This window comes from Paenibacillus sp. KN14-4R, from assembly GCF_052180255.1.
Taxonomy (GTDB): Bacteria; Bacillota; Bacilli; order Paenibacillales; family NBRC-103111; genus Paenibacillus_AM.
In genome coordinates, this window is the sequence record NZ_CP197466.1 from 2,143,307 (window position 1) to 2,604,679 (window position 461,373).

A 461,373-nucleotide genomic window follows, 5' to 3' on the forward strand; every position below is an offset into this window, starting at 1 on the left:
GATCAATGTATGGGAAGTCATTGATGCGGCGAAGACGAAGCCTTATGGGTTCATGGCTTTCTATCCAGGCCCAGGTCTTGGTGGACACTGTATTCCGATTGACCCGTTCTATCTGAGTTGGAAGGCCAGGGAATATAACTTCCATACGAGACTGATTGAGACGGCAGGGGAGATCAATCGGAGTATGCCAGAGTTTGTTGTATCCAGGATTGGAGATATTCTCAATGAACAGGGAAAATCGATCCGAGGGTCACGCATTTCGTTATTAGGTGTCGCTTATAAGAAAGATATTGATGATTGGCGCGAGTCGCCAGTGCTCACGATACTCGCAGAGTTAGAGCAGCGTGGTGCAGATGTTGCGTATACGGACCCTCACATTCCAAGTTGTCCGTATGAAGGCAAATACTACGAGTCAGTTGCAATGACACCAGAGTGGTTGAAGCAATCCGATCTTGTGGTCATTACGACGGATCATTCCGGTTTTGATTACGAAATGATCCAACTGCATGCATCTTGTATTTTTGATACACGTAACGCACTTAAAGGTTCCTTACCACAGATTGGCCAGAGTTATTATCGATTGTAGAGGAGTTAATCCAAGATGGTTAGCCGTGCCTTGTACATCAGCAAACAAGCCATATTGGGAATATGTTCATTTGAGGCTGTATTCGTCATGTTTTTATTCTCAGGAGCCTATAAATCTGACCCGCGCTTTGCTTGGATTCCAATTGATTTGACGATGCTGTGCATGATGCTTGGGTTGTTATGGGGGAGCTTTATTCTTATACAAAGGAAATTCAAAGTTCCTCGCTCCTCTTACATCATCCTTGCTTTCTATTTTCTGTTTGCAGGTTATGCGCTTATCAGTTTACTTTGGTCCCCAAGTATGATCTATGGGCAAGATAAAATTGTGAAATTGTTGACGATAAATGCATGGTCCGTCCTGGCTAGCGCGTGGATTATTGCACCGTCTGCTAGGCGCGTAAAGCGATTCTATTATGTCATTGCGGCTTTTGCGATATGGATTGCTTTAGAAGGCATGAAAGTGTATTTCCAATCTGGCGGTGAAGGGTTCATTAACGTAATGGGTGGGAATTACTTGGCAGCGGGTCGCATTATTAGTCATGGTGCGATTGTAGCCGTTGGTTTCTTGTTATTTCGTCAATCTTCTTGGATAATGCGGCTCCTTTATATCGCGATATTGGGTTTGTGTACATTTCAACTTCTTGTCGGTGGGGGCAGAGGGCCGTTCTTAGCTACGCTGCTTGGGTTCATTGTACCTTGCTTTGTAGCAGTTCGAATTGCAATTCGAGGGTTGTTTATTCGAAAGTTTGTGTTCTATGGAGGCATTGCAATCGCTGTGAGTACAATCTTTGTGGTGATGTGGATGCAATCTGAAACACTGCCGCAGACGATCCTGAGGTTGTTGATGCTTTTTTCTAGTAATGGTGAAATGGAAGGTTCGGCCTATGCACGTGTATCGTTTGCACAATTAACGATGGATTACTGGATGCAAAGACCTTTGTTTGGTAGTGGCATTGGTTCGTGGTCCATTCTTTTTATGAATGAAGATATTCGATCTTATCCGCATAATATTATTTTTGAAATCTTAGTAGAGCTTGGTGCTGTTGGATTAATCATGTTTCTCATATTTGTAGGAGCAGCCATTCAATGCTTACTTCGCTGGCAAAAAGAAAAACGTGATGATATCCATTTCATTCTAATCATGTTCGTGATGAGTATGCTGCTCAATGTCTTGGTTAGCGGGGATATGCCGGATAATCGTGAATGGTTCGCACTCATAGGACTATTCCCAATCTTTAGTAAGGTTCAACAAGTCAGGCAACCTCTGCGTGTAAGACACGCTGTTAATCATAACCCGATGAAGGAAGTGACGGTTACGCAATGACAAGGCAAATCATGCTAGTTCTTGCTCCACATACCGATGATGCAGAACTTGGCTGTGGCGGGCTGATTGCTCGTAAATTAGAAGAAAATGTGGATGTGTATGTGGCCGCATTTTCAACAGCAGAAGAATCTCTCCCTGATGGCATGCCCAAAGATACCCTTCAAAAGGAATTCTATGCTGCCATGTCAACGTTAGGCGTTCCATTAGACCGATTGATTGTCTTTCATTTTCCAGTAAGGAAGCTGTCCTATTATCGTCAAGAAGTGCTGGAGCAGCTCATTATCTTACGTCGAGATATTAAGCCTACTATCGTACTTATTCCTGCTTCTCAAGATTTACATCAAGATCATCAGGTACTTCATGAGGAAGGTATACGAGCATTTAAACAAGTCTCTGTGTATGGTTACGAATTACCATGGAATCATCTTTCATTTACATCCCATGCGTTTGCACCTCTTGAATCGAGACATTTGGATAAAAAATGGGATGCGCTACAAAGTTATCAATCCCAACTTGCACTTAACCGAAGTTATTTTACAAAAGAATTTATTTATGGATTAGCCAAAGTCAGAGGTACACAGGTTGGTTCAGAGTGGGCAGAAGCCTTCCAAGTACTGCGGGTGAAGGTATGAAGATATGGATTATGAATCACTATGCGATCTGTCCGGGCTCTCCTGGCGGAACAAGACATTACGATCTAAGTAAAGTACTTGTGGAAAATGGGCATGAGGTGACGATCTTTGCGTCCTCTTTTGAACATCAAGCTCGGGTAGAGAGGCAGCAATACCAGAAGGGTCAAGATGCGATAGAAGAGTATCGAGATGGTATCCGATTCGTATGGTTTCGTACCACACCTTATGGTCGTAATGACTGGCGTAGAGTGCTAAATATCATGCAGTATTCGATACGTGCATTTCGTAGAGCCAAGAGAGATGAAGAAGTACCTGACGTTGTAATCGGCTCTCTGATGCATCCATTAGCTGCGTGGATTGGTTACAGGATTGCCAAGAAGAAGAAGGCACTATTTTATTTTGAAGAACGTGATTTATGGCCTCAGACATTAATTGATCTTGGAAAAGTATCAAAACGTCACCCCATTGTTCTTCTATTAGGTAAGTTGGAATTGTTCTTGTATCGTAAATCACAACGCATTATTGTGTTATTCCAACATGCCCAAGATTATGTGCGAAGCAGGCGTGTGGATGCAAGAAAAGTGCTATACATGCCAAACGGAGTAGATATGGAGCGGTTCGATTCGTGTAAATATAATGTCTTACCAGATGAAGTCGAACATACCTTAAGCAGCTTGAAAAATAAATGGATTGCGATATACACAGGTGCACATGGTCTTGCTAATGGGGTTGATCGACTGATCGAAGTCGCCAAAGAAGTAGGTCAAATCAACACTTCGATTCATTTTCTCTTTGTTGGGGATGGACCTGAGAAACAAAAACTTCTGAATCGCAAGGAGCAAGATCAACTTGATAATGTAACATTCCTTCCTCCAGTTCCTAAATCATGCATTCCGTCCTTGTTGATGAGAGCTCAAGTTGGACTCTTATGGACGGGAGATGTTGAAGTGTACAAGTGGGGTATTAGTATGAATAAGCAATACGATTATATGGCAGCAGAATTACCTTTAATGTTATTTAACGAAGGAAAATGGGATGACTTGATTGCTCCAGAGACAGGGATTTCCAATCGATCTATGGGGGATATGGTGCAAGAGCTCATTTATCAATATTCACATGAAACGGAGCGAAAAAAGCTAGGTCAGCAAGCGCGAAAGTATGGAGAGAGACATCATCAATGGTCACAGCTTGCCAATCAGCTCGAAACCGCACTTGAAGAAGATCAACAATTAATGAAGAGGCAGGAAGTTGCTTTTTCGAAAGGAGATAATGTTCATGAATCCATATCCGGATAATGCATCTCTTCAGTTGGGTCAGTATGTCGTGATCGGTGAGGGGGTACAATTGGGTGAGCATGTAACGATCGGACATCATGTCATTATTTATGAAGGAACAAAGATAGGAAGTAACGTACATATTCAGGATCATGCTGTAATTGGCAAGCAACCAAGCCGAGCGAAGAATTCCATACTAAAGCCAGCAGCCACACAACCACCGACTATGATCGGGAGTGGGACGACGATCGGCACTTCATCCATTGTGTATGCAGGTGCCGTTCTAGGTGATAATGTCTTTGCTGCGGATTTATGTACCATACGTGAACGTGTAACGGTTGGAGAAGGAACAATTATCGGCAGAGGAGCTGCAATCGAGAATGATTGTACGGTGGGTTCTTTCTGTAAGTTGGAGACGAATTGCTACATAACGGCCTATTCCACGATAGGTAATCGAGTATTTATCGCACCAGGAGTGGTTACTAGTAATGATAATTTTATCGGCCGGACGAAAGAGCGTCTTAGTAAGATGAAGGGTGTGACCATTAAAGATGGTGGTCGCATAGGTGTCGGCGCAATCACATTACCTGGAATCGTCATTGAAGCAGAAGGTGTTGCTGCTGCAGGTAGTGTTGTGACGAAGTCTGTGCGAGCAGGTGAGATCGTAGCGGGTATACCTGCTAAGCGTTTGAGAGAAGTTCCTAGTGAGCAGCTGCTCGTGAATCAACAATGACAAAGCGTTTATTTGACATTATTAGTTCAAGTTCAGCTCTAGTCGTATTTTCACCTATTATGCTTGTGGTCGCGATTCTTGTTCGATTTAAGTTAGGCAGCCCGATCATTTTTAAGCAGCCTCGTCCTGGTCGACACGGTCGAATCTTTCATATTTACAAATTTCGAACGATGAATGATGAACGAGATCATAACGGAGACTTGCTGCCAGATATCTATAGATTAACCCGCTTCGGGCAGATGTTACGCAAAATGAGTCTAGATGAATTACCGCAGCTGTGGAATGTTTGGCTTGGACAAATGAGTATTGTCGGACCAAGACCCTTACTTGTGCAGTATTTGCCCTATTACACGAAACAGGAATATAAGCGCTTTAATGTACGTCCTGGAATAACAGGTCTTGCTCAAATATCTGGAAGAAATTTGCTTTCTTGGGATGAACGCCTTGCTCTCGATGTGCAGTATGTGGAGCAAGTATCATTGCGTCTGGATCTTATCATTATTTTACGGACAGTGAAGAAGGTCATTAAGCAAGAAGACATTGCAGTAGCGGGTACATTTCATATTGGAGCACTGGATGAAGAACGTGTCGTACACCGCAACACCTTACATGGCTAAGGATGAAAAATGGAGGAAGCGATGATTACCGTACACTTTTCAAATCACTTTGTTCCAGAGCGATCGTATGTCATTCATTATTTAATGGAGTATATGCTGGGCATACCTTATCAAATCCATATCGAGCCCCATGCTTCGAATCAAGTAGTCTGTTTTCGGCTGGAAAATGGTCGTCAACTACTCATTAAAGATTCGTTCTTCTCTCAATTTGTCGATGGCTTGTCCTATCTGAAATGTGATCCTTTTCAAATTCGTCCTTTTTATGCGACAAGTGCATTTGCACCAGAACTCGATATCCCAATTATCTTTGGAGATAACGAATGGACAGAAGACGGCAATGATCTAACCATAGGTATGGACCTTATTTCCTCCATATTCTTCATGCTAAGTCGATGGGAAGAGGTCGCTCGAAGGGAACGGGACGAACATAACCGTTTTCCACATGAAGCCAGCCTTGCTTATCGAAATGGTTTTTTACATCGACCTGTTGTGAATGAATATGTCGAGCTCTTATGGAATTTGTTTTCTTATTTAGGGATTGGTAGGGCAAGAAAAGAACGGAAGTATGAACTCGTGATCACGCATGATATTGATGACATTTATTACTGGGGGCGTAAGGGTGGCTTATTTCGTGCGATAGGTGGCGATTTATTAATTCGTAAAAGTATATCGCTAGCGCTTAAAAAAATACCTGAGTATTGGAATGTACGACAAGGGAAGGAAAAAGACCCCTTTGATACTTTCGATTGGTTAATGGATTTATCCGAAAGCATGAATACGCGTTCCCGTTTTTATTTTATGAGCGGTGGCGTGACCAAGTATGACCGACGATATGATGTATTCGAAAAAAAATGCTTGGACATCTTTACTCGTATCCGTGAGCGTGATCATATTATCGGTTTTCACCCGAGTTATGATGCTAGTCATGATCTCAAGCTATTTCGTTCCGAAAAAGAACGTCTGGAAAAAGCGTGTGGGATCGAAGTTACAGAAGGGCGACAGCACTATTTGCGATTTGACCCTGAGCGTACTTGGGAGATATGGGATAAAGCTGGTATGAAGGTGGATAGCACACTTTCTTATGCAGAACATGAGGGCTTCCGTTGTGGAACATGTGATTCTTATCCAGTTTTTCATGTTCTTGAACGCCGGAAGATGGAAATAGAAGAATTACCATTACTAGCCATGGAAGCGACAATGATCGTCTATCAAAAGTTGGACCCTGCGCAAGTTTTCAATCGAGTTCAAGCTTTAATGGACACGGTCAGACGCTATAATGGGAAATTTGTATTGCTATGGCATAATGCAAATCTGGAAGGACACTACTGGCAGCCATTTAAGAATATTTATCAAAAAATTGTTCAGTACGGGGGTAGTTCAAATGCGTACCTACACGATATTAGGCAGTGAAGATCGAAAGATATGGGATGTGATGGTTCAACGAATAGGTCAAAGTGACGTGTATTTCACATCCGACTATTTGTGTATAAGTGAAGCGAATGGTGAAGGTAAAGCACAATTGTTCGTGTATCAAGAAAATGATGAAGTCATTATTTATCCCTATCTACTCCGTGATCTTCATGATCTTCCACATATGAAAGATTACTTATCAACACCCTGTTACGACATTACAACACCTTATGGCTACGGAGGCCCGTTGTGCTCAGCAACAGATGAACAAGTGATCCATCGCATGTTTCGTTCCTTTGAAAATGTGTTTCACGCGTATTGTTTGGAGAATTTCATCCTGACTGAGTTTGTTCGCTTTCATCCACTTTTGCATAATGCATCGTATTATCAGGCTGTAGAGCCGACTTATATTCGTAACACAATAGCCATTGATCTAAAACAAGAGGAGGGACGTTTTTCTGAGCATCACCGACGTGCAATTCGTAAAGCCACAAAATTCGAGTTGGAATTTGCTGAACGCCCTACAAGTGATTTATCGCAGTTTTTGCCCTTGTACACGAAGACAATGGATAAGAGAGACGCATTATCCTACTATTATTTCTCCAATGAATATTTTGAAAAACTTGCCCGTGACTTAGGGGATCGAATGAAGCTGCTAGAAATCAAACATCAAGAGACTGTGATCAGTTCCGCACTGTTCTTCATAGAGGGGGATATTGCCCAATACCATCTCCAAGGATCATCTCGTGAGCATGAGACATTCTTCCCAAGTCATTACTTAATCTATCGAACAATGGAATACATGAGGCAGAGTGGATGCAAGTGGCTCCATCTTGGCGGAGGATATGCAGGAAATGAGGATGGTCTTTATCGATTTAAAAAAGGGTTTGATACAAAAGGCGAATTGCCTTTCTATATTGGCAAAAGAATTCACAACCAGGAGCAATATCAAAGCCTACTGCAACAAATAAACCCACAGGAATTAGCTTACTTTCCAATTTACCGTCATCCAACATTGTTCAAGAAACAAGAGCAGCTGACGACTTAAACGATGAGAGGAGCATGAATATGAGTAGAATTTATTTGTCACCGCCTCACATGGGGCTATATGAAATGGAATATGTAACCAAGGCATTTGTACAAAATTGGATCGCTCCGGCTGGCCCACACATTACAGCATTTGAACAACAATTCGCTTCCTATGTGGAATCAGCGGGTGCTGTAGCCCTTAGCTCAGCAACAGCTGGTATTCATCTAGCCCTACGATTAATAGGTGTGGGCCCTGGTGATCTGGTACTTTGTTCAACACTGACCTTCGTTGCCACTGCCAATCCGATTGTATATTTAGGTGCTGAACCCGTGTTTATCGATTCTGAGCCTAATTCTTGGAACATGTCTGCGCAGGCACTAGAAGAGGCTTGTCATAAGCTCGTTCGTGAGGGCAGGAAGCCAAAAGCCATCATTATCGTTCATTTATATGGTCAAAATGCAGATATGAGTGAGTTAAGCCGTATCTGTGATCATTATGGGATACCGATCATTGAAGATGCAGCTGAATCATTAGGTGCAACTTATAAGGGAAAAGCTAGCGGTACGATGGGAACGCTGGGTGTGTACTCTTTTAATGGGAATAAAATTATTACGACTTCAGGTGGCGGTATGCTTGTATCCGATAATCTTGAGCTGTTAGAAAAAGCACGTTTTTGGTCGACTCAGGCGAAAGATCCAGCACCGCATTATGAACATAGCGAAATAGGATACAACTATCGCATGAGTAATGTTTTGGCAGGAATCGGAAGAGGGCAGATGCACGTACTGGAAGATCGAATTGCAGCAAGAAGAGATGTGTTTGCTCGATATAAGGCAGCACTAGGAAATATAGAAGGGTTGAGCTTTATGCCAGAGATGGCTTATGGACGAAGCACGAGATGGTTAACGGCATTAACTATTAATCCCAATGACTGTCCAGTTACTAGCCAAGAACTTGTCCAAGTACTTGCTCAAAACAATATAGAGGCACGACCAGTCTGGAAGCCTCTACATTTACAACCCTTATATAGGACCAAATCTTATTTCTCACATGAAGGCAGCCACGTTGCTGAGCAGTTGTTTGAACATGGAATTTGCCTACCATCTGGATCTAACTTAAGCGAAGTTCAGCAGCAATACGTCATTGACTCCATTCTTCATTGCTTACAAGAGGCTGGTCTTAAAGTATAACGGGATGAAGCGATAACTAGTTCCCTGTGGAAATCCTCCTTTCAACCCATCTATTGGGAGAGGTCAAGTACTGCCATCCCTCTAATATATATTTCTTATTATTCGTTCCGAGTTCAATTGGATTGTCATTGAGAACGAGATGTCCTTTACTCCAAGTACCCGATGTAGGTGCATTTAAAGCAAGATTGACACCTGGAATGATCTCTTCGTATCCTGTCCATGTGTTCGAAGTCTCATCTGGTGAGAAGATAGAGAACGAACGTATCCGAAGAGGTGCGCTTCCTCCGGCAAACAGAAGTCGTACGAATTGAACTGCAGGTTGAACGGAGAAGTAGAAATCATCTTCACTATCGGAACCTGTTATATATCCACCAACCGACCCACCACCAAGAACACTTGTATTAAAATACGGCGAACTGTACGAAGTGCCCTGCACAGTTGGAATTTGATTAACCTTTTCACCTAATATATTCCCATTGGCATCGTAGCAGATTACGATCACACGGCCGCCGTAGCCCACTTCAACATCTTTCTTAATTACAAAACGTTGGGTTAATTTCGTTTGAACAAAGATACCAATTGCTTGATTCGAAAGCTCAACATAATTTGACGTCAAATTCGCTTTTCCCGCTTTGACAACCGTATTTGCACTTGATGTAGCAAAATGCACATCCGGGATGTTCACTTGCAGAGTCGTATCATAGTAGCATGCTTTTTTGAGTAATTGTCCCGAATTAAAAATCAAATTGCGAGGCCTGTCACTGAACACACTTTTACGAGCGCTAGTAAAGCTAACAGGAAATTGACTTTGATCTTGAATGTTTTCGATACTTAACAGGCCGTAACCGATATCAAAAACATTAAGGGTGGAGACTCCAAATATTTTTGCAAAAATAGTGGAATTGTCTTCATTCCGACAAGATACAAACTCATTTTCTTGTCCATGATAAATAAGCACTGGCACAGCCTCTTGCGAGATAAATGATTGTCCGAGCTCAAAGCAGGGCTTTATAAAAAAGTTATTGTTGTTACTCGGATAAGAGTTATCTGGGGAAATAATCCGTACACCATACCTTGGTGAGTTCACATTAACACCCGACCAGCCGCCGAAACGACCATTGTAGAAAATATTCTCATTGACCCAACCTGATCGAACAGCGGATAAATCAAGACCGATCTTATTGTTCATCATATGACCTAGTTCAAGTGAATTATAGACAAAACCTTGTCCATCTGCCGTGCATTGCGCACCGATCGTAAAACCGTTTGCTTGGACAATATGAATGGCGCATGTATCCATGTTAATCAGTTTAATGCCTATACTATTCTCACTTTGCCAGGATGAGACTTGAGCTCTGACAACTTGAAGCCGGTATTGCTGAAGTAGGGTGCTGGTCGAAGCGTTACCAATTTGTAAGCACACTTGATCTGCAGTACCCAAATAAGTCAGGGGTGCATCCATTGTCAGTGTAACGTTTGGAGGAACGTTAATTGTTCTTGTAACTGCACATCCAAGGCCTGGTGGGAAGTAAACAAACATATTGCTGTTTGCTGCAGCTTGAATGGCTTTTTCGACAGCTGTAGAATCATCTGTGATTCCATTATAAGCTGCTCCAAAGTCTTGTGGACACACATAAACTTGAGTAGGCATTACTATCACATCCTTCTATTATATGAACTTCTTATTCACAGTTTATTCTGTTAACTTTTCGTATGCGAAGGCTAGCATATCTTATTTTCAAAGTGAGGCTAGAGCCATGTATCCAAAAAAGCCTCCAAGGCTGTATAAGCGAAAAAAGTGGATTGCGCTGCTCGTCATTAGCACCCTGTTTGTCATTGGGCTTTGCTGGTATTTGGTAGATAAGTATATTTGGCCCAAAGAAGAGCTGATGAAAACACGGAGTACCTATTATACGGCCGAAAAAGTAAAAAATGCTAGAAGCAATGTCACGCTGTACCCTTGGGCCAAAGCACAACGTGATCGTGCTATACAATTGGCTGACACTTATGTTGATCTTGGATTAGATCGATTATGGGAATCCATTACGACACAGAAATTACCACGGAGCGTTGGGGTGAATGACCCGCAAGTTAAACAAAAATCGTATGAAATAGATCTCATCTCTAACCCCTGGAAACTACGGGATAAAGAAAGTGGTTATCTTTTTCCTACCAATGATTTTGAAGCGTATTACAGAAGCGGGTTAAATGAACGGTATGAATTTGAGCCGAAACTTGCTGATCGCAAACTGCTCGTTAATACACTTTATCCGGAGTTAGGGCCAACTTTTGGCGTAGATGATGGATATGGATGGAAAGATAAGCAAGGGAATACATTTACGTACATTGCGTACTACAATGCGATGGGGTTGTGGGAACAACTGATTATTCCAGCACTCAAAAGTTTACGAGATGCCTATGTCTTAACGGGGGATATGAAATACGCTGCTGCGGGGATTGTCCTATTAAATCGAATTGCGGATGTGTATCCGGATATGGATGTGTCTGTCTATCCATTAGAAGATGGATTTGACAACGCACATGGAGGAAGAGGAACAGGGAAAGTATTCGGCTCGATCGAGGAAATATCGCTCGTTCAAGTGTTACTTACGAGCTATGATGCCTTTTTCCCAGCCTTGCAATCAGATCGTTCTCCTGCGATAACTTTTTTACAAGGAAAGCAGTCTCAATTACACAAATCTAGTACCTCATTAACTGCCTTAGACGTGCGTCTACATATTGAAAAAAACATTGTGAAAAGCATATATCCTGCTGTTAAAAAGTCACAAATCATTGGGAATTTCGGCATGTTCGAAAGCACCTTAGCACTCGCTGCGATAGTTCAAGATACAATGCCGGAGACAAAGGAGTGGATCGATTTCATTTTTCAACCGGGTGGTGAAATACATAACAATGGTAAATGGGAAGTTACGGGAGGCGGACTTACTTCCGTCTTACTTGAGGATGTAGATCGAGATGGATATGGCGATGAATCTTCTCCAGAATACAACGTGACATGGTTAGAAAATCTTCAAAACTTGGCGAATATTCTTGATGGATACGATCGATATGCAGTACGTGATTTATATCAAAATCCGAAATTTCGCAAGATGAACAACACGTTCATTGATTTAATCATACAGAACCAATTCACTCCTCAGATTGGTGATTCGGGGACAACAGGCACTGCCAAAATTTTTCTATGGCCTGAAACAATTCTGCAAGCTTACGTCAAGTACAAAGATACGAGGTTAGCTCAGATTTTGTACGCGATGAACGGAAAGTCAGCAAAAGGCATCCATCAGGATATTTTTCAGAAGAATCCAGAGAAGATCGGTAAGGAAATTGAGAATAAGGCGAAACTTGCAGGGACCTTAAATCTGAAAAGTACATTGTTAGCAGGGTATGGTTTCGCTGCACTTCGATTGGATCGTTCTGTGACTTCTTCCAACACCTCGCTATGGATGTATTTCGGACGCAATGCAACCGCACATTCGCATTTAGATACACTCAACATTGGGATTCATGCCTATGGAATCGATCTATCACCTGACTTTGGCTATGTTACGCAAACAGGTGTCAATGATTTACGTGATTTTTGGGAATCCAATACGATTAGTCATAACACTGTCGTGGTAGATGGGAAGGGGCAAGCTCGGAATTCATGGGTGGGTACTCCTCAGCATTACAATGCGACGAAGAAAGTGAAACTGATCGACGTTACAGCTCCTCGCGTGTATCCAAATACGCAGATGTATCGCCGTACGAGTGCACTGATATCGACGGATGAGGATATGCCGTATGTGGTTGATTTCTTCCGGGTTGATGGGGGGGCAGAACATGTGTTCAGTTTCCATGGCATGGATGGGGAAGTCCTTACAGATCAGCTTCAATTAACGAAACAACAAAAAGGTACATATGCGGGACCCACAATCCCAGTAGGTGACACTACATATAATCGAAAGTCATCTAGTGGATATAACTATTTATATGGTGTTGAGAGAGATTCTAAGCCTCCTCGGCATTTTGCAGTGGAATGGGTGTCATCGCAAGGTGAGAATGCGCCGCGTCTACGATTAACGATGCTAGGCCCTCTCCAAGAAGCCGCTCTCGCAAAGGGCGATCCCCCGCAGAACAAACCTGGTAATCCGAAGCAGCTTTCTTTTTTGTTAGCGAAGAGAGTAGGGGACAATCTGAAGAGTAACTTTAGCTCTATCTTAGAGCCTTATACGCAAAATCCTGCAATTCAATCGATAGAAGAAGCTGCTGTTACGCGTGAGGGAAAGAAAGTGTCGGAGTTTGAAGCTCGAGCCATTAAAGTGACGAAACAAAATGGCAAGATTGATTATATTGTAAGTGCCATTCGTGAAGATCAATCCTATGAAATTGATCAACTTCTTTTGTTTAAAGGCAGCTTTGGAGTTGTTACTCTGGATCATGATGCGATTAGCTATTCATACGTGCATGACGGTAGTTATTTTGGGAGTATTAAGGGAGCAGCTAATTTTTTGAAGAGGCCAGCAGCTTATGAGGGAACTGTAGTCTCTTTTAGTCAAGAACTAACTGATCAGAATGAAGTTACACTTCAATTGAGTAACATGCCTGCTAATCTAACCGATTTAATTGGAACGACATTAGTTATTGATAATGATTATAGCAAGCAGACGGAGTATTCTCATGCCCGTAATGCGGTGTACATGATTCAAGGAATTAAAAGAGTGAAAGGTCATGAGATTACGATGGATCTTGGTGATGTGACACTTATTCGGGGGCTAACAGATCGAAGCAAATTAAACTCATCCTATGAATATAACATTCAAGCTCATGATCCATTTCGTATCCCAATTACTTGGCAATCCAAATAATGAATTCTGAATTGTTATTCCTTAGGAAGGGGCAACATTGTGAACATGATATGGAACATTGTCCGACAAGCGGGGCAAAGCTGGAAGAATGGGTCTTTTATCAAGCATGTGATTATACTTGCCAGTGGAACGGCTTTCGCTCAGGGTCTGGGCATTCTTGTCTCTCCCATATTAACGAGGCTTTACAACCCAGAGCAATTTGGTAAATTAGCCGTTTACATCTCGATCTTATCTTTATTAACAACATTTTCAACTTTTGGATATGAAAGGGCGATTTCTTTAGAGGAAGACGAAGCACGTTCGGAGAATATCGTGTATCTATGCTTTTCGATATGTGTGGCGTTTTGCCTGCTAATTGTTGGCTTGCTCATTGGTTTTCATTCCTTCATCCAAGATACATGGAATATGGGGATTGTTGTCTGGCTGCTGCCATTGGGTTTATTGGGAATTGGTTTTTATAATACCTTAAATTTTTGGGCTCTCCGGCAAAAGGCGTTTCATTCGATCTCTCGCACAAAATGGACACAAGGAATTGGTGGTATCGTCATCCAGCTTCTAGCACCTTTTATTGGTTTGGGAAAGCTGGGGCTCGTATATGCCGACGTATTCGGCCGTATGGCAGGGAGCGGCACCTTGTTTACTTTGTTTATGCGTCAGAAGAAGCGGGTACATCCAGAACAGCATACCCGATTGGATTGGAGACAGATGCTCCAGCTCGCATCTAAGTATCGCAAGTTTCCAATGCTCATTACCGGATCATCATTGTTAAATATCGCCGCCCTTCAGCTTATGCCACTTTTTATGTCGATGTACTATGGTTTAGAGACAGTAGGCATGATTTCCCTTGTTAATAAAGTGCTAGGTGGGCCCATGCTCTTAATTAGCATGTCGGTGTCACAGGTGTTTTACGCAGAAGCTGCACAACTGGTTCGAGATCATCCACGAGCTTTGAATAACCTATGGAAACAAACCGCATTGAAACTTTGTAAATTCGGTCTGCCGCCTATGCTGCTCGCTGTTCTAGTAGGACCCTACTTATTTGAAGTTGTGTTTGGGTCTGATTGGAGTCGAGCCGGGGACTATGTTCAATTCTATGCGGTGCTCTATGCAGCTAATTTCTTGTTCTCTCCACTTTCGGTTATTTTAGAAGTCTTGCAATTGCAGCATTGGCATTTTCTGTGGAATTTATTTCGACTAATCTCGACTTTATTAGGATTTTATTTCACCTTATTATCTGGCCTCAATTCACATGGGGCAATACTCGTCTATATTTTGATTATGTCGTTCTTTTACTGCCTAATTTACTATTTATGTAAACATGCTCTCCGTAGACAAGCTATTCAATTAAAGGCACAAGAGGATTCTCAACCGTTAAATGGATAGGAGCGAAGCAAGATGAATATTGAAAATGGGAAAGAAAGCTATAGACATTGGTGTTCTGAAAATGAAATTCCGCTTTTTTCAACGGACTGGTGGCTAGATGCGGTCGCTGGTGAGAACAATTGGGACGTTTCTCTTGCCCTGCAGAATGGGAAAATCGTGGGAACAATGCCGTATTATTTAAAAAAGAAATACGGTTTTAAGCTCCTAACTACGCCTCAATTAACACAGACTATGGGTGTATGGATAAATAAATCACCTGATTTAGGTGAACTGAAAAGACGCAGCTTTGAGGAAGAAGTGATGAACGAGTTAATTGATGGGCTGCCCGAATTTGATTATTTTGTACAGGGTATGCATTATTCCTTGAAGAACTGGCTTCCATTTTATTGGCGTGGTTTTCAATCGACGACATGCTATACATATGTTATCCCTAATTTGAATGATATGGATCGTATCTGGCATCAGATCTCATCAGATAAACGAAGAAACATTCGAAAAGCGAGTTCAATCCTTGAAGTTAGACGCGGTTTATCTTCGCAAGATTTTTATCATCATCATCAATCTACTTTGCTGCATAGGGGAAGTAAAATATCGTACTCCTTTGAACTATTGGATCGGATTATTCAAGCAACCAAAGCGCGTAATAGCGGAGATGTCTTTTATGCGGTTGATGCGAAAGGAAACATTCATGCCGCTTCGCTAATTGTATGGAATTCGTTAAGTTCCTATTATTTAATATGTTCCATCAATCCTGAATTTCGAGATACAGGTGCTTTAAGTTTGATTATCTATGAAGCGATGAAATGTTTAGCGGATAAAACAAGAAATTTTGACTTTGAAGGTAGTATGATTAAATCCGTGGAGTACTCCAATCGTCAGTTTGGAGCTATTCAAACCCCTTATTTTTGCATCACCAAAACGAACTCCGCTTTAATCCGTTTCCAACAATTATTGGTTCAACGATCATAAATATTGTTTTTCGCTCTAAATCATGTCATGATAAGCACTTAGATAGTATGGAATTCAATCTATTGGGGGCATCAGACATTGGTAGAGCGTTATCCGTTTAAACATAATCCGTCGGAGTCGTTTATCAAGCAAGTAAGCGACTTTGTTGCGGATGTTTTTTATGACATTTTACCTGAAGCAGGTTTTGAGATTCGGGATGAACAAATCTATATGGCTTTTCAATTGGAACGTGCTTATGCAGATAAAGAGACCATATTTGCTGAAGCAGGTGTAGGAACAGGTAAGACTCTTGTATATCTGCTATATGCAATTTGTTATGCGCGTTATACAGGAAAGCCTGCTATTATTGCTTGTGCGGACGAATCACTTATTGAACAGCTTGTGAAACCTGAAGGAGACATTGCCAAGTTAGCTCAGCATCTGAACATGACGATCGATGCCCGATTGGGTAAATCGCCAGATCAGTATGTATGCTTGAACAAGCTAGATGAAGCTAGATTTAGTGATGATGAAGACGAAGAAGATATCTATCGAGGAATTTATAGTGAATTACCAGCGTTCGTAAGCTCTTATGAGGCATTACAAACGTTTTATCCATATGGCGATCGGAAAAATTACCCGAATTTGAATGATGAACTATGGCGTAAGATCGGTTGGGACGCTTTTCAAGATTGCTTGATTTGCGAGAAAAGACATCGTTGTGGGCAGACATTGTCACGCGAGCATTACCGTCGATCAGCTGATCTCATTATTTGTTCCCATGATTTTTATATGGAACATGTGTGGACGTATGAAGGGCGTAGACGTGAAGGGCAGCTTCCTTTACTGCCTGACCATAGTTCAGTTGTTTTTGATGAAGGACATTTACTGGAGACTGCCGCGCAGAAGGCACTCACCTATAAACTGAAACACTCTATATTTGAAGAAATTGTTGTACGCTTATTGCAGGGTGAAGTTCGTGAAGAACTTGCAGTAGCCATTGATGAAGCGATTGCCCAAAGCGAGCATTTGTTCGGCATCCTTCGCGACAAGAGCAAGACAGTTGAAGGATCCGATCGTAAAGAGATTACGTACACGCCTGAATTGCTACGTGAAGTGAAACAACTGCGCAGTTTAATTGCTAACATTGAAGAAGAGATTGCGTTAGAAGCAGGTGTGTTTACGCTCGATCCTTACCAATTGCGAATTGTGGAAGAACATCTGGAGATGATCGGACTTGCACTACGATTATATGATCAACCCGATCAATTGATTTCATGGGTAGTCGAAGACAACGATGGCCTTACACTTATTGTCATGCCGAGAATGGTGAAGGAAGTATTGGAGGAGCGGGTATTTGCTCAGAAAATGCCAATCGTATTCTCATCGGCAACTTTGTCGATTGATGGTGCGTTTAATTATGTGGCAGATAACTTAGGTATTTCCCAGTATGTTTCATTCTCTGTCGAATCGCCTTATGCTTACGAAGAGCAAATGAAGTTATATGCACCTAAGTTCCAGACAGACGATCATTTTACAGAAAAAATGAACAGCGCGGTCAAGTTGTTGAAACGGACGGAAGGAAGAGCGCTACTATTGTTCCCTTCAAAAGAAGAAATGAACGCTTTCAAAGCCCAGATATCACATTATGATGCATGCAGCTCTATGCGCTTCTGGTTTGAAGGCGATCAAGAAATTAGCCATCTGATCTCGGCTTTTCAGAACGATGAAGAAAGCATTCTATGTGCGGTTACGCTATGGGAAGGGTTAGATATTCCGGGTCCGTCGCTATCGAATGTAATCATTTGGTCTTTACCGTTTCCTCCGAATGACCCTGTATTTATGGCCAAACGGAAAGCGGCAGATCAGCCTTTTGAAGAAGTGGATATGCCTTACATGCTCCTGCGTCTTCGTCAAGGGATGGGTAGACTTATCCGTACCCGTGAAGATCAAGGGATTGTAACGATTCTAGGACAAGAACTGCATACAGATGACTTTGTCCGTTCTAAAGTGCTTGAAATATTACCCAGTGGTTTTAAGTGGGAAGAATCACTTTAAGTCCTATTATCATGTGTTAAACTAGCAATGTGACCTTACTATCAACAGAAACGAGTCGATTAAATGACAATAAAAATAATTACAGACGGCTGTGTGGATCTACCCATTGAACTCCAACAAGCTTATGACATAACAGTTGTGCCTTTATTTGTTCATTTTGGAACGGAACAAATGTCATCGAATGAGATGACAACGAGTTATTTTTTCAGTCGTATGAAAGAAGAAAAGGAATTACCAAAGACGTCCAGCCCATCCCCTTATGAATTTTATAAACGTTACCAAGAGGCTGGTGAAGACACGGATGTGATCGTCTTGTGTACCTCCTCTAAACTCAGCAGCACGTATTGTCATGCAATAATGGCGAAGGAAATGCTGCAGGAGGAAGGCTACAAAGGTAACATTGAAATCTTCGATTCGAAGTCTGCTTCTGTAGGTCTCGCAGGCCTTGCTGTACGCGCTGCTAAGATGATAGAAGAAGGCGTTTCTTTTCAAGAAATTCTCACTGAGCTTAAGAAGTTAATCACCGATAATAAAATATACTTCAGCCTTGATACGTTAGAGAATGTGATAAAAGGCGGCCGATTAGACCGTGTCAGAGGTGCGATTGCTTCTGTACTTCACATTAAACTAGTGATGCGTGCAGACGAAGAGGGCAGCGTAGAAGTCGTTGAAAAAGTGCGTGGTACGAAAAATGCGATGAAACGTTTGATCGAGATAATGGGTGAGAAGAAGCATGATCTTGAGAAGAACATTCTTGGAATTGCTCACGGTAATTGCGAAGAGCGAGCACGTGCCTTTCTTGATCAGATCTTGGACTTATATCCATTTAAAAATGTCATTGTATCCAACATGGGGCCAGTCATTGGCACATATGGCGGCGAAGGTGCAATTGTAGTTTCCTATTAATTTCCTATTCACAACGAACTCCTCCTATCAAAAGAGGGGTTTTTTGTTATATAATGACATTTAGGATAATAATAGATGATTTAGGTGGGGGAATGGAAATGAAGGCAGCTTTTTTAGTCATCGATATGCAGATTGATTTTGTGCAAAATGATCGTCTAAAGCCATATACAGACAAAGCAAGTCAATATATCAACGAAGTTGCAAGATACTTTAGGGATTATGGTCACCCCGTCATATTCGTTCAAGATATAGAAGTTGAAGGTGGTGTCGGTACAAGTAATTTTGAAATTATTCCACAGATTGAAGTGAAAGAAACAGATATCCGTATTCATAAAGAGTTCCCGAATTCATTCTGGAAAACGAACCTGGAGCAGCAATTACGCGCACATAACGTGGATTTTGTCCTTATCGCTGGTTTTGCTGCTGAATATTGTGCCTTATTTACGTATAATGGGTCAGTTGAGCGTGGCTTTAAGACAGCGTTTCTACAGCACGGTGTTGTAGGGGAATATAGTGACAGCATTAAGGCTATCTACAGAGATCGTCATATTGTTTCGTATCCAATTGTAGAGATGTTGATTAAACAAAAGTAAAATGCCGTATAAGTGTATGAAATTTCCATTGTCAGAAAATACTTAATGACCGCTAATCTTAATTAGCGGTCATAAAAAAAGACGGATTCAAGAACGAACAAAAACCAGCTATGCGCATTTTGCGCAATAGTGCAAATCTAATACTAAACTTCCTGTAGCATTTGCTTCAGGCGTTGCTCCTGTAAGACTTTCGATAGTAATGGTTTTCAAATCTTCAACGAAGATCGTTTCCGAACGACCAGCTGTAACGACTACGGTTGATACCGTGAGACCCGTAGAATAGTTAACGTTAAAGACGGAAGAAGTACTTGTATTAACAACGGTAAATGAACCATTTATTACTAACCCCGTTGGATTGGTAAAGTAAGTAAGAGCAGCAACACTCGGAGTTAGTTGAAAAATGGGATTACATTGTTGAATGTTGACAATTTGCTTGGACACATTATTACAAAAATTAAAGACGGCAGAACTTGATGAATGTTCACACATAGTATACACTTCCTCTATTAATTTTTCTTGTATAGTATGAGAAGCTTGTATATTTTTAACTGGTTAATTTCCTATTTTCAATGAAAATGGATATTTAATGTGGTGCATTCGGCTCGATTCCTCATACAAGGTAATAGGGGGGGAGTTGGCTTTATGGAAAAGAACTGCAAACGAAAGAAAAACATAGGATGTAGAAAACGGATTAGAAAATGTTCCCAAAAGCTTATTTGTATACACAGATGTGTTCCTATTAACCAAAAATGTGATGACTTAACGAATCAAACTTATTTTTATGTCTCGATAAATTCAAATATAAAAAATCCTTCGGGAACCATCACAATAATAAACAATAGCAAGTCCTGTACAATGCAAATTACCGTAACCAATTCTATCAATAATCATGAAGTTATTGAAGTTGCTCCGAGTTCATCGATTACTGCGATTGTCGCAAATATAGAATCCGTAAAAATCTTATGTAAGGGTCCGTCTAATGATTTATATTGTACGGGTTCTTTGGAGTTGGATATCCATTACACTTTAATGTTGTAATTTCTACCAAAAATACATCCTCGAGATACGAAGAGTTGTCTAAGTTCTGGAAAGCGGAGCGCTCCGCCCTTGAAATTGTATTCCTACCATAAAATCAAATTCAGAAGAATACAATTTCAACAGCTGATGGAAGGACTTAGACAACTCGCCACAACTCCCACAACTCACTTGAACTGCTTTTGGCCTATTTCTACCCCAACCGCTTGTCTTTCCCGATGCTTTTCAGTAGTATGACTATATGAAACCAATCATTCGGTTAGAAAAGAGGATAAACAAACATGCAGATTAATATTCAACAAGCAGATATGAGCTTCAGCAAAGAAGATGGTTACGTCGGGCATGTGCAGTTCGTTGTAGAGGGTCACATGGCGCCATACGAAATGACATTACAGAAAAGCAAGAAGGGCAAAGAATGGAATTATGCGTTAAATTATGCGAATGAATCCGGTCCTGAAGATGATATTATGGATGTAGAAGAGGAAATTGAAGAAAACGATGAACTTTTCGACATGCTCGTGAATGCCGCAAAAGACAAGCTAGAACAAGCTGATACATAAGCCATCTCGCTTACATATACGAACCTTTCTTCTCTAATCGCAGAGGAGGAGGGTTCGTTTTAATTAGCCACACTTCAAGACTGCATGTTAATAAATTCACTGAAAAAAAAACAATATATCGATATATTCGTTACTAATATGACTACATCTTGTATGTAGACAGAAAAGAGGATATTGAGATATGGTAATTACCAAAAGAGACGGGACGCAGGTTCCCTTTGATTCAGAGCGGATCGTAACGGCGATAAAAAAAGCGATGCAAGAAACACTGAGTATTAATAAAGAGCTTTGTGAAGCGATCGCGGCGAAAATTGAACATCATGTACAAACAAGTTCAGAAATCGTGTCTGTCGAGCAGATTCAAGATCGCGTTGAAAATGAACTTATGGCAAGCCCACGTAAGGACGTCGCCAAAACCTATATGTTATATCGGCAAAAACGTACAGAGGAGCGAGAGAAGCGCTCACAGTTGTTCAATATCGGAAAAGATATTGTAGACACAAGAGATATGGACTTGTTACGAGAAAATGCAAACCTGAATGGGGAGAGTTTTTCTGGAAAAATGTCCAAGTTCGGCTCCGAGTTCTCGAAATGGCAAGCCAGATTTGAACTGCCTAAGAAAGTGATTGAAGCATCTGATCAGAACAAAGTATACATTCATGATCTAGATCAATATGTATTAGGAACGACAAATTGTATCTTCATTCCTTTTGGTCGGCTACTACGTGAAGGATTTCACACAAGTAATGGAACGATTCGTCCGCCGCAGTCGATCATGACTGCTGCTGCACTCGTCGCAATCATATTTCAAAATCAACAAAATGCGCAATACGGTGGGGTAAGCGGCAATATGATTGATCACGATCTAGCACCATTTGTCGGAAAATCGTTCGTGAAGCATTTTAAGAAAGCTCAACAATATATCGAAGCAGAAAAACCAGGTCTCACAGTAGATCAAGCTAACATTCATATGGAGAATGAGTGGCTAATGTTGCATTATCCTAAGGCATATGAGTTTGCCAATGCGGAAACGATCAACGAAACATACCAAGCAGCAGAAAGTATGATTCATAACTTGAATACGATGAGCAGCCGAGCAGGCGGTCAAATTCCGTTCAGCTCAGTCAATTATGGAACTTGTACATCACCAGAAGGAAGACTTGTTATTGCCGCGCTCCTGGACTCCACCATTCGTGGGTTAGGTAATGGCGAAACGCCTATTTTTCCACAGCAAATTTTTAAATGCAAAAAGGGGGTTAACACTTCGCCAGAAGACCCGAATTATGATCTATTCTTAAAAGCGATCGAATGCTCCTCCAAGCGGTTATATCCGAACTTCGCGAACGTCGATGCGCCTTTCAATCTGCAATACTACAAAGAAGGTGAGCCCGATACAGAGTTCGCCACAATGGGCTGTCGGACGCGCAATATCGGTGATCGGTTCGGATGGAATCATCTGTCAGGAAAAGGGAATTTATCATTTAACACCATTAACCTTGTGCGCCTTGGCTTAGAGAATGGCATATACAGGAATAAACACTCTTTACCTGATGAGGCTGGATTGCAAGCAGCATTAATCGAATCCATGGAAGCAGCGTTAGTGGGTCTGCTGCACCGTTTTGAGCTTCAAGCGATGCAAAAAGCAAAAGCATCCGATTTCATGATGCGTGAAGGCGTATGGAAAGATGGGCAGACACTTCGTCCTCACGATGCTGTTCGCGAGCTAATCAAGCATGGATCAATCTCAATTGGGTTCATTGGACTTGCGGAGTGCATGAAGGCAATGTACGGTAAGCACCATGGTGAAGATGCAGCCGTATATGAAAAAGCAGTGGATTTAATTCGCATCATGCGAAAGCATTGCGATAAATGGGCGGAAGAACATAATCTGAACGTGACACTTTTCGCTACTCCAGCCGAAGGACTTGCAGGTAAATTCGTAAAATCGGATCGAAAGCAGTTTGGAAAAATTGCAGGGGTTACGGATCGCGAATACTATACGAACTCCTTCCATATCCCTGTATATTACGAGATATCTGCTGCTAAGAAAATCGAACTGGAAGCACCGTTTCATGATCTCTGTAATGCCGGTGCGATTTCTTATGTCGAACTTGACGGTAATGCACGGAATAATACAGAAGCATTTCGTAAAATTGTTCAATACGCCTTGAAGATGAATATCAGCTACTTTTCCGTTAATCATCCTATTGATCGCTGCCCGGCATGTGGCTATGAAGGTGTCATAGGGGACACTTGTCCGAACTGCGCGGTAACCGAGACTGATCAGCCATTTAGTAGATTACGCCGTGTTACTGGATACCTGACAGGTTCCTACACCGAGCGTTTTAACACTGCGAAGCAGGCGGAAGTGCGTGATCGGGTTAAACATCTATGAATTTATGCGGATACTACAAAGAAAGCATTAACGAAGGTGTTGGCGTGCGCTCCGTGCTGTTTATAAGCGGGTGTCGGCACTACTGTAAGGGCTGTTTTAATCCGGAGTCATGGGACTTTGGACTGGGAGAACCATTTGATAGGAAAAGGAAACTCGAAATCATTAATGAGGTTAAAAATAATCCGTTAGTGGATGGAATTACCTTATGTGGGGGCGATCCATTCTTCTCCGCATCTGAACTTACGGTGTTTGTAGATCATTTTCGAAAAATATGTCCATTGAAGTCTGTCTGGGCATACAGCGGATTTACATTTGAAGAAATTAAGGCTGACGACACCATGCACGAACTGCTTAAACGGTGTGATGTGCTTATTGATGGTCGTTTTGAGCAGGAGAATAAAGATCTGACACTTGCTTTCCGTGGGAGCCGGAATCAGCGCGTTATTGATGTGCCTAAGAGCCTGGCCTCAGGTGAAATCCACCTTATTAGTTGCTAAGAGTCATTGACATTTTCTCCCGTAATGCTTACACTAGATCCATTCATAACACAGTAGAATTCGGAGGTACATTGACCCTTGATTAATTAATCCTTTTTCACATGAACCGTAATTTCATTTGAGATTATGCATTCTAGAAGGGGATTAGTGTGTCAAAAAGTCGATGTGCCTTTTTTGTGTGATCACAAGGGTTACGTTTGATTTTGTTTGCGCACATTTTATCCTCTCTAGCAACTAGGGAGGTTTTTTTATGCTATTTTTAAAAACAAGTAAGTTAACAAAAATGGTTGGGGATCGTGTTCTTTTCGAAACAGAACCGCTTCATATTTATAAACAGGATCGCATTGGGATTGTAGGGATGAATGGAGCAGGGAAGACGACTTTGCTACAAGTCATGTCCGGTCAGCAAGAGCCTGATCAAGGGGCTGTAACACATTTAGGAATACCCGTAGTGATTCAGCAGCTTGAAGTCAGCTCTCAGGAAGAACTTGATGCCAAGCAGGCTCGAAAGTTCAAGACAGCAGTTCAATACGAGCGCACAATGAGTGGTGGTGAGCAGATGCGATTGAAGATGGCGCAAGCATTCGCTGATCCCTCAGATATCCTATTTGCAGATGAACCTACAAGTAACTTAGATGTTGATGGTATTCGTTTACTTGAAGATGAACTTAACCGTTACGTGGGGGCAATCGTTCTCATCTCGCATGACCGCACGTTGTTAGATCGGATATGCACAAGCATATGGGAAGTAGAGAATGGTAAAGTTACGATCTACGAGGGTAATTACACGGCCTATCTGATGCAAAAAGAAGCCGTGAAAGCTAAGCATCAAGCAGATTATGATGCTTATACGGCAGAGAAACTGCGTCTAACGACGGCTATCCACATGAAAACGGAACAGTCGTCAAGGATGACGAAAGCACCAAGTCGAATGAGTACCTCTGAATCCAGATTGTATAAAGGTAAGAAAGGTTCGAAGCAGGCGAACGTACACAAAGCAACCAAGCAATTGGAAACCCGATTAGAGCAATTAACGGCAGTCGAACAGCCGCGAGAGCTGGCAACTGTGAAAATCGATATTCCTGAATCAAGCAAGCTGTATAGCAAAATGGTCATTCGTGCCGATCAGCTAACGATTCGTGTTGGTTCTCGAACTTTACTCCAAGATGCGAAATTTGAAATTTGCAATGGGCAAAAGACTGTACTGATCGGACCTAACGGCTCTGGGAAAACAACGCTGCTAGAGATGATTCACAGTCGAAGGGATGAAATCTTCGTTGCAAGCGGTGTAAAGTTTGGATACTTTAGTCAAAGCTTAGATATTCTCGATCCAGAACGAAGCATTTTTGATAATGTCAATAAACAGGCAGCACAATCCGAGCATATGGTGCGAACCGTGCTCTCAAGGCTTCTTTTTACAAGGGATGATGTATATAAGAAAGTAAAAGTATTAAGCGGTGGCGAACGAGTGAGGGTCGCATTTGCGAAGGTGTTTCTCAGTGAGATGAATGTTCTGCTCATGGATGAGCCAACGAATTACTTGGATGTGAAGTCGCTTGATGCATTTGAACAATTGCTGCGGGTTTACGAAGGAACCTTGATATTTGTATCGCATGACCGACACTTTGTGAATCAAATTGCGACAAATACACTCAAGATCGAGGATCAGAAGCTGATTGCTTATGGAGGTAATCCAGCGCAACTGGAGCAGCATATGGGAGATCGTACTCATAAAGCCCCTCAATCCGATGAAATTGAAATACGAAAGTTACAATTAGAAACAAGGTTAACGGAGGTTATAAGCAGGTTGAGCATTCCCTCGGTTAAAAGCAACAACAATGCTGAGCTCGATGCAGAATACTTGCGTTTGGTTATGGAACTGAAGCAATTACGTTTTCAAACCAGCTAGAACGGAAAATGTGAATGGATGTTCGCGATTAAAGGGCATCCGTTCCATTCATTTTGTGGTATGATGAAGAAATGGTCGTACAGTGACTTCATAATCAATCATAAAGGAGCTTGACTGATGTCTACTCATGAACAAAACTTAGAAAAATATGCAGAGCTAGTCGTAAAAATTGGTGTTAACGTTCAACCCGGACAGGTCCTACACGTAGAATCTCCGCTAGAAGTAGCAGATTTTACGCGCCAAATTGTGAAAAAAGCATACCAAGCAGGTGCCAAGTATGTCGAAGTTCATTGGAGTGACGATGAAATTACACGTGCACGTTATGAATATGCGTCTGATGATTCTTTTGACTACTACCCAGAGTGGAATGCAACCTCCATGGAGCAGCTTGCTGAATGCGGTGGGGCCTTACTTAATATTAAAGTTCCGAATCCGGAGCTGTTTAAAGGTATAGATTCTTCCAAAGTCGTACGTGCAGGGAATGCAGCAGCAAAAGCAAGAAAGAAATTTTCTCATTATACACGCAATAATGAAATTAGCTGGTGTTTAGTCAAAGCTCCCACGAAAGCTTGGGCAGATATTGTATTCGCTGACTTGCCAGAAGAAAAGCGGATCGATACGATGTGGGAAACAATTTTCAAAATGCAGCGTGTAGACAAAGAAAACCCGGTACAGGCATGGCAAGATCATATTGAACAGTTAAAAACAGTGAGTGACAAGCTTAACGATAAGTGCTATAAGCGTCTTCACTATCGTGCACCAGGAACGGATCTTTCCGTTGAAATGCCTGAAGGTCATATCTGGAAAAGTGCTGGCGACAAAAACACGAGAGGTGTGTACTTCGTAGCCAATATGCCAACGGAAGAAGTATATTCCATGCCGCACCGTCTTGGTGTAAATGGAACTGTGAGAAGCACAATGCCGCTTAACATGAATGGTCGTATCGTAGACAAGTTCTCTTTGACGTTTAAAGAGGGTAGAGTTGTGGAATATACGGCTGAAGTCGGTCAAGAGCACTTGGATTCTCTTTTTGCAACAGATGAAGGGGCGAAGTACTTGGGTGAAATCGCACTTGTACCTCATGATTCTCCGATCTCGAACTTGAACCGTATTTTCTATAACACAGGTATTGATGAGAATGCATCCTGCCACTTTGCAGTTGGTAGTGCATATCCAGTGAACATCGAGAACGGTCAGAAAATGACGCAAGAGGAACTTCTTGTACACGGCGCGAACGTAAGCTTAACACACGTTGACTTTATGGTCGGCTGCGCAGAGCTAGATATCGATGGTGAGTTTGAAGATGGAACAAGAGAGCCTGTGTTTATCAAGGGAAACTGGGCGTAAGAGGTAAGGAAGATAGAGAGCCGAAAGGCTCTTTATTTTTATTGTGAAAAGGGGATCCGAGTACTTGCTTCTTGTAAAGTTTAGTTGTAAAAAATATCCAAATATGATAGATTCAAAGGGTAATTGCAATAGGAAACAGAGTATTTCGGGAAGTGGGGAAAAAATGAGAATTGAGAAAATCAAAACGAGAAGTGTTCTGTTTAGAAATACCGTCCCTGCAGGGTGGGATATCTGTGTTCAACTCATTATCGGGGATACATACAATTACATCATTGATACAGGTCTAGGTTCTTTAAACATGGCTCCTGTCTTAGATTACATCCATCCTGACAACAAGCCCATTATTGTGATCAATACGCACTCGCATTGGGATCACATTTGGGGGAATCATACCCTACGAAATTCCACAATCGTCTCTCACAAGCTTTGTAGAGAAATGATCGATTCACACTGGGATGATATGCTGCTCAATAGTGGAAAACATCTAGAAGGGGAGACGGAGAAGTGTCTTCCTACACTGACATTTGAGGGTGAATTATATTTCCCAGAAGATCGAATACGTCTGATTTATACACCTGGTCATACGATTGATTCGATAAGCGTCATGGATGAAATCGATCAAGTGATCCATGTTGGCGATAATATTGGGGATTCGATGGATGAACTTGTACCAAGTCTTTATTGTGATAAAGAGACGTATAGGCATACACTCTTGAAGTATAAAGAGCTGGATTGTGATACTTTTGTATCGGGTCATAATCAAGTCTTGGGTAAAGAAGTTATGGACCAGATTTTGGAATTGCTTTGAAAAACACCCCTGTGCACTTAGCTTGAGCGAACCACTACTAGCTGGTTGTCTCCGTTGGCACGAAGGGGTGTTTTTTTAAGGAAATAAACGTTTTATTATAATGTTAAGCCCTCAAGTACTGCTTAGGTGGGACACCTTGGTCGGATGTAGCTTGAATCGCATGTAATGCCCAGTAAGGGTCACGCAGCATGCCGCGCCCGATGGCAATTAAATCAATTTCACTATCTTCTAGAGTTGCTTCCGCTAACTTCGGTTCATCTAACAAACCAACAGCGATAACTGGTACGTCAATGGCTTGTTTAATCTGGCGCGCCATCTCCACCTGATACCCTGGATAATTTCCAGGTTTGCGCACACCAGCTGGACCTTCTCCACCACTTGATACATGGAATAGATCAACACCTGCTGCTTTATATTTCCGACACACTTCAATAATGTGGTCAATTTCGTATCCGCCATCCATGTATTCCATTGCTGACACACGCATGATCAGCGGCATATCTGCTGGCATCTCTTCTTTCATTGCCTCAATGACTTCCACACCGAATGCCGCATAGTCCTGACCGTACTTATCCTCACGTTGATTGCATAGTGGCGAGTGGAACTGATGAATCAAGTACCCGTGAGCACCGTGAATCTCAATCGTATCTACACCTGCCGCAACTGCCCGACGAGCCGCGTCTCTGAACTTGCTAACAAGTTCTTCTACTTCTTCTGTCGAGAGTGCCTTTGGCGTCTTCCAATCAGGCGTCACAGGAATCGCGGAAGGCGCAACAGGGACTTCAGCATCTTCTGCTTTACGTCCAGCGTGTGCGATCTGAATACCGATTTTGCTGCCATATTTATGTACTTCTGAAATGATCCGCTCAAAAGCTGGGATATGCTCGTCTGACCACAAACCAAGGTCTCGATTCGAGATTCGGCCATCTGGCTCGACATCCGTCATTTCCATAATGATAAGCCCTGTTCCCCCAACTGCTCTCGAAACATAATGAACAAAGTGCCAATCGTTGGGAATCCCATCCTGCGCTTCTACTGAATATTGACACATCGGCGCCATGACGATGCGATTCTTTAACTCAAGACCTTTTAATGTATATGGAGAATGTAAGTGAGCCATTCATAATCACTCCTCTTAAAAAATTGAATTGCACAATCATTTTCCATTATATACCTTTTAACAGGGGTGTTTCAATGTATGAGGAGTCATGGAAGGTATCTTCAAAACATAAAATAAAATGTAGTGATGTCATGTCTAGAGGAGGGTGTGATGGAGAAATTGATCTCTGCGAAACAGGCTATATCCAAGCTCAAGGATAGCAATTCTATCATGGTTGGTGGTTTCGGGCTTGTGGGGTGTCCTCTTACTTTAGTTCGTGCACTTGCAAGTTCGTCACTTCAAAATCTTACAATTATTAGTAATAATTTAGGAGAACCAGGTAAAGGGCTTGGTATGCTTGTTCGAAATAAGCAAGTAACTAAGGCGATAGGTTCCTTTTTCACATCAAATCCAGATGTTGTTAAGGCTTACCAAAGTAAAGAACTAGAGATCGAGTTACTTCCACAAGGAACATTATCAGAAGCGATTCGAGCAGGTGGTGCAGGGCTTGGTGGATTCTACACGCCAACTGGTGTTGGTACTTTGATAGGTGAGGGAAAGGAAACGAAGATTATTCGAGATAAAACCTATTTATTTCAGCCCTCTATTCGGGCTGACGTAGCGCTCATTAAAGCACATAAAGCAGACAAACTTGGCAATCTTGTCTATCGCAAATCCGCACGTAATTTCAATCCGAATATGGCGACTGCTGCCAACCTGGTTCTTGTAGAGGTTGAAGAGATTGTAGAGGTTGGCGTATTGTCACCTGAGGAAATTGTAACCCCGCATTTATTCGTGGATTATATAACGTTGACGGGAGATACAACTGATGGAGGATAAAGTGCGAATCGCAACGAGAGTTGCCCAAGAACTGAAGAGTGGCGATATCGTGAATCTAGGAATCGGTATACCGACGTTGGTTGTGGATTATTTGCCTGACGATGTAACGGTATACATCCATTCAGAGAACGGCATTCTAGGTGTCGGTCCGACCCCGACTGCAGAAGAAGTTGATCCAGACCTTGTAAATGCTGGGAAGCTACCAGTAACCGTGTTAGAAGGTGCAGCCTATTTTGACAGCGCTTCATCCTTTGCCATGATCCGAGGAGGACATGTTGATCTTTCGATTTTAGGAGCATTGCAGGTGAATGAACAGGGGCAAATTGCGAATTGGGCCGTTCCAGGCAGCTTGGTACTTGGCGTGGGCGGAGCAATGGATTTATTAGAAGGAACCAAACGCATTATAGTAGCAACGACACATTGTACGAAAGAAGGTAAGCCTAAGCTTGTAAAAAACGCTACATACCCACTCACATCGCTCCGTAGAGCGGACCTCATCGTGACAGAATTGGCAGTATTCGGAGTAAGTGAAGAAGGATTAACACTCCTTGAACTTGCACCAACAGTAAGCTTGGAGGAAGTTCAACAAAAGACAGAAGCAGCTTTCCTGATTCGAGGTGACATATGGTGACGCAAAATGGTGAAAAAGACCATGTATTTCACCGGGATTTTTCACGTGAATATCCGTTAATCGAACATGGAGAAGGCGTATATCTTGTAGATGCGAGTGGTAAACGATACTTAGATGCATCGTCAGGAGCGATTGCTGCCAATATCGGACATGGTGTTGCAGAAATTGGAGATGCCATGGCTGCACAAGCGAAGAAAGCAGGATTCGTGCATACGCTGCGTTTCGAGACGGAAGTGCAGCATGACTTAGCAAAAGAAATAAGTGATCTTGCGCCATCTACTTTAAATTATGTTTATTTTACTTCTACTGGATCGGAAGCCAATGAAAGTGCGATAAAATTTGCCATTCAATATCATCGAGATCGGGGAAATCCAAGTAAACATGTCACAATTGGTCGCTGGCAATCTTACCATGGTAACACGATGGGTTCGCTGTCAGCTGGCGGGGATCTATTAAGACGCATGCCCTATATGGAAAATCTAATGCGAACAGAGCATGTCTATTCACCTTATTGTCATCGCTGCCCATATCAACAATCTCTAGATCATTGCCTTGCTCACAAACAGCTTTACTGCATAGATGAATTGGAACGATTGATTCTAGAGATCGGACCGGAGGTTGTCTCTTCTTTTATATGTGAACCGATCATTGGCAGTCAGCAAGGGGCAGTAGTCCCGCCAGCTACTTATTTAAGTCAGGTGCGAGCTCTTTGCGACAAGTACGATATTGTTCTTATTGTGGATGAAGTAATGACGGGTTTCGGACGAACAGGGAGTCATTTTGCAGTAGAAGGGTTTCAAGTTGAACCCGACATCTTAACTTTTGGAAAAGGGGTCTCAGGCGGTTATGCGCCACTTGCAGGAATGATCGTCTCGGATCGCTTGGTAGAAAGCTTAAAGGAACATGGTAAAGGGAAGTTCATTCATGGATCGACTTTTAGCGGACATCCGGTCACTCTAGCTGCCGGAAAAGCGGCAATTGGTTATTATAAGAAGCATCATCTTCTGGATAACAGCAAAAAACAAGGTGCCTATTTACTTCATAAGTTATATGAGCTGCAAGCGAAACATCGAACGATTGGAAACATTCGGGGACGTGGATTGCTAATTGGCTTTGAGGTAATGAAGGATCGCCATACAGATTCCTTTTACCAGTCAACTGTACGTGCATCTGAACGATTAAACCAAATGGCGATGAAGATAGGCGTTATCTTTTATCCAGGATCAGGCACGCTTGATGGTGTCAATGGTGATCATCTATTGATTGGTCCACCACTTACAATCAGTGAGACGGAAGTGGATGAATTGGTTCATCGATTAGATCTAGCGTTGATATTGTTTGAAAAAGAAATGAGTACTTAAACAAAGTGCGAGGGATAAAGGAAGGATGGTTAACCAGATATGACCAAACATGTGGAAAAGAAAAGTGAGCTAAGGGAACTTGCATTGAAGCATCTTTCCCCCGTCATGACACGAATTACGGACTTAGTGGTGGCTAAAGCTCAAGGAGCAAAGTTCTGGACCGAGGATGGGACGGAATATATTGATTTTGTTTCTGGGGTGGCGGTGAATGCTGTTGGGCATGCGCATCCTGAAGTGGTTAAGGCGATTCATGAGCAGTCTAGTCAGTTGATTCACTTGGGTCTGAATTACGGCTACTATGAAAGTGCAGTTAAGCTTGCTCAGAAGCTTGCGGAGATCACACCAGGTGAACTCGATACCGTGTTCTTTAGCAACTCAGGTGCGGAAGCGATTGATGGGGCGATCAAGCTAGCTCGTGCAGCTACTAAGCGACCGAATATTATTGCCTTTGAAGGTTCATTCCACGGTAGGACACTTGGTGCGACTTCGTTAACGGCATCTAGTTCGAAATATCGGAAGTATTACGAGCCTCTTGTGGGAGGGGTTTACCACGTACCTTATCCGTATCAGAGCCAGTTACATTTTCAAAGTGAGGAAGAAACCGTTCAATACTGCTTAAATCGGTTGACGAAACTGTTTGAGCTTGTAGTCGATCCTACCCAAGTTGCGGCCATTATCATCGAGCCTGTGATGGGTGAAGGTGGGTACGTACCGGCTCCGTTGTCTTTTTTACAGAAGCTGCGTCAGATTGCAGATGACAATGGCATACTGCTTATCTTTGATGAAGTGCAGACTGGCTTTGGCCGTACTGGTAAAATGTTCGCTTCCGAACACGCTGGTATTACGCCAGATGTCTTTGTGCTTGCTAAAGCATTATCTTCAGGTATGCCCCTTGGGGCAATCGTTGCAAGTAGAGAATTGCATGAAAAATGGCAAACAGGGACGCACGGATCAACTTTTGGCGGAAATCCAGTATCGTGTGCGGCAGCACTCGCTAGTATACATGTCATGGAGAGTGAAGGATTGATAGAACGCTCAGAGCGACTAGGCAAGGCAATTGTGAATCGCCTGAATCATGAGTTAGCGGATTATCCGTCTGTTGCAGAGATCAGAGGCATTGGGATGATGATCGGCATCGAATTCCAAGATGAACGGGGTCAACCAGGGACAACGATCGTATCAAAAATTCGGGAGGAAGCACTTCAACATCATTTACTTGTAACAAGCTGTGGCGTATATGGTCAGACCATCCGCTTAATGCTGCCGCTTAATATCGATGAGACTGTGCTTGATAAGGGTTTGACGATATTAACTAATTGCATAATTAATGTCATTAAATAAAGGTTATTGATTGGTATAACACGCGATTAATCATTGTTACGAGAAGGAGATGAGCCCGATGATAGACCATCATCTGGTTGGCAACTATATCAACGGGGAGTGGACTTCACCTGCCAATCGAGAGATATTTAATAGCATTAATCCTTCAACATCCGAGGCCCTTGCATCCATTGTGATGTCTTCTTCAGACGATGTGGAGGATGCTGTTCGATTTGCTAAATCTGCCTACCATACTTGGCGGCACGTGCCTGCTCCTAAGCGAGCGGATTATCTTTGGTTGCTTGCTGATCGCCTGCAGGAACGTAAAGAGGAACTTGCGAAGCTAATGACTACCGAAATGGGTAAAGTGTTAGCAGAAGCATATGGTGAAGTCGATGTGGTGATTGGGTTTTGTAAATACATGGCGGGCGAGGGTCGAAGACTCTATGGACAGACGGTACCGGCAAGCTCAGCAGATCGAATGATTATGACGATTCGTGAGCCTGTTGGTGTGGTAGCATGCATCACCCCTTGGAATTTCCCCATTTCATTAGCTGCTTATAAAATATGTACAGCTCTGGTAGCAGGCAATACGATCGTATGGAAGCCTGCTTCAGATGTGGCACTAAGTGCAAAACTTTTTACAGAAATAATTGAGTCGTGTGGTTTACCAACAGGTGTATTCAATGTCGTGTTTGGTTCGGGAAGTACAGTCGGAACAATGCTTGCAGAGCACCCTGATACAGCTGTGATTGCATTCACAGGATCAACAGAGGTGGGTCGAAAGCTGGCACAACTAGCAGGTCTCCATTTAAAAAAAATATCGCTAGAGCTCGGCGGTAAAAATGCCGTCATCGTTCTCGCAGATGCTGATCTAGATCTCGCTGCTGCTGGAATTGTTCGCTCCGCTTTTGCAACATCGGGACAGCGGTGCACGGCAGCGAGTCGAGTCATCGTGGAAGCATCCGTGCAAGAAGAACTTGAACAGAGAATTGTAACATTGACCAAAAAGTTAGTGGTCGGCAATGGGCTCTCCCTTAACACGGATGTAGGCTCGTTAGCGAATCCAGCTCAACTTAAAACGGTCGAACATTATGTCGATATGGCGCAGCAAGAAGGCGGTCGAATACTTTGCGGTGGGTATCGCTTGGATAAGGATCTTTGGGAGCAACAAGGTTTATTCTACGCACCAACCGTCATTACAGACGTGAAAAATTCTCATCGTATTGCCAAAGAAGAAGTATTTGGCCCAGTTCTCGCAATCTTAAGGGCTGAGAATTATGAGGAGGCCATAGCTTTGAATAATGACACCATTTATGGATTATCGAGTTCAATCTATACGAATAGCTTGCATTATGCGAATCGTGCAGCTCGTGATCTGGAGTCGGGACTTGTATACATTAACAACGGCACATCAAATGCAGAGATCGGTCTTGCTTTTGGAGGCATGAAGCAATCTGGTAATGGGCATCGAGAAGTTGCTTATCAAGCATTTGATGTGATGACGGAATGGAAGACAGTTTATACGAATTATTGAGCAGATATGCTGCTAAGAGAGGGAACCTAGATGGATAAAAGTCTCGTGAAACGTCGAATTGGAATTGCGTTCTTTTATCATGAATCACATACCTTCAGCCCAGTAAGGACAGGAATTCAAGCCTTTTATGAAGAAGGCTATCATCAAGGGGATGCCATCTTTGAAGCTTATCGTGGAACGAAGACCGAAGTTGGAGGATTCATTGAGGTACTTGAAGAAGCGAATCAAGTTCTGGTACCTCTTGTCTGTGCGGCTGCCATTCCATCGGGAATGGTAACGAATGAGGCTTACGAAGAAATTAAAACCAAGCTGCTGACATCCTTGCGGGATGCCGGGGAACTGGATGGATTGTTGATTGCTATGCATGGCTCGATGGTGACACCCAAGGTTAGCGATCCTGAGGGGGAACTACTAGATGAAATCTACCACCTCAAAGGCTCCAGTTTTCCGGTCGCTGTCACGTTAGATATGCATGCTAACGTTAGTTATCGCATGCTGTCTAAGACAGCAATGTTCTTTGGTTTCAAGACATACCCACACGTAGACATGTATGAGCAAGGAGTGCATGCTGCCCGAGCTTTACTGGACTTCTTAACGACGCAACAGCCCTTCTATGCAGCATTTCGCAAGCTGCCGATGATGCCTCCAAGTGTGAATATGCGGACAGATATTGGACCGATGGCAGATATGGTGCATGCCGCTATAGAAGCTGAAAGGGACCCTGATATTCGCTCTGCATCCATTTTAGGCGGGTTTCCTTATTGTGATATTCCGGAGGCAGGCGCTAGTGTAATCGTTGTATCGACAAACCGAATCAAAGCAGAATCCGTTGCAAGTCAATTAGCAGCAAAATTATGGGGGGAGAGAGAACGATTTATTTTGGCTTTACCTGGTATCTCTCAGGCTGTAGATGATGCATTACAACAAGATACTTTCCCACCTAAACCCATCGCATTAGCTGACATCGCAGATAACCCCCTAAGTGGGGGAACTGGCGATGTAACAGCGCTGCTCGAAGAACTACTAAACAGGGATACTCAAGACGTCCTCTTCGGCGCGCTTAACGACCCTGATTCTCTCCAAGCTTGCATGCAAGCTGGGGAAGGGGCTACAATTGCGCTGAGCCTTGGTGGCAAGCTATCTCCTGAATTTGGTAAACCACTTGAAGTCACAGCTAACATTATTCGACTAACAGACGGCAAGTTCCGCAACACCGGCCCTATGAATACTGGACTGCAGATTGATACAAAATGCGCTGCACATATTCGCATTCAGCACTTGGATCTACTCCTTACAGGACGGGCTCTTTCCGCAAACGATCTGGAGTTTTTCCGCCATATCGGATTAGAGCCATCTAACTATAAAATCCTTGCATTAAAGGTAAAAAATCATTTTCGCGCAGCGTTTGATCCAATTGTCAGTCAGGTTATTTATGTGGATGGGCCAGGGCTTGCATCCAATCAATTCAAACATTTTACGTATAAGAACATCCCTCGCCCAATCTGGCCGTTGGATGATATTTAGGGGGAAGACACGATGACAACGACATATTATTACGAAACACCCGATCATTTATCACCGGAATTACTTCAGACGATGATTCAATTGGAAAAAGACGTTTTCGGTTCAGATGGAGCTGTTGATGAATGGGGGCTTGTCCCAATTGCCCGCCACGGACGACTCATTCTCATGCGAGCTGCTGGCGATGACGTGCCCATAGCGGTCTGTGAGTTAATGCGTGATTACAGCAAACCAGACAAGGCTTACATTTACGGCTACTATGTCCGTCCTGATTATCAAGGAAAAGGAATAGGCAAGCTGTTGTTTGATTATGTTTTTGATCAGCTTTTTCGTGATAACTGCACCGAAGTTTGTCTCACCGTGAAGCCAAGCAATGTATCAGCTGTGAAGCTGTACGAGCGTGTTGGCTTCACGATTGCTGAACTAAGACCACATGAGTATGGGGAAGGTAGGGAGCGTTATTTTATGATCAAAACGTTAAAGTAGGTGATTGCTTATGGATCTCACATCTCAGAATTGGGCTTCTCAATTTGAATGGATATTAAGCATGATCAACGTCGGAGTTCATATCGTAGACATACAAGGTTCGACCGTCTATTATAACGAGACGATGGCGAACATCGACGGATTAAGCTTAGAACAAGTACTTGGACAGAACATTCTGGAGCTTTATCCTTCGCTGACGAATGAGACAAGCACGCTGCATCTCGTCTTGCAAAAAGGTGCTCCAATCACCGACCAACTCCAGACCTATGAGAACCTTCAAGGCAAACACATTACTTCTATTAACAGTACATACCCGCTTTTTGAAGACAAGCAGATGATCGGAGCTGTTGAGATTGCCAGAGATATATCCAATGTCATGAGTATGTATGATCAAATTCTTGATTTGAACAAGCAGTTAGTAGCATCGAAACAGAAGAACAAGTCATCGGTTGGTTCAGCAGATTACCATTTTGGCGATATGATTGGTCAGGATAAAGCTTTCCTCAAAGCGATCTCTCTTGCGAAAAAGGTAGCACGCTCACCGTCACCTGTTCTCATTTGCGGTACAACAGGTACGGGGAAGGAACTTGTCGCACAGAGCATTCACAATGCCAGCATCCGCAGTAATCATCCTTTTATTGCCCAGAATTGCGCAGCTGTCCCCAAAGAGTTGATGGAAGCTTTATTATTTGGAACAAACCGTGGGGCTTTTACAGGCTCGGTCGATCGGCAGGGTATATTTGAGCAGGCCAATGGAGGAACATTATTTTTCGATGAGTTAAACAATCTGGATCTGGGTTTACAAGCAAAATTGCTTCGAGTCTTGCAAGATGGGAAAATCAGGCGAATTGGTGGGACAACCGAGCAGCGTGTGAACGTACGGATCATCGCAGCAATGAATATTAGTCCACAAGAAGCTGTAGAGAAGGGGATATTACGATCGGACTTATTTTTCAGGCTTAATGTCGTTCAGATTGAATTGCCGCAACTTGCTCAAAGACGGGGCGATATTCCGCTGTTAGTCGAGCATTTCATCACATCCTGCAACGAACGGTTTGGCACTCATGTCCGTGGATTAACCGATGAAGCGCTAGACCGCCTTTACAATTTCGATTGGCCGGGTAATATTCGTCAATTGGGGCATGCTATTGAGTCCGCTTTTAACATGATCGATATCGGTTGTAACCGAATTGAAGAGCAGCACTTGCCATCATTTTTATTTGAAAAGACAACACATGTACCTACCCAGCCCATGCGCTTAATTCCAGACAGCAAGGTTCAAAACCAAACTGGCTTACAAGACATGTTAGAACAAGTGGAGCGTGATACGATTCGGAGCATGTTTGAATCACACAACGGTAATGTGAGTAAGACTGCGGAGGCTCTCGGGGTTAAAAGGCAAGCACTGCAATACAAATTAGCGAAGTATGGCATAAGCCGCATTTAAATCAATTGAGAGGAGATGACGCAACAATGAGAAAAAAGATGGCTGGATTTACGGTCGTTTTTTCGTTATGTCTGAGCTTATTGGCGCCTGCGGAACAAAGTCTAGCCGCAGATCGGAGCGTGAGGGTTACACTGCCGGATTTTACGGTGAAACTGAACGGTCATACGGTGGAAAATCAGTACCGTCAATACCCACTGCTGGTTTATAAGGATATCACCTATTTTCCGATGACATGGTACGATTCCAGACTGCTCGGTTTGGAAGCGAATTGGTCGCCGGACGACGGCTTGAACATTAAGCAAAGCCGTGTGACCTCCTCGTATGTGCCGAATAAGTCAGAGCGGCGCAACACATCATCCTACACAGCGGAGGTTCCCGCATCGACCGTCACAATCAACGGCAAGACGATCGACAATACGAAAGAACAATATCCGTTGCTAAGCTTTCGCGATGTCACCTATTTCCCGCTGACATGGCGCTTCGCACATGACGAATTCGGATGGGATTACAAGTGGAGCAATACCGGCGGTCTTAGCATCACGTCAAATAACCCGCAGCTGCAAACACCCGTCCTTCCTGCATATGCCAGTGAGAATGACGTAGCTCTTTTCAAGGGGTACTATTATTTCGTCGAGACAAAGGACAAGATGAACCATGTATATCGAGCTCCCGTGCAGCAGCCGTCCGACAAGGAAGAGATATATTCTTATAACGCCGAAACCTACGAAGGACTGCAAAAGAAATTAACCTTTCAAATCCGTGACAACACGCTGTGGTTTACCTATCACCACGGGGGAAATATTATGGGCGGCGACTCTTACGTGAAAATCAGCGACAACGGTAAAGCAGAGCTGTTGCATGATGGATACCTCGATTTCCGCGATACGCCATACGGAACTTTAATGATCTATCTTGGCGCATCAGCGTTTGCAGGCGGTAACATGTATTTGTCGCCACCGGGTGAGGAAGGAACGAATCGCAAGCTTGTAGGCGAAAATCTAATGTACGATGTTACGTACGACGGTCACTGGTCAATGCCCTCCAGCAATTCATCCGCCACCGTCATAGGTGACGAGGTGTTCGTGCGGGCTTCATACGACGATTCTGACTTCAATAAAATTTACAAAATCAACCTAAAAACGAATAAGACCGACAAGATTGTCGACTCAAGCGTCAGCTGGTTCAAGATTATCGATAACAAGCTATATTATGTAAAAGACAATGACAAGGATTTATACTCGTCTGCGCTGAACGGGACGGGTGAGGTGAAACTGTCTGACCATGCCGTGTCTTGGTTTGACAGCATCAACGGTAACGTATTTTACACAACCAAGAAGGAAGCGAACCGATTCGAGCTGTACCAGGCCGATCTGAATGGGATAGACCCTCTCGTATGGAAAACGCCAGTCGCCGGCGTTCAAGTGCTGAACGACCGGCTTGTCTGTCGGTTTGGCGAAAACGATGACTACGGCGTCGTACTGCTGGACGGTTCAAGCCGTCTACAGCTGAGCGTGGCGGATCCGATCACGCGCGTACTCACGTCCGATGAGGGTATTTTACTCCAAACCTCAAGGGATTCCTCGGTCGAACTCATTCGTTAAACGAAAATTGATTTCTCTGTTAAAGGGCTGCCGAATGGCAGCCCTTGCTTTGGCTGCTTTGCTAGATTCGTTTACGTACACTTATGACGCTAACGGTAATCGGACAAATTGTAGTCACGAAATACTTCGTTTTCTGATTCTGGAATCGAATTGTAAATCCCTCCTTATACATGCGCTCACCACTCTTACCCAGCTTGTTTATCAGCTGATCTTTGACTTCGGTCTGTTCAAAAAAATCACGAGTTTTATGCACTAATAATGAGAACTGCACAAAGAACCAACCATTTGAGATACCATTTTGTTTTCATACTAAATCGACCTATTTTATTTCAAATGCGCAGAAGGAAATACAATAAAATATGGATATCTTGAAAAATAAGAATTTTTATAAAACAAAAGAATATTATTGTCCTAGATTCACTTTTGTAAATTCAGTAATGGGGGATGAAACATGAAGAAGGGGACCTTGTTCGCGTTTGTTGCACTACTGGCACTGATGCTTGTGGGATGTAATTCGAAAGCGCTTAACAGCGATGGTAAAAAATATATCATTGCGACCGATGCTTCTTATGCTCCGATGGAAAATATGGATAAGGATAAGATCGTAGGTTTTGATGTTGATTTTCTGGCCGAAGTGATGAAGGAAGCTGGTATTAACTATGAGTTGAAAAATGTGGGTTGGGATACACTGCTCGAAAGTGTCAAGCAGGGCAATGAGTATCAAGGCGCAATCTCAAGTGTGTCCATAACAGATGAACGCAAGCAAACTTATGATTACACAGCACCTTATTTTGAATCGATTAACATGATTATGGTGAAAGAAAACAGTACTGTAAAAAACGCGAATGATCTCAAAGACAAGAAAGTTGCTGTACAAATTTCCACAACTGCGGATACGATCATGTCTGGCATAATGGGTATGGATAATGCGAATTTAAAGAAATTTGACAGTAATGCCGTTGCGCTAATGGAGCTTGAAAAAGGTGGGGTAGATGCCGTTGTCGCCGATATTGCCATCGTTCGCGAGTACCTAAAGAACAATCCCAATAAAAAGTTCAAGAGCATTCAAGATCTAGGAAGCTTTACGCCGGAATATTATGCGATTTTGCTGCCCAAAGGCAGTGAATTAAAAGCAAAACTCGATCCAGCTATCAAGAAAGTCGTTCAAAGTAAAGTTTATGTTGAAATTTACAAAAAATGGTTCGGTGAAGAGCCGAAAGTAGATAACCTTTTAAAATAAAGGAATAAATGCAGGGGAAAGCATTCGTAAAGAGATCGCTAACGAATGCTTTTCTTATTCTCGCAGTAAATGGGAGGGGATGCAAGTTATGGACTTTCGTTTTGAAATTATCGTGGATTATATTCCTTTACTGTTAAAAGGCACCCTATTCACAATAGGTATCTCTCTGGTTGCTATACTTCTTGGGTCGATACTTGGACTCGGAATAACATTCGGTCAACTCTCACGCATCTGGATATTGCGCTTACCGATGCATGCTTATATTCATTTTTTTCGTGGAACACCGTTATATGTGCAAATATTAATCGTTCATTTTGGACTCGTACCCTTTTTCATAGGCAGTACAAATCCGATTGTGGCAGCAATTACAGCGCTTACACTGAACTGTGCAGCGTATACGGCTGAGATATATCGGGCTGGTATTCAATCCATCGACAAGGGACAGGTGGAAGCTGCTCATTCACTTGGATTGAGCCATTTTCAAACGATGCGATTTATCATACTTCCACAAGCGATTAGAAGGATGATTCCTGCATTCTGCAATGAGTTTATTGTACTGATCAAGGATTCTTCGTTAGTTGCGGTCATTGCTGCACCAGAGATTATGTACTGGAGTAATGCAATGCGTGGTCAATATTATCGGGTGTGGGAGCCCTACTTAACTGCTGCATTCATCTATCTGATCTTAACCTATTCCTTGAATAAAGTGCTTGTATATATTGAAAGGAAGGTGTAAGGAAAATGCCCCCAATTATACAAGTCCGTGGTTTGACGAAATCATTCCAATCCAGCCCTGTCTTAAATCAGATCAATCTAGAAGTTGCCCAATGCGAGGTTGTTGTAATCATCGGTCCTTCTGGCTCTGGAAAATCGACCATTTTACGATGCTTGAATATGCTTGAAAAGCCAGATCAAGGCGAAATCTATTTTGAAGGAGCTAGCATCATGCATTCCGCCAAAAGTCTAATTAAACTTCGTACGGAAGTCGGGATGGTATTCCAACAATTTAATTTGTTCCAACATATGAAGGTAATAGATAACATCAAGCTTGCTGTTATTCAAGTTCGCAAGTGGTCAAGAGATAAAGCCCATTTGAAAGCTATGGAACTGCTAGAGAAAGTTGGACTAACGGACAAAGCAGATGCATATCCAGCAGCTTTATCTGGTGGCCAAGCTCAGCGTGTGGCAATTGCAAGAGCGCTGGCGATGGAACCAAAGGTGATGCTATTTGATGAGCCTACATCTGCGCTTGATCCAGAGATGATCGGTGAGGTGCTTGGCGTGATGAAACAGCTCGCGAAAGAAGGGATGACGATGATTGTTGTTACACATGAAATGGGCTTCGCCAAAGAGGTAGCGGATCGTGTTCTATTCATCGAGCAAGGCAGCATTGTGGAGGAAGGGACACCTAACGAATTGTTTGATCATCCCAAGCATGCAAGAACGCAGTTATTTTTATCAAAAATATTGTAACGGAACACGTTTACGATGCAAAAATAACTTCAGTGCAAATTTTTTTGCATGCAAAAAAGATAAGACGAGCCAGCAAGTAGCATAATGCAGAGCAGTTAGATTGATTAAATCCAAATACTTAATGTCATTAATTATAAAATAAAGTACGTTGATATCCATATTTTCAGGTGTATTAACTATATTTTTCATCTTTTTAGCAATATTTCATCACATTGGCATCCTTCTTGCTAATAAGTCTGTATAAGCAGAAATTTTTTGATGTTAGGGGAGATGGAAATGCCTGACAATGGACTTCATCACGTACAACAAGCTGGCGGACGCCGCCATTATACGGATATTGAGCTGTGGAAAGATGTGCCGGAAGAGAAATGGAATGATTGGCTATGGCAGTTGACGAATACGATTCAAACGCTCGATGATCTCAAAAAAGTCGTGAATCTCACACCTGATGAAGAAGCTGGCGTGCGGATATCAACGATGACAATCCCGCTTAATATTACACCTTACTATGCCTCACTCATGAACCCTGATGATCCACGCTGCCCGATTCGCAAACAATCCGTCCCGTTATCCGCTGAAATTATGAAGACGCAGTACGATCTCGAAGACCCGCTTCAAGAGGATGATGATTCACCTACACCGGGATTAACGCACCGGTATCCAGATCGCGTGTTATTTCTTGTCACCAATCAATGTTCCATGTATTGCCGCTACTGCACACGGCGTCGATTCTCCGGTCAAGTAGGTATGGGTGTACCGAAGAAACAACTCAATGATGCAATTGCCTATATCCGTAATACACCTGAAATACGTGATGTACTTCTATCTGGCGGAGATGGATTGCTCATTAATGACACGGTATTAGAATATATTTTGAAAAATCTTCGTGAAATTCCTCATGTTGAGATCATCCGAATTGGAACAAGAGCACCTGTCGTTTTTCCGCAGCGGATTACTGAGAATCTCTGTAACATTTTGAAAAAATATCATCCGATTTGGCTCAATACCCACTTTAATCATCCACTTGAAATTACAGAAGAAGCGAAAAAAGCATGTGATATGCTGTCCTATGCTGGGGTTCCATTAGGGAATCAGAGCGTGATTCTGGCAGGGATAAATGACAGTACAGCCATTATGAAGAAGCTCATGCATGAGTTGGTTAAGATTCGTGTCCGGCCTTATTATATCTATCAATGTGATTTGTCAGAGGGAATTGGTCATTTTCGGGCACCTGTATCCAAAGGACTAGAAATCATTGAAAATTTACGTGGTCATACTTCGGGTTATGCTGTTCCAACTTTTGTTGTTGATGCACCTGGAGGTGGAGGGAAAATCGCGCTAACGCCGAATTACCTGATATCTCAAAGTCCAGACAAAGTTGTATTGCGGAACTTTGAAGGCGTTATTACCTCCTACCCTGAACCGAAACACTATGTGCCGGGAATGGCGGATGATTATTTTAACGAAGTCTATGAGGTGCAACAACAGGCAGAATCAATCGGGATTGCTGCGTTGATGAAAGACGAACAATTTACACTTGTGCCCGAAGGCTTGCGACGTATTAATAAGCGAAAGAACTATGAACACACGGAAACCCATAGTTCTCTCAAAGATTTCCGTGAAAAAAGAGATGCCATGAAGATTAAACTGATCCAGGCGAAAGAGAAGAAGGAAGCTTCTGGTGGAATTGAAGGAGAGTAACAAGGTTTCGTTCCATAGATTCGATAGACCGCCATTTGGCGGTTTTTTTATGGATTACTTCTCGTAATATAAGCATCTTTCATGGTCATGAATGCTATCAACCTTATCAAATGGTAGATTTTGTTAGAAGAAAGCGTTATATTTTTAATAGAACGACAAACAAATACAATCGGAGAGGATGTACATGAAATGAAATTGCAGAAGAAGTTATGGGGTGTACTTCTAGCAGTCACCCTCACCTCACAGACCATCAACTTATCACCTGTTGTGCAGGCAGCTGTAGTGCTGAATTCGAATGAAATCTTAACTTCAGGTGCTTTACTCAAAAGTTATACGTGGACCTCTAAACGTGGGAACACGGACGTATCGACGCGTGCGCGAGTGGTAGAAGTGGATCTGACCAACCCTAATGTGAAATTGGATATGATGACTGGAATCGGAGGTCAATACACGTTCAAGCAGTCAGTACTTAACATGGTTAAGGAAAATGAAGCTGTAGCTGGTATTAATGGTGATTTCTTCAATACACAAGCAGAGGGTGTACCGATCGGACCTCAAATCTCGAATGGCCAACTCATGGCGACTACTCCAGATCTTGTTTCTGGCTTATACTCATTTGCCATTTCGAAGGATAATCAGCCGATCGTTGATTTATTTGCATTTAAAGGATCAATCACGGCAAAAGATCACTCTAGTTACCCAATCGGCGGAGTGAACAAGACTTACTATTGGTTCGACGATGGAACGCATAGCCATACAGATGGCATGTTCTTATACACGCATACATGGGCATTGGATTATCGTTCCAATGATGGTGTTTCTGTACCTACTGAAGTCAAAGTACAAAATGGAATTATTAAGCAAATCGAAGTTGATGGTGTAATTAAGGAGGTCGCTCCAGCGGATGGATATATTTTACGAGCAGCAGGTAAATCTGCCGAATATGTAAAAGCTCATCTCAAGGTGGGAGACCCGCTTCAAGTTCAATATGAACTGATTGCACAAGATCCGACCAAGCACTACGACACGAAAAATTTTAAAATGATGGTCGGTGGTCATTCTATCCTAGTTGATGAAGGAAAGGTAACCCCATTCTCACGTACGGAAGCAGAACTTGAAGGATTTCGCTCACGTACAGCGATTGGTTACTCTAAAGATGGGAAGACGGCCTATTTAATTACTTCAGATCGTGCTTCGCAGAGCGATGGAATGAGTTTAACTGAACTTCAAGACTTCATGGTAAATATTGGTGTTTGGAAAGGGATGAATCTGGATGGGGGCGCTTCTACGCAGCTCGTAACGAGACCACTTGGTGAAACGACACCAGTCATTACGAATGTAACGGAATATGGCGGACAACGTGAAGTTGTGAACAGTGTTGGCGTTTTCTCTATGGCTCCCAAAGGAAAACTTAACGGACTCGTCTTACATGGTCCGAAGCAAATCTTCCTTGGCGAGCAAGCTGCATTTTCTGTAAAAGGTTATGATGAGTTCTATAATCCAGTAGCACTTGATGCGAATTCGAACCCCCAACTTAGTGTTACACCTGATATCGGCAAGATCGATGGGATGAAATTTATCCCTAACAAAATCGGTACAGCATCCATCACAGCATCAGTTGGTTTAGGCTCTGTTAAACAAGATGTTAAAGTTGCAGGTCGTGATGACATTGCTTCACTTAACCTTTCAACTACAAATCCTATGCTCAAAGAAGGAGCCACTTACGAATTGAAAGTGACGGCTACAGATCTTCAAGGTCGTAGCAGTATCCTATCACCGGATGCCGTGGAGTGGGAAGTGCTAGGCCATAAATCAGCTAAAGTTGAGAATGGAAAATTGATAGTTAACGACATTAATAATGTAAAAGACATTCGAGTAATTGCCAGGTACGATGGGTTCTCCACGATGCTGACATTGGCTAAATTCCAAGAGTCGCCATGGTATGATCTGGATCAATATGGACTTCTAACCACAAGTGATGTGTATCCAGCCGAAGTGAAAGGGACAATTCGCGTTGTAAAAGATGAGAAGGCGAATAAGAGTCTGCAATTAGATTATGATTTTACAAATGGAACAGGGAATAAAGCGGTATATGCCGAATTTAATGGCAAGGATGGCGCTAAGATTGATGGGACTCCGCAGTTTATGAAAATGAAAGTTTTCGGAGACAACTCAAGAAACTGGGTACGTTCGGAAATCATTGATGGTGATGGCAAGTTGAATCGAATTGATTTTACTAGAAATATGAACTGGACTGGTTGGAAGGAACTTACGGTTAATCTTCAAGATTATAAATTGAAATATCCAATCACCGTCAAAAATATATATGTAACAAGCCCAGCTGAAGGGCAGGATGAACGCGCGCTAAAAGGTACTATTCAATTCGATGATATCTCCTTTATATCCAAAGCAGCAAGCGACACCCAAGCGAAAAAGCAAGTAAAGATGACAATCGGTAAGAACAGCATCACAGTTAATGACAAAGCCGTTAAGCTGGATCAAGCACCCCTGCAATCGAATGATCGCACGATGGTCCCTGTACGCGTTATTACAGAAGCTTTAGGTGGTCAGGTCAAATGGAACGCTAAGGAATCACAAGTAACGATTGAACAAGGTGATAAGCTGCTGGATATGTGGATTAATAGAAAAGACATGATTTTCACAGGAAAGCGAGTAATCTCAGATGCCGCACCACAGCTTATGAAAGGACTTACCATGGTACCATTACGTCAAATTGCTGAAGAGCTCAATTGGCGCGTCACTTGGGATGAGAAGACAAAGACAATTACACTCGAGTAATGCAAATTAAGGGGGATCGGTATGAATATTTCATTTAAGAAGATGAGTGAATTTTCAGTTGAAGCATGCGTGCAATTATGGATCGAAGGTTTTGAAGACTATTTATTACCTATGGCATTGACTGTGGATTCCTTCATCGCAAGAACGGCTAACAACGAGTTATCGATGGAGCATTCAATTGTCATACTTGTTGATGACATTCCTGCCGGTTTTGTGATGAATGGATTTCGTGAGTTAGGTGGAAGGAAGATTGGTTGGAACGGCGGTACAGGTATCTTGAAGCGATATCGTGCACAAGGCATAGGAAGAGCATTAATGCAGCGCAACTTAGAATTGTATCGTGAGCATAAAGTGGAACTTGCAACTTTGGAAGCCTTGAGTCCGAATGAAAAGGCAATTAAGCTTTATAAATATGTTGGATATGAAGTAATTGAAGAAGTTACCTTATTGCAAAATAATGAAGTTATAACATCTACTGCTATAGAGTCATCGGGAGATCACAACTATACTGTTACAAAAGGAATGGGACGTGAAGTTGCAAAAGTCGATTTCCATCTTACTTTACCAACTTGGTCGAATCAGTGGCAGAGCGTAAAAGACGGCGAATCGATTATTGTTCGTGATGGTGAAGAAGTAGTTGGATATGCGCTGTTTAAGCATGTTTATGACAAGGATGGTAATTTAGCGGCAATTCCTCTTTTTCAATGTGAGGCACGACCTCAGCATGTCAACGAACTAGAGATTTATAAACTGCTCCTTCGTGAAGTTTATGGTCCATTGGGCCATGCTTGCCGTCGTAGTACATTTAATCTGCGTAAATCGAATCCTATTCCAATTCAAATATTGAATGAGCTGGGGTTCACGACTTATATTGAGCAAGTGTTTATGACCCGCCCAATGGAAAACTAAGCATTTCATCGTGAATCTGATATAATACTTCAGTTAAATGACAACAAGGAGTGATACAACGATGTTAATCAATATGAAGAATCGAGTCGATGAAGAAGGTATTCAGGAATTGCTGGAGTTTGCACTTGGTCAAGGCGCAGATAAACTTAAAGCCACAGTTGAGGTGTATCGCACGAGTAGGGTTCTTGAACTTTATGGATGTGTGTCAGAAGACCATCTCGTCGGTATTATTGGTTGCGCAGAAAGACCCGATAATCAGCTTGAAATTACGCATCTTGCCGTACATCCCGACAGTAGAGGTGCTGGTTTTGGGCGAGGAATTATACTAGAGCTAATTGAAATTAAGCAGCCTGCTAGTCTCATTGCAGAGACGGATGAAGAAGCAGTTGATTTTTACCGAAGTATTGGCTTTACAATCGTCAGCTTAGGGGAGAAATATCCTGGAGTTGAACGGTTTGAATGCAAGTATGAGGTAGACCAAGAGTCAGATGAAGATTAAGAGGGGTGCCGTACGTGCCAAAACCGTTAACATCCTTAGTGTTCACTCAATTTATTAGTTCTTTTGCAGACAATGTCAATTTCTTTATTATTATCGGCATCATTACAAGACAGGGAGTTATTAATCCAGAGGGCTATGTATTGAATATCCAAATGGGTTTTCTGCTTGCTTATGTTGTGCTCGCTCCCCTTGTGGGTGCTTATGCGGACCGGAATTCCAAATCCAACGTCCTACTTATGGGCAACTTGTTAAAAAGTATCGGGATTGGTATGCTGCTGCTTGGTATTCATCCCATCCTGTGCTATGCCGTGCTTGGAATTGGAGCCGTTGTTTACTCACCTGCTAAATATGGGATTTTAACTGAATTGACGAATTCGGAAAAAGGTTTGCTCCGTGCAAATGCACTTGTTGAAGGGACAACGATTCTCGCAATTTTGCTCGGCACGGTTGCAGGGGGGATTCTGGCAGATATCTCCGATACAGTTGGGGTTGTCACTTGTCTAGTTACGTATGTCATTTCGCTACTGTTTACACTACTCATTCCTCGTATCCCAGGGAACAAGCAACTTCGTTATGGTCGATCTTCGCGTGAATTTTTCACCGATTTTAAAAATCTCGTTCGTAATCGAAAAGCCCGTTTCTCTCTAATTGGGACAGGTGCATTTTGGTTAACCGCATCCGTATTGCGAATTGCACTTATTGCTTGGATTCCGGTTAATTTAGGCATTGAGGATACAACAACACAGTCGATGATGATTGGTGCAACAGCCGTCGGTGTGGTCGTAAGTTCGTTCATCACTTCTCGTATTATTCCGATAGGTAAGCTATATCAATCGTACATATTCGGCTATCTGATGGTCGGATTTGTGATCATCTGTGCATTCATGACAAGTGTGTGGATTTCAGCTGCGCTCTTGTTCCTAATTGGTGTAGCAGGGGGGATTTTCTTAATTCCTCTGAATACGATGTTACAAGAAGTCGGGAAGGATTTGATCGGTTCAGGGAAGACAATTGCGATTCAGAATTTTGTTGAAAATTCCTTGACGGTCTCAGGACTTTTGATCTTTAAAGGTTTAGTCTCTACACAGTTGTCCATTCAGATGTCGGTCGTATTTATCGGAATCATCTTACTAAGTTTTATTATATTTCTAAGCTTCCAGGTTAACAGGATCAAGAAACAAGGTGTTACCGCTACTATTGACACCGAAACTATTCGATTGTAATATCTTGGATGTAGGTAGCAGAAGAAAGCGGTGTCATCCATGCAATTTACGATTCAATTAGATCCGAGTTTGGGTAATCTAGCGATGCTGCTTGCAATGAACCAAGATGAAGAGCATTCTCTTGCATTACTTAATCAAATCTCAGATCTCGGATTCCAAGGTTTACAAGGAAAAGTAGGAGCTATGAATGGGGAAAAGATCGTTGCGTCCATCGAAACAGCTGCTAAGCGTCATAAGATCATAGATAGTGGTCTGTATCGAGAATGTCACGCATTGTATCATGCCATATTAGATGCGCTGCAAGGTGTTACCCGGGGTCAAATTGTATTCGGTGAAGTCCATCGCACAGTCGGTCTGAAATTCTCGATCCTTCGAGGACCAGGCCCAGCCAGAGAAAAGGGCGAATGGATCGCAGTTGCATTATACGGGAATATCGGTGCACCAGCTAAAGGTTTCGAACACGAAGTAAGTGGTTTAGGTATTTTTCATATTTAATGCCCATAGGTAATTAGGTTTCTCAGGGGGCTAAACAGGATTTTCTGTTTAGGCTCCTTTTTGTTTATTTTCAAAGACTCATTATTCTAATATCTGGGAAAAAGAGGTGCGTAAATGGTGATGATCAACTCAGATTTACACGTCGAGATTAACAACGAGGGACTAAATTTAGATGAATTTCGCGCAATAGTTGTAGGGCGCAAACTAGTTGTAATTAGTGAAGAATCCAAGCAAAGAGTGGAGCAATCCCATCGTTACTTACAAGAAGTGTTAGATAGCAAACAAGTTGTGTATGGCGTGAATACCGGATTTGGGCAATTGAGTACAGTTATTCTGCCAGAAGAGCAAAGTGGAAACTTACAGACCAATCTAATACGTAGTCATGCTTGTGCAGTTGGAGAACCGTATTCAGAGGATATTGTACGCGCCATTATGCTTCTACGCTTAGTTTCACTGACCCGTGGCTTCTCGGGTGTAAGACCGATAGTTACCGATACCTTGGCACAGCTGCTCAATCATGGTATTCATCCGGTCATACCACAGCAAGGATCACTCGGAGCAAGTGGAGATCTGGCGCCTTTATCTCACTTAGCACTTGTATTGCTAGGGGAAGGTGAAGCCTATTACCAAGGGGAGCGTATTCCAGGAAGTGAGGCACTGAAGCGTGCTAATATCCAACCCATTAAGTTGAGTGCGAAGGAAGGATTAGCTCTAATCAATGGCACACAAGCGATGACAGCAGTTGGGTTGTTAGCTTATCAGAAGGCAAGGTTTGTTGAAGAAGCTGCGAATGTGGCGGTGTCAATGACGATGCAGGCGCTTGATGGGATCTTAGATCCATTTTCCGAAGAGATTCAGAAGGTTCGTCCTTATCCAGAACAAGCTGAGACTGCGAGGCAAATTCGTCATTTGCTGCGAGGTAGTGGATACATTCATGGTCCGAATCAGGGAAAAGTACAGGATGCCTACTCCATACGTTGTGTACCACAAGTTCACGGTGCATCGATGCGGGCGCTCAATCATGTGGAAGACACACTAAAGATTGAAATGAATGCAGTGACAGACAACCCGATCTTGTTCGCTGAAGAGCGTCATGTGTACTCAGGAGGTAATTTTCACGGTCAGCCCGTTGCGCTTGCGATGGATTATATGAAGATTGCAGTTGCGGAATATGCGAATATTTCGGAGCGTCGTACAGAGCGTCTAGTGAATCCGCAGCTGAGTGGTGGATTGCCACCGTTTCTAACACCAGAAGCTGGAGTGTCGTCTGGTCTTATGATTTTACAATACGTGGCAGCTTCCTTGGTCTCGGAAAATAAAGTGCTTGCGCACCCCGCAAGTGTAGATTCGATTCCATCATCGGGCAACCAAGAAGATCATGTAAGCATGGGGACAACGGCCGCACGTCAAGTGAATCAAATCGTAGATCACGCGGCTCATGTTCTGGCTATTGAATTGATCTGCGCTGCCCAGGCTTTGGAGTGGAAGAACAACTCCAAACTATCTCCAATCACACATAAGGTGAAAGCTTGGATTCGTGAATTTGTACCTGCTTACAAAGCAGATCGTGTGTATTCCCAAGAAATTCAGCAGCTAAGTCAAGAAATTAGCAGTGGACGATTCCATGAAAAGCTAGCAAGCATTTTATCAGCTTCTTAAAAAGGATGGTACGTATGAACAACCAACGTATTGAATTGTTGAACCCACCCGAAATGACGCGCCAATCGAATTGGAAGGATCGTTTTGAAACGAAGGTCGCGCAGTGGTTAACGCCATGGAACGGTGTGGATCATGTTGATTTTGGCTTTATAGGGGTTCCATTGTCTAAGACCTCAATTAGCCCCTCTGCAGCAGCTATGACACCGAATACCTTACGTGAGTTATTTGCGAATGTGACGACTTACAGCATCGATCATGATGTAGATCTGCAAGAATTGTGTGCGCATGACTTAGGTGACATACAGATGCATGTAACTGATCTGCTTCGTTGTCACGCGAATATCGAACAGGGATTAACGAATATATACGAAAAGATGCCGCATCTATTTCCGATCCTTGCAGGTGGCGATCATTCGATCACGTGCCCTTCTGTGAAGGCTTTTAAGAAGCGTTATAAAGGTCCAGTTGGCATCGTACAAATTGATTCTCATATGGATGTTCGTAATTTGGATGATGGAGGACCGACGAATGGTACTCCAATCCGGGGATTACTTGAATCTGGTACGGTAGAAGGTAAGCATATTGCTCAGATAGGTATTCATAGCTTTGCAAATTCGAAGCCTTATCGTGACTATGCAGTTGCACAAGGGATTACTCAGTTCACTGCACGCCAAGTGGCTCATGAAGGCGTTGAGACCCTTGTACAGCAAGCACTTGAAATTGCAGGAAATGGAACAGAAGCGATCTATGTAACAGTTGATATGGATGTACTTGATCAAGCTTTCGCACCTGGCGTACCAGCGATGGTGCCGGGGGCGATGACATCATGGCAGTTAATTGAGGCCGTATTCCTGCTTGGCCAGCATCCGAAGGTTAAGGGGTTTGATATCGTATGTGTCGATCCGCTGCAAGACCCACGCCGAGCGACTGTCCGAATGGCACTACATGTAATCTTAAGCTTCCTCGTTGGATATATGAAACGTGAGAAACGTGTGTAACACGACCATTTTAAAGGAGAGATGAACAATGGAAAACGTGATTAAACGTACGATAGAGGCGCCACGCGGAACGCAGCTTCATACAAAAGGGTGGCAGCAGGAAGCCGTGCTGCGCATGCTAATGAATAATCTGGATCCCAACGTAGCAGAACGTCCAGAAGATTTAGTCGTATATGGGGGGATAGGGAAGGCAGCACGGAACTGGGAATGCTTTGACAAGATTGTAGAGTGTATCCAATTACTTGAAGCTGATGAAACTCTATTGATTCAGTCCGGTAAGCCTGTCGGTATGTTCAAGACGCATTCGATGGCACCACGCGTTCTACTGTCAAATTCTGTGCTTGTTCCGGCTTATGCGAATTGGGAAACTTTCCATGAACTCGATAAAAAAGGTCTCATGATGTACGGTCAGATGACAGCTGGCAGCTGGATCTACATCGGTAGTCAGGGTATTGTACAAGGGACATATGAAACTTTTGCAGAAGCTGCACGTCAGCATTCTGGTGGCACGATGCAGGGAACGCTTACTTTAACAGCAGGACTAGGTGGTATGGGTGGTGCACAGACACTTGCGGTGACGATGAATGGTGGCGTTGTCATTGGGATTGAGATTGATCCCGTACGAATTCAGCGTAGAATCGATACGCGTTACTGCGATGTTATGGTCCGTGATCTAGATGATGCATTGCGTTTGGCACAAGAGGCGAAAGCGGCGGGGAAAGCACTTTCCATTGGACTAGTCGGCAATGCGGCGGAGTTATTACCTGAATTTGTGAAACGCGGTGTGGTACCTGAATTTGTAACCGATCAAACGTCTGCCCACGATCCGCTGAATGGCTATATTCCTACTGGCTATACACTCGATGAGGCAAGCAAGCTGCGTATGAATGATCCGAAGCAATATGTGAAGTTGTCCAAGCAATCAATGGCGATTCACGTTCAAGCTATGCTTGACTTACAAAAAATGGGCTCCGTTGTGTTCGATTACGGTAACAATATTCGTCAAGTTGCGTTCGATGAAGGCGTTGAGAATGCATTTGACTTCCCAGGTTTTGTTCCTGCCTATATCCGTCCGCTATTCTGTGAGGGTAAAGGACCCTTTCGATGGGTTGCGTTGTCTGGAGATCCTGAGGATATTTATAAGACAGATGAACTTGTTAAGAGTATGTTTCCTGAGAACCAGCAGTTGCAGCGCTGGATTGAACTTGCGCAAGAGAAGATTGCATTCCAAGGACTACCTGCACGTATTTGTTGGTTAGGCTATGGTGAACGGGCAAAGCTTGGTCTAGCTATTAATGAAATGGTTCGTAATGGAGAATTATCTGCTCCGATTGTTATTGGACGGGATCATCTCGATTGTGGATCTGTTGCCTCACCGAACCGTGAAACCGAAGCTATGCTCGATGGCAGTGATGTAGTTGGTGACTGGGCAATCTTGAATGCACTATTGAATACTTCATCAGGTGCTAGTTGGGTTTCTGTTCACCATGGCGGTGGCGTAGGGATGGGTTATTCCTTACATGCGGGCATGGTTATTGTTGCAGATGGCTCCCAAGAAGCAGAAGAAAAATTAACTCGTGTGTTAAATACAGATCCTGGAATGGGTATCATCCGCCACGCAGATGCTGGTTATGAACTTGCGATTCAGACGGCGAAGGAACGTGGAGTACGCGTGCCGATGTTAGGGATTTAATTAGGGGTGAGATCTTATGAACGATAACCATATTGATTTACTTGTCTATAACATCGGGACACTTCTGACCTTACAAGGAACAAATCAAGCTCGCAAGGGGCAAGAAATGTCAGAGCTCGGGGCGATTTCGGGCGGTGCAATTGCAATTCAGGATGAGCGCATCTTTGCAATCGGTCAAGAGGCAGATGTTCGTGCCCAGATCCAAGGGATGAAGATCGTACAATCATTGGACGCAAGAGAGCAGCTAGTCACGCCTGGACTTGTTGATCCCCATACGCATCTTGTGCATGGAGGATCACGCGAACATGAACTTTCACTCAAGTTAAAGGGTGCAACCTATATGGAAATTCTGGCTCAAGGTGGAGGGATTCTCAGTACAGTTCGAGCAACAAGAGCAGCATCAGAACAAGATTTGTACGATAAAGCCAGACGAAGCCTCGATGTCATGCTGCAGTATGGGGTTACTACGGCAGAAGCCAAGAGTGGCTATGGGTTGACATTGGAGGACGAGCTTAAGCAGCTTCGTGTCACTCAAAAACTTCATCATGAGCATCCCGTTGATCTAGTATCTACCTTTATGGGGGCACATATGGTGCCAGAGGAATACAAGGGACGATCCGAAGCGTATATACAGCTCATCATTAACGAAATGCTTCCGGCCGTCAAGAAATTGGGTCTGGCAGAGTTTTGTGATGTTTTCTGTGAACATGGGGTGTTCGCAGTGGATGAATCGGAACGTATCCTAACAGCTGCAAAAGCTCTTGGATTTGGTCTTAAAATTCATGCAGATGAAATTGAACCTATGGGTGGAGCAGCACTTGCGGGGAAACTAGGTTGTATATCCGCTGAACATTTGCTTGCCGCTTCCGATGAAGGCTTAAAGGCGATGCAGCAAGCAGGTGTCATCGCTGTGTGCTTGCCTGCGACTTCATTTAACTTGCGATTGAAAAAACATGCAAGAGCACGAACAATGATTGATATGGAACTCCCCGTGGCACTATCAACTGATTACAATCCAGGAAGTTCACCAACGGAATCGATTCAACTTGTGATGACTCTTGCGTGTTTGAACCTTGGCATGACACCTGAGGAAGTGCTTACAGCTGTTACGATTAATGCAGCTCATGCGATTGGAAAGGCCGATGAGATCGGCAGCTTAGAAGTAGGTAAGCTAGCGGATATTGTTATTTATAATGCCAATAACTTAGCTTATTTGCCCTATCACTTTGGCATTAACCACGTAAATACTGTTATTAAACGTGGAAAAATTGTCGTTTCAGATGGTATCAAGGTCTGATGAACAATAAACAAGTACACGAGTCGAGGAAATCTTTCTTGGATTCGGATGCTTGTTTATTGAGGTTTACTTGTCTCATCAGAAGCAAGATTTACAACATAAGTGAAACTCACATTGAATTACATCCCTCTAAACGCTTATAATGAAACGTGAATAATTATATATAGAAAAGGTGTCATTCATGAGCATATTAAATGTAGAAAAATTAAGTCACGGCTTTGGAGATCGTGCGATCTTCAATGACGTGTCCTTTCGCTTGCTAAAAGGCGAGCACATTGGACTCATCGGTGCGAACGGTGAAGGTAAGTCCACTTTTATGAATATCATTACAGGTAAGCTGCAACCGGATGAAGGTAAAGTTGAATGGTCCAAGCGTATGCGCGTTGGATACCTGGATCAACATGCCGTATTAAACAAAGGTATGACGATTCGTGACGTACTTAAGGGTGCTTTCCAGTACCTTTTTGATATGGAACAAGAAATGAACGACATGTATGGCAGAATGGGCGAAGTTACGCCTGAGGAACTTGAGCAGTTGCTTGAAGATGTCGGAACAATTCAAGACACACTTACGAATCAAGACTTTTACATGATTGATGCAAAGATTGAGGAAACAGCACGTGGACTTGGTCTTACAGATATCGGTCTAGATAAAGATGTGAACGATCTGAGCGGCGGGCAACGTACGAAAGTATTGCTTGCGAAATTGTTACTTGAGAAGCCAGACATTCTGCTCCTTGATGAGCCGACGAACTATCTGGATGAAGTGCATATTGAGTGGTTGAAGCGCTACTTACAAACCTACGAAAATGCATTTATTCTGATCTCGCATGATATTCCTTTCTTAAACAGTGTTATTAACTTGATCTATCACATGGAAAATCAAGAACTTAATCGTTATGTGGGGGATTACGATCACTTCCAGAACGTTTATGAGATGCGAAAACAGCAGCTTGAGTCTGCTTATAAGCGTCAACAACAAGAGATTGCTGATTTGAAAGATTTCGTTGCTCGCAACAAAGCGAGTGTGGCTACGCGTAACATGGCGATGTCCAGACAGAAGAAGCTGGATAAGATGGATGTTATTGAGCTTGCAAAAGAAAAACCGAAACCACAGTTCAACTTCAAAGACGCGAGAACGTCTGGTAAATTGATTTTTGAAGCAACAGATCTTGTAATTGGTTATGACGATCCGCTATCTAGACCTCTTGACCTTCGCATGGAGCGTGGACAAAAGATCGCGTTAGTCGGTGCGAATGGTATTGGTAAAACAACACTTTTACGCAGTATCTTAGGGGAAATCCAAGCATTGTCAGGTACAGTTCGCCGAGGTGAGAACCTGGAAATTGGTTATTTTGAACAAGAAATGAAAGATGCGAACTACAACACATGTATCGAAGAAATATGGAAGGAGTTCCCATCCTTCACGCAATTCGAAGTTCGTGCTGCACTTGCGAAATGTGGACTGACAACGAAACATATCGAGAGTAAAATTACCGTTCTAAGTGGTGGGGAAAAGGCGAAAGTTCGCCTTTGCAAACTGATCAACAACGAGACAAACTTACTCGTACTCGATGAGCCGACGAACCACTTGGATGTGGATGCTAAAGATGAGCTAAAGCGTGCGCTAAAAGCTTATAAAGGCAGCATTCTTTTGATCTCTCACGAACCTGAATTCTACCGCGATGTCGTAACAGACACTTGGAATTGTGAGTCCTGGACGACAAAAGTATTCTAAGTAATAGGGAGCCTGTCTAACTCTTATAGTTAGATGGGCTTTTCTTATTTAAAATCTGACTATTTAGACTGATTAAAGCAATGTATAATAGAAGTAATTATATTTGGAGGTGTTTCAATTATGTCTGCAAAGAAAACCGTAATGAAATTTGAAATTCAAAAAGTATTTTTACTCGGTAGACGTTAAGTCTGCAATGAAACGGTTGGTTATAAGTATATCGGGAATTGCATGATGATACGAATCTGCCGTAATTAGAGAGGCGGACCCGATTTATGAAGAAATTACAAGCACCACAGATTTATATGTTCATGGAATTTATCGTATCGCTCGCAAATGCCACGATGTTTACGACTTATATGGTGTATCAGATGATAACAATGGGATTAAACCCACTTCAACTGCTGCTGGTCGGGATGGTATTAGAACTTACAGTTCTAGTGTTTGAAAGTATTACAGGTGTTATTGCAGATATGTATAGCCGTCGATTGTCAGTTATTATTGGGATGTTCGTGCTTGGTTGTGGCTTTATTATGGGAGGCAGCGCCATATGGTTAGGTGAGGCGAATTTGCTGCTATCCGCATTTGGTTGGTTGCTCGTGTCTCAAGTGTTTTTTGGTATTGGCGCTACATTTACGAGTGGAGCAGATACTGCATGGATCGTGGATGAGGTTGGAGAAGAGAATGTCGGTTCTATTTTTCTAAAATCAAAACGCGTTGGACTTATAGGTACATTGCTTGGAATTGGGCTAAGTGTGGGATTATCTACTTTAGGAACGAATTTACCCTATGTAATCGGTGGTATGATGTATTTCGCTCTGGGTATTTTTCTTCTGATCTACATGAAAGAGACGAAATTCGTCAGAGCCGAACGTGATGAACAGTCAGGGTCCCATTGGAGAAGTATGAAAGAAACTTGGGTGTCTGGTGCGAAGGAGATTCGTCGTCATCCAATCCTGTTGATGATCTTAATTGTTACTCTGTTCAGCGGTGCGGCTTCAGAAGGGTATGATCGGTTATGGCAGGCCCATCTGATAGCTGGTGTTGGTTTTCCAGAAGATATCCCTATAAGTACAGCAGTGTGGTTCGGGGTTTTGGCGGTGATATCGACACTGCTCAGTCTGGTCGTGATTGCAGTAGCTGAGAAGAAGATTGATATGAACAGCAAGAGAGTCGCTTTACGAGGTATGATCATATTGACTGTACTTCGAATCAGTGCGATTGTATTACTTGCATTCGCAACGAACTTCGCTTGGGCTTTAGCTGCGGTGCTGCTATTCGAGGTTATAAGAACGTTGAATGGGCCATTTTACGATACATGGCTCAATCAGAACATTCAAAGTAAATCTCGTGCAACGATTCTGTCCATGATGAGCCAGACAGATGCACTCGGCCAAACTGCAGGAGGACCATTTGTGGGCTGGGTCGGTAAAAGGTATTCTTTGCGTGCTTCTTTAGTAACTGCAGCTGTGCTACTTATACCTTTATTGACGGTGTTCGGTCGAGCGAGCAAGCGACAGAATGAATAGAACCTTAATTCCATGAAAAATGCTAACACCCGTTGTCTGTATGGTTGGACGACGGGTGTTTGTTTATGTATTCACATTATAAATCTTGCGTTGTATTGTTTAACTCCTCAGCCGAACTCGCAACCTTAACTGTTGCAGCGCTAACCTCATTAATGATTCTAACTAAAGAATCGATCTCGAGCTCAACTTTATTGATCTCATCGATACCTTTTTCCAGTGACTCTGTAATCTGGCTAAAGACTTCTTTTGAGTGACCGGCTTCCTGTTGACCTAAAGACACAAGAGACTGAACCTCTTCAATGGATTGAACCACTTGCTGAGTGAAAAGATTGGACTGCTCAATTAGCTGGTTAATTTGATACAACGCGCTATTTGAATCTTCTGATAGTTTTTTCACCTCATTGGCGACCACACCAAATCCAGCTCCATGTGCACCTGCTCTAGCCGCTTCGATGGCTGCATTGAGTGAGAGGAGTTTTGTTTGTCCTGCAATTTCTTCAACGATTTTAATAACTTTACGGATTTGTTGAGAGGAATCTTTGAGTTGGATAATGGTTTTCTCCATCAGCTTGGAACTATTATGTATTGCGTAGATACGCATTTCCAATTCATTTATTTTACCTTGCCCAGAAAGAGCAAAATTCTGGGATTCTTTAGATTTATTCGCACTTTGTAAAAAGGATTGGTTCACATAGTTACTTGTCTCGATTAGTTCTAATGTGGAGGTACTTGTTTGCTCAGCTAGAGCAGCAAGCTCTTGACTGATGATGCCTATTTTACTTTTTAACAGCTCCTTGATCTGATCATAATGAGATTCTTTTTCCTGCAAATTCTTTTTCTCATAGGCTTCAAGAACGAGCTGTTGTTCAAAGTTAAGTAATTTTGTTAACGATTTGCTGATAACCATGCTTTCCTGCTGATCACTGATGTAACGAATAATAATACTCAAGAACGTGTTCTGCAAGTTTTGGAATGCGCCCATATACCATTTTGGTTCAAGCCCGATTCGTTGGTGCACATTCGCAATTCGCTGTCTTTTCTCAATAAATTCTGTATCGATCTTTCCTTCGAAAAGTTCGATTAAGTGTAAGCGTAGAGTACCTCTTAAACGCTCTACAGTACTATTAGATGTGATGGTGTGTTTGAGTTCTGGTATTTCAAGAATGGTTGTATAAAAAGAGTTAACGACTTCATCAACATGTTCGACGACAAGGGGTTGGATTGCCTTAAGTATCTTTAAATCTTCTACAGTAAAATCGATCATTTTCATTTGAATATGTATATTCGTATTTTCAAATGACTCAATAAACACTTCTTGCGTTCTGGCTTTTTCTAACCAGCTCAAACTCCCTTGAATCTTGATTCCTACATGTGTAGGCGATTTGAATAAACCAGTTAATAATTTTCCCAACCATGTCACCTCTTAATAGTTCTGAATATTACGTACATTCCGATTATATTCGACAAAATTCTTTTTTAATATTGTTTTTTTAACTTATAAACCGTGGAAATATGTCTTTTGTGTGACATTTTTTTACATTTGTGTCGGTTTTATTTGTGTAAGATAGTGTGATGTAATAATGGGAGGGCATAATCGTTGCCTGACGAGCTGCGTTTAAAAGATGAAGAGCGGAGGTTTTTACCTTAATGAGCAGAGTAATGGTCATATGATTGAGTTTTCTTTTTATAATAGGGTGCAGTTATACAAAGACGACATTGGATGAGGTTCCTAAGAGATTTATTATAAAGGGTCGAGGAGAGCATGAATTACAAATTCAGTTGGATTGGGATGGCAAAGTGATTGATAGAGTTATACTTAAAGCCGTTAAATAAGTGTAAAAAGAATTACGTCCTCTAGATTTACAATTGGTCCTTGTGGATAGTCTTGAAAGTCTTGAAAAGGTGGCATAAAGAGAACGATACTTGTTGATCCCTTCTAAAGAGAAGTATTTGCGGAATCTAGGGCATAGAAGTAACCAGAAAGTTATCGTGTTAATGGAAAAGAATAATAGTTATAAGGGAAGAGGTTATTCACATTTAAACCCGTTCCTTTTTTGTTTGTGGGATAAAAGTATAGTTATACATGAATTTTTTTCTAGAAAGGAACGGCTGGCGTAGATAGTGGTTAAGACCCTATTTTTATACAATGAAAAAACCTATGCCGTAAGCTGTTCCGTTTTGAGAGATTTTTGAGAGTGACATCTAATAGAATTGTCAATGAGCAAAAATCTCCCTAAGGAAGAGTGATGAACCTGAACAGATATTTAGCAAAAGTTTTTCCTGCCATGCTTATCCTATCAACAGCGATAAGTTCCACCTTTACATTGGCTGCAGAAACCAGCCCAAACCAAGTTTTTTCCGATTTGAGTCATATTTCCAAGAAGAAGCAAGATGCGATTGCAAAAGCGGTTCGTCAAGGTCTGATTACAGGCAACTTAGACGGGAAGTTCCGTCCAGACGATGAGCTGACCCGCCAAGAAGTTGCCGTACTATTGACCAACGCACTTCACTTGAAACCCATTGCAAACTCTAACTCGACTTTCCATGATGTATTTTCAGGTGATTGGGGAAGCCCCTATATTGAAGCAGTCCGGCAAGCTGGTTTGATGAACGGCGATGGCAATCGTTTTTTTCATCCCAACAATGTGGTGTCGCGTGAAGAGCTGGCTACCGTATTTGTACGTGCAATTAATGGCGTCGATGACCATGGCGGCAAGCGAGCGTCCCTGCTTGATTCAACAAGTGTAAGTTCTTGGGCTGGGGAAGCCGTAGATACTGCGGTACGCCTTGGCTTATTGAACCTGGCAGATAACAAGTTCGATCCCAAAGGAAAGGTAATGCGCCAAGATATTGCGGATTTCCTGCTTAACATTTTCCAAGTCCAGGAACGTTCTGCTGTGATCACCAAGGTGGATGGCGATATGGTGGTCATCGATGGCACGCCGTACCTCATCGAGGGCAAGCTTAAGCAATTGATTAGCGAAAACAATGGAAAAGCGCTGCAAGGAGCTATTTTGAAGTTCAAATCTGTCAATCGAAATGTAGGTCATCTCTTAGAACTAGAGATTGTACAGAGCGGAGTAACGCTCGATACAGGCAGCTTTGATGGCGCGTTAAGGATTTCCGGCGACAAAGTGACGATTAAAGGCGACACGATCAGTCAGGTCGAATTAGCCAAAGGCGCTTCAAGTGTCGTACTAAATGCCACCGTCAATCAAATCGTAGTGAACACAGATCAGCCCATTTATTTGACAGGAACAGCTGCGGTAGGCGAGCTGAAGGTTAACAACTCAAACGCTAGGATCAATCTCGGACAAACGATTAACGTATCCAGCTTTCAATTACCCGAAAATGTTAAAAAATCACAAGTTATCGAGACTATAGGCCTAGTGAAACAACCTATCCAAAATGATCGTGGAGGATCGAACGAATCATCTTCCCAACCAACACCAACACCGAAACCGAAACCGATCAATCACAATCCAAAAGTCAAAATACAGCCATCCAATCTCACAATGACCTTAGGTGATACAGCGAAGAAGATCGACTTTGCCAATAACTTTGAAGACGAAGAGGGCGATACAATACTCTACTCCGCTAAGGTGAGCAATCCTGCTGTTGCTTCCGTGGTAGTTGCCGGCAGCATCGTTACAGTCACTCCTCTTCAAGCAGGAACTGCCATAATCACCATCACAGCAGACGATGGGCACGGCGGAACGGTGCAAACACAGTTTAACGTGACCATTGAAGAGCAGGCTGCGGTTAACCACCCTCCGAAGGTAGTCAAGACCATCGCGCCGTTGGTAGCAAATGTAGCAGATGGGGCGAAGACTATCAGCCTTGCAGGCGTCTTCTCTGATGCAGACAATGATACCTTGAGCTACTCAGCCGTCTCGTCATTGCCGGGTGTAGCAACGGCTCTCGTCAACGGCAATGATCTCAAAATCACACCAGTCAGTGCAGGTACGACCAAGATCACCGTCACAGCAGACGATGGATATGGCGGAACCGTGCAAACACAGTTCAACGTGACCTTTGAAGTAGGGGTTCCAAAAGGGCTGTTCATTTCAGAATTGGTTTGGGGTCAGAGTGATTCTTTCTTGCAAGCGATCGAACTATATAACCCGACCAGTCAAAATATCGACGCCTCCAAGATTCGCATTGAACGTGCTAATGGGGGTAACCCAATCACACTGGAGAACGGGACGATCTCCAGCGGTGGTATCTTCACTATTGTAGAATCTTTCTATTTCGGAACCGATATCGGTGTTGATTACAACTTAATGATGAATTTTTATGCTGAAGACACTCAACCTGTCACACTCTCGCTCTACTACGACAATAAGCTGATAGATATCGCAGTCTTTTACCCGCATAAATCGGTGGGTCGTGTCTCTGGCACCGTGATCGGATCCACTACTTCGTATGATGCTGCGCAATGGAAAGTCGAGGGGGTTGATTACATCGACGACCTTGGTAAATTCACTCCGTAGGACTGCAAGATAACACATGAGGCTAGAAATCGATAGTAAGCAAAAAATGGTGGCGCAAGGTTCATTCTTGCACCACCATTTTTTTTGTTTTTTGATGTTCAGTGAAAATAAACTTTTAGACTGATTGGGCCCATCAAGCTCCCTCGGGCAGCAGTTCAAAAAGAAAAGGTTTTCTTCAAAAATGAAATTAAGTTACACTAATGATAATTCATAAAAAATCAAGGAGAAATGTTCAGATGCCGAACTACTCAAAAGAAGAATTACTAACTGGTGGAAACGTCTCTAACGTTTTTCGTTCAGGGAATACTGTTAGACGCGAATTAAAGCCTGATAGCACAAAAATTCATACACTGCTAAAACACTTGGAAAACAAAGGCTTCAATTATGCCCCAAAATTTTTAGGAATCGACGAACAAGAAAGAGAAATATTGTCGTTTATTGATGGAGAAGCTGGTAATTATCCTCTAAAAGAATATATGTGGTCGAATGAAGTTTTAATAGAAATAGCGAAAATGCAACGTCTTTATCATGATTCTGTGAGAGATTTTCCTATTGATTCCAGCTGGGAGTGGTTAGATAACACTCCACAAAAAGCAGAAGTATTATGTCATAACGACTTTGCTATTTATAATATAATTTTCAACAATAAGAAGCCTGTAGGGATTGTTGATTTTGACGTTGCTGGACCAGGTCCAATCCTATGGGATTTAGCTTATACGCTTTATACTTGTGTGCCTTTAAGCAGATTTTATATTTCTGAAAAAGGCGAGAGAATCTATTATGATTCTTTATTACACGCAGAATCTAGAAAAGAGAGAGTGAAATTGTTTTTTGAATCATACGGTGAGAAAATACCAAAAGATTATATAGAAATGGTATTGTTACGAATAGAAGGGCTATGCAACACCATAACCAGAAAAGCGAGTGAAGGTCATCATGCTTTTCAAAAGATGATAGATGAAGGTCATCTTGAACATTATCAGAAAGATATTAAATTTATTCGTGAACATGCGAATGAATGGACATAAAATAGTGCATACGAGATCAATAACATAGTAGCAGTCTAGGACTTTATTTTCTCGAATGGTTACTTCAATATGGGATTGAAAACAGGAAAAGAGGGAACGAATGCCTACTATACTGGTTGCTGACGACGATGCGAACATTCGCGAACTCGTCTGTTTATTTTTACGCAATGACGGATTTGCTACAGTAGAAGCTTCTGACGGTAAGGAAGCACTGACCGTCTATGCCTCGACGCAAGTCGATCTTGTCGTACTTGATATTATGATGCCGATTATGGATGGTTGGACGTTATGTAAAGAGCTCCGAAAAGCCAATCCTGATCTTCCGTTACTTATGCTGACTGCGAGAGGCGAAACATGGGAGAAAGTGAAAGGTTTCGAACTTGGGACGGATGATTATTTGACGAAACCATTCGATCCGTTGGAGTTGACGGTTCGTGTTAGAGCCTTACTGAAAAGAAACCGGATTGGTTCCACACAGATGATCCACATTGGTAATATCATTCTTGATCGGCAGACATATAAAGTAATGAGAGGGACGGAGTCGCTTATGTTGCCGCTCAAGGAGTTCGAATTGCTGTATAAGCTCGCTGGAACACCAGGACAAGTCTATACACGCGAGCAGTTGATCGATCAAATCTGGGGGATCGATTACGCTGGAGATGATCGGACGATAGACGTACATATCAAACGCTTGCGCGAACGGTTCGCGTCTACACCAGATTTTCGTATCGAAACGGTACGTGGGCTTGGCTACCGGCTTGAGGTGTACGAATGATCAGATCCTTATATACCCGCGTCGTTCTGACATTTCTGGTCTCCGTAATCGGAGGCACGATCCTTTCCTTTTTTGTGGCAACTTGGGTATTTAAAGATAAATTGAACGAGAACTTGCAAATCCCCCTACTTTACTTCGGCCAGGACATCGCACGGATTTACGAGACATTTCCATTACATGAAGCGGAAACATTCGTACACGGAATGAACCAGCTCAAATCCTATCATATTCGAATTTACGATGAAACGGGTCAGTTCCAGTCTTACGGAACCCTTAACGGGGAAAATCCTGCCTCTGTGACGATGGAACAAATAAAAAAAGTACTAGATGGAGGAGTTGTTCAAGTCAATCCGATTGGTGTTTCTACTATTCTCTTAGGATTGCCGGTGACAACTGAAATGGGAACGAAAGCGATGTTTGTAGAACCGATCGCCCCTCCGTCCACCTCTTTTATCATAAAGTGGATTTTGAACTTTTCAACCTATTCGTTGATAGCAGGAAGCCTAGTGATTCTGGTTGCTGCGATGTTCCTAATCAGACCGATCAAAAAGCTGACAAAAGCAACTAGGCAGATAGCAGTTGGAGATTTCAACGTCAAGTTGAATATTAAGCAAAAGGGTGAGCTAGGTGCTTTGGCCCGGAGCTTCGAGGACATGACGCACGATCTGCAAGAACTTGAGCAGATGCGTAGGGAATTCGTATCCAATGTGTCACACGAAGTTCAGTCACCACTAACCTCAATATCCGGTTATGCTATAGCGCTCAAGCAAGTAGATATCTCAGATAACGAACGAAGCCGTTATCTTGATATTATCATCGCTGAAGCGAAGCGGATGTCCAAGATGAGCGATAGCCTGCTCAAGTTGAGTTTGCTTGAATCGCAGTCACAGCAATTGCGGTTGGTCACGTTCAGCCTTGATGAACAGATTAGACGAGTCATCGTCGCGATCCAACCACAATGGTCGACTCGTAACATCCGTTTCGAGCTCAATTTGAAGGACGTACAACTAATGGCTGATCATGATCTATTAAACCAGGTATGGACGAACATACTCGGCAATAGCATCAAATTTTCCAAGGATGGCGGCGTGATTAGCGTAAGCATCAAACAAGATATCAAAAACGTGACAGTTCGAATATCCGACATGGGCATTGGTATTTCCCTCGAGGACCAGAAGCGTATATTCGAGCGGTTTTTTAAGGCCGATCGTTCCCACAATCGTAAGTATGGCGGTAGCGGTATGGGACTTGCCATCGTTAAACAGATCGTATCACTCCATCAAGGGGATATCCGGGTGGAAAGTGAACCAGGCCGAGGAACGACCGTCATTGTCACCATGCCAATCACAACGCCAACAGATTAGTTAGATTCATATGGTATCAATCGGATTTTCTAAACGCTGTCTATGTATCCTCCATGCTTCGGCATCATGTGCAAGCTTCCTTACATGTGACGTCGTGGCTTTTTTTGCTTGTTCATACTCCGTTCATATTGTCGTCATATGGAGTACATCTTCGTCGTATAAGCTTTCCTTAGTGGCCCGTTAAGGTAGCCCAATACATAGATGAGGACAGGAGAAGATGAGATTGAAACTAAAAGAAGAGGTAATGAAAAAGAGGATGGGCACGAGAATGAAAAAAACGCTTATCATAATACTTAAATCAATAGGAGTTATAGCTATAGCCATAGCACTTTTTCTAGCCATTGTTTTTATCGTTAATATGATCTGCAACAAATCGGAGCAGGGGAAAATAGAACCCTATGGTCAGTCTGTAAACGTCGATGGGAAAAATATGAATGTTTTGATTCAGGGACAAGGCGAAGAAACCGTCGTGCTCCTGCCTGGTTTTGGAACAGCAACACCAGGGCTTGATTTTAAGCTTCTTATCGATGAATTATCTCCATTTTACAAAGTTGTCGCGATTGAGCCTTTCGGTTATGGATTAAGTGATGAAACTGAAAAAGAGCGAACCACGGAGAATATCGTAAGTGAAGTTCATGAAGCTCTACAGCAGCTTAATATTAACCGATACACGCTCATGGGCCACTCCATTACAGGCATTTACGGAATTGATTATGTGAACAAATATCCAAACGAGGTGAGTGCATTCGTCGGAATCGATAGTAGTGTTCCAACACAACCGGGTATGGATGTTAAATTCCCATTAAAGACGTTTTCATTTCTCCAAAAATCAGGTCTCTTAAGATTGACCATGAAAATAAGTGCTGACCCCTATGCTGGTCTGGCATTTGATGAAAAAACCGTAGAGCAAATGAAAATGATTTCGAATAAAAACATGTATAATGACACAACCTTGAATGAGATGGACCATATTTCTTCTAATTTTAAAGGGGCTCAAGGTTTAACCTTCCCTAAAGATCTTCCACTTCTTCTCTTTGTACAAGCGAATAATGAAGATGTAGCAGGATGGATACCTCTGCATGAAGGGCAGATCAAAGACTCGGTACATGGAAAAGTAGTAACCATGGATGGATCACATTATTTACACCACACCAAATTCAAAGAAATCTCTGAAAACTTTAGGGGATTTATGAAAGAAACAAGCCGTAGCTCACATTCCTAACAAATCTAAATGATTGTGAAGAAGGGATTATGATGATCTCAATATTAGTAATATTGTTACTTCAATCCCTGCGTTCAATCAATTTTTATTAAAAGGTGCGAAACTAGCAAAGGGATCATAACACCTTGATTGGCTTCATGCCTTTCAAGGTTTCTTTTAATAATTCCTCCATTCTAGGGAAATCTAGATTTGAAAATTAATTGTGAGGGGGCAAAATATGAGTACCGAATCACTACGCTTATTCATCGCAATTCCTATCGATGAAAGATGGAGAGAACAATTGACCGAACAATCCATTGCGCTGCAATCAACTCTCACTTTTCAAAAATGGACACACCCTGAAGATTATCATATTACGTTGAAATTTTTAGGTGATACCTCAGTGAGTCAATTGAAACAAATTGAGGAAATACTTGTTAACGTATCTGAAAATACCTGTCCGTTTGAATTAACTGGAAAAGAATGGGGGATTTTCGGTAATCCTGCTGCACCAAGTGTTTTGTGGGCTGGTGTGGGAGGGGATCTGATTTCATTAACAAGCTTATACAAAAAAATAGATGATGGTTTAGAGGGGCTTTTCGTCAAAGAAACACGCAATTTTAGCCCTCATTTAACAATAGCTCGCCGTTATAAAGGTAAAGTCCCATTTACAATTCCTGACACCCCAGATTCGATCATAAATTGGTCGGTTAACGAAATTAAGCTTTATCAAAGTCATCTGCAAAAAAAGCCAATGTACGAAGCTATAGCCACTTATATATTAGGTAAAAAAGGTTGAGTGAAATTGTTATTAGACTTCAGGGGAACATTTAAGTTCAACGGACATGAGTCATTCATTTGGTTCTTTATTATATACTACCTCACAAAATCCGTATTTTGTACATATGTATATAAATCGATTTAATGCCTAGTAACTACTGAATTTTCATTTACACGCCTTCATGCCCGTCTCTGCCACGAATCTTACAATGCATCTGTTCTATTAAATATATCCTTACCGCTTCCTTAACAGCCTCTGGATCATCATCCCAAGAAACCTTTCTGGCCTTGTAGTAACTTTTGTACTTTAACCAATAAAAGAATGGTTCTAAGGTGTTTAAATATGCGATTACGGAACTCTCACTGATCCTGTTGAACTGATCGTGATAAAACTCTGTAAGAGGAATGAACGCCTCTTTCTTATCGTCAAAAACAATGAGACGATATTTGCTGTTCACTCCTTCAGGACAATATGTATGAAAAAACGAAGCCATTTACTCCACTACCCCCACCTTCATTTACACAAAAAAAGGACATTTCCGTTCCAACGAAACGGATGTCCACATATGATGTGTAACACTATATGAAAATACAGTAGAATCATAGACTCGTCAACAAAACTTAGAAATTAATATTATATAGTATTTTGTACATATGTCCTTAAATCTGCTTGATCCCTTATTGTTGCTGTTCCCATCTATCTTGTCTAGCGACATAAATGTTCCTACATTAATGACATAATTTTACCTACATTACTACTACATATTATACATCAAAAAAAATAACACATAAATCCGCGCTACATTCTCTTTTGTAACTACAGTTTATGCAGAAGAGACTCATCTAGCGCCCAAAACAGAGCAAGCACAAGTACTCTCTGTTCAAGAAGGCTTGACTAGCTTAAATGTTTCACAGGAAGAAGCAGAACAAGCGGCGAAGATTGCTATCTCTAATTCGGTTTATAATGAAGCATGGAAAGAGGCTATTTACACACTCCAAGAAAAGCTTTACGATGAAAACGATCAACTAGACGCCTATTTGTTCCATTTGATTTTGAATAAATCTGTAAAAGGTTATATTATTATTGCTGGCACTAAAGACCTCCCACCTGTTCTTGAATACGGGGAATATACAAATCAGGAATTTTTCCAAAAGAAACCTGATGAAAAACTGTATTATTTAGGAGCGTTTCAGATCATCAGTGCAAAAAATGGTAGCGACCTTAAACAGAAAATACTATCAAAACATCAAGAGAATAGTATGATTAATAAAGACGGGATCAGTCCCATCAACAAAAATGAAATTAACGAAAATATTGTCTTTAAGAGATTAACCTCCAGTAATGAAAACATCAGTAAATGGAGTGAATACCTCAAAACAAAAAATACTACTTCTTCATTTGCCACTGCAACAACTAATAAGGTATTGAATGTTACAAGATTATGGCAACGGATGAAAGGTATAACCTTTTACGATTCTGCATGTGCAGCAACAACGGGTGCTATGATCTCAAACTACCTTTCTAATTACTCGGTCCGAGATAGCAGTTATTATGGTGGTGATGCAGCATTTATTAATCACTTGTATACTGAATACAATTCAAGCGGATTCGGAACTTCTATGAGTGGTTACCGTACAGGCATGGTGCTCCATTTAAATCACGAGTTCCCTGGACCAATTTTTACGTGGACAGTCAGTTCATTCAGGGGGTCCGATTCTGATGCATGGACGAAATACGTTGGTCGAATTGATAATAATAGGCCTGAGGCAATTAGATTTGACTTAAATTCAAGTACAACTTTTGCTAGTTATCATTTTGTTGCAGGCATCGGATATGATACATCTAACAAGACAGTTGGCGTTAAGGATCCGGATGCAGGACAATATAACACAGGTACCCAATGGTTTTCTTGGGATGCAAATAAAGATTACATTGAATTAACCCTATCTAAGTATAACGGTTATTAAGTTATTAAAAGCTCCTTCCCCTCCCACCAATTAAAATGTTTTAAGGAGACAAATGAATAAACCAAAAAAGTATCTAATATTGATATTGCTCGCATTTTTGACAGGTTGCATTCCCGAAAGTTATAAAACCGCTCATACTATTCATAAATATAAAGGCGAGAATAACCACTGGAACATCATGTTGTCAGTAATAGCACACAATCCAAAGAGCTTAACAATTCCACACTTATTGGAAATACAATCGAAGGATACGATGGATGATAGTGCCACTTTCGAAATACCACTTTACAATATTGAAGGAAATGTAAGGAAAGAACAAACTCTATCTTTCGACTATCAAATCGATTCCGACAGTTCAATCGAACCAATCGTAATCATCATCCATTCTAAATATGGAACTGAAGAGATTCCTTTGAAATACTGGACTGCCATGGTTAGATCCACCGGATATGGAAATAGATTAAATGATAACTAATATGGATACAGTGCATTGATGCATGCGCTGTATTTTTGTTTATGTAATCCCGTATAAAGATAAAGGATGTTTTTCAAAGAGATTTTATAGGCCTTATTTTGATAATCTAATCCTTGGAAATCACTCCAGGTCAAGTAGCACCATTAATACTTCATCTTGTCTGCTTGATCTTCACTATGTGTTTTAGAACGTATTGGAAATTAGCATATAGTACGAGTTAAACTTGAATAAACTTGGGTGTTTTTCCATATAAACTAACAACCGAGACAATGTTGGTAATATTATGTCAAATAACGATAATGTAGGAACATTTATGCGCTTTCGTATGACATAAATGTTCCTACATAAAAAAGAAAAGCCTGATTTGTCAAGCTTTCTATCGCAAAGTTATGTTGGCACTTTTGTGTCATTGGACAATGTGTCACAATATATATGCTGTTTTCCCTTTTAAAAACTAAGTATTCATATTGTAGAAAAACCGTCCCTCTTTTAAAGGGACGGTTCGTTAGGTTTGAACTTAAATCTGGAAGTTGTATGGCCATTTGGGATATTGTTAAATTATCGCTTAACTCTCAGCTGTCTCATGCTATTCAGGATGACCAGGATGGGAACTCCCGTGTCACTGAGAACAGCAATCCAATAAAGTAAGTCCGGGAAAATCAGAATCAGTAATTATTCCTCCAAGGCTCTGGTTATCGACAACAGCTCCTCTTCCGTTCCGTGGAAGGCTCGGACATGAGTCACGCTAGGCTTGCCTTCGATAACAAAAAACCGGATCCTATCGCATCGTGTTGAGAAAGGTCTGGGTTTGTTTAAATTAGGTATATTAACGGATTGTTGGTTAAAAGAATCCCTCCATCTATCTTGCGACCAGCGTTACCTTCGAGATCAGAAAAAACCTTCACCCTATAAATCCCCTCATTAGGGAATGTTAACAATTCAGAAATCCGATCTTGTTGAATCTTGGCTTGGATGGACGTAACCTGTTTAAAGAAGCCTTTATCCCACTGTTCTATGGTTAACAAAAGACTACTTCCAACAGCTGGTGATACCGAACCTTCTATTTTGTAGTTGGGCGCTGTCGTTCTCGAATATCCACCGGTAGGTGATTTTAATACTAATCGACTGTATCTGCTCTCAGGGGTTGGAACTTGCACCTCCAAGGGGAACACTTCAAAGGGAGACATTTTCAACGTTTTCTGATCATAGCTGTGTTCAGAATCATAAGAGGGGTATAGCAGATCTAATTTTTCCTTTAAATTCTTAATGAAAGTTACAGATTCTGCCCTTGTTAGGGAATCTTGCCCTTGGTAACCCTCAACCGTAGGTGCAGTCTTCCCTTTTGATAGACCACTATCTAACAAAAACCGGATTGAATCATCAAAATTATAATTTCTACCATTTGCATTTGTTATAAGCTTCGCAACATAATTCCGCGTCTCGACGATATCATAGTTGGCACCCGTAAGATAGTTGGCCGAAGGAGGGTTGATAATGCTTCCTCCCCATCCCATATCAAACGCAAACTTGATATAAGGAGCCCCCCAATAGTCTCCATCGACCGTTGGAAGCTGATTTTTATTTACATAAGCTCGAACTAGCATTGCAACAAATTCGGTCTGAGTCACTGCTGCTTCTGGTTTAAAAGTACCGTCTGGATAACCCGCAACGATTCCTTGATCAAGAGCCCATTCGATATTAGCATAACCCCAGTAATCCTTCGATACATCTTTAAATTTCATGCTTTCACCATGTACGGTTGAAACAAACATGGGAATCACCATAGCCAAGGCCAATGCTGTGGATAGAATAGCCTTTTTTGAGAATCTCATCGACATTTCAATCCTTCCGTATTAGTAATTATTCAAAACTTATAGACGCAATCTTAACAAAAATGATTCTCAAAAAAGGAATTATTTATTATGAGTGCTTTGCATCATTTAGCTTCTGGTTATAAGCGGGCATAAGTACACTTGATGAACAACAGAAAAATCTTTCTCGCTCTGCGTAAATCTGCCCGTTAGTTAAACAATTTAATTGCCTTTATTCAATATGAAAGTTACCAATTACGGTTTTACCATCAACATCATATAGTGGGATATCACGACCACCTGGGGATTTACTGTTCTGTATGGCTATAGCTTCCGCGGGTGTCTTTGGCTGCTCACCTTCTATATCTTTCCTCAGCAAATATCCCACAGTGCCGTTCACACCTACTGCACTAATTAAATCAGGTCTCGTTTCATAGGAAGTAGCATCTGCGGCAGAACCGTATGTCTGTCCGTTTTCATTTTTAGGATAGATATGAACTTTTATTGGGCTTTGATTCATCGTGGTTTTAACATCTCTGCTCTGGAACACTATCGCACTTCCCACTGCGCAAATAAAAACAGCACCAATGAGTATTCTGATCCCTATCGGATTCGCACGCATATTAATCACTCCCCCAAAATTACTCAATTTAGACTGTATAGCCATACATCCTGAACTTTTCATATTATATACGATTCCAAATATTGGAAAATTGCGCAAATCTGCCCGTTAGCTCAATAATGATTATTTTTCTATTTTAACAACTATCCGCGTCAATGTAGGTAACTTTGTGTCAAATAACGATTATGTAGGAACTTTTGTGTCATTGGACAATTGATGCTTATAATTCACAACTTAATAAGAAATCATTTTTTTGTTGAATTACCGGGCTTTTCTACGTGTTTTGTGACTTCTAATATAGCCTTTTCATATCCCGTTGCATTTCCAGGAAAGGAATCCATGATGTAGCGAATCTCACCTTTCTTTAGTGGTGTATCAGAAGTCCATGAATATTCACCGATCATTTTTTTATTACTATCATAAAACTTTATGTTAAATTGAAGATCATAAATGTTATTTTCATCTGTTGAATCAACAGAAACGGCAGCCTTGATTAACGTATGTCCCCCATCGACTGCAAGATTAATGATTCCAGCGTGAATAGTAGGAAAATGATCGTCTTTAAGGAATACCGTATTGGGTGGATAGTATCCAATATTTATTCTCTTTTTTGAGTCATCATAATTAACATAAGCACCCAAGTTTTCGGCTATAAAACGAACAGGTACGTAAGCATGACCTTTATAGTTAAATGTTTCATATTCGCTGTTAAGTTGTCGTAATTCTGCATTAAAACCATAATCAACAGGAAACAAGTACGCTTCAATTTTATCAGAAGCATAAGCACCGACAGAGCCAAGTAAAAGACCTCCGCATACAAAACCCAAAATAAATTTTTTCATAAAACTTCATCTCCTTAGTAATTTTATATCAGGTGTGACAAGCTAGGTATGACAGAGCATTCATGAATGACTATTGGCATAATTTCGAGTAAAGATGTTTGAGAGTTAACGGCTATTTCGAATGAGCAAAATTTTACACGATTTTTGCCGAAGTTTATTTTGTAGAGATCACTCTATTGGATCTCCTCTTCATTTATCAATCTGTCTCATATAACAACGCTTTTAAGCGTAAATAGTTGCGATCATTAAAGTTTATTTAATGATTCATATTCCCCTAATCAGATGCAAACTGAAAAAATGAATGTCAGATCGATCATATTATGTTTGATATTAGGTAGATTTCCCCTAGAGTTATATATCATCATTATGGTCAACCACATTGAATTTCGGAAACTTATATGGAATTCGTGTTCATGATGAATCCGTTTTTGATAAAAGTCTTCGCCTTATCACCCTCGCCTGCTCCTATACAATGGGACACCTTGATCCCCGTACCGATCGTAATCATCGTGGACAAAGCGGTTGCTAAATTAATAAAGAAGCTCGCCGTCCCAATGGCTGCAACAGGACCACTTCCTAGCTGACCCACCCATATCATATCGACAAGCCCATACGTCGTGGAGATAAAGTTCGTTGCTATGATCGGAAGGGTTAGCTTCATCAAAGTCGGCATAATCTGCCCTTGGGTTAAATCCGTTGTGCCTTTCATATTACGTACTCCTTCATGCTCTAAGTAAAAACCGACCATAAGGGTCGGTTCGATAGTGAGTCCTTTTCCTAGTTCTCGTACAACTTTTGAAGTGATTCTCTCTGGGGAGCTTTTAAATTTATTACGTTCCGGATACTTTTCGCTTTTGCCTCGGCTTCATCGATTGTCGATGATTGACCTAATTCAATTAATGTACCAACCGCGACAGTTCCTGTTCTACCTTTACCTCCGCCACAGTGAAAGGCTACCTTCTTACCGTTTTTGTAGGCAGTTATCACTTCATCGATTGCTTTTTTAAATAACAATTCTTGGCTTTCCTTTGCATTGTCCCCAAGTGGTATCTGAACCCATTCTGCAGATGCTCCAGGGTATGCACACTCAGTCACTTCCCCACGAAGATCTACAATGACTTGAATTCCTTCATTCTTGACCATAGCTTCGACATCGGCAGCGCTCCCCATGTAAATCTTGTCTTCATGGAGCGCATGGTAATCCTTATGTTCTGTCATTTAGATCTTCTCCCTTTTGAATCATCTTTATCTCCCTATTTACCTTCTTGAACAAACTGCGCAATACGCTCTTTAATGGAATCGCGAACCGTACGGAACTGAGCAATAATTTCCTCTTCAGTACCTGTGGTTTTTGCTGGATCGTCGAACCCCCAGTGCCATCTTTGCGCTTTATTGTTACGAGCAACAGGACAGTTATCATTGGCATGACCGCATAGGGTGATAATGAAATCTGCTTCAGACAATACATCAGGATCGATGACATCTGATGTGTGATTAGAAATATCAATACCTACCTCTTTCATGGTTTGAACGGCACGAGGGTTCAGGCCGTGTGCTTCAAGACCTGCGCTTTTCACTTCATATTTATGACCTCCAATGGCTTGTAAAAAGCCGTCTGCGATCTGACTCCGGCAAGAATTTCCTGTGCACAAAAAGTATACGAGCGGTTTCTTCCCCATGGAAAAATTCTCCTCAATATTATAGTTTTATGTGATTCTTAGTTAAGCATCCTAATGACTTTTTTTCTTTTGTTTGCTGTTTAAAGTCAATTTAATAAGCATGGCGATTACAGCTATTGCAATCGTTATCGCAACAATAACAAACCAAATGTTTACATCGGTTGAGTGAGTAAAGTAAAGCCATAAATACAATCCAGTAAGCGTAATGAACAGCGTTGGGATGGTAAGAATAATACCGCTTTTGAAATAATACCCCCATGTAATTTTGATGCCTTTACGTGAAAGGACATGAAGCCAAAGTAATGTTGCGAGTGAACCGATAGGCGTAATTTTCGGACCTAAATCACTTCCAATTACATTGGCATATATAAGAGCTTCCCGAATGATACCGTCCGTCTGTGTGCCTTTAATGGCAAGAGCATCTATCATAACAGTTGGCATGTTATTCATAATAGAAGAAATGATTGCAGCAATATAGCCCATTCCCATTGTCGCTGCCCATAGCCCTTGATCTGCTACCCTTTGAATAATTGTGCCTAGCAAATCTGTTAATCCAGCATTACGTAGTCCATAGATGACAACATACATCCCGATGGAGAACACCACTACAGCCCACGGTGCGTCTTTGATCAGTTTTGAGGTTTGGATCGCCGGGCTTCTTCTTGCAGCAATAATAAATAGTATTGCGACAATACCTGCAACGACGGAGACTGGGACACCGATAAACTCACTCGATAAGTAAGCTACCAATAAGATGCCTAGAATCACCCATGAGAGACGGAATAGTCTTACATCTTTGATGGCTTCACGAGGCGCTTTGAGTTCTGACACATCATAATCATTTGGGATACTCTTACGGAAATACAAATACAATACGATAATGCTAGCAGCCAGAGAAAAGAAATTTGGGATAATCATCCGACTTGCATACTGTAAAAATGTAATTCCGAAATAATCGGCTGATACGATGTTCACGAGATTGCTTACAACCAATGGCAGTGATGTCGTATCTGCTATGAACCCACTTGCCATGATAAATGGTAGTATCATCTTGTCATCGAATTTTAACGCTCGAACCATCGCTAGGACGATAGGTGTTAATATCAAGGCTGCGCCATCATTTGCAAATAACGAAGCTACAGCCGCACCGAGCAAAATGACGTACACGAACATAAGTTTTCCATTACCCTTCGCAAGACGCGCCATATGAAGCGCGGACCATTCGAAGAAGCCGATCTCGTCTAATATCAGTGAGATAAATATGATGGCAACAAAGGCAAGCGTTGCGTTCCACACAATACCCGTTACTGTCCATACATCCGTGAATGATACGACACCAAAAATCAAGGCAAGAATGGCTCCACCGGCCGCGGACCAACCAATATTAAGTCCTTTAGGTTGCCATATGACAAAGGTGAGTGTAACTAAGAATAGTAGTATAGCTAAAAAGGTCATGATTCCTCCAGAACTTCACAGCAGCCTTTTACTGTATTTATTTGTTCACTCATGTCTGGCAAGTTCTCGTAAATGCCATTGAGGTATGGTTTGTCTGTAGGGATAAGCGAATAATATACCCATTGACCTCTTTTGTTTTCATGTACGATGCCAGCAGTTTTTAATTTGCGTAGATGCTGACTGGCGTTTGGTTGCGACATTCCTGTAATTTCCGTAATATCACAAACGCAAAGCTCCCGTTCTTTTAACAGAGCAACAATCGACAGTCTCGTTTTATCTGCCAACAATTTAAGATCTTCTGAAATTTGTTGAATGCGATCATCCATATGTGACCACCTCCTCAGAATTAATTATTGTGCTTCTTAGTCGTCTTTTTACTCCTAATCAACACCTCACATTTTCGAGTATATAATTGATTAATTATATAATCAAGTGATTATTTAATATTTGCAAAAAATAGTATTTAAAATCTAATGCGATGTAAAAGCTTACGAACGATAAATTCTGAGACAAGCTAGGTATGTCAGAGCATTCATGAATGACTATTGGCATAATTTCGAGTAAAGATGTTTGAGAGTTAACGGCTATTTCGAATGAGCAAAATTTTACACGATTTTTGCCGAAGTTTATTTTGTAGAGATCACTCTATTGGATCTTCCTCTTCATTTATCAATCTGTCTCATATAACAACGCTTTTAAGCGCAAATAGTTCCCCTAATCAGATGCAAACTGAAGAAAGGAATGTTAGATCGATCATAGCTATGGTTACTACTGCCTTCACCATTCGGGACATGAACCCTAGAGATAGCGCCCATGCTGGGCGCACACAAAAAAGGAACCGGTTTAAATGTGAATAAACCGTTCCATTTTTTTACTAATATTCTTTTCAATAAACACGATAACGTTCCAGTAACTTCTATACCCCAGATTCCGTAAATACTTCTCTATAGAACCTATAGTTTTGTCGACCTTTTGTAAATAAAGTTGAAAAATAATCAAACTGAATAGGTAACACAATTATTTGCTCAAATGTTTCCTGCATCACAGCGCTTGTAATCAGACCAATATCAAACCATCACCATCTACTCTGATTCGTTTTGCATGTATATCAACCTTAACTACTACACCTATAACCTTTAGGTCTTCGAATGAATCGTATAGGCTTAACTCAACCGGGTGTCGATATTGTAGCGATTGGTTAATAGCATAGTTGATCTCTTGTAGTCCCTGCTCGTCAAACTCTGATTTGGTCTTGCGTTGCTTATCTCTCGCGTAATCCAGCATCATTGACTTGTGCTGCGGGATAATCATTCTGCTGGATTCCCACAGTCCATTGTGTTGCCCATATCCGCACCCCTTTAATTCTGATGCGACTATTATATCACGAACAATTGTTCTATATAAATAAAAAAAGCACCCGTAGGCGCTCATAGTACTTGAAGTTGTTACTATTATGTTTTATCAATTCAATCAGCCTTTGTTTTATTCACCATAAGGAACCGGGGTGTTAGTGGAATTTAAAAACCACCACATATCGTACAGCTAATAATTACCAAAAGAATAAAAAGAACTAAGATTGAACTTGTGGATGTTCCAAATCCAAATCTTCCTAAGCCTCCAATTTCACCCATATAAAACCCCTCCTTCCATCATTCGAGATATTATATGTCCTATAAACTGTTCTGATTGGATGAATGTACGAGGTTATTCGTTTATTTGATTTATAGGGAAAAAACGAACACCTGTTATGATGAAAGGTTTTACCTCTTAACACACTTAATCTTCGAACAATATTTTGCTAATCCATCCCAATGGCCCCATATACAACCCTGACATAAAGCAGGTTGCTTTTTCTTTACTGGTTCATGTGGGGTTAATAATTTACTCATGACTTAACCTCTTTCTTGTGATAATCAAATAACTATTAAAGATTACCCAGTAAGCAAGTACGTTTTACGCTGAAATATAAAAAAGCCACTCGAATGAGTGACCTTTTCTAATTATGTACTTATAAGAAGTTTCATTGAATCAAATAATCCTGTCATTCTAAAATCATGCATTCTTCTTTTCTTCTTCAAGTTCTTTCTCTTCTTCATTCAATTCTTCACTACGCTCAGCCATCTGAATTGTTTTCTAAATGATAACGCATCATTTCCCCCTCCCCGCCATCATATAATGCTAAAAATGACATATTTCGGAGGTGCTGACGGAATGGGCAATGTGCTGAACACAGTAGATGAGGAAATCGGGCGGCTGACGGCATTCTTGATTCAGCAGCAGCAGCAAGACGGGTCCTGGAATTTTTGTTTTGAGAACGGGATCGTTATTGATGCATATGTCATCATTCTCTTTCGGATATTGAACGTACAGAATGAAGCTTTGATCCGGCAGCTGCATGATCGAATCCTAGAACGGCAGCAGCAGGGTGGCTTCTGGACATTATATCCCGATGAAGAGGGAGGGAACTTATCCGCATCGGTCGAGGCTTATTACGCTCTGCTCTACTCCGGGTACAGCGAGATAACGGACGAGCCGATTCAGCGGGCCAAACGTTATATACTGTCCAAAGGCGGTCTTGGAAAAGTTAACAGCATTTTGACGAAAGCCATCCTCGCCGCTACAAGGCAATGCAAATGGCCCTTATCGATCTCGTCGATCCCGCTGGAGGTACTACTGTTCCCTAACTATTTCCCCATCAACTTTTTTGACTTTTCCGGCTACTCAAGGGTTCATGTCACCCCTATGCTCATCATGGCCGATCTGCGCTTTTCGATCACAACAGCTCATGCCCCTGATCTGTCCGATCTCAAGGACCCGCGTTTTGACGCAGATGAACCAATCTCCCGGGGATATCAGGAGATGCAGGAGGACATTCAAGCAGGTCTAAACAGACTCCTTGGCACCGCCCAATACATCCATGAAGCCGCCAAGACCAAGGCGAAAAAGTTCATGCTCCAGCGGATTGAATCCGACGGTACCCTTTACAGCTACGCCAGTAGTACAATTCTCATGATTTTCGCCTTACTGGCTCTGGAATACGATCAAAATCACCCGCTCATCACGCGCGCCATACAAGGACTCACAGCGATGCAGTGCCGTTCTGATGATAAAATAACGATTCAGAACTCCCCCTCTACCGTGTGGGATACGGCTCTAATCGCCTACGCATTGCAGAGTGCTGGGACTGCCGGTGATCATACGTCGATTCGAAGTGCTGCTTCGTATCTGCTGTCCAGACAGCAGTATAAAACCGCCGATTGGAGCATCCATAATCCGGATACGGTACCCGGTGGATGGGGGTTTTCCGAGTCGAATACGATCAATCCGGACGTGGATGACACAACGGCAGCTTTACGGGCCATCCAAAGTTTGTCGAGTACCGCTCCGACGTATCTGGAATCGTGGAATCGTGGACTGAATTGGGTTCTGTCCATGCAAAATAAAGACGGCGGCTGGCCGGCATTCGAAAAAAATACCAACAAAAAAATGCTCACTTGGCTCTCCATCGACGGTGCCAAATCCGCCGCCATCGATCCCTCGGAGGCGGATCTTACCGGTCGCACCTTGGAGTATCTCGGAAACTTTGCCGGGCTTGATGCGCGGCATGAATTCATCAAACGAGGAACGAAATGGCTGATTCATCATCAGGAGAAGGATGGTTCATGGTACGGCAGATGGGGCGTTTGTTATATCTATGGTACGTGGGCTGCATTAACAGGTTTACAGGCTGTCGGTCTTTCGGTAAACCATGAATCGCTGCAAAAAGGGACCAGGTGGCTCTTAAGCATACAGAACCCGGACGGCGGGTGGGGGGAATCCTGTCAAAGTGACCGGATTATGCGTTATGTGGCCTTAGGGGAAAGCACACCTTCCCAAACTGCCTGGGCGCTTGACGCACTTATCGCTGTTCAGCCGCAGCCAACACCAGCGGTAGATCAAGGAATCCTTAGACTTATCACATCTTTGCACGAAAACGATTGGAAGTCCTCTTATCCGACTGGAGCTGGCCTCCCAGGCAACTTTTATTCTTACTATCACAGCTACCGGCTTACACTTAGTCACTATAGAAAGAAATACGGGGGGGCGTAATAGAATACCGATTGCGTGAGTCATCTGTAACAGTGTTATACGAGAAGCAATATTACAGAACGTAGAGCCGACCTATTGTATTTCGTCATTGACCAGTCCGCATGACGGGAATCCTCGTCGATCAAATTTTGGTGGAATCTCGCTTCCTCGTAGTAAGGTAATTACAAATAACTACCCGTTAGCGGAATAAAGGGCTGCCACTTGGCAGCCCTTTTGGTACTGAACTATCATTTCGAGGGAGTTCAACTATAAACTCTTTACTCGCTGCTTTTCTGCGGCTTCAAGAAGGCGTAGAAGATTTCCTTGTCCACCAACCGTACGTTATCTTGGTCCTGTATGGTGTAAACCATACGTCCTGCATCACCAGGGAGCTTAAATACGACCTCAGTAGCGTGGAAGGATTTCATGGTCTCCATGAGGTTCCACACCATACTATAGATCTTGTAGAGCACCTCCTTTTCTTGGCTTGTGTATTCTTCGTGATCGATTTTCAGTTCCAGCGAGTAATAGGTCAACTGGTCGTCGAAGCGTGGAATCAAGCTCCATATGCCCACTTCTTTCCGCTCCGGTAAAGTGTAGAGCTTGTCGAATTGATAATCGAAATTCCTATAAAGCAGGTTTTTGATCTGTTTGAGGGTCTGTTCCTTCAGCACCTTCTCACTCAGTAAATCCGTACTAAAGCCGAAGGGTTTGTATTGATCCTTTTTCACGCCTTCCAAGGTAAACACGTGGTCCATGAAAAAATAAGGGCTTTTATCTTTCGGCAGCCGCTCGTCCTGGTAAATCATGTGTAGCTCATGGATCTTATGCTGCTGACCATCCTCAAAGAAAGCTTTCGCCTTACGAATCGTCTCGTCCATATTAGTTAACGTGACCGGCACGTATTGGCTCGGCTTCTCTCGAAGCGCGTCATCAAAGCTATACAGGTTGCCCGCTTTCACCGCTCCCCAGTACAAGGAGATTAGGTCCTGTGGCCCGATGCCAAAATGCTTCTCCACCAGTTCCGGATAGTGATAGAAATAACGAGTAGTCCGATATTCCTCTCCTAAATTTCCCCAGAATGGTAGCCCACCCTCAGAGTATGCACCATTCTTCCGCTCGGCAATAAAGGTCGTGGTGGGCTCGTTCTTCGGAGCAACGATAAGCGTCTGGTAGCCGTCCTTGTTGCGTTCTAGTCTGTCCGTCACGAGAAATTCGACCCCATGCCGATCCTCCATTTCGCCCAGGATTTTACGTTCGTACACATACCCGCTCTTCGAGAAGAAGTATAAATAAATAATGACGACTATCAAAACCATGATGCCAAAAAAAACCGAAAACCGAACCCTAGTATTCCGTTTCTTGTTGTAGGCATTCACTTTCCTATCAATCCTCTCACTCTTGTATTTATATAGAAAAAAATACCTATTTAAGCATATCGTAGTAAGCAACAATTTGTAAATATTTTCATCCAACATTACGTAATCCTGCTCAATAGCTTAATAAAACAAGGAGCAGCTGCCGCGGCAATCTACTCCTTGTTTCGTTTAACTAACGTGTCCCGTATGTGGTTATTTAAAATATGCTATCAGGTACGTAGTAAATTTTCTGCGTATTTTGTTTATTCACTGGGTCTGTAACTATATTAAAATAAACGTTTCCGTTTTTTGTCTGGACTCCCTCGATTTCATGGGTTCCCACATTTGTAATATTCACAAGGGTTTTGTATACTCCTGTGTTTGAGATCAATGCAATCTGCGGAGTATCACCTTCCGCGCCGCCTGACGTAAATATTTTCGTATCATCGAGCATGTCAACACCCTGGAAAGATCCATTCGGCCTGATTATATCATCGCCCGACTGCGTAAAGGTAGTAACGCAGGCGCTTTCCGCCGCCGCGCTGTCCAATCGAACCTGTTCATTGCTGTCAAGAAGCTTGTTTAATGCTACCGTGTCATAAATGGACCAAGTTACGGTACCTTCTACAGTTTGTACACGGAAAACAGTATGGGTACTGTTCCCGCCGCCATCAACACGGTAAGTCGTACCTAAACTTGTACCGGTCGCATTGGCATAATTCATATAAGTGAATCGATGGAGATCCGTATAATTATATGTCTTGCCAGCCGAGTATTGGAGTCTTGCTACCTGGAGTGACCAGTAATACGATGTTGAAGGATCCGCTTTTGAACTAAAATAAAAATAATTATCACCATTATATGTATACATGTCTAAGGTTTGGCAATGTCCGGTATTGGTGATGGTCATCTCATCAACATAGTTAGCGTCACTTCCATCTATGAGCAATCTTGAAAGATAGCATGTTCCCCCAGATCGCTGAGTCACATAAACATACGTTGAAGCAATGTAAGCTTTTTGAACAGCTAGGTTGTGTTTAAGTCCTTTAAGATTGTATGCGAGTGTTGCCGAGGCGTTTACAGTATTCTCAGGAGTTGCTGCAGATACTGGCAAAACATGCATTGTCGAAATAAGAAATACGAGAACAAAAGATGTCAGTAATTTTAATTGCCTTTTAATAAGGTTTAACGCTTGAAAATTAAACATACGGATACCTCCATTAAATAATGATAAAATAATTGGACAATATTATTGGAATGCCCCTGAAAACTGTACCAAGCGTACCGCTAAAATACGTCTTTGTCTCATCCTGTTCTCATTTCTGACTGGGCTTCATGTGATAGCTTAAGATTACTTACTACTTGTTGGGGTCCCCTCCTTTCTGCATGAACAAAGCTGATGAAAATAAAAAAACCGGACATTAGCATTCACACCGCAAGGAGAGAATGTAACATCCGGGTTTTCTCATAGACTCTACCCGTTACATGATATGAATTATAGCTTACACGTTTTATTTTCTGCCAATCCCATGGAGGTGTCAAAATAAAATTTTGTAAAACACCTCACTATCTTCACTTTGTCGAGCTGGCAAATCCCATTTGTTTTTTCATAGCTAATCTTTACTAATCGTACTTTTCCTTCAGAATCTAAAATAACTGCTGTAGTCTTAAACGTGACATGTATTCTATATTATGGAAATGTAGTTTATATCAAATTATTAGGAGGAACTAAATCAATGAATTTTAAATCTTTAGCTGCTACTTCCTTTTTAGGAGTATCACTGCTGTTTGGCGGTGTGAGTGCGTAGGTTGCACCAGTCAAGGCAAACACTGTAAGTGCTGAATTTGCTGATTATTACGACAGTACACTATACTTACGCGTTAGTGATTCATGGTCTTTTAACGGTAAAGTCTACTTAAAAAAGATTTAAATCATGCAATTGATGCCGATACATCTTATCCTTATATTATTCACGCTGTCGATCCAGGAGAAGCTATTATTGTATTCTCAGAATAAGGGCAAGGGGTACCATTTAGTATCGTATTATCGTAAGCATCCTGTTTGTTAACCTAACGATCTCTGCTAACTAACGGGTTATCATCATCGGTAGTTTTGCGTTTTATTGTCTAGGCCAACACCTTATCAAGCTCGCCGCACCATTTACTCCAGCCATATTTAGCACCTGCGAGTGCTTGCTCATTCGAGATTCCGGATTGTTCGAGATGAAGGTTAACCTTACCTTCTCCTAAATCCTGCAGCGTCCAGGTAACCGTGTGCTTCTCTCCACTCTCCCAGGTATAGGACAACCGGTTTGGTTCATCCACGATAAGCACTTCACCTTCAATAATTCCATTCCAGTATTCACTAGGCTGCGTGCGGAACTGAAAACGATGTCCCACGACGGGCTTAAAATCATTTTCCATCGGCTGACCGGTCTGAATGTTGGCCACCCACTTGGCAAGCTTACTTGAATCGGTTAATGCAGACCATAATTTCTCGATCGATGTCGCGTATTGAAACTCCAAGGATAATGTTAAACTCATATTTCTTCCTCCTCTAAAAATTGTTTTAATCGTATCATGTTTGTACTCCAGAACTTGCTGTAAAAAGCCACCCAATCTTGAATTTCTCGAAGCGGAGCGGCATTCAGCCTAAATAGTGTTTCTCTGCCGACTTTTCGGTCAAGCACCAGACCAGCTTCTTTAAGGATTGTCAAATGCTTGGATACCGCTGTACGACCCATTTCAAACTGTGCCGTTAATACATGAAGCGGTATCTCCTCTTTCTCTGCTAACAGATGAATCAGTCGGCGTCTAGTTGGATCTGCAATCGCATCAAACACATCTCGCAACTGGTTGTTCTCGCTCACAACACCCTCTCCTAAATATTATTTTTGTAGCCGTTAATTTTTACCACCTCCTTAGAGTTTACGGCTTTTCGGACGTAACGCCCACGAAGCGATATTTAGTGCAGCATATGAAAGCGGGAGGATTACATTAAACCCGTAATCACCATAATCGTTATCCAACACATGTGATAAAGCCGCACCAGTCATTAGAAAAAAGATACCAGCGTGAGCCCATTCTTTAAGCCGAGGAAAACTTGGCACGACAAGCGCAATAGCTCCAAGCACTTTCCAAATACCGAGAATGGTCAAAACATATAAAGGGTAACCAAGATTCTTCACTAACTCGACGTTTCCCCCATTGTGCATCAGTTGCCCGATCCCACTTAACGTAATAGTTGAAGCGATTAGTAATGTGACTGTCCAATATGCAATCATCTTTCCTTTTGGTTGGGCTACTACTTTTGCGATTGTTTCTGTACTGATAATCTTACTCATTTTGTTTCCTCCTCATAATTGTTTTAAATGAAACTGATTCAAAATTTTTTCTGAACTTTCTGTTATTTTGTGATATCCGATTTCTAATTGGACACCATTTAGTGTTGTTTTGATTATAGGACACCATTTGGTGTCGTGTCAACAACATTTTTAAACTGTAAATGAAAACTACCAATCAACTATGTGGGTTAAGTATTTAGTATTGAGCTTTACCCATTGCGGAATTCCTTCAACATCGGACAGCTTGCGAATAAACCCAATAACCCTACCATGGTGGACATTATACTTCGGTACGCAGCCATATTTTGTTATGCAAAAAAAGCTGCCGGATCCACCGACAGCCCAACTATTAATTTCACTAACTTCTGCTTATTCAGTTGTTTTCAATTACCTCCGTTTGCATGGAGATTGCTTCAATTATGGTAATCCAGTCATTATAATGCAGCTCATGCCCCGTTCCTTCCAAGGTGACCAGTGCGGCTCCAGGGATGGTGCCAGCAAGTACGACTCCATAAACATAGGGGATAATCGGACCTGCTTGAGATGTTTAATAATTTCTTTTGATAAGTTAACGCATCACTTCAGATAATGTCCTGTGATCGAATGCTCTGCATGGATGATCTGCGATGGTATGCCCTCGAACACCACCCGACCGCCTTTGCTGCCTCCGTCCGGTCCCATATCGATAATCCAATCCGCTTGGCTGATCACATCGAGGTTGTGCTCAATGACAATCACCGTATTGCCGGCATCCACGAGTCGGTTCATAATCCCCAGAAGGTGACCGATATCTGACATGTGTAGACCCGTCGTCGGCTCGTCCATCACATAGATGCTCCCTTTCTTGTGGAGCTCACTTGCAAGCTTAATGCGTTGGCATTCCCCGCCCGAGAGCGTGCTGAGCGGCTGTCCAAGTGTAATGTAGTTCAGCCCTACATCGCTCATCGCCTGAAGCTTTCGCACAACCTCTTTTAGTTGGAAAAATTCCAACGCCTGCTCCACAGTCATCTCCAGCACTTCTGCAATTGACTTACCGTTAAGCTTGTATTCCAGCACCTCTTCCTTAAATCGTCTGCCTCCGCATACATCGCATGGAAGCTTCACGCTGTCAAGGAATGCAAGATCTGTATATACAACACCGAGCCCTTGGCAGTTCTCACAAGCTCCCTTAGAGTTAAAGCTGAACAAGCTCTGGCTCACCTTATTCGCGGAAGCAAACGCCTTACGCACGTCATCCATAATACCCGTGTAGGTAGCGGGATTTGAACGTGTTGACACGCCTACTGCTGATTGGTCAATGACAATCGCATCCGGATGCTGGCTAAGGAATACCTCATTAATCAGGGTACTCTTTCCCGAGCCAGCAACACCTGTAACGACTGACAGCACGCCGGTTGGAATATCTACACTTACATTTTGAAGGTTATGCAAAGTGGCATTTTTGATAGACAGCTTGCCTGACGGCTGCCTGCAATCGTTCTTCAATTGCAGCGGCCGCTTCATATAGTTGCCTGTGAGTGTGCCCGCGTCCATCAGGCCTTGGAAGCTTCCTTCATACATGATAGTACCGCCGCGGCTGCCGGCGTGAGGCCCGACGTCAACGATATGATCCGCCACCTTGATTACATCGGGATCATGCTCGACGACAATCACGGTATTGCCCTTGTCGCGCAGCTTCTGCAGCAACTCATTTAACCGGTGTACATCACGGGGGTGCAAACCAATGCTGGGCTCATCGAAGATGTAAGTGACATCCACAAGACTGCCGCTCAAGTGCTTCACCATCTTGACACGTTGCGATTCGCCGCCAGACAAAGTATCCGTCTCACGGTCTAGTGTCAAGTAGTCAAGACCAATATCTACAAGATTCTGCAACCGCTCTGTCAGTGACTTGGTGATCGACGTGGCGATAGGATCGTCAATCTCACGAATCACGCGGATGAGCTGCCCAACCTCCATTGAGGATAGATCCGCAATATTGAATCCATTGATCTTGCAACTCAGCGCGGCTTGACTGAGTCTCGCACCGCGGCAGCTGGAGCAAGGACCCTCGGAGATGTAAGGAGCAACAACCTTTTGTGTACGCTCGGACTTCGTCTTCACATCTTGCTTCACGTACTTGTTCGTGAACTTCTCAATGGCGCCTTCCACTGTAATATTCGTGGCCTTCCCAGCAAAATCCATCTTTACTTTCCTCGCCTTGCCGTACAGCAATTGCTCCAGATCCTCATCCGAATAATCGCATAGCTTCTTGTCGAGATCGTAGGACCCAGACTGTACAAGCATATTCCATTCCCAGTCATTCACCGAATAGCCCGGCAGCATAATGGCTCCTTCATTAAGAGACTTGGACATATCTACGGCCATACTCATATTAACACCAAGCTTGCGACCGATCCCGTTGCATTCCGGACACATGCCTTGCGGATCGTTAAACGAAAACATGCTCGCATGCCCAACGTGGGGCTGACCCACACGGGAGAAGAGAAGACGGAGAATGGGTGAGATATCTGTAATCGTGCCCATCGTGGAATGGGAACCGCCACCAAGCCGCTTCTGGTCCACGATAACAGCCATACTGAGGTTTTCAATGGCGTCCGTATCCGGCTGCGGCACTTTGGGTAGGAAGTTGCGCACGAACATGCTGAAGTTCTCATTCAGCAAACGCGTGGATTCCGCAGCAATTGTATCGAAGACAATCGAGGACTTGCCGGAACCGGATACCCCGGTGAATATCGTGATTTTCCGCTTGGGAATGCGCAAGGATACGTTCTTGAGGTTGTTTTCCCTCGCACCTGAGATTACGATATACTCCTGATTAGATTCGCTCATGCTTAACATCCTTCCCATCATGATAATTTCGACTTAGATATACATAGTTCCATTTAGCAAGCATTTGCACCTGCTATTGTTCTAGCCAGTTGATACAATGCCTTCTTGACAGATTACTCGAATCAACACATAAACCAGCTACAAATAACATGCAGCCGGTTTCTTGTTAATTCGGGTCAATCAGGATTCAACTAGTGTATGTGATGAAGTTATTGTTCGAATCCCTTTTCAAACTCGCTTAACCATTTACTCCAGCCATACTTAGCTCCTGCGAGCGCTTGATCATTTGAGATTCCGGTTTGTTCAAGATGAAGGTTAACCTTTCCGTCCCCTAAATCCTGCAGCGTCCAGGTGACCGTGTGCTTCTCACCACTTTCCCATGTATACGATAATCGATTTGGCGGGTCTACGATAAGCACTTCACCTTCAATAATTCCATTCCAGTATTCACTAGGCTGCGTGCGAAACTGAAAACGGTGTCCTACGACAGGCTTAAAATCATTTTCCATCGGCTGACCGGTCTGGATGTTGGAAACCCACTTAGCTAGCTTACTTGAATCGGTTAATGCAGACCAAACCTTCTCGATGGATGACTTGTATTGGTATTCCAAAGATAATGTTAAACTCATTCTTCTTCCTCCTCTAATAGTTGTTTTAATCGCAACATATTCGCACTCCAGAACTTGCTGTAGAAAGCCACCCAATCTTGAATTTCTTGTAGTGGCTCGGCGTTTAGCCTAAATCGCGTTTCTCTGCCGACTTTTCGATCAAATACCAGTCCGGCTTCTTTAAGTATTGTTAAATGCTTAGATACCGCTGTACGACCCATTTCAAACTGTGTCGTTAACTCATGAAGCGGTATTTCCTCTTTCTCAGCTAACAGACGAATCAGTCGGCGCCTAGTTGGATCTGCTATCGCATCAAATACATCCCGCAACTGATTGTTATCGCTCACAATACCCTCTCCTAAGTATTTAGTTGGTTCCTTAATTAGACACCATTTGGTGACAATTCGATTATATGACACCATTCAGTGTCGTGTCAACAACGTTAATAAATAGCTATATATTCCTTAAAAAGACCGAAAAATCGATCAGGCCAATGCATTCATGGATTTCCCTCCAGTTAATTGGCCATTAGGCACCAGGTCCCTAATGAAAAATACCCCATTATCATACGAATATTTAAAAAACTTTATTTTACACTTGAAACTTCCGTAACGTAACGTTTTATGATATGGATACCGGTAAAAACCTCGCGCGAAAAAAAGGGGATGATCATGAAACGGGAGTGGAAAGTTGGAGAACTTGCGAAATTAGCGGGATTTAACTGTTGACCACTCAAGAATTCACCAATATATTGAGCGCCATGAGGACTAGCCATCATAAATATTTTGCCGAGCGGGAAGCGAGCTGGGAATCCCATCTCGACCGACTTGGCGACTATCTTGGCGAGCATCCAGATGGCGTTTCCCAAGGGAGGATAAAATAACCATGAATGAACGATCTGTAAAGTACTCTACCTTTGTTATCGAGAGAAATTATAATGCATCTCCCGAGCGGGTATTCTCCGTCTGGTCGGACCCGTCGGCCAAAGCCCGGTGGTTCCCTAAAGCTGACGAGTTCGACTTTCGGGTTGGTGGTCGAGAATTCAACCGCGGCGGCCCGCCGAACGGTCCGATTTACACTTTCGACGCTTTCTACCAAGAGATCGTTCAGGACAGTCGCATCGTTTATACTTACACCCTGGACCAAGGAGAGACACGGATGTCAGTCTCCGTGACGACTGTAGAAATAGAGCGATCGGACAACGGCACTAAGCTCACCTACACTGAACAAGGAGCTTACTTCGATGGTCACGATATGCCAGAACAACGTGAGCAAGGCACAACATTTATGTTAGATAAGCTGGACTTGGAGCTGCAGAACGAATGAAGGGGTCACCTCACGAAACGGAAAAATCGTACGTTAAGAGTCACTGATTAGACTTAATTCCCAAATCATAGGAGGCAAATACAATGAAAAATGTAATTTCGAAAGACGGAACCACCATTGCGTTTGATAAATCCGGTAATGGACCGGCGGTCATCCTGGTATGCGCTGCATTTCAAACTCGTTCGATGATGTCGCAGCTTGCTTTGCTTCTGTCACCCCACTTTACCGTGTTCAACTACGATCGTCGGGGCAGAGGGGATAGCGGCGACACGGCGCCTTACGAGGTTGAGCGTGAAGTTGAGGATATCGAAGCTCTCATCAACGAGGCTGGCGGATCGGCATTCGTATTCGGCATGTCTTCCGGTGGAGTCCTTTCCCTCGAAGCAGCGCGCAAGCTTGCTATCGCGAAGCTGGCATTGTACGAGCCACCGTTCGTCGTTGACAATACGCGTCCTCCGCTGCCTAAGGGTTACTTAAAGCAGCTCAAAGAGCTGACAACGTCGGGCCGCAGAGGCGACGCAGTCGAGTATTTCTTGACGAATGCAGCAGGCGTTCCTGCCGATTTCGTTGCTCCGATGCGAAGCGGGCCATTCTGGCTAGCGATGGAAGATGTAGCGCACACGTTGGTCTATGATGGCACCATCATGGGTGACACCATGTCGGGCAACCCATTGCCAGCCAAGCGGTGGTCTTCCATCTCGATCCCTACGCTCGTGGTGGGTGGAGGGACAAGTCCTGAGTACCAGCAAAATGCGGTGAAAGCACTCGTGGACAGACTCTCCAATGCAAAGCTCCACATCCTGGAAGGTCAGGATCATAACGTGGCTCCGGATCTCCTCGCTCCCGTTTTGACTGATTTTTTCTCCAAATAAATTAAAGGAGATTATAACAATGAGAAAAATTAAACTTGTGGAAACCAAAATGTTTAGTTCTGGAGTCGTAGAGCTTGCCTACGGAGTGAGCCGAGGTGAGAGCAATGAAGAATGCCTTGCATGAAAATGAGATGAAGGCTGGCATGCGTGAATGGATCGGGCTCGCTGTACTGGCCTTGCCCGCCCTTCTTATCTCTATCGATCTCTCGGTAATGATTCTCGCACTGCCACACATTGGCGCCGCCCTCGGTGCTGATAGCGCACAGCAGTTGTGGATCATCGACATCTACGGATTCATGCTCGCCGGGTTTTTGATCACCATGGGGACGCTGGGAGATCGGATCGGCCGACGCAAACTGCTGTTGATCGGCGGGAGCGCATTCATGCTAGCCTCGATATTGGCTGCATTCTCCCAAAGCGCTGAGATGCTCATTGCAGCCCGCGCAATACTCGGTATAGCCGGAGCGACTGTATCGCCTTCTACGCTAGCCTTGATTAGCAACATGTTCCGTGACCATAAGCAGCGCTCCTTTGCAATTGGCATATGGTTTACGTGCTCTATGGGTGGCATGGCGCTCGGGCCTGTGGTTGGAGGTATCATGCTAGATAGTTTCTGGTGGGGCTCGGTGTTCCTTTTGGGTGTGCCGGTCATGTTGCTTCTGCTAATAACCGGACCCATGTTGCTGCCCGAATACCGGCACCCCGAATCCGGCCGGCTAGATATGACCAGTGTTGCGTTATCGCTGGGCGCCATCCTGCCGATCATATTCGGCCTCAAGGAAATCGCCAAGTATGGACTGCAGATGGTGCCTGCGCTGTTAATACTAGCGGGTGTCGTCCTAGGTACGGTGTTTGTGTTGCGGCAGCGCAGGCTTACGAGTCCTCTACTCGATTTACGCCTGTTCGCGAGTCCTGGATTCAGCGCTGCACTGGGGGGCTTGTTCGGCATTACACTGACAGGAGCGACCATGCTCTTTATCGCGCAGCACCTCCAATTCGTGCAAGGAATGTCGCCGCTTCAGGCAGGGTTATATATGCTCCCTGGGGTAATTGCCTCGATGGTCGGTATGTTTTTCTCACCGCTTATCGCACGCCGGATCCGACCGGCACGTCTAATCGGTATGGGTCTATTGGTATCGACCGCTGGCTGCATTCTGCTGACCCAGGTGGGGGTTGAATCAGGTCTCACGTTTCTGGTGCTCGGGTACATCTGCTACAGTATAGGTTCAGCCCCATTCCCGAGCCTGTCCAGCGATCTTATCATCGGTTCAGCCCCGCCGGAGAAGGCAGGATCGGCGGCCTCCATGCTGCAAACCAGCGGCGAATTCGCCTTCGCGTTGGGTATCGCAGTCTTGGGCAGCATCGGCACGGTTGTTTATCGCAACCAGGTGGCGAACTCTATTCCCGCCGACTTGCCGGCATCCGCGATACTAGCTTCCCGTGACAGCTTGGCCGGTGCCACGTCTATAGCGGAAGGCCTCTCCGAACAAGTCGGCAAGACACTGCTCACGGGGGCACGCGAAGCCTTTACGAGCGGGCTGCACGCCGTTGCGGCAGCCAGCGGCGCCATCATGCTTGTTATCGTCGTCCTTGTCGTTATGCGGCTTCGGCACGTACGACCAATCGGAGAGACTCAGTCAAACCAAGCCGGTAGTATTCCAGAAGTTGAACCCGGCGCTGCTAAAGAATCAAGTTAGTTGCAATACATAGTCATGCTTAAGTAAGAAAACAACCAGTACGAAGTTTTAGCGTATATTTTCCGCGTTTATCTGAACGAGCATGTGAAAACCCCTTGAAAAATAAAGGCCTACACATTTACATGTATTCCATGTATTCTTGGTAGGAGCATCACAATGCCGACCAAAACTGTAGCAATACAGATTTGATCGGCATTTTCTGTTTTTCAACTCCCTCGTGCACAAAAAACACAACCAATTGGGTGTGTTTTGATTGCGTTATAAAAGTACAGGCTGTTTGGACGGAGCGAAGTGGAGGAGCACAGTTTCGATATTTTGTTGGCGGTACCCTTTACCCTTTTGGTTTAACCAATAAGGCCGCCAAAAAGGAGAAAATAATGGCTGCCGAAATACCTGCGCTAGTCACCTTAAATATACCGGTAATGATGCCGATCCATCCGTCTTCTTTTAATTCCTCCAAAGCACCATGAACCAATGCATTCCCAAAACTGGTGATCGGAACGGAAGCGCCGGCACCAGCAAACTGAATCAGTGGGTCATACAGACCAACTCCATCGGCCACCGCTCCCAGCACGACTAATAGCGTCATGGTATGCGCGGGAGTCAGTTTAAACACATCGAAACAAAGCTGTCCGAAGACGCAAATTGCCCCCCCTACAAGAAAGGCCCATAAAAAAATCATGTTAGATTCCCTCCCGCTTCAATCGCTACAGCATGCGCGATACAGGGAATACTTTCCCCTTGTTGAAATGAAATCGGAGATAAGAGCGCTCCTGTTGCAACAACAAGCATGCGTTTGATTTCTCCCTTTCGCATCCGATTTAGTAAATGGCCATAGGTGACGACGGCAGAGCAGCCGCAACCACTTGCCCCAGCCTGTACCATCTGGGTTTCATAGTCGTAAATCATCATCCCGCAATCGGCATACTTCGTTTGTCGAATGGGAATGTCGTGTTTTTTAAACAATTTGCAGGCAATCTCATAGCCTACCTTGGCCAGATCGCCTGTCACGATTAGGTCATAATAACCGGGCTCGATTCGTAAATCCCGGAAATGAGCTTGAATGGTGTCAACTGCGGCGGGTGCCATAGCAGCCCCCATATTAAACGGATCCTTGATCCCCATATCGACTACCCGTCCAATGGTCGCTGACGTAACGACAGGTCCCTCCCCTTCCCTTGACACGATCACTGCACCAGCACCTGTAACAGTATATTGGGCGGTTGGCGGCTTTTGTGAACCGTATTCCGTCGGATAACGGAACTGCTTCTCTACGCTTGCATTATGACTGCAGGTCCCTGCAAGTATAAATTTTGCTGCTCCGCTGTTGACGAGTGCTGACGAAAGAGCCAGGCTTTCCATCGAAGTTGAACAGGCACCAAACACGCCTAGATAGGGAATCGACAGCGTACGAGCGGCAAAGCTGCTGCTGATGATTTGATTCATTAAGTCGCCGCCGATATAAAATTGGACTTGCTCCTTGGTTAACCCTGCGTTTTCAATAGCCAGTTTTGCAGCTTCTTCAAGTAAAGCATTTTCTGCTTTTTCCCAGCTTTTTTCTTCCAGCATGGAGTCACCATGTATGATATCAAAATCGTTGGCAAGAGGACCCCTGCCTTCAAATGGGCCAACCACGGTAGCGGATGAACGGATAACCGGTTTATTTTCAAATATCCAACTTTGATGCCCTTTTAGCATGTTAGTGTCCTCCTCCAGTACCCTTAAACACGAACGTAAGGATACCTATAATAAATGCGGCTACAGTTCCAAAGACAATAACCGGACCTGCAAGTTTAAACATTTTTCCACCAACGCCTAAAACGACTCCTTCACTGCGGTGTTCAATAGCGGCGGATGCCATCGAATTCGCAAATCCAGTAACGGGTACAGCCGAACCTGCACCTGCCCATTGTGCGATTTTGTCATATACGCCGAAGCTCGTTAAAATAACAGAAATGAGAATTAACACGGCCACAGTGGGATTAGATGCTTTTTTCTCATCAAATCCGGCCCAATGAACAAACATTTCCTGAATCGCTTGTCCAATCACACAAACCGTTCCTCCGGCAAGAAACGCACGCAAGCAGTTTTTGAATACCGGCCGTTTCGGCTCGAGCTGCTTAGCAAGTTCTTGATATTCCTGTTGAACCGGCGTTGCTTTTTTCATCTTGTTATTGGCCATATGTAATCCTCCTGATCCATCTTTTTTAACGCATGAGCAACGGTTTGATTTCCTTAATGACCCGCTCCAGCTCTTTCGCGCATTCTTCATACATTTTCTTTGCATTTGGGGCATTCGTGGATAGAGCGAACATTTCGAGATCCGCTTCACATTTTTTTAAAGTTGCCATCAGAGTAGCTTTCTTCTGAGGTTGAGGGACTTTGATCTGGTCATCAAATAGGTCAACATATAGCTGACCATAGGCGTCTACTTGGCCAAGAAACACATTTTCAATTGCGACACCTATAATTTCGAGTTCTGTATCCAGCCATTGCCGGTTAAGTCCCATCGTAGCCAAGGGTTCATCCATAACCTTGCCATCCATCACAACCACCTGTGGTTCCTGCTCGGGCCCTACTTTGATACCTAAGTGCTTGGGTGTAAGGGGTTGATTTTCTTTCGTAAGCAGGACGTCTATGTCTCCACTCGGTTCCATAACTGCAAATTCAACGTTAGCCGCTTGGAATACATTTTTTTTTCGCAGCTGTTCCATTAGATCGTCAGTGGTAAGTCGTTCCTTCTTGAGGTTATCCTCCAGGATTTTCCCATCTTTAATTAACACCCTTGCTTTACTATCGATGATATCTCTTGCTTTCTTACTCTTAAGCTGTAAAAAATCGATCCCTATGGAAACGACTACCCAAACAGACAATGAAACGAAGCCTAAATACCAACTTGCAGCCATATCTAACGAAATATAGACGGCTAAGAATCCAATCACGATCCCGGTTATGTATTCAAAAAAGGAAAGCTGAGAAACTTGTCTCTTTCTCAATAGCTTGGTTATTACAAAAAGTATGGCAATCACTAATAATGTCCGCAATGCAACAAGTAACCAATCTGACATCATCGCAGCCTCCTTTATTTTTAAGAGTAAATTAAATTTACCACTTGATGGAAATTCATACATAAGCAAGATCGCCAGTTTTCCGCCTATTTATTCATTTATACATAAAAAAGTTTCTTTATTTTTCCAAATCATTTCCCTTTTGGCCTTGTATTTCTTTCATTGGTGCATGATGTTTTTAAAAAAGGATACATTATATTTGTTACATGGATAAAAGGAGGTGAATCGAAATGACAGTAGGTTCCCAAGTCAAAACATGTCTCGCTTCATTAAAAGGCGCGCAGGCTAGCTTAGAACAATTCGCTTTGGGCACTCAAAACCAAGAGGCAAAAACTCTTTTTACAAACGCGGCCCAGCAAACACAACAAGTTGTGGATCAAGTTGAAAGCCGAGTACAGCAGCTAGAAAATGAAGAACCGCAATATAGTGGTTTCTAAGAATGCGAAAAAGCCATGCCCATAGAGCATGGCTGTTCTTTCATTTATATAGATAAGCCCCTGCACAATTTACATACGCTACGGCAAGCGTTCCTTCTTCGATCGACTCTAAAATCCCCTTCCCTATACCCTATAATTGGTTTAAATATTCCATTTAGCGAGCGCGACCAAATAAACATCCTGAAATACCATCGAGATTAAGCCAGATTGATGCAGATATACTCTGGTATTTTCTATAAGCAGCAACAGTTGTGAAATATATCACTAACATATAGCTAATGGTAGATTAAAATGAATTGAACATAAAGAAGCTAACTCGTTTGTTCTTTATGTTTTCATCTAGATAACAACATAGAATATCGGAGGGGTTAAACATGAAAAAGAAAGTTTCAGCAACTTTTATTCTCGTTCTCACTTTCATGCTCGTGATCGTGGGATGCGGTAGCGGGAACCAGAATAAGAGTCAGGACAACAATGCAAAAAAAGAAGAGACTAAAGAAACGGCAGCCGTTTCGGGAGCGTCTCAAACCAGCTATACACCGTTCGATCAACTTAAAGATAAATATGATGTCATCATTGTCGGTGCAGGCGGTGCCGGTATGACTGCTGCACTTGAAGCAAAAGAAAAAGGTATGAACCCGGTTGTTTTTGAAAAAATGCCGGTTGCCGGCGGGAATACATTAAAATCATCTTCGGGAATGAATGCTTCTGAAACCAAGTTTCAAAAAGAGCAAGGCATTCAAGACAGCAATGATTTATTTTATGAAGAGAGTTTAAAAGGCGGTCATGGTACAAACGACAAAAACATGCTTCGTTTCTTCGTTGACAATTCGGCAAGTGCAATCAATTGGCTGGATTCCAAAGGGATTCGATTGAACAATATCACGATTACTGGCGGCATGAACGAAAAGCGCACACACCGTCCTGAAGATGGTTCAGCGGTAGGACAATATCTTGTCAGCGGTTTGGTGAAAAATGTACATGAACAAGGAATTCCGCTTTTTGTAAATGCCAATGTGAAGGAAATAACAGAAAAAGACGGCAAAGTAAACGGCGTCAAAGTCATCTTCAACGGGAAAGACGAGAAAAATATTGCGTCGAATGCCGTCATTTTGACAACTGGCGGTTTCGGTGCCAATATGGACATGATTGCTAAATTTAGACCTGATTTGAAAGGGTATGTAACAACTAATCAAGAAGGCAGCACCGGTGACGGCATTAAGATGATTGAACAACTCGGTGGGACAACGGTGGATATGGACCAAATCCAAGTTCACCCAACAGTGCAGCAAGAGAAATCCTATCTCATTGGAGAAGCTGTTCGCGGAGAAGGAGCGATTCTCGTGTCCAGTGACGGCAAACGTTTCACCAACGAACTGAATACTCGTGACAATGTCACAGCAGCAATCAATAAACTTCCTGAAAAATCGGCTTATCTTGTATTCGATTCTGGCGTAAAATCCCGCGCTAAAGCGATCCAGCAATATGAAAAAATGGGCTTTGTCATTAAAGGGGATTCGATCGAGGCTTTAGCTAAAGAAATGGGCGTTCCGGCAGATCAACTTAAAACCACGCTTGATACATGGAACAGCGCAGTGAAGAATAAAAAGGATACCGAATTCGGTAGAACAACAGCAATGGACAACGATTTGTCCGGCGCCCCATACTATGCAATTAAAATCGGTCCTGGGATTCACTACACGATGGGTGGCGTGAAAATCAATACGAATACAGAAGTTTTAAATAAAGACGGCAAACCGATAGTGGGACTGTTCGCAGCAGGTGAAGTTACAGGCGGATTGCACGGTCAAAACCGGATCGGCGGTAACTCCGTTGCAGAGATCGTTATTTTCGGTTACCAAGCCGGTATTAAATCGGCTGAATTCGTAAAAGCACAATAAGGTATAAGCTTCCTCTTTCACTCCGCAAACAACAACGCTTGGGCTCAACATAGTCCAAGCGTTGTTGTTTTATTTGACTGGATCGATGAATGTGTTGATTGATTCATTTTCTAGAAAAGTCTTTTATTGCACTTATTAATGCACCTGGGAGTAAGGCAATGGCAAGAAATACTGTATATACGTTAAATTGTAATGTTTTATACGGGGCGAACTCTTCCGTAAAGAATTTCGAATTAGAAAGGCGGCCTAATATTGTCCCTTGTTCAAAGTAAAACGGTGACCCTGAAGAATTATCAATGACTAAAAAGATTAATTGCAAAACTAGAAATGCCACAAGGGTAGCAACCCAACCCCGTATTCGAATAGGACGACCTTTTTGCATTCTAAAAGTCCTTTCTAGTAAATAATTTTATAGTTAAGTAATAGGAAGCAACGAATAACAGTAAGATACTGATTGGAATAAGAAATAAGGTTTGGTCACTAATAAAGCCTTTCTCGCTCATCATATTCATAAAAATAGTTGTAGGCTGCGCCAGAACAATCAGGACTATCAAGAATACAATATTGATAATACCGGCTCCTTTTTCACTAAGTGTGTAGAAAAGCGGCATATAAATTGAAATTAGAACAAGTATCATTCCTACTGAAACTAGTATGTCCATGACTGAATAATCTGGCTTGTTAAGGTGTGGGATTACTAGTTTAATGAGCCAGTGAATCCCGTACGAAGCAAGGACTCCATAAAGTGTATAAATGATGGCTGATATGTATTTGGCTTGAACAATATGTTTGCGGCTAATAGGCAATGTGACCAGAAAATTATGATTATGGTTTTTGATATCTATCATTGTACCGAGACTAAGTGAGGCGAAAGCTGTATAGATACCTACAAAGTAAAAAGACAATTCACTTTTTGGTATAAAAGCGACACTAAATACAGCGAGATAAAGAATAGTTATCCATAGTGAGCTTTTTAAAGCGATGAAGTCTTTACGCAGCAAGTTAAGCATGGATGCGTCCTCCCTTGGCGGTGAAATACATGATGTCTTCTAAGGTTGGTTTGTCCAAAATAGCATAATTACCAAACAATCGTTCGGCCTCCTGCCTATTATCTACTAAGCCCTCAAAACCAACAGCAGTTTCGCGAATCCCGACAAATTTATTTCTAATATCTGAGTCGAGCAGTTCGGAGTCACCTTTTACGATTGCATATCTCTCGAGTACTTCATCTTTCGCTTCATTAAATACGAGCTTCCCACGATTGATGAAAGTAATGTAGTCAGCAATGCGATCCAAATCTGTTGTGATATGGGTCGAGAAAATAATTGAATTTCTCTCGTCCTGCATCATATCCGCTAGCAGATCGAGCAGTTCCCTTCTAAACACAGGATCAAGTCCAGAGGTTGGCTCATCCATGATTAGGAGCTCAGCCTCATGCGATAAAGCAACTGCAAGGGAAAATTTGACTTTCATCCCCTTGGATAAATCTCCAATCTTCTTTTTCGGAGACAACTCGAATTGTTCAAGATAGCTGTTAAATTTCTTTTCGTTCCACTTCTTATAGAAAGTTGCAATCATCTTCTTCGTGTCACGAATCGAAAGATGCTCATAATAGAAGCAATCATCCGACACAATACCGATGCGCTGCTTAATGTCAATTTCTTGTTTAGGCATATCGTAGCCTAGTATTTTTACGCTCCCGGAGTCGGGACGGATCATGCCGAGCATCATCTTGATCAATGTGCTTTTACCAACGCCATTTGGACCAATGAGTCCGGTAATGTAGCCTTGTTTCACATCCAAAGATACATTATCTACTGTAAATTGAGGGTATGTTTTCGTTAGATTACGTATTTCCATTGCATTCATGGGGTCTGTTCCTCCTCGAACAATAAAGTCAGATGATCGATTAAATCTTGTTGACTCATGCTTAATTCCATACTTTCTCGAATGATTTCTATCATTTTCGCTTCTAGTCGCTTCATGCGCTGCTCCCGAATGAAATCTTTATTTGCTCCTGATACGAAACACCCCTTACCTACGACAGAGTCGATTAGCTTCTCTTTCTCCAACTCTTCATAGACACGCTTGGTTGTAATTACACTAACTTGCAAATCCTTGGCAAGCTGCCTAATGGAAGGGAGGCTGTCGCCAGCGCGCAATTCACCGCTCAGGATGCTCTGTCTTATCTGGTTCATAATCTGAATGTAAATCGGATCGCTCGATGCGTTGGATATTATTATTTTCATGTCCATCACCTCGTTTCCGTTAATATAGTAACTACCGTATATATATAATATATACACTATTCACTTGTGAGTCAATATTTCGCCAAAAATTCGCCGATCCGTACTTTGGTGATGTTGCCGAACAAGAAACAAAAAAATCCTTCAGTATTTACCGAAGGATTGGATGATCTTATAAAACTGGTGTTCCTCTTATTGCATCACTTCTTGTAATTCTCCTCCTTTACTCGAATTTATTCTCGATCTACTTTCTTGTGGCGGAAAAGTGAAATTCCTCCGAAACCACTAATGATAGCGATGTAATAGCCCAAATCATACCACCAGCCAGAGTTATATGTTTCATACAATCTGATATTATTTTTGAATATACCAATTATTAATGAAATAGGAGCAAGCCATCCATGCCATATACCCCAGAAAAATCCCGCATGATTTTGAGCGTTGTTTGTTCCATCTCCAGGTACACAACCCGTTAAAAGGCACATGAGAAGAAATAAAATCACCATAATTAAGAAATACCTTATTTTCATATACGTCACCCTTCACATTAGTATTTAATTTCAACAAAACGATACATTGCCATTATGAACTTCAATGGTTCCAGATGGCTTTATATTGCGCTGATTTCTTATCACGTTTTGGTATTCACGATAGACGATGGCTTGCTCTTCTCCGAGTAAACTCACTCAAAATGATCTTTAAATGTACTTTTCCAAAAAGGCCCTACTTCTTTATTAAGATATCTCACTATAATATCTCTTACTGGATATGGTTGTAGATTGTGTTGTTCCATTTTATTTATCCGAATCCAATAAAATTCCAAATGATTCTCTTTAGACTCTGGGTTCAAATCATGATTGATCTTCGGTAGCGCAACTCTAAATAAGTGATTTATTTCTTGATGATATGTATTGGGAACTTCAAAATCAGCCTCAACACATCCAATATATTCCTGTACAATACAATCTTGTCCAAGCTCTTCTTTGATTTCCCTAGATAAAGTTGTTCTCATTCCTTCCCTAAATTCTACATGGCCTCCTGGAAGAAAAGTATTGTCCATTCCTTTACAGTGGGCAACTAATATGTTTCCTTCCGAGATAATAACTCCCCTTGCAAGTACATGATATTTTTGATTTTGGTTTTCCATATATTTCACCCCTAATTTTTCCATCACTTTTCCCGATGCAGGGTTCTTCCCTAGATGGCGGGCATATATACGGTTTAAATTCATTTCTTCAAATGTATAGTGTACTATTCCATGGGCGTGGGATATATAATGTCATTTCAGCAACCTATTTATCACCTGCTAATTCTTGAACTACTCTTGCATCATCTAAATTGAAAGGCCGTAATATTAATCTTTTAATTGTATTAACGGCAATATTTTCATAATAATCGCCCCATAAAATTTATTTTTTTATTGAAATCAAGTCAATACTTTCATATATCACTCACATATCTAATTAATAATCAACTTATTGATTCTATTATTCTTCTCCTGCAAGTATGTCATATAACGTTCTTGCATTCACGAACCCAAGAGGCTTAAAGCAGCGTAGCTGCCGGCTGCGCATACGCAGTTAGCCTCGCAGGGTTGTCTGTCTGAACCCACTTCTCCGATTTACTTCGGGCAGATCAAGGGGGCTTGTCCACCGCAGTGTAGATACTGTGTTATGTTATGCCCCTGCCATCTCTGAATTAACCCTCCAAGATATAGGTCATTAGTTCCTCATCATATAACTTCTCTTCATAATTAAAAGACTCTAGTTCAATTCCATATACTTTGAATCCAAGAGAACTATAAAGCCTTCTCGCACTCTCATTTACTGTTATTACTCCAAGATTCACTTTCCTTAGTCCTTTTACTTGCCTAGCTCTTGATAATAACTCTTCAATTAGCCTTTTTCCCACATTCTGTCCTCTGTATTGTGGTTTTACATAAGTCCCCCATAAATTGCTCTTATGATTTAGTTTCTTGGAGTTTTCTCGGGAGAATCCCACCATTCCAATTATTTCATCATCAACTGTAAAAGCCCCTAAAATAAAATTCTCTGAGTTAACAGTGATTCTAGCTGAAACTGACTCTAGTTATCTATTAATAGATTCATTATAATCAGCTGAAAATGCTTCCGGATGATCTTGCAATGCTTGCAACCTCAACTTCCAAAACTTCTCCACATCCTCTGGTACGACATTTCTTATGGTAATCATCATTCTACCTCCCTAAAATATGGTTTTGAGTAGGTGTTTCACATAACTTAATAGTATCTACGAAACCGAGATGCTTAAAGAACCGTAGCGACGCTGCGTAGATATGTTGTTATAGGATGTCAGTGCCTTCATTGTTATACTTACAATCTTTCAAGCAATCTGTTTTATGAATTCTATAATGGTTATATTTATCATCATCTATTTCAACCTCTCCTACAAACTTAAAATCACTTTTCTGAATTACTCTGTTTGATGGTCCGTTCACAAGTAATGCAATTGCATTTAATTCTTCTATCTCTGTGTTTTCAAATAAATACTTAATTACACCCTGAACAGCTTGAGACGTATATCCTTTACTCCTATGGTCTTTTGAGATGCCATACATGATTTCTCTATTTGGTACTGGGAGTTCGTCCTTTATTCCCGAACCACACCAGCCAATGAATTCTCCGTTTTCTTTAAGCACAATTCCCAATCTCAGTCTAAGGTCCTCGACTCTAAGTCCTTCTTCGACACGTCTAAGAAATTGATTGTTTTCAGGTATTTCATAATTCTTCATCCAGTTAAGCCGTACTTCTTTTTCAACATTCCAACCGGGTAAATATTCATAAATCTCCGGTTGCCATGTGAGTTCTTGTAATTTATCTAAATCTCCTAATTGATATTCCCGAAGGATAATATCCTTACATTCTATAAATAAACTATAATTGTATTCAGTGTGCATATAGATCCTCCTTTGATTTGTATTACAATGATTTGCGCTGATTTCCTATAACGTCTCTTGTATTCACGAACCCGAGAACCTTTAGGTGCTTTAACACCGACCGGTGCGCGTTAGTTTCGCAGGGTTGTCCGCCTGACCTCACTCCCCGATAAACCTCGGGCAGCCCAGGCGGCGTAAGCTCCGCAGCGAGAATATGGTATTATAGGATGTCAACGCCTTCCTTGATATATCTTCACATAGAATTTTTAATATCTATCAAATCATGGATCTAAAATAATTGGAATAAGGATACAGATTAATACAGTTCCAATCATAAAGGAAAATGAAAATATTATATATTCAAATTTCTTTCTCAAAAATAATAGAACAAAAACAACTGTAGCCAATGGTATTCCAAATAAAAACGTAACCAGAAGCTTAATCGATACGTTTAAAACTGCAAGATTATTGATAAATATAGGGATTCCTATCATTACCCATAATACAGAAAGAAGAAGACCAAGAAGCATATGAGGAACTTTAATATATTTACTCATAAACTTATTACCCTCCAGACTATTCAAGCCGTTATTTTCATAAGTCTCATTAAAATATATGAATTAAATCGCTTTTCTTCCCATAAACAAACTTTGTTTAAGATCATGATTGGTCTTGCGTTGATTTCCTATAACGTAATAGTATCTACGAAACCAAGAGGCTTAAAGGAGCGTAGAGACGCAGCGTGAATATTATGTTAGATGGAATAATGGCCATCCATGAGTCACATGCGAGTACTTGTTGAGGTTCTTAGCCAATTTATTATTTGATCATCTTCATTTAAACATAAAGCTGTCTTCCGTGTATTTATTGAGTTAATCACTTCTGTAAATGTATATAAAGGATTCTGTGCTTCGATAAATACAACGCTACCCGGACTAATTGATTCAATATATTTATAGTAATAGGTTCTATATTCATTGGCTTGTTTAACCCATTCATATTCAGATCTGTCTCTAGTCAAATCATTATCTCTTCTTTGAGTTAGCTCTACATCATCAGCTTTCAATATTATGTATAAATCCAAAAAGCTCAGTTCCTTATTAATCATTTTCTTCCGATAATAATCATCTAATTCTTCAAGACTTAAACAATCTATGTATGAAAATGCCCAGTTAAACCAAAGTGACTTAAAAGGATCAGTATCATAAACCACCAAAGAATGTGACTCATTCACTTCTTCGGACAATTTATATCTTGCTAATTCTCTATTCAAGTAATATATCGCCTGTTCTCTAGGACTGTACCCTTGAATCGGTTTCACTATTGTTTCTTGGATAATAAAAGCATCATATTCATGCTGCAATCTTGTACATAAAGTTGTCTTTCCTACAGCGCTTGGGCCTTCAATACATATCTTCATAGATATCACCCGCTTGAAAATTTTTCCATTTATTTCATACAACGTCTCTTGTATTCACGAATCCGAGTGGCTTAAGGCAGCTTGCTGCCGGGTGGCTTCGTTGAATTACTTACATCTTTGTACTCAGAAATCCTTCTAAGAATTATCCCAATAACTTCATCTGTTTCTAAATGATCTGTTATGATATGTTCTTGAAATTTGTTATCTCTAAAAGTAGCTACACCTCTTTTTGTATGCTGTTGATACCAGTCATCAAATATGTCGCCTCGTCTTTCAATTCGTTGTTTAATTGTGTCTTCAGATGCTATAAGACAAAAATGTAATAATTCCCGGTCAATACTTCTTAAACCATTTAAAATGTAGTCGAAATAATCAGCTTTATAAATTGTCATTGGAACAATTATATGTTTCTTATACTTATGTTTTAATTCTTTGGCCGTCTTTACAGTTAGTTTTCTCCATAATTCAATATCCTGAAAATCATCCGTTCGTTCTTCTTCATTTAATATGTCTTCTGTAAGGATGTTTCTTAACATGTATCCAATTTCCTCAGGATCAAAAATCATACTATTGGGAATTACGAGTTTAAGCCTTTGTGCTGCCGATGTCTTGCCGGAGCCAAACGCACCATTAATCATAATTATCAAGTGATCACTCCTTGGTATTGATTACTACTAGCCCTTGACTGATTTCACATAACGTTTCGCATTCCTGACGCCCAAGCGGTTTAAGGCAACAAAGTTGCCGGGTCGTCAGACTTAGCCAGTGCAGGGTTGTCTGCCTGATACGACTTCTTCGAAATCCCTCGGGGCTTGTCCCCCGCAGCGTGTATATGGTGTTGGTATATTAAGCTCATCCCAGTTCATCGGGGATGAGCTTTTCTTTTATACTTAAAAGATTAGCACTGGGTTAAGAACGAATGTGGTGTTGGGACTTAGATCTCGTCACATAAAGTGTTTCAGCCCTAGCAATGTTCATACCCCGATTTAGCTGGTTGGGCCCCGAGCCCGTATCACCGTGCCAACCTGTGGAGAGCATTTGTTTTGGGTCCTAGTGTCATCCAAGGAGGTCATATGAATCAACCTGTTCTAAGTATCGATATTGCGAAGGGGAAGAGCGTTGCCGCTGCCTTCACTTCCTATGGTGTACAAGTGAAGAAGCCCTTCTCTTTCTCCCATTCACCTGATGATGTATCGTTATTGCTTTCAGTTGTTGTTCAGATTGAAGAATCTACAACGCTACGACCAACTGTCGTTATGGAGGCTACTGGTAATTATTCGAAGCCTATTGCTTCTTTCTTTTTCTCGCACGGGTATCCCGTTTTCATGTTAAACCCCTTAACGACTCATGAGCTCAAAAAGCGCTCTACTCGTAAGGTGAAGACCGATCCTATTGATGCAATTCCAATTGCTAATGCGTTCTATTTAGGGGAAGGTACGCCTCTCATGCCAATAGATGAAAAAGTCACTGAACTACGGTTTCTCTGTCGCCAACATGCCCAGTGGAAAGTTCTCCTTGGTGAAGTTCAGCTGCAATTCCGTTCCATTCTGGATTTGGCTTTTCCGGGCTATGACAAGGCTTCTCAGAACATTTTCTACCCTTCATCCATTGAGCTTCTCACTAAATTCCCTTCCCCCTCAGCTTTACTGACTGCGGACAAAGAGGACGTATTAACCATTCTTATGCTGAATCGAAGAGGTCGTACTTGGAATGAAGATAAATACGCACAGCTTCTGGGAATTGCACGGAGTAGCCTTCCTGATCCGTGTGGATCTCAGGCGCATATATTTGCAATGCAGAATTTCATAGGATTATTTAAGGCTTATCAAGAAGGAATTACAGCACTCGAAAAACAAATGGAAAGCTTAGCCCAAGCATTTTCTGCCTACCACCTATTACGCTCGATTCCTGGAGTGGGACCGATTACTGCGGCAATGATTCACGCTGAAATTGGGGACATAAAAAGGTTCCCTTCCGTGAAACAGTTGACCGCTTTTGCAGGGCTGGATTCATCTGTTTACGAGTCAGGAACCTTTAAGGCGAACCAGAATCGCATTTCAAAACGAGGCTCTGCTTACCTCCGTACAGCGCTCTACCAAGCAACAGTTGGAGGTATCTCAAAGCAAATCTACGGCCCTCGAAATCCAATTCTATGGCAATATTACCAGCAAAAACGACTTGAAGGCAAACCTGGTAAAGTTGCCATTGTGGCGACTTCAAACAAGCTTTTACGCATGATTTACGGAATTTTGAGTAACAGAGCGCCCTTTCAGAGCAAATAATAGATATTAATAGTAATATTTTACCATCAAATTGCTTCTTGGAGTAGGCTTCTTTGAGTCTGCATTCTTTGGAGTTATGAAATCTTAAATCTATTGAATCTTGACTTTGATTAGCTGGTTTATAAGACGGATTTAACCTTCCCTGAAAAACTTCCATGTCTTCTTCGAATAAACTAACCAGACCTTATACTCAGTTATCTCATCCTTAAAATTGTAAACCTTATCCATATCGGTATAATGTCCAACTGCTGTGATTGGTATCTTTATATCTGTTTTATTTTTTGTGATCTTTGATAAATCTATTAATAAGCCTTCCAATGCAGATTCCAAAAGTACTCTCGCAATATCATTTGGCATTTCAACAAACGATCTTTTCGTCAATTTATGTAATTTTAAAGTTATTGTTCTTGATAATATCACTTTATAGTCTTCAAGCAATGACACATAAAGTTTATTAAACCATCCATCATCATGTGCATAATAAGCAAATCTTATCATTGGTATTTCGCGCAAAGGCTTGGCGAGATGACTAAAGAATAATAATTCTGCGATTTGAAATTTAGTCAACTTATCTAGGTCTTCTTCATTATTAAAATCAACCCAACAAAAATCTCCATAACCGTAAACATTATCTTCAATTAACTCACATATTTCTTTAGATGTTACATAATCAAATCTGGTGTGCGGATTCCATTGAGCATTATCAAAATTGTGTTTAAGTAAAATTAGGTTTTCTGGTCTATTATGAACACACGACATAAATTCATAGAATTCGATCCCATATGAATAAAAACATTTACTATTTAAGTCACTACAACTTACATAGATCAAGTCTCTTAAATTTTGGTTTTTCATCATTGAATTTGCCCTCAATAATATTGATTTGTTAAATCTGTCGTATAACGTCTCTTGTATTCACGAACCCGAGAGCCTTAAGGCGCTTTAGCTTCGGCCGATGCGCGGTTAGGTTCGCAGGGTTGTCCGTCTGCCATAACTTCCTGAAGATCCTCGGGCGGACCAAGGAGCCGTCAGGCTCCGCAGTGTGAATATAGTGTTATACGTAGTGCCACTCATCCTCGAGATACATAAATAATTTTCTTGTCATTCTCTTGTGTAAACTTCCAGTCCTCCACTCATTCCAAACGGAATTTCTTTGTCTGCTACATTAACAAATCCATTTAATTCAATAGATGGATGTTCAAAATCCATTAGATCCGAATGTCCAAATACTTCATTGATTGGAGCTAAAATACTGTATCTAACCTTCTCACCTGATTTAAGTTTAATAGGTTTATCTTTATCAGCCTTTCCTTCAATTTTAAATGGATTACCCTTAAATCCATTTGGCTGCTTTATTGGATAAGATAAATAAAAGTTGATATATTCAATTGTTATGTTTCCCTTGTTTTCAATTTCAATAGTATATGAATTGAATTCTTTATTTAACTGAGAATCAACTAATTTTATTTTTATGTCCTTATCATCAAAATGTTCATTTTCAGAGGAACACCCCAGTAAACTAACCATCATTGAAATCAATAAGAGGAATTTGAAATTTCTTTTCATAGGCCCTCCAATCGTTTTTGTTATTTTACTTCCTGAAAAGCGTACAAGTGGCATCACGTATAACGTTCTCCGTATTCACGACGTCCCACCGACTTAAGGCTGCGCCAGCAGCCGGCCGCGATACGGTTAGTCGGTGCGGATGTGTCCGCCTGATCTCGCTCCTCTGCCAATCTCTTCGGGTGGACCGAGGAGCCGCAAGGCTACGAAGCGTGAATATAATGTTAGGTGTAGTTAATGCCATCTCGAAATGCCAAAATGTTCTTGTTAGACTTTAAAATATTGATATATTATCTCATGTCCTTCCTCTCTCTCTTCCTTTTCATAATATTCTATATCAAATGATTTATATACGTTCTTCCAAAATTGAATTGCAGGGGTATTCGTTTTTATTTGACTAATAGCATACCTGCCAGGAAGTTGTTTAAAAAATACTTTACATGCCTCTCTTCCTAAACCCTGTCTACGATACTTTTTCATTATAAAAAATGAATTCAAAACATAATCAGCAAATTCCTGATTAGAGAATGGACCACTTTGAAGTAAAATGAATCCTATGATTTTATCGTCTATGCGGATGAAGAACGGAGTCAGTCCTTCCTTCTCAAATAACCAATCTAATACATCGAATTCAAATAGGCCATTACTTTGATTAATCTCTAAGTCACTATTAAATTCGGATAAATCATGAAGAAATAAAGTCATTAATTGTCTAAAAATATGTTTATCATTCTGTTCAGCTTTAGTAATTATCATCACGAGCCTCTTCTCCTATTATTGTTTTATGTTCTGCATTAATTACACCTAACGTTACCGCGTTCACGACGTCCCACCGACTTAAGGCGACGAAGTCGCTGGGCGCGATGCGCTTAGTCGGTGCGGATGTGTCCGGCTGAATCTGCTTCCCTGCTACAGAAAATGCCTCATCGAATCCTCTTCTAACTCCGGCCGGACCGAGGGGGCTTGTCCCCCGATGCGTGAACATATTGTTAGGCGATGCCACCTTGAGATACTTTCATAATTCTTTATAGATTACTTCATCAATTTTACTTGCTATCATACCAGCACCCTTATTAATATTACCGATAATATGTGCATGTAAATTGCTTTTTGGATATACTGATGATTGCATAATTACTCCTGGGTCACTACCCATTACATAGTATTTAAAAATGGTGTTATCAAGCATTAATATCCAAACACCGTATCCATAATACGTCTGATCGTTGTCCTTTACATGTGGAGTCAACAAAATATTAGTGTATTCTTGAGACAACAATTGATGATTAAACAATGCATCCCAAAACCTACCTAAATCATGAACTGTCGTAAATGCTCCCCCATCAGGTCCACCTTTGATTGGAACTGAATAAATATTACTCTTCCAAGTTTTATCATCATTATCTATATACCCGATAGCTGTTCGTTCAGGTAGTTGATCCATTCTATAATAACCTGAATTTATCATCCCACAGCGCTGAAATATATTCTTTTCAACGTATTCTGTAAATTCCATCCCAGTTCTATGCTCTACAACTAAACCTAGTAGAATAAAACCTGCATTATTGTATGAGAATCTTTCTCCTGGAGAAAATTTCATTTGGCCATTCTGAAACATAGGCAGGAAATCTTTGGGTGATTGAATAGAATACATGGGTAAGTCATTCCAGAGTTCTTCAAAATCATTCATGAACTCCTCATCAAAATAATCTGGTATTCCTGAACTATGGGTTAATAAATGATGTATTGTAATTTCGGGATCGAAATTAGGAAAAGAGAAATCTAAACAATCTTTTAAATATGAATCAAAAGACAATACCCCATCTTGAACAAGCTGACATATAGCAATAGAAGTGAAAATTTTACAGCCAGATGCCATTCCAAATCTTGTATAAGAACTATTTTGTATTCGTTCGGAACGATTTGCATATCCATATCCTTGCTCAAAGGCCTTTCCTTGTTTTTGGACTAAAATCGCTCCTGAAAATGGTAGTATTTCATTATGTTTCTTTATTATATTTTCAATTGATTGAAAGAGATTCATATTATTGCACTTCCTTTCTTTTCTTCTGGTAGTTTCGCCTAACGTTGTTGTATTCACGAACCCGAGAGGCTTAAAGGAGCGTTAGCGACTGGGTCGAAGACTTAGCCTCGCAGGAGTTGTCTGCAAGAAACTACTTCTTCGAAATTCCTCTGGCAGACCAAGGGGCGTAGCCCCGCAGCGTGAATATGGTGTTAGGGGATGTAGCATGCCTTCTTTGAATTACCTACAAAAGCACTTAATCTTATTAGAAATTCATTTCGCAATCATGATTCTCCCACACATCAAACAAATTCCCATCAAGATCCTCAAGAGTAAAAAACTTACCATATTGTCCTTCATCAAATAATTCCCCTACGTGAACATTCTCTTGTACTAGATATGTATGCAAACTAATGATATCATCTGTATAAAAAGTCGTTACCCAACGTTTCTTACCATTAACTTCGAAAACTGCTCTTGATTCGCTGGCTGATTGAACTAAAACTAATATTGGTCTATTATCTTTGAACAATCCTAAATTATCAGTCCTCTTATTTCTGATGTTAAATCCAAAATGTCTAACATACCATTCAGATGCCTTCTCCAAATCACTTACAGGTATTACGTTATAAGCTATTCCTAAAATTCTTCCTTTACTCATTTTGAATTCCTCCAATTTGGTTTTGGTTTATATAAGATGCTTTATTCTGTTTTTCATAGTTTTGCATGCTATTTCCCATAACGTCTTATTCACGAACTTCGTAAATAATTCCATATGTAGAGTATTCTCGAAATTATTGAGCTATCCTGCCCGTTCGTATTATGAGATCAACCAGAACTTACTGGTTGATCCTTTTGCATTTGCTTTGAGGATAAAGGTAGCTGGGTCGAACGTACCTGCCCGTGGGACTTGATAACCCGAGCGCTATAACGTTCCCCCCCTACTTGTCATGACCATGATTGAGGCTGGTTGGGACACTTGATCCCGTATAACAAGCGATGCTATGGAGTGAAAAGAAGAACCTCAGGGGCAACCGGTAAATTTATACGTTAGGAGAAGTCGACCGATTTGATCGCAGGCATTGACCCAAGTGTCTTCGCTTCAGGCAAGTTCATGGCAACCCGCAATCGGATCACCAAACGTGGCTCAAGGCAGTTACGATCCGCAAAAGAGCCAAAGGAAAGCCGCACAAGGTGGTACTAATGGCCTGTGCAAATAAGCCGGTTCATTGGCTTGTACCATACGAATTCCAATTACAACTCGTTATTTCTCCCAAAGCTCGACCAGTCGACCTTCAGGATCTTCAATCCAAATAAACTTTCCAAATTCACTAATCTCTTTTTTCTTTGCAAGAGGTACACCAATATGTTCAAGATGCTTAATAGTCTCGTTTAGATTATGTACTTGGAAATTTAACATCACTTGTTGTTCTGTTGGAAAATAACTGTCATTCTCGGTAAAGAAAGAGAAGATAGTCTCATTTCCTAATTGGGGTTTAATCACAGTCCCATTCCAATCTTCTATTTCAATCTTCAACACTTCACTGTACCATTTTTTTACAACTTCAAGATTCTTAGTTCTCCAAAATATTCCTCCGAAACCTTTTATCACTGTATCTAACTCCTGTCTGTCATCAAATTTTTAGCTATCCGATTACATTAGATATTCGAGATTTAAATTTAAGTTCCTTTTTCAACCATATGCCAATAATAATGAAAAACCGTTCCTCTATTCGGGAAACGGTTCGTTATTTTTGTAACTGCGACACAGTCCAATACTCGATTTCTCCAAATTGTAATTCGACGTTCGTATATTTGTTTAGCTAGAATGTTTTTTTTCATACTCGCTTTTTATACACTCTCATTGCAAAGACATAAGCAAGAATCATAATTCCAATACACCACGCGAGCGCGATCCATATATCGTTGCCGACTGGCTGACCTGACAGTAATGCGCGGATAGTTTCCACGATTGAAGTCACCGGCTGGTTTTCTGCAAAGACGCGAACGACGGTTGGCATGGATTCGGTTGGTACAAATGCGGAGCTGATAAATGGTAGGAAGATAAGCGGGTAGGAAAAGGCGCTAGCACCATCGACTGTTTTTGCGGACAGTCCGGCAATTGCTGCGACCCAAGTTAAGGCTAGAGTAAACAGTACGAGTATGCCAGCTACGGCAAGCCATGGCAGCAATCCCGCGGACGAACGAAAACCCATAACGAGCGCTACAAGAATAATGATGACCACTGATAAGACGTTGGATACTAGCGAGGTTAGCACATGCCCCCAAAGCAAGGCAGAACGTGAAATTGGCATAGTTTGAAAACGCTCGAATATTCCCCTCTGCACATCGGTGAACAAACGGAAAGCCGTGTAGGATATTCCGCTAGCAATAGCCATAAGGAGTATTCCGGGTAACAGGTAATTCACATAGTTGTCCGTACCGGTTTGAATTGCACCGCCTAATACATAGACGAACAGCAACATCATTGCGATCGGCATGATGGTGACCGTGATGATGGTGTCCATACTACGGGAAATATGGCGCATGGAACGCCCAAGCATAACGCTAATATCAATGAAGAAATGTTTTTTTGCCGTCTCCATTTACTTTCCCTCCTGTTTGCCGATGATTGCGAGGAAGATCTCCTCTAATGTCGGCTGTTTTTCTACATACTCCACTTTTGCGGACGGGAACATCTTCTTTAACTCCGGGAGCGTGCCGCTCACGATAATCCTGCCTTCGTGCAAAATAGCAATCCGGTCTGCAAGCTGCTCAGCCTCCTCCAAATACTGTGTGGTGAGAAGTACCGTCGTCCCCCCGTCGGCAAGCTCCTTAACAATCTTCCAAACTTCAATCCGTGCCTCAGGGTCAAGACCGGTTGTCGGCTCATCTAGAAAAATGATTTGCGGTTTCCCCACAAGGCTTAAGGCGATGTCGAGCCTGCGGCGCATTCCTCCCGAATAAGTAGACACTTTGCGGTCTGCGGCGTCTGTCAAGCCGAAGCGTTTGAGCACGTCCTCCGCAACCTGATGTGGGTTTTTGAGGTATCTCAGCTTGGCAATCATGATCAGATTTTCCCGTCCAGTCAAAATTTCATCCACGGCAGCAAATTGCCCGGTCAGACTGATCGATTGCCGTACGTCATCCGGTTTTGATGAAACATCGAATCCATTTATGGTTGCGGTTCCACCATCTGGTTTGAGCAGCGTGGTGAGGATTTTGACAACCGTTGTCTTGCCTGCCCCATTGGAGCCAAGGAGAGCGAATATACTCCCCTTCTCCACCTCAAAATCTACACCCTTCAGCACTTGATGCTGCTTATAGGATTTTTGTAGTCCTTTTACTTGAATAGATTTGGTTTGCACAGTTTGCATCGAATTCCCTCCCTTAATTAGTTAATTCTCTTAAATAACCGTAACTTTCGACAAATCGGCTCCCATGCCTTTGAGACTAGCAAAGGTCAGTTTATCCATCATTGCACCGTCAAAGCTGATCGTTTTGATCATACGATAGTACTTATTAGTCAAAGTAAACCCCGGCTGGAAAGAAACATTTTTTAATGTAGCACCTTTAAAAGAAACTCCGGTTAATGCCGTTTTTTCAAACTTAACACCGATAAACGTAAGGCCTTCCAATCTTTGACCGCTTAGATCGGTATACTTGAAGTCCACCCCATCAAATACACAATTTTTAAAAATCGCTTTTCGCAGATCGGTCATTGTTAGCGTCACGTCAGTCATTCTTACTCCAGTGAATTTGGCTCCGTCAAGACCTGATTTGCTGAAGTTGGTTCGTACAAGAATTGTCTTATTGAAACTTGCATTGGAGAGGTCAAGTATGGATAGGCTGCAATCTGTCAGATTCGCGCCGTCAAAATTGGCTTCGCGTACGTCGCTACCCTTAAACGAACTGCCTGTCAAATCTGCGCCAGAAAAGTCGGAACCGCGCAGCCCACTACTATTAAACTTTCCTTTGTGAGCAGTTACGCCTGCAAAGTCGCTCTTCGTTAGGTTGCTTGCGCTAAAGTTTGTCACCACTTGCCGCTCTAGCGAGCGGGAGAGGTTGGCAACTTCAAGAATGGTTTGTTCAATATCGCCGATACTATCAATGGTCATCTTATACGCAGTTTCTTCGTCTTTCCCCTCAGCTCTGAGATCATTAAATCGTTCCTGTAAATCAAAGAGCAGGTCTGCCTTTAATTCGGTGACGCTCTTGACCCCGTCGTATGGCGTAAAAACGCCGTTCAAATAGTCCGTCAATTTCTTATTCATCTCATCAAATCTCCTTATAACAAATTATCTAACACACCTTTTGCATACTCCCAATTGCTTTTATTGCGGGCGTAAGTTTCCTTGCCCCTTTCGGTAATCCTAAAATACTTTCGCCGTCCGCCCTGAGATTCATCACCCCAATACCACTCGATATCGCCGCCTGCTTCAAGCCGCCGGAAGCTGGAGTACATCGTGGCTTCCTTTAATTCATACTCATCGCCCGAACGCTCGGCAATCAGCTTAACAATCTCGTAACCGTAACGATCAGCTTCGGACAAGAGTCGTAATATCATCGTATCCGTATGTCCGCGGAGCAGGTCGGATGTGATCTTGTTCTCGCTCATTCAATCACCTCCATAACAGCATAATAAGATATATTACTATGACTGTCAAGGTACTATTTCAACTAAAATACTTTGTCCTTAACAATTCATGCATCCATAATAAAAAAAACCGCGCAGGGCGCGGTTTTCTTGGGAGTATACACCCCAAACTTTATATCTGAAAAATGCCATCATTTATTTCTATACTTCGTTAGCTTCATGGACCGCCTTCTGACGCGTTCTAGCTCCCGTTCTTACTTAACCTGTTGCCCCCCGATCATCGTCCATTGTACTTCATACTTCTCATTGAGGAGGACAAAATCCGCATCACAGCCGATTTCAATTTTCCCTTTGCTCGACAAACCTAGAATACGAGCAGGCGATGTCGAAGCCATCTGAACAGCATCTGTGAAGGATATTCCATTCTCTACTGTTAGTCTCAACGCTTCATTCATCGTCACCGTGCTCGAAGCCAAAGTACCGTCCGCTAGCCTTGCAATCCCCTCGGATACAGTGACATGGTGGCCGCCAAACAGGTATTCGCCATCGCCCAGCCCCATCGCTTGAAGCGCGTCTGTAATGAGCACCATTCCTTCCGGTCCTTTGATTCGATGCATCAGTCGGAGGATAGCAGGATGAAGATGGACTTGGTCGACAATTGCTTGCAGACTTACATGCTGTTCCTCGAATGCGGCAACTATCAGACCGGGGTCTCGATGATGAATCGGTCTCATTCCGTTAAAGCAATGTGTCACATGACTCGCGCCTGCTCCAAATGCTTCCTTCGCTTCCTCATACGTGGCGTCGGAGTGCGCAACAGCAATGACAACCCCCTGATCCTTTAAGTAGGAAATCAGTTCTAATCCACCCGATAATTCTGGAGCAATCGTCACCATTTTAATGAGCGAACCCGCTTCTTGGAAAATAAGCTTCATTTCATCGAGATCAGGGTGGCGAAGATACTTCTCATTCTGCATCCCTTTTCGCTTCGGATTCAAATAGGGCCCTTCCAAGTGAATGCCGGCAATCTTCGCGCCTTGCTCACGGCCGATCACTGATATCACGCTACGAATCATGTTTAGCAGATCATCCATCGTTGAACTTACGGATGTCGCTAAGAACGAGGTGCATCCGGTTGCAGCACACATGCGGGATACTTCTTGAATACTAGCCTCCGTGCCATCCATCATATCGTAGCCATTGGCTCCGTGGATATGAACATCTATCATTCCAGGGATGAGCCACATCCCATTGCCATCTATCCGTTCGTACTGCTCGTCAAATTGCAGGGCTTCTTGCGTCTCAATTCGCTCGATCTTCCCATCTGTGACCCAGACTGTAGCGGAAGGTAGTATTTGATGCGGAAGCAGTAAGTTCACATGTTGAATAATTTTGTTGTTCATCTCTATTCAACTCCGTCCTGAGGATTATTTGTCGTACATTCAAACAGTGTGATATTTTTCCGGTCTAATACCTCTCTCATTTCGCTCGAGATGGACTGATCTGTCACGATGATATCCACGTAATCAATATCTAACTTAAATCTTGATTTTGCCGCGAATTTCGAATGATCCACAACTAGGATTACTTGATCCGACTGCTTGGCCATTTCTTTCTTCACTCGAACATCTTCTTCATAGGGATAATAGAGTCCGTCCGGCTGAACAGACGTTGCCCCAATATACGCCTTATCTGCTCGAATTTCACTAATCTTATCGATAATGGAAGGACCATATAATAAACGGTTCTGTGTATGCAGATAGCCACCAAGTACATAAATGCTCAAATCATCTCGTTTGGAGAGAATGGCTACATTATCAATCGAATGTGTAACAGCGGTGATCTGTTTCGCCTGAATATGTTCCGCGACAAATTGAACCGTTGTCGATACGTCCAAGAATATCGTCTCATGATCGTGAATCAGCTTAGCTCCAAGCTTACCAATATGATTCTTACTGGTGGATTCCTCAATGAGACGATCCTGATAGGAAGAGAGCACCTTCTGAAGTTCTGGAAGAGCTACCCCACCATGCGTGCGAACAACAACTCCTTCTTGAACCAATTTGACAATATCTCTTCGCGCCGTATCTCTGGATACTTGAAAGATCGAGCATATCTCTCCAACGCTCATTGATTGATGTTGTTTTAAGTAATCAAGAATTTTCAATAATCTTGTTTCTTGAAACACCTTAATGCACTCCTCAGTTAAGCATTTTAATTTATTACTTAAGTATATACAAGTAATATACGAAATTCAATAAGTATTAATAAGTAAAAAAGGATCCACCACAATGTAGTAGATCCATTTCGCTTATTTTCTATAAAATGTACTGCTGATTTACTCCTGCAGTGAAGACGAATCTATAACTGCCGCCAAGTTGCATATTTTCAATACTGGCCCATGTAGTGATTTATATTTTAATTTTTTTACAAGTGATATTATGCATGTTTCAATTCAAATTCTTGTCTTGTCATCCCATAGCAAATACCATCATAATAGGTTCCTTTGGTGAAAATGATATTTCTTAGTTGACCCTCTTGCATGAAGCCTATCTTTTCATGCAAGCGCATGGATGAATTATTGAAAGAATAAACAGTTGTATTTACTTTTTGATAAGCAAGCTCCAAAAAGAAAAAGCGAAGAACCATAAGGATCATTTCTTTCGCATATCCTTTGCCTCTGTATGGTTCAAATACAGCCAAATTATAATCGAAGGTACCATTTTTCCGATCACAATCAAATGTTTCAATCATACCAACAATATTATTATCTCTATCAACTGCAATAAAACGGAATTCATCTTCTTCCAATTGTTCTTCTACCCATTCTCTTATTTTATCAGCTGAACGAGGAAAATGAAGCGAGTCCATATTTCGTAGAATTTCAACATCTAATGATTCAAATATAACGATATCTTCAGGTTGAATTGCTCGTAGTGTAAGATTTTGTCCTGTCCAATAAGTAACTGCCACTTTAACTTTTCCTCCGTTATTTGTATTTTGGTAGTTGATAATAATTGGTTTTAATAACCAATTATTATAGTACATACGTAATTAGTTTATAATAGTTACATATCCTTTTTGTGCTTCCATATTTATTTCCAATTAAGCTTCTGGGATAACTGTAAAATGCTCAATGAGTTCCTCTAACTCCCAATTTTTCTTCATCTATTATTCCTCCTTATCGTCGGGTAGACGGGGTCGTCCCCGGAATCGAGAAGGGTAAATTATTCTCATTAGTATATTTTTAAGTCTATTTTTCTTCTTCAGGATTTCAAATGGTCGCATCATCTCGTAATCTTCATGTTCGAGCATGTGACAATGCCATACAAAGAGTCCGGCGAAAGGATCGAAACTCCCGATAAAAGAGGTAACGTAACCAGCGGGAGCACGAATCGTATCTTTAAATCCTCTTTCGTTAGGTTCAGGAGGGGTCGCCGGACCTGTAAATTTAAGTTTCCCTGTAGCTTGAAAATGAGCAACATCAAAAGGCTGGCGCTCTAGAATTTGCATGTCAACGACATGTAGATGAATGGGATGGTCATCATTTGAAAGATTGATTAGCCGCCATATTTCAACAGTTCCCAAGTCCATTTTCTCGGATATGGGATCACTCCACATTTTTCCGTCAAGTAAATTGAGCGATCTTCCATATTTATCCTCCACCCTGACGAGCGTGAGATCTCTTGTCCTTGTTGCCATCTCTCTAGATAGAAAATTAATTTTTGTCAAACGATCTGGTATGGAACTCGTATCTTTTCCATTTAACGGAGTGGTTACTCTAAACTGCATCACATCGGTTGTTTCTGGAGAGGCACCCTTGAAGACATTTTTAAGAATGACCGTCTTACCATAGGATCGAGAAAAATCGACGATTACATCCGCTCGCTCAGTTGTTAGAAGGAGGATCTGATTCATTTTTACTGGTTTCTCCAGTAATCCTCGATCAATTCCAATTTGATAAAATGGCTGTCCACAGTCCAATTTGAGTGTAATCGCTCGACTATTACAGTAATTTAATATGCGAAATCGGTATTTTCTCGGTTCTACTTCAAGATAAGGGGATACTTTGCCATTTACCAAAATGTAATCTGCGTCAAATGGTGTGACAATCGAGGGATAAGGGAGACGAGGATTTTTTTTATCCGGTGTAGCGGGGTAAAAGAGCGATCCATCCGGGTTAAACGAGCGATCCTGAATCATAAGAGGGATTTCATATGTTCCAGCCGGTAGATTCAGGGATTGTTCATGCTGATCACGAATGATATAAAAGCCTCCAAGTCCCGCATAATTGTTTAATCTCGTAATACCCATTGTGTGGTCATGATAAAATAACGTAGTGGCTTCAAGGTTTGGGTACTTAGATACTTTTCTTTTAAACATAGGTCCTGTTTGTTCAAAATTTCTCGTAAACCAAGCTTCAGGGTAACCATCACTATGTTCAAGCTGTTTTCCTCCGTGTAGATGAACCACAGTTCTAACCTGTGGAAGTGTTTTTTCTGCACCATGAACGGTTGTATCGATGGGAAGAAAATGCTTTTGAGGCAGATCATTCATCCATTTGACAGATGTCGTTTCATCCTTCATTACGTCGAAAGTCGGTCCCGGGTACATTCCGTTGTAGCCCCACAAGCGGGTAGGCCCTAAATCACGATGTAGTTTTTGGGTTATTTCTCTCATGGTCACTTCATAATATGAGCCTTTCTTGTCTCGCTTGATCGGGGAAATGGTTTTGGGAATCGGAAGTTTATCGACGAATTTTTGAAGTTTTACTTTTGGGGGCATATGAGTGGAGACCTCCTCACGGTTAATACCTAAAAGAAGCATATGAACGAAAGATGTCCCATTATGTTTATAAATGAAGTATTAATTTGGCAATCGTGAAGTATATGATAAGTCCCGTTCCATCCACCAATGTAGTAATAAATGGACCAGAAATGACGGCGGGATCTGCTTTCAGTTTATGTAAAATTAATGGTAGAGTCGCTGCGACAAAGGATGCCCAGATAACAATAGTCAAAGAGGTGATTCCTACAACAAGTCCAATCTTCGACTCAACCCCAAGAAACCGAGCTCGTGCAAAAGCAATTAATGAAATCGAAACACCTGTCATAAGACCTGTGGTTACTTCCTTCCTTATTACTTTAAAAATGTCACGGAATTGCACTTCTCCGACTGCCAGCGCCCGTACAAGAGTAGACACGGTTTGTGTCCCTGTGTTTCCTCCTGTTCCGATCAGCAGCGGAATAAAGAAAGCCAGTGCGATAACCTCGCTTAACGTTTCCTCATAGTGTCTTAGAACTGTGCCTGTATAGGCTTCCGCCACAAATAAAATGAGTAACCAGATGATTCGCTTTCTATAAAGCTGAAAAACAGAAGACTTGAAATAAGTAGCCGTTAATGGCTGGCTGCCGCCTAGCTTTTGAATATCCTCTGTTGCTTCTTCATGAATGACATCGATCAAATCATCGACTGTGATTACGCCAATTAAGCGATTTTGTACATCAATGACGGGAAGAGCGACCAAATCGTAATTTGATAGGAGTTCGGCGGCTTTTTCTTGTTCCATGGATGCAGGTACATAAATGACATCTTCCGTTACAATTTTTGATATTTCCGTACGAGGTTCCGTTAGTATAAGTTCCTTCAACGAGACTACACCCAGAAGCTCCCCTTTATTACCAGTCACATAAACATAGGAAGTGATCTCTGCCTTATGTCCGATCTTACGGAAATGCTGCAGCGTTTGCTCGATTGTCCATGAGCTGCGAGCAGCAATATAATCGATCGTTGCTAAGCTCCCCGCGGTATGCTCGGGAAAGGTCATTAAAGTCTTAACCTTTTCTCGATAATCCTCCGGGAGATGATTTAAGAGCTTTTCTGCTTGATATCGATGTATAGCCAGCATCATATCAACTACTACGTCACTTGACATCTCATATAGCACCTGAGAAGTCAAGGTCTCTTCTAAATGATTTAGAATTCGGTACTGCAATGCGGGCTCTAAATACTCCAATATCTCAGCAGATATTATTGGAGGCAATAACTCCATTAATTTGTATTGTTCCGTTTTATCAAGTTTTTCAACGCAGTTCGCCAAATCAAAAGGTCTAAATAATTCAACATAAGCGATCAGGGAATTTTTATCGGATTCCATGATTTTATTTTTCAATTCTTCAAGCCGAATCATGCTGGTTACTCCTTCGGTTAAGATGATGCAAACGGAATAAGAAGTGCAGCAACGTCGTAAATCACCGTATGTATTTCCCTGTCCAAAGACGCTCGCAAACAAAAAGATTATAATAATTGTTCACATCTTTGGATTGACGTATGCGCCTTCCCGATAAATCAATAAAATAAAAAGGAGCTGCTAGTAGCAAGCTCCTACATTATTTCTCCTACAATCCAAAGGGCGCAGGGTTTCCCCAGCACCCTACTTTTCATCATTAGTAAACAATTGATAGTGCTAGCACCTGTTTACTCTGTTTGGTTTTTATCGCTGTCTTTACCCTCATCATTCTCGCCGACCTTGTTGCCTAATGATGCGCCTGCGATGCCACCTAAAACGGTACCGACAGGACCCAAAACGGAACCCGCGACAGCACCCACGGCACCACCACCCACTGTTCCCATAACTTCTCCAGCACCATTCATGTTCGTATCGCGGTCAGATCCACCGTTTTGATTGCGGTCGTTGTTTTTATCCATCCATCTCACTCCTTCATTTCGTGATAGAAAATGCACTGCTTTGCCAGCGCAGTCCCAAAAATATCTTGCCCTAACCTATCTGAAAGGATTCATAATCTGATTACAAACGCTCAGATACACATCTATACTTCCGCTAGTGCCCGTTTATCTGGCCCAATTTGATTAGGCAAGCATCCCCTTTTCTCTGTCGCACATACGTTGTTATTGCAAACTGAGATTTGGGAGGAGATTATTAATGGCCTATATGAATCCTTATCATCAACATGACGGGGGGCATCAAACCCACCAAATGCACCCGTACCACCATGGAACCCAACCTATGCAGCATTCTATGCAACATTCTATGCAGCATTCTATGCAACACTCTATGCAACACCCTATGTACCACCATGGGTATCACGCTGGGTATCATCACGGGTATATGCAAGGATACTATCATGCACATGGCCACCAACAGGGACATATGCCTCGGCAATCGGCGAACGACAAAACATACTAAACAAACTAAACAAACAGAAAGGGCCCTAATTTACTTGTTTACGATATTTCCCCATTCGAAGGCTTTATCCTTGGAAACTCCCAAAGATAAGAGCCTTTTTACTTTGGGGTTCCCGATACACCATGCGGCATGGCTGTTTTCTCACCCGACAGCACTTCGGTTAATATAAATGACAGGCAATCCAGTGGTCACTTTGAATTTCTTTCCATTCTGGTTCCATGATGCTGCACTGTTCCATCACTTTAGGGCAGCGCGTCCTAAATCTGCACCCACTCGGCAAATTGGATGGGCTCGGTAAATCCCCCCTCAGCACGATTCGCTCCCTTTGAACAGTCGGATTGGGAATAGGAATGGCCGAAAGAAGAGCCTGCGTGTACGGATGCAGCGGTTTTTTATAGAGTTCCGTGCTCCCCGCAATCTCCACCATTTTGCCTAAATACATTACGCCAATCCGATTAGAAATATGCTTGACCATTGATAAATCATGGGCAATAAACAGAAACGTTAACCCCCGTGTTTGCTGTAAATCTTCAAGCAAATTGACGATTTGCGCTTGAATCGATACATCCAGGGCCGAAATCGGTTCATCAGCGATAATAAACTGCGGATCAACCGCAAGCGCTCGAGCGATCCCGATGCGTTGGCGCTGCCCACCGCTGAATTCATGAGGATACCGGTCGGCATGCTCAGGTCGAAGTCCGACAAGCTGTAGAAGATCGCGAACCCGCTTCGCTCTATCTTTGCCGCTTAAGTCCTGGACTTTCATTCCTTCGGCGATAATAGAAAGGACATTCATGCGGGGATTCAGACTGGCATGAGGGTCCTGAAATATCATCTGTACATCACTGTTAAACTGTTTGCTTTCTTTTCGTGAAAGATGATGGACATTTTTTCCATCAAATCGCACCTCGCCCTCCGAGCTCTCATACAACCGAATTATTGTCCGCCCTAAGGTTGATTTGCCGCAGCCGCTCTCTCCAACAAGGCCGAACGTTTCCCCTTTCCGAATTGCAAAAGATACTCCATCGACGGCTTTTAGAATTGTTCCTGCTTTTTGAGTAAAATGTTTCTTCAAATTATTAACTTCAACAAGGATTTCAGACATTAGGCTTGCCTCCCGACCGCTGTAAGTTCCATGAATTTAGGGGCACGCGCATCATGCAGCCAGCACGTTGCCTGATGGTCGTTGCCGAAATCGCTGACAACCGGCGCCTGCACCGCACAGATTTCCATCGCATAATCACAGCGCTCCGCAAACGGGCAGCCCTTCGGCGGATTGAACAGGTCAGGAGGGGTTCCATCGATTGGAACCAACCGCTTCTTGTGTTCGCCATCCAGATGCGGCATTGACTTCATCAGTCCCCATGTATAAGGATGTTTAGGCTTCGTAAACAGATCATGCGTAGTCCCAGATTCCACCACGGTGCCAGCATACATGACTACTGCCCTGTGAGCGGTTTCCGCAACAACCCCCAAATCATGGGTAATTAAAATAATTGAAAGCTTTGTTTCTTCCTGTAATTCCTTCATCAAATCAAGGATTTGTGCTTGCACCGTCACATCCAAAGCCGTTGTTGGCTCATCGGCGATAACCAGTTTCGGATTGCATGCTAGCGCAATCGCAATCACGACACGCTGCCGCATGCCGCCGCTAAACTCGTGCGGATACTGATCGACCCGTTTTTTGGGATCCGATATTCCCACTTTATTGAGCAGTTCTATTGCTTTCATGCGGGCTTCCTTTTTGGATAATCCCTGGTAATAAACCAGCCCTTCCGCAAGCTGCCGGCCTATTTTCATCGTCGGATTTAGCGCTGTCATCGGATCCTGGAAGATCATTCCCATTTCAGAGCCCCGCATCTTCAGCAATTCCTTTTTAGAGAGCCTTGTGATGTCTTGGCCATTAAATCGGATCTTACCGTCAGCGAATCTACCCGGAGGGCTTGGAATCAAACCCATAATTGAAAGAGCGGTCACACTTTTCCCACAGCCGCTTTCACCCACTATCGCAACCGTTTCACCGTGATCGACATGGAACGAAACACCACGCACCGCTTTCACTTCTCCACCATGCGTTTTGAAATTAACCTTCAAGTTTGTTACTTCTAATAAATGTTCCATCACTCTTCCCCCCTAATCGCTAAGACCTGGATCCAACGCATCTTGCAAACCGTCTCCAAACACGTTGAAAGCAAACATAGTCAGCGAAATCATAAGTCCTGGAAAAAAGAGGCGCCACCAATCTCCGGTTGGGATGACACCTAAAGCGTCGTTCGTCATCGTTCCCCAACTAGCAATAGGCGCTTGAACCCCCAGACCCAAAAAGCTTAAAAATGCCTCCGAAAAAATTGCTGCAGGAACCGTAAAGGTCAGCGTCACAATAATAATCCCACTCGTATTTGGAATTAAATGTCTCCAAATAATTCGCGCGGATGAAACCCCTAATACTTGCGACGCGAGAATGTATTCTTGTGAGCGAAGTTGCATAATTTGACCGCGAACGAGCCGGGCCATGCCTACCCATCCAGTAACGGTTAAGGCCGTGATGATCGTCCAAATTCCAGGCTTCATAATCACCATCAGCAAAATAACTACCAATAAATAGGGCAACCCACTCAGGACTTCAATCACGCGCATGATTACATTATCGATCCGTTCACCTTGTTTACCGCGTCCTGCCGTAAAACCGGCGATCCCGCCGAGGGTTACACCGATGACTAAATCAATGAGCGCGGCTACAACTCCGATCGTCAAAGAAATACGGGCACCGAACCAAGTTCTTGCAAATACGTCTCGGCCCAAATCGTCTGTGCCAAACCAATGGTCCTTTGAGATGGTCTGGTTAGCCTCGAGCAAACTTTGATCGGAATAGCTGTATCGCGCAATATACGGACCGATGATTGCCATGATGAGAATCATCACAATGAACGTAAATCCAATCATGGCCAGTTTGTTCTTAAACAATTTGCGTAAGGTTAATTGCCCATATGTGAGGCTCGGACGAGTGGAAGCATTCTCGAATATCTGCTTGTTAAGTGGGCGAAACGGTGTATCCAATTTCGATTCTGCTATCATTTTTTTTATTCCTCCTTGACGGTCAATTTGATGCGCGGATCGATCAAGGTATACGCGATATCAATCATCAGCACAGCCAAAATTAGAATCGTGCTATAAAAAATGCTCGTTCCAAGAATGACCGGGTAATCGCGGTTAAAGATACCCTCAACGAAATACTTGCCTACTCCCGGAATGGCAAAAACTTTTTCCACCACAAACGTTCCCGTAATCAATGCCGCCATCAGTGGACCGAGAAAGGTAATCACCGGCAATATGGCATTCCGAATGCCATGCCTAATTACGATTAAATGCATGGGAATACCTTTTGCTTCCGCCGTACGAATGTAATTCTGTCTCATAACATTAATCATACTTGTACGCATGTACCGCGTTACAATAGCCAACGGACCAAACGAAAGCGCAAGAGAAGGAAGTACAGTGTGCTTCCACGTTCCCCAAGTAGCTACCGGAAAAATTGGCATTTTGATGGCAAGGTAATTGATGAGAAGAGGGGCCATAAGAAAGCTCGGAATTGAAATGCCGGCAATCGCCAGAATTATCATCACGTAATCTGGTATACGATTGCGATTAAGTGCCGCAATAATCCCAAAGAAAATTCCAAAAACAAGAGATATACATATTGCTTGGATGCCTAACAAAGCCGACGCACGGAATCCGTCAGCAATCATACTGTTTACGCTGCGCATGTCGCTTTTTATCGATTGACCCAAATCAAGCATGACTAAATTTTTTAAATAATGGAAATATTGCACTGGATAGGAATCATTCAAATGATATTTGGCACGCAAGTTCTCCAAAACCTGTTTGGGCAATTTGCCGGACTCCGCCGAAAACGGATCGCCAGGTATGAGATGCATGAGGACAAACGTCAATGTAACGATGATCCACAGTGTGACAATCATCATCAAAATACGTTTTAACAGGTATCTCGACACCGGTTTACCTCCTTTTTTATCACATCGATATGAATCTAGATAAGAAAGAAAAGGGTACTGGCATACCCTTTTCTTATCCTTATTTAAACTTTTTTTATTTATTGGTAATTTCCACTTGTTTATAATCAATGAGTGAGGCTGGGTGCCGTATAATACCCTTGACGTTTGGACGTTCCATATATGCTTTCGTGCTGTAGAAGAGCGGCAGCAACGGCATATCCTCGAAGAACGTTTTTTCGGCGTCATGCATGATGGAGAAACGCTTCTTCTCGTCCGGTTCGATGCTCGCTTTTTGAATCAATTCATCGAACACTTTGTTGCTGTAGTTAATTCGATTTCCCGGATGACCTGTTTGGAATGTTTCAATAAAGTTCAGCGGATCGGCATAGTCGGCATAGTATGTACTTAAAGATACTTGATGCTTGCTTGCCCGTTGCTCGTCCAAGAAAACTTTCCATTCCTTGCTTTCCAGTTTGACGTCCACGCCCAAGTTTTTCTTGAACATTTCTTGCAGCACCTGTGCAACAGATTTATTCATATCGTTCGTATCGTAAGTCAATGTAACTTCAGGTAATGTTGTATACCCGCTTTCTTCCATTCCTTTTTTCAGTAGATCTTTTGCTGTTTCTAGATCGTTATCTTTAAAATACTCGCCACCGGCAGCGCGGAAGTCTTTGCCGTCTGGCTCAGGGAACCCGATAGGAACAAGGGCCATAGCTGGCGTCTGCTTACCTTGAACCACCTTATCGATAATCAATTTGCGATTAACTGCTAGTGAGAATGCTTTGCGGATGTTTTTGTTGTTAAACGGCGGTATTGCGGTATTCAATCGATAGAAGCTAGTAGCCGCTTCAGGTGCAAGCTTGGCTTCACCGGATTCGATCAATTTTTGCTTGACGTCTTTAGGAATGGATTCAATGTTATCCAGCTCACCAGATTTAAACATCTGATACTGTGTATTCTCATCGTTCACCATCACCCAATTGATGCCTGGAAGCTTTACGTTATTTTTGTCCCAGTAGTTGTCGTTCTTGATGGCCTTGACCGATTGATTGTGCGTCCATTCCGTCAGCTTAAACGGTCCGTTAGAGACGATGGTTGCCGCTTCCGCAGACCAATTCGGATTGCTTTCCACTGTCTTTTTGTTAACTGGTGCGAACACCGGAGTCGTAATCATACTTAAAAAATATCCTGAAGGCGCTCTCAATACAACTTCGAGTGTTTTATCGTCAAGCGCCTTTACTTTCACATTATCTACAGTCCCTTTTCCTTTGTTGAAGTCTTCTGCACCCTCGATGACAAAAGCGAGAAATGAAGCAGGGAAGCCGTTCTTCGGATCAACCATGCGTTTCCAAGAGACTTCAAAATCATATGCGGTTACAGGGTCACCATTGGACCATTTACTATCGCGAAGATGAAAGGTGTACTTTTTCCCGTTATCCGTGATATCCCACTTCGTTGCCATCCCAGGTATAATCATGTGTTTTTCGTCTAGTCGAACCAGACCTTCTAACGTGTTGTATAACACTTCGAATGCGACCAGATCGTACGCTTTCGGCGGATCAAGCGACACTGGCTCTGCCTTTAAATTGGAGCGTAAAGCAGCGATTGCTGTTGTCGGTTCATTTGCAGGTGACTTGGATTCTTTGTTTACCGCTGGTTGGGTACAGCCTGTTAAAACGATGGTGCTAAGTATTGTCACTGCGCAAAACTTTTTAAGTACTTTTTTCATTTGCTTTCCTCCAAACATAATTATTTTATCTTCATTTCTACTTTACCGGTCGACAAGCACCCAAACGATTTCGCAATCCACGTCCCCGGCGTTGTATGCCCAATGCGCTTCACCTGCCGGAATTAATGTCGCAGTTCCTTCAGAAATTAGATACTCTTCGCCCCCGCTCCTAGTTTGAATGGCTCCTTTGATCACGATGGAATATTCGTCTTGGTCATGCGCTCCTTCTCCATGTAATGGAACCCTAACTTTCGGTGGTATAACGATAGTACCGAATTTCACTTTCCCTCCGGCAATAGATTCCTCTGTAAACAATGTTTTCAGGAAGACTTGTGGTCTATCATCCGGCTTTACAGTATTGGCATTCACTATGATCATTCCTTCATTCCTCCTAAACGTAGGTAAATCGATACGCTTAATTGACAGAATATTTAGATTTATTGATTATATTATTATACGAACAGAATAATGTCTATACTTTTTTATATATACTGTAATTTATTAATAAAGACTAACATTTAGCCCATTAAAAACACATCCTTAAGAATTTGCAAAAAAATACCCTGCCTCCATCCACAATGGAAGAGACAGGGTATTTTCGTATTCAACCACAACTATCAGGCTTACATTTGTCAGACTTGGCGTTAATAAATTTAGTCTATTACAGCGGGAATAATATACTCCTTAATCAGTGTCCACCTATCAGCAGGATTAAGTACGAATGCTGATGCAATGGCTATGACTAGGTCTTTTTCTGGGATGCAGCAAATGACGTTACCGCCATCACCTAGTGCTGAGTAAGTAGAAACTCCGTCCTCTTCGCGTAACCACCATAGATAACCGTAATTGTTGGGGTTCATCGCTGTTGATTCTTCAATCCATGCACCGGAAATAATATGATTATTGTCCCAAATACCACGATTCAGATATAGAAAACCAAAACGTGCCATATCACGTGGAGTTAGCGTAAGTCCCCATCCACCTGTCGAGTTATGGTTTGGATCTTTAACCCATCCTTTCACATTTGCCCCGAATAAATCGTCAAACCCGAACGATTTCATTTCATAGTCCGGTATTTCTTTCATGCCGATGGGTTTAAATAAGTATTCGTTGGCAAACTCACGGGCACTTTTGCCAGTGGTACGAGTAATGATGGTTGAAAGTAGGTGCGCTCCTGCGGTGGAATACTTAAAAGCTCCAATACTCCCATTTTGACCCAGCATTTCCAGCGTATACTTTATCCAGTCAGGCTGCATACACATCTTGTCCAACGGTTCGTGCCAGTCCTCAAATGGATATGGAGCGGTCATCGTGAGCAGATGGCGGATGGAGATTTCTCGTTTCTGCCCATCAGCAGCATCGTGAACATATTCGGGGAAAAAATCCAGCACCTTCTGGCCTACATTTTTAATAAATCCTGCATCTATGGCAATCCCAATGAGGGCGGATATGACACTTTTCGTTACGGATGCCACATGGTTCTTATCATCCGGGCCATAGCCATTATAATAGCTTTCATAAGCCACATATCCATTTCTCACAACAACAATACCGTTTATATTGCTGTACTCGGTTTTTATCAAAGGCTCAAGCTCCGAAAGCTTTTGAGAATCCATTCTCAAGTCTGCCGTATCTGCGGTTTGCCACTGTGTAGTTGGCCAATAGTTTCTTTGCATGATAGATACCTCTTTCTGCTACTATTTTTTCTTCACAGGAAAATACACCTCGGTAACAATATCCTCAGCCGTGGTGGCTTGATTGGGGTTGGTTACGTATACTTCATATGGTGAATTTACCAATTCATAGCCTTCATTCTCTATCCATTCCCTCAGCTTGGCATACACTGATGTCAATTCTGAATACGAACCCTTTAAAACAGATTTCGCACAAAGTTCTCCCGACAAATCTCTCGTTCCTTTTACAGTCTCCTCTATTGGGATAGCAAACTCTGTATCATTGCCGGCAGGATTGTATTCCGGGCTGTGATAAATCGTCATTGGCATACCAAGCAAGGTAAGTTTTTCAGTAGCAATCTTTTCATATAACCTACTAAAATACTTTTCATATCCTAGAGCATAATCATCACTACTCATCATCTGACGCATATAAAGGATACTCATTGGCAGGGTTTCAACAAGTTGTACTTCTATATGGTCAAGGTATGACATAATGGGTATGCCCTTCTCTAAATTCAAAATATCAGTACTCATTTGTTTAAGGGTATATTCAAAAGCATTTAGCTTTTCCTGTATTTCCCTTCTCTTGCGATTAAGGGCAGAACAAAGATTCTCTTCTGATAGATCTTTTTCCAATTCCAAAATGACTTTGATTTCTTCCAAAGAAAAATGATAGGATTTCAAACGGTTGATAAAGATCATCTTTTTTAGCTGCCTGATAGAATAGTATCTGTAACCGTTCTCATGATTAATCTCATCCGGATGAATTAATCCAATGTCATCATAATATCGAAGCGTTTTTGTAGATACTCCGCATATCTTCGAGAATTCTCCAATCGATAGCAAGAGGTCACCTCCATTCATGCTTTTTATATAAATAATTTGTTCATTTCTACTTATACACCTTACCCTAAGGGCAAAGTCAACTGCGAACACATTGGTATATCCCAGAACATGTCAATACTTTATCTATATTTCTATAACCTTTTACTGTGATCTTGGCCAACGCGTTGTTCGGCCTTACTTTACTTCCCCCCAATAAAATTGCATAATGATCAATAATTAAGTATGTATCTTTATAACATATACTGACCTAAGGGAGAGTGTAACTTATGAGTGAAACCTGTGTTCCGACTGGCGTGAACCTAAAAGACACTGGCTTTGGATATACGTTATCCTTAATCGGCGGTAAATACAAAATGATCATTATATATTGGCTGTCTGAAAATAAGGTTATGCGGCATAATGAGCTGAAGCGAAGTATCGGTACCATTTCCTTTAAAACGCTAAGCATCATGTTAAAAGAGCTGGAGGTAGATGGCCTGATCATACGCAAGGAATTTCCCCAAATACCTCCAAAAGTTGAATATTCATTATCTGAACGTGGTCTATCTCTCCTTCCATTGTTAAATATGATGTGCGATTGGGGAGAGAAAAACAGTTTGTTAGCTCTGGAGGCTGCACAGCGGTAGGCGTAGCTATTTTGTTTAAATCAAAAGAAGTATCTCCTAAACAAGGAAATACTTCTTTTTTATAGCTTTATTAAAGTACCTATTACAGGTTGTCAATAAAATTCAAATAATCTTGTGCGCTTCTTTCCAATTCACTTGCAGATGGCTCATAATTTTCTGCACCATAAAACGCAAAGAACGAACGATAATCTGCCTTACAGTATAGGAAGGAAGTTTCAAAAGGAGATAATAAATGTTCAAGAGTATAGTGATATCTTCCCTCTTCCCTATAATCTTCTTTTTTAATTCCGGCAGATACAGCTAAAGCAGCTTTGCGGTTCTTTAATTTATCGCCTCCATTGGAACCATAAGCCCAACCATAAGCAAAAACATCGTCGAGCCACTTTTTAAGGAGTGGTGGACAATTAAACCAATAAACAGGGAACTGTAAAACAAGATTACTATGCGATTCAATTAATTGCTGTTCTTTTCCCGCATCAATGTTTCCGTCAGGATAAACCTTATGCAATTCGTGTACCGTATACTTTTCCGGATATTTTTTGAGTTCTTCTACCCACCGCTTATTTATGACAGATGTTTCGATGCTTGGGTGCGTTACAATAACAAGAGTTTTCAAAGATTTCTCCTCCTTAAGCATGATTTACTTTTTGAGTATAAAGTGCACGCTCCAAATATGTAAGTACGCACTTTTAGATCAGGTACTTACATAAAGGTAAGCGTCAAACAGCCCCAACCATGTGGTTATGATGAGAGCTGTCGTTTCTAGTTCATTGAAAAAAGGCGTCTGACTATTCCTGTCAGACGCCTCAAAAGGATATTGGTTCAGTTTAATTTACTTCTTTTCCATTACAGCAAAATAATTGTCTTCATCATCTGCAAAGTTGAATACTCTTCCGGCAGGCATATTTACAATTTCTCCGACTTTAACATTTTTATTCGATAAGTCGCCATGTAATTGATCGAGATCTTCTGCAAAAAACATGAGAGAAGGTGTACCCAGATTTAATCCAGGTGACATTTTAGCAATTAATTCCTTATTATGAAGAATGATGCTTGTTTCTGCACCCTTTGTAGGAGCAATTTCAATCCATCTCATTGGACCATTATTTTCTTCAGATATGACATGAAATCCTAGTTTTTCTGTCCAAAAATTCACTGCCTCATCTTGGTTATTCACATATAACATAATTTGACCGACTTTGTTAATCATTCATATTTTCACTCCCTTGTATGAGTCATGACCTTATCTGACATGCTGCTCAGCTCTTCATCAGTATGGTCATCTTCCTAATGTTTTAAATATACACTTCAAGGAATATTCCTGTCAATGAATATCCTTTTTTTGAGCCGATTGACTAGCATCCATTCTGAAATGACGACGTTAACGACCAAAGCAACCCAAATGTTGATTTCTAAAACATGATTCAATACATCCTCGACACCACCCAATGACTCCCCTCTATTACAAACCAAATAAATCAAGATGCATAATGGAGTCACAAGTCGTGCAGTAGCTGCAACAAGCGTTACGGTATAATTGCGTATCATCCATATACCATGAGCATCGAACCTCTTATGCCGAGCCGTCCAATACCCTTTCCATCCAGTATACAACCAGAGCAACACTAACGTTATAAATGCCATCTGTCGGATATAACTTGTTGTATACATTCCAACAATGATACCGGTAACGCTGCCTATTGCGACGAACGTCAGATAGAACCTTCCAACCAGGCGGTGGACTTGTGGCCGGTTGATTCGCAGTGTGGGAAGAAATTGCAGCCAGCCTATTACTAGGGCAAAGAAGGACGAAAAGATGTGAACGAGTAATAGTGGGAAATGAAGTTGAAACGAAGGACTAATCGATACGCGACTGAGTCCGGGGTCCAGCAGAAAATATGGCGCCACGGCAAAGATGGCAGCACCTAATGTAAGTAATACGATTAGACGCCATCCGATCCGTATTTTGTACGATTTTGTCATAAGAGCACTTCCTTTTGCTTTTCGGACCTTTCCAATTCATATATTTATTTATCCACTTTCAGTTGACCACTTTCATCCTGCACTTCCTCCTGTAAGATTTTCTACAATCAATTTCGCAATCGCTTTTTGTCCGACGATCGTAGGATGTAGTCCGTCTATCTCTAAGAATGCTGTCGCCGTTTGTTTCCCAAATCCCGCTTGAACATCAACCACCAGGTCAGGTAGTTTACGGATCATATCACCAATTGCGAGGATGTCTGCATTTCGCCAGGTTAACTGTGATTGTTGAAAATAAGTAAATGCAGCAACTCGTTCTTCGTCGATAGTCGGCGGAGTTAGCCAGACCCACTGTGACTTTGTTCGGGTAGCCGCAATACTACGAATTGCCGCAAGATTTTGGGCCGTCTCTTCCAAACTGACTTGTGTTTTGGTCGGATCCACACCGACGCGCATCGCATCGTTGCTTCCGATCATACAAAATATCCAATTCAGCTGCTTGGCAACTATGCTGCTGAACCGTCCAAGGACTTGAGTAGTCGTTTGGCCGGAAATACCTTCATTGATCAAAAGTATTTCATCCTGCGGTCGTTGAAGATCCAACAAATGGCGAAGAATCTCAAACCAAGAGAGTAGATCGTCTGTCGTACTCTCCCCTACTCCGATAACAGTTTCACCTGCCTTAAACGGCAAATGGTCGACTCGATCGGCAAACTCAGGATCAGCCAATAATTGCTTTGCAGTCTCTCTAGCTTGTTGAGACAAAAGGCCTTTGATGGTCAAATAGGTATCCACATTCAAACCATATACGGCCGCCAAAGTGTTATCATCGAGATGACGTGCAAAAGGTAGCAGCTTTTCGGGGTGCTGCATTTGTACTAGTTTTATCCATTGGCGATTCAAAATAGGTTCCATCGTGTTTGATCTCCTTTATATATATTTATAGAGCTAGCGCATCGACATGCCACCGTTAATCTCCAATGTCTCCCCGATTACGAATTCGGAAAGATCGGATGCCAAGAAAAGCACACCGTTTGCTACATCTTCCGGCAGACCTTCCCGCTGAAGCGGAATACTAGCGATTATCGATTTACGAATTTCCTCAGTTTTGAATCGATCGTTTGAGGTATTGGCAATTACCCCGGGACAAATGGCATTGACACGAATTCCGCTCCTTGCATATTCCTTTGCCATGCTTTTAGTAAAAGCAAGCATCGCATTTTTAGCCGCTGCATAAATCGCAATTCCCGCCCCACCTCCACTGTGGGCGGCAAGTGAAGCAATATTTATGACTTGACCACTTCTGTGTTCCAACATGGAGGGAAGGACAGCTTTGCTTAAGAACACGCAGGATTTGAAATTAATATCCATCATTTGATCGTAATAGTCCTCCGTTAACTCCATTAATGAAGAGCGATAGCTCATTTGTCCAGCATTATTAACCAGTATGTTAATGGATACACCGAATGCTGATTGTACCTCCTTCACTAACAAGTTGATCTGATTCAGATCGGAGAGATCGGCTTGGAAGGCTTCTGCCTGCCCTCCCGCTTCACGAATGGCGCGGACCGTCTCTTCTGCACCTTCCTTTTTCCGTAAGTAATGGACGGCGACAATTGCTCCCACCGATGCAAGCCGAATAGCAATCGCACTTCCGATTCCCCCGCTCCCTCCGGTCACAAGCGCCAGTTTCCCCTTAAGATGTATGTTCATGACAATCCTCCCAGTCTAAAAGTTATCTATGGAATTGTTCTAACCGTTGTGACAGCGCCCCAAAACAGCAGCATAGCAATTACCGGGTGAAAAGAGGCGAGTACAGTAACCGACGAAAATACTTGAATCGTCAAAAACTGAAATACCATCAATAAAAATAAACCAAGACTGATCCAGCGATCATTTCCTTTGATACCGCCTACAAAAGTCAGTAGAAACATGACCAATGGCACTAAAGCAAAAATCTTGGCAAATGTCCGATGTAAAGCCCAATTTGCTGGATCGGAAAAAGTCGCTATACCGGCAATAAAGACTTGCACCACAATACAGATTAAAAAAATCCATGCCAATCCTTTATAAATCAGACGTCCTACTTGCATACCTGTCCTCCCCCCCGTCTTACTTTGATTCATCCACAGTTCCTATAATAACGGTTGAATCTCACAAAAAACTGCTCGAAATAGTCACAAAACAGTCAATGAACCCTAACATTCTGGTCATTCGGAGTACGACAGGAAGTTAATATGTTACAATTATTCTAATAATTGTTACTCGTTTTAGGGGGAAACATTGTGAACAGAAAACGTACGATAATGATCGTGGATGATGATAAAGAAATCGTGGAAATGATGCGGGATTTTCTTGAAGACGAGCAATTTGAAGTGTTCGAAGCGTACAGCGCTACACAAGCCTTAGAAGTGTTGGATTGTAATCAGAAACGAATCGACTGTCTGCTGCTGGATGTTATGATGCCTGGCCAGAGCGGTCTGGAGCTTTGTCGACAGCTTCGCAAATCGCTGGATACGCCAATCCTCTTCCTTAGTGCACGAGGTGAAGATGTCGATAAAATTAGGGGGCTCAGCTTGGGCGGAGATGATTATATTGTCAAATCAGCTACGCCAGAGGAAGTAATCGCACGAGTTAAAGCCGTGTTACGGCGCTACAACAGAAATGAAAAAGATCCTAGTCTTGAACTTGACTTCGGCAGGCTCGTCCTAAACATAACAGCATATGAGGTAAAAGTAGATGGCCGACCGGTATCCATGACCCCAAAGGAATTCGAGATACTATGCTTGTTCACGGAATACCCGCGTCAAGTATTCACTTACGAGCAACTTCTCCAGCGATTCTGGGAAGGGGTAGGAGATAAACATTCCGTCACTGTCCAAATGGGTAGAATACGTGAAAAAATAGAAGAAAATCCGAGAAAACCGATGTATATTACAAATGTTTGGGGCATCGGCTACCGATTCGAAGGGGTTCGAAGATGAAAACTCTCCGCATTCGCCAATGGATGATTATCGGTATGCTAATCGTTCTGTTTGTCCCACGGTTGTTCTACGAAATTCCGAATATAATCGATCACTACATACTAGATAACTCCAGTCTTACACGGCAGCAGATCACACTAGATGCGGTCATCGAGGAAGTCAGTGACACGCCAGTTCTCAACTGGCATGACCCCGTTTGGCAAGAATCTCTTGGGAAAAGTGCCGAGTCTTCACAATTGGGAATCATCCTGCTTCATTCAACAGGTCGCGAAATCTATCGCTTTGTCCCATCTGGTGTAAATACAACCGCCGCATATCAACAGATTCGTATCGTCGAACAAGGAAACCTTCTAGGGAGTGCCCTATTCTTCGTTCCAGAGCAAAAAAATGCGTTTGCAACCTTGCTCGCTTTTTTTGCTGGCTTAAGCGCTATTCTGTTTATCGGATGGCAAATGGGTCGTGTAGTTGTGAAGCCTTTAGAAGCTATGAGCACTGCTGCAAGACGGATTGCTAGCGGCGATCTTGATTTTCACCTTCCGCAGTCGACCGTTATGGAGGTTGCTGATGTGCGGTCTGCCTTCCAAGCTATGGGTATAAGTTTAAGAGAATCGTTGATTCGACAGTCCGAGATGGAGGAAGAGCGACGTTTCTTTATTAGCTCAATTGCTCATGACTTAAGGACGCCGTTATTTGTTCTACGAGGATATTTAACACGGCTGGGGCGAGGAATGGCTGACAAGCCGGAGAAAGCTTCAAAATACGTAGAAATTTGCAGTAAAAAGGCTGACCAACTGGAACGGTTGGTGTCCGATCTTTTTTCCTACAGTCAGATGGTGTTTGTGGAACAAATTCTACGTTCGAATCCCGTAGATATTGGGGAGTTGTTCTCCGATATTGTAACGGATTACTTGTCAGTCGCCAAAGAAAAAGAGAAAGTGTTGTTATACGAAGCACCTGCTGAACGCCGAATTCTTCAAGGTGACGCTCATTTACTAAGACGCGCGGTTGGCAATCTGCTCGATAATGCGCTCCATCATACGCCAGCAGGTGGTTCCATTACAGTTCAACTACATATGGAGCAATCGCGAATCGTTTTCATGATTGAAGATACCGGACCGGGAATTCCAGAGCACATATTGCCAAGCATTTTTAAAGCGTTTTACCGAGGGGACGATTCAAGAAATCCTGAGAATGGGGGTACCGGGCTTGGACTAACAATCGCTCGGCGGATATTGAGAGCACACAATGGCGATCTCATTGCTAACAATGTTAGTAGAATCGGCGGTGCTTTGTTTACAGGATGGATGGTTATTGGAAGTAGTGAAAAATAATTATATGTGGCACAAAAAATATTACAAAATGGCTTTTTGCAATATGTTGCTGTGAATATCCCTATAACATTTACTCGAAGGTGTTGGTGTAGCTAATATAACGGAAACAAATTTCTGGTCAGGTATGACATTGATCTCCTGCCCCCCGAACCCACGGCATCCATACCCATCAGAAAATAACCACCAAAGAAACCCATAAGCGTCAGTTCCTAATGAAGAACCCAATGAAGCATTAGAAAAAGAAGCGGTTACAGCTTGTTTGACATATTCGGAAGATACAATTTGATTTCCGTTAAACCTGCCATGATCAAGAAACAACATACCTATTTTCGCTAAGTCTCTAGCTGATAAATCGGACTCTTCCTCACCTTTCATCACAGTATAGGAAAAACCACATGGACTTTGCGGCCATCTCCCGCCGGTAATACCGAGCGGCTCATATAAATAGTCCTTTGCGATGTCATAAGCAGTTCCCCCAGCCGCTCTCCCAATTACGGCAGACAGCAGCATGACGTCCCATTCCTTATACTGAAAATGCATCCCTGGAACGTGTTGTATATCAATATCGGCTATATGCCCGATCCAATCATTCGTTCTCATCATCTGAGCCATCATCGGACTATGATAATGGATCCCGCCATTCCAATAAATGCCTGATGACATAGTCAGTAAATGACGAATCGTGATAAGCTTGTGATAGGGATGCATATTACGCGAGAATTCAGGTAAGTATTTTCCGATAGGTTCATCCAAGCTTGTGATCATCCCTCTATTAAGGCAAATTCCTGTCACAATGGAGAGAATACTTTTCCAGATTGATTTGATATTATTTTTGCTGCTCTCAGTATACTTATTGTAATATCTTTCAAATACAATCCTTCCATTCTTCACAACTAAAACACTATTTACTAGACGATACCTTTGTTGCCTGATATAATCATCGACTTGATTATAAATATGACTATCTGTGCCTTCTTTTTCTGGTGTAGAAATCAACCATTCAAAGCTCATATTGCACCTGCTTTAGATATTTCCCTATAATAGAATTTTTGTTTACCGTTAACTCTTTCGGTGTACCTTGCGCGATCACAAATCCGCCATCACTGCCACCGCCTGGTCCCATCTCGATTATGAAATCACAGTTAACCAAAACAGACGGATCATGTTCCGTAACAATAATCGTATTCCCTGCGTCTACAAGCTGCTGCATTAACTTGATTAAACGCTCCGTGTCAGAAAAGGAAAGACCTGTTGTCGGTTCATCTAGAATAAAAACATTGTCACTGCCTTTTTGTTTACAAAGTTCTTTTGCCAGCTTGATTCGTTGAGCTTCGCCGCCTGAAATTGTTGGTGTTTTCTGTCCAAGCTTGATATAGCCCAATCCGACACTCTCGAAAGTGGCCAGGATGTTTGATATGGTTTTGTCGTAAGCTTCAGACTCTGTTCGTCCGAAAAATGTGGCTGCTTCTGTTACACTCATGTCCATGATGTCCTTGATATTCTTCCCATCGAGCGTAACGCTTAATGCTTCTTCGATGTACCCAGTCCCGCCGCACATCTCACATTCCACTTCGATCCAATTCCCGTAACCGACATAAAAGTTCTTAAAGCCTTCTCCCTTGCATACTCTACATCCACCTTCGGAATTTACAGTGAACAACCCAACTGCATATCCGTTCTCAATCGCCTTGGGTGTGTTGGCAAACATCACGCGTATTCGATCCGTCATTCCCGTGTAAGTGGCTGGACAAGAAGTTTTACTCCTGCCGATCGGCTTCTGATCCACTACGATACATTTTTTTATAAATTCCGTGCCCGTAACCGACGAGTTGTCATCCATTGATGAGATATCATCGTCATCCACTTCATGAATGAGTTTACTTTTTAATAATCCCTTCAATTTAGGGACCAGCGTATCTTGAACCAAACTGGACTTGCTGCTGCCAGAAACCCCTGCAATGCCAACCATCAACCCAAGAGGTATGGATACAGTAACATCTCTCAAGTTGTGCAGATTTGCATGGTGGATTTGCAGCATTTTTCGCTCATCTATCCGTTTATAATCATGTTTAACACTCACAAATTTGCTCCCTGCTAGATAAGGTGCGGTTCTTGAGCTGCTGCAAGAGATGAATTCATGCAGACTGCCTTGAAAGATACGCTCGCCTCCATAAATACCCGCATCGGGACCAAGTTCAATGATATAATCAGCAGCACGCATAAAATTATCGTCATGCTCCACAACGACAACGGTGTTTCCGCGATTGACAAGGTTTCGTACGATGTTTATCAATGTTTCTTTTTCCACCTCATGAAGCCCAATCGTCGGTTCATCAAAAATTAAGATGATGGAATCCATATCAGCTATCATAAATGAGGCAAGAAAAAGTCGCTGAATTTCTCCACCTGAAAGCGTTGGGACTTGACGGGATAAGGAGAGATGATGCAATCCGACATCAACCATACATTGAAGCTTCGAAATGATTGCATAAATGAAGTTCTTGCCAGGTAATTTGTCTCGTTCTTTGTTGAAGAACAACAATAGCTCGTCTATGTACATATTCTCTAGCTCAGTAATTGTTTTACCCGAAATCGTTGTATGAATTGCTTGTTTGCCAAGACCCATCCCGTTACATTTGGGGCAAGTGATGGCATTTGTTCTTATTCCCCACAAATTAATTTCTTTATCCTCTTTATTGCGCCGACTATTCTTGCTGGACATATGCTTTTGCATATCATGAAAAAATACAACAGCCCCAACAAATCCACTTTTGCGGCAGCCATACTTGAATAACAATAATTGCTCATCCGATAACGTTCTGATTATGTCATTCACATCTATATGATGCAGTTCGCAAAATTTTTTAAAATTAGATTTATGAAATCTATGCTTCATTAAAAATCCGTCAAATATGTCTTTGATCGGCATGTCCAACTGAATAATGGCATCCTCGTTAAACTCATGATAACGGCCGCTCCCTAAGCATTTGACGCACATGCCCTTAGTGGAATTTCTCTGAAAGAACTCCATAGAAAGCGGCAAACCATCGTCGTACTTCGGATCGCGCTTACCAAATGCAGCAAATAAAATAGCCAGTAAATTCCCGACCTTTGACCGAGTTCCAACTGTACTTCTCGGATTCGATTGACGGATGATGCGCTGCTCAACCGCCACTGTGGGTGCCAGACCGGTTATGGAGTCAAACTTAGAGTTGGTATCTACCCTATATTGTTCCCCTGAAAAAAGGAGATACCGTCGTTTTCCCTCTTCATACAAAGTATCGAAGGCTAAGCTTGATTTCCCACTTCCTGACACACCCGTAATCACAGTCAATTTATTCCGCGGTATCCGTATATCAATGTTTTTCAAGTTATGAATCCGGGCACCTTTTATTTCAATAAAATCACTCATACTTCCCTCCATCTGACAAGACTAGAAAATAAAAGTTCCTCAATAGTTAATTATTGGTTTTATCAATATTTTATCGCACATATGTTCTAGAGTAAATATATGATAAAAAAAGCAGCAAGCCCTGAAGGAATCAGAATGCTTACTGCTTTGTTTTGTGTTCAAACCCTATTTCGCCTGAATATATCCTTCCGCTTTCAGTAACTCAGCGATCAGAACCGCGCCACCTGCTGCTCCGCGTAATGTATTGTGGGATAGTCCTACGAACTTGTAATCATAGATGGAATCCTCACGCAACCTACCCACGGAAACGCCCATACCGCGCTCGATCTCACGATCCAGCTTCGTTTGTGGTCGATTGTCTTCTTCAAAATACGTAATGAACTGCTTCGGTGCACTTGGTAGACCAAGTTCCTGCGGACGTCCTTTGAAGTTCAACCAGCGAGCAAGAATTTCGTCCTTGGCAGGTTTGTTCTCGAACGATGCAAATACAGTTGCCAAGTGCCCATCTGTTACTGGAACGCGAATACATTGTGTGGTAATTATTGGAGAGCTTGCTTTAACAATTTCCCCATTATGAATGCTTCCCCAGATGCGAAGTGGCTCTTGCTCACTTTTCTCTTCTTCACCGCCAATATAAGGAATAACATTATCCAACATGTCTGGCCAATCAGTAAAGTTCTTGCCCGCTCCAGAGATAGCTTGATACGTCGATGCAACCACTTGGGTTGGTTTGAAGTCAAGCAGGGCATGTAGGGCCGGTACATAGCTTTGGATAGAGCAGTTCGGTTTAACTGCAATAAAACCAGTTGAAGTGCCCAGACGTTTTCTTTGCGCAGCGATCACATCAATATGCTGTGGGTTAATTTCTGGGATTACCATCGGAATGTCAGGTGTCCAGCGATGAGCTGAATTGTTAGAGATGACTGGAGTGCCTGTTTTCGCATAAGCCTCTTCTAGTGCTTGAATCTCAGCCTTTGTCATATCAACTGCACAGAAGATAAAGTCGACTTGACCTGCAACCTCTTCCACATTAGCTGCATCTAGAACAACGATATTTTTCACAGCGTCAGGAATTGGAGTAGCTAGCTTCCATCTGCCTTGTACGGATTCTTCATATGTCTTCCCTGCTGATCTGCCACTTGCTGCAATTGTCGTGACCTCAAACCAAGGGTGCTCATTCAAAAGCTCAACAAATCGCTGTCCAACCATTCCCGTTCCGCCAACAATACCTGCTTTTAATTTTTGTGTCATAAGATTCTCAGATCCTTTCCGATTCGAAGTTCATATTTGATCTACCGTATGTTGCATGCGTGCTGTGTGCTCTTTTTAAAAAAACAAAAAAATCCCACCCCCAAGACTAAAAAGTCTCAGGGACGAGATATGTATGCTCGTGGTACCACCCTAGATTCGCTACTATGTCACCATAATAGCCTCTTCAAGTACGACATTACGATGTAATGCTTATACTCTAGCTCTGTAACAGGAGCTCCTGGCACATCATCTCCTAATCAGGTTCCGACGTGCTGCTCTGAGTCTTTGTTCAATAACGGATTCTTTGCCCCTTTCCAGCTGCCGGAGCTCTCTGTATAAGAATGGAGTTATCTACTCTTCTCTTCATCGCATTTGAATGTTGGAATAATGTTATCAGATAATCGCTGCGAGGTAAATATGTTTTTTATAAGCTTCTTATTGCATTGAAAAAGGTACTATAATTACATGTCGTTAGGAGCATGTAATAATAGTACCTTTTAATAATATTTATTAAAATACTAGAGATAAAAGTAGTATACCGCCTAGAGAAACAAATGATGCAATAAGGCATGCCGCAGTGAAGCTCTTAAACATATCCGGTAACGATAATCCCAGATATTCTTTTACAAACCAGAAACTCGAATCGTTGACATGGCACCAGCCAATCGCTCCTGAACCAATGGCGAGAACGATAATTTCCGGACTCACACCAGGAAAAGCAGCCAGCATAGGTGCCACCATGCCTGCAGTACTAATCATGGCCACCGTAGCGGAACCGATTGCAAGGTGCATGAGCCAAGCTATTAGCCAAGCGAGAATAATTGGGTTCATATTTAGTGACATCAAAACCTTAGACAATTCATCACCTAACCCACTGTCAACTAATATCTGATTAAAAGCTCCACCGCCGCCAATAACCAGCAAGATGCCAGCAATCGGTCCAAAGCATTGTTCTGTAAGCGATAACAAGTTTTTCATTTTTAAACCACGAGAAAGGCCTAATGTATAATAAGCTACAAATACCGAGATGAGAAGCGCTATAATTGGATTTCCTAAGAAATTAACAATAGGCAATAACGCAGAATCTTTTGCGAGAAACAATGCACTAACCGTTTTTCCTACCATAATGATTAGGGGCAATAGGATAGTAAATAAGGTAATGCCGAAGCTTGGAAGATCCTCAACTGGTGTTTCAGCGCTCACTTCTGATTCTGGTACTACTCCAGTCTTGCACTTCTTACTGATAAACTTGGCCCAAATTGGACCAGCTAAAATGGCAGTAGGAGTTCCTATAAGAAGAGCATACAGAATGACCTTACCAACATCAGCTCCCAAAGTTGTAGTAATTGCAAACGCTGCCGGATGTGGAGGCACCATCGAGTGAACGACCATCAACGATACTGCCAAAGGAATTCCTACACGGAGTAACGACATCTTAGCTTGTTTGGCAACGATGAAAACCAAGGGAAACAGTAAAACAAATCCTACTTCAAAAAATACGGGGATGCCGCAAATTAACCCGACAACTGTCATTGCCCAGGGAGCCCTTTTTTCTCCCATTGTTTCTAGTAATGTTCGTGCAAGGCGCTCGGCGCCGCCAGATATTTCCAACATTTTCCCTAAAATTGTACCAAAACCGATAACGGCGGCCAGAAAACCTAACGTTCCGGCCATTCCGTTTTCAATGGAAGTAGCAATCTTAGGAAGAGGCATACCTGTAGCAATTCCCACAAATATACACACTATTATTAAGGATAGAAAAGGATGTATCTTAACTTTAAGAATGAGAAAGATGAGAATTGCTATAGATGCAGCCAATACTAGCATCATCATTGTTGCAGTGTCCATTGTCTTAACCTCTCCCTATAATATAAAGTAAATTAGCTCATTGCACCTTTACGGTAGAAATCATCCATAACATCTTTAGGAACCATGCCGCCACCAGTAGCCCAAAGAATATGAGTTGCATTTTGCATCTTCTGTTCCAGGTGATTATTGTTCAAATAATCTTGTCCCATGGAAGAAGCGTGCAGTTGAACGGGTCCGATAAATCCTGCAACTGCCGATGGTTCTAAGAATATTTCTTCTGAATCGGCTAACTTTCTAAGGATTCGATAGAGACAGTCGTCTTGAACAGTGAAGACACCACTAATATCTTTCTCTAGTGCTTTGCCTACAAAGCCTGATGGTCTTCCTACGGCAAGCCCATCTGCTGCAGTAATATTATCAACGCCAAATTCCTGAGCTGATACTTCGCTATGCTCACGTGTCATTAAACCTAGCAACATTGCCGGTGAATGGGTTGGCTCTGCAAAGAAGCAATGAACGTTGTCTCCAAATACTGTCCGCAATCCGAAAGTAATTCCGCCAGGAGCGCCGCCTACACCGCAAGGTAGATAAACGAAAAGCGGATGATCCTGATCGACTGGAATCTTCATTTCATTGAGTTGCTTTTGGAGCCTTTTAGCTGCTACGGCATAACCAAGGAATAACGTTGCAGAATTTTCATCATCAACGAAGTGGCTATTGGCATCTTTCTGAGACTCTTGTCTTCCTGCTTCTACTGCTTTCCCATAGTCGCTATTGTGTTCAACGACGATTGCGCCTTTTTGTCGTAATAAATCTTTTTTCCATTCTTTCGCGTCAGTAGACATATGCACAACAACTTTGAAGCCTAATTGGGCACTCATAATCCCAATACTAAGACCTAGATTACCGGTTGATCCGACCACAATCGAATAATTCGAGAATAGCGTCCGGAATTTTTCATCTGCCAGAATGGAGTAGTCATCGGTTATTGACAGCATGCCATGTTTAAAGGCGATATCTTCGGCCACTTTTAATATTTCGTAAATTCCTCCGCGCGCCTTTACAGATCCAGAGATGGGTAGGTGACTGTCACATTTAAGATATAAATTTCCCATTATTTCCTGATTGAACATTTCGGATAACTTCTGCTGCATCTTAGGGATGTTAACTAATTCAGATTCGATGATTCCGTTTTTTTCCTGAGTCTCCGGGAATACTGTTGCTAAATAAGGGGCGAAGCGAATCAATCGTTGTTCTGCATCTTCGATATCAGCGATCCCTAATTCCTTGTTAATAATTCGGTTGTTGCAGCTCTCAAGCTGCGGGTTTACCCAGAAAACTTCCTCAGTATCAATGATGTTCTGCAGTTCCGGTAATTCATTTTTCCATTCTTCGATCGTTTTTCCAGCAATTTTGTTAGTCATGTTGTTTACCTCCGTACTAAAATGTGATTTTAAATTTATTTTTCTGCAATGAATTCTATTTCCACTTTAGCTCCCTTAGGAAGACCTGCAACCTGAATGCAGGAACGCGCGGGTTTGATGGTCTTGAAATAAGAGCCGTAGATTTCATTCAGACAAGTAAAGTTGGCAAGATCGGTCACAAAAATAGTCGTTTTTACAATGTCCTCGAAAACGTATCCTGCTTCGTTCAAAATTGCGGAGATGTTCTCCATCACTTGTTTTGCCTGTAATGCAAAGTCATCATTCATTTCACCTGTCTGAGGATTAATTCCAAGTTGCCCAGATGCATACAACCGTGAAGCGCTTACAATCGCCTGCGAATAAGGTCCAATAGCAGCGGGAGCAGTATCAGTCATAATTGTCTTTTTCATAAAATTTTTATCTCCTTGTTTTAAAGTAACATTTTCTTTGATATCAAATTGCAGTATAGTAATATATGTGCACCTCCATTTTGAAATTCAATTGGAAGTCCAAAAGTTAAATCGTATTTAATAAATTAAGTACAGTTGAATATTAGCATTTTACGTTTAATAATTCAAGCTTAATTTTTATCGATTTTTTTTGGTTTTTTTTGGTATGGTAATCAATAACAATTTAATGTAAAAAAAACCGTTTCTGTATTTACTAGTGTGAAATACACTTGCAAATACAAAAACGGTTTTTACAAATCAGCCCATATAATTATAATTTGCTTTCTAAAATGTCGGAGGAGTTATAGCAAAAATAACGGTTGCTTCATTTTCCGATTTATTTTCCCACTTATGTTCTACCCCAGGTGGTATTTTCACACTGTCTCCATCAAATAAAGTCTCCACATCGTCCCCAATAAATAATACTACCTCACCCGTCAATACATATGCGACTTCTTCACCAATGTGTCTCATAGGTTTTTCAGCAGACTGGGATCCCGGCGGTAATTTCATTAAAACCATCTCAATCGAGCCGCTTAAATCAGGAGACAATAATGAATATTCCCAATTGTTCGATGTAAATATGACTTTTTTTCTGGAATTTGCTCTTGTAATTAAATTTTTAGTTGGCACAAATTCAGTAAACAAACTAAATAAAGGAACTTCCAGCGCATCGGCAATCACGCGCAGCGTATTCAGTGACGGACTGGAAAGTCCCCTCTCAATTTGGCTTATCATGGATGAAGTTACATTCGTTATTTCTGATAACTGTTTAATCGTGTAATTCTTGTTTTTGCGATAATTTGCTATTGTTTTACCTAATTCTAGATTATCCATAATTCATTATACCTCTGAAAAATTCCTCTAAATTATTTAATGTGCCGCTCCTGAACTTAATAGCTTATAAATATAAAGATATCATAAATCTTAGATATTTTAAAGATTGATTAGATTTTTTGTTTAAGAGGCAACTACATCATATAGTTCATGAGTTGACATTCTATTTCTAAAAATTACTTTGACTACTTTCGGTTGTTCAGCAGCACTTATAACAGGAATGTTGGATTTAATGATCCCTGCTTTCTAGTTTTTTTCGCGAATTGATTTCCCTAAATGTAATGAAAAATACAACCCACTCTCATGGAATTATTTTCAAGTCCATTGTAATATGGAATTGAAAACAAAAAGAGTGCCTACTAATATAAACAGGGAGGTAAGATCAATAGAAGCACGTAATTCAACGTATAGCTTTCAAAATGTTAATATTGGAGAAGAAGCAGAGTTACTACGCTTAAAAGAACAAGCGTTAATGGGTTGGGAAAAAGAACAACGTACACTGAAATGGTTTGGACTAGAAGATGGTATGAAGGTATTAGAAGTGGGAAGTGGTCCGGGATTCGTTACCGAAAAACTAATTGATAACTTGCCGCATAGTGAAATTACAGCATTGGACATCGATGATACTTTACTTAAAATGGCTAAGCAAATGTTAAGTCATGTGCCCGAATCAAGGCTTAAATTTTCTCAAGCTTCAGTTTACGATACTAATTTACCTGATAATTATTATGACTTTGCTATTGCACGTTTAATATTTCTTCATCTACATAACCCATTGCAAGCAGCAATAGAAATTAGGCGTGTACTAAAACCGGGTGGAAAACTCGTTATTATTGATATTGATGATGGAATATTTGGGGCAATACAACCTGAATTAGACGTTTTACCTTCCATATTAAAAAAATTGTCACAGCTCCAAGCTTCAAGAGGTGGCAACCGGAATATTGGAAGAAGCCTACCACGAATTTTAACCCATTCAGGCTTTACAGACGTGGATATGGATGCGATTGTTCAACATAGTGATTTACATGGTATCGAAGGATTCAAACGACAACTAGATATAAACCGATTTACTGGATTCCATAAGAATGGGGTTATTACACAATACGAGTATGATGAAATAAATAAATCCTATGAAAATTTTGTTAAATCGCCAGATGCTCATGCAATGATGATATTTTTTATGGCGTGTGGTACAAAGCCTTCATAAACATACCCGAGTATAGGAAGGAACAAAAAACTTCCGATCTGAACAAGTGGTTCACCAGCCGAAAGGCGTTAGTTTATTTGAAGAAACAAAGCAATTTGGGGAGGAAGTCTGCATGGACAAAAATTCTGTTAATAGAACAAACATTATTGGTGCTGGCGAGGTTGGTGTCGCCATTTCGGTCGACATGGATAAGAATGTTATTCATAAAACAAACAGCTTATTTTGGGATACAAAAGGAAATGAGGTTTTAGGGGCAACCTCACTACCTTTATATGGAGCATTTGTTTCAGAAGAAAAATGCCAACTCTTTGGCGATGTCTCAGGGAAAAAGATGCTAGAGATAGGCTGTGGAAGCGGTCAATCTTTGCAATATATGGGGGAACGAAAAGCATCTGAACTATGGGGTATGGATATATCAGAGAACCAAATCGACAAGACAAGCAAACATTTAACAGCGTGCGGTCTTTCAGCAGAATTAATCTGTTCTCCCATGGAAGAAAAATGTGGCATACCAGAGGATTATTTTGACTTTGTTTATTCGATTTACGCCATAGGCTGGACCACTGACCTTGAGGGTACTTTTTGCAGAATCGCTTCTTACCTTAAAAAAGACGGCGTATTTATTTTCAGTTGGTCTCACCCTATACACAAATGTGTTGTTGCAGAAAATAATATGCTTGCTTTTAAAAAGAGTTATTTCGATGAATCTTGGTATTCGGTATCTCTTGATGAAGGTGAGCTAACATTATCGGATCGTAAACTATCAACTTATGTGAATGCGTTGGCAAAAGCGGGATTTGTAATTGAGCAAATGATTGAGCAATCTGATGACGAAATTATACAATCAAGGAACAGCGATTTTGCAAAAAAAGCAAAGATGCTTCCTGTAACTTTTGTAATCAAAGCAAGAAAACTATAAGAGAACAGTATAAACATTCGACAGCCAGCCATTAAAATAAAATCGAAAACGAAAACGAAATCACAATCATTGAGCCTCAAGACATTGAAGCTCTTTTTTGTTGTGCAATAGGATTACATTGTCTGTTTGGATAGTTTTCTGAAATAGTCGAAAACCGTCTCACGGAATTCCAGAGCAGCCCTCGAAATGTACCGACTTCTATGCCATACGAATGCAATTTCCCGTACCAATTCTTGATTTTCTACTTGGAGATATTTGATACGTTCTCGTGAATTCCTTGCAGTGCCTGGTATAAAGGCTATGCCGATCTCTGCCTCTACAAGCGTGCTCAACCTTGCAGGCTCGTCCCCTTCATACACATATTTGGGTACGAATCCTACCGATTTGCATACAGAATCCACTATATCGCGTGTACCGTAGCCTCTCTTTACTCCGACAAACCATTCATCCCTTAATTCTGTCAAGGATACGCTACTTCGATCACCCAGCCAATGCCCCTCCGGAACAGCTACAAGGATTGGGTCAATGAATACGATTCGACATTCAATGTCATCTCCTTCTATTGGAGGTGATGACAAGCAAAAATCGACTTCACCTCTATGAAGAAGCGTAACCATTTCCTGCGTGGTTAGCATTTGCACATGAAATTGGATATTGGGCTGCTTTTTACGAAACTCTCGAAGAATATTAGGTAACGTGCTAGCGGTGGTCACTGCCAATTCGAGAGTGCCAAGTTCCGGGCTAGATAAATCGCTAAGTTCCTGCTTTCCCTGTTCCAATTCAAACATCGCCCTTTCCGCACGGAGAAGAAATCTGCTACCAAACGCATTCAATCGCAGCTTCCTCCCTATTCGATCGAATAGAGGGACCCCTAAATCCTCCTCCAAGCGTTGAATCGTCTTGCTTAGAGACGATTGAGTAACGTGCAGACTTCGTGCGGCTTCGGTCACATGTTCCAAACGAGCTACCGTGAGAAAATATTGCAGTTGAAGAAGTTCCATTTCAAACCCCCACTCATTCCTTCAAATCAATTACATTATAACTTGTAATGCGTTGGAATGAATGATCGATTTCAAATAAAATGACATTACTACGATTTGGTACGCTTGGGGGAACTAAAATGAGTGGTCGCAGCAGGTGGTTAATGATTTCCGTTGGACTTGGAATACTATTGAACCCTTTAAATTCTTCGATGGTTTCCGTTGCTATTCCAAGGCTGCAAAATGTGTTCCAACTTGACTTTACAGCTGTTTCTTGGATTATTTTTTCGTTCTACATTGCGAGTGCTGTCGCTCAACCTGTCATGGGAAAGGCCAGCGATTTATTCGGTCGCAGGAGGATATTTCTTATCGGACTTGTAGTATGCTTCGTTGCATCTTTATTAGCTCCATTATCTCCAAACTTTGAATGGCTCATCGTGTTTCGCATTGTGCAATCAATCGGAACAAGCATGATCGTTGCGGTTGGAATGGCTATTGTGCGAATTCATATTACGGAGAAACAAGCGACTGCGCTGTCTGTTTTGTCCATATTCCTATCCGGAGCGGCGGCAATTGGACCCTTTATTGGCGGGGTCATCATTCACTGGTGGGGCTGGCCTGCCATCTTTTTCGTCAATATTCCATTCGTAATTGCGAGCTTTCTATTTTCTTGGCGGAATATTCCTAAGGACAAACCGTCAACATCCGTTGCGCTGGGCATGTCCTTTCGTAAATGGTCTGATTTGATTGATGTGCCAGGGATCCTGCTATTCACAGCGGGTCTGGTTGCACTACTCGTTGGATTACTATCAGCAAAATCATCTGGGCAAATCTCATTAAGTAATGTTATTTTCGGGCTGGTCGGCCTCGTTGTTCTGGGCGCTTTTGTACGACATGAGTTCAAAGCGAAGTCACCGTTTGTTCCTTTACGCACATTCGCCAAATATCCTGCGATGACTTGGGTCAATGTCGAATTCATGCTTGTTAACATCCTTTTTTACTCACTCTTTTTCGGGCTTCCATCCTACTTGCAAATAGTACGTCATGTCAGCGAGTTCCATACTGGGGTTCTTATGCTAAGTCTAGGCTTGTGCTCGCTCGTTACTTCTCCAATAGCAGGCCGATGGATAGATAAATCAGGATCTCAACCGGCATTGCTACTATCTGGAATACTGATGACACTTGGGTCAGTATGGATAGTGACTTTAAACCAAACTTCATCGGTTATCAGTGTGTGTTTGGCATTAGCTGCATTCGGTATTAGCAACGGGTTGAACAATGTCGGTTTGCAAGCGGCCTTGTTCAAAAGTTCTCCAAAAGAAATTATAGGTGTAGCATCCGGAATATTTAATACATCAAGATACCTGGGAACCATTCTCTCTTCATTGTTGATAAGCATCGTAATGGGTGATAACTTCAGCTTTGAAGGATTTCAAGTGCTTGGAATAATCCTCACGGTACTTGCATTGTCCTTGGTATTCATGAGTCGGCGGCACCGGGAGTCAGGGCAATTGCCGAACAACTAGTAGAATTGCGTTTTTTGCGTCATTTGTGATACGGTTCACCGCGCTGTCTGTAACGGCAAGTTTTAAGGCCATCCCTAGAGGAATGGCCTTTTCCTCTTTTCCCTTCTTGCAAAAGGAATATTTGTCCACCATATAGAATTATAATAATAAAAGGAGAAAATCCGTAATGAAAGCGGTGCTTTTAGCATGTTTGGGATCTTTGGCGTGTCTGGTCTTTCGTTCTTACTTGTAGCATTCCTTACTCCACTACTCATTAGAGGGCTGCGCGTTCTAAAGCTAACGCAGCCAATTCGATCTGAGTTACCCCCTGACCATCAAGCCAAACGGGGAACACCACTGATGGCTGGCCTGATCTTGCTTATCGGTGTGGTAACGTCATTACAGTTTCATCCCGCCCCATTGATGATCTTTTTATGTGTTACGTTTCTCTTATTCAGTTCGGTCGGCTTTATGGATGATTTCAAAAAGGCAGCATGGCAAGATCCATCCGGTATCTCCGGAAGGACGAAACTTGTGTTTCAATTCGCTTTTACTGGTGTGCTGCTTTTCACATTGTTCCGTTCGTTCTCGCTGACGAGTGACATTACGTTGTTCCACGGGGTTCAGCTACACCTGCCCGTTTACGTGTACATCGTAATAATGCTCCTGTTTGTAGTTGGTTCAGCGAACGCTATCAATTTTACGGATGGTCTAGACGGGCTATTGATCAATGTTGCGATCCCAACTTATTTTTTCTTCTTTCTGATCTCAGACAAACCTGAAGTACAAACATTTTCGCTCGTAATGATTGGCTGTCTGTTCGGCTTATTTCTCTACAATATTTATCCCGCTAGAGCGTTTATGGGGGATACTGGATCGCTCGCAATTGGAGGTTCGCTTTCCTTTTTAGCGGTTATTGAAAAGGTTGAAATATTAATCCCACTACTGTTTTCAGTCTATCTTGCTGAACAATTTTCAGTCATTTTGCAAGTCTGGTACTATAAACGTACAAAACTGCGCTTATTCAAGATGGCCCCGATTCATTATCATTTCAGCCTAAAATATGGCTGGAGCGAGAATAAGATCGTCATGGTGTTTGGTTTCATTTCATGGGCATCTGTTCTTATTTGTTGGCTTATTTGGAAATTTGTCCTATAGGCCCGTCACCTCTCTTGCAAGGACTTCCGCAAAACCGAAAAGCCTTTAACTAAAAGCATATATTATTATTTTTCATTACATAAAGACCCCTTGCGAGAGGGGTCTTTTACTTTTCTACAGGAGGGATTTTGGATGCGAATCATCAAGACCTACCAAGATGTCGAATTCTTGCGCCGTGCCGGAGTGCTCCCCGCACCGTTGTTCAAACACGTCGACGGCTACTTTCGCCAACTAGAAGTTGCACTGAGAGTTGACGAGGAAACAACGTTTTGCCTCAACCGACACGGCTGCATCGTCATTCTTGAAGCGGGAGACAACGTCCGGGACCTCGGGATCTTCGGGCTGAGCCTCGAAAACGGAGGATTGCTTGGAAGCTACCCCGAGTATGTCGAAATGCTCGACCTAGACGAAGGTCTCCAAGCGTACAAAGTCGCTGTGCAGTACGACAACGACTACCTAAAGACGTTCTTCACGCAGGCCGGAGCGCACGACGAGGAGGTGGAACAATGGCTGAAAGACCAGGCGGAAAGAAGCTGACAGCCAACGATTTGGTTCTCCACAAGCTGAAAGAGACGTTCGAGCGAAACGAAAACGTCACAGTCGACTGCAACGGGACGAACATTTGGGTCATGCTCGTAGCGGCGAAACCCTTCTCTGACCTGCTTGTAGAGAATCTCTCGTACCCACTGACTGACCAAAAGCCGACACACCGCGTCCGCGTCGTCCTGCGAACCACTGACGCCCAAGCAGGAACCAACCCTTACGTTGACGGCTCCGACTTCTTCCTCGCAGTCGACAAGCAGCAACAGACGGCGGACTTTGTTTGGGAAGACGAAAGTTTCGGGGATGCGCCTCTCTTTCACGGTGGAGACGTAGCCAGCGCCGTCCGCTGGGTGAAAGAACTGGGCGAGCCTTTCCACTGTCAGTACAGTGACCCCTTTCTCCCAACAGAGACGGGAGAAAGCACAGACCAAGAATAGCGAAAAAAGCGAAAGTACCGCTTTGCCGCTTTGGGCGCAATTGACGCTTTTGTTGCCGCCCCCATCTGCCTGGTGCAATCCCAGGCTCTTTTTTTCTACGAAAACTCCCCAATTACAAACAGATATTATTATTTAGCATATAGAATTGATGCCTAATCGATAGGCAATCTTGCCGGATCATAGGGATCGCAAAAAAATATTCAAATCATTGAAATTCGGCGAATTCAGCCATTTTAGCGGATGTAGAGCCTTCTAGTGAAAATAGCTCCCACTTTGTTTTTCTCGTCAGACCTTTCCGCGAGCGACCCCTCCCGGATAGCCCTTAGCGACATTTTTCGCCTCCATTTTTCTACCCAACCATCCAAGTGCTAGCCAAAGAAAAACCCTGTAGAATCAATACCTATAAGCAGTTGTACAGCGGACAGGCGCCGTCCGCAAGTGACTATAATAACCTGAATGCCTCTACAGCCCGGTCGACCAGGCAACTTCGGGAAAATACTAAGGAGGCCATTCGATGGATACCAATCAAACTGTACTTCGCAAAAAGATGACTGCAACACCAGCAATGCAACCTGCAAAGATAGGCCCGCACTTCAACGGGCTTCTTCAGACCTCTCCAGTCGAAACACAGAAGACCCTAATACAGACCATAGTGAAGCAGATAGCCGTTCAGCAAGGCCAGAAGCTTCGAGGCATTGAACTGGAATTCGACGAGACGCTACGACAGTGTCTGGTCGTCGCAGCCCCGTCCACCGACAAGGTGGACGGGGCTTTGTCCAGATACAAGTACCCCTCCCCCTTCACGATCGTGATCTAGAGCACCTTCCCTTTCTGCAAAGCGAAAGTACCGTCAGAAGCGAATTCTCTGCCAGCATCGACATTTCTGACACTTTTCTTTCCCGGCCTTAGAGGCCTTCTCCGATTCCACGATGCCCGCTTCCTTCCGTGGGATGTGACGAGGATGTTCCATTCAAAAAACGAATGCCCTATGTAGCTTTCTAGCGTTTCCTTACCCCGAACCTACACACATATATATAAATCCATGCCCCGCAAGGAATTCCGCAAAAAAACTTGCCCTTATTTATGGTACGGTTCACCACACATGATCTTAAAATTTCCTCCCTCTTTCATGTCTATACGCACTCAATTCACAGCTTCTCAAATATAAATACTTACATGAATAAAATATCGCCGTCCAACTCCGAATAGTTAGGAGACCATTTCCACCAGCAGCTTACCCAACCTGTCTAAGTTCTGTTCACTACCTTCAACACAATATGCCTTGGATTTTTCGAACTCTTCTTAGCTTAATTCATTAACTCGAAGAAGTATTTTGATTCATGAGTTTGATAAAGATTGAACCATGAATCTAATTTTTCTGGTGCAAATACATCAAGCACCTTCAATACATGCATTGCAAATTCCAACGGAGCTATTCCTGATGCAGTAACTAAATTCCCATCAGTTACTGCTGGTTCCATTTCATAATATTTTTCACCCATATAATGAGGACAAATCATTTTCATATATTCTAGATTGTTGCTTGTATGCCTTCTTGAGTCTAGCAATCCCATCTTTGCAAGTCCAACTGTTGCACCACAAATCGCCGCAACAACAGTACCTTCTTTTAAAGATTTAGAAACTTTTTTCAATATAGGTTCGTGAATTGCTTCTAGCCAAGTATTTCCGCCTGGAAGAATTAAAACATCAGTACTTTCCAAAATACACGCATCAATAGAAATACTAGGTAATATTTTCAATCCTCCCATTGTAGTAACAGGATTCTTATCAACGCCTACTGCAATCACCTCTAAAGGCGCTAGTTCTTTTTTAAAATACCTTCCCGAGTTTAGTTCAGCAATTAAATAACCTACCTCCCAGTCTGACATCGTATCAAATACATAAAGATACACTTTTTTTGTATGCATCATACACACTCCTTTTGTAATTAGTTTATCGATATACCCTATTATAAAAAAACTTTACTGACATCTTCCGTCAGTAAAGTGATCAATCTTGATAATAATTAATTAACTCATATCGATCGAAACCGGGCAAGCATTCACCTTTATCATTTTCTTCTCCCATATTGTTTGGCAAAAGAAACAATTCGTCGATATAATCCCTTATCCTTTAAGTCCTTCAGCGGATAAATTTGAGGTCTCGTATTCACTTCCAAAATCCAGGGCTTACCTGCAGAATCCAGCGCAATGTCCAGACCAAGTTCTCTGAATCCCTTCATATGTCGATCAAAACAATGCCCTACAGAGACACCCATCTGCTTCAGCTTCGCTTTCTTTCGTTGAATGGTGGCTGCATTATATCCTGCATCAGACAAGGTTGAACGAAAGTAGCTAATTGTTCCTCCTTGATTGTAGTTCGTAGCTACCTTTCCTGGCCGTCCTATTTTCGCAAATACAGCTGTGCTTACCCACTTGCCTTCATTCGTTTTTTGAACCATAACACGAATATCGAAGGGCTGTCCATTTGTCTTGGCTAATGCGATTCCCTTCTGCAACAAGTACGGCCTACGAGCGGAATACTGCTTCAAATTACTGAACAAATGATCAATTGTAGGGTAAACAGCTTTGGTGGAATTGCTTTGCGTCTGATACCCTCGTGCCCGTTTTTCTATCCGGATAATGTTGACCCCACCTGAACCGGTCGTTGGCTTAAAATAGACGACGGAATGAGAGGCCAGCATCGTTGTCAGATTGTGTTTATTGAACAACATCGTTTGAGGAATATGTTTTTGAAAATCTTTCCGTGTTAACAGCCATTTTGTTTTTTCCCATTTACTGCTAATTGAAATGCTTCTGTATTTCATAGAAATCTTCACATCTCCTTTCTTTGCATAATAAAATATCTTATGATGCGATAAAAATTCAAAAGACGGCTCTCACCATAAATCAGCATCTGCTGATCAAACCCACAAAAGTCCGATCGATGCAGTCGTTCGTAACGGACTTATCGGTCACGTTTTCTATGATCTTCATACGCACAGAAGGCCGTCGAAATAATCGGCGGCCTGTCTACAGTGATTCAATTCATTTTGCCTCAAATAAAGTAAAAAGCCCTTTTTTATTATTTGTAATAAGAATCGATCAGCGGAACGAAATAGCCACCGCCGTCTTTGACTTGCATAGAGATCGTGACCGTTTTTACGTTGCCGATATCGACGACGATTTCTTTTAACCCGTCTTGCGGCGAGATGGTGCCGACTTTTTTCAAGAGGGTGTATGAATCCAGATCTCTGATCTCGAAATCCGTAAGATCTTTATCGAGCGCTGCAATTTTTAAGTGCAGCGTTTGATATTTTTTGTCCGACGTAATAATGAGCGTTGGCAACAGCCCGTACCGGCAAATAGGTCGTGTCGTTATATGTAATGGGTAAAATAGCTGAGTTGGAATTCCTCTCTTAAAAAACGGGTCAACTCGATCGTTTCCCTAAACATTTGATGGCCACTTCCGTCAGTAAAGTGATCAATTTTGATAATAATTAATTAACTCATATAGAACTTCAATAAGTTTTTGCTTCAGACTTACTGGTTCAATTACTTGAATAGATTTGCCATAGGGTAAAAGTAAATACGGTACATACGTATGAATTGCTTCCTCTTCTAGTAGAAAAATCACCTTGTTTGAAGTCCGTTCTTTGACATGATGTCCTAAAAACCAATGCTGGCATAAGTTATCTAGTGTACTTGTCTTACCACCTACAACTAAAGGCATAAGTCCTTGCTTGTCTTCTACTTCTGGAAGTAGGCTTTTCATGAAAAATTCACTAGCCGAAAAAGACGTTGGACGATTGAAGGTAATTTCTGTTTGAATAATACTGATAATTCGACCCACTCTAAAACTGCGGATTTCATTCCTTAAATGACAAAATGCAATGACATACCAGTTATTATTCCAATAAATAATTCCATATGGATCAACAATCCTACGCTTGGGTTGCTCTTCACGACCCGTATGGTATGCCATTTCTACAGATGATTCGTTTACGATACCTTGCTCCAATTTCTTCAATATTGGCTCCATAGATAGTTTTCCAATTGGACTTATGACCTCAAGCCCTTCTAAATGCTGCTTGATCATTCTTTCCTGCTCTTGATTTGAATACATTTTTAGCTTTGATGTTGCTCTGTTTAATGCCTCCCCTGAAAAATATCCAGCTTCTTTTGCAAAAACAGCAGCATGAAGTAATGCAGTTTGCTCATCAACATCAAAAAGAAGAGGACTTTCAATAAAATGATTCAACAGGGTATACCCCCCATTATGACCTGTGTCAGATATAACCGGCACACCACTGGCAGAAAGTGCATCCATATAACGGTAGACAGTCCTTATGTTAATCTCTAGCTTTTCAGATATTTGCTTTGCAGTAATTTTCCTGCCTGAATTCAACATCCATAGAATCGCCATCATATTGTCAATTTTAGGCATCAGATTTCACCTCATTATTCCACTTTATACGAACGTACACTTGTAGACGATCACTCATCGCACGCGGCTAGAACTGAGCATCAATGTAGTTCGGTTAAAATTTTTACAAATCTAAACGAATTCATCAAACCAATTTATTAGCTGCTCCATAAATTAAACAGTGGTCATAAACAGCCGTTCAGCTACTTTCAAGTTCTCCTCTTTGTTTCAAACGCACCAGTGAAGACTTCGGCTTGGTCCACGGGTTACATTTTTTCACTAAGAAATTACGAAAGGAGTTGTCGAAAATGGGATGTGGTGAAGAAAGATTTGAGAATCGTTTTACAAACACAGGTTCTATCTTAGTGCTTTTTATTCTTTTAGTAATTATTAGCTGTTCGATATGTAGATTCTAATTTCCACCCGCACGTGAGCTCCTTTGTTACAGGGCTGAAATAAAAAATATGTAAGAGGCGATCCATTCTCGGTATTGTACCGGGAAGTGGTCGCCTAATTTTTTCTAGACGGCTGTATTCCTTATTACATAAAGCGCCTTTCCCATTTCTTATGTTTTCAACCAATTTTTCCAGAAAATAAGCATCCGTTTGTTCTCGTACTTCATTGGAGTGTTGGTTATCTTTTTCAGAGCCTCATCTTTTATTCCATGAATCTTTCAATGGTACGATACGGTTAAATACAAGCCGATCACCGGTAGTAAACTTTTTATCTACGCAAAAATAGCCATGACGGAAGAATTGAAATTTTTGTTCGGGAATCGCATGTTCAACCAAGGATTCTATCATGACATCCTTTATGATACTACGTGACATCGGATTAATTGTATCTGTCCAATCCCCGCTGTCCTCCTTCGGAATGTTCAGATCAAGTAACAGTTTTTCATACAAATGGACATCAGCCTTTAAAGCGTGCTCCGCAGAGACCCAATGGATCGTTCCCTTTACCTTACGCCCAGTAAATCCCGTTCCGCTCTTCGTAAGCGGGTCGTAGGTGCAGCGAAGTTCTATAATTTCACCTGAAGCTTGGTCCTTGACCACTTCCTCGCACCTAATGAAATACGCACCCTTCAGCCTTACTTCATCATTCAGACTAAGCCGATGGAAGCCCTTAGAGGGTTCCTCCATAAAATCGTCATGCTCGATATATATGGTTTTTGAAAATGGAACCTCTCTTTTCCCCAGTGCCTCGTTTTCGCTGTTGTTTTCAATCATTAACATCTCCACTTCTTCCTCTGGATAATTGGTAATGACGACCTTTAATGGTTTTAAAACAGCCATGACACTAACCGTTTTTTCTTTTAGATCCTGTCTGAGGCAATGATCCAAAAGCGAAATGTCTACCGTACTTTGAGATCGGATGCTGCCAATCTCCTCAATAAAACTCCGTATGCTCGATGGAGTGAAACCCCTTCTTCTAAGGCCACGGAGTGTTGGAAGTCTCGGATCATCCCAACCGTCTACATAACCCCCTTCAACCAGCTGTCTCAAAAATCGCTTGCTTGTCACAACACCCGTTAAGTTCAGCCGACCGAATTCCCTTTGCCGCGGAGGTTCTTGGATATCCAGCTCCTTTAACACCCATTCGTACAAAGGGCGGTGGTCTTTGAATTCGTTAGAGCATAAGGAATAGGTGATACCCTCAATCGCGTCTTGAATAGGATGGGCAAAATCGTACATCGGATAGATGCACCAGTCACTTCCCGTCCTGTAATGCTCAGCGTAGATAATTCGATAAATAACAGGATCACGTAGATTTATATTGGGTGAGCCCATATCAATCTTTGCTCGGACAACCTTGGAGGAAGCCGGGAAGTCACCATTCTTCATTTTTGCAAAGAGCGCTAGATTCTCCTCGACTGATCGGTTTCTATAAGGGCTTTTCCTGCCCGGTTCCGTCAAAGTCCCTCGATACTCCGTTACTTCGTTCGGCGTCAAATCACAAACGTAAGCCTTACCATGCTTGATCAGTGTGACTGCGGCGTTATATATTTCGTTCGAGTAGTCCGAGCCATAGTAGATATGATTTTCTGGATCGTATCCCAGCCATTTGATATCCTCCATAATCGCATTCACATACTTGATATCTTCCTTAAGGGGATTTGTGTCGTCAAAGCGTAAATGAAACGTTCCGTTAAACTTTTGGGCTATTGTATAATTCGTGTGTATCGCGTAGGCGCTTCCGATGTGAAGATAGCCATTGGGTTCGGGAGGAAATCGGGTGCACATTTCCCTGCCAAATGGACTTTCCTCAAGCTCCTCGCTAATCAATTTAAATATGAAATGCTCGGTATGATTCTCCTTAAGATTACTCATGGTCGACTCCTCCTAATGAATTTAATAAGTGATAATCCGATACAAAAAAAACCTCACCTCCAAGACTTTATGTCTTGGGGACGAAGTTTTCGCGGTGCCACCCCAGATTCATTAATATGTCGCCATATTAACCTCTTCAAGTACGGCATTGCGTGCAATGCTTATACTCTAGCTCTATAACGGGAGCTCCCGTCACATCATCCCCATTGAAGGTTCCGATATGCTGCTCAGAGGCTTGGTTCGAGGAAAATTTCTTTGCTCCTTTTCAGCTACCGGAGCTCTCTGTGCAAGATATTTTCCCTCTACTCTTCTCATCAATGCGTTTAATTCCATATTGCTAATTATAATAACAAATCATTCCCTTTATTGTAAACGAATATGCTTGTTGACGGTGTCAGGGTAAAGCGGTAACCTGGTTTCGAATACCGTTTCATTTCCACTACTGCGAGCAGTTATATGTCCCCCATGAAGTTCTATAATGCTTTTGGTTATGGCTAGTCCTAGTCCGGTTCCACCATTTTGAGATGATCTTGATCGATCTGCACGATAAAACCGATCAAATAAATAAGGTAAATCCCGCTCCAAAATGGTCTCACCATAGTTAATAACTTTCACTACTACCTCATCTTGATCTTTGCTAATGTGAATATCTAAATAGACGCCCCCGCTACCATGACGGATTGCATTTGAAATAATATTTTCATAAGCTCGCATCAATTGGTGTCCATCCGCTTGTACGAATAGACTTTCTTCTTTTGCCATCAACCGGTATGACATACCTTCTTTTTCCAATTGAGGGTTAAATTCCTCAGCTAGTTGCTTAAGAAAACCGATAATGTTCACTTTTTTCATTTGAAGCTGGAGAACTTCCCCCCGAAGGGATGTATATTCAAAAAGATGGTCAATCAGGTTTTTTAAGTTTTTCGATTTTTCATATGCAATTTTCGTGTAATAGCGAAGTTCTACTTCATCTTTATATCGATCTGTCTCAATTAATTCTAAATATCCAAGAATCGAGGTAAGTGGTGTACGCAAATCGTGAGACACCCCTGTAATCAATTCATTCTTAGTCTTTTCTGCATTTCGCTCTTCTTCAATAGATTTACGCAGCTTCTTCGTCATTTGGTTAAAATTTTCAGCTACTGTTCCTAATTCATCCGAAGATTTAGCTGTTATTTCATACAAAAGATTACCCTTCGAAATTTCCTGAAGTCCTCTCGTAATTTCTTCCAAATATCGAAAAACTTTTCGGCTGAACACAAAAAAATAAACTAAAAAGAGTAAACAACCGGTAATGATCAGAATCGGGGTTGAACCCATATTGTTGACAACCCAACGAATGGGTGTTCTGAACGGTGTTATATACACCAAATAGAGAAACAAACGATAACAGATATACATGGAAAGAACGGTAGATGCAATACTTAGTAAGAATACAAGAATAAACTTCCAACGTATCGTATAAATAAAATTTAATTTCATTTTCATGTCAATTCCCCGATCAATTATTCGATCATATAGCCGATTCCCCATACGGTTTTAATGTACTGTGGTGCGCTTGGATCTTTTTCAAGTTTTTCCCGAATTTTGCGGATGTGAACCATTACGGTGTTATTCGACTCATAGAAAGGCTCGTCCCAAACGGATTCGTAAATTTGTTCCATGCTCAGTACGTTCCCACGCTTTGAGGCTAATGTATATAAAATCGAAAATTCACGTGGCGTCAATTTGATTAGGTTGTTGTCGACAAACACTTTGTGTGTTGGCACATTAATAACAAGGTCATCGATCACAATTTCGTTATCGCTTCTGACTTCGTTCGCATTGAAATGTCTGTATCGACGCAGCTGAGATTTAACTCTTGCTAATATTTCCAGTGGACTAAATGGCTTAACGACATAATCATCCGCGCCAATACTCAAACCTGTTATTTTATCAATTTCTTGACCCTTAGCGGAAAGCATAATGATCGGCATTTGTTTTGCTTCCCGTATTTTTATACACGCTTGAATGCCATCCATACGAGGCATCATGACATCTAGTATGATCAAATCGACATGATTAGAATGTAAAAGTTCCAGTGCCTCTATGCCATCATTTGCGATTAATAAATCGTATCCTTCATTTTTAAGATAGATTTCGAGGAGATTCGTTATTTCCTTCTCATCATCAACCAAGAGAATGGTACTTCTATACATATATACCCTCCTTGTTCTTACACTTTCGTGCCTGCTGTAAGGTACTTGCTTATCTGATCATGATAATCAATAAGAGCTTTTGTTACAATAGCTGTAAAAGATAAAAACAGTATGGCCATCAACTCCATGAAGGAGTCAATGACTATACTGCTCTTCGCTTCCGCATTAAAGTTTAGTACCCGTTAGTCCCTCAACCGTCTCCTTAAGCATCATGAAGACATCACCATCCGTCAATTTCTTCGGATCTTCAATGAGTGCAATGGTGGGTTTGGTAAGGAGTCCTTTATTTAATAAATCTGTCTGGGCTGTCTCGAGAGTTGTTTCCATCCCCACGCATAATGCGATGGAATAACTTGCTTGCTGCAAAGTTAAAGCTTCTGTCGCAGGTTCTTTCACATTTTTAAGAGATTCAGGTGCAACTCCTTCAAAATGCTGTTTATACTTTCTCTGAATGGTGAGCAATTCATTTACTATCCGCTGAGGGTTCGAGGGCTTGTCTAGTTTAAATGCTTCGTTATTATAAGATCCCACCGCAATCCCCAGGTAAACGGCAGCTTTCAAGCCTTCATATTGCTTAAGTTTCATAAAGCTTTGCGTTTTAGGGGTATACGGTTTTAGATCCATACCTTGATCATTAAGGCGTTGTTGAAGCTCAGCGATCACAGTTTTGGATTCAGCCATTGTTCGGAAGCTAACTCCTTGTTCAATAGCCAGCTTGGCTGCTGCACCTGCAGCTTGTCCTTCTGCCATTCCATTCGGAATAACACGAGCGCTGCCATGAGCGAGTGTATCATAACTTGCGGATCTTCCCACGACTAGGATTCCGTCTAAGTTGTTTGGAACAATACTGCGGAAGGGCACTGCATATTTCGATGGGTGTACGACAACTGCTCCGTTATCCGTTGGTGACGTTCTTTGAATATCTGCCGGATAAGAACCAAAAGCGATACGATCCCATTGATCACGGTTTTCTAGTAAATCGATGACACTCAATCGGTACAAACCATTCATGTGACGAGTCTCACGAACATATAGTTCAGGCGCTACCCCGACTAATTCAGCATTCTTGAACTCGTCGAATTTTTTCAAAAATTTCACTACATTTGGAATTTCTTTTTTGGCAATATCCAATCCTTCTTTAACTGAATCTGGGTTCAAGCCATCAATTCCGAAGATTTGCAACGCATTAATCAGTATAGTTCCGTCTAACTGACGCCCAATATTCAAGCCACGCATTTTTGTACGCTCTTTATTCAAAGGTTCATAATCTTGCATTTCCTTCCCATAGCCCCATGCGGACATTTTACTGACACCCGCATTACTATCATTGCCACTTTTTAACCGTTTGGAAATCAGACTCCATGCTTTCTCATCGATGTTGTTTAAACGAAACACGGCGGTAACCGCCATGCGCGATTTTTCATCACCTAAATCTTCGCGTCCTATTGTAAATGAACCTCCCGCTTCAGCCGCTATATCTGCATCCTGTGTAGCATCAATAACTGTTTTCGCTAGCACTTTATGATTCGTACCGTCCGCTTTTGTAAAACTTAGTCCCTCTACCAGAGTACTGTTCTTTTCTTTCTTGATGATTGGCTCCACGTTCTTGGCCATCATATAAAGATCAATATTTTTCTCATTTTGAATTAAATCATAGAATGCATTCGCAGCAGTCGTTACATCGAAAGAATCACCTTCTATTTTTTTATACCATTCTGCAAAAATACCTTTGTTAAAATAGTCAGGCTGCTTACCAAGCTGCGAAGAACTTTTATCCCAATTCATATCAATACTGTTCAACCAACCAACTGTCATCAGTCCTCCTAAAACCGGCCGATTCCGACTATCAATTAGCAGTGTCTGAAGTCCATTACGTGCCGCGGAGATTGCTGCGGTTATTCCCTCTGGGTCGGTACCAACTACAATCAAGTCATAGTGATCTTTAAGCCGTTCAACAGAATGTACGGTATTCAGCTCAGGTTTCACAAGCCCTTTCACAGCTACAATTTCAGTACTTTTATCCCTCGTGAAGTAAGTAAATGTGGCGGTTCCAACTCCTAGCAGTACCATGAGCAGTACGGCTATTAAAAACACTTTGTTTCGTAACAAATTAATCACCTCATAGATGTATTGTCTTCCTAGTAGAAAAGTCCAATGCCTTTTTCCTACTGTACGAATAGAATAACCTACAGATGTTAATGCTTTTTTGAGGTGCGATTATGTATTGCTTAAATGATTCTTAAAAAAAATTAAGAACTTTTTGTCTTTTTCAATAGTGTGCGGCGACTAAAAGCACGGCAGTCTAGATTCTTAAAAGTTCTAGACTGCCATATCCGTCTATACCCCGTTAGTTTTCTTCTATCTTTAATATTTTAATCTAAGATTAATGTTATAAATAATACAATCTGTTATGATGGTTTTCGTTCTTTATCCATGTAATAAATTAAAGGAGACATCAAATCATGCTTGATCAAATTGACTATAACGGGTTTGAGTTAATTAATAATCTCTCTCAGACAATCTCTTTTCTGAACCCATTCATGAAATTCCTAGCAGGTAGTGCTGAATATTTATTTTATGCTGCAGTCATTATCTATTGGTTTACACGTACCGACAAAAATCGGAGAATGATATTTATCGCTCTCCTATCTGCAGCTATTGGATTAGGCATCAGTGTGTTATTGGGAGACTTTTTCTACCGTGACCGCCCATTTGTGGCCCACAATGTATTCCAACTTATTCCTCATGCGATTAATGCTTCTTTTCCAAGTGACCATGCTACCGCATCATTTGCTATTGCAATGTCGATTTGGTTATATCGTAGAAAAGAGGGCTGGGCATGGCTCGCTCTGGCTACAGCAATATCCTTTTCACGAGTTTGGGTAGGTGTACATTATCCTCTTGATGTTATCTCAGGAATGGTAAATGGAGTTTTATGTGCACTCCTTATTAATTATATTTTTTCTAAATGGTTGCCGGCGAAAAAACTCTTCGAACTTATTTTTAAAATTTATGACAAGATCGAACAATCGATATGGAAAAAGAAAAGCTAACATCATGTTAACAGGTACTTGCAGCTTCTTCACGGAAGCTGCTTTTTTTAATTGTATTTTTAACTACTACCCATGTAAGCCTCCTTCCAATCTAGCACTGGGACGATAGAAACCGACCGGAATTTGGATTAAGCTAGTTAGTCCACGCTCAGGCATTTTATAGATCTCGTCACTCAATCTAGCGTCATATCCGAGAAGCGGATGTCCTCCCATTCCGATCGCGGATGCCGCAAGGACCAACCGTTGCACGAGCATGCCTGCTTCCATCTGTTGAATTCGATATCCTCTATAACCTAGTTCATGAGTAAGATGATCCTTATCCCCTGCCACATGAAAGCAAAGCGGGACCTGTTCTAGGTTGACATTATCTGTAGACAAACCAAGCTGCAACCAGAACCGATGATCACCGGGTCGGATTCTTGCCAGTGAATGATTGAAACTATCGTACCGATAAGCACCATCGGGGATATCTTCGACGTTATGCAAACAGACATATAGAGATACGCGTGGTGCAGATCTTTCATGTGATCCGTCCAGATCATTGGTGTACAAAAAGGATGCCATCGCCTCTTGCAGCAATTCAGCCAAATGTTTTTGACTTACCTTGCCCATAACAAAATCACGATCCGGCGAATGTCGTTTACGACTGATCCAAGCCAAGTCATACGACAACCGCTGCACAGCTGGGAGATTTATTGTTTGGTATTCGCAATCAACAATATTCTTACCCCCGATTTGACTTGGAGAAGACTGCAGTGATTCGATCATGGATGCTTCATTCATTCGGATGAGCATTGGATACTCTCTGACCCGCTTAGACCGAACGTAGTGGTCAAGATGGATGGATGTAATTTCCTTAGACAATTCGGTGGCGGTGATCGTTTCTTCTACTTCTTCCTTATCGAAAAACCAGCTGGTTGTCGGTTCCAGCGACAGCGGGATGACCGCGTATACACTCTCTTCTTGTTCAGAAAGACCGAGCAGTTGGTTGATCGCACGATCCATAAACTGGAATATCACGCCGGTGGTGATACCGAACCGTTTAGCCACTTCTTGCAGCTGCCCGCTCATTACACCGGCATCCAGCCCTTGCAGACGATAGGAAAAATCATTGTATTTAAAAAAGTTTTTCCAAAACATCGTCGAAACGAATACAGCACCAAAGCAATCTGACAACTCACATTGATGACCAAGAGCCCGTGTCATATAGGAATCGAAATAACCTTCGCGAAGCAGCACCAGTCGGTGGTGGGCCGCATCATAATGATAAATACCCATAGGCAAATCTTCTATTTTCAGATACAAATAGCATTCACTTGGATACAACGCTCCTCCTGATGGAGCAAAACGCCGGTACATTTGAAGTACGCCTCTTGATGATTCATTCTGAAGGGAAGGAAAGACTACTTGAGACAATTGCGCGACCCCAAATACATACCAGAGAAAATGACCGATAAGTCGAAGATCCACTTTCTCAGGCGATTTCATATCATCAAGTGTTAGAGGAATTTCATGAGATAACGGCACCATCGGCAAGCCGCGATAGAGTTTATATGCAAGAGGTCCATCCTCCCAGTCCACCACCAAGTCAGGCGGTTTGGTTTTGTCAACGTCAAAGTGAAGATTATGCAAAAATAACTCGAGACTCATCATTCTCCTCCTCGCCTTATGGAAACGGATGCGGATCTGGGTTGAGCTGTTCAACCGTTAGTGGCTGGTTCGTATACCCCAGTTCCATCGGTACCCTGAGCACTCTTTCTAGCCCTGTCACGCGGGTAAAATGATGTCCGAATGTCATCGGAAGCATCCCCGGAATCAATATTTTTACACAATAGAGTCCATTTCGACTAAGTTCAGGAGCCGTCACATCCACCACGATCACATCCAGATTTATTCGGGTGAACGCTTGTAAAATATCCTTCAGATCATTCGTTAAATCAGAATGTCCCGCCTTCCGCTTGAACTGCTCCTCAAATGTCCGCAGCGGACGGCTTTCATCAAGTAAAAATTGCAAACGTTCTTCTGCTTGCGGCAACCCGTATAGCAAGGAGTGGTCTTCCATTTGGTGCAGTTGGGACGAATCGTGGAACATTCGGACTACATTTTCCCGATTCTCCTCCAGTTTCTTGTCAAGACTCAGCACCATACCAGATAATTCATGCATGGCACCTTTCACCGCACGGATCGGATCTGGATGCGCGCCGGCGGCACAAATAAGATTCACTCCCGATTGTCTTCTATTTTTCGCGATCCCCCATACACTTGGTATCCCATGTTCCATCGTTGCATTAAAGAAATATACGTCGAATCCCGCCACTGCCCGCATACGATCGATCATCAGCTGCAACTCTTGATCATGCGCGGATGAAAGATCAAGGCGCGGAAGCGGGAGCTTCGCATACCAGGTCATCAGAAATGAATCACGCTCCACCACTTCCAATAATCCGTAAAAAATCGCTTCCTCCAAACTTCCACCAAGCGCACACCCATTTGAAGATTCAAATACGAAGCGTGATTCAGAACCCATACCATAATAACCGAGCTGCTCAGGAACGAGAATCGGGCGTTCTTGGCCAAACGAATAACCCCAGACCCAATTGAACGGGTAGTCAGCGTCAAACGGCTTGAATGGATATCCTGGATTGGCATATTGTTCCTTCGTGTGTAACCCTAACAGAACGGGATCCAGGGCTTGATCTTTCAAATCGCGATAACTGCTGCGAACGACTGTCCGTTTACCTCGAGGAATCATACTGCTGTACCGCTCCATCCCCTCCAAAATGGCGGTCAACTCGCTCATAGCAAACGAGTGCGTCCGCCCCGCCGTGCCAACGTCTTCTTTGAACAGTGGCAAATTTACACTCGCGTCTGCAAACGGCGAAACGAGATCCGTCATTTTCCCATTCAAAATGCCTGTACGGTAATCCAGATAGTCGTGGATCAGATCTTCCTTCAAGCCATCCAATGATCGAGTACGGTAATTGTCTATGTTCTCTTTCGGTCTAGATTGCAGTAGAATTCTAGCTTTTTCCGAGGAATCGTCAGGCAAATGACTGCAAACCGGACATAACGAATCCGGTAGAAAGAAGTGGCGTGTGGTCTCCAACCTGTTTAAATTGATCAAAAATAAATGTCCGATCGTCTTCGCTAATCGGCCTTGTAGTACGATTCTTGTCTCTTCCGAAAGCAAATGAGCCATTTGCATAAGACCCGTACGGGACGCCCAGGCATCACTCGAAATTCCACCTTGTGTCGCCAGTTGTAGCTGCAGTTTCTGCATCTCCTGTCGATCGCTCATCGTCATCAAACGGCGTCTGTCGGCACACTGGGAACACCCCGGCGTTCCCGGTTGAACCAATGGGCCGATAACACCTTCACCAAAAGAAACAAAGCCTCGAAGCCAGGGGATGCCGGTTGGCTGAAGTATTTTCTCTGCTGTTTGATGGATATCAGGATGCCAGGCATCATGCAGTACCAAAATCAAGTCCGTTGCTTCCGGTACTCCACTCTCAAAATCGGTCTGGCGAATAACTTCATATTGGCTGCATAGTTCATCGTTTACACAGTCAGCCAGTACCCCTTCTCCAATAATCACGACGACTGCGCTCACCGGTTTTCCTCCTTTTGCAGTAGTACCCCGAACACACCTGCCAGTTCATCTTTAAGAAATGGTTCCACTGCTAGATCGAATACCAATGGCTGTACGTGGTTTTGTTTTAATACCTGCCAAGCAGACTGAATGGCTTCAGATGCATGACTCATAACGTCATAAGCTGGGATGCCTAATCTTATCGGCGCTTTTTCTTCCATGTTAATAGACGTTACCTTCAATACTTTTGCCTTGCTAATAGCCGACTGGTTTTGTGCCTGAAACAACGCCTGTTGCAATGCATCCCGCATCGATTGGGTAACATTCAGGCCAATACCACCAAACCAGCGATCGCCCATGCCGATCCATACGACTGGGAATCCGAATACTGCTTCCCCCAACCCGATCTTCGGCTCACCTTCCCTAGTAGTTAATGCCTTTAAATAAAATTGACATCGCTCATCTTCTATTGTAGACAACAGTACCGGAACAACAGAGGGGAGTTGAGTATGCAGTCGCTTGAGCAGTTCATCGTTCAAACTCTGATGCAATCCTCTGCAGACGCCTTCTGCTACCGTTTCTCCAGCCCCTACACCGACAAATTCCTTTTGATCTACCGCCTTACCCCCTGTTCCTTGTTCGGTAAGAAGCTTTTGAACGATTGGATCGGTTATACGCGACACATACGTTTCTATCCCTACAAGCCCTGCTTCCCGTCGTGCCACCTCATGCGTCATATCCACACATACTAGCTCTGACAGCACTTTGGCCGGTCCCTCAGAGAGCGGGTCAACAACCTGAATACGACACTGAGCAAGAGGGATCTGTATCAGATCCCCTTCATCCCAAATATGGAAGATCCCTGTTTGCTGCGACGTTAGACCACTAAAAAAAGTAAGCAATCCATCCTCCCTTTTGCTTGAGCTTTGTAAGAATTTCAGCTCTATATTTGGCATCTTCGTAACTTCAGCACGTTCAGTAACAAGCGGATGCGGAACAAACGGGTGCCATTTACCCTCCAATGTCTCCAGATCAAACAGGAATATCTGATGTTTCTGTTCCGATTCCGTCACTCCGGTAATCTTCTTGAAACTCTCGAACACGATCACATTCGCCAACATCGCTTCTGCGGTTGAAGATGAAACCTCTGTGTGGGAATGGTTGTAAACCACAGATTGATGAACACGACGCCATGCCGACTCCCAACATCCTTCAAAATCAGGATGCACAATCGGACCCGCCATGCCAACCTGCTGAAAACAGACGGCTGGCAGAAACATTTTCTGCTTTTCCCTGCACGCCTGATGAAGGAGTCGTAGTGTTTCTAGCTCGTTTTCCTGCGACACATACAATATATAATCAAAAGGTTTCACTACCTCTGACAAAGAAAATGCGTCCACATTTGGCAGAAAAACTTCCTCTAACGTCACTTCTGAATCCGTTTTGCGAGCATGTTCTTCGAGCTCCGACAACCGTTGTCTGTTTGTATGTTCTGCATCCGTAATCAGCATGTTGATCTTAGGCAGTCCCGATTCTAGCAACGCGGAAATGAGCGAAACAAAAAACGGTCCCGAACCTACCGCCAACACTTTTGTTTGCCTGTAACACTGAAATCGATATGCGCCCGAATTGCAGAAATGATCCAAAAATTCAATTTGAGAAGCATATTTCGTCAGAATCGATTCCTGTAACTGATGCGCAGTATCTTGGCTCACATCCCGTACGAAACCATTGCGGTATAACGTTTCGGCGATGTCGAATATCTGGTTACGATATGGCGTCGGTAACCCGTCAGTCAATTCCATAAGGGAATGTTCCCCATCGAACAAGGGCAGCAGTTTTTCAATCCATTGGTCAATTCCTTCCCCTTCCATGCGGAACGAGCTTGTATTGTTTCGGAAGTACACGTCTCCTTTAGGATCGGTGTTATAAAAAGTATCCCGTTTTACTTTTAAGCGCATAGTTACGTTCATATTTGACATTCGATTCCTCCTCCGTTCTAAGATCGCAAGTCTTTATTAGGTAATTTTATGTACGGCTATTTGTCCTTCATGTCTGGCAGGCAAAAGAAAATCCCCAACAACCAATAAGGCGCTGGGGATTTCCTTTCATAGCATAAAAACCTCACATATTCATCACCCTTAACGACAATGATGGCAGGTTTGGCAGTTATGGCAATTCATACAGTTATGGCAGTTTTGACAGTTATGGCAATTATGGCAGTTAAAGCAATTATGACAGTGGAAGCAGTTGAAGAAGCAATTGACACAAAAGAAGCAAAGCCTAGCATCTTGTGGGTTCTGAGCTGTCAGAGAAGCTAACTCCCCTGCTTGAAATGAGCTAACATTTAAGTTTTGTAGATCTTTCTTGAAATCGTCCATTTTGACAACCTCCGAATTAGTAATGATAATGCACTATCCTTGGTAATAACGCCTACTCCATGACAGAGTATGATCCGGGATAGGCACTGGTTACTAATTTCTACACTAATTTTTTTGTTATCGCTTGGGGTGATTATAAAAAAAGGACATTCAAACCGATTTTGGTCTGAATGTCCATTTTATTAAGATTCAAAAATACTTTGTCCGATATATTCGCCTTCACGCAGTCCCCTTGGGCATGCAAACAGTGCACTGGCTACATGAGACGTATACGCATTGAGTTTATCTTGATTTTGCATCAACCGCAGCATAGGTATAAGCTGCTGGTCCGGATTCTTTTGAAAGCTGAGGAACAATAGACCCGCATCCACATGACCTGTACGTGGATCGACACCTTCTGTGTAAGAATATGCTCTGCGGTGAATTTGCTGTTTGGACTCCTTCGCTAATCGAACGTGTGCATCCGCTGGCATTTTGGATATATCAGGTGTATCGAACTCATTCTTTGCCCCATACGGAGCACCTGACTCCTTGGATCGTCCGAATGTGTCCTCCTGATCGGAATACGCTGATCGGTCCCATACCTCTAGCAGCATTCGAATCTTGCGATAGGCCAGATATGTGCCGCCTTTTAACCAACTCGGTTCACCTTCATCTGCCCATACGACATCATCGTAGCCCTGTGTATGCTGATGAAGCTTATTGGCCGTTCCGTCTTTGAAACCAAACAAATTCCGTGGTGTCTGATTTCCAACCCCACTGGTGAAGCCTTCCTGCATCCATTTCAACGTAGCTACACCTGTCGATAACCGAATGAAATTACGAACTGCGTGAAAAGCAACTTGCTGATCATCCGCACACACTTGCACGCAGACATCCCCACCAGATATCGATAAATCAAGTTTCTCACGCGGCATACGTGGAATATCCTTCAAGTAACGAGGCGCCTTAGCGGCAATACCGAACCGATCTTTGCCTCCATCATTGAAAAATGAAGGTCCAAATCCGAATGTAACCGTCAACTTAGAAGCAGGAAGATCCATCGTTTCACCAGTATCACTCGGAGGTACTAACGGATTACCCCCCGACTTCATATTCCCACCTGCGGTACTCAAATCGCAGAACTTCGTCCAATCACGGAATAGTCGAATCACGTCTGCTCGCTCCGACGCGATTATGCGAAAGCTTGCTATATACATATAAGTCTGTTGTGGGGTAATAATGCCTGCTTGGTGTTTGCCATACATCGCAATCCGATCACCTTTAGTTTGATTGGATTCTTTGACTTCTTCAGAGGGGCTTGCCATCCCCATGAATACACCCATTCCAGCTGCACCCATCGCGATTCCGGTACCCGTAACTGCGGTTAATTTTAAGAAATCCCTGCGGGATAGTTCTGTTTTTTTAGACTTTGATTCCATTATTCTCACTCTCCTGCCGATCTAGAGGATGCTTGCCGTCTGATTCATCAGGTTAGACAGTTGGCTGAGCTGATCGCTGATCTGACGAATTTGTTCCGTAGTCAATTGGTCATATGTGATGTATTGTCCATTTTTTTGATATTGAAGGAGTATCTGTTCCATAGCCAAGAACTGTTTATCCAGTTGCGTGCCAAGATCCGGATTCTTCTCATTCAGCGCAGGAATAATGGCCAGATAGACTGTCTTCGAGCCATTCACATTCGCTGCGAGATCGACTAGATCCGTACGCGAGTACAACTCTTCTTCACCAGTAATCTTGGATGTTGCCGCTTCGTTAAGCAGTTCCATCGCACCAGCAACCATCGCTTTTGGCTCCAACTGCAAGGATTTCACTTGCTTTTGCAATTCTTCGGTATCTTTAACGAGCTGATCTGCATACTTGCCTTGACCCTCAAGCGACTTATCTACCCAGAGAGCTTTCTCAATACGATGGTACCCCGTCCAATCTTTTACGTTCTCTACATCAGCTTCACGTGCATCAATCTTCGGATCAAGTTCACCGAAACTCTCAGCGATCGGCTCAATTGTTTCAAAGTAAACACGTGCCTTCGTGTATTCCAGCTTTGCCTGTTCGATATTGCCTGATTTAACAGCTGCAGCGAATACCTTTGTCTGGGCAACGAACAGATCCGCCTGCTCATCAACGAAGGCTTTATAATTCGCTACTGCTTTTGTTAACAACTCAGATGTATTCCCCGTCGTTTCCTTCGCATTCTTCAGCTTCAACAGTGCCTCCTGCAAACGACTAGCCGTAACCTTCAGGACATCGAAATCTACCTTATCATAAGCGGAAGCGGAAAAGATCGGCATTTCATATTTCTCTACATCCGTATATTCTAACGGGAATACTTGTCGCACAGTATTCTCATACGAGAGCCAGATGTCATTAATCGACTTCCCGAGAAGCTTCACCTGCGCCGCATCTTGATTCTTAATCGCTTCCTCCAACTTCTTAGCTTCTGCTTGCATTTTGTCGGTACCTTGTTGGATCACATTCTTATTATCCAATGGTGCCTGACCCGGTGTCTCAGTTACCTTCTGATCGGCAACTGGTTTATTAGCTGCACTCCCACAGCCGCTTAGAAGCAATATACTTGCAAGTGAAACTGACATGATCGTTGTTAATCCTTTTACCATTGTAATTCCCCCATTAATTGGCATCTGACGCCGAATTGATTGTCTTGATCGGATTGCGTTTCCTTAACTTCTGCTTGAATAATACGATGAGCGCAGCCAATACGAAGATTAACTGCGGTAGCGTGCTGTACCATGATGGGTATAGACTAACTGACACATACTCAGGTAAGTAATCCTGTACGCGCGCAGGCAGTACCCCTGCCATCTGTAAACTATGAATACCCGAACCCATAAACTTAAAACATAAATAGAACACGATGAGACTAGACACTAAGAACACCGGACGAATCGGAAGACGTGTACCGACTTTAATCATCAGTACCGCACACAATCCAAGAATACCGAATCCGACAACGATGCCAATCGTAAGCTCACCACCAGGCATTTTGCCTACCATCCCTATTAGGAAAATAACGGTCTCCATGCCCTCTCGTACGATTGCAAAAAAAGCAAGAAGTGCAAGAGAGATCATTTTCCCACTCGATAAGGCTTGAGTGCTCTTCGCTTCGATGAATCGGTTCCAGCGTTTCACGTCTGCGTTCCTATGCAACCAGTAACTGACATACAACAATAAGCAGCTTGCTAGTACACCTGTCCATCCATTAATCAGTGAATTATTCCTTCCAAATGTACCCGATGTTAATAGAAAGGCTACAATAAATCCGATCACGATGCATGCAATTATCCCGATTGCACTTCCCCCAATTATCCATCGCTGTGCCGGTTTCGAGCTTGCTTTCTTCGCATACATCAAGAGTGTGCCTACAACGAGCAATCCCTCCAACCCTTCGCGTAGTGGAATTAATGCCGCATCCCACCAAGAATATTGCGCATCAGCTAAGGGGGTAAGCGAAGTAATCATCCGTTCAATGATGGGTGCGACCTGTGATCTCTGATCAGGATTAGTCAAGTAAGCGTCAATTAAGACCAAGTCACGCTCGGCGTTGTTATACACAGTCTGTGACTTGGATACGATATCACCTTCGACAGTTAACCACTGCTGCTGCAATTGTTTCACTTCTGCTTGTGCTTGACTCCACTTCTGCTGTTCGATCAGGTTGTCCACTTGTCGAAGATTCATAATATACGTGCTCAAGGTCATTTTCGTCTTTCCATCGTTACCTATATAAGCACCGTCCCGATAATTAATAAGCGAGAATTGAAGCGTTCCTGCAAGTGCTATAACCTCTTCATTCTTCTTATTCAAAAGCGCCAGTGAAATCCCGGCAATCTGCCGATCTATTTCTAGTGCCATATCGAGCGTGGTCATCTTAACCCCGTTCTTATTCGTGTTCCACCACTTCTTAAGTAAGCCAAAATCTTGAACGCCCTGCTCCATATTGCCTTCTTCCATATGTTTCTTTAATGCTTCAGTCTGAGCAATTGCGTTATTGATCTCATCACCGGGAGAATATGTACTCGCATATGAAATTGTGCTAGACGCAAAAAAAGAGCTTACCATCAAAAAAAACACACACATCGCCATGAGGAGTGTGCTTGTGTTCCTCCAGACTGTGCGTCTATTCATTGATCCATCCCCATCCTCTTTATAATTGAAAATGATTCTCATTATTATCAAACTTAGTATAGTTTCTTTTTTTCAGGCTGTCAATCCATGTGTGTTACTCGATTCACTCAATGATGAAACCATTTTGCGAATAAAAATAAGCTCACACCCGCTTAGCTTTACTAGAAGCTAAACGAACATAAGCTGCAAGTTCAAGATGTCACCTGTGTATCTATACGGATAATCCATTAAGGAGAGTCTGTATATTTAACGACCGGCCATTTCTGTTTGCGCAGCGCTTCTAACAATTCTGGTCCGACGTTTAGATTATCTCGTACGAGTTCTCTTGGAGTAAGTGCCATCCATTGGTTTAACGACACATCTTGGAAACGGTCGCTCTTGAACATCTCTAGAAACCACAACGTTTGGTTACCGGTATTCTGAATATAGTGACCATAGGCAAAAGGCACATAACCCACATCACCTGCCCTATAATCAAATGTGCGAGCCGCACCACTCCCTCCAAATACCGTCATCCGCCCCTGTCCTGCCAGATAATACTGCCACTCGTCGTTGTTTGGATGCCAATGAAGTTCTCTCATTGCACCTGGTTCAATCTCAACTAGCGCAGCAGCAATCGTTTTGGAAATAGGAAAGTTAGTGGAATCCACGATTCTTACGCTGCCACCAGGTGTACGGATTGGTGTTTGTGCTAGCAGCTGATGCTTGAAACTTAGCGGAATGGTCCCATAAGGAGATTGGATTTCCTGACTTTCAAGCGAACCGGGCACAATATCTTGATAAATGTAAACCTGCTTCGAAGGTATGCAGCTAAAAGCACTCTCAGGTACACCAAAATTAGCAGACAGCACTTCTTTGGGAGTATGCGCGAACCAATCTGAAATGGATAACGTACTCAGGTCGGAAAAATGTCCATCATCGAAAACGAGTAAAAATTCGCAGCCATCCTCCAACCCTTGAATGGAATGTGGAATTCCTGCAGGAAAATACCAGAGATCACCCTGACCGACGTCAGCAATGAAGTTTCTCCCCTGCTGGTCTACGGACGTAATTCGTGCTCGCCCATATAGCATATAAGCCCATTCTGCTTGCTGATGCCAGTGGAGTTCCCGTACCCCACCTGGTGTCAAACGCATATTAACACCCGCAAGTGTTGTTGCAATTGGCAGTTCCCTTACGGTGATTTCACGGGACCATCCTCCGTGATTTAATTGCATATGGGTGTCCGAAAACGAAAATCTCATGTTTGGGATCAAACCAGCATCCGTTACTGGAGGAACAAACATGTTGACGTTTTCTATATCACGCATAATGTCTCGTGGGCCTAAATCCGTTGCTCCGGCACCATCGCTTCTTATGGGCTGCGGAACATTTGTGTGGGCAGATTGAGTCCTGTGTTTATTTTCCATGCGACATGCACCTCTCCATTTAATTGTCACTCGTAGAATTCTATATGAACATTTAAGTAATTTATGACATACGATCCTTTCGTATAACTTACATGGATATCCGCCCATTAGACGATGAACGAATAAGCATAACCCATAACTACAATAAAAAGGAGCTGCTTTATAGCAAGCTCCCTTACTCTGTCTCTACCGGAAGTTTTCTATGTACTCATTCAAAAAAGCATCTAGCGTGCGTGGCTCTCTACCGAGCAAGCGTTTTACAGTGTCCGTTGGCCTTTCCGGCACAACCGAAGCCATAGCTTGGATCTCCACAACGTGGTTCGCTATCCAAGATGGCATCTGCCCATGTTCGATTAGATTGCGGTAAAGCGCTTGGGGTTCCATGTTGATGTAGCGTATCGACCGATTCAGCAAGGCAGATAGTTTACTTGCGATCTGGGGATAATTGAAAATCTCCGAACCCGTAAGCGTATATATATGCCCGGATACCTCGCGATTGGTCAGAACCTCAGCAGCAACATCTGCGATATCGCGACAGTCAATGAAATTACAAGGTGATTCACCCATGGATCCGAAGAAAACATCTTGCGTTGTGATCGTTGGTGCATGATGTTGTAAGTTTTGCATAAACGCATAGGGACGCAACACCGTGTGGGTGACACCCGATTCAGATAGGGTTTTCTCAATTTCGCGATGCCAGCCTGCCACTGCTACAGGAGAACTCTCCTCAAAGGCCGGACTGGATATTTTTACGATGTGCTCAATCCCAGCTTCGACAGCAATCTGAATAATCGAAGTCTCCCATTCAATTTGTCTTGGACTGTTGGACATTGCAAGAAAGAGTTGGCTAGCTCCTGTAAAAGCACGACGCAGCGATTCAGGGTCGGAAGCATTAGCCGATGCGACCTCGATAATCGACCGGTCTAAATCGCTTATCTGATTACGCAACTTCTCAGGCTCTCTGCTCAGCGCCCGTACAGGTTCGCCAAGATCAACCAAACGTTTCAAAAGTGCACTTCCAATTGTACCTGTTGCTCCAATAATAACGATCATGTTCTATCTTCTCCTTTTGGATGAAAAATGTGTTGTGACGGCAAGACGCCACCGCCATGTTACGATCGTGCTTGCGATCAAACCTGATAAGGGGAAATCGATCCAGACACGATCGACCCAAGCCCAGTGATTATTCGGATTCATCATGTTCAATAAACCAGATGCCGCCCATGCAGCGAATAGGCCAAACATGACCCCCGCCAACGTGAATATCCCAACCACAACGAGGTGTGGTGCGCCGATGATCCACCTTTGATCGCACCCTCGGCTCCGCAACCAAATGCCTAGAATCAAAGCTACCAAAGCCGATACCCCGCCGATTGTAGTTAATGCCCCAATTTGAAGTCCCTTGTCGGCAGTGATTAATCCCCCGATACCTGCCATAATGGCAGGAGCAGCATAAGCCATTACAACTTCACGCCACAGAACAAAAGTCTTTGCTTTGGAATCAGTAGTTTTGGAAAATTTCATTTTGCTCATTTCGTTACTCCTTTCTTTGCTTAAATCGTTCAGCAGTTGCTTGTAATAAAATTTAATTAGGAAGCTAACTATATGGGAGTAAAAATGGGCTAGCTTCACTAGCCCGTTCTACTCGTTACTGCTATTTTTCTTTGGTTCACCTTGTTCGTCCGTAAGTGCTGAAATACCTTGTGTAACCCGGCCAAGCAGATCGAGAAATATACTGCGCTCCTCGATATTGAGTAAGCCCACCATGGCTTCCAGTCGAGCGAAATGCTCAGGAGCCATTTCACGGAGCTTCTTCGCTCCTTCCTCCGTCAAGATGACCGATTTCTGACGGCCATCATCTGAGTTAAATCTCCTAGATACTAGGCCATCTCGTTCAAGAGTGTCGATAAGACCAGTCACTGTAGCACGTGTAACGCCTAGATGCTCCGCTAATTGCGAAGGCAGCTCTTCTCCTTCATTATCTTCAAGATCTGCCAGTAACCGATATCGCCCTGTTGACAGCCCAAATCTGGAAAAATGAATCTCTGCGGCATGACCCAGCTTAGCTCCCGCTGCCATCAGCCTAGAAGCGACGAGTATAGCCTGTGCGTCTATATCTAGGTTATAGCGATCAATCTGTCGTTTGGATTGTAAAAGAGAAGGAATAGCATCCATGTCACTTATTGCTTTATTATTGTTGTTCATGAATATAGTATGGCTCCTTATTACTTTTGTGTCAACACAATTTTTACCAAAGCTTTATTCAAGGTGCCATCAGTAAGAAATATAAAAGCACTAAAATCCCTAGTACAATGCGGTAGTAGCCAAAAGCTTTAAAGTCATGCTTCTTAATATAGCCCATCAGGAATTTGATTGCCAGAATCGATACAACAAAAGAAACGATCATTCCTGTTAGTAGGATTGCTAGTTCTTCCCCCGTAAAGTTAAAACCAAATTTAAGAAGTTTTAGTAAGCTGGCTCCAAACATAACAGGAATGGCTAAGAAAAAGGTAGACTCTGCTGCTACGACTCGGGATGTCCCGATCAGGATCGCTCCGATTATCGTAGCACCTGAACGTGATGTACCTGGTATAAGAGCTAAAACTTGAAATATACCAATCAAGAATGCCATTTTATATGTCAGTTGAGTAAAATGATTTACAACAGGTTGTCTATTTTTATTTCGACTTTCCACAATAATGAACAAAACACCATATATGATGAGAGTGATCGCAACCGTCACATAATTATAAAATACTTTTTCAATATCATCGTCAAATAGTAAACCAATGACACCCGCTGGAACGCAGGCAACGAATACCTTGAACCATAGCGTAAAAGTTTCATTCTTCTCGATCCTCGTCTTTCGAGGCGAAATTGGATTAAGTTTATGAAAATATAAAATGACAACGGCCATAATAGCACCAAGCTGTACCACAACCAGGAACATTTCCTTAAAGGCAGTAGACACATTCATCTGGATAAACTCATCCACTAACATCATATGCCCTGTGCTGCTAATCGGCAGCCATTCCGTAATCCCTTCCTCCCCTATCTAATGTACATCTGTTTTTTTGAAATAGATTAAGCTTGCCATGAACCCAATAACTGAAACAGCAATTACGATGAGATAGGAATAAGCAAGCGGATAATCAGGTATGGTACCTCCCGTTGCAATATTATACACCGCTGTCCAAGGGAACAATGCGCTGATATCTTTATTGGATATGGCCGCATTCACCATCGTGATGGTAGCTGCGGCAATGATTGGAGGGACAATGTTTTTAAGCCAAAGTGTAAGAAATACAAAAGGTGTAAGCGCCAAAAACATAAAGGTTCCACCGAGGAGGAATTGTATCAGATAATCTGCCACCAATGCTGAACCTCCACCTTCTATCGGACCTACAAGGCAGAGGAATAATGTCAGCACCCATGATAAAAGGGTCAATAAGATAATCCAACCAAACAGCATTATGAATTTGCCGAGCATAAATTTGACTTTAGATACGGGAATCGTCAGCATACTTTTTAATGTTTTTTCTGTATATTCCCTGCAAAATAGATAAGCAACAATGACCCCGTAAACGACAATCCCAAATACAAGTAAAGTGTATAGGTTCGTTTCTGAGAACATATTATCATAAGTAATGATTTTACCTGGATCATCAAGTTTTGCTTTTATACTGCCAACAAAGCACATGAGCGGTGCTACTATCGAGCCTAGGATACTAATCAAGAACATTTTTGATCGTTTCAACTTCAATATTTCGCAATATAATAAATTAACCAATACTTCCACCCCCGATCAATTTGGAGAAATAGTCTTCTAATTTCTCTTCATTAACGGCGATTTTGGATACGGAGATATCATGAGTAACAAACAGTTTATTGATAATATCTTGCTTGCCAAAATGAGAATAGACTCGAATATGTCCATGTTCATGAACGCTGTATGAATAGATTTCAAGCTGCTTTTCCAGCAGTAGGACTGCCTTATTTTCATCAGACACTTGAAATTCAGTATACATACGATTTTTCCTTCTCAGTTCATCCATATCTGTTTCTTCAATTAACTTTCCCTCATGCATGACACCTATCGTGTCTGCCATTTGTTCAATTTCGCTTAAAATATGACTGGATATCATAATGGTAATCTGTTGTTCTTTGCATAAATTCACAAGGAAGTTCCGCATTTCATGGATGCCAATCGGATCAAGACCATTTGTCGGTTCATCTAAAATAAGAAGCTCAGGCTTATGCATAATGGCTGCTGCAATACCAAGACGCTGCTTCATTCCCAGTGAATAGTTGCCAACTAATTTTCGCGGCTCCTGATCCAAACCGACAATCGCAAGAGCATGCTCAATTTCATCTTTGCGATGTAAGCCTCGAAGCTTGGCATATATGGTTAGATTTTCACGACCAGTTAGATTTTCATAGAAACCAGGTGTTTCAATCATACTACCGATTCGATTGTAGATCTTTTGGGCATGATCGCGAACATCTTCGCCAAATATTTTGATTTCTCCTGAGGTCATCTGGGCTAATCCCATAATCATTCGTATGGTTGTGGTCTTCCCTGCGCCATTGCGACCAAGTAAGCCATATATTTTGCCCTGCTTCACATTCATGCTCAGATTGTCAACCGATACTTGATCATCGTACTTTTTTGTTAGAGCAATCGTTTCAATGGCATAAGGACTCATATAAGTTCTCCTCCTTCTTGTCTCTGATTTCATTATGGATGACAGAACTTACATGGCTCTGAATTAGATCTTACTTTTCTCTTACTTCATCTTCATAGGGTAAGGAAACGATAAATGTCGTCATCTCGTAAGGAAGGCTTAAAGCCTTAATCGTTCCATTGTGGGCATGGACCAATTCTTTTACAATCGATAAGCCTAGACCGCTTCCTTGTAGTGATCGTGAATCATCACATTTATACAAACGATCAAAGATATAAGGGAGTTTCTCCTTGGGTATTCCTTTTCCATTATCAGTCACTTTCAAAACAATATGATGATCACGTTGTACAAGGCTTAATTTTAAAAAATCTCCCCCACTATGTGTGAGCGCATTTTGAATTAAATTATTTATCATTCGTTTATAAGCATCTTTATCTAAAAGTAAGCGCCATTCGTGCTCGGAAATATCAATATCAACCTTCATTTTCTTCATTTCTAATAAGGGCATCCAACCAATAATAAGTTCTCGTGTCAATTCATTAATATCCAGTTGCTCAAAAGTGAATATGCGTTCCTTGGAATCAAGCTTAAACCATTCAAATAAGGTATCCACAAAATTCTTCAAATCATAAGCTTTATGTTTAGCAATCTCAATGTACTCGTCCCGTTCTTCCCCATGTACAAGCTTCTGATGCAGCGCATCTAAATAACCTAACAGTGAGGTAAGCGGTGTTCTCACATCATGTGAAAGACTAGTAAGTAATTGTTTATTAGACTGCGCAGAGCGTTCAAACTCTAAGATTTGATGCTGATATTGCTCAACGATATGATTGATTTTATAACTGATTTCAGTTGAAACTCCCTTACCATGCGCGAAAATTTTCCGATGATGGTTACCATTTTCGATATCCTCTAGAACAGACAGCACTTCCCTATTATTTATACGTACGCGGTTAATATGTAGTAAGAGTCCAATAATAATCATAAAAAGCAGAGCGGTTAAGTACGGCCAAAAAGGAGCATTCATCTTCAAACCTCCCTGTTAAATTTATAGCCCACACCCCACACGGTTTGTATGTAAATCGGACTCTCGGAAATAGGCTCGATCTTTTTTCGAAGTCTACGAATATGCACCATAATATTGTTGTCATCAAAGGCGTATTCTTCCTGCCACACATTGCAGTAAATCTGCTTCTTCGTAAATACTTGCCCTTTGTTTTTCGCTAAGAAGTAGAGTAGGTCAAATTCTTTGACAGTTAATTCAACTCGTTTACTCTCAATGAGGACTTCTCTGGTCTTGGGATCTATGGATAAAGCGCCAACTTCTAAGCTATCCTCCACTTGCGCTTCGAAGCTATTCAGTGTCGTATAGCGTCGGATTAAGGATTGAACTCTGGCAACAAACTCGTTCATACTAAATGGTTTTGTCAAGTAATCATCCGCTCCCAAGCGAAGCCCTGATACTTTATCGATTTCACTATCTTTAGCTGTCAGCATGAGTACGGGAACGGCGCTGCTCTTTCTTAATTCGGCTAATACTTCAAACCCATTCATTTCAGGAAGCATAACGTCTAAGACTAGCAAATGATAAGATTTACTTTGAGCAGTATTTAATCCTTCCTTGCCATTATGTCGTATATCAACCTTCAGATTTTCAACTTCAAGGTATTTACGAACGAGACGGCATAGCTCAATATCGTCATCGATAATTAAGATGTGGTTTGACATGTTGTACCCTCGATTCTACATTGTAATGTACGACCCAAACAAAAAAAGCAGCCCTTGAAGCTGCTTCTTCATTTTTTATAAGCTTACTTATAATGCTGCTTTAATCGTTCCTTTTGCAAACTCGTAAAAAGCATTAGCATCCTCCCAAGTTGGGAATCCCGCCTGCGCCTGGATATCGCTGCCCCCGCCTTTTCCATTGTAACTACTCAGGTTCGCTTTGAAAAAGGCTCCGCATGAAAACTCAGATTTGTCCCGCTGTGATAAAACAACCTTATTCTCTCCAGCTGTAGCCAGCAGCACAAGTGTATCACTTAATGCGATTATTTTTCCGGCTAAGTTCTGAAGATCCTTGAGTGATTTATCTTTAAAGGTATGGGCAATTAGAGTTCCTTCCTGTTCTTGAATCAAATCTCGTGCAGCATATTCGTCATTCTTGTCCTTATAAATGGCAAGTTCGGTTTGGAGCTGTTTCTGCTCCTTTTCCCATTTCTCAATACGATCTAGGATTCCTTCCTTACCCGTATTCAATTTAACAGACAAGGCTCCTAATATCCGCCCGCTTTCCTTAAATTCATCTAAGGCACGGTACCCGCATTTAAAATAAATCCGAGTGTTTCCCTTTTGTTTCTCTGCTTTAAGAAGCTTGATTATCCCAATCTCACCTGTTGAAGAGACATGTGTGCCTCCGCAAGCGTTATACTCAATCCCCTTGATTTCTACTATGCGGATATTTTCAGTCACCGTAGTCTGTTTAACAAGATCAAGTTGATTCGCCTCTTCTTCGGTAACGACATAACTGAGAATAGGATGGTTCAAATAGATGTGTCGATTGACCTCGTGCTCAATCGATTCGAGTTGATTGATGCCCAGTTCAGGCGTTTCCACATCAATTGTGCAATAATCGAGTCCTAAATGGAAACTTAAAGTCTTGTATTCGTACATGTCAAGGCAAACTGCTGAGAGCAAATGCTGTCCGCTATGCTGCTGCATATGGTCAAATCTTCGTTTCCAATCAATCTCACAGGTTACGACACTGCCTTCCGGAAGACGCTCCAGCTTGTGTAAGACTTTATTCCCTTCACTTCCTACATCAACGACAGGAATCCCTTGAATGGTTCCTTCATCACAAGGTTGTCCGCCACCAAGCGGATAGAAAGCAGTCTCTTTCATGACAACATAATAGCCATCTTCATTTTCTATTTTTTCTAAAATAGTAGTTTCCCACTTCGTCATGTAAGCTGAGTCGTAATAAAGTTTTTTATTCATAACTATTCTCCTTTTTCCACAACATCTTGACACAAATATACCCTCAATCTATCGAAAAGTACAGAATGGCCCGTGTCGCGTAAAACACAAGTTTAGTAACCGTCCAATCACTCTTCTTTTATCTAGCATACATTGAAAATATCAAAATAAAGGAGATGATTCTTTGACACGTAATGTAAGTTTTGTACGTATTCTCGATAAAGATGCTGTTCAGCCACGAAACAGATTCAATTTAGCAAATTCAGTTACGATCAGACGTTCACCAGGAAGGACTACCCTAGCAACAATTCGATTAAGAATACCCGTTTTGAACGCTCAACCTAATCGGGTTGAATTAGTCGCAACTGTTGGTGTCCGGGGGGTTACCGGCATCGCTCAAATCCTGTTTAGAATCTTCCGTGACGGAGTAGAGATTTTCAATACACAGCAAGGTATTGAATCAGCTGGTTCTGAACAAAACTATGCTGTCACATTCCAGGCAATCGATAGAAATGTAAGGTTTGGTAATCATGTTTACACAGTAACCGCAGAAAATCGAACTGCAAATACTAGAGCTGATATTGTTGGTCCCGTTTCGTTCAGTGGACTAGCCGTTAGAACAAGAACCTAATTTGGAATTTTCATGGTAAAAGCACCTCTCGCTGACATTGTCAATGAGAGGTGCTTTTATCATGAAAAGAATGGATCGATTCACCGCAAGGCTCTACCTCGCGATTAAGAATGACGATTTATGGATATTGAACCGTGTAAAGAAATAAAAGAAGCTGAGAAAATAATTATAGTTGTATATTATGTTGATACAATGATTGTGGTATGGTAATTTAAATGGTAATGATAGTAAAATGAGGAGTTTTTTGTGAGCAAACAATTGTTAACAAAGGGCAAATTTATTAAGGGGAACTCGCATAGCTAGCCCTCTAAACTGCGAAATCCGCTACTATTGAGAGGGGTATTATTTTGAGCCAATCATCAGCAAAAATATTCATACGTAATTTCGAAAATGGAGACATGCCTTTGCTTGGCGAGTTGTACCAATCAGTAACAGCAAAAGAAAATGCAACATTTTGGTGGGTCGGGGACGAAGATAATTGGAGAAACGTTTATTGCGCATTTGAAGATGGGAAAATGGTCGCTAAGGGGCAAGTCGGCATCATTAACGTTGTACCTCTCGGTCGTTCAAAAGAGAACAATCACTCCATATACGTCAATCTTAAAACCATTCCCGAAAGAGAAAATGACATTACTTTGCTCGACAACGTCTATCAATATCTTTTCATAAGAGCAAAACAATTAAAGGAAACTTTACCTGAAGAATATGGAACAATACTTTGTGTTGGTAACGATTCGACAGAAACAGCCATCAATCAGTTTTTTATCCAAAAAGGATACTTTCATCTGAATAGTTTATATCGCATGAATCGAGACTTGAATGAACCGATTCCTGAATTAAAGCTACAAGAGGAATTTCAATTTTCTTACTGGAAGATGGAGTCATCTTGCGAGGAAAGAGATTACCTAGATGTAGAAGCTGAAATTTGGCCTGACACTCCACTAGGACTTAATAGGTTGTCTGAATATAAGAATAACAAACTATGGACATCCATGGTCATACGTCAATCAGACGCTATTGTTGGCGGACTGATGGCATGGCAAGAAGCAGACCATGGTGTCATAGAGGATGTTTTTGTCCGCGAACCATGGAGAAAACGCGGTATTGCCAAGTATTTGCTTACACAAGCATTAAGATATCTCAAATCCCATCAGCTACAAAACGCTAAGCTCATGGTATTAACTACAAATAAATCAGCTTTATCTCTATACGAATCCGTTGGATTCTATACAGATAAAGAAGAGATACGGTACTTTACAAAACTGAATTAGGCCACAAAAAAGAGGGGTTCTCCGCCCCTCTTTACTATTTCCGCCAATACACATCCGATATTAATTGTCCTTTCGCACTAACGGTGAGCAACACACAGCACTCCACATGCACCGTATGCGAGTCAAAAAGCGAGTTTTGTAGAGACTGTTACAGTCGGCTAAAGCCTTGATTTTACTTGGTTTTTGTTATATCTTGCTAATCTGAAGCTACTTTATACATATTTTGACTGATGATTTTAGAAAGCAATAAAAGAGTAGATCTTTTCGCTCAAAATGACTATGAAGCAAGTTGGTTTGAAGGGGAATTTGTTACATAGGTCAGTCATACATTACTATATAAATTCAACAGGGGCTAAATCATATTTATCTTTTCGAACCAACAGCGCGACGCGCTCTACATGCGATGAGTGCCGAGTGTAACAATGAATCTAAATAGCGTGTCCCCCGTATCTACTTTTCAATCTAACATCTTGTTTAATGAAACATAACTACATCTTTTACGTATATCCCTTTAGTGTCATATTTTAACAAAGAAAACGATAGAGAAATCTATAGACTATCGTAGAGGTCACGTGTATGTCGGTTTTGAAAAAACGAAAGTGGATTGTATGGTTGTCAGCTTTAGTCCTTATCGTTGTAGTTTCAATTACAATATTCTTACAAATAATCATTCATTCTATTGTACCAGCACTTGCTGAAGGAAGCATTGAGCAGCAGTATGCTCAGCAAGGAAGCTATCATGTACAGGTAGAAGAAGTTAAGAGTACGATCGGAGAGGCTTTATTTAGAATATATTACCCAGCATTTCAAGGAGACGAATCCTATCCTATTATTTCTTGGGGGAATGGAACAGATGCCACGCCAGATCGTTATGATGAGCTCTTAACTCATCTTGCTAGCTGGGGATTCATTGTAATAGATTCCTATAGCAAGACAACAGGAACAGGCAAAGAAATTGTGGAGGCTATTGATTATTTGAGAAATGAAAACCAACTAGCAAACAGCTTGTTTTATCAAAAAATACAAATGGAACATATTGGTGTAGCTGGTCATTCTCAAGGGTCTACTGGGGTCATTAATGCTCATACCAACTATATAAGTGGATCGTTGATTAAGACGGTTGTATCCATCGCTCTCCCGGATTTGAAGCATTGTGATCCAGAAGATGTGTACGATACAGCGCGTATTACCGTTCCTTTCCTCATTATGGGCGGTACACGAGATTTTCTAATCTCACCGGTATCAACGAATCAATTAGCCTTGCATACTACTAACTCAAGCACGCCTGTTATGATGGGGATGGCAAAAGGTGCAGCTCATACAGCGATAGAAGGTAATGGTGGCAATCATAGGGGTTACTTGACGGCTTGGATGAGATATCGGCTGCTTGATGATCAGGAAGCCATGAAGGCATTTCATGGGCATTCTTCAGAGATGGTGCATAATACAAATTGGGTGGACGTTATACAAGCAAATATGGATGATAATAAATTCGTGCATCAATAACAAAAAAACGGCATGTTTGCCGTTTTTACTGTTAGCATAATCATGTTCTGCAGCCTTTTCGTAGTCAGCTATCTATTCATCTTCCTCCACAACAAATTGAACCGAGGTAACTAAGTCCAAGCAATAATTATTACGCCTGAGCTTCAGCAGTTAAGTAATAAATACTACTCCCTAGTGAGCAACTCACAGCACTCCTCATGTGTAGGTTGCGGGAATTTAATCCGTTTTATTTTTTCATTAATTCACGAATTCCCTTAAGAATATGTCCATTCATAATTTTTAGGAGTCCCTCAATCCTATTCGCTGATAACGCACCTTGTGACAACATACCCAGCTGACGCAGGGGCATATCCACTGCCATTTCCTGTATCATCTTCAAAATGCCACCTGAATCACCCTTGTCCCCTGCGATCATTTTTATCATTGACTTTTCTATTTGCTTATTCAGCATACGTCCAAGCCAGTGAACTCTGATATCTCCTAGCGTAGAATTGGGCGTAAAGGGTCTTAGTATACGCGCGTCTGGTACTTTCCTTCCTAAAACTTCCTCAAATTGTTCCTTTGGAACATCAAAAGTTCCTGATTGTAAAAGATTATAATAGCCTGGTGCTGTTGTACGATAATCAGGTATCGCTCCCTCTTGACTGCTATCAATAGTAACCGTATCATTCAATCGTATATCTCTTGACGATGCACCAATTTCAATCTTATAATCGCCGCTTTCCACAAACCAGTCTTTCACATTAATATTATAGTAAGCAAATGCACGCCTTTCCAGTGTAAATGTAACCGTTTTACTTTCATTCATCTGCAATTCCACTTTTGCAAAATCTCTAAGTTCACGCATAGGTTTATATATAGTACTTTCGGGTGCTGAAACATACAACTGAACAATTTCCTTTCCAGCCTGCTTTCCGGTATTGGTAACATCCACCTCTACTTGAAGTGTATCTCTGTCTCCAATCTTCTTTGCACTAAGTTTTAGTTCCGAATAGGCAAATGTTGTATAGGAAAGTCCGTGTCCAAACGGATACATCACCTGTTTTTGCGCTTTATCATAGTAACGATATCCCACATAGATACTTTCCCGGTATTCAATATTGTCATCTGTGCCAAAATGAGCAATACTAGGGGTTTCAGTAAGTGTTAACGGATAGGTTTCTGCTAGTTTGCCACATGGAGAATAATCCCCAAAAAGCAAATCATACGCGGCGTAACCACTGTTTTGTCCCGAAAGATTCATCAATAGTATGGAATCAACTTTGTCACGCCATGGAATATTTACAACTCCCCCTGCACTTATGACAGCCACTATCTTTTTTCCGGTAGCAACCAGTTCATCTATCAATCTAGTGTGTGCTTCTGGCATATTTAAATGAGTACGGTCAAATCCCTCGCTTTCATAGCTATCCGGTAATCCAACAAAAGCAAATATCACATCCGCTTCTTTGGCTGCTTCAATTGCTTCGGTAATCAAAGCTTCATTTGGTTCATCACTTGCGGTCGAATAACCTGGTGCAAATGAATAGCTTATATGTTCCGCATCGAAGGCATCTGTTACGGAAGTGATCCGTATTGGAGATATTTTTGAGCTTCCAGCCCCTTGATAACGAGGAACTTTGGCAAATTCGCCGATTAAAGCAATCTTCTTATTTTTATCTGCAGGCAGTACATTTCCTAACTTCAACAACACTGCACTTTCACGTGCAACACGTCGTGCCAACTCATTATGTGCTTCTGCATCATAAGGGGTTGCCTGTGTTTTCTCTGCCTGTAATGCGATAGCCGTCATTCGAACAGCGCATAGATCAACAAGTTTTTCGTCCAATACGCCTGCTCGAACTGCATCGACAATCATTCGATCCGAAGCTCCATCAAAGGCTGGCATCTCCAAATCAAGTCCCGCACGGATACCTTCAACCCTGTCATTAATTGCTCCCCAGTCCGTTACGATGGCTCCTTCAAATCCCCATTCACCGCGAGGAACGTCTGTCATAAGGCGTTTGTGGCTGGAAGCATAAATATCGTTAATCTTGTTATACGAACACATCAAAGTCCAAGGTTGCGCTTTCTTTACCGCTATTTCAAAGCCTGTAAGATATATTTCTCTCAATGCCCGCTCATCAATGACCGAATTTGAGATAAGTCGCGCTTTTTCCTGATTGTTCGCAAGATAATGCTTCAGGCTGGTACCTATGTTTTTACTCTGTATCCCACCAATGATCGCCGCAGCCATTTCTCCAGTCAGAAGCGGATCTTCTGAGAAGTATTCAAAGTTACGACCACAAAGCGGGCTGCGCTTTATATTGGCTCCCGGTCCCAGGATCACCGCTACCTTCTCTTGTACACATTCCTCTCCAAGTGCAATACCCATTTCATATAATAAATCGCGGTCAAAGCTGCAGGCTGTTGCTACAGCCGTAGGGAAACTAGTAGCTAATACCGAATTATTAATCCCCAAGTGATCGGAATCCCCTGCCTGTTTACGTAAACCGTGGGGACCATCCGTTACCATCATTGATTTTATTCCAAGACGTTCTATTTCTTTTGTATCCCAGAAATCCTTTCCCGAACAAAGGCTAGCTTTTTCTTCAAGAGACATCTTCTCTACAAGTTCCATTGCTCTTGGTAAAACACTTTTTAACGTATGATTGACTTTTTCCATGCTAACCCCTTCCTTTCAACCTCTAATTATAAAACTACAAAATTTCTTTCATGTATGAAGCAATTTCTTTCATACAGTCTTCAGCCTGTGGTATTACCCCGATTTGATCCGCAAACCCATGCCCCAATCCGCGATATACAATTGTCTTTATTTTTCCGCCAGCTTTCGCAAATGTTCTTGCATAAGCAAAATCCTCAAATACTAGGAAATCATGTTCACCAAAAATCAATAAAACAGGAGGTAAATCATGCATATCATCCAATAATGGAGATGCATATATATGTTCCGAATCTATGTTCCCTTGCAAATAGACTTCCTCCAGCAGATTGATGTCGCCATTGGCTTCCAACAAACTGTTCATCATAGGCAATGTAGCATCTAAAACCTTCTTATGCTTTGCGCTGCGCTTATATTTGCTTAAATCAACGCCTTGATAGAATTCTGTTTTTTTTCCCGAAATGTTGACCGCAGGATAAATGAGTACCTGAAGCTTTACCATTCCAGTTTTTTCTTCCCTGTCACGCAAGGTAACTGCTGCTGCCAGATTCCCACCGGCACTGTCTCCAGATACCGCCATTTTATTTTTATCGGCACCAAATTTTTCCGCGTTATCATATGCCCACTTTGTCGCAAAGAAACAATCATCAAAAGGCTGTGGATAGTGATTTTCTGGGCATAGTCGGTAATCAACATTAAAGGCTACACAATCGATGTTTTGTACCAGTACTTTACACATCTGTTCTACAATATCAGCAGAACCTCCAAAAAATCCACCACCGTGATAGTAAACAAACATGGGTAAATTTGTACCGGCGTTCGTTCTTTTATACACTCGAACCGGTACTTGATAACTATCTGCGCTGCTTACATTGAAGTATTCCGTGGTAACACCCTCTTGAACTAACTGAATCCCTTTATACTTATTAAACATCTTTCGCATAGGCTTAATTCTTTTCAAAACAGTTTGATTCTTTTTGGGTTTTGGCAAAAACTTTATCAGCATAGCAACTATCCTCATTGATTTATAAAGCCGTGGATCCATATCTCCAGATTCTCCGCCTTCTGGAATAGGCTTAACCAATATATTAATGCCCTCTACTACTTCCTCTTTTTCATTTTGTTTAATTGCTTCTAAAAGCGCCTCATTATATTTTCTTTTCATAGCCTAATCCTCCTTTTCTGCTATGCTATCTATTTTGGGTGAACATTATTACAGTGATATATTTTTGAATAATTACATTTTATATGATAAGATAATACTCGTATTTCAAATTTGTTTTATAAATTATATAAAAAGCGCAAACCTTAGAAAGCGGTATCATATACATGAATCTAAATGAATTGGAATATTTAAGTAAAGCACTGGCCAAATTCACAAGTGCTTCTGTCAGACTTTACCTAAAAGAAAAACAAGTCTATTACTACTCCATATATCCCATGAACCCGGATCCTTTTCTGCTTTATGAGAAAGATATGCTGCAGTCTGAGCATACTGCCGGTATCCTTACTACCGACTTGTTTCAATTTTATAGTTATGTTTCTTTAGATGATGATTATCGAATTGTGATAGGTCCAACTTCCATTTTAACGAAAGACAAAAATAAATTGGATAATCTTTTGTTCTTATTGGATGTAAAAGAAAAATATCATGAAGAATATATTGGTAAACTGAAGTGCGCCCCCTCTATTTCTGCGGAACGTATGGGATGGCTAATTTCCTTTATTGCTTCCACTATCAATAACAGTCCTCTTTTTGTAGAGGACGTATTTGTTGAAACAAAAACAGAGAATCATCAAGAAGATATTATGAATAACAGTATGAAGAATACACTTATTTTTTCGGATGAAGAAGAATCCGATACTTTTGTTATCGATAACTATCAAAATGAAAAAATGCTATTGTTCTATATAAAAAATGGTCAGCCCGAAGCTTTAAAAGAATTATTCAGTGCCTTTCCAAAATTAAAGGCCGGAACAATGGCCAATGACACCTTGCGCCAACTTAAGAACATGGGGATTTGTAGTGCTGCCATGGCTTCCCGGGCCGCAATCGAAGGAGGATTAAATGTCCAGACTGCATTCCATTTATCCGATTTGTATATTCAAAAGTTGGAAATGGTTCATAATCCTGCCTCCATATACCCATTAATCATGCAAATATTATTAGATTTTGCCGAACGTACAAAACAGGTAAAATATAATTACGACAGCTCTTCTAAATTATTTTTACAATGTGCAAATTATGTTTCCACAAACTTGTTTAACAATATCAAGATTGAAGAAATCGCTGCTGAATTCGGAATATCACGCTCCCGTTTGAGTAATCTGTTTCATAAACAAACCGGTATCACCTTAACGCAATATATTTTGCAAGAAAAAGTTTTAGAAGCCCAGCGCTTACTGCAGTTTACTGACAAAAGTATTGCTGAAATTGCATTTCATCTGGCTTTTTCCTCGCAAAGTCATTTTCAAACCGTTTTTAAAAAATATACCGGTATAACGCCAAACAGATTTCGGGACGCCAAATCAGATTGATAATTTGCTTAGAATCTGACGTTTCAAGAACCGACAAAATAGTGGAAAACTAGACGCTACTTTGTTATGAAAAAGACGCTGGTTCCGTCCTTTAACCAACATATTTTCTTATCGAGCTTCTGTGTAAGAGTTCGTTATAGATGTATCCCCGTTCGTGGGGATACCCCTCTTATCTCGGGACGTTCTTCATAAATTTCATCGAGCGTCTTCGCCGTACGGCTTCCAGCAATACTGATCCCTCCAACTGGATAGTCCGATATCATCTTCCTAACCAACTCTTCTGCATGCTCCGAATTCTTGGCGAACACAATCCCTTCAAATTTATTAGCTACTTTTCTGCTTCGTAATTTCCGGTAGTAAAAGTGCACATAATATATCATAATTTCCTCCATATAATAGTTTGCGATAAACTTCTCACAAAAAAACCACATATTGCTGATCTGGAGGTTACCGTGAACTAACTCACTAAAAAACTAACATTTTCAAATTTTGCCATTCAATTGTTGAGATTAAACAAAAAAAGACCCCCGCAGAGAGCCAAAAGTCAGCGAGAGCCGCGAATATTAAGCTTGCTTATATACCGAACTACCGGATACGGAACCTTGTGTCAGTACTTTGCCATACTGCGCCGCATCCCGCGATTTTACCGCCATAGCCCCTACTGCCCCATCGAGCCAATGAACTGACTGATACGGAGTTTGAAGGTCACCTCAACCCATTCAGGTTTTTTTACACCCATACGCCAATTCGTGTAACAAACAAAACCCAAACGCAAACTACGCCTTAGCTTCGACTTGATAGGTAAATGTGGCTCCAATAAGCTATTTCCTAATAAGCAACACACAGCACTCCACATGACTTGAGTGTCGGTCACTGTAATTTAAGCCGTAAGAAGGGCGGTGACGGTAAACTTATAATGAATGTTTACCGTTCCGTCCGCCTGTACTTCAAACTTATCAATAAACCTATGCACCATCTCAGGAGTCAGTTCTTCCAACTTCATGAACTGCTTGAGTTGATTCTTCAATCGAACAATACTTTCCCCTGTACTTTTATTACCTTGTAGAGACTGTAAGCCTATTAATTGCTCTTGTAAGCTAGACAGTTCAGCATTGCTACTTTCCGTTGCTTCCTTATAATCTAATTCCGTAATCGTACCACTAGCCAACAGTCTAATTAACCCTGTCTTTTCTTCCTTCAACTTTTCAATACGTCTTTGCAATGTGTGCATTTGCTTCTCTGCTTGCTTTCTAGCTTGTAAAGTCTTTACTTCTAGCCGCCCCAAGACTTCCTTCTCATTGAGAGTTTCAGTCATGTTACGAATATCGGCTAAGATAACGCCTATGAGTTCTTTTTCCTTAACACTATGCTGACTGCAAACGTGCTTACCATGCTTGTAGTAGTTGCCGCATACATAACCATTACGATAATGAACGTACCATAGAGCCTTTCCACAATCAGCACAGAAGAGATAGTTAGTAAACATGTGCTTTTTAGCCTTGGGCTTTGCTTGTTGTCGCTTTCGCCCCTCCATGTACTGTTGAACAGCTTCAAAGTCTTCTCTTGTAATTATAGCTTGGTGGGCGTTTTCAGTAACGATTTGCTTTTCCCTTGGTGTTTAATATTCATTACTTAGCTAAAAAGCAAATGAGTGAAATTTTTAATCGTGCTATAATTAGAGTAATGTGAATACAGGGAGGTAATTCTAATGAAATTATATCTAACTAAATGTGTTGCTGAAGCCAAAAGTAAGGTGATTAATAACTGATAGAGGTGTATAATGGTCAAAATTAGAAATCAGACCTGTTAAAAATGGTGGAAATGACAATAGAACGTTTCACTTGGGAGACGATATGAGTGTAAGGTTACCAAGTGCTGAAGATTATGTTCCACAAGTGGAGAAAGAACAAAAGTGGTTACCAAAATTATCAAAAGAACTTTCTTTACCAATATCAACACCTTTAGCAAAAGGGAATCCTAGTAAGGAATACCCGTTCCCATGGACTGTCAACAAGTGGGTAGAGGGAGAGACATTAAATCTAAAAAATATTAATGATCTTAGCCAACTTGCAAAAGACTTGGGGACATTTTTAAATGAATTACAATCTATTGATGCTAGTGGTGGTCCTTTAGCAGGGAAACATAATTTTTATAGAGGTGGAAATGTTGCAGTATACGATCAAGAGACCAGAGATGCAATCGAACAGAATAAAGATATACTAAACGTTTCATTATTGAATGAAATCTGGGAACTTGCTTTAGATTCGAAATGGGCTGCAAATCCAGTTTGGGTTCATGGTGATATTGCACCAGGTAATATTCTAGTTAAAGATGGAAAGCTTTCTGCTATTATTGATTTCGGAATTTTAGGAATTGGGGACCCTTCTTGTGATGCTGCTATGGCATGGACATTTTTTGATGATACAAGTAGAAAGGTATTCAAGAATACATTGAATATGGATGAGGGCACTTGGAATCGTGCAAGAGGATGGGCTTTATGGAAGGCTTTAATCACTTACAATTGGAATAGAAACACTAACAAAGTAATAGCAGAAGAATCATATAATATTATTAAAATAATCGAACAGGACTATGAATTAGAGAAAAATCTTAAATAAACTTAATTAAAAGTAGTGGAACCGTTTATCTTGCCCTGACGGTACCCCTATTTAAAGTAGTTTTGTTAAGCTAACGCAGAACGATAGTTCATCGGGTAAAAGAAAAAGAGGGGCTAATTACCCCTCTTTACTATTTCCGCCAATACATCTCAACTATTAGTCTTTCCTGACCAACAGTGAGCAGCACTCCACATGCACCGTATACGGAAACAATGTACCAACAAACCTACATCGTTTTGTGTTCACAACGTGTTTACGGCTACATCTCAGGTTGAACACTCTTCATTAATGACTTGATTTGCTCTGTATTCGTAAATTCCCCTGGGATGAATTGTTTCACTACTCCTTGAGCAGTTACAAGTACAGTAGCAGGGAGACCTTTCACCTGAAACGCTGCTGCAGAATCACCACTTGGATCGGTCATTATAGGAAAAGGAAGCTGATGCGTCCGGGAAAATTCCATAATCGTTCCCTTCGACTCCCCAACGTTGACTGCCAAGACTTCGATTCCATCCATACCTGACTCGTAAGCTTCTTTAAGCAGGGACATTTCGCTTACGCACGATCCGCACCATGACCCCCAAAAATTGAGGAGAACCCCTTTGCCTTTATAATCTGATAGGTTTACCGCTCTACCATTCATATCTGTTACACGGATATCTGGAGCTAATTGACCTACGTGAATGGATGTGTCTGAATGTCTGACGCTAGTCGTAATGAGTGTGTAAGTCAAAGCGATTAGGATGATCCCGCATATACCCCAGTTTCTCCACCGCTGACTTTTTGTCCGACTCAAAGGGTTTTCTCCATTTCTGACTTTGCATCAGCATGTAGACCGAACAGACGATTAAAAGCACCTTGCAAGCCTTGGCTGCCATACTTTTGATAAAAAGTATTCACATCGCCTTCTTCCATAATTCGGCCTTCCTTTAAAAAGACGACCTGATCGGCAACTGCCTCTGCAATTTGAAGTTGATGAGTTGAGAAAATGACAGCATGTCCCTCTTGCTTAGCGGAACGGACCAGAGATATGAAAGATTCGAGCCAATATGGATCTAAGCCGTTTGTTGGTTCATCCATAATAAGTAATGGAGGTTTTGTTAGCAGGGCTTGAGCAAACAATAAACGCTGACGCATTCCTTTGGAGAAGGAAGAGACAGATTTGGATTTCACTTCATATAGTCCAACGATACGAAGTGTCTCCCTGACTCTATCCTTGGAAACTTTGCGTAACGACGCCCAGAACGTTAAAGTCTCTTCAGCTGATAACCCTTGACCAAACAAATAGTCATCTGGCATATAACCGATTTGTTCGGCGTAACTTCGGCGATTCTGCTTCCAGCTGACCCCATTGACTTCAATGAAACCGCTTGTTGGCTGTAGAATGCCGGCAATCATACGAAGAATGGTGCTTTTTCCAGCGCCGTTGCCACCGCATAGTGCAAGCACTTGTCCTTGACATATCTTTAGATCAACCGAATGGATGATCTGCTGTTTTTCAATACGTTTCGTGACTTCCTTCAGCTGCAAGATTGGGATTGGCTTATCCACGGGAACGCCCCCTCTCCCAGACCCAATAGGCAAGCCCAATAGCAGCTCCTATCCATATGAAACAGACCGCCAAAAAGCTCCAAATTCCCAAAGGCCCATTCATCCAACGGATCCATTCATAGTATTCCGGTCCCAGTGCCGCACCTCCACCGAGCTTCACAACAACGAATAGTCGAACCAGCTCTGCTGGATTGATCATCGTCAGTGCTGCTAACAACGGCTTAATCCACATATAAGGTAACAAGCCAAGCACGGCAATCAGGAGTGTTGGCCATCCAATAATGGTGAAAAACCAGATTGCAACACCGACTGTCAAAGCCTGCCATCGATTTCGTGCCCATGTGCCAATACAAATAGCAACGGCAAGAAACAAGACAATAAGTCCACCTGAGAACACGATAAACAAACCGAAGGTTTGGAAATCAAGCCCTTTTCCCGATAAAGCTCCTACAATGCTGGTAACTCCATAACCAAAGGCAATAATAGTCAATAGCACGGTTGCTAATCCAGCATATTTTCCTAATATAAAAGATAAGGTACGAATCGGATAAGTCGAAAGCAGCTGCCAGCTTCCCTCTTCCTTCTCTGCTGTTAAGGAGAAAGAACCGATTAACAAAGTCATTAATGGCAGCAAATATAAGATGAAATTCAACATTGTAGCTGTTGCGCTTGAAAAGCCTGTAATAAAGTTCTGCGAATTAATCAGCAGTAAGGACATGCTGAAGACGGTGAACAAAATCATGAAGGAGTATGACCACGGGTTACGAAACCCTAGTCTAACTTCTCTTAGCGCAATATGGAGCAGGTTCATTGTCCATGAGTTCCTTTATTGTCAGTTCCTTTATTGTCATTTCCCATCTTCATTTTGTCACCAGATTCGGTGTGTGCATTATTGTCGTGATGCCCGTTCATATCCATCATTTTTCCTTTAGCACGTTCCCAAGTATGATTTTTCAGCTCAGCTGCAGTCATCAACTTTCCTTTCTTTTGCTCGTCCATGAATTTTTGTGCAGATTGCTTATCTTTAAATGAATAGATTCCATATGCCATCGGAGTTTTAAATGAAGCATCATACACGTATTGCGCCTTTTGATAATCAATCCAATCTTTCGTGTTGTAATCTCTAACGAATTGAGCTTCTACCTTATCTATTCCATTTTTACCAATCCATTCATTCATACAACCAATATCATCAAACTTGTAGTTTTTTCCCTCTTTTGATGTCAGCTGTACAGCGAAACCCTCGTCTTTGACCTGCATATTACAAATTGCGCATTTATCAGTAGCTTCATTAACCGGTACAGCTGTATATTTTTCCTTCCCACAGCCAGTTAATAATAGGAATGTCACCATCATCGAAATTACAATAAATAAGTATTTTTTCATTTTCTTTTTACCCCCATAAAAGTCATTATTATTATTGAAAATACGAGAAGCATAAGCCCTAACAGCCAAACGCTCGTATCATCCTTGCTCTTTGTTCCCACAATTGTTTCTAAATGTTCTGGATTCAATAACGGAGCGGTATCTGTCGTCCATTCCGCTTTTCCCGCTGTATACATACTTTCCAGGAACTGCATGCCCGGCGATTGAAAGAACAACTGAAAGGCTGGTGTGGCTGATGTTAATCGCTGGAAAAATGGATTCATAGCATAGGCCATGTCGCTTATTCCATCGCCATTCAAATCAATGCCGTGGAAATTATCCCAATAATTTTGCTCAAATTGATTATTCGTGCTCTCATTCGCTTCCGCTGGGATTACGTTCCCTACAAAACGATTATTCATAAACTGATTCTGGTTGGATTCGAGAAACTGAATGCCTACGAAATTTTGATTGACTTCATTCTGTTCGAATTTATTCTTATGAGATTGCTCAATATATAGGCCGACCCGATTTCCCTCCACTTTATTGTTGATAATGCGTGAGGTCTGAACGTCGAACAGCAGTAAGCCTTGTGAATTGACATTTTCGCTTTGCTTAGAAAAAGTATTGCCTGTTACCTCGGCATCTTGGACACCCATGATCATGGCACCCGTAACATTGAATTCGCCGTAATTGCCTCGAACGACCGTTTCATTCGTATACATACAATGAATACCATAACGGGAATGATCAATCTTGTTATTCTCAATGTGATTACGGTTACTATTTTCCAAATATATGCCATCATTCATCTGAGAAATTTGGTTGTTATGTATGCGGTTCTCATGCGAATTGTAAAGATCGATCCCATTTCTTTTTTCCGAAAGCATTTCTTGCTGCTGAACTGCATTACTTTGCCCCGACCGGATACTTGTATTGGATATTTCGTGCTTCCCACTATCCCGAAGGACGATACCAAAAGAGCGAGTATGGATCGTTAACGAATCTAAAACGGCTTGATTCCCAGTTACTAACACAGCAGGAGATTCTTCTTCCGAAGGCTGAATAATGGTAATATTCCGTAGACTCACATTGTCCGATGCGATTTGAATGACCGGAACGTTATCTTCATGACCAGTAATTTCAACGGATCCTTTTCCTTGAATGGAAATGGCTTTATTCACAATGAGTGGGCCTTGGTAACTTCCTTCTTGTAAAATCAGCGTATCCCCTTCTGAAGTTCGATCTACCAACTCCTGAAGCTCGCTGCTTGATCTGGTTGGTTGTGCATTCACTGTGTGTGGCTTTAACAGACTTAACCCCAATATCAAGATCATTACAATCAAACAAGTTGTTGGTATAAGGCCAATCCGCGACTTGGGTATAGTCCTCATGATACTTGCAGCTCTTTCTTCTTGGTGATGTGCAGTTCCTCTTGATAGAGATGAATGTAAACCGAATATGTACCTGGCTTCTCAAACATTTTTTCTACTTCATAACGTCCCTTTCCTACCGATTGCGCAGCTTTCAAGTCCGGTTTGACACTGCGATCCGATGTTCGAATATCAAACTGTACATCAGCCCCCTTTTCTGTTACTAGACCCGAGATATTAGCGATCAGCTTTACTTTTTGCCCAACCTGTATAGCTGCTGGTTCTGTGGTAAATTCAACCTTAACCTTGGCCGGATCTTGCCCTTGTGGTGTGGAAGAACATGCAGGTACCATCATAAGCAATAATCCCGCAAGAATAATTGAAAATATGGTTTTTCTCATGCTACTACTCCTTCCCTTACAAATTCCAATATTTATTTTACGCATTATCTCCTCGATTTCTATCACCCGAAAGGGCTATTAAGGTTAACATCATGTGAATATATTGGGAACATTAATTGAATTTAGTTAAAAATCTCTTCATACAACAAAAAAAGCAGCTTCATTCCGCTGCTTCTACTAGATTCATCGTTCCACTCTCCTCTTTTTTCAACAAAGCTCTTGTAATTTTGAAATAATATTGTATTCCACATTCTCATCTACCAGGATCTGATCATTTGCTATCTTCAGCAGAGGTTCGTATTCGCCGATTAATACAGAATATTGGGCCTTTTGGAACAATGGGAGATCATTCATATCGTTTCCCATACAAATAAAGGGTTCAAGTTGGAGATTGGTTTGTTCCAATCCTGTCATTTTATTCACATTTTTATTTGTAATATCTAAGATACCTTCTGCTGAATGGTAGTGAATAGTGACGTCAAGCTCGGACACTCTTTTCGACAATTCCTCAAAATTACTGCATGCTAATACAACAATTTTGATATAAGATTCAATTTGACTCAATTCCACTCGTTGGGCAAGTTTACTTTGACTTATACTCTTAAGAAGAGGGTGATCTTTCGTTCCCTTAATGGAGTAGTTCAATGTATCATCAACGAGATAATCAGCCTGGTATTCGTCTAGAAGGTTTATAAGTTCAATGGCTAGCTTAGCTGGAATCGGGTTAAAATAGAGTGGCTTTCCTTCGTAATAGGCCATTGCTCCATTGGCACCGATTAAAAGATGATTATCAAAACGTTCATCCAAAATTGGCAGCATGTCTCGATAAGGTCGTGCAGAAGCAAAACCAATAAAGTGACCTAATTGCTGCATAGACAATAAATGATCTAAAATCTTTTTAGAAATTGGCTGACCTTTAAAACAAATCGTTCCATCCATATCAAAAATAAAATTCATGTGCTTCCTTCAACTCCAATCACCTTGATGTCTTACCATAATACTTAGAAATGCATCCACGTTGAAGGGACAGAATGAAGAAAGTTAGTGGGACAAAGAGATTACAAGGATTCAAACCAAGCTTCTGTTAATAATCGGATGCCTTGATGAATTTCCTTACAACTTAATGCCCCGTATCCAAGCAACACAGTGGGGTAATCGCTTGTTGTACGAGATCGATATCTGGATGTCCCATATACTTTTACGCCACTTCTTAATCCTAACTTGATTAATTCAGATTCGTTTTGATTGGTTTTTACAGTTACGAATGCATGTAATCCCATATCCTTACCTTCCACTTCCACAAAATACGCTTTCCGCTCGGATATCGCTTCGAAAAAGGTTATACGCTTCTCTTCATAGTGTTTCCTCATTTTTTGCAGATGCTTGTACCAATAGCCATTAGATAAATATTGTGCAAAAGTTAATTGATCAAGTCTTGTGACTGGTTGATCATATTCGGTTATTTTGGTATGAAATACGGACAACATCTCATAAGGAAGTACAACATAGCTAATATTTGTAACAGGTAAAAGAGCTTTTGATATCCTCCCTATATAGATTACCTTCTGAGGTGCATGACTTTGGATAGAAGCCAAGGCACCCTCTTCATATTTGAACTCCCACTCATAGTCATCCTCGATGACATAATGGTTCGCATTGACCCACTGCACCAACTTCTGTCTTTTATCTTGAGGCATAGCCATTTTATGGAGAAATTGTTGAGAAGGGCTCACGTAAATAATGTTTGCAGAGCTCTTCTCAAGTGCTTCTATCGATACGCCATCTGATTCTAAAGGAATGGCATGAACATGAAAGTTGTGGTTAATAAACGTGTTTCTAGCACCATCGTATCCTGGATCTTCCACTCCTATCTGATTTTCATTCCGATCTATGAACTGACATAGAAGTGAGACAAGCTGCTGAGGAGTTGAGCCAATAATGATTTGCTCAGGTGTAGAAATAACTCCTCTCGATTCAAATAGTAATCTGGATAGTTCTTTTCTTAAAGGATACTCACCTTGCGAGTCTCCCTCCACTTCATAATTGCTTTGATGATCGCCTATTATAACGTTTCGTGCTTTGTTCCATTGATTAAATGGAAATGCAGAGAGTTCAATATTTCCGTAACGAAAATCAATATCTACTTTTTTGATGATATCCTCACTCGGATCTGGAGAGGTCTTGTTCTCCGTCGTTTCAACCTTGAAAACAATCTCATACCCTTTTTTAGGAATATTATGAATAAATCCTTCTGAAACCAATAGCTGATAAGCACTTTCAACCGTATTTTTGCTTACTTTTAGTGATTGCGCACAGCTTCTAATCGACGGAAGAAATGTCCCGTAGTGTAAGTGACCTTCCAATATGCCTTGTTTAAAATAGCTATAAATTTGAAAAAATAAGGGCTTTTGATTCAGTGAAAAATCTAGTGAAAATTCACGCATGATGACGCCTCTCAGTCCTAGTACATAAAAAAGCCGCAAGATTCTGCGACTTTTATCATCTTCTAATTTCTTTGTCTTGTAAGAAGCAACATGATAAAGGAAATGATAATTATTGAGCATGTCCAAGCCCAAGCGATCTTCATATTCCCCGCATCAACCGCAACGTAGATCGCTGTGGGAATGGTCTGCGTTTTCCCAGGAATATTACCTGCAATCATTAACGTTGCCCCAAATTCACCAAGACTACGAGCAAATCCGAGAATATAGGCAGTGACTAATGAGCGAAAAGTAAGTGGAAGTGTGATGTATTTGAATACCTGCCATTCGTTAGCCCCAGTAGAGCGCGCAGCATCCTCTAAATTCCGATCTACAGAAGAAAATCCCACCTTCATCGTTTGATACACAAGTGGGAAAGCTACCACGATCGAAGCAATAACGGCTGCCCACCAAGAAAATATGATAGGTGCGGAAAAAAGCCATTCGATGAATGGACCAAACCAGCTTTTCCGTCCCAACATCACGAGAAGAATAAAACCCACCACTGTCGGCGGGAGAACAAGTGGCAGCATAAAAATGGTTTCGAGAATCGTCTTGCCTTTAAACGACCTTTGAGACATCCACCACGCTATTCCAACTCCAAGTACAATAACGATTAAGCTGGATAACAAAGATACTTGCAGCGACAGGGTGATTGGAGTCCAAAACTCATGCCAATTTATATCACTCATCATTACTTTAAGACGGAAAATCCATATTTAACGAACACCTCAAGCGCTTCTTTTGACTGCAAAAAAGTGTAGAAACCCTCGGCTTCTTTGCTATGTTTTGTAGCTTTAACAATTCCTATCGGATATTCAACAGGTGTATACGTTTTGGGATCAACAGCAAAAGCGACTTTAACTTTCTGAGATGTTAGAGCATCTGTTTTATAAACAAAACCAACATCTACATTGCCAGTTTCTACATATTGAAGCACTTGTCTTACATCTTTACCTTGCACCATTTTGGACTGCAGTGTATCCCAAAGTTTTGTATTTGTTAGGGCTTCTTTTGCATAGCCTCCTGCAGGTACACTCTCTGGAATACCAATCGCAATGTTCTTAACTTCCGCTTTAGACAAATCCGACACGCTGCCGATCGATACTTTTGTATCTTTTGCGATGACAGCTACGAGTTCGTTCGTTAATAATTTTTTTTGTTGGGTCGAATCGATGAATTGTTTATCCACGAGTACTTTCATGTTCTTCGTTGCTGCAGATAAGAATAAATCAGCTGGCGCTCCCTGCTCGATCTGCTGCTGAAGTGCACCCGAAGCACCAAAGTTGAAGTTTAATTTGATAGTTGGATTTTTCGTTTCATATGCTTTCTGAATTTCTTTAAGCGCATCGGTCATGCTGGCAGCAGCAGACACGGTTAGCTCTACCTTTTCAGCTGGGTTCTGGCTTGGAAGACTCGTACTTTGTGCTGCAGTACTGGAGTTGTTATCCGTGGCGGATTTTTGCTGCGTGCTGCATCCCGCAAATACTAACATTGCAGCTAAACCTAAAGACAGAATCCGACGACTTTTCATTTGTTTAATCATTTTCTCTCCTCCAAAGTATGTATGAATTATATTTAATTATAACTAGATATAAATAAACATAACCATTATACATAGGCCCCAAGTTATTGTAAACTTCTCTCGTGTATAATTTCTCTTTTTCATTTGTGATATAATGAGGTACTTATTAAATAAATGACCATTTTAGTTAGCTGGGAGGATCATGATATGTCGAGTGACATGTCTTATACAACAGAAGAAATCGCCAAACTACTGAAAGTATCGAAATTGACAGTCTATGATCTGATTAAAAAAGGTGACCTGCCCTCCTATCGGGTCGGCAAGCAGATGCGAATTGACGCTGCTGATCTGGAAGCCTATAAACAACGTGCGAGAACAGGATCAATTGCTGATCGCATTGTTATGGGCAATCCAAAGTTACATTCCAATCCGCTCGCTCCAGCTAGTTCTACTCGCCCGATCGTCATAACCGGTCATGATATCGGACTAGATATATTGGCTAAACATTTAGAAAAAAATATACCGGGAATTCGACCTTTGCGCTCATTCGTCGGCAGCCTGGATAGTTTAATTTCAATGTATCGAGGCGAGTCTGACATCGTAAGTACCCATCTATTGGATGGAGATTCTGGTGAATACAATCTCCCTTATATTCGAAAAATACTCGTTGGATCTTCCTACGTGGTTGTGAATTTACTTTCCCGAAATGCGGGACTGTACGTCAAGCAAGGAAATCCTTTTGGACTTCATACTTGGTCTGACTTAAGTCATCCCGGATTAAGATTAGTGAATCGGGAAAAAGGTTCTGGCGCCAGAGTTCTGCTGGATGAACAACTCCGCCTTCACGGAATCAAATCCGAGCAGCTTCTCGGCTATGACCATGAACAAACCAATCACCTCGGAGTCGCATCCAAGGTTGCATCTGGTGAAGCCGATGTTGGCGTAGGCATTGAGAAAACCGCCCAACTTGTGGGCCAAATTGATTTTATCCCTCTGATCCAAGAACGTTATGATCTCGTTATGCTTAAAAATCCAGATAATGAATCCTGGATCTACCCTCTTATTCAAATTCTACAGTCTGATGAGTTTAAACAAGAGCTTCAAGCAATCTCAGGTTATGATCTGACTCGGACAGGTGAAATCTTGCTTGAGACTTAAGAAAAGTGTAGTGATAGCATTCACTACACTTTTTTGCGTATAAATAAGCTTCTTATCGAACCCTATAAATCCTTGTATTTGTTAATAAATGCATATTTCTCTTCTATTATCTGCATCACTCTTCCTTTTTCTTGGGTTTTCTATGGAAATGAGGAAAAAAGTAGCTTTTCGAAGCATTCTTATAGAAAATAAAAAAGGCTTGCTCATGATTGCGCTACCATAAGGGAAAAACATCCATAAATGCGCGAATATCAACTCTTTACGGTTTTACATTATTTAAAGGTCGGCGTATGATTCCTATTAATAACTCGATATCATTCACATGTTGAATTCCCGCAAGGGAAACGGGGGAACCATCCGAACTCATTTATACCAAAAAGTGTGTTCATGGGGTGAATCATTTGCTTATTTAATCGGCAAGCGTAGGGCACTCTCAAGCCCGAATCCGACAGCTAACCTCGTAAACGTTATTGAGAGAGAACCTATACCGGCACCCCTGCAAGCATGAAACGTGCAGATCAAGTCCGAGAGTAGTGTCCTCTACTCGAAGGGCTTTTTTGGCATGAATACATACCGAGAGGAACACCTATCTAACGATTATAAGGAGTGTGCCAAGCATGGCATTAGTGATGGAGCATTTACCCAATTTGAATCATTCCCCTCTTGTGCAAAACAAAATCGATTCAATTGAGATTTTCAGACTTAAAAGCTGTGGTCTTATTAAGGTTTCATGTAATGGGTTCTGCGGTTGGGGAATGTTTGATGTGACTTGTCCACAACAGCAGCGTGATCTTGTTCAGTGGGCATCGGTTTATATGGTCTTGAAGAGACTATCTGTAACAGAGGCTCTTGAATTAATTCAAATTAAAAGTGAAGTTTGGGGTCTAGATCGAAGATACGCTATAGAAGTAGCCTTAACTAATCTCATGGATAAACTGTCACAGAGATCCTCTCTACAAAGAAGATCTGAAGGTGTGTTCCATCGCTCATTTTTATTGGAAATTTCAGACGCCTATTTTTCATTCTAAAGGTTGGAAAATTGAGTAATACTTGAGGCCATCATTGTAGATGTGCTATTATGAGAGAAATAAAAGACTATGTGTAACTGGCGTAACATGGGTTAAACCATGAGGGAGCACATAGATAATCAGCCGTACGCCTGGGCAGAGGTAAGGGATTAATCCCTTACCTCTTTATGTATTTTTACACATAAGAAAGGGCTGATCCCATGATGAAAGCAAAATTGATTCTTGACGGTAATACCGTAGCAACGAGTATAAAAGACAACTTAGTAGGTCGCATTAAGCGACTCTCTGAAAAAGGGATTGTTCCTTGCCTAGCAACCATTCTTGTCGGTGATGATCCATCTTCCGCAACTTATGTAAAGATGAAAGGCAATGCGTGCAAACGTCTCGGTATTGAGTCTATACGGGTTGAATTACCTTCCACTACCACTACAGATGAATTAATTGATGTCATTAACAAACTCAACAATGACCCAAAAGTTCACGGTATATTGCTGCAGCACCCCGTTCCCCATCAAATTGATGAAAGGGCTGCATTTGAAGCCATTCGTATTGAAAAGGATGTAGATGGTGTAACCACTCTCGGATTTGCTCAAAATGCTTTTGGTTTTGCCGACTTCCCTTCGTGTACACCGGCAGCCATTATTGCGATCCTAGACTATTACAATATACCAGTCGAAGGCAAGCATGCGGTTGTGATCGGAAGAAGTCCGATTCTTGGAAAACCCGTGTCCGCTATGCTGCTGAACAAGAATGCAACTGTTACCACATGCCATTCCAGAACCACTCATTTAGCTGAGATTGTACAATTAGCAGACATTGTAGTCGCAGCAGTTGGCAAGCCAAAGTTCGTCCAAGGTGACTGGATTAAGCCAGGAGCGATTGTATTAGATGCGGGCTATAATGAAGGTAACGTTGGTGACGTTGACTATGATGCATGTATGGAGAATGCGTCTGCCATTACCCCAGTTCCGGCAGGGGTTGGGCCTGTTACGATTGCAACATTACTTAAACACACCGTTGACGCTGCTGAAAAATTTGCCTAACGTCTGTTTGATCCGATATTCATTGAGAAACCCCACCTTTATATAAGATGGGGTTTTCATTATGCTGGTATAGGTGTTTTCGTTGGGTTAGCGTACCCTTTTTCGTATTTCTGATCAATCATTGTTCGAATTTCTTTGAGTGTCTTGCCCTCCTGCTTCATCTTGACGGACTCAACCGCGATTTGTAGACATACACCACACCGAGTTCCATGATCATCCCAAACAACAGAGCCATCAGCATTCACATCTTTGATAAAGCAGTTCAAATTGCTAGTATGCCCCGCACTTTCACCGCAGCCGCAATAACAAGGTATCCACTTGATAATATCTGAAGCCATTCCAGCCACTTGATACACCATACGAATCTCATCTTTTTGGTTGTTTAAAAATGTCGGTAGTACACTAGCAGATGCCGTCTTCTCTTGGATATCTCCTTGGATATGATCTTGATGTGCTTCTTCTTTTTTAGTGCTGCAGGCGGAAAGAACGAGTACACATAATATGAAAAATACAAATAACTTATATCTCAACCTTTTCACCTCATGAAAGTATTTAAGATTAATATATCATAAAGAAATGAAGTAAAAAGTAAATTGAGAATTGTTCGAAATATCGTTGTATTTTCTTATACGCGTTCTATTAGACTGTTTTCATCTACCTCACTCTGGTATACAATGCTTGAAGGGATCAATCGTTTGAAAACGGAAAGGCGGGATACATTTTGTCATCAAACAACCATCCTTCATGGTTACAAAATTACTTGGAATCACCTGATAAGTTACGACAGCTCTATCGACGGACGTTGATTGTTGTCGTCATTTCACAAATTTTCGGAGGTGCAGGTCTTGCGGCAGGTGTAACGATCGGTGCACTGCTAGCCCAAGACATGCTTGGAACAGATAGTTACGCGGGGATCCCGGTTGCGTTAATTACTTTAGGCTCTGCTGTGTCATCATTAATTGTAGGAAGGTTGTCCCAACGTTTTGGAAGAAGAATGGGACTTTCACTCGGATTTCTGGCGGGTGGAGTTGGTGCTATTGGCGTCATCTTTGCTGCAATATCAAGTAATATCTTTCTTCTGTTTGCCTCTCTACTGCTCTATGGTGCTGGCACTTCAACCAATTTACAAGCACGCTATGCAGGTACAGACCTTGCAAACAACACACAACGTGCAACAGCAGTCAGTATTGCGCTTGTCTCAACCACTCTTGGAGCCGTGGCTGGCCCCAATCTAGTTGAAACGATGGGGCACTTTGCAAATACAATTGGCGTCCCCACGCTAGCAGGTCCGTTTATTTTATCAGCTGCAGCTTTCATCGTTGCAGGTTTGATCCTGCTCGTGTTACTTCGTCCTGACCCATTGGTTGTTGCGAAAGCAATTGCAGATAAGCACCGAAAAGATGAGGGTCCGCATTCCCATCAAAGCCCGAGCACAATCGCCTCTAATAAACGAGGAATCATTGTTGGGGCGACGATTATGATCTTAACTCAGATTGTTATGGTCTCCATTATGTCCATGACACCTTTACATATGGGCCATCATGGGTATGGTTTATCAGATGTAGGTCTGGTTATTGGGATCCATGTAGGCGCCATGTACCTACCTTCTCTTGTGACAGGGGTGCTTGTTGATAAGATTGGACGTACGACAATGGCAATAGCAGCTGGGGCGACGTTACTTCTTGCCGGGATTCTGGCTGCATTAGCCCCTGGTGACTCCCTACCGCTATTGATCGTTGCTCTGGCGCTACTCGGACTTGGTTGGAACTTTGGCCTCATTAGTGGTACAACGTTAATCGTTGATGCAACTACCCCCTCTACACGGGCCAAAACACAAGGATCTGTGGATGTGTTAATCGCATTATCAGGAGCATCTGGTGGCGTCTTATCGGGTATGGTGGTCGCTCATTCGAGTTATTCGACTCTTGCTTTAATAGGAGGTTTCCTCTCCTTACTACTTGTTCCGGTTGTTGTGTGGTCCGTTACGCAGCAGAAAGCAAGTACTCAGAAGGAAGTTAATTTCTAATCAAATTGAATAAAATAACACCAAAAAGAAGCACTAGTTCATCGTGCTTCTTTTTTCAGCATCCGTTTGATTCTTCTCCATATACTCCAGTCCCCATTCACGCATCAGCATAATGATGGGCTGTAGTGATTTTCCAAATTCGGTTAATGAGTATTCCACTTTCGGTGGCACTTGCTGGTAAACTTCACGGTGAACCACACCATCTTCCTCTAGCTCTCTAAGCTGTAGGGTCAACATACGTTGGGTAATGCCCGGACATATCCGCTTGAATTCACTAAATCGCTTCGTTCCACCCAATAAGTGATAAAGAAGTACCCCCTTCCATTTTCCACCAATCACATCAAGGGTATATTCAACAGGACAAGCTTCTTTATTTGTACCTGAATGATTGCCGAAGCCACCTTTACGATCACGCATAAAGCCATCTCCTTTGGTACCATTTTTGTTACTACATCACATTAATGTGCGTACTTCTCTTTGATAAGTGTATAACTTAATATATGTTGTAGACGATCACCCGTCAATATATCGCATAGATAATAAGGAGTGCATAAACCATGGAAACAATAACTTCGAGAAAAAATGAAATCCTATCTGCGTATCAATATCGACACGCTACAAAGGAATTTAGCAACCAAAAAATTAGTGAAGCGGACTTTGCATTTATTTTGGAAACAGGACGTTTATCCCCGAGTTCGTTCGGTTTTGAACCTTGGAAGTTTATTGTCGTACAAAGTCCTGAGATACGTGAGAAAATCCGTCCTTATGCTTGGGGAGCTCAAAAGCAGTTACTCACTGCAAGTCACTTTGTCATCCTATTATCCAGGCAGCCTAAAGATATGTTGGCTCATTCCGATTACATCCAAGACTTTATGATGAATGTGCAGCAGCTTTCGCCTGAAGTTGCCGCAGGCAAGCAAAAGACTTATGACAAGTTCCTTAAAATCGATTTTGATTTAGAAAAAAATGAGCGATCCATGTTCGAATGGGGCTGCCGACAAACGTATATCGCACTAGGTAATATGATGACGGCCGCAGCTCAGATTGGGATCGATTCTTGCCCGATGGAAGGATTTATGAAGGAGCAATTGGAACAAGTGCTGGTAGACGAGGGGATTATGGATCGAGCGCATTTTGGTATTTCCTGCATGGTTGCCTTCGGTTATCGATTGAACGAACCTCGCGCAAAAACAAGACGTCCTGCTTCTCAAGTTATTCAGTGGGTTTAAGCCCTACAGATAAAAACCAGTCTTACACAACAAGTAGTGTTAGACTGGTTCTTTTTTATCATCTATGAAGCTGTTTGCTAATTAAGGTAATGTCACCGTAAAGCTGTCAAACGTATATCCTTTTCCATCTAAAGGTTTAAATTCGATGCTTTTTTCATTCCCATTTGCATCCATTTCAACTCCCCCACCATTCGTAGGTAAGGACAAGTAAGGAGTGATTTTCAATTGTTTGACGTTCGGATCAATCGGATCGAAACGGCGGCTGCCCGATATATATTCTTTACCATCTATGATTTTACCCTCACTGCCTCCTGAATGAAAGACAATTTCTTTACCTGTCTCATCGACCATTTTGAATTCAATATAGCTCGATAAGTGATCTGTATCTTTGGATAAAGCATGAAAAGAAACCAGTATGCCTGCTGGGCCTACTTTTAAATCCGTAACGTTAAAGTCAATACCTTTGACCTGCTGCTTATGATCAATCGGGACGAGCTTCACATCATTACGAACTTTTACAGGAATAGTGAAACTCCACTTTTGACCCTTTTCTGCTTCGAGTGATAAACCAAGATTAAATGCTTCTGGCATAGCTGCAGTGGGATCGATTTCTAAAATACCCTTTCGATAAGTTGAGCTGACTTCATTCTCTTTCGAGCCACCAGAGAATCCAATACTTTGTCCATTTATAGATAGACCCATTCTTAAAGGAGACTCCCCAAGCGGTTTCTCTGAATTCAATGAATATCCAATCGAAAAGCGTGTCCCATCGTAGAACACTTCATCAATCGTAAGAGAGGTGTCCCCCACAACTTGCGGCTTGCCAATAACATCCGTTAACCCTTGCTCACTTGCCTTTTTCAACCCCGTATCCCCGAACTCACTAAATATCGAACCGACAATTGGGATTTTGGAGACAATGCTTGCCATAACTGGTGATACTGCAGCCGAACTAATAAGCAGGACAGAAGCCATGACAGCAGCACTAGCACCATAAAAGACTTTTCTTCGTTTGGGGATTCTTTGATTCGCATTTGCCCCTTGAACCGTATTTGCGATGATCGCATCTAGCTTGGCATGTGGTACGGGAATCTCATCAATCTCTTGTTTAAATAAATGAACTTTTTCTCTCATCTGTATATGCCCCCTTTAATAGTGCTTTTAATTTAATCAGTCCTCGGTGAAGATTTGTTTTCACGGTACCTTCCGGACATTCTAAGCAAGTTGAAATTTGTTTGATCGTATAGTCTTTATAAAATCGCATGAGGATCACAGTTTTATATTTTTCCTCAAGCTGCTCCATCGCCTGCAAAAGATCAATCTGATCTTCAAGTTTGAGAGAATTCGGTTCTCCCACATTTTCAAGCATTTCTGGACTCATTGAGACTACTTTTCGTTTCTTTTTTAAATTTGCAATGGCTGTATGGATTAAAATACGAACCAACCACGATGAAAAATATTGATTGTCTTGAAGTGTAGATATCGACTTAAAGGCTTTATAGACGGTTTCTTGAAAGACTTCTAGCGAATCTTCTTCATTGCGCATGTATACATACGCCATCTTATACAACTTCTCTTTCTCTTCCTGCATCAGTATTTGAAATGCTTCCGAGTCGCCATTCTTTGCCCGAGAGACAAGATCTAACTTAGCATTCATTTGGTCACCCCTCCTTTTCTCCCTTATTAGAGAAATCAGATCAGCAAAACGTTTCATGTTTTCAAAAATAAAGAGACGACTTTCCCTATCAGTGGAAGATTCGTCTCTTGGATTCCATACATTTTATGTACAGAGCACAATTAGTTGGTAAGCTTAAAACTGGTTCGAATGGTATTTACATATGCGCTCATCGCAAGATACTCTTCAGTTAATTTGGAATCACTAGGATCGTATTGAACATCACCAGGTGTACTAATCGTAAAGACCTTATCCCCTTGTTCACCGATTTTATGCATATATCCAATTCCCATAGCGTCTGGGCCGTTAGTCAGCCAATCTGCCTTCGTCCAAACTGAAATACTAAAGATGACGCCCCCACCTACAGATTTATTCGCCTTGTCTATAAAATTGATATTTCCCACTAATGAGCCGCTAGCCTTGGAAATAGCTGCTTCATATTTCCCATCCCAACTTTTCGGTAGGTTAAGGGTGAAATGGTAGGTATCATTACGATAAACCATACTCGGAGCAGGTGCAATCTCTTTCCCATTCACTTTATCAACCCGAAGATTTACGGCCGCATAGTTTCTAAAATCTCCAATGCCCTCTGTAACGAAATTTTGGGTATCCACTCCAAATCCATTACCGCCTATCTTCACTTCACCGATCTTTCTACTATTATCATTGAAAAAGGATAGTGTTGCATCTATTTGGTTTAACGAGCTTCCAACACCTTCATATTTCAACTGGCCGCTAACTTTCGTATTCGTTCCAGCCTTCGTTAAAATCAAATTACCTACAAGGATATCCTTGAAGTCGGGATCCGTTAATAGGAGCTGCCGATTTTTCACATAAATCTTTTGCAGCTCTTGATCGTAGTCAATCGTTGCCCCTAAATGCTCAGCTACGAATCGGATTGGAACATACGCATGTCCGTCAACATTAAGTACCTTGTAGTCCTTATCTAGAGTTGTTTGTGCATCATTGATTTCGAAATGAACTGGAAATAATAAAGCTTTAATCGAATCCGACGCAACAGCAATAGATGTGAATGAAATTGCAATCCCACAACATAATCCAACTACAAATTTTTTCAAAATAGCACCTCATTCTTTATGTTTATAACCATAGACGTGTAAATACAGGAAAAGTTTTACAATAAGTGGAAATTTCTTATAAAAATTGACCAAATTAAAAAACCAGCCCAACACGATAAAGTGTCTGACTGGTTCTTCGAACAGGACCCTCTACTTTCTTTTCCTCTGCGTCCATTCCATCGCTTGCTCCGCGTCCTGCATGGGGATGTAACTCAAGGATAGTTTCAGATTATCACTTGCTGAGGCAATGGCGACTTTGAAAGAGGCAATCTCTCTCTTTTGTTGAAAAATAGTCTGTGTAAGTCGCGACCACTGTACACGGTCTTTATGGATCAGCGCAACTCTGCGCGTTAAAACACCATTTTGAATCGTGAGTTGATTCTCTTCCACTCTCCACCCTGTAAGTTTGTACTCCAAAATACGGACAATGACTGTCCATATTGGAATAAGAGGAGCAAACCAACCATAGGGTTTGGGTACAAAAATAAAGAGCGGTATACATATAACCAAACTAATTATTAATGGCATTAATAAATAATATCGAAGTGATTTTCGATTTAATTGCTTTAATTCACTTCCTACATGATAGCTCGTATAGGTTTCCAGGAACGCAGGTACTTCAGCTATTCGTAAGATAGGGTGCAGAACAACCGTTTTATCACTATCTTTCTTCCCGCTACTTCGAACAAAGATGACTCGCACACACACATAACCGAAAAGTCGTTGCAGCGGCTTTTGTATGATTAGGACACTCTGAATACGCTTTTGAGGAATCGAGGTTTTCTTTTTTTCAAAAAGACCACGTTCGATATACATTTCATCCCCCTGCATCCTTAATTTGAACTGATAGTCCCCAATTAAAGTCAGCAAGAATGAGAGTATACCTGATAATACAAGTAACAAGCCAATGCTTAATACAATCCAATTGGATATGATCCATTGCGGCATAAGAGAGACAACATCGATCTCTGCTTTCTCCTCAATCCTTCTCCATAACTTAAACCCTAAACCAAGCAATAGGAAGAAGATCACGCCGAATTTAGGCGACAGCATACTATGGATGATTAAATCTCTTGTATGGATTTGAATAAATGACTCTTCTGCTTGATCATGAACGGCATTTTGGGTAAACTGCTCTCCTTTTACTTCACTTGTAGTTTCTATAGATTCTGTCTGCGCGTGGTTTGATACTAGTACACTGCGGATACGCTCAGCTTCTTCTTGGGTAATGCAGCTGAGTACAACGCTAGAATCTTCTCCACCAGCAACTTCCAAAGTTAATGTGATTGTTTTAAAAATTCGATCATATGTACGTATCGTCGAATCAATGGATTGAAGCCGTTCCGGCGTAATCCAACGCTCTTTTTTCACAAATATCCCGCTCTTGATATAAATCGAATCTGAGTTCACTTGATACATAAAACTTTTCCAGCGCAATATTCCTACTGTCAACAACACCGCTGCTAAGATTAGTATAGCGACAACGAAAAACCAGACAATGTTCAGATCTTTATCGAAGCTTTTTCTGATAAATAATAGGATAATCGGGACGGTCCAACTGTATGAGTAAGATTCTTTTAATGATTTGACGACAAAATATATGATCGAGATCGGGTGTAATCGACTTAGTCGCGGCTCAGACATCATCATCACCTAATCTTGCAAGCTCCGCAATTTTCTTACGAACTTCTTCAGCCGTTTCTTCAGTTAGACCCGGTATTTCATGACTACCTGCAGCTGTGGAGAATGTAATGGTGAACAGTCCGAACTTTCTGAGGATCGGCCCCTGCTTGGAATCCACGTGTTGAATGCGGATCATGGGGATGAGTGTCCTCCTTTTGAAAATAAGACCATGCCACAATTCCACCTCATACTCATTAACTCCATACTTCCAAGTCTTGTATTTCAGATTAGGCAAAATACTAATTTCAAAAGGTATCGCAATAACTGCGAGTATCGCTGCTCCGATCACGTACCACATCGACCAATCAAATTTCAATGTAACAAATAAGAGGCTGATTACAATGACGGCGTATACACCAATTGTAATCCACCCCTCCATTTTTCGTGCGTCGATCACTTTCTCATCAATTGGCTTTAAATGACTTTCAAACAATCTGATTCACATCCACTTTATTATATTTTCTAAGTTCATCACTTGATGACTAGCCCTAATAGGCCGATAAAAGATCTTGCTTGTTCTTCTGTAACAATACAACCATTCAAATCTTCTCTTTCAACAATGATTCCGTCAAAATGGCATTCGCTCAAGTCGATTCCTTCCAGCTTCGAACCAGACAGCATCATTTTCTCGATCTGACAATCGTTTAATGATATTTTGTCTAATGTGGTCTTGAAAAAGTCGGAACTTCGTAATGAACACGCAGCAAACGAAACCTTGTTCAATTTCGAGAAGCGAAACGCCGCAAAATCCCCTACACAATTCACAAACTGTACGTCTTTGAACCTGGACAACATAAAATCTGTTCCAATTAATTTACAGTTTCTGAACTCCACTCGCTGAAAAAAAGAACTCGAGAAATCAAGATTAGACAGATCGCATTTTTCGAAAATGACATCCGTTACCTCCGCGTTGGGGAACGTAGACTCGGTAACCGTTACTTGCTTAAACCATACTTGATCAAAAGACACTTTACTTGCCTCTTGATACTCAATGGTGGCATCAGTTATGCATCCATGACGAAGCTCATCTTTACTGCCTAATACGTAATGTGACTCTGTAAGATCAGGTAAATCAGCTGGGATTCTTGGTGCAGCGATTTTGATAGTAATCCCTCTCCCCTCCTTCTGTCTGACGTTCATCTACTAAGAATAACATATTTCTATGATCTACCTATACGACTTTGGCAATTATCCCAACATACTCGAATATATCGCTCTCTTCTCTTGCGCAATCGCTTTTACAGCTTCCAAATTGGCGATTTGCTGTTCCAACTGCGCCATATGAAGATCTAGAATTTCCATTCGTTTGTGCAAAATTGGCTGAATGTCTTCGATCACCTCATTGTTCGAAGAAAGCAGACAACCATCTTCTGTAAAGTACGCGATGTCTTCCAGCTTCATACCCGTTTGCTTTAAGCCATAAATAAACCGGATCATTCGAAGATCCTGATCATTGTATCGACGAATTCCATCGTACTTACCGCCTTGACGTTCAGGACTTGGAAGAAGTCCGATTTTTTCATAGTAACGAAGTGTATAGGTTGTAATCCCTGTTAACTTTGATACTTCACTAATCGAGTACATGAGACATACCGCATCCTCTCTATTCGCAGATGAGAATTACTTTTCCGATGGATAACGATTTTTCTAGCAGATCTTGTGCCTGTGCAGCATCCCGAAGTGGAATACGATGGGAGATAAGTGGATTGATTTTCCCTTCATCTAATAAGGTCAGCAGGCATTGTACATCCTCACGAAACCAATCTAATCTTTCCTTTTTTAAAGAAGTGATGCTATACAAATAAACGGGATTGCCGCTTTCTGTGACTTGCATCTGAGATAGATTCTCCCAGTCTTTTGACCAATCGTCAGGCTCGCCATGCTCCAGAATTGAAGTATACCCATAACCGATGAAACGACCCTTCTTACTTAAAGTTTGTAGGGAACGTTCATAATTAGGACCTCCAATGGGGTCAAACACTACATCCATGCCTTCTGGAGCCTTATGTTGGAGGACCTCAACAAAATCTTCGTTCCGGTAATCGATTGGGACTGCACCTAATTGGGATACGGTCGCATGCTTGGCAAAGGATGCTGTACCGAACATGTCTAAACGGGCAAGTTGTCCAAGCTCAAGCAAAGCAGTTCCTACTCCACCACTAGCCCCATGAATCAGAATACGTTCACCTTCTGACACTTTTGCAATGCGGTGAAGCATTTGATAGGCTGTAACATAATTCAAGAGGATCGCAGATGCGAACGCGGCATCGATATGTGCTGGAATGACAACCAATTCATCGGACTTTGCATACACATATGCGGCATAGCCACCTGTCCCATTGAAAAAGACCGCTACTTGATCCCCTATCGAATATTGTTGCATGTCTTCTCCTAGCTCGTCAATAATGCCAACTGCATCATAACCGGGTGTAAATGGAGTCTTGGGCAATGCAGGAAATTTCCCTTCTCTTCTCATAATATCTGAGAGTGCAACACCAGCACTTCTGACCTTTACTCGAACTTCATCTTTCTCTGGCTTACGCAGTGGTTCCTCCATCCCTTTAAGTACTTCCGATCCACCGTATTGGGTTACCATAATGCGTGTGTTTAACATGAACATCTCTCCTCGATAAAATAATAATGAATGTTCGTAGTATAGAAGTTAGAGTGAACTCGAAGTCAAGCAGGTAGATAAACAAAAACGCTAGGTCATGAGCGACTTAGCGTTTCTTGATATTCCTGCCTATTTATCGGCGATGCTGTTCCTGCCCAATAGATACCTAAATCACTTGATAACTGGAAGTGTGACGCAAAAGATCGTACCTGTCGGAGCGGTTTGCTTCAACTCAATTGTGCCACCATTGGCTTCTGCCAGCAGGCGGCAAATCGGCAGACCAAGCCCGAGGCCTTGTTTTTTCTTATGTCGGCTGTTGCCTCTGTAATAACGTTCGAAGATAAAGGGAACCTCATCATCTGATATTCCTTTACCATTATCTGTAAATTCAATGATAAGTTGCTCATTTACTTTTCTAGGTGTGATCCGAATATGGGAAGCAGAAGCCATTACGCTGTTGTTAAGCAGGTTGAAAAAGATCTGCTTTAAATGGGTAACGTCATAGAGGCATGCCAGATCGGCTGGACATACGTCTACCTCGATTGAAATTGATGAAAATGCGGGAATGCTCCTTACCTGTTTGACAACTTCATCAACGAAAGGGTGAATCGCAATAGTCGCCCTCTCTACATATATCTCGCCAGATTCCATTGAAGCAAAATCAAGCAGGTTGTTCACCATTTCCTGCAGCCTCTTCGCCTCATTTAATCCAATTTGGATAAATTCGTCAGCTTTTCTGCCTGTCACGACTCCCTCATTTATAGCTTGCAGCATGCCACGTATCGATGTTACCGGTGTACGCAGCTCATGAGAAACGCCTGCAAGCAGATCCGTACGCATACGCTCAAGCTGGTTTAACCGATCGGTCATCTCGTGAAACGATTGAATCAATTCTCTAATTTCTTCTTCTTTGACCTGACCTAGATCCGGTAAATCAGGCGTATAGTTACCATGTGATACTGCATTAGCAGCATGACCAAGTTGAATCAGCGGGCGTGTAAGTGAACGGGACAGCACATAGACGACGGCCCAGCCACATAGCGCAATGAGACCAATCGTCAGCACGATAAGTCCATACAATTGCGGCAGTCGATCCTCGTTGTATTTCGCACTCATATGGAGCGTTCCTGAAATTTTGTTGTTAATTAAAAAAGGAACGGCTACACGCAGCCACTTTCCACTCTCTGTATTCACGAGCTCACGAATTTTTTTACCGGCCAGAACTTCAGATTGGTGGGGCGGAGCTTGCAGGTATACCCCTTTTTCGTCGTTTGCGTTGCTGAAGTAGTAGATCATCGCACCTGTCTGATCAAATATCTGGAATAAATATCCATCAGGAATGTCGGGGACAAGCTGTGCTGGAACGGAAATGGCAGGCTCTGATATCGAATTATTTTCAGTAGGGATAGGAACAATGGGTTTTTCAACACTTGAATGGCTAGGTGTGACTGAAGCGGATGAATTGCTTTGCAAAAGCTGGTCCATTTTGCTAAATGTATCCGTCATCAAGGTAGATCTAGCTTCAAGTAGCTGAAATTGCTGCTCCTGCGTGTTCTTTTGAATCCAGTACATGCCAAATAAACCGATGCCCGTCAGCATGATAAGGAGAATCATGACATAGCGCCATGTCCAGTATCGCACTAAGGGAACGGTAGCAGATTGCGGCCGTTTCGTTATAAGTTTTGGCTTAAACTTGTCTGGAGACTTAGTAAACACGCAAGCTGTACCCCATTCCTCGAATCGTTTCGATTTCTCCCTCATTCAAAGGCCATTGCTGCAAGCATTTGCGCAAACGTTTAATGGACGTGTCGACTGAGCGATCCCCGCCATCAAAATCAAATCCCCAAACTTCGTTTAATAAATGATCACGATCAAAGATTTGATTGGGGTGTTGAGCAAGGAACTCTAGTAGATGATAATCGCGTGGAAGCACAGTGACTGGCTCAGAACCCACAGCTACTGTCCGGGTTGTAATTTCTATAATCAAGCTGCCGAGCCGGATCTTTTTTGAGTCTGTCATATAGACAGAGCGACGAAGCACAGCCTGAATACGTGCCAATACCTCTTGGGGATCGAAGGGCTTGGCAATGTAGTCGTCGGCTCCAAGCTCAAAGCCATGAAGACGATCCGGTATGCTGCCTCTAGCAGTAAGAATGATGACAGGGCAGCTCCCCAATTGTCGAATTTGCTGTAAAATATCAATTCCGTTAACATCGTTTGGCAGCATGAGATCAAGCAATACGAGATCAGGCTTCCACCTTAAGAACTGCTCGATAATATCGCTTTCCCTTTCGCCAGTATTCCATGCCACGATGTAGTTTTCTTTTTCAAGATAGGCTTGAAGCAAGCTAGCAATGGGCAGCTCGTCTTCAACTAACAGTACTCGCTTCAATGTTGCTCCCCATCCTTCCGAATAACGGAGCTGTCTATAAAGACTTTTTGAAATTAAAGGTATCTTATGAGACAGCTCTCGCATTTCTATGTCTGTTTACTTACTTGTCGCTTTTTCTGCTTCTACAGAGTCAGTGACAGGAGTTGCTTTGAGCAGCTTTCCTTCTTTTTCAAGCTGTTCGATCAGCTCTTCCACTGTAATGCCTTTCTCTTTCGCCATTTGCTCTAAGCTAACAGCTTCAGTTGAACTAGTCAAGGCAGATTCAGTGATCTCTACCGCAGGCGATTCTTCTGCATTAATTTGACCTACACTGGATGATGCTTCACTGACAATACTTGCTTTGATCACTTCCCCTACTTTACTGTCGCTTGCGGCAAATGCAGAACCTCCTACAGCAGATACAGCGAGTACAAGAGCTGCGATTGTTAGTTTTTTCTTCATGTCTAATTCCTCCAATAATTGTTTTTTTGCATCCGCTTTTAGCTTGTTCAGCGGCTGTACACTTAATATAACGATGCAATGTGTCGGGAATATGGCGATCCAACTGACTATGCGTTTGCGGACTAGTTAACAAGTTATTTTAATGTCTTTTTTACAAACAAAATAAAAATTAACAGACTAATAAACCCAGATACAGCACAAAGAATAAATAGCATGTGATATCCCATGAGCTGGGAAACAAATCCTAGAATCATAGCCCCTAAACCAATCCCTAAATCAAAAGCAGTAAAGAATGTAGCATTCGCTACACCTCTTTTCTCTTGTGGAGCTAATCGGATAGTTGCTATTTGAAGAGCGGGTTGTGCTGATCCGAATCCAATTCCGTACAAGATAGCTGTAATAACTAGTCCAACAATCCCTTTTGTCATTGCTAGGACGATTAGTGCGGCTATCAGAGTAAAAAGTGCAGGGACAATAATGAATCCTTCCCCATATTTATCAGATAGCTTTCCTGCAAGCGGTCGAATTACTGTAAGTGTGATAGCGTAAACGAAGAAAAAAGTACCTGCATTAACTTGGATTGTTGCTGCGAACAATGGTAAAAATGTTGTAATACCACCAAAAGTAATGGATAGGAAAAATGTAACAATACCTAGTGGTAATACTGTTTTTTCATAAAATGATATTGGTTTTTGGGATGTATTCTGAACCGCTGGTATTTTTGTACCAAGTGCAACTATTAATGCAATAATTGCAAATGCTGTGCATAGAAGAAAAAGATAATGAAATGAAAATGATTTTGCTACCCAAAGACCTAATATGGGTCCTAAAGCCATACCTAAAGTCATTGCAAGTCCATACCATCCCATTCCTTCTCCACGACGAGATTGTGGAATAACATCAGTCACAGCCGTTCCTGTTGAAGTTGTAGCAATTGCCCAGCTGATTCCATGGAGGATACGTAATATCACTAAAAAGATAACTCCTGTTATCCAATCATAAAAATACATTGTAATTGCAAAAAATAGTAGTCCGCTTATTATAAATACGCGTCGACCATACCGATCCATTAATCCACCAATAATAGGACGGAAAATGACTGCCGATATTGTAAACACTCCAATAATGAATCCAACTTGAGATTCACTTCCACCTAATTGTTTAATAAACATAGGTAGTGTTGGCATTAGTAAATAAAAACCACTAAATAGTAATAACGCTGTAATTGTCAGCATGATATAGTTTTTTGTCCATAAACGTTCCATTATCATGTAATCCTTCTTTCTATCGATTTCATAAGGTAGCGAGATAAGCGAATAAAAAAGCAGTACCACCGCTATAAAAGTGTTGGTACTGCCATATTGAGTGTCAAGTCTATTGTTAATTAGAAGGTACTTGCTTCTTTAACAGCCTTTTCAAGCCCTGTGGCAATAATTTCTACTGCTTGATCAGGGAATTGGTTGTGACCTTCAATGACTATTGTCTCTATATCTTTTGCACCGAAGAAGCGCATCATACTTGCTACATATTTAACAGCCATTTCTATTTCAGCTGCTGGTCCTTTAGAATATACACCGCCGCTTGCGTTTAATAATGCTATTTTCTTATCTTCAATAAGACCTACTGGACCTTCTGGCGTATATTTAAATGTTTTACCTGCGCGATTTAAGTAGTCTATATATGTGTGTAGTACAGCTGGAATTGTTAAATTCCATAATGGGAAACCAAACACAACTTTATCAGCTGCAAGGAATTGATCCAAATATTTATCAGCAACAGCTACAGCCTTTGCTTCTTCTAATGTTAAATCAAGTCCTCTATTCGTCTTAAATGTACCGTTAATCAGATCTGCTCCTACATATGGCAATTCTTCCTTGTATAAATCTAGTTCTACCACTGTGTCACTTGGATGTGATTCTTTATAGCTCGCTAAAAAAGCCTCATATAATTTTACACTAACGGCTTGATCTGCTGGACGATTGTTTGCTTTTACGAATAATACGGTTGTCATTCTCTTGTCCTCCTGTTACTCACTCTTATGTTGTTAAAAGAGTATCCCATTGTAATGGCTATTATTTTGAATACAAATTTAAATAGTCAACTTGATTGACTACATGACGTATAGTACAATGAAACTCAAATAAAGTCAACCTAATTGACTTTATTTGAGGAGGTTTTACATATGAGTCATCCAGTATTTAGTGAATTAGATCTTACATCACTTTTGTCATTATCTTTTAGTACAATGATTGATGAACTACATGACAGATTGAGTGAATTGGGGTTTGGAGATATTAGACCTGCACATGGTTTTATGTTTAAACATATCATTCCTAATGGAGCAACAGGTATAGAACTAGCTGAACACTTAGGAGTTACAAAGCAAGCTGTGAGTAAAATGGTGGATTATCTTGAGAAAAGTGGTTATGTCATACGTCAAATGCATCCTAATGATAAAAGAGGGAAAATTATTGTTCTGACCGAACGTGGCTGGCTAGTAATGAAAGCAAAAGAGGAGATAACAGCTGAGATAGAACAGCGCTGGATTGATAACATAGGTGCTGAACGAATGCAAATGCTCAAAGAAGATTTAACAAAATTGGTTTATGAAGCAAATGAAGGTAAATTATCATCGAGGTTAAAACCTGTCTGGTAAATTGGTCGTGATAAAACTGGGAAAGACCTTGAGGATCGTCCTCCTCAAGGTCTACACTTAACTTTATCTATTTTCTCGGATGTTCAATGAACATTTACACATTCATTTACATCAAATTTATTGCCATCCGGATCATAAAATACAAAGTTGACTCCACAACTATCTCGATCCTGAAGTTCTTCTATTCTCACACCATTTTTTTTCAGATGATCATACAATACCTCGATCTGCCTCACTTCAAAAGTAAGCCTAAACATTTCATAGCCTGCTTTATTTGGGAATTGATTATCGATCATCCCTACCGTTTCTACCAAGTGCAGCCATTGTCCATCAGATAGTTTCAATATAGCTTGAGCCTCTGCTTCATTAAATGGCACCGCGTATTCTAATCCAAAATTTCGCTGCCACCACTGCGCCGACTTCAACGGGTTTCTAACCGGCACATAAATCGAACAAACCGCCTTTAAAGCATTCCCTTGAATTCCCGACATCCCTATCATCCTTTCATGGTTTCCAGTTTGTTAATTCTATGACGCTTCACCATTTTCCTTTCTCTTTTCACGGATGAATACATAAATTATTCACTGCTGCCCCGGGGCACGATAGACCTACTTCATTATGGAGAAGTATTTCTTTCTTAGAACTGGAGAACCTATTGTCATAAATGTAAGGAGTGATAATCCCATGACTGTGAACCAACGCGATTGGACAAGTAATAGCATTCCTTTCTCTAAAAATATACCCTTGCAATCAATGATTTTCTTCTTCCTTATATTTTTTGGTTTAATGGCCATACATCCCACTAACTGGTCGCAATGGCTCGGTTATAACTTATCGCTTCTCGTGATTATTCTTTTACTTGCCTTCACTTATAAAAAGTTTAGTTTTTCGAATTTCTCTTATCTTCTAATGTTCATCTTCTTTTGTCTTCATACTTATGCAGCACATTATACGTATGAAGGAACACCGTTTGACCTATGGCTAAAAACATCGTTTCATACAAAAAGAAGCTATTACGATCGAATCGTTCATTTCTCATTCGGATTGTTTTTCTCTTTCCCATTCCTAGAATTTTTAAAACTTAAATTAAAATTACATAGAATTTGGTCATATCTTTTGTCAGTTGTAGTCGTGCTTTCTTTAAGTGCACTATTCGAGATCTTTGAAATGTTAGGTGCCTTAGTAGCTGGACCTGGCGGAGAAGCCACATTTGTTGGAATGCAAGGTGATATCTTCGATACTCAGAAAGATATGGCACTAGGACTCCTTGGCAGCATGATATCCATGGGTACTCTCGCATGGATCAACAGGAAAAAGGGAATAAAAAATAAGTGAGCATAATTTTTGCTCACTTATTTGTCTCAATTCTTGGTTTTGTTGGATCGCATTTTGGTACAGTAATTGCAACTCCCCTTTGCGAGAGCTTTAATAAATAATAACATTCAATCCTTGCAAATGGAAATTTCTTCCATAAGAGATTCGAGATTCTCTTCCGAAACTACTCTTAAACCATTTCTTTTAAGTAAAGCTGTTGTGACACCATTTCCAACAACTTTCCGGTCCTTAAATTCACCATTATAAATCATTGAACTTCCACAGGAAGGACTGTATTCCTTAAGAACAATTACTGTTGCATTTACTTCTTGAGCCTTTCTTAATGTTAAGTAAGCACCATTTATATACATCTCTGTTACGTCCGTCCCTGACTTCTCTACTACTTTAGCTTTTCCATTTAGCACATCTTCCCCGTCACCACCTATTATCTCAGCAGGCTCTCTTGGAGTTGAAAATCCACCAAGCAATTCAGGGCATACCGTAATTGCTTTATTTTCTTGTACCATTTTTTGTATTATTTTATCTAAACTATGTGTTCCGTTATATCTTACTTCTAACCCCGCTAAACATGCACTCACTAATATCAAAGGTTCCAACTCCATTTTTTGAAAAATACAATCACAATCGAATGGTTTCATCTTACAACATTACTTCGTTAAATTAAACTCCCACACTAAAATATAGAATTAATACTTAGGCATCCGCACACTCAATTAGTTATTAACCCACGTAGAATGAAGTGCATCTGAATTTATAATGATGAATATCTATTTTAAAGGGAGTGGAAATCAATGATGTTTATACCACAACCTCAGGAGTCCCTGAGACAACCACAATATCCCCCACCTGCATTCATCCCACCAAAACCTGATGTTTCCTATGTAGTTGATTGTTTATATCAAAACACATATGTCTGGCTCCTGAATGGAGATAATTTCTGGTTTTATCCAACTCGTGTAGAGTACGGTGAAGTTTCAGGTTATAGGTGGAATGGATTATTTTGGATGTTTTATGGCATTGATCCAAGGTTTATTGATGCTGTAGCGTGCCCTCCTATTCCTACCCTCTACTGAAGACGAGTATTATGTGTGCACGACCTCCTCTACAAACTAGTCAAAAATAAAGGAGTTAAGCAAATACAAATCACTTAACTCCTTTTTGATTACATATTGACTTAACCAACCTAAATGCAGACAGTAAAAGAAAATGAGATGTAATTTCGAATCACTTGTCGTTTTATGTATCAGAATTGCATTATGATCTATTTCCCGTCTCAGCTTCCCACTTGGCAATTTCCTCTCGAACCCGAGGTGCAACCTCTGTTCCTAGCAGTTCAATAGCTCTCATCACCTGATCATGCGGCATCGTGCTCAACGGCACATACATCATAAAACGTGTAATGCCTACATGTTTGCGAAGGTGAATAATCTTTTGGGCAACCGTGTCTGGATCGCCAACATACAATGCACCTTCAAAGCTCCGAGCGGCATCGTAGCTAGAGCGGTCATAATACGCCCAGCCCCGCTCCTGTCCGAGTTTATTCATTCCTGCCTGGGTAGATGGGAAAAATGTATCTGCTGCTACTTCCGTATCTTCAGCTATAAATCCTATTGAATGCGATCCAACCTTAAGCCGCGATTCGTCATGACCAGCGTGCGCTGCCGCCTTTTTATACAACTGTACGAGCGGTTTAAAGTGATTGGGACTTCCCCCAATGATCGCCAGCATCAATGGCAGTCCTAGCAGACCGGCACGGATAGCTGACTCCTGATTCCCCCCACTGCCAATCCATATCGGTAAGGAATCTTGAACGGGCCGTGGATACACGCCCAAATCGTTAATCGCTGGCCGATGCCCGCCCTTCCAGGTTACTTTTTCGGAATTCTGTATTTTCAGGAGCAATTCCAAATGCTCTTCGAACAGCTCATCATAGTCATGTAAGTCATAACCAAACAAAGGGAAAGATTCGATAAAGGAACCCCGGCCTGCCATAATCTCCGCACGTCCATTGGAAATTCCGTCCAGCGTAGAGAAATCCTGAAAAACGCGCACCGGATCAGCCGAAGAAAGCACCGTCACTGCACTGGTCAGCCGAATCCGGTTCGTCTGTGATGCAGCCGCAGACAGCACTACTGCTGGCGAAGATGCTGCATAATCCTTTCGATGATGCTCACCTACGCCGAACACATCAAGACCCACCTGATCGGCAAGAACAATTTCCTCGACTACTTCACGCAATCGCTGCGCGTGACTTATCACTTCACCAGTCTGAACATCCGGCTTGGTTTCTACAAACGAAGTTATACCTATTTCCACAGACACTCTCTCCTTTTTATAAATCATCATATGACAGAAACTTATTTGAATTCGGCAGCTGTAGGTCGTCTGGTCAATGCCCAGAATAGCAGCGCTACAGCACTGACAGAAGCCCCAAGAAAACATACTCCTTGCCAGCCATAATGCGCATAAATACGGGTCGAAGCAATTGAACCGCTGGCGCTTCCGATGGAATAGAACACCATGTACCCCGCAGTAAGTCGGCTGCGCGCCTCCGCACGTAACGGGAGAATCATCGTTTGATTCGTGACATGTACGGCCTGCACTGCCAAGTCGAGAAGTACAATGCCAATGACCAATGCGAACAGTGATTGTTCCGTATAGCTAATGAACAACCAAGAAATCAACAATAGGATCAAGGCAATACCCGTCGTTCTCTGTCCGTAACCTCGATCAGCCAGCTTCCCTGCTCGTGCTGCAGCTAACGCTCCAGCTACTCCTGCAAGACCGAATGCTCCAATCGCACTATGTGAAAGAGATAATGGCGGCGTGCTTAGGGGCAATACGAGCGAAGTCCATAAAATGCTGAAATCGGCAAAAATCAGCAGGGCCAGAACAGAGCGGATGCGTAACATCCGTTCTTGAAAAAACAGAATAAGCACTGACCCTAGCAATTGAGGATAGGACTGTGATTTGACCTCGCGCTCTACATGAGGCAATACCTTGAAAAACATAGAAACCATAACAAGCATCAGCGCGGCAGAGACCAGATATACGGAACGCCAACCCGCAAGATCTGTTAATATGCCTGAAATGGACCTCGCAAGAAGGATGCCGATGACAATCCCGCTTGTTACAATACCAACAATACGCCCACGTTCGGCCGGGGCAGCCATCGTTGCCGCAAACGCTACAAGCGTCTGAGTTACAACGGCAAGCATTCCCACCAAAGCCATCCCTGCGAATAGTAGTGTACTTTTCGGGGCAGTTCCAACGATAACCAGGGCTATCATGGACAATAACATCTGACCGATAATCAAGCGGCGCTGGTTCAATAAATCCCCAAGCGGTACCAAAAACAGCAGTCCCAATCCATAAAAGATCTGTGTGATCGTAATAACCACGCCAATGTTTGAATAGTCAATGCCAAATTCACTCGACAGCTGATCTAGTAGCGGTTGTGCGAAGTAGATATTGGCGACCGACATCCCGCAGGCAACCGCAAACACTAGTGTCATATAGGGAGACATGGGAGCATGACGGTCTGTATTAGACGTGATCTGCTGCGGATGTGACGAATCAACATCGACTGCTGTTTTTTCTATAACCTCCTCCATTTGCGTACCTTCTCTCCATTCATGTTAATCGGCAAAAATTATAATTTACCGATCGGTATGTTATTTTCCAGGTAAATATATCTCATGGTTAATCCTAATGTCAATAAAAAAATGATATAACTGGTAATAAACTTATATTCACTTCTACCTCATTGGGATAATCAAGCTTTCATTTGACAAAATTAACGACTAAATATAAAATTATATTATACTAATCAGTACATAAAACAACAGTTAATCATGTTCGATATTATAGAGCAATGAAAAAAATTGAGATGAATGAGAGGTTTTCATCATGGCAAGAACCCGTGAATTTGACGAAGAGAAAGTATTGGATGCAGCGATGCAACTATTTTGGGAGAAGGGGTATGAAGCTACTTCACTAAGCGATTTAACTGCCAGAATGGGTATTCAACGCCCTAGCATATACTCTGCCTTTGGAGATAAGAAAGAACTGTTCGAAGCCGTGCTTCGTAAATACACGATGTCCCGTGCTTCCGATGTTCGAGCTAGACTTCAAAGCCATTCTTCTGTAAAAGAAGCATTTTCCACTTTTTTTGATGACGTGGTTGCTGAGGAATATTCAGAAGATCGCAGTCGGGGTTGTTTTTGTATTAATACCATGGTCGAACTTGCGCCTCATGACGAGAAATTTGAAATTCTGACCAGAGAACATCAAATGTACCTAGCAGTCATTTTTCAAGAAACTATTGAACGAGGGGTAAGAACGGGTGAGCTCGAGGCCAATACAGACACAAAGGCTGTAGCACGTGCACTACTTATAGCGTTAATTGGACTTACAGTAATGATGAAGTCTCGTCCACAGCGAATATTTATTGACAATGCAATAACAACGACACTCACATTACTCAAGTAAATCTTGATACCGTCTAGAATCCAGAATTACCATCTAAAAGTAAAACCTTCCAGAAAGGATAGGAAGGTTTTTAAGGATGTAATTTCGTCCGTATTAAGGGTTCTTCTACCTTATCGCTAAGTAATTCATTATAGGCATGCACTTTACGAAACGTATTTCCCATCATTTCTTGTCTTCGATTGCTTCGCAATTCATCTAAATCAAATTTTGCTAGGAATGTACCTTCTGTCATCTCATCCGCTACCATAATCGTGTTATCGACTGATTTGCCATGACGATGCCAACCATGTTTTCATATGCTCTTGTAGAAAGCGTCTGTAATCTGGGTTTCATGCAACCACAATCATTGGGAACCATCTTCAGTCAATATGGACTTGATTTCGTACATGACCCTCTTATAATTTGCACCCGTCCGATCGATTTTGTTCATAAACAGGATCACGGGTGTCTTTGATTCCATCAAAGCGTTCATCAGCACTTTCGTCTGTGCCTGAATGCCCTCTACTGCTGAGATGACCAGAATAACCCCATCCAATACACGCAGTGCGTACTCTACTTCCGATATAAAGTCCGCATGCCCTGGTGTATCGATCAGATTGATTTTTAAATCATGAGTTGTAAAAGAAACCGCAGAGGATTTCACTGTGATTCCTCTTGCACGTTCGATATTTAAAGAATCCGTCTGTGTCGTTCCTTTATCTACAGACCCTGCTTCCTTAATAATTCCTGTTTCAAATAAGATTCGCTCCGTTAATGTCGTCTTCCCAGCGTCAACATGTGCAAGGACCCCAATATTGATAGTTTTCATTTTTAAATAACCTCATCTTCATATTCATTTGTGTTTGTCCTTTCTTAAATTCATAGTTTATTTTTCGCATGTAAAACGCCTCCATTTTTATAAAATTACAACAATTATATCACACCATAAAATGCATGATAAAAACGCTAAGAACGAAGCATCCTAGCGTTTCATCATGTGCATATTAAGCTCGTTTTACATTCCGATAAACATATTTCTGCTAAAGGGACCCCAGTTTTCTCCTCTATAACCTGTCATCCCCTCTAAATTTACAAAACAAGGGAGTACCGTATACATGATACCCGATACTGCATTAATCCTAAATGTAATGAAAAATCGCATCTTCGAATTGTCGGCAGGTGTAATCATGCCAACATCAGGACGTATTGCGTTTGAGGCAGTAAGGGCATCGGTCATTCCCGCAGTTGCAATACCAGCAGGACGCTCCATATTACTCCTAATCCAATAATTGGAGACATTCATTGCTGATGCTAAATCAGTCCGTTGATCATAATGAATAAATATTTGATTTGGAGCAGTTTGCATAGCCTCCATAAGAATGGGATGAGGTATCATTTGTCTGCTCGCGTGATAAGTAGTCATTATTTAACCTCCACATTAAGATAAAAGAGTCATTTGACTATTTATTGTATGATATTTATCTTGTATATGTTAACAATATACAGTTCAGCGTTTGTTTGACTCATCTGCCGGACTGAAACCATAAAGAAAAACGCTAAGAATTAAGCGTCTTAGCGTTTCATCATGTTCATCTCTATCCGGTATCTTACATGCATTACATGATTTCCAATATATCTGCAGGAACTAAAGCATGCATACCTGTGAAACCTTCTAATGTAAGCTGTTCACAGAGTGCTTCCGTCTGCGTTTTGCCCGTATGAACCAGCACTGTATGTTTGCTGTGCATGTCTTGAAGCATTTTGCGAACATCCGGTAGGCCCTGATGCACCTTATAACGGACCCATGCGATTTGAGCTATGGGGCTGTCCGATTTTCCATTAGGCATTTCCAGCAGCTCTCGCCCGAAGCACCCTTTTGCCAAATGTCCAGTTAATATAACACCGTTCTTCTGATTATCCTTTAGCGTGCTGTAATACCACTGTGCTTTATCCGACTGCATCATTCCATCCGTTGTAAAAATAATGCTTACCTCTTCACTGGCAGTAATCTGCTCACGTAATTCCAGTGTATCGACGATCTTAAATCTACTTGATTGCAAACAGTATTCAATACGATCCGCGACTTCTGGCAGCAGCCAATCCGACCAATCCAGCATGTGAAGCAGCCCTTGCATTAACTCAGACTCCACATAAATCGGCGTTTGTGGAAACTGCTCAGCTGCCCACATCATGAGATCTTGACCGCGCCCATAGGCGGGTACCGGCAATAACACTTGACCACGACGATCTAATATCTGATTGACATGATAAGTGAGCTTTTCTATTTTCACAGCTTGAGTCTCTGAATCCATGCCATATGCGGAATCTATAATGGCAGCTCCGATGACATTTTTTCCTTCTCGATCATCGAGTCCACTTCGATTCTCAGGGATGTCAGCCATCAATAAGCCGGATTCCGAGCAATAATCACCGGAGTAAAAAATTCTTTCCCCATTCACTTGAAGGTCAAGCCATACCGAGCCGATCAAGTGCCCGCTCCGTCCCCAGCGCAGCTCCAGTTCAGGCATGATTTGAAGCCATTTTTCTGAAGGGCCAACCTCCTCTAAATAAGCGAAGCGAAGCCCATGAATATGTTCGTTATCATAGGGCAGATTTGCGCCGTGTTTATGGGTGTATTTTTCCCATGAGGCAAAGTAACCTTTCAATTGTTCAACCGTCGCACGAGTTGTCCACACTTTACCTTTATATCCCAATTTAACAAGCAGTGGTAACGCCATCGAATGATCTTCATGCGCATGGGACAAGAATACGGCGTCAAGCTGCTGCACGATATTCGCGTCAAGAAGCGGGTATTCACCCGCACTTTCTTTTTTCACACCACAATCGAATAAGATACGTTTCCCTGCCATTTCTACATAATAACAGGAGCGGCCATGCTCTCCAGCGCCGCCCCATACCGTAAGTCGTATCATGTTACACATTCCACTTTCTCTTTGAACTGATGAAGTTAAGAACAAGCAGCAGCAGTGTCGTTAACCCAACCGAAATAACCGCCATAGCCATTCCCATTGAAACCTTACCTTGTTCGAACTGTGCGAATATATACGTAGCCGAGGTTTCCATTGAAGGCGGCAAAATCATCAGTGACGCTACCAACTCACGAATCGAGATTGTGAAGGTCATCATCCAACCGGCTAACATGCCTGGAACAATTAACGGAAGTAATATTCTTCGGAAAATATAGGCAGGTCTACCGCCAAATACTTGGCCTGCTTGGAATAAAGCAGGGTCCAATTGACTGAAGTTTGCTTTCACATACTGCACCGTATAAGGAAGAAACAAAATGACATACGTCAGAACGACCATCCCGTAGGTGTTGTACAGCGGAATCGGCATCCAAGGCGAATTCCACAATAGAATTAGCGCTACAACGATAACAATACCGGGAACTGTATTCGGCAGTAAGCTGAACAAATCGACTATACGCTGCGGCCATGTCTTTGACTGCTTAATCGTCAGCGCGAACCATGTACCAAGAATGACCGATATGGTTGCCGCAATCAGGGAAAGGCTCAGACTGTTCATCAATGCATCCATACTTTTCGATCCCCATGTAAGGAGATCACCATAATGTTGGAAGGTTAAATTACTCCATGCCAATCCTACGCCACGCAGTTTCATGAGTGAAGCAGAAATAATGGAAAAGTAAGGAATACCAATTGAAAATACAAGCAATCCCACAATATACAACCAGCACAACACCTTTAAGCCAACAGGCAGATGATATTGCTTATTACGAGAACCCTTCCCGCCAACCAAGCGGTAGGAGTGTCTTTGACTGACAATCGTTTGGAAATACCATAGCAGCAAGCATGTGGTTAACAATACGGACGCAAGTGCAGTGGCTTTACCAAAGTCAATCGGCCAACTGGAAATATATTTGTGAATCTCCGAAGTCAGTACATAAAATCCGATCTTGCGGCCAAACGTTGTCGGAGTTCCAAACTCAGCAATGGTTTTAACAAAAATAAGCAGTGCCCCAAGAGCGTAGCTGGAAAATAGAAGCGGCAAGACAATCCGACGGAATCGGTAAAAGAAATGTCCTCCATGTATCGCTGCCGCATCTTCCTTGGTTCCACCGATCTGTACCAGTGCGTTCCGAAGGATTAAGTACAAGAAAGGAAATAAGTGAAGGCACATGATCAAGACCATACCGAAAAAGCTGAAAAATAAAGGTGTCAAACCTGCCGCTGCAGGGATTAGCTGCTCCAAATATCCATTATTTTGCATAAACAAGATCCAGCCCATTGAACCGATATAAGGCGGTGTCATAAACGGAATCAGCATCACAACATCCAACCAGGTATGGCGGCTAAGATTGGTCTTCGCCATGATCCATGCTAAGGGCAGTGCTAGTAATGTCGTACCAAGTACAACACACAAACCGAGCCACATCGAATTCATGAATACGCCAAGTAGATGATCGCCTACGATCGTTCGCAGAGGCGCCATAGCATCCAATGAGCCATCTGGGTATACACTTGTCAAAAAGATGAAAAAGAGTGGGACGACCACTAGCAAGGCTAATAGCAATATTGCTAGCGTCATCCCGATAAATTTAACATTAATTTTGCTTATAAGCTGCATGAAGTCACCGTCTTATTTACTTCTATTATTTAAAGAGCTGTGTAAATTTCTTTGTTGTGGCGTCGCCGTTGCTGTCCATCCATGCCCAATCCACTTTAATCAATGGGATTTGATCAACACCTGGACGATCCTTTGCTTTCACATCTTTGCGACCTGGCAGCAAATACGTATTAGCTACTAAGTTCTGTGCTTCGTCAGAGATCATATAATCGATGAATGCTTTGGCGCTCTCTACATTTTTACTCGACTTCATAATGGAGGCTGGACGTGGACTAATGACTGTCCCCTCAGCAGGATAAACCAGATCAATTGGCTCACCCTTCGCTTTAGCTTGGTATGTCATATAGTCAACACCTGCTGCAACCATACTTTTCGCTCCAGTAATAACAGGATCGAGCGCCTCTTGGTTAGCACCGGCTAGAGCCATACCGTTCGCTTTAAACTGATCGAACAACTTCCACCCTACTTCGCCTTTGGTACTCAAATAACCAGTAATGAAGTCTAATGCAGAGCCAGATAGAGCCGGATCAGGAATATTCACTTTACCCTTCCATTCTGCCTTCGTTAGGTCATCCCAACTTTTGGGAGGCGTCTTCACTGACTTCGTATTATAAGCAATGCCTAATGCCGAAGCACTGTATCCGAAATAGTTGCCCTCAGCATCTGTCCATTCGGGGATCAGCTTATCTGCGTTTGGAGCACCTTTATAAGCTAAGGTCAATCCGCTTTTCTTCAAACCTTGCGCAGCAGGCAATGAAGCGAGTACAACTACGTCGACAACTGGATTCGCTTTTTCCGCTTCCATACGTGCCAAAATTTTACCTGTCGTTCCTTGGAACATTTCGACTTTAACGCCTGTTTTAGCCTCGTATCCCTTTTGAATTGCCTCTGCTAATTCCTTTGGTCCTGCGCTGTATACAACTAGCTTGCCGCTAAGTTTTTTATCTTCCGCTTTAGTCGCTGCTGTTGGTGCTGCTGATGGTGATGACGTTGAACCTGCTGTTTTCTGTGCTGCACCGCAACCTGTCATACCGAATCCGACCATTGCCGTTAACATAACGAATGCACCATTCTTTAAGCCTTTTGCCAATTTCATTTTGTAATCCTCCCTTAATTTGCATTGATATGATGAATATGCCGTGTGGACACCGCTACCTGCACCTTATCCCCTACAGGGAGACGGTCCTGATGATAAGCGATCCAACTTCCTAATGACCCCATATCTAGCTGTAGTTCATAACGATCTCCCACATAACTGACAGCATGGATACTGCCCGAATATGTTTCTTCAGCAGTCTCTCCCTCTTCCATCAAACGAATGTGTTCCGGACGAATGACTTGCTTGTCCTTGACTAGCCAATTCGATTTGCCGATAAACTGTGCCACGGATGGATGAACGGGTCGATGATAAATGTCTTCGGGAGATCCGACTTGCAAGACCTGACCATCCTTCATGACCACAATCTCATCTGACATCGACATCGCCTCAACCTGATCATGCGTGACATACAGCGCAGTTAATCCTATATTCCGTACGAGGCCTGTCAGTTCAATCCGCATTTCGTCCCGCAGTACAGCGTCAAGTGCGCTTAACGGTTCGTCGAATAGTACAAGCTGAGGTCTCATTGCGACAGCTCTTGCAAAAGCGACCCGCTGCTGCTGTCCACCGGACAATTGATGCGGGTAGCGCTTCTCCATTCCGCCGAGCCTAACCATCTCTACCGCTTCTTGTACGCGGACCCCAATATCCTTCTTTTGTCCTGAAGCCCGCAGCGAGAAAGCTACATTTTCAAATACCGTCATATGCGGCCACAGCGCAAAGTCCTGGAACACCATCCCGAAATTACGAAGGTGCGCTGGCTTATCTACTTTACGAACAGCTGAGAAATAACAATCTGTACCGACGTGAATCTCTCCCCGATCCGGTGTATCAAGACCAGCAATCATACGAAGAAGAGTTGTCTTTCCGCATCCGGATGGTCCGAGGAGTGTCGTAAACTTGCCTCTTTTGATATGTAGGTCAGTTGGCTTTAACGCACGTACCTGTCCAAATGATTTTTCCAAACCTTTAATTACAACATCCATAGCATCAACCTACCTATTTGCCTAATCTTGCTGAACTACCCTTAGTGTACTTGTTCAAATAAAGAAGAATATCAACGGAGCGTAAAGGCTGTGTTAAGTTTTTCAATAGAATCTATTCAAATCCATAGATTTTATCTATACTATTGGGAACTGACACAGACTTGAGGAGATGAGTACATGATGAACCTTAATCTATTGAAATTTAGAATTGTGGAATTGTTAGCGCAGCATAAAAAAGTCACTGCCGTCGCTGAGCTGTTGGAGCTCAAGCAGCCGACCGTCACTTTTCATATGAAAAACTTGGAGAAGGAGTTCGGTGTACAGCTCTTTGAATCTCGTGCCGGTAAAACCTATCTGACCGAAGCCGGAGAAGCACTTCGCCACTATGCACACAAAATCAATGTACTGGCACAAGACGCAGAGCGCGTAGTTAAAGAGTTCGACCAGTTGGAACGGGGCTCCATTCGGATCGGCGCCAGCTATGTACCTGCTACTTACATTCTGCCCGCCATTCTAAGCAGCTTCGCCAAACGCTACCCACAGATCATGATTTCGCTAGTGGTGAAAGCATCACCCGTAATCAAAGATATGCTATTAAATCACGAAATTGATATTGGAATCATGTCCACCCAACCTTTCCAGCTCCCTCCGCTTGTCAGCGAAACGATATGCAAGGATGAGCTTGTCGTCATCTTCTCCCCCCAACATAGCCTAGCTCAGCATCCTGAACTGAATCCCGGCTTATTGTCAGAGGTCCCTTTCATTCTTCACGGACTGGAATCCAGCACACGGCAATTGACCGACAAATGGGCATTGACCAATGGCATTTCTTTAAATGCCTATCTAGAGTTGGATTCACTGGAGGCGATCAAACAATCCGTCATGCTGGGAGATAGCGCTGCGTTTATTTCCAAGCTGGCTGTCAATAAGGAATCGGGACGTGGAGAGCTTGAATTCCGTCCGATCCCTCATAATTTATTCAAGAGAAATGTGTACTTGGTCTATAATCAAGAACGCAGACAATCCGCCCTGATCGTTCAGTTCATTCAGCACCTCCGGCAATCCTCAAAAAAATACCCTGAACTCTAATAGTTCAGGGTGTTTGGATGATTACAAAGTAAGATCCAGACGCCAATTGTTGCATTTCATCCAGTTATCTTTTGGATATTCAAAATCGCACTCTGAAACGAACTCAAAATTAAGCTTCCGACACATGGCATTTGACGATGGATTGTGGACAGATGGGAATGCATGTAAGTACTTCTGTTTAGATTCTATTTTAGCCTGTGCTATTGCAGCTAGCGCAGCTTGGGATGCTATACCTTTACCTTGAAACGCAGGTAGAACGCCCCAGCCCATCTCATACACCGTTTCATTCTCCCACTGACCCTCCCAATACCCGATATTACCAACTTGAATAAGATCAGGCCATATTTCAATACTAAACATACGTCCCTTACCCGTTTGACCAATCTCACTGTACCGCATATTCCGCTTTATGACTTGCTCCTCTGTCTCTGTCCCTCCAAGATGTTCAAGCATTTCGGGTATATTCAACTGCTGTAACAATGTAAGATTCGACTCTACCCATGGTTTTAATCGTACTTGAAGCTCGCTCATCCGAAGCCACATCTCCCTCGCATTTGTTTCTTTCTATTTTAACAGGAACAAGCGTTCTACTTCAATGGATTTCATGCATTTCCTTTTTCAACACGCCATCCAAATTTGTTCCAAAATAACGAGATTCTTCTTGCATAGCATGGGATAATCTCTCTCTTAACTCAGCCAACCATTCGGGCTCATTCGCCCATTGTTCATCTGTAGACCTGAGTATACGAACGTATCCGTACAAATTAGCAAAACGTCTGCATGCGGGTAATAGCTGCTCATCATCCTCCGATAACTCATACGCAGTCTGGTACCCATCCAAGAAGATTTTCTTCTTCATCTCATACATTTCTTCCGGGACAACATCCTGCAGACTATCCAAGGATTGTTCAATATCCATTGTATACCAATGATACATCGCATCATCAAAATCAATTGCATTACATGATTCTGCTGCTTGATCATAGAATACATTATCAAATTCAAAGTCATAATGGATGAGACCGTAATTACGATTGTTCATCGGAAGTGTATCAAAATACGCTGTTAAAAGCTTCGCTTCATTCATCGCTGCTATTTCTTGCGGAAACTCAGCTAATACAGCTTGCATCCAGCCTAACACTTCACGGTGGGACCATCTTTTATATGAAGTAGGTGTATATTCACTAGATAACTGATGAAGCTTACCCAGCGCCTTGCCATAGCTATATATAATGTCGTCGCTCAAGTCAGTCCGGTTCAACTGCACACCAGATACACGCATAAAGACAGAAGCCGCATATTCGCCCCATGGTGTCTCTGTTTCTACTAGCTTCTCCCCGTTCTTAGATTGAACAGCTTCAAGCACACCGTAACCTCGATCCCGTAGATAGGCGATAAACTCCAATTCGGCTCGTATATTTTCTATCGATTTTTCTGTCTTTGGAGCAAATCTAAGCAATTGAGTCTTCCCATCTTTGGCAAAAGGATAGATTGCATTTGATGATATCCGGTAATACTTAAATAACTCAACCGAATCAAATTCCCAGTTATTCAGTATCATTGTTGCTAGATCTAGATTATTAAAAAGATATTTTAACTTTAACATTGGCATACAGCTCCTTATGATCTGGGTTTGTTGTTCTAATTTTGCGCACAAAAAAAACCGCAAGGTTATACCTGCAGTCTCGTTAATTCCTATTTGAGTGATTGTATGCATAAGCAAACAAGCTCTCTTTTTAATGGAAAAAATGAGCAGTCATATCCCTTTACTCGTAGCAGACTCCTAAAGCCTGCTTATCCTATTCAGTTCAAAATCACCTTAATTGTTGTAGTCATCTTAACCCGGCGTTTCATGCCGCTCACTCCCCTCAAAAATAAGTTATTTTCACCATAGTTTAATATTTCCGAAAAGTCAATTACATAAAAAAGAACCCCTAGCATATTCATTAATAAAAGATAGGGGGGCACGGTATATGAGTGTGATATTGTTAAATGGATTATTTACCATTCTAACGTTTTGGATTGCGGGTTATGTTGGTATATTTCGAAAAGATATAAGTAAAATGGCTGGGATGATGGCAGCGATGGCAGTAGGTATGACAGTTGGACTTGTATGCGGCAGCTTGTTCACGATTTGGATGCCTGGTCAATTCTATCAATCCACGATCATCAGTATGCTGGTTGGTGGTGCTGCAGGAGGTATTATTGGGGTGCCGATCAGTCTGATGGCAGTATTAGATGGCTTATTGTCAGGTATTATGAGCGGGATGATGGGCACGATGCTTATGGTTATGGTCCCTGCTCCCTATACGGACTCTGCCATTAAGTTTATCTCGATTCTATGTAGCGGAATCCTATTCATACTCTTTATCATGTTGTTAGGTGAAGTGAAACACAATCAAGATCTAACCCTACCCTAAACTGAAGCCAGAATCAGAAGATCAAAATCACGCTGGACAATACCGGTTCGGTGGAACATGACTTTGTAATTATGGGTGCAAATATTCACTTCATGCCGCACCTGGAAAGAAAAGCAGCCTCTTTGTCAGCTTTGACAAGATCGGTTATTACCAAGTCGTATGTACACTTCCCGGACATAAAGAGGCTGGAATGCGTGCTTTTATACAGGTTGGTTAATGTTATTAATCTTCGGTAAGATTGACCCGATCCCCCTTACGATAGGCTTCTCCTATCTATGTCTGCATAAATTTCAGCAGCCTGTTTCATTTTTAAAATATTACTAGGATCGTTGCTGGAGCAAAGATATTTCACATCGGAATTTCCATTCGAACTAAGCATTCCGTTTTTTTCAAGTTCTTGCTTCAGTTTATTTACTGTACCCTTGCTTCCATCAATAATTTGAATGTGATCGGGTACAAGATGCTTAATTACATTTTTATAAAATGGATAATGCGTACATCCTAGAACAATCGTTCCAATATTTGTTAGATCATAGTTAGCCAGTTGTTGTCTCAAATATTCAGTCGCACCCTCGATCTCAAGACGCTCACAATAGCCGACTAAATCTGTTAATGGAAGCGAATCGACAATGTGCTGATCATCAACCCGGGATACTAGATCCATATATTTGGATTGACTAAGTGTAAGAGGTGTTGCGAATACGAGCACTCTCTTCCCACTGGTCCGATTCATCTCTACTGCTGGTTTTACGGCAGGCTCTAGACCAATAATCGGCACTTGGAATTCGCTTCTAAGGTCAGATACCGCAATACTTGTAGCTGTATTACAAGCGATAACTATCGCTTTAACTTCTTCTTTCATAATGGTCTGGATGGCGCTTTTCACATAATATTTTACTTCTTCTTTTGTCTTCGTCCCATATGGAACATGAAGGGTATCTGCATAGTAAATGTAATCTTCTTTTGGCAGTTGTTTCATTGCCTCTGACATCACGGTTATTCCGCCGATCCCTGAATCAAAAAAAGCTATTCTCATCGCTGTCACCTTGTTCTCATTTATTGTCTTACTATTGATGTGATCATTCTCGTATACTTTCTGATACCAGTATGACATAATTACGACTACGTTCTCAATCGGCAAAAGGATTGATTCCAAACCAATATACGCCCAATTGTGGATGAAGTCCAGAATCATTTTGCAAGACATGAATGAGCTGTGTTAACACTTGAAACAAATGTATCCCCAAAGTAAAAAAGTGACTCTCAAGGAGTCACTTTTCTTTCTTTCATATACGTATATTAATTTCCTCCATTAAGCTCAATCAAATTCCCAGCAGGGTCACGCAAATAGGCTACACGGTGACCCCAATCAGGCGTATCATGTGGTTCTTTTACAAATTCAACATCCCTACTCTTTAATTGCTCGAAAGTTGCGTCAACGTCATCTACTTTGAAAATGATGGCAACTTGATCATGGGCACTGAATGCATGCGGCTTACGCAAGACTTCATTAGGCTGACTCACTAGCAGAGGCTCTAGTGCAATATTGATATTTCCCGTTTGAAACTCAGCATACGGAGTGTTTTCATTTCCGTGGAGGACAACAAGTCCCATGAGATCTCGGTAAAACAATAAACATTCTCGAACATTCGGTACGAATAAGCGAACTTGTGAAACTTTCAAATGAATCCCTCCGATTTTACATTAGACTAATGAGCAATAACTCTGCTATCATCCTATCAAAAAACCCATTGGTTGATTTCTTATCAATTGCTGTATATTCCCTATTCTTATTTCCTACTTATACGCGAAAAAGCTTCCTCAATCGTAACTGATTCTTTCCTATTCTTACTCCGTTCAACAAACTCAACGAAGCCATTCTCGGCATCTTTACCAATAATGATCCGCTGCGGGATACCAATAAGGTCGGAGTCCTTGAATTTCACACCCGGACGTTCATCTCTGTCGTCGATAAGCACTTCGATTCCATTTTCCACAAGTCGATGATAGAGATCATTCGCAATTTGCATCTGCTTCTCGTCTTTCGTGGAGATTGGAATAAGGTGAACTTGGAATGGTGCGAGTGCAGATGGCCATATGATACCCGATTCGTCATGGTGTTGTTCAATTACCGCGGATAGAATACGTGAGATTCCAATCCCATAGCAGCCCATGATCATATGTTGGCTTTTACCGCTTGCATCTAAGAATGTCGCGCCAAGTGTTTCACTATATTTCTTACCAAGCTTGAATACATGACCCATCTCAATGCCTCGATATAATTTGAAAATGCCTTCGGCACATCGTGGGCACTTATCTCCTTCATTTACATTCCGGAAGTCACCCACATGTTGAAGGGAAATATCGCGCTGCGCTTGTACATGTCGATTGTGATAGTCGACCTCACCTGCTCCAGCAATACCACTTGTCATTTGAACAACCGCTTGATCCACAAGGACCGGAATCTGAAGACCCGTTGGCCCAACAAAACCAGCAGTTACACCTGTAACTCTTTCGACTATATCTGCGTCCGCAATTGCGATATCGATCGCCCCTAAGTAATTCTTCACCTTAATCTCGTTGACCTCATGATCACCACGAACGACAACAGCTACGACTTGTTCATCTGCTTGGAAAATAAGTGTCTTCATGATATCCGATGCTGCGATTTGCAATGATTCTACGAGTTGATCAATTGTCTTGATCCCCGGAGTATGGAACTTCTCAATGGATGGAACGTATTGAGCTGCACTCGAAGCTTGCACAATTAATTCCTCCCCTTGAGCGCTTGTTCCAGCTTCCGCTTTCTCCAGATTCGCCGCATAATCACAGCATGTACAAGCTGCAATTGTGTCTTCTCCTATATCTGCAAGTGCCATGAATTCATGTGTTCCACCTTCACCACCGATTGCACCTGGATCTGCTTCTACTGCTCGGAAATTGATGCCACACCGTTCGAAGATGCGATGGTACGCGTGGAACATTTTCAAATAAGATTCATTCAGACCTTCCCAATCGGTGTCAAACGAATACGCATCCTTCATTAGAAACTCTCTGCCGCGCAGCAAGCCATAACGAGGACGACGCTCATCACGGAATTTGGTCTGAATTTGATACAATGTAACTGGCAATCTGCGATAAGAACTAATTTCGTTACGCACCAGTGTTGTGATGACCTCTTCATGCGTTGGCCCCAGTGCAAATTCACGCTCATGACGGTCTTTCAAACGAATAAGCTCAGGCCCATAGACGGCATATCTGCCTGATTCCTTCCACAATTCTGCCGGCTGCATAGCAGGCATTAACAGCTCTTGTGCACCCGCACGATCCATCTCTTCTCGAACGATCCCTTCGACTTTCCGCAACACACGACGACCTAACGGCATATACGTATAAATCCCTGCTGCTAGTTGACGGATAAAGCCCGCGCGCAGCATGAGTTGATGACTGACAACATCGGCATCTGCAGGTGCTTCCCGCAGGGTTGACACTAACAATTGATTTTGGCGCATAGTCTAAAACCTCCTCTAATTTGGAACGCAAAAAGACACATCCGTCAGGGACGAATGTGTCGTGATACCACCCTTTTTTGACTGCACATCAATCTGCAATCCTCAATCTAATAACGGCATATGCCGGTAATGGTAAGCCAATCGCTTCCATTACAGCTCACAAGATAGGGAACGTTCACTCGCTAACGAGAAACCTTTCAGCCGGTGGGTTTCTTCTCTGTACGACGATTCTCGAACGTTAGGGTCTTGATCAAAGCATTTTTGATATAACAATTTTTACTAATTTACATGAAAAAAGATGAAGCGTCAAGTGTATCCAAATGAGTTTTCTCAAAACGAATGCGGATCATCTTATATGCAAGATAATTTGGATTATTGGCGTTTTCCTGTTATTATGCAATGATGTCGTCCTATCTCTAAATCGAAAGTGAGGTGATAAATGTTAATGAAAGAACCACATATTAGAGCTACAGTAAAGGCGATTCAATTCATGAGAGAACATTTGGGTGAAGATGTTACTTCTTCTCAAATGGCTGAGCATGTTGGATATAGTCCGTATCATTTTTCAAGGATGTTCAAAAAAGCGACAGGCATATCCCCTCGTCAATATTTATCTGCCCTGCGTATCGAGTCGGGCAAAACTACTCTTCTCAAAGAGTCCTCTCTGCTTCTAAAGGTACTAATAGCCATAGGATTTCGAAGCCAAGGTTCATTTAACACAAAATTCAAGCAATTTGTAGGTGTATCTCCTAAAAAATTCCGTTCCTTATCTGGCTCCTTATCAGCCAATGTGAAACAACTTGAACATGAAGATCTATCTTTAATGCCATCACATGATGTGGGTAATCCTCAAATTAAATGTCTAATTGAGGCACCCACATCTTTTCATGGCATTATCTTCGTTGGCTTATTCCCGAGACCCATTCCAGATCAGCGACCTATTGTTGGAACAGCTATAACTCGAAAAAGAACTTGTTCATTTTCAGGAGTTCCCCCTGGAACATACTACTTGCTTAGTGCAGGAATTCAATGGAGCTTGAACATCAAAGATTATTTTATACTTGATCATGCTTTAAGAGGGATGCATCCAACACCTATTCAGATTAAGGAGAATTCCGAGCTAAATGTCACTGTTTCTCTAAGAGAACCACTTCCAACTGATCCCCCGATTGTTGTGAACCTCCCTCTCTTACTCTTTGAACAGCAAAAAGAGAAATAGCAAACTAGAAGAATTTTTTGCTTGCTTCCTGCCCTATCCTTTTAGGAATAACTTTCAACTAGGAGGACTTTCAGATGCCAAAAACAGCTTTTGTTCCAATTTATGTATCCGATTTAAGTTATGCTTTGCAATTTTGTTGCAACATACTTGGCTTTGAAATTTCTCATGAAATTGATGGGCATACAGTTTGCCTTATCCACGAATACATGACGATTACACTCTGTCAAACGGATCAAATCGCCCAATTAAGATATCCTCAAGCGGCCCAAATGAAATTAAGCCAGTATTCAGAAGATCTTACAATCACCATGGAAACATGGAATAAGATTGGTCAAGATATGAATCATAACTAATATTTAATCTCATAAAATATTAGCTTCAATGTACATTGGGTATTTACATAACTTTTGATCAACAAGTCTGTAAAAAAATACTAACAATGTATAAGCGCGTCCAATAAAGACTCCTTGAAAATAAGGGGTCTTTTTTGCAGCCAAAGTTTGTCAGCGCTTCACACCAATGGTACGAGTCATATTCATCCCCCCTATTACTTAGTCATGGCATAAATACACATATTCCTCAGCCCTTGTCCATCCATCGTTGAGCCATAATTTCGCATAATACCTTCTAATGTAAACCCAAGCCTTTCCGGTACGGCTCTGCTTTTCGTATTCATCTCATCGCAGAGGATATCAATTCTTCTTGCATGCAGGACGTTAAAACCAAAATCACAAACCCCTTGAATGGCTTCCGTCATGTAGCCTTTTCCGCTATATCGTGTATCCATCCAATAACCAATCTCAAACTTCGGAACTTGCCAATTTGGTTTATGCAACCCGGTTGAACCGATGAATTGACGGGTATCCTTTTCAAAAATAAGCATTCTTAAATCTTCACGTCTTAGAAATTTTAAATGTCCCTCTCGAAGACCAATTTCCACCTGTTCAACCGTTTGTTCTTGATGAGCAAAAGGCATCCAGGGTTTTAATTCCTCTAATGATACCATGATCGCTTCATACACGGCACGTCCATCACCTGGAAGAGGAATGCGAATATGCAGCCTTTCCGTATAAAATTCAGATGGAAAATCTAATAAAATTGGATTCATGTTCAACACTCCTTATCAAAACCACTCCGACTCCAAAGCCAAAGTGGTGTATGTAAATCGATTAAAGATAACTCTGTACCTGCTAATAGGTCTTTCCAGGCTTGATTAACTTGGGATTGAATATCGCTACTATTCAGTTGCGTTTCCTCTATTAATCCCAGTCGAACGGATGCTTGAATCACATGAGTATCTGGTGCGATCGATAGTGCATCCCTACCTGTTAATTGTGCATCGGTGTAATTACTCATAACATAGAGCCAATAATTACAGATCTTAGGCCCGCTTAAATAAGGGAAGCTTTTCTTATGAGTCTTTTGTACATACGTAAGAATATTCGGTATATTCCACTCACACTGCATAAACAAGTTCCTAATATCCCCGTCAAAATGTTTCATTATCGACTCACAAATGGACATCCACGTTGCTGGATGTTTGTTCGGCTGCAAGGCGACTTTATGCTTTATCAGTTTTTCTCTAAGCTCATTTTCTTGATATTGAACGACTACTGCGGGATCGAATATTCGACATGTTTCTGGATCTTGAAAAGCTAGTAAAGCCGACTCCCAAAGGGTGTATGAATTGCGTTGATAATTAAGGGCCATCGGCAATGTAAAATAGAGATAGTTCAGAGCATCACCCTTTGGTAAACCTGGATTCGCATCCTCAGGCATGATCTCGCCGCCTAAATGACCTTGGAGATGTATGGATCTAAGATTTCTCGCTTTACTGAGAATATCTTCTTGTTTGTTCTTTGTTGTATGCATGTCTACCCCTCAGTTTCTAGCGTTCTGCTTCTGCTGGCACTGTATCCCACATTCGTGTTACATGAACCATTTTGTTGTTTTCAAAAATGATTTTATAAATGTCAGGTTTGGAGGTTTGCTTCCAAAATTCATAACCATAACCCGGATCATAATAATTCAATATGATCGTCATGATATTCCCATGTGTACCGATCACAATGTTCTTCCCTTGTTGCTCTTGAATAATCTGTTCAAAAATAGGAATTGCCCGCTTCTGTGCTTGTCTTGTCGGTTCCCCACCTTCTAATGCGAAGTCATGGTCAGTAAAAGACTGTTCAATCGCGACGACTAGCTCTTCCCAGGGTGCCTTGTAATCCAAGCCTTTAATTGGTCTTTCTCTTAGCTCCTCAAACGTATGTACGGTTAGAGACCTTCGGTCAGCAACATGCTGGATCGTCTCAATCGTTCTTACATAGATACTTGCAGCAACATAATCCACTTCAATTCCTTCGAATCGATCCGCAACCCGTACTGCTTCAACTCGACCTTCATCAGACAAGCCACGTTCTCGTTCCTGTCCATGTTCGAAAGGGGATTCTGCATGTCTAACCATATACACCGTTGTTTTCATCTGTACATCCCCCTTGTTTATTCATCTGCATCACTCACTTACCCATCATACGATTGAAACTTTTGAATCGAGTCCCTTGATAGGTGAGTTCACCATGGTCACCAACGACGATCATGCCATATTGATTTGTCCTTATAGGAAGCTCAACACGTGAACCATCCTCAAATTCAAAGGTTATAAAATAATCCGTACTTGCACTCGATTCACCAGACCCACCCGAAACCTTTGTCCGCTTATCGACCACTTTGCAGGGTCTAGTCAATAATTCTGCTGCATTGTTGGATAGATAAGTTTTAATACTTTTGAAGATCATATAAGCAAAGGTGCTTACAACTGCTAAAAAGATAATAATAAAGAAAAAACGAAAGAATAAAGGCATATTTCCTAAAAAGCTAAAAAAACCAAATCCATCTTCTTCACCAAAGCGATCACTATGCATTTAATCCCCTCCACCTACGATCACATAACACTACAGAAGTTTCTACTTGCCGTTCAGGAATATTCCAATAGGTTTGAAGCAGCTTCACTTTCTCTTCAGGTGTCACGAGTGTAAAATCATTTTTCACATAAAATTGGATCGCCCAAGAAGCAGTTTCCCATGTGCCAATGAGAAAAGGCTTGCTAGATAATTCAGTCAAATAGGTCAGGAGCTTCGTCCCAATGCCGCTTCCCCGCTCACTTGTTCTCACATATGCATGACGAATAAGCGATACGTCCCCTTTATCCTGAATACCCATCACACCTAGTAATCTGTTGTTAGCTTCATAACCCCAGAATACACCCCCATCTATTTGACATATTCAATTAGCCAGCAGTCTCTATACTCACCTTCATGCCATTCATGCTTTTCGAGAAACTTCTTCTTAACGAAGCCATTCTTCTCATAGACATGTATAGCTCTTGTATTCCAAGCTTGCGGGTCCATGACAATTTTATCTGCACCTTGGTCATGAATTAAATATTGAACAGCTTCCTTGATCAGATGAGAACCGATTCCTTGGTTCCAATATGCTGGCTCTCCGATGAACTGATCCATCCCATAGATCGTCCCGTTATATGCTGCATAGCCGTAAAGTTCACGTTCTTCCTGATCAATCTTATAAAATTGGATATAACCAATAGCCACAGAATCATATTCAATGATGCATTGGCTGATCTCTTCCCTATTTTCATAAAAATGTTCTTGAACAGCTGCCAGATCAAGCGGACGATCTCTGCCTTCATAAAATTCCAATACAACTGGATTCGAAAGCCATTTAACAAGTATCTCTGCATCCACAGGTTCAAGCTTTCTTACTTCCAGGTCTTGATTTTGAAATAGAATCATGGATACTAGCTCCTAAATGAATCAAATTTTATTCCGAAAATCTGGATCATGAGGACCTCTCTTTTTCTCATATAGATAAATGTCTTCCTCATTAACTAGATTCTTCCATATTCTGCTGCATGTCAAGAATAAATTAAAGTTCCAAGGGATGTTATCCTCAATCAATTTCCAGTCTACTCCAAATGCTAATCCAATTTTTCTTATTCATACGTGCCCGATAATAAGCTTCATCCTTGAACTTCGGACTTCTTCTAACCCGATACTCAAAAATATCTTCCAGTCCATACGGACTCAATACGGTGATAGAATCATCCTCCTCAAGCCGAACTCCAACTGCTGTAACCGTTTCCGGCCACTGGCTTACCGCATCTTCGATGGATAAGTAGGGTAGGTCCCCATTTTGAATGTGTATACGCGCTTGATTCTTAACAGACCAGATCGTAAGACCCGTCGCTTCAATTAATCGCTGCTCGTATTCCTTTTCAAGTGCTTCGTCTATGATGTTCGGATCAAAATAGATCACATCGATATCATTTAACGGCGTTCGATCTGGGAATTCATGAAGTGTGTCCCAAATATAATTGCGTATATAACCAGCAGCTACGTACCAATCTGGCAACTTCAATTCTCTTATTATAGATAAGTCTTTCATGATGTCTTCATTCGTTCTGATCAGTTTCAAAAATGGATCCATGTATCGTGTCATATGTCCCTCCAAAGTTTCCAACTTCATATTTTAAAAATTCCCTTACAAATTCTCTACCCTCTTCGCTCTGATTAAAGGTATAATATTCGAATTACTTACACAACTACGTTTACGGAAAGGAAAGCTACCTGTGAACCTATTAATAATCGAAGATGATGCTAGTATACAAATGCTGCTCAAACTCAGCCTCGAAGTAGAAGGATTTCACCCTACCATATCAGGTACGATCAGTGAAGGACTTGCTGAGCTTTCATCGCGTACCTTTGACTTAATCTTGCTAGATTTAATGCTGCCGGATCAATCTGGATTTGAGCTTCTCAAGTCGCTTCGTCAGTCTTATAAAGATATCCCCGTCATCCTACTAACAGCTAAGAATGAAATGAATGATAAAATCTTAGGTTTTCAACTTGGTGCTGATGATTATTTAACGAAACCATTTGAAACCCGAGAACTCGTCATGCGCATTCGTGCGGTTATGCGACGTATGCGATCGGAATCTACACTTCCAACTTCGGAAACGCTGCAAGTCGGTGTAATTGAGATTGATCGTGAAAAGCGCACTCTACGTGTAGCAGATCAACTCATTAAGACCACAAGTAAAGAATTTGAGCTGATGTGGCTCCTATGTAAAAATCCAAAAAAGGTGTTCTCACGTGAACATCTGCTTGATCAAGTATGGGGCTATGAGTATTACGGACAAACCAGGGCAGTGGACATGCTTATTAATCGATTGCGGGAGAAATTAAAACCACATGGATACGTACTTGCCACCGTTCACGGTATGGGTTACAAGCTGGAGGTATAAAGATGCGTCTGCGAAATAAATTTTTCATCCAGCATATGATCACGATTATTATGCTACTTGCAGCCATGTATGTGGTCATTAATTATACGCTTAGTAAAAGCATGATTGAACGTGACACTCAGACACTCAATCAATACTACTCCTTGCACCGGATCGAGGCCCTTAAGATTATTAATGATAAAAAAATTAGCATCGAAGAGTTATTCTCCGGTGCCTATGCGCCTTTGATTGCTTCCCATCTAGCATCGAACAGTAACTTTCAAGTCCAATTGTTTGATCGTCAAGGCACGATTATTGGAGACAGCAGTAGTAAGGAAGATCTTATTAAACGAAACGATATTGAAGCTGCTCTATCCGGGCATACCGCAACGGTTATTACCGAGGGGGAAGGTGCTAAGATTCTCATCTATGCATCCCCTTTCTCTTTTGAAGGTAAAATTGTTGGCGGCTTTCGATACTTACTGAATTTAGAACAACATGAGCATACACTAGCTGGAATGCGCACTTGGTTCATTGGCGTTGCTCTTGGCTGTCTATTAATTGCGCTCTTAGCCAGTTATTCGTTTTCGTTCTTCCTCATGAAACCGCTTCAAGCCTTGCAGCATGCTCTGAAGCGTGTCGCTGTTGGTGACTTCAGTCGCAAAATAAAAGTACGCAGTCAGGATGAAATCAGGGAAATTGCGGATGATTTTAACCTTATGTCCTCTGCACTACAAGAGCACATTGAACTCTTACATCTAGAGCAAGGTAAGCAAAAGAAATTCTACGATAACGTGACCCATGAGCTGAAGACACCACTGACTTCAATCATTGGATTTTCCGAATTAATAGATAAATTAGAACATAAGGAAGAAATTCGTAATTGTAACATGTATATCCGTAAAGAAAGCACGCGACTTTTACAAATGGTAGATGATCTGCTTCGCTATTCACTTAAAGGCGATGAAGCATGGCGTGTGCAGCTAGAGCAGACGAATCTAAAGACCGTACTTATAGACAGTCTTCGTATTCTTGAACCCACTTTGCAGAAGTCTGCTATTCAAGCAACTTGTACAGCTGATAATTGCGAAGCATACATTGACCCAAAGCGCACACAACAAGTCTTGTTCAATGTGATTGACAATGCGATTAAACATAGCGAATGCACACACTTGAATATTACGATTGAAAAATCCCTTGAAAATCACACTTGTATGATCCGTATTGCTGATAATGGTCGTGGAATGAGCGATGAAGAAATTCACCAAATTTTCCTCCCTAAAGAAGAAAAAGAACCGCGTCCGATCTCCTCTCATTCCCATGGTCTCGGTCTCTTACTGTGTAAGCAGCTCATGGAGCTTCAAGGTGGACATATTCTAATTTCCAGCCGTATGGATGAAGGTACGGTTGTAGAACTGCATTTTCAAAATGAAAAAGAATGAATGCTAACGTGTTACAAAATTGATACAAAGATATGATTTTTCTGAGACAAAAGGAGAGTATTCTACATGCATGAGGAAAAGAAAGGGCTTTCATGGTTTCGTCTCATCCTATTACAAATCGTTGTCGGGTCTACGTTAATCGTTATATTTGCTTATCTTTTTCGAATTAGTGTAGATGAAGTGCACATCGTGCCAAGGGAGCAGCAGAACCGCGAATTATTCGTTGGTGTTCCCATGCGAATGAATATTACTTACCCAGGAATTGGTACCATCTCGATTGAAGATCCCAAAGAGCTTGTCGCTTGGAAAGAGTCTTTTGCTCACCTACTTAGCTCAGGTCGACAAGAAAACCGACCGGATACGCGTCGTATGGTTTTAACGGGTTCTATCTCTTATCTCGATCAAGAGGATGTTCCCTTTGAAATTAATACGAGCAGTTTTCACTTCGGTTCCGAATGGGTCAATTCACTAGATGTAAGCGCTGACATTCGTAAACTTCAGAACATGCTAATCGACAAGACGCTAACGGCAGATGCAGTCGGTGCATCAATTGCTAACCCGCAGCATGACGTTTTTAGTTTGCAAGATGGTTTAATTACACCTCTTGCAAGCGATAAACGCAATGTACTTACCGCGCAAATGCGCACTGCCGTTCGACTCATTGATTTCAACCATTTTGATTTCAATGAGAAGCCACCAAGTGCACATTTCGTTGTACAGCTAATCAAGGAAGCGAATGGCCGTAAACATTGGCTGCATATTGATCAATATGATAGCGCTTACTTTGTTGTATTCGATTTATTGGATGAAACGAATCATAAAGCTTATTTCAGAATAAACAATGCCTCGAACATACCAGAAGGGCAGGTTGAAAGAAATGGCTAGAAAGAAAAATAGTCGTTCCATGGTAATTGTAGGTGTAATTATCGTGGTACTCATCGCAGGATTCTTCCTTTACAAAACAGGCGTATTCGGTGGTAAAGATAAAGGTAAAATTACCGTGTACTCCATCTTCCAAGAAGAAGAAGCACGTAAGATCTTGGATAAATTCAAATCGGAGACTGGAATTGATTATGAAGTACTTCGTCTTCCAAGTGGTGAAGCTGTAACTCGTGTACAGAACGAAATGAACAGCCCACAAGCAGACTTTCTGATGGGTGGTCCTGCTGACTCTCATGAAGTTATGAAGAAAGCAGGTGCGCTAGAAAGCTACGTCTCCCCTAACTCCAAAGACATTCCAGACAACATGAAAGATAAAGATGGATTCTGGACTGGATTTTACTTGAACCCTATTGCAATTGGTATTAACGAAAATCGTTGGAAAGAAAAGTATGGTACTGCACCCTACCCTCAATCTTTCAAAGACCTACTAGATCCGAAATTCAAAGGTGAAATTGGGATGTCTGACCCTGCTACATCCGGTACAGCTTATACGGCGGTAGCTTCTCTTACACAAGTATGGGGCAAAGACGAAATGCTTAAATACGTTACTCAACTTCTACCTTTATTGAAAGAAAGACCTAAATCCGGTATCGAACCGATTCAAAAAGCAGCTAAAGGTGAATACACAATCGGGATTACATTCCTTGGTGATCAATTGAAAATCAAGAACCAAGGTAACCCCATCGTAAGTATCGTTCCTGAGGCTGCGGGTTATGAAGTCGGTGGTCTTGCCATCATTAAAGGCGGTAAGAACACAGAAGGTGCTAAGAAGTTAATGGATTATATGTTAACCAAAGAGCCAGGTCAACTATACAGTGAGTCCGCAATGGCAGTTGCTGTTAAACCAGGTGTACCTATTCCGAAGAACGGAATCGACATCAAAACAACGAAATACAATGCTTCCTACAGCTTATGGAAAGCTGCTGAGCAACGTAAAGAATTACAAGATGCATTGAAGAACCTTAAATAATTATTTCATGGGGGTGAATGGATTCTTCACAAGAGTTCTTTCACCCCCACATACAATCGAAATTGGAAGGTGGTCGTAGGCCCCAATGATAACAGAAAAAAAAGGTATGGGTGCATCGGTCGGCCGGTTGCTCAAAGATCCTTCTTCCCTGATCCTAGTTCTAACTTGTTTTGCCGTACTTTGTCTCTTCGTTATTTATCCTCTCGTGTACGTCATCTCATTACCGGGTGCAACTGACTGGACGACTTTTTTCACGAAAGGTCGTTATGGTACAGCTCTTCTTAATACGGTAGTTAGTTCTTCCTTATCTGCTTTAACTGCAACTGTTTTCGGATTTATTTATGCGTATTCGATTCATTACTCGAACATTAAAGGAAAGAAATTTTTCCGTTTTATCGCCTTTTTACCTCTTCTCGCTCCATCTGTTATGACAGGTCTTGCGTTCTTGCTCTTGTTCGGTCGAGGCGGCATGGTATCGCAATGGCTAAAAACATGGTTTGGTGTAGAACTTGATCTTTACGGTCTTCCAGGACTATGGATCGTACAGACGATTTCCTATTTCCCACTTGCTTATATGACAATTACAGGCGTCCTTCGTGCGATCTCACCTAATCTTGAAATTGCAGCTCAGAATCTTGGTTCACGAGGATTTCATTTATTCCGCACCATTACGCTTAAGCTTGCACTTCCAGGTGTGATTAATGCCTTCTTGCTCGTTGCAATCAACTGCTTTGCTGATTTCGGGAATCCCAAGTTAATTGGAGGGAATTATTCACTCCTAGCTGTTGAGATATATGGTGAAATCATCAATAATGAACCGGGTCTAGCATCCGTTATGGGGATTATTCTCGTCATCCCTGCACTAATCGTATTCATTATTCAGAATAAGCTCTTGTCAAAAGGCTCCTATTCTACCATTACAGGCAAGCCAGTTTCCGGACTAAAACGAGTGACAACTTCACGAAAAACAGATATTGCACTCTTTACATTCAACTGTATCATTTCACTCTTCATCTTGGCGATGTTCACCATTACAGTCTTGTTTGCATTCACGAAAAACTTCGGTCGGGACAATACATTCACATTCGACCATATTATGAAAATGGTATTTAATCCATCCAGCCCTGCTGTGATGAACTCACTCGTACTATCACTTGTCAGTTCCTTGCTTGCAGTTGCTTTTGCTCTAATGCTGGCCTATGTCGTAGTTCGTAAACCTTTTCCAGGTAAAAGACTTCTTGACTTCACAGCCGTATTGCCTATTGCTCTACCAGGTACATTTGTTGGTCTTGCTCTTATTGTGGCATTCAGTTCCGGGCCCATTATGCTTCAAGGTTCAGCTATCTTAATCATTATCGCGATGCTACTGAAGCAAATGCCTGTTGGCTATCGAGGTCTAACAGCTTCATTCAAACAAGTTGATAAATCGATTGAAGAAGCCGCAACTAATCTTGGTGCGGACAGTAGAAAAACATTGACGACTATTGTTTTTCCGATGTTACAAAAAACGGTTGTTGCAAACTTCGTCTACGCTTTTATGAAAAATATGAACACGCTCAGTACGATCGTGTTCCTCATTACACCGAAATGGGTTGTCGCTGCCGTATCGATTTTCAACTATGCGGAGACAGGTACGTATTACTGGGCCGCTGCAGTCGCTGTCGGATTAATGGGTGCAACTTTACTTACACTTGGTGTAATGAAATTAATCTTCCGTGATAAAGTCAAAATATTCGATTTCTAAATATAGTCAGGAGTGAGGCAGATGAGCTCGCAAGTATTACTCGATTTAAAAAATGTAAATAAAGTGTTTGGCGATAATCACGTCCTCAAACAAATTGATCTTCAAATTGAAAAAGGAAAGTTCATCACTTTCCTTGGACCCAGTGGTTGTGGTAAAACCACATTGCTGCGCTCCATTGCAGGTTTCTATACGATTGATGAGGGTGAGATTCGTATCGACGGCAAAGTCGTTAACGATCTTCCACCCTATAAACGCGGAACACCGATGGTATTTCAAGAGTACGCCCTATTCCCTCACATGACCGTATTTAATAACGTCGCTTACGGACTCGATATTCAAAAACGTCCTGAAGCTGAAGTCCAACAACGTGTTCAAGAAGCACTTGCAAAAGTTAAACTTACAGGTCTTGAGGAGCGCTATCCGCATGAAATGTCCGGTGGACAACAGCAACGTGTTGCTATGGCAAGAGCACTCGTCATGAACTCCCCTATTATCTTGCTCGATGAGCCGCTATCCAACTTGGATGCGAAGCTTCGGGAAGAGGTTCGTGTTGAGCTCCGAGCTATTCAACAAGACCTAGGCCTAACTGTTATCTACGTAACTCACGACCAACTAGAAGCACTTTCCATGTCTGATCAGATCGTTGTTTTTAATAAAGGAAAAATTGACCAATTTGGCACACCACATCAAATCTATTACAAACCACGTACGGCTTACGTCGCAGATTTCATTGGAACAACCAACTTCGCTGATGCTACCGTACATCAAGCTGCTGGTAACCAAATTACGATTACGTATAATGGGATGAATCAATCGCGTTCCATACATGCATCTACAGATGAAGTCGTTTCTCAAGGAGAAAAGGTGCTGCTGTGCATCCGTCCAGAATCCCTGCGTATCAATGCACCCTATAGCGACAATGATTTTGTCTTAAAAGGTGTTGTGAAATCTTCCATGTTCCAAGGGGAGAAAGAACGTTACTTTATCCTTGCAGAAGATAACAAAGAATGGATTGTTGACGTCTATGACGTTGGTCAAACACGCTATGAAGGCGATGTGACAATCAGCACTTTAACTGAAAAAATTCACGTCATTAAAGATATTTAATCTCAACTAATCGCTATAGTATGCGATAATAGAATAGCTATTAGATAACTACAACAAAGGAAACTCCTGTTTCCTTTGTTGTCTTTTGTTAGGAGGGATATCCTGCATGTGGAGAAAAGAAATACTGATCCTACTCACCCTTTCATTCTTAAGTGTGCTTGGCTTTATGCTATTGGGTGAAAAAAAGAGCAACCAACCTCTGAAAGTCTATGTCATTTTTCAAGAAGATGAAGGAAGAATTCTTCTTGAGACATTCAAGAAAAAGACAGACCAGCCTTATGAGATTATCCGAATGTCCAGCGGTGAAGCGAATTATCACTTGCTTACACTTGGAAAAACAGGAATCGATGTCGTACTTGGCGGTCCTGCCGACTTGCATGAACAGCTCAAGAACAAGAACAAATCATTGCACTACCTCTCCCCTGCTATTGGGAACATTCCGATTAAATATAAAGATAGCGACGGCTACTGGACAGGCATGTACATGGGTGCTCTCGCCATTGGAGTCAATCCAAATGTATGGCAGCGCGATCCAGACCTTGCTTCTTTACCTATGCCGCAGCGGTACGAAGATTTATTACGTCCAGAATTAGCAGGTAAGATCCAAATTTCCGATCCTGAAACATCAGGGACTGGCTATACATTACTCGCCTCCCTCGCACAAGAGCGCGGCGAACAAGAAGCGATCCAACTTATGCAAGCGCTTAAAAACCAAAGTACGACCACTACATTCGCAGGGATTACTAGTGCACAGCGATTAGCTGAAGGTGAAGTTGCGGCTGTTGTTAGCTTCTTAGGGGATCAATTACGATTCAAAAATTCAGGCTACGATATCCGTTCCGTAATTCCACCGCAAGCTGGCTGGGAGATTGGTGCGATCTCCATTCTGAAAGGCGGTAACAATCCCGCTGCTGCCAAGAAGCTTGTAGATTTCATGCTCTCACGTGATGTACAGATCGATTATATGAATACGGCCTTTTCGTTCCCAGTAAAGCCCGATCTCCCCATTAACCCCCTCCTTGCATCTGCAAAAATGGAGAACCTGCTACCTCATTATCGATTTGATCTTGCTGCGAAGAATCGGGAGCAGCTTATGAACAAATGGAAAACCGCGCATAAATGATCATGAATTTTAAGAAAAGAAAACAGCTCTAGCAATCCCTTCTAAGTAGAAGGATGCTAGGGCTGTTTTTGTGATGGGATCATTAATAGCTTCGCAGAATCATATCATCATCCTGCATTATTGGATTGATTTCAAAGTATCTTGTGCTTTAATTCTTATTTCGTTGTACTTATCGCTCTCTGTTAGTTCAATTGTTTTCTCAAGTAATAATTTAGTCAATACTTTGTCATCTTTACCTATTCCATTCCCCATGTAAAAGAAGTACTCAGGGAACATAACTTTATTATCTTTAATCGTTATTTCTAGGATCGTTGATACGTATTTTGCATAATTTCTATTAAAGTATGATTTCAATTCGTCATCTGTCGGAAAAGGATACCCAACTTTCTCAAAGAAAGAAAGATCACCATCGCTTGGTATTGAATTAACATTTATATTTGTAATTTCAATACTATCCTTGATTTCTGAAAAATGATCATATGTAAATTTCGCTGAACTCACCAACAAATTCGTATTGTCTTTAATATCTTTGTTAATTTTATTCAATTTTTCTTTAAGATTACTGAGTTCTGCCTTACTATACAACTCTATCCCTTTTTGTGGAGACTTTGCAATGATCAAAGACAATTCAAGAATGGCTTGTGCCTTACCTCGATATAGAATACTCTTAAGCAATTGAGCATTATATACGTAAGGGCTATCTTTGAAATCATTGATCGTCAAGTCAAGATACTTCAATGCAGTGTCAAAATCACCTACTTTTATCTTAGTAAGGGCTAGAGAATATGGTTCAGGTATTACTTTTTTTACAACTTTCACTTCCTTTTCTGTTTCCTTGGTCTGATAAATTATTGGATCACTAGTGCTCTCTGGGGTCTTAACAGATTCATTTGAATTACTATTACTTTGAGAGCAACCTGCACAAAGTATTAGGAATACACTTGAAACTAACATCGTTTTTTTCATCGTTGTCTCCAGTCATATTGGAAATATTTATAAATTTATGAATTAAATTAATACTAACATTTACACGTCCAACTTTCTATCAATAAATTGTAACCTTCTGTCCAGGTAGTTTTTAAAAGTGATCCGATTTATGATAAGTTCCAGTTCATACATTTGCTGGTATTTGTTTAGTGCTATGAAGAAAAGTATGCGGATGCTCGGTATTTTGTTAACATCTTTTTATGTTATGTAAACAAATTTGAAATCCCTTTGGAAAACAATAAAAAAACAGCCTACCGGGTGAGTCTCAGTAAGCTGTTGCTGCGGTAGCACATTATCGACACTTAAACAGCAGCACTACGCTCGGTCTCCAATTGTTGCTGATTGTTGTGCTTGCGATTCAGAGAAGGGATCACGAAAGCGTAATAAATACCCACCCCGGTGATACAGACTCCAATAAGTAAGTTAAGCACTTCAACACTTATCCATCTTGGGAAGGCAAGTGCTATTATACCGAGGGCTATGGAGTGACCCAACATCATAAGGGGTTCCATCCACGCATTCACTTTCCCCATATTCTTCGGGTCAACCAATTCAGGGAACCACGATCCAAAGACAACATTAACCGGTGAAATGCTGGAACCAATTATGAATGTTGCGAATAAGTAGAGCCAAATGTTCTCCAAAAATCCCATCACTAAGCACACAATACCTGTCAACAACAATCCTACGATCAATACATTCACTTTCGAAAATTTCTTAATGAGACTAGCCCCAAATACACTTCCGACTAAGAAACCTAAACCAAGAAAGGTCATGAAGAGTGAAGCATATAATTCGTAATTATCAGGACTCAGCTTATATTTCATCATAAACAATGGAAGAACTGCAAATACACCATTTATGAAACCAAACAGCAATGTGCCAGAGATAATCGCAAGCAGCAGCTTATGGCCCCATATATAATGAAACCCATCACGAAAGTCGGAAACAATTAATCGCAAGTTCAGGTCGCGAATATGTACTTTTCCACTAGGCTGACAAACTTCTGGCGCAATTCGGCACAGCGAAATCAGAATACCCGACATAATAAAGCTTACACCATCAATAATAAGCGCGCCTTCAATACCGAGGAATTGATAAGCAAGTGATCCAAGCCCCATTCCGAAGAGCATGAAGATACCTGCAACCGATTGATTCAATCCTGCTGCGTGCACATATTGATCAGGGTCCATAACCCCCTGTAATAAACCTGTCTCTGCTGGCCCAAAAAACTTGGATACAGCACTACGTAAGAACAAGATTACAAATGCAACAATTAACCAATCCGCTTGTAAGCATAATAAGAGCACCACGGTAAGACCAGCACGAATCCAGTCACTATTTGCTGCAATTTTTTTGCGATCCAGACGGTCAGCGAGTACCCCGACGAACAAGAATACAGCCAAAGTCGGCAATGAGTACATCAGCTCCGCAATGGTTGCATAATACGGCTGTGAACTGAATCGATCGAGCAAATAAAAGGCGAAAGCAAAATTACCGACAGTCGTACCTAATTGAGAGGTCACATTGGCAAAGAACAACTTCGTGAAGGCTGGATTTTTAAATAACAGCATGATATATCCCTCATTTATCTCATAATAGGAGCGCTCATAAGGTATGATCTTGATGGATATTTCACTTCAACAACAACTTCTTGATTTCAGGCTCAGCCTTAATCATGCCGTATACCTTAATTGAATCAATCGTTTCTTCAAAAAGAGATGGCGGAACATCGGGTTCTACAATCAGCATGCCGACAATTTTGATGATCTTCTCCTTCCTAAGAGCACGAAGATCTTCAAGTTCTTTCTTCGTCAGGACTTGAATACCAATGACAACCGATTTTTCCTTCACAATTTGTTTAATTTCATCAGAATGTGAATGAATTTGATTACGTATAGCTGTCCGAATCAGATCCGTCCGATTGGAATAAAAACCTTGTTCAACCAGTAAATCAATCTGTCCCAAATCGACCGCACCAAGATTAATCGTAATTTTCTCCGTTTCAGACACTTTATCGCCCTCCTTTTTTTAACAATAATAATGAAAAATAATCCCTACACCATCTATATGGATGGTAACATCCATAATATACCGAGTCAAGCAAATATATAATCTAATAATTTTATAGAACACAGGATTGACAGGCTGGAAAGGAATTACTATGATTTGAGTGAAAGGAGGTAGAACAGTTGAAAAATTCAAAAAAATATTTCATCTTACTTACTACACTCGTACTCGTATTTAGCTTTTCCAGCTCTGCTCTTGCAAAAACGGCTAGCACATCCAAAAGTTCTAGCTCCAAAGGATCTGCTTCCAAGAGTTCCTACTCTTCTAAAACGAGCGGACCTGGTACTGGGAGCAAGTCTTCATCAACTAAAGTGTCTTCTTACAAAAAAAGCAACGGAACGCAAGTTAAATCTTATCAACGCACAAAAGCGGATAAAACCGTGAAAAACAACTACAGTACAAAGCCAAACAAGAATCCTAATACAGGAAAAAAAGGAACTCGTACTTACAAAGGTAAATAAGCAAAAGACGCCGTCGGGCGTCTTTTTGTTGTTAGATGTAAATTTAAAGTATCACTCGACTTGTCTCGCATTATCGAATTGATGGATACTGAAACCTTGCAAGTCTGAATTAACAATTGCGTCGCACAATGGATGTAGATTCGGAGTTAATCGGACTTCGATATTTAAATCTATTAATCGATCTATCAGATGGTTCATCGATATCATTTCATAGGGAGTAATGGTCTCTTCGGATATGTAATAGCCTGCTGTTGCATCGAATAATTGAAAACTCTCAGAAGGCATAGCATATCGATAAATCGTGGTATCTCGAATCGTTTTATACCAACTCGTTTCCACGGTGATGATCTTATCCGATCTGCTATGGCCAAAGAACTGAGTTTCTACTTCATCACTCATACCTTCACTTCGGGTCACCACAATTCTTGGACATTTTCTCGGAAAATAGAACGTGTATGCATGCGCATCATCAATCGCCCAGACGACTGGCGGCATATCTTGCCGATTATACTTAACCCTAGGATGAAAGATTTCAATATGGGGTTCCTCGCTAAAATGATATAAGTTCATAAAACTTGTTCAACTCGTTTCTACTTTTTCTTAAAACGTAGGATTGTTTTGACAATAAAAAAAGTGATCAATGCTACAACTGCAATAATAACAAATTGATTAAATGCGAATTGTGTTTCGGCACTCATGAACGGGGCTCCTTCCAAGACACCATAATCCTGAACTATTCGAACAAATTAACATGAAGTTCTTTGCCTTGAGAAGTGACAATTGTATGCAATTGTGCGCGGTGGTGGTATAAATGACACAGGATTTGTAAAAGCCACTCGAAGCGTGAATACGAAACTCCCCAATAGGATTGCTTCATTTCAAATAGTTCAGTTTCACTATACTTCGTAAACTGCTCCTTCAGGAAAGTATGGTTAACTAGTAACTCCCTCTTTACATCCGCTAGTTCATGTAAGGTTTGAGAGGCATAAAACGCCTCCATTTGTTCTTGTGTAGTTTCATTTAGGATCAAAAAATCTGCCTTACAGATAAGAGAAATATGATCGATTAACTCTCTGACTGATCTTTTATGATCTGCAGGTCTAATCGACAGATCATCCTCCGAAAGTTGATCAAGTATGACCACAATCGACTCAATCACAATTCTCATTTGATTAAAAATACTCGTTAGCTGTTGATTCATCTTCCCATCTTCCCCTACCACTCAAGACATCTATTCGCTCTTCGGCAGCTTCTTCCGAATCATGCGAATTTGTCCTCTATGATTAATTTCATCTTCAAACACATGGAACCACATAAAATAAATGTTCGCTTGTTTGCCATACCAGAATTCCGTCTCTGTATGAAGCCATTCATCATCAACCGTTAGGAATAGCTTGTATGTTTGTTCTCTAACCTCATTTAACTTATTCAAATAATATTGAAGATCATTCCCTTTGATCTGCTCTCTTCCCACGGCACCAAGTTCTAATGCCGCTCCCCAAATTTTTTCCTCTTCTTCGTTTAGATCTCTTTTTTCAAATGTCGTCACTTGATACGCATATTCTACTGCTGCAAAATGCAATAATAATGCGCCAATCGAATTGCTTTCGGGATCAACTAAGTAATCCAATTGCTCAACTGTCAAATACTCAACTGCCTTGAGCGTCGTATATCTCGCATAATTCATCATGGAGAGTAACCGACTTATTTGAGGGGGATACCCAGGAATATCTTTGATTAATAAAATATGATCCATATTTAGCATTTAAATAACCTCCGAAGTTAGATTACGAACGACATGATCTTCTAAAAATGCAACACTTTTCTTTTCCTTAGCAAAAGTAAGAATCAACTCTTCCATATCTGGCATGAGGTTGATGGTATGCAGCTCAGTGAGTGGCACCCATTTCACAGCAGTCTGATACTTATCTGGCAAATCAGGCAATCTTGGATTAGAACCTGCAGCAAGCTGACACTCAAATACAATGAATAACACATGATCCAACGGACTATATTCGATCACACGTTTTTGTGGCTCACACTCACATAGGAATGCCACTGAGCCAACTGTAACCTCCGCCATCGTCTCTTCTAGCAACTCTCTTCTTACTGTCTCTTTAATCGTCTCGCCTTCCTCTGCCCCACCTCCAGGTAAAAAGTAATGCACGCCTTTTTCCGGATTATTGTACTCGATCAGTAGGACAGAATCATTCTCAATAATAAGTGCGGTTGGTCGAACACGGATTGGAAATAACATAACATCCTCCTAAATGGAACTAGTTGCAAAAGGTTTGAATCGGGCCGTCCCAATTCTCTTTTTGAATTTCTTGATAGTTGTTGTTCGTGTAGGCAGCGATCGTTTTTCTCCAAAAATGCTGCGCCGGTTCGTTCGTATCCACCTCAGCAACCTCCCACACGCCACGAAAGGTATGGAATATCTCATTAGCAGCGAATTGTCCTACACCATTACGACGATATTTCTTCATTACAAAAAATTCCGCAATCGAATAGATTGTACGCTGCTGTGCATCTACGCCTAACTCACGAACCAATACAAAGCCAGCAAGTTGTTCATTTACACGGATGAAATAGGGATATCGACCCTCTTCGGTCCAATAATGATCCAGATACATATATTCATATAAGCCACTTTCATTCACATCTTCCGGATCGAATTCTGTGAAATCGTACTTATATAACTCAAGCAGATTTCTCAACACTGATTTCTGTTCATACTTCACTTGATCTAATCTGATCATGATGTCTCCTCTCTCTTGTCCTATTAAAATTTACTTACCTAGCCCAATTCTAATCCATCCATAAACACTTTAATTGAAAAATACAAAAATATAATCTCCGAAGCAATCGATATTCCTTTTACGAAACGTTGTCCCAGTAGGTTTCCAGATTTACTTCTAATGAATGCAACACCAAATGACCATACGACGCCTGCTGAAAAAAAACCAGCAGCAAACACGCCTATCATCATCCAATCTACCCTATTGATCTGTGCCATAATAGCCCCTACGACAACTGCAAATCCATACGATCCATTTCACCAACACAAGCTGAAATATCGCCGTAAAGCCAACCAAAACCAGCGTCAGATAAAATAAATCACCAATGTCTTAATAATAGCTACATTCGCCAACCCTAGATCTAAACATAATGACAGAGAAAGCAAAAATCTTCTCCTATTTACTAAGTTTAGAGATATCAACAAAAAATTGTTTTCGCTGCTCAGTGGCACTCTTGAGCCAGCCAGATAATCCTTCTCTACTCCCCTAACATGTTTTGTAAGGATTTGGAATGTAGGTATTATATCATTTTTAGCATAGGCTATGTTTAACTTCGTTGTTGATCACTGTTCGGAGATGATTTACCTATGGATTGAAAGGAACTGAAAAAGCTTGCTGATACGTTGGACGAAGCTAACGGGTAAATTTAACATTTTAAAGTAAAAGCATTTCTTTGTAATTAGAAATGCTTTTTATATTTTTCAAAATTAAAAGGATATTCAAATAACCATAATACTATAATAAAAAACAATATAAATTTATTGTAAAACAATAAATCGTATGCTAAAATCATGTTGTCATTAAATAAGTGGAAAAGGTGTTTTAAATGAATGTTAAACGAGGTTCAACCACTTTCTTAAAGGTAATTATTTTTCTGGCTGGAATTGCAGTGCTTGCTTTGTGTATATTTTTAGTGCCCCATATGGCGAATTTCGCAGCAAAGTTGTATCCAAATATTGCCCTAATGAAATATCTCGTTTTCATCGTGATGTATGGAGCGGCTGTGCCTTTTTACTTTGCTCTCTATCAGGCTTTCAATCTTTTACGGTACATTGACGAGAACACAGCGTTCTCGGAATTATCTGTAAAGGCGTTAAAGAACATAAAGTGCTGTGCGATTACAATCAGTGGTTTGTATGTTTTAGGTTCGCCACTCTTTCGTTTTATAGCGAAGAAAGTTGACCCTCCTATTGGATTAATGGGACTCATCATCATTTTTGCTTCGTTGGTTATCGCCGTTTTTGCTGCTATCCTCCAACGGCTTTTACAAGAAGCGATTAACATAAAATCAGAAAATGATTTGACGGTATGAGGTGGAGGATATGTCAATTATCATTAATATTGATGTGATGTTAGCAAAACGAAAAATGAGCGTAACGGAGCTTTCCGAGAGAGTTGGAATTACTATGGCGAATCTCTCCATTCTGAAAAATGGGAAAGCAAAAGCGGTTCGTTTTTCAACATTAGAAGCGATATGTAAGACTTTGGATTGTCAGCCAGGTGATATTTTGGAGTACAAAAGCGACGAAGACACTCAATAAAAACAGATTTACTACCGGGTACGATAGCTCAATGAACCACTTTTTCACCAAGGCGGTTTTCTTATGGTCAAATATCAACATTAGAATTTAACATAGCCTTAGCATAAAATGGGACCTGTTTTGCAAAAAGAAAACCGCCTTCATAAAGGCGGCTCAATCTATTTTTCCATCAATTCATGAATCGAAACCGGGAACAGTGGCTTGCTTAGCTCTAAAATCGCTTTTGCATAATCTTGAATCTCTTTCTGTGCATCATGTTCCAATCTTTGATTGAGGAAATGGCATACAGACTGCAGCGAAGCTGTCCAATACCATCTTACATACATCCCATAGGAGGGTAAGAACAGTCTTGCTTGTTCCGCACAAAGCCCATCCTTCAGTGCCGCTTCATATTTTTGTACACCTAGTTCTATGTAATTCTGTAATTCAGCTGTTAGTTTAATCCCGAGTTCTTGATCCAGAATATCCCCGCTACCTTGCTTAGAGTTCTCCGGCTTGCTTCTCCACTCATCTGAGGATGGTATATAGAATGTCGGTTCCTCCGTAATATATCTGCGACTGGACTCATTCCACGCCTCCAGACTTTCACCCGTACCTTCCATGTGGGCAGATCCAATCACATACTTCCACCACTGTCTAGCAACCATTAATGGAGCGTAAACCTCAAACTGCAGCATGACATGTCTGAATGGAGAAGTATGACCTTCTCTCGCCAGAAATTTGATTAGCTTTATATCTCGCTCACTAAGTTCACTAGATTCTTTTGCATAGGAAACACGGGCCGCATTTACAACACTCAAGTCCGACCCCATATGATTCACTAACCGAACATAGCCTTTATCTAACACGTTTAAAAATGACACTTTATTACTCCCCCTTTACCTCTACATATTCAAGCATGAAGATACAAATAATACAACCATATTTTGTTAGGAGGTTAATCATTGAAAAAGATACTCGTTTCTTTCTTTGTCGTTGCCGCTCTATATCTATTTACATTTAAAGACGAAGTCTCGGCAGAGCCGGAATACGCTAAATGGGGTAAAATCGCTGTCCAAGAAACGTTGAACAAATACCATACTTCAATCACAGAATATCTGCACCTAGGTCGCACGCAAATAGACAGTAATATCTCAGAGGAAAAATTCAAACTCATCCTTAAGAGCGGAAACAAGGAGTTTGGTGTAATTGTATCGATCCGTTTTCAAGTATCTAATGAACAAGTCATCTCGATTACTTTTCATGAAGTTGGCCAACCTTAATCCTACTTACAAACCATGAATAAGTTGCCGTCAGGGTCTTTGAAGTTAAACCACTGGCCATTCTCAATGCCTGTCACTAGCTCAACTCCATTTTCTTGTAAGTATTGATAGGATTGCTCGATATCGTCTGTAATGAATTGAAAAGCTGGAGTCTGAAACACTTTTTCCGGAGAATAAATCTTGCTATCGAGAATAATTCCTGCGGTACCCTGCATCGGTACAATAAACAAATGCCCGAACAAAATCTCACCTTCAGTCGATAGCTGAAGAATGCTACAATACCAATCTCTTGCAACCTCAATGTCACTTACAGGAATAAAGACAGAACCAATCTGGTTCTTTATTGGACTTGTCATACTATTTCCCCCCATCTCTTAAAAATTGTATCAATAACTCGCGATCTTCCTCGAACGATAATTCGAGCGACTCTATCTGTTCAGCACTTTTCCAAGCGATTTCATAGATGAGTTCATCAGGATCTTGGATACTTGGTGCTCCGCCTGTAACCTCAGCTAAGAAATAATGTACGATCTGGTTCTTCACGAACAACATCTCTTTTAATTCAATTACGTAACCTGTTTCTTCAAAGACTTCACGTTTACAGCATTCTTCGTAGCTCTCATAAGCATGCTTTCCTCCAGAAGGGACAGACCATTTCTTTTCCTCATGCGCTTGCCCTTGTAAAACCATAAGTATCTCATTGTTCGTATTCACACAGATTGCCGCTGCGCCTGTCCATTGCTCACTCATCTTGAGGTGCTCCTTAATCTTTACATATTCACTTTCATTAATGCAGCAATCTCTCCATCATCATCACGTGATGATTTCTCAAGTTCTGCAATAACACGCAGTTGGCGTTCCTTCGAGTGATTCTGACTTAATTTCCATTTACCTTCTATTCTATTGATATTCAATTTGAATCCTACAATCCCCTTCATAAGACCTTCTATTATTTCATGATTCGATTCGTCGATCTGATAGGGACTGTCTGGATTTTCATATTTTCCAACCATATTCTCCAGCGTATGGAGCAACTCTTCTTTACCATTTATTAGCTCAACGGTTCCATACACATGCACGGTAATGTAATTCCAAGTCGGAACGGACAAATTCGTCTCATACCAAGAAGATGAAATATAACTGTGTGGACCTTGGAAAACGACCAACACTTCCTGGTTCTGTATGTCGATCCAATGGGTGTTCGCTCTAGAGAAATGCCCATACAAATAGCCATTCTCTCGATCCAAGATCAACGGTAAATGGGTGGCATTTGGCGCGTTCTCATGAGTGGAGAATACAATACCAAAACTATTATTATCGATAAAATCGTATAATACTTCTTCATCTTCTACGCGAAAATGTTTAGGAATGTACATCCATCAAACCTCCTATCCATAGTGTGCATGGTAAGGCTATAATTCTTTAAGCATATGAATATCTAAGGGCTCTTTCAAGAACAATTCCTCATCCACATGATCTGTCAGCTGACTACCATTATTTTGGTAAAAGGAAACTGCTGAACGCGTCTCCGTCGACGAAATATATAAATATTTCGCGCCTCTTTTCTTCGCTTCCGTACTCAGTTCGTTCATAATCCGCGTGCCAATGCCTTGTCTTCTGTAATTTCTGGAGACATACATGAGATCGACCTGAAGTTGATCTTGATTCGCACCTCTGAACTGATGGGCAAGCACACCGAACCCGACTAATAGATCACCGTCAAATGCTCCAATCGCCATGCCATCATGATCCAATTCATGAATAAACCTCTCTTGCATCTCTCTTAATAATTCAACATCCCAGTTCTGGCATTCATTGTTTATCGGCACCTCAGTAAGCTTTCCATCTTGCATCTCATAAATAAGGTCGATCGATTCGGACCGATCAATTTCACCCAGTTTGTTAGACTGATCTTTAGTCATCGATTGATAATGAATCATGTTATACCATCCTTTTTCGCAAAAAAAGCGCTACTTCTTCTCGGCCAATTTTTTCGGTGTCGTAGAGGGATAGATCAATACCCTCGATCTCAAACCCACATTGTTTGTAAAAATGAATAGCCGCGACATTCGTATTTTGCGTCTCTAATGTGACAGCTCTAAATCCATGCTCTTGTGCAAGATCAACGGTGTTCTCCAGAAGCAGCTTTCCATATGATTTTCTTCGATGATCTTCATGAACATGGAGATGCCAGATTAATAGCGTATTGTTCCAGTCTTGGGGCTCGGAAATCACTATCCCAATCATTTGATCATCCACAAATACTCCGAATGAAAAGCCTAACTCAACAATTTCCTTATAACTATCATAATCTTGATCCGTAACCAGATCTTGCTTCACATAGGGTTCATCTAAGCTTTGCAGCGTCATATGAATGGAACAAAAATTGCTGACTTCTTCTTTCGTCACCTCGTACTTCTGATTAACGGCATAACCGAACTCGCCTAAGCGTTTTAACTGATCAAGGGAAATATGTTCAATTTTCTTAATTTCCAAGATAGGACCTCGATTCCATAATTCATATTAATACCTTACTTTGTGTAACCGAAACAAAATGAAACAGATCAGATACATCAAGCTCGTCACACCAAACAGTAGAAAAATGCCTGGTGTACGCAGCATATACAAGCTATATGGAAAGCTCCATATAAAAGCGATCAACAAGATTGAGCTTCTTGAACGATTGATCCCAATGATGAATAAACAGGCAGGAAGAGCTAGCATAGTTAGTGTGATGTTCATACTACTCCTACTCATCTCAACAGGAGAAAAGGGGTTTACATAGACTAGAATAATCCAAAGAATGATCGAAAAGATACCAGTTGCATAACCAAGGTAATTGATCCTTTTCAGCCCCAAAGTCATTGAAATAACCCTCCAATTTCGAGATTGATTTACTAAAATTGTAAATTGTGATAGAACAACCTCTCTTTGGATTATTGGCAGACTTTGTTTCTTATAAATCATTGTAACTCTTTAATTGCCGCAGTAATCCGCTCTACAATTACATCGATAGGCAACGAACCATCTAAAACCAAATCTGAACTGGGTTTAGTTGTGTTTAGCATATTTAGATAAGCATCTCTTCCACGCAGCAGATAGTTATGTAAATCCTTAAGAATTTCATCTAATGAAACTCCTTCAAAATCCCTCAATATCCGCCTAGCCATTGCGATATCAAGAGGTATATCAATGAATACAGTAAAATCAATATAAGGCAGCATCTCGCTATGTGAGTAAGCAAACGGATAATCAAGTAAAATGAAGTTTACAAGTGTAGATGAATCAGACATTAAATCATCTATATCCCGTATCATCGGCGCTATATCCCATTCATTGCAATCTCCGCCACGCTCAACCCACTCACAAATATCATCAGGACCATCAAATTCATATTCATCAAAAAATAATGCTCTAGCATTAGGTAACATTTTACTAAGCTGTGTCGTTATCGTCGACTTCCCGCCACCAGAAACTGCCGCAATCGCTACGATAAATGTCTCCCTCATTCAATCCTCCTCTTTTGCTTTTTTTATTACACTTCTTATAAAAGGAGCTTTTGCTTCCGTATACTTCACCCTATCATTCGGATAAAGAGATTTCAGTGCATTTTTCAAATCCATGTAAGCTTTGCATGTGTCGGGGTTCTTTCTTAAATAGTCCCTAAAAAGTAAGTTCGACTGCCAATGTTCAGAATCGATTGTGTACATGTGCAAATGATGTGTTCCCGCGCGCCAAGCTCCTTTTCGGAAAAATCTTCTCTCTGGAAATTGAGCATGATCCACGAACTCATAACCAATGGCATGTAGCGACTCTTTATGATGATCTTGAATCTCTTGAAGATTACGAACTCCGATCATCATATCAATGACTGGTTTTGCTGATAGTCCTGGAACTGAAGTACTTCCAATGTGCTCAATTCCTTGCATAACATCCGCAAGAGCTTCAGTCAGTTTTTCTTTCTCACACTCATACTCTAAGATCCAATCTGGGTTATAGGCTGAAATCATGACTTCTTCCTTTTCTGACACCTGTGCAGCTTTGCATACGATTTGTTTAATTCCTTTGGACAGATCCAAATCTCTTAATTCTTGTATAACGAATTTTGGCACAATGTTGTACGTATCAAGTTCATCAAGCTTTATCCATTTATGAAGATAATCCGGTTCCATAGAGACAAATTCACCTTCTGCTGTCAGTATGGGTTCGTTTTCTTCTACGGTCACGTGATAATAAAGTCCAAGCTCATGCATCTGACGCTCACCTAACTCTAGAAGATATTCAGCTAACCAGACTAACTGCTTGCTCTTAAGTGATAAGTTAAGCTCTTCCATCATTTCACGATCCAGCGCAGTTTCTGATGTTTCGAAAAATTCCACTCTGCCACCTGGAAGAAACCAGATGTCTTCATTCTTAGGTTTTTGAAAAAGGACTTTATCTTTATGGATCAGAATCATTCCAGCTTTGTAATGAAATCGATTAGCTCCAATATCAAACGAAAGCATCATTTATTTCTGCACCTCCTTGGATTCCGCTATAGATCTAGCTCATGCATCATTCTTTCTTCCCAATAACTTCGCGAAAACCTAATGTCTGATTCAATGAACAATAGAGTAATTCATGACGACAAAATCTACGTCTTGCTCCCTCACTTTGCTTTTAAAAATAATCCCTTGCTTAAACCCAACACGTTCATACACTTTAATGGCCCGCTCATTAAATACAGCTACTACAAGTTGAAAATCGGTCAAATTAAATTGTTTATTCAAGAACTCAAGTCCACTTGTCAAAAATGCTGCTCCTAACCCGCTGCCCGTCACTTCAGGTTTAAGTCCTAATCCAATATCTAAATATTGATCCGTTCCATAGATCCCAACCGCATAACCGCCAGGTACTCGTGCAGAAACTCCCGTACAGATATAGCCAATTAATTCATGATCTAGGTTCAGAACATAATAAAATTTACCGTTCATAAACTCTGAAATACTCTCTTCACTACCATCCATACTATACATGGTGTAGGGCTCTGGATAAGCCCAATTCGATATCGTTATCGCGTACTCTTCTGTCATTAATCCATATATATAAGATTTCATAAGAGGATAACTTCCTTTAAATGGTATTTTCAAGCATGTCTTGAATCGATTTAATTACAATTTCTGGTTCGTGAATTTGAATCGCATGCCAGCTATCCACATGGATTTGTTTGGTTCGATTGGTTAATTGAGCGAGAAAATCTTGATCTTTTTTCCATTCCTCATTTTGCTTTCCAGCTGATAGTACGGTTACTGGCATTTCCCTAGGCAATGAACCGGCACTTTGCAGCTGCTTTCCACTCTCAAATGAGTTCATATACTCTAGATAAGCCGCTTTGAATGATTTTGCCTGATAGCCCAACGCTTTCACAATATTTAGCTCTCTAGTAGGTAATTTTTTGGTTCCCACAAAAAGCTTCATCATTCTAGGAATACCAAGTGGTGCTAGTAAATATCCTTTTTTTATTTGTCTACTTGCTTTATGTATTTGAAGTTTTCTCTCTTCACTCATACGATCAAGTAAGTATCTATTTTCATGAGCGGAATCTACTAGAATTAAACCTGACACTTCATCTGGATATTTTGAAGCAAAAAGACGCATCATCAAGCCGCCATACGAGTGTCCAACTAAAACATAAGGTGGCTTTAGGTTCAGTTTTGACAACAGTAATCGCAGATCATCAACATAATTTTCGCACGTCGGTATTTCAAGTGAATTGGGACTCCAGCCAAACCCTGCACGATCGTACGAAAGTACCGTCGCATTTTTAGAAATTTCGGGCTGCACGAAGCACCAATCTATCGAACATCCGGCCATACCTGCTTCCAGAATTACTGTAGGCTTCCCTTGCCCAGTTACATTCACATGAAGGTTATGATTTCCTACGTTTACAAACTGACCCGTTGGTTTATGTTTCATTCTGTCTTTTTTGACAATGGCTAGATGTGCTAAAGATAAAGGAAATCCAATGATTGCCAATGTAGTTCGTAGAAACTTTTCTGATGAGCTTATCGTTCTCGTATTCACATTTTCACTCTCCAATCTGATTCTTTCCCATTGCTTTTGAATTTCGTCATTAAAGCCGTTCCAACACCCTTTCCTCTATGGTCATCTAACAGTGCTCTATCTCCTTCTGTTCGAATTAATGTTGAAAATATAATACGACCGCCACAGCCAGGTTCGGCAATCCGATCAAAAGAAAATAGGTTGCCCATTTCATTCGATTCTCGCGATCTTCTCTTCCCTGTTCATCGCGATAACCCGTTCTTAGTGTCCCGCTGTCAGCAAAACCACCTGTCAGAACAGCTGATATACCTATCGAGAGCAGTCCCAGTATACCTGCATAATTTACAATGATTTTTACTTCACCTGTTAAATAGGCGACTAAAGAAATCACTAGCAATATGCCGATCCCAATCAGTAATGAATATAGATTTTTCATGGTTTAATCTCCAATGCTTTTGTAATCTCCTCTATACATTGCATCATATCAGCATTACGCTTCACAACATACCTTTTATCGGTATAATCTTTTGTCGCTTCAAATACTTCGTTTATGTTATACCCATGATTCCACTTGGAAATCATTTTCCAAAGATTCTTAGCCGATTGCTTGTAGTTCCACGGTTCAATCCCTGCCCGAGATCGAATAAACCTTCGAATAATCCTGTAATCACGAACAAGTACATGTGGGTGAAGGATGATAATGAAATCAGCTTGCCTAAAACTCTCCATTGTCCATGATAAATGCACACCCTCTACAATCCATGCATCCTGATCTATGATTGACCGGAATGTTTCATCTCTCACTTCAACAGGGTACCGCAGATTCTCAGCACTTCGATCCCAAGTAATATTATCGATTTCATAAAATGGGATGTTAAAGCGTTCTGAAAAGGTTCTCGCAGCTGTCGACTTGCCACTCCCACAAGATCCTATAATGCGAATCTTCATTTAACCAACCCAACCTTACTTACTAAATACGTCGCAACTCCATCCTCGTTATTACTTTGGATCACATGATCCGCAAGATTCAGAATGGACTCTTGTGCATTAGAAACCGCAACCTTGGTGCCACCAACTTCAAATAACCCAAGATCATTCAGATGATCTCCAAAAATAACGATATCTTGAATATCGATATGCATATGGTCTGCCCAGAGCTTGAGACCGTCTTTCTTATTGGCTTTGGGGTGACTGATTTCTAAGAAATAATGATTGTCAATGTAATAATCCTTCATCATATGTAAATGAACTTGGTTTCCTAGCTTCTCCATCACTTCATTTAGAATCGGTTCAAGTTCTTCTTTCAAGCCAATATAAGTCAGTGCAAGTGTGCGGTGATCTGGCGGGCATTCTAGACCATCCACTTCAGTGAATCTGGGATCATTTTTCCGACTATGCACAAACTCCGTTTCCCCATATCGCTGCAGCTTCTCATGTAATACTCGCTCTTTATCCCCTTTATCTAAGCAGAATAGTAATGGCGTAATTCCATGCTGACTACCTATTTCAATGACCACATTCGTTGTAAGAACATCTAACCAATAACCACCAATGACCTTCTTATCTATCCAATCATAAATTAGCGCCCCATTATACAAAATAACCGGATACTTCCAAGAAATTCGACTCACAACGCTGTCAGCGCTTATTGATCCTCTAGCTGTCGCAAAAGTAATCACCGTATCCTGTTCTAACAAATCATTTATTACTCCAGTTGTAAAGTCAGATATAGATTGATCTGACCTCAGTAATGTTCCATCTAAATCGGTAACATATGCTTTTCTAGTCATTTCTGAAGTCCTCCCGCCCTTTGCTCAAACCATTTTTGCGACTTGATACTTTTTAAAAAGATGTCTTAAATTCCATTCAAACACATGAGAAAGCAACCATGAATCATAAGGTTCGAGATCACCCTGATCCAGCCAAAAATCGATCGATTGATCGCTATCTGCTGCCTTCTTCGCATAAATCTCAATGTCTTTGATGTAGTTCTTCATTTCAGTTATACTTTCAGACCCAGTTACAGGTCCATGACCGGGAATAACACAATTGACCTCTAGTTCATTCCCAATTTGATCTAAAATAGCAACCCATGATTCCGAATTGCCATGCAGCATAGCTGGATGAGATTTTCCAAGAACGAGATCACCAGCCACCAGAACTTTGTCCTCAGGGATGTAAACAAAAGCATCACTCATCGTGTGTCCACCACCCCAAGTCATGACTTCCGCAGTCCGCTTTGATCCGTGGATTACAAAACGATCTGTGAATGTCATGGATGCAAGTACGCGTCTTATTGTTGGTACCGAGACGTATAAATGTTCTTTATCTGAGATTTCATACGTGAGTGCTTGTCTTACACGTTCATCTGTTTGAATTGCTTTTGAATGTGTTAGTGCTACAATTTGTTCGCGAATGGCAAGCTGCCATTTTTCATAGTCCAATGATTCCAATCCATTCAAAAAGTCTCTAGTACCTGCAGTCGATACAAAAGTGCTTCCCACAAAAGCCTGATTCCCATAGTGATGATCCCCATGAAAATGCGTATTTACCACATATTCTACTTCACGACCTGTTAAATTTACAGCAGCTTGACGAAGTAACGACCCTGCTTCTGGCAGCATAAACGTATCGACCACTATAGTAATGTCGCCTAAGTCTAGGATCGCTGCGTTTCCAAGTGCTCCTGAACCGGGTACAACAATCGCAGCCCATACTCCCTCTGCCACTTGTTCCAATGTAAAATAATGGTTGTCTTCCACTCTAATCCCTCCTAAATCCATTTCATGAACTGACCGCGTGTAATTTCGATCGAATTATCTTTCGCCCATTGCTCCAATTGACGGAGCCCACTATCCTGATCCTTTTCAAATCTAAAAGCTAAACTCATCGGTACGATTAATTTTCTATTCGGTCTGATGCCAATGTTAGGCTTAGTTCCGTAGGTGATCATAATCGTTGAAATATCGTCTGCTTTTATTTCCTTCCCACCAATTACAAAGCTCTGTCTAGTAAAAGTGATTTCTCTTGATTTACTTAGAAAGGTACGAATAAATGAAACAATGATGACCACCGAGCACATAGCAATGATTCCAACCTTAATATTATGGCTCTCATTATTTAATGTTTCATTGAACAGTAAGCCATTCAGATTATAACCTGCAAAAATAGCCATTATGATGATCAAATAAACTCCTGACGGATTTCTTACTGTGAAAACAGGATCACTGCTCATCTCATCTGCTCCTTATTTTTTGAATTTATTTATAAAAGTTGTGCCCACTGGTGACTTCTTTTTAACAAAAATAGCCTCATCCGACTTAAATTCTTTACGTGTAACAAATGAAAAATCCGCTTTATCTCTAGGTATTTCTGCATAGTTAGTTAATTGGTTTTCTTTTACAAAAATGATTAAGTTTATTGTGTCGCTGACTTGAATGGAACTTTCAATACGTTCTAATCCTTGTATGTTATTCAATGATTTCGGATCGCTATAGGGAGGTACAATGTATACTTGATCCCAGTCAAAATCCGTTAAGTTCTTTAGAGAAACTTCCTGTCCAATTTTAATTTGATTAAGTAATAGCCCTAAGTTTTCTACGTTCATAGATTGGGAATTATTTTTACTATTAAAAAAACTATAAAGACCATACAAGCAACTGAATATGAGAATCGTGATTATCGTCTTTTTCAATGGGATGCCTACTCTCCTAGCGATAGATTTACAAGCACGAAATTAATCACAAAACACATCTCTATTGGGGTCCTTCAGATAATTAAACATCATCTTAACTTGCTTTTCCGTATTCCGTTCAGTTGAGAGTGTCGGTAATTCATCTATCCCAAAAAATGCGACCTCGAGTGTCTCTACACCTTCTTGTGCTTGTCCAGCCACAATTTCACAAAGAATAAAAAATTTATAGACATGAAAAGGGGATGGTGGATGATCGTGGAACTTCGTATCATAAACACCTAATAAGCGAATCACTTCTGCTTCGTATCCAGACTCTTCCCGGATTTCTTTGATTGCAACCTCCCTCGGAGACAGGCCAATATCTGCCCAACCGCCCGGTAGTGACCATGCTCCATCCATTCGCTCTCGAACCAGTAAGATCTTGTTCTCTTTAAAAACTACACCTCGAACATCCACTTTCGGTGTTGCATAACCTGTCTCACTTGCAAAAAGAGTTCTCAGTTGTTCTGTTTCAACATCAACATACTCTTGCATAATTTCAATACTTAACGTTCTTAACTGTTCGAATCTCTCCAGATCATACACATCTTTGGAATAAGCTAACCCAATTTGACTTATCGATTGAATCTGCTTTGCCCATTCTAACCACTTCAGCTTCATCTTGTTAGTTCCTCCTCTTTTACTACTTTCAGCTTTATTAAATAAAGACACCAAGTTCATAATCCTTGATGTCTGATAATCTTGTGTGTATTTTTATCTAATCAACCATGACCCCTCATTATCTCTAACACATGTAATCCATCGCTTTTCATCCCTTTATAGCCTCCGTGCTTATATCTCACTGGGATGATCGTACAGAAAAACTGGATTATTGCATTCATCAATCCTCCGTAATAAATGATTCTTAATATTGGATCTGAAGCATAAAAAATTAATACAACATATATGATCGTCATCATAATTGAAGCTAAGGGCCCACCAAGAAAGATAGAAATATGTTTGTATTTATTAAAAGGCATCTTATCAGTATTAACGAATCCGGTCATTGGTAATGCTTTATTCCAATAAATTGTAAGTCTCATCATCCTCAACTTGTATTTAGTTTTTTCAAACTCACCCATATAGATCGAAACCTCTTTATTGGTGAAGAGTAGTGCAAAATAAGCATGCCCAAGTTCATGTATAAGAATATGAATTGGGATTAGTAAGAAGCAGCAAACAAAAGCCAGAACATATTTTAATAATTCAATGTCCATTCTAAGTTTCAGTCCCTCTCTTTCTTACACTTTCCATTACAGGAAAGATAGTTCCATCGGTTCCTTACAAAGCTTATACCCATTTCGTTCGTAAAATTCGGTACTCCATTCGCTCGGCCATACGATAATAAATTCGTACATTTGAAACTTTGCCCATTCCTCAATTTTCTGGAACATGTTGCTACCAATCCCCCGCCCTCGTTGCTCAGGAATCGTATAAACATTGGTCATATATACATAAGGGTTCGTAATTCTTCCCGGCCGAGGAACCTTTTGAACCAATTCGAGGTATACGTGTGATACAATTCGCCCATCCACATCCGCAACCCAAACAAACCAGTTCTTGCTCTTTAATGCTGATGTCAAAAATTGTTTACACTCCGAATAAAACTCCTCGTATACTTCATCTTCTTCCTCTAACACAGTGCTAAATTCAAAAGTAAAATCCCATCTCATTTTTATGAGTTGATCGATATCGTTTTCATCTGCAAGACGAATTAACATGAGCTGCTCCTTTAGCCTTAAGACATTAATTTATTTGTCCTTTGATCTTGTGATAATGCTTCTCTATAAACTCATCTATCATTTTCTGATGACTTTTAACTGTTCGTGCTGGAATCTCGCTTGGATAGAAGTACTTCATGTCCAGCGATTCTGACTCGTCTATCAATAGTTCCCCAGTAATTTCAGTTGTATAAAATGCCGTTGCGACAACGTAGAACTCGTCACCATTCGCTGCCCTTACAAAATTGCCCGGACCTGAATAAATATTGATTAACTCTAACTTTCCAGCAGTTAAGTTCGTCTCTTCAAATAATTCTCTTCGGGCTGTATCTTCTACCGATTCGCCTAGTTCCATCAAACCACCTGGTAACCCCCAAGAACCGTTCGGGTATTTCCTTTGTTGGAGTAATAGTTTGCCTTCTTCATCTACCACGATAATGACTGCGCCTACAAGAATTAGAGGTCTATGACCCACGATTGCTCTTAACTCTTCAACGTAACCCATCTCTCACCCCATCAAAATGAATTTGGTTTCACGTATTTCATCAATTCGAGTCTCCAATATAACAAGGCTTACTTATCTTATTCATTATCTGATTCACTAATCCTTTGGGATATATTCGGATCTCGTCTAACTTGTCTATATCAATCCACTCCATACCAACTTGGACCTCATCAAGATTAGTCGCTTTGAAAATACCCGCTTCATGATCGATTTCACATTTAAAGTAAAATTCAACCTGATGCACATCATAATCCCACTCCGCATACTGATGATTTTTGCCAATGTATTCTCTGATAAATAGAATATCTTCGGGCAGCACGCGATAGCCGATCTCCTCAACACATTCTCGTATGACGGTATTCTTTAATTCTTCACCCTTCTCTTGCCCACCGCCTGGGAACAGGTAGAAGTATCCCGCTTGATCCTCATTCTTTGTTAAGAGGATTTGATTATTTTCAATAATAATGGCTTTTGCTGAATTTCTAATGGGTTTCATCGCTAGCTCCTTGAAGATATTTATAGAAAAAGAGCCGCTTCTGGCCCTTCTTTAAAATAATCCAAAAAAAGTGAATCTGAGAACTCATTTAGACCACCTTATCCTATGTAATAATAATTATACCTAATAATGTACTATGTTTTTCTCTTCTTGGAAATAATTAGTTTCCTTCTTATTCCATCTCCTCATTAATCAACACCATATGGATATGGTCTTCCCATTTGCCATTAATCTTTAAATATTTTTTTGCAAGCCCCTCATGATAAAAGCCAAGCTTCTCAACCACTTTCAATGAAGCTGCATTCTTCGGCATAATGTTAGCTTCAATCCGATGTAATTGTAATTCATTAAATGCCACTTCGATCATCTGCTTGATCCCTTCGGTGATGTAGCCTTTATTACTCTCTTCTTGATCGATTCGATACCCCAAGTGGCACGAAAGGAATGCTCCCCTTACAATATTACTTAATGCAATAGATCCAATAATCTTGTCCGGTTCATCTCGTTTATATATCCAAACTTTATATAAAAGTCCCCGCTCCATATTTAAGTTATCAGTAGTGATCGATTGCTGCTGCGCTTCAAGTGTGAAATACTCGGACGTTTTAACGACCTCCCATTCCTTTAAGAACTCTTTATTTCTAATCACATAATCGAGCAATTGATCTGCTTCAGATACGTCGATGGATCTTAATATCAATCGTTCCGTTATTATTTCAATATTCATGATGGACCTCCTATAATAAATCCAGCTTCATTCCTTCGTGACTTGAAGTAAAACCAAGCCGTTCATAGAATCGATGCGCCTCCGTACGCTTCTTATCCGTTGTTAATTGAATGAGTCCACAACCATATACTCGGGCAGACTCAATTGCATGTTTAAATAAAGCTTCCCCAATTCCTCTGCTTCGATATCGTTGATCTACTCGTACACCTTCTATTTGTGCCCGAGACATACCTAATCTTGCAAGACCAGGAATATACGTCAGCTGGAGACAACCAATCAGATCTTCATTCTCTAATGCCACAATAACCGCATTCCCTTCTTGCTTTTCAATCGCGGAAAAAGCATCTATATATGCCTGCGGCAGTGGTTCAAGATATTGCTCCCGAGTTGCGCCCAATTCATCATCTGCCAATAAGCGTACAATTGCTGGAAGATCAGCTAATGCCGCATGCCTTAGAATCATACCTACATCTCCTCATACTTCTTCAATTTTAAAAAATAATGATAATATTCCTGATCCTTCAAGTATCCATTTCGTTCATATAATCGCTGAGCTTGGAGATTATCTACCGCTGTAGACAAAGCTAAGCCCTTGGCATTGATATGTGTTGCATATCTCTTTGCTTTATCTAATAATAATTGACCAATACCTTGCTTGCGATATTCTTGACTAACGTACAAATCGTTTAATAGAAGAGATCTCTCCATTGAAATTGAAGAAAATAAGGGATACAGCTGAGTAAACCCGATGATTTTCCCCTTAACCGTATCTTTAACTACAAATACGATTGACTCTTGATGCTCAAATCGTTCAAATAAAAATTGACGTGTCTTTTCAACATTCGATTCTTGCTGATAAAACACACGATAATCATTAAAAATCTCGGATAGTTCATTTAAATCTTCTATAGTGGATTGACGAACTTCATACTTGGAATTCATTGAAATCATCCTTTCTTACTCTTCTGATATTTAATTCTCAACTTGTAAAGTAACCAGGTTCGAACAATCGATTCCTTATCATGATGAACGGACACTTTATCTATAAAATAAAAATCACGAGGATCCACTTCAATCTTAATCATTGGTTTCACTGGGACTTTACTAATCCATTCGTCAAATTCAATTGCCCCATGACTTGTTTTGATAAAGGTATCTAGAGGTAAAAAATAAATCATTCCAGATGTCCATGGATTCTTTGGGGCTGTATACTGATCGATGGAATAAAAATGATATTTACCCCTACTTGATCTTGTACTGACACTACCATTTCTAAAATTCTTTGCTACTTTTTTTCTATCCAGTACTGCATAAAAGACCGGCCACAATCCATCTCTCGATGCAAATATCGCTTCTGTAAGCTCACCATTAAATAGCGTTTGCCTTCTAGGTTCAAATGCTTCGATGTCTTTCTTATTAGATCCATGTAAAATGACATTCTTCGTTGTACTTATATATTGAATAAACCTGCTTTTAGGGTAATGACAACGATGGTCAATTAACCCATTTTGTGAAAAGGCATCATTAAACATACGTTCATATTCTAGGATCTCATCATTTGAAAATTTGAACTCTGGCGCTTTGTATAACAATAATCGAATCATAAAGGATGACAACAAATTCATTATCATATCATGGTTTCACTATCTGATATTCATAAATTTTGGTTTCCTCATCACTTATTGAATACCCAGTCCCCACGTATTCCCAGCCATTTTTCTCATAATAATCAGCTAGATCTGTACATAAATATAAACTTTTATAGCCCTTATCTTTTGCTTCCTTAATTGCATGATTCTGGAGTCGAGTTCCTAATCCGTTTTTTCTATATTCAGGACGAACATATAAACAGGCAAACCAAGGATGTAAATCTTGTCTACTATTCAAATCAGACCGCAATAATGCATAAGAGCCAACGATATTTCCGTCCTCCAAAGCTATATAAAAACGAGGAATATCACTTTCGGTTTGACATGATTTTTCTATACAATCGCGATAGAAGTTATAATTCGAATCCGATCCCCAATTTTTCCAAAAATAAGAAACCGCATCCATTAGTAGTTCTGGCTTTTCCTTGAGTTCAATAATATTCATCATGCGCTTATCTCCTGACTAAATTTCATGCTAGAAAACGTACTTCGCTATCATTTCACCACCGGACCACTCCATGATCCCCACTTCTGTAAATCCAACTTTTGCATATAATTTTTTTGCCTGTTCATTCTCTGGGGCATACCCGATAAAAAGAAGATCGCTGCGATCATTTCTTTTTCGAATATCATCAATAACAAGTTCTAGAGCTCTCTGTCCGAACCCACGTCCTTGATAACGTTCATCAATCATAAATCGATATATCCAATAGTTACTATCATCTGAGTCCAATCCATACATGGTAAAACCAATCATATTCTGATCCTCATAGATAGCTTTCGCTTCAAATCCATCTAGAAAATGTACCTCAGCAATGGAATACAGATTCGAAGCTATAAATTTTTCTTGTCCAGGTTTTAATTTTAATTTCAGACATTCTTTCCAATTACTTTTCTCTATCTCTTTTAAAATAATCATATAGTTCTCCTTCATCATTCAGATTTTCCACTATTGCTCTTTAAAATCTCTTGTTTCATCACCTTTAACATCTCTTTCCGAATCATTCCACTAAAAAAACCTATGACAAACCAGTACATAGAAAAACGCCTTTTGGCTTTACTTGAGGTACAATGAATTCTAGTTGCTGTACTGATATTAATTTGTCCCTCATTGATTTTTGTAAGATTAAAATTCCAGACCACCTTCACATAATCTAGTTCCTTGAAACCCACAAACTTTTCTGGAGTCATTTTCATAATGTTGCCCGTCAGCTTCCATGGTTGAGCAACAAGCCCAATCACAACTTCTGAATGATCTTCTTCTAATAAAATAAACCCTAAATGAAAGAAGCCTTTTAAGGATAACATTCGTCTTGGAAGACCACGCAAGAAAAACAATATCCGAATCCATTTGGATTTCCCATAATCAACATCATATAGAAAGGAGTGCAAAGGCTAGCTTGAAGTATGTACAACAATTTCATTCCTCTTGTCATAATCCCATTCAGCTAAGTAGTTATCAATTAGCATTATTGGTCATCCTCCAAGCCTTCTTCTAAAAAATCGACCACTTTACAATACCAGACCATCTGAACAGAATCGGGTCCCCAATAGTTCTCGACTACTTTATAGGGTGTTCCAAATTTGCGTATCCACCTTTTTTGCGCACGTTTATATCCACTGTCTAGACAAAACTGATCAATTCCTTGACTGTTTAGATGTGTGACCATAGCCTTAATCAACGCCGAACCCACGCCTTGGCTCTGATAACTTGGTAGTACGTATAAACTACTAAGTTCACCAACCTCAGCTAATTGGTTATCTGTGCATACTTTTATGTCTTCACCACATGGCTTCATAGAGATTGTACCTATAACTGTCTCATTTTGTTTCGCAATCATGAAAAAGATACCTGATTCTTTATTGTCCAGTGATTCCTTTAGTAAATTCTTTTTTTGCTCAATTTCTTGTTGAATATCATCTACTTGATGTCCAAATCCCTCTTTATCAAAAGCATCCTGAATGGCCATTTCAAAGACCTGATTGGCTCCTCTAATATCAGCCGAAGTCAGCTTGCTTATTGTCAAATTATTAATCATGGATTGGCAATCCCTTCAACGTTTATTGATCAATCTCATCTTCTCAAAAAATAAGCCCCGTTCCTTAGATAGCTCACATCATAGGGCCAGGGCTTTTCGGAACGATTGTAGTTACTCTTCCATTTTTTTAAATAATTCCTCTATTAAAATTCCATTAATCTTTAAGCCCTTAATATCACAGTCTACAATCTCCATATTTGTCAAATTGCAATTTTTGAAAATAATGGGTTTGTAGTCCCCATCTGGTTGGTAATTCTCATCACCTTCGGCAGGAAGAACCACATTCGAAAATTCTGTTCCAAATAAATGAATATGTTCAATGCTCATGTGACTCATGTTTGCGTTCTGAATACCTGTCTCCGATAAATTAATGTTCGTCAGTCTCCAACCCGCTGCGTTCACATCATTAGCTGTCAATCCACTCATGTTGGCATTGTTTACCTTTACATTTGATAGATTGACATTATTGAAATTAAGTCCTTGTGCATTCACATCCTTGAAAGAAGATCCTGAAATATCTTTCATTTCAAATTGCAACTTGTTTGCATCCAAATGCATGTTTATTCTCCTTCACTTTTTTTGTATATGTATATTCACTACGGTATCATAATTAGCAATTAAAGGTAATTCATTTAAATAAAAGATGTGTTGGGATATCCAGTATGACCTTCCCAATTATTTTATCGATTGCTACAAATGGAGTTTGCCATGCATGTGAATCAAAACTGCTATTTCGATTATCGCCTAAAAAGAAGTAGTTATGATCTGGAACCTTTACGGGTCCATATGTGTATGTCATAGGCTCATTAATATATGTCTCTGTTATCTGTTCATTATTTCGAAATAATTTTCCATCTTTAATTTCAATTAAATCTCCTGGCAAACCTATTAATCTCTTTACATATCTTGTATTCTCTTCTCCTATTAATGGTGGGTAAAATACGATAATATCCCCAAAATTTAAATTAGTCATCCACATCATTTTCTCTACAATGAGACGATCGTTAACTTGTATTGTGGGAATCATTGATCCTGTCGGAACAGACATCGCCTCCGCTACATAAGTTCTAATAAATAAAGAAATCACAATCGCAAGAAAAATGCTCGGTATCCATTGTTTAATTACCTTCTTCATTCAATTCTCTCCTTTTCATTATCTACCACCACTCACGGTAATTATTTCCCCTAAAATATAATTAGACGAATCCGATGCAAGGAAAGAAATAACTTCTGCTACCTCATGTGGAGTTGCAGCGCGTTTCATCGGTACGGTAGAAACTAATTGTTCTAAACGGTTACTATCTGGCGCAAACTTATCATGAAATGGTGTTTCGACCATACCTGGTGCCACCCCATTTACAATAATCCCGCTGTCTATTAGTTCTCTCGACATTCCAAGTGTCATCGTATTAACTGCGCCTTTTGTCGAAGCATAATGGATGCTTTCCCCTGCGCCTCCAATTTTAGCTGCCGCCGATGAAACATTGATGATTTTACCGCTTCTTCTTGGAATCATATATTTTAAAACTGCTTGGGAGCAAAGAAGGATACTCTTTACATTTAGAGAAAAGGATTCATCCCATAATGCCTCGGTCATATCCATGAATGTACTTTGCTTTATACCGCCACCAGCGTTGTTAACCAATATATCAATGACACCATATTTTGAAATAGCTTCTTCAACCATTGCCTCCACTTCATTCTTCTTTGTAACATCAGCTCGAATCGCGACAGATTCCCCACCGATATCACGAATCATTCTAACCGTATCCATTGCCCCTTCATGATTCGAGTGATAATTGATCACGATTTTCGCGCCTCTTGAAGCCATTAACTCCGCTGTAGCTCGGCCAATTCCAGAACTAGCTCCAGTAATGAGCACTGTCTTATGCAACAGATTCTGCACATTCGCCGCCTCCATCGATTTTATTTAAGGTCACTAGTCTTAACCCATTTTAACAAATTCTTCATGGATGTAATAAATCTTGCAGGCTCTTTAAATTTATCATCATTAAAAACAGTATCATACGCCAATCCTTCAATTTGCTCACTGTTTAGTTCAAGGGAAGACAATTCACTAGAAAAAATTGTATAAAATCGTATAAAGTGCATGTATTCATCTGCTTCAGTTACTTTCATCTTCTCAACGTACGTTTTCAGATTGACTCGATTTTTTCCAATACATTATTTAAATGGAAAATAATGTTTCAACTTTGATTGTGTTATACCTTTTGCTTTACCATCTTCTGTTAATCTATATTCAAACTGCAATACATTATTGTGTGCGAAATAAACATACTCTACATCGGGTTCATCATTAAAAACTACAATGGCGTAAAATGACGGTAGCTTTTTTCCCCATATCCCTCTAACCGATATCTCTTCTTTGCTATACTTTTTTTCTTCTATTAGATAATTCAAGACCCTGTTTGCATATATGATTTTGTTTGCCTGCACATATATGATGGGAGTTAATACTAGGATGATAAGCACAACACCTAACACTATTTTTATTTTTCTCATTTCGCACTTCCTTAGTGACTACTTTGATTACTTTTTCTGCCTATGTGCATCACTTCTTTAGAAACACCAAGATTTAACCCGACATCTCGAAGATACTCCCTTTCTGTTGTTATCACATTTTTCGAAGCTCCTCCAGAGGGTAAAATATATGGAGCCATGCCTCGATTATGCTATCAAATGGATATGACATGAAAGTTCATCCTCACTTGTATGTTTGTTAAAAACCTCAAGAATCTTTTAGCCCGTTCCGTTAATAATTAAGTCTGCTTTTTTATTTGGTTTTTCTATTTCAACATACCGCTGTTCTGCTGGCATCCATACGTTTTCCCACATGTCTCTCATTTTCTCTCCGTCTCGTTCTATCCCTCTGGTCAATCGAATCCCATGATCTGTTTCTATCCATATTGTATAATCATAGTAATCATACAATTCATTTCTCAGAGTATACACACCCTCGATAATTACCACACCTAAAGGAACTCTATGCCACACCAGCAGCTTATCTTCATTCCAATCATATCTCTGATAATAGCCTTCTTCTCCACTACTCAGTGGCTTTATAACCTGATCGAATAACCTTCTCCAGTCAAAGTCTATTCCAATTAAATCCGGGCCTCTCATGCCTTTTCGCTGCTCAGATGGGAAATAAAAATCATCCATATGTACAATCGTTATGGGTTTATCTAGACCAAGTTGATTTTTCAGTTTCATTGCAAACGTACTCTTACCAGCACCACCGCACCCATCAATTCCAACAAGCAACAATTTCTTATTTAAACTTCCAGCTAAAATAACCTTACATAATTCAGTCATATTCAATTCTGTCATGTTTAGTCTCCTAATTAGGCTTCTTCTATTTACCACTTTATTAACGAAGTTATTCCGTACTTATATTAACATCCACTCCAAATTGAACTAATCCTAATTTTTGTGTACTTTCAAAGATCTAAGATATTTAATGATTCAGAGATATACGGATTGATCTCGTCTATCATGCCTTGCGATATATCGTTTCTAAAGTAAGTATGAATAGAAAATTTGGTTTTCCCAATAAAAATCGCAGGAGGGCTGACTTCCGTTTTCTCATTAATTCTCACAATTCTATTCTCATCGTTAAGCACGTACAAAGTAGATGCTTGAATTTTCATGACTTCATTGTCTGTGAAATCCATTACTCCACGCCTTTCACATTTTGTGTTCTTTCATAGGTATAGAGTTTTCCAAGGGTACTCTCTAATCCACTTCCATCCTCATGATGATACCTGCTATTTGATTATTGTCAGGATCACTTATAATTTTCATATCATACGGTTTAAAACCAATCTTATAGTAAAGTAAAAGTGCTTTTGTATTTATATTGTGACAAACTAATCTTAGTTCTTTCACATTTAATTCATTTCTGGCCCTTTCGAGCATTAGATTTACTAGATATTCTCCCGCACCTTGTCCCCTGAATCTTGGATTAATAATGACATTCCCCAACCAACAATGTTCCCCTTCAACCAAACCATACAGATTACAATATCCCACTATTTCTTCCTCATACTCAATTACAGTCGCTAATTGCCGCGTTTGAGAAGTTTGATACAATTGCTCTGGGTCTGCTGGATATAATCCTTTAGGGAACATGTAAAATAATTCCGTTTTGTTCTGAGGGAACTTTGAAATATAGTCAAAATCCTCTTTTTTTGAATCTCTATAGCTAAACAAGAAATCACCTCAATTGCAAAAAGTTAAATTTGCCCTCTCTGGATTGCATACGTAATCTTCCCCCGTTTGTGACAAGCCATTTACCTGTTTCCCAATCATTGAGTTCTTTTTCTTCAGATTCTCTACCCAGGGGATAAGCCAAGAGTTTATTTGTTCTGAATTAATCCTATTCCATTTCCTACGGGGTCAACTAAATAAGCAAGATAGAAATGATCAAACTCCATCTTTTCTCTAACAACCTGCGCTCCACATTCTATTGATTTCTTTATTGCTTCTTCTATGTTTTCAACTTCAATGTGAATTCTTGTGCCATGTGGATAATCATTGGGTCCCTTCGCAATACCACCATTCATTCCCGGTTTATCATCATTTCCTGTTGTTACATCTTGATAACCCCAATTCGGTTCTGCAATCTTCCATCCAAAAACCGAAGAATAAAAATTTGAAGCTCGTTCAGGATCTTGACTATTTAATTCAAATGATACAACACGTCCCATATCAATCAACCTCCAAATATTAAATAAGCCCAGACCTAGATAGCATTTTATCTTTGACTGGGCTTTTGTTGTTTAGATACACTTCCATAATTATACATAAACCATTTATAAAATAACAAGACTTAACACGTTCATTGCGATACCTCACAACTCTTCCATAATCTCTTCGTTGTTATTAATACTTCTCCATCGAACTCCAACCTGTAAATATCGGGTTTTGAAGTCTGTAATAAAAAATCCAGGTCAAACTGATTATCAAAGTATCCCATCATTAAAGTCATAACAGCTCCATGCGTTCCTATTACAACTTTCTGCCCTTTATATTTCTTTAAAAGATCTTTCAAAATGGCTACAGAACGTTTCTTGCAAATATTAACAGTTTCCCCTCCAGGCAATGAAAAGTCTGGATCAGAAAACATTTTCTTTACAGTCGGATACAATTCTTTATCAGACAAAATCTTATCGTCACTTAAAAATACTATTTCTTTCAGATCTTCAATCACTAGAACCTCTTTGCCAAAAGATTCGGCTGATTCCTCTATTGTTAATATCGCCCTTCTATATGGACTTGAAACGAACGTGTCGATTCCCTCATCTTTCAATAGCTCTGTTATGATATGAGCATCTGACCTGCCTTTGTCAGTCAGCCCACGTGTTCTCTCTTTCCCTTCTGTTTTAGGTGATTCCCCGTGCCTGACCATGTAAATAAATGTTTTCATAATAACCTCCGTGATGTGCTCTCAAATCAACCCTCAAAGTACCATTTAGGTTTAATCAATTCAAAGTTGTTATGATCTTCTAAGACCCTATTGAGCTTGCTAATCATGATATCTGTCTCTTCAGGTTTTACTTTTCTGATCCATACGATAGAGGAGAAAACACACATCGCTAAGTAAAGTGAATATAATTTCCAGAACCATTCATTTGGTTCTTGATTGTGGTGGTACCCTTTTATTTGGCCAACCGAAAAAGGAATACTAACTTCTGAACTAAACATTCCCACTTTCAAAAACTCGTGTATGGGATCTCCCCAATCAAATCTATTAAAATCAATGACTCCTGATAGAGAGTTATCTTCCACAATCAGATTCCCTACATGAAAATCGTCATGTTGAAAAAGATTCGGCCTATTTTTCATGATTTGAAGATTATCATCAATAAAAGACATGATCTCCAGATCATGATTTACTCTTATTCCTAGTTTTTTATATTCTTCCATATAATTTTTATGTTTAACAACCTTTCTATCATACCAAGAAGAGATATGGCTAGGTGCAACATACTGATGAATCTTATGTAGTTCTTTTCCAGATTGAAGTCCGATATGAAATTGATCGTTACTTGAGAGTTTAGGGAGTTCTTCAGATGCGTCATCCCCCTCAATAAAAGTTAATACCATATATCCAATTCCGTGATCTGGTAAGCTTCCTAATTTTATCGGTCTTGAACATTTAACGTTATACTCCTGCATCTTAATTAGGGCTTCATACTCCAAGGATTTCCTGTCGTACTCTTTAAGATTAAATGTCCGTAGTAGATACTTTTGATTATCCTTCACAACCGCATATTTACGATCATCCGAATAACCCTTCATAATTGGATCAATCTCAATATCACCTTGAAGAAATGGAATATATTCTTTTATTATTTGATAATCGTTAATATGTCCCATAATATCACCCCTTTTCTATGTCACTTCTATTTAAATCAGATAGTCTTTATCAGAATAATTTCTAAAGGCTCTTTTTCCAATAACAAACATCCAGAATCTACATATCCTAATTTCCTATAAAAGTGCTGCACTTCTTCATTTGCTAATGTCGAGGTCATTACAAGTTTAAAGCCTTTTTGTTTCAATGAATCTTCCCAATAGAGAACAACTTCTTTCCCAATACCATTATTTCGATATTCTTCATCGATCCAGAGCATGTTCATAAAAGGCGTGTTGTCCCAAAAATATCCGTATCTCATCCAGCCGACATTTTTATTCCCTTGATTGCGTAATATTAATATTTCTTTATTTATTATCTTCGGCATGACTAAGCTCTTCACTATATGTCTATCTCGTTCAATGATGTATTCATAGTCTTCTTCAGTTGCATAATCAATCTTCATTGACGAATACCTCCGTATGCTATATCAACTTGCGTACTAGTGACCACATAGCTATTATTTATTTTCTTTATTCTTCATATAACTGTAGACCGTTTCCCTAGGGCGTCAGCCCCGCAGCGTGAATGCTGGTTTAGGTGATGTTGCTGACCTCTTCGAAACACGTACTAGTTATCTATTTCATTCTTTATATATTCATTTAATTTCTTTATATCATCTGTCATAAATTCTATGTCCTGATTTTTTTGTTTCATCAAAACATACAATGGGGTATTTAGAACCTTTATTCCTTCATCAGGAAAGCCAGCCCCTGGAACTCCAGTTGTGAATACACTTATTCTATGATTAGGATCTTCCAGTCCTTCAACTTGAATTTTACTACTTACAGGATGTTCATAAACAATTAGAGTATATTGGGTTTTCTCAAAAGCATTGCTAGCAATTATAACAATAGAAAAACATATAAATAATCCAGTACCTAAGTAAAATAAATATTTATTAATGGAGTTCTTCATGAATTTTTGTCCTTTGTTTGTGTACTATTTATTTTAGCAATTTCGCCTAACGTTCTTGTATCTACGAACCATCACTGCCTTAAAGGAGTGTAAGCGACTGGCCGCGACGCGGTTAGGTAGTGCAGGGTTATCTGCTGAATCCACTTCCCCGAAAATTCTCCGGCAGATCAAAGAGCGACAGCGACGCGACGTAGATACCTTGTTATAGGACGTCATCGCCTTCTTCGTAATACCAACATCATCATTCACTTAACTATCGTGTCCCATTAGATCAATAAAAATAGCCTAAAAAATCTAGATCTCCCTCGCTCCAATCGGTATTTCCTACTTTTTTAATCATTAACTCATCAATCTCTTCAAAGCCTATACCATTTGTAATCTGAGTTTCATTATCAATTTTCATCCATTTACATTTGTTCTTTACTGGCTTATATCCATTTCTCATATAAAAGTTCATGTTATCTGTAAATAAAAGTATAAAATCAATATTTCGTCCCACAGAAAACTTATCAATTTCTAATAGCAGCGTTGAACCTACTCCCTGTGAACGAGTGTTTTGTGAAACACATAAATCAATTACACCCAGTATTCTCACGGGTCTCCCATTTAGATTCATTACCCTATATTCTAATCCAACGTGTCCTATGAGTTGATTTTCTTGGTTAAATGCTAGAAATCTAAAATGCGGTAATTGCTTAAAATAAATTCGATCCTTAGGATAGATATCTGGGAAACTGTCGATTAATAATTCTTGTATATATGTTTCTAATTCATTACTTATATCATATTCAAATACTTTATCTATCTTCAAAGTCATCTCTCCAATACTTACATATTGTTTTAATCCTTTTGTACGTCAAGTTGTTGCATCCCTTCATGAACTATCCTGCCCTTTCATACTACAATGAATTTAAATAGATTTTGAAATATTATTTGCGCTGATTTCCTATAACGTTGTTGTGTTCCCGACGCCTCACCGACTTAAGCCCCGTAGGGCGGCCGCGACGCGGTTAGTCGGTGCAGGTGTGTCTGCTGAATCTACTTCTTCGAAATTCCTCTTGCAGACCAAGGGGCGTATGCCCCGCATCGGGAACATGGTGTTATGTGTTGTCACAGTCCTCTTCGATAAACCCACAAATTACTCTATTCTTTCCATAGTCTTGTTACTTCTTCTAATTCCAGGTCTTTAAATTGTATTTTATAGATGTCTGGTTTCTTTGTTTGATTCAAGAAATCTAATCCGTAATTCGAATCAAAATAATTCATCATCAATGTCATTACATTCCCGTGTGTTCCAATAGCAACTTTTTTCCCCTTGTATTCTTCTAAGATATTTTTTAACACTACCACTGATCTATTCTGGCAAACAGTGTTAGACTCTCCTCCTGGTAATGCATAATCAGGGTCATCAAACATCTTCTTCATAGCAGGCATAAATTCTTCATTAGAAATAATATAGTCAGAAAAATACCTTTCCCGAAGATCCTCTATTATCTTAATATCTAATTCTAACTCTTTGGCCAATCCCTCCAATGTTAGAATTGCTCGAGCATAAGGACTTGATATAATAACGTTTATTCCTTCGCTCTTCAATATCTCTGTTATTGTTTCTGCTTTCAATTTGCCCTGTAGGGTAAGTCCCCTGGTTCTTTCATTTCCTTCAGTATATTGTGACTCAGCATGCCTAACCATATAAACAATGGTCTTCATATAAACCTCCTTGAATTGCTTCCATTATAATATTTCTGTGATTTCACATAACGTATTATCTGCGACACCCTTCGCAATCCCTCTTACCATATAATCCATACTGGAGATATATCGATTAAAATAAACTACCAAAAACTTTATTTTCTCGACCTTACACCAGCAACTTTTATATGCTAATCAAAATGTTTAAGTAACGTATCCAGAACCGCATTGCATATCTTTTGGGATGGTGTCTCATCATGATTGGAGACAACAACTACGCCTATTCTCTCTGATGGAACCATACAGACATATGCACTAACACCAGAAAACCCTCCTCCATGCTCGATAATGATATGACTCTCCTTTTGCCTTGTTCCCCATCCTAGAGCATATCCGGATTCATTAGCAAAGCGCCAAACAGGCTCATACATTCGATCAATCATAGCCTGAGACATAAAGGGATGTTCACACATATATGAGGACAAATATTTACATAGATCATTTGCAGTTGAATAAATAAATCCCATTGGAGCCCCTAAAGAATTTATTGGAAAAGGACACTTAAACACATCCATCTCTAGGTTAGGCTTGATTACATTATGTAAAATATCTTTATTGCTACAATAATATAGTGCAGAATCCTCATCTTCTAATATGTTTTCAGCATGTAGGGTAGTTCTTTTCAGGCTTAACTTCTTGAACAAATCTCCCATATTTTCATCCCATTGTTTCCCACTGACTTTCTCAAACAGATCAGCTGCACAATGATAATTCCATTAATAACTTCACCTCATATTAGTCTATTTTTTGTTCTTGCAACCAAGTATATATCTCTTGGTTTCTTAATGTTTCTTTCATTATGTCATGTCCCAGATCTGGGTATATAGTGAGTCTGACATCCCCTTGATGCTGTTCAATTGCAGTTATCATGCTTGTCATTTGTTCTAGTGGGACAATATCATCTTTGGCTCCATGAAAAGCCCAAATCGGTGTGTCTTTGAGCTGTGCTGCTTTGGATACTTGGCCACCCGAACTCAATGGCACAATTGCTGCGAACATTTTCGGATTATGTATAGCCAAATCCCAAATTCCATATCCTCCCATACTATATCCAATCAAATAAACTTGACTTGGATCTACGCGATGATTAGCCGTAAGCTCAGCAACTAAAGCTGTGACTGCGTCACGCTCCATATTCCAATAAGACTCACTTGGGCATTGGGGGGCTGCAATTACAAATGGTAACGATAATTCACCTTCATTAACTAATTCAAGCAATCCATAATTCGATAACTTGGTTACATCCCCGCCCCTCATACCAATACCATGTAAAAAAATAATAAGTCCCCACTCACGAGTTTCGTCAGCATATCCTTCAGGAAAAGAGAGGAGATACTCAATCTGTACTTTCTTGGTTATTTCCATACTTAGTGTATTTGGTTGTATTTTCAATTTAAAAGTCCTTTCAATATTTCATCAAAATCTATCTTTATTTAAAAATTCGATTACCACCCTTATATTACCAGTCAACTTCGATTTGTAAATACATATTGGAGTGGTCGATCCTTTCGTATCTTTCAACCTCTTCATGAAATGCTCATGTATTACATTGACAACAAAAGTTTACACGTGTTAATATTTTAAGTGAAGTTAATTAATATTAAGGGTGGTATTCTGTGATCCTTTCGGACATTCCCCTGCGGGAATTAAAAAAAGCTCGAAATAAAATAGCCTTATATGAAGCCAGTCTATCTCTTATGGGAGAGAAAATGTTCAGGGAAGTCATGCTCGACGATATTTGCCGGAAAGCGGAAGTTTCACGGGTTACCTTTTTCAAATATTTCGAAAGAAAGGAAGATCTGCTCCTTTATTTTATGCGTGTCTGGTTAACTGAACGTATCATCGAAATTGAAGATGAGGGGAAGAGCGGTTTCTCGTCTGTCAGGCATCTGATGCATAAAGTAGCTGAGCAGAATAGGGAAAGACCCGGATTAATGCCGAGTCTGATTTCTTTTCTAGCAGAAATGAAAATGCATCCTTGTATGCCTGAAATGAGTCAAGCAGAGACTTTATTACTATTTCCCAATCACGAGGATATTGGAGCCCAGTCACCCAATATGTTTGATCTATTTCATCGGTGTATGACTGAGGCGAAAATGAACGGGAAACTTAAAAATGGCATCACAGTTGAAATGGCAGTTCAGGTTCTATTTACTGTGTTTTACGGAGCATTTTTGACTGCACAATTGTATGATTCCTCTGAAGTTTCAAATGTGTACGACGCCCATCTCCAATTGATTGAAAATAGCTAGAGGAGTGATGTGAGCATGAGTAAAGTTATACCTGGCCGATATACGGCACAAATCGATGGATCTTTCGTTGTTTTTATCATCGGCATGCGAATCAACAAATTATGGGCTGTGCACAAATGGCTGCCCGTATTTAAGGCAATGAATCCAATGATCCAAGAGTTGTACCGAAATCCAGATTTAGGGTTTCTACATACCAGCTTTCATTTATCTTGGAGAGGGGTAACTCTCGTACAATACTGGAAATCCTTTGAACAGTTAGAACACTATGCACAAAAAGGTGCGATCCACTTAGCTGCATGGAAACGTTTCAACCAAAAAGTTGGAACAAGTGGTGTTGTTGGGATTTATCATGAAACGTACCTTGTCCCTGAAAAGCAATACGAGTGCGTCTATAACAACATGCCTGTTTTCGGCCTTGCAAAAGCGGGAAGTCATGTCCCTGCTGTCGGAAAACGTGAAACAGCAAGCAAAAGGCTTGGTCGGAATGGAGATCCGGCGGTTCCAACACCTCCCAACCCGTAAGATGAACATTGTGGGATCTATTGCACTGACTATCCCCTGGTTATCCTGTTTGTGCGAGCGAAGGTTCAAGTAAACGTCAAAGAAGCATCCTATAAACCAGAGGATGCTTCTTAAATTCACTGCGTATTATTTCCTCTACATGTTAATCTCAAATATCCTATTGCTTTCTTTCATGATATATTTCATATAATTGATTGCATCTGATTTTCGTGTAATTCTTGATTGATAAAGGGATTTTGTCATTCCACTTCTTGTGTTTATACATTCCTGAATAATCTTATGCCATTGTACTGGTACAACTTCTAAAGCGTATTTTCCAGCCCCAACCTTCGTAGTAATCTTATGCTCTCGAAAAGTATAAAAAAGTCTGGTAATGCCTAATACTCCCCACTCCATATCATTTCTTCTAAAATAAAGGGCTAAGGATACAAGGGACAAAAGCTTTGATGATCTAATAATCCAATTACTCCAGTAACTATTCAAATTCTGGTGCATTCTTGATATTAGGAGCTCGAAATCCACTTCAATATTTAAATCAGATATTTCTGGACCCATTATTTTAATCCCTTTGTTCTTAAATTCATACCAAGTTACCAAATTTAACTCAAAGTAACCTGACTTGTACATTTTGCCTTCCAAAAAATAAGGAAAAGGTTGAATTTCACTCTGTAATTTTCCCAAATCATCCCAGGTAATATATATACCATTTAGATTAGGTTTCTTATATTTCAGTTCTACCTTACGATGAACTTGGTGTAACATTTTAATTTCTGCTTCTGAAAGTCTTTCTTTAGTAATTGCTATAAAATCGATATCACTTAGTTCTAACGAAAAATCCTCTGATACGATTGATCCATACAGATAGAATCCTTCAAGTAGATTAGGCTTTAGACTGTTCACATTTTTTATATAAAGATCCAATATTTCATCTACTTGGGATGGAAATTTAGGCTTCATGATTGTCTCCTTTAAAGTTATGCATCATCTAACGTTTATGTATTAACGAACCTTCACTGTCATAATGGGTTAATAACTGTACCGGCAAATGATAATTATCAGTACATAAATATTATAGAACGGTTGTTACTATTGCAAATGTAATAGCTCCAACTAGTAGATTAATAACTTGTTTCCCTCGAATCATGGCATCACTCTCCCAAGTACCGACCGCGACGCAGTTTGGTTTGCAGAGGATGTCCGCATGACCCACATCACGAAATTCCTCGGGCGGACCGAGGACCCGAATGACCCAACACATGAATTCGGTGTTAGGCGCTGTTGGAGTCTTCTTAGAGAGTTCATTTGTTATGATTTATTAATGTTGTGTGGTTTTCATTACCATCCTTCAACATGAACAACAAATGGATTATCAAGTATAATGAAGAGGACAATTTGAATAACTACACCAAGTAACACAACGCGCACTGAGTATAAATAATAATATTTAAGTTTAGAAAGGTCGCATTCAATCTTCTTATTAATAATTGCGAATAATTTTCCATATATAGGGATTGTGATTATTGAAATAATTATGCTTACTAAACCTTCGAGAAATTGGGCCTCATAATGGTGAGAAAATATAACCATAAAGAACTTAAATATAGTATAGGGAAGAGCCACTGATAATGCAGTTTCTATAAAAATTATGAGAGTCTTTGTTCCAAGTTTATTCTTGTATGGCTTCATTGAATCAACAATTATAATTAATGAAAGTCCAATAAAAAATAATGGAAATAAATACATTTTCACTTGTATTCGATCCTCCTGTTTATATGGACTTATCTCCAATGGGTCCTAACCACGCCGTGTAAATACGGTGTTAGACGATGATGTGCATGATGCTATGCAGAAGAGCAATGTAGGCAAGTGATAAAGAACATCTAGGCATCGACCCGATCGAATCAAAATACCTTCTTCTTAACAGCCACTGCAATAACAACTATTAAGACAATCAACTGTACCACATTGATCTCATTAAACTCACCATGATATATGGCCATAACCAACGTGGTCGTCAACCCGCAAAGTATAGTATGAAGTACAAGCCGACCGACAAAATTCATAGTAATCCTCCTTATGATAGGAGTCTAATCGACACCGGTTTACCAAATTGATAACCATCACTAATTCTTCTCTTATTGTTATAAATAAAGTTTTGCGGCCTTAAACTTCTTATAGGAGATATCTAACAAATAAAATAATATAGACATAAAAAATACGGAGATAGTGAGTAGTCCATAGAAATGTTCAAACATCATTACAATGCATGCCGGCATAAATACTCGAGTTATGAAAGTTAAGAAACACCTTAATATTCTACTATTAATTTGATATAGTTCGAAGACTAAAAACAAAGGTATTAATAACATGAGAAATACTGGTACTGCTATAAAGGCAACTATGAAAAAGTCCCAAAATAATATTCCAAAAGTAATCAAGTATATACCACAAGTGATACATCCGATCTTCAATCCAATCTTCAACTTTTCCATCATTTTTTTGTCAAAATCAATTTCTTTTTTCGAAGGCAAATAACTAATAATAATTTCGTCAGACTCTTCCGAATCTCTCATAATAAACATCCAATCTTCAATTAATTTTTTTGCTTTTAGGTAGTTTCACATAACCTATTGCATTTAATTTCTACTAACGTTGTTGTATTCATGCTCATCGTGACTAACCAACCTTAAATTTATTATTTATAGTAATTATTCATTACTTTCCACGAACCCTCTAAGCTTAAAGGATCTAAGCGAAAACATTCAAAGCTCCTTGTTATTTTTATCATAAGCCTTGATACGAAGTTCTACATTTTTATTTCTATCTAGTTCCAAACACCATAACTTCTTATCCTCATTTCCATCAATATTTACATATAAATTAAGAGAATATAATTTTGCAGATTTATTATTGATCTCAATCCTATCAACTTGACTTGATGCTAAACCAAAAATAAAATAATCTGAACGGCTATATCCATTTGTTGGAATCTGGATGTTTTCTTTTATGTTCAATCCACTCCCTGTACTAAATGATTCGGTATACCAACCAAACAGTCCTTTAGAGAGTTCTGCACACACCACATCATCTCGATCATTAAGGTAAAAATAATAGGACTTATTATTAGATTGTGAATTTAGTATAACCTGCTTGACATGCTTCAAGTTCTCTTCTGATGTATTAGATTTAATAGCTAGGTCAATAGATGAATATGACCGTGTGTATTCACTACACATCATTACTAATAACACACCTAATACAACTGCAATAATTCTTTGGAGTCTTGTCAACATTTAATCACCTTTCGTAACGAAATAAGTTCAACACTGTTGGTGATACTAGGACAGGAAATACGAGCATTTCTACCCGCTAACAAATAAAGACTGCCGTTTAGCAGTCAGGAATATATAGTTATTTATCCTGATTTTCAAATCCTTTCACAAAAGGACCGTCTGGGCATATAGTGGCGACCCCTCAAATGCATGCAAGTTGTATGAAGCTGCTAGAAATCATCCTCGAATCCTCTTCTAACTTCTACCGAACAGAGAACTGCTACCCCGAAGTGTGATTTATGTCAAGTTCAAAACCAACATCTTGTATTGACCCTGACATGCCGCTCCCATTTCTCTGAACGCCAATGAATTGCATGTTAATCGTCCTTTTGCTATGCCTATCAAATGTAAGTATATTTTTTTCGAATTCTATACCAATAGATTCATAAAAATCATTTTTAAGAATCGGTTTGATCGCTATTCGATCTAATTGCCCATAATTGAAAATTGCGAAATTACAATTAGCAATCACGTGATTGTCTTCTGTTTTAAAATTACAATTGCCTTTTGAAATATCTATTGAATCGATACCCTTTGAATTGTGCTTCACTAAGAACATCACCCCTTCAGATACATAGGGAAAAACAAGAAAAAATGCAATAGTTCCCATTATTAATCGACTTAAAATCTTCGGGTATTTAGAGCGAAAGTTTCTTACTGTTCCAACAATACCAATTAATAAAAGAACGAGTCCAATAATCGCAGGTAAAAATAATCCTGTATTGTTCTTATCTGTCCATGGAGAAAGTCCAATAGCTTTAAAAAGGCTATCACCGAGTGAGGATTTTAAATGTGTATTAGCTAGGAGAAATAACCCTACCATCAAAACGATTATAAAATAAAACCCTTTTTTCATCGACTCCACCCCCATAAATAAGTTATGTGGTATTTCAACTTATATAAAATTATGAAAATGATCACCGTCATTTCTGACACTCATTTATTATTTTTAAGACATTCTTTTATTTGTTTAGAAAAAAGATTCATCTCAGCAGGTGTTGTAAATGTTCTCTTAGGTATGATGTGTGCCATGATTTTATCAATAAAAATATAGAAGTACTCATCATCTTCTTCTATGCTATTATCCCTTCCCACTTCGTACTTCCTTCTGTTACTGAATTTCTCCATACTAATTGCTCATTAGTTATTTCTATTTCATGAATTCCTAATATTCCTTTGTTATCCTCCAACAATTTCATAATTCTACGCTTCATACTCTTATATGTAGAATAATTTATTACTGCTCCTCCAATGACTCCAAAGCTTACACAGTACCAAAAAGGTAGTTTCATCAAAAGTAATATTAACACCATTAAAATGGGCAAGCCTACCATCATTGAATAAACGGTTGCTTTATACCGTTGTAGTAATACAAACTTATTAAAGTTCCAATAGTCTTCTCTGTTTATCTCAATTTTTAACATCTCTGATATTCTCCTTTCGTGTTGATATATGTATCTATGAACCCCCGATAGGGATATCTTCTTCTGAGATTTAGAAGAAATAAAATTAATGTCTTACCGTTTTTATCCATTCCATATCTAGTTTCCAACCGCGACACGGTGAGCTTCTCCAAGTATATTTACCTATTTACGCTTCGCTACCAATATCCCTTGGCAGACCTAGGATCGGCTTTAACCAATCTATCAGCGCGAATATAATGTAGTTAATGTCTACACTTCTCCGCATTTCCTTAAAAACTCACAGATTACTTCACTCTGATTGGAGAGTTGTCTTATTGTTATGTTGTTTGCCATTCTTAAACCTCTATCTGTCGATTTCAGTTAACTTTCTTGTATTAACTAACCAAAGTGGCTTAAGCTCACGTGCGCCCGGCTCCAATGAACTTAGCCTAGTAGTTCTGCAAGTTCCGCTTCCCCAGAAATGCCACGGGCCGACCAAGAGAAATATACCACGTAGCGTAAATACAATGTTAGATGATGTGATCTTCTTCAGCGAATTTACTGAAAATCTCCTTCTCTATTTCTTACATTAGATCTTTAATAATATTTATTAATAATCCTACTTGCTCCATATTGAGAAACAATTCAGGATCACCAAAGTAAGTTAAAGATATACTTAAAATTAAGTAACTTGGTATTAGAGATACTATTATTTTTCCCGTATTTTCTCTACTATTGCTATCTACATTTATTATTCTAACTCCCTCACGTTCTAAAGAAGAAATTCCTTGGTTCATTCTATTCAATCCTATATTTAAGCTTACTAGTAAGGAATCAACATGGTCTCTACTTAGTTTAATTTTTGCTCTCATCCCATACTGAAAGGTTTGGATAATCGATATTTCTAGACATTCTTCGGCTGATAACTCAACAATTATCTTTCCTTTATTTTCTTCATGGTTTATATCATCAATAGCAATTTCCATATCTGATGCTCCTCAGAATAAGACTATATTAAAAATTCTTATTGAATTACTTAATGTGCTTTTCCTATTATTTAGGTAATTTCCAAGACTCCGCTATTTTCAAGAGTTCTTTTTTTATCATTTCATTATCAATTGAAACAGTTGCTTCAATATAATAGGTATTCGTTTTTTTCGGTACCTCCTTATTAACTCTTTGTGCATATATCCAATACATTATCGAATCTGGTGATGGATTTGCTGCCGGTCCACCGTGTTTAAACTTTATTAAATGAACTTGTTCGGTTGGTAGATTAATTGTTTCTCTATATAGCTCCTCTGAATGATTAGGTATGCTGACGTAATTCACTGGATCTTCTTGCCTGCCAATAGATACTTTCATTCCCTTCATTTGAGTAGATTCTCCTTCTAAGAGAAATTTCAACTCAGAATTAGAATCAAGATATGGGAGGCTGTTATCTGGTTGTACATCTCGATTATTATTTAGGAAAATCATTACAACGACAGTGACAATGGCAAATATTCCAAAAACGAACAATGCATGTTTATCTCTTTTTTTCATTTTTGAAACCTCTTTCAAAATCGAAATTACGATGATTTCATTTAACGTTCATGCGTTCCCGAATTGCGAATACTTTGTTAGATGATGTCGCCAACTCCTTTGAAAACATTACCCTTTCCTTAAAACCATTCCTTGGAAATTTAACTTCATTCCTTCCAGAGGAACTGTTCTGAATTCTTGAAGATCAAATATTTGTGTGACTTTCTCCTTCATCTTCATCTCATCATAAAATGAAAAAAATCGCTGTGGTTGACATGGATCTTCTTCCCATATACCTTCACTATTATATCCGCCGTACACACCCATATAAAAAGTACTTTCAGGTTTCATTACACGTCTTATTTCTTTTAGAACATTTAATAAATCTTGTTTTGGAATGTGTAATAGTGAATTCATCGCCCAAATTCCATCAAAAAAATTATCTTCAAAACTTAAGTTATAGAAATCCATTTTGAGAGCATTGAGTCCCCTTCTAATACAGGCTTCTACCATTTTGGGACTAATGTCAATGCACGTAACATCATGCCCATTTTCCTTTATGTACCTACTATGCTGGCCAGAACCAGCTCCCAGATCTAAGATTTTGGTTTGCTTTCTTAAATTCAAAAGTGAAAGAAAATAATCAAGTTCATTTAGTTTCCACGGTTCAATACTGGATTTATCCCTCAATTTTGCATTCTCATCGTAACTTCTTTTTAGATTTTCTTTGATATGCTGATTCATATGCCATCGTCCTTATTCATTTATTTGCTTACTCATTCTAACGTTTCCGCATTCACGAACCCTCACCGACTTAGATTGCTATTATCTTAGTCGGTGCAGGGAGCGTCAGATCGATGCGTGAATGTTTTGTTATATGACGCCGACACTTCTTGATACTACTTACAATAGATTCTTATTTAGTTCTTTAATAAAATATAGATTTAAATCGTCATCTACACGCACTACATCTCCTGGATCTACTTCCTTGTTATTATACATAATTCCATTTCCATCAGGTATAAAACCTCTTCTGCAATATATTCTTTGTGCTGTTCCATAATCTTTAAATAATCCCACTCCAATTCCAATCCTGTTATACTTTCTATTTACTATGATCTCAAATTCATTGATTATCTGATTGGCAATACCACGTCTTTGGTACTCTGAGAATACATTTAAATCATTGATTTCTGGAATGCTATGTTCCTTAAAATACGGATAGTCGGATTCATATTTCAAATGTGAAACTCCTGCTAATTCGTGATTTATGAATGCTAGTAACGTAACACGTTTTCCATCTTTGTTCTCTTTCTCACATAAATCATAATACTCATCCGATCGATGTATATTATGATTAACAAACGCTTCTTTCCATATTTCCTTTAGATCTTGAGTTTCTAACTGTTTTAGAATTACTTCCATGGATTATCCCTCTCTATTCTAATTAGTCGGTTTCATATAACGTTTTCGGTATTCACGAACCTGAGAGGTTTAAGGTGGTAAGCGCCGGGTCCGACGGACTTAGCCTCGCAGGGTTGTCCGCCTGATTCAGCTTCTCCGAATATCCTCGGGTGGACCAAAGGCGCGTAAGCGACCGCAGCATGAATACGATGTTAGGCGGAGTTAGTTTGAATTACCTTCAAGTATTATTTATACCTTCCTTCTTCTATTCTACTTTTTGCTATCGCTCTTATCTCTTCATCTTCATCATTAATAAATATTTGAAGAATTTTTAAAGTCGCTTTTTTATGTCTGGCAATAGATCTTCTAACGAGTACTTCAATATCATTTACAAATTTCATTTGAAGGTCCTCAGTAATCTTGTTTTTTGATGCAATCATACACCGAACACGCCACTCTGGATGTTCAGATAAAATATCCATTACTTCAAATGGCACTGTTTTATTTTGTGCCACCCAAAATGCCATGTCTGGATATGTATTAATCACTTCTTTCCATACTTCTACTGAAGCCTCTTCCCATGCTGCTCTTAGGTATTCATCAGGGTTTTCACTTGTTCTTAAACGATAAAACTCAGTTGCTGAAGTTATCATTGTCTCGGCTTCCTTCATTTATGTTTATTCTATGCTTCTGAATTTCGCCTAACGTGCTTGTATTCACGACGCCCCACCACCTTAACGCTCCTAAGGAACCGGCCGCGATGCAGTTAGGTAGTGCGAGTGTGTCCGGCTGATTCCGCTTCCCTGCTGCTGGAATTCTCATCCCGAATCCGCTTCTAACTCCGGCCGGACCGAGGGGCGAATGCCCCGATGTGTGAATATGGTGTAGTTGATGTTAATGCCATCTTCGATTCAACTAAAAAATGCTTTCGGGTATTTAAGTTCCCCTCTGATTTCTTGAAGTTTTCTTTCCTCAACTTCATAAACCATAAAAACCTCATCAAGCACTTCGAACTGTTTCAACTCAAGTCCAAATTTTCTTGCAGGTTGAAATCCTACCCGTGGATAGTAACTAGGATGTCCTATTAATAAAATGAGTCCATATCCTAGTGCTTTACATCTTCTGATACCTTCCTCGATCAAGCTACTTCCTATTCCTTGTTTTTGTAAATCTGGCTTAATTGCTATTGGAGCCAATACGATTACTGTATGTACTTCATTTTGAGCTTCCACTATTGCTTTACTAAGCATTATGTGGCCCACTATTTCATTGTTTTTTTCTGCAACCAGAGATAACTCTGGTACAAACTCTTCAGACTTTCTGATTCGTTCAACTAGCTTTGATTCATCTTCTCTATTTCCAAATGCTTGAAAGTTTATTTGATATACATCTTCGAAATCCTGTTCAATTTCTGTTCTAATAATCATTTCATATCTCCAATCATAAAATATAGGTTTTTATATCATTACATTAATTTCACCAAGCGTTCTTGTATCTACGAACACGAGAGGCTTAAAGGAGCGGAGCGACTGGGTGGCTCTGCCACTTAGCCTTGCAGGGTTGTCTGCCTGATTCAGCTTCCTCGAAATAACTTTCAGAGTATTTTATCTTGCAAGATATTCTTGTGCTTGAGTCATTAATAATTCAATCCCTTTGACACTATCTAAAACGAGTTCCCCATCATTGGGATTTAACCTCAAATCTCCGTAATGTTTCTTCATTTCTTCAAAATTAGTGATTATGTTATTGGGCTTAGGATCTAACTTTCTTTGATTAAATCTGTAAGCCCAAAGAGCCTCATCACTACAAATGCATAAAATAGGTTTCAGTACTCCGTTATTGTTATTGATCCATTTTTGTAATTCTAAAATCTCTGGAAACGGTGCATCTATGATTAGATCCGCATTACACTTCAAATTTGTTTGCATAATCTTATAAATTAGTTGGTAACTAAATTTATTCCGCGCATCATGATCTTGTATAAAATCAAATATCGAATCATAAATATCATCTTTCCTGATAATCGCTATCTCTAGTCTCTTTCCCAATTCATTTGATAATGTTGTTTTACCAACTCCAGCTCTTCCCCTAAAAAGAATAATATTTGACATACAATTGCTCCCTTTGGATATCATTTATTCATTGTTGTTACAGATTAAAGCTACGGACCTGAAACACATTAGGTAGGAGTGCCGTGTTTACAAAATCAATGCCTCCCTTAATATTCATTTAGAAGCTCTTCTCTTGCCTCTATTAACCAAGGATGTACTAGTTTTAATTTATCTCGCTGATCCCATATGCTATTAAGATATATTAAGATGGCCTCATCTATTTTAAGTTCATAAACTTTAATTCTCATTTGCTGTAAGTATGGATGTTCCCCGGGTAAGTTCCATGAAATTTTGTCGGATACAAATAATATCTTATCTGTAAGATTGGAATTAGGTTTGTGAGTTGTATGACTTTCAATTGCGTTCAATATTTCTTTGTCCGTTATTCCAAAAATGTCTTTAGCCATATACTTTGATAGTTTCTGATGTATACTTCTATCATATTTAAGTTCTTCATCAAGTATTTCAATAGACAATTCTTTGGATACATCCAGCATTGTAGAAATTGGAATAACATTGCTTATATCATGCAACAAAGCTGCCTTAATGACTTTCATAGGGTTAATAGTATATAATTTTGCGACTTGTTTTACTTCATGCACAACATCTAATGTGTGGTTCCATGTTCTTAAATCATGATTTTGTTCAAAAAATGTTTTTACATCATATCTCAAATCGCCTGTTAAATTTAGACTCTGTACATATTTCCCGAATATTTCATTCATTTTTCAATTCCTTTCATATTTTTTCGCATTAATTTCTGCTAACGTGCTTGTATTCACGACGCCCCACCACCTTAAGGTTCCTAAGGAACCGGCCACGATGCGGTTAGGTGATGCGAGTGTGTCCGGCTGATTCCGCTTCCCTGCCGCTGGAATTTCTCATCCCGAATCCGCTTCTAACTTCTGCCGGACCGAGGGCTGAATGGCCAGATGCGCGAACATGGTGTTATAGGATGGTCGGGCCTTCCTCGAAGCCACTTTCACTAATTGCCTGATTACTACTTAGCCATTCAGTTATGAAGTCAAATAATTCAACAGAGTACCTATGATTATTATTACAACTTTCTATTTTCTTGTTTATTTCCTCTATGTTTTGTTCGATACTTTCTGATTCTATAAAATGAACTAATCCAGGAATCTTATTATTAAGTGCTTGAAAATATCTTTGCTGAGGCTCAATAAATTTAAGGTTTAATTCGAATCCTCTTCGTAATCTTGTACTATCCATTAATTTTCGTTTTCTTAGGTTATCTTCGTTTGTATATAGCAAAAAATACATATCTGGAAAGCCTATTCTCTTATCAATTAGCATTGGTCTGTAGAACTTCTCAACAAATTCTAAGGACTGCCCATTAAATAATGAGAAATTAAATGACCAGTTGTACCACAAAGGTTGAAATAAATCTATATCAACAACCACTAAATCTTTTGATTGCTCTTGTTCTACTGCTATGTTCCATCTGTATAATTGACGTTCAAAAAACCATTCAGGGTATTCCTGTTCTGGTTTCTTCCACAACATAGCTACCTCTGGAATATGAAACGCATTTTTGATTTTTGAAAGCTCAGCTGAAGTCGTAGTTTTTCCGACTGCACTTGCGCCTTCAATACTAATAATTGTCATGGATATCTCCTATGTAATTAATTGGTTTTGTCCGACTTTCCTATAACGTTCTGTGTGTTCACGAACCCGAGAGGCTTAAGGCAACATAGCTGCCGAGTCGAAGACTTAGCCTCGCAGGATGTGTCCGCCTGATTGTGCATCTTTGTACTGAAATTACTCCGTTATATATTCACTTCCCCCTACTTCCGGCGGACCGAGGATCGCTTGCGATCCGATGCGTGAATACAGTGTATCCTATGACTCCGACCTCTCGAGCTACATAACAAAAATATTCTTACAAACACTTGATCTTCTAAATACTTGATCTTTTAATAGTGATTTATAACCTCAAAAATAATTCGACAATATAGCAAATACAACCATCAGAATCATTACAACAATAAAAAAGTAACCGAAAATTCTTATTGGTTTTGGCATTGATTTGAAATTAACTTTCTTCGGAGGTCCTCCACCTTCACTTCTTTGCGCCTCTTCAATCATTGAGTTTATTTGGGGAGATTCTAATTCCGAGTAATCAGCTATGTGTTGAGTTTCATGATTTTTATTTTCTTCTGACATTTGAATCACCTCAACTATTGATTTATTTTATAATATTCTCGGAGGTTTCGGATAACGTACCCGCATTTCTGACGTTCAAGCAGCTTAAGGCACGAAGTGCCGGGTCGTAAGAATTAACAACGCTTTCATCAACTATTGTGCCTCGTTTGGTCATTTAATTTCTATGTTTTTCTTCAATGACTTGGTCAACTTGGCTAATGAAATCTCCCGCGAGCTTTAATTGTTGAGTAGCAAATTTTAAATCACCATAGCCTTCAATAGCATAATCTAAATTACCTAGTGTAGACATCAATATACGGGCGGTAATAGCAAAACTAAATGCTTTTGGATCAACGACGATGTCTTCATTGCTCAACATGTACCTAAATGTTGGCTCCTTAAATCCATTAAACAAGATGAGATTACCAACAAATGATGCTAGGTCCCAGTAAGCGGGCATCAATGATACATCCTCAAAATCCGTCCATATCCAGCCTTTAGAACTTGGTACTAAGTTTCGAGCTTGGGCATCTCCATGACATGGTATTAGCAAACTTGTTTCTAAGCGCATCTGTTTATCTACTTTATGAAACAACTTGAGTAATGCTTGTATACGTTGGTCAGAGCTTTTCATCAATCTCGCAGCCGATTGACTAGTCCGTTCCCAAACACCAAGCACTGGAAGTTCGTCAAAAAAGTCCTTCATTGCTATGGAGAGGTCACTCACGAGCCTAACTGCTTCACTTGGTGATGGTCGTTGTAATTGTGTAGGAGGAACATAGTTCCAAAGCGTCATCCATGTCCCATCAACGTTGTATGGTCCTGCATCAAGAAGATCAATAGGTAGTAACACGGGAACGTTCTTGATTTGAAGGTGACGTGCTACCTGTAATTCTCGATAAAGTCTCTTGTATGCGAGACCCGTTTCTTCCTGTGAAATGACATTGGCTAATCGGGCAACAATTGGATGGGGGGCCAAATGAATAATCAAGTTGCCTCCATTACTAAGAACAATAGGTGTAATTTCAGATAATCCAATAGTTTTAACAACAAATAACACTTGAGAAACTAGTTTATCTATATTTGACAATACAACATCTCCTTAACTAAACTTATACTTTATAAATATCATCGAAGTATTGAGTATGGTTATGGTTCATTTTATTTAGTTTTTCGCTGATTTCCTATAACGTTCCTGTCTTCACGACGTCCCACCGACTTAAGCCCCACATGGGGGGCGGCCGCGATGCGGTTAGTCGGTGCGGATGTGTCCGCTGGATCCACTTCTCTGTCGATCGCTTCTTGCGGACCAAGGGCCGTCAGGCCTGAAGCGTGATTATAATGTTATACGAAGCATTGGCCTTCCTGATTATCATTCGTATTCTGTTATTCAAAGAATATCTTCAATGTGTTTTGGAATGCCCTTATTTGATTTCAAACTTACTTCTTCGCCATTTAAATAGATAGATAGGTATTCCCAATAAATAACCAATTGATCTGCTTCAATCTTATAAACAAATTCCATCCAACCATCAGCTACTAATTCATCATCTGCATTATAAATCATGATGCCTGAAAATCTATCAATTGATCCATCCCGATAGCTCACACACTTTCCTTCTACACAACTTGCAGACCAGTCGAATAGCAATTCATCATTAATTGTTTGATATCGTTTTAAATCTTTTATTAATTGCATTTCAACTTCTTTTCTTAATTTTGGACCCATACTAATAGCCATTCCCATATCTATAAAATTGGGTTTCATGGTTTTCTCCAATTTCGTTTTTTATCAAGCCAATGTTTCGTATAACGTTGTTGTATTCACGAACCCTCACTGGCTTAAGCCGCGTAGCGGCGGGTCGAAGACTTAGCCAGTTCAGGGTTGTCTGCCTGATACGACTTCTTCGAAATCCCTTCGGCAGAACAAGGGGCTTCTCCCCCGCAGCGTGTATATGATGTTATAAGACGGATTTAACCTTCCCTGAAAAACTTCCATGTCTTCTTCGAATAAACTAACCAGACCTTATACTCAGTTATCTCCTCCTTAAAATTGTAAACCTTATCCATATCGGTATAATGTCCAACTGCTGCGATTGGTATCTTTATATCTGTTTTACTTTTTGTGATCTTTGATAAATCTATTAATAAGCCTTCCAATGCAGATTCCAAAAGTACTTTCGCAATATTATTTGGCATTTCAACAAACGATCTTTTCGTCAATTTATGTAATTTTAAAGTTATTGTTCTTGATAATATCACTTTATAGTCTTCAAGCAATGACACATAAAGTTTATTAAACCATCCATCATCATGTGCATAATAAGCAAATCTTATCATTGGTATTTCGCGCAAAGGCTTGGCGAGATGACTAAAGAATAATAATTCTGCGATTTGAAATTTAGTCAACTTATCAAGGTCTTCTTCATTATTATAATCAACCCAACAAAAATCTCCATAACCGTAAACATTATCTTCAATTAACTCACTTATTTCTTTAGATGTTACATAATCAAATCTGGTGTGCGGATTCCATTGAGCATTATCAAAATTGTGTTTAAGTAAAATTAGGTTTTCTGGTTTATTATGAACACACGACATAAATTCATAGAATTCGATCCCATATGAATAAAAACATTTACTATTTAAGTCACTACAACTTACATAGATCAAGTCTCTTAAATTTTGGTTTTTCATCATTGAATTTGCCCTCAATAATTTTGATTTGTTAAATCTGTCGTATAACGTTCTTGTATTCACGACGTCCCATCGACTTAAGGATCCTAACGGGATCCGGCTGCGCTTGCGCAGTTAGTCGATGCGGATATATCCGCTGATTCCACTTCCCTGCCGATTGCTTCTCACGGACCGAGGAGCCGTCAGGCTCCAATGCGTGAATATAATGTTAGGTGATGTCTCCAACTTCTTCGAACTTCATTCTATAGTTCTTAAAAATAAATGGTTTTTACTGCTTTTAAATGGTTTTCTTGGGTTAATGTCGTTTTTCTATATTCAGTTGACTTAAAATTATTTAGCCATTCTACGAAGGCCGACCCTCTATAATTAACTCCCCATTTACTTCCGTCTTTATAAATCCAGTATTGATGGTCTACTTCTTTGTTATATAACCAGTCCAGAAACTCTTTTTGTAATTCTTCAATTTGTTCTCCTAATTCTTCTACAATATCAATAGCTTCTAGGTGCATTCCGAAATCCATAATTATTATCATTCGAGCCTCCAAATATCTTTTCATCGTTGTTATTGCTTTGAACTTAAAAATAGTTATTATTTTATGTAGCTTTCGGAGATTTCATCTAACGTTTTTACATTCACTACGTCCATTCCCCTTAGATAGCTCTTATCTTAGGGGAATGGATGTGTCCGCAGCTCATTCTTCCTGAATATGCTACTGCGGACCGAGGAGCGCCAGTGACGATGTGAGAATGTTGTGTTATGTGATGGGACTTCCTTCTTGAGTACTATCATATTAATTTGATAATCATTACAATAAAATAAGAAGCTGGTAATAATATTGCTTGGGCTAGTAATGTCCCTAGTAACCGAGAAATCATTAACACATTATATATTCGTCCAAGTTGCTCTCTGTACTCCTCTTTATTAATAGCCTTGTCAGTTATTAATCCTACTTGAGGATCTATAAAAATGGTTAATAATATGGTTGCAATTCCATTTATTAATCCTGATGATTGTGATGCAGTTGTGCCCAACTCAGGTACTAAGTGTGCCGCGTATAACGAAGCAATTACTCCCACTGTGTAAATTGATGTCACTAGTATGTTTAATAAGATAAATCTCTTAGAGATCCCTAAATATCTATACTGATATAAACGTAATGATGGTTTTTTAAAGTAGTATTTGGTATTCCTTATTTGACTGACATTTACGCTATAGATGAGTCTAGGTAATGAACCTGCATGCTCCAATTTGACAATCAATCTACTCCATATATTCACAAACGTAGGAAAGAGAATAATTGCTATAATTGTTCCCAATGATGCGGAAATTAATATAATTCTAAGATATCCTAGTACATTAAATGAAATGTCTATTTTGGCATAATCAATAATCTTTGCTGTCAATGGCGCTTGGATTAAATTTGCTGTTCTAGATATAAGTACAATAATACCTGTTAAAGACAAAGCAATTGCTATTTTATTGATTTTTACTCCTGCATATCTCAAAGAATATGATAATGTCTCTGCTGTATGAATAAGCATAGTTGTTATAAATATTATTATTATATAATTAATCATGAATTTACTCTCCATCAGTGGAACTTTTTATTAGTCTTGTAGTCTTTTCACATAACGTTATTGTATCTACGGACCCGAAAGGCTTAAAGGAGCGTAAAAACTTCGGAATAATCCTTGTCAACTTAAAACACCTTCGATTTAACTACGATTATAATCTTGCCCCATCTCGTATTCATATTGCTCCATTATAAACAATACCGTTCATATACTAAATTCTCGTTTCAATAACATACATTTTTAGCAAAATACTCTGCGCACTCCTTTATGTTTTCATATACCTTCATATTTCCATTAAGGAATATAACGAAATCTTCGATTTTTTCAGTTTTAATACCTTCTATGACCTGTGGTACATATTTTTGATATTCCATTTGATATGCCAAACTACATAGTGCACATACAATATCAGTTAATAAAGCCCACATATATGACTCTTCTTCAGATATCCCTTCCAAATAACTAAATTCTACGATATCGTATCCATCCTCGGAATCAATAGTTTCGTATATATCATCAGCGGTTAACTCTTTATTCGTTATCCATTCTTTACATATATCAATAACCCGTTGTCCCTCTTTATAAGACCCATTATTTTTCACTTTCTCCTGATAAGCCATAAGTAGAAATTCTGCATTAGTTAATAACATATTATATTGTTCTGTCAGATTCATTTTTATATTTCCTTTTCTACATAAAATGGATAAGATTCCAATCACTGTTTCCTATTATTTCCATATTTTTCTTCAGCAGTTTCGGATAACGTCTCTTGTATTCACGAACCCGAAAGGCTTAAAGGAGCGTAGCGACTGGGTCGTAGACTTAGCCTTCGCAGGGTTGTTTGCCTGATATTACTTCTTTGAAATGCTTCTGGCAGATCAAGGGTCGTAAGGTCCGCCGCGTGAATAATTTGCTAGATGAAGTAACATGGCTTCTTGAAATTGCGTACTATTCCTTATCTTTGTAGGGTACTTCAACAGCTACTTTACCATCTTTCGTATATGCTTTTACTTTCATCTCATTTATTTCTGCTATCCCATACCATATTCTCTTCCAATTAGTATCAATAATATTTCCTACGATAATTTCTCCATGTTTATCCGTAACTTCGATTTTTGTTATATCAGGAGTATCAATTAAACCATATAAGATTGTAAAGCCCTCTTTCTTATCTAAATGAATTCTTTCAGCCTCGATAATTACTTTGGAAGATGAATAATAAGAATATGAATCAATTACCTTCCATCCATCCTTATCATTTCCTTCAAATATTGCTACCCCGATTCCGGGATTGCCATTCTCAAACGGTGCTTTGAACAAACCTATTTTCTTCTCTTCTACTTGGTTAATATAAACTAATTCATAGTTTCTATTAGGATATCGCTTTCGAAATGCTTCATCTATCGAATTGCTTTTGCAACCTCCCATGAATAAGCAGAGAAAAACAACAATTATTAGGATTTTAAATTGTTTCATGTTTTCTCCTATTCTTACAGGTTATTTCATCTAACGTTCTTGTATTCACGAACATTCACTGACTTAAGGCCGTAGGCCGGGTGCGCTTGCGCACTTACTCAGTGCAATGTTGTCCGCCTGAACTAACTTCCTCGAAATCCCTCGGTGCGGACCAAGTATCGGTTTGCCGATCCATAGCATGAATGTGATGTTACATGAAGGTGCTCTCTTCTTTGAACTACATTCATTCTTTAGTTCTTTCTTGACCCTGACTTCCCTTCCCTCAATTATTTTATGAATAACAGAATGTCGAAAAAAATTTGCGAAGTTAACTATTGATATTCCTTTTTCGAAATTCACTGTCAAGTATACTGTAAAAGAATTGATTTACCCATTTACCTTGCCAGGATAATTCTTCTCTAAATATTCCTTCTCTGACCATTCCTATCCTTTCCATCACCTTATATGAAGAGATATTGAATTCATTACACATAGCAACCACTTTATGCGCATTCCAATCTTCAAAAGCATACCTCAACGCTATTTTTGCAGCTTCTACACAATATCCTTGCCCTCGATATTCAGGAAAGATACAATAACCAATTTCCCAACTTCCACGCTCTTTTACATACCAATGAATATGTAGTTCTCCGATAGGTGTTCTTTCTGGGTCATCAAGCTTAATAATGTATTGTTTATACCAATCACTATTAATTTTTTCTACTACATTTTTACGTACTGCTTCCTTATCGGATGAAATAAAGTCTTCGAAGGGCCATAAGGAAGCACAAGTTTTTTTATTAACAATGAAATCTACATCGTCTAAAGTAGATAAGGATAATATAATTCTTTCTTTCATATACTTTTCACCACCCAATAATAATCTTTAGTTCTTCATATCATTTTCTTCCCTGTTTTCTAAACGCATTGATCTTTGATTTATAAATATCGTTCATAATAGTAAACCCACAGTCTGGAATTAAGTTACATTATTTCCGATTTCAATCACACTACAAGTTTAACTAATTTTTTCAAACAAACTCTTTTTTAATTTTTTGTCTATAGAGCATTTCATGTAACGTTTGGGTATTCCAGACGTTCAAGCGGCTTAAGGACCGTAGTTCTGGGTCGTCAGACTTAGCTGGTTGAATGTATCGCCTGAATATACTTCTTATAAATCCTTCTTAGCGATCAAGGGCGAATGCCCGCAGTAGGAATGCGATGTTATATGAAGGACTCATCCACGTAGCCATAACTTTCATAATTTATTGGTTTACCATCCTTCTAATAATTCAATTCTTGTCATTATGTGATAACCATTTAGGAACATTACAACTTCCTTTAGTGATTTTTCTAAATCATTTAATACATCATCAACCATTTGGAATCCTTCGACAAAGTTCCCCTGTTTATCCTTTGTGATCAAAATAATACTACCTTTGTTATCTGGTCTCTTCTTTATTTTCTTTAAATTAGTAAACCTTTTGAAAGTTTCTTTCTTTTTGTCTTTACCTCTATCTCTTGTCACAGGATATCTAAGAAAAGTACTGTCGAAATCATATTTATCTATAACCAACAAATCATTATAATTTAAGTGTTTAAATCCCCATTTTATATGAGGCACAACTTCCCTCAATAAGTCTTTATTATCGTTTACAGTTTTTATAAGATTATCTAGTAGAACTTTAATATCGTGACACTTATATAAATCCACCCACTCTTCCTTCTTATTGTTATATATTGAAGGATTTTTGCAATCAGGTAGTTGATCTTTATTTAACCCGAAACTAATATTTAACTTTCTATGCATTATTAATATTAATGATTTTGCACACAGTTCGGAAGAATGACGATATAGGTATAGCACTGGCATATGTTTTTGTGGATTAAAAACACTTTCATATTCTTCGGATGATTTAAGTATTTCTGCAGATTTATAAAAGGAATCAGCCGTAACACCAAATCCCTCATCTAAGTGACCTATTTATTTCAGTCATATAATATTTAAACATGATCGATTCTCTTTTCTTTTTAATTTTTAGTTTTTCGAGTCTTTCATATAACGTTCTTGTATTCACGACGTCGATCCCCCTTAGATAGCTCTTATCTTAGGGGGATCGACGTGTCCGCTGCTCCAACTTCCTCGTAAATACTTCAGCGGACCAAAGGCCGCATGGCCCGATACGTGAATGCTATGTTATGTGATGGAACAGCCTTCTTTGAGTTACTTTCAAAGTTCAATCATTTAATGATTCACCGAATCCAATCGTAAATCCGGCAGGATCAATTATTGCAAATTCTTTCATGTTATAATCGGTAGTCTTAAGTTCATAATGTATCCGTGCATTTTTACCCTTTAGCTCGTTATACAACTCCTCTGCATCGCTTACCATACAAAAGATATCTAGGGCATTGCCCCCATGTATTGGATAGTTACAGAGGCTATCTTCATCGTTAGTTTCGTGAAATATCATTTCTAAACCCTCACGTTCAACAAATCCAAAATCATAATTCACGGTAAAACTTAGTTTCTTATAGTAATCTAAAGTTTCTCTTCTTTTATTTGTAAAGAATATTTTACTAGATTTTTTAATCATGTTTTCCTTCCTTTCAATTGTTTGCTAGTCTTTCACGTAACGTTCTTGTATTCACGACGTCCCACCACCTTAAGCCCGAAGGGCGGCCGCGATGCGGTTAGGTGGTGAGGATGTGTCCGGCTGATCCCGCTTCCCCGCTACTGAAATGCCTCTCCGAATCCTCTTCTAACTTCTGCCAGACCGAGGGCGAAAATGCCCGATACGTGAATATGATGTTATGCGTAGTTACCGTCTTCTTGAATTACTTTCAAGCTGCTTCTTACTCTCTCAATGTAAAATATATTAAATTGTCCTTCAGTTCACTCTCTTGTGTAAATCCCAACCTCTTTAAAAGTCTCTGTGACTGAACATTCTCTACTTCTGTTGTTGCCTCTATATAATCTAGCTTCATTAAATCAAATCCGATTCGGGTAATCTTCATCAATGCTTCCTGCATCAGACCTCTTTTCCAGTAATCCGGGGACAAATCAAATCCTATCTCTGCTTTGGTTTCTTGATTCTCTGTTGACCAGCAATGAAAACCGCATGTCCCAATCAGTCCATTATTCTCCTTACTAAATAATCCGTATCTACAGCCTGAATCATGTATATGAAAAGCAATAATCTCCTCTGCCTCTCGCAAATCTTTACATACATCAATATCCATAAATCTCGTTACTTCTGGATATGAAAAATGTTTATAAACTGCTTCAACATCATCTAAAGTTAGTTCTCTCATGAAAAGTCTTTCGGTTTCAATATTCGGGAAAATCACTATCTACTACCTCCATTTGGGTTATGGTTTTAGATCGGAACAAATTTATAGTAATTACGCATAACGTTTTGTATTCACGAATCCTCACTGGCTTAAGGCGCGTTGGCACCGGGTACGACGGACTTAGCCAGTGCGGGGTTGACTGCCTGATTCCGCTTCTCCGAAATACCTCTGGCAGACCAAGGACCGTAAGGTCCGTAGCGTGAGTATGGTTTATAGGATGTCAACGCCTTCAACGATTTACCTGCAATCATTATGTATTAGAAATCTTACTTAAATGTGATTCTATCTTCTCAACTTCCTTTGTTAAATCATGAATATTTTTTACAACAGCCTGAACTGTTCCCTTATACATGTTTGCATCAATAATATAATCCTGTTCAAAATTATTATTATCCAAGTCTTGATAAACAATATTTACTCTATATTGAGGGTAGTCTCCATTACTATTTTCCAATTCAATCAATGAACCTACCGTTGTTCTTAAAGACTGATCGGGCGCTAATAATGCAAGCTCTTTATCAATAAATGAAGCTCTTTCTAAGTATTTTACTTTGCTTGTGTCATTAAGAGACTCAAGCTTAACTAAAATTTTTTTAGCTGGGTTCTTTCCTATATTTTTAATATGCATATCGAGCAAATTGAATATCGTCATGTCAAAGTAGACGATAATAAATGGCATATTATTTTCTTTTCTTGATATTTCATTTTGTTCAACCACTTTATTATTTGCTTTTTGGATTTTAATAGTAAAGTATACGTATATTGCGGTTAATAAAATCATTCCCAATGTATTTATTAAGCTAATAGTTGACGCATAATGGGTTGCCCAATCGTTCATTTTATCATCCTCCAAGAATTGTTTTAAATCTCTTTGTTTTTTATTGCGCTGATTTCTTATAATGTTTTTGTATTCACGACGTCGATCTCCCTTAGATAGCACCTATCTTAGGGAAATCGATGTATCCGGCTGAATCTGCTTCCTCGTATCTTAAATACCTCTTCGATTCCACTTCTCACTTCTGCCGGACCGAGGGGCAAATGCCCCGAAAAATGAGTATAGTGTTATAGGATGTCAGTGCCTCCATTGAATCACATACAAATAATTTTTATAATTCAAACTCATATCCCTTATAACTAAATTCTTTTTTGAAACCTATTCTTTTTGCAACTGCGTTCGATGGATAATTCACCTCCATACAATCCCAGTAAGGAATAAAACCATTTATAAAACAATTCTCGACAAATGAATGTACGGCATTTTGAGCGAGCTTCTTGCCTTGATAGGATCCAATAGTTTCAATATCAATTCCATGAATATTTTTGTAACGAAATCCCGTCATGCATACACTAACAATATGATTGTCATGCAAAATGCAGTATCCCATTCCATTTTCAAAAAAATCATTTGCGCTTCCCCAAAATTCCATTATTTTTGTTTCTACTAATTTTAAATTATTAATATTATTAGCGTTTAACATATCAATTGTTATTTTTTGCACCGTATATTCTCGATCAATTTCAGGCACTCTTACGGATTCATATTCAATAGGGCTTAAAGTATAAACAAATTGATTCCACGTCTCTAAATTCCTACCATTAAATATTTCTTCTTCAAACGTTAAGTACCAACTTGGATGATCGCTGATACATTCAAACCATCTCATACCGAGTTCTTTTGCTTGCGGTATGATTACTTTTTCAATATATTGTTTAATTTCCTTATTGAATGAAGCACTTTTTGAATCACCGACAAAAATGAAACCATCTAAATTACCTTGCCATATCACGGCTGATCGCGGTTTATCGATATTGTCAACAAAAATTCTTCCTGGGTTTATTCCAGCTACTATTGCTTTTCCTTCTATATTTACACCTCGATTTACAATATCATTGCATCTATGAAAATGTTTTTTTTCAAGCTCGTAAATCAATTCCTTCACACCTTTCTTAATTTAAATCTGTGCTGATTTCCTATAACGTCTCTTGTATTCACGAACCCGAGAACCTTAAGGCCCGTAGGGCCGGCCGCGACGCGGTTAGGTTCACAGGGTTGTCCGCCTGACTCAGCTCCTCGAAATGCCTCGGGCGGACCAAGGGCCGTAAGGCCTGTAGCGTGAATACCGTGTTATCCTAAGTTAATGCCAGCTTTGCAACCCTCAAAAAATGTTTGTTTTTTATTCTCTTACCTAAAATTCAGTGTTTACTTCTCTTTTGTTGAATACCACCTTAAATCCTCTGTCTTGGTAATATTCGTTTCTGCGAATCGATACTCGTAGATTAATTCACCATTCTTGTTAAATGCCTTTGGAGTTAACTCGTTCCACTGATACGGAACATTCCATGAAAATGTTATTGGTTTGTCTAATGTTACCTCTTTTCTTAATCTACTTCCTTGTGGACCAATTTCAAGATAAGATACGCCTGGATCTTTTACCAACACACTTATTACAGTCGCTTTCTCCCTTGGATTCGCTAGTGACACACCACCTATTGTTTTTATCATGTCATCGTTATGAAAGTAATAAACAGACATTCTTGAAGACCACAATAACCCGTAATTTTTGATGCTTATAGCGGTAATTGGCTTTTCAGGAGAGTCAAAAATGTATACTCCTCCCCAATCATAATCAATTTGATCTATTAATTTTGCATCCTTTGGAACAAAGGAATTTGCCCTTGCCGCACTTAAACCATCAAATCTATACCCACTCCACCAACCAACAATTAATATAATAACTACTACAACAACTATTGAAATTATTGGTTTAACTTTCTTCATCATTTACCTCCATTGCATTAATTTCGGATAACGTACCGCATTCCTGACGTCCGAGCGGCTTAAGGTACGTAGTGCCGGGTCGTCAGACTTAGCCGGTTGGATGTGTCGCCTGTATTACCTTCTCTGAAATCCCTCTCGGCGACCGAGGAGCGAACGCGACGATGTAGGAATGCTTTGTTATAGGATGTCAGCGCCTTCTTCGAAATATCAAGATCATTTACTTTTAACTATCGTATCGTTCGGTTCAAGTAAAATATTTCTTGGAATTATTTACTTGAACCTTCTTCATAATTAATATCTTCAATGATTTCTTTAGTACCATCTTCTTTTACCACCATTACTTCCACATCTTTAATCGGACTAGTTGCATACCAAAACCTCTTTCCCTCTTCAACATTAATGATTTTTGCAGGTTCATCACCTGCATATACTTCACTAATTGAATTGCCACTTATTGTACCTGAATATATAAAAGGTTTTTGGTTCATTGAAGACCATTTTACTGGGGAATTCCATTCAGCCCCTCTTGTTTGTATCCAACTCCATTGATTATCCTGTTTCTCAAAATAAGCTATAAATATTTGCTCTCCATGTTTATTATTTTCTTTAAAAACTGTCACCGCATCATCTTGATGTACCACATTGAACTCCTTGTAAACGAGCTTGTAGAAATAATCTTGTTCCCCAATATGCATATGCTCCATCTTTTCATGAAAAAAAGTTTCAAATGTTTGTTGCTGTGAACAACCAACAATTAAAAATATCGAAAAGGCTGATATTGCTAAATATAAAAATTTCAATTTCAATTCTCCCCCCTTAATAATTAATCGTTAAGATTTTCAGAGGTTGTAAAAGCTTTTTATCCGTTATTTTATTCAGCAAAGGATTAACTAAGTTTTGATTTTTTTAATTTCTTGCGCTGATTTCCTATAACGTTTGCTGTGTTCACGAACACGAGAGGCTTAAGGCGCTTCAGCGCCGGGTCGCCAGACTTAGCCTCGCAGGGTTGTCTGCCTAATTATCCCCCTCCGAATTGCCTCGGGCAGACCAAGGAGCCGTCAGGCGACGCTGTGTGAACACGATGTTATAAGATGTCGGCGACTTCTTGAGTAACTTCCAAATTCATCTTCTTTCAAACCAGGCTTTATCTATAAATTCTTCCCATTCAATTATCAATTTCTTGTACTTTATCATCCAGTAACCAAAATCTGCATTGTATTTCAATGAAGTTGATCCATCAAATCTATGAATGAAATAACTATCAGTTGTCTGTAATTCTTCATTCTTAAGAACTTCAAAATCATCCATTAATTCAGCAAACTCAAGTTCAATCTTTTGGGCATCTTCTTCGACAACTATTCCGTTCTTACCATGAAGGCCTGAAGTATCATACAAAATCGATTCTAAGATCTCATAATCAATAAATGTAATTATGGCCTTCCCTGTATACATCGCATTTCCCGTATCATTAAGTGGATGCTCTGAAAGTACATCTATGTGCTCAAAGACAACTAATAAATTCTGTCCTTCAGTTGATATTTCTTCTGTTATGCAGTCATGTAATGAAATAAGGTTTAATGTGTCTTCAGAAATAAATTTCACGAGAAGTCCTCCTCTCATTAGAATTGAATCTGATTGTTTTTCGCCGATTTCCTATAACGTTGTTGTGTTCCCGACGCCTCACCGACTTAAAGCCCGAAGGGCTGGCCGCGATGCGGTTAGTAGGTGCAGGTGTGTCTGCTGAATACGCTTCTTCGAAATTCCTCTGCAGACCAAGGGGCGTATGCCACGCAGTGGGAACACGGTGTTAGACGACGTACCTTGGCTTCATTGCTATCTCCCACAAAAACTTTTTTCTTGTATATCTTTCCATTTCATATTCTTCTGCATGAACCAAAGTCCACATATTCCCACTAAAAAAACGGTTAATCTCCTGTCTATCAAAAAATCTTCTGTATATTCCTTCATTCTCCAGTAAATATTTCTCTTTAGTTTGTTCAACTTCCCCTTTATTTCTTATTTCATTTACTGAATTCAGTCTGGATAACAATAAGCCATCAAACATTAACACTCTATGTATCTCACTAATAACTTTGATTGTTGTGTCCTCATCGAAATAATGGAGACTCAAGTCAGCTATGATTACTTTTATTGAATTCTTTTCAAATGGTAGTCCCACTGTCATATCGAAACAGGCAGTTGTAATACTTGGGATCATTTCATTCAATTTTTTTAATGCTTCTTCAGAAATATCACATGCAATTGGTAATATCCCTTTCTCGAACAAATACAGTGAGTTATTACCAATTCCGCAACCTAAATCAACTATACGGTCTCTTTCCTCTTTTAGGTAATCATCGTATTTGTCAAGCCAATTATCGTAAACAGGCTTGAGACCCGGTCTTCTATATGATTCATTCCAGTATTGTTTTAATGGTTTCATATTTTCTCCATTCAAGGTATGTCGTCTAACGACTCTTGTATTCACGAACCCGAGAACCTTAAGGCACGTAGTGCCGGCCGCGACGCGGTTAGGTTCGCAGCGGTTGTCCGCCTGACTCAACTCCTCCGAAAAACCTCGGGCGGACCAAGGGGCGCAAGCCCCGCAGCGTGAATATTATGTTATCTGAAGTACGACGCTTCATCGAATTCACACAGAAATATTATTAAATTATTTCTTCTTCGTCAGTTATATCTCTTGTGCCTCCACCGAAGAACCAGCCATTAGCTTCTATAAAATCTATAAATTTGTCTGTAAATTCATCCTCTGTTTGTTCATCTTTAATTTCAATTACACCTTCTAATTTAATAAATCTGCTCATAGAACATTCCCCCTAACAACTAGCAGCTCCACATAGACTAGAAAAAACCTTCTGTAAAAAGTAAATTCCAATTAATAAGGCCACAACTAAGATTAATATATACACGACTACCAAGATAATTGAAGATTTAATAGTTCTCTTTCTTTGAAGATTTGGGGTTCTAGTTTCTATTTTTTCTTTTTTTATGGTTTACACCCTCTGTCGTATTTCAGATAACGTTTGTGTATCTACGAACCCGAAAGGCTTAAGGAGCGCAGCGACTGGGTCCGTAGGACTTAGCCTTGCAGGGTTGTCTGCTGATTTCACTTCTTCGAAAACTCTCCTGCAGACCAAGGAGCGATAGCGACACAGCGTAGATACTATGTTAGATGAAGTCTATGCCTTCTTGAAAAATCCTTCAAGAGCGCTATATTGATTCTCTTAGTTTATCTACTTCTTCTTCTAGCATTTCTTCTGTTATACCTAACCTTTTATGTAATTCTCTTGAGTAATTAACAAGGCGAGCATCCAAACTTCTTACCCTTTCTACAAATTCATTAAGTTCATTAATAATCTCACTTCTTCCAGCAATTGAAAAAGTAAGTATTATTCTCTCTTTAAAATAATCATGTACAATAAAATTTCTTAGTTTCAAAACTTCTTTTAATTCGTTTATTTCAAAATCTTGGAGTTGAAAAAGTTGCTTAATTTCATTAATTAATTGTCCCATTGTATTCGATAATTTCCGCTCATAAAGTGCTTCATAATCATCTAAAGTAGGAATTAGTCCTTGTGATTTTTTAATTAAAACTATCATATTAACAAGTTGTTGTTCTAAAACTTGAGCATGATACACAGCCAATCCGAAATATGCATAACTTTCTTTGTAATGTTCACTTTCATCATACTCCTCTTGATTCATCATTCATCACCTATTCGCATTGTTTTCATCTAACGTTATTGTATTCACGACGTCCCACCGTCTTAAGGCGACGAAGTCGCCGGGCGCGATACGCTTAGTCGGGTGTGGATGTGTCCGGCTGATTCCACTTCCTCGCAACTGCCATTGCATCCCCGAATCGACTTCTAACTCCGGCCGGACCGAGGGCGAATGCTCGATGCGTGAATATATTGTTATATGAAGTATCCGCTCCCTCGATTGATCATATCAAAATGTCAGTCTACATTGATTTCAAACTCTACTTCATGTTTAATCGGTATACTGTCATGTCCATTCATTGGAATCGTTGGCTTTAGTTTTCTTGCTTCCGTAATTGCATTGACATGGATTTTTATCATTTCAAATCCACGCTTCTGATAGAATCTAATCGCTTTAATATTGTCATTAGATGTAATTAACCAAACCCTTGAGCAGCCAAGTTTTTTTGCTTTATCAATGACCATTTGGATTAGTTGGCTACCGATACCTTGCCCTTCCAGTTTGCTATCTAAGGATACAATCTCACATTCTTCACCGATGATATTGTATAAAATACACCCGACAATTCGTTCATCTTCTAAGTAAATAAATCCGTTTAGGTTTCTTGTTTCATGTACTTGACCACGGGAAACAATTATATTCCCCCTAAAAGCAACTAATTCATCTCGTATCTCTTCATTCAATTCAATGAATGTCATTTCATCTCTCCTAGGTCTTATGATTTTAAAAGCTCTTCTGCCATTTCATATAACGTTCCTGTATCTACGAACCCGAAAGGCTTAAAGGAGCGCAGCGACTGGGTCCGTCAGGACTTAGCCTTGCAGGGTTGTGAGCTGACTCATCTCCGCTGCTACTGCTTCTTGCGAACCAAGGGCGTAGCCCGCAGCGTAGATATTATGTTATAAGATGTCCCCGCCTTCGTAGCGTTCCTTACACTTGTTTAATTAAGCTTACTCGAACAACTTGATCCCAGATTGTTCCACGACGGACTTCTTGATATCCAAGTTTCCTGTTTAATTCTATGACATGCCCGTTTTCTTCTTCTGTATGTGTGTATATTAGATTAACTCCGTAACTTTTAGCTTCACATTCAATAAATTTCTTAAGCAATGTTGCTAATCCTTGCCTGCGATACTTTGAATCCACCCATAAATTAAATATTTCTAAAAACCGTCCATCTTCTTGAAAAAGATTCCGATCCAATTCACTAAAGGCGGTCTTCCAAGGGTATGGTTTGTCCCGATTACTTATTCGATACATTATGTATCCAATGCGTGTACCCCGATCTTGATCTTCTACGATTAATATGCCTTTATCTTCATCAACAATAAATCCATATATTTTTTTACTGTGTTCTATTACTTCGTCTGGTGTCAGTTTACTGTCATTTGATGTATATCCTTCATTTAATAAATCAATTTCGACTATAATTTCTAGGTCATTCATATCTGCTCTTCTAACGGTTATATTCATTATATACGCTCCATAAAAATGAATTTCAGTGATGACTTTAATGTTTCGCGGGGGATTTCTTATAACGTTTGTGTATTCACGAACCCAAGAGGCTTAAGGCAGCGCAGCTGCCGGGTCGCCAGACTTAGCCTCGCAGGGTTGTCTGCCGGAATCAACTTCTCCGAATTTCCTCTGGCAGACCGAGGAACCGCAGGCTCCGATGCGTGAATATTATGTTAGGTGATGTTATTGCCATCCCTGAATTCACTATATGTTCTCTAATAATTCAAGATGGTTTAATATGTTATTAATAATGCTATTTGTATTTGTCTTAAGAGAATTAATAATTTCATTCAACGTTTGATATGCGCTTTCATATTCACTTTGCTTTATGAGACCCTTACTTAGTGCTTCTTCTAATTCATCTTCATCCAAAATGAAAATACGCCCATCAGGTAAGTAAACTAAATCCAAATAAAGATCATCAATATAAGGTATTCCATCTTCATTGATACCTTGACTTTGAACAACATCAAAGTACCATTGAACAATGCGCCCCTGCTTGTCTATAGTTGTAGTGATTGTATAATTCATCCCATCTGGAAAATGCATTACCCATAAATACCCTTCATCTACAATACAAAGTTCTTCTGTATCATACTTAACATAAAGAGGTTCATTAAGAGCAAGACTTGTTATATAGCCACAAAAGGAAATGTCATTAATATATACTTGTTTGTATTCTTTCTTTAAAATTCTAGACCAGTAAGGTCGGTCAGCAAGCTTTCTCTTCATCGAATCACGCTCATTAATATTATTTGCAATAATTTCACATAACGTTCTCTGTGTTCCTGAACCCGAAAGGCTTAAAGGAGCTCAGCGACTGGGTGGCCTCGCCACTTAGCCTTGCAGGGTTGTCTGCCTGACTTCACTTCCTCGAAATGCCTCGGGCAGACCAAGGAGCGAAAGCGACGAAGCTGGAAAACCGTGTTATCTGATGTAACATGACTTCTTTGATTTAGCTATTAAAATCTTGTATCTTTCTACTATTTTCAATTCGATCTTTAAATTCACCTTGCGTGTATTCATTTATTACCTTATTCCAAAATACCTGAGCTGGTTTATTGCTTTCTAATTGATAAACTTCCCACTGCCCCTTATGTAAATCAAATATTTGTTTAGCTACTGCTTTACCTATTCCTTCTTTTCTATATTTCTTCATAATAAAAAACTCTGCAATCGAGTAGTAATTCCGCTCTTCTGATTCAATAAATCTAACTAACACAAAACCTATATACTTATCTTCTTGCTTAATGACATATGGAAATCGATGATTAACTTCTTTCCAATATTCTTCCAAATATGGATATGCTCCAAATAATCCATCATCTTCTACATCACATTTTACAAATTCAGAGAAATCATAAATATAAAATTGCATTAGGTTTCTTATGATATCTTCATATTCTTTAGAAACTTGCATTAAATCAAAATTCATTTAAGTATTACCACCTTTGTTTTATATGTGTGTTGAGTTTCATGTTATTTCAGATAACGTTATTGTATTCACGAGCCCGAGAACCTTAAGGCAGCTTGTTGCCGGCCGCAACGCGGTTAGATTCGCAGGGTTGTCTGCCTGATTCAACTTCTCCGAAATACCTCTGGCAGACCAAGGGAGCGTAGCGATGCAGCTTGAATAAGTTGTTATCAGATGTGATTGCCTTCTTTGAATTAGCAAAAGAATGACTTTATCTATCTTTAATAAGTTCTAGTATCATTTGAGCAGTTTCATTTACTTCTTCAAGCTCTTCACCTTTAGTTGGATCATATGCAATTCTTATTAGTTCGTCCTTAAATTCAATAATAAAATCATCTGGTAACTCCATAACAAAATATCTTAAACACCATTCTTTCCATATATCATCTTTTGCATTTAAAACTTCCTTAACATGTGGAATTGTTTCTTCTCGATATTTAAGTAATAATTTAGCTATCTCCGTTGATATTGGCCAATTTATGTCTTGAAGCCATTCTAGAAGGCTTGTGATCAGTAGAATTACTTTTGAATTTTCCAAGTTATTCAATACAGTTACACTATCAAAATCATACTTGTCTTTAGGCAAATAAAGGTTTAAATTCTCCATGATTACTCCCATTTAGAAATTTTTTTCTAACATACTTATATTTTGCAATCATTTCTGATAACGTTTGTGTATCTACGAACCCGAAAGGCTTAAAGAAGCGTAGCGACTGGGTGGCTCCGCCACTTAGCCTTGCAGGGTTGTCTGCCGAGTCCGCTTCCTCGAAAATCCCTCGGCAGACCAAGGAGCGAACGCGACACGGCGTAGAAATAGTGTTAGCTGATGTCACCGACTTCTTGAGTTGCATTCAATGTCTATTGTTTCTTTAATGGTCCTCCAACATATTTTGTCTTTCCATTCCAAAAATCAATTAAATTATTCCACCATGTTTTTGTAACTGGTTTTAAATAAGATTCAAAAGTATTTTGCTCAATTCCTTGATTTGTCAGTTCATGAAGTAGACTTTCTAAAAAACCAATGGTAGCGAATTCTTTAACAAATTCATTTCCTATAATATGTAGCAGTTCAACTACATTAAAGATAATTACCAGCTCTTTGGTTTTCTCGTTCCTTTTAAGATCAATAATGTGATCAATGAAGTCAGATATATCTACATAGATCAGTATTTCTTCTCCTGGTTCATAAGTTTCTTTAATGTATTTCTCATATCTTAGTTTGTAAGATGGACATGCTTCTACTAATATGTCCATGACCATTTCTTTCTCTATCATCATTAGATTCCACCGCTTTTTGATATGTTTATTATTGCTCTCGGTGATTTCAGCTAACGGACTTGTATCTACGAACCCGAGAGGCTTAAGGCGCATTGCGCCGGGTCCAACGGACTTAGCCTCACAGGGTTATCTGCCGACTCTACTTCTCCGAATCACTTCGGCAGATCAAGGGGGCTTGTCCCCCGCAGCGTAGATACGATGTTATAGGATGTCAGTGCCTTCTTCGAGATTACAACTTTGCAATTAATTATTATAGTTGAAATTGCAACTCTGTCTTAACACCTATTTTTTCAAATCCACATTTCTTATACATTTCTTTAGCAGTATCTGAACTATCTGTAATTAAATATGCATGTTTCACATTTTGCTTCTCTGCTCTTTGTAGCAAATATTTGATGACTTTACTGCCAAAACCTCTCCTCTGATATTCTTTTAGTATATCGAAATCTTCAATTTTGGCTATGTTTTCTAAAGTCATTAATTCACAGTTCCCAATTGGTATGTCTTTATGATAACAAACGTATAAATCCAGAGGTTGATTCATTTCGTATACTTTTAATTTACGATCAATTCTTCTTCTCGCAAAATCCTGTCCCATTGAATCTTCATTCGCTAATACATCGATCGTTCTACCATCCAAAATCACTTCATCACTACTCGCTTGCTTTATAACACAGTCACTATTTCCACCAATGTTTCTAAAACGATCAGTTTTAATATACATGTAATCGTAAATGGTCAATTCAGGTTTGACATGCAATTCACCAAGTATCTTTTCATTTATATCAAAATTCATTTCAATTCTTAAAAAACTCTTATTTTGTTCTTTACGCAAAGTAAGTTCATCAGAAATTATTTCCATAAGATTTTCACTATAGTTTTTTACTAGAGTAAAATTATGAGTATACATATCCGGAATTTCATCATCCCAAAATCTGATAAGATTTTCTTCTTCATAACTTTGAGAAAATAATTTAGTGTACGTTAATTCGGCATTTATTATTTGAGTCTTCATGTTATCCTCACTTTATTACTTTATTCTGGTTGAAATTTTTTTGGTATATTAGTTTTGCACTGATTTCCTATAACGTTGTTGTGTTCCCGACGCCGAAAGACTTAAGGTAATCCATTATCCATTACGGCAAAGCCATGAATCGGTACCGGCTGCGCGTAGCGCAGTTAGTCTTGCAGGTGTGTCTGCTGAATACCCTTCCTCGAATTATCTTCTTGCAGACCAAGGGGCGTACGCCCCGCTGTGGGAAAACTGTGTTAGCAGATGTTACCGACCTCTTCGAATTACCCATATTTGATTTCATTTCAGTTTATTTATTACTTTTTCTAAATTATCTTTTGAAGTGGTAATAATTAATGCGTTTTTAATCACATATTTTTTATATTCATTTAAATTTATACCAACTGCTCTCATATTCTCCAAATTCTTTTCTCCAAGTAGCCTTTTTTCTGCATCATCAAAAAGAATAATATAGATCTTCCCTACTGATGAATCATATAATGTTAATTTATCATTATTCAGTCCAAAAAATATGGGGTCATCATTTACTAGTTCGGTTATGGTTAGATTAATATTATTTAATTCAAATATCTCTTTGATACTATTTGTAGTTAATTGAGTATTTGTCTTGCTACATCCAATAAAAATCGATGCACTTAAAGATAAAATAATTAAGATTACAATAGTTTTGTTCATGTCTTTTCCACCTTTGTTCGAATTGATTATTTGGTAGAAGATAAGTCCTCGTATTGTCTATTTATATCTATGCTTTTATAAAATCTTTCGGTAATTTCTGCTAACGTTTGTGTATCTACGAACCCGAGAGGCTTAAAGGAGCGAAGCGACTGGGTCGAAGACTTAGCCTCGCAGGGTTGTCTGCCTGATTCCACTTCCTCGAAATTCCTCAGGCAGACCAAGGGACGCATGTCCCGCAGTGCAGATACGATGTTAACTGATGCCTCTGACTTCCTGAATTCAGATCAAAATTCACTTCATTTCTTTAATGATCTTCAACATGTTCCTTAATTTACTTTGGTTTCATTCTTTAATATGGGTAAAGCATAACTTCTATGTATTCTTCACTATCGTTCTTCTATGGTATTATATCCCACAATATCTTCCTGTGCTCTTATTTTTCCTCATCTTTATAAAAAGAGTCGCGACATCGAAGGGGCTTACTCATTTCCTCGGATTGCCTCGCGACTATTGGATTTACTTCTGATTTCAAGTCATTCCACGTTATTATAATTAATTCCAATTCATTTCATAATCATCTTTCCCCTTACATCTTTTTATATCATGATCTCAGAGGTTTCAGTTAACGTCTCTTGTATTCACGAACCCGAGAGGCTTAAGGCAGCTTGCTGCCGGGTGGCTCCGCCACTTAGCCTCGCAGGGTTGTCCGCCTGCCCACGCTACCCCGAAATTCCTCGGGCGGACCAAGATCGCGATAGCGATCGCATCGTGAATATGGTGTTATATGATGTCCCCGTCTTCGAAGCCAAACTAACCAAAACTCTATTACTATTCTTCTTGATCTAAGGACTTTTAATTTCATCTTCAAAAAGAATCTTCAAATCTTCAGGTACTATAACTATATCTTGAATCTTATAATCCTTTCCTGGCGTATGATTCACTAATAACATTCTTCCATTCCCTAAGGTAATAAGAGTATATGATTTATAATCAGCACTAGGATCTTCAATCTCCTTAAGGGCTCTAAACATTTCCTTAGTTGCTGCTGATTTACGTTGACTACTAAATAAGGATTGAAAGTCTTCAAAATCATTAAAGAAAATTGCCTGTTTCATTTGAATTGATGTCTGTATTGGATCGGATTCCTTGTCCTTTGAACAAGAGACACTTAATATTATGAGAGAAATTAATATAAGTAGTTTAAATAACTTATTGATCATCCTTTCATCTCCTATTCTTAAGAGTTATTAATTCATTCTTGCATTTCAAGTCAGTAAATAATGCTTAGTTCTTTAATGTTCTTTACGGGGATTTCATATAACGTTCTCCGTATTCACGACGTCCCACCGACTTAAGGCTGCGCCAGCAGCCGGCCGCGATACGGTTAGTCGGTGCGGATGTGTCCGCCTGATCTCGCTCCTCTGCCAATCTCTTCGGGTGGACCGAGGAGCCGCAAGGCTACGAAGCGTGAATATAATGTTAGGTGTAGTTAATGCCATCTCGAAATGCCAAAATGTTCTTGTTAGACTTTAAAATATTGATATATTATCTCATGTCCTTCCTCTCTCTCTTCCTTTTCATAATATTCTATATCAAATGATTTATATACGTTCTTCCAAAATTGAATTGCAGGGGTATTCGTTTTTATTTGACTAATAGCATACCTGCCAGGAAGTTGTTTAAAAAATACTTTACATGCCTCTCTTCCTAAACCCTGTCTACGATACTTTTTCATTATAAAAAATGAATTCAAAACATAATCAGCAAATTCCTGATTAGAGAATGGACCACTTTGAAGTAAAATGAATCCTATGATTTTATCGTCTATGCGGATGAAGAACGGAGTCAGTCCTTCCTTCTCAAATAACCAATCTAATACATCGAATTCAAATAGGCCATTACTTTGATTAATCTCTAAGTCACTATTAAATTCGGATAAATCATGAAGAAATAAAGTCATTAATTGTCTAAAAATATGTTTATCATTCTGTTCAGCTTTAGTAATTATCATCACGAGCCTCTTCTCCTATTATTGTTTTATGTTCTGCATTAATTACACCTAACGTTGTTGTATTCACGAACCCGAGAGGCTTAAAGGAGTGCCAGCGACTGGGTCGAAGACTTAGCCTCGCAGGGTTGTCTGCCTGAAACCACTTCCTCGAAATGCATCTAGCAGACCAAGGGGCGTAGCCCCGCAGCGTGAATACCGTGTTGTACGAAGTCTTGCACTTCTCCGAATTATCTACAAAACGTCTCTAATTAATTTAACTAACTCTGTCTTTTCTTCATATGGTATCCACTCACAAAGCCTTGCTGCTGCAATAGGAATAATCCAGTCATTAATTTCATTCATTGATAAAAATGATTTCCTGAAATATTCTTCTAGATAGTTTTCTATAATTTGATCTCTAATCTTTGTTATAAATGCTTGAATTTCTTTAGGAACTTCATCAGATACATGTCCGAATTTAAGTAAGAGATATGTTCTAGCTACATCGCTTGCTGGGCTACCTTGAACTCCAGTCATCCAATCAATTACCCAGTCTGTTCCTTCGCTATGAATAATATTATCTGGGTGAAAATCACCATGACAAAGTTTGTTATCGTCAGGGAGTTCAATTAATTTCTTTAGAATTCTTGCCTTCTCTTGAGTTGTAAGTATTGGAGCATCTTTAATTCGTTCAGCTAATAAGTGTTTTTGGTTCGGAAAAGTTTCAACTTGTCTTTTATGAATCTCAATATGCATGGATGCAAGCCTATGAGCTTCTTCAATTACGATCAAAGGATTTTCAGTTATTGTTCTAAGCATGGTGTTCCCATCAATACGAGAGTAAACTATCCCATGACGTTCACCAAATTCAATTATCTCAACTGGATTAGGACTATGAATCCCTAAATCATACACCGCTTTCGCATTGTTAAATTCAGATACAATTAAATTCAATGGAAAATCATGTTTAAAAAGCTTAAGAACATGCTGTTTATCATATGCAATAATTTCAGCCGTCCTACCGAATGCGATAATACTATATGCGCTCATAAATTCTCTCCTGCCTTTATGTACTTGCAAGATTTCGTATAACGTTCTTGTATTCACGAACCCGAGAACCTTAAGGCACGTAGTGCCGGCCGCGACGCGGTTAGGTTCGCAGCGGTTGTCCGCCTGACTCAACTCCTCCGAAAAACCTCGGGCGGACCAAGGGGCGGCCCCGCAGCGTGAATACTATGTTATCTGAAGTACTACGCTTCATCGAATTCACACAGAAATATTATTAAATTATTTCTTCTTCGTCAGTTATATCTCATGTGCCTCCACCGAAGAACCAGCCATTAGCTTCTATAAAATCTATAAATTTGTCTGTAAATCCATCCTCTGTTTGTTCGTCTTTAATTTCAATTACACCTTCTAATTTATTAAATCTGCTCATAGAACATTCCCCCTAACAACTAGCAGCTCCACATAGACTAGAGAAAACCTTCTGTAAAAAGTAAATTCCAATTAATAAGGCAACAACTAAGATTAATATATACACGACTACCAAGATAATTGAAGATTTAATAGTTCTCTTTCTTTGAAGATTTGGGCTTCTAGTTTCTATTTTTTCTTTTTTTATGGTTTACACCCTCTGTCGTATTTCAGATAACGTTATTGTATTCACGAACCCGAGAACCTTAAGGCAGCATGCTGTCGGCCGCAACGCGGTTAGGTTCGAAGGGTTGTCTGCCTGATACAACTTCTCCGAAATGCCTCTGGCAGACCAAGGGAGCGTAGCGATGCAGCTTGAATAAGTTGTTATCAGATGTGATTGCCTTCTTTGAATTAGCAAAAGAATGACTTTATCTATCTTTAATAAGTTCTAGTATCATTTGAGCAGTTTCATTTACTTCTTCAAGCTCTTCACCTTTTGTTGGATCATATGCAATTCTTATTAGTTCATCCTTAAATTCAATAATAAAATCATCTGGTAACTCCATAACAAAATATCTTAAACACCATTCTTTCCATCTATCGTCTTTTGCATTTAGAACTTCCTTAACATGTGGAATTGTTTCTTCTGGATATTTAAGTAATAATTTTGCTATCTCCGTTGCTATTGGCCAATTTATGTCTTGAAGCCATTCTAGAAGGCTTGGGATCAGTAAAATTACTTTTGAATTTCCCAAGTTATTCAATACAGTTACACTATCAAAATCATGCTTGTCTTTAGGCAAATAAAGGTTTAACTTCTCCATGATTACTCCCATTTAGAATTTTTTTTCTAACATATTTATATTTTGCAATCATTTCTGATAACGTCTCTTGTATTCACGAACCCGAGAACCTTAAGGCCCGTAGGGCCGGCCGCTGCGCGGTTAGGTTCGCAGTGGTTGTCCGCCTGACTCTACTTCTCCGAAAAACCTCGGGCGGACCAAGGAGCCGTCAGGCTCCGTAGCGTGAATACGATGTTAGGTGTAGTTCCGTCAGTAATACTTACAAAATCATTTCGATCTTCTGATTTGTCTCTTCTCTGTTAATGTCCATGTATCGTTTCTCTTCTCAAGAGTTTGAGTTAGCTCAATTCCGCTTAAAAAGAGCTTTATACTTTGTATTTCTATCTTACGATCTGATATAATTTTCTGCTTTCCTAATCCTATTGCCATTCCTCCGTGTTTTCTATTTATTAAATTCCCTTCGATTACTGAATAATCACCTTCACTAACTTCAACTCCGCTTAAATCGGCCATGTAAGAAATCAATTTTTCTTTATCTTCAGGAAGTAGACTTAAATTATCAAGTTCTATTACCATGTACTTAAGATTATTGTTAAAGACATCACTGTCCATTTCAAAAATCGTTTTAAATGCAAGTTTATATATTTCTAAATAGTCAACTTTATCTGGTTGCTTCTGTGAACAACTTATTAAAATTAAAAGCACTAAAATACTTGACACTATTTTTTTCATGTTCTTGTTCCTTTATTTAATTTATTAAGAAGCTCTAAGAATTTCACCTAACGTTGTTGTGTTCCCGACGCCTCACCGACTTAAGCCCCGTAGGGCGGCCGCTACGCGGTTAGTCGGTGCAGGTGTGTCTGCTGAATCTACTTCTTCGAAATTCCTCTTGCAGACCAAGGGGCGTATGCCCCGCAGTGGGAACATAGTGTTATGTGATGTCGCAGCCCTCTTCGATAAACCCACAAATTACTCTATTCTTTCCATAGTCTTGTTACTTCTTCTAATTCCAGGTCTTTAAATTGTATTTTATAGATGTCTGGTTTCTTTGTTTGATTCAAGAAATCTAATCCGTAATTCGAATCAAAATAATTCATCATCAATGTCATTACATTCCCGTGTGTTCCAATAGCAACTTTTTTTCCCTTGTATTCTTCTAAGATATTTTTTAACACTACCACTGATCTATTCTGGCAAACAGTGTTAGATTCTCCTCCTGGTAATGCATAATCAGGGTCATCAAACATCTTCTTCATAGCAGGCATAAATTCTTCATTAGAAATAATATAGTCTGAAAAATACCTTTCCCGAAGATCCTCAATTATCTTAATATCTAATTCTAACTCTTTGGCCAATCCCTCCAATGTTAGAATTGCTCGAGCATAAGGACTTGATATAATAACGTTTATTCCTTCGCTCTTCAATATCTCTGTTATTGTTTCTGCTTTCAATTTGCCCTGTAGGGTAAGTCCCCTGGTTCTTTCATTTCCTTCAGTATATTGTGACTCAGCATGCCTAACCATATAAACAATGGTCTTCATATAAACCTCCTTGAATTGCTTCCATTATAATATTTCTGTGATTTCACATAACGTTGTTGTATTCACGAACCCGAAAGGCTTAAGGTGCGTCAGCGCCGGGTGGCTCTGCCACTTAGCCTTGCAGGGTTGTCTGCCCGAACGGGCAGACCAAGGGGTGACAGCCCCTAAGTGTGAATACGGAGTTATAAGAAGTCTATAACTTCTCTGAATTACCTGAATAAAAGTTCTTTCATATATCTAAGTGATTTATAAATTAAAACCAGAAGTAGTGCTAAATTCACTCCAATTAAAACCTTGGACACCTCTAACCAAGAGAAAGATATAAATAATAAACACATTGACGTTAAACTAGGATTACTAGACAGAAGTGTGATTACACTAACTACAATTAAAGAACTGTTTAATAACAGTATCCAATACAACGGTTTTTTTGCATTCTCTTTTATGTAGCTTCTCCTTATCTCGCCATTCATTCCTTCATGTTTTAATGCGGATATGTAATGTTCCCACCTAAAAGTTCCTATACTTGCTACAAGAGCAGCAATAGCTAAAGCAGCAGTTATATTTACCTGAACAAATAAATCAATGAATTTTCTAATATTTTCTTGACTCGCTTCACAGATTAACTGTAAATATAAATAAAAAGCAAAAACAGTAGTAATACAAATAACAATAGATTCTAATTTAAAACTAATTTCTACTTTGGAATTGCTATTCAATTTCGTTCTTTTAATTTTCATTTCTTGATTCCTCGCCTTTAAATTTTTGTCGGAGATTTCTTATAACGTTATTTTATTCACGACGTACCACCACCTTAAGCCCGAAGGGCGGCCGCGATGCGGTTAGGTGGTGCGGATGTGTCCGGCTGGATCCACTTCCCCGAAACTGAAATGCCCCACCGAATGCACTCCTAACTTCTTGCCGGACCGAGGGCGAATGCCCGATGCGTGAATATGGTGTTGGTATATTAAGCTCATCCCAGTTCATCGGGGATGAGCTTTTCTTTTATACTTAAAAGATCACCACTGGGTTAAAAACGAATGCGGTGTTGGGACTTAGATCTCGTCGCATAAAGTGTTTCAGCCCTTGCAGTGTTCATACCCCGATTTAGCTGGTTGGGCCCTGAGCCCGTATCACCGTGCCAACCTGTGGAGAGCATTTGTTTTGGGTCCTAGTGTCATCCAAGGAGGTCATATGAATCAACCTGTTTTAAGTATCGATATTGCGAAGGGGAAGAGCGTTGCCGCTGCCTTCACTTCCTATGGCGTACAAGTAAAGAAGCCCTTCTCTTTCTCCCATTCACCTGATGATGTATCGTTATTGCTTTCAGTTCTTGTTCAGCTTGAAGAATCTACAACGCTGCGACCAACTGTCGTTATGGAGGCTACTGGTAATTATTCGAAGCCTATTGCTTCTTTCTTTTTCTCGCATGGGTATCCCGTTTTCATGTTAAACCCCTTAACGACTCATGAGCTCAAAAAGAGATCTACTCGTAAGGTGAAGACCGATCCTATTGATGCAATTCGAATTGCTAATGCGTTCTATTTAGGGGAAGGTACGCCACTCATGCCAATAGATGAAAAGGTCACTGAACTGCGGTTTCTCTGTCGCCAACATGCCCAGTGGAAAGCTCTTCTTGGTGAAGTTCAGCTGCAATTCCGTTCCATTCTGGATTTGGCTTTTCCGGGCTATGACAAGGCTTTTCAGAACATATTTAACCCTTCATCCACTCAGCTTCTCACTAAATTCCCTTCCCCTTCAGCTTTACTGACTGCGGACAAAGAGGACGTATTAACCATTCTTATGCTGAATCGAAGAGGTCGTACTTGGAATGAAGATAAATACGCGCAGCTTCTGGGAATTGCGCGCAGTAGCCTTCCTGATCCGTGTGGATCTCAGGCACAAATATTTGCAATACAGAATTTCATAGGGTTATTTAAGGCTTACCAAGAAGGAATTACAGCACTCGAAAAACAAATGGAAAGCTTAGCCCAAGCATTTTCTGCCTACCACCTATTACGCTCGATTCCTGGGGTGGGACCGATTACTGCGGCAATGATTCACGCTGAAATTGGGGACATAAAAAGGTTCCCTTCCGTGAAACAGTTGACCGCTTTTGCAGGGCTGGATTCATCTGTTTACGAGTCAGGAACCTTTAAGGCGAACCAAAATCGCATTTCAAAACGAGGCTCTGCTTACCTCCGTACAGCGCTCTACCAAGCAACAGTTGGAGGTATCTCAAAGCAAATCCACGGCCCTCGAAATCCAATTCTATGGCAATATTACCAGCAAAAACGACTTGAAGGCAAACCTGGTAAAGTTGCCATTGTGGCGACTTCAAACAAGCTTTTGCGCATGATTTACGGAATTTTGAGTAACGGAGCGCCCTTTCAGAGCAAATAACAGATACTAATAGTAATATTTTACCATTAACTTACTTCTTGGAGTAGGTTTATTTAAGTCTGCATTTTTTGGAGTTATGAAATCTTAAATCTATTGAATCTTGACTTTGATTAGCTGGTTTATAGGATGTCAACGCCTTCTCGATCCACTAACACCATTTATTTAACTAGAGCGTATATATGAGTATCTCTTATCTGACTCTTATCTGCTGATAAATCATCACATCTTAATGTTCCTTCTAATTGAAAGCCTAATCGTTCTGGAATCGCCTTACTCTTATAATTTAAAGTATCACAACGAATTTCTACTCTTCTAGCCTTCAACTCTGTAAAGGCAAAATTGGTTATTCCTTGAACTGCTTCAGTCATATACCCATTTCCGCTCATACGTGTATCAATCCAGTATCCGATTTCAAATTTACGTATCTCCCAATCTGGCTTATTCAATCCAGATAAACCAATGAATTGTTTAGTTTCTTTATCAAATATCAGAAGTCTAAGTTCATCTCTCTTAATAAACTTTACATATGCTTCTCGTAGAATTGTTTCGATTGACTGTTCAGAATGTTCGTTCTGTGCAAAAATAGTCAACCACTCCTTGAGCTCATTAATCGATGAGGTTATACTCTCATACACTACCTTACCATCACCAGGTAGAGGTGTTCTAATCAATAACCTTTCAGTTGTAAATTGGTTTGGAAAATCTATTAATACTGGATTCATTCTATAATCCCCTCTGCATTTATTAATATGTTTTTATCCGATCTTGCGTTGATTTCCTATAACGTCTTTGTATTCACGAACCCTCACTGGCTTAAGGGGCGAATGCCCCGGGTCCGACGGACTTAGCCAGTGCAGGGTTGTCCGGCTGATACCGCTTCTCCGAAATGCCTCGGTCCGGACCGAGAGCCGAATGGCTCGAAGCGTGAATATGGTGTTATCGGATGTCAATGCCTTCTTCGAATAACCTAATGTTTTCAACTACCACGAATAGCACTTTTCAAGATCTCTTTATTATTCACGCCGTATTCGAGAATTGACCACATTGCTTCAATAGCATTATCCCCATAGGCGTTCATGTACATCAATTGCATAAATACGGCACCTTGAAACGTTAGTTCAACTTCATCGTCGCTTAATGATTGGTTCAACTGATATCCTCGATAAAATGCAGTGGCGTTTCGATTATCAAACTTCAATTGACCGTTGTGAAATCGAACAAACTGACAAATTAATGGATATCCTAAGTCAATATACTTGGAACCAATGCCTGCGTCGTCGAAGTCAATAAAAATGAGTTGACCGTTATTTTTCTTCATTGCGTTATGTGGACCGATATCCGTATGTATAAGGCATTGCTGATGATTATCAAAGTCTGGAAGGTTATATATGCATCGGGAATATGACGAATAAAATTGTTTGTCCTTGAACCATCCCAACATATTCTGTATTCGATCCTTATAGCGAAGATTAGATTCTAATTGGTAACCTTCTACGGCGTGAAGACGACTTGCAAGCACCCCGATTTCAAACTCATCTTCTGGATTTTCACTAACCTTGTCACCATTGATATATTCCAACACATACAAAAATCTATCATTAAAACGAGCGTACAAGCTACCTCCTAGTTGTTGGAGAATGACAGGTGCAATCTGTTCTGGTAACTGACCAAGAAAATGAAGGACTTTAGTGTATGATTGAACCTCTTCCTCACTACGTTCAGGTTCTAATATCTTGACAATCCATTGTCCATCAGTTGAAGAAAAATGAAACACCTCACGAGAGCCATTTGCTTTAAGTTTATTTATTATCTTTACTTCACTAAGTCCATACTCATTTCTTAAAAACTCAACTAAGTTAATATATTGGAAAACCTGCAATATTCAACTCACCTGCCTTTGTTAGACTATGATAACTTTAGTGTTGCATTGATTTCGGCTAACGTTGTTGTGTTCCCGACGCCTCACCGACTTAAAGCCCGAAGGGCTGGCCGCGATGCGGTTAGTAGGTGCAGGTGTGTCTGCTGAATACGCTTCTTCGAAATTCCTCTGCAGACCAAGGGGCGTATGCCCCGCAGTGGGAACACGGTGTTAGACGACGTAACTTGGCTTCATTGCTATCTCCCACAAAAACTTTTTTCTTGTATATCTTTCCATTTCATATTCTTCTGCATGAACCAAAGTCCACATATTCCCACTAAAAAAACGGTTAATCTCCTGTCTATCAAAAAATCTTCTGTATATTCCTTCATTCTCCAGTAAATATTTCTCTTTAGTTTGTTCAACTTCCCCTTTATTTCTTATTTCATTTACTGAATTCAGTCTGGATAACAATAAGCCATCAAACATTAACACTCTATGTATCTCACTAATAACTTTGATTGTTGTGTCCTCATCGAAATAATGGAGACTCAAGTCAGCTATGATTACTTTTATTGAATTCTTTTCAAATGGTAGTCCCACTGTCATATCGAAACAGGCAGTTGTAATACTTGGGATCATTTCATTCAATTTTTTTAATGCTTCTTCAGAAATATCACATGCAATTGGTAATATCCCTTTCTCGAACAAATACAGTGAGTTATTACCAATTCCGCAACCTAAATCAACTATACGGTCTCTTTCCTCTTTTAGGTAATCATCGTATTTGTCAAGCCAATTATCGTAAACAGGCTTGAGACCCGGTCTTCTATATGATTCATTCCAGTATTGTTTTAATGGTTTCATATTTTCTCCATTCAAGGTATGTCGTCTAACGTCTTTGTATTCACGAACCCTCACTGGCTTAAGGGCGCCAGCCCGGGTCCGACGGACTTAGCCAGTGCAGGGTTGTCCGGCTGCTCCCGCTTCTCCGAAATCCCTCTGCCGGGCCGAGGGCCGGATGGCCCGATGTGTGAATACCGTGTTATAGGATGTCAGCGCCTTCCTGTATAACCTACACTATTCTTCTTTCGTTCCATTCCCTTTCAAGCATTGAATAAATTGATTCATCACACCATTTTCCATTACAAATTCTCACCTCTCTAAGCGTACCATCCTTTACCATCCCAACCCGATTCATTAACTTCTCTGACATTAAATTGTCAGTATTTATATACGCAACAATTCTGTGTGCATTCAGTGCGTTGAATGCATATTCAATAATTAGATTGACCGCCTCAACTCCAAATCCCTGTTTCCAATGGTTCGGGTGCAGTGCGTAGCCAATTTCCCATTCTCTAATCTCTGCCCAATTTAATTTAATACTAATTCTCCCAATTGGTTTTTCATTATTTCTCGTACATATTGCAAGTTCATATCTCTCACGAAATTTGTTAATAGAAGATAAAAGCATTTGATAATGTTTTTGAATTTCCGTAGTTTCAGGCGCCTTGCTATACTGATACGTCAATGAGTTCGTTTCCAAATCATTATAAAAACCAAAATCCTTTTCATTAAAATCTCTTAAAATAATTCTTTCTCCCTTGATTTCCAATTATTATCATCCTTTTTTTAATATTGCGCTGATTTCCTATAACGTTATTGTATTCACGAACCCGAGAACCTTAAGGGAGCAAAGCGACCGGCCGCTGCGTGGTTAGGTTCGCAGGGTTGTCCGCGTGAGCCCACTCCCCGAAATGCCTCGGGCGGACCAAGGGGCGTAAGCCCCACAGCGTGAATATTGTGTTATAGGATGTCTGGGGCTCCTTGAGTTACATTCGAAGTCTATTAAAATCTTCGTTTACTCCTTTATTCAGGTACTTCTATGTATTAAGATACTCTCGACTTTAAGATCTCTATTAACTCTTCATCCATAAATTTATAATCATCTGGAATATCAAGACATATTAATTGTTTATTCAATAAGTTAATTGAAAATTTCTCTTTAAGTCTTCTTGTATGTTTCTTCTCCATTACAAAAATCAAATCAGCCCAGCCAATGTGCCCTTCAGTAACTTTAATTCTTGCACTATTTTCTGTCCCTGCAGATTTAACTTCATAACCATTAAAACTATTAAAGATCTTCTCAGCTGTCAAACTTCTCCATTTGTTACGGCTACATATAAATAGTAATTTAATATCTTGTCACCTGCAATTTATGACTTTTACGCTCTTATAATATGGGTTTCCCCGATTTCCTATAACGTTGTTGTGTTCACGAACCCGAGAGGCTTAAAGGAGCGCAGCGACTGGGTCGTCAGACTTAGCCTCGCAGGGTTGTCTGCCTGATCCACTTCCCCGAATTTCCTCGGGCAGACCAAGGGGGCTTGTCCCCCGCAGCGTGAATATTATGTTATCTGCTGGACCTGCCCCACTTCTTCGAATAAAGACAGGACGTCGACCCTCAGCTCTTATCATGTTTTCAATAGTGTTTAAGCCGTTCTTATCACATGGATCTTCTTACTAAAATTGTAACTATTCTTTATCTCATACTACCTTCTTCTTGATTAATCCACAATTGATCTTCAATATTTTTTCGATGACTTACATCTTGTGTTCACTTTCACAAATATGTATTCCAACTGTTATTTCATTGACCTCCCGAATTACTTTCAATACATGTCCTTGTTGAATGTTGCCATGCTAACTTCTCGATTTACCTTCAAAACATGTCTTAATAAGCAAAAATATACGCACTTCTCTTCAAGCAACAGGACGTTGCGGACGTTACACCTTCAAGATTCTCTTGGGGCAGATTTTGCAGATAACGTCTCTTGTATTCACGAACCCGAGTGGCTTAAGGGCGCTTGCGCCCGGGTCCGACGGACTTAGCCTCGCAGGGTTGTCTGCCTGTAATCGCTTCCTCGAAAATCTTCGTGCAGACCAAGGTTCGGCGTAGCCGAGCCACGGCGTGAATATAGTGTTATGTGATGTATCAGCCTCATCTTCGAATAAAGACAGGACGTCGACCCAAATCAGTAAAATCTTATTGAATGTTAATAATTACTTATTGAAATATTCATATTTGAAAAAAGAGACGCGCCTATCAAGTCTGGAAAGAGCGTTAAATGATTGATATTCATTCTATTAAGAGCTTTTAATATTGTAAGTCTTTCTGAATTACGTATTACTATTTTTATTAATCTTGCTTTGTCTACCACACCTAGATAATACTTCTTAACTAAAGTTTCTATATCAACATTCATAGGTCCCCATGTAAACAAACCACTCTGGTTTACTAGCCTATGATTATCGTCAGAAAATGGTTTAATAAACTGTATTAAATTATCATTTTCTTTTGGATCCTTGGATAATTCAGTACATTTCACCTCTATATTGCTTTGATTTAAAACATATATCGCTCTATATTCGTCTTTATCACTTTCTTCAGAAAAGGCAAAAAAAGCAGCTACAAAAGGTGATGTTGTCCAATCTAATAGTGGAGTCGCAAGACCATAATGTTGACCTACAGCCCACCACTCACTTTCTGAATTAAGCAATAATGGATTATTTCCACGTCTTCCTCGTGTAGCATACTTAAAGGTCTCTAAATGATTTCTTACCAACTCCTCTTTGTTATCCTTATCTTTCAAGATTCTATCCAATGTCGGTTCAAGTAACCAGTTTGATGAGCGTTGCCCTCTCCATATATAGTGGTTTTGATCGAGCAAGTTTCCATATACAAACTCATTGAATTCAAGCCAATTACTTATTTCAATCTGGAATACTCCATCAACTATTGATTCTATTGATTTATTTACTTTTTCGTCAAATTTACTTATTGTCATTAATTTACCTCTTTTCTCCTAGCAACAGGACGTTACGAATGAACAACTTACAATCAAGATTTTAGGCTGATATTTCACATAACGTTTTTGTATTCACGAACCCGAGAGACTTAAGGCGACGAATGTCGCCGGGTGGCTACGCCACTTAGCCTCGCAGGGTTGTCTGCTGAGTCTACTTCTAGTAATTGCATCTAGCAGACCAGGTGCGAATGAACCGAGCGTGAATATTGTGTTATATGATTCCTATGCCTTCTTCGAATATTTCCATTCAATAATTATCAAGGGTTTTCTTCAAGTAATAGTGTGTATGTCTACCTGCATTTTCGATCGTGCCATACACTTCAAAGCCTTGCTTCTTATAAAAATCTAAAGCTTGAAAGCCTAATGTATCCGTCTTCATAAATTCACATTGTTTCTCCCTTGCTATTCTCTCAACCTCATGCATTAGTTTTGTGCCATAACCTAACTTTCTATATTCAGGTTCTACATATAAGTATTGTATTTCGAGCCAGTTCCAACAAATCTCTCCTAGTATTCCACCACAAACTTGCTCTTGTTCGTCCTTAAGAAAAATATGTAATTCTTGATATCTCCCTTTTAAATCATCAGGAAAATGTTTCATATTGTATTCAAACATTTTGTTCCTAACATAATTCTTCAGCTCATCACTGTTTTCATTCATTATCGTTAACGACATAGGATTCCATTCCTCCATTTAGATCTGGTATACGGTTTTATAGATCTTTGCGTAGGTTTCATATAACGTTCTTTATCTACGAACCCTCACTGCCTTAAAGGAGCGTAGTGACTAGCCGCGATGCGGTTAGGCAGTGCAGGGTTGTTTGCTGAGTTCTCTTCTCCGGAAAATCCTCAGCAGACCAAGGAGCGTGAGTGACGCGGCGTAGATACGGTGTTATAGGATGTCAGCGTCTCCCTGAATTACCCCAAATTTCTGTCTTGCTATTGATCTTTTATTATTTTGCCTGTTTGCGATGTATACCCGTAAATATAAATCGATTCATTACTCCGGTAATATGGAATTGAATACTCTTTAAGTATCCCAATAAATTCTTCGGTAATATCAATTACTTCAGGTGGTATCAATTTCCCCTTATTTACAATCCGTCTTGGTCTAACCCTTATCCATTCAACTTCATAAAACGGCATTAGTCCTTCTACCCAATCCCCCACATACCACACATCATCTTCAAACTCATTTGGAGACGGAGATTCCACTAATACATACTTTGCTTGAAAAGGCGGTGGAAATGGCAAGGTATTAAGAACTGCAGTTTGTAGCTCATTCCACTTAGTTTTGTTCATTATTGAGACTAATTGTCTTTCCGAAACTGCATTCATGACTTTTTCTTTGAAACGATCACGATCCAATAATATTACCGCCTTTAGGGATCAAAAGTGTTTTGGTTTAACTAGAAATTTACGCTGATTTCCTATAACGTCTGGCATTACTGACGTTCAGGCGGCTTATGTGACCGTAGGGAACGGGGTGTCAGACTTAGCTGGTTGAATGTGTCGCCTGAATTAACTTCTCCGAAATCCCTCTTGGCGACCAAGGAGCTTAAACGGCGCAGTTGGAATGCTCTGTTATAGGATGTCAGCGTCTTCTATGAAATATCCCTCAACTATATCTATCTTTAACTATAGTGTCCCGTTAGCGCAATGACCTGTGGTACGGTTCCCCGTATTATTTAATGAGTCTAGGCCAACAAAATAGGACGAATAGGAGATCCAGAACCATTTTTAATTTTCAATGGAAGTGCCATAAAAATCCCCATTGCTGGAGCTTGGCTCATTCTACTGAATCCCTCCATAATTAAAATATTGTTCGGCAAAAAATATTCCACATGTCCTGGAGCACTTAGAATTTTCCCATCTAACATGCAAATGTCTACACCTGGTGTATCTGCCCCAATTGCTTTAATTCCTGCCTCACGAAAATATTTGCATACTTCGCTGGTTAGACCAGGCTCGTTTTTACCCCACCATTCTCTTTCAATACCGCTACAGTCCGGCCTGTAATATTTATCCCAACCAAAATCAATAAGAACAATATCACCCGCCTGAAGGGAGAATTCATCACGCTCTTCTATTTCTTTAATTATTTCCAATTCAACTGGTTTACCTGCCTCAGGAGCAAAGGATACAAGATCGTATTTCTTATATGGACCAATTAAACAATCAACGGGCAATTGGTCAATCGTTGCTCGTTCTCCGTGACAATGGACAGGGGCATCAACATGAGAACCCGTGTGCTCTGAAATAATTAAGGTTTGAGCATAATAACCATGGTGGCAAAAATTGCGATGATTCTGCACAATTCCGAGTGAGGGATGATTATGGAATCCAGGCATATTAGTTTCGAATGTCGGTGAAACATCGTATACTTTTAGTTGATTTAAACAATTCATAAAGTTATGTATAACATCAGTTGATTTCAAATGAACTTCCTCCAAGTCTGGGTAAATGCACAATTCTACTTTCAAAAATATAAAAAATTCCTCAGATAATATTGTTTTGACAAAAAATGAACTAGGAACAACTTGAAAAACATGCATAAAAAATACTAACAGCGTATTTTCAAAATATTTCGTCCTAACTATGATACTCTTCTTCGGAGTTAATCTCCAACTCACCTCCCGTCAGATCTTAATGTCAACAGTGTTTTTATGATGTTCGCTGATTTCCTATAACGTTTGTGTATTTACGAACCCGAGAGGCTTAAAGGAGCGAAGCGACTGGGTCGAAAACTTAGCCTCGCAGGGTTGTCTGCCTGATTCCACTTCCTCGAAATTCCTCAGGCAGACCAAGGGACGCATGTCCCGCAGTGTAGATACGATGTTAACTGATGCCTCTGACTTCCTGAATTTCGATCAAAATTCGCTTCATTTCTTTAATGATCTTCAACATGTTCTTTAATTTACTTTGGTTTCATTCTTTAATATGGGTTAAACATAACTTCTATGTATTCTTCACTATCGTTCTTCTATGGTAGTATATCCCATAATATCTTCCTGTGCTCTTATTTTTCCTCATCTTTATAAAAAGAGTCGCGACATCGAAGGGGTTTACTCATTTCCTCGGATTGCCTCGCGACTATTGGATTTACTTCTGATTTCATGTCATTCCACGTTATTATAATTAATTCCAATTCATTTCATAATCTTCTTTCCCCTTACATCTTTTTATATCATGATCTCAGAGGTTTCAGTTAACGTTTGTGTATTCACGAACCCGAGAGGCTTAAGGCGACGAATGTCGCCGGCTGCGCTTGCGCAGTTAGTCTCGCAGGGTTGTTCGCCTGACCACGCTTCCCCGAAATTCCTCGGGCGGACCAAGGGAGCGAAAGCGACCGCAGCGTGAATATAATGTTATAAGATGTCCCCGCCTTCGTTGCTTAATCTATACCATTTCTCTGCTTCCATCTTTCAATTTGCTTTATAAATTCCTTTGAATTAAATGTACTTTCCAATTTGCTTATTTGATTTAATTCTATTTCATCAGATTTTATTGCACTTATTACTATACTTTCTAGAGCAAGATAGTGCTCTTCCTTATAAATGTCTATTAATTGATCTAGCACTTCGCCGGACCAGAGCAAGTTATTAAAATAGAACCAAATAATATGCTCCTTTGCACTAGAATGAACATTAATTATATCCTTATTATCGGTTATTACTTTAATTGTAGATCTATTCAATAAGCTATGTATTCCTAATTGTTCTGTAAGTTCCATTGAATTGATTAGATCTTCTAATTCCTTATAATTCTTTTGGGTTGCTGCTAAATCAATCTTCTTTATTATAGAACTAATTTCATTCATTCAGATTCACCTTCAATTTAATCTTTGCGGGGATTTCTTATAACATAAAATCTGCGACACATGTCGCTTTATTTCCCATCCGTAGATGGATTCCCGTCGTCCTTACTCATCATAATCCGATCGAGTGGGCTCATCACTTTTCGCGCATCCTTAATACTCACGTGTGTATAAATCTGTGTAGTCTTGATATTCTCATGACCCAGTAGCTCTTGAATATAACGCAGGTCCGTACCTGCTTCTAGTAAATGCGTTGCGAACGAATGACGAAGCGTATGTACGGTTGCAGCTTTCTTAATATCTGCCGTTTCACGTGCACTTTCAAATACTCTCTGTACACTACGTTCAGTGATTGGGCGATCACGCTCTGCCCCAGGGAACAACCAATCGAAGGGACGTTCCCTCTCTACATAAACACGGATCATCTCGACGGCTTGACGGGACAAGACGGTGACACGATCTTTTCTACCCTTACCCTGCCTGATATGTACAATCAATCGCTGATGATCAAGATCATGCAGCTTTAGTCGAACCACTTCACCAATTCTTAAACCAGACGAGTAAGTCAACATCAGAATCGTCTTGTGCTTTATGTTCGGTATAGCAGCTAATAAACGCAATACTTCATCAACAGATAGAACAGCAGGCAGCTTTTTTTCTTTCTTGCTTCTTGGAATTTTCATGATCAGTTCAGGACGACCACAAGCCTTGCCCAGAAAAAGCTTCAGTGCACTGATCACCTGATTCATATACGAATGAGAGAAGTCTTGCTCAAATAAACGAAGGAGATACGTTTGTACATCATCCTCTTTTAAATGGAAAAACACTTCCGCATGCGTTTGACAGAATCTCCTGACATGACCTTCATAAGCTTTTTTAGTCTTGGAACTAAATCCTCTTAGGGTCATCAACTTTGAGAATTGTTCTCTCTTCTCTCTCATTACCTTGGCAGACAGAGCATCACAGGGAAACCATTTTCGAATAAACGTGACTTCCATAATTAAGTTCTCATCAAATTGAACACGTTCAGGACCGAATAATTCGTATATCCTTAACTTCTATCACTTAATGCAATCCCCTTTTCTTATTCCATTCCTGTTAAAGAATCCCTGCATTTTACTGAATTTATGATCGAAAATTGTTGAAAAAAGGGACAGTCCCTCCACAATTGGAGAAACTGTCCCGATGCTTTCGGAGGCTCGGAGAATCGTCACCGAGTCTTTATTAAATTTCTTCTTGGAGCAGTATAACCGTTGATTCCACAACAAGCAAGCCTTCATCCGTCTTCGGATCAATCAATTTATAGTGATCGCCTCTTGGAAAAGTGATATAAGTAACCGAATCCCCTGCAGCTTGTGCAGCTTGCAAAAAATGATCGCTAATACCAATCGGAACGTTAATATCCAGTGCACCATGTATGATTAAAAGCGGAACACCTATAGGCAAAAGCTCAATAGGAGAGCCTTCTGCATATCGAGTCATTTGCCCATCTGGTGTTCCATTCATCAAGTCACGTGTTGGATTATTATTCGTATCCGATATCACGTCTTCCAAATGATGCACTTCTTGCATTAAGGCAAGATCACAAACCCCAGCTAGACTAATCGCACCTTTTAATTGCAAAGGCTCGATTGCTGCGCGAAGCACACTGTCTACAGGCAAATTGTTTCTCGCTGCAAGCCAAATTGCTAGATGTCCACCCGCCGAATGTCCTATTGTAGCTACCCGATTAAGATCAAGCGGGTACGTCTCAGCTAATGTTCGAACATAATCCGAAGCAAGCGAGCAATCTAGAAATGTTCCTGGCCAACCGCCACCTTCATGCCCAACTCGACGATACTCAATATTCCATGTCGCGATCCCCTGATTAGTCAGTGCATCTGCTAATGGATTGATGTGATCTAGATTGTACTTTGCTTTCCAGAACCCCCCGTGAATAACAATAGCAACGGGAAATGGCCCTTCACCTTGCGGCAGCCTCAGATCACCAAATTGATTCTCATTGTCCCCATATTGTATCCGTATAACTTCACGAGGTAATTTTCCAAGTTTAGAACCCATTACCTTCAATCCCTTCTTGCTAGCATAAGCCTGATCACTTAAGATTACTGATCTTTCGTGACACCCCCTGCCCCCCAATGGGAAGCAGGAATTTCGGTCACGAGCACACGTACTTGTTCTTTTTTAACTAGTAGACTATTGACGACAGCGTCCGTTACTTCGGCAATTAAACCTGCAACTTGATGCTTTTCTCTGCCTTCAAGTATGGAGATTTGCACTATCGGCATACGAATGTCACGCTTCCCATTCCGCCTATTTGAACGAGTACATTGTCACCTGCTGCGAATGAGATCGCTTCTGTTATAGCACCGCTTAGGATAATCTGGCCTTTTTTCAGACCGAGACCACGTTCACCTAGCTTATTCACTGCCCAGGCTACTGCTTCAGCCGGATGACCCAGTACAGCTGCACCTGATCCAGTTGTTTGAACAAGACCATTCTTCGACATCACAACGCCTACTAGAGATAAGTCGACTGCATCTGGTGCGACCCAAGTGTTCCCCACTACAAAACTAGTTGAGGAGCAATTATCTGCTACAACATCAGGGAGTGTAAAACGGAAATTCTCATAACGGCTGTCTATAATTTCAATCGCAGGCGCAACATAAGCTGTCGCGCGCATCACATCATCTGCGGTCATATTCGTTCCTTGCAAATCTTCACCGATCAGAAAAGCAATTTCTGGTTCGGCTTTCGGGTGAATGAACCGCTCGTAAGGAGTTGGCTCCCATTCCGTAGCGAGCATATCGTCGGTCAAATAACCATAGATCACTTCGTGCACACCCATCATCTGCTGCTTCGCTTTGCTTGTTAAACCAAGCTTTAAACCGATGCAGCGCTCACCTGCTTGCTCTTTACTGGCGATAAGCAGCCGCTGAATATCATAAGCAACTTCAATGGGGAGTTCTGGATAGCGAGAAGTGATTTTCTCCACCTCACGTTTTTCCAGTTCGGCAGATAGGAGCCAATCCGCAAGTTCTTGTTTTAATTCTTGTGTCCATTCCATCTGCTATACCCTCACTTTCTTAAGCTGTGCAAGCTCGGATGCTACGTCGATGATCATATCTTCTTGTCCGCCAACCGCCTTACGGCGACCCACTTCAAGTAAAATATCCCGAGGATCGATGCCAAAGCGTTTACCCGCTCTTTCTGCATGTAAGAGAAAGCTGGAGTATACGCCTGCATAGCCCATCACCAGACTGCCTTTTCGAATTTCCTGAGATTGTGGAAGCATTGGACCTACTATGTCTTCTGCAATATCCATCATTTTGTAAAGATCAATCCCAACATTCATGCCCAAACGATCTAGAACTGCAATTAATACTTCAGTCTGTGCGTTACCTGCACCCGCACCTAGACAACGCAAGCTACCATCAATACGAGTCGCTCCTTCTTCAATCGCAACAATGGTATTCGCTACCGCTACCGACAAATTGTTATGCGCATGGAAACCAATTTCAATATCCAAAGACTGACGAAGCGCTTTAACACGTTCATGCACTTGCTCAGGGAGTAATGCTCCTGCGGAGTCCGTTAAATATACCGCTTCTGCGCCATAACTTTGCATTAACTTCGCTTGTTCCACGAGCTTTTCTACAGGCGCAGAGTGACCCATCATCAAGAAACCGCACACTTCCATTCCAAGTTCACGAGCCATATGGATGTGTTGAGCAGAAACATCCGCCTCGGTCACATGTGTAGCAACCCGAACAAGTCCTGCGCCTAGCTGATGCGCTTGTTTCAATTCGTGAACGGTTCCCACGCCAGGGATTAACAGCACAGCCACTTTGGCTTGTTTACACGAAGCAACTGCTGCTTCAATTAATTTCATTTCATTAACCAACGAGCGTCCATACTGAATGGTTGAGCCCCCAAGCCCGTCGCCATGGCTAACTTCGATATAATGTACACCTGCATCATCAAGCGCTCCTGCAACCGTCTGCACTTGTTCTACAGTGAATTGGTGAGCGACGACATGACTACCATCACGTAAACAAACATCCGTTATACGGATCGGCTTATCGCTATTACGTTCCAAGATTAACTCCCCTCCCATCCAATAAGTGACATGCGATTTGCTCGCCTACTTTTGCTGCAGCAGCTGTCATAATGTCCAGATTGCCTGCATAAGGCGGAAAATAATCGCCAGCTCCTTCTACTTCTACGAATACGGTTACACGATTGCCTTCGAACAATGGCTCCTGCTTTAATCGATAGCCCGGTACATACTGACGAATTTGCTCTAGCATGTCATGAATGGATGTCACAATTGCGGCTTCGTCCATATGCTTCACTTCACAGTAAATCGTATCGCGCATCAAAATAGGAGGTTCAGCAGGGTTCAAAATAATAAGGGCTTTCCCCTCATCTGCTCCACCAATTTGCTCCAGACCCTGACGAGTTGTCACTGTGAATTCATCGATATTCGCTCTTGTTCCAGGACCAGCACTTTTACTCGCAATGGTTGCCACGATCTCTGCATAGGACACATCAGCCACTTTGTTAATGGAATGAACGATTGGAATGGTTGCTTGCCCACCGCAAGTAATTAAATTTAGATTCGATGTTTCCAATTGAAGCAGTGCATCCAGATTAACAGCTGGACTTACGAATGGACCTCTTGCTGCAGGAGTCAAGTCAATTGCGACTTTTCCTAGCTCTTTCAGTACTTTTGCATGACGAACATGCGCTTTTGCCGAAGTTGCATCGAAGACAATATCTGCAAGATCAGGTTGATCGATAATCGCTTGAATACCATTTGAAAATATCTCGTATCCTCGATCCTCTGCACGCTTTAATCCATCGGAGTCTGGATCGATCCCGATCATCGCAGTAAGATCGATATGCTCACAACGTTCCAACTTGTACATGAGATCTGTTCCAATATTACCGGAACCTAAGATCGCTGCCTTGATTTTGTTCACAGGAAGTCCCCCTCTATACAAATGTCACGCTTACTGACCCCATTGTTTCAAACCTCGCCGTTACCGCATCTCCTTGTTTCACAGCAACAGCTCCACTAAGTGCACCTGGTAAAATGAGCTCTCCCGCTTTCAAGCTAATTCCAAATTCATGAAGCTTATTGGCAAGCCAAGCTATGGCATGTGCTGGATGACCAAGTGCTGCTGCTCCTGCTCCGTTACCCACTTCTATATCATTTTGGAAAAGGGCCATCCCTACCGTTCTCAGATCCAACCCAGCAATAGATGTCTTATGATCACCCACAACGACAAGTGCAGAAGAACCGTTATCCGCAACGGTATCCTCGAGCTTGATTTTCCAATCCGCAATACGGCTATCTATAATTTCAATCGTGGGTACAACATAATCCGTTGCCAGAAGTACATCCAAATAGTTCACATTCGGACCCACAAGATCACTTTTTAGTACGAAACCAATTTCTGCTTCTACTTTGGGTGAAAGTAAGCTGCTAACTTCGACAGTACCATTATTTTGTACAACCATATCATCAAGTAAGTGACCATAATCAGGTTCATTTACGCCGAGCATCGTTTGCATGGCTTTGCTCGTAAGTCCTACTTTTTTACCGATAACGACTCTGCCGCTTTGAAGCTTTACATCCAAGATTTGAAGTTGAATTTGATAGGCATCTTCGACATGTAAGCCCCCGTAACGTGATGTAATCGGCTGTATGGGCCGACAGCTTTTCTCAGCATCTAACAATTGCAGTGTAATTTCTCTTATGTGTTCCATACTCAAACCATCCTTTATCCGTTCAGACTTCACTATAATTTCATCGTAATTGTCTTCGCTTCGGTATAGAACTCAAAGCTATGACGTCCGCCTTCACGTCCAATACCACTTTGCTTCGATCCACCAAATGGTGTTCGCAAATCGCGAATATACCAGCAATTGATCCACAGTAAACCAGAGTTAACTGAAGCTGCTACACGGTGAGCGCGTCTGAGATCATTTGTCCACACGACACCTGCTAAACCATAAATCGAATCATTCGCGATACGAATGGCATCATCTTCTGTCTTAAATGGAATAATCACGATAACGGGGCCAAAAATTTCTTCTTGCGCCACGCGCATCTTGTTATCCACATCGTATAGAACCGTCGGCTCGTAGAAATTACCTTTCTCCATACCTGCAACACGCTTGCCGCCATGTGCCAATTTCGCACCTTCGGACAGGCCGATTTCCACATAGCTTTCTACCACCTCAAGATGCCCTTTGGATACGAGCGCACCCATATCTGTCGTTGGGTCAAGTGGATCACCAACCTTGATTTTCTTCGTTGCTGCTACGAATTTTTCAAGAAATTTCTCATAGACCGTATCTTGTACAAGTAAACGAGAGCCAGCTAAGCAGATTTCGCCTTGATTTCGGAATATGGCCTCAATTGAACCTGCAATGGCTTCATCCAGATCTGCATCTTCAAAGACGATGTTGGCTGATTTGCCACCGAGCTCAAGTGAAACCGGTATTAACTGCGATGCAGCATTGCGCATGATCGTCTTACCTGTACTCGTTTCCCCTACAAAAGAAATTCGGCGTACGTGCTCATGCGTCGTCATTGCCGTACCTACTGTGCTGCCAGGTCCTGTTAAAATGTTCAATACACCTGGAGGAAGACCCGCTTCATTTGCAATTTCACCAAGCATAAGCGCACTTAGTGGTGTGTAGGAGGCTGGTTTCACAACTACGGAGTTTCCTGCTGCAAGTGCTGCAGATGCTTTCCAAGTCATTTGCATGAAAGGCAAGTTCCACGGAATAATCAAGCTTGTTACACCTGCCGGCGCATATTTCGTGTAAGAACTGTAGCTGCCTTTATCATAGTGCTCATGATTCACATACTTCGCCATTTCCGCAAAGAAACGCAGGTTTTGTGCTGCACGAGGAATATCGAAACCTAAGCTTTCTTTAATTGGTTTACCAACGTCCATTGTCTCTACACGAGCAAGTTCTTCCACACGCTCAAGTATAAGATCGGACATCCGGCATAGGATTTCAGAACGCTTATCCACCGACTTCTTCGTCCATACACCGCTTTCAAAAGCAGCCTGTGCAGCTTCAATCGTACGATTTACATCTCGCTCATCTGCACAACCAACGTCTGCTAGCTTCTCGTTCGTAGCCGGATTGATCGAATCAAACGTTTTGCCAGAAAGCGCATCCTGATATTCCCCATTGATAAATAATTTCGCTTGTTTGACTGGACCTGTCATGGTAACCTCCCGCTTACTCCTCGATCTCCAAAATCATCTCGATCTCGATTGCCGTGTTATTTGGCAGCTGCGCCATTCCAACTGCGGAACGACCGTGTCTACCTTTGTCTCCGAAAACAGCAACTAACAAATCAGATGCACCGTTCATGACTTTGGGTTGATCAGTGAAGACTTCTGTGGAATTTACAAAACCTAATATCTTCACGACACGTTTCACTTTACTTAACTCACCAATTTCCGCTTTTACTGCACTCAGAAGGTTCAGCATCGATTGACGAGAAGCTAGATAACCTTCTTCTAATGTGAGATCGCGTCCTAATTTACCTTTGTATTGATCAACACCCTGACCTGCTGTAAATATCAAATTGCCTGTTCTTACACAGGGTACATAGTTGCCAATCGGTTGACGAGGATTAGAAAGCTCAAGTCCGAGCTTTCGGATTCTTTGTTCAGGTGTTAACGTTTGTTCGATCATCGCCGTATCTCCTTTTTGGCTAGCTATCCTTCTTACATCTTCCACTTCAAGAATTCCAAAGCATTTCCGCCTAACATCGCTGCTTTTTGCTCACTCGATAGTCCTGGTGTATCATAAATGACTTTACCTGGCGGTAATTCACGAAGTGGAAACGGATAATCCGTACCCATCACAATCTTGTCGACACCGAATCGTTCAATCATCAATTTCATGTTTATTGGATCATAATTTAATGAATCAAAGTAAAAGTTCTTCGTATAGGAACTAGGTGGATGTTCAGTCACACGCAAGTGTGGCCACACCTTCCAACCTTGATCAAGCCTTGGCAAAATAAATGGGAAAGAACCTCCGCCGTGTGCGAAGCACACTTTCAAGTTCGGGAACTTTTCAATGACACCGCCACCAACGAGACTTGCTGCTGCAAGCGCTGTTTCACTTGGCATACCGACCGTGTACATAAAGTTGTGACGAGGCATTCTATCGCGACCAAGCGTTTCCCATGGATGGATAAAAAGCGGTACTTCCCATTTCTCACACATTTCAAAAAAAGGCAGCAAGGAGGGATCATCCAAGTTCATCCCATTTACATTCGTTCCAATCTCGATTCCATGTAGCCCAAGCTCATGCATACAACGATCCATCTCACGAATTGAAGACTCTACATCTTGCAAAGGAACTGTACCTAGACCAATAAATCGAGTTGGGTTCGCACGAACCGTATTTGCGATGAAATCGTTTTGCAAACGAGCCATTTCATCCACAGCTTCTTTGGGTGCCCAGTAAGAGAAGGTAACGGGGATCGGCGACAGTACTTGCATATCAACGCCCTCACTTACCATATCTTCAATGCGTTTATTCGAGTCCCAACACTGATCTGTGATTTGGCGGAATACGTTACCTTCTACCATGATGTTAGCACCACACGAACATGTTTTTTCGATGGTAGGCCAACGGTTGCCACCAAACTTACTTGCAAAATCAGGTAATTGTTCGGGTATGATGTGCGTATGGAAATCTACGCGGGTTGCCATTCGGACACTTCCTCTAATGCGACATGGTTGCAGTTCTTACATGTACGTAATTCAAGGTTCGTATTGAATCCGTGAATGGCTTCTTTCACCTGCTTTTCAATATCGACAAGTTGAACGCGCTCACGGTGCATTTCGTGGTCACATTTTTCACAGAACCATACGAAGTCTTCAAGCTCACCTTCCGCTCTATTTCTTTCAATCACTAATCCAATTGTATCCGGAACGCGGTGTGGGGAATGAGGTACGTTAGCTGGAAGTAAGAACATTTCGCCTTCGTTGACAGTTATAACTTGACGATTGCCTTCTTCGTTAATAATTTCAACATAACAAGATCCTTTTAATTGGTAGAAAATTTCTTCGGATGGATCCACGTGGAAATCACGGCGCTTGTTCGGTCCACCTACTACCATCACCATAAGTTCCGCATCTTTCCATATGACTTTGTTATTAACCGGCGGTCTCAAGCTATCCTTATGTTCATTAATAAAATCCCACAGATTAATTGGCAGCGATACTTTGCTCACTATAAACACGCTCCTTCGGTTTTATACACGATAACCAAGCTTTCGAGATACTTCGAGTCCTGCACTTTTCACTTCACGAATGACTAGCTCTGTTTGTTCCTCCGTAAAGCGAAGCTTAGGCCCTGCACAGCTAATCGATGCAATCACCTTGCCTTCATGATTGAAAATTGGAGCTGCCACACATTTAAGACCAATCTCAATTTCTTCATCGTCTATGGCATAACCCTGATCTCGAATTTTCCGTAATTCTTGTTTAATCTCATCTAATGTATCCAAGGTGTAGGGTGTAAATTTCTTTAATTCAACTTCATGTAAAATCCGATCAATGGCAGATTCCTCAAAATACGCTAACATGGCCTTGCCGACTCCGGTACAGTACATCGGTGCTCGTTTACCAACCATGGAATACATCCGAAGTGATCCAGGTCCCTCTAGCTTTTCTACGTAAACAACTTCGTCTTTATCATGAACAACCATATGAACGGTTTCGTGTAATTTCTCTACTAAGTCTTGAATAATTGGAGAGGCAACCTTACGAAGTTCCATTCCACCACCCACTAAGTTTCCTAGCTCAAACAACCGCAATCCCAATCTGTATTTCTGGTCTGTTAGCTTTTGTTCTAAGTAACCTCTGTGTTCCAGTGTCTTGATCAATCCATGCACGGTACTTTTCGACAATTTCAATCGGCTGCTGATTTCTTTTACACTGAGTTCAGATTCAGTTAGCGAGAATAACTCCAGAATGTCGACAGCACGTTCCACAGATTGAATTAATTTTTCGCTCATGCACCCTCCTTTTGTTCGATAATGTCGAACGCCATTCGATAATAGTGATTACGCTTTCATTATAGTATGCGTCCCAAAGGTCTGCAATGAATATTTCATAATTTTCTGATAATAATTATTTGTTAATTTTACGCACAAAAATAGCCCTAGATTTCCTAGAGCCACAGTCTTTTTTCTTCTCAAATCGTTAGCTGATAACCAAATTTACCTCGTTTTCTAGGTATACTTCATCCCCAATACGCACATCACCAACTTCAATCACATTTGCATAGACGCCGAATTGAAGGTTCATTTCTTGATTTACTTTTTTCAAAATATTCACGTTGCGCTCATACGTATCTGGATCGATGGTGATCAACATACAACGTTCGCATGGCTCGATGACTTCTAATCGACACTCACCTATACGAAGCTTTTTACCAATCCAGTTCGTTTCATCTTCAGCCGTATCATATAGTGTCAGTAACATATTGGCGCGAAAGCGGCGCGGATCGACATCGCTCCCAACAAGGTTCTCCAATTTTCGTAATGAACGATCACTAATAATCAAGATACCGCCTGAATCTACAGCTAGCAGCTCTTGACTATCGGGTTGATGATGAATCATCGTCAGGGTACGATCTGAGTACATCTGCATCTCTTGCAGCAATGTCTCATCCCAGCGGAGTTCGCGGCCATCAGGTGATGTAATATGTACAGGCGGGAATTCATTTGTTGTATGTAGCTCATTTCCAGTACTTGCTTCATGAAGTTTTGCTTGATACCCGAGCATCTGAGGGAACTTTCTTGCGGTAATATAACGATTCCATCCTTCCTTGGTTGGATCGATAAACGCATGAGATCGATCTCCATATAAGCCATATTTAGCTATGTAAGTCTGGTCTATAGGCTGACCCGCCATTGATTTGACAGGATATCTTGTTAATTGATGTATCGTACCCACTGAAGAATCATTCATAACTACACTCCTTTGAATCAATCAATTCTTTTCCTTCATTATATCATCAGTTTTGAATGATTTGGTGCGTCATATCGATAATGATATACTACGTATGAAGAGATGATTGAAGATAGCAGGAGTTGAAAATTATGAAGTTAGTATCTTGGAACGTTAATGGATTAAGAGCTTGTGTGAACAAGGGTTTCAATGACTATTTTGCAAGTGTGGATGCTGACATCTTCTGCTTACAGGAAGTGAAATTGCAAGAAGGTCAGATCGATCTAGATTATGGAGATACATACGCCCAATATTGGAATTACGCCATCAAGAAGGGATATTCGGGAACAGCTATTTTTTCGAAAATAAAACCGTTATCTGTGCGCTATGGAATAGAAGAGGATTCCGAGCCTGAAGGGCGAATCATCACACTAGAATTCGATAGCTTCTATATGGTTACCGTTTACACTCCGAACGCGAAGCGTGATCTGTCTAGACTGGAATACCGGATGGAATGGGAAGATCGATTCCGCAATTATCTTCTCCAGTTGGACGAGCATAAACCGGTTATCGTGTGTGGCGATCTGAATGTCGCCCATCAAGAAATCGATATTAAGAATGCGAAACCTAATCGGGGTAATTCAGGGTTCACAGATGAAGAACGTGGAAAAATGACCGATCTGCTCGATAGTGGATTTATTGATACATTCAGATACTTCTACCCAGATAAAACGGATGCCTTCTCATGGTGGTCCAATATGCCTAAGGTAAGGGAACGCAATGTCGGCTGGCGGATCGATTATTTCCTTGCTTCAAAGAGACTTGGCCCTAAGCTTATAGATGCTCATATTGACGCTCATATCTTAGGCAGTGATCACTGCCCTGTTGTCCTGATTGTTGAAGATTAACCTTATAAATGAAAGGCGGAGCAGTTATCATGATACAACCATTTTTCATTACACCAAGTTCATACCATACCTTCGAGAGCGAAGCGGAGCAATTAGATAAATGTAAAGAATGGGGCTTAGTATCCAGTAAAGCAGCTAAGACCAAAACTTTTTACTATAAAGGAAAAGGGTTGCAAGTCCCTTGCCATATCATTGGATTCGTTGATAATACAACCGCGGTTATTGAGCTCGATAACAATCAGCTGCACTGCATCCACCCTTCCTATCTTAAGGAAATGCAAGCCGCTAATTATAGTCAAAGACAGGTTGTAGCTGCAGAAGATACTCAAGAATCAGATGAAGAGGGTCAAGTTAGCGAGGATATGCCTACTGCTGAGTCCATCCCTGCTCAGCCGATCGTCGGAGAACCTGCCGCTAAAAAGAACGCTTCGAATGTGAAGAAAGAAAAAGCTCCCAAGCTACAACTTCCAGAAGAAAAAGTGAAGATGCGTGCCATTGTTCAAGAGTTTACGACTGTACCGAACCATTTCTCAGACAATGATGATGAAGTAATTATCTATGAATCCGTAACGATCCTTGATCCCGAGACTGAAATTGGTACGGCTTGGTCCAGTCATAGTAATACGCTTAAGAAGTTAGAACTAGTAGTCGGTGACACCATCACTTTCGAGTGTAAAATTGTTGCGAAGAAGCTGACAAAACATCCCGTTCCATATAAAATCAACAACCCTGCAAAAATGCAAAAAGTATAATCTAATGACCTAGCAAAAAGGAGTATGCGATAACGCATACTCCCTTTCTTTTACCTTATGATCGATTATGAATTAGCAGGTTGAACCGCACATTTACGAATAAGCGATACTTGACCTCCATGCAATCCAGCATGATACAGAACACGACCTAACGCTTCGCGCGGTGTTGAAGATCCAATTGGTGAAGATACAGGCTCATCCCACGCTGCTTCAGGCAGTTCCTTCATCGCTGATGATAAATAGAGATCCGCCGCTTCAAGGAAAGTAAGCAATTCCTGAACATTCCCATATGCATGACCTCCTTTATCTGGCTCAGTCGTCAAGTAAGTAACATCCTCTGGGGCTTTTTTGTTAAAAAACCACTCCGCAAACATATACTCAACCTCTGCATTATGTCTTAGAATATAGCCGATAGATAAAGTCTCAGGCGAAAGGCGCAACTGCAGTTCCTCTTCCTTGATGGATTGCATCGATTTCTGAAAACGATCCCTTACTGTTCGCCATACTGGATATACCGCTTCAAAAGACATCGTAATACCCACCTCCATTTTTTACCTTACTTATCTTTGCGATCTACAACAACGTGTTCGAATTTCTCACCTGTGATGTCCACATCGAACGCTTGACCAAAGCCTACAACAAAGCGTCCTGTAAGTGGAGTTAACTTGAACAAGGAGAAATCAAGTCCACGCAGCATATTCATCATTTTGTCGCTGAATTTCGCGTTAAATTTTTCGAAAACCTCTTCGTTCCCTTCATTTCCTAGGTTCTCTGTTGCACACGCATAACGAGCGCGCTCACGAGCAAATGCATTCGGAGTCTCCGATTCGTCAGCGATCATCATCACATGAACACGATCATTTTCTTCTACATAGCGGAAATGATCGGAAATTTTACTGATGTAAATATATAGATGGCCATCTAAATGAACAAATGGCGCGTAGCTGATAAAAGGAGCTCCTTCTTCATCCAAGCTGCTGATCATAAGTGTCTTGCGGCTTTCCATGAATGCTTGGAATTTTACTTTCATTGTTGCTGTGTCGATTGGTTTCATTGCTATTCCCCCTAGTTAATTAGCTTGAGCTTTACGAAGTGGATGAATGCGAGGCGATTCAGAGCCATGAATGTACGCTACTTCCGCTTCCACCCCATACACATCTCGAATCATATCATGTGTGAGTACATCGCTTGGTTTACCAGATAAAGCTACTTGGCCATTGCGAATCACACAGATGCGATCACTGTACGTACTAGCTTGATTAAGATCATGAAGAACCATAATAACAGTAATCCCTAACTCTTTATTAAGTGTACGCACAAGCTCAAGTACTTCTAATTGATGTGCGATATCCAAATAAGTTGTCGGTTCATCGAGTAAGAGCACCTTAGGACGTTGTGCTAATGCCATAGCGATCCAAGCGCGTTGTCCTTCTCCACCTGATAATGATTTGACGAGACGTTTTCGATAAGTAGAAAGCCCTGTCTGTTCAATTGCCCAGTCGATAATTTCATAGTCACTGCTGGATAGACGTTCGTACCATTTTTTATGAGGAAAACGACCGTAAGAGACAAGCTCCTCGACCGTCATGTCTGCAGGAGTCTGATTCGATTGGCATAAAATGCACATCATTTGTGAAATGCGCTTTGTATGCATAGACTGCAATTCTTGTCCTGCGATACATACACGACCACTTTCACATGGAATCATACGAGATATACCTTTAAGCAAAGTTGATTTACCCGAACCGTTAGGTCCGATGATGGAGACAATCTCTCCTTCTTCCACTTGTAGGGTGACATTCTTTACGATTGTGTTACCGTCATAACTAATCGTTAAGTCAATGGCTTGTAGCATTTTACACATCACCTTTTCTCATGAGATATAAAAAGTAAGGTCCTCCCGCAACAGCCATCACAATACCAGCAGGAATATCAAGTGGAGCGAAGAATGTTCTTCCAATCGTATCCGCTACGAGAAGCACAAGTGCTCCGAGCCCAATACTCATCGGCAATAACTGCTTGTAATCAGATCCTACAAACATACGAGCCATATGCGGTACAACCAATCCAACAAAGCCAATCATCCCTACAGTGGAAACAGATACAGCAGCTAAATATACCGCAATAAAAGACAGAATAATACGAATGCGATTAATATTTTCACCTAGATTAAGTGCAGCTTGTTCGCCTAATCGCAAGATATTGGCTTGACGAATACAAAAGATCGCAGCGATCCATCCAATAATCGAGTACGGCAGCATGACGCTCACATCGCCCATACCCTTTCCCGACATACTACCGTTCAGCCATTGCAAGGCACCTGGAAGTTTATCGCTGTAAAGAAGAGATAGTAATCCAACGATACCTCCAACTACGGAGTTCACAGCGATACCTGACAAAATGACACGTACCGGTGTGATGCCTCTGTTCTTCCAAGCTAACGCATATACCATGATGGCCGCCACACTTCCACCAACAATTGCAGCAATAGGTATGAATGAAGTATACGCTGGTGCTGCTAGTAAAATGAACAATACCGCAACAGAAGCACCGCCCGACACCCCTGTTAATCCAGGGTCAGCAAGTGGATTGTGCATGACCGCCTGTAGTAAAGCGCCTGAAATGGCTAGATTCGCACCAATTACAACAGCAAGTGATACCCTAGGAATCCGAATATCCCATAGAATGGTATCTGATACTTCCCCGCCGTTACCGAACAAGGCTTGAATAATTTCAATTGGAGAAAACCGTACACTGCCTAGTCCAATCGATAAAATAATAGCAACGATAAGCAGGATGAATGTTATGCCAATCGTAATTCCTTTATTCCTACTCTGTGCTAGCATCTGTCTTCCCCCTATTGACTATGAACAATGAACGGATGCATTGAACTCTCATTATTGATACAAGAAATTAAACATTTGTTTGTATGCATCCCCTGCTTTAGCAATAGATGCAACTCCGAACAAGTTATAATCAAGTGCTTTTACTTTGCCATTCTTAAAGGCATTAAGTTTATCCCAAGCACCGTTTTTCTTCACATCAGCTTCGAACTTCTTAATTGCTGTATCGGGATCACCATGTGCCACTAGTAAAATAACATCTGGATTAGCCGCAACCACATTTTCCATATTTAGAGCAACGTAAGTTTCCTTAGACTTCAGCACTTCGGAGACAATGTTTGTCGCATGCAGCTTTTTCGCTATACTGCCTGCAAATGTACTCTCATTCATCATCATGAACGATTCTGCAGAGCCGAATAGGAACATCACTTTCGGTGATTGTTTTCCTTTGGACTGTTCTTCACTTGCAGCTTCTTGTTCAGCAAGCTTAGCTAGGAAATCATTTGCTTCTTTTTCTTTCTTATAAACGCGACTTAGAACGACTGTTGATAATTTTAACTCTTCAAGTGAATCGGAAGGTAAGTATGCTGTTTTTAATGAAGCAGGTTTAAATTGTTTCTCTAGGCTATCTTTAATGGATGCAGGTCCAATTACGATATCAGGCTGTAAGCTTGTTACTTTCTCAATATCGGGCTTTAGAGCAGAACCGACTTTCGTAATCTCTTTGAATGCTTCAGGTAATGCAACAGTTGAAGTTGGGACACCTACAGGTTTCACACCAAGTACGTTTAACACTTCGGATAATGAAACAGAGACTGGAATGACTTTATTAGGAGTCTGCCCACCAAATTGTGCAAGTAGAGCAGTAGCTTTTTCTTCATCAATTTTAACTGCAGGTGCTTGTGTCGCAACTGGAGTCGCTGCAGGTGTTGCTGTTCCTGCTACCTCTTTTACATTTGAAGCAGCCTCTTGTTTACCACAGCCCACTGCTAAAGTTAACATCATTGCACTTGCTAGTATTCCACTCGTTCTAAGTATTCGTTTCATTGTGTAGGAACGCTCCTCTAAAATTTAATTGAGATTGATAATTATTATCATTACGGTGTATGTTAACATACGAAGGTGAAATTTGACAATATGTTTGTTAAATTATTTATTGAAAAATAAAAGAAGCTCTGGATTACATCCAAGCTTCTTTTGCTTGATCATAATTTTTTATAATAATAAACCGTTGCTTGGTACTCCCCGTTATCTGAAATGACATACTCTGGAATCCGGCCTACTTCAACGAATCCATTTGATTGATAGAGCTTATTGGATGGATCACCTTCACGCGTATCGAGTATGAGGAGACTCCTTTTCTCTTCCTTTGCCTTGTGTTCCATCGTATCCAGAAGCTGCTGTGCGATTCCTTTCCTACGATGAGAGGGATGCACCATTAGTTTAGCTACTTCTGCACGATGAGGAGCGTTCTTTTTCAAAGCAAGATGCAATTGAATCGTTCCGACTATGTGATCGCACTCATTCTTCGCGATCCAAAGTTTAACACCTGCCTGCATCATATTCTGCCAATATGTTCTTGCTTCATCCCTTGCAAGTGGGGGCAAAAAGCCAATTGAAGCACCATTATCTACAACTTGGACGAGGAGTTCAGATAAGTCATCAAGTAATTTCGTATCTTGTTTGGGATCAAATATAATAATTTCTTCAATTGTGATTCCTAACCGTTGCAATTTCCCGGTCGCTTTTAAACCATCCTCCAACCCGTCATTCGCAATCGTATACACCCCATACCCTTCCATCGCCTCCGTACTTTCAAGCTGCCCGTTAAGCAGATACACGCACGAACATTCATCAATACCATAATTAGCTTTGCTCTGGCATGTTTGAACAGCCAGTCTAAGGTGACTTTCGTCTTCCCATTGTGAAAAATGGACAGCGAGCACCATATCCTCTACGAGGCCAATTCCTTTTCTAAGTTGAAACTGCTCTTTGTCGTTATCCTTTGCCGAAATCACACATTGTGCTGGACTAATCAAGGCACCTGCTGAAAACCCGGCAACAGGAATTCCCTGCTCATACGCTGCCTTTATCGCGCCGCCAATCGGTGTGTCCACAATATAATCTGCATATAAGTTCGTGTCCCCGCCACCAATTATGATGCCTGAGCATTGTTTAACATGATGAATAACTTTGTCTATCGGTGTTATTGGCAGTGGAAGAAACTTGAATTGTTCCACTCCATACTTCTCTAATTGCTCTGTATAACGTGACTGATAATCCTCCCAACCTTCCCTCCATACTATTAAAACCACTACTGGGGCATTTCGACGAGATGTTAATTCTGCGAACGTACCCGCAAGCTTTGGTGTAAATGGAGGCCCACCTCCGATTAAAAATAAATGTTTATTCATGTTCATCTACTCCTTTCACAAGATGTCTGAATTTTTATATCATTGCATTTTATCATTGGCATAGGATTAAAGAAAGATATCTGGAATTATTTATATTGAAAGGAGATGACAACGTGGAAGCTTCAGCTACCAAAACGATTCTCGATGCAATAACAGCATCCTTTTTCCAAGTGTTTACGAATAAAGATGGAGTCAAGCCCAATGTAAATCTGATCCACGAGCTATTTATTCCAAGCGGTATAATCATCAGAAATACAGACTCTACCCCTGAAGTTTACACCCTGCAGCAGTTTATCGAACCCCGAGAGAAGCTATTAAATGACGGATCGTTAATTGATTTTGAAGAAAAGGAACTATCTGAACGAACCGAGATTTTTGGTCAAATCGCACATCGGTTTAGCCTTTATGAAAAATCCGGTATGCGCCAAGGCGTTTATTTTCATTCAAAAGGCATGAAGAGTATTCAATTCATCCACACGCAAGATGGATGGAAGATCAATTCTTTAACATGGGATGATGAGAAGTAAAAAACACCCTGTAATGACAATAAGGTGGTGAGTGTAATGGCTATTATCGAGACAGAACGTCTCTTGATGAGACAACTAACGACTGAGGATGCTCCGTTTATTTTTGAGTTGTTGAATGAACCATCGTGGATACAATTCATTGGCGATAAAGGGATTCGGACGATCGAAGATGCACGCGATTATATTGTAAATGGACCTATGTCCATGTATGCTCGTGCTGGGATTGGACTATATCTGACTCTACTCAGAGAAAACCTTGTTCCAATCGGTCTATGTGGCTTGATTAAACGAGATTCACTCGAGGATGTCGATATTGGTTATGCCTTTCTTCCAAAATTTTGGGGGCAAGGATATGCCTTCGAATCTGCTTCTGGTGTACTCACCTATGGTAGAGATGTTAAGGGATTAAATCGCATTGTTGCCATTACATCGCTGGATAATGACCGTTCTGGAAACCTCCTTGAAAAGCTAGGCTTACAATTTGAGCAAATCATACCATCTACAGCAGGTGATGAGGAACTCAAACTTTATGCAATCCAATTATCATAAACCATTCCATTTCCCGGGCAAGCGCAAAAATCGATAAGATTAGCATTTTGTTGACAGCGCTATTTTTACAAAAGATACGAAAAATATAGGAAATCACTCGGTTATTGTTACAATACAGACAAAGAAGGCAATTGTCGATTTTCGATAATTGCCTTCTTATTTCCCAACATTGCCGAATTCCAGTCGCACTTGATAATGTCCGTTATTATGGAAAAGCTGAATCCGTCCACCGTGAAGCTCCACAATATTACGCGCAATTGTGAGGCCAAGTCCCGAACCCGAGGGCATATACGTATCTGAACGTACAGGCTCTAATCGATAAAACCTCTCGAACAGTCGCTCTTCTTGTTCCTTGGTAATCGGTTTTCCATTGTTCTCGATACTAAGTGTGACTCGACTCCCTTGCTTATAAAGCCCCACTCGAATATCACCGGGACTGTATGAAAATTTGAGCGCGTTCATGAAAAGATTATCGATTGCTCGAACCATTTTCTCCGTATCGATCCACAGCATAATAGGTTCAGAAGCCGTTACTTTACGTAGTGAAACACCTTGTTCCTTGGCAACCGGTTCAAATTCGGACATCATTTGTTCGAGTAGACTGTTCAGATCAATTTCTTGAAAAGACAATCGCACTTCACCATATGTCAAACGTGTGTATTCGAACAAGTCATCAATTAACGTCTTTAATTGTTGGGTCTTATGAATCGCACTTTCCAAGTAACGTTCCCGCTCAGATTCATCCTGAAATGTTTGGGAGTGCAGCAAATCTAAATATCCAATAATACTTGTAAGAGGAGTGCGAAGATCATGTGACACATAGGTGATCAGCTCCATCTTCGATTGTTCCAGCTCACGTTCTCGATTCATTTGTTCCTGAAGCTGATTAGCCATATGATTAATATTAGATGCTACAATGCCAAGCTCGTCATGTCTAAGTAAGGGTAGACGATAATCTAATTCTCCCTTAGCGATCTTCATCACCCCCTCAGCAACGATCGATAAATATCGTACTACATGCCGTGTAAGTGCAATATAGATCAATAAAAAGCAACCAATAAATACGCCAACATTCAAGGGGATAGATATTTGATTGGGAATAAAAATGCTGATGATAAACGTTAGCATAAAGCTACTCACAACCATCCACATCATCCGAATGCGGATTTTTTTCTTCCCGCTGATGAATTCCCAAACCTTATTTTTCAATCTTATACCCTACCCCCCACACGGTTTTAATGTAATGAGGCTCTCTAGGATTAATTTCAATCTTCTCTCGAATATTACGAATATGAACCATAATCGTATTCTCAGAGTAATAAGAGGAAGGGTCTTTCCACACTTTTCGATAAATTTTATCGATATTAAATACTTGCCCACGATGCGTAGCTAACAGTTCTAGAATAGAAAATTCGATAGGTGTCAGCGCGACTTCTTGACCTCGAACGGTTACTTTATGTTGGTCTATTGAAAGGGCTAGATCATCAATGCAAATTTCGGAGTTATCTGTGGTTGAATGAGAGGTAACGTAATTTTGCCGCCTAAGCTGTGCTTTAACTCTGGCTATTAATTCGAGTGGATTAAACGGTTTTGTCACATAATCGTCTGCACCTGTTGATAATCCTGTAATTTTATCTAAGTATTCCTGTTTGGCGGAGAGCATAATAATCGGCGTATTCGATTGTTCCCTTATTTTCAGACAAGCTTTAATTCCATCTAAATTCGGCATCATAATATCAAGGATGATCAAGTTTATTTTTTCATTCTGAAGAACTTGTAAGGTTTCAAGCCCATCAGCAGCTTCGAGTACCTGATAGCCTTCGTTACGCAAATAAATATGCAGAATATTCCGAATTTCTCGGTCATCATCGGCAACTAATATCGTATTATTCATCCATTACTCCCTCCCTGCTGGAATTTCTGTCGTTGATACCAGTAACGTACGACGAAGATAACCATAACCACAAGTGGTATCCATAACAATCTTATTCCGTAATTATATACCAGTTCACCCACTTCTTGAACATGATTCCCTACAAAACGTCCTACAATAAAATAAGCGAGTGTCCAAACAAATCCGGTCGTGTAAGAAAACAGCGCATAGCGCCGAAAACTCATTTTCTGCAAGCCAACCAAGTAAGGCATTAGATGTCTGATGATCGGAAAAAAATAGCTGATGCACAGTGCATAACTTCCATATTTTTCTCCCAATCTTTCAGCGAAGTAGATATACCGCCCCATTTTCTTTTTCCGTCGTAACTTCAGCAAGACTTTTGCACCCAAAAATCGACCCAGTCCATATCCAAGCGATAATCCAGAAATCACACCTAAGTAAGTGAGTAAGAAAGCAGGGACAACATGCAGTAGCCCACTACTTGTAAGCGCGCCCCCCGTCAACACGACGACCTCATCAGGAATTGGCATTCCTACAATACCAAGCCACAAGAACAGGAATAATGCCGCATAACCGAACTGCTCGATTCCAGATACGAGCGCGTCATAATTCAACCTTCGTCCCTCCTCTAACAGCCAGTTGCTTACGTAAAATTTGTTCATGCTTGGCAGGCATCCATTTACTTACCGCATAATACACGATTTCTACTAACAGAACCGCACCTACAATATCCGCCCACACGTGCTGTTTCACAAATAAGGTAGACAAGATAATCGACCAAGACATGATGTGAACGCTCACACGTATAATTCTTGATATTTGGGGACAGTTCGATAATCCTCTCAATATCACATAACTCGTCATAACATGAATACTAGGGAAACAATTGTAAGGGGCGTCAGTCTGATAAACAAAGTTAACGAGTGTTCCGAGTAGACCATGATCTATCGTAATCTGTGGTCGCGGAACTGTGGTTTGGAAGAAATAGTAGATGATGTAACATAGAATCAGACCCACACATAAAGACAACAGTGTGAGATAATAGGTGGTCTTATTCTTCAGAAAAAAGAGTACCAACATCCCGATGATAAACGGATACCAAAGTAAATATGGAATAATAAATGCAGGGATGAATGGAATGCTTTGATCAAATGCTGTCATCAGACTCCATACTTGAACCCCACCATGATTCAAAAATCCATAGCAAATATTCAAGATAGGAATGGCCAAGAGCCAAAGTAAAGGCAAATAGTTATGAAATTTACTCTTCATGATTCACTTCTCCTCTCCTCTTCCGACACACATATATAAAGGCAGGTGGTAAGTTCCATAGCACATAATGAATCATCTCGATTTCAAAATGCTTCATTAGTTGCTGCTGCATTTGTTTGGAATATTGGAAAGCAATAAACCAACCATCATCTCTTAACGAGCCAACAATCTGCTCAAGAATCTGATCGCGCATCACTTGTGGAAAGTTAAAGAATGGAAGTCCACTGAAAATACAATCCAGTTGATCAATCTGCTCCTTGTGCATCACTTTTATGAGTTCGCGACAATCCTCATAGCACCGAAAATCAGGGTATTGGCGTTCGAGTTCACTACGCATCTCTGCATCTTTTTCAAATAAGAGCACACTAATCTCTTCCCAAGTTGCCGTATGAATATACTTTGTAATCGCTCCTGTGCCTGCCCCAAGTTCAGCGATCCGCGTTACTTCATTCCATGGGACGCAATCCACCATTTTCTGCGCTAGATACTTGGAACTTGGTGTTACACTTCCGATTTGCGCGGGTGCAAGTATAAATTTCATTAGAAAAAGCCATTTCTGCTGCACCCTGGACATTGCATTTAATTTCATTACCTCCCCCTCCTCTTGCAATCAGTCTATTCCAACATTCTTTACATCAAGTGGGGTAAATTCTAAATGATTTCTGAAGAAGTCGATCTCTATCCAACACAAAAAAGAGGAACACGGGGTTCCTCTTTGAATCTTACTTATTCTACATATTAAATCTTTGACGATAACCGCACTTGCGGCACAATTCCTCAACAGCTTCTCTACGTGAGAATCCTTCAACGATGCGATTTGCGCGCTCACCTTCAATAATTTCAGCGAATGGCTTCTGATTAATATTCCCGAGATTAATGATCCCTTCACCATCTAGACAACAAGGGATTACCGTGCCATCCACGAGAATGCCAGCCTGATTCCGAAGACCGTGACAGAACCCTTTTCCATCATCCTCTTCTTCCTTAAGATCTGGCCATTTGAACTCATAATCTTGATTCAGGTATAACCGATCTGCGATCTTCACACCTTTACCAGGTTCGACTTTTTCTTCAATTTTGAAATCCAAGTTGTACTCTGACTCAATCATTGACAGGATCTCACGGTTACGTTCTCGTTCCTGATTGGTCGCATTATCTTGATCCAAATTCCACAAACGAAGTGAGAAGATAATGTTCGTTTTCTCTCTCGCTTCGCGGATAAAAGATAACACATTACCAATATAGCCTTCTTTATCCTCAGAGCCTTCATGCCCGTCAAAGCTATGCAGAGAAATATTCATTTGACGAAGTGCCGGCTTAGCCAAGAGCTTGTGTTTGTTCTTTTGCAGCAACGTACCGTTCGTCGTGATGTTGACTTTCAACCCTTTTTCATGGCTGATATCCAGCAATTCATCGATCTTGGGGTGCAGCAGCGGCTCCCCTTTAACATGTAAATATATAAAGTCCGTATGCGGCCTAACTTCATCTAATCTTTTCGTAAAAGCATCTATCTTAATAAAATTAGCTTGCCTTTGTGTCGGTGGACAGAAGGTGCAAGCAAGATTACATACACTCGTAATCTCAATGTAGAATTTCTTGAACTTTTTCATGCGTTGGACTCCATTCCTATCTGTGCTATATCTTTTATTGTACACAAATTAGGAATATTATCTACCCGCACAGCCATTCCGCTTTACTTCTGACGGGATAAGCTAACGATTGCACCCCAAATGAGCACGAAACCTACTAGCTGTGAAGTTGTAAGTGCCTGTTGGAACACAATCCAGTTCACAAGTACGCCCACCGCTGGAAAAGAAAGTTCTGCAAGCGTCGCATAAGACGCTTTGGTATTAGATAGGCCTTTGTAGTACAGCAACAAGCTAAGCAATCCCGGAAGGAACGCTTGCAGCAATAAACTACCGCTCACAGAAGCCCAGTCCCCTAAGTTTGTTGGCATTACCCAAGTACTAGGTTCTATCCAAGAAGTAACAAGCAACAGGGGCAATGCAGCAGCAAAACGTAATGCCGTAACGGATTCAAAGCTTACTTTATTAAGTAATACTCGCCCCATAACCGTTGAACCACCCCATAGTACAGCAGCTCCAATTGACAATAATCCGCTGACTCCAGCTACTTCAGCAAAGCTGCCGCCAGAACCTGACCATCCAAATGTGAGCAAATACGTACCACCAAGTGCAACGATTAGCAGCACAGGGAAACGTTTAGGCAAAGTTTCTTTGAGTACAAACCGAGCCATCACAATCGCAAATAATGGCTGTAATTTCTGAAGTAATAAGACAGTGTTCGGATTCCCATGCGCGAATGCTGAAGTGAACATAATTGTAGCAATCGCCGATCCACCCCATGAGATAAACAGGATCGCAAACACATGCCGCAATGCTAATTTACGAAGTTCAGCACGATGAATCCAAAGAACAGGTAGTGCATAAACCATGAGCAAGATATGCTCCAGCAATACAATTTGCGTCGATGTGAATGATTTTAGCAATAAAATTCGGAAAAGAGGATCCACACCCCACATTGCGGCTCCAAGTACGACGAGCCATACTCCATTCAACTTACGACTTGCGGCATGTTCAGCATGCACAGACTTCTGCTTACCCATGATTTCTTCCATATTCAACAACCTTTCTTGGTTTTTGAATTGGACACTTCGAAAGAAAGACACCCCGTCATCAAATTACGATAACGGGGCGCATTCAAACAAGCTAAGTACTAGTCGATGTGTTTTTGGACACAACAAATCTAGCACCTACTCGCTTTGACCTTCTCCCATCCGGACTATACCGTCGGCCTTGGAATGTACACCAAGTCAGTCATTATCTGAACTACTACCAAATAATGAGTCGCGGGCTGAGGTTCTCGGGAACCATCACCGCCGGTCAGGAATTTCACCCTGCCCCAAAGGTCCATATTCATTTAGCTAGCATTGTAGCATAGAATTTGAAATACCGACAAGGTACTTTTTCATTGCAAAGTAAATATAATATATCTATTGACTTTTTATTAAATATATGTTATGATTAAATATTTGTTGTAATTACCGATAAAACCCTCTATTATATCTAATAGGCCTCATCGATGAGCTAAGAAATAACATGATACTCGGAGGGATTTAGATGAAAATCGCGAATGGATTAGAAACACTCGAACTGGAAGCAAATGTAGCAGGTCAGCCTTCAATCATTCACCCCACATTGATCTGGGATCAAGAAACAATGATCCTTGTGGATACTGGATATCCTGGTCAAGCTCAACTATTCCAAGATACCATTTCGAAGGTGGGAGCTGATTTTCAAAAATTAAGCAAGATTATTCTCACGCATCAAGATATCGATCATATTGGAAGTTTAACTGCAATCCAAGAAGCATTAAATCAACCTGCAGAAGTGCTTGCGAATGAAATCGAGAAGCCCTACATACAAGGCGAAGAAACGATTATGAAGTTTGCATTAGCATTCAAACAATTAGATACTTGGCCAGAGGAACGTAAGCAAGGCTTCCTTCATATGTACAATAACTTACCAAAAGGCGATGTACATCGTACCATTTCGAATCAGGAAGAATTGCCTTACTGTGGCGGCATTGTGGTTATTAATACGCCCGGTCACACACCGGGTCATATAAGCCTTTATCACAAACCAAGCAAGACACTGATAGCTGGTGATGCCCTATTCGTTGAAAACGGCGAGCTAATTGGACCACCTCGAGCTTTTACATTGGATATGGAGGCTGCAATTAAATCAGTTCAAAAGCTCACAGAATATGACATCGAGACGGTGATTTGCTACCATGGTGGCGTATACCAAAATAACGTAAATGAGCGTATAGCTGAAATTGCTCAATCTTAATAAGAACAAAGGAAACAAAGCTCCACGTGCCAGTTCGGTTACGCGGAGCTTTTGTTATTACTCATGGGTAAATTTCTTTTTCGCGATCCAATGGTTCGTCACTATCATAGTTAACCCGATTAATAGTAGAATGACTAACACATTCCATGAGGCGCCAGCTGGGACTGCTCCGGTATTCAATACCCCCGCAGCATGCTTGCTTAAGCTAGCCGGACTTATAAGATCGATAACCGGATTCAGACCTACTGGCATCCTGAAGCCCAGCAGAGTTACAATGGATAATAATGCAATGATCCCCTGACTATTAAAAAGCGTACTCATCATCGTTATATAAGAGACCATAAACAGCACCCAAAGGAGATAGAACAGCAGCGCCAGCATCATGTCTGCCGTACGAACAGGTGTGAACAATAAATTGACATACACGTAAGAAGCAGCATAACCTAGTGCCACACTACAGGCGATGAATATGTAATTGGAGACGATTTTGCCACTCATATAAGATAGAACGTTTACGGGTCTGGTCAGTATAAAAGCTAACATACCGCTTGCTTTGTCAGTCTGTATAATACCCATTAATGAGATTGCAATAATCATAATCCCCAGCTGATCGAATTGAGACCCCAGCGTGCTGGCCAGCACTTCTCCACCCTTCTGAGCTGCCATGCTCGGATCAATCGTAATCCCCTGTACGCCGCCCATTGATTGCATGATCGACGGTAAGTAGTGACTGACAAGGGGCTGAGTGATGCCCAGAAATATAAACACAAGCGGCAGCCAAAGCACTTTATATTCACGTACCATTTGTACACATTCTTTTTTTATTAACACCATAAAATTATTCATTTCTCCACCACCAGCTGTAAAAAGATTTCTTCCAACGTTTCATTGTTGGTTTCGAACCTAATCAGATCAACTTGATGGTCCAGAGCACATTGCAGGATGCCATTCTTATTCGACTGTATATTTTCTACTTCTATTTTTACTCGATTGCCGGTTACGTCTACACCTTTTACATAGCTCAAATGCCTCACCACTTCAATCCATTCCTGCCTAATTGCCGTCACTTCCAAAGTGATTTGATTGCCGCTATTGCGACTTAACAAGTCTTCAGTTGTTGTGTCTTCAATTTTGCTGCCTTGCTTTATCATAATAAATCGTTCACATATCTCTTCCGCATCACCTAATATATGTGTTGATAATAGGATCGTCGTCTCCTTCTTGATCGCTTGTATCAGATTGAGCACTTCCCTTCGCCCAATTGGATCTAATGCCGAAACCGGCTCGTCCATGATGATCAAGGAAGGCTTGTGCAGCAAAGCCTGTGCAATCCCAAGTCTCTGCTTCATCCCGCCTGAAAAGCTTCCAACCTTGGCATTCTCTTCTCCGCTTAAGCCTACTTTGGCTAGCATATCCGGTATCATATTCGTTAACTGAGCTTTCGCCATTCCCGATAATTGACCCATAAATACAAGTGTTTCTTGCGCCGTCATCCAGTTAAAAAAGTTAGGGTATTGCGGCAAATAACCAATTTCCTTCTTCATTTTCGAAATCGGCTTGCCATCAAGCAGCACTTCCCCCTTACTTGGGTTCATAATATCTGAAATGATTTTGATCAATGTTGATTTACCCGCTCCATTCGGCCCGATCAATCCCACACATTCTCCAGCACGTATTTCCATGGAAAAATCGTTTACAGCCGTCTTATCTTTAAATGTCTTCGTAACATGCTTCACTTGTAACATCAATTTCGTTCACGATCCTTTCGACCTATGACGAAATACAGAACCGAGCCTATTGAATTGCCGATAATAATAATGAAACTCCACATCAGCACATTCTGTCTCGTCTTTCTGTACCTATATAAGTCAATCAGTGCAACGGTGATCAGGATAAACCCAATCGCAAGTATCGGTACAAGAATCGGCAGCAAAGCCTCCCAATTAATTTCACTTAATTCGTCCCATCCATAATGAAGCTTCATAGCAAAAAACTCCTTTTAATTTATTATCATAATTAATAATGTTATCATTATTGATAATAATAGTGTAAGCTTTTTATAATTGCAACTTTTTTTCTCCCTCCAAATAACTCGGTTTGATTTCATTATTACCTGTGATAATATTATTAAATATAATAAAGGAGAACGGATAAGGAGCAACCCATGGCCAATAAAGCTGAAATTTTAATGCACCCGGTTAGAATGAGAATTTGTCAGGCTCTAATACGAAACAAGGACGAAGGCCTTACGCCACTGGAAATGGTCAAAATCATTAAAGACATCCCTCAAGCAACCCTGTATAGACACATACAAGTTTTGCTGGATGCTGGAGTAATTCGTATTATTAAAGAGAAGAAAATAAGATCCGTTTCGCAGAAATACTACGTCTTAAATGAAGCTGAAATGAAGCTGAGCACAGAGGAATGGAAACAAGTATCTAACAAGAAGAAGCTGGATTATATTTCTTATTACCAACTATCGCTGTTAACCCAATACCAGAATTACTTGACTCAAATAGAGGAACAAAAACGCACAGAGGATCAAGCTACCTTTGCATTGGTAGAATTGAAGCTTGCTGATGAGCAGTTTATGAACTTTCAGAATGAATTGAACGACCTCATGCTCAAATACTACCAAACCTCAAATCAGAATCATGAACGAGGTACACCAGTTCGAACGATCGCTGTCACCATAATTCCAGAATCATAGGAAAGACAGAAGACTATATTCAAAGATCTGGCCCCTTTGTCAAGAACACTTGAAAAAGGGGCCAGATCAAACCATCTCGTTACGTGGAGCTATTATTACTTATCTGCTTTCTTTTCAATGGATAACCCTTTTACATGCTTACGATTCATAAGTTTTCGGATCTTCCGATCCTTCTTCGTCTCAAGCACGATGTCCAAATCATAATTATCCGGGTACAGATCTTTGCTAGCAATATGCAGTTTTAGTCGTTTTTTGTTCACCTTGAACTTCTGTTTCTGAATCATCACCCCAACGTTCCCCATTGCATCCTCAAGGGAACAGACAATACCTGCCCGACCTAAGTATGATACATACACACTATCGCCTATTTCGAACTTTTTGACAGGCATTTGATGATCTTCTTCTGCGAGCGTGCTCTTATTAGGAACCACAGGCAGCACTCTTTTCTGATCGTGCTGAGCAACCTCAGTTGTATGATGTTCATTTTTCAGGATATTTCGATCATCGCCTTCAGTTGAATCACTTCCATGAACTCCAATCCCTTTTGCAGCGATCTCACTCGAACGATTAATAATCGTCATAGGTAATCCTAGTTTCTTCGCGATCAAGAACGCGTAACTCTGACCCGCCTCCCCGATTTTCAATTTGTAAAGTGGCTCCAAAGTCTCTGTATTGAATTCCATCCGCGCATTTTCAAATCCCGGAGTCGCAGCCGCAAAGCTCTTGATTTCTGAAAAATGGGTTGTCGCAACCACAGTCGCTCTTCGCTTCTGCAATTCCTCCAGAATGGCGATCGACAGCCCTACACCTTCCCCAGGATCCGTTCCTGAAGCCATCTCATCAATGAGTACAAGCGTGGAATGGTCTGCGATCTTCAAAATCTCGATCACATTGCGAATATGTGCTGAAAAGGTACTTAACGCATGCTCGATACTCTGACCATCACCAATATCCACCGCTATATGACGAAATACTGCGAACTGACTTCCAGCCTGCACGGGCACAAGCAAACCAGACTGAACCATAATGGTTAAGATTCCTACCGTCTTGAGTGCGAGTGTCTTCCCACCTGTATTCGGCCCTGTAATGACTAAAGAATTGTATCGAGCACCAATCCCAAAATGCAATGGAACCATATGCCCACCCATAAGTGGGTGCTTCGCTTCACGCAGCTCCATTACACCTTCCTCATTTAGCTCCACATTGGAAGCGCCGAGCGAAAGTGCATATTTCGCCTTTGCGAATAGAAAGTCATATATCCCAACTGTATCTACATTCAAAAGAAATTCTCTTGCGGATTGCTCAACCACTAGAGTTAAGTCACTTAAGATCTTGGTCTCCTCAATTCCTTCTTCCGCTTTAAGCCCGCTTCGTTGATACTGCAAATCCGCCAATTCCGTAGGTTCTATATATACCGTTTGACCGCTTGCCGATTCATCAAGAACTGACCCTTTTACAAGCTTCCGATGTTCCTTCTTAATTGGCAGTACATATCGACCACCGCGTGTACTAACCATATTCTCCTGCATGATCGAACGATGCTTACTCAGCAAAGAATCAAGCTTCCCCTTGATTCGCTCCTCACATACATTGATCTTTTTACGAATACGCATGAGGTCCTTACTTGCGGAGTCAACAACCATCCCATTGCGGATACAAGCTTCAATAGCAGACACAACCGAGCGCAAATCATACATCGATGATGCATAAGCACTGACACTTGGCGCAACCGCCACTTTGGACGCCATATAGCCCATTAACTGATTGCAGCTTCGTAAAAATTGTACGATGTGCATGAACTCTTGCTCGCTAAATACATATCCCGTATGCATGAGATTCGTAATTTGCTCAATACCTTCCAGGGAAGGAATCGGTACACTTGCTCCTTTTTGCAGCAAAGCTTTTGCTTCTGCAGCTTCATCCAGCCTCATGCGAATGGCTTTAATCTGTGTCATAGGGGTCATTTCATTCACATGTTGTTTACCACGATAAGATACGGCATAACCTCGTACAACTTCTTTAATTTTTTCATAATCCAATCGATTTAGTGCCGTTTGATTCAACGTGAGCATCTCCCTTTTTTTGTAAAATAGAATAAAAAAAAGACGAAGAATGAACGTGTGTCATTCTCCGCCTTCACGGGACAGATCCACTACCTTGCAATGTCCGAAGTCCAAAATCGCATACACGAAAATAAGCTTCAAGACATCAAAAAAACCGTGCTAAAAAGCAGCACGGATGATATGCAAGGTAGGAAAATGCCTAGGCATAGTTTGATATCCGCTGTTCTTAACTAATCCTGAGGTGACCATTAGACACAACAAAATAAATGTTGCTTATTAAGCAACTTACATGCTGTATGACTGGAACCTCGTATGGAATTTATTAGTTAAGATAGCTCACCGACATCAAAATTTCCCCTTTTATTTAGGATAGATTAAATATAGCTTATTCTTTCATTAATGTAAACACCGATAATTCAGGCTTGCTTAACAACCTTAAGGGCGCTCTTGTCGTGCCGATTCCCCGATTCACATACAACTGGATAGGTCCATTATCCCCCTGAATCCAATATTGTCCTTCTATATATTTGCGAGCAAGTGGCACTGTGACAAGTGCTATGCCTCCAGGCAGCTTGACTTGTCCACCATGACTATGTCCGGATAGTTGTAGATCAACTGCATATGAGGTCAACTGATCTACCACATCAGGTTCATGGACAAGCAGCATATGAAATCCATCGGGCTTTAACTTACCCAGTGTTCCTTCGATATTTGGTTCCCCAAGCAAGAAGTCATCCAATCCTGAGATCGATATTTTTTCCTTAGAAGGAAGTGTAATCTCTTGCGTTTCATTTACAAGCACTGTAAATCCTGCATCTTTCATGATCTTCTCATAATGGCGATTTCCCCCGCCACCTCTATCGTGATTCCCATACACCGCATATTTACCGAGAGAGGACTTGATTTCACTCAATACCGTAGCTATTGTCTCACTTTTCCCAGAATAACCATGGAAATTATCCACGAGGTCTCCGGTAAACACGACAATATCGGGTTTTTCTTGATTGATTTGTTGAACTAATGTTTTTAATTGCGGGATCGAATAATAATCACCTAGATGAGTATCACTAAATTGAACAATCTTCTTATCATGAAACCCTTTTGGCAAGTGGGATGACTTAACCTCATGCCTTGTCACTGCAAGTAAGCCTGGCTCTACAAATCTAGCATAAGCAGAAGCTGCACAAAAGAAAATGATCCCGCATCCCAAAACGAGAAGGAACTTGATTCCCAAAGGACATTTGGATGAATCAGACTTCTTCACTCGATACCTGGCCATCCAAACAACATTAATCCAATCACACCAACACTAAATACGATTAACAACACACTAACTGCATGAATTCGCATATCCATCTGTCCTTTATTTGCAAGTTAGGATTATCATAACGCATGCATGTTACACCAATGTGACGAAATGGGTCTGTAAAGTAAAGTAAAAGGTAATTGTATCACCTGCAACTTCCACACCATATTGCGATTGATGCTTTTCTAGAATACTCCTTACAATTGACAATCCCAGCCCTGTGCCACTAAGTTTCTTATTGCGCGAACTTTCCATCACATAGAAGGGCTCCCAAATTCGATCCCATTGCATGACATCGCTCATATGCGCCTTTATTCCATTTTGAATCGTAAACTTAAGCATATCTGCTTTATTCTCTATAAGAATTCGAATGTCTGATTCACTCGTATATTTGATCGCATTCGTTATAAAATTGTTCAACACCATCTCGATCTTAGGCTCATTCGCTAGAACCCAAGGAACTTCCAAATTAGAGTCATCTGCGGTGAGGTTAAGTCCCTGCTGATTTAGGTTGACTCGATACTTCTCTAAGGTCCTACCTAGTAATTGTTGAAAATCAAACGCATGCATCACATATTGCTCGGTCTGCAGCTTCGATAACTCTAACAATTGATCCACCAGCATCGCCATATTTTCTGCTTGCTGCTCAATGACTCTCAAATAAGTCCCATCGTCCAACCCATCTCGAATACCTGACCCATATGCCTTAATTAATGATAGCGGCGTTTTGAGTTCATGTGAGATATCAGCAATAAACGTGCGCAAATTCTGGTTCTTCTCTTCAAGCTCTTGCTGTGCCTGCTCCAGCTTATCACTCATGCCATTAATACTGCGTGCCAGCGATTCTATCTCATCACCTGTTTCAATCTGCACCTTGTTAAATTTCAGATTTGCAATATCTTCGGCTGTTCGCTTCAGTTTAGCAAGTGGCCCCACAATTGTTCGAGTAAATAACCCAGATAGCACAACCATCATAATAAGCGCACCGATTGCAATATACAGATTAAATTGATTCACGATTTGAATCGTATCTGTCGAGTAAGAGATCGATTCACCTACTGCTACGATGAAGTTGTCTTTTTTCATAAGAGTAACAAGAAAGCTCGACTTCAGCTTTTCCTGATTGAATATTTTTTTAACAACTTGACCTTCTCTAAGACTTACTAAGCTTTCGTCTGTAATCCAAAATTTACTGAGTGTAATCGACTTGCGATTCAATTCCATCTTGATGACATAATTAATTTGTTCAATCGAATCCCAAAGTCCCGCCTTAACGATTGTCACACCATACCTATGTTCCATCTCGTCTGCTTGACTAATCAATCGCGCTGTATCCATTTGTTCCAACTGAGCTGTTAAGTGCGCGAGATTGTTCTTTTTTTCATATAAAAAATACTTTGGTAAGAAGAACGTATTCACAACAAAAGACAACACAAACACGATACATAACGCGAGTGACATCCGTGTAATCAGCTTTTTACTCAGCTTATTCATGCCCATCTACCAGACTATATCCCATCCCGCGATGTGTCTTAATGATATGCTCTCCTACCTTCTCACGAAGTCTACGAATATGAGTATCGACGGTCCGCTCATCCCCATAATAATCGAATCCCCAGACACGGTCTAAAAGTATCTTTCTGGATAAGATCTGCCCTTTATTCGTAATTAATTGCCGCAGCAGTTGGAATTCTTTTTGTGTGGCATGAAGATCTTGGCCATTCTTATGAATTTTTTGACCATCTAAGTCGACGACGAGATCATGAGCGACTAGCTTATTGTCCATCTGCAGCAGCTTCTTCACTCTTAGCATTAATATCCGTGTATCAAACGGCTTGCGTATATATTCATCCGCTCCTGCTTGCAAAGCCATATATTCATCTTCATGTTCACTCTTGGCGGTCAACAACAGAACTTTCGCGGTACCCTGTTCCTTCATCTCCTTACAAGCTTCAATCCCACTTACCTTCGGCATCATCCAATCGAGCACAGCGAGATCAATAGGATTCGAGTAAAATCGTTCAAGTGCCTCTTCGCCGTCCTGCGCGGTAACGACTTGAAAGCCCTCCTTTTCAAAATATGCCTTTAATATCTTAATCATATCAGGTTCATCATCTGCAATAAGTACTAACATCCGGCCGCACCTCCAATTGGTTTTAGTGAAAAGACTAGCATGTGCAAACCTGTAATTGCAAGGAGACATAAAAAAAAGGAGCAAGTGTATCTGCATACACTCGCTCCTAAAACTCGATTTTGCCTTGATTTACTTGCGTTCTTTAGGTAAGACAATCGCTTTGTATAACTGCACGGTCACGAGGTAATAAGCCAAGTAAATCACAAGGAATATAAGAATCGGAACCCAAATCTTGTAATATGGATCCATCAAAATCACGCCGAACATCTTCATCCCCATTATGACGTGAGCAACACCTATACATGCTGGCAATGTATAAAGAGCAAGGAGTTCTTTGTAGATCGATTTAGATAACAGCTGCTTGCGTACACCAATCTTACGAAGCATTTGATAGCGCTGAATATCGCGCGAAGCACCCGATAAAATTTTGAACATCAGACAGCTCGCCATCATCGCTAGGAATGCAATCCCAAGGAAAAAGCCCATGAACATCGTTCCGCTTGACATCATGTGTATGCTTTCATAAAAGGTATACTTTGTATTAAGATCCCTGTCTTTCTGTTTCCCATAGCTATCAGCTAACGCATTTTGTCGCTCATTGATTTGTTTAAGGTCTTTTTTATATGAAACAAAATCGTCAACATACGCTATATAGACCCTATGCTCATCCGCTTTCAACTTATCATAATTGTTCTGGTCGGCAATATAGACGGATCTACCACCAAACATTGGATAACTGGAATTCAATTCATCTGAGATCGTGCGTCTCCAGTTATTGCTAGGTTCTGTCACTTTGGAAGACGCATCCTTATCATTGTTGTGCTGCGTAATGTACATGGGCTCAGGCAGAGCGTCTGTCATCCGTTCAGGTTCTTTTTTGCCGCTGAACATCCCATTTCCTTTCGGATCATATTTACGTACAAGTGGCGGATGATCGACTAGATCATTTTTAAGATAATACACCTCTTTATCCGTCACCTTATACCGATATTCATTCTGCTCCTTAATCTGCATCTTCGCCAAAAGCTCTTTGTCTTGCCCACTTGGGTCATGAATAACGATATCAGAAACTAGTGTTTCATTGGCCATAATAGAAGCGTTGTTCTGAAAAGCAAGTCCACCTGCAATCGCGCCTACACCTAGAGCAATAAGCATCGCAATTGTTCCTAACAATTTGGATAACGAATTTGCACGGAATTGAAGCTGGGCAAACGTAAAGGCATTTAGTCCTTTCGCATTGCGTTTCTCATTACGCTTCAAACGATTTACCCAAACAGGTAAGAATGTCACGAAAAATAAATACGTACCAATCGTAGTCGCAAACGCTCCTATGATAAACCCAAATTGGAGGTATTCGGCAATATGCCATAGCGAATAGTAACCTGCTGCTAGGCAGCATATGGATAAAATAGCTAAAATAAAGGTCAGTACACCCTTCTTCAGAACGCGGTCTTTATTCTCATCTGCACGGATGAGGTCAAGGATCGTTGTCCGCGAAAGCTTAATCGCATTTACAACTCCCGTTAAGAAGAAGATCACAATAAAGAATACAACTGTCATCATTACTGCCGGCATTAAAAAGGCCTTGTAACCCGTTGCTGTGAAATCAATTTGTTCCATTAACATTTTTCCAACGACTTGAGCGAGTCCAGCACCTACAAAAATCCCGATGATTAAGGCTGCAATCCCAACCAACATGGTCTCAACAAACATTAATTGAGTAATTTTTCGTTTTTTCGCACCTAACATCATATACATGCCGTATTCTTTACGTCTTAATGACAGTAAGAACGAATTCGCGTAAAAAATATAAAAGAACGTAATAATTGCCAGCAATACCGATCCCACATTAAATATCATCATGATCGATCGGATCAGTGAGTTTGCTTTGACAAACTCTTCATTCATCGCAAGGGTCTGAAACATATAAAAGATTGAAATCGAGATTACAAGACCAATAAGGAGAACGATGTAATCCTTCATCATTTTTCGCATACTGGAAAGCGAAACTTTCAGTAACATTTATTCCGCCTCCTTATTCCATATCCTGAGATGCGCCAAGTTCAGCAAGAATATCTAGAATTTGCTTATAAAATTGTTGGCGGCTGTCTGTACGGTGAATTTCAGTAAATAACTGCCCATCTCGAATAAATAAAATACGCTTGCAATAGCTCGCACTGTACGCATCATGTGTAACCATCAGAATGGAGACATCTTGCTTTTCATTGAGTTCCTGCATCGCTTCTAACATGCTCTTGGCATTCTTGGAATCGAGTGCGCCCGTTGGTTCATCGGCGAGAATAATCGCTGGTTCGTGTACGAGAGCGCGAGCTGCGGCAGCACGCTGTTTTTGACCACCAGATACTTGGCTTGGATATTTTTCAATGATGGCTTCAATGTCTAATGTCTTCGCTACTTTCAAAACTTTTGCGCGAATCTGCTTAGCCGATTGTCCTTGTAAGGATAGCGGAAGCGCAATATTTTCATAAACTGATAAATTCTCAAGTAAGTTAAAATCTTGAAAAATAAATCCAAGTGTCTTTGCGCGGAAATCCGCTAATTGCGTTGCATTCATTTTTGTAATATTTTTACCCGCTACCTCTACAATTCCATCTGTTGCACGGTCTAACGTTGAAATCACGTTAAGTAAAGTTGTCTTACCCGAACCGGATGGTCCCATAATTCCTACAAATTCTCCATCAGCTATATCAAAAGATATTCCATTTAATGCGCGGGATAGGCTATCACCTTTTTTCCCATATACTTTCTGTATGTTATTCACTTCTACTACGTTTCTCATATGATCCTCCTTAAACTTCCTACGCTTATGTTCATATCCCAAATCTTACTCCCATACACGAATTGTTCCTATCGATGTTAGTGATGCTTAAATGACAATTCTGTAAGTTAAATAAAAAACACTACCCCATAATGGAGTAGTGCCTTATAAATCAATATTAGAATCCTCTTACAGTTTCGTATCATCCACGCTGTTCAGCCACTCTTCAATCGTACCAATGACGGAAGCTACACAACCGTCTTGGAATGGAGAAATCAAGTTTGCTTGCTCAACGAGCTTCGTGAAGGACTTGCTGCCGCCAGCCTTACACAATTCTACGTAATCAGCCCAAGCTTTTTCTTTGTTGTCATGCATGCCTTTCCAGAATTGGAACGCACAAATTTGAGCAAGCGTGTAATCGATATAGTAGAACGGTGAATTATAAATGTGCTGTTGTTGTACCCAGAATCCACCACGCTCTAGATAATCATTTTCTTCATAATTTAGGTGTGGTAAATATTTTCTTTCGATTTCGCGCCATGCCGACTTACGCTCAGCAGGGGTTGCCGTTGGGTTCTCATAAATGAAATGTTGGAATTCATCCACAGATACGCCATAAGGAATGAAATTCAAGCTTTCACCTAAGTGATTGAACTTATATTTCTCTGTGTCTTCTTTAAAGAATAATTCCATCCAAGGCCATGCGAAAAATTCCATACTCATGGAATGAATCTCACATGCTTCAGATGTTGGCCAGTGATATTCCGGAATTTCAAATCCACGGCTGGAGTAAACTTGGAACGCATGACCCGCTTCGTGTGTAAGCACATCAATATCGCCAGCTGTACCATTGAAATTCGAGAAAATGTAAGGTGCGCCATATTCGCTAAAGTACGTGCAATAGCCGCCACTTTGCTTGCCTTTTTTACTAACCAGATCCATGAGCTCATCATTAATCATTTTTTGGAAAAATTCATCTGTTTCTTTAGATAGCTCTGCATACATCTTCGAACCACTATCTACGATATAATCAGGGTCGCCTTTAGGCGTAGCATTACCCGAAATAAAGCTGAATTTATCATCGTAGTAAGAAAGTTTATCGACACCAATACGTTTAGCTTGGCGTTTTTTTAACTTAGAGGATGCAGGTACGATATACTCCAATACTTGATTTCTAAAGTTAGCAACCATCTCTGAATTGTAGTCCGTGCGGCTCATGCGCGCATAACCAACTTCAACGAAGTTTTCAAAGCCAAGTTTGATTGCAATTCCATGTCTGACCTTCACTAATTGATCGAAAATATCATCCAATTTGGCTTCATTTTCTACGAAGAAGCTGTAACGTGCTTCACTTGCACTGCGACGCATGTCACGGTCTGTAGATAACATAAACGGCTGTAACTGTGAAAGTGTGCGCTCTTCACCTTCGAAAGGAATTTTAGCTGAAGCAATCAACTTTTGGTATTCAGATGACAGCTTATTTTCCAATTGTAGATCTTCAATAATTTCTGGTTTGAACGTTTTGATCGTCAGTTCAGCCAATTGGAACAATTGAATGCCCCATTTCGCTTCAAGCTCTGGTCTGAACTTGGAATCAATTAAAGCCTTGTAATACTCGGCTTGATATTTTTGCAAGATCGGAGTTGTCTCATCCCAGAAATCTTGCTCCGCCTTATAAAATTCATCATTTGTATCAATGGAGTGACGTACGTACACAATGTTAAATAACGTTTCGATTTCACTGCGTTGTTTATTAAAGGCTTTCATGGCCTCATCTTGAGCTTCAAATGTCTCAGCTGAATGGAATGCAGCCAGCAGCTCTGTAAAGCGGCTTTCTAACTGTGCTACATCAGGTCTTTCATAAGGGAATTGACTGAATTTCACTTGAGAATCATCCTTTCTAAATTAAGAACTAAAAATGTACTACCCTTTTTACTTCCATATGAGCGTGCAAAACCCCTCTTTATCCACGTCATTTTTATTGAAATTTCTGTAAAATCAGTCTCAAGGCTTAGCTAAATTGCAAACATATTCACGAACTCTGGTACGCTCATTCTTATAAACGAATCTTGATCCTTGCATCGGTTGAAAATCGAAGTAGCCTGCTTATGCGGGTATCGTGTCGCGAGATTCGCCATGAATTTATTTTCCAGCAGCGGAATGCCTTCTTCTCTTCTACGACGATGTCCGATCGGATATTCGACTTCTATGTTTTCGGTACAAGTTCCGTCTTTGAAAAATACTTGAATTGCATTTGAAATGGAGCGTTTATGAGGATCTAAATAATCCTGGGAGTAGGTTACGTTCTCTTGTGTTCTCATTTTTTCTCGAAGTACATCTATTCTAGAATCTGTTGCAAAAGAATCTTCATAGTGATCCGCTGTTAGCTCGCCAAAGATTAACCCAATGGCAACCATATACTGAAGACAATGGTCTCGATCAGCGGGATTGTAAAGCGGTCCTGTTTTATCAATAATTCGCAAAGCGGATTCATGGGTTGTGAGAACAATAGAATCAATCTCATTTAGGCGGTGTTTAACATGAGGGTGTAAGAGAAAGGCGCACTCCACCGCTGTCTGAGCGTGAAATTCAGCAGGGAAGGATATTTTGAACAGAACATTTTCCATCACATAAGAGGAGTAAGGACGGTTTAATTTAAATGCATGACCCTTGAATAAGACATCATAGAACCCCCATGTCTTAGCAGATAATGCAGTTTCATAACCCATCTCACCCTTCATCGTCATGAGCGCAAGTCGAACTGCGCGACTCGTTGCATCCCCTGCAGCCCACGATTTACGTGAACCCGTATTCGGAGCATGACGGTAAGTACGCAGCGATTGACCGTCAATCCAAGCCTGAGAAACCGCATTTATAATGTCTTGCTGGGAACCTCCGAGCAGTTGGGTGATGACGGCCGTTGAGGCTACTTTTACCAAGACGACATGATCGAGTCCAACCCGATTGAAACTGTTCTCTAAGGCGAGAATACCTTGAATCTCATGGGCTTTGATTATTGCCGTGAGTACATCATGCATAAGAAGGGGGGGGCTTCCTTCGGAAATTCGAGTGCGACTGATGTAGTCAGCTATAGCAAGAATGCCGCCAATATTATCTGAAGGGTGTCCCCACTCCGCAGCAAGCCACGTATCGTTATAATCTAGCCAGCGGATCATGCATCCAATATTGAATGCTGCTTGAATCGGATCTAATTGAAATAGAGTTCCCGGTACTCTCGCGCCATGCGGAACTACCGTACCAGGTACAATAGGACCGAGCAGCTTCGCGCATTCTGGATAGCGTAACGCAAGCAATCCGCAACCCAGTGCATCTAGTAAACATAAGCGTGCAATGTTGTACGCTTCTTCACTTTCAATTGAATAATCTGCCGTGTAAGCTGCGATATCTCGCAGTACTGGATCCGGTTCACCTCGTGATTGTTGCGTAAATTCATGGGATGACATGGACTCACTCCCCTTTTTGCAATCGGAAGGTAACTGATTTACTTTATTGACGCTCAGCCATTGGCAACCATGGCATCGGCTCATTACCTACATATTCTGCACTTGGTCGAATTAGTTTATTGTTAGCCCGTTGTTCCATGATGTGCGCTGACCACCCGCTTGTGCGAGAAATCACGAAGATCGGTGTGAACATCGCGGTTGGAATGCCCAATAGGTGGTATGCTGAAGCGCTATAGAAATCGAGATTGGGAAATAGCTTTTTTTCTCGCCACATGAGGGTCTCGATTCGCTCAGATATGTGGTAAAGCTTCATATCGCCCGCTTCCTCCGATAACTTGCGTGACCACGCCTTGATAATGTCTGATCGTGGGTCAGATATCGAATACACACGATGACCAAAGCCCATAACAAGTTGCTTACTAGCTAGCATGGACAAGAGACCATCTTCCGCTTCATCTGGATCTTGGAAACGTGCAATAAGCTCCATTGCTGCTTCATTCGCACCCCCATGAAGAGGACCGCGTAAAGTTCCAATCCCAGTCGTAATAGCTGAGTATATATCAGACATCGTAGAGGCTGTTGTGCGAGCAGCGAAGGTGGATGCGTTAAATTCATGTTCCGCATAAAGAGTTAAGGAAACATCCATTACTCGCTCATGCAGCTCACTTGCCTGATGACCATGCAGCAACTCTAAAAAATGTCCTGCTATACTATCCGCACTGGATTTCAACTCAATCCGTGTTCCCGAGTTTGTGTAATGATACCAATAGAGCAACATTGATCCGAAAGAAGCCATCAATCGATCCGCAATATCTGTCTGTGTATGGATCTCATTCTCCGGTTCCAATGCACCGAGCGCTGAGCAACCTGTCCGCAGAACGTCCATCGGGTGCGTCGTTGAGGGAAGTCGCTCCAAAATATTTTTCAAGTCAGAAGGTAAATCCCTTAATCCTTGTAATTTCAATTTGTACTGTTCGAGTTCACTTGCATTTGGCAATTGACCGTAAATGAGCAAGTACGCTGTTTCCTCGAAGGTCGCATATTCAGCTAGATCAAAGATCGAATACCCGCGATAATTCAGTCCTTTACCTTCTTTTCCTACCGTAGCAATTGACGTTTGACCAGCTGTAATACCTGCTAAACCACCTTGTTTACTGTTTGCAACCATTTACGAGTCCCCCTTCACTTTGGCAAAGAGCTCATCCAGTTTTTTCTCATAATCGTAATAATTAAGCACATCGTACAATTCGGAGCGCGTCTGCATCATATCCGTTATGTTACGCTGCGTTCCTTCGCTTCGTAGGGTTTGGTACACCCTATTGGCAGCAGCATTCATCGCACGGAACGCGGACAATGGATACAATGCCAATCCGACCTGAGCCTGTTTCAATTCATCGATTGTAAAAAGAGGGGTTTGACCAAATTCCGTCATGTTCGCTAATACAGGGACTTTTACGGCTTCTGCAAATTGGAGATACTGCTGCAAGTCTTGAACAGCCTCTGGGAATATCATGTCTGCCCCAGCTTCAACACAAGCAACAGCGCGATCAATTGCTGCATCAAGACCTTCGGATGCAAGCGCATCTGTACGTGCCATAATGACAAAGTTCGGATCGACTCTAGCATCAACCGCCGACTGAATGCGAGCGACCATCTCCTCTTTGCTCACGATTCCTTTGTTCGGACGGTGTCCGCATCGCTTTTCCATCACCTGATCCTCGATATGTACACCAGCAGCTCCAGCACGTATCATCTCTCGAATCGTCCGTCCAATATTGTAAGTACCGCCAAAACCGGTATCCACATCTACGAGTAGCGGAAGATCCACAGCTGCCGTAATTCGGCGAACATCATCTAGAATATCGCTAAGTGTCGTCATGCCAAGATCAGGCATTCCGAAGGATGCATTAGCAACTCCGGCACCTGACAAATATATGGCTCGAAAACCTACCCGCTTTGCCATCATGGCGGTGTAGGCATTAATGGTTCCTGCGACTTGGAGTGGACTCTCTTGTTCAAGTGCTTGTCGCAAACATAATCCCGCAGATTTCATTGTTCTCACTCCTTCCTATTCCGAATGAATCTGAGCTTCCATCAAAATATGTTTTGCAATAACGATTCGCTGAATTTGATTCGTCCCTTCGTAAATCTGAGTTACTTTCGCATCACGCATAAAGCGCTCAACAGGGTAGTCCTTGGAGTATCCGTCATTACCCATAAGTTGAACAGCATCTCGTGTAATCACGTTTGCGGTGTCTGTCGCGAACATTTTGGCCATCGAAGCTTCCTTGGCGCATGGCAGTCCCCGATCCCGTAAAATCGCTGCCCGATAGATCAGCAACTTTGCCGCTTCGATTCGCGATGCCATGTCCGCTAGTTTGTTTTTGGCAATAAGAGATTCAGACTCATTTTGACTCGTAACTAGGTGCTGCTTTGTGTAAGAAAGTGCTTGATCATAAGCTGCTCGAGCAATGCCTAATCCTTGTGCGGCAATACTAATTCGTCCACTGTCTAGATGGCGTAATGCAATGTGAAATCCTTCACCCTCAGGTCCAAGAAGTTGAGACACCGGTATTCGCACCTGATCGAACGTAAGTGTTGTCGTTGCTGAGCCGTTCATCCCCATCTTTTTTTCTTTTTTTCCTATGATAAATCCAGGGGTTTCCTTCTCAACAATAAACGCAGAAATAGGATGCGTACCCGTATTTGTTTCCGTAACTGCAAATGTTATGTAAACATTTGCTTCTCCGCCGTTGGTAATGAACATTTTCGAGCCATTGAGGACATAATGGTCACCTTGCTTGCTCGCCCTCGTCGTAATCCGAGAAGCATCTGAACCGGCATGCGGCTCTGTAAGTGCGAATGCGCCAATCATCTGACCTTTTGCTAATTGGGGCAGGTACTTCTCTTTCTGAGATTGGCTGCCATAGTTCACAATGGGCATGGTGCCGACAGAGGTATGCACAGCCAGAATGACGCCAAGCGATGCACTTGCGTAGGAAATCTCTTCGATGGTGAGAATGTAGGAAAGGAAATCAGCACCAGATCCTCCCCATATTTTGGGAATAGGCAGACCAAGCAGCCCTTGCTCACTCATTTTGGCGACAATCTCACGAGGAAATTGGTCACTTGTATCAATCTGCTTGGCATACGGGATGATCTCGGTTTTCGCAAACGCACGTACCTGATCTCTATGGGATTGTTGATCAGATGTCAGAACAAAGTCCACAGGTTGCCCCTCCCCATAAATATGTTTCAACTAAGCCATTTAGGTCAGTAATTATAAAAACCACGTCCTGTTTTTTTTCCAAGCCATCCTGCCTTCACATATTTGCGTAACAACGGACATGGTCTATATTTCGTATCTCCCAATCCTTCATGAAGCACTTCCATAATGGACAAGCATGTATCAAGACCAATAAAATCAGCCAAGGTGAGCGGCCCCATCGGATGATTCATCCCAAGCTTCATGACTTCGTCAATTGCTTCGGGTTTAGCAATGCCTTCATACACACAATAAATCGCCTCGTTAATCATGGGCATTAGAATTCGATTCGAAACAAAGCCTGGAAAGTCATTCACTTCAACCGGAACTTTATTCATGTGTTTAGCAAATCTTGAGATTATGTTCGTCGTCTCATCCGAGGTGGCAAGTCCCCGAATCACTTCAACAAGCTTCATGACAGGCACAGGGTTCATAAAATGCATCCCGATAACGAGCTCCGGTCTTGTTGTTACAGCCGCAATTTCCGTGATTGGAAGCGAAGAAGTATTCGTTGCCAAAATAGCCTGCTGAGGGGCAAGCGCGTCTAATTGTCGAAAAAGTTCACATTTGACATCCCTATTTTCCACGACAGCCTCTATGGCCAACTGAATATCTTTGGCATCTGCCAAATCAATCGATGGTTTTATACGAGCAAGAACAGCTTGTTTCTCAGCTTCGGATTTACGACCCTTCTCTACATCACGAGATAAATTCTTTTGAATTGTGTTTAGCCCACGCTGTACAAACTGATCATGCTGATCATATAAAATAACCTGTATACCCGTTTCTGCAGCAACTTGTGCAATGCCACTGCCCATCTGCCCTGCTCCAAGCACCATTATTGTCCGTATATTCACGCACAACCACCTCCAATCATTCGGATATAGAAGGCGCATGTACTTGCAGCATAATCGCATCTCCTTGTGCTGCCCCCGAACATATCGCTGCAACCCCAAGTCCGCCTCCACGACGCCTTAGCTCATGAATCAATGTGCATATAATACGAGCTCCACTTGCTCCAATTGGATGGCCTAGTGCAATGGCTCCACCATTGACATTGACTTTCTCCTCATCCCAGCCGAGTAGGTAACCTGTCGTAATCGGGACACTAGCAAATGCCTCGTTTACTTCAAATAAATCGACATCCCATAGTTCATGTTGCGTCTGATTAAGCAGCTTCTTTATTGCGAACCCTGGAGTTACGGCCAAATAAGGGGCAACGACTCCAATCGAGGAATGCCCAACAATAGTGGCTAATGGTTCCAGATTTTCCTTCCTAGCAAGTTCTTCTGACATGAGCACAAGCGCTGCCGCCCCATCGTTCACACCAGGGGCATTTCCAGCCGTGATTGTCCCCCCCGCATCTCCTAGCGGTGTTAGCTTTGCGAGTTTATCTATTGAAGTATCTTTACGAGGAGCTTCATCTTGATAAATAGTCGTTTTGCCTCCATGTTTATTCGTAATTTCAACGGAAATAATCTCATCTGTCCATCGTCCTGTCTCGAGTGCTCTAATCGCACGCTGATGGGAACGAAGGGCCCATGCATCCTGCTCTTCTCGGGTAATGCCATATTCCGCTGCAACATTGGATCCATGGGTCACCATCGGAACTTGATGAAAAGCGCAGCGTAAACCATCATGATTTAATAAATCAATGACCTCAGAATCTCCAAGACGCATTCCCCACCTGCCATTAGGCAGTGCATACGGAGCATTCGACATGGACTCCATCCCACCGGCGACAATGACCTCCCCATCTCCAGCGCGGATGATTTGTTCACCTAACGTGACAGCACGCATGCCAGATGCACAGACTTTGTTAATCGTCTCTGTTGATGTTGACCACGGTAAACCTGCTTGGATCGCAGCTTGACGGGAAGGAATCTGTCCTGCACCGGCTTGCAGCACCATGCCCATTAAAACCTCATCTATTTTCTCAGGTGACAAACCTATCTGTTCGATAGCCCCACGAATAACCGCTGCACCTAGATCAACGGCCGTTAAAGAAGATAACACACCACCAAATTTCCCGATTGGTGTGCGCACTGCACTAACGATGACCGTTTTACGAGATGATGAACTCAACTCCTATCCCTCCTTCAATATAAGATGGTGTCTGTAATGTGATTTTCGAGATATTGTTTCATGCTCTGGAGGAAATGCCCACATGTAAGCGGATCGATGACTTGTGAATCGACAGTCAGACATAAATTCACCATCGACCGAATCGCAAACATATGATCCATAACCACAGGCCGCTTTGTGATCGATTCGATGCTTAGCACAGCAGATTGAGGGGATTGGATCACAGGCTGAGACTCAATTGATCCGATTGCACCCGTATTGTTCAGTGTGAATGTCCCTCCGTCTGAGTGGGTTGAACCGAATCGTCCTTCTTTGATGTGATGAACCGCATCATAGATTGATTGTGTTAAACCTAAGAAACTTTGATGATCAGCGTGATGAATGACCGGGTACAAGAGTTTATTACTTGCTGCTACCGCAATGGATAAATGAATGGGTTTATGTGTGACCAGCTGGTCGCCCTGCCGAGTCGTATTTAGCTGGGGATACTTCTTCAAACTTTCAACAACAGCACGTATAAAGAACGGCAAATAAGTGAGCTTAAGTCCTTCTCTATTTGCAAAATAGTCTTTCTTTTCTTCACGAAACTTCACTAAGTTCGTCACATCAACTTCAACCATCATCCAGGAAGGTTGGGGATTGTGAGATTGTCCAGTTGAATTTGATAGAATAGGATTAGTCGTAGCGACTTGATGTTGAATAGCATCAGGTGCGTATGCGGTAGGTGGTTGTGCAGTGGATGCGGATTGTGAGTGAGACTCTTTGTTCTTGATCACTTGCAATATATCATTTCGGGTCACTCTTCCCCCTTTGCCCGTGCCTTTAATAGCGTTCAAATCAATATGATGTTCACGTGACAATGCAAGTACAACCGGCGAGTAAACTTGGGAATGTGATGGATCTGTGGGGATATGCGATGCAGATTCGGTATGTGCGGTTGGTTCTAGAGCTCGCTCTTCGATCTCACACATTACGCCACTGACCGGGATCGTGTCTCCAACTGCTGCAATTAACTGCTTCACGATTCCTGACACGGTAGAGGGAACTTCGGCCGTTACTTTATCGGTTACAATTTCACAGATGGGTTCATACTTATTCACCCAATCTCCTGGTTCAACAAGCCATTTCATCACGGTACCTTCTGTAACGGTCTCTCCAAGCTGAGGCATACGTACAATAGAAGTCATCTCATCTCCCCCCTTAAAACTCAGCTAAATCGCGCATTGCTTGTTTAATCGCATCCAGATCTAACATGAAAAACTTTTCAAGCGGAGGGCTATAAGGCATAGCAGGTACATCTGGACCGCATAACCTGCGAATCGGTGCATCGAGCTGGAATAAACATTTTTCCGCGATAATGGCGGATATTTCACCACCAATGCCGCCTTCTTTGTTGTCTTCATGGATAATAAGTACTTTACCCGTCTTGATTGCGGCTTCAATGATCGCTTCTTTATCAATGGGATATAACGTGCGAAGATCGAGAATATGTGAACTGATTCCCTCTGCGGCAAGCTCGTCAGCAGCCTGCAGCGCATAATGCAGCATCAGACCGAATGCGATAACGGTTATATCTTCCCCATCGCGCTTCACTTCGGCCTTACCAATGGGCAAGGTGTAATCCTCTTCAGGCACTTCCCCTTTTATCAAGCGATAACAGCGTTTATGTTCTAGGAAAAGAACGGGATCTTCATCACGGATCGCCGCTTTCAGTAAACCTTTTACATCATAAGGGGTAGAAGGTGCTACGATCTTAAGACCAGGTACATTGGCAAAAATAGCTTCAATACTCTGGGAATGATACAGCGCACCATGTACACCGCCCCCGTACGGGGCTCGAATAACGAGCGGACAATGCCAGTCATTATTTGACCGATAGCGCATTTTCGCTGCTTCACTAATAATCTGATTTACAGCAGGCATAATAAAATCGGCAAATTGCATCTCGGCAACAGGTCGCATGCCATAGGCTGCCGCACCAATTGCTACACCAACAATGGCTGACTCGGCAAGCGGGGCATCGATCACACGATCTTCCCCAAACTCTTCTAACAACCCCTTCGTTGCCCGAAACACCCCTTCACGAATTCCTACGTCCTCTCCTACAATGAACACCTTCTGATCCCGTTTCATTTCCTCACGAAGTGCCAATGCAACTGCATCGATATAGGTTAATACTGGCATTTTTTCATGACCCTCCTAGTTCCCATACACGTACTTAAGTGTGCTTTCGGGCTCGGGAAATGGCGCCTTCTCCGCATACTCGGTTGCGTCATCCACCTCATGAGCAATCTTAGCTAATAATTCTTGCTCGTTTCCCTCATCCCACAGCCCTACCTTTTGTAGATAAGTTCGAAACCCTCGAACAGGGTCATTGTTTTTTGCCGCAGCTACTTCCTCTTGTGAGCGATATTGCCGGTCATCATCATCACTGGAATGTGGATTGATACGATACATCTTGGCTTCGATTAGTGTGGGTCCACCACCTCGTCTGCCCCGTTCAACGGCTTCCTTCATCACTTCATACACCGCAATCGGATCATTTCCGTCCACTTTCACACCAGGGAATCCATACCCTTGCGCCCGCATGGCTACACTTTCACAAGCAAGCTGTTTATGAAGTGGTACAGAAATCGCATATTGATTATTTTCACAGAAAAAAATAACGGGCAGTTTGTGCACACCAGCAAAATTGGCTCCTTCGTGAAAATCGCCCTGATTGCTCGTTCCCTCACCAAAACTCACATACACGACAAGATCTTTACCTTCGAGTTTGCCCCCAAGTGCAATGCCTACGGCATGAGGAATTTGCGTTCCGACCGGGCTGGATGCCGTCATTATATTGTGTTTCCGACTACCAAAATGCCCTGGCATCTGCCTGCCGCCACTATTGGGATCTTCTGCTTTCGCAAACACATTTAACATGGAATCTCGGCTGCTCATCCCGAACACATGAACAAATGCCAGATCCCGATAATACGGACAGGCATAATCTTTACCGTTAACTAAAGCGAAAGCTGCTCCAACCTGAGCTGCCTCTTGCCCTTGGCAGGATAGGAAAAATGGTATCTTTCCCGCTCGATTCAAGATTGACATTCGCTCATCGAGCTTACGAGCAAGCAGCATATATCGATACATATCGATCACTTGTTCATCACGAAGACCCGCTTGCTGGTGGCGATTCTTGATCGTCATACTCAGACGCTCCCTCCTTCCGCTTCCTTCAATAAATGCCCACTAATCACAAGGCGCTGAATTTCATTCGTTCCTTCATAAATTTGTGTAATTTTGGCGTCACGCATAAATCGCTCAACCCCATATTCCCGAATGTATCCATACCCGCCGAGGATTTGAACCGCTTCTGTCGTCACTTCCATGGCCGTATCACTTGCGAACAGCTTTGACATCGCAGACGAACATCCATAAGCTAGCCCTTGATCTTCCCGCCATGCCGCCTGATACGTAAGCAGCCTAGCTGCTTCGATCTTCGTTGCCATATCAGCTAGCTTGAACTGAATGGCTTGCATCTTCGAAATGGGCTTTCCGAACTGCACACGCTGCAACGCGTACTTGATTGCGAGATCAAACGCCCCCTGTGCAATCCCTACTGCTTGGGCTGCAATCCCACTACGACCACCATCTAACGTTTTCATTGCAATCTTAAAACCTTCACCTAATTGCCCTAGCATGTTTGCCTTCGGCACCTTGCAATCCTCGAAAATAACCTGTGTCGTAGAAGAGGAGCGAATGCCCATCTTCTTTTCTTTTTTACCAATGGTTAGTCCAGGGGTGTCTTTCTCCACAATAAATGCCGTTATGCCTTTATGCTGCAAAGCTGGCTCTGTCTGGGCAAATACGATAAAAACGTCTGCGTGTCCCCCATTAGTAATAAATATCTTGGTCCCATTGAGTACCCACTCATCTCCAAGCAGAGCAGCTGTTGTCTTCATGTTGCTAGCATCTGAGCCGGATCCGGTTTCGGTTAAGCAGTAAGCTCCCATCCATTTACCTTCTGCCATTGGACGCAAGTACTTTTGTTTCTGATCTTCGGTTCCATATTGATATACCGGCCAGCTCGCTAGCGAACAGTGAGCCGATAATGTTACTCCGACAGAGGCATCAATCTTGGATAGCTCCTCTACTGCAAGTACGTAGCTCATATAGTCGGCTCCTGCTCCACCGTACTTCTCCGGCCATGGAATTCCGGTTAAACCAAGATCTGCCATCTTCTTCCAAATGGTCATATCCCATCTTTCTGTCTCATCCCGCTCAATGGCTGTCGGTTCCACTTCATGAATGGCGAACTCACGAATCATTTTACAAAGCATCAATTGTTCATCTGATAACTGGAAGTTCATCGCTTCCACGCCCCCTGCTCACATATTCCTTCTATACTGCCCCCCGACTTCATAGAGGGCGTGTGTGATCTGTCCTAACGAACAATATTTCACAGTCTCCATTAGCTCTTCAAAAATATTCTCACCACTTTGTGCAATCTTTTGTAATTGTTTCAGCATCATGTGGCTTACTTCTTGATTCTTTTCTTGAAAATGCTTCAGATTCGCGATTTGCAGTTCTTTCATCTCTGTTGAAGCCCTTGCAAGCTCAATCATGGGCGCGACATAATCCTCTGCCAATGTCAGTGGATTCTCGAATGTATTCACCCCAATAATCGGCAGCTCCCCACTATGCTTAAGCTGCTCGTAATACATTGATTCCTCTTGAATTTTTCCCCTTTGATACTGGGTCTCCATTGCCCCTAGCACGCCGCCTCGATCATTAATACGCTGGAATTCTGCAAGTACGGCCTCCTCTACGAGATCCGTTAATTCCTCCATAATGTAGGCACCTTGCAGCGGGTTTTCATTTTTCGCTAGACCAAATTCCTTCGTAATGATCATCTGAATTGCCATTGCACGTCGAACGGACTCTTCGGTTGGCGTAGTAATGGCCTCGTCATAGGCGTTGGTGTGAAGGCTATTGCAGTTATCATGGATAGCAATAATCGCTTGAAGGGTCGTACGTATATCATTAAAGTCTATTTCCTGGGCATGCAAGGAGCGACCTGATGTCTGAATGTGGTACTTCAACTTCTGCGAGCGGTCATTACCACCGTACATTTGCTTGATAACTGTCGCCCAGATTCGCCTTGCAACACGCCCCATCACCGTATATTCCGGGTCCATGCCATTGGAAAAGAAGAATGATAAATTCGGCGCAAAATCATCAATATGCATACCCCTACTCAGGTAATATTCCACATACGTAAAAGCGTTGGATAGTGTAAATGCAAGCTGAGAGAGCGGGTTCGCACCTGCTTCTGCAATGTGGTAGCCCGAGATCGAGACCGAATAATAATTACGAACGTGATGATCGATAAAATATTGCTGAATGTCTCCCATCATCCGCAGTGCAAAATCTGTGGAGAAGATACAAGTGTTCTGACCTTGATCTTCTTTCAAAATATCTGCTTGCACTGTACCCCGCACATTTGCCAACGTGTAAGCTTTGATCTGATCATATTCTTGTGAACTAGGTTCACGCTGATTCTTATGGATGAATTTTTCAACTTGCTGTTCAATCGCTGTATTCATATACATCGCTAGAATGAACGGCGCAGGTCCATTAATCGTCATCGATACGGAAGTAGAGGGATGGCATAGATCAAAACCCGCGAACAGCTTTTTCATATCATCAAGCGAACAGACGGATACGCCGGACTGACCAATTTTCCCATATATATCAGGTCGATAATCAGGATCGTTGCCATACAAAGTAACCGAGTCAAAAGCGGTCGAAAGACGCTTCGCATCATCATTCTTCGATAAATAGTGAAAACGGTGATTGGTACGTTCAGGTGTACCTTCTCCTGCGAATTGACGCTTTGGCTCTTCCCCTTCTCTTTTAAAAGGAAACACGCCAGCCGTATACGGGAACTGCCCTGGAACATTTTCCTTAAGTCCCCACTTCACTTGTTCACCCCAATCTTCATAGGTGGGCAAAGCGATTTTCGGAATAGATAAGCCTGAAAGGGAGGTTGTAAAAAGCTGAGTACGAATTGCTTTATCTCGAACGTAGGTAACGAATTCTTTTTGCCGGTAAGAATCTTGGAGGGTTTGCCATTGATCTAATAATTGACGGCATTCCGGATGCAGCTGATCTTCAAAAAGTGCAATCTGCTCATTCATATGGGCTAGAAGATCTGGATCGACATTGGATTGTTCCAGCACTCGCTTGGCACCATCGAGTTGGAAGAGTTTGCGCGCAACTATGATTTGCTCTTCGGTAAACTTTTTATACTGCCTTACAGCGCTTACAATTTCCGCCAAATACATCGTACGATCGGGTGGTACAATAAAGTTTTTCCGACTCCTCGTTTCCTTGACCTCAAGGGTTGAATCCCAATTCGTACCACATTTATGATTAATGATGTTAATTAAAGCCCGGTATAACACATTCGTGCCCGGATCATTGAACTGACTGGCAATTGTTCCGTAAACGGGAAGCTCGTCATCTGGAGTATGGAAAAGCTGATGATTCCGCTGATACTGTTTCTTCACATCTCGAAGGGCATCTTCAGAACCCTGTCTTTCGAACTTGTTAATTGCGATAAGATCGGCGTAATCAAGCATCTCGATCTTCTCAAGCTGGGAAGGCGAGCCAAATTCAGATGTCATCACATAAATACCTACATCTGAGATCGCGTGAATACCTGCATCGCCTTGTCCAATCCCTGCTGTCTCAACAATAATTAGGTCAAACCCTGCTGCCTTCGTCACTTGAATCGCGTCCTTGATCGCTCCTGATAATTCGGACTTCGACTTTCGAGTAGCTAGAGAACGCATGTACACACGTGGATTATGAATGGCATTCATCCGTATTCGATCACCAAGCAGTGCGCCTCCGGACTTCTGTTTAGACGGATCAACGGATAAGATCGCAACCGTTTTGCTTGAAAAATCGTTTAAGAACCGTCTAACGAGCTCATCTGTTAAGGAAGATTTCCCAGCCCCGCCAGTACCTGTGATACCAATTACTGGGGCATTCGATGTAGCTGCCTCTGATATCACTCCTGATCTCTCGGTCACACCTAACTCCTCAACCGCAGCTTCTGATCGTGAAATTAGCCGTGCGATGGCAAGGGAGTTGCGCTTAATCTCTACACCCACCTGCTCCGGTTCTTCTGATATACTTCGAACTGTCGGAAAGTCCGATTCCCGTAACATGTGATTAATAATGCCTTGAAGTCCCAATCGTCTGCCATCATCAGGGGAGTAAATTTTGACAATTCCGTAAGTTTCAAGCTCTCGAATCTCATCCGGTACAATGACACCGCCACCACCGCCAAAAATCTTAATGCCGTAGGCGCCTTTTTCACGAAGCAAATCATACAAATACTTGAAATACTCCACATGCCCACCTTGGTAAGAGCTGATTGCGATTCCTTGCACATCTTCTTGAATGGCTGCATTCACTACTTCATCTACAGAGCGGTTATGACCCAGATGAATGACTTCCGCACCCGATGCTTGCATAATTCTCCGCATAATATTGATGGATGCATCATGCCCATCGAACAGGCTGGATGCTGTAATGAACCGCAACTTATGTTTTGGACGATAAATCTGGGTTTCCACACAATCTCCTCCATTTAAGCGCTGCAGAGCACAGGAGTATCTCCAAACACCCCTTATTCTAGTGTAAGAATGAATAGCAGCAGTTATGACTCCACACAAAAAAATCCCATCTGCATGGGATTTCTTATTTTCATTCTATTCGGTTACGATAAACTTCACATCGCAGGGTCAAGGATCGCCTGAACTTCTATTTCAACAACTAACTCAGGATCAATAAGGGCTTTGCTGCAATGCTTGTTCGATCAATCCAAGGTGAACCAGTTGATACTTTGATCCGCTCCTGCATGTTAATCACCCCTCTATGAAACCTTTCTCATCCCCTATTTTAGCCCGAATTTCAATCGTTTCATAGGTTGTATATACACCATCATCCATGACAAATCGCCTATCATACCTTTTCATCACTTCTTGGAGCAGCAATTTCGTCGTTCCTATTGCGTAGGAACCTTCACTGTAACTTGCACCAACTGCTTTTATCGATTTCATGAAAGTCCGACAGTTCGGATAAACAAGCTGTTCGTAACGTTGTATGACATGAATGTCTTGATATCCGCTTTGATGAAAATAGTCCTGCCAAGCCATCGCATCCTGCATCGGTAATCCATGGCTTGCATTTGGCAGATTCATCTCATCTTTCACTTCTGCAAATACCTCATGCAATTCATGGAATGTTCCAGGTCCAAATGTAGAGGCTAAGATATAACCATTTCGGATAAGCATACGACTTAATTTGGAGATTGTAGCGTACGGATCTCGCAACCATTGAATAACCGCATTGGAGATAATCAGATCAAATGGGGCATGGTCACTCTCATCCATATGCTCTACATCACCCACGATAAAAGTAACCGCTTCGCTCCCATTCACCCTCAATCTCGCTGCTGCAACCATATCCTCAGCCATATCTATCACCGTAAGTCTCGCCTTCGGAAATCGTTCAAGGAGAAGTTGCGTCAATATTCCAGTCCCACATCCAATTTCTAGAATACGTGTGTCCTCTCTTGGGAGAACAAGTCCTTCCAGCAATTGATGTGCCATCTTGGTCTGAATAACCGCATGCTGATCATAAGTTCGAACCGCCCGATTAAATTGTCGTAAGACTTGCTGCTTAAGTATGTCCATGTGAAATTCGCTCCTGCATCCATTTGTAAAATCGTTCCTGCATCCATTTGTAAAATCGTTCCTGCTCTGTCCAAAATGGCACATGTCCAGCCTCTTCCCAAATCGTGCATTCACAGGTAGAAAGTGATTCAAACAGTTGCAACGCACCTTGACTTGAACAAATGATATCCGCATGACCATTTAACAAGAAAGTGGGTGTTCGTATACTTTCAAGTTGTGGATACATCTTATACTGACTCAAGTAATCCAATCCAATCTCAAGGGATTGTATGCTAGTGGGGACTTGGTCCGCACGATCTTTTGCCCAAATTTGATCCAAGCCCAAGCTTACCTCCGATTTCGAAAACATGCTCTTATCGAATGCACGTAAGACTTCTTCACGATCTAATGTCAATTGAGATCTCATCCGTCGCAGCAACCGTTCATGTGCGCCATGCGGAGCTTCATCCGAACGAACAAATTGACCCGTTGCACCTACTAAGAATAAAGCACACACAAGATCTGGATGCTTTGCAGCAAGCTCCAAGGCTAGCATCGCTCCCATAGACCAACCCACAATTATTACCGGTGTTGAAGACGAAGATAGGGAGAATAGCGCCTTTTCGACCAATGGGAATAGTTGCCCTAACTGCGTACATCCTGTGAAATCCACCTGCAAATGCCTACCTTCTGGCCATCTCGCAACTTGCTCATCCCAAATTTGTGCATGAACAGACCAACCGGATAACCATAAGAACGTACAGGAGCTATACGATTTGGTTTCCCACTCACACATGACGAACTACTCCTAATTCTTTTCCAATTGCAGCGATCTTATCTACTGCTTGTTCCAACATTGCCTGTTCATGATTTGCCATCATTGTAAAACGAATCCGAGATGTTTGATGTGGAACAGTCGGTGGGCGAATGGCAACTGCCATAATGTGATGTTCAGCAAGCTTTTGACTGAATGCTAAAGCTTTTGCTCCATCACCGATTAAGATTGGGATGATGGGAGTAGATGATCCACACGTATTAAACCCTCTGGCCTGTAAAGCGGAGCGAAAATAATCACTTTTTTCATGTAGGGCCAATCGTAATCCATCCGCTTCTTGCACACAATCGAGTGACTTGCGAATACTTCCAATCGTTGCTGGTGGTAATGCAGTTGTATAGATGAGACTGCGGCACGTATGAATGAGATAGTCGATCCACACTCTTTTTCCAGCAATATAAGCCCCATAACTACCGAACGCTTTACTAAATGTACCCATGTGAATGTCCACATCCACTGCCAAACCCAAATGTTCGCACAGTCCTTCACCCCGGGGTCCAAAAACACCGCCTGCATGAGCTTCATCCACCATCAACGCTGCCTTATATTTCTTCTTAAGCTCCACGATCTTACTTAAATTGGCTACATCACCATCCATACTAAATACGGTATCCGTAACGATAAGTTTTCTGCGCACACCTTGTTCGTCAGCTTTGCACAGCAACGTCTCCAAGTGGTTCATATCGTTATGTCGATATCGAAAATGCTTTGCTCCGCTAAGTCGAATACCGTCCACAATACTTGCATGATTGAGTCGATCACTGAACACGGCATCCGTAGGACTAAGTATCGCCGAAAGCACACCAATATTTGCCATATATCCATTCGCAAACACAAGTGCAGACTCCGTATGTTTAAAATTCGCAATGGCCTCTTCCAATTCTTGAACTTGTAAATCGTGACCCACAATGAGCCTGGAAGCACCTGCTCCTGCCCCTTGCAGTGAAGCATCAATCTGAGCTTGAATGATGGCAGGATGTTCAGCAATACCCAAGTAGTTGTTCGAAGACAAATTCAGCATTTTTCTCCCTTGAAGGGTAAGATAAGGACTTGCACCTCGTTTAACTGCCGTTAACTTACGGTGTAACCCCTCGTTTGCAAATCGCTCCAAATCAACTCGAATCGACTGCTCCCACAACTGACTCATACACAGACTTCCTCGATCTCAAAACCCATGTCAGTAATCATTTGATGATCCGTACTGACTTGCTGCCCTTCTGTCGTCAAGTAATCGCCTACAAATAATGAATTCGCCGCATATAACGACATCGCTTGTAAATGCCCTAAGTTCACTTCACGTCCCCCAGAGACACGAATCTCTTTTTCCGGACAAATGAAGCGGAACAACGCCAATACTTTTAAGCAATACCTTGGATTTAATTGTTTCATATTTTCAAGTGGTGTACCTTTGATCGAGTTCAAGAAGTTAATCGGAATCGAATCTGCATCTAATTCACGCAAGGAGTACGCAAGCTCTACTAATTGTTCATGCGTTTCACCCATCCCTACGATACAACCTGAGCATGGGGATATTCCCGCTACCTTCACTTCTTCCACCGTATGTACGCGATCGTCATAAGAATGTGTACTTGTAATGTTATGAAAATGATCGGCGCTCGTATTTAAATTATGGTTGTATCGATCAACTCCAGCTTCTTTTAAACGATCTGCTTGACCGTCTTTCAAAATGCCCAAACATGTACAAATTTTCAAATTGTATTGACCTTTAATTTCTTTCACGGCCTCGTACACTTCACCAAGTTCACGATCCGTTGGACCACGACCGCTGGCAACGATGCAATACGTCCCTGCTTTGCGATTCACAGCTTCTTTCGCACCTTCTACAATCGCATCTTTATTCAGCATCATATATTTTTCAATAGGTGCATCAGATACAATCGACTGCGAGCAGTAACCACAATCCTCTGGGCAAAAACCACTCTTTACATTTAATATCATATTCAATTTCACTTTATTGCTAAAAAAATGGTGTCGAACACGATACGCAGCATGCAAGATCGGTAGCAGTTCTTGATCACTTGCACGAAGAACAGCAAGTCCTTCCTCAAGGGTAATTTTCTCCCCCGTTAAAGCTTTATTCGCCAAGTCATCCCACTTTACAACATTGTTTTCGTTCATTAATTGCATGAATCATCCATTCCCTTCGTTATATATTGTACGATTGGACCCATATCGATTTTATCGTTAATAACATTAACTAGTTCCTCAGGTGTCACCTCTGTTCCAAGCCAAGGCACCCAGCCCATTACAGGTACGTCACTAAAAGATTCAATCATTCGACTATTATGATGTACATCTTCAAGCGACACTTCCACGGTAGAACTGCTGTTGAGAATAGCACCCAGTATCTCAATCTCATATTGACGCGCTGCCATGACGGTCAATGCTGTATGATTAACCGTCCCCAGGTCCGGTTTAGCTACAATGACAACAGGAAATTTCATTTCCTGAGCCAAATCTGCAACCGTCCAATCCTCACCCATCGGGACCATAAGACCACCTGCCCCTTCAACGAGCACAACATCATAATCCACAGATATTCGATCCAACATATCCATCAAGTAAGCACGCTCAATCTCTGTTTCAGCTAATTGAGCAGCTAAACCTGGCGCAACTGGTCGCTCAAAGCTGTACCCCACAATATCTTCAATCGGAGCCTCAGATTGTGATAACGTCTTAAGCCGCATCCCATCCCCTGCTGGATCATGAGCAAGGTGCCCGCTTTGTACGGGTTTCATGACAGCAACCTTGTAACCAATTGCCTTCAACGCTAAAGCAATCCCAGCCGTGATTACCGTTTTACCTACGTCAGTATCCGTACCTGTTATAAAAATGCCTTTTCTCACGCTTCCGTCACCTCTTGAATCGCTTGTCGAATAATTTCAAGCATCTCTCGCAATTCTTCCTTTGAAGAAACAAGCGGTGGTAAGAACGTAATCACATGATCCAGTGGTCTAGTGAGAAGTCCTAAGTCCAGTGCTCTACGACATACTTTCGCCCCCATAGCCGTTGACCAGCCATATGCGCTACGAGAGGATTTATTTGCTACTAATTCAATCCCAATCATGAATCCCAATTGCCTTACTTCACCGACATGTGGAAGTTCTGCAATCTCCTTCAACAATGGCTTTATGACTTCACTCATCTGCTGTACATGTTCAACGACTTGATCTTTCTCATATAAATTTAGACTTGCAATCGCAACCGCACAGCCAAGTTGATTTCCCGTATAAGAATGACCATGGTAGAATGTTTTGCCTTCTTCATGTTCACCATAAAAGGCATCATAGATTCGGTCTGAAGTAAGTGTTGCAGCTACAGGTAAATATCCACCTGTCAGCTTCTTACCGACCATCATGATATCTGGCTGCACATCCTCATGCTCGCAAGCGAACATCTTACCCGTACGGCCAAATCCAGTCGCAACCTCATCCGCAAGCAGTAAGACATCATACTTTCTACACAGATGCTCGACTTGCTTGAGAAACCCCGAAGGCATCATGATAAGTCCACCTGCACCTTGTACCATCGGTTCAATAATCAAACCGGCAATCTGGTTCGATTTTTGGATAAAACAATCTTCTAACTCTTGTAGACAGGCATCGCGACATTCTTCTTGCGAGCCCTCATAACGATATGGATACGGATAGGATACCTTTTCCGTAGGAAACAACATTTTTTCAAAAGACTGATGAAATAAATCAATCCCACCGACACTTACAGCACCAACGGTATCGCCATGATAGGCATTTTTCATGCTCAAGAACGTTTGTTTTTCAGGCTTTCCACGATGTTTCCAGTACAGATATGCCATTTTCAGCCCAATCTCTACTGCCTCTGCCCCACTATCGGAGTAAAATACTTTTTGCAAACGCTCAGGTGTAAGTTGAACTAGCCTTTCTGCGAGTAGGATCGCAGGAACATTAGCACTACCAAGCAACGTCGAATGTGCAATTTTACCGAGCTGTTCTATAATGGCGTTGTTTAACTCTTGACGATTATGCCCATGTGGATTCAGCCATACAGACGCATTCGCATCATAGTACTCTTTTCCACGCACATCCTTCACCTTCACGCCAGAGCCGGATTCAATAATGAGAGGTTCATCTTCAAGATACTGCTTCATTTGAGTAAAAGGATTCCATAAGTACCTGCGATTCTTCTCCTGTAATTGTTCATATGTATATGTCATGAATCGTGCCTCCTTTATTGTTAACCATCAAATATAATTTAAGGTTAACAATAGGGCGAGTATATCACACTCAACAAAATTGGTCTACATGCAAAAAAAGCCGAAATCCTCTTTTCCAATCAAGAGAATCCGGCTTTCCATACCGCTATTTATATGTTCTCGCGCTCGCGAATGTGTTGAAGCAAATTGTCGCAACTTTTATTTATCATCGCATACACTTCTTCAAAATTTCCAGTAAAATACGGATCTGGCACATTTTTAGTCGAGCCTTCTGGTAAGAAATCTAACATCTTAAACACTTGTGATCTTGGCTCTTCATCGCCTACAAATCCTTGCAAGTTTTCAACATTGGAATCATCCATTGCAATCATGTAATCAAACTTTGAAAAGTCCGTGGAGATGACCTGTCTGGCAAACATATTACTGTCATCAATTTGGTATTTCTGTAAAATCTCCCGTGTACCTTGATGCGGCTTCTCGCCGATATGCCAATCTCCTGTTCCTGCTGAATCAATGGAAATGGCGTCCAACAATCCCGCTTCCCATACCTTATGCCGGAAAACAGCTTCCGCCATCGGTGAACGGCAAATGTTACCCAAACAAACGAACAATACATGTACCAAATATATTCCACCTTTCAAAAACATCAATAGCCTACTTAAACCTTAACAAGCTTATATTAAATGTAGTATCAAGGTTCAGTAATGTCAAATAGAGGTTGATCCTAGTGCACATTTATCCGTTTCACAGCATTATATGGAGACAGACATCGTTAGGCACCCCAACTAGGCTTAATAACGCGCTTATTTCATCGCACCAAGCTATTACCCTGTTCATATGATGAAAGAACACTGGGTATTGACCGTTCGTGACTGACATCTGCTGCTGGAGAGGATGATGAACGAATGACAAAAGTGAAAGTGAAAATAACGGTTCAACAAACCAGCACTGTTAGTGATACCACTGTATGGATTGGCTCAACAACTCTCAGTAAACTAAAAATGCCATCATATGGGTCTGCTACTCTACAATATGGCTCCTCTAAAACCTTAGTTCAGATTCAAAGCATTCCAAAATGGAGCGGAATTCGGATTCATCCTACCCTAGCGAGTAACCTCGGTATTTCAAACGGTACTCAATTATCGGTTGTGTACAAATCAAGCTCTAGCACAATTTCACTTGGGCCTTTGATAGGCGTGATCATTAGACGCATCAAGTCATCCGACCCAGAGAACCTCCTGGGTAAAAACAGTTCATTCGGCCGTGAATTTGCTGAGGCATGTAATCTTTATGGGGCATCCAGTTTTTTCTTTACACAAGATGATATTCGTTTAGAGGATCCTTTTGTGGGTGGCTGGTCTTATCAGGATGGCACGTGGAAAAAGGGTTATTTTCCCATACCCAATCTGATCTATAACCGGCTTACATCCAGGGTGATCGAAAATAGTGAGAACGTGCAGCAATTTATAAAAGATTCCAAAGCAAAGTATGGAACGCAAACGTTTAATGAGAAATATCTGAATAAAAATGAAGTGTTCGATGCGCTGAAAAGTGAAGGCGTTCTTACTGCCTCTTTACCAGAATCACATTTACTCGTAAATTCACAAACGCTTAAGATGATGCTTACCCGGTATTCATCCGTTTTCCTAAAACCTATAAAAGGTTCACTAGGTAAAGGAATTATTCGCATTCGTCGTGAGGGATCACAAACCTACCACTGCCACACGGTGAGTATGGGTGGACTTCGTAAACAAACGTATGAATCGTTCTCTAAGCTCATCTCAGCCATGTCAGGTAAATTCAAATCAGCATCCTACCAAATTCAACAAGGCATTGATCTCATCTCAGTAAATGGCCGACCCGTTGACTTTCGGGCACTTGTTCAGCGTAACTCCAAAGGTCAATGGGCTATCACATCAATCGTTGCACGAATAGCTGGTAATCAGACCTTTGTTTCTAACTTAGCAAGGGGAGGCACACTCAGTTCTGTATCCAGCGCACTCGCCATGTCCAACTTAAATATCCAGCAGCGACCACTTGTGCAAGCTCGTCTACGTAAATGCTCACTGGATGTCGCCAGAGGGATTGAATCACAAATTCAGAATCATTTTGCAGAGCTTGGCATTGACATAGCAGCAGACACGAAAGGACGCGTTTGGCTATTGGAAGTTAATTCCAAGCCATCTAAGGAAGATAATTCCCCCTTGTATGACCACAAAATTAGACCGTCTGTTCGTCAAATCATCCAGTATTCCAAATACCTAACAAAATTTTAATAGCAGCAGGCTGCTGGATAATCCCCATTTTTGCAGCCTGTTTTTTGCTGTCTTGAAACTTCATTTTTACAGACTAAAATAACCCTTCTTTGTTGAAGAAGGGCTTCTTTGATTCATAATCTATAATTTTGTGTTTGCTAAAAAAATGGCATACTCCAGTGGACGCCTACACGACTGACGATACAAGTCCATTTTCCCAATCCCTTTAAAAATATCGCGACCTGGCTTCGGATTCACTTCAATCAGCCAGACTCGGCCATTTACATCGACGCCGATATCAAGGCCAAATTCCATCATCCCGCCAAAATGCTCCTCAATCGTGCGCACCACTTGAAATGCAAGCTCATAACACTCATTTCGTATGGGCTCTACCTGTTCCTCACCGAATTTCTCAGCAATCAGCTCTTCGAACGGAACTGCTTTACCCCCACCATGCAGGTTAGAAGTCGAAGAGTTGCGTGGTCCTACACGTATCCCCATGCCTGTTACTGTCCACTCGCCTTTATCGTCCTTCTGGATTAAAAGCCGCGTATCCGCAACGTGATTCGGTATAATTTCAAGATTTAAACCCTGCTGAATCATAAAAATTCCATTACGGATCTTTTGTTGATCAACCCAATTATTCATCCAATGCTTCAGAGAGAACATACCGCGAAGCTCGATTGATTTCTGTGCCAAATTCCGTGATCTTGCTTGGATCAGAAATCCTTTACGGGTTCGACACAGTTTCACAATACTTCGTCCGCCTGTTCCATTGCCTGGTTTTATATATAAAATATCATATTTCTCTGTCATCGCTTCCAAGTTACTTACATTATATTTCGTCGTCTCAGGCATCCATTTCTGGAGCGCTTCGGTCTGCAGGAATAACTGGGTTGCATTCCATTTATTCGTATATTTGTTGTTTGCATAAATAAAAAGCTTAGAGTTACGCACTTTTTTATAAGAAGGATTACCTTTGCGGCAGCGATCAATGACAATATCTGGCCAAGGTGCCACACTTCTTTCCCACTTGTTACGCTCATTTAGAATAAAGCCGCGTATGAAACTTCTATCCCGATTAATATCATCTGCTGAAAATAAATAAACGAAGGCCCCCAGATCCTTCCCTTCCTTAAGTAGCAGCTTCAAATACTTTGATTCATTGAATTTCGCACCGTCTCTCCAAGCCAGAATACCAATAATCGGTCTGCTCATGTTGGGAACGTCCTCTCTATCATCACTTATTCATAGGCAGAAACTACTATTAGCTTATTCATACACACAGAGAATGTTCCAAACGAACACGCCTAGCTTTACGGGCTTTCTCCCATCTTGATAAAAAGTACAAAAAAGCCAGACATTCCTGTCTGGCTTCATGCTAATCGCTTATTTTTTATTGTTCTTTACAAGTGGATAGAACACAATACCGAATAGAACCATACCCACACCTGCAAGGAATGTAAACCAATCTGTCATTGCCGAACGAATCACCCAAAGTGAATACAGGGTTGCCAGCACCGCAATGATACCATCAACGATACGCTGTCTCATTTGACCTTCATACGTTTCTCCAAGCCATACTAATTTAAGCTGGTAAATAGATGCAATTGTATATGGAACGAGTACCGCGAGGATGGCAATGGTCGTCACTAATTCAAATTCCTCTGCAATTGAACTGGATAGGGTTGACAAAAGCAGAAGCTGTGTTACCCCATTTGTAATTGTAAGTGCCTTCGCTGGTGACCCATGACGATTTTCTAATTTGAAAACGGGCAGGAACAACCCTTGCTTCGCTGCTTGATAAGGCACTTCCGCACTTAACAAAAGCCAACCAATTGTCGTACCAATGAGAGAAATGAGCCCAAGTCCAGCCATTATGTAGCTGCCTGAAGGGCCGATTACAATCGACAATGCATCTACAAGCGGTTTATGGGAATTAATCAGCTCTTCTTGTGTCATAACACCCATCGCTAGGACGGAAATACTTATATAAAGGAGCAAAGCAATTCCAAGTCCTAGAATCGTCGCAATTTGCACGTACGATTTTTTACGTGCTCTTTTAGAGAATACGACAGCTGACTCTACACCAAGAAATGCCCACATGGTTGCCATTGCCGCCATACTCAGCTGCTGCAAGAAGCCCAAATGCTCCCCAGTCTCGCTTACTCTATCTTGCATCAACGGCACAATGTTGCTGCTATCAAATGCCATTAAGCCAATTATAATAAATAGTGCGAAACCGAGAACTTTAGCTGCAGTTGCAATTAAATTTAACTTACCCGCGCCTTCAATACCACGAATAATAATCGCGTGATTGACCCATAAAAATACGGAACAAATCAGAAACGTAATGAAATTCCCAAGCTTCATCGTAAATCCAAATATCGTAAACAGTTCCGCTTGATTCGTCATGATTGGGAAGAATGCGGATAAATAGCTGGCAAAAGTCGTAACAACCGCAACGTTACCAGCAATATTCGCTACCCAGTAACCCCATGACACAAAATAACCTGACATATGGGAAGTACGCGATCCTTTACGAAACAAAGCTGTTGCATATAGCTGCGGACCACCGGACAAATCCGGTTTACGAATCGATAGATTTCCAAAAACAAGAGCTATCATAAGTACGCCAGAACCAGTCATAAACCAAGCCGTAATGACCGCAGAAGGACTTGCCACTTTGGCAAGCGTATTCGGTAACATAAAAATGCCCGATCCCACCATATTTCCTACGACTAGCGCAACCAATAGCCATAGACCTAACTTATTGTCTTTCATGTTGTTACATCCTCCCCAGTAGTTGGCAATAAGCGGTATCCATATTAATTTTCCAATAATTACTACTCTACTTATACATTTAACCTATAACACTATACAACATATAGATACTTCTCATCAATGGAAATAACCGTTGTAATATTTTTTCTTGACTTCTATTCCACACTACGCCTATACTCATACTTACAAATCAACACGAACAACGTTAAGCCAACTGCATATGTAATTTCTTATCGAGAGAGGCGGAGGGACAAGGCCCTGTGAAGCCCGGCAACCGATTAGTTAGCTGCAAAGCGGATTAATGACATGGTGCCAATTCCTTCAGGATTCAGATCAATGAATTCTGGCAGATGAGAAAAGGATGAAGACGAATATACTCAGCCCTTTTTGCAATCTGCAAAAAAGGGCTTTTTTGCGTTAATTTACAAATTATCCCTAACTTTTTCGTGCCAATTATTTCATTCAACATTCGTTCATACTACAGCTAGGAAGGTGATAATCAATGATCCAATTACAAAATATTTCGAAGCATTATTTAACGAATAACAGACAAACGATCGCTTTAAATGCCGTTAGCCTCCATGTTAACAAAGGAGAGATCTTCGGTATTATCGGTCACTCTGGTGCAGGGAAAAGCACACTGCTTCGTACGATCAATTTATTAGAGCGGCCATCAAGTGGGCAGGTCTTAATTAATAACACGGAGTTTACACAACTTAATCATACCGAACTTCAAAACAAACGACGTAAAATCGGCATGATCTTTCAACATTTCAACCTGCTGACTTCCGCCACCGTAGAGAAAAATATTGCATTTCCTCTCACACTTGCGGGTATGCCTAAAAATCAAATACAAGCGCGTGTCAATGAACTGCTAACTCTTGTGGGACTAGAAGAACATCGTAATAAGTATCCTTCCCAACTATCTGGCGGTCAAAAACAGCGTGTTGGTATCGCGAGAGCTTTATCGGCAGACCCTGATATTCTGCTATGTGACGAAGCAACATCTGCGCTTGATCCCTTAACAACGAATTCTATCTTAGAGCTGTTAGCTGAAATTAATCGAAAGTTCGGGATTACAATTGTCCTTATCACACATGAGATGCATGTCATTCGTACCATCTGTGATAAAGTAGCGGTCATTCATGCGGGTCAGATCGTAGAACAAGGACTTGTTACAGAGGTGTTCCTAAAACCACAACACCGCGTCACACAAGAGTTCATTGATGAGTTATCTGATCCAATAGAATGGAGCAATTTACGTAATCAGCAAGGGACATCACCACATCTAGTTAAAATCACGTTCCTTGGTGAACAGACGTACTTGCCGCTGTTATCCGAGATCATTAGCCATACAGGCGTTACATTTTCCATTATGCAAGGAACCATATCCCGTTTAAAAGACACCCCTTACGGTGTACTGCATGTCATCTTCCATGGTGAAGAACGAGCAATTGAACAAACCATACAGGAACTTAAAATAAGAGGCTTAGATGTGGAGGTTATGCAATGAATTTTTCTCATATTATTTGGTCGGACATCGGCGATGCAACGATCGACACGCTCAATATGTTGGCCTTCTCTGTAGTCTTTACCTTTATACTTGGTCTGCCAATCGGTATATTGCTTTACTGGACTTCCGGTAAAAATGGTAAAACGAAGCTGATCTATACGATCTCTTCTTTTATCATTAACATTTTGCGTTCTGTTCCATTCGTCATCTTAATGATCGCTGTAATTCCCCTTACACGTTCAATCGTAGGGACATCTATTGGCGTTCAAGCAGCCATTCCCCCGCTAGTTATCGCGGCAGCACCTTTTTTCGCAAGACTAGTTGAAACTTCTCTTCGAGAGGTAGATCGTGGGGTCATTGAAGCAGCACAAGCCATGGGCGCATCCAACAGACAGATTATTTGGAAGGTCCTCTTGCCTGAATCATTGCCTGGTTTACTTGCTGGAATGACAATTACGGCTGTAACCCTTGTTTCTTACACAGCAATGTCTGGTTTAATTGGCGGAGGCGGTCTAGGAGATCTTGCTTACCGCTATGGTTATCAGCGCTTCGAAACAGAAATGATGATTGCGAGTATTATCGTCATGCTAATTCTTGTTCAAGTGTTGCAGACGATTGGCGACAAATTGGTTTCGCGGTTTTCACGTAAATAGATATCATACACATTCTAGGAGGAATCATAATGAAAAAATTACTTATTTTCGCACTATCCATCTCATTAATTGCGGTACTTGCCGCTTGCGGTCAAAAAAATGCTGCCCCAGCTGCTGAAGGTAACACAAAAGAAGTAACGCTAAAAGTCGGTGCAACCGCTGTTCCACATGCTGAAATTTTAAACTTCATCAAACCTAAGCTTAAAGAACAAGGAATCGATCTTGTTGTCAAAGAATTTTCTGACTATGTTCAACCTAATATTCAAGTGTTCGAAAAACAACTCGACGCGAACTTCTTTCAACACCTTCCCTATTTAGAAGCACAAAATGCAGATCGTAAGATGGATCTTGTATCTGTAGCAAGCATTCATCTTGAACCATTTGGTGCTTATTCCAAGAAGATTACGAACATCAAAGATCTTGCTAATGGTGCAACAATAGCGATTCCGAATGATCCATCCAATGCCGGTCGCGCCCTTGCGCTTCTTGAGAAGAATGGCTTAATTAAGTTAAAAGATGGCGTTGGCATTAAAGCTACGCTAAAAGATGTTGTTGAAAATCCAAAAAACCTAAAAATCAATGAACTTGATGCTGCCATGTTGCCAAGAACGCTTGCAGATGTGGACTTGTCGTTGATCAATACGAACTACGCGCTTCAAGCAAACTTAGTTCCTACGAAAGATGCGCTATTTATTGAAGATAAAAATTCACCTTATGCGAACATCCTTGTTGCTCGTCCAGATAACAAAGATTCCGATGCTATGAAAAAGCTAATTGCTGCATTAAAAACTCCTGAAGTGAAGAAGTTTATTGAAGACAAGTATAAAGGGTCAATCATTCCTACTTTTGAATAGTGTTTGATCATTTCAAAAGATAAGACTACAAAAAACCATGTTCCCTACTTCATGTAAGGACATGGTTTTTTGTATGAAATCATTTAGTTATTTTTTACCAAATCTATCTTTTCATACGAACAAGCGTTTGTTATAATATAAACAAACACTTGTTCTCATAAGGGAGGTTTGGTTTATGAAATTATGCTATCATTTTCGCTTTATCACTTCTGATGATAAATCAATGTGGAAAGATTTAACGTTTCGATTTTACCGCGATGGTTCAGTCATGATTGTTGACAATGATACCGATGCACATGTACATCCGAAGCAGCTTAATGGAGCAGCGCTTGATTTTTACATTCGTAAACGCATCTATTTAATCAAGACCGACCTCCAAGAGAAAATTGTCAAGTACGCTTAAGCCATCATGGATTCTGTGCAAGGTGAGATTCATCTGCAAGCGGAACGCGTGGTAAACCCCTCACATAGCTATCAGACATCGCAAGCAGTTGCGATGCAGTGGCAAATTCATCTGCAATATGATCATTCGGTAACAGAGGGTCTGCATATTTGAGTGCATACTGCTCGCCATCACTCACTTTTTCACCCGGAATAAATATTTCATTGTCGTTAATGAAGGATCCTGAAGGCAAATAATAGCGCATTGGTAATAATGTACTTGTGTTGTTTAACAAATCTTTACCGAAGAATACCCGGTTATCCATTGAGAACCCTGCCAGATTCGCGATTGTTGGCATAATATCGATTTGTCCGCCTACATGCTGCAATTCCTGTTGTGTACTCACTCCTGGAATGGAAATGAATAGAGGAATATTGAACATATCCGTATAATCATAGTCTCTACCTACGATATTTTTCATTAGACCCAATTCCTTCTGGGATAAAGAATTAACTGGTAAACCAAAATGATCCCCATAGATGACAATCATACAATCTTCCCATATGCCAGCTTCCTTCAATTCGTCAAAAAACTTCCCTAGTGCTTCGTCCGTATAGTGTGCAGAGGCAATGTAATTACCGACCAACGTGTTATCATACTCATCTGGCAGCTTAATGGGATGTTTTGATTCAGGAAGATCAAACGGATGATGATTCGTCATCGAAATAAGATTCGCATAAAACTTCTGACCTTCATCATGTTTTTTCTTCAGTTCTTCTGCAGTCTTCTTATATAAAACTTCGTCAGATGCACCAAAATGAATGAAATCCTCGTCTCCGAAAAACGCTTGATCATAATATTGATCGAATCCAAGTGCATGATACAACTTATCCCGATTCCAGAACTCTACACTATTCGTATGGAATGTCAGGGATTGATACCCATAATCCTTTACCATACGAGGTAAACCTGGCAACTCCTTATCACTATATACTTGCGAAGATGCACCATTCTGAGGGACATACAATGACGTATTCAGAAGGTATTCTGCATCTGAGGTATTTCCTTGACCAATTTGCTGATAAAAATTCGAGAAATAATAGGACTGTTTCATTAAATCATTTAGAACAGGTGTAACCTCATGATCCCCAACCTTTAGACCAACTAAAAAATCTTGAAAAGACTCGAGTTGAATGACAATGATGTTCTTATCCTTCGCATCTCCGAAATGTTCATTTACGGCAGAAACCGTTTCCTGTTTGGCTTCTTTGACCGCCTCAGGCGTTACTGATTCAGCTGGGATCGTATCGGTGAACATACTGTCCATAATCGTATGAACTTCATAATTGAGAAACCCCATCTTCTCCGCCATCTTATGCTCGTTTACGATCTCCATATTCGTCGAAATAGACATCAAACAAAGTAACATGGTTACTGCAAGTACACCTAGCGTCATCCACCGCGGATATGTAATTGAATCCTGGTTTCCCCAATTACGTATTGCTTTGCTGCACAGACATAACCCAATAATGACTACGATATCAACAAATACAAGTAAATAGATAGGGTGCATGATCGTGAGCACGCTGCTTTTGACCTCTGTTACCTGTTTAAGCTGCATAAGTGCATGATAATCGACAATGACACCGTAATACTTGTAGTACATGAGAATAGCAAAATAGATAGTTGTCACAATCGTGTCCACTATCGTATACGCAAGCAACTTTCGCTTTTTGACGAGCAGCTCAATAAGACCAAATAATACCATAATTGCAGGCAAATCTGTTATTAAAGGCCTATACGTTGGAATCGAGCCTTGAATAACGGTCCAAGTAAAATACATTTTGAGTATCATCAAGATTGAAAATACAGCTGCAAGCGGAATTTTGCTCACAATACTTTTTTTCAAATGAACGACCTCCTTCTTAACATCACCCAAAGTACCACATGAACCTTAAAAACAAATGAAACCACATTAATCTCCAATTAAGTGGGCAAAAAAAAATCGACCTCATGCATAACTATGCACTAAGATCGACTTTAAACTACATGATTTTTCATTTGTTCAGGAATTGCCGTAACACTTAACTCCTTACGACAACAGCACGATGTAACGTGATCATTGATCATCCCAATGGCTTGCATGAAAGAGTAAATGATCGTTGTACCTACGAATGAAAACCCTCTACGTTTTAGGTCTTTACTGATCTTATCCGAAAGTGACGTGGAGACAGGTACATCTGTTATCTTCTCAGGCTGATTGTCAATGGGTACCCCATTTATGAAACCCCAGATGTAATTCGCAAACGAGCCAAACTCCTCCTGTATTTGGATAAACGCCCTTGCATTTGTCACTGTTGAGCGCACTTTAAGCCTATTACGTACAATACCAGGATCTAAGAGCAATTTACTTATTCGCTCCTCATCATACTGCGCAACAAGGTTTACATCAAAATGATCGAAAGCCATTCGATAAGATTCTCTTTTTTTCAAAATGGTATACCAACTAAGACCTGCTTGTGCACCTTCTAAAGTAATCATTTCAAATAAGTGTCGATCATCATGGACGGGAACTCCCCACTCTTGATCATGATAATCTACATATAAAGGGTCATCATTTACCCATGAACAGCGTGATATTGTCAAATTAAAAACGCCCTTTCCCCCGAATTTTCACTTCTCTCATTGTATCTTTTATGAATGATCATGTCCACGTTGCATCGACTCGTAGATCGCTTGCTTTAATTGTTGAAATTCTCGAGAAATCGTAACGGCAGAATCACGTGGTCTTTCCCACGGTACATGGAATTCATCAAGAACAATCGTCGGTTTTTCGGAAAGTACATAAATTCGATCTGATAAGAACAACGCTTCTTCAATACTATGTGTCACAAACAACACCGAACGCTGATATTGCTCCCAAATACCGAGGAGCCACTTCTGCATATCGAGCCTTGTGAGCGCATCCAATGCGCCAAACGGTTCATCCAGACACATCAATTCTTGCTCGGAAAGCAAAGCTCTTAAGAACGATACCCGCTGCCGCATACCACCAGAGAGCACTTGAGGAAGCTTTTTCTCATACCCACCAAGACCAATCTTCGGAAGCCATTCACGTGCTTTCACTAGTGCATCACTTCGTTTACTCCCTGCAACTTCTAGTGCTGTTATCACATTCTCTTCAATTGTGCGCCAAGGAAACAAACAATCTGCTTGCGGCATATACGAGATTAAGCCTCGCTTACCTGTCACCATTTGATTATCCAATTGGACATAGCCCGCAGTTGGTGCAGCCAACCCTCCAATGATCTGTAGAATGGTGGATTTCCCGCTCCCAGAAGGTCCGATCAAGGATACAAACTCCCCTTGTTCTACATACATACTAATGTCTTTAAGCACAATCTCAGTCTGACCTTTGTCGGAGTATGACTTTTGTATATGATCCAGTATTAGCTTTTTATTATGTGTCATAGGTATAGCCTCTTTTCAACAAATACGACATTTTACGATTTCACATTCCAGCGCACAAGCCATTTCTCTAGTAAACCGATTACTTTATAGAAAACTAAGCTAAATAATACAATGAGCAGCATAACACAAAATACGCGATCCGCACGATAGGACGATTTCGCCATCATCATGTAAAATCCAAGTCCCTTCTCCGCGCCAAGCCACTCCGCAATAACCGCTGACATGACACTGTAAGTAGCTGATATTTTAAGTCCTGAAAACATATGTGGCAATGCCGACGGAAGTTCTATCATTCGAAATATTTTCCATTTATTCCCACCAATCATCTGCATGTAGTTGTACATGGATCGCTCAGCTCGTGCAAAACCGTCCATCGCAGCTACAGCAACGGGAAAGAAACAGATTAGACTGATTGTAATTAACTTAGGTAAGATACCATAACCGAACCAGATCATCAAAAGTGGGGCAAGTATAATGACCGGGATGTTCTGTGACAAAATTAATAAAGGTGATAATCCCGCTCTTACACGGGGCATTAAATGAAGCATAACGGAAAGAACAAGGCCAATAGCGCTTCCTATACAGAAACCAAGCAGCGTTAACTTAACGGTAGCAAAGATATGTACCCATAATTTTGGAAGCTCACGCCATCCTTCTTGCATGACTTGAATAGGACTTGGTAAAATCCATTTTTCCACAGCAAGTATACTCGTCGACAATTGCCAAATAACTAGGAAAAGGCTGACCGTCACAATGGGCGGCCAGCTTTTGATTAACCAAGCTTTCATCCTCTGTATTTCTCCGTTAATTGATCCATGGTATAGCCTTTTTCAGGATTATACGCAATCTTCACTTGTGAGAGCACACCTGGGCACCCCACTTGAATCATCTCTTCATTCATTCGTTTAACAATGTCTAACAGTTGCCCAAGATCGCCTTCCATTGTCGTTTCAAGTGGACTCACCAAGTATTTCACGCCAGCTTGTTGAATGACCTCTATAGCACGATCTACATAAGGAATAACATCTTCGCCATTTTTCGTTTTAGGAATAATTTGAATGGATACTAAAGCGTTAGCCATAATCTAGTCCCTCTTTTCAACTTAATTGGATTTAGGTAGGTAGTCATTCGTGAAAGCTGCATCTACGTCCAGCTTTTTCTCTAACAACTTGTGGTCAAACATCCAATTGGAATAGTTTTCCCATACGGATCGTTTTTGCTCACCCCATCGTGGTGCTTCAGCCTTATAACGTGGGCTGAGCCACTTTTGCGAAGCCATAACTAAATCTTTATTTAGCTCTGGAACAGCTTTGATGAGGATGTTAGCTGCATCTTCCGGTTTATCGATCGCATAATTATAACCTTTCGATACAGCAGCCATGAAAGCTTTTGCAATCTCAGGTTTTTCTTTAATCAGCTTTTCACTTGAAATAACAACGGGTGTGTAGTAATCCAGTTTATCCGAATAATCGGTTAGATAAATCATGTTAACAGGCTCTTTACGCAATTCTGCCTCCACGCCTGTCCAGGCGTAGTAGATCCAAGAGAAATCCACATCACGCTTAACAGCTGTAAAATAATCCGCTTCCCCGATATTAATGGAAGTAACCTTTTTAAAATCAGCATTCTGCGTCTGCATGATCGATTCAATAACCGCTGCTTCAGCAGGTGAGCCGTAACCCCCGTACTTCTTCCCTTCAAAATCTTTAGGTGTCTTAATATTTTTATCAACGGGTGAAGCAAATCCAGAAGTATTATGTTGAATAATCGCTGCAAGCGAGACTACAGGTACACCTTGTAATCGTCCTTGTGTTATGGATTCTTGAACACCAATCCCAAACTCAGCATTTCCTGCTCCCACCATCGCCATGGAAGAGTTGGAACCTGGAAGAACAATTTCAACATTAAGCCCTTGTTCGGCAAAATATCCTTTTTCTTTTGCTACGTAAATACCTGTGTGGTTCGTATTCGGTGTCCAGTCCAGCGCAATCTTAACATCTATTAACTTCTTATCTGCACTACCTTTCGATTCGTTTGCAGACTGCTCACTTTTACCGCAAGCTGTAAGCATGAGCAGCGTTAGTACAAGAACAGCCGCAAGACCTACTTTCAATTGCTTCATGTCGCTCTCTCCTTTTCTCTCGACGAGAATCTTTCTATGACAACAAAAAAACTCCCCAACGGGAGCCAGCATTTTTGTGCATGCACAAACAAAATCATGGTTCCTACGCTGGCATTATCCAGATCAGGTTCAAGGGTCAGTATTTTGTGGAATACAATCTCAGCCGGCCAAAAATCCCAGCACCCCGTTTGTTTTTTGAAGTTCTATACCACTATATAGCAGAATTGAGTATTTGTCTATTTTAATTATTCAATGAAAAAAACCACAGATCAGCATATGGCTGTCTGTGGCTTCTTATCTTATGGCTTTTAAAGAACGCGCTTAGCGCCAACATAATACTTCGCACTCCAGCTGGAGGAAAGACTTGTTACCATTACGCTACGCCCACGGCCAGATACTGCATTAATATATTTGTCATCGCCAATATAAATCCCTACATGCGATACGCGACTGCCTTCAGCGAAGAAAACAAGATCACCAGCTTGCAAATTGCTTACTGATTTTCCAACACTGTACATATCACTTGATGTGCGTGGAAGATCATATCCGTACTTTTTAAACACATAACTTACAAAACCTGAGCAATCAAATCCACTTGGTGAAGTTCCTCCATACACATATGGAACACCTAGATATTGATTCGCTGTATCAATGAGTTGTACGCTAATTTCAGGCTTCTTCGGTGGTGCATACCATGCAGGTGCATGGAAGTTGCCATCTACGCCAAGAATCGCAATTCCATTCTTATCATCCCACTGTAAAATAAAACCTAAGTGTTCAGCCATCAATCGTACAGGAACAAATGCTACCCCGTTATGTATCACAGGCTTAGTTGTTAACTCAACTTTTCTGTCGTCAACCGTCATCTTTGTGCTGCCAGTCGTCAGTTTGAAATTATGTTTGTCATTATGTACAGTAAGTCCAACTTCATCGCCTTCTTGATTCCAAGTCAACGTGTAGCCGATATTTTCAAACAATTGACGTACAGGCACCATTAACGAGTTGTTCTCGCCAATGTATGGATCCGTATTCAGATCAACTAAACGATCATTGACTTGAATTTTGACATCTTCATTTGCTGTTTGTGCACTTGCTGTTTGTCCGATCACGAAAGCACTTCCCAGAACAGCACATGATAATACTACGGTTTTAAATAAAGTTTTCAAACGGTAATACCTCCCAGTGTCTCCGAGGTTAGTTGACGGGTTCGGGAAGAAGGTTGCTCCCTAGATCGCATATAACACGAACATTCACCCCAAGTAAATCGGTCCCCCGTACTGACTTTATGTTTAAGCCAGATTCGACAAATTATCTATTTGACTTTAACAGATTATCATATTTTGCTAGTTTTGATCAATGAATCGCAGATTAGAAAATTTTCATTTAAGGAAATTGATTCTAATCTTTTTCTTAAAATATACCAAAAACCCGCGAAGCACCTGGCTTCGCGGGTTTCCATTTTTCTAATCTACACTGCTTCTATACAGCTTCATTAGAAGCAATTACTGGATTCGGGTTCTTTTTTAAATTGATTTTTAATGTAACCCAAGTTAAAGCACCCATTCCAACAATCCATCCGATTAGGACAATTGTATTACTCCAGAAGTCATTCATTTGACCGCTCGATATGACAGCTTTAAATCCACTTACAGAGTAAGTCATTGGTACTAGCTTGCCAAACGGTTGTAGTATATCTGGAATTAATTCAATTGGGAAAGTTCCTGCTGAAGTTGTTAGTTGTACAATAAGAAGCAAGATTGCAAGGAAGCGTCCAACATCGTTAAATGCTGTAACCAAGAATTGCAAGATCGCCATGAAAGTCCAGCTCGTTACTAAGCTGAGTAAGATGAACAATCCAACGTTTTGCACTTCCAACTTCAATCCACCAAGCAAGATTATATCTGCCAGCACTGCTTGAAGCGCACCCACGACAAGCATTACACCGAATTTACTAATAAACCAACTAAATGAGTTGGGCGGTGTGATCGCAGGTTTTTTCATTGAGTATACGATTGTTAACATCAATGCACCTACGAACAATCCAAGGGATAAGAAGTACGGCGCAAATCCTGTTCCATAGTTAGGTACGGCACCATTGTTTTTCTCTATCGCAACATTTACTGGATCTGCGAACATATCAAAGTTTGAATCATTTGCTTTAATACTGCTTGTTTTGTCCGCTGCTTCTGCTAATTTACCAGATAACTCGTCTTGACCATTAACAACAGTTCCCATTCCTTCAGATAGTTTTGTTGAACCATCTTTCAATTGAACAGAACCTTCACTAATAGCTTTTACACCACCAGATAATTTCGTTAATCCATCTTTCAATTGTACACTTCCTGCAGCTAGGCCTTGAGCGCCCGTATCAACAGCCTTCGCACCTTGTGCTGCTTCATTAATTTTACCACTTAGGGTACTTACGCCTGCATTAAGTGTACCACTTGCGCCAGCTAATTGATCAGCACCTGCAGCTAATTTTTGTTGACCCGCAAGAGCAGCATCTGCTCCACCACTTACCATACCTGCTGCGCCAAGCAATTGTTTGAATTCAGGGGAATTCGCAAGTTGAGGATTTGCTTTTGCCATCGCTTCAAGTCCTGCTTTTAGCCCTTTCGCACCTGAACTCAATTTATCCATTCCTTCAACAGAACCTTTAAGACCTGTTTGAAGTGACCCGATTCCATCTTTCAATTGACCCGCTCCTGCAGAGAGCTGCTTGCCACCTTGTGCCAATTGATCCAAGCCACCGGAGAGTTGCCCAGTACCTTGTTTTAATTGATTCGTACCACCATTCAATTTGGATGCACCAGCAAGAAGCTCGTTTACACCATTATTAAGCGGCTGTGTACCTTCTGTAAGTTTCAGCAAATTGGAATCAATTTGCATAATGCCATCTTCAACTTTCTTCGACCCGTCTGTCAATTTCTTCGCGCCATCCGCTGCTTGTGCTAATCCGTCAGACAATGTAGTCATTTGCCCGAACATCGATTCTGTATAAGCACGAGTAAGTTCTTTACCTACTTTAGCTTTCATTTTCTCTATCGCACTTGCACCAATCTGCGAGGACAAGAAGTTTAAGCTTTCATTAGGAATGTATTTAATCTCGGATGGAACCGGCTTCGAATCCAACACTTTTGTTGCATTTTCCGAGAAATTCGTCGGGATTTCAATATACATATAATACTTTTGATCTTGCATGCCTTGAATTGCCTGTTCGGCCGTAACAAAATCCCATTTGAAATCCTTAGACTCATTCAACTTATCAGTAAAATCTTTACCTACATTTAACTTCTTCTCATTAAAGGTAGCTCCTTGATCTAAGTTCACAACTGCAACTGGTAGATCATTCAGCTTGGCATAAGGGTCCCAAAATGCCCAAAGAAACATGAAACTGTACAGAAGTGGAATTAAAATAACACCGATAACTGAAAATAATACCTTTTTGTTTTTGACGATGGATGCCCATTCGTGAACGATTAATCGTTTCTTATTCATATGATTCTCTCCTCCTAAAACTAACTGACCGTTTCGACCATTTGGTCACTCATGGGCCAAAAAAAGGACGCCTACCTGGCGGCCAATCCCTCGACAAAGTATAAATCGAATAAATTTGCGATTTCTTCTTTTTCAAGAGGTGGATGCGTCAGTTCCCATTCTATTACAAACGCGATATACATCTTAAACATTGCAAACGCTGTTCGCTCGGGATCGCATTGTCTTAAGTCGCCACGATCAATGGCTTCTTTAATTCGCATGCTCAAAAGGGACAATATAGCACCTTCTACTTTTCTTATGCCTTCTTTCGCAGCAGGTGTACCCATTTCTGTAATTTCATTTGTTAAACGAATCATTAAATCATGCTGTCTTCGAAATTCCAGTACTGTATAAAGAAAGCGATGCATGTTTTCATGAAAAGATTTATTAGCTTGAATAGAATCTTGTGCAAATCTTTGCACGTCTCGAATCAGCTCAAGCATAATCTCTTCAAACAATTCTTCCTTGTTCGTAAAAAAGGTGTAGATTGTTCCCTTCCCCACGTTAGCCAGTTTTGCAACCTGCTCCATGGTGGTCGCCTTATAACCGAATAGCGAGAATGATTTACTTGCTGCTTCGATAATAAGCTTACGACGGTCCACAGACATGATCGAAACCCCCTTCACAAATAATTGACCGAATGACCGTTTTGTACATTCGGTCAATCTCTGAAAAAGATCATAACATACTATTCCCCCATTTACAACACTTTTAAAAATTATTTTTTATTTTTCCCGATCACGTTCTCCAATTCCTTATATTCTTTATTAAATTGCTCAGTCAATTCATTAAATTGATCCATTAATTCCGCGACCTGATTGAAATTATTGTTACGCTCAAAGACCAGATTATCAATATCGACTAACTTACAATTCGGTTCAGCGAGTTTATCATATAGACCTTTCTCTTGATCCAGTGCTCGCTCATATATCGTTCGCATATTTTGATACACCGCGTAACGTCTCTCATATAAACTCAAAACAGAACTCGCTTGAGTTTTCATATCGGTATTACCTAAATTTCCGATGTTTGCGTTCATATTTTTGACAACATCATTAGCTTGTGTTAAAGCTTGCTTTTCTTGAGACAGAAGCGCTTTTCGCTCTTCAATGTTTTGCAAACATTTTTCAATCAAGTTCTTTACATTCAGGTTTGATTTCTTCCCATTTAGCACAATTTTATCAAAATCACGTTGATCAGCTTGCTCCATGTCGGAGATTTGATTCGACACTTTTGTCCGACTTACTTCAATTTGAAGCGCTTCTTCATATTGTTTCAAAATACTGCTTTGCACCAGTTGCTGGTTCTGACAACCTGTGAGCAGTATTACCATTGTCACGCCTATAGCAATTAAACTTTGTTTTCTCACGAAGTAATCCTCCTAGATGTTATAACCTTTTGTCTTTATAAAAATTCATCATGAAGTGGGCATTCGGGTTGTACACTTCAAACTCATAACCATTCTGTTTTAAATATTGAATGATCTTCGGAAGCGCATCTATCGTCTGCTGCTTTTCATGAAAGAGGATAACTTCTAAATTATGTTTCGCACCCTTCTTGACCTGATTCAACACTTCATCCGGCTTATTCGGGAGCTTCCAATCTAATGAATCCGTCGACCAATCCCACATTTTATATCCAGCGTTAGCTATATCCTCTCTAAATTTCCCACCAATTTGAGGCATACTGCCATAAGGAGCTCGAATAAGCGTTGACTTTTGACCTGTAATATTCTTGACTAGTGCTTGAACTTGATTAAACTCATTTAAGAAATTCGCAGACCCGCCGCCGCTATACAGTTTTTTATAATCATGCGTCATACTATGCAAACCTGGGTAGTTACCCTCATCTGCTAAGCGCTTAATTGATTTTTCGTGACCACTAATATTAGCTCCTTGCATAAAGAACGTAGCTTTGATGTCATTTTGTTTCAGTATATCAAGTAACTCCTCCGTGTATTTACTCGGACCATCATCAAAGGTTAAATATACAACCTTGCGTATTTGTCCATTATATTCTCGAGGGGCCACCTTACCCAAAGGAACCATCTTAATTTTCATTAATTCCTGAGCACTTGTCTGTGAAATTGTCTCTGCATTTGGCGTCGAAGTTGGGGATGAATCTAGTGAATTTTTAGAAGAAGTCCAATTTCGAATCGCAATAATCGCGACAAAAATAAGCACAAGGCTTATTGATATGATCAACAACTTCTTTAATCGTCGATTGTTATGACTGTTACGTCTGTTCCGTCTTTGTTGTGAATTGTATTTCATGATGCATACCCTTCTTTGCTGATATTCTTATTGTTTTTATATACTAGATTAATATAGATTAATATAGTTTGAGAGCCATTACTTTACAGAGAGGTTACAGTTATGTGAAAAAAATAATAAAAACTAAAAAAGCCATCTTTTTTATAAAAGATAGCTCGTGATTACCCCATTCAATTAGGCAAAATTTAGCGGTTCAATATGAACATGGGTGTATGCAATTTTGTATTTTTTATGAAGCCTGCTTTCTATTTGTTCACTAATCTCATGGCTTTGCACGACGTTTAAGTCATTATTAACTGCAATAATCACATCAACCCAGATATGATTTCCGTGAACTCTTGCTTTAATGTCTTTGACAAGCTGTACGCCAGGCGTGCTGTAGACCGTTTCCTTGTAAGCTTCGAGCTTTGATTGATCAAAACCATCGGATAAGGAATGTGTCGCATTCCGGAAAATGTCCCACGCTGTTTTACAAATCATTGCACCCACTAATAGCGCCGCTAATGGATCTAACCAAGGTAAGCCAAACTGTGCACCGATAATACCTACAAACGCCCCCATACTGACAAGTGCATCGGAACGGTTATCCTGCGCCACCGCCTCCATCGCCATGCTGCCGGTTGACTTTGCCAATTTCCGATTTATCCGATACACACCATACATGATTACCGCGCAGACGATACTGACCCATGCTGACATTAGATTAGGCACTTCCACACTTTCACTGAAAGCGGATAGGATAGCCTTATACAACACCTGTAAGCCAACTGCTGCCATAATGAGTGAAGCAATTAATGCTGCAATTGTCTCAGCTCTTGAATGACCGTAAGTATGGTCTTCATCAGGCGGTTTCCTAGATATTTTGATTCCAATTAAGACAGCGATTGAAGCGATAATATCTGTCGAGTTATTTAGACCATCCGCAAATAACGCCTCGGAATGATAATATGTACCCAATGTTATTTTCAAAAGAGACAAGCAGCAGTAAACGATAATACTTGTCCAGATCCCCTTTTCACCAAGCTTCAAATGTTGATTGTCCATCGCAAGCATTCCCCCATTGTGTGATTCCACTTTAATTGTACTTGACACTTTGCGAGTGGGTCTAGAGAAACAGAGTTGTCGTTTACCTGCTTAATTGCAGATGGTTATAGATGTTGCGCCGAGCTAACTTCGATGGCTGTGACCAATTTTTATCAATAAAAAAAAGGGCTTTCGCCCTGAGTGCTGTAATTCTCAAGTCAAAAGCCCTTCTATTTATCTTCAGAATGGATTAGTTCTGTTCAGCTTGAGCTGTCTCTAGCTCTGCATCACGCTTAATTTTGCCTGATCCAACTGTAAACGCAATAATAATTCCTATTGCAATGAAAACAAGGCCACTTAAAAATACAATAGATAACGATTGTGACCATGCAATCTTAATTGGGTTAAGCACTTGCTTCGTTAGTTCAGCTGGCATCTGGAGTGCCTCAGGTTTAATAAGAACGCCGAACATTTTATTATAGTCCCCACCAATTAAATCAAGCGTTTGCTTTACAACTGGATTAGAAGTCACTTCTTCTGTATTCATCATTGCGGACATCTTCGTTGGAAGCGTCTGATTCATCACCGTACTTAAAATGGTTGCACCAATTGTACCCCCAATCGAGCGGAAGAAAGTGGAGGAGGAGGTTACTGTACCCAACATTGACTTTGGAAACTCCGATTGCACCACGATGGTTAGAGTTGGCATAACTAGACCCATCCCGATACCAAGAACAACCATGTAGGAATAAATCATAATCGTTGTCGTCTCAATTCCCATCGTACTCATAAGCAGGAATCCAGCTGCTGCAATGATCATACCTGCCGCTAATACAGAGCGATAGCGGAAGCGCAACAATAACTGACCACCCAATATGCTCGCAATAATAAGCGAGATCATCATCGGTGTCATAGCAGAACCTGCCGCGGTGGGTGATACCCCCATAATGCCTTGCATGAACATCGGGATAAACATAATCGCTCCGAACATCCCAAGTCCAAGAAGAAACCCAAGAATATTCGTCGTTGCGAACACACGATTTTTGAATAGAGATAAATCTAAAATAGGTTCATCTGCGCGTCGCTCCACCAGAACGAACAAAATGAAGAATAAAAGCGAACCACCAAACACAAGCAAGCTTGTTGTTGACATCCATTCGAACTTATCCCCTGCAAACGTAAGACCAAGCAATAAAGAAACAACTGCTGGGATTAAAGTGAGGATACCTAGATAATCAATTTTAGGTTTAGATGACAGTGTAATTTTCTCATTCTTAAGCCCCATAAAAATTAATACAGCTGAGAGTAGACCAAATGGTACGTTAACCAAGAATATCCATTTCCAATCAATCGTATCCACTAAGAAACCACCAATTAATGGACCAATGATCGAACTTAATCCGAAAATAGCCCCGAACACGCCCTGCCATTTCGCACGCTGTTCAGCTGAAAAAATAAGACCTACAATCGTCTGAGAAAGTGGCATGATCATCCCGCCGCCAATCCCTTGAATAGCACGATAAATAATGAGTTGTTCCATTGTTGTAGCTGTTGCACAAAAGAATGAACCTGCTACGAAAATGATCGTTCCTAGCAAATACATACCCCGACTACCAAACATATCTGCAAGCTTACCTACAATAGGAACGACTGTTGTTGAAGTTAGCATATAAGCCGTTGTCACCCAAGCAAATAAAGTTAATCCATTCAAATCTTCGATAATCGTCGGCATTGCCGTACCCACTACCGTCTGTTCAAGCGCACTGAAAAACATTCCAATAATAAGACCAATCAGTACAATATTACGATTAATCCCTTTCTTTTCTGTACTCATCCTATCCACTCTTTTCTTCAATTTCTTTGTTCATTCATCTTGCCCTAAATTACGTTACTCATGCCGGCGTTCGGGAGCGATAATCCCATAACACAACAGATTCAACATTTGATCTGCAGCGTTACGAGCACTTGAGAGCCCCTCACTTGTCATCATTCTCGTGATGAACTCATTCATGCAAGCCATAAACATTGTAATAATTTGTGGGGCAATGTCCTTACGTATGGTCCCTTTTTGTTGAGCTCGAAAAATAAATAGTTCAAATTCAGGCATCATATGATTTCGTTGATATTCCATTATTTTATTAAAAATAAGGGGATATTCCGTCATCAACTCATGAAAGAATTGCTCGTATCTTGTACGCAGCTGTTTTTCACAAGAAAGCTTTGACATAATGTCCAACACATCGTCAGAGCTCTCCAGAATCATTTTCATCTGCATATGATGCTCATGAGCTACCTTTTCACATACTTCTTCAATTAAGCCTTCCTTACTTTGAAAATATTTATAAATCGTCATCTTTGATACGGGGACCGCTGCCGCTACTTGACTCATACTGGTGTCGCGGATTCCATTTTCAAAAAATAAATGGCACCCTATCTCTAGCACCCGCTGTTTTTTACGGTTCATCGCATTCAACACCCTTGTAATAATTAAGGTCGCAAAGTACATTATATCGATAAAATAATAAATTACAATCTTTTTTTGTACTCAAATCAGCAATCGAGTACACATTTAAACAAATTAAAAAGCTTTCAAGAATACCGCATTCCCAAAAGCTTAAGAAACTCACATTACTTTTATGGATCTGTTTTAAAACAACGAAAGCCCTACCTCTCTTTCATCCTTACGGCTCCTAGACCGTGCCAGTGTGAATTAAATCGATCGTACCATTGTTTTCAGGGTGCTTTTTGTTCCTGCAGAATTGAAGTCATTGTGGAAGGGTCAAGCTTCTAGTATCTTGCATAGAATTTGCGAGGTGCAATATTGAGGAAAAAAAGAATCCTGTTACGTGAATAGTAAAGGGGTTATTGAGTTTGATATTTAATTATATATCACATCTTAGACTATGTCAATACAAAAACGGAGAACGCCTAGGTTGCGTTCCCCGTCTGTATGCTAACGCATCGTGTCGCCGCCTTTATTAATGAGCCTCAAAACTAGAAACAAGGTCCATGGTAAAAAGCGATTACGTCGATACGCCAAGTATTTACTTCCCCACTTCGGATCGTATTTCTCCTTCTGCTCTCTGATTTTGCAAAAGCTGAATGTAAAAGATAAGTTGTTAAATACAGCTGCCGCGATACGTTCAGAGAAGAAGGAGTGGTCCCTTTGTCCCACATTTGCAAGCGGAGCTAGTCCCATGTTAAATCGTTGGTATCCTACTTCCTTTGCCCATTCGAATACATTCATGAACAATACATCCATAATTTCTCTTGACTCCCCGGGCACAATTCGTACCAAGTCGACCGACACCTCATGAGCTTGATATACAGGCATGATTGAAGCGAAAGCAACCATTTCACCATCTGGTCTACGCAGAACTGCGATCGGCGCACGTTCTAGATAATCCCTGTCAAAGTAACCCATCGAAAAGCCTTTTTCCTTTTTCTTATCAAGGAAAGCATCTGACACCTGCTTCATTTCTTCGAACACATGATCTAAGAATGGAGGCTGTACCACTTCAAACACGTATCCTTCACGCTCATACTGATGTTTTAACACTTGTTGTTGTGTACGCTTTCGTCCTGGCTGACTGAGCTTTCGCAAATCAACAACAGCCTCTTCACCAAGTTTAAAGAAGCGGAAGCCGAGATCATGATAAAGTGGCATGAGATCGCTCTGTACTTGGTAAAAAATAACATGATAACCATAGCGATCAACTTTATCTAAGAACAACTCCAATAACTCAGGGAAGGAGTCTGGGTGTCCAGATGGGTCACCCAGGACGATCAGTCGATTTCCTTTTCTCACAAATTGAAGAAGTGCCTTCCCATCATGAGAGATGAAGAATCGCTTGTCGCCTAAATACCCTAGATGACTTAATACGTTCCCACCATTCTCATTCAAGAACATTTCTAAGCGATGAAAGGAAGCTGGAACACCAGGTACAATCTTACGTCTGGTACGATCAAACCAATAGGACCCTATGACGGTAAAGACGACTGTGAAAGTAATGGCCACTGCAGTAATTATGTTCAAGCCCAAAAGTGGAGTATAGACGACTTCACTAAAATCTGGATCTCCTGATTGCGTCAATTCGGATGTAAAGAGTGTAATGATATAGAAGAAATATAACAAGAAACCCGTAAAGGCTGTATAAACGATTATACCGAATACAGATACTTCAATTCGCACTCGATTAAACTGTTTACGCAGCAAAACTAACAGTAGTCCGAGCAATAGAAGACCAACAGAAGTTTCAATATATAAGCCCCGCAAGATGCTCGTTACTGCCGCCCCTGCAATTGTGCATATCGATAAGACATAAGCCCTCTGTGTACGTTTGTAAATCCCTTTTGTCAAGCCTAATAAGATAAGTGCAAAAGCAAGCGTAAGCCCTGAGGCAAAGTAAATGACCCAGTCCGGGAATAAGACATGCATGCTTTCATCACGATCAATCGAGTTAGGGATAAGGACCGTGAAGAATAAAGCCATGCCTCCAACAAACGTTAACACAGCTAGGGACCCATCACCAAGCTTTTGTAACAATACGCGCTGAATGGTCCAGAATACACCCCACGCCTCTTTTGTTTGTTGAATGATACCCTGTTCCTCAACATGCTTAACGACTACACCGGACATTTCAAATGCCGCAATGATAAGCCCAAGACCAAATGGGATAAAGTAATACACAAGTCGATATAAAAGCAGCGCGGACAGTGCCACACCCTTATCCACACCTAGCGACTCCATCGCAATGATGAAAATAAGGTCGAATGATCCAAGTCCACCTGGCACCAAGCTGATCGTCCCCGCGACAGCTGCAATAACGAATGCCCCTAACGCTTCGGGATAGCCAATGGAAACGCCTAATAAACGAAGCATGACGTACGCTGTACTACCGGCTGTTAACCATTCAACAAGCGACACTACGGTGTACATCAAAGTCGTTTTCGCTGAAGCTGTAGCTCGTCCCTTCCATTTGGATAGCAAAATGTAAGCAGGCAAAAATAAAAATATCCCACTTAATGCAATCCACAACCATCGATTCGATGCTAATACTGCTCGGACAGGCAGCACATCAATAATAACAAAGAAAGACAAAATAGATAGCCCACTAAGAAGTGATGGAGCCATCCAAGCAATTCCTTTTACTAATTGCCCATTTTTCTTCACATTGTCTCTATATAACAAGGCACGCAGAGTAGCGCCTGCAAGCCCCCCGAACCCAAAAATCCCATTAAAGGAGTTCGCTATCCAAGATACTCTAAAAATTTTACCGAATGATGCCTTCCCCTTCAAAGAACGAACTAATATGTAATCGTAAAAAAACATGGTGAAAACAGCAATTGCGCCAACCACAATTGCAAAAATAAACCCACCACTTGGTATACTTTTTATCGCCTTGATTGCTTCTGCTAAAGATAAGCCTTCAAGCTCTTTTTTAAGATGAATGACAACGAACACAATGATCGCAATTGGAAGTAAAAATTTAAACAGACGCAACAAAGCACGTTTAGATAACATCTGCTGGCCTCATTTCTGTGTGACTCGCACTTTGTAGTATTCCCCTTAGCTATTATGTATTAATCAAACAATTGAGGCAAGCATCAACAAAGTCAATAGATGCCTGCCCATTCAGGGAAAATAAAGGACATTATTACTTACGTTTTGTAACTTTTCCTGATCCAGAACTTGTCTTAGGTGGGCTCGGCTTCTTCTCCGTAACTTTAAATCCACTGCCGCTTGATTTGGAACTGCTGGATGAAGAATTAGACGAACTAGATGAACTAGACGAACTGGAGGAGCTATTCTTCTCTTCGCGGATTACTTTTCCTGAGGAATCTTTAGGTTTATCTGGTTCTGATTTATTCTCAACTGGTTTTTTCTGGAATATATCCCCAGTTGAACTGCCTTTATCACTGGACTTGGAATTGCTAGTACTGGTTCCACGTTTAACTACAGAGCCTTTTCGTTCCACCGTCATCGGCGGTGCTTGTTTCTTTTCTTCTACTGTAGGCGCTTTATACTCTGTACGTGGTTTATACGTATCCCTGCTCGCATATCCTCGATAATTCCCACCCGAGTTATTGTTGCCAAACATATCAAATACACGATCAATGACAGTTGCAGCAATATACCCTTTTAGAAAATCCGATGCATAATTCTGCTGAACATACTCTTTATTATCAACTTCAATTAAAGTATCGTTTGCTTTCGCAGGGTCTTTCTGGATATTATACAGTTTATCCTTATAAACAAGGAACATACGCTCCGGGTCTTCTTTGGAAATTTGTTCTGGCTTATCTTGATCAGCGAGTTCTTTCGCCACTTCAGGTACTGTCTTATCACTTGCCCGATACACATAAGAACTTTGAGTTCCTTGCTTATTAACGGATTCAAGTGGGTAATTATCTTTTACTGCATCTCCCCCACATGCAGCAAGGAGTGGCAGCAGCAAACTAAAGACGAGCGTCAATTTTAAAGCATGCAACAACCGTCTAGCCATTACTTTCACTCCCTAATTAATTACCACGAATTACTTTCAAATCTCCTGGTAATATCCATTGTCCTTCATATAACATAAATCGACCATCCTGCCACTCAATACGAAACAGTCTGGAATTGTCTGATTGATATTGCCAGACATATTGGTCTCCACCTTGTTTAAAAGGAGTCTTACCGCTTGTCACAACAAGTCCTGAATACTGCTCTTCTAAGAAATAATTCGTTCCATCAAGCTCCATTGTAGTTGGAACTTCATCCGGTGTATCCAAACGACCATCAATCGGTGCATATAACGAATAGATTAGCTTTTCGCGCTCTTCAATGTGTAAGTAATTGATTGTATTCCCATCTTGCAAAGTAAGGACAACTGCATTACGCTGACGATTCTGAATACGTCCTGTTACCTCATAGGTAACTAGCGACACTTCACAGATGTCTCCCGGTACAAGCGAAAGCATACTTCTTTCTTGTTTCGGTGGTTCAGGCTTTGCAACAATATTTTTGATGCGTTGAAATAAACTCATACTATATCGCCCTTTCTATATTTAGATTTTACAGTATTAATTACGTGTTTACCAATAGATAGGACGCAATGACCATTGCCCCAACAATGTGCAGGGATCCTCCCAATAATGCATGAGCGATGTTCCCCTGTTTCGTACCTTCATCTAAATTTAGAGATACAGTCCATTTCAGTACAATACGAACAATGAACTCAAGAATTAATAGGATGACAAATGATACGACAGATGCAAGTACCGCATCCCATAAATCACTGGAGCTACGAATAGATTGACTCAAAATATAGCCTTGAGCAAACAATTTCATCACAAATCGGGTCGCCACCGCTACGTTCCCATTTTTAATTTCTTCCATGTCCTTATAACGTGTAAATAATGAATCAATCGCCATTAGAATGACTAGCAGTACTGCCCCTACTCCTGTCCATACAAGAGTTGCTAGAATCGTCATCCATGTCATGCTTAGTTCCTCCCCCACAATCTGCTATTCAGAAAAGAAAAACGTCTTTCGACGTTTCTCTCCATACCTACTATTATAGAAGATTATTTTTGTTCGTATTGCTTCATAAGAGCAGCAAGCTCATCATCCACTGCTTTACCGGAACCAAGCTTCTCGAACTCATCGTCAAGCGATGCACCTTTAGCAGACATTTCATTACTAGCTTCTGCTTGTGCTTCCATTTGAAGCATTTTCTCTTCCATACGTTTGAGACCTGCGGAAGCTGTGTCAGAACCAAGGCCGGACATCGCTTTGTTGATTTCAGTTTGAGCTTTAGCAGCATTATAACGAGCTACTAATGTCTCACGCTTGTTTTTCATTTCAACAAGATCTTTACGCATTTCTTCGAGCTTCTTACGAAGGTTATCTGCTGCTAATTTGTTTTGGTCATACGTTGCTTTATATTCATTCATCTTTTGCTCACAAGATTTCTTCTCTTCTAGAGCACGACGAGCAAGCTCGATGTTTTGTGCTTGTGCAGCCATATGCGCTTGTTCTTCACGCTTTTTCACTAATGCTTCTTGCTCTTCATAAAGCATTTTGAATTTTTTCTCAATCGCGATTTGAGCAGCTACTGCTTTCTCTGCATCTTCCAAATCTTCTTGCATATCGCGTAAATATTGATCAGTCATTTTAATTGGATCTTCCGCTTTCTCAATTAGAGCATACACATTCGACATTGTTAAATCACGTAATCTTTTAAAAATAGACATGGTTTCTTTCCTCCTTGGAAAATGTTTTCACTATTGATACGTGCTGCAAAAAAAAACGTTTCAATCGAGACAAAAAATCTTTATTTATCATATCACATGGTGAAAAATGGGTATATGGGAATCTGTAAAATTTTTGATTTCAATCAAGAAACCGCAAAAAACTGGCCCGCTATGAAAGCGAACCGGTTTATGAATAGTATTATCATAAATAGCGAACCTCCCTAATTAAGAGATTTTCGCTATTAAGAGTATAGTAACACCCATTTTTAGCGTTTAATCACAAAATCTTCATAAGATCGAATGATAGGATAATTTTTTGAATTGATCCAATCTAAATATTTCATTGCATGTGAGGTGTTGAATAATACGATCGAATCACTTACACCAACCTTGCCAGCTTCAAGCAATTTTATTAATCCAGCGAGTGTGGATGCACCTTCTGGTGATGCAGAAATCCCAACACGTCCCATCATTCGTTGAGCTGCAACAATTTCCTCTTGATTCACAGCAATTGCATCCCCACCAACTTCATGAAGAATCTTTACAATGAACGCTCCATCTGGAGGTTGAGGTACACGTAATCCAGTTGGTGCTGACGTAACCTCGCTTTCTTGACAAACTTCAACGCCTTCTTGATGATAAAATGCATCTACGATGGGTTTACAGCCATCTTCTTGAATCGAAATGATTCGAGGTAAATCACCTGTTACTAGACCTAATTCTAACAGCTCACGAAAAGCTTTCCACAGCCCAATCACACCTGAACCTCCACCTGTTGGGTAGATGATGACATCGGGCATTTTCCAACCTAATTGCTCTGCAATTTCAAGCCCCATTGTCTTCTTACCTTCTACACGACCTGGTTCCTTTAATGTTCCAACATTGAACCATCCTTCTGATTCTTTTCCTTCTTCAATAATGCGTCCTGCGTCATGAATCATTCCATCAACCAAGAACACATGAGACCCATAATGAGCAGACTCTTCTACGATTAATCCGGGGCAATCTTTTGGAACGAAGAGGAAAGCTTCCATATGCGCACGTGCAGCATAAGCTGCTAACGCTGAAGCAGCATTGCCGTTAGAAGGTACGGTTACTTTCTGAATCCCATGTTCACGAAGCAGCGATATAGCTACTGAAAATCCACGAGCTTTGAAACTACCTGACGGATTTTGTTCTTCTCTTTTCACATATAGGGAACCGACTCGTAGATACTGCTCCAACTGATGCATGCGAAGAAGCGGTGTCCAGCCTTCTCCTAATGTCACAATATTGTCCTCATTTTCTATAGGTAACAAGTCGCTATATCTCCACAAAGAGGTCTCTCTTTGCGTGAGTGGCTTAAGCTGTAACATTCGCTTTGCGTGTTCCAAATCATATTCAACTAGAAGCGTACCTCCACATTCACAACGTCCGATTAGCACAAGTGGATATTGTTGACCGCATCGGACGCAGACAAGCTGACATTTGTTCATTTTATCCCTCCTGCAATCCTACGAACAGTTCACGAAGTTCTCTCATCACAATTACAATACACGGCAGTGGAAAATAAGAAACGGCATGCACCCAGTACCAATTAAATATTGACTAACACGCCCAGAACAAGGAAGCATCCAGCTTCATATATTGTTGAGAATGGGCTACTTTGATTTACTATAAGTAAGGGAGGCACAACCTTCACATGCAGCGTTTAATGTGTAAAGGAAAAATTCACAGGGCTACTGTCACGCAAGCGGATCTCAACTATGTAGGCTCCATCACAATTGATAGCGCTTTGATGCAAGGAGCGAATATTCTTCCCTATGAAATGGTTCAAATCACCTCACTTCGCAATGCGACACGATGGAAAACATACGCAATCCCCGCTCCAAGTGGATCAGGAAAGATCTGTTTAAACGGCCCCCCTGCTCATCTATTCGAACCTGGAGATATTGTTATTATCTTAAGCATGGGGACCTTCTCAGAGGAAGAAGCGAAGACATTAAAACCGCGTGTGGTTTTTGTGGATGAGCATAATCACATTACACGTGTGGAGGAGCATGATCTCGTTATTATTCAGCAGGAGGGGACTTCACCATGAGTAATTGGACTTGGAGTAAGTGGAGTAAACATCAGGTGCTGCTCAAATCGCCGTACATTTCCAATCATTTACCAGATACCTGTCAATTTTCTCGCAAGAACTTTCATGAAATGCTCAGCAAACATCAGAATATCATAATAAAACCTTCAGCTAAAAGCGGAGGGATCGGTGTTATTCTTGTCTCCAATTTGCAGAATTCAAATTTTAGAATTCATCGAGGCATAAAGGTCCAAATCGTAAAAGGCGCTAACAACGTGTTTAACCTATTGAAGCCTAGCATCCAAATTCCTTATCTCATCCAATCCAGGATTAATCTTGCAGAAGTTAATGGCCGCCCCTATGACCTACGTGTCATGGTTCAACGGCATACCAATAGCTCGGAATGGACCGTAACTGGTAAACTTGCCAAAATTGCAGGACCTGGATATATCATTACCAATACAGCTCGCAGTAAAGGCAGAGTCGCTTTATTCTCAGATGCTACCAGGCAATCAAAAGTGCTCAATGGCAGGACCATGCAAGTGATGCATGCCAGCGTGAATGAATTATCAATAAAAATTGCAAAACAGCTTAGCTCAACTTATCATAACCGTCGTATAATGGGAATCGATATTGGAATCGACAAGAACGGTACAATCTGGATCATTGAAGTCAACTTTACACCGAGTGTTAATTTATTTTTAAAGTTAAAGGATCGACAAGCTTATCAGCGCATTAGACGATACCAAAAAGGATAGTGCGATACACATAAAAAAGCACCTTCCACACAGCTGAACTGCATGGAAGGTGCCTTGTCATTTAAGCGTAACTTTTATCTTTATCTCATATCCATATACATGAATATGATTCCGGTTGGCATGCTGCATTTTATCACACACATTTAAGATCATTGGTTAGCACAGCTAAGCTGCCGATAACCTGCCTTTGCCGCGGCTTGTCCACTTCCATAAGTCTCAAGATAATCATAATCTGCGCTCGTAAATTTCCCTTTACACTCCTTGCGGAAAAAGAATTTTACACCACTTGATCGACTTATGGCTGCTTGATACATCGGCTTCTTCAACACTCGACTACCACCAAGTGCGTAATTGTTATAATAGCTTTTGCCAATTGGTATTCCTTGCACAAAAGCCATCATTCCAACATCATCAATCGTGTTATTCCACTCTTCTTGACTAATTGTCGGTAAAGTGAAAGTATAAGCTGCACCGCTTCGTTTAGCTACTTCATTCGCATGATTCATATATAACTCAAGCTCAGTTTGAATGCTATTAACAATAGTAATTCTCCGTATTTGTTCGAAAGTATCCTTATTTTGTAAAAGCGGTATAGTAACTTCGTTCTGAATATCGGTACGGTATCCTTCTTTCCACATGTTCTTACTTTTCTCATAAGCCGTTACATAGTCATCTAGCGTAAAAGATAGCGAATTGCCTTGAACATCTTGATACGCATACATTTTCTTTTCGGACCATACCTCTTTTACTTCTATTTCATTCTTAGCATTTCGGTATTCTTCCTTAGACAAGATAAAATAACCATCATAACCAATCACAATGACAACTGGGACAAAATCACGTAATATCCCCTGTCCGACTTGATCTTCCCTCACACCAAAGTTCGTATAAAGAGTATGGAAAAATGCCTCAATACCTCGTTGCAGGTTCGTTCTGATTCTTTTACCTGATTCATAACCCGCTTCTAATGCTTGTATTTCATTCGTTATCAGTGCAAATGCTCCATCATCAACAGCAGCATTAATTGCAGCATCATATCGAGCCTTTAAGAGTGTTATTTTACGTTGATCCGTTATATTCATCTGATTAACTACCAAGAATGGGAAAATAATAAATATGAAAAAGAGTACAAGCTTAGTAATCTTCATTACGTACCATACCCCCATATGGGATCATGATCTTTGCTCTTGCTGTGTTAGCATGATGTAGAAAATCCCACATGATCGTCGCTTGTGTTCGGTTCGTATTCGTTAGGATGACTTTAAAATAATCCCCTGTAGCAAGTTTATACATCCGTTGTTTATTATCCATTGCTTGGGTTGTAATCGGAAAAAGAATCTGCATGATCTGTTCCGTAAAATACTGATCGTAATCCACATTCGTCTCATTCTTGAAAGTCCCGGGCAAAAGAGGATCTGTATAAACAGGGTTGTACCGCTTGTGATCATGTTCCATCTGGATGTCAAATGTATTCCCGGTTGCATGAACAGCTTTAGAAAAATCATTATACATCGTTGGAGTGATGTAGCCCTTATCACGAACAGCATCCACAAACTCCCTAACAGCGGTCATGGAAACTAAGCTCGATATATCATCTTGCTTTTCAAATGTATCTGCGATCGGATAGAGAAATAACAACAAAATGGCAATGAGCAAAGCAAATACTTTAGATAAAGCATTCAACAATCTTCACCTCTAGGTGGATTCATAATCGATGCGGATCAGTTCCCCCTGGGAGCCACGCACACTTTTGCGAACATATTTTTTACCTTGATTAATAAATGAAAGATCTGCTTGCTCAATTTTTAAATCCTTGGGATATAGATGACCATTCACTTGAATATTGACCTTGATCTCTTCAATATGATAAATACTTTGCAGCACCACGGCACTACTTACGGTAAAAACATCCAGATTGGTAGACGTATTTACAATATTGTGATCCAACTCATTTCCCGAAATATAAGTGGTTTGAACTGTTTTGCCGATAAAATGAACTTGGTATAACGCAACCGTTAATGCGCTAATAAATATAACGGTTGCGAATGACAGCCATAGCATGGATTTAAGGTTGGAGTCCATCTCAATTGTTCCTAAGGCCTAGCTACTTGCTGCTCAAAAACTAAGCCGCGGATCACATTGCTTTTATCACGAATAATACTTGATTTAAACTTACCACTCGGATTTACGTATTGAGCAGCTAGTTCATTACTTACTTCGTTGATATTCGCTTTAGATACTTGCTTTATATTTCCGTAATTATCGGTATCCGTATAAATCTCATTGTTGTACCATGATCCTGTTGTATTTTTACCTGTAATAATCTGAACCCCGAATTGATCTTTATTGATATACTTCCTTAGTGCATTCGTTACTTGGTTACCTGAGATAACCGTGTTGTCATACACCGTAAAGGCTGTCTGTGAGAGCTCAGTTTGAATATCCGAAAAATTATTTTGAGCCGTCTTCGTTGCTTCCTGTGCCGAAATAAACAACACAACCCCAATTGTAATTAACGCGATTGCCAGAAAAATTCCAGCAGCCATAACAAGTGCTTTTTGAGCATTACCCATCTTTCATTCTCCCTATCTTTATGAAATTTTGTTAATTTGATCGTAATAAACCGACATTTGATTAAAACTCATCGCGACAAGTGGTATGACCAGATATAAGAAAACCAATGCATACATCGGCATAAATCCGATCATCTTCCCCCAACTTGCTTTCGTATCAATCATACGTTCATATTCTTGCTTGCGTTGTTCCTGATAGAAAGTTCGCTCACTTTCAAGATCATCAAACGCTTGACGAATCGGAATCTTTTCAACAGCTAGCTGAAACTTCTCCACCGTCCTTGCAAAAGGCACGAAAGGCGCATCTTCTTTTAGTTGCTGCAAGGCTGTATCTGCGCCTGCTTCATAATGAAGTAAGCAATTATGAAGAGGTTCTTTAAATACAACTGCAAAACGTTCCATTGACTCTATAATCGTCTCAACCGAAATGCGTTCCATCTCGCACAATATCGCAATCACCGTATGAAATTGATCCACTTCATTTTTCATTTCCATAGCCAGCATTTTCTTTTGAAAATAAAGCAACCAAATCGGTACGTGATATCCCATCCATCCGATCAAGATCGCAATAAGTACTTCCCACCACTTGAGATATTCTGAATTCAACGCATTAATTTTAGAAACGATTCGATTAATCGTCTGATTAATTTGTACTTCATTGCCTCCACGATCTTGCTCACTGGACTCCTTTACTAATTGTGAAACTTGTGATCTTGAATCACCTTCTCCATTCTTTACTTGTTCTATAACATTTCGATCATAATGGACGACCGCTTGTGCCTTTGAATCTTCCTTCTCATTTAATTTCCCGAAAATAACCCCGGGCTGCGATGTGGCTTGTACAATATTCGTAATCGCCAAAACATGCATGGTTCCGAACATAATAACTACAGTTAAAAAACTAATTAAGCAAAGCGTAATCCTCCTGATGAATAACAAATCCAATGGTAGTGGAGAGTTAGCTTCTTTCAATAACTGTATGCATTTCTCATATTCCCTTGAGCTCTTTCGAGGCATGAACTGCTCAGCCAACCATTGAATCGGACGAACACGCTGCACTTGCTGCTCCCAGAACCTTCTCTTCGTAGCTCGTACAAAGCTTCTTTCCGTGTGTTCTTGCATTTTTCGAAGTAAAATGTACGACACTCCAATGATCACAATAATGACGATCTTAGTCATCAAACCGAATTTACCGTTATAAAACTCCTCCATCGCCGGAAAATTGTTACGTGCCCATATCTCGATCGGCGTCGTAAACAGAGCAGGTGCAATCGCGATCGCCGTAAGGCCCTTTAACAAATAACTAAGTTTCTCCCGCTTCAATATCTCAATCTTTAATTCATTTGTTAGCCGTGTTAGTCCATTCAAGAATAATGAACCAGTTGCGATCTTCTTATCCCCATATTCCTGAATGAGGAAAGCAATACTCGCGAACATTTTGAGAAACCGATTCGGTGCAACTTCATAGTACCCCTCAAGTTTTTGTTCAGGATTATTCGCTGTTAATATCTCGTACACTTCTTTACCGTGAATCGCAGCCTCATATAAAGCTGTCTCAGAAGCTTCATAAATCGCTTCATCCACCATGCCATGATGCTGATAATGATGACGAACATCACCAATTAAATCGACCAATTGCCTCAGCAATCGATCATCTATCCGATTAATGAAAGTATCAATCAAGATACTGTTGAGAATAACTGCACCTAAGAGCACCATCGCTATGAACGAAATACTCTGATTGAATAGTAAGAGCACCCCTACGATCGCAAACATCATACTTAGACAAGTAATCGCGATCTTCATCGTCTGTTTTCTCAGCATATACTCATCATACGTATGGATATGGGCGATTCGTTTACGAATCTTCCGTACATACATATTCAACAGCGGAATCCGAAGTACTTTGACATAACCACGCTGATACCACGTATTAATCCATTGTTTCGTTGCACTTCCTTGTGTTGGGGAGATAAGCATTTGTGCACGTAAACGTGAATCATATGTACCTTGCTTCATCTGTCTTCGCTCGATAACTTTAAGTGCAATTAGAATGACGAAGAACAGGAAGATACATACACCTCCGAGCAGCAGCAAAATGTCTCTAACTGACATAGCGCTCCCCCCATTGCTCCCGAACAAATTGATTAAACGCGTAGGCATCGGCTTGCGACATCAATTCGCACATTTCAAGTCGACTGTTGTCCGAAATCGGGTGCTTCACCACGTATTTACCATTTTCAAATTCAATGATATTACGTGATTCAAATTGTTGCCGATCGGTCGAGCGTTTAAAATACTCAGCCATCGTCACCATAAATTGATCCAACTTCTCTGGCAAAGGAGCATCTTGTTTAAAATCCATCGGATAAGGTGCGTTCTGTTTGATGGGAACACATTCCGTAATACGCTCCACGTATCGTTTACCGTCAAAATCACGTTTTAAATGAATATCAAAGTTAATAACACTAATGACCTGCTGTTCGGCTAGGATTTCATTATTGAACATCCCTGTCTTCAGTAAAGAGTTACGCAATGAGAACACTAAATCCTTGAACGTTTTCGCATGATGTGTAAAAAGCGTAAACAAGCTAGCTACCTGCGACATTTGGATCATCCATGCAGCGACTGGATCTGTAGCCACCTCACCCAGAATATTGACCGTTCCATCTGTCTTCTTCTGCACATCCAGCCCATCCTGCCCCGAAATCGTGTCAGTCTCCCGTAAGCTCAAAATGTTGCGCTCTTTATAAATTTTTCTTAAATGTAGTTCAAAAGCAACTTCCTGCACACGGATGTTGTATTTGGCACTTATATAGGTGATCATCGCCATCAAAAATGTTGTCTTCCCACTACCTTGTGCTCCAGTAATTGCCGTAATGCGACAACCTTTCACTAAGTACTTCACCAAGGAAATAACAAGCTCGGAACCCTCATCCTTCACCAGCTGCTCAAGGGTTGCATTGGGAATATCAAATTTACGAACGAAGAATGCCCAAGACTCTGCAAACCGAGGTCGAACAACTACTACACGCGAGCCATCTTTCATCTCATTGATCTTAAATCCATTTGATTCGGACAATTGGCCTGGTGCATTGTATTTATAAATATTTTGACATACACGCTTAAGTTCCATCTCTGATCCAAACGATAGAAACGCGAAATGGACCGATTTCCCTTTATAAAACAACCACACACTGTCATGCGTCTGTGGGATCTTATTGTTCATCTGCATCGTATACATATCGAGCTCCGAAGTATGCTGGCTAAACGAACTCGGAATACCTGATACCCCACCAGACACCCCGTCAATATTCATATCGCGGATTTCGTCAATGACGGAGAAACCCTTATAGTTCTGGTAAATACGCTGAACAATGATGTTCATTTTATCTTCGAAAGCTAGATGTCTGTGAACTGATTTATAAATCTTCTCGATTTCGCTGCTTGTCACAATGAAAGATTCCGTTTCACCATTTTCAATGACCCATTTAGGTTTGACTAGATCATGCTTTTCTAAAAACATACTAAGTGCGTCAAACTGATGCTTTTTCTTATAAATATGTAACAGGATCTCAAACTGATCTTGAATCGATAACAACTCCCGGTTATCAAATGCAATGACTTGATTGATGTTTGTTTCATCCAGTCCATATGTATGCTGCAGCAAATCGTAGATAAATGCTTTGACATAAGTCTTCGCATTGAGATCCCCATAGCTACAAGTCTTAAGCGCTGTTTTCAATTCATAACGTTTATTCTTCCGCCTTGTAAACTCTTCTTCTGACAGTCCTAGATCATATAAGCTGCTGCTCGTAATTTCACTTAAAGTTGTCTTCACATAGCTCGTCATCACATCAATTCTGAACTTGTTGACATCAATCTTAGATTTCTGAGGCGCTTGCTTATTTCCAGTTACCTTAAACCAGATCAGCATCCCTGCCATGCCTACAATAATTAAGATTCCGATCAGGTTAATCGTATAAAATGTCACTTTTACCCCCTCCCCTCACTTAAGAGATCAATATCAACTCCTAGACGGGATAAAGTACCACGGGCAAATCGTTGAACTTCACTAATAAAAAAATAGTTAGGATGGCCTTTCTTTACATTGCGATTACGAACGAAGAAATCAAGTACCTGCTGATCGTTCCATGCATCTAAAAATTCTGCACAATGCGGAACTGTATAAATAGGCTGCTTAACCTTAAAACGTCTAGCAATGTTATTCACGGTATACTTGGAATGACGATCATATTGTCCAAGCACAATTATATAGGGTACTTGATCTAAGGCAGCTGGCCAATGTTCCTTTGAAAAGAATCGATCCAGTACCTGAATGTTCTGATTCAAGTTCACTACAATAAGATCAGCCGCTTGCATCACTTGTTGTGTAAGTAAATTTGAAGTCTCGCTATTTACATCAATCCAAATATGGTCATAATGTTGTTTCGCATGTGCCATAATCATTGGCATCACTTTGATCATATTCTCATCAAAAGCTTCCTGTTCATTGTGCGGACCCACTAATAAATCTAGACGTTCCTTAAGTATAGGAAGCGTGTAATCCTTCATATTATCCGCGGTAAGCAGGTTACTACGTGCTAATCGAGTTAAGGCATCTATCCCCGTATTCGTCATATCCAGCAAGTGCTGATCCTGTTGTACCCGCTGCTTAACGTAGGCTGTTTCTATGGTTGACCACATGCCATTCGTATGTGCAATCAAATTTTTGGTCATATACTCAAGCCCTGCAATTGTTGCCAATGCGATAAGATTACCCGTTGTTCCTGCTTGTCCACGGGCAGATCCCCAGAATGCGATTTGACTCATTAATGTCTCCCCTTTCTTACCCGTTTGAAAGCAGATTTCACTTCTGCATGTGTAAGTCCACTCATTTCAGCTGCGACCTCCATTAGAATCGTCTGATACGATTTCGACAGACGATTCAATCGCAGTCGGTTGCTATATTGATTATCAATTTTGGCTGCATAATCAACTTCATCCAGCTCAATCATATAAAACTCACCTGACCAAGCAATCGGATGATGAGCAAGCATTTTCTCAAAATATTCAACAGACAAGTGACAATCTGCTGCATCTTTAATTACAGGGATGAATGTGGTATATCCAGAGTTCGCTTGCTTTGGTAGCACCTTTTGTAATATTTCATCGTTTACATGCGTACAGCTTTTCTCATAATTCGTAACTAGCACTCGTTGACAATAGTCTTGAATATTAATCCCCTCAAAAAATGCCTCATGATTGGTATCGATCATAATGATGTCAAATCCAGTCGTTTTCAGTGATTGACCTTCAAACTGTACCGATTCTAAATAACTTTCTACTTCCATGGCCGTCTTCATCCCATAAGAAACATAAAATCCTTCATACTCCGTCATATCACCTGCTGCATCAATATGGGGTACAGCATACTTTAACTTCTGCTCAGAAGTTGCATCAATAAGTAAGATCTTCTGCCCTGCAGCAGCCAAGATCGCTGCAATGTACAGCATCAGATCCGACTTATCACATGCCCCCACAAACAAGATTTGCTTCATCTCTTTCTCCTGCCTCACCTACGGATTCAACCGATTTTTATCGGATTCATTTATAACGTCATCTTGCTTGTTCTTCGTTTCTTGCTCATTACTCGTAGCCCCACTTAGGCTTCCCTTATGTAAGGTTCCAAGTTCAGGACCTGAACTTAATGGAGCACCATTTCTTTGCACGCCAGATGAGTTGGAATGTGGTAACTCTGTTCTTGATTGATTCTGGTTTTGCGCTTGATCTTGTGACTGAACTTGAGTTTGGGTCTGATTCTGTGACTGAGTACGTCCAGATTGAACTCGTGATTTTTGCGCTGCATCCATTTCCTCTAAATCTTTATCTAATTGCTGCCTCATTCGCTTCGCTAATTCATCTTTAGCACGTTCCAGCACGTTAGGATCATTCTTAAGCAATTCTAATACTTTCAAATTCGCAGGATAGTTCACAATTGCTGCTTCTTGCATATAGGGATCGACATAGCTTAACGCATAAATCTTTGCCCCTTGTAAATAGGCATCTACAATTGCACTTGAGAAATTTAAAATCTCAACTTCATTCATGTCATACCAAACCGTGCCTAACGCTAGATCCTTTACTTTCTTCTTGGCAAGTACAATATAATCTTGACCTGTCGGGAAATTGATCCGCACATCAACAAAATCATCCTTTTTCAGCTTGCTTGGTAGGGTGATCATATTAAATTCTTGTGACCTGATATCTCGCTTAATCCAGCCTTCTTCAAAAAGCATTGGCGCTGTTAATGGTGTTCGGTCACCTAAGTTGATTTTCAAAACTTTACCAACAGCCATATCGCCATTTGTAATTACATTATCAGGAGCTTGATGCTGATCTACCTCTATAAATGTGAAATCTTCACTCGTAAGCTTCGTTCCAGCAAGCAGTTCCTTATTAGCCACTAGGATCGATTGTTTAACTACAGCCGTTTGCTGGGTGACAAGTTCAGCTACTTTCATCTTCTTCTCATATTCTTCGCGTATTCGTTTTGTCTCCTTCGAATGTTCGACTAGGTTGTAGGTGACCACTCCCGCTCCAACAAGTCCCATCGAAAGTGCTCCAATCATTCCCGCAACCATTAAATTTTTCGTTCTTTGCCGTATTACAGACACAAACTTGATTCCCCTCTCTCGTAAAACAATAAAAAAAGCACGCATAAACCCCTTATAGGTTTAAGCGTGCTTCGCTTTTATGGTAAATTATGTTTTATTTTCATTTCCGTAATTAATGATACTGGAATCCATACGAACTGTCAAACGATTATTCGTTGCAGCTTGTAGGTGGAGCAGCTTCCCCTGACTCTACATCAATCTTATCTGAAATGGAATCACGAATCACATTGATTACCAATTGCAATAAGTAATTGATATCTTGTTGCGATTGCTTAAACTCGCTGACAAGTGGAATATTATCAAGCTCATCTTGAAGTTGATCAATTTCACCTTCAATTTTTGTAACCATATCTGCATTCTTGAACGTTTCGAAAGCAACGATCTCTTTTTGTTTCTTTTTGATCGATGAAATCAGCTTTTGAATACTTTCATTTGTAGCGATTTGTTTTTCGGCTTGTTGGAAGTACTTTACTTCATGTGAAGTTGTAATCAGATCTGCAAGTTCTTTCGCTCTTGCTAAGATATCTTCACGAACGATACTTTCAGTAACCGTAAACGTCTCAATTTGTTTACATGCGGACAACTCAACCTTTTTAGCCACAATCAAACACTCTCCCTGTCTATGCATCAATTATACAGTCTTTTGAAGCGGAGTCTCGATCAGTTCGCCCTTTAGGAACCACGTCTTTGCCTCCGTAACACGTAAATGAACAATCGTGCCTATAAGCTCTCGGCTACCTACAAAATGAATGAGCTTGTTCGTACGAGTCCGAGCAGAAAGCACATTCGCATCATTCTTGCTTTCTCCTTCAACAAGAACTTCGACAACCTGCCCAATCAACTTCTGATTGCTTTCACTACTGAACGTCGCGATCACTTCATTCAGACGCTGCAATCTAGCTTTTTTCACTTCAAGAGGAACATTATCCTCCATCGCTGCAGCCGGTGTTCCCTCACGTGGTGAGTAGATGAATGTAAATGCGAAATCGAAACCAACTTCTTTTACAAGACTCATCGTTTCTTCGAACTGTTCGTCCGTTTCACCAGGGAACCCAACAATAATATCCGTACTCAATACCACATCTGGCATAACCGTTTTGATCTTTGAAGCAAGTTCCAAGTACCGCTCACGCGTATATTTACGACTCATCTTCTTCAAGATCTCGGTGCTCCCTGATTGAACCGGTAGATGGATATGCTCCATTAAGTTACCTTTTTTACCCAGCACTTCAATGAGATGATCATCAAAATCACGCGGATGCGACGTCATGAAACGCACGCGTGGCACATCTATTTTACGAATATCATTCATCAAATCTCCGAATAAATACTCGATATCATCAAAATCTTTACCATATGCATTCACATTCTGTCCGAGTAAAGTGATCTCTTTAAACCCTTGACGAGCAAGATCACGTACCTCTGCAAGCACATCTTCTGGTCTACGACTGCGTTCTTTACCACGAGTATATGGAACGATGCAATAGGTGCAGAATTTATCACAGCCATACATGATATTCACCCAAGCACGCATACCCTCACGTTTCTTCGGCATATTTTCGACGATGTCGCCCTCTTTGGACCAAACTTCAACGACCATCTCTTTTGAAAAATAAGCTTCTTTAAGTAGGGATGGCAATCTATGAATATTATGTGTTCCAAAAATAATGTCTACAAACGCATGTTTCTTCAGAATACGGTTTACTACCGCTTCTTCTTGCGACATACATCCACAGACACCTAAAATTAAGCCAGGCTTCTGCAATTTGAGAGTTTTCAAGTGCCCCAATTCACCAAACACTTTATCTTCTGCATTCTCGCGAATCGCACATGTGTTTAACAAAATAATATCTGCCTCTTGACGATCCTCAGTGCCCGTATAGCCCATTGCTTCGAGCATACCCTTCATTGTTTCAGTGTCATGCTCATTCATTTGACAGCCATAAGTTTGGATCAGGTAATGCTTGTCTTTGCCAAGCTCCTTATCCTCATCTGGTATCTGGAAGTCATAATGAACTTTTATATCTTCTTTCCCACGTTTCTTAGCATCTGTCAGAGAGGGTGGTTGAAAATATTTGGAAAAATCCTTTTCGGATTTTGTATGTTGAGACACGTACCATTCCTCCTTTTGTAATCCAGAACGTACTCATAACTTACATTATACCACCTGTCTAGGTAGGTTTTCAAAAGAAATCAAGGGATTTTGTGGCAGTATCTTGTAAAATAAAAAAGAACGAGCAAGTAGCTCGTTCCTCTTATGACTTTAAAAGATTATCCGATAATTTCAGCCATATCTCCTGTTCTTACCCCAGCAGCATTACCTTCGTCTGTATCGATATGCATGTCCAATGCAAATTGATCCGAAACGCGAGCAATGACATCTTCAAATACCAATGGGCGAAGACCGTTCAAACGAACTTTCAACACTTGCTGATCCGCGATACCCCATTTAGCGGCATCACTTGTGTGGAAGTGAATGTGACGAGCAGCTACGATTACACCTTTGTCCAATTCCACTTCACCAGCTGGACCTACAAGTTTAATACCAGGTGTTCCTTCAATGCGACCTGATTCACGAACAGGTGCTGGAACGCCGACTTTCATCGTATCTGTCATTGCAAGTTCAAATTGGGATTCTTTTCTTGCTGGTCCTAAAATTCTTACTTTATCAAAAGAACCCTTTGGTCCAACAACAGCTACAGTTTCCTGCGCCGCAAACTGACCTGGTTGCGTGAGATCTTTCATTACCGTTAACTCATAGCCTTTTCCAAATAATTGGTCAATGTGAGCTTGTGATAAATGAATATGTCTTGCAGAAATCCCGATAGGTACTTGCTTAGTTGTTGTAGTCATAGTTGTCCACCCTTATCTTTTAAATTATAAACACAGTATGGAGCTGTGCCCCAAACTCTATTCTAATGAATTTTAGCTCTAAAGTAAACCAGCAGACACGGCTTCGTCCTGCTTACACTGACATCAGCGCTTCTCCTTGGTTGTCGTCGTCTATCCAGCGCAAAAAAAGCGTGCGGAATCAACCACACGCTCTTGTAACTTCAATTAAACAAACTCAGCAACGAGTTTTTGGAAGTCTGCTTCGGAAATCTTAAGATCCTGTTTAGCAAGTGCTTCATCTTTAAAGTTAGGAACAGAAGCATCATAACTTGCTCTGTCTTTATTTTGATAGATGATGCCCGTTAACATGCCGTTTGTTTCCATTAGCTTCGTCATCGCCATAGCACGGTTGCTTGGATCATAATCAGGAATGCTTTCCAAATCAACTACGTTTTCTTTGAACCAATCATAAGTGTTTACTTTATTGAAAGTCACACATGGACTGAATACGTTAATCATGGAGAAACCTTTATGTTTCATCCCTTCTTCAATTACAGCTGTAAGCTGCTTCAAGTTGGATGAGAACGATTGCGCAACGAATGTTGCACCTGCTGCCAGAGCCATTTCAAGAGGCGCTAGAGCTTGCTCAAGCGTACCTTGTGGCGCACCCTTTGTTTTAAAACCTTCCGCACTACGTGGGGACGGTTGGCCTTTTGTTAATCCGTAGATCTGGTTATCCATTACAATGTACGTAATGTCAATATTACGACGAATCGCATGTACAGTGTGACCCATACCAATTGCAAAACCATCACCATCACCACCGGAAGCAAGTACAGTAAGTTCACGGTTAGCCATTTTAAGACCTTGTGCGATTGGCAAAGATCGACCATGCACACCATGGAGGCCATAAGCATTAATATAACCGGAGATACGTCCGGAACAACCAATACCAGACACAACTGCAAGATCTTCAGGCTCTAAGCCTACGTTTGCTGCTGCTCTTTGGATAGCTGCTTGTACGGAGAAATCTCCGCAACCTGGGCACCAGTTCGGTTTTACATTATTACGAAAGTCTTTTAACGTTGCCATGATTACTTCAACTCCTTACAAGCTTGGTGAATATCCGATGGTAAGAATGGGTTACCGTTATATTTTAAAACATTCTTAATTTTGTCTGCATAGCCTGCATTTAACTTAATTAAGTTTGCAAGTTGGCCTGTTGCGTTATTTTCAACAACAACAACTGTTTTAGCACTTTCAAGATAAGGTTTCATTTCCTCAGCAGGGAATGGGTGAAGCAAACGCACTGTTACATGGTTGCTCGTAATTCCATCGGCAGCTAGACGACCTCTTGCTTCGTCAATCGTACCACCTGTTGAACCCATACCAATGATAAGAAGCTCTGGATTTTCATGCGGAGCATCAACAAGGATTGGATTGTTTACTTTCACATTCTTCAACTTCATCATACGTTTATCCATCATTTTTTGACGGTTGATTGTGCTTTCAGAAGGACGACCCTCTTGATCATGCTCAACGCCAGTTACATGGTGAATACCGTTTTTCATACCAGGAATCACACGTGGTGAAATACCATCTTCAGTGAACTCATAACGCTTAAACAGCTTGTTCTCTTCATTTGCAGGTGCCTCAGTTACAAGCGCTCCACGATCGATTACGATTTTGTTGTAATCAAGCAATTCAGAGGATTGTTTACCAAGGGAAAGCTGCAAGTCTGTTACAACGATAACTGGGCATTGATATTTTTCAGCCAAGTTGAATGCTTCGATCATGTCATAGAAACACTCTTCAATTGTGCTCGGTGCAAGAACGATCTTCGGAATCTCGCCGTGAGTACCGTTAATCATTGCATTAATATCAGATTGCTCTTGTTTTGTTGGAAGACCTGTACTTGGACCACCACGTTGTGTATCAACGATAACCAAAGGTGTTTCCGTCATACCTGCAAGACCGATCGCTTCCATCATTAGAGAAAGACCAGGACCTGCAGAAGCCGTCATTGCACGAACACCACCGTAGTTAGCGCCAATTGCCATTGTTACAGCTGCAATCTCATCTTCCGTTTGGATAACCGTACCATTAAATTTCGGTAAAGCTTTAATCAAATATTCCATAATCTCGGAAGCTGGTGTAATTGGGTATGCAGGCATAAAGCGGCATCCAGCAGCTACAGCTCCAAGTCCGATTGCATCGTTACCGATAATGAATAACTTTTGCTCGCCATCAGCAGGTTCTAATCTGAACTCTTCCAATGGGCCGCCTGCTAATTCTAGTACGTATTCTGCACCTTTACGAACGGCTTCAACGTTCTTCTCGATTACAGCAGCGCCTTTACGGCCATACTCTTCTTCAACCGCTTTATTGAATACTTCAAGAGGCAAACCAAGGAGTGCCCATGATGCACCAGAAGCAGCCATATTTTTGAAAAGGGAAGTTCCAAGTTCTTCAGCAATAGCTGTAATTGGTACTGGGAACAATCTAGCATTAACGCCTTCCGGCAATGTTGGATTAAATTTAGCATCCGCAATTACGACGCCACCTGCACATAGTTCATGCGCATTCAAATCGATCGTTTCTTGGTCAAATGCAACTAGAATATTCAAATCATCAGAAATTGAACGAATCGGTTTAGTGGATATCCGAATCTTGTTGTTTGTATGGCCCCCCTTAATCCGCGATGAGAAATGACGGTATCCATACAAATAATACCCCAGTCTATTAAGTGATGTGGAAAAAATACGGTCTGTACTTTCTACACCCTCACCTTGCTGACCACCGATCTTCCAAGACAACTGACTAATCACCTTACGTCCTCTCCTTTTAAACAGCAGCTATGTTTTATTAACATGACAGAAAACTTGAAAAACTAGATTTAATTTAGTTATTAAAATATTAAGAACATGTTTCAACTGAATTTTAGTGCTTCGCCATGGAAAATGCAAGCATTTTCAACCATCTTATTAGATAGAGTTTTTAGATTGAAATGATCTAATTTTGAGATGATTTCAATTCCTATCCTCTGGTAGATTTTCTTGTAAAAATCTCGACCAATTTTTGTATAAAAAGCCGTCAGCTTCCTCTTTTTTATACCTTTTATAGAGTTCATCCGCCAAGTTATGGTAATCCGATGCATTTAGGAGTCCAGGAATGAATTTAACAATGCCATCAAAATCTGCACCAAATCCAACGTGATTTACACCACCCAATGCACAAACATGATCAATATGTAACAATACATCACGAATTGAGACGCTCGGCTGATTGGTCACAAAGTAGGGGACAAAATTAAGACCCATCAAACCATCGATTCGAATTAACTCCTGAATTTGAGTATCCGTTAAATTACGTTGATGCTGACAAATTTGATAGGCATTCGAATGAGAGGCGAAAAATGATCGGTTGGATGTTTCCGCGACATCCCAAAACGCTTTTTCCGATAAATGCGATACATCTATCATCATTCCCAATTTATTACATTCTCTAACAAACTGCTTCCCTAAAATTGTTAAACCGCCCTTGCGTGGCTCATTTGCACCATCTGCAGCCCAATTTGCATAGTTCCATGTTAGACCGATAGCACGAACACCCAATCGATATACCGTACGTAACAGCATAGGATCACCCATCAGAGTGTCAGCACCCTCGATCGTAAGTAGTGCACCTATATTCTGACTCTCCATAGCAGAGGCGAATTCTTGCTTGCTGCGCACCATTTGGAATCTCGGATGAGAAGCCACTTTCTCATGAAATAGATCAATATATTCAAGCATGTGATGAAATGTATGATTTGGCATCTCATCATCAATGAAAATCGCAAACAGCTGCAGCTTCACATTTCCTTTTTCCAGTAAAGGAGCACTTGCCTGCATTTTTATGATGTCACTATCAAATCGTGTCTTCGGATCTAGAAAAAGTTTAAGTAGTGCATCACAATGGCCATCAATAATCATATCTAACCATCCTCTCATTCCTTGTATACAAAAAGAAAAGCCCTAATCTGGGCTTAAGATCATCATACACCATTTTTCTGTTCATTAGTCTTACTTCTCTCATTCAACTTTCCTTAACGCGGTTCCACAATCAATTTTATTGCTGTCCGATCCTCTCCATCGATTACAATATCTGTAAAAGCAGGTACGCAGATTAAATCGACACCGCTCGGCGCTACAAACCCTCGAGCAATTGCTACAGCTTTTATTGCTTGATTAAGTGCTCCCGCGCCGATCGCTTGTAATTCAGCTGCTCCTCGCTCTCGTAACACGCCAGCTAAAGCACCTGCAACGGAGTTTGGATTGGATTTTGCTGAAACTTTTAATACCTCCATGGAAAAGTACCTCCCCAGAATAGGAATAAACTCCATTATCAAAACTTATTCCTTGGAAGCCCTAATCATTCCATCTTCTATGCGAAAATAAATTCATCCTCATCATAACGAATCAATTGAGAGGACTCACATGCACCTGTGGAGTCATTAAAATCGAATACAACTGCATGAAAATGCCATTTCCCTTCATCTACAACGAAACGAACTGGCAGTTGTGTCTCAAATTTATAGAGTACGGCATTGCGCTCCATACCCAGGATCCCATCTCGAGGACCAACCATACCCACATCTGTCACATAACCCGTTCCTTGTGGCAGAATCCGATTGTCATTTGTCTGCACATGGGTGTGCGTACCTACAACAGCAGACGCACGGCCATCTAAATGCCAACCCATTGCAATCTTTTCTGAAGTCGCTTCCGCATGAAAATCAACAAACACAAACTTATATTGATTTTTCTCTTGCTCAAGAATTTCATCGACTTTGCGGAATGGGCAATCAATTGGCGGTAAGAACGTCCTACCTTGCAAGTTGATAAGTAAGATATCCCCTACTCTTGTCTTGATCTTTGTATATCCACGTCCTGGCGTACCTGGTGGGAAGTTCGCTGGACGAATCATTTTGTCATCATCATCTATGAACTCAAAAATTTCCTTCTGGTCCCAAGTATGATTTCCAAGTGTAATGGCTTGTACACCCTGTGCGTAAAATTCACGTGCAATCGCAGCCGTAATTCCGCGACCCGCTGCAGCATTTTCCCCATTAGCGATGATCACGGCATTCGGATAACGATCCTTCAAACTCGGTAGTACAGCTTTCAGTGCCTTGCGACCAACGGACCCCACTATATCTCCAATAAATATGATTTTAATAACATTTCACCCCTAATTGTTCGTTCACAAAAAAAATGAAAAGTGGCTTTACGCCACTTTTCTAGTTTAAACCATTTATTTTGCGTATTCAACCGCGCGAGTCTCTCGAATAACCGTCACTTTTATGTGACCTGGATAATCAAGTTCCTCTTCGATCTTCTTCGTAATATCACGAGCTAAGCGGAATGCTTCTGTATCATCAATCTTCTCTGGATGAACCATTACACGAACTTCACGACCTGCTTGAATCGCGTAAGATTTCTCTACACCTTCGAATGACTCAGAGATGTCTTCCAACTTCTCCAGACGCTTAATGTACGTTTCTAGCGTTTCACGGCGAGCCCCTGGTCTTGCTGCAGATAATGCATCTGCTGCTCCAACCAACATCGCAATAACGGAAGTTGCTTCCACATCACCATGATGAGATGCGATTGCGTTAACAACCACAGGATGCTCTTTGTATTTCTTGGCAATTTCTACGCCGATCTCAACGTGCGATCCTTCCACCTCGTGGTCAAGCGCCTTTCCAATATCATGCAGAAGCCCGGCACGTTTCGCCAAAGTTACGTCCTCTCCGAGCTCCCCAGCCATCAATCCAGATAAATAAGCTACTTCCATGGAGTGCTTCAGCACGTTTTGTCCATAACTTGTTCTGAATTTGAGTCGACCTAAAATTTTGATGAGGTCCGGATGTAAACCATGTACGCCCACTTCAAATGTTGCCTGCTCCCCGTACTCACGGATTCGCTCGTCAACTTCTTTGCGGGATTTTTCCACCATCTCTTCAATTCGAGCAGGATGGATTCGTCCATCCGCAACCAATTTCTCAAGTGCATTTCTAGCAATTTCACGTCTTATTGGGTCAAAACCAGATAAAATAACTGCTTCTGGTGTATCATCAATAATCAGATCAATACCTGTTAATGTTTCGAGAGCACGAATGTTACGGCCTTCTCGACCGATAATACGGCCTTTCATTTCCTCGTTAGGCAATGTGACAACAGATACCGTCGTCTCAGCAACATGATCTGCAGCGCAGCGCTGAATAGCCATCGTAATGACTTCTCTAGCTTTCTTGTCGCCTTCTTCTTTTGCCTGCTGTTCAATTTCTTTAATCAATTGAGCGGCTTCATGACGAACTTCTTGCTCGACTTTAGTCAAAATAATATGTTTGGCATCTTCCATCGTTAAACTGGAAATACGTTCCAACTCAGTCACTTGTGCTCGGTAAAGCTCATCAATTTGTGATTGTGTTTCTTCGATCCGCTTTTCTTTATTGGCAACTTGTTCTTCTTTACGTTCAAGAGATTCTAATTTTTTATCCAGCGATTCCTCTTTTTGCAACAATCGTCTTTCTTGACGTTGAATTTCATTTCGACGTTCGCGAATGTCTTTTTCAGCTTCGGTACGGAGCTTATGAACTTCATCTTTAGCTTCTACCACCGTTTCTTTCTTAAGTGCTTCTGCTTCTCTTAGAGCTGTTTCTTTAATTTGTACAGCAGCTTGTTCGGCACTAGAAATTTTTGCTTCTGCAAGAGACTTACGGATAAAATAACCAATCCCACCGCAAAGAACGCCAACAACGGGAATCGAGATCCACAGGATTACAGTAGTGTCCATCATGTTCACCTCCTCGTTGGTTTCTCCAAGGTGTTAGCTTGGGACCTTAGGTCTTTTAAATTCGTTTTTCAATGTTTTTGTAAAAAAATCAGATTAAAATGCGCACAGTAACTTTAAAATTGGATCAATGATGCAAGATCAAATTGCTGTGCACCTTTGCTTATTCTTTCCTAAAGGTAAAAATTGGCGTTTCTTACCCTTAGCTCACCAAAATCATAACAATTATGAAGTTGATATATAAAATATACACTTTTATTTTAGCTTTTGTCGAAGAAGCTTGTCAAGGGAAGTTACCAGAGTCATTTATAGCTCGAATGTAGAGTCCTCTAGGGTTTCTTCAGAAACTTGTCTAATGACACGATTCACAACACCTTGTACGTATCCCCGTCTTAGCAAATATGCCATTGTCTTTCGTTTCTTATCTAGCTCCGTGCCCGATACACTACGCCATTTCTTACTCCCCAACGTAAGAGCTCCTTCATACTCAGCCTCTTCGTCTATTCCCTGCATGGCCTGTGAAATTTCATCCTTACCAAGTCCCTTGGACGCCAATTCTTGACGGACAAAGTTCCTTCCTTTTCGACCAAAATGGACCCGATGATCGGCCCATTGTTTCGCGAAAGCATGATCATCAATATATTGCTGTTGTTTAAGCTTATCGACAGCTTTGTCCGCGGATTCACCATCGTAACCCTTTTCTTTAAGCTTACGCCGAACTTCCTTCTCTGAACGAGGTCCACGACCTAAATATCGCAAAGATGCCAAATAAGCGCTGTGCTGCTCTTCCTCTTGCAAAATATCGATGATCCTTGCAGAATCAATGCTTGTCCCTTTGAAAAGATGATGCTTAATCATGATATCTTCATGGACAGCAAATGCGAATTCCTCATTCAAGTAAATATTAAACCGATGTTTATTTTTCTTTTGCAATTCTACCATCGTAATGATGGATTCTTCCTGTCTCCCATTCCGTTCCATGCACCGTACTCCATTTCAATTTGATTCAATAACGAAAGCACCTTTTCTGAAGAAAAGGTGCTTGTCGATTATAGCCATCCTATGAGATTCATATCGGGAATCACAAACATACGATTTATTCTTCAAATCCTAATTCGAGATCCTCGTCATCTTCTTCTTGATCTAATGCTGTATTTGTAGCTGCAGCTTTTAAACTGCAGTTCTCACGAATTTTTTGCTCAATGATATCAGCAACATCTTTATGCTCTTTCAGATACTGCTTCGCATTCTCGCGACCTTGGCCAAGTCTGTCATTGTTATAAGAGTACCAAGCACCACTCTTGTTTACAATGTCCATCTCAGTGGCAATATCAATGAGACTGCCTTCTCTAGAGATACCTTCACCGTACATGATATCGACATCAGCTTGCTTGAACGGAGGCGCAACTTTATTCTTAACAACTTTGATTCTTGTGCGATTACCCACCAAGTCATTTCCTTGCTTAATGGACTCAACACGTCGAATATCAATACGAATAGAGGAATAGAACTTAAGCGCACGGCCACCTGGTGTCGTCTCAGGATTACCGAACATCACTCCAATTTTCTCACGAAGTTGGTTAATAAAAATCGCAATAACATTGGATTTATTGATCGCGCCTGAAAGTTTACGCAAAGCTTGGGACATCAGACGTGCTTGCAAACCAACGTGAGAGTCACCCATATCCCCTTCAATTTCCGCCTTAGGAACAAGTGCTGCAACAGAGTCAACAACGATGATATCGACTGCTCCACTGCGTACAAGGGCTTCTGCGATCTCTAATGCTTGTTCCCCCGTATCAGGTTGGGATAATAGCAAATCGTCAATGTTAATGCCAAGCTTGCTTGCATATACCGGATCAAGTGCGTGCTCCGCATCAATGAAAGCAGCTTGTCCACCGCGGCGTTGTACTTCTGCAATTGCATGAAGTGCGACAGTTGTTTTACCTGAAGATTCAGGCCCATATATTTCAATAATTCTTCCTCGTGGAAATCCCCCAACACCCAAAGCGATATCAAGAGCAAGAGATCCACTTGGAATCGTTTCAATTTGTGAATGTGCAGATTCTCCAAGTCTCATAATGGAGCCCTTACCGAATTGCTTCTCAATCTGGCGCAATGCCGATTCTAATGCAGCGCTACGATCTGCCAAAATAGTCACTTCCTTCATCTCGTTTATATATACATGATAACTTCTTTTTACCTTCTTGCCAAGTGTTTTTTCGAACATACATTCGTTTTTATTTGTGGAATAAAAAAACCGTAACAAAGATTGACTTTGTTACGGTTCCTCCGTTAACGGTATGTTAATTATAGCTTATTTTCCAAATAAAAACAATCATTTATTTGCCTGCAAGCAGCTTCCATAACTGATACAAAGCACTTTTGGCTGCACGCAGACGAATACCTTCTCGATTACCTATTAATTGGAGTTTAACCGCATGTACATGTCCATGATCATCAGCAATACCTACATAAACAAGCCCAACTGGCTTTCCTTCTGATTCTGAAGGTCCCGCTACACCTGTAATCGAGATCGCATAGTCGGAACCTGCTGCAAGCTTCATTCCTGCTGCCAGACTCTCTGCGACTTCAGGCGATACTGCTCCAGGCGAATCTACACCCTCTAATAGTTGTTCAGGGACACCAACAAGCTTATGTTTTAATTCATTGGTATAACAAATGACCCCACCCTTAAACGATTTGGAGCTACCTGGGATAGCTGTAACCATTTCACCAAGTAAACCACCCGTACAACTTTCAGCGGCTGTGAACGTCTTGTTCTGCTGTTCCAGAAGTGTAAGAACAGCCTCTTCTAATGTAATGTCTTGATCGGCATATAAGTGATTACCAAGACGGCTGCGAATCTCTGTCTCTATAGTCAGGAACTTCGCATCTGCTTCCTCATCTGTCCAGGCTTTAGTTGTAAGACGAATCGCGACTTCACCTTCCTTTGCATACGGTGCAATTGAAGGGTCGGACTGATTTTCGATGAGATCAATTAATCGATCCTCTAACGCCGATTCCCCAATGCCTGCAAACTTTAACATTCGTGAACGAAGCGGAATCGCATTCCCCATTATCCCACGAATCCAAGGCACAGCATGTTTATCAAACATCGGCTTCATTTCACGGGGCGGCCCAGGCAGCACCACAAAGTGTGTACCCTCGTGTGTCAAACAGTTCCCAACTGCTAAACCTGTCTCGTTCGAAAGCGGATGGCTCCCTGATAGCATTAACGCTTGGCGTTTGTTACTCTCCACCATATGTATGCCACGTGAAGCGAACATCTCTGTAATTTTATCCATCGAAGGTTCGTGAAGTTCAAGCTCTAAACCTACAAATTTCCCAATCACATCTTTCGTTAGATCATCTTGAGTTGGCCCTATACCACCTGTACTAATGACCAAATCCGCACGCGAAGAGGCTAGCTTAAAAGCCTCTAGAACGCGTGTTTCGTTGTCACCCACAACCGTTTGAAAATAGACGTCTATCCCTAATTGAGCCAAACCTTGAGACAAATATTGTGCATTTGTATTCACAATCTGTCCCAACAACAGTTCCGTTCCTACAGCAATAATCTCTGCTTTCATCGCGGCTCCCACTCCACTTTCAGGTCCCGATTATCCTCTAAGCATTAGAAAAATCAAGAACATGTTTATTTTTAACGAAATAATCAATTCCCGAGTACACCGTCACTATTG

At 41.0% G+C, this 461,373-nt stretch carries 485 protein-coding genes, 4 pseudogenes, 6 riboswitches and 2 other annotated features (2 of these 497 only partly in view); of the genes and pseudogenes, 119 read left to right on the forward strand and 370 right to left on the reverse strand.

What is annotated here, in order from left to right; translation table 11 throughout:
* The 9 genes in view from ACSBOP_RS10125 to ACSBOP_RS10165 are tightly spaced (at most 21 nt apart) and all read left to right on the forward strand, a layout consistent with a single transcriptional unit that may run on beyond the window.
* A protein-coding gene (locus tag ACSBOP_RS10125; protein ID WP_442604439.1) for a nucleotide sugar dehydrogenase crosses the window boundary here: on the forward strand, window positions 1-586 show its 3' portion. 734 nt of this gene lie to the left of the window's left edge; only the last 586 of its 1,320 coding nucleotides appear in the window; the start codon falls outside the window, past its left edge; its stop codon occupies window positions 584-586.
* Window positions 587-601: 15 nt separating this feature from the next.
* The gene (locus ACSBOP_RS10130; RefSeq protein WP_442604284.1) at window positions 602-1,909 is read left to right on the forward strand and encodes an O-antigen ligase family protein; all 1,308 of its coding nucleotides are present in this window, start codon (window positions 602-604) and stop codon (window positions 1,907-1,909) included.
* The gene (locus tag ACSBOP_RS10135) at window positions 1,906-2,541 is read left to right on the forward strand and encodes a PIG-L deacetylase family protein (RefSeq protein WP_442604285.1); all 636 of its coding nucleotides are present in this window, start codon (window positions 1,906-1,908) and stop codon (window positions 2,539-2,541) included. The genes ACSBOP_RS10130 and ACSBOP_RS10135 overlap by 4 nt, the downstream gene beginning before the upstream one ends.
* The gene (locus tag ACSBOP_RS10140; protein ID WP_442604286.1) at window positions 2,502-3,836 is read left to right on the forward strand and encodes a glycosyltransferase family 4 protein; all 1,335 of its coding nucleotides are present in this window, start codon (window positions 2,502-2,504) and stop codon (window positions 3,834-3,836) included. Before ACSBOP_RS10135 ends, ACSBOP_RS10140 begins: the two co-directional genes overlap by 40 nt.
* Complete coding sequence (locus tag ACSBOP_RS10145; protein WP_442604287.1) at window positions 3,817-4,548, forward strand: DapH/DapD/GlmU-related protein; 732 nt, start codon at window positions 3,817-3,819, stop codon at window positions 4,546-4,548. The genes ACSBOP_RS10140 and ACSBOP_RS10145 overlap by 20 nt, the downstream gene beginning before the upstream one ends.
* On the forward strand, window positions 4,545-5,165 hold the full coding sequence (locus ACSBOP_RS10150) for a sugar transferase (RefSeq protein ID WP_442604288.1): 621 nt from the start codon (window positions 4,545-4,547) through the stop codon (window positions 5,163-5,165). Before ACSBOP_RS10145 ends, ACSBOP_RS10150 begins: the two co-directional genes overlap by 4 nt.
* A gap of 21 nt (window positions 5,166-5,186) precedes the next feature.
* Window positions 5,187-6,575: a polysaccharide deacetylase family protein gene (locus ACSBOP_RS10155; protein WP_442604289.1), complete on the forward strand. Its 1,389-nt coding sequence runs from the start codon at window positions 5,187-5,189 to the stop codon at window positions 6,573-6,575.
* A complete protein-coding gene (locus ACSBOP_RS10160) occupies window positions 6,547-7,623 on the forward strand; it encodes a lipid II:glycine glycyltransferase FemX (protein ID WP_442604290.1) in 1,077 nt (358 codons plus the stop codon). The genes ACSBOP_RS10155 and ACSBOP_RS10160 overlap by 29 nt, the downstream gene beginning before the upstream one ends.
* A gap of 14 nt (window positions 7,624-7,637) precedes the next feature.
* Window positions 7,638-8,795: an aminotransferase class I/II-fold pyridoxal phosphate-dependent enzyme gene (locus ACSBOP_RS10165; RefSeq protein ID WP_442604291.1), complete on the forward strand. Its 1,158-nt coding sequence runs from the start codon at window positions 7,638-7,640 to the stop codon at window positions 8,793-8,795.
* Between the two features lie 16 nt (window positions 8,796-8,811).
* Here ACSBOP_RS10165 and ACSBOP_RS10170 read toward each other — a convergent pair whose 3' ends face one another.
* Window positions 8,812-10,446 carry a glycosyl hydrolase family 28-related protein gene (locus ACSBOP_RS10170; RefSeq protein WP_442604292.1) on the reverse strand — a complete coding sequence of 545 codons (1,635 nt, stop codon included), beginning with the start codon at window positions 10,444-10,446 and terminating at the stop codon, window positions 8,812-8,814.
* Window positions 10,447-10,552: 106 nt separating this feature from the next.
* Between ACSBOP_RS10170 and ACSBOP_RS10175 the strand changes: the two genes are divergently transcribed.
* From ACSBOP_RS10175 to ACSBOP_RS10200, 6 genes are all read left to right on the forward strand, one after another.
* The gene (locus tag ACSBOP_RS10175; RefSeq protein WP_442604293.1) at window positions 10,553-13,660 is read left to right on the forward strand and encodes a heparinase II/III domain-containing protein; all 3,108 of its coding nucleotides are present in this window, start codon (window positions 10,553-10,555) and stop codon (window positions 13,658-13,660) included.
* A gap of 45 nt (window positions 13,661-13,705) precedes the next feature.
* A complete protein-coding gene (locus ACSBOP_RS10180) occupies window positions 13,706-15,043 on the forward strand; it encodes a lipopolysaccharide biosynthesis protein (protein ID WP_442604440.1) in 1,338 nt (445 codons plus the stop codon).
* A 12-nt stretch (window positions 15,044-15,055) separates the two neighbouring features.
* Entirely contained in the window at window positions 15,056-16,012 is a 957-nt protein-coding gene (locus ACSBOP_RS10185) for a methicillin resistance protein (RefSeq protein ID WP_442604294.1), read from the forward strand.
* A 78-nt stretch (window positions 16,013-16,090) separates the two neighbouring features.
* A complete protein-coding gene (locus ACSBOP_RS10190; protein ID WP_442604295.1) occupies window positions 16,091-18,049 on the forward strand; it encodes an ATP-dependent DNA helicase in 1,959 nt (652 codons plus the stop codon).
* A 63-nt stretch (window positions 18,050-18,112) separates the two neighbouring features.
* Window positions 18,113-18,955 carry a DegV family protein gene (locus ACSBOP_RS10195; RefSeq protein WP_442604296.1) on the forward strand — a complete coding sequence of 281 codons (843 nt, stop codon included), beginning with the start codon at window positions 18,113-18,115 and terminating at the stop codon, window positions 18,953-18,955.
* 98 nt (window positions 18,956-19,053) lie between these two features.
* On the forward strand, window positions 19,054-19,548 hold the full coding sequence (locus tag ACSBOP_RS10200) for a cysteine hydrolase family protein (protein ID WP_442604297.1): 495 nt from the start codon (window positions 19,054-19,056) through the stop codon (window positions 19,546-19,548).
* A 108-nt stretch (window positions 19,549-19,656) separates the two neighbouring features.
* Here the strand turns inward: ACSBOP_RS10200 and ACSBOP_RS10205 are convergent, their stop codons facing one another.
* Window positions 19,657-20,037 carry an S-Ena type endospore appendage gene (locus tag ACSBOP_RS10205; RefSeq protein WP_442604298.1) on the reverse strand — a complete coding sequence of 127 codons (381 nt, stop codon included), beginning with the start codon at window positions 20,035-20,037 and terminating at the stop codon, window positions 19,657-19,659.
* Window positions 20,038-20,190: 153 nt separating this feature from the next.
* Here ACSBOP_RS10205 and ACSBOP_RS10210 point away from each other — a divergent pair, with 153 nt between their 5' ends.
* From ACSBOP_RS10210 to ACSBOP_RS10240, 7 genes are all read left to right on the forward strand, one after another.
* Window positions 20,191-20,586: an S-Ena type endospore appendage gene (locus ACSBOP_RS10210; RefSeq protein WP_442604299.1), complete on the forward strand. Its 396-nt coding sequence runs from the start codon at window positions 20,191-20,193 to the stop codon at window positions 20,584-20,586.
* A 278-nt stretch (window positions 20,587-20,864) separates the two neighbouring features.
* Complete coding sequence (locus ACSBOP_RS10215; protein WP_442604300.1) at window positions 20,865-21,143, forward strand: hypothetical protein; 279 nt, start codon at window positions 20,865-20,867, stop codon at window positions 21,141-21,143.
* Window positions 21,144-21,324: 181 nt separating this feature from the next.
* Window positions 21,325-23,538, forward strand: a complete 2,214-nt coding sequence (locus tag ACSBOP_RS10220; protein ID WP_442604301.1) for an anaerobic ribonucleoside triphosphate reductase — start codon at window positions 21,325-21,327, stop codon at window positions 23,536-23,538.
* Window positions 23,535-24,035, forward strand: a complete 501-nt coding sequence (gene nrdG / locus ACSBOP_RS10225; RefSeq protein ID WP_442604302.1) for an anaerobic ribonucleoside-triphosphate reductase activating protein — start codon at window positions 23,535-23,537, stop codon at window positions 24,033-24,035. The genes ACSBOP_RS10220 and nrdG overlap by 4 nt, the downstream gene beginning before the upstream one ends.
* 250 nt (window positions 24,036-24,285) lie before the next feature.
* Window positions 24,286-25,944, forward strand: a complete 1,659-nt coding sequence (gene abc-f, locus ACSBOP_RS10230; RefSeq protein ID WP_442604303.1) for a ribosomal protection-like ABC-F family protein — start codon at window positions 24,286-24,288, stop codon at window positions 25,942-25,944.
* A 117-nt stretch (window positions 25,945-26,061) separates the two neighbouring features.
* Complete coding sequence (locus ACSBOP_RS10235; RefSeq protein WP_442604304.1) at window positions 26,062-27,291, forward strand: aminopeptidase; 1,230 nt, start codon at window positions 26,062-26,064, stop codon at window positions 27,289-27,291.
* Window positions 27,292-27,454: 163 nt separating this feature from the next.
* The gene (locus tag ACSBOP_RS10240; RefSeq protein ID WP_442604305.1) at window positions 27,455-28,099 is read left to right on the forward strand and encodes an MBL fold metallo-hydrolase; all 645 of its coding nucleotides are present in this window, start codon (window positions 27,455-27,457) and stop codon (window positions 28,097-28,099) included.
* Between the two features lie 103 nt (window positions 28,100-28,202).
* Here ACSBOP_RS10240 and ACSBOP_RS10245 read toward each other — a convergent pair whose 3' ends face one another.
* Window positions 28,203-29,219 (reverse strand): NADH:flavin oxidoreductase/NADH oxidase, encoded by a 1,017-nt coding sequence (locus tag ACSBOP_RS10245; RefSeq protein WP_442604306.1) that lies wholly within the window; start codon window positions 29,217-29,219, stop codon window positions 28,203-28,205.
* A gap of 150 nt (window positions 29,220-29,369) precedes the next feature.
* Between ACSBOP_RS10245 and ACSBOP_RS10250 the strand changes: the two genes are divergently transcribed.
* The 24 genes from ACSBOP_RS10250 (at window position 29,370) to ACSBOP_RS10365 (ending at window position 59,192) form a co-directional block, all read left to right on the forward strand.
* The gene (locus ACSBOP_RS10250; protein WP_442604307.1) at window positions 29,370-30,038 is read left to right on the forward strand and encodes a CoA transferase subunit A; all 669 of its coding nucleotides are present in this window, start codon (window positions 29,370-29,372) and stop codon (window positions 30,036-30,038) included.
* The gene (locus ACSBOP_RS10255; protein WP_442604308.1) at window positions 30,028-30,669 is read left to right on the forward strand and encodes a 3-oxoacid CoA-transferase subunit B; all 642 of its coding nucleotides are present in this window, start codon (window positions 30,028-30,030) and stop codon (window positions 30,667-30,669) included. Before ACSBOP_RS10250 ends, ACSBOP_RS10255 begins: the two co-directional genes overlap by 11 nt.
* Window positions 30,663-32,030: an aminotransferase family protein gene (locus ACSBOP_RS10260; RefSeq protein WP_442604309.1), complete on the forward strand. Its 1,368-nt coding sequence runs from the start codon at window positions 30,663-30,665 to the stop codon at window positions 32,028-32,030. The genes ACSBOP_RS10255 and ACSBOP_RS10260 overlap by 7 nt, the downstream gene beginning before the upstream one ends.
* A gap of 39 nt (window positions 32,031-32,069) precedes the next feature.
* Complete coding sequence (locus ACSBOP_RS10265) at window positions 32,070-33,371, forward strand: aspartate aminotransferase family protein (RefSeq protein ID WP_442604310.1); 1,302 nt, start codon at window positions 32,070-32,072, stop codon at window positions 33,369-33,371.
* 58 nt (window positions 33,372-33,429) lie between these two features.
* The gene (locus ACSBOP_RS10270; RefSeq protein WP_442604311.1) at window positions 33,430-34,887 is read left to right on the forward strand and encodes an aldehyde dehydrogenase family protein; all 1,458 of its coding nucleotides are present in this window, start codon (window positions 33,430-33,432) and stop codon (window positions 34,885-34,887) included.
* Between the two features lie 30 nt (window positions 34,888-34,917).
* Entirely contained in the window at window positions 34,918-36,411 is a 1,494-nt protein-coding gene (locus ACSBOP_RS10275; RefSeq protein ID WP_442604312.1) for a M81 family metallopeptidase, read from the forward strand.
* A gap of 12 nt (window positions 36,412-36,423) precedes the next feature.
* The gene (locus ACSBOP_RS10280) at window positions 36,424-36,894 is read left to right on the forward strand and encodes a GNAT family N-acetyltransferase (RefSeq protein WP_442604313.1); all 471 of its coding nucleotides are present in this window, start codon (window positions 36,424-36,426) and stop codon (window positions 36,892-36,894) included.
* A 10-nt stretch (window positions 36,895-36,904) separates the two neighbouring features.
* On the forward strand, window positions 36,905-38,341 hold the full coding sequence (locus tag ACSBOP_RS10285) for a sigma-54 interaction domain-containing protein (RefSeq protein WP_442604314.1): 1,437 nt from the start codon (window positions 36,905-36,907) through the stop codon (window positions 38,339-38,341).
* A gap of 26 nt (window positions 38,342-38,367) precedes the next feature.
* Window positions 38,368-39,942, forward strand: coding sequence for a DUF5050 domain-containing protein (locus ACSBOP_RS10290; RefSeq protein ID WP_442604315.1), 1,575 nt, complete (start codon window positions 38,368-38,370; stop codon window positions 39,940-39,942).
* A 451-nt stretch (window positions 39,943-40,393) separates the two neighbouring features.
* On the forward strand, window positions 40,394-41,182 hold the full coding sequence (locus ACSBOP_RS10295) for a transporter substrate-binding domain-containing protein (protein WP_442604316.1): 789 nt from the start codon (window positions 40,394-40,396) through the stop codon (window positions 41,180-41,182).
* An 88-nt stretch (window positions 41,183-41,270) separates the two neighbouring features.
* Complete coding sequence (locus ACSBOP_RS10300) at window positions 41,271-41,918, forward strand: amino acid ABC transporter permease (RefSeq protein ID WP_442604317.1); 648 nt, start codon at window positions 41,271-41,273, stop codon at window positions 41,916-41,918.
* Between the two features lie 14 nt (window positions 41,919-41,932).
* Window positions 41,933-42,655, forward strand: coding sequence for an amino acid ABC transporter ATP-binding protein (locus ACSBOP_RS10305; protein WP_442604441.1), 723 nt, complete (start codon window positions 41,933-41,935; stop codon window positions 42,653-42,655).
* Window positions 42,656-42,931: 276 nt separating this feature from the next.
* Window positions 42,932-44,356 (forward strand): lysine 2,3-aminomutase, encoded by a 1,425-nt coding sequence (gene ablA, locus ACSBOP_RS10310; protein ID WP_442604318.1) that lies wholly within the window; start codon window positions 42,932-42,934, stop codon window positions 44,354-44,356.
* 189 nt (window positions 44,357-44,545) lie between these two features.
* Window positions 44,546-47,155 (forward strand): stalk domain-containing protein, encoded by a 2,610-nt coding sequence (locus ACSBOP_RS10315; RefSeq protein WP_442604319.1) that lies wholly within the window; start codon window positions 44,546-44,548, stop codon window positions 47,153-47,155.
* Window positions 47,156-47,176: 21 nt separating this feature from the next.
* Window positions 47,177-48,064 carry a GNAT family N-acetyltransferase gene (locus tag ACSBOP_RS10320; protein ID WP_442604320.1) on the forward strand — a complete coding sequence of 296 codons (888 nt, stop codon included), beginning with the start codon at window positions 47,177-47,179 and terminating at the stop codon, window positions 48,062-48,064.
* Between the two features lie 61 nt (window positions 48,065-48,125).
* Window positions 48,126-48,563, forward strand: coding sequence for a GNAT family N-acetyltransferase (locus ACSBOP_RS10325; RefSeq protein ID WP_442604321.1), 438 nt, complete (start codon window positions 48,126-48,128; stop codon window positions 48,561-48,563).
* A 14-nt stretch (window positions 48,564-48,577) separates the two neighbouring features.
* Window positions 48,578-49,786 carry a lysophospholipid transporter LplT gene (gene lplT, locus ACSBOP_RS10330; RefSeq protein WP_442604322.1) on the forward strand — a complete coding sequence of 403 codons (1,209 nt, stop codon included), beginning with the start codon at window positions 48,578-48,580 and terminating at the stop codon, window positions 49,784-49,786.
* Between the two features lie 39 nt (window positions 49,787-49,825).
* Window positions 49,826-50,281, forward strand: coding sequence for a HutP family protein (locus tag ACSBOP_RS10335; protein WP_442604442.1), 456 nt, complete (start codon window positions 49,826-49,828; stop codon window positions 50,279-50,281).
* A gap of 114 nt (window positions 50,282-50,395) precedes the next feature.
* Window positions 50,396-51,940 carry a histidine ammonia-lyase gene (gene hutH / locus ACSBOP_RS10340; RefSeq protein ID WP_442600460.1) on the forward strand — a complete coding sequence of 515 codons (1,545 nt, stop codon included), beginning with the start codon at window positions 50,396-50,398 and terminating at the stop codon, window positions 51,938-51,940.
* A 14-nt stretch (window positions 51,941-51,954) separates the two neighbouring features.
* On the forward strand, window positions 51,955-52,938 hold the full coding sequence (locus ACSBOP_RS10345; RefSeq protein WP_442600461.1) for an agmatinase family protein: 984 nt from the start codon (window positions 51,955-51,957) through the stop codon (window positions 52,936-52,938).
* 28 nt (window positions 52,939-52,966) lie between these two features.
* Window positions 52,967-54,631 carry a urocanate hydratase gene (gene hutU / locus ACSBOP_RS10350; RefSeq protein WP_442600462.1) on the forward strand — a complete coding sequence of 555 codons (1,665 nt, stop codon included), beginning with the start codon at window positions 52,967-52,969 and terminating at the stop codon, window positions 54,629-54,631.
* Between the two features lie 16 nt (window positions 54,632-54,647).
* Complete coding sequence (gene hutI / locus ACSBOP_RS10355; protein ID WP_442600463.1) at window positions 54,648-55,928, forward strand: imidazolonepropionase; 1,281 nt, start codon at window positions 54,648-54,650, stop codon at window positions 55,926-55,928.
* A gap of 181 nt (window positions 55,929-56,109) precedes the next feature.
* Window positions 56,110-57,666: an ABC-F family ATP-binding cassette domain-containing protein gene (locus ACSBOP_RS10360; protein ID WP_442600464.1), complete on the forward strand. Its 1,557-nt coding sequence runs from the start codon at window positions 56,110-56,112 to the stop codon at window positions 57,664-57,666.
* 272 nt (window positions 57,667-57,938) lie between these two features.
* Window positions 57,939-59,192: an MFS transporter gene (locus tag ACSBOP_RS10365; protein WP_442600465.1), complete on the forward strand. Its 1,254-nt coding sequence runs from the start codon at window positions 57,939-57,941 to the stop codon at window positions 59,190-59,192.
* 76 nt (window positions 59,193-59,268) lie between these two features.
* Here the strand turns inward: ACSBOP_RS10365 and ACSBOP_RS10370 are convergent, their stop codons facing one another.
* Window positions 59,269-60,603 (reverse strand): protoglobin domain-containing protein, encoded by a 1,335-nt coding sequence (locus tag ACSBOP_RS10370; protein WP_442600466.1) that lies wholly within the window; start codon window positions 60,601-60,603, stop codon window positions 59,269-59,271.
* An 835-nt stretch (window positions 60,604-61,438) separates the two neighbouring features.
* Between ACSBOP_RS10370 and ACSBOP_RS10375 the strand changes: the two genes are divergently transcribed.
* The 6 genes from ACSBOP_RS10375 to thpR all read left to right on the forward strand — a co-directional run bounded on the left by ACSBOP_RS10375 (window position 61,439) and on the right by thpR (window position 68,852).
* Window positions 61,439-63,685, forward strand: a complete 2,247-nt coding sequence (locus tag ACSBOP_RS10375; RefSeq protein WP_442600467.1) for an S-layer homology domain-containing protein — start codon at window positions 61,439-61,441, stop codon at window positions 63,683-63,685.
* 236 nt (window positions 63,686-63,921) lie between these two features.
* Window positions 63,922-64,713 carry an aminoglycoside phosphotransferase family protein gene (locus ACSBOP_RS10380; protein ID WP_442600468.1) on the forward strand — a complete coding sequence of 264 codons (792 nt, stop codon included), beginning with the start codon at window positions 63,922-63,924 and terminating at the stop codon, window positions 64,711-64,713.
* A 100-nt stretch (window positions 64,714-64,813) separates the two neighbouring features.
* A complete protein-coding gene (locus ACSBOP_RS10385) occupies window positions 64,814-65,488 on the forward strand; it encodes a response regulator transcription factor (protein ID WP_442600469.1) in 675 nt (224 codons plus the stop codon).
* Entirely contained in the window at window positions 65,485-66,852 is a 1,368-nt protein-coding gene (locus ACSBOP_RS10390; protein WP_442600470.1) for a sensor histidine kinase, read from the forward strand. The genes ACSBOP_RS10385 and ACSBOP_RS10390 overlap by 4 nt, the downstream gene beginning before the upstream one ends.
* Before the next feature lie 244 nt (window positions 66,853-67,096).
* The gene (locus ACSBOP_RS10395; protein WP_442604443.1) at window positions 67,097-68,074 is read left to right on the forward strand and encodes an alpha/beta fold hydrolase; all 978 of its coding nucleotides are present in this window, start codon (window positions 67,097-67,099) and stop codon (window positions 68,072-68,074) included.
* A gap of 217 nt (window positions 68,075-68,291) precedes the next feature.
* A complete protein-coding gene (gene thpR / locus ACSBOP_RS10400) occupies window positions 68,292-68,852 on the forward strand; it encodes an RNA 2',3'-cyclic phosphodiesterase (protein WP_442600471.1) in 561 nt (186 codons plus the stop codon).
* A 151-nt stretch (window positions 68,853-69,003) separates the two neighbouring features.
* On the opposite strand, the gene ACSBOP_RS10405 is transcribed toward thpR, so the two are convergent.
* Window positions 69,004-69,327 (reverse strand): hypothetical protein, encoded by a 324-nt coding sequence (locus tag ACSBOP_RS10405; RefSeq protein ID WP_442600472.1) that lies wholly within the window; start codon window positions 69,325-69,327, stop codon window positions 69,004-69,006.
* A gap of 397 nt (window positions 69,328-69,724) precedes the next feature.
* Between ACSBOP_RS10405 and ACSBOP_RS10410 the strand changes: the two genes are divergently transcribed.
* Together ACSBOP_RS10410 and ACSBOP_RS10415 are read left to right on the forward strand one after the other, a co-directional pair.
* Window positions 69,725-70,801: a hypothetical protein gene (locus tag ACSBOP_RS10410; RefSeq protein WP_442600473.1), complete on the forward strand. Its 1,077-nt coding sequence runs from the start codon at window positions 69,725-69,727 to the stop codon at window positions 70,799-70,801.
* A gap of 52 nt (window positions 70,802-70,853) precedes the next feature.
* Window positions 70,854-71,276: a hypothetical protein gene (locus tag ACSBOP_RS10415; RefSeq protein WP_442600474.1), complete on the forward strand. Its 423-nt coding sequence runs from the start codon at window positions 70,854-70,856 to the stop codon at window positions 71,274-71,276.
* Window positions 71,277-72,088: 812 nt separating this feature from the next.
* Here the strand turns inward: ACSBOP_RS10415 and ACSBOP_RS10420 are convergent.
* From ACSBOP_RS10420 to ACSBOP_RS10465, 10 genes are all read right to left on the reverse strand, one after another.
* The gene (locus ACSBOP_RS10420; RefSeq protein ID WP_442600475.1) at window positions 72,089-73,018 is read right to left on the reverse strand and encodes an S-layer homology domain-containing protein; all 930 of its coding nucleotides are present in this window, start codon (window positions 73,016-73,018) and stop codon (window positions 72,089-72,091) included.
* A 301-nt stretch (window positions 73,019-73,319) separates the two neighbouring features.
* Entirely contained in the window at window positions 73,320-73,709 is a 390-nt protein-coding gene (locus ACSBOP_RS10425; protein WP_442600476.1) for a peptidase M56 BlaR1, read from the reverse strand.
* Between the two features lie 245 nt (window positions 73,710-73,954).
* Window positions 73,955-74,551 carry a stalk domain-containing protein gene (locus tag ACSBOP_RS10430; RefSeq protein ID WP_442600477.1) on the reverse strand — a complete coding sequence of 199 codons (597 nt, stop codon included), beginning with the start codon at window positions 74,549-74,551 and terminating at the stop codon, window positions 73,955-73,957.
* A gap of 394 nt (window positions 74,552-74,945) precedes the next feature.
* Window positions 74,946-75,260 carry an MATE family efflux transporter gene (locus ACSBOP_RS10435; protein WP_442600478.1) on the reverse strand — a complete coding sequence of 105 codons (315 nt, stop codon included), beginning with the start codon at window positions 75,258-75,260 and terminating at the stop codon, window positions 74,946-74,948.
* Between the two features lie 68 nt (window positions 75,261-75,328).
* Entirely contained in the window at window positions 75,329-75,769 is a 441-nt protein-coding gene (locus tag ACSBOP_RS10440; protein ID WP_442600479.1) for a protein-tyrosine phosphatase family protein, read from the reverse strand.
* Between the two features lie 35 nt (window positions 75,770-75,804).
* Window positions 75,805-76,230: an arsenate reductase (thioredoxin) gene (gene arsC / locus ACSBOP_RS10445; RefSeq protein ID WP_442600480.1), complete on the reverse strand. Its 426-nt coding sequence runs from the start codon at window positions 76,228-76,230 to the stop codon at window positions 75,805-75,807.
* Window positions 76,231-76,281: 51 nt separating this feature from the next.
* A complete protein-coding gene (locus tag ACSBOP_RS10450) occupies window positions 76,282-77,685 on the reverse strand; it encodes an arsenic transporter (RefSeq protein WP_442600481.1) in 1,404 nt (467 codons plus the stop codon).
* Window positions 77,682-78,011, reverse strand: a complete 330-nt coding sequence (locus ACSBOP_RS10455) for an ArsR/SmtB family transcription factor (RefSeq protein ID WP_442600482.1) — start codon at window positions 78,009-78,011, stop codon at window positions 77,682-77,684. Before ACSBOP_RS10455 ends, ACSBOP_RS10450 begins: the two co-directional genes overlap by 4 nt.
* Window positions 78,012-78,741: 730 nt before the next feature.
* Window positions 78,742-79,116, reverse strand: coding sequence for a YolD-like family protein (locus ACSBOP_RS10460; protein WP_442600483.1), 375 nt, complete (start codon window positions 79,114-79,116; stop codon window positions 78,742-78,744).
* 86 nt (window positions 79,117-79,202) lie between these two features.
* Window positions 79,203-79,316: a sporulation protein YjcZ gene (locus ACSBOP_RS10465; RefSeq protein ID WP_442600484.1), complete on the reverse strand. Its 114-nt coding sequence runs from the start codon at window positions 79,314-79,316 to the stop codon at window positions 79,203-79,205.
* Between the two features lie 580 nt (window positions 79,317-79,896).
* Between ACSBOP_RS10465 and ACSBOP_RS10470 the strand changes: the two genes are divergently transcribed.
* On the forward strand, window positions 79,897-81,774 hold the full coding sequence (locus ACSBOP_RS10470; RefSeq protein WP_442600485.1) for a terpene cyclase/mutase family protein: 1,878 nt from the start codon (window positions 79,897-79,899) through the stop codon (window positions 81,772-81,774).
* Window positions 81,775-82,031: 257 nt separating this feature from the next.
* On the opposite strand, the gene ACSBOP_RS10475 is transcribed toward ACSBOP_RS10470, so the two are convergent.
* The 9 genes from ACSBOP_RS10475 to ACSBOP_RS10515 all read right to left on the reverse strand — a co-directional run bounded on the left by ACSBOP_RS10475 (window position 82,032) and on the right by ACSBOP_RS10515 (window position 90,745).
* Window positions 82,032-83,018, reverse strand: a complete 987-nt coding sequence (locus ACSBOP_RS10475) for a hypothetical protein (protein ID WP_442600486.1) — start codon at window positions 83,016-83,018, stop codon at window positions 82,032-82,034.
* Window positions 83,019-83,328: 310 nt separating this feature from the next.
* Window positions 83,329-84,318 (reverse strand): hypothetical protein, encoded by a 990-nt coding sequence (locus tag ACSBOP_RS10480; RefSeq protein ID WP_442600487.1) that lies wholly within the window; start codon window positions 84,316-84,318, stop codon window positions 83,329-83,331.
* 920 nt (window positions 84,319-85,238) lie between these two features.
* Window positions 85,239-85,655 (reverse strand): SRPBCC family protein, encoded by a 417-nt coding sequence (locus tag ACSBOP_RS10485; protein WP_442600488.1) that lies wholly within the window; start codon window positions 85,653-85,655, stop codon window positions 85,239-85,241.
* Window positions 85,652-85,981 carry an ArsR/SmtB family transcription factor gene (locus tag ACSBOP_RS10490; RefSeq protein ID WP_442600489.1) on the reverse strand — a complete coding sequence of 110 codons (330 nt, stop codon included), beginning with the start codon at window positions 85,979-85,981 and terminating at the stop codon, window positions 85,652-85,654. The genes ACSBOP_RS10485 and ACSBOP_RS10490 overlap by 4 nt, the downstream gene beginning before the upstream one ends.
* A gap of 51 nt (window positions 85,982-86,032) precedes the next feature.
* Entirely contained in the window at window positions 86,033-86,455 is a 423-nt protein-coding gene (locus ACSBOP_RS10495) for a DoxX family protein (protein ID WP_442600490.1), read from the reverse strand.
* A 576-nt stretch (window positions 86,456-87,031) separates the two neighbouring features.
* A complete protein-coding gene (locus ACSBOP_RS10500) occupies window positions 87,032-89,287 on the reverse strand; it encodes an ATP-binding cassette domain-containing protein (RefSeq protein WP_442600491.1) in 2,256 nt (751 codons plus the stop codon).
* Between the two features lie 209 nt (window positions 89,288-89,496).
* Window positions 89,497-89,916 (reverse strand): SRPBCC family protein, encoded by a 420-nt coding sequence (locus ACSBOP_RS10505; RefSeq protein WP_442600492.1) that lies wholly within the window; start codon window positions 89,914-89,916, stop codon window positions 89,497-89,499.
* Entirely contained in the window at window positions 89,913-90,242 is a 330-nt protein-coding gene (locus tag ACSBOP_RS10510) for an ArsR/SmtB family transcription factor (RefSeq protein WP_442600493.1), read from the reverse strand. The genes ACSBOP_RS10505 and ACSBOP_RS10510 overlap by 4 nt, the downstream gene beginning before the upstream one ends.
* A gap of 239 nt (window positions 90,243-90,481) precedes the next feature.
* Window positions 90,482-90,745: a hypothetical protein gene (locus ACSBOP_RS10515; RefSeq protein ID WP_442600494.1), complete on the reverse strand. Its 264-nt coding sequence runs from the start codon at window positions 90,743-90,745 to the stop codon at window positions 90,482-90,484.
* Between the two features lie 35 nt (window positions 90,746-90,780).
* Between ACSBOP_RS10515 and ACSBOP_RS10520 the strand changes: the two genes are divergently transcribed.
* The 3 genes from ACSBOP_RS10520 to ACSBOP_RS10530 all read left to right on the forward strand — a co-directional run bounded on the left by ACSBOP_RS10520 (window position 90,781) and on the right by ACSBOP_RS10530 (window position 93,790).
* Window positions 90,781-91,221 carry an SRPBCC family protein gene (locus tag ACSBOP_RS10520; protein WP_442600495.1) on the forward strand — a complete coding sequence of 147 codons (441 nt, stop codon included), beginning with the start codon at window positions 90,781-90,783 and terminating at the stop codon, window positions 91,219-91,221.
* Window positions 91,222-91,304: 83 nt separating this feature from the next.
* Window positions 91,305-92,093 carry an alpha/beta fold hydrolase gene (locus ACSBOP_RS10525; protein WP_442600496.1) on the forward strand — a complete coding sequence of 263 codons (789 nt, stop codon included), beginning with the start codon at window positions 91,305-91,307 and terminating at the stop codon, window positions 92,091-92,093.
* Between the two features lie 104 nt (window positions 92,094-92,197).
* Entirely contained in the window at window positions 92,198-93,790 is a 1,593-nt protein-coding gene (locus ACSBOP_RS10530; RefSeq protein WP_442604444.1) for an MFS transporter, read from the forward strand.
* Window positions 93,791-94,121: 331 nt separating this feature from the next.
* Here ACSBOP_RS10530 and spoVAE read toward each other — a convergent pair whose 3' ends face one another.
* Genes spoVAE through ACSBOP_RS10550 form a run of 4 tightly spaced genes read right to left on the reverse strand, consistent with a single transcriptional unit; the run spans window position 94,122 to window position 96,858 of the window.
* A complete protein-coding gene (gene spoVAE / locus ACSBOP_RS10535; RefSeq protein WP_442600497.1) occupies window positions 94,122-94,472 on the reverse strand; it encodes a stage V sporulation protein AE in 351 nt (116 codons plus the stop codon).
* The gene (spoVAD, locus tag ACSBOP_RS10540; RefSeq protein WP_442600498.1) at window positions 94,469-95,488 is read right to left on the reverse strand and encodes a stage V sporulation protein AD; all 1,020 of its coding nucleotides are present in this window, start codon (window positions 95,486-95,488) and stop codon (window positions 94,469-94,471) included. Before spoVAD ends, spoVAE begins: the two co-directional genes overlap by 4 nt.
* A gap of 1 nt (window position 95,489) precedes the next feature.
* Window positions 95,490-95,972: a stage V sporulation protein AC gene (gene spoVAC, locus ACSBOP_RS10545; protein WP_442600499.1), complete on the reverse strand. Its 483-nt coding sequence runs from the start codon at window positions 95,970-95,972 to the stop codon at window positions 95,490-95,492.
* Between the two features lie 25 nt (window positions 95,973-95,997).
* Window positions 95,998-96,858 carry a DUF421 domain-containing protein gene (locus ACSBOP_RS10550; protein WP_442604445.1) on the reverse strand — a complete coding sequence of 287 codons (861 nt, stop codon included), beginning with the start codon at window positions 96,856-96,858 and terminating at the stop codon, window positions 95,998-96,000.
* A 230-nt stretch (window positions 96,859-97,088) separates the two neighbouring features.
* Here ACSBOP_RS10550 and ACSBOP_RS10555 point away from each other — a divergent pair, with 230 nt between their 5' ends.
* On the forward strand, window positions 97,089-97,295 hold the full coding sequence (locus tag ACSBOP_RS10555) for a DUF1657 domain-containing protein (RefSeq protein WP_442600500.1): 207 nt from the start codon (window positions 97,089-97,091) through the stop codon (window positions 97,293-97,295).
* 374 nt (window positions 97,296-97,669) lie between these two features.
* Window positions 97,670-99,196 (forward strand): flavocytochrome c, encoded by a 1,527-nt coding sequence (locus ACSBOP_RS10560; protein ID WP_442600501.1) that lies wholly within the window; start codon window positions 97,670-97,672, stop codon window positions 99,194-99,196.
* A 103-nt stretch (window positions 99,197-99,299) separates the two neighbouring features.
* Here ACSBOP_RS10560 and ACSBOP_RS10565 read toward each other — a convergent pair whose 3' ends face one another.
* The 12 genes from ACSBOP_RS10565 to ACSBOP_RS10620 all read right to left on the reverse strand — a co-directional run bounded on the left by ACSBOP_RS10565 (window position 99,300) and on the right by ACSBOP_RS10620 (window position 106,414).
* Window positions 99,300-99,578 (reverse strand): YfzA family protein, encoded by a 279-nt coding sequence (locus ACSBOP_RS10565; RefSeq protein ID WP_442600502.1) that lies wholly within the window; start codon window positions 99,576-99,578, stop codon window positions 99,300-99,302.
* 1 nt (window position 99,579) lies between these two features.
* The gene (locus ACSBOP_RS10570; protein WP_442600503.1) at window positions 99,580-100,206 is read right to left on the reverse strand and encodes an ABC-2 transporter permease; all 627 of its coding nucleotides are present in this window, start codon (window positions 100,204-100,206) and stop codon (window positions 99,580-99,582) included.
* Window positions 100,199-101,065: an ABC transporter ATP-binding protein gene (locus ACSBOP_RS10575; protein ID WP_442600504.1), complete on the reverse strand. Its 867-nt coding sequence runs from the start codon at window positions 101,063-101,065 to the stop codon at window positions 100,199-100,201. The genes ACSBOP_RS10570 and ACSBOP_RS10575 overlap by 8 nt, the downstream gene beginning before the upstream one ends.
* On the reverse strand, window positions 101,062-101,445 hold the full coding sequence (locus tag ACSBOP_RS10580) for a GntR family transcriptional regulator (RefSeq protein ID WP_442600505.1): 384 nt from the start codon (window positions 101,443-101,445) through the stop codon (window positions 101,062-101,064). Before ACSBOP_RS10580 ends, ACSBOP_RS10575 begins: the two co-directional genes overlap by 4 nt.
* Window positions 101,446-101,675: 230 nt before the next feature.
* Window positions 101,676-101,972: a hypothetical protein gene (locus ACSBOP_RS10585; protein WP_442600506.1), complete on the reverse strand. Its 297-nt coding sequence runs from the start codon at window positions 101,970-101,972 to the stop codon at window positions 101,676-101,678.
* A gap of 152 nt (window positions 101,973-102,124) precedes the next feature.
* Window positions 102,125-102,589 carry an NUDIX domain-containing protein gene (locus ACSBOP_RS10590; RefSeq protein WP_442604446.1) on the reverse strand — a complete coding sequence of 155 codons (465 nt, stop codon included), beginning with the start codon at window positions 102,587-102,589 and terminating at the stop codon, window positions 102,125-102,127.
* Window positions 102,590-103,140: 551 nt separating this feature from the next.
* Window positions 103,141-103,509, reverse strand: coding sequence for a GNAT family N-acetyltransferase (locus ACSBOP_RS10595; RefSeq protein ID WP_442604447.1), 369 nt, complete (start codon window positions 103,507-103,509; stop codon window positions 103,141-103,143).
* A 21-nt stretch (window positions 103,510-103,530) separates the two neighbouring features.
* A complete protein-coding gene (locus tag ACSBOP_RS10600) occupies window positions 103,531-103,656 on the reverse strand; it encodes a hypothetical protein (RefSeq protein WP_442600507.1) in 126 nt (41 codons plus the stop codon).
* A 106-nt stretch (window positions 103,657-103,762) separates the two neighbouring features.
* A complete protein-coding gene (locus ACSBOP_RS10605) occupies window positions 103,763-104,377 on the reverse strand; it encodes a GNAT family N-acetyltransferase (RefSeq protein ID WP_442600508.1) in 615 nt (204 codons plus the stop codon).
* Between the two features lie 260 nt (window positions 104,378-104,637).
* Complete coding sequence (locus ACSBOP_RS10610) at window positions 104,638-104,913, reverse strand: hypothetical protein (RefSeq protein WP_442600509.1); 276 nt, start codon at window positions 104,911-104,913, stop codon at window positions 104,638-104,640.
* A 224-nt stretch (window positions 104,914-105,137) separates the two neighbouring features.
* Window positions 105,138-105,776 carry a hypothetical protein gene (locus tag ACSBOP_RS10615; protein WP_442600510.1) on the reverse strand — a complete coding sequence of 213 codons (639 nt, stop codon included), beginning with the start codon at window positions 105,774-105,776 and terminating at the stop codon, window positions 105,138-105,140.
* Window positions 105,777-105,847: 71 nt separating this feature from the next.
* A complete protein-coding gene (locus ACSBOP_RS10620; RefSeq protein ID WP_442604448.1) occupies window positions 105,848-106,414 on the reverse strand; it encodes an AAA family ATPase in 567 nt (188 codons plus the stop codon).
* A 435-nt stretch (window positions 106,415-106,849) separates the two neighbouring features.
* Here ACSBOP_RS10620 and ACSBOP_RS10625 point away from each other — a divergent pair, with 435 nt between their 5' ends.
* On the forward strand, window positions 106,850-108,058 hold the full coding sequence (locus tag ACSBOP_RS10625) for an IS110 family transposase (RefSeq protein ID WP_442600511.1): 1,209 nt from the start codon (window positions 106,850-106,852) through the stop codon (window positions 108,056-108,058).
* A 132-nt stretch (window positions 108,059-108,190) separates the two neighbouring features.
* On the opposite strand, the gene ACSBOP_RS10630 is transcribed toward ACSBOP_RS10625, so the two are convergent.
* The 6 genes from ACSBOP_RS10630 to ACSBOP_RS10655 form a co-directional block, all read right to left on the reverse strand.
* Window positions 108,191-108,916 (reverse strand): hypothetical protein, encoded by a 726-nt coding sequence (locus ACSBOP_RS10630; RefSeq protein ID WP_442600512.1) that lies wholly within the window; start codon window positions 108,914-108,916, stop codon window positions 108,191-108,193.
* Window positions 108,917-109,159: 243 nt separating this feature from the next.
* Window positions 109,160-109,681, reverse strand: coding sequence for a hypothetical protein (locus ACSBOP_RS10635; protein ID WP_442600513.1), 522 nt, complete (start codon window positions 109,679-109,681; stop codon window positions 109,160-109,162).
* Between the two features lie 207 nt (window positions 109,682-109,888).
* Window positions 109,889-110,377 carry a GNAT family N-acetyltransferase gene (locus tag ACSBOP_RS10640; protein WP_442600514.1) on the reverse strand — a complete coding sequence of 163 codons (489 nt, stop codon included), beginning with the start codon at window positions 110,375-110,377 and terminating at the stop codon, window positions 109,889-109,891.
* Window positions 110,364-110,606: a hypothetical protein gene (locus tag ACSBOP_RS10645; RefSeq protein ID WP_442600515.1), complete on the reverse strand. Its 243-nt coding sequence runs from the start codon at window positions 110,604-110,606 to the stop codon at window positions 110,364-110,366. The genes ACSBOP_RS10640 and ACSBOP_RS10645 overlap by 14 nt, the downstream gene beginning before the upstream one ends.
* 30 nt (window positions 110,607-110,636) lie before the next feature.
* A complete protein-coding gene (locus ACSBOP_RS10650) occupies window positions 110,637-111,665 on the reverse strand; it encodes a serine hydrolase domain-containing protein (RefSeq protein ID WP_442600516.1) in 1,029 nt (342 codons plus the stop codon).
* Window positions 111,666-111,909: 244 nt separating this feature from the next.
* Window positions 111,910-112,305, reverse strand: coding sequence for a VOC family protein (locus ACSBOP_RS10655; RefSeq protein ID WP_442600517.1), 396 nt, complete (start codon window positions 112,303-112,305; stop codon window positions 111,910-111,912).
* 414 nt (window positions 112,306-112,719) lie between these two features.
* On the opposite strand from ACSBOP_RS10655, the pseudogene ACSBOP_RS10660 reads away from it, so the two are divergent.
* Window positions 112,720-112,961 (forward strand): annotated as a pseudogene (locus tag ACSBOP_RS10660) (transposase); the annotation flags it as partial.
* Here the strand turns inward: ACSBOP_RS10660 and ACSBOP_RS10665 are convergent.
* From ACSBOP_RS10665 to ACSBOP_RS10755, 19 genes are all read right to left on the reverse strand, one after another.
* A complete protein-coding gene (locus ACSBOP_RS10665; protein ID WP_442600518.1) occupies window positions 112,909-113,256 on the reverse strand; it encodes a VOC family protein in 348 nt (115 codons plus the stop codon). The pseudogene ACSBOP_RS10660 and the gene ACSBOP_RS10665 sit on opposite strands and share 53 nt — an antisense overlap.
* 226 nt (window positions 113,257-113,482) lie before the next feature.
* Window positions 113,483-114,250, reverse strand: a complete 768-nt coding sequence (locus tag ACSBOP_RS10670) for an ABC transporter permease (protein WP_442600519.1) — start codon at window positions 114,248-114,250, stop codon at window positions 113,483-113,485.
* The gene (locus ACSBOP_RS10675) at window positions 114,251-115,021 is read right to left on the reverse strand and encodes an ABC transporter ATP-binding protein (protein WP_442600520.1); all 771 of its coding nucleotides are present in this window, start codon (window positions 115,019-115,021) and stop codon (window positions 114,251-114,253) included. It abuts the gene before it with no gap.
* Window positions 115,022-115,051: 30 nt separating this feature from the next.
* Window positions 115,052-115,918 carry a pentapeptide repeat-containing protein gene (locus ACSBOP_RS10680; RefSeq protein ID WP_442600521.1) on the reverse strand — a complete coding sequence of 289 codons (867 nt, stop codon included), beginning with the start codon at window positions 115,916-115,918 and terminating at the stop codon, window positions 115,052-115,054.
* A gap of 14 nt (window positions 115,919-115,932) precedes the next feature.
* Complete coding sequence (locus ACSBOP_RS10685; RefSeq protein WP_442600522.1) at window positions 115,933-116,262, reverse strand: PadR family transcriptional regulator; 330 nt, start codon at window positions 116,260-116,262, stop codon at window positions 115,933-115,935.
* A gap of 233 nt (window positions 116,263-116,495) precedes the next feature.
* Window positions 116,496-117,644 carry an N-acetylglucosamine-6-phosphate deacetylase gene (gene nagA / locus ACSBOP_RS10690; RefSeq protein WP_442600523.1) on the reverse strand — a complete coding sequence of 383 codons (1,149 nt, stop codon included), beginning with the start codon at window positions 117,642-117,644 and terminating at the stop codon, window positions 116,496-116,498.
* A 2-nt stretch (window positions 117,645-117,646) separates the two neighbouring features.
* Window positions 117,647-118,429, reverse strand: coding sequence for a DeoR/GlpR family DNA-binding transcription regulator (locus ACSBOP_RS10695; RefSeq protein WP_442600524.1), 783 nt, complete (start codon window positions 118,427-118,429; stop codon window positions 117,647-117,649).
* Between the two features lie 251 nt (window positions 118,430-118,680).
* On the reverse strand, window positions 118,681-119,214 hold the full coding sequence (locus ACSBOP_RS10700; protein WP_442600525.1) for a GNAT family N-acetyltransferase: 534 nt from the start codon (window positions 119,212-119,214) through the stop codon (window positions 118,681-118,683).
* Window positions 119,215-119,412: 198 nt separating this feature from the next.
* Window positions 119,413-121,026 (reverse strand): multicopper oxidase family protein, encoded by a 1,614-nt coding sequence (locus ACSBOP_RS10705; protein WP_442600526.1) that lies wholly within the window; start codon window positions 121,024-121,026, stop codon window positions 119,413-119,415.
* Between the two features lie 67 nt (window positions 121,027-121,093).
* Entirely contained in the window at window positions 121,094-122,431 is a 1,338-nt protein-coding gene (mgtE, locus tag ACSBOP_RS10710; protein WP_442600527.1) for a magnesium transporter, read from the reverse strand.
* 287 nt (window positions 122,432-122,718) lie between these two features.
* Window positions 122,719-122,949, reverse strand: coding sequence for a glycine zipper domain-containing protein (locus ACSBOP_RS10715; RefSeq protein WP_442600528.1), 231 nt, complete (start codon window positions 122,947-122,949; stop codon window positions 122,719-122,721).
* Window positions 122,950-123,608: 659 nt separating this feature from the next.
* The gene (locus ACSBOP_RS10720) at window positions 123,609-124,553 is read right to left on the reverse strand and encodes an ABC transporter ATP-binding protein (RefSeq protein ID WP_442600529.1); all 945 of its coding nucleotides are present in this window, start codon (window positions 124,551-124,553) and stop codon (window positions 123,609-123,611) included.
* Window positions 124,553-125,569 carry an ABC transporter ATP-binding protein gene (locus tag ACSBOP_RS10725; protein WP_442600530.1) on the reverse strand — a complete coding sequence of 339 codons (1,017 nt, stop codon included), beginning with the start codon at window positions 125,567-125,569 and terminating at the stop codon, window positions 124,553-124,555. Before ACSBOP_RS10725 ends, ACSBOP_RS10720 begins: the two co-directional genes overlap by 1 nt.
* 12 nt (window positions 125,570-125,581) lie before the next feature.
* Window positions 125,582-126,523, reverse strand: coding sequence for an ABC transporter permease (locus ACSBOP_RS10730; RefSeq protein WP_442600531.1), 942 nt, complete (start codon window positions 126,521-126,523; stop codon window positions 125,582-125,584).
* Window positions 126,524-126,528: 5 nt separating this feature from the next.
* Window positions 126,529-127,461, reverse strand: coding sequence for an ABC transporter permease (locus ACSBOP_RS10735; RefSeq protein ID WP_442600532.1), 933 nt, complete (start codon window positions 127,459-127,461; stop codon window positions 126,529-126,531).
* A gap of 94 nt (window positions 127,462-127,555) precedes the next feature.
* Window positions 127,556-129,193, reverse strand: coding sequence for a peptide ABC transporter substrate-binding protein (locus ACSBOP_RS10740; RefSeq protein ID WP_442600533.1), 1,638 nt, complete (start codon window positions 129,191-129,193; stop codon window positions 127,556-127,558).
* A gap of 42 nt (window positions 129,194-129,235) precedes the next feature.
* A complete protein-coding gene (locus tag ACSBOP_RS10745; RefSeq protein ID WP_442600534.1) occupies window positions 129,236-129,571 on the reverse strand; it encodes a cupin domain-containing protein in 336 nt (111 codons plus the stop codon).
* Window positions 129,572-129,846: 275 nt separating this feature from the next.
* On the reverse strand, window positions 129,847-130,869 hold the full coding sequence (locus ACSBOP_RS10750; protein ID WP_442600535.1) for a serine hydrolase domain-containing protein: 1,023 nt from the start codon (window positions 130,867-130,869) through the stop codon (window positions 129,847-129,849).
* A gap of 21 nt (window positions 130,870-130,890) precedes the next feature.
* Window positions 130,891-131,715, reverse strand: a complete 825-nt coding sequence (locus ACSBOP_RS10755) for a MerR family transcriptional regulator (protein ID WP_442600536.1) — start codon at window positions 131,713-131,715, stop codon at window positions 130,891-130,893.
* A 266-nt stretch (window positions 131,716-131,981) separates the two neighbouring features.
* Here ACSBOP_RS10755 and ACSBOP_RS10760 point away from each other — a divergent pair, with 266 nt between their 5' ends.
* The gene (locus tag ACSBOP_RS10760; protein ID WP_442600537.1) at window positions 131,982-132,341 is read left to right on the forward strand and encodes a winged helix-turn-helix transcriptional regulator; all 360 of its coding nucleotides are present in this window, start codon (window positions 131,982-131,984) and stop codon (window positions 132,339-132,341) included.
* A gap of 82 nt (window positions 132,342-132,423) precedes the next feature.
* On the opposite strand, the gene ACSBOP_RS10765 is transcribed toward ACSBOP_RS10760, so the two are convergent.
* The 6 genes from ACSBOP_RS10765 to ACSBOP_RS10790 all read right to left on the reverse strand — a co-directional run bounded on the left by ACSBOP_RS10765 (window position 132,424) and on the right by ACSBOP_RS10790 (window position 136,414).
* Window positions 132,424-132,957 (reverse strand): NAD(P)H-dependent oxidoreductase, encoded by a 534-nt coding sequence (locus ACSBOP_RS10765; RefSeq protein WP_442600538.1) that lies wholly within the window; start codon window positions 132,955-132,957, stop codon window positions 132,424-132,426.
* Window positions 132,958-133,173: 216 nt separating this feature from the next.
* Window positions 133,174-133,551 (reverse strand): VOC family protein, encoded by a 378-nt coding sequence (locus ACSBOP_RS10770; RefSeq protein ID WP_442600539.1) that lies wholly within the window; start codon window positions 133,549-133,551, stop codon window positions 133,174-133,176.
* A 98-nt stretch (window positions 133,552-133,649) separates the two neighbouring features.
* A complete protein-coding gene (locus tag ACSBOP_RS10775; protein ID WP_442600540.1) occupies window positions 133,650-134,324 on the reverse strand; it encodes a DUF2306 domain-containing protein in 675 nt (224 codons plus the stop codon).
* Between the two features lie 72 nt (window positions 134,325-134,396).
* A complete protein-coding gene (locus tag ACSBOP_RS10780) occupies window positions 134,397-135,236 on the reverse strand; it encodes an SGNH/GDSL hydrolase family protein (protein WP_442600541.1) in 840 nt (279 codons plus the stop codon).
* Between the two features lie 33 nt (window positions 135,237-135,269).
* On the reverse strand, window positions 135,270-136,034 hold the full coding sequence (locus tag ACSBOP_RS10785; RefSeq protein WP_442600542.1) for an SDR family NAD(P)-dependent oxidoreductase: 765 nt from the start codon (window positions 136,032-136,034) through the stop codon (window positions 135,270-135,272).
* Between the two features lie 26 nt (window positions 136,035-136,060).
* The gene (locus ACSBOP_RS10790) at window positions 136,061-136,414 is read right to left on the reverse strand and encodes a DUF6220 domain-containing protein (protein WP_442600543.1); all 354 of its coding nucleotides are present in this window, start codon (window positions 136,412-136,414) and stop codon (window positions 136,061-136,063) included.
* 192 nt (window positions 136,415-136,606) lie between these two features.
* On the opposite strand from ACSBOP_RS10790, the gene ACSBOP_RS10795 reads away from it, so the two are divergent.
* Together ACSBOP_RS10795 and ACSBOP_RS10800 are read left to right on the forward strand one after the other, a co-directional pair.
* A complete protein-coding gene (locus ACSBOP_RS10795) occupies window positions 136,607-137,305 on the forward strand; it encodes a response regulator transcription factor (RefSeq protein WP_442600544.1) in 699 nt (232 codons plus the stop codon).
* The gene (locus tag ACSBOP_RS10800) at window positions 137,302-138,636 is read left to right on the forward strand and encodes a sensor histidine kinase (protein ID WP_442600545.1); all 1,335 of its coding nucleotides are present in this window, start codon (window positions 137,302-137,304) and stop codon (window positions 138,634-138,636) included. The genes ACSBOP_RS10795 and ACSBOP_RS10800 overlap by 4 nt, the downstream gene beginning before the upstream one ends.
* Window positions 138,637-138,657: 21 nt before the next feature.
* Here the strand turns inward: ACSBOP_RS10800 and ACSBOP_RS10805 are convergent, their stop codons facing one another.
* The 7 genes from ACSBOP_RS10805 to ACSBOP_RS10835 all read right to left on the reverse strand — a co-directional run bounded on the left by ACSBOP_RS10805 (window position 138,658) and on the right by ACSBOP_RS10835 (window position 147,818).
* On the reverse strand, window positions 138,658-139,647 hold the full coding sequence (locus ACSBOP_RS10805; protein WP_442600546.1) for a serine hydrolase domain-containing protein: 990 nt from the start codon (window positions 139,645-139,647) through the stop codon (window positions 138,658-138,660).
* Entirely contained in the window at window positions 139,637-142,048 is a 2,412-nt protein-coding gene (locus ACSBOP_RS10810) for an ATP-binding cassette domain-containing protein (protein WP_442600547.1), read from the reverse strand. Before ACSBOP_RS10810 ends, ACSBOP_RS10805 begins: the two co-directional genes overlap by 11 nt.
* 165 nt (window positions 142,049-142,213) lie before the next feature.
* Window positions 142,214-143,299: an aspartate-semialdehyde dehydrogenase gene (gene asd, locus ACSBOP_RS10815; protein ID WP_442600548.1), complete on the reverse strand. Its 1,086-nt coding sequence runs from the start codon at window positions 143,297-143,299 to the stop codon at window positions 142,214-142,216.
* A gap of 115 nt (window positions 143,300-143,414) precedes the next feature.
* Window positions 143,415-143,675 (reverse strand) — a binding site (T-box leader).
* A 134-nt stretch (window positions 143,676-143,809) separates the two neighbouring features.
* Entirely contained in the window at window positions 143,810-145,147 is a 1,338-nt protein-coding gene (locus tag ACSBOP_RS10820) for a GntT/GntP/DsdX family permease (RefSeq protein ID WP_442600549.1), read from the reverse strand.
* Between the two features lie 32 nt (window positions 145,148-145,179).
* The gene (locus ACSBOP_RS10825; protein WP_442600550.1) at window positions 145,180-146,532 is read right to left on the reverse strand and encodes a D-serine ammonia-lyase; all 1,353 of its coding nucleotides are present in this window, start codon (window positions 146,530-146,532) and stop codon (window positions 145,180-145,182) included.
* A gap of 35 nt (window positions 146,533-146,567) precedes the next feature.
* Window positions 146,568-146,942, reverse strand: coding sequence for a RidA family protein (locus ACSBOP_RS10830; protein ID WP_442600551.1), 375 nt, complete (start codon window positions 146,940-146,942; stop codon window positions 146,568-146,570).
* Between the two features lie 324 nt (window positions 146,943-147,266).
* Complete coding sequence (locus tag ACSBOP_RS10835; RefSeq protein WP_442600552.1) at window positions 147,267-147,818, reverse strand: helix-turn-helix domain-containing protein; 552 nt, start codon at window positions 147,816-147,818, stop codon at window positions 147,267-147,269.
* A 331-nt stretch (window positions 147,819-148,149) separates the two neighbouring features.
* Between ACSBOP_RS10835 and ACSBOP_RS10840 the strand changes: the two genes are divergently transcribed.
* Entirely contained in the window at window positions 148,150-149,028 is an 879-nt protein-coding gene (locus ACSBOP_RS10840) for a class I SAM-dependent methyltransferase (RefSeq protein WP_442600553.1), read from the forward strand.
* Between the two features lie 112 nt (window positions 149,029-149,140).
* A complete protein-coding gene (locus ACSBOP_RS10845; protein ID WP_442600554.1) occupies window positions 149,141-149,947 on the forward strand; it encodes a class I SAM-dependent methyltransferase in 807 nt (268 codons plus the stop codon).
* A 113-nt stretch (window positions 149,948-150,060) separates the two neighbouring features.
* On the opposite strand, the gene ACSBOP_RS10850 is transcribed toward ACSBOP_RS10845, so the two are convergent.
* Window positions 150,061-150,948, reverse strand: a complete 888-nt coding sequence (locus tag ACSBOP_RS10850; RefSeq protein ID WP_442600555.1) for a LysR family transcriptional regulator — start codon at window positions 150,946-150,948, stop codon at window positions 150,061-150,063.
* A 119-nt stretch (window positions 150,949-151,067) separates the two neighbouring features.
* Between ACSBOP_RS10850 and ACSBOP_RS10855 the strand changes: the two genes are divergently transcribed.
* The 5 genes from ACSBOP_RS10855 to ACSBOP_RS10875 all read left to right on the forward strand — a co-directional run bounded on the left by ACSBOP_RS10855 (window position 151,068) and on the right by ACSBOP_RS10875 (window position 155,387).
* Complete coding sequence (locus ACSBOP_RS10855; RefSeq protein WP_442600556.1) at window positions 151,068-152,453, forward strand: MFS transporter; 1,386 nt, start codon at window positions 151,068-151,070, stop codon at window positions 152,451-152,453.
* 186 nt (window positions 152,454-152,639) lie between these two features.
* Entirely contained in the window at window positions 152,640-153,590 is a 951-nt protein-coding gene (mraY, locus tag ACSBOP_RS10860) for a phospho-N-acetylmuramoyl-pentapeptide-transferase (RefSeq protein WP_442600557.1), read from the forward strand.
* Window positions 153,591-153,722: 132 nt separating this feature from the next.
* Complete coding sequence (locus ACSBOP_RS10865; RefSeq protein WP_442600558.1) at window positions 153,723-154,127, forward strand: hypothetical protein; 405 nt, start codon at window positions 153,723-153,725, stop codon at window positions 154,125-154,127.
* Window positions 154,097-154,570: a hypothetical protein gene (locus ACSBOP_RS10870; protein ID WP_442600559.1), complete on the forward strand. Its 474-nt coding sequence runs from the start codon at window positions 154,097-154,099 to the stop codon at window positions 154,568-154,570. Before ACSBOP_RS10865 ends, ACSBOP_RS10870 begins: the two co-directional genes overlap by 31 nt.
* Window positions 154,571-155,084: 514 nt before the next feature.
* On the forward strand, window positions 155,085-155,387 hold the full coding sequence (locus ACSBOP_RS10875; RefSeq protein WP_442600560.1) for a hypothetical protein: 303 nt from the start codon (window positions 155,085-155,087) through the stop codon (window positions 155,385-155,387).
* 490 nt (window positions 155,388-155,877) lie between these two features.
* Here the strand turns inward: ACSBOP_RS10875 and ACSBOP_RS10880 are convergent, their stop codons facing one another.
* The 9 genes and pseudogenes from ACSBOP_RS10880 to ACSBOP_RS10920 all read right to left on the reverse strand — a co-directional run bounded on the left by ACSBOP_RS10880 (window position 155,878) and on the right by ACSBOP_RS10920 (window position 165,632).
* Window positions 155,878-156,498, reverse strand: a complete 621-nt coding sequence (locus ACSBOP_RS10880; protein WP_442604449.1) for a type 1 glutamine amidotransferase family protein — start codon at window positions 156,496-156,498, stop codon at window positions 155,878-155,880.
* 143 nt (window positions 156,499-156,641) lie between these two features.
* Window positions 156,642-157,397 (reverse strand): YheC/YheD family protein, encoded by a 756-nt coding sequence (locus ACSBOP_RS10885; protein ID WP_442600561.1) that lies wholly within the window; start codon window positions 157,395-157,397, stop codon window positions 156,642-156,644.
* A 257-nt stretch (window positions 157,398-157,654) separates the two neighbouring features.
* Window positions 157,655-157,918 carry a hypothetical protein gene (locus ACSBOP_RS10890; protein ID WP_442600562.1) on the reverse strand — a complete coding sequence of 88 codons (264 nt, stop codon included), beginning with the start codon at window positions 157,916-157,918 and terminating at the stop codon, window positions 157,655-157,657.
* Between the two features lie 135 nt (window positions 157,919-158,053).
* On the reverse strand, window positions 158,054-159,016 hold the full coding sequence (locus tag ACSBOP_RS10895) for a helix-turn-helix transcriptional regulator (protein WP_442600563.1): 963 nt from the start codon (window positions 159,014-159,016) through the stop codon (window positions 158,054-158,056).
* Between the two features lie 524 nt (window positions 159,017-159,540).
* A pseudogene (locus tag ACSBOP_RS10900) lies at window positions 159,541-159,624 on the reverse strand (nucleosidase); the annotation flags it as partial.
* Between the two features lie 21 nt (window positions 159,625-159,645).
* Window positions 159,646-161,325: a glutamine--tRNA ligase/YqeY domain fusion protein gene (locus ACSBOP_RS10905; RefSeq protein WP_442600564.1), complete on the reverse strand. Its 1,680-nt coding sequence runs from the start codon at window positions 161,323-161,325 to the stop codon at window positions 159,646-159,648.
* Window positions 161,326-161,398: 73 nt separating this feature from the next.
* Window positions 161,399-161,652 (reverse strand) — a binding site (T-box leader).
* Between the two features lie 36 nt (window positions 161,653-161,688).
* Complete coding sequence (locus ACSBOP_RS10910; RefSeq protein WP_442604450.1) at window positions 161,689-162,807, reverse strand: HAMP domain-containing sensor histidine kinase; 1,119 nt, start codon at window positions 162,805-162,807, stop codon at window positions 161,689-161,691.
* Window positions 162,808-162,830: 23 nt separating this feature from the next.
* Window positions 162,831-163,523, reverse strand: coding sequence for a response regulator transcription factor (locus tag ACSBOP_RS10915; RefSeq protein WP_442600565.1), 693 nt, complete (start codon window positions 163,521-163,523; stop codon window positions 162,831-162,833).
* A 165-nt stretch (window positions 163,524-163,688) separates the two neighbouring features.
* Entirely contained in the window at window positions 163,689-165,632 is a 1,944-nt protein-coding gene (locus ACSBOP_RS10920; RefSeq protein ID WP_442600566.1) for an FAD-dependent oxidoreductase, read from the reverse strand.
* A gap of 353 nt (window positions 165,633-165,985) precedes the next feature.
* On the opposite strand from ACSBOP_RS10920, the gene ACSBOP_RS10925 reads away from it, so the two are divergent.
* Window positions 165,986-166,576, forward strand: a complete 591-nt coding sequence (locus tag ACSBOP_RS10925; RefSeq protein ID WP_442600567.1) for an undecaprenyl-diphosphatase — start codon at window positions 165,986-165,988, stop codon at window positions 166,574-166,576.
* Window positions 166,577-166,642: 66 nt separating this feature from the next.
* On the opposite strand, the gene ACSBOP_RS10930 is transcribed toward ACSBOP_RS10925, so the two are convergent.
* Genes ACSBOP_RS10930 through ACSBOP_RS10940 form a run of 3 tightly spaced genes read right to left on the reverse strand, consistent with a single transcriptional unit; the run spans window position 166,643 to window position 172,147 of the window.
* A complete protein-coding gene (locus ACSBOP_RS10930) occupies window positions 166,643-168,226 on the reverse strand; it encodes a SagB/ThcOx family dehydrogenase (RefSeq protein ID WP_442600568.1) in 1,584 nt (527 codons plus the stop codon).
* 16 nt (window positions 168,227-168,242) lie between these two features.
* Window positions 168,243-170,186, reverse strand: coding sequence for a TOMM precursor leader peptide-binding protein (locus ACSBOP_RS10935; RefSeq protein WP_442600569.1), 1,944 nt, complete (start codon window positions 170,184-170,186; stop codon window positions 168,243-168,245).
* Window positions 170,183-172,147, reverse strand: coding sequence for a putative thiazole-containing bacteriocin maturation protein (locus tag ACSBOP_RS10940; RefSeq protein ID WP_442600570.1), 1,965 nt, complete (start codon window positions 172,145-172,147; stop codon window positions 170,183-170,185). Before ACSBOP_RS10940 ends, ACSBOP_RS10935 begins: the two co-directional genes overlap by 4 nt.
* A 189-nt stretch (window positions 172,148-172,336) precedes the next feature.
* Between ACSBOP_RS10940 and ACSBOP_RS10945 the strand changes: the two genes are divergently transcribed.
* Entirely contained in the window at window positions 172,337-172,486 is a 150-nt protein-coding gene (locus ACSBOP_RS10945) for a hypothetical protein (RefSeq protein ID WP_442600571.1), read from the forward strand.
* A gap of 242 nt (window positions 172,487-172,728) precedes the next feature.
* On the opposite strand, the gene efeB is transcribed toward ACSBOP_RS10945, so the two are convergent.
* From efeB to ACSBOP_RS11010, 13 genes are all read right to left on the reverse strand, one after another.
* Window positions 172,729-173,967 carry an iron uptake transporter deferrochelatase/peroxidase subunit gene (efeB, locus tag ACSBOP_RS10950; protein WP_442600572.1) on the reverse strand — a complete coding sequence of 413 codons (1,239 nt, stop codon included), beginning with the start codon at window positions 173,965-173,967 and terminating at the stop codon, window positions 172,729-172,731.
* A 21-nt stretch (window positions 173,968-173,988) separates the two neighbouring features.
* Window positions 173,989-175,164 (reverse strand): iron uptake system protein EfeO, encoded by a 1,176-nt coding sequence (efeO, locus tag ACSBOP_RS10955; protein ID WP_442600573.1) that lies wholly within the window; start codon window positions 175,162-175,164, stop codon window positions 173,989-173,991.
* Window positions 175,165-175,177: 13 nt separating this feature from the next.
* Entirely contained in the window at window positions 175,178-176,692 is a 1,515-nt protein-coding gene (locus tag ACSBOP_RS10960) for an FTR1 family iron permease (RefSeq protein ID WP_442600574.1), read from the reverse strand.
* 227 nt (window positions 176,693-176,919) lie between these two features.
* Window positions 176,920-178,101: an oxalate decarboxylase family bicupin gene (locus tag ACSBOP_RS10965; protein WP_442600575.1), complete on the reverse strand. Its 1,182-nt coding sequence runs from the start codon at window positions 178,099-178,101 to the stop codon at window positions 176,920-176,922.
* A gap of 186 nt (window positions 178,102-178,287) precedes the next feature.
* Window positions 178,288-179,154 carry an SDR family oxidoreductase gene (locus ACSBOP_RS10970; RefSeq protein ID WP_442600576.1) on the reverse strand — a complete coding sequence of 289 codons (867 nt, stop codon included), beginning with the start codon at window positions 179,152-179,154 and terminating at the stop codon, window positions 178,288-178,290.
* A 3-nt stretch (window positions 179,155-179,157) separates the two neighbouring features.
* Window positions 179,158-179,634, reverse strand: coding sequence for a hypothetical protein (locus tag ACSBOP_RS10975; protein WP_442600577.1), 477 nt, complete (start codon window positions 179,632-179,634; stop codon window positions 179,158-179,160).
* Between the two features lie 108 nt (window positions 179,635-179,742).
* On the reverse strand, window positions 179,743-180,306 hold the full coding sequence (locus tag ACSBOP_RS10980) for a MarR family winged helix-turn-helix transcriptional regulator (protein WP_442600578.1): 564 nt from the start codon (window positions 180,304-180,306) through the stop codon (window positions 179,743-179,745).
* Window positions 180,307-180,364: 58 nt separating this feature from the next.
* Complete coding sequence (locus tag ACSBOP_RS10985; RefSeq protein ID WP_442600579.1) at window positions 180,365-181,105, reverse strand: undecaprenyl-diphosphate phosphatase; 741 nt, start codon at window positions 181,103-181,105, stop codon at window positions 180,365-180,367.
* Between the two features lie 51 nt (window positions 181,106-181,156).
* Window positions 181,157-181,891, reverse strand: coding sequence for an ABC transporter permease (locus ACSBOP_RS10990; RefSeq protein ID WP_442600580.1), 735 nt, complete (start codon window positions 181,889-181,891; stop codon window positions 181,157-181,159).
* Entirely contained in the window at window positions 181,884-182,807 is a 924-nt protein-coding gene (locus ACSBOP_RS10995; RefSeq protein WP_442600581.1) for an ABC transporter ATP-binding protein, read from the reverse strand. The genes ACSBOP_RS10990 and ACSBOP_RS10995 overlap by 8 nt, the downstream gene beginning before the upstream one ends.
* 70 nt (window positions 182,808-182,877) lie before the next feature.
* On the reverse strand, window positions 182,878-183,813 hold the full coding sequence (locus ACSBOP_RS11000; RefSeq protein ID WP_442600582.1) for a sensor histidine kinase: 936 nt from the start codon (window positions 183,811-183,813) through the stop codon (window positions 182,878-182,880).
* A gap of 2 nt (window positions 183,814-183,815) precedes the next feature.
* Window positions 183,816-184,514, reverse strand: a complete 699-nt coding sequence (locus ACSBOP_RS11005; RefSeq protein ID WP_442600583.1) for a response regulator transcription factor — start codon at window positions 184,512-184,514, stop codon at window positions 183,816-183,818.
* Between the two features lie 87 nt (window positions 184,515-184,601).
* Window positions 184,602-185,780, reverse strand: a complete 1,179-nt coding sequence (locus tag ACSBOP_RS11010) for an alanyl-tRNA editing protein (RefSeq protein WP_442600584.1) — start codon at window positions 185,778-185,780, stop codon at window positions 184,602-184,604.
* A gap of 163 nt (window positions 185,781-185,943) precedes the next feature.
* On the opposite strand from ACSBOP_RS11010, the gene ACSBOP_RS11015 reads away from it, so the two are divergent.
* The 3 genes from ACSBOP_RS11015 (at window position 185,944) to ACSBOP_RS11025 (ending at window position 189,167) form a co-directional block, all read left to right on the forward strand.
* Window positions 185,944-186,390, forward strand: coding sequence for an exosporium protein C (locus ACSBOP_RS11015; protein ID WP_442600585.1), 447 nt, complete (start codon window positions 185,944-185,946; stop codon window positions 186,388-186,390).
* Window positions 186,391-186,788: 398 nt separating this feature from the next.
* Window positions 186,789-187,661 carry a GNAT family N-acetyltransferase gene (locus tag ACSBOP_RS11020; protein WP_442604451.1) on the forward strand — a complete coding sequence of 291 codons (873 nt, stop codon included), beginning with the start codon at window positions 186,789-186,791 and terminating at the stop codon, window positions 187,659-187,661.
* A 576-nt stretch (window positions 187,662-188,237) separates the two neighbouring features.
* Window positions 188,238-189,167: a poly(ethylene terephthalate) hydrolase family protein gene (locus ACSBOP_RS11025; protein ID WP_442600586.1), complete on the forward strand. Its 930-nt coding sequence runs from the start codon at window positions 188,238-188,240 to the stop codon at window positions 189,165-189,167.
* Window positions 189,168-189,393: 226 nt separating this feature from the next.
* Here the strand turns inward: ACSBOP_RS11025 and ACSBOP_RS11030 are convergent, their stop codons facing one another.
* Window positions 189,394-191,832: a glycoside hydrolase family 3 C-terminal domain-containing protein gene (locus ACSBOP_RS11030; RefSeq protein ID WP_442600587.1), complete on the reverse strand. Its 2,439-nt coding sequence runs from the start codon at window positions 191,830-191,832 to the stop codon at window positions 189,394-189,396.
* A gap of 34 nt (window positions 191,833-191,866) precedes the next feature.
* Window positions 191,867-192,994 (reverse strand): alpha/beta hydrolase, encoded by a 1,128-nt coding sequence (locus ACSBOP_RS11035; RefSeq protein WP_442600588.1) that lies wholly within the window; start codon window positions 192,992-192,994, stop codon window positions 191,867-191,869.
* Window positions 192,995-193,158: 164 nt separating this feature from the next.
* Between ACSBOP_RS11035 and ACSBOP_RS11040 the strand changes: the two genes are divergently transcribed.
* Complete coding sequence (locus ACSBOP_RS11040; protein WP_442600589.1) at window positions 193,159-194,367, forward strand: AraC family transcriptional regulator; 1,209 nt, start codon at window positions 193,159-193,161, stop codon at window positions 194,365-194,367.
* 134 nt (window positions 194,368-194,501) lie between these two features.
* On the opposite strand, the gene ACSBOP_RS11045 is transcribed toward ACSBOP_RS11040, so the two are convergent.
* Both ACSBOP_RS11045 and ACSBOP_RS11050 read right to left on the reverse strand, forming a co-directional pair.
* Window positions 194,502-194,747, reverse strand: a complete 246-nt coding sequence (locus tag ACSBOP_RS11045) for a hypothetical protein (RefSeq protein WP_442600590.1) — start codon at window positions 194,745-194,747, stop codon at window positions 194,502-194,504.
* Between the two features lie 500 nt (window positions 194,748-195,247).
* Window positions 195,248-195,853, reverse strand: coding sequence for a recombinase zinc beta ribbon domain-containing protein (locus ACSBOP_RS11050; RefSeq protein ID WP_442600591.1), 606 nt, complete (start codon window positions 195,851-195,853; stop codon window positions 195,248-195,250).
* Window positions 195,854-196,148: 295 nt separating this feature from the next.
* Here ACSBOP_RS11050 and ACSBOP_RS11055 point away from each other — a divergent pair.
* Window positions 196,149-196,985, forward strand: a pseudogene (locus ACSBOP_RS11055) (aminoglycoside phosphotransferase family protein); the annotation flags it as partial.
* A gap of 259 nt (window positions 196,986-197,244) precedes the next feature.
* Here ACSBOP_RS11055 and ACSBOP_RS11060 read toward each other — a convergent pair.
* From ACSBOP_RS11060 to modA, 10 genes are all read right to left on the reverse strand, one after another.
* On the reverse strand, window positions 197,245-197,781 hold the full coding sequence (locus ACSBOP_RS11060) for a redoxin domain-containing protein (RefSeq protein ID WP_442600592.1): 537 nt from the start codon (window positions 197,779-197,781) through the stop codon (window positions 197,245-197,247).
* A complete protein-coding gene (locus ACSBOP_RS11065; RefSeq protein WP_442600593.1) occupies window positions 197,778-198,536 on the reverse strand; it encodes an ABC transporter ATP-binding protein in 759 nt (252 codons plus the stop codon). Before ACSBOP_RS11065 ends, ACSBOP_RS11060 begins: the two co-directional genes overlap by 4 nt.
* On the reverse strand, window positions 198,529-199,347 hold the full coding sequence (locus ACSBOP_RS11070; protein ID WP_442600594.1) for an ABC transporter permease: 819 nt from the start codon (window positions 199,345-199,347) through the stop codon (window positions 198,529-198,531). The genes ACSBOP_RS11065 and ACSBOP_RS11070 overlap by 8 nt, the downstream gene beginning before the upstream one ends.
* Window positions 199,344-199,922 (reverse strand): nitrous oxide reductase accessory protein NosL, encoded by a 579-nt coding sequence (locus tag ACSBOP_RS11075; protein WP_442600595.1) that lies wholly within the window; start codon window positions 199,920-199,922, stop codon window positions 199,344-199,346. Before ACSBOP_RS11075 ends, ACSBOP_RS11070 begins: the two co-directional genes overlap by 4 nt.
* Window positions 199,919-201,295 carry a right-handed parallel beta-helix repeat-containing protein gene (locus ACSBOP_RS11080; protein ID WP_442600596.1) on the reverse strand — a complete coding sequence of 459 codons (1,377 nt, stop codon included), beginning with the start codon at window positions 201,293-201,295 and terminating at the stop codon, window positions 199,919-199,921. Before ACSBOP_RS11080 ends, ACSBOP_RS11075 begins: the two co-directional genes overlap by 4 nt.
* Window positions 201,292-201,675: a FixH family protein gene (locus ACSBOP_RS11085; protein WP_442600597.1), complete on the reverse strand. Its 384-nt coding sequence runs from the start codon at window positions 201,673-201,675 to the stop codon at window positions 201,292-201,294. The genes ACSBOP_RS11080 and ACSBOP_RS11085 overlap by 4 nt, the downstream gene beginning before the upstream one ends.
* 207 nt (window positions 201,676-201,882) lie before the next feature.
* The gene (locus tag ACSBOP_RS11090; protein ID WP_442600598.1) at window positions 201,883-202,632 is read right to left on the reverse strand and encodes an HAD-IIB family hydrolase; all 750 of its coding nucleotides are present in this window, start codon (window positions 202,630-202,632) and stop codon (window positions 201,883-201,885) included.
* 101 nt (window positions 202,633-202,733) lie between these two features.
* Window positions 202,734-204,119, reverse strand: coding sequence for a MocR-like pyridoxine biosynthesis transcription factor PdxR (gene pdxR / locus ACSBOP_RS11095; protein WP_442600599.1), 1,386 nt, complete (start codon window positions 204,117-204,119; stop codon window positions 202,734-202,736).
* 62 nt (window positions 204,120-204,181) lie between these two features.
* A complete protein-coding gene (gene modB, locus ACSBOP_RS11100; protein WP_442600600.1) occupies window positions 204,182-204,847 on the reverse strand; it encodes a molybdate ABC transporter permease subunit in 666 nt (221 codons plus the stop codon).
* Window positions 204,848-204,849: 2 nt separating this feature from the next.
* Window positions 204,850-205,701 (reverse strand): molybdate ABC transporter substrate-binding protein, encoded by an 852-nt coding sequence (gene modA, locus ACSBOP_RS11105; protein ID WP_442600601.1) that lies wholly within the window; start codon window positions 205,699-205,701, stop codon window positions 204,850-204,852.
* A 186-nt stretch (window positions 205,702-205,887) separates the two neighbouring features.
* Between modA and ACSBOP_RS11110 the strand changes: the two genes are divergently transcribed.
* The 3 genes from ACSBOP_RS11110 (at window position 205,888) to ACSBOP_RS11120 (ending at window position 208,909) form a co-directional block, all read left to right on the forward strand.
* Window positions 205,888-206,838: a substrate-binding domain-containing protein gene (locus ACSBOP_RS11110; protein WP_442600602.1), complete on the forward strand. Its 951-nt coding sequence runs from the start codon at window positions 205,888-205,890 to the stop codon at window positions 206,836-206,838.
* Between the two features lie 313 nt (window positions 206,839-207,151).
* Window positions 207,152-207,320, forward strand: a riboswitch (cyclic di-AMP (ydaO/yuaA leader).
* A gap of 135 nt (window positions 207,321-207,455) precedes the next feature.
* Complete coding sequence (locus ACSBOP_RS11115) at window positions 207,456-207,866, forward strand: hypothetical protein (RefSeq protein ID WP_442600603.1); 411 nt, start codon at window positions 207,456-207,458, stop codon at window positions 207,864-207,866.
* A gap of 63 nt (window positions 207,867-207,929) precedes the next feature.
* Window positions 207,930-208,010, forward strand: a riboswitch (ZMP/ZTP riboswitch).
* Window positions 208,011-208,066: 56 nt separating this feature from the next.
* Window positions 208,067-208,909 carry a bifunctional 5,10-methylenetetrahydrofolate dehydrogenase/5,10-methenyltetrahydrofolate cyclohydrolase gene (locus tag ACSBOP_RS11120; protein WP_442600604.1) on the forward strand — a complete coding sequence of 281 codons (843 nt, stop codon included), beginning with the start codon at window positions 208,067-208,069 and terminating at the stop codon, window positions 208,907-208,909.
* 59 nt (window positions 208,910-208,968) lie between these two features.
* On the opposite strand, the gene ACSBOP_RS11125 is transcribed toward ACSBOP_RS11120, so the two are convergent.
* Window positions 208,969-209,439 (reverse strand): PCYCGC motif-containing (lipo)protein, encoded by a 471-nt coding sequence (locus ACSBOP_RS11125; RefSeq protein WP_442600605.1) that lies wholly within the window; start codon window positions 209,437-209,439, stop codon window positions 208,969-208,971.
* Between the two features lie 191 nt (window positions 209,440-209,630).
* Here ACSBOP_RS11125 and ACSBOP_RS11130 point away from each other — a divergent pair, with 191 nt between their 5' ends.
* Entirely contained in the window at window positions 209,631-210,935 is a 1,305-nt protein-coding gene (locus ACSBOP_RS11130; protein WP_442600606.1) for an MFS transporter, read from the forward strand.
* Window positions 210,936-210,968: 33 nt separating this feature from the next.
* Here the strand turns inward: ACSBOP_RS11130 and ACSBOP_RS11135 are convergent, their stop codons facing one another.
* The gene (locus ACSBOP_RS11135; RefSeq protein ID WP_442600607.1) at window positions 210,969-211,352 is read right to left on the reverse strand and encodes a winged helix-turn-helix transcriptional regulator; all 384 of its coding nucleotides are present in this window, start codon (window positions 211,350-211,352) and stop codon (window positions 210,969-210,971) included.
* Between the two features lie 140 nt (window positions 211,353-211,492).
* Between ACSBOP_RS11135 and ACSBOP_RS11140 the strand changes: the two genes are divergently transcribed.
* Window positions 211,493-212,164: an NAD(P)H-dependent oxidoreductase gene (locus ACSBOP_RS11140; protein ID WP_442600608.1), complete on the forward strand. Its 672-nt coding sequence runs from the start codon at window positions 211,493-211,495 to the stop codon at window positions 212,162-212,164.
* Between the two features lie 81 nt (window positions 212,165-212,245).
* Here the strand turns inward: ACSBOP_RS11140 and ACSBOP_RS11145 are convergent, their stop codons facing one another.
* The 13 genes from ACSBOP_RS11145 to ACSBOP_RS11205 all read right to left on the reverse strand — a co-directional run bounded on the left by ACSBOP_RS11145 (window position 212,246) and on the right by ACSBOP_RS11205 (window position 224,059).
* Window positions 212,246-213,298, reverse strand: a complete 1,053-nt coding sequence (locus ACSBOP_RS11145) for a DUF4179 domain-containing protein (RefSeq protein ID WP_442600609.1) — start codon at window positions 213,296-213,298, stop codon at window positions 212,246-212,248.
* Window positions 213,273-213,821, reverse strand: coding sequence for a sigma-70 family RNA polymerase sigma factor (locus ACSBOP_RS11150; protein WP_442600610.1), 549 nt, complete (start codon window positions 213,819-213,821; stop codon window positions 213,273-213,275). Before ACSBOP_RS11150 ends, ACSBOP_RS11145 begins: the two co-directional genes overlap by 26 nt.
* A gap of 140 nt (window positions 213,822-213,961) precedes the next feature.
* A complete protein-coding gene (locus ACSBOP_RS11155; protein ID WP_442600611.1) occupies window positions 213,962-214,918 on the reverse strand; it encodes a stalk domain-containing protein in 957 nt (318 codons plus the stop codon).
* Between the two features lie 150 nt (window positions 214,919-215,068).
* Window positions 215,069-216,568 carry a PH domain-containing protein gene (locus ACSBOP_RS11160; RefSeq protein WP_442604452.1) on the reverse strand — a complete coding sequence of 500 codons (1,500 nt, stop codon included), beginning with the start codon at window positions 216,566-216,568 and terminating at the stop codon, window positions 215,069-215,071.
* Complete coding sequence (locus ACSBOP_RS11165) at window positions 216,555-217,034, reverse strand: PH domain-containing protein (RefSeq protein ID WP_442600612.1); 480 nt, start codon at window positions 217,032-217,034, stop codon at window positions 216,555-216,557. The genes ACSBOP_RS11160 and ACSBOP_RS11165 overlap by 14 nt, the downstream gene beginning before the upstream one ends.
* Window positions 217,035-217,072: 38 nt before the next feature.
* Window positions 217,073-217,741, reverse strand: coding sequence for a pentapeptide repeat-containing protein (locus ACSBOP_RS11170; protein ID WP_442600613.1), 669 nt, complete (start codon window positions 217,739-217,741; stop codon window positions 217,073-217,075).
* A 48-nt stretch (window positions 217,742-217,789) separates the two neighbouring features.
* Window positions 217,790-218,185: a MerR family transcriptional regulator gene (locus ACSBOP_RS11175; RefSeq protein ID WP_442600614.1), complete on the reverse strand. Its 396-nt coding sequence runs from the start codon at window positions 218,183-218,185 to the stop codon at window positions 217,790-217,792.
* A 19-nt stretch (window positions 218,186-218,204) separates the two neighbouring features.
* Window positions 218,205-219,215, reverse strand: coding sequence for a medium chain dehydrogenase/reductase family protein (locus tag ACSBOP_RS11180; RefSeq protein WP_442600615.1), 1,011 nt, complete (start codon window positions 219,213-219,215; stop codon window positions 218,205-218,207).
* A gap of 171 nt (window positions 219,216-219,386) precedes the next feature.
* The gene (locus ACSBOP_RS11185) at window positions 219,387-220,931 is read right to left on the reverse strand and encodes a HAMP domain-containing sensor histidine kinase (protein WP_442600616.1); all 1,545 of its coding nucleotides are present in this window, start codon (window positions 220,929-220,931) and stop codon (window positions 219,387-219,389) included.
* Entirely contained in the window at window positions 220,921-221,607 is a 687-nt protein-coding gene (locus tag ACSBOP_RS11190; RefSeq protein ID WP_442600617.1) for a response regulator transcription factor, read from the reverse strand. Before ACSBOP_RS11190 ends, ACSBOP_RS11185 begins: the two co-directional genes overlap by 11 nt.
* A 96-nt stretch (window positions 221,608-221,703) precedes the next feature.
* Complete coding sequence (locus ACSBOP_RS11195; protein WP_442600618.1) at window positions 221,704-222,048, reverse strand: hypothetical protein; 345 nt, start codon at window positions 222,046-222,048, stop codon at window positions 221,704-221,706.
* A gap of 134 nt (window positions 222,049-222,182) precedes the next feature.
* On the reverse strand, window positions 222,183-223,313 hold the full coding sequence (locus tag ACSBOP_RS11200) for an MFS transporter (RefSeq protein WP_442600619.1): 1,131 nt from the start codon (window positions 223,311-223,313) through the stop codon (window positions 222,183-222,185).
* Between the two features lie 119 nt (window positions 223,314-223,432).
* Window positions 223,433-224,059, reverse strand: a complete 627-nt coding sequence (locus tag ACSBOP_RS11205; RefSeq protein ID WP_442600620.1) for an FMN-dependent NADH-azoreductase — start codon at window positions 224,057-224,059, stop codon at window positions 223,433-223,435.
* 171 nt (window positions 224,060-224,230) lie between these two features.
* Here ACSBOP_RS11205 and ACSBOP_RS11210 point away from each other — a divergent pair, with 171 nt between their 5' ends.
* Entirely contained in the window at window positions 224,231-224,704 is a 474-nt protein-coding gene (locus ACSBOP_RS11210; protein WP_442600621.1) for a MarR family winged helix-turn-helix transcriptional regulator, read from the forward strand.
* 83 nt (window positions 224,705-224,787) lie between these two features.
* On the opposite strand, the gene ACSBOP_RS11215 is transcribed toward ACSBOP_RS11210, so the two are convergent.
* Window positions 224,788-225,195: a VOC family protein gene (locus tag ACSBOP_RS11215; RefSeq protein WP_442600622.1), complete on the reverse strand. Its 408-nt coding sequence runs from the start codon at window positions 225,193-225,195 to the stop codon at window positions 224,788-224,790.
* Between the two features lie 193 nt (window positions 225,196-225,388).
* Between ACSBOP_RS11215 and ACSBOP_RS11220 the strand changes: the two genes are divergently transcribed.
* On the forward strand, window positions 225,389-226,039 hold the full coding sequence (locus ACSBOP_RS11220) for a DUF2238 domain-containing protein (protein WP_442600623.1): 651 nt from the start codon (window positions 225,389-225,391) through the stop codon (window positions 226,037-226,039).
* Window positions 226,040-226,146: 107 nt separating this feature from the next.
* On the opposite strand, the gene ACSBOP_RS11225 is transcribed toward ACSBOP_RS11220, so the two are convergent.
* The 3 genes from ACSBOP_RS11225 to ACSBOP_RS11235 form a co-directional block, all read right to left on the reverse strand.
* A complete protein-coding gene (locus ACSBOP_RS11225; protein WP_442600624.1) occupies window positions 226,147-226,626 on the reverse strand; it encodes a DUF523 domain-containing protein in 480 nt (159 codons plus the stop codon).
* 667 nt (window positions 226,627-227,293) lie between these two features.
* On the reverse strand, window positions 227,294-228,355 hold the full coding sequence (locus ACSBOP_RS11230; RefSeq protein ID WP_442600625.1) for an LLM class flavin-dependent oxidoreductase: 1,062 nt from the start codon (window positions 228,353-228,355) through the stop codon (window positions 227,294-227,296).
* 41 nt (window positions 228,356-228,396) lie between these two features.
* Window positions 228,397-229,653 (reverse strand): MFS transporter, encoded by a 1,257-nt coding sequence (locus ACSBOP_RS11235; RefSeq protein WP_442600626.1) that lies wholly within the window; start codon window positions 229,651-229,653, stop codon window positions 228,397-228,399.
* Between the two features lie 295 nt (window positions 229,654-229,948).
* Here ACSBOP_RS11235 and ACSBOP_RS11240 point away from each other — a divergent pair, with 295 nt between their 5' ends.
* Window positions 229,949-230,530 (forward strand): TetR/AcrR family transcriptional regulator, encoded by a 582-nt coding sequence (locus ACSBOP_RS11240; RefSeq protein WP_442600627.1) that lies wholly within the window; start codon window positions 229,949-229,951, stop codon window positions 230,528-230,530.
* 70 nt (window positions 230,531-230,600) lie between these two features.
* Here the strand turns inward: ACSBOP_RS11240 and ACSBOP_RS11245 are convergent, their stop codons facing one another.
* From ACSBOP_RS11245 to ACSBOP_RS11275, 7 genes and pseudogenes are all read right to left on the reverse strand, one after another.
* Window positions 230,601-230,762, reverse strand: coding sequence for a hypothetical protein (locus tag ACSBOP_RS11245; protein WP_442600628.1), 162 nt, complete (start codon window positions 230,760-230,762; stop codon window positions 230,601-230,603).
* A gap of 123 nt (window positions 230,763-230,885) precedes the next feature.
* Window positions 230,886-231,338, reverse strand: a pseudogene (locus tag ACSBOP_RS11250) (GTP-binding protein); the annotation flags it as partial.
* Window positions 231,339-231,524: 186 nt separating this feature from the next.
* Window positions 231,525-231,932, reverse strand: coding sequence for a hypothetical protein (locus ACSBOP_RS11255; RefSeq protein ID WP_442600629.1), 408 nt, complete (start codon window positions 231,930-231,932; stop codon window positions 231,525-231,527).
* Window positions 231,933-232,125: 193 nt separating this feature from the next.
* The gene (locus ACSBOP_RS11260) at window positions 232,126-233,451 is read right to left on the reverse strand and encodes an MBL fold metallo-hydrolase (protein WP_442600630.1); all 1,326 of its coding nucleotides are present in this window, start codon (window positions 233,449-233,451) and stop codon (window positions 232,126-232,128) included.
* Window positions 233,444-235,117 carry an ABC transporter permease gene (locus ACSBOP_RS11265; RefSeq protein WP_442600631.1) on the reverse strand — a complete coding sequence of 558 codons (1,674 nt, stop codon included), beginning with the start codon at window positions 235,115-235,117 and terminating at the stop codon, window positions 233,444-233,446. Before ACSBOP_RS11265 ends, ACSBOP_RS11260 begins: the two co-directional genes overlap by 8 nt.
* A 25-nt stretch (window positions 235,118-235,142) precedes the next feature.
* Complete coding sequence (locus ACSBOP_RS11270) at window positions 235,143-236,213, reverse strand: ABC transporter substrate-binding protein (RefSeq protein WP_442600632.1); 1,071 nt, start codon at window positions 236,211-236,213, stop codon at window positions 235,143-235,145.
* A gap of 14 nt (window positions 236,214-236,227) precedes the next feature.
* Window positions 236,228-237,202 carry an ABC transporter ATP-binding protein gene (locus ACSBOP_RS11275; RefSeq protein ID WP_442600633.1) on the reverse strand — a complete coding sequence of 325 codons (975 nt, stop codon included), beginning with the start codon at window positions 237,200-237,202 and terminating at the stop codon, window positions 236,228-236,230.
* A gap of 180 nt (window positions 237,203-237,382) precedes the next feature.
* Here ACSBOP_RS11275 and ACSBOP_RS11280 point away from each other — a divergent pair, with 180 nt between their 5' ends.
* On the forward strand, window positions 237,383-238,291 hold the full coding sequence (locus tag ACSBOP_RS11280) for a LysR substrate-binding domain-containing protein (protein WP_442604453.1): 909 nt from the start codon (window positions 237,383-237,385) through the stop codon (window positions 238,289-238,291).
* A 21-nt stretch (window positions 238,292-238,312) separates the two neighbouring features.
* Here the strand turns inward: ACSBOP_RS11280 and ACSBOP_RS11285 are convergent, their stop codons facing one another.
* Complete coding sequence (locus ACSBOP_RS11285; RefSeq protein WP_442600634.1) at window positions 238,313-238,822, reverse strand: GNAT family N-acetyltransferase; 510 nt, start codon at window positions 238,820-238,822, stop codon at window positions 238,313-238,315.
* Between the two features lie 61 nt (window positions 238,823-238,883).
* Window positions 238,884-239,897, reverse strand: a complete 1,014-nt coding sequence (locus ACSBOP_RS11290; RefSeq protein WP_442600635.1) for a phosphotransferase enzyme family protein — start codon at window positions 239,895-239,897, stop codon at window positions 238,884-238,886.
* Between the two features lie 367 nt (window positions 239,898-240,264).
* Here ACSBOP_RS11290 and ACSBOP_RS11295 point away from each other — a divergent pair, with 367 nt between their 5' ends.
* Both ACSBOP_RS11295 and ACSBOP_RS11300 read left to right on the forward strand, forming a co-directional pair.
* Entirely contained in the window at window positions 240,265-240,711 is a 447-nt protein-coding gene (locus ACSBOP_RS11295; RefSeq protein WP_442600636.1) for a hypothetical protein, read from the forward strand.
* A gap of 139 nt (window positions 240,712-240,850) precedes the next feature.
* Window positions 240,851-240,928: a hypothetical protein gene (locus ACSBOP_RS11300; protein WP_442604454.1), complete on the forward strand. Its 78-nt coding sequence runs from the start codon at window positions 240,851-240,853 to the stop codon at window positions 240,926-240,928.
* Between the two features lie 36 nt (window positions 240,929-240,964).
* Here ACSBOP_RS11300 and murI read toward each other — a convergent pair whose 3' ends face one another.
* From murI to ACSBOP_RS11315, 3 genes are all read right to left on the reverse strand, one after another.
* Complete coding sequence (murI, locus tag ACSBOP_RS11305) at window positions 240,965-241,747, reverse strand: glutamate racemase (RefSeq protein WP_442604455.1); 783 nt, start codon at window positions 241,745-241,747, stop codon at window positions 240,965-240,967.
* A gap of 263 nt (window positions 241,748-242,010) precedes the next feature.
* The gene (locus ACSBOP_RS11310) at window positions 242,011-242,394 is read right to left on the reverse strand and encodes a VOC family protein (RefSeq protein WP_442600637.1); all 384 of its coding nucleotides are present in this window, start codon (window positions 242,392-242,394) and stop codon (window positions 242,011-242,013) included.
* A 107-nt stretch (window positions 242,395-242,501) separates the two neighbouring features.
* Window positions 242,502-244,223, reverse strand: coding sequence for a proline--tRNA ligase (locus ACSBOP_RS11315; RefSeq protein WP_442600638.1), 1,722 nt, complete (start codon window positions 244,221-244,223; stop codon window positions 242,502-242,504).
* A 445-nt stretch (window positions 244,224-244,668) separates the two neighbouring features.
* On the opposite strand from ACSBOP_RS11315, the gene ACSBOP_RS11320 reads away from it, so the two are divergent.
* Both ACSBOP_RS11320 and ACSBOP_RS11325 read left to right on the forward strand, forming a co-directional pair.
* The gene (locus ACSBOP_RS11320; protein ID WP_442600639.1) at window positions 244,669-245,442 is read left to right on the forward strand and encodes a helix-turn-helix transcriptional regulator; all 774 of its coding nucleotides are present in this window, start codon (window positions 244,669-244,671) and stop codon (window positions 245,440-245,442) included.
* A 74-nt stretch (window positions 245,443-245,516) separates the two neighbouring features.
* A complete protein-coding gene (locus tag ACSBOP_RS11325) occupies window positions 245,517-245,795 on the forward strand; it encodes a hypothetical protein (RefSeq protein ID WP_442600640.1) in 279 nt (92 codons plus the stop codon).
* A 194-nt stretch (window positions 245,796-245,989) separates the two neighbouring features.
* On the opposite strand, the gene ACSBOP_RS11330 is transcribed toward ACSBOP_RS11325, so the two are convergent.
* The 7 genes from ACSBOP_RS11330 to ACSBOP_RS11360 all read right to left on the reverse strand — a co-directional run bounded on the left by ACSBOP_RS11330 (window position 245,990) and on the right by ACSBOP_RS11360 (window position 249,957).
* On the reverse strand, window positions 245,990-246,550 hold the full coding sequence (locus tag ACSBOP_RS11330; protein WP_442600641.1) for a GNAT family N-acetyltransferase: 561 nt from the start codon (window positions 246,548-246,550) through the stop codon (window positions 245,990-245,992).
* A 2-nt stretch (window positions 246,551-246,552) separates the two neighbouring features.
* Window positions 246,553-247,314 (reverse strand): hypothetical protein, encoded by a 762-nt coding sequence (locus ACSBOP_RS11335; RefSeq protein ID WP_442600642.1) that lies wholly within the window; start codon window positions 247,312-247,314, stop codon window positions 246,553-246,555.
* Between the two features lie 16 nt (window positions 247,315-247,330).
* Window positions 247,331-247,924, reverse strand: coding sequence for a histidine phosphatase family protein (locus ACSBOP_RS11340; RefSeq protein WP_442600643.1), 594 nt, complete (start codon window positions 247,922-247,924; stop codon window positions 247,331-247,333).
* A gap of 34 nt (window positions 247,925-247,958) precedes the next feature.
* Window positions 247,959-248,363: a DUF2500 domain-containing protein gene (locus tag ACSBOP_RS11345; protein ID WP_442600644.1), complete on the reverse strand. Its 405-nt coding sequence runs from the start codon at window positions 248,361-248,363 to the stop codon at window positions 247,959-247,961.
* On the reverse strand, window positions 248,356-248,661 hold the full coding sequence (locus tag ACSBOP_RS11350; protein ID WP_442600645.1) for a GNAT family N-acetyltransferase: 306 nt from the start codon (window positions 248,659-248,661) through the stop codon (window positions 248,356-248,358). Before ACSBOP_RS11350 ends, ACSBOP_RS11345 begins: the two co-directional genes overlap by 8 nt.
* A gap of 50 nt (window positions 248,662-248,711) precedes the next feature.
* Window positions 248,712-249,251, reverse strand: a complete 540-nt coding sequence (locus tag ACSBOP_RS11355) for a GNAT family N-acetyltransferase (protein WP_442600646.1) — start codon at window positions 249,249-249,251, stop codon at window positions 248,712-248,714.
* A gap of 157 nt (window positions 249,252-249,408) precedes the next feature.
* Window positions 249,409-249,957 (reverse strand): nucleotidyltransferase family protein, encoded by a 549-nt coding sequence (locus ACSBOP_RS11360; RefSeq protein ID WP_442600647.1) that lies wholly within the window; start codon window positions 249,955-249,957, stop codon window positions 249,409-249,411.
* A 130-nt stretch (window positions 249,958-250,087) separates the two neighbouring features.
* On the opposite strand from ACSBOP_RS11360, the gene ACSBOP_RS11365 reads away from it, so the two are divergent.
* From ACSBOP_RS11365 to ACSBOP_RS11395, 7 genes are all read left to right on the forward strand, one after another.
* Window positions 250,088-250,762: a response regulator transcription factor gene (locus tag ACSBOP_RS11365; RefSeq protein WP_442600648.1), complete on the forward strand. Its 675-nt coding sequence runs from the start codon at window positions 250,088-250,090 to the stop codon at window positions 250,760-250,762.
* Between the two features lie 2 nt (window positions 250,763-250,764).
* On the forward strand, window positions 250,765-252,183 hold the full coding sequence (locus ACSBOP_RS11370; RefSeq protein ID WP_442600649.1) for an ATP-binding protein: 1,419 nt from the start codon (window positions 250,765-250,767) through the stop codon (window positions 252,181-252,183).
* Window positions 252,184-252,249: 66 nt separating this feature from the next.
* Window positions 252,250-253,068, forward strand: coding sequence for a DUF3919 family protein (locus ACSBOP_RS11375; RefSeq protein WP_442600650.1), 819 nt, complete (start codon window positions 252,250-252,252; stop codon window positions 253,066-253,068).
* Window positions 253,061-254,095, forward strand: coding sequence for an ABC transporter substrate-binding protein (locus tag ACSBOP_RS11380; protein WP_442600651.1), 1,035 nt, complete (start codon window positions 253,061-253,063; stop codon window positions 254,093-254,095). Before ACSBOP_RS11375 ends, ACSBOP_RS11380 begins: the two co-directional genes overlap by 8 nt.
* Window positions 254,096-254,180: 85 nt before the next feature.
* Window positions 254,181-255,839: an ABC transporter permease gene (locus tag ACSBOP_RS11385; protein ID WP_442600652.1), complete on the forward strand. Its 1,659-nt coding sequence runs from the start codon at window positions 254,181-254,183 to the stop codon at window positions 255,837-255,839.
* A gap of 21 nt (window positions 255,840-255,860) precedes the next feature.
* Window positions 255,861-256,946, forward strand: a complete 1,086-nt coding sequence (locus ACSBOP_RS11390; protein WP_442600653.1) for an ABC transporter ATP-binding protein — start codon at window positions 255,861-255,863, stop codon at window positions 256,944-256,946.
* Between the two features lie 106 nt (window positions 256,947-257,052).
* On the forward strand, window positions 257,053-258,069 hold the full coding sequence (locus ACSBOP_RS11395; protein WP_442600654.1) for an extracellular solute-binding protein: 1,017 nt from the start codon (window positions 257,053-257,055) through the stop codon (window positions 258,067-258,069).
* A gap of 117 nt (window positions 258,070-258,186) precedes the next feature.
* Here ACSBOP_RS11395 and ACSBOP_RS11400 read toward each other — a convergent pair whose 3' ends face one another.
* From ACSBOP_RS11400 to ACSBOP_RS11410, 3 genes are all read right to left on the reverse strand, one after another.
* Window positions 258,187-259,035: a hypothetical protein gene (locus tag ACSBOP_RS11400; protein ID WP_442600655.1), complete on the reverse strand. Its 849-nt coding sequence runs from the start codon at window positions 259,033-259,035 to the stop codon at window positions 258,187-258,189.
* Between the two features lie 323 nt (window positions 259,036-259,358).
* Window positions 259,359-260,630, reverse strand: a complete 1,272-nt coding sequence (locus tag ACSBOP_RS11405; RefSeq protein WP_442600656.1) for an MFS transporter — start codon at window positions 260,628-260,630, stop codon at window positions 259,359-259,361.
* Window positions 260,631-260,691: 61 nt separating this feature from the next.
* Window positions 260,692-261,069, reverse strand: a complete 378-nt coding sequence (locus tag ACSBOP_RS11410; RefSeq protein WP_442600657.1) for a CopG family transcriptional regulator — start codon at window positions 261,067-261,069, stop codon at window positions 260,692-260,694.
* Window positions 261,070-261,248: 179 nt separating this feature from the next.
* Here ACSBOP_RS11410 and ACSBOP_RS11415 point away from each other — a divergent pair, with 179 nt between their 5' ends.
* Window positions 261,249-261,587 carry a hypothetical protein gene (locus ACSBOP_RS11415; RefSeq protein WP_442600658.1) on the forward strand — a complete coding sequence of 113 codons (339 nt, stop codon included), beginning with the start codon at window positions 261,249-261,251 and terminating at the stop codon, window positions 261,585-261,587.
* Between the two features lie 51 nt (window positions 261,588-261,638).
* Here the strand turns inward: ACSBOP_RS11415 and ACSBOP_RS11420 are convergent, their stop codons facing one another.
* The 6 genes from ACSBOP_RS11420 to ACSBOP_RS11445 form a co-directional block, all read right to left on the reverse strand.
* Window positions 261,639-262,157 (reverse strand): DUF6886 family protein, encoded by a 519-nt coding sequence (locus ACSBOP_RS11420; protein ID WP_442600659.1) that lies wholly within the window; start codon window positions 262,155-262,157, stop codon window positions 261,639-261,641.
* Between the two features lie 163 nt (window positions 262,158-262,320).
* The gene (locus ACSBOP_RS11425; RefSeq protein WP_442600660.1) at window positions 262,321-262,788 is read right to left on the reverse strand and encodes a DinB family protein; all 468 of its coding nucleotides are present in this window, start codon (window positions 262,786-262,788) and stop codon (window positions 262,321-262,323) included.
* A gap of 30 nt (window positions 262,789-262,818) precedes the next feature.
* The gene (locus tag ACSBOP_RS11430; RefSeq protein ID WP_442600661.1) at window positions 262,819-263,352 is read right to left on the reverse strand and encodes a DinB family protein; all 534 of its coding nucleotides are present in this window, start codon (window positions 263,350-263,352) and stop codon (window positions 262,819-262,821) included.
* Complete coding sequence (locus ACSBOP_RS11435; protein ID WP_442600662.1) at window positions 263,353-263,844, reverse strand: NUDIX domain-containing protein; 492 nt, start codon at window positions 263,842-263,844, stop codon at window positions 263,353-263,355.
* 19 nt (window positions 263,845-263,863) lie between these two features.
* Window positions 263,864-264,346 carry a GNAT family N-acetyltransferase gene (locus tag ACSBOP_RS11440; protein WP_442600663.1) on the reverse strand — a complete coding sequence of 161 codons (483 nt, stop codon included), beginning with the start codon at window positions 264,344-264,346 and terminating at the stop codon, window positions 263,864-263,866.
* 38 nt (window positions 264,347-264,384) lie between these two features.
* A complete protein-coding gene (locus ACSBOP_RS11445; protein ID WP_442600664.1) occupies window positions 264,385-264,603 on the reverse strand; it encodes a hypothetical protein in 219 nt (72 codons plus the stop codon).
* 608 nt (window positions 264,604-265,211) lie between these two features.
* Between ACSBOP_RS11445 and ACSBOP_RS11450 the strand changes: the two genes are divergently transcribed.
* Both ACSBOP_RS11450 and ACSBOP_RS11455 read left to right on the forward strand, forming a co-directional pair.
* A complete protein-coding gene (locus ACSBOP_RS11450; RefSeq protein ID WP_442600665.1) occupies window positions 265,212-265,697 on the forward strand; it encodes a DUF2975 domain-containing protein in 486 nt (161 codons plus the stop codon).
* Between the two features lie 10 nt (window positions 265,698-265,707).
* Entirely contained in the window at window positions 265,708-265,926 is a 219-nt protein-coding gene (locus ACSBOP_RS11455; protein WP_442600666.1) for a helix-turn-helix domain-containing protein, read from the forward strand.
* 158 nt (window positions 265,927-266,084) lie between these two features.
* On the opposite strand, the gene thyX is transcribed toward ACSBOP_RS11455, so the two are convergent.
* A complete protein-coding gene (thyX, locus tag ACSBOP_RS11460; RefSeq protein ID WP_442604456.1) occupies window positions 266,085-266,738 on the reverse strand; it encodes an FAD-dependent thymidylate synthase in 654 nt (217 codons plus the stop codon).
* A gap of 132 nt (window positions 266,739-266,870) precedes the next feature.
* On the opposite strand from thyX, the gene ACSBOP_RS11465 reads away from it, so the two are divergent.
* Entirely contained in the window at window positions 266,871-267,188 is a 318-nt protein-coding gene (locus ACSBOP_RS11465) for a DUF3889 domain-containing protein (RefSeq protein ID WP_442600667.1), read from the forward strand.
* 2 nt (window positions 267,189-267,190) lie between these two features.
* Here the strand turns inward: ACSBOP_RS11465 and ACSBOP_RS11470 are convergent, their stop codons facing one another.
* The 45 genes from ACSBOP_RS11470 to ACSBOP_RS11690 all read right to left on the reverse strand — a co-directional run bounded on the left by ACSBOP_RS11470 (window position 267,191) and on the right by ACSBOP_RS11690 (window position 294,601).
* Entirely contained in the window at window positions 267,191-267,544 is a 354-nt protein-coding gene (locus ACSBOP_RS11470; RefSeq protein ID WP_442600668.1) for a VOC family protein, read from the reverse strand.
* 1 nt (window position 267,545) lies between these two features.
* The gene (locus tag ACSBOP_RS11475) at window positions 267,546-267,938 is read right to left on the reverse strand and encodes an NUDIX hydrolase (protein ID WP_442600669.1); all 393 of its coding nucleotides are present in this window, start codon (window positions 267,936-267,938) and stop codon (window positions 267,546-267,548) included.
* Between the two features lie 20 nt (window positions 267,939-267,958).
* Complete coding sequence (locus ACSBOP_RS11480) at window positions 267,959-268,564, reverse strand: FMN-binding negative transcriptional regulator (RefSeq protein ID WP_442600670.1); 606 nt, start codon at window positions 268,562-268,564, stop codon at window positions 267,959-267,961.
* 36 nt (window positions 268,565-268,600) lie between these two features.
* A complete protein-coding gene (locus ACSBOP_RS11485; protein ID WP_442600671.1) occupies window positions 268,601-269,128 on the reverse strand; it encodes a GNAT family N-acetyltransferase in 528 nt (175 codons plus the stop codon).
* Between the two features lies 1 nt (window position 269,129).
* Complete coding sequence (locus tag ACSBOP_RS11490) at window positions 269,130-269,684, reverse strand: GNAT family N-acetyltransferase (protein WP_442600672.1); 555 nt, start codon at window positions 269,682-269,684, stop codon at window positions 269,130-269,132.
* A 27-nt stretch (window positions 269,685-269,711) separates the two neighbouring features.
* Window positions 269,712-270,053, reverse strand: coding sequence for a hypothetical protein (locus tag ACSBOP_RS11495; protein ID WP_442600673.1), 342 nt, complete (start codon window positions 270,051-270,053; stop codon window positions 269,712-269,714).
* Between the two features lie 98 nt (window positions 270,054-270,151).
* Window positions 270,152-270,697, reverse strand: a complete 546-nt coding sequence (locus tag ACSBOP_RS11500; protein ID WP_442600674.1) for a hypothetical protein — start codon at window positions 270,695-270,697, stop codon at window positions 270,152-270,154.
* The gene (locus ACSBOP_RS11505) at window positions 270,698-271,696 is read right to left on the reverse strand and encodes a GrpB family protein (protein WP_442600675.1); all 999 of its coding nucleotides are present in this window, start codon (window positions 271,694-271,696) and stop codon (window positions 270,698-270,700) included.
* Between the two features lie 90 nt (window positions 271,697-271,786).
* Entirely contained in the window at window positions 271,787-272,284 is a 498-nt protein-coding gene (locus ACSBOP_RS11510; RefSeq protein WP_442600676.1) for a GNAT family N-acetyltransferase, read from the reverse strand.
* Between the two features lie 16 nt (window positions 272,285-272,300).
* Window positions 272,301-273,251 (reverse strand): alpha/beta fold hydrolase, encoded by a 951-nt coding sequence (locus ACSBOP_RS11515; RefSeq protein WP_442600677.1) that lies wholly within the window; start codon window positions 273,249-273,251, stop codon window positions 272,301-272,303.
* A 115-nt stretch (window positions 273,252-273,366) separates the two neighbouring features.
* A complete protein-coding gene (locus ACSBOP_RS11520) occupies window positions 273,367-273,666 on the reverse strand; it encodes a DUF5316 family protein (protein WP_442600678.1) in 300 nt (99 codons plus the stop codon).
* Window positions 273,663-274,178, reverse strand: coding sequence for a hypothetical protein (locus ACSBOP_RS11525; RefSeq protein ID WP_442600679.1), 516 nt, complete (start codon window positions 274,176-274,178; stop codon window positions 273,663-273,665). Before ACSBOP_RS11525 ends, ACSBOP_RS11520 begins: the two co-directional genes overlap by 4 nt.
* Window positions 274,175-275,020, reverse strand: coding sequence for a Cof-type HAD-IIB family hydrolase (locus ACSBOP_RS11530; protein WP_442600680.1), 846 nt, complete (start codon window positions 275,018-275,020; stop codon window positions 274,175-274,177). Before ACSBOP_RS11530 ends, ACSBOP_RS11525 begins: the two co-directional genes overlap by 4 nt.
* Before the next feature lie 24 nt (window positions 275,021-275,044).
* Complete coding sequence (locus ACSBOP_RS11535) at window positions 275,045-275,992, reverse strand: MBL fold metallo-hydrolase (protein WP_442600681.1); 948 nt, start codon at window positions 275,990-275,992, stop codon at window positions 275,045-275,047.
* A gap of 11 nt (window positions 275,993-276,003) precedes the next feature.
* Window positions 276,004-276,465, reverse strand: a complete 462-nt coding sequence (locus ACSBOP_RS11540) for a hypothetical protein (protein ID WP_442600683.1) — start codon at window positions 276,463-276,465, stop codon at window positions 276,004-276,006.
* A 12-nt stretch (window positions 276,466-276,477) separates the two neighbouring features.
* Window positions 276,478-276,924 carry a hypothetical protein gene (locus tag ACSBOP_RS11545; protein WP_442600684.1) on the reverse strand — a complete coding sequence of 149 codons (447 nt, stop codon included), beginning with the start codon at window positions 276,922-276,924 and terminating at the stop codon, window positions 276,478-276,480.
* A gap of 42 nt (window positions 276,925-276,966) precedes the next feature.
* Window positions 276,967-277,584, reverse strand: coding sequence for an NUDIX hydrolase (locus ACSBOP_RS11550; RefSeq protein WP_442600685.1), 618 nt, complete (start codon window positions 277,582-277,584; stop codon window positions 276,967-276,969).
* 101 nt (window positions 277,585-277,685) lie between these two features.
* Complete coding sequence (locus tag ACSBOP_RS11555) at window positions 277,686-278,180, reverse strand: site-2 protease family protein (RefSeq protein ID WP_442600686.1); 495 nt, start codon at window positions 278,178-278,180, stop codon at window positions 277,686-277,688.
* Window positions 278,181-278,216: 36 nt separating this feature from the next.
* Window positions 278,217-278,684, reverse strand: coding sequence for a GNAT family N-acetyltransferase (locus tag ACSBOP_RS11560; protein ID WP_442600687.1), 468 nt, complete (start codon window positions 278,682-278,684; stop codon window positions 278,217-278,219).
* A gap of 25 nt (window positions 278,685-278,709) precedes the next feature.
* The gene (locus ACSBOP_RS11565) at window positions 278,710-279,189 is read right to left on the reverse strand and encodes an NUDIX hydrolase (protein ID WP_442600688.1); all 480 of its coding nucleotides are present in this window, start codon (window positions 279,187-279,189) and stop codon (window positions 278,710-278,712) included.
* Window positions 279,190-279,229: 40 nt separating this feature from the next.
* Window positions 279,230-279,685, reverse strand: a complete 456-nt coding sequence (locus ACSBOP_RS11570; protein ID WP_442600689.1) for an NUDIX domain-containing protein — start codon at window positions 279,683-279,685, stop codon at window positions 279,230-279,232.
* A 172-nt stretch (window positions 279,686-279,857) separates the two neighbouring features.
* Entirely contained in the window at window positions 279,858-280,412 is a 555-nt protein-coding gene (locus ACSBOP_RS11575) for a GNAT family N-acetyltransferase (protein ID WP_442600690.1), read from the reverse strand.
* Window positions 280,413-280,422: 10 nt separating this feature from the next.
* A complete protein-coding gene (locus tag ACSBOP_RS11580) occupies window positions 280,423-280,875 on the reverse strand; it encodes a GNAT family N-acetyltransferase (RefSeq protein ID WP_442600691.1) in 453 nt (150 codons plus the stop codon).
* A gap of 2 nt (window positions 280,876-280,877) precedes the next feature.
* Window positions 280,878-281,363, reverse strand: coding sequence for a GNAT family N-acetyltransferase (locus ACSBOP_RS11585; RefSeq protein ID WP_442600692.1), 486 nt, complete (start codon window positions 281,361-281,363; stop codon window positions 280,878-280,880).
* The gene (locus tag ACSBOP_RS11590) at window positions 281,360-282,016 is read right to left on the reverse strand and encodes a hypothetical protein (protein ID WP_442600693.1); all 657 of its coding nucleotides are present in this window, start codon (window positions 282,014-282,016) and stop codon (window positions 281,360-281,362) included. The genes ACSBOP_RS11585 and ACSBOP_RS11590 overlap by 4 nt, the downstream gene beginning before the upstream one ends.
* Window positions 282,017-282,044: 28 nt before the next feature.
* On the reverse strand, window positions 282,045-282,509 hold the full coding sequence (locus ACSBOP_RS11595) for a GNAT family N-acetyltransferase (RefSeq protein WP_442600694.1): 465 nt from the start codon (window positions 282,507-282,509) through the stop codon (window positions 282,045-282,047).
* A gap of 27 nt (window positions 282,510-282,536) precedes the next feature.
* Window positions 282,537-282,980 (reverse strand): GNAT family N-acetyltransferase, encoded by a 444-nt coding sequence (locus tag ACSBOP_RS11600; protein WP_442600696.1) that lies wholly within the window; start codon window positions 282,978-282,980, stop codon window positions 282,537-282,539.
* Window positions 282,981-282,994: 14 nt separating this feature from the next.
* Window positions 282,995-283,390, reverse strand: coding sequence for a hypothetical protein (locus ACSBOP_RS11605; protein ID WP_442600697.1), 396 nt, complete (start codon window positions 283,388-283,390; stop codon window positions 282,995-282,997).
* A gap of 140 nt (window positions 283,391-283,530) precedes the next feature.
* A complete protein-coding gene (locus ACSBOP_RS11610) occupies window positions 283,531-284,100 on the reverse strand; it encodes a GNAT family N-acetyltransferase (protein ID WP_442600698.1) in 570 nt (189 codons plus the stop codon).
* Between the two features lie 111 nt (window positions 284,101-284,211).
* A complete protein-coding gene (locus ACSBOP_RS11615; protein ID WP_442600699.1) occupies window positions 284,212-284,658 on the reverse strand; it encodes a pentapeptide repeat-containing protein in 447 nt (148 codons plus the stop codon).
* 70 nt (window positions 284,659-284,728) lie between these two features.
* On the reverse strand, window positions 284,729-285,235 hold the full coding sequence (gene lepB / locus ACSBOP_RS11620; protein WP_442600700.1) for a signal peptidase I: 507 nt from the start codon (window positions 285,233-285,235) through the stop codon (window positions 284,729-284,731).
* A gap of 18 nt (window positions 285,236-285,253) precedes the next feature.
* Window positions 285,254-286,006, reverse strand: coding sequence for an SDR family NAD(P)-dependent oxidoreductase (locus ACSBOP_RS11625; protein WP_442600701.1), 753 nt, complete (start codon window positions 286,004-286,006; stop codon window positions 285,254-285,256).
* A 278-nt stretch (window positions 286,007-286,284) separates the two neighbouring features.
* Window positions 286,285-286,623, reverse strand: coding sequence for a DUF3139 domain-containing protein (locus ACSBOP_RS11630; protein ID WP_442600702.1), 339 nt, complete (start codon window positions 286,621-286,623; stop codon window positions 286,285-286,287).
* Between the two features lie 237 nt (window positions 286,624-286,860).
* Entirely contained in the window at window positions 286,861-287,451 is a 591-nt protein-coding gene (locus ACSBOP_RS11635; RefSeq protein WP_442600703.1) for a uridine kinase family protein, read from the reverse strand.
* A 110-nt stretch (window positions 287,452-287,561) separates the two neighbouring features.
* Window positions 287,562-287,795, reverse strand: coding sequence for a hypothetical protein (locus ACSBOP_RS11640; protein ID WP_442600704.1), 234 nt, complete (start codon window positions 287,793-287,795; stop codon window positions 287,562-287,564).
* Between the two features lie 61 nt (window positions 287,796-287,856).
* On the reverse strand, window positions 287,857-288,333 hold the full coding sequence (locus ACSBOP_RS11645; protein WP_442600705.1) for a GNAT family N-acetyltransferase: 477 nt from the start codon (window positions 288,331-288,333) through the stop codon (window positions 287,857-287,859).
* Window positions 288,334-288,479: 146 nt separating this feature from the next.
* On the reverse strand, window positions 288,480-288,830 hold the full coding sequence (locus ACSBOP_RS11650) for a VOC family protein (protein WP_442600706.1): 351 nt from the start codon (window positions 288,828-288,830) through the stop codon (window positions 288,480-288,482).
* Between the two features lie 131 nt (window positions 288,831-288,961).
* Window positions 288,962-289,549, reverse strand: a complete 588-nt coding sequence (locus ACSBOP_RS11655; protein ID WP_442600707.1) for a histidine phosphatase family protein — start codon at window positions 289,547-289,549, stop codon at window positions 288,962-288,964.
* Window positions 289,550-289,575: 26 nt separating this feature from the next.
* Window positions 289,576-290,502, reverse strand: coding sequence for an aminoglycoside phosphotransferase family protein (locus ACSBOP_RS11660; RefSeq protein WP_442600708.1), 927 nt, complete (start codon window positions 290,500-290,502; stop codon window positions 289,576-289,578).
* A gap of 35 nt (window positions 290,503-290,537) precedes the next feature.
* Window positions 290,538-290,945: a GNAT family N-acetyltransferase gene (locus ACSBOP_RS11665; protein WP_442600709.1), complete on the reverse strand. Its 408-nt coding sequence runs from the start codon at window positions 290,943-290,945 to the stop codon at window positions 290,538-290,540.
* Window positions 290,946-291,109: 164 nt separating this feature from the next.
* The gene (locus ACSBOP_RS11670; protein ID WP_442600710.1) at window positions 291,110-291,457 is read right to left on the reverse strand and encodes a hypothetical protein; all 348 of its coding nucleotides are present in this window, start codon (window positions 291,455-291,457) and stop codon (window positions 291,110-291,112) included.
* A 271-nt stretch (window positions 291,458-291,728) separates the two neighbouring features.
* The gene (locus tag ACSBOP_RS11675) at window positions 291,729-292,274 is read right to left on the reverse strand and encodes a GNAT family N-acetyltransferase (protein WP_442600711.1); all 546 of its coding nucleotides are present in this window, start codon (window positions 292,272-292,274) and stop codon (window positions 291,729-291,731) included.
* Between the two features lie 326 nt (window positions 292,275-292,600).
* Window positions 292,601-293,167 (reverse strand): histidine phosphatase family protein, encoded by a 567-nt coding sequence (locus ACSBOP_RS11680; RefSeq protein ID WP_442600712.1) that lies wholly within the window; start codon window positions 293,165-293,167, stop codon window positions 292,601-292,603.
* A 173-nt stretch (window positions 293,168-293,340) separates the two neighbouring features.
* Window positions 293,341-293,862, reverse strand: a complete 522-nt coding sequence (locus ACSBOP_RS11685; RefSeq protein WP_442600713.1) for a serine hydrolase — start codon at window positions 293,860-293,862, stop codon at window positions 293,341-293,343.
* 82 nt (window positions 293,863-293,944) lie between these two features.
* Window positions 293,945-294,601: a prolyl oligopeptidase family serine peptidase gene (locus ACSBOP_RS11690; RefSeq protein WP_442600714.1), complete on the reverse strand. Its 657-nt coding sequence runs from the start codon at window positions 294,599-294,601 to the stop codon at window positions 293,945-293,947.
* A 224-nt stretch (window positions 294,602-294,825) separates the two neighbouring features.
* Here ACSBOP_RS11690 and ACSBOP_RS11695 point away from each other — a divergent pair, with 224 nt between their 5' ends.
* The gene (locus ACSBOP_RS11695; protein WP_442600715.1) at window positions 294,826-295,461 is read left to right on the forward strand and encodes a TetR/AcrR family transcriptional regulator; all 636 of its coding nucleotides are present in this window, start codon (window positions 294,826-294,828) and stop codon (window positions 295,459-295,461) included.
* A 15-nt stretch (window positions 295,462-295,476) separates the two neighbouring features.
* On the forward strand, window positions 295,477-295,983 hold the full coding sequence (locus ACSBOP_RS11700) for a DUF4188 domain-containing protein (protein ID WP_442600716.1): 507 nt from the start codon (window positions 295,477-295,479) through the stop codon (window positions 295,981-295,983).
* A gap of 135 nt (window positions 295,984-296,118) precedes the next feature.
* Here ACSBOP_RS11700 and ACSBOP_RS11705 read toward each other — a convergent pair whose 3' ends face one another.
* From ACSBOP_RS11705 to ACSBOP_RS11955, 51 genes are all read right to left on the reverse strand, one after another.
* Window positions 296,119-296,940 (reverse strand): aminoglycoside adenylyltransferase domain-containing protein, encoded by an 822-nt coding sequence (locus tag ACSBOP_RS11705; protein WP_442600717.1) that lies wholly within the window; start codon window positions 296,938-296,940, stop codon window positions 296,119-296,121.
* Window positions 296,941-297,318: 378 nt separating this feature from the next.
* Window positions 297,319-297,732 carry a hypothetical protein gene (locus ACSBOP_RS11710; RefSeq protein WP_442600718.1) on the reverse strand — a complete coding sequence of 138 codons (414 nt, stop codon included), beginning with the start codon at window positions 297,730-297,732 and terminating at the stop codon, window positions 297,319-297,321.
* A 1,013-nt stretch (window positions 297,733-298,745) separates the two neighbouring features.
* Entirely contained in the window at window positions 298,746-299,276 is a 531-nt protein-coding gene (locus tag ACSBOP_RS11715) for a hypothetical protein (protein ID WP_442600719.1), read from the reverse strand.
* 259 nt (window positions 299,277-299,535) lie between these two features.
* On the reverse strand, window positions 299,536-300,171 hold the full coding sequence (locus ACSBOP_RS11720) for a hypothetical protein (protein WP_442600720.1): 636 nt from the start codon (window positions 300,169-300,171) through the stop codon (window positions 299,536-299,538).
* Between the two features lie 80 nt (window positions 300,172-300,251).
* On the reverse strand, window positions 300,252-300,443 hold the full coding sequence (locus ACSBOP_RS11725) for a YcxB family protein (RefSeq protein WP_442600721.1): 192 nt from the start codon (window positions 300,441-300,443) through the stop codon (window positions 300,252-300,254).
* Window positions 300,389-300,739, reverse strand: coding sequence for a hypothetical protein (locus ACSBOP_RS11730; RefSeq protein ID WP_442600722.1), 351 nt, complete (start codon window positions 300,737-300,739; stop codon window positions 300,389-300,391). Before ACSBOP_RS11730 ends, ACSBOP_RS11725 begins: the two co-directional genes overlap by 55 nt.
* Before the next feature lie 563 nt (window positions 300,740-301,302).
* Window positions 301,303-301,704, reverse strand: coding sequence for a hypothetical protein (locus tag ACSBOP_RS11735; protein ID WP_442600723.1), 402 nt, complete (start codon window positions 301,702-301,704; stop codon window positions 301,303-301,305).
* Window positions 301,705-301,771: 67 nt separating this feature from the next.
* The gene (locus ACSBOP_RS11740; protein WP_442600724.1) at window positions 301,772-302,263 is read right to left on the reverse strand and encodes a hypothetical protein; all 492 of its coding nucleotides are present in this window, start codon (window positions 302,261-302,263) and stop codon (window positions 301,772-301,774) included.
* A gap of 108 nt (window positions 302,264-302,371) precedes the next feature.
* Complete coding sequence (locus ACSBOP_RS11745; RefSeq protein WP_442600725.1) at window positions 302,372-302,986, reverse strand: class I SAM-dependent methyltransferase; 615 nt, start codon at window positions 302,984-302,986, stop codon at window positions 302,372-302,374.
* A 159-nt stretch (window positions 302,987-303,145) separates the two neighbouring features.
* Window positions 303,146-303,667 (reverse strand): GNAT family N-acetyltransferase, encoded by a 522-nt coding sequence (locus ACSBOP_RS11750; protein WP_442600726.1) that lies wholly within the window; start codon window positions 303,665-303,667, stop codon window positions 303,146-303,148.
* A 224-nt stretch (window positions 303,668-303,891) separates the two neighbouring features.
* Window positions 303,892-304,299 carry a hypothetical protein gene (locus ACSBOP_RS11755; protein ID WP_442600727.1) on the reverse strand — a complete coding sequence of 136 codons (408 nt, stop codon included), beginning with the start codon at window positions 304,297-304,299 and terminating at the stop codon, window positions 303,892-303,894.
* A gap of 258 nt (window positions 304,300-304,557) precedes the next feature.
* Complete coding sequence (locus tag ACSBOP_RS11760) at window positions 304,558-305,073, reverse strand: GNAT family N-acetyltransferase (RefSeq protein ID WP_442600728.1); 516 nt, start codon at window positions 305,071-305,073, stop codon at window positions 304,558-304,560.
* Window positions 305,074-305,250: 177 nt separating this feature from the next.
* Window positions 305,251-305,757, reverse strand: coding sequence for an AAA family ATPase (locus ACSBOP_RS11765; RefSeq protein WP_442600729.1), 507 nt, complete (start codon window positions 305,755-305,757; stop codon window positions 305,251-305,253).
* Window positions 305,758-305,864: 107 nt separating this feature from the next.
* A complete protein-coding gene (locus ACSBOP_RS11770; RefSeq protein ID WP_442600730.1) occupies window positions 305,865-306,482 on the reverse strand; it encodes an HD domain-containing protein in 618 nt (205 codons plus the stop codon).
* A gap of 223 nt (window positions 306,483-306,705) precedes the next feature.
* Entirely contained in the window at window positions 306,706-307,383 is a 678-nt protein-coding gene (locus ACSBOP_RS11775; RefSeq protein WP_442600731.1) for a hypothetical protein, read from the reverse strand.
* Window positions 307,384-307,710: 327 nt separating this feature from the next.
* Window positions 307,711-307,941, reverse strand: a complete 231-nt coding sequence (locus tag ACSBOP_RS11780; protein ID WP_442600732.1) for a hypothetical protein — start codon at window positions 307,939-307,941, stop codon at window positions 307,711-307,713.
* 154 nt (window positions 307,942-308,095) lie between these two features.
* Window positions 308,096-309,010 carry a phosphotransferase family protein gene (locus tag ACSBOP_RS11785; protein WP_442600733.1) on the reverse strand — a complete coding sequence of 305 codons (915 nt, stop codon included), beginning with the start codon at window positions 309,008-309,010 and terminating at the stop codon, window positions 308,096-308,098.
* Between the two features lie 300 nt (window positions 309,011-309,310).
* On the reverse strand, window positions 309,311-309,688 hold the full coding sequence (locus tag ACSBOP_RS11790; RefSeq protein ID WP_442600734.1) for a hypothetical protein: 378 nt from the start codon (window positions 309,686-309,688) through the stop codon (window positions 309,311-309,313).
* A 206-nt stretch (window positions 309,689-309,894) separates the two neighbouring features.
* The gene (locus tag ACSBOP_RS11795) at window positions 309,895-310,620 is read right to left on the reverse strand and encodes a hypothetical protein (protein ID WP_442600735.1); all 726 of its coding nucleotides are present in this window, start codon (window positions 310,618-310,620) and stop codon (window positions 309,895-309,897) included.
* Window positions 310,621-310,868: 248 nt separating this feature from the next.
* Entirely contained in the window at window positions 310,869-311,150 is a 282-nt protein-coding gene (locus ACSBOP_RS11800; protein WP_442600736.1) for a hypothetical protein, read from the reverse strand.
* Between the two features lie 253 nt (window positions 311,151-311,403).
* Window positions 311,404-312,195 carry a lipid II flippase Amj family protein gene (locus ACSBOP_RS11805; protein WP_442600737.1) on the reverse strand — a complete coding sequence of 264 codons (792 nt, stop codon included), beginning with the start codon at window positions 312,193-312,195 and terminating at the stop codon, window positions 311,404-311,406.
* A 221-nt stretch (window positions 312,196-312,416) separates the two neighbouring features.
* The gene (locus tag ACSBOP_RS11810) at window positions 312,417-312,866 is read right to left on the reverse strand and encodes an Imm6 family immunity protein (RefSeq protein ID WP_442600738.1); all 450 of its coding nucleotides are present in this window, start codon (window positions 312,864-312,866) and stop codon (window positions 312,417-312,419) included.
* A gap of 274 nt (window positions 312,867-313,140) precedes the next feature.
* Window positions 313,141-313,668, reverse strand: coding sequence for a hypothetical protein (locus ACSBOP_RS11815; RefSeq protein WP_442600739.1), 528 nt, complete (start codon window positions 313,666-313,668; stop codon window positions 313,141-313,143).
* Between the two features lie 307 nt (window positions 313,669-313,975).
* Window positions 313,976-314,506, reverse strand: coding sequence for a GNAT family N-acetyltransferase (locus ACSBOP_RS11820; RefSeq protein ID WP_442600740.1), 531 nt, complete (start codon window positions 314,504-314,506; stop codon window positions 313,976-313,978).
* A 414-nt stretch (window positions 314,507-314,920) separates the two neighbouring features.
* Window positions 314,921-315,361 (reverse strand): hypothetical protein, encoded by a 441-nt coding sequence (locus tag ACSBOP_RS11825; protein ID WP_442600741.1) that lies wholly within the window; start codon window positions 315,359-315,361, stop codon window positions 314,921-314,923.
* A 523-nt stretch (window positions 315,362-315,884) separates the two neighbouring features.
* Window positions 315,885-316,244, reverse strand: coding sequence for a VOC family protein (locus ACSBOP_RS11830; protein WP_442600742.1), 360 nt, complete (start codon window positions 316,242-316,244; stop codon window positions 315,885-315,887).
* Window positions 316,245-316,503: 259 nt separating this feature from the next.
* Window positions 316,504-316,998 carry a GNAT family N-acetyltransferase gene (locus ACSBOP_RS11835; protein WP_442600743.1) on the reverse strand — a complete coding sequence of 165 codons (495 nt, stop codon included), beginning with the start codon at window positions 316,996-316,998 and terminating at the stop codon, window positions 316,504-316,506.
* A gap of 253 nt (window positions 316,999-317,251) precedes the next feature.
* On the reverse strand, window positions 317,252-317,839 hold the full coding sequence (locus tag ACSBOP_RS11840) for a hypothetical protein (RefSeq protein ID WP_442600744.1): 588 nt from the start codon (window positions 317,837-317,839) through the stop codon (window positions 317,252-317,254).
* 268 nt (window positions 317,840-318,107) lie between these two features.
* Window positions 318,108-318,941 (reverse strand): GNAT family N-acetyltransferase, encoded by an 834-nt coding sequence (locus tag ACSBOP_RS11845; RefSeq protein ID WP_442600745.1) that lies wholly within the window; start codon window positions 318,939-318,941, stop codon window positions 318,108-318,110.
* A gap of 260 nt (window positions 318,942-319,201) precedes the next feature.
* On the reverse strand, window positions 319,202-319,783 hold the full coding sequence (locus tag ACSBOP_RS11850) for a hypothetical protein (protein ID WP_442600746.1): 582 nt from the start codon (window positions 319,781-319,783) through the stop codon (window positions 319,202-319,204).
* Between the two features lie 263 nt (window positions 319,784-320,046).
* A complete protein-coding gene (locus ACSBOP_RS11855; protein ID WP_442600747.1) occupies window positions 320,047-320,586 on the reverse strand; it encodes a hypothetical protein in 540 nt (179 codons plus the stop codon).
* A 316-nt stretch (window positions 320,587-320,902) separates the two neighbouring features.
* Window positions 320,903-321,382 (reverse strand): hypothetical protein, encoded by a 480-nt coding sequence (locus ACSBOP_RS11860; RefSeq protein ID WP_442600748.1) that lies wholly within the window; start codon window positions 321,380-321,382, stop codon window positions 320,903-320,905.
* 205 nt (window positions 321,383-321,587) lie between these two features.
* Window positions 321,588-322,223 (reverse strand): class I SAM-dependent methyltransferase, encoded by a 636-nt coding sequence (locus tag ACSBOP_RS11865; protein ID WP_442600749.1) that lies wholly within the window; start codon window positions 322,221-322,223, stop codon window positions 321,588-321,590.
* Window positions 322,224-322,446: 223 nt separating this feature from the next.
* On the reverse strand, window positions 322,447-322,602 hold the full coding sequence (locus ACSBOP_RS11870) for a hypothetical protein (RefSeq protein WP_442600750.1): 156 nt from the start codon (window positions 322,600-322,602) through the stop codon (window positions 322,447-322,449).
* 406 nt (window positions 322,603-323,008) lie between these two features.
* Window positions 323,009-323,506, reverse strand: coding sequence for a hypothetical protein (locus ACSBOP_RS11875; RefSeq protein ID WP_442600751.1), 498 nt, complete (start codon window positions 323,504-323,506; stop codon window positions 323,009-323,011).
* 251 nt (window positions 323,507-323,757) lie between these two features.
* On the reverse strand, window positions 323,758-324,219 hold the full coding sequence (locus tag ACSBOP_RS11880) for a GNAT family N-acetyltransferase (protein WP_442600752.1): 462 nt from the start codon (window positions 324,217-324,219) through the stop codon (window positions 323,758-323,760).
* Window positions 324,220-324,451: 232 nt separating this feature from the next.
* Window positions 324,452-324,994, reverse strand: a complete 543-nt coding sequence (locus tag ACSBOP_RS11885) for a GNAT family N-acetyltransferase (protein WP_442600753.1) — start codon at window positions 324,992-324,994, stop codon at window positions 324,452-324,454.
* A 246-nt stretch (window positions 324,995-325,240) separates the two neighbouring features.
* Window positions 325,241-325,768 (reverse strand): DUF402 domain-containing protein, encoded by a 528-nt coding sequence (locus ACSBOP_RS11890; protein WP_442600754.1) that lies wholly within the window; start codon window positions 325,766-325,768, stop codon window positions 325,241-325,243.
* A 223-nt stretch (window positions 325,769-325,991) separates the two neighbouring features.
* Complete coding sequence (locus ACSBOP_RS11895; RefSeq protein WP_442600755.1) at window positions 325,992-326,471, reverse strand: GNAT family N-acetyltransferase; 480 nt, start codon at window positions 326,469-326,471, stop codon at window positions 325,992-325,994.
* A 250-nt stretch (window positions 326,472-326,721) separates the two neighbouring features.
* Window positions 326,722-327,117 carry a DUF5071 domain-containing protein gene (locus ACSBOP_RS11900; protein WP_442600756.1) on the reverse strand — a complete coding sequence of 132 codons (396 nt, stop codon included), beginning with the start codon at window positions 327,115-327,117 and terminating at the stop codon, window positions 326,722-326,724.
* Between the two features lie 251 nt (window positions 327,118-327,368).
* On the reverse strand, window positions 327,369-327,788 hold the full coding sequence (locus ACSBOP_RS11905) for a DUF7674 family protein (RefSeq protein ID WP_442600757.1): 420 nt from the start codon (window positions 327,786-327,788) through the stop codon (window positions 327,369-327,371).
* 250 nt (window positions 327,789-328,038) lie between these two features.
* Window positions 328,039-328,803 carry a GNAT family N-acetyltransferase gene (locus tag ACSBOP_RS11910; RefSeq protein WP_442600758.1) on the reverse strand — a complete coding sequence of 255 codons (765 nt, stop codon included), beginning with the start codon at window positions 328,801-328,803 and terminating at the stop codon, window positions 328,039-328,041.
* Window positions 328,804-329,100: 297 nt separating this feature from the next.
* Window positions 329,101-329,496, reverse strand: a complete 396-nt coding sequence (locus ACSBOP_RS11915) for a hypothetical protein (RefSeq protein WP_442600759.1) — start codon at window positions 329,494-329,496, stop codon at window positions 329,101-329,103.
* 842 nt (window positions 329,497-330,338) lie between these two features.
* On the reverse strand, window positions 330,339-330,716 hold the full coding sequence (locus tag ACSBOP_RS11920) for a hypothetical protein (protein WP_442600760.1): 378 nt from the start codon (window positions 330,714-330,716) through the stop codon (window positions 330,339-330,341).
* A gap of 302 nt (window positions 330,717-331,018) precedes the next feature.
* The gene (locus tag ACSBOP_RS11925; protein ID WP_442600514.1) at window positions 331,019-331,507 is read right to left on the reverse strand and encodes a GNAT family N-acetyltransferase; all 489 of its coding nucleotides are present in this window, start codon (window positions 331,505-331,507) and stop codon (window positions 331,019-331,021) included.
* Window positions 331,508-331,738: 231 nt separating this feature from the next.
* Window positions 331,739-332,536 carry an aminoglycoside phosphotransferase family protein gene (locus ACSBOP_RS11930; protein ID WP_442600761.1) on the reverse strand — a complete coding sequence of 266 codons (798 nt, stop codon included), beginning with the start codon at window positions 332,534-332,536 and terminating at the stop codon, window positions 331,739-331,741.
* 262 nt (window positions 332,537-332,798) lie between these two features.
* Complete coding sequence (locus tag ACSBOP_RS11935) at window positions 332,799-332,924, reverse strand: hypothetical protein (protein ID WP_442600762.1); 126 nt, start codon at window positions 332,922-332,924, stop codon at window positions 332,799-332,801.
* A 409-nt stretch (window positions 332,925-333,333) separates the two neighbouring features.
* Entirely contained in the window at window positions 333,334-333,729 is a 396-nt protein-coding gene (locus ACSBOP_RS11940; protein WP_442600763.1) for a DUF5071 domain-containing protein, read from the reverse strand.
* Window positions 333,730-333,975: 246 nt separating this feature from the next.
* Entirely contained in the window at window positions 333,976-334,440 is a 465-nt protein-coding gene (locus ACSBOP_RS11945) for a hypothetical protein (RefSeq protein ID WP_442600764.1), read from the reverse strand.
* 242 nt (window positions 334,441-334,682) lie between these two features.
* A complete protein-coding gene (locus ACSBOP_RS11950) occupies window positions 334,683-335,249 on the reverse strand; it encodes a histidine phosphatase family protein (protein WP_442600712.1) in 567 nt (188 codons plus the stop codon).
* A 209-nt stretch (window positions 335,250-335,458) separates the two neighbouring features.
* Window positions 335,459-335,989, reverse strand: coding sequence for a hypothetical protein (locus ACSBOP_RS11955; protein ID WP_442600765.1), 531 nt, complete (start codon window positions 335,987-335,989; stop codon window positions 335,459-335,461).
* A 454-nt stretch (window positions 335,990-336,443) separates the two neighbouring features.
* Here ACSBOP_RS11955 and ACSBOP_RS11960 point away from each other — a divergent pair, with 454 nt between their 5' ends.
* Window positions 336,444-337,652 (forward strand): IS110 family transposase, encoded by a 1,209-nt coding sequence (locus ACSBOP_RS11960; RefSeq protein WP_442600766.1) that lies wholly within the window; start codon window positions 336,444-336,446, stop codon window positions 337,650-337,652.
* 158 nt (window positions 337,653-337,810) lie between these two features.
* Here the strand turns inward: ACSBOP_RS11960 and ACSBOP_RS11965 are convergent, their stop codons facing one another.
* The 23 genes from ACSBOP_RS11965 to ACSBOP_RS12075 form a co-directional block, all read right to left on the reverse strand.
* The gene (locus ACSBOP_RS11965) at window positions 337,811-338,374 is read right to left on the reverse strand and encodes a GNAT family N-acetyltransferase (protein WP_442600767.1); all 564 of its coding nucleotides are present in this window, start codon (window positions 338,372-338,374) and stop codon (window positions 337,811-337,813) included.
* A gap of 254 nt (window positions 338,375-338,628) precedes the next feature.
* Complete coding sequence (locus ACSBOP_RS11970) at window positions 338,629-339,531, reverse strand: phosphotransferase enzyme family protein (RefSeq protein WP_442600768.1); 903 nt, start codon at window positions 339,529-339,531, stop codon at window positions 338,629-338,631.
* 210 nt (window positions 339,532-339,741) lie between these two features.
* The gene (locus ACSBOP_RS11975) at window positions 339,742-340,377 is read right to left on the reverse strand and encodes a class I SAM-dependent methyltransferase (RefSeq protein ID WP_442600769.1); all 636 of its coding nucleotides are present in this window, start codon (window positions 340,375-340,377) and stop codon (window positions 339,742-339,744) included.
* A 208-nt stretch (window positions 340,378-340,585) separates the two neighbouring features.
* On the reverse strand, window positions 340,586-341,125 hold the full coding sequence (locus ACSBOP_RS11980) for a GNAT family N-acetyltransferase (protein ID WP_442600770.1): 540 nt from the start codon (window positions 341,123-341,125) through the stop codon (window positions 340,586-340,588).
* A 275-nt stretch (window positions 341,126-341,400) separates the two neighbouring features.
* Window positions 341,401-341,709, reverse strand: coding sequence for a low molecular weight protein tyrosine phosphatase family protein (locus ACSBOP_RS11985; RefSeq protein WP_442604457.1), 309 nt, complete (start codon window positions 341,707-341,709; stop codon window positions 341,401-341,403).
* Window positions 341,710-342,566: 857 nt separating this feature from the next.
* On the reverse strand, window positions 342,567-343,358 hold the full coding sequence (locus ACSBOP_RS11990) for an FRG domain-containing protein (RefSeq protein ID WP_442600771.1): 792 nt from the start codon (window positions 343,356-343,358) through the stop codon (window positions 342,567-342,569).
* A gap of 268 nt (window positions 343,359-343,626) precedes the next feature.
* Complete coding sequence (locus tag ACSBOP_RS11995) at window positions 343,627-344,055, reverse strand: GNAT family N-acetyltransferase (protein WP_442600772.1); 429 nt, start codon at window positions 344,053-344,055, stop codon at window positions 343,627-343,629.
* 263 nt (window positions 344,056-344,318) lie between these two features.
* Window positions 344,319-344,747 (reverse strand): DUF6678 family protein, encoded by a 429-nt coding sequence (locus ACSBOP_RS12000; RefSeq protein WP_442600773.1) that lies wholly within the window; start codon window positions 344,745-344,747, stop codon window positions 344,319-344,321.
* A 329-nt stretch (window positions 344,748-345,076) separates the two neighbouring features.
* On the reverse strand, window positions 345,077-345,817 hold the full coding sequence (locus ACSBOP_RS12005; protein ID WP_442600774.1) for a cyclase family protein: 741 nt from the start codon (window positions 345,815-345,817) through the stop codon (window positions 345,077-345,079).
* A 956-nt stretch (window positions 345,818-346,773) separates the two neighbouring features.
* Entirely contained in the window at window positions 346,774-347,199 is a 426-nt protein-coding gene (locus tag ACSBOP_RS12010) for a hypothetical protein (protein ID WP_442600775.1), read from the reverse strand.
* Window positions 347,200-347,267: 68 nt separating this feature from the next.
* Complete coding sequence (gene xerA / locus ACSBOP_RS12015; RefSeq protein WP_442600776.1) at window positions 347,268-348,194, reverse strand: site-specific tyrosine recombinase/integron integrase; 927 nt, start codon at window positions 348,192-348,194, stop codon at window positions 347,268-347,270.
* 226 nt (window positions 348,195-348,420) lie between these two features.
* On the reverse strand, window positions 348,421-349,257 hold the full coding sequence (locus ACSBOP_RS12020; RefSeq protein ID WP_442600777.1) for an alpha/beta hydrolase family protein: 837 nt from the start codon (window positions 349,255-349,257) through the stop codon (window positions 348,421-348,423).
* A 44-nt stretch (window positions 349,258-349,301) separates the two neighbouring features.
* Window positions 349,302-349,484: a 4-oxalocrotonate tautomerase gene (locus ACSBOP_RS12025; RefSeq protein WP_442600778.1), complete on the reverse strand. Its 183-nt coding sequence runs from the start codon at window positions 349,482-349,484 to the stop codon at window positions 349,302-349,304.
* The gene (locus tag ACSBOP_RS12030; RefSeq protein WP_442600779.1) at window positions 349,475-350,263 is read right to left on the reverse strand and encodes a 2-keto-4-pentenoate hydratase; all 789 of its coding nucleotides are present in this window, start codon (window positions 350,261-350,263) and stop codon (window positions 349,475-349,477) included. Before ACSBOP_RS12030 ends, ACSBOP_RS12025 begins: the two co-directional genes overlap by 10 nt.
* A 3-nt stretch (window positions 350,264-350,266) precedes the next feature.
* Window positions 350,267-351,295, reverse strand: coding sequence for a 4-hydroxy-2-oxovalerate aldolase (gene dmpG, locus ACSBOP_RS12035; RefSeq protein WP_442600780.1), 1,029 nt, complete (start codon window positions 351,293-351,295; stop codon window positions 350,267-350,269).
* On the reverse strand, window positions 351,285-352,181 hold the full coding sequence (locus ACSBOP_RS12040; RefSeq protein ID WP_442600781.1) for an acetaldehyde dehydrogenase (acetylating): 897 nt from the start codon (window positions 352,179-352,181) through the stop codon (window positions 351,285-351,287). Before ACSBOP_RS12040 ends, dmpG begins: the two co-directional genes overlap by 11 nt.
* A 13-nt stretch (window positions 352,182-352,194) precedes the next feature.
* Entirely contained in the window at window positions 352,195-352,971 is a 777-nt protein-coding gene (locus ACSBOP_RS12045; protein WP_442600782.1) for a 2-keto-4-pentenoate hydratase, read from the reverse strand.
* A gap of 32 nt (window positions 352,972-353,003) precedes the next feature.
* Window positions 353,004-354,452, reverse strand: a complete 1,449-nt coding sequence (locus ACSBOP_RS12050; protein ID WP_442600783.1) for an aldehyde dehydrogenase — start codon at window positions 354,450-354,452, stop codon at window positions 353,004-353,006.
* A gap of 13 nt (window positions 354,453-354,465) precedes the next feature.
* Complete coding sequence (locus tag ACSBOP_RS12055) at window positions 354,466-354,927, reverse strand: RidA family protein (RefSeq protein ID WP_442600784.1); 462 nt, start codon at window positions 354,925-354,927, stop codon at window positions 354,466-354,468.
* A 32-nt stretch (window positions 354,928-354,959) separates the two neighbouring features.
* Complete coding sequence (locus ACSBOP_RS12060) at window positions 354,960-355,958, reverse strand: amidohydrolase family protein (RefSeq protein WP_442600785.1); 999 nt, start codon at window positions 355,956-355,958, stop codon at window positions 354,960-354,962.
* Entirely contained in the window at window positions 355,943-356,482 is a 540-nt protein-coding gene (locus ACSBOP_RS12065; RefSeq protein WP_442600786.1) for a 3-hydroxyanthranilate 3,4-dioxygenase, read from the reverse strand. Before ACSBOP_RS12065 ends, ACSBOP_RS12060 begins: the two co-directional genes overlap by 16 nt.
* Before the next feature lie 21 nt (window positions 356,483-356,503).
* Window positions 356,504-357,268, reverse strand: a complete 765-nt coding sequence (locus ACSBOP_RS12070) for an IclR family transcriptional regulator (RefSeq protein WP_442600787.1) — start codon at window positions 357,266-357,268, stop codon at window positions 356,504-356,506.
* A gap of 187 nt (window positions 357,269-357,455) precedes the next feature.
* Window positions 357,456-358,226, reverse strand: a complete 771-nt coding sequence (locus ACSBOP_RS12075; RefSeq protein WP_442600788.1) for an MOSC domain-containing protein — start codon at window positions 358,224-358,226, stop codon at window positions 357,456-357,458.
* Between the two features lie 131 nt (window positions 358,227-358,357).
* Between ACSBOP_RS12075 and ACSBOP_RS12080 the strand changes: the two genes are divergently transcribed.
* Together ACSBOP_RS12080 and ACSBOP_RS12085 are read left to right on the forward strand one after the other, a co-directional pair.
* The gene (locus ACSBOP_RS12080; RefSeq protein ID WP_442600789.1) at window positions 358,358-359,113 is read left to right on the forward strand and encodes an exodeoxyribonuclease III; all 756 of its coding nucleotides are present in this window, start codon (window positions 358,358-358,360) and stop codon (window positions 359,111-359,113) included.
* Between the two features lie 29 nt (window positions 359,114-359,142).
* Entirely contained in the window at window positions 359,143-359,865 is a 723-nt protein-coding gene (locus ACSBOP_RS12085) for a hypothetical protein (protein ID WP_442600790.1), read from the forward strand.
* Between the two features lie 65 nt (window positions 359,866-359,930).
* Here the strand turns inward: ACSBOP_RS12085 and ACSBOP_RS12090 are convergent, their stop codons facing one another.
* The 6 genes from ACSBOP_RS12090 to ACSBOP_RS12115 all read right to left on the reverse strand — a co-directional run bounded on the left by ACSBOP_RS12090 (window position 359,931) and on the right by ACSBOP_RS12115 (window position 365,122).
* Window positions 359,931-360,395, reverse strand: coding sequence for a DinB family protein (locus ACSBOP_RS12090; RefSeq protein WP_442600791.1), 465 nt, complete (start codon window positions 360,393-360,395; stop codon window positions 359,931-359,933).
* Window positions 360,396-360,421: 26 nt separating this feature from the next.
* On the reverse strand, window positions 360,422-360,919 hold the full coding sequence (locus tag ACSBOP_RS12095; RefSeq protein WP_442600792.1) for a HugZ family pyridoxamine 5'-phosphate oxidase: 498 nt from the start codon (window positions 360,917-360,919) through the stop codon (window positions 360,422-360,424).
* Between the two features lie 15 nt (window positions 360,920-360,934).
* Entirely contained in the window at window positions 360,935-361,720 is a 786-nt protein-coding gene (locus ACSBOP_RS12100) for an ABC transporter ATP-binding protein (RefSeq protein ID WP_442604458.1), read from the reverse strand.
* Window position 361,721: 1 nt separating this feature from the next.
* Window positions 361,722-362,711, reverse strand: a complete 990-nt coding sequence (locus ACSBOP_RS12105; protein ID WP_442600793.1) for a FecCD family ABC transporter permease — start codon at window positions 362,709-362,711, stop codon at window positions 361,722-361,724.
* 51 nt (window positions 362,712-362,762) lie between these two features.
* Window positions 362,763-363,755, reverse strand: a complete 993-nt coding sequence (locus tag ACSBOP_RS12110; RefSeq protein ID WP_442600794.1) for an ABC transporter substrate-binding protein — start codon at window positions 363,753-363,755, stop codon at window positions 362,763-362,765.
* A gap of 158 nt (window positions 363,756-363,913) precedes the next feature.
* Window positions 363,914-365,122 (reverse strand): GNAT family N-acetyltransferase, encoded by a 1,209-nt coding sequence (locus ACSBOP_RS12115; protein WP_442600795.1) that lies wholly within the window; start codon window positions 365,120-365,122, stop codon window positions 363,914-363,916.
* A gap of 113 nt (window positions 365,123-365,235) precedes the next feature.
* Here ACSBOP_RS12115 and ACSBOP_RS12120 point away from each other — a divergent pair, with 113 nt between their 5' ends.
* Window positions 365,236-365,649 carry a hypothetical protein gene (locus tag ACSBOP_RS12120; protein WP_442600796.1) on the forward strand — a complete coding sequence of 138 codons (414 nt, stop codon included), beginning with the start codon at window positions 365,236-365,238 and terminating at the stop codon, window positions 365,647-365,649.
* A 36-nt stretch (window positions 365,650-365,685) separates the two neighbouring features.
* Window positions 365,686-366,198, forward strand: coding sequence for a GNAT family N-acetyltransferase (locus ACSBOP_RS12125; protein WP_442600797.1), 513 nt, complete (start codon window positions 365,686-365,688; stop codon window positions 366,196-366,198).
* Between the two features lie 156 nt (window positions 366,199-366,354).
* On the opposite strand, the gene ACSBOP_RS12130 is transcribed toward ACSBOP_RS12125, so the two are convergent.
* From ACSBOP_RS12130 to ACSBOP_RS12160, 7 genes are all read right to left on the reverse strand, one after another.
* Window positions 366,355-367,407 carry a HAMP domain-containing sensor histidine kinase gene (locus tag ACSBOP_RS12130; protein WP_442600798.1) on the reverse strand — a complete coding sequence of 351 codons (1,053 nt, stop codon included), beginning with the start codon at window positions 367,405-367,407 and terminating at the stop codon, window positions 366,355-366,357.
* Entirely contained in the window at window positions 367,397-368,092 is a 696-nt protein-coding gene (locus tag ACSBOP_RS12135; protein ID WP_442600799.1) for a response regulator transcription factor, read from the reverse strand. Before ACSBOP_RS12135 ends, ACSBOP_RS12130 begins: the two co-directional genes overlap by 11 nt.
* The gene (locus ACSBOP_RS12140; protein ID WP_442600800.1) at window positions 368,089-368,706 is read right to left on the reverse strand and encodes a DedA family protein; all 618 of its coding nucleotides are present in this window, start codon (window positions 368,704-368,706) and stop codon (window positions 368,089-368,091) included. The genes ACSBOP_RS12135 and ACSBOP_RS12140 overlap by 4 nt, the downstream gene beginning before the upstream one ends.
* Window positions 368,696-369,364 (reverse strand): phosphatase PAP2 family protein, encoded by a 669-nt coding sequence (locus ACSBOP_RS12145; RefSeq protein ID WP_442600801.1) that lies wholly within the window; start codon window positions 369,362-369,364, stop codon window positions 368,696-368,698. The genes ACSBOP_RS12140 and ACSBOP_RS12145 overlap by 11 nt, the downstream gene beginning before the upstream one ends.
* Window positions 369,354-369,953, reverse strand: coding sequence for a class I SAM-dependent methyltransferase (locus ACSBOP_RS12150; RefSeq protein WP_442600802.1), 600 nt, complete (start codon window positions 369,951-369,953; stop codon window positions 369,354-369,356). The genes ACSBOP_RS12145 and ACSBOP_RS12150 overlap by 11 nt, the downstream gene beginning before the upstream one ends.
* A gap of 142 nt (window positions 369,954-370,095) precedes the next feature.
* Window positions 370,096-370,974, reverse strand: a complete 879-nt coding sequence (locus ACSBOP_RS12155; RefSeq protein ID WP_442600803.1) for a radical SAM/SPASM domain-containing protein — start codon at window positions 370,972-370,974, stop codon at window positions 370,096-370,098.
* Window positions 370,975-371,057: 83 nt separating this feature from the next.
* On the reverse strand, window positions 371,058-372,002 hold the full coding sequence (locus ACSBOP_RS12160; RefSeq protein WP_442600804.1) for a DMT family transporter: 945 nt from the start codon (window positions 372,000-372,002) through the stop codon (window positions 371,058-371,060).
* A gap of 143 nt (window positions 372,003-372,145) precedes the next feature.
* Window positions 372,146-372,298, reverse strand: a riboswitch (FMN riboswitch).
* A 206-nt stretch (window positions 372,299-372,504) separates the two neighbouring features.
* Here ACSBOP_RS12160 and ACSBOP_RS12165 point away from each other — a divergent pair.
* Window positions 372,505-373,236 (forward strand): MBL fold metallo-hydrolase, encoded by a 732-nt coding sequence (locus ACSBOP_RS12165; RefSeq protein WP_442600805.1) that lies wholly within the window; start codon window positions 372,505-372,507, stop codon window positions 373,234-373,236.
* A 57-nt stretch (window positions 373,237-373,293) separates the two neighbouring features.
* On the opposite strand, the gene ACSBOP_RS12170 is transcribed toward ACSBOP_RS12165, so the two are convergent.
* From ACSBOP_RS12170 to ACSBOP_RS12180, 3 genes are read right to left on the reverse strand one after another with little or no spacing between them, the layout of a single operon-like run.
* The gene (locus ACSBOP_RS12170; protein WP_442600806.1) at window positions 373,294-374,082 is read right to left on the reverse strand and encodes an ABC transporter permease; all 789 of its coding nucleotides are present in this window, start codon (window positions 374,080-374,082) and stop codon (window positions 373,294-373,296) included.
* On the reverse strand, window positions 374,079-374,981 hold the full coding sequence (locus tag ACSBOP_RS12175) for an ATP-binding cassette domain-containing protein (RefSeq protein WP_442604459.1): 903 nt from the start codon (window positions 374,979-374,981) through the stop codon (window positions 374,079-374,081). The genes ACSBOP_RS12170 and ACSBOP_RS12175 overlap by 4 nt, the downstream gene beginning before the upstream one ends.
* Window positions 374,981-375,220: a PLDc N-terminal domain-containing protein gene (locus ACSBOP_RS12180; protein WP_442600807.1), complete on the reverse strand. Its 240-nt coding sequence runs from the start codon at window positions 375,218-375,220 to the stop codon at window positions 374,981-374,983. Before ACSBOP_RS12180 ends, ACSBOP_RS12175 begins: the two co-directional genes overlap by 1 nt.
* 180 nt (window positions 375,221-375,400) lie before the next feature.
* Here ACSBOP_RS12180 and ACSBOP_RS12185 point away from each other — a divergent pair, with 180 nt between their 5' ends.
* Window positions 375,401-375,946: a helix-turn-helix domain-containing protein gene (locus ACSBOP_RS12185; protein WP_442600808.1), complete on the forward strand. Its 546-nt coding sequence runs from the start codon at window positions 375,401-375,403 to the stop codon at window positions 375,944-375,946.
* A 95-nt stretch (window positions 375,947-376,041) separates the two neighbouring features.
* On the opposite strand, the gene ACSBOP_RS12190 is transcribed toward ACSBOP_RS12185, so the two are convergent.
* The 25 genes from ACSBOP_RS12190 to ACSBOP_RS12310 all read right to left on the reverse strand — a co-directional run bounded on the left by ACSBOP_RS12190 (window position 376,042) and on the right by ACSBOP_RS12310 (window position 407,451).
* Window positions 376,042-378,009 (reverse strand): endonuclease MutS2, encoded by a 1,968-nt coding sequence (locus ACSBOP_RS12190; RefSeq protein ID WP_442600809.1) that lies wholly within the window; start codon window positions 378,007-378,009, stop codon window positions 376,042-376,044.
* A 385-nt stretch (window positions 378,010-378,394) separates the two neighbouring features.
* Window positions 378,395-379,288 (reverse strand): metallophosphoesterase, encoded by an 894-nt coding sequence (locus ACSBOP_RS12195; protein WP_442600810.1) that lies wholly within the window; start codon window positions 379,286-379,288, stop codon window positions 378,395-378,397.
* A 120-nt stretch (window positions 379,289-379,408) separates the two neighbouring features.
* On the reverse strand, window positions 379,409-380,809 hold the full coding sequence (locus ACSBOP_RS12200) for a sensor histidine kinase (protein WP_442600811.1): 1,401 nt from the start codon (window positions 380,807-380,809) through the stop codon (window positions 379,409-379,411).
* On the reverse strand, window positions 380,802-381,449 hold the full coding sequence (locus tag ACSBOP_RS12205) for a response regulator transcription factor (RefSeq protein ID WP_442600812.1): 648 nt from the start codon (window positions 381,447-381,449) through the stop codon (window positions 380,802-380,804). Before ACSBOP_RS12205 ends, ACSBOP_RS12200 begins: the two co-directional genes overlap by 8 nt.
* A gap of 129 nt (window positions 381,450-381,578) precedes the next feature.
* Window positions 381,579-383,471 (reverse strand): ABC transporter permease, encoded by a 1,893-nt coding sequence (locus ACSBOP_RS12210; protein WP_442600813.1) that lies wholly within the window; start codon window positions 383,469-383,471, stop codon window positions 381,579-381,581.
* A 13-nt stretch (window positions 383,472-383,484) separates the two neighbouring features.
* Window positions 383,485-384,249 carry an ABC transporter ATP-binding protein gene (locus ACSBOP_RS12215; protein ID WP_442600814.1) on the reverse strand — a complete coding sequence of 255 codons (765 nt, stop codon included), beginning with the start codon at window positions 384,247-384,249 and terminating at the stop codon, window positions 383,485-383,487.
* Between the two features lie 168 nt (window positions 384,250-384,417).
* Window positions 384,418-386,112: a M3 family oligoendopeptidase gene (locus ACSBOP_RS12220; RefSeq protein WP_442600815.1), complete on the reverse strand. Its 1,695-nt coding sequence runs from the start codon at window positions 386,110-386,112 to the stop codon at window positions 384,418-384,420.
* Window positions 386,113-386,243: 131 nt separating this feature from the next.
* Window positions 386,244-387,692, reverse strand: a complete 1,449-nt coding sequence (locus ACSBOP_RS12225; protein WP_442600816.1) for a bifunctional 2-methylcitrate dehydratase/aconitate hydratase — start codon at window positions 387,690-387,692, stop codon at window positions 386,244-386,246.
* Between the two features lie 43 nt (window positions 387,693-387,735).
* A complete protein-coding gene (gene prpC / locus ACSBOP_RS12230; RefSeq protein ID WP_442600817.1) occupies window positions 387,736-388,860 on the reverse strand; it encodes a bifunctional 2-methylcitrate synthase/citrate synthase in 1,125 nt (374 codons plus the stop codon).
* The gene (prpB, locus tag ACSBOP_RS12235; RefSeq protein WP_442600818.1) at window positions 388,861-389,745 is read right to left on the reverse strand and encodes a methylisocitrate lyase; all 885 of its coding nucleotides are present in this window, start codon (window positions 389,743-389,745) and stop codon (window positions 388,861-388,863) included. It lies immediately after the preceding gene.
* A 15-nt stretch (window positions 389,746-389,760) separates the two neighbouring features.
* Window positions 389,761-390,921, reverse strand: a complete 1,161-nt coding sequence (locus ACSBOP_RS12240; RefSeq protein WP_442600819.1) for an acyl-CoA dehydrogenase family protein — start codon at window positions 390,919-390,921, stop codon at window positions 389,761-389,763.
* A 44-nt stretch (window positions 390,922-390,965) separates the two neighbouring features.
* Entirely contained in the window at window positions 390,966-391,814 is an 849-nt protein-coding gene (locus ACSBOP_RS12245) for a 3-hydroxybutyryl-CoA dehydrogenase (protein WP_442600820.1), read from the reverse strand.
* Window positions 391,815-391,830: 16 nt separating this feature from the next.
* A complete protein-coding gene (locus tag ACSBOP_RS12250; RefSeq protein ID WP_442600821.1) occupies window positions 391,831-393,042 on the reverse strand; it encodes an acetyl-CoA C-acetyltransferase in 1,212 nt (403 codons plus the stop codon).
* Window positions 393,043-393,056: 14 nt separating this feature from the next.
* Window positions 393,057-394,229, reverse strand: a complete 1,173-nt coding sequence (locus ACSBOP_RS12255; protein WP_442600822.1) for a dihydrolipoamide acetyltransferase family protein — start codon at window positions 394,227-394,229, stop codon at window positions 393,057-393,059.
* Between the two features lie 13 nt (window positions 394,230-394,242).
* Window positions 394,243-395,226, reverse strand: coding sequence for an alpha-ketoacid dehydrogenase subunit beta (locus tag ACSBOP_RS12260; protein WP_442600823.1), 984 nt, complete (start codon window positions 395,224-395,226; stop codon window positions 394,243-394,245).
* Window positions 395,227-395,241: 15 nt separating this feature from the next.
* Window positions 395,242-396,237, reverse strand: coding sequence for a thiamine pyrophosphate-dependent dehydrogenase E1 component subunit alpha (locus ACSBOP_RS12265; protein ID WP_442600824.1), 996 nt, complete (start codon window positions 396,235-396,237; stop codon window positions 395,242-395,244).
* Between the two features lie 2 nt (window positions 396,238-396,239).
* Entirely contained in the window at window positions 396,240-397,400 is a 1,161-nt protein-coding gene (locus ACSBOP_RS12270) for an acyl-CoA dehydrogenase (RefSeq protein WP_442600825.1), read from the reverse strand.
* Window positions 397,401-397,418: 18 nt separating this feature from the next.
* Window positions 397,419-400,679 (reverse strand): fused isobutyryl-CoA mutase/GTPase IcmF, encoded by a 3,261-nt coding sequence (gene icmF, locus ACSBOP_RS12275; protein ID WP_442600826.1) that lies wholly within the window; start codon window positions 400,677-400,679, stop codon window positions 397,419-397,421.
* Between the two features lie 291 nt (window positions 400,680-400,970).
* Window positions 400,971-401,801, reverse strand: a complete 831-nt coding sequence (gene bioC / locus ACSBOP_RS12280) for a malonyl-ACP O-methyltransferase BioC (protein ID WP_442600827.1) — start codon at window positions 401,799-401,801, stop codon at window positions 400,971-400,973.
* Window positions 401,788-402,576 carry an alpha/beta fold hydrolase gene (locus ACSBOP_RS12285; protein WP_442600828.1) on the reverse strand — a complete coding sequence of 263 codons (789 nt, stop codon included), beginning with the start codon at window positions 402,574-402,576 and terminating at the stop codon, window positions 401,788-401,790. The genes bioC and ACSBOP_RS12285 overlap by 14 nt, the downstream gene beginning before the upstream one ends.
* Complete coding sequence (gene bioF, locus ACSBOP_RS12290) at window positions 402,569-403,762, reverse strand: 8-amino-7-oxononanoate synthase (RefSeq protein ID WP_442600829.1); 1,194 nt, start codon at window positions 403,760-403,762, stop codon at window positions 402,569-402,571. Before bioF ends, ACSBOP_RS12285 begins: the two co-directional genes overlap by 8 nt.
* Complete coding sequence (gene bioB / locus ACSBOP_RS12295; protein WP_442600830.1) at window positions 403,759-404,754, reverse strand: biotin synthase BioB; 996 nt, start codon at window positions 404,752-404,754, stop codon at window positions 403,759-403,761. Before bioB ends, bioF begins: the two co-directional genes overlap by 4 nt.
* Window positions 404,754-405,482 carry a dethiobiotin synthase gene (gene bioD / locus ACSBOP_RS12300; RefSeq protein ID WP_442600831.1) on the reverse strand — a complete coding sequence of 243 codons (729 nt, stop codon included), beginning with the start codon at window positions 405,480-405,482 and terminating at the stop codon, window positions 404,754-404,756. Before bioD ends, bioB begins: the two co-directional genes overlap by 1 nt.
* Window positions 405,479-406,828 (reverse strand): adenosylmethionine--8-amino-7-oxononanoate transaminase, encoded by a 1,350-nt coding sequence (gene bioA / locus ACSBOP_RS12305; protein WP_442600832.1) that lies wholly within the window; start codon window positions 406,826-406,828, stop codon window positions 405,479-405,481. Before bioA ends, bioD begins: the two co-directional genes overlap by 4 nt.
* A gap of 149 nt (window positions 406,829-406,977) precedes the next feature.
* Complete coding sequence (locus tag ACSBOP_RS12310; RefSeq protein WP_442600833.1) at window positions 406,978-407,451, reverse strand: low molecular weight protein-tyrosine-phosphatase; 474 nt, start codon at window positions 407,449-407,451, stop codon at window positions 406,978-406,980.
* A gap of 282 nt (window positions 407,452-407,733) precedes the next feature.
* Here ACSBOP_RS12310 and ACSBOP_RS12315 point away from each other — a divergent pair, with 282 nt between their 5' ends.
* The gene (locus ACSBOP_RS12315; RefSeq protein ID WP_442600834.1) at window positions 407,734-409,104 is read left to right on the forward strand and encodes a YheC/YheD family endospore coat-associated protein; all 1,371 of its coding nucleotides are present in this window, start codon (window positions 407,734-407,736) and stop codon (window positions 409,102-409,104) included.
* A 120-nt stretch (window positions 409,105-409,224) separates the two neighbouring features.
* On the opposite strand, the gene ACSBOP_RS12320 is transcribed toward ACSBOP_RS12315, so the two are convergent.
* Together ACSBOP_RS12320 and ACSBOP_RS12325 are read right to left on the reverse strand one after the other, a co-directional pair.
* Complete coding sequence (locus ACSBOP_RS12320) at window positions 409,225-410,301, reverse strand: YheC/YheD family endospore coat-associated protein (protein ID WP_442600835.1); 1,077 nt, start codon at window positions 410,299-410,301, stop codon at window positions 409,225-409,227.
* A gap of 171 nt (window positions 410,302-410,472) precedes the next feature.
* Window positions 410,473-411,867, reverse strand: coding sequence for an amino acid permease (locus ACSBOP_RS12325; RefSeq protein WP_442600836.1), 1,395 nt, complete (start codon window positions 411,865-411,867; stop codon window positions 410,473-410,475).
* A 227-nt stretch (window positions 411,868-412,094) separates the two neighbouring features.
* Window positions 412,095-412,224: riboswitch (SAM riboswitch) on the forward strand.
* 145 nt (window positions 412,225-412,369) lie between these two features.
* Between ACSBOP_RS12325 and ACSBOP_RS12330 the strand changes: the two genes are divergently transcribed.
* The 4 genes from ACSBOP_RS12330 (at window position 412,370) to ACSBOP_RS12345 (ending at window position 415,290) form a co-directional block, all read left to right on the forward strand.
* Window positions 412,370-413,380: a methionine ABC transporter ATP-binding protein gene (locus ACSBOP_RS12330; RefSeq protein ID WP_442600837.1), complete on the forward strand. Its 1,011-nt coding sequence runs from the start codon at window positions 412,370-412,372 to the stop codon at window positions 413,378-413,380.
* The gene (locus tag ACSBOP_RS12335) at window positions 413,377-414,033 is read left to right on the forward strand and encodes a methionine ABC transporter permease (RefSeq protein WP_442600838.1); all 657 of its coding nucleotides are present in this window, start codon (window positions 413,377-413,379) and stop codon (window positions 414,031-414,033) included. The genes ACSBOP_RS12330 and ACSBOP_RS12335 overlap by 4 nt, the downstream gene beginning before the upstream one ends.
* Window positions 414,034-414,062: 29 nt before the next feature.
* A complete protein-coding gene (locus tag ACSBOP_RS12340) occupies window positions 414,063-414,887 on the forward strand; it encodes a MetQ/NlpA family ABC transporter substrate-binding protein (protein ID WP_442600839.1) in 825 nt (274 codons plus the stop codon).
* Window positions 414,888-415,062: 175 nt separating this feature from the next.
* Window positions 415,063-415,290 carry a hypothetical protein gene (locus ACSBOP_RS12345; RefSeq protein WP_442600840.1) on the forward strand — a complete coding sequence of 76 codons (228 nt, stop codon included), beginning with the start codon at window positions 415,063-415,065 and terminating at the stop codon, window positions 415,288-415,290.
* Between the two features lie 4 nt (window positions 415,291-415,294).
* Here ACSBOP_RS12345 and ACSBOP_RS12350 read toward each other — a convergent pair whose 3' ends face one another.
* The 20 genes from ACSBOP_RS12350 to ACSBOP_RS12445 form a co-directional block, all read right to left on the reverse strand.
* Window positions 415,295-417,178, reverse strand: coding sequence for an LTA synthase family protein (locus ACSBOP_RS12350; protein WP_442600841.1), 1,884 nt, complete (start codon window positions 417,176-417,178; stop codon window positions 415,295-415,297).
* 131 nt (window positions 417,179-417,309) lie between these two features.
* The gene (locus tag ACSBOP_RS12355; RefSeq protein ID WP_442604460.1) at window positions 417,310-417,909 is read right to left on the reverse strand and encodes a DNA-3-methyladenine glycosylase I; all 600 of its coding nucleotides are present in this window, start codon (window positions 417,907-417,909) and stop codon (window positions 417,310-417,312) included.
* 54 nt (window positions 417,910-417,963) lie between these two features.
* Entirely contained in the window at window positions 417,964-418,740 is a 777-nt protein-coding gene (locus ACSBOP_RS12360; protein ID WP_442600842.1) for an ABC transporter ATP-binding protein, read from the reverse strand.
* A 32-nt stretch (window positions 418,741-418,772) separates the two neighbouring features.
* Entirely contained in the window at window positions 418,773-419,528 is a 756-nt protein-coding gene (locus ACSBOP_RS12365) for an ABC transporter permease (RefSeq protein WP_442600843.1), read from the reverse strand.
* Window positions 419,525-419,821, reverse strand: coding sequence for a thiamine-binding protein (locus ACSBOP_RS12370; RefSeq protein WP_442600844.1), 297 nt, complete (start codon window positions 419,819-419,821; stop codon window positions 419,525-419,527). Before ACSBOP_RS12370 ends, ACSBOP_RS12365 begins: the two co-directional genes overlap by 4 nt.
* Window positions 419,822-419,842: 21 nt before the next feature.
* Entirely contained in the window at window positions 419,843-420,862 is a 1,020-nt protein-coding gene (locus ACSBOP_RS12375; RefSeq protein ID WP_442600845.1) for an ABC transporter substrate-binding protein, read from the reverse strand.
* 82 nt (window positions 420,863-420,944) lie between these two features.
* Window positions 420,945-421,059, reverse strand: a riboswitch (TPP riboswitch).
* Window positions 421,060-421,170: 111 nt separating this feature from the next.
* Window positions 421,171-422,028, reverse strand: a complete 858-nt coding sequence (locus ACSBOP_RS12380; RefSeq protein ID WP_442600846.1) for a C40 family peptidase — start codon at window positions 422,026-422,028, stop codon at window positions 421,171-421,173.
* A 5-nt stretch (window positions 422,029-422,033) separates the two neighbouring features.
* Window positions 422,034-422,178: riboswitch (cyclic di-AMP (ydaO/yuaA leader) on the reverse strand.
* A 163-nt stretch (window positions 422,179-422,341) separates the two neighbouring features.
* Window positions 422,342-424,360, reverse strand: a complete 2,019-nt coding sequence (locus tag ACSBOP_RS12385; protein ID WP_442600847.1) for a YhgE/Pip family protein — start codon at window positions 424,358-424,360, stop codon at window positions 422,342-422,344.
* Window positions 424,361-424,431: 71 nt separating this feature from the next.
* Entirely contained in the window at window positions 424,432-425,007 is a 576-nt protein-coding gene (locus ACSBOP_RS12390; protein WP_442600848.1) for a TetR/AcrR family transcriptional regulator, read from the reverse strand.
* A 110-nt stretch (window positions 425,008-425,117) separates the two neighbouring features.
* Window positions 425,118-425,768 (reverse strand): YkyA family protein, encoded by a 651-nt coding sequence (locus ACSBOP_RS12395; protein ID WP_442600849.1) that lies wholly within the window; start codon window positions 425,766-425,768, stop codon window positions 425,118-425,120.
* Window positions 425,769-425,787: 19 nt separating this feature from the next.
* Complete coding sequence (locus ACSBOP_RS12400; RefSeq protein ID WP_442600850.1) at window positions 425,788-426,672, reverse strand: polysaccharide deacetylase family protein; 885 nt, start codon at window positions 426,670-426,672, stop codon at window positions 425,788-425,790.
* A gap of 174 nt (window positions 426,673-426,846) precedes the next feature.
* Window positions 426,847-427,725: a cation diffusion facilitator family transporter gene (locus ACSBOP_RS12405; RefSeq protein WP_442604461.1), complete on the reverse strand. Its 879-nt coding sequence runs from the start codon at window positions 427,723-427,725 to the stop codon at window positions 426,847-426,849.
* A gap of 220 nt (window positions 427,726-427,945) precedes the next feature.
* Window positions 427,946-429,529 carry a DHA2 family efflux MFS transporter permease subunit gene (locus ACSBOP_RS12410; RefSeq protein ID WP_442600851.1) on the reverse strand — a complete coding sequence of 528 codons (1,584 nt, stop codon included), beginning with the start codon at window positions 429,527-429,529 and terminating at the stop codon, window positions 427,946-427,948.
* 54 nt (window positions 429,530-429,583) lie between these two features.
* Window positions 429,584-430,159, reverse strand: coding sequence for a TetR/AcrR family transcriptional regulator (locus ACSBOP_RS12415; protein ID WP_442600852.1), 576 nt, complete (start codon window positions 430,157-430,159; stop codon window positions 429,584-429,586).
* Between the two features lie 489 nt (window positions 430,160-430,648).
* Complete coding sequence (gene mprF, locus ACSBOP_RS12420) at window positions 430,649-433,219, reverse strand: bifunctional lysylphosphatidylglycerol flippase/synthetase MprF (RefSeq protein ID WP_442600853.1); 2,571 nt, start codon at window positions 433,217-433,219, stop codon at window positions 430,649-430,651.
* Between the two features lie 133 nt (window positions 433,220-433,352).
* Window positions 433,353-434,201 (reverse strand): DUF4247 domain-containing protein, encoded by an 849-nt coding sequence (locus tag ACSBOP_RS12425; protein WP_442600854.1) that lies wholly within the window; start codon window positions 434,199-434,201, stop codon window positions 433,353-433,355.
* A gap of 16 nt (window positions 434,202-434,217) precedes the next feature.
* Window positions 434,218-434,724: a DUF4178 domain-containing protein gene (locus tag ACSBOP_RS12430; RefSeq protein ID WP_442600855.1), complete on the reverse strand. Its 507-nt coding sequence runs from the start codon at window positions 434,722-434,724 to the stop codon at window positions 434,218-434,220.
* A gap of 40 nt (window positions 434,725-434,764) precedes the next feature.
* On the reverse strand, window positions 434,765-435,181 hold the full coding sequence (locus tag ACSBOP_RS12435) for a DUF350 domain-containing protein (RefSeq protein WP_442600856.1): 417 nt from the start codon (window positions 435,179-435,181) through the stop codon (window positions 434,765-434,767).
* An 83-nt stretch (window positions 435,182-435,264) separates the two neighbouring features.
* Complete coding sequence (locus ACSBOP_RS12440) at window positions 435,265-435,933, reverse strand: PspA/IM30 family protein (RefSeq protein WP_442600857.1); 669 nt, start codon at window positions 435,931-435,933, stop codon at window positions 435,265-435,267.
* 266 nt (window positions 435,934-436,199) lie between these two features.
* Window positions 436,200-437,408, reverse strand: a complete 1,209-nt coding sequence (locus ACSBOP_RS12445) for a threonine synthase (RefSeq protein ID WP_442600858.1) — start codon at window positions 437,406-437,408, stop codon at window positions 436,200-436,202.
* Between the two features lie 206 nt (window positions 437,409-437,614).
* Here ACSBOP_RS12445 and panD point away from each other — a divergent pair, with 206 nt between their 5' ends.
* Together panD and ACSBOP_RS12455 are read left to right on the forward strand one after the other, a co-directional pair.
* Window positions 437,615-438,013, forward strand: a complete 399-nt coding sequence (panD, locus tag ACSBOP_RS12450; protein ID WP_442600859.1) for an aspartate 1-decarboxylase — start codon at window positions 437,615-437,617, stop codon at window positions 438,011-438,013.
* Complete coding sequence (locus ACSBOP_RS12455) at window positions 438,010-438,750, forward strand: YheC/YheD family protein (RefSeq protein ID WP_442600860.1); 741 nt, start codon at window positions 438,010-438,012, stop codon at window positions 438,748-438,750. The genes panD and ACSBOP_RS12455 overlap by 4 nt, the downstream gene beginning before the upstream one ends.
* A 149-nt stretch (window positions 438,751-438,899) precedes the next feature.
* Here ACSBOP_RS12455 and ACSBOP_RS12460 read toward each other — a convergent pair whose 3' ends face one another.
* The 22 genes from ACSBOP_RS12460 to pgsA form a co-directional block, all read right to left on the reverse strand.
* Window positions 438,900-439,898 (reverse strand): hypothetical protein, encoded by a 999-nt coding sequence (locus tag ACSBOP_RS12460; protein WP_442600861.1) that lies wholly within the window; start codon window positions 439,896-439,898, stop codon window positions 438,900-438,902.
* Entirely contained in the window at window positions 439,885-440,433 is a 549-nt protein-coding gene (locus tag ACSBOP_RS12465) for a hypothetical protein (protein WP_442600862.1), read from the reverse strand. Before ACSBOP_RS12465 ends, ACSBOP_RS12460 begins: the two co-directional genes overlap by 14 nt.
* 12 nt (window positions 440,434-440,445) lie before the next feature.
* Complete coding sequence (locus ACSBOP_RS12470) at window positions 440,446-440,832, reverse strand: hypothetical protein (RefSeq protein ID WP_442600863.1); 387 nt, start codon at window positions 440,830-440,832, stop codon at window positions 440,446-440,448.
* Between the two features lie 11 nt (window positions 440,833-440,843).
* Window positions 440,844-441,323, reverse strand: a complete 480-nt coding sequence (locus tag ACSBOP_RS12475) for an ABC transporter permease (protein ID WP_442600864.1) — start codon at window positions 441,321-441,323, stop codon at window positions 440,844-440,846.
* A gap of 18 nt (window positions 441,324-441,341) precedes the next feature.
* Window positions 441,342-443,438, reverse strand: coding sequence for a hypothetical protein (locus tag ACSBOP_RS12480; protein ID WP_442600865.1), 2,097 nt, complete (start codon window positions 443,436-443,438; stop codon window positions 441,342-441,344).
* Complete coding sequence (locus ACSBOP_RS12485; protein ID WP_442604462.1) at window positions 443,428-445,269, reverse strand: pilus assembly protein CpaF; 1,842 nt, start codon at window positions 445,267-445,269, stop codon at window positions 443,428-443,430. The genes ACSBOP_RS12480 and ACSBOP_RS12485 overlap by 11 nt, the downstream gene beginning before the upstream one ends.
* Window positions 445,270-445,319: 50 nt before the next feature.
* The gene (locus ACSBOP_RS12490) at window positions 445,320-446,156 is read right to left on the reverse strand and encodes a chromosome partitioning protein ParA (protein ID WP_442600866.1); all 837 of its coding nucleotides are present in this window, start codon (window positions 446,154-446,156) and stop codon (window positions 445,320-445,322) included.
* A complete protein-coding gene (locus tag ACSBOP_RS12495; RefSeq protein WP_442600867.1) occupies window positions 446,156-446,884 on the reverse strand; it encodes a hypothetical protein in 729 nt (242 codons plus the stop codon). The genes ACSBOP_RS12490 and ACSBOP_RS12495 overlap by 1 nt, the downstream gene beginning before the upstream one ends.
* 18 nt (window positions 446,885-446,902) lie before the next feature.
* A complete protein-coding gene (locus ACSBOP_RS12500; RefSeq protein ID WP_442600868.1) occupies window positions 446,903-448,000 on the reverse strand; it encodes an SAF domain-containing protein in 1,098 nt (365 codons plus the stop codon).
* A gap of 148 nt (window positions 448,001-448,148) precedes the next feature.
* Window positions 448,149-448,601 (reverse strand): RicAFT regulatory complex protein RicA family protein, encoded by a 453-nt coding sequence (locus tag ACSBOP_RS12505; RefSeq protein WP_442600869.1) that lies wholly within the window; start codon window positions 448,599-448,601, stop codon window positions 448,149-448,151.
* Between the two features lie 30 nt (window positions 448,602-448,631).
* Entirely contained in the window at window positions 448,632-450,113 is a 1,482-nt protein-coding gene (gene miaB, locus ACSBOP_RS12510; RefSeq protein WP_442600870.1) for a tRNA (N6-isopentenyl adenosine(37)-C2)-methylthiotransferase MiaB, read from the reverse strand.
* A 158-nt stretch (window positions 450,114-450,271) separates the two neighbouring features.
* Window positions 450,272-450,853, reverse strand: coding sequence for a phosphate propanoyltransferase (gene pduL, locus ACSBOP_RS12515; protein WP_442600871.1), 582 nt, complete (start codon window positions 450,851-450,853; stop codon window positions 450,272-450,274).
* Between the two features lie 204 nt (window positions 450,854-451,057).
* Complete coding sequence (locus ACSBOP_RS12520; RefSeq protein WP_442600872.1) at window positions 451,058-451,924, reverse strand: 2-oxoacid:ferredoxin oxidoreductase subunit beta; 867 nt, start codon at window positions 451,922-451,924, stop codon at window positions 451,058-451,060.
* A gap of 2 nt (window positions 451,925-451,926) precedes the next feature.
* Window positions 451,927-453,660: a 2-oxoacid:acceptor oxidoreductase subunit alpha gene (locus ACSBOP_RS12525; RefSeq protein ID WP_442600873.1), complete on the reverse strand. Its 1,734-nt coding sequence runs from the start codon at window positions 453,658-453,660 to the stop codon at window positions 451,927-451,929.
* A gap of 201 nt (window positions 453,661-453,861) precedes the next feature.
* Window positions 453,862-454,806, reverse strand: a complete 945-nt coding sequence (locus tag ACSBOP_RS12530) for a dipeptidase (protein ID WP_442600874.1) — start codon at window positions 454,804-454,806, stop codon at window positions 453,862-453,864.
* Between the two features lie 113 nt (window positions 454,807-454,919).
* Window positions 454,920-455,180 carry a stage V sporulation protein S gene (locus ACSBOP_RS12535; protein WP_005550495.1) on the reverse strand — a complete coding sequence of 87 codons (261 nt, stop codon included), beginning with the start codon at window positions 455,178-455,180 and terminating at the stop codon, window positions 454,920-454,922.
* Window positions 455,181-455,257: 77 nt separating this feature from the next.
* Window positions 455,258-456,052, reverse strand: coding sequence for a TIGR00282 family metallophosphoesterase (locus ACSBOP_RS12540; RefSeq protein ID WP_442604463.1), 795 nt, complete (start codon window positions 456,050-456,052; stop codon window positions 455,258-455,260).
* A 75-nt stretch (window positions 456,053-456,127) separates the two neighbouring features.
* Window positions 456,128-457,672, reverse strand: coding sequence for a ribonuclease Y (gene rny / locus ACSBOP_RS12545; RefSeq protein WP_442604464.1), 1,545 nt, complete (start codon window positions 457,670-457,672; stop codon window positions 456,128-456,130).
* A gap of 303 nt (window positions 457,673-457,975) precedes the next feature.
* On the reverse strand, window positions 457,976-458,650 hold the full coding sequence (locus tag ACSBOP_RS12550) for a regulatory protein RecX (protein ID WP_442600875.1): 675 nt from the start codon (window positions 458,648-458,650) through the stop codon (window positions 457,976-457,978).
* 115 nt (window positions 458,651-458,765) lie between these two features.
* Window positions 458,766-459,821: a recombinase RecA gene (gene recA / locus ACSBOP_RS12555; RefSeq protein WP_442600876.1), complete on the reverse strand. Its 1,056-nt coding sequence runs from the start codon at window positions 459,819-459,821 to the stop codon at window positions 458,766-458,768.
* A 190-nt stretch (window positions 459,822-460,011) separates the two neighbouring features.
* The gene (locus ACSBOP_RS12560) at window positions 460,012-461,262 is read right to left on the reverse strand and encodes a competence/damage-inducible protein A (protein WP_442600877.1); all 1,251 of its coding nucleotides are present in this window, start codon (window positions 461,260-461,262) and stop codon (window positions 460,012-460,014) included.
* Between the two features lie 37 nt (window positions 461,263-461,299).
* Window positions 461,300-461,373 carry the 3' portion of a CDP-diacylglycerol--glycerol-3-phosphate 3-phosphatidyltransferase gene (gene pgsA, locus ACSBOP_RS12565; RefSeq protein WP_442600878.1) on the reverse strand. It continues 511 nt past the right edge of the window, so the window shows 74 of its 585 coding nt (coding positions 512-585); the start codon falls outside the window, past its right edge — the gene reads right to left on this strand; its stop codon occupies window positions 461,300-461,302.

Coding starts and splice junctions, on each gene's coding strand:
- ACSBOP_RS11520 (WP_442600678.1), bottom strand. CDS start 273,666: ATGAAAAATCTATATTCATTACTGATTGGGATCGGCATATTGCTAGTG.
- ACSBOP_RS10365 (WP_442600465.1), top strand. CDS start 57,939: ATGAAGAAATTACAAGCACCACAGATTTATATGTTCATGGAATTTATC.
- ACSBOP_RS11285 (WP_442600634.1), bottom strand. CDS start 238,822: ATGAGCGAGCTTCAAGTACGATTAAAACCATGGGTAGAGTCGAATCTT.
- ACSBOP_RS10610 (WP_442600509.1), bottom strand. CDS start 104,913: ATGAGTAAATATATTAAAGTTCCTCATATGCTTCTTGGTCTTCTTCTT.
- ACSBOP_RS11990 (WP_442600771.1), bottom strand. CDS start 343,358: ATGACAATAAGTAAATTTGACGAAAAAGTAAATAAATCAATAGAATCA.
- ACSBOP_RS10740 (WP_442600533.1), bottom strand. CDS start 129,193: ATGAAAAAAGTACTTAAAAAGTTTTGCGCAGTGACAATACTTAGCACC.
- efeB (WP_442600572.1), bottom strand. CDS start 173,967: ATGGAATCAAAGTCTAAAAAAACAGAACTATCCCGCAGGGATTTCTTA.
- ACSBOP_RS12520 (WP_442600872.1), bottom strand. CDS start 451,924: ATGGCAACGTTAAAAGACTTTCGTAATAATGTAAAACCGAACTGGTGC.
- murI (WP_442604455.1), bottom strand. CDS start 241,747: ATGAGAATAGCTTTTTTTGATTCAGGGATCGGCGGAATAACCGTGATG.
- ACSBOP_RS12270 (WP_442600825.1), bottom strand. CDS start 397,400: ATGAACTTCCAGTTATCAGATGAACAATTGATGCTTTGTAAAATGATT.
- ACSBOP_RS11540 (WP_442600683.1), bottom strand. CDS start 276,465: ATGAGCAGTGATCCTGTTTTCACAGTAAGAAATCCGTCAGGAGTTTAT.
- ACSBOP_RS10285 (WP_442604314.1), top strand. CDS start 36,905: ATGGATCTCACATCTCAGAATTGGGCTTCTCAATTTGAATGGATATTA.
- ACSBOP_RS10395 (WP_442604443.1), top strand. CDS start 67,097: ATGAAAAAGAGGATGGGCACGAGAATGAAAAAAACGCTTATCATAATA.
- ACSBOP_RS10915 (WP_442600565.1), bottom strand. CDS start 163,523: ATGTATAGAAGTACCATTCTCTTGGTTGATGATGAGAAGGAAATAACG.
- ACSBOP_RS11110 (WP_442600602.1), top strand. CDS start 205,888: ATGTCGAGTGACATGTCTTATACAACAGAAGAAATCGCCAAACTACTG.
- ACSBOP_RS12050 (WP_442600783.1), bottom strand. CDS start 354,452: ATGACAGGTCCAGTCAAACAAGCGAAATTATTTATCAATGGGGAATAT.
- ACSBOP_RS11525 (WP_442600679.1), bottom strand. CDS start 274,178: ATGAAGATTCGCATTATAGGATCTTGTGGGAGTGGCAAGTCGACAGCT.
- ACSBOP_RS10785 (WP_442600542.1), bottom strand. CDS start 136,034: ATGAACATACATCTTAAGGGGAAACTGGCGCTTGTGACCGGAGGGAGC.
- ACSBOP_RS11815 (WP_442600739.1), bottom strand. CDS start 313,668: ATGAAACAATTTAAAATCCTAATAATTGTTGTTTTTCTCTGCTTATTC.
- ACSBOP_RS12455 (WP_442600860.1), top strand. CDS start 438,010: ATGAGTAATTGGACTTGGAGTAAGTGGAGTAAACATCAGGTGCTGCTC.
- ACSBOP_RS12345 (WP_442600840.1), top strand. CDS start 415,063: ATGAAATTATGCTATCATTTTCGCTTTATCACTTCTGATGATAAATCA.
- ACSBOP_RS11615 (WP_442600699.1), bottom strand. CDS start 284,658: ATGCATTTGGATGCAAACAAGTTGCAATTTGAAATGAAAGATATTTCA.
- ACSBOP_RS10175 (WP_442604293.1), top strand. CDS start 10,553: ATGTATCCAAAAAAGCCTCCAAGGCTGTATAAGCGAAAAAAGTGGATT.
- ACSBOP_RS12215 (WP_442600814.1), bottom strand. CDS start 384,249: ATGAGAAACGTAGTAGAAGTGAATAACATACAGAAAGTATATGGGAAA.
- ACSBOP_RS11780 (WP_442600732.1), bottom strand. CDS start 307,941: ATGTCAGAAGAAAATAAAAATCATGAAACTCAACACATAGCTGATTAC.
- ACSBOP_RS11220 (WP_442600623.1), top strand. CDS start 225,389: ATGACTGTGAACCAACGCGATTGGACAAGTAATAGCATTCCTTTCTCT.
- ACSBOP_RS12285 (WP_442600828.1), bottom strand. CDS start 402,576: ATGTGTGAGTGGGAAACCAAATCGTATAGCTCCTGTACGTTCTTATGG.
- mgtE (WP_442600527.1), bottom strand. CDS start 122,431: ATGATTCGGCTTGAAGAATTGAAAAATAAAATCATGGAATCCGATAAA.
- ACSBOP_RS10830 (WP_442600551.1), bottom strand. CDS start 146,942: ATGAAAAAGACAATTATGACTGATACTGCTCCCGCTGCTATTGGACCT.
- ACSBOP_RS12090 (WP_442600791.1), bottom strand. CDS start 360,395: ATGTCTTTTGAAGCGGTATATCCAGTATGGCGAACAGTAAGGGATCGT.
- ACSBOP_RS10630 (WP_442600512.1), bottom strand. CDS start 108,916: ATGATGAAAAACCAAAATTTAAGAGACTTGATCTATGTAAGTTGTAGT.
- ACSBOP_RS11115 (WP_442600603.1), top strand. CDS start 207,456: ATGGCATTAGTGATGGAGCATTTACCCAATTTGAATCATTCCCCTCTT.
- ACSBOP_RS10455 (WP_442600482.1), bottom strand. CDS start 78,011: ATGGATGATCGCATTCAACAAATTTCAGAAGATCTTAAATTGTTGGCA.
- ACSBOP_RS11120 (WP_442600604.1), top strand. CDS start 208,067: ATGATGAAAGCAAAATTGATTCTTGACGGTAATACCGTAGCAACGAGT.
- ACSBOP_RS10590 (WP_442604446.1), bottom strand. CDS start 102,589: ATGGAAAACCAAAATCAAAAATATCATGTACTTGCAAGGGGAGTTATT.
- ACSBOP_RS11210 (WP_442600621.1), top strand. CDS start 224,231: ATGAGTCATCCAGTATTTAGTGAATTAGATCTTACATCACTTTTGTCA.
- ACSBOP_RS11715 (WP_442600719.1), bottom strand. CDS start 299,276: ATGTTGACAAGACTCCAAAGAATTATTGCAGTTGTATTAGGTGTGTTA.
- ACSBOP_RS11590 (WP_442600693.1), bottom strand. CDS start 282,016: ATGATTCGATTATTGTTATACAAAGCGCCAGAGTTCAAATTTTCAAAT.
- ACSBOP_RS11900 (WP_442600756.1), bottom strand. CDS start 327,117: ATGGAGAATTTAAACCTTTATTTGCCTAAAGACAAGTATGATTTTGAT.
- ACSBOP_RS11080 (WP_442600596.1), bottom strand. CDS start 201,295: ATGAGGACTATACCCAAGTCGCGGATTGGCCTTATACCAACAACTTGT.
- ACSBOP_RS12115 (WP_442600795.1), bottom strand. CDS start 365,122: ATGAATAAACATTTATTTTTAATCGGAGGTGGGCCTCCATTTACACCA.
- ACSBOP_RS10265 (WP_442604310.1), top strand. CDS start 32,070: ATGACCAAACATGTGGAAAAGAAAAGTGAGCTAAGGGAACTTGCATTG.
- ACSBOP_RS10450 (WP_442600481.1), bottom strand. CDS start 77,685: ATGACCTTTTTAGCTATACTACTATTCTTAGTTACACTCACCTTTGTC.
- ACSBOP_RS11140 (WP_442600608.1), top strand. CDS start 211,493: ATGGAAACAATAACTTCGAGAAAAAATGAAATCCTATCTGCGTATCAA.
- ACSBOP_RS10270 (WP_442604311.1), top strand. CDS start 33,430: ATGATAGACCATCATCTGGTTGGCAACTATATCAACGGGGAGTGGACT.
- ACSBOP_RS11000 (WP_442600582.1), bottom strand. CDS start 183,813: ATGAATGCTCCTTTTTGGCCGTACTTAACCGCTCTGCTTTTTATGATT.
- ACSBOP_RS10405 (WP_442600472.1), bottom strand. CDS start 69,327: ATGGCTTCGTTTTTTCATACATATTGTCCTGAAGGAGTGAACAGCAAA.
- ACSBOP_RS11810 (WP_442600738.1), bottom strand. CDS start 312,866: ATGAATCTGACAGAACAATATAATATGTTATTAACTAATGCAGAATTT.
- ACSBOP_RS11775 (WP_442600731.1), bottom strand. CDS start 307,383: ATGACAATTATTAGTATTGAAGGCGCAAGTGCAGTCGGAAAAACTACG.
- ACSBOP_RS12165 (WP_442600805.1), top strand. CDS start 372,505: ATGAAAATCGCGAATGGATTAGAAACACTCGAACTGGAAGCAAATGTA.
- ACSBOP_RS10165 (WP_442604291.1), top strand. CDS start 7,638: ATGAATATGAGTAGAATTTATTTGTCACCGCCTCACATGGGGCTATAT.
- ACSBOP_RS10705 (WP_442600526.1), bottom strand. CDS start 121,026: ATGCCCCCAAAAGTAAAACTTCAAAAATTCGTCGATAAACTTCCGATT.
- ACSBOP_RS10645 (WP_442600515.1), bottom strand. CDS start 110,606: ATGTTCACGCATCGGGGGACAAGCCCCCTCGGTCCGGCCGGAGTTAGA.
- ACSBOP_RS10650 (WP_442600516.1), bottom strand. CDS start 111,665: ATGAATCTCTTTCAATCAATTGAAAATATAATAAAGAAACATAATGAA.
- ACSBOP_RS11455 (WP_442600666.1), top strand. CDS start 265,708: ATGTCAATTATCATTAATATTGATGTGATGTTAGCAAAACGAAAAATG.
- ACSBOP_RS12100 (WP_442604458.1), bottom strand. CDS start 361,720: ATGCTACAAGCCATTGACTTAACGATTAGTTATGACGGTAACACAATC.
- ACSBOP_RS10145 (WP_442604287.1), top strand. CDS start 3,817: ATGAATCCATATCCGGATAATGCATCTCTTCAGTTGGGTCAGTATGTC.
- ACSBOP_RS10655 (WP_442600517.1), bottom strand. CDS start 112,305: ATGAGTAAAGGAAGAATTTTAGGAATAGCTTATAACGTAATACCTGTA.
- ACSBOP_RS12010 (WP_442600775.1), bottom strand. CDS start 347,199: ATGAATGAAATTAGTTCTATAATAAAGAAGATTGATTTAGCAGCAACC.
- xerA (WP_442600776.1), bottom strand. CDS start 348,194: ATGGAAGTCACGTTTATTCGAAAATGGTTTCCCTGTGATGCTCTGTCT.
- ACSBOP_RS12195 (WP_442600810.1), bottom strand. CDS start 379,288: ATGGCCAGGTATCGAGTGAAGAAGTCTGATTCATCCAAATGTCCTTTG.
- arsC (WP_442600480.1), bottom strand. CDS start 76,230: ATGGGGAAGAAACCGCTCGTATACTTTTTGTGCACAGGAAATTCTTGC.
- ACSBOP_RS10905 (WP_442600564.1), bottom strand. CDS start 161,325: ATGAGTAATCTTAAGGAGAATCATACCGAGCATTTCATATTTAAATTG.
- bioB (WP_442600830.1), bottom strand. CDS start 404,754: ATGAACGAAAACAATGTTGTAAAGTGGGATGACTTGGCGAATAAAGCT.
- ACSBOP_RS10620 (WP_442604448.1), bottom strand. CDS start 106,414: ATGATTAATGGTGCGTTTGGCTCCGGCAAGACATCGGCAGCACAAAGG.
- ACSBOP_RS10760 (WP_442600537.1), top strand. CDS start 131,982: ATGAGTGAAACCTGTGTTCCGACTGGCGTGAACCTAAAAGACACTGGC.
- ACSBOP_RS12410 (WP_442600851.1), bottom strand. CDS start 429,529: ATGAGTACAGAAAAGAAAGGGATTAATCGTAATATTGTACTGATTGGT.
- ACSBOP_RS12105 (WP_442600793.1), bottom strand. CDS start 362,711: ATGCTAGCACAGAGTAGGAATAAAGGAATTACGATTGGCATAACATTC.
- ACSBOP_RS10615 (WP_442600510.1), bottom strand. CDS start 105,776: ATGAAGATATGTATTGAAGGCCCAAGCGCTGTAGGAAAGACAACTTTA.
- ACSBOP_RS10605 (WP_442600508.1), bottom strand. CDS start 104,377: ATGCACACTGAATACAATTATAGTTTATTTATAGAATGTAAGGATATT.
- ACSBOP_RS11730 (WP_442600722.1), bottom strand. CDS start 300,739: ATGTTAAAAATTGAGATAAACAGAGAAGACTATTGGAACTTTAATAAG.
- ACSBOP_RS11425 (WP_442600660.1), bottom strand. CDS start 262,788: ATGAATCAACAGCTAACGAGTATTTTTAATCAAATGAGAATTGTGATT.
- abc-f (WP_442604303.1), top strand. CDS start 24,286: ATGCTATTTTTAAAAACAAGTAAGTTAACAAAAATGGTTGGGGATCGT.
- ACSBOP_RS11910 (WP_442600758.1), bottom strand. CDS start 328,803: ATGAAGACTCAAATAATAAATGCCGAATTAACGTACACTAAATTATTT.
- ACSBOP_RS11200 (WP_442600619.1), bottom strand. CDS start 223,313: ATGGAACGTTTATGGACAAAAAACTATATCATGCTGACAATTACAGCG.
- rny (WP_442604464.1), bottom strand. CDS start 457,672: ATGGACACTACTGTAATCCTGTGGATCTCGATTCCCGTTGTTGGCGTT.
- ACSBOP_RS10380 (WP_442600468.1), top strand. CDS start 63,922: ATGCCGAACTACTCAAAAGAAGAATTACTAACTGGTGGAAACGTCTCT.
- ACSBOP_RS10565 (WP_442600502.1), bottom strand. CDS start 99,578: ATGCAAAAAGGTCGTCCTATTCGAATACGGGGTTGGGTTGCTACCCTT.
- ACSBOP_RS10205 (WP_442604298.1), bottom strand. CDS start 20,037: ATGTGTGAACATTCATCAAGTTCTGCCGTCTTTAATTTTTGTAATAAT.
- ACSBOP_RS11420 (WP_442600659.1), bottom strand. CDS start 262,157: ATGAACTTATATCATTTTAGCGAGGAACCCCATATTGAAATCTTTCAT.
- ACSBOP_RS11245 (WP_442600628.1), bottom strand. CDS start 230,762: ATGACAGAAGGTACATTCCTAGCAAAATTTGATTTAGATGAATTGCGA.
- ACSBOP_RS10530 (WP_442604444.1), top strand. CDS start 92,198: ATGAAGAATGCCTTGCATGAAAATGAGATGAAGGCTGGCATGCGTGAA.
- ACSBOP_RS12485 (WP_442604462.1), bottom strand. CDS start 445,269: ATGGCAGGGATGCTGATCTGGTTTAAGGTAACTGGAAATAAGCAAGCG.
- ACSBOP_RS10135 (WP_442604285.1), top strand. CDS start 1,906: ATGACAAGGCAAATCATGCTAGTTCTTGCTCCACATACCGATGATGCA.
- ACSBOP_RS10290 (WP_442604315.1), top strand. CDS start 38,368: ATGAGAAAAAAGATGGCTGGATTTACGGTCGTTTTTTCGTTATGTCTG.
- ACSBOP_RS12160 (WP_442600804.1), bottom strand. CDS start 372,002: ATGGAAGAAATCATGGGTAAGCAGAAGTCTGTGCATGCTGAACATGCC.
- ACSBOP_RS10160 (WP_442604290.1), top strand. CDS start 6,547: ATGCGTACCTACACGATATTAGGCAGTGAAGATCGAAAGATATGGGAT.
- ACSBOP_RS11275 (WP_442600633.1), bottom strand. CDS start 237,202: ATGGATGTTGTAATTAAAGGTTTGGAAAAATCATTTGGACAGGTACGT.
- ACSBOP_RS11505 (WP_442600675.1), bottom strand. CDS start 271,696: ATGATGCTTTCGTTTGATATTGGAGCTAATCGATTTCATTACAAAGCT.
- ACSBOP_RS10720 (WP_442600529.1), bottom strand. CDS start 124,553: ATGTCTGAAATCCTTGTTGAAGTTAATAATTTGAAGAAACATTTTACT.
- ACSBOP_RS12560 (WP_442600877.1), bottom strand. CDS start 461,262: ATGAAAGCAGAGATTATTGCTGTAGGAACGGAACTGTTGTTGGGACAG.
- ACSBOP_RS11905 (WP_442600757.1), bottom strand. CDS start 327,788: ATGATGATAGAGAAAGAAATGGTCATGGACATATTAGTAGAAGCATGT.
- ACSBOP_RS11320 (WP_442600639.1), top strand. CDS start 244,669: ATGAAAGAACCACATATTAGAGCTACAGTAAAGGCGATTCAATTCATG.
- ACSBOP_RS10170 (WP_442604292.1), bottom strand. CDS start 10,446: ATGCCTACTCAAGTTTATGTGTGTCCACAAGACTTTGGAGCAGCTTAT.
- ACSBOP_RS11195 (WP_442600618.1), bottom strand. CDS start 222,048: ATGAAGAAAAAACTAACAATCGCAGCTCTTGTACTCGCTGTATCTGCT.
- ACSBOP_RS10985 (WP_442600579.1), bottom strand. CDS start 181,105: ATGATGTTAGTGGATGAGTTTATCCAGATGAATGTGTCTACTGCCTTT.
- ACSBOP_RS10245 (WP_442604306.1), bottom strand. CDS start 29,219: ATGGCTCACTTACATTCTCCATATACATTAAAAGGTCTTGAGTTAAAG.
- ACSBOP_RS11255 (WP_442600629.1), bottom strand. CDS start 231,932: ATGACTACTTATCACGCGAGCAGACAAATGATACCTCATCCCATTCTT.
- ACSBOP_RS11770 (WP_442600730.1), bottom strand. CDS start 306,482: ATGAATGAAATATTCGGGAAATATGTACAGAGTCTAAATTTAACAGGC.
- ACSBOP_RS12320 (WP_442600835.1), bottom strand. CDS start 410,301: ATGAGCAGACCGATTATTGGTATTCTGGCTTGGAGAGACGGTGCGAAA.
- ACSBOP_RS11450 (WP_442600665.1), top strand. CDS start 265,212: ATGAATGTTAAACGAGGTTCAACCACTTTCTTAAAGGTAATTATTTTT.
- ACSBOP_RS11295 (WP_442600636.1), top strand. CDS start 240,265: ATGAGTGTGATATTGTTAAATGGATTATTTACCATTCTAACGTTTTGG.
- ACSBOP_RS12470 (WP_442600863.1), bottom strand. CDS start 440,832: ATGGACTCCAACCTTAAATCCATGCTATGGCTGTCATTCGCAACCGTT.
- ACSBOP_RS11280 (WP_442604453.1), top strand. CDS start 237,383: ATGAACCTTAATCTATTGAAATTTAGAATTGTGGAATTGTTAGCGCAG.
- ACSBOP_RS11805 (WP_442600737.1), bottom strand. CDS start 312,195: ATGATTAATTATATAATAATAATATTTATAACAACTATGCTTATTCAT.
- ACSBOP_RS11875 (WP_442600751.1), bottom strand. CDS start 323,506: ATGATGAATCAAGAGGAGTATGATGAAAGTGAACATTACAAAGAAAGT.
- ACSBOP_RS10745 (WP_442600534.1), bottom strand. CDS start 129,571: ATGATCATAGTGAATGCCAATACTGTAAAGCCGGATGATAGACCACAA.
- ACSBOP_RS11765 (WP_442600729.1), bottom strand. CDS start 305,757: ATGTCAAATATTATTCTTTTTAGGGGAAGAGCTGGAGTTGGTAAAACA.
- ACSBOP_RS10560 (WP_442600501.1), top strand. CDS start 97,670: ATGAAAAAGAAAGTTTCAGCAACTTTTATTCTCGTTCTCACTTTCATG.
- ACSBOP_RS10675 (WP_442600520.1), bottom strand. CDS start 115,021: ATGCAAACTGTGCAAACCAAATCTATTCAAGTAAAAGGACTACAAAAA.
- ACSBOP_RS10515 (WP_442600494.1), bottom strand. CDS start 90,745: ATGCTCGCCAAGATAGTCGCCAAGTCGGTCGAGATGGGATTCCCAGCT.
- ACSBOP_RS11555 (WP_442600686.1), bottom strand. CDS start 278,180: ATGGACATTGAATTATTAAAATATGTTCTGGCTTTTGTTTGCTGCTTC.
- ACSBOP_RS10585 (WP_442600506.1), bottom strand. CDS start 101,972: ATGAAAATAAGGTATTTCTTAATTATGGTGATTTTATTTCTTCTCATG.
- ACSBOP_RS11390 (WP_442600653.1), top strand. CDS start 255,861: ATGAGCTCGCAAGTATTACTCGATTTAAAAAATGTAAATAAAGTGTTT.
- ACSBOP_RS10415 (WP_442600474.1), top strand. CDS start 70,854: ATGAATAAACCAAAAAAGTATCTAATATTGATATTGCTCGCATTTTTG.
- ACSBOP_RS10440 (WP_442600479.1), bottom strand. CDS start 75,769: ATGACAGAACATAAGGATTACCATGCGCTCCATGAAGACAAGATTTAC.
- ACSBOP_RS10555 (WP_442600500.1), top strand. CDS start 97,089: ATGACAGTAGGTTCCCAAGTCAAAACATGTCTCGCTTCATTAAAAGGC.
- ACSBOP_RS12185 (WP_442600808.1), top strand. CDS start 375,401: ATGGCCAATAAAGCTGAAATTTTAATGCACCCGGTTAGAATGAGAATT.
- ACSBOP_RS10130 (WP_442604284.1), top strand. CDS start 602: ATGGTTAGCCGTGCCTTGTACATCAGCAAACAAGCCATATTGGGAATA.
- ACSBOP_RS11680 (WP_442600712.1), bottom strand. CDS start 293,167: ATGAAGACCATTGTTTATATGGTTAGGCATGCTGAGTCACAATATACT.
- ACSBOP_RS11840 (WP_442600744.1), bottom strand. CDS start 317,839: ATGAACGATTGGGCAACCCATTATGCGTCAACTATTAGCTTAATAAAT.
- ACSBOP_RS12440 (WP_442600857.1), bottom strand. CDS start 435,933: ATGTCTATTTTTAAAAGATTACGTGATTTAACAATGTCGAATGTGTAT.
- ACSBOP_RS12055 (WP_442600784.1), bottom strand. CDS start 354,927: ATGATCGAACAAACGTTAACACCTGAACAAAGAATCCGAAAGCTCGGA.
- ACSBOP_RS11795 (WP_442600735.1), bottom strand. CDS start 310,620: ATGATGAAAAACCAAAATTTAAGAGACTTGATCTATGTAAGTTGTAGT.
- ACSBOP_RS12535 (WP_005550495.1), bottom strand. CDS start 455,180: ATGGAGGTATTAAAAGTTTCAGCAAAATCCAATCCAAACTCCGTTGCA.
- ACSBOP_RS10945 (WP_442600571.1), top strand. CDS start 172,337: ATGGCAATTCATACAGTTATGGCAGTTTTGACAGTTATGGCAATTATG.
- ACSBOP_RS10995 (WP_442600581.1), bottom strand. CDS start 182,807: ATGAGTCCTTATGCCATTGAAACGATTGCTCTAACAAAAAAGTACGAT.
- ACSBOP_RS11745 (WP_442600725.1), bottom strand. CDS start 302,986: ATGAATCAGCATATCAAAGAAAATCTAAAAAGAAGTTACGATGAGAAT.
- ACSBOP_RS12205 (WP_442600812.1), bottom strand. CDS start 381,449: ATGTTAGTACTTATTGCAGATGATGAACCTGATATGATTAAGATATTA.
- ACSBOP_RS10680 (WP_442600521.1), bottom strand. CDS start 115,918: ATGAATAAGAAATTGACGGACTATTTGAACGGCGTTTTTACGCCATAC.
- ACSBOP_RS10210 (WP_442604299.1), top strand. CDS start 20,191: ATGGAAAAGAACTGCAAACGAAAGAAAAACATAGGATGTAGAAAACGG.
- hutU (WP_442600462.1), top strand. CDS start 52,967: ATGGAAAACGTGATTAAACGTACGATAGAGGCGCCACGCGGAACGCAG.
- ACSBOP_RS11160 (WP_442604452.1), bottom strand. CDS start 216,568: ATGATGATGTCTGAGCCGCGACTAAGTCGATTACACCCGATCTCGATC.
- ACSBOP_RS12325 (WP_442600836.1), bottom strand. CDS start 411,867: ATGAAAGACAATAAGTTAGGTCTATGGCTATTGGTTGCGCTAGTCGTA.
- ACSBOP_RS11005 (WP_442600583.1), bottom strand. CDS start 184,514: ATGTCAAACCACATCTTAATTATCGATGACGATATTGAGCTATGCCGT.
- ACSBOP_RS12135 (WP_442600799.1), bottom strand. CDS start 368,092: ATGAATAATACGATATTAGTTGCCGATGATGACCGAGAAATTCGGAAT.
- ACSBOP_RS10930 (WP_442600568.1), bottom strand. CDS start 168,226: ATGAGTCTCGAGTTATTTTTGCATAATCTTCACTTTGACGTTGACAAA.
- ACSBOP_RS11260 (WP_442600630.1), bottom strand. CDS start 233,451: ATGTGTAACATGATACGACTTACGGTATGGGGCGGCGCTGGAGAGCAT.
- ACSBOP_RS10430 (WP_442600477.1), bottom strand. CDS start 74,551: ATGAAAAAATTTATTTTGGGTTTTGTATGCGGAGGTCTTTTACTTGGC.
- ACSBOP_RS10180 (WP_442604440.1), top strand. CDS start 13,706: ATGATATGGAACATTGTCCGACAAGCGGGGCAAAGCTGGAAGAATGGG.
- ACSBOP_RS11725 (WP_442600721.1), bottom strand. CDS start 300,443: ATGGAGAAATTCAGTAACAGAAGGAAGTACGAAGTGGGAAGGGATAAT.
- ACSBOP_RS11740 (WP_442600724.1), bottom strand. CDS start 302,263: ATGAAAAAAAGAGATAAACATGCATTGTTCGTTTTTGGAATATTTGCC.
- ACSBOP_RS10550 (WP_442604445.1), bottom strand. CDS start 96,858: ATGTCAGATTGGTTACTTGTTGCATTGCGGACATTATTAGTGATTGCC.
- spoVAE (WP_442600497.1), bottom strand. CDS start 94,472: ATGATTTTTTTATGGGCCTTTCTTGTAGGGGGGGCAATTTGCGTCTTC.
- ACSBOP_RS10150 (WP_442604288.1), top strand. CDS start 4,545: ATGACAAAGCGTTTATTTGACATTATTAGTTCAAGTTCAGCTCTAGTC.
- mprF (WP_442600853.1), bottom strand. CDS start 433,219: ATGTTATCTAAACGTGCTTTGTTGCGTCTGTTTAAATTTTTACTTCCA.
- ACSBOP_RS12070 (WP_442600787.1), bottom strand. CDS start 357,268: ATGAGCGAAAAATTAATTCAATCTGTGGAACGTGCTGTCGACATTCTG.
- ACSBOP_RS10495 (WP_442600490.1), bottom strand. CDS start 86,455: ATGAGTAAGATTATCAGTACAGAAACAATCGCAAAAGTAGTAGCCCAA.
- ACSBOP_RS10805 (WP_442600546.1), bottom strand. CDS start 139,647: ATGAGCTTTGAATGGTTGATTTCTACACCAGAAAAAGAAGGCACAGAT.
- ACSBOP_RS10670 (WP_442600519.1), bottom strand. CDS start 114,250: ATGGAGACGGCAAAAAAACATTTCTTCATTGATATTAGCGTTATGCTT.
- ACSBOP_RS11050 (WP_442600591.1), bottom strand. CDS start 195,853: ATGTTTACTAACTATCTCTTCTGTGCTGATTGTGGAAAGGCTCTATGG.
- ACSBOP_RS11135 (WP_442600607.1), bottom strand. CDS start 211,352: ATGCGTGATCGTAAAGGTGGCTTCGGCAATCATTCAGGTACAAATAAA.
- ACSBOP_RS11350 (WP_442600645.1), bottom strand. CDS start 248,661: ATGGGTATTCAGGATAAAGGGGACGTATCGCTTATTCGTCATGCATAT.
- ACSBOP_RS11640 (WP_442600704.1), bottom strand. CDS start 287,795: ATGGATTTCACAGACAATGAAGTCATGAAAATTCAAGCATCTACTTTG.
- ACSBOP_RS12370 (WP_442600844.1), bottom strand. CDS start 419,821: ATGGCTAACGCTTTAGTATCCATTCAAATTATTCCTAAAACGAAAAAT.
- ACSBOP_RS12425 (WP_442600854.1), bottom strand. CDS start 434,201: ATGGCTAGACGGTTGTTGCATGCTTTAAAATTGACGCTCGTCTTTAGT.
- ACSBOP_RS10910 (WP_442604450.1), bottom strand. CDS start 162,807: ATGAAATTAAATTTTATTTATACGATACGTTGGAAGTTTATTCTTGTA.
- pdxR (WP_442600599.1), bottom strand. CDS start 204,119: ATGCGTGAATTTTCACTAGATTTTTCACTGAATCAAAAGCCCTTATTT.
- ACSBOP_RS11205 (WP_442600620.1), bottom strand. CDS start 224,059: ATGACAACCGTATTATTCGTAAAAGCAAACAATCGTCCAGCAGATCAA.
- ACSBOP_RS11750 (WP_442600726.1), bottom strand. CDS start 303,667: ATGGAAGTAATTCTAAAACAGTTAGAAACTCAAGATCTAAAGGAAATA.
- ACSBOP_RS11025 (WP_442600586.1), top strand. CDS start 188,238: ATGTCGGTTTTGAAAAAACGAAAGTGGATTGTATGGTTGTCAGCTTTA.
- ACSBOP_RS11470 (WP_442600668.1), bottom strand. CDS start 267,544: ATGACAAGTCCAATAAAGAACCAGATTGGTTCTGTCTTTATTCCTGTA.
- ACSBOP_RS10275 (WP_442604312.1), top strand. CDS start 34,918: ATGGATAAAAGTCTCGTGAAACGTCGAATTGGAATTGCGTTCTTTTAT.
- bioC (WP_442600827.1), bottom strand. CDS start 401,801: ATGGACATACTTAAGCAGCAAGTCTTACGACAATTTAATCGGGCGGTT.
- ACSBOP_RS10390 (WP_442600470.1), top strand. CDS start 65,485: ATGATCAGATCCTTATATACCCGCGTCGTTCTGACATTTCTGGTCTCC.
- ACSBOP_RS12145 (WP_442600801.1), bottom strand. CDS start 369,364: ATGAAGAGTAAATTTCATAACTATTTGCCTTTACTTTGGCTCTTGGCC.
- ACSBOP_RS10980 (WP_442600578.1), bottom strand. CDS start 180,306: ATGAACAACAATAATAAAGCAATAAGTGACATGGATGCTATTCCTTCT.
- ACSBOP_RS11010 (WP_442600584.1), bottom strand. CDS start 185,780: ATGAATAAAAAACTTTATTACGACTCAGCTTACATGACGAAGTGGGAA.
- ACSBOP_RS10730 (WP_442600531.1), bottom strand. CDS start 126,523: ATGATAGCAGAATCGAAATTGGATACACCGTTTCGCCCACTTAACAAG.
- ACSBOP_RS12360 (WP_442600842.1), bottom strand. CDS start 418,740: ATGACACATAATAAAAAGCTAATACTGGATCATATACAAAAGTCATAC.
- ACSBOP_RS11610 (WP_442600698.1), bottom strand. CDS start 284,100: ATGATTAATAATTTGACAATAAGCAAGCTGACTTCGGCTGATATTAGA.
- ACSBOP_RS10220 (WP_442604301.1), top strand. CDS start 21,325: ATGGTAATTACCAAAAGAGACGGGACGCAGGTTCCCTTTGATTCAGAG.
- ACSBOP_RS10840 (WP_442600553.1), top strand. CDS start 148,150: ATGGAATTGAAAACAAAAAGAGTGCCTACTAATATAAACAGGGAGGTA.
- ACSBOP_RS11085 (WP_442600597.1), bottom strand. CDS start 201,675: ATGAGAAAAACCATATTTTCAATTATTCTTGCGGGATTATTGCTTATG.
- ACSBOP_RS11070 (WP_442600594.1), bottom strand. CDS start 199,347: ATGAACCTGCTCCATATTGCGCTAAGAGAAGTTAGACTAGGGTTTCGT.
- ACSBOP_RS11495 (WP_442600673.1), bottom strand. CDS start 270,053: ATGACTTTGGGGCTGAAAAGGATCAATTACCTTGGTTATGCAACTGGT.
- ACSBOP_RS11925 (WP_442600514.1), bottom strand. CDS start 331,507: ATGATAATTACTAAAGCTGAACAGAATGATAAACATATTTTTAGACAA.
- ACSBOP_RS10600 (WP_442600507.1), bottom strand. CDS start 103,656: ATGATGATTACCATAAGAAATGTCGTACCAGAGGATGTGGAGAAGTTT.
- ACSBOP_RS10250 (WP_442604307.1), top strand. CDS start 29,370: ATGGAGAAATTGATCTCTGCGAAACAGGCTATATCCAAGCTCAAGGAT.
- ACSBOP_RS11650 (WP_442600706.1), bottom strand. CDS start 288,830: ATGGGACGTGTTGTATCATTTGAATTAAATAGTCAAGATCCTGAACGA.
- ACSBOP_RS10525 (WP_442600496.1), top strand. CDS start 91,305: ATGAAAAATGTAATTTCGAAAGACGGAACCACCATTGCGTTTGATAAA.
- ACSBOP_RS10470 (WP_442600485.1), top strand. CDS start 79,897: ATGGGCAATGTGCTGAACACAGTAGATGAGGAAATCGGGCGGCTGACG.
- ACSBOP_RS11965 (WP_442600767.1), bottom strand. CDS start 338,374: ATGAATCCAGTATTAATAGATTTTCCAAACCAATTTACAACTGAAAGG.
- ACSBOP_RS10975 (WP_442600577.1), bottom strand. CDS start 179,634: ATGAGCAAAATGAAATTTTCCAAAACTACTGATTCCAAAGCAAAGACT.
- ACSBOP_RS11940 (WP_442600763.1), bottom strand. CDS start 333,729: ATGGAGAAGTTAAACCTTTATTTGCCTAAAGACAAGCATGATTTTGAT.
- ACSBOP_RS10790 (WP_442600543.1), bottom strand. CDS start 136,414: ATGCAAGTAGGACGTCTGATTTATAAAGGATTGGCATGGATTTTTTTA.
- bioA (WP_442600832.1), bottom strand. CDS start 406,828: ATGACATATACATATGAACAATTACAGGAGAAGAATCGCAGGTACTTA.
- ACSBOP_RS11945 (WP_442600764.1), bottom strand. CDS start 334,440: ATGAAAAAAATAGTGTCAAGTATTTTAGTGCTTTTAATTTTAATAAGT.
- asd (WP_442600548.1), bottom strand. CDS start 143,299: ATGACACAAAAATTAAAAGCAGGTATTGTTGGCGGAACGGGAATGGTT.
- ACSBOP_RS10325 (WP_442604321.1), top strand. CDS start 48,126: ATGTTAATCAATATGAAGAATCGAGTCGATGAAGAAGGTATTCAGGAA.
- ACSBOP_RS10155 (WP_442604289.1), top strand. CDS start 5,187: ATGATTACCGTACACTTTTCAAATCACTTTGTTCCAGAGCGATCGTAT.
- ACSBOP_RS10850 (WP_442600555.1), bottom strand. CDS start 150,948: ATGGAACTTCTTCAACTGCAATATTTTCTCACGGTAGCTCGTTTGGAA.
- ACSBOP_RS10480 (WP_442600487.1), bottom strand. CDS start 84,318: ATGTTTAATTTTCAAGCGTTAAACCTTATTAAAAGGCAATTAAAATTA.
- ACSBOP_RS11240 (WP_442600627.1), top strand. CDS start 229,949: ATGGCAAGAACCCGTGAATTTGACGAAGAGAAAGTATTGGATGCAGCG.
- ACSBOP_RS10295 (WP_442604316.1), top strand. CDS start 40,394: ATGAAGAAGGGGACCTTGTTCGCGTTTGTTGCACTACTGGCACTGATG.
- prpB (WP_442600818.1), bottom strand. CDS start 389,745: ATGAAATCTGCGGGATTATGTTTGCGACAAGCACTTGAACAAGAGAGT.
- ACSBOP_RS10255 (WP_442604308.1), top strand. CDS start 30,028: ATGGAGGATAAAGTGCGAATCGCAACGAGAGTTGCCCAAGAACTGAAG.
- ACSBOP_RS10855 (WP_442600556.1), top strand. CDS start 151,068: ATGAGTGGTCGCAGCAGGTGGTTAATGATTTCCGTTGGACTTGGAATA.
- ACSBOP_RS12155 (WP_442600803.1), bottom strand. CDS start 370,974: ATGAAAAAGTTCAAGAAATTCTACATTGAGATTACGAGTGTATGTAAT.
- ACSBOP_RS10965 (WP_442600575.1), bottom strand. CDS start 178,101: ATGGAAAATAAACACAGGACTCAATCTGCCCACACAAATGTTCCGCAG.
- ACSBOP_RS11480 (WP_442600670.1), bottom strand. CDS start 268,564: ATGTACATTCCTAAACATTTTCGCGTAGAAGATGAAGAAGTATTATAC.
- ACSBOP_RS12075 (WP_442600788.1), bottom strand. CDS start 358,226: ATGAATGATTCTTCAGTGGGTACGATACATCAATTAACAAGATATCCT.
- ACSBOP_RS11380 (WP_442600651.1), top strand. CDS start 253,061: ATGGCTAGAAAGAAAAATAGTCGTTCCATGGTAATTGTAGGTGTAATT.
- ACSBOP_RS12490 (WP_442600866.1), bottom strand. CDS start 446,156: ATGAGTCAAATCGCATTCTGGGGATCTGCCCGTGGACAAGCAGGAACA.
- ACSBOP_RS11030 (WP_442600587.1), bottom strand. CDS start 191,832: ATGGAAAAAGTCAATCATACGTTAAAAAGTGTTTTACCAAGAGCAATG.
- ACSBOP_RS10640 (WP_442600514.1), bottom strand. CDS start 110,377: ATGATAATTACTAAAGCTGAACAGAATGATAAACATATTTTTAGACAA.
- ACSBOP_RS11890 (WP_442600754.1), bottom strand. CDS start 325,768: ATGAAGAGAAAGCTTGCTGACCGACCTTACTGGTCTAGAATTTTAAAG.
- ACSBOP_RS10685 (WP_442600522.1), bottom strand. CDS start 116,262: ATGAGCGAGAACAAGATCACATCCGACCTGCTCCGCGGACATACGGAT.
- ACSBOP_RS11560 (WP_442600687.1), bottom strand. CDS start 278,684: ATGTTAATTCGTCTTGCAGATGAAAACGATATCGATCAACTCATAAAA.
- ACSBOP_RS12170 (WP_442600806.1), bottom strand. CDS start 374,082: ATGAATAATTTTATGGTGTTAATAAAAAAAGAATGTGTACAAATGGTA.
- ACSBOP_RS10200 (WP_442604297.1), top strand. CDS start 19,054: ATGAAGGCAGCTTTTTTAGTCATCGATATGCAGATTGATTTTGTGCAA.
- ACSBOP_RS12340 (WP_442600839.1), top strand. CDS start 414,063: ATGAAAAAATTACTTATTTTCGCACTATCCATCTCATTAATTGCGGTA.
- efeO (WP_442600573.1), bottom strand. CDS start 175,164: ATGGTAAAAGGATTAACAACGATCATGTCAGTTTCACTTGCAAGTATA.
- ACSBOP_RS10300 (WP_442604317.1), top strand. CDS start 41,271: ATGGACTTTCGTTTTGAAATTATCGTGGATTATATTCCTTTACTGTTA.
- ACSBOP_RS11315 (WP_442600638.1), bottom strand. CDS start 244,223: ATGCGCCAAAATCAATTGTTAGTGTCAACCCTGCGGGAAGCACCTGCA.
- ACSBOP_RS11375 (WP_442600650.1), top strand. CDS start 252,250: ATGCATGAGGAAAAGAAAGGGCTTTCATGGTTTCGTCTCATCCTATTA.
- ACSBOP_RS12550 (WP_442600875.1), bottom strand. CDS start 458,650: ATGGAACGGAATGGGAGACAGGAAGAATCCATCATTACGATGGTAGAA.
- ACSBOP_RS12265 (WP_442600824.1), bottom strand. CDS start 396,237: ATGACGATCAAGAATCGCCACCAGCAAGCGGGTCTTCGTGATGAACAA.
- hutH (WP_442600460.1), top strand. CDS start 50,396: ATGGTGATGATCAACTCAGATTTACACGTCGAGATTAACAACGAGGGA.
- ACSBOP_RS10750 (WP_442600535.1), bottom strand. CDS start 130,869: ATGCAAAGAAACTATTGGCCAACTACACAGTGGCAAACCGCAGATACG.
- ACSBOP_RS11335 (WP_442600642.1), bottom strand. CDS start 247,314: ATGCATACAACAAAGAACAAACAAGAAGATATTCTCAGTAAAGCGAGA.
- ACSBOP_RS11865 (WP_442600749.1), bottom strand. CDS start 322,223: ATGAAACCATTAAAACAATACTGGAATGAATCATATAGAAGACCGGGT.
- modA (WP_442600601.1), bottom strand. CDS start 205,701: ATGATTAAACAAATGAAAAGTCGTCGGATTCTGTCTTTAGGTTTAGCT.
- mraY (WP_442600557.1), top strand. CDS start 152,640: ATGTTTGGGATCTTTGGCGTGTCTGGTCTTTCGTTCTTACTTGTAGCA.
- ACSBOP_RS11370 (WP_442600649.1), top strand. CDS start 250,765: ATGCGTCTGCGAAATAAATTTTTCATCCAGCATATGATCACGATTATT.
- ACSBOP_RS12495 (WP_442600867.1), bottom strand. CDS start 446,884: ATGAAGCAAATCTTGTTTGTGGGGGCATGTGATAAGTCGGATCTGATG.
- bioF (WP_442600829.1), bottom strand. CDS start 403,762: ATGAGTCAGTTGTGGGAGCAGTCGATTCGAGTTGATTTGGAGCGATTT.
- ACSBOP_RS10925 (WP_442600567.1), top strand. CDS start 165,986: ATGCTTGATCAAATTGACTATAACGGGTTTGAGTTAATTAATAATCTC.
- modB (WP_442600600.1), bottom strand. CDS start 204,847: ATGAGTGATATAAATTGGCATGAGTTTTGGACTCCAATCACCCTGTCG.
- ACSBOP_RS10465 (WP_442600484.1), bottom strand. CDS start 79,316: ATGGGTGAAATTGGAGGCTTAGGAAGATTTGGATTTGGAACATCCACA.
- ACSBOP_RS11655 (WP_442600707.1), bottom strand. CDS start 289,549: ATGAAAACATTTATTTACATGGTCAGGCACGGGGAATCACCTAAAACA.
- thyX (WP_442604456.1), bottom strand. CDS start 266,738: ATGGGGTCGGACTTGAGTGTTGTAAATGCGGCCCGTGTTTCCTATGCA.
- ACSBOP_RS12330 (WP_442600837.1), top strand. CDS start 412,370: ATGATCCAATTACAAAATATTTCGAAGCATTATTTAACGAATAACAGA.
- ACSBOP_RS11270 (WP_442600632.1), bottom strand. CDS start 236,213: ATGAAATTGGCAAAAGGCTTAAAGAATGGTGCATTCGTTATGTTAACG.
- ACSBOP_RS11850 (WP_442600746.1), bottom strand. CDS start 319,783: ATGATGAAGAAAGTTAAACCAATAATTTCAATAGTTGTTGTAGTAGTT.
- ACSBOP_RS12405 (WP_442604461.1), bottom strand. CDS start 427,725: ATGCTTGCGATGGACAATCAACATTTGAAGCTTGGTGAAAAGGGGATC.
- ACSBOP_RS10810 (WP_442600547.1), bottom strand. CDS start 142,048: ATGAGTGATTTTATTGAAATAAAAGGTGCCCGGATTCATAACTTGAAA.
- prpC (WP_442600817.1), bottom strand. CDS start 388,860: ATGGTTGCAAACAGTAAACAAGGTGGTTTAGCAGGTATTACAGCTGGT.
- ACSBOP_RS10845 (WP_442600554.1), top strand. CDS start 149,141: ATGGACAAAAATTCTGTTAATAGAACAAACATTATTGGTGCTGGCGAG.
- panD (WP_442600859.1), top strand. CDS start 437,615: ATGCAGCGTTTAATGTGTAAAGGAAAAATTCACAGGGCTACTGTCACG.
- ACSBOP_RS11660 (WP_442600708.1), bottom strand. CDS start 290,502: ATGGGACATATTAACGATTATCAAATAATAAAAGAATATATTCCATTT.
- ACSBOP_RS11675 (WP_442600711.1), bottom strand. CDS start 292,274: ATGACTTTGAAGATAGATAAAGTATTTGAATATGATATAAGTAATGAA.
- nrdG (WP_442604302.1), top strand. CDS start 23,535: ATGAATTTATGCGGATACTACAAAGAAAGCATTAACGAAGGTGTTGGC.
- ACSBOP_RS10500 (WP_442600491.1), bottom strand. CDS start 89,287: ATGAGCGAATCTAATCAGGAGTATATCGTAATCTCAGGTGCGAGGGAA.
- ACSBOP_RS11685 (WP_442600713.1), bottom strand. CDS start 293,862: ATGGGAGATTTGTTCAAGAAGTTAAGCCTGAAAAGAACTACCCTACAT.
- ACSBOP_RS10345 (WP_442600461.1), top strand. CDS start 51,955: ATGAACAACCAACGTATTGAATTGTTGAACCCACCCGAAATGACGCGC.
- ACSBOP_RS12020 (WP_442600777.1), bottom strand. CDS start 349,257: ATGGGTTCTAAACTTGGAAAATTACCTCGTGAAGTTATACGGATACAA.
- ACSBOP_RS11235 (WP_442600626.1), bottom strand. CDS start 229,653: ATGGAGGAGGTTATAGAAAAAACAGCAGTCGATGTTGATTCGTCACAT.
- thpR (WP_442600471.1), top strand. CDS start 68,292: ATGAGTACCGAATCACTACGCTTATTCATCGCAATTCCTATCGATGAA.
- ACSBOP_RS12430 (WP_442600855.1), bottom strand. CDS start 434,724: ATGAGTTTATTTCAACGCATCAAAAATATTGTTGCAAAGCCTGAACCA.
- ACSBOP_RS10895 (WP_442600563.1), bottom strand. CDS start 159,016: ATGCCTAAAATTGACAATATGATGGCGATTCTATGGATGTTGAATTCA.
- ACSBOP_RS12030 (WP_442600779.1), bottom strand. CDS start 350,263: ATGGAATGGACACAAGAATTAAAACAAGAACTTGCGGATTGGCTCCTA.
- ACSBOP_RS11090 (WP_442600598.1), bottom strand. CDS start 202,632: ATGAATTTTATTTTTGATATGGATGGAACGATTTGTTTTAAAGGTCAG.
- ACSBOP_RS12255 (WP_442600822.1), bottom strand. CDS start 394,229: ATGACTTCTATTGTACGTATGCCTCAGCTTGGAGAGACCGTTACAGAA.
- ACSBOP_RS12095 (WP_442600792.1), bottom strand. CDS start 360,919: ATGAAACCAATCGACACAGCAACAATGAAAGTAAAATTCCAAGCATTC.
- ACSBOP_RS11565 (WP_442600688.1), bottom strand. CDS start 279,189: ATGGGTTACGTTGAAGAGTTAAGAGCAATCGTGGGTCATAGACCTCTA.
- ACSBOP_RS10575 (WP_442600504.1), bottom strand. CDS start 101,065: ATGAATGCAATGGAAATACGTAATCTAACGAAAACATACCCTCAATTT.
- ACSBOP_RS10520 (WP_442600495.1), top strand. CDS start 90,781: ATGAATGAACGATCTGTAAAGTACTCTACCTTTGTTATCGAGAGAAAT.
- ACSBOP_RS11700 (WP_442600716.1), top strand. CDS start 295,477: ATGAGTAAAGTTATACCTGGCCGATATACGGCACAAATCGATGGATCT.
- ACSBOP_RS10435 (WP_442600478.1), bottom strand. CDS start 75,260: ATGAAAGGCACAACGGATTTAACCCAAGGGCAGATTATGCCGACTTTG.
- ACSBOP_RS11180 (WP_442600615.1), bottom strand. CDS start 219,215: ATGTTAAACACACGCATTATGGTAACCCAATACGGTGGATCGGAAGTA.
- ACSBOP_RS11435 (WP_442600662.1), bottom strand. CDS start 263,844: ATGTTATTTCCAATCCGTGTTCGACCAACCGCACTTATTATTGAGAAT.
- ACSBOP_RS11045 (WP_442600590.1), bottom strand. CDS start 194,747: ATGATATATTATGTGCACTTTTACTACCGGAAATTACGAAGCAGAAAA.
- ACSBOP_RS10875 (WP_442600560.1), top strand. CDS start 155,085: ATGGATACCAATCAAACTGTACTTCGCAAAAAGATGACTGCAACACCA.
- ACSBOP_RS10625 (WP_442600511.1), top strand. CDS start 106,850: ATGAATCAACCTGTTCTAAGTATCGATATTGCGAAGGGGAAGAGCGTT.
- ACSBOP_RS11035 (WP_442600588.1), bottom strand. CDS start 192,994: ATGAAAAGAAAATATAATGAGGCGCTTTTAGAAGCAATTAAACAAAAT.
- ACSBOP_RS11355 (WP_442600646.1), bottom strand. CDS start 249,251: ATGATTCTATTTCAAAATCAAGACCTGGAAGTAAGAAAGCTTGAACCT.
- ACSBOP_RS10725 (WP_442600530.1), bottom strand. CDS start 125,569: ATGGAACATTTATTAGAAGTAACAAACTTGAAGGTTAATTTCAAAACG.
- ACSBOP_RS11485 (WP_442600671.1), bottom strand. CDS start 269,128: ATGATTCATTATCAATCGATGACTAAAGATCAGTCTAACAAACTGGGT.
- ACSBOP_RS11880 (WP_442600752.1), bottom strand. CDS start 324,219: ATGACATTCATTGAATTGAATGAAGAGATACGAGATGAATTAGTTGCT.
- ACSBOP_RS10195 (WP_442604296.1), top strand. CDS start 18,113: ATGACAATAAAAATAATTACAGACGGCTGTGTGGATCTACCCATTGAA.
- ACSBOP_RS10460 (WP_442600483.1), bottom strand. CDS start 79,116: ATGAGCGCCTACGGGTGCTTTTTTTATTTATATAGAACAATTGTTCGT.
- ACSBOP_RS11760 (WP_442600728.1), bottom strand. CDS start 305,073: ATGATTATTAGAACAGAAATTGAACAGGATTTCGAAGATGTATATCAA.
- ACSBOP_RS11820 (WP_442600740.1), bottom strand. CDS start 314,506: ATGAAAGAAAGAATTATATTATCCTTATCTACTTTAGACGATGTAGAT.
- ACSBOP_RS11800 (WP_442600736.1), bottom strand. CDS start 311,150: ATGATAATAATTATGGATTTCGGAATGCACCTAGAAGCTATTGATATT.
- ACSBOP_RS10240 (WP_442604305.1), top strand. CDS start 27,455: ATGAGAATTGAGAAAATCAAAACGAGAAGTGTTCTGTTTAGAAATACC.
- ACSBOP_RS12460 (WP_442600861.1), bottom strand. CDS start 439,898: ATGAAGATTACTAAGCTTGTACTCTTTTTCATATTTATTATTTTCCCA.
- ACSBOP_RS12110 (WP_442600794.1), bottom strand. CDS start 363,755: ATGAAACGAATACTTAGAACGAGTGGAATACTAGCAAGTGCAATGATG.
- ACSBOP_RS11445 (WP_442600664.1), bottom strand. CDS start 264,603: ATGGCACAGATCAATAGGGTAGATTGGATGATGATAGGCGTGTTTGCT.
- ACSBOP_RS10505 (WP_442600492.1), bottom strand. CDS start 89,916: ATGAGTTTAACATTATCTTTGGAATACCAATACAAGTCATCCATCGAG.
- ACSBOP_RS11995 (WP_442600772.1), bottom strand. CDS start 344,055: ATGTCGTTAACGATAATGAATGAAAACAGTGATGAGCTGAAGAATTAT.
- ACSBOP_RS11600 (WP_442600696.1), bottom strand. CDS start 282,980: ATGATTATTTTAAAAGAGATAGAGAAAAGTAATTGGAAAGAATGTCTG.
- spoVAD (WP_442600498.1), bottom strand. CDS start 95,488: ATGCTAAAAGGGCATCAAAGTTGGATATTTGAAAATAAACCGGTTATC.
- ACSBOP_RS11325 (WP_442600640.1), top strand. CDS start 245,517: ATGCCAAAAACAGCTTTTGTTCCAATTTATGTATCCGATTTAAGTTAT.
- ACSBOP_RS11330 (WP_442600641.1), bottom strand. CDS start 246,550: ATGAATCCAATTTTATTAGATTTTCCATCTGAATTTTATACGGAAAGG.
- ACSBOP_RS11265 (WP_442600631.1), bottom strand. CDS start 235,117: ATGCAGCTTATAAGCAAAATTAATGTTAAATTTATCGGGATGACGCTA.
- ACSBOP_RS11385 (WP_442600652.1), top strand. CDS start 254,181: ATGATAACAGAAAAAAAAGGTATGGGTGCATCGGTCGGCCGGTTGCTC.
- ACSBOP_RS10865 (WP_442600558.1), top strand. CDS start 153,723: ATGCGAATCATCAAGACCTACCAAGATGTCGAATTCTTGCGCCGTGCC.
- hutI (WP_442600463.1), top strand. CDS start 54,648: ATGAACGATAACCATATTGATTTACTTGTCTATAACATCGGGACACTT.
- ACSBOP_RS11705 (WP_442600717.1), bottom strand. CDS start 296,940: ATGAAGCCTAAATTTCCATCCCAAGTAGATGAAATATTGGATCTTTAT.
- ACSBOP_RS11400 (WP_442600655.1), bottom strand. CDS start 259,035: ATGAAAAAAACGATGTTAGTTTCAAGTGTATTCCTAATACTTTGTGCA.
- lepB (WP_442600700.1), bottom strand. CDS start 285,235: ATGAAGAAGGTAATTAAACAATGGATACCGAGCATTTTTCTTGCGATT.
- ACSBOP_RS12260 (WP_442600823.1), bottom strand. CDS start 395,226: ATGCCAGTATTAACCTATATCGATGCAGTTGCATTGGCACTTCGTGAG.
- ACSBOP_RS11955 (WP_442600765.1), bottom strand. CDS start 335,989: ATGAAAATTAAAAGAACGAAATTGAATAGCAATTCCAAAGTAGAAATT.
- ACSBOP_RS11885 (WP_442600753.1), bottom strand. CDS start 324,994: ATGAATATAACCGTTAGAAGAGCAGATATGAATGACCTAGAAATTATA.
- ACSBOP_RS12375 (WP_442600845.1), bottom strand. CDS start 420,862: ATGAAGCAATTGAAAGTAGGTCTTGCGGCTGTTCTTGTACTAACGCTG.
- ACSBOP_RS11170 (WP_442600613.1), bottom strand. CDS start 217,741: ATGAACGTCAGACAGAAGGAGGGGAGAGGGATTACTATCAAAATCGCT.
- ACSBOP_RS11930 (WP_442600761.1), bottom strand. CDS start 332,536: ATGAGCGCATATAGTATTATCGCATTCGGTAGGACGGCTGAAATTATT.
- ACSBOP_RS10715 (WP_442600528.1), bottom strand. CDS start 122,949: ATGGATAAAAACAACGACCGCAATCAAAACGGTGGATCTGACCGCGAT.
- ACSBOP_RS10835 (WP_442600552.1), bottom strand. CDS start 147,818: ATGGATAATCTAGAATTAGGTAAAACAATAGCAAATTATCGCAAAAAC.
- ACSBOP_RS11150 (WP_442600610.1), bottom strand. CDS start 213,821: ATGAATGCTAAGTTAGATCTTGTCTCTCGGGCAAAGAATGGCGACTCG.
- pduL (WP_442600871.1), bottom strand. CDS start 450,853: ATGACTACAACAACTAAGCAAGTACCTATCGGGATTTCTGCAAGACAT.
- ACSBOP_RS12415 (WP_442600852.1), bottom strand. CDS start 430,159: ATGAACCGTAAAAAACAGCGGGTGCTAGAGATAGGGTGCCATTTATTT.
- ACSBOP_RS12315 (WP_442600834.1), top strand. CDS start 407,734: ATGACAAAAGTGAAAGTGAAAATAACGGTTCAACAAACCAGCACTGTT.
- ACSBOP_RS11920 (WP_442600760.1), bottom strand. CDS start 330,716: ATGATCAATAAGTTATTTAAACTACTTATATTAATTTCTCTCATAATA.
- ACSBOP_RS10375 (WP_442600467.1), top strand. CDS start 61,439: ATGAACCTGAACAGATATTTAGCAAAAGTTTTTCCTGCCATGCTTATC.
- ACSBOP_RS12435 (WP_442600856.1), bottom strand. CDS start 435,181: ATGACATGGATGACGATTCTAGCAACTCTTGTATGGACAGGAGTAGGG.
- ACSBOP_RS12445 (WP_442600858.1), bottom strand. CDS start 437,408: ATGAACAAATGTCAGCTTGTCTGCGTCCGATGCGGTCAACAATATCCA.
- ACSBOP_RS10775 (WP_442600540.1), bottom strand. CDS start 134,324: ATGACAAAATCGTACAAAATACGGATCGGATGGCGTCTAATCGTATTA.
- ACSBOP_RS10215 (WP_442604300.1), top strand. CDS start 20,865: ATGCAGATTAATATTCAACAAGCAGATATGAGCTTCAGCAAAGAAGAT.
- ACSBOP_RS11430 (WP_442600661.1), bottom strand. CDS start 263,352: ATGCTAAATATGGATCATATTTTATTAATCAAAGATATTCCTGGGTAT.
- ACSBOP_RS11175 (WP_442600614.1), bottom strand. CDS start 218,185: ATGTACTCGATTAGTGAAGTATCAAAGTTAACAGGGATTACAACCTAT.
- ablA (WP_442604318.1), top strand. CDS start 42,932: ATGCCTGACAATGGACTTCATCACGTACAACAAGCTGGCGGACGCCGC.
- ACSBOP_RS11440 (WP_442600663.1), bottom strand. CDS start 264,346: ATGATCAGATTAGATCAAGTGAAGTATGAACAGAAATCAGTGTTGAGA.
- ACSBOP_RS10320 (WP_442604320.1), top strand. CDS start 47,177: ATGAATATTTCATTTAAGAAGATGAGTGAATTTTCAGTTGAAGCATGC.
- ACSBOP_RS12150 (WP_442600802.1), bottom strand. CDS start 369,953: ATGAAATTAAATGCAATGTCCAGGGTGCAGCAGAAATGGCTTTTTCTA.
- ACSBOP_RS12080 (WP_442600789.1), top strand. CDS start 358,358: ATGAAGTTAGTATCTTGGAACGTTAATGGATTAAGAGCTTGTGTGAAC.
- ACSBOP_RS12025 (WP_442600778.1), bottom strand. CDS start 349,484: ATGCCGATAGTGCAAATCTCCATACTTGAAGGCAGAGAAAAGCATCAA.
- ACSBOP_RS12125 (WP_442600797.1), top strand. CDS start 365,686: ATGGCTATTATCGAGACAGAACGTCTCTTGATGAGACAACTAACGACT.
- ACSBOP_RS11475 (WP_442600669.1), bottom strand. CDS start 267,938: ATGAGTGAGCAATGGACAGGCGCAGCGGCAATCTGTGTGAATACGAAC.
- ACSBOP_RS11020 (WP_442604451.1), top strand. CDS start 186,789: ATGCCTTTGCTTGGCGAGTTGTACCAATCAGTAACAGCAAAAGAAAAT.
- ACSBOP_RS12365 (WP_442600843.1), bottom strand. CDS start 419,528: ATGAAAGCTTGGTTAATCAAAAGCTGGCCGCCCATTGTGACGGTCAGC.
- ACSBOP_RS11595 (WP_442600694.1), bottom strand. CDS start 282,509: ATGATGAATATTATTGAACTCAAGGAAAAGCCAGAACTACTAATGGAT.
- ACSBOP_RS11665 (WP_442600709.1), bottom strand. CDS start 290,945: ATGAAGATTGATTATGCAACTGAAGAAGACTATGAATACATCATTGAA.
- ACSBOP_RS11360 (WP_442600647.1), bottom strand. CDS start 249,957: ATGACACGATACATGGATCCATTTTTGAAACTGATCAGAACGAATGAA.
- ACSBOP_RS12475 (WP_442600864.1), bottom strand. CDS start 441,323: ATGGGTAATGCTCAAAAAGCACTTGTTATGGCTGCTGGAATTTTTCTG.
- ACSBOP_RS10360 (WP_442600464.1), top strand. CDS start 56,110: ATGAGCATATTAAATGTAGAAAAATTAAGTCACGGCTTTGGAGATCGT.
- ACSBOP_RS11895 (WP_442600755.1), bottom strand. CDS start 326,471: ATGAATTTTGATTTAATGCAAGTTTCTAAAGAATATGAAGATATCATA.
- ACSBOP_RS11570 (WP_442600689.1), bottom strand. CDS start 279,685: ATGAAACCCATTAGAAATTCAGCAAAAGCCATTATTATTGAAAATAAT.
- ACSBOP_RS12180 (WP_442600807.1), bottom strand. CDS start 375,220: ATGAAGCTTCATTATGGATGGGACGAATTAAGTGAAATTAATTGGGAG.
- ACSBOP_RS10485 (WP_442600488.1), bottom strand. CDS start 85,655: ATGAGTTTAACATTATCCTTGGAGTTTCAATACGCGACATCGATCGAG.
- ACSBOP_RS12225 (WP_442600816.1), bottom strand. CDS start 387,692: ATGTCATCCCATGAATTTACGCAACAATCACGAGGTGAACCGGATCCA.
- ACSBOP_RS11755 (WP_442600727.1), bottom strand. CDS start 304,299: ATGATAACTTCAGCAACTGAGTTTTATCGTTTAAGAACAAGTGAAAAC.
- ACSBOP_RS11040 (WP_442600589.1), top strand. CDS start 193,159: ATGAATCTAAATGAATTGGAATATTTAAGTAAAGCACTGGCCAAATTC.
- ACSBOP_RS11405 (WP_442600656.1), bottom strand. CDS start 260,630: ATGCTGTTATTTAAAAATCCAGCCTTCACGAAGTTGTTCTTTGCCAAT.
- ACSBOP_RS11630 (WP_442600702.1), bottom strand. CDS start 286,623: ATGAGAAAAATAAAAATAGTGTTAGGTGTTGTGCTTATCATCCTAGTA.
- ACSBOP_RS12400 (WP_442600850.1), bottom strand. CDS start 426,672: ATGAAATACAATTCACAACAAAGACGGAACAGACGTAACAGTCATAAC.
- ACSBOP_RS10800 (WP_442600545.1), top strand. CDS start 137,302: ATGAAAACTCTCCGCATTCGCCAATGGATGATTATCGGTATGCTAATC.
- ACSBOP_RS11975 (WP_442600769.1), bottom strand. CDS start 340,377: ATGAAACCATTAAAACAATACTGGAATGAATCATATAGAAGACCGGGT.
- ACSBOP_RS10880 (WP_442604449.1), bottom strand. CDS start 156,498: ATGCATACAAAAAAAGTGTATCTTTATGTATTTGATACGATGTCAGAC.
- ACSBOP_RS10420 (WP_442600475.1), bottom strand. CDS start 73,018: ATGAAATTTAAAGATGTATCGAAGGATTACTGGGGTTATGCTAATATC.
- ACSBOP_RS11145 (WP_442600609.1), bottom strand. CDS start 213,298: ATGAGAGAAAAAGTTCATTTATTTAAACAAGAGATTGATGAGATTCCC.
- ACSBOP_RS12200 (WP_442600811.1), bottom strand. CDS start 380,809: ATGAATAAGCTGAGTAAAAAGCTGATTACACGGATGTCACTCGCGTTA.
- ACSBOP_RS10315 (WP_442604319.1), top strand. CDS start 44,546: ATGAAATTGCAGAAGAAGTTATGGGGTGTACTTCTAGCAGTCACCCTC.
- ACSBOP_RS10820 (WP_442600549.1), bottom strand. CDS start 145,147: ATGGACACTGCAACAATGATGATGCTAGTATTGGCTGCATCTATAGCA.
- ACSBOP_RS12045 (WP_442600782.1), bottom strand. CDS start 352,971: ATGGAACACATAAGAGAAATTACACTGCAATTGTTAGATGCTGAGAAA.
- ACSBOP_RS10580 (WP_442600505.1), bottom strand. CDS start 101,445: ATGAAAATAATAATATCCAACGCATCGAGCGATCCGATTTACATTCAG.
- ACSBOP_RS11790 (WP_442600734.1), bottom strand. CDS start 309,688: ATGAAACCCAATTTTATAGATATGGGAATGGCTATTAGTATGGGTCCA.
- ACSBOP_RS11575 (WP_442600690.1), bottom strand. CDS start 280,412: ATGAATATTGAAATAATAACGGAACGATTGATATTAAGATCCATCGAC.
- ACSBOP_RS10385 (WP_442600469.1), top strand. CDS start 64,814: ATGCCTACTATACTGGTTGCTGACGACGATGCGAACATTCGCGAACTC.
- ACSBOP_RS11915 (WP_442600759.1), bottom strand. CDS start 329,496: ATGAACAAAACTATTGTAATCTTAATTATTTTATCTTTAAGTGCATCG.
- ACSBOP_RS11735 (WP_442600723.1), bottom strand. CDS start 301,704: ATGGAAATTGCTATTGATGATATAAACCATGAAGAAAATAAAGGAAAG.
- ACSBOP_RS10960 (WP_442600574.1), bottom strand. CDS start 176,692: ATGAATAGACGCACAGTCTGGAGGAACACAAGCACACTCCTCATGGCG.
- ACSBOP_RS10425 (WP_442600476.1), bottom strand. CDS start 73,709: ATGCGTGCGAATCCGATAGGGATCAGAATACTCATTGGTGCTGTTTTT.
- ACSBOP_RS11960 (WP_442600766.1), top strand. CDS start 336,444: ATGAATCAACCTGTTTTAAGTATCGATATTGCGAAGGGGAAGAGCGTT.
- ACSBOP_RS11585 (WP_442600692.1), bottom strand. CDS start 281,363: ATGATTTCAATGAATTCCAAGTATGAAGTTCGTCAATCCACTATAGAA.
- ACSBOP_RS12390 (WP_442600848.1), bottom strand. CDS start 425,007: ATGTCTGTGGACCGTCGTAAGCTTATTATCGAAGCAGCAAGTAAATCA.
- ACSBOP_RS12175 (WP_442604459.1), bottom strand. CDS start 374,981: ATGTTACAAGTGAAGCATGTTACGAAGACATTTAAAGATAAGACGGCT.
- nagA (WP_442600523.1), bottom strand. CDS start 117,644: ATGAACAACAAAATTATTCAACATGTGAACTTACTGCTTCCGCATCAA.
- ACSBOP_RS11720 (WP_442600720.1), bottom strand. CDS start 300,171: ATGAAAAAAGGGTTTTATTTTATAATCGTTTTGATGGTAGGGTTATTT.
- ACSBOP_RS11530 (WP_442600680.1), bottom strand. CDS start 275,020: ATGACTAGAAAAGCATATGTTACCGATTTAGATGGAACATTACTGAGG.
- ACSBOP_RS11215 (WP_442600622.1), bottom strand. CDS start 225,195: ATGTCGGGAATTCAAGGGAATGCTTTAAAGGCGGTTTGTTCGATTTAT.
- ACSBOP_RS12210 (WP_442600813.1), bottom strand. CDS start 383,471: ATGTTACTGAAAGTTTCGCTTTCCAGTATGCGAAAAATGATGAAGGAT.
- ACSBOP_RS12385 (WP_442600847.1), bottom strand. CDS start 424,360: ATGAATAAGAAACGATTAATCGTTCACGAATGGGCATCCATCGTCAAA.
- ACSBOP_RS10235 (WP_442604304.1), top strand. CDS start 26,062: ATGTCTACTCATGAACAAAACTTAGAAAAATATGCAGAGCTAGTCGTA.
- ACSBOP_RS12085 (WP_442600790.1), top strand. CDS start 359,143: ATGATACAACCATTTTTCATTACACCAAGTTCATACCATACCTTCGAG.
- ACSBOP_RS11870 (WP_442600750.1), bottom strand. CDS start 322,602: ATGAGCAGATTTATTAAATTAGAAGGTGTAATTGAAATTAAAGATGAA.
- ACSBOP_RS11340 (WP_442600643.1), bottom strand. CDS start 247,924: ATGAAAACAACGGTGTATATGGTTAGACATGCAGAATCCCCTTTCGAA.
- ACSBOP_RS11580 (WP_442600691.1), bottom strand. CDS start 280,875: ATGATTCTAAGGCATGCGGCATTAGCTGATCTTCCAGCAATTGTACGC.
- ACSBOP_RS11345 (WP_442600644.1), bottom strand. CDS start 248,363: ATGCATAGTGATCGCTTTGGTGAAGAAGATGGATTTGGTTTTTTTAGC.
- ACSBOP_RS11830 (WP_442600742.1), bottom strand. CDS start 316,244: ATGATTAAAAAATCTAGTAAAATATTCTTTACAAATAAAAGAAGAGAA.
- ACSBOP_RS10940 (WP_442600570.1), bottom strand. CDS start 172,147: ATGTCAAATATGAACGTAACTATGCGCTTAAAAGTAAAACGGGATACT.
- ACSBOP_RS10260 (WP_442604309.1), top strand. CDS start 30,663: ATGGTGACGCAAAATGGTGAAAAAGACCATGTATTTCACCGGGATTTT.
- ACSBOP_RS11500 (WP_442600674.1), bottom strand. CDS start 270,697: ATGAGGGAGACATTTATCGTAGCGATTGCGGCAGTTTCTGGTGGCGGG.
- ACSBOP_RS12480 (WP_442600865.1), bottom strand. CDS start 443,438: ATGTCAGTTAGAGACATTTTGCTGCTGCTCGGAGGTGTATGTATCTTC.
- ACSBOP_RS12335 (WP_442600838.1), top strand. CDS start 413,377: ATGAATTTTTCTCATATTATTTGGTCGGACATCGGCGATGCAACGATC.
- ACSBOP_RS11395 (WP_442600654.1), top strand. CDS start 257,053: ATGTGGAGAAAAGAAATACTGATCCTACTCACCCTTTCATTCTTAAGT.
- ACSBOP_RS11075 (WP_442600595.1), bottom strand. CDS start 199,922: ATGAAAAAATACTTATTTATTGTAATTTCGATGATGGTGACATTCCTA.
- ACSBOP_RS11950 (WP_442600712.1), bottom strand. CDS start 335,249: ATGAAGACCATTGTTTATATGGTTAGGCATGCTGAGTCACAATATACT.
- ACSBOP_RS11550 (WP_442600685.1), bottom strand. CDS start 277,584: ATGAAGCTGAAGTGGTTAGAATGGGCAAAGCAGATTCAATCGATAAGT.
- ACSBOP_RS11670 (WP_442600710.1), bottom strand. CDS start 291,457: ATGAAGAACTCCATTAATAAATATTTATTTTACTTAGGTACTGGATTA.
- ACSBOP_RS10780 (WP_442600541.1), bottom strand. CDS start 135,236: ATGGAACCTATTTTGAATCGCCAATGGATAAAACTAGTACAAATGCAG.
- ACSBOP_RS12060 (WP_442600785.1), bottom strand. CDS start 355,958: ATGGCAACCCGCGTAGATTTCCATACGCACATCATACCCGAACAATTA.
- ACSBOP_RS10335 (WP_442604442.1), top strand. CDS start 49,826: ATGCAATTTACGATTCAATTAGATCCGAGTTTGGGTAATCTAGCGATG.
- ACSBOP_RS11510 (WP_442600676.1), bottom strand. CDS start 272,284: ATGAAATCTTATATATATGGATTAATGACAGAAGAGTACGCGATAACG.
- ACSBOP_RS12530 (WP_442600874.1), bottom strand. CDS start 454,806: ATGATTATTGATGGCCATTGTGATGCACTACTTAAACTTTTTCTAGAT.
- ACSBOP_RS11290 (WP_442600635.1), bottom strand. CDS start 239,897: ATGTTAAAGTTAAAATATCTTTTTAATAATCTAGATCTAGCAACAATG.
- ACSBOP_RS10885 (WP_442600561.1), bottom strand. CDS start 157,397: ATGAAATACAGAAGCATTTCAATTAGCAGTAAATGGGAAAAAACAAAA.
- ACSBOP_RS10970 (WP_442600576.1), bottom strand. CDS start 179,154: ATGATCGTTATTATTGGAGCAACAGGTACAATTGGAAGTGCACTTTTG.
- ACSBOP_RS11935 (WP_442600762.1), bottom strand. CDS start 332,924: ATGAGCAGATTTAATAAATTAGAAGGTGTAATTGAAATTAAAGACGAA.
- ACSBOP_RS10870 (WP_442600559.1), top strand. CDS start 154,097: ATGGCTGAAAGACCAGGCGGAAAGAAGCTGACAGCCAACGATTTGGTT.
- ACSBOP_RS10570 (WP_442600503.1), bottom strand. CDS start 100,206: ATGCTTAACTTGCTGCGTAAAGACTTCATCGCTTTAAAAAGCTCACTA.
- ACSBOP_RS10185 (WP_442604294.1), top strand. CDS start 15,056: ATGAATATTGAAAATGGGAAAGAAAGCTATAGACATTGGTGTTCTGAA.
- ACSBOP_RS10280 (WP_442604313.1), top strand. CDS start 36,424: ATGACAACGACATATTATTACGAAACACCCGATCATTTATCACCGGAA.
- ACSBOP_RS11635 (WP_442600703.1), bottom strand. CDS start 287,451: ATGACAGAATTGAATATGACTGAATTATGTAAGGTTATTTTAGCTGGA.
- ACSBOP_RS10825 (WP_442600550.1), bottom strand. CDS start 146,532: ATGACTAACAAAATTGCTGGAAAAACGATCGAAGAATGGAAAAATGAA.
- ACSBOP_RS10770 (WP_442600539.1), bottom strand. CDS start 133,551: ATGATTAACAAAGTCGGTCAAATTATGTTATATGTGAATAACCAAGAT.
- spoVAC (WP_442600499.1), bottom strand. CDS start 95,972: ATGGCCAATAACAAGATGAAAAAAGCAACGCCGGTTCAACAGGAATAT.